Origin of the sequence: Micromonospora sp. DT15, from assembly GCF_049841475.1 — a bacterium.
Taxonomy (GTDB): Bacteria; Actinomycetota; Actinomycetes; order Mycobacteriales; family Micromonosporaceae; genus Micromonospora.
This window is the reverse complement of the sequence record NZ_JBNCKJ010000003.1, coordinates 111,520-572,892: the sequence shown is the minus strand read 5'-3', so window position 1 is coordinate 572,892 and position 461,373 is coordinate 111,520. Positions and strand designations below refer to the sequence as shown.

The window sequence follows — 461,373 nt, the reverse complement described above, 5'->3', positions numbered from 1 at the left end:
TCCCTGCCGACGCTGCTCGTGTTTCGTCAGGGCGAGGTCGTCGGCTCGACAGTGGGGTCCAGGCCGAAGACGTACCTGCGAGAGACCCTGACCGCGCAGGCCGGGTGGTAACGGCCAGCGGTGCGCCCCCGGGGGTCGGTCCAGACGCCCAGGGTTTCGCCCGAGATCATCAGCTGTGGAAATCGTTATCCCGGTGCGGCCGGCCAGTCTCCTGAGGGGAGGCAGGTGACGGATCTTCCGTCATCGTCTCCGTCAGTCAGCGGTACGACCGAACGAGGGAGTCGAGACGATGCGCGCAACCGGCCAGGGTGAGGCGGACGCCGCGAGGGGGAACCGGGGCGTCCACGCGGAACCCCGACGCGGGATGCTCGGCCGCCTCCCGAACAACGTGAGGCGGCTGCTGTGGCCGCTGCTCGTGGCCGCCGCGGTCGCCGTACTGGTGACGGGTGTGATCGTCGTGGTGCAGCCGACCGGGCCGACGCCCGCCCCGGCGGCGACGCAGGCGCTCGACGCGTCACCGTCCACGAGCCCGCTGCCGGGCACACCCGCCGCGGCCACGCCCGCCGCCACGGCGAGCCCGACGGGGACGGCTCCCCCGTCGACGCCGGCGGCGAAGCCGACATCCGGGCGTCCGGTCGCCCCGGCGGCCACCGCGGTGACCTCCAAGCGCAAGGGCGTCGGCGTGTGGACCTTCGACGGCGTCAGCCAGGCGTTGGCCAACTCCGGGGCGAGTTGGTACTACACCTGGGACGTGAAGCACCAGGGCGTCACCAGCCCGCAGGGCACCGAGTTCGTCCCGATGATCTGGGGGGCGAAGAGCGTCACCGCGAGCAACCTGCAACAGGCCAAGCAGAACGGCCGTTACCTGCTCGGCTTCAACGAGCCGGATCTGAAGGGCCAGGCCGAGATGACCGTCGAGCAGGCGCTTGAGCTGTGGCCGCAGTTGCAGGCCACCGGCCTGCCGCTGGGCAGCCCGGCAGTGGCCTGGGGCGGCGACCGGCAGGGCGAGTGGCTCGACCGGTTCATGGCCGGGGCCAAGCAGCGCGGCTACCGGGTCGACTTCATCGCCCTGCACTGGTACGGCGGTGACTTCACCACGGCCAACGCGGTCAACCAGCTCAAGTCGTACCTCCAGGCCGTGCACGACAGGTACAACCTGCCGGTCTGGCTCACCGAGTTCGCCCTGATCGACTTCTCCAACGGCGTCCGTTTCCCCACCCAGGCACAGCAGGCCGCGTTCCTCACTGCGGCGACGAAGATGCTGGGTGGGCTGTCCTGGCTACAGCGGTACGCGTGGTTCGGCCTGCCCGCCACCGACAAGGACCAGACCGGCCTGTTCCGTACCGGCAGCACCGCCACCGCCGTCGGTCGCGCCTACCAGGCGGCACGCTGACCTACAGCACGTCCACGTGGTCTCGCCATGAGTGCCGCGGATCGTAACCCAGCACCCGGCGGGCCTTCTCGATGCTGAGCAGGGTCTCGTGCTCACCGAGTTCCTTGCGGATCTCGACGCCTGGGTAGACCTCGGCCATCAGGCTGGCGCTGGACCGGGTCATGACGGTGTCGGCGTTGGCGATGACGAAGACGTCGGCACCGGGCTGGTCGTGCGCGAGCGCGCGCTCGACCGCCTGTGCCCCGTCGCGCGCGTCGATGTAGCCCCACAGGTTCCACCGGCGCAGCTGCGGGTCGGCGTCGAACGAGGGGAACGGCGCGTAGTCCTCGACGTCCATCACGTTGGAGAAGCGCAGACCCACCATTACCAGTTCCGGGTCCCACCGGCAGAAGTGCCGGGCCATCTCCTCCTCAAGTGCCTTGTTCAACGAGTACGTCGACTCGGGCCGGGGCGCGTACTCCTCGTCGACCGGCGCGTACGGCGGCGGCGTGTCGAACGGCAACCCGAGCACCGTCTCGCTGGACGCCCAGACGACCCGCTTGATCCCGGCCGCCCGCGCGGCGGCGAACACGTTGTACGTGGTGGCTGAGTTGTTCGCGAACGTGGTCGCGTTCGACATCAGCCCGGGGGCCGGGACCGCCGCCAGGTGCACGACCGCGTCGACGCCGCCCGCGTGCTCGTCGGCGCCCCCGGTGAACGCCTCCACCACCTGCCCATAGTCGGTCAGGTCGACCAGGAGGAACTCGCCGTCCACGTCGCGGGGGTCGCGGCCGCCGGCGCGGTCCACCGCCAGCACGTCGACACCCGCGGCCCGTAGGTGGGCGACGACGGCGCGGCCGAGCTTGCCGGAGGCGCCGGTGACGACGACACGCCTGGGCAATGCGGAGATGCTCATGACCACATCTTCGCCGCCGTCGGCGGCAGCCGGGCAGCGGGGTGGGATCGGCCCGCCGCGCCGCGATCGCGATCCGAGCGCGATCGGGTGGGCAGGTGCGTAACGTGCAGGGGTAAACGTTGTCGCGAAGAGGAGACTTCATGTCCAAGCCACCGCTTCCCGAGGCCGCGGTCGCCATGCTGCAGAAGCCGAACCCGGCCGTCATGACCACGCTTCGCAACGGTGGTCAGCCGGTGTCCGCCGCCACCTGGTACCTGTGGGAGGACGGCCGGATCCTGGTGAACATGGACGAGAGCCGCCGCCGGTTGGAGCACGTCCGCAACGACCCCCGGGTGTCCCTCACCGTGCTCGACGAGGCTGGTTGGTACACCCACGTCAGCATCATCGGGCACGTCGCCGAACTGCGCCCTGACGAGGGCCTGGCGGACATCGACCGGTTGTCGAAGCACTACACGGGCAACGCGTACCCACGGCGGGAACGCGCCCGGGTCAGCGCCCTGATCGAGATCGACCGCTGGCACGGTTGGGGTGCGCAGAAGGACAACAACCAGGTCGGCTGACCGTTGCCGTCCGCCCTGTCGCCTCGACGGCTGCCGTCGGGGCGACAGGGCGCCGGCCGTCAGGGCGTCAGGGCGGGGGCGGACCGGGCGCCGACGCGGGTCACCAGGTAGCCGAAGGCCGCCGCGGTGAAGAACATGACGATGCCGTAGACGGCTCCCGGGATCGCCATCTGGGTGCTGTTGAGCAGCGCCGGGCTGAGAGCGATCGTGATGGCCAGGGTGCTGTTGTGGATGCCGATCTCGAAGCCGGCGGCCGTCGCGGCGCTCCGGTCGACGCCGGCGAGGCGCGGTACCCCGTACCCGATGGCGAGGCTGAGCAGGTTGAAGGCGAGCACGGCCAGGCCGACCGAGACGAAGTAGTCGGCGATGTTCTCCCGGTCGCCGAGCACCGCGCCGGCGATCACCGCGACGAGTACGACGACGGAGAGGATCCGGACCGGACGGTTCAGCCGCTCGGCCACGTGGGGCATCCGCGCCCGGATGAGCATGCCGATCGCGACCGGGACGAGCACGATGGCGAAGACCTGGAGCACCTTGTCGAGCTGCAGGCCGATGCTCCTGCCGTCGGGCAGGAAGTACGCCGCCGACAGGTTGACCAGGATCGGCAGGGTGAACACGGCGAGCACCGAGTTGATGGCGGTCAGGGTGATGTTCAGGGCCACGTGCCCGCCGAACAGGTGGCTGTAGAGGTTGGCGGTGGTGCCGCCCGGTGACGCGGCGAGCAGCATCATGCCGACGGCCAGTTCGGGTGCCAGGTCGAACGCGAGGACGAGGCAGAAGCAGAGCGCCGGCAGCACGAGCACCTGGCAGACCAGGGCGATGACGGCGGCTCGCGGGTGCTGAGCCACCCGGCGGAAGTCCGCCATGGTCAGTCCGAGACCCAGACCGAGCATGATGATGCCGAGGGCGACGGGTAGTCCGATCAGTGTCAGGGCGGAGTCCATGGCACAACATCGTTACCACCGGGTAACGCGTTCACAATCCCCCGTGCGGACGGACGCCTCTTGACCGCAGACGGTGACCGGCTTAACTTCATCAATCAGATAAGTGTCTTAACTAATTCTGCTTGATGTCTCGTGGAGTGTGCCGATGCGACCATTCCGTCACCGCCGTCTCACCGCCGTCGTCGCTCTGACGACCCTTCTGGTCACCGCCGCCCCACCGACCGCCGCGAACGCGGGCGCCAAGCCCGAACGCGCCGGCTACCACCGGGTCGGCTACTTCACCCAGTGGGGCATCTACGGCCGGGCCTTCCCGGTCAAGAAGCTCGAAACCTCCGGGGCGGCGAGCCGCCTCACCCACCTCAACTACGCCTTCGGCAACGTCAGCGAGGACGGCCGCTGCTACGTCGACGGTGGGCCGGGTGAGGGCGACGCCTGGGCCGACTACCAGCGCCCCGTCCCGGCCGAGGAGAGCGTCGACGGTGTCGCCGACGCCCCGGGCCAGGCGCTCAACGGCAACTTCGGCCAGCTCGCCAAGCTCAAGGCCAAGCACCCCAAGCTGAAGGTGCTGATCTCGCTGGGCGGCTGGAGCTGGTCGACGTACTTCTCGAACGCGGCCCGCACCGACGCGTCCCGCAAGGCGTTCGTCACGTCCTGCATCGACCTCTACCTCAAGGGCAACCTGCCGGGCACCACCGCCGGTGCCGGGGCCGGCGTCTTCGACGGCATCGACCTCGACTGGGAGTGGCCCGGCTCAGACGGTGAGCCCGGCAACGTCATCCGCCCGGAGGACCGGGAAAACTTCACCAAGCTGCTCGCCGAGTTCCGCCGGCAGCTCGACGGGTATGGGCGCACGACCCGCGCGCACCACCCGTTGACCGCGTTCCTGCCGGCCAGCCCAGCCACCATGGACGCCGGCTACGAGGGCCGCAAGATCTTCAAGTACCTGGACTTCGCCACCGTGCAGGGGTACGACTTCCACGGCGGCTGGGACGCACGGGCCAACCAGCAGTCGGCGCTACGCGTCCCTGCGGGTGCCCCGGACAACCCGGACTTCTCCGTCGAGGTCGCCATCGACGGGTGGATCGCCCGTGGAGCGCCGCGCGACAAGCTCGTGCTCGGCATCCCCTACTACGGTCGCGGCTGGACCGGCATCACCGGAGGCGGCAACGGTCTGTTCCAGCCGGCCACCGGGCCCGCGCCGGCCACCTTCGAGGCCGGGTACGAGGACTACAAGAACCTCAAGACCCTGGCCGGTAACGGCTACACCGTGCATCGCGACCTGCGCGCCGGACACGCCTGGTTGTTCGACGGTACGACGTTGTGGACGTACGACGATCCGGCGGTCGTGTTGCAGAAGACGCTCTACATCCGACGGGCCGGCCTGGCCGGCGCGATGATCTGGTCGCTCGACGGCGACGACGACAATGCCACGCTGACCAAGACGATCGGCCTCGGTCTGACGACCTGGTAGCCGTACCCGATCCACCCGGCCCGCCGCCGGCCGACTCCTCGGCTGGCGGCGGGCCGGCGGCGAACCGTCACTGCGTCACGCCGTCGGGCTGCTGTTACCCGACGTGCCGAGGTGAATGTCGACGTCAGCGGCCTCGGTCATCTGGTCGTACGCCCTGGTCTTGAGCCGGTTGGTCTGAAGCTCGCCGTCGAGCAGTGCCGCCCGCAGAGCCTCCGCGTCCGTGATCTCCTTGCTGGTGATCGCGTCCGCCGCGGTCGTCGCACCCTGCACGACCTCCAGGTGAGTGCCGTCGGTGGGCATCAGCTCGGCCCACTTGGCAAGGCAGTAGACCCGCTCCGGCACCTCCTGGCACTCGCCGGTCAGTTCGGGCATCTCGTCGCCGGTGCCGAGGTGACTGGTGCGGAACGCGGCCAGTTCGTCGACGAACGTGGCCAGTTGCTCCTCCACCGCCGGCGCGAGCCGGGTCGCCACCGCCTTGCCGAAGATCCACCGCAGCGCGGCAAGCTCCATACCGGCCCGCACCGGGAGGTAGAGCTTGGCCCAGCTGGCGTTGAGGAAGTCACTAGGGTCGCGCTCGGGGGCACGGGCGTCACCGGCTGACCACCAGCCGGGGTACGACACGAACGAGGCGCGCTCCCAGTCGAAGACGCGGTGCCAGAAGTCGATCTCCCACGCCTCGTCTCGCACACTGGCCGGGAAGTGCGCCTCGACGATCTGCGAGACCATCTCGTTGACCGGTGAGTAGCCGCCGCGCAGCCGCGCCTCGAACTCGTCCCCGGCCTCCTCGGCCGCCGCCAGCGCCGCGACGCGCGCGTCCTGCCAGGCTTGCAGATCCGTGAGATAGCCAGCCACCAGCGCGTTGTAGGCGGCGTCGTCGGCATTCTGGTCGACCTGCGTCGGGGTACGCCGGAACGTGGCGGCGAGCTGCACGTCGGCGCCGGGACCGGCCAGCCAGCTGGCCGCGCCGACGTGGATGCGTACCCGCAGTGCCGGCTGACCGTTGACGTCGGTGACCACCGGAACGCCGACCACCCGAGCCGCGATGCCCGTCGGCGGCCGGCGGGTGATCAGGTTGAGGCTCTGCCGAATGCTCTCGATGTCGCCGTCCCACTCCCACCCGCTGTCGAAGGTGACGTCGATGTCGTAGTCGGCGCTCATGTCGCCGGTGAAGCCCCACTTGTCGAGCGTGACCACCGGGGAGTGGATGGTGCGGGTCTCCACGGCGGCCGGCACACCGGGTGCGGGGCGCACCGGCTTCACCGGCATGGCGGGCAGCGCGGCGAGAGCGTTGTCTCTGATCCGCTGGCGCCCGTCGGTGATCTTCTTGGCGAACGCCAGCGCCGGGTCTCTCACCGTCGGCGCCCAGCACACCCGGGCGCCGTACCGTTCGTGGGCCAGCTCCAGGCGTTGCAGCACCTTGAAATAGTGCAGCGTGATCGGCGTTGCCCGGTTGGGATTGCGGACGGTCCGCTTCGAGGTCGACTCCATGCCGGTCTCGCTCACCAGCTTGAAGTCGGTCTTGTGCTGGGTGCGATAGCGGGCGGCGACCTTGGAGGTGGCGGTCTGACTGTCCTTCACCGCGCGGCGGCTGGTCTCCTGGCTGGCCGCCGTCACGCTGCGCGTGTAGCCGATCGTGTGGCTGGCGTTGAAGGTGCCCCAGACGCCGGTCGGGCTGGTGTACTGGCCGGTGTGGCTGGCGTTGAGCCCCCACGTGTCGGTGAGCGACTTCTGCCGCTCGAAGCCCTCCTGTAGTTCCGTGGTGAGCGCGCTGGTCAGCTCGACGTCCGTCTGCCTCTCGGTCTCGTCCTGCTCCTCCAGGGTCAGCTCACGCTTGGTGTAGGTGCGCTGCTCCAGCACCGCCTCTTCGCCGGGCGCGAGCGCCAACGCGTAGACGTGCTCGCCGAGCGCGAAGCCCACCGGCCGGATCCGGGTCCGGTCGAGGAACGCGATGCCCACGTCGGACTGGAGCAGGCCGGCGACGAACTCCGCCTCCTGGTCGCCGAGGATGCTCTGGCGCCGAGCCGGCGGCTCCCGGTAGATCATGCCGGAGTCCTGCCCCGGCAGCGCCGCATCGGCGGCGTCCATGTCGTTGGCCTTCCACAGCCCCGACAGACCGAGTTCCTTGAGCAGGTGCGGCAGCCGGTCCTGGGAGAGCCCGCCGTACCGCATCGCCTCGATCAACGCCTGCTTGACGTAGAAGGGCAACAGCGGCGTCTGCCCGTCGTCGAAGGTGAGCTGGACCGGCACGAAGTAGTTGGAGTAGACGTAGCGGTCGGAGTGCGCGTTACTGAACCCCAGCGTCGCCAGGTCCGCCTCGGCGACGACGACTTCACCCATCGGTGCTCCTCTAAAGTGGCAGTTTGTAAAGGGCGTGCAGACCCTGGTAGGTCATTTCGTGCGAGGTGACGAAGAACCCGGGAAACAACTGGCTGAGGGCGGCCTGCCGGACGACGGTCTCTCGCACCGCGTGCGCCGTCAGCTCCTCCAGGCCGGCGACGACCTCAGCCGGCACCCCGCCCTTGCTGGCCCGCTGGTAGGCGTCCGCGATCGCCTCCCAGCGACCGTCGAACGCCTCGCCGAGGTCGTCGGCGACCGTGCCCCACGTCTTCTCGAAGCGCTCCAGCTTCGTCGACGCGGTCCAGTCCACGTTGGTGACCCGGGCCGCCTCCGAATCGACCAACAGCAGGTCGCTGCGAAGCTCACCGACGGTGGTGGACGCCTTCCAGCCGAACCGCTCGGCGAGATGGGTGGCCAACGCCTTTTCCGCGCCGGCCGCGGCCGGGCTCCTGGTGAACCCGACGAGACGCAGCAGCAGGTCCCGGTCCGGGTGGCTGAGCAGGAGTTGAGCGACCGTCTGCCGTAGCACCGCGTCGGAGCCACGCAGGGCCGCAGCCAGCTCCGGGTTGGCCGCGCGGACCGCCTCGACGACAGTGGCGAGCGACTTCTCCGCGAACGGCTGCAACCCCGGCGAGCGAGCGACCAACTGGGCGGTCTCGGCAGCCATCCGCCGGTGTACCTGTTGGCCGAGCCGCCACGGTTGTGCCTGCCCGGCCTTCCGCAGCGCGCGGAACTCCTCGTACGCGGCGGTCTGCAACGCCCTGTTGAACACGGTGGTCAGGCGCTGCTCGAGCTGACGGGCGATGGCGGCCCGCACTGCGGCGGCCCGGATGTCGCGGGGGGTCTTGGGCGGTTTGAGCTCGCGCAGGTCCTCGACCCGCTTGATGATCTCGTCGAGCGCCTGGTTCAGCTCCGCTCGGCTAGCCGAACGACCTGCCGACGACACGGTCTCCGACATGCACGCCATCAGGACCGGTTTGCCGTCGGCGCTGATCAGCGCGCTGAGCCGGGCGCCCGCACCCGCCCCGGCGAACGCCTCGGCGTGCGCGGCCTGGTTGAACACCGTCAGGGTCAGCTCGGCATCGACGAGCAGCGCCCGGCCGTGCCGGAACAACGCGTCGAGCACCTTCGGGGGGAACAGGGTACGCAGCACCGCCAGGCCTACCTGCGGTGTGGCGAGCAGTGCCGCCCGGCCGATCGCGACGAGCAGCGCGGCGATCTGGGTGGTCAGGAGACGGACCTCGGCGGCGGCCTCCCGGGCGCCCACGATCAGCAGCGGCACGTACCGGATCGCGGCGCGCACCGCCACGCCACCGAGTAGCCGGACCAGGTGGACTATGCCGGTCAGCACCTGGAACAGGTCGCCGGCGATCCGGCCGAGCAGCCGGCCGGCGGCGAACGGATCGAGATCCTCCAGGTGCCGCCCGAATTCCGTCGCCCAGCCGCGCCAGAGCGTCAGCAGCCGCTCGGGCACTGTGCTCGGGTCCAGCGCGGCCACGACGCCGGCCAGCGCCTCGCGGACGACGGTGGCCTGCTCGGCAAGACGTCGCAGGCCGGCCCGGGGGTCCACGGTGAGCACGATCAGGGTGGTGAACTGCTCCTGCTGGAGCCGACCGACCAGTTGCACCAGTTTGCCGAGGTCGACCACCACAGTCGCCAGCGACTCCCCGACGCCCACCAGGAAGCCGTCGATGAACAGCTTCGGATTGATGCCGTTCCAGGCCGCGTAGTGGCGCATCGCGTCGAACAGGGCGGGGTCGAGGCCGAGCAGGAACCGTCGGAACGCGCCGTCCCCGTCGACGTCGGAGGCCGCCAGGTCGAAGAACTCCTCGGCCAGCCCGAGCTTCGCCAGCATCGCGACCAGGTCCCAGACGTTGTCGGCGGAGATCCGGCCGGTCATCGCCTGCAACACCCGGTCGCGGGTCATCGAGCGGGTGGCGTGCGCGTCCACCCAGTACCGTACGGTCAGCGCGACGAACTCCACCCGCGGATCCTGGGTCCGTACGCCGTAGACCGCCGCCCGGTTCTCGGCGGACACCCGCGGCACACTGAACCAGTCCCGGATCATGACGGTCTCGCCCGTCGGTTGCCCCAACTTCCCCACCTCCTCCGGCGCAGTGCACTGTCCGGGCAAGGGGATTCGGGCGGTAGCGCTGGGTCGAGAACCCGACATGGATCCACTTCGGAGCGCGTGACCGGGTGATCGCACAGCGATCGATATCGGTCATCGTCGAGGCGGGTGGCACCTCGACGGCCGTCGGGTGCGGGCGGCCGGTCGACCTGCTCGGGCCGAAGCGGCTCAGCGGTCGTTCGTCTCGACCGTCGGTCGGTGATCGGCCAGAGCACGCACCGCAGCCTCGATGAGCGCTGTCACCTGATCCATGTCACGAGCACCGCGGACGTCCAACTCGGCCGACCAGCCGTCCGCACCGGTGAGCCGCACCGTCACGTCGTCGCGGCGGTGGGTCAACCAGCCGGCGATCGCCTGCACCAGCACCATGGCGGCGCCGCCACCGTCGACGGCGACCAGCAGCACGTCAGTGGCACCCGCGACGGGCGCGGTGGTCACACTGTCACGGAGCCGGTTCTCGGCGCGAAGCCAGGACCCCAGAGAACGTCGAGCATCGGCAGAGGGAAGATCCGGACAGACCGACAGCGTGATCGTCTCCTGAGACGCGGGCAACGTCTTCTCCTTCCGGCGACGGCCAACCCCACTCCGTCATCCTGCCAGCCGGCGTGGCCCTCGGCAGCCCTCGCAGTCACCGAAGTCGATCAGAGCTTGACCGTCGCGTCCGCCCGTCCATAGGCTCCGGCCACTGCGAGGCTTTCCCCCAAGAAGGGAACCCGAGACATGGCCCCATCGTCGCGTCCGTTCTGGACCCTCCCTGCGAAGCGGCTGGCCAACGCCGCCACGATCGCGCTCCTGCTCGGTATGGCACCCCTGCTCAGCGGCCCGGCAGCCGCGAGCGCCGCCCGGCCGACCCCCTGCAGCAGCGACCCGACCGCCCGGCTGACCACAGTGCCCAGCCCGGACGCCGTGCTCGGCTTCCCGCTCGGCGCGGGACAGGAGCGGGTCGTCACCAACGACGAGGTCCGGACCTACCTCGGGGCGGTCGATCGCGCCTCGAACCGGGTCGTGACCGGCGTGATGACCACCAGTGTGCTCGGCCAGCCCTTGCCGTACGCGGTGGTGTCCAACGAAAGCCACGTGCGGCCCGCCGCGCTCCGCGAGATCGCCGACGACATCCGGGACCTGCGCGACCCGCGCCGGACCAGCGCGCGAACGGCCGCCCGGACGGCGAAGGACAGCCCGGCCATCGTCTGGGTCACCGCGAACGTGCACGGCGGAGAGAAGAGCGGCGCCGACGCGGCGCTCAAGACGCTCTACGAGTTGGCAGCGGGTCTGTCCTGCGCTGTCGCCCAGCGCAACGACAACCTGGTCACCATCATCGTCCCCACCCAGAACCCGGACGGCCGTGACGCGACCCGCCGGCAGAACGAGTTCGGCTTCGACCTGAACCGGGACTGGTTCGCCCGCACCCAACAGGAGACCGACGGCAAGCTCGAACTGCTGCGCCGCTACCCGCCGCAGGTGTTCATCGACGCACACGAGATGGGCGGCCGGCAGTACTTCTTCCCGCCCAACGCCGATCCGATCCACCACGAGATCGCCGGTGAGGCGGTGGACTGGATCAACCGCATCGGCGAGGCCAACAAGGCCGGCTTCGGCTTCAACGGGGCCTGCGACGACACCGTCACCACCGAGTGCTACTTCAACTACGACACGTACGACATGTTCTTCATGGGCTACGGCGACACCGTGCCGACCACCGGCTTCGGCGCGGCCGGCATGACGTACGAGAAGGGCAGCGCGTCGGCGGTGGCCGACCGGGTCCAGCAGCAGTTCCACACCCAGTGGTCGACGCTCGGCTGGGCCGCCGCCAACAAGCGCGAGGTGCTGGACGGCTACTTCGACATCTGGACCGACGCGCTCGCCCAGGGCAGGGCGGGCACCCTGGAGCCGAACGAGGTGGTGCAGCCCACCAACGAGGTGCAGTTCCCGGTGCCGGACCTCACCATCCGCTCGTACTTCCTGCTGCCCGACCGGCAGCTCGCCGACGTCCGCCAACTCGTCGAGCGGCTACGCCGGATGGACGTCGAGGTGTACGAGGTGCAGAAGGCGACCCGGGTGCCCACCGCACGGGTCTTCGGCGGGCGCAGCGCCACGAACGTGACAGTGCCCAAGGGCGCGTACTGGATTCCGATGGACCAGCCGCAGAAGCACTGGATCCAGGCCGTCATGGGCGAGGACCCGTACGTCCCGTTCCCGTACTTCTACGACGTGTCGTCCTGGAGCAACCCGCTGCTGATGGGCATCAACACCATCTACACCGGAGACACCGTCCGGCCGAGGGCCGAACTGGTGCGCACGGTCTCCGGCGGTCGCACCGGCGCGGCGTGGCCCTGGGGCTCGTACACGTACCCGCTGGACTCGGCCGCCGCCGCGGAGTTCACCTTCGGTCTGCTCGGCCGTGGCGTACCCCTGGTCCGTGACCTCACGACCAGCAGGGTCGCCATCCCGGCGGCCACTGTGAACCGGACCGTGGACGAACTGGCCAAGGGGCTCGGCGTCACCCTGACCCCGGGCGGTCGGCCCGCCGGCACCCGCCTCGACCTGCCCGACGTGGGGTTGTTCCAGGGCACCGGCATCTCCACCACCTCGGGCTCGCACGGCGAGGCCCGCTACGTGCTCGGCAAGCGGTGGGGGCTCGACCTCACACCGGTCACCACGGCTGACATCAACGACAACACCGAGGCGTTCACCGGGCGTACCGTGCTGCTGGTGCCGGACGGCAGCAGCGCCACCGGCGGTCTGACCGCCGCCGGGCAGGCCAACCTGCGCGACTGGATCGGCCGGGGCCACACCTACCTCGGCCTGCGCAACGAGGGCACCCGGGTCGCCCGCGCCGCCGGGCTCACCTCGACCACCGAGAAGACGAAGCCCGCTGACTACCTGGTGATCGGCTCGCACCTGCGCGTCGACGTCGACCGGAACAGCCCGGTGGCGCTGGGTCGCCCGGCGGAGGACTTCGAGTTCAACAACAGCGACCCGATCCTCACCCCGAGCACCACCGGGACGAACGTGCTCACCTACCCGACCGGTGACACCTTCTGGGCCAACGGTTACACAGTCGGGGCGGAGACGCTCAAGGGCACGGCCGCCGTCGTCGACGAACCGACCGGCGCCGGTCGGGCGGTGCTGTTCGCGTTCAATCCGCTCTTCCGCGCGTACAACGAAAATGGCCTGCACCTGGTCGCCAACGCGCTGCTCTACCCGGCGACCGCCGCGTCGGACGCCCGACGCCCGGCCGCTGTCGACGCGGCGCGCGCCAGCGCCGCCGCCGCGCCGGTGACGCCGGACCTGGGCGGCGGCTGGCGGCCGATCACCATCCAGGTGGCGGCCGGTGACCTGCCCCGCACCCGGGCGATCGTCGAACGCTTCACCACCGACGCGCAGGCGTCCGAGAAGAACGGTTCGGCGTACGTCGTGATCCCGAACCCGCAGGGGCTCCAGGTGGACGAACATCCGTTCGCCAGGGATCTGGTACGCGCGCTGAACGCCGCCAAGGTGCCACTGCGGTCGGTGGTGGGCTGACCAACCCGTGCACGGCGAAGCGCCCGCCCCCTCGCGTCTGGGGGCGGGCGCTTCCGTGCGTGCTGAGGGCTACGACCGCCGGACGACGTCGGTAACGAACGCCCGCCAGGCCATCGGCTCGAAGACCAGCGCCGGCCCCTCGGGGTCCTTCGAGTCGCGCACACCGACGATGCCGGGGAGATTGTCCGCGACCTCTACACAGTCGCCACCGCTGGAACCGCTGCGAGTGGACTTGCGCCACGTAGCGTCGATCAGGTCCATGACGTCACCACTTCCTTCATCAGGTCAGTTGACTGCCGCCGAGGTAGGGCCTCGTTCCGAACGGTTTCCCACTTCGACAGAAGCGTAGCCACGTCATCGTCGTTGTCGATGACCGCCCCGCCAAGCTGGTTCTCCAACTGGCCGACCCATTTGCCATCGGCGGCCCGGGCCAGGATGAACGGGCCAGTCAGCCCGGCGTGCATGCTCACGTCACACGGCACGATGTGAACACTGATGTTCGGGCGCTCGGCCAAGGTCAACAAGTGCGTGATCTGTCCGACCATGACCGCCCGAAAGTCCTCGCCCGCCCGCCGCAGCACCTCTTCCCCGATAACCGCAACGAATTGCGGTGCCTTCGGCTGAGTGAGGATCGACTGCCGGTTGAGCCGAGCCGAGAGCAGCTTGTCGACTTCCTCATCGCTGAGCATGTCGTCGCAGCGAATGACCGCTCGGGCGTAGTATTCGGTCTGCAGCAGGCCGGGAATCAGGGACGGTTGCCAGGACCGGAGTTGAGTCGCGACACGTTCGGCGTCCAGCCACGGCAGGAACCAGGATGGTGCCCCCAGCTTCGCGACCATCCGCTCGAAAAGGCCGCCGTTCTTGAACGCCCGGTCGGCACCCTTGATGAAGTCCAACGTCAGGGCCCGCGTCTCGCTCTCCACGGCGCTGACGTGGGAGGCACTGAAGCCCGCGCCCCGACCGAAGGCATCCTGGGTCATCCCGGAGGCTCCTCGGGCGCGGCGAATCTCGGCGACGATGAACGCGGCGAGCGGGTGTGGCAAGTCGGCCATTTTGTGTTCCCCCACAACTACTCACACCGCTACCCGGCGTGGAACGCTTCGTCAGCTCGACCCGATTCCGTGAGCCACTGTCTGAGCGTAATGGCCTCCACAGCGGAGTGTCACCAACGGCGCGGCCGGTGGGGGCTGATCCACTCGCTTTCCGGGAAGTCGGGGTGTTGGACGGCCAGGAACACCCCGACTTCCGTAAGCACGAGTGGATCTTGCTGCACGGGGGCGACCCGCCTGCCGACCCGGCTCAGGGTTTGCGGGCGACGCCGCTGTAGCCGGTGCGGGCGACCTGTGGGTCCTCGGTGGCCGGCGGTTCGGCGTACGGCCACATGTTGACCAGCCCGGGCGACTCCAGGACGAAGTCGCCGAAGAACCGGGAGACGTCCGCGTGGCTCCTCGGCACGAAGGGGCTGTTCGCTCGCGCGTAGATCGCGGAGATCCGGGCCATCAGGTCGGGGTGCGTGTCGGTGCTGGCGTGCGACAGCGCCAGGTAGCTGCCGGGGGCGAGCGCGTCGCGGTAGGTGGCCACGATCCGCTGCGGATCCTGCTCGTCGGGCACCAGGTGCAGCACGAACATCATCAGTACCGCGACCGGGCTTTCGAAGTCGATCGCGGCGCTGATCTCGGGGTGGCCGAGCACCTGCTCGGGGTCGCGCAGGTCGGCCTGGACCACCGACACCGACGGCGATTCGGCGAGCAACGCGCGGCCGTGCGCGCAGACCACCGGATCGTTGTCGACGTAGACGACCCGCACGTCCGGGTCGATCCGGTGCGCGATCTCGTGGACGTTGTCCCGGGTCGGCAGCCCGGACCCGAGGTCGATGATCTGTCGGATGCCCCTCTCCTGCACGAGGTGCCGGACCGTCCGGGCGATCAGGTCACGGCCCTGCCGGGCAGCCTCGGGCATCCACGGCGCCACCTGCAACACCATCTCGGCGGCGGCCCGGTCGGCGGCGAAGTTGTCCTTCCCGCCGAGGTAGTAGTCGAACATCCGCGCCGCGTTCGGCCTGTCCGGTTGCAGGGCTGCCTCCGACTGCGACTGCGACTGCGACTGCGTCATGATCGACCACCTCTCCCCCGGCTGTCCGGTCCCGCAGCATAACGCCCGCGATGATCGATTTTCGGCCCTCCGGGTCGGCTAGCGGACATCCGCCGGGCCGGATCACGACAGCGCTCGCGGCACCCTTCGGGGCAGGCTGGCCGGGATCTGTGCCGACCGTCGGCACCCGGAGGAGGCTCGCGGCCCATGGGCGTACCCCGCGCAGGGACGGTGGTGATCGCCGGAGGTCTCGCCGTACTGCTGCTGGTCACCACGGCCGGGTGCAGACGGTCGCGTCCGTCACCGACACCGACCAGCGGCACGGCGACTGTCGGCCTGACGGTCAGCGCGTCGCAGCCGTCGTACCGGGTGGGTGAGCAGATCAGCCTGCGGCTGAGGCTGGTCAACAACCGCGACGCCGAGTGCCAGCTCAGTCGGGTGCCGGACGGGGCGGTGACGGTCATGTCGTTGACCCGCGACGGCACGGCGGTGGGGCCCGCGATCGGCGGCGCGGCCTACTACCGGGACATCACCGCGTACCTGACCGAGAACCTGGTACGGGTGCCCCCGCGTGGGTCGGTGGAGCTGACGCTGGGCAGCGACCCGCAGAGCCCGGTCGGCGCGGCGCTGACCACCTCCGCGCCGGACGGGCGGGGCGGGGCCACCGTCACGTGGTGGCCGGTCGACCAACCGGGGGCGTACCGGCTGGTCCTGGGCTACCTGCGAGCGCCGCTGCGCGGTGTGCCGGCGGACGCCTGCGCCGCGACGGCCGAGCAGGGCACTGTCGCGTTCGAGGTGAGGGGCGGGTGACCGGGTTGCGGAGCCGAGTGCGGATGGGCGTCGTGCTGGCGGGCGTCCTGGTGCTGCTCGCCCCACAGGCGGCGTCCGCCGTGGTCAGCGTCAACGACGACCTGCAAGCCGAGTACGCAGGCTGCGTCGGACAGATCCGCGGCTCCGGCAACGGTGCCGTGCTCGACGAACTGGAACGCTCCGGCAAGCAGATCAAGGTGCGTAGACCCATTTTCGGCTCGGAGAGCAGCACCACGACGTACGTCCCGGGTAGCGACGTGCAGATCAACTGGGTGCCGGAGAACGACGGGCGGGCGCTGTCGGAGGAGGGAACGGGTTTCACCGAGGACCAGTGCGCCACCCTGATCCACGAGATGAACCATGCCCTCGACGAGGTGAACGACACCGACCGGGGCCAGTTCTGCACGCAGGGCGGTCAACAGGCCAGCACTGCGGACCCGGCCGAGGTGCACGCGGTGTTGGCGGAGAACGCGTACCGCAAGGCGGTCGGTGTGCCACTGCGCACGACGTACAGCGGTGTGAAACTCCCGTCCAACGGCAAGGACTGCGACCAGCCCAAGCCCCGACCGCCCGGTGGCGGTGGTTGTTCGGTCTCGGTGATCGGCAAGGGTTACCGGTGCGCGAACAGCAACGGCGACCCGCACCTGCTCACCTACGACGGTCTGCGCTACGACTTCCAGGCCGCCGGTGAGTTCGTCCTGACCCGCTCGACGACCGACGACTTCGAGGTCCAGGTACGACAGACGATGTTCCCGGCCAGCTCGGTGGTGGCCGTCAACTCGGCAGTCGCCGCTCGGGTGGCCGGTGACCGGGTCGGCGTATACGCCACACCCGACGGTCCTGCGGTCCGGGTGAACGGCGCCGCGCCGGTGTCCGCTCCGGACGGGGTGAAGCTGCCGCGCGGTGGCACCGTCACCACCTGGGGAGACGGCACTGTGACAGTGCAGTGGCCGGGCGGTGCGCGACTGACCGCGCAGCCGATCGGGGTGTGGGGGCTGAGCGTGAGCGTCAGTGCGCCCACCGCCTGGGCCGGGACGCTGCAGGGTCTGCTCGGCGACCATGACGGTGACCCCGGCGACGACCTGACGGTCCGCAACGGCAAGCGGGTGGCGCAGCCGCCCACCTTCGAGGCGCTGTACCCGGGCTTCGCCGACAGTTGGCGCGTCGAGGCGCAACGGTCGCTGTTCGATTACGAGCCGGGGCAGAACACCGGCACGTTCACCGACCGGCAGTTCCCGGACCGACTGCTCACCGTCGGGGACCTGCCCAACCGGGCCACCGCCGAACTCGTCTGCCGGCGGGCCGGTGTCACCGACCCGCAGATTTTCGCCGACTGTGTGCTCGACGTCGGCCTCACCGGGCAGGTGGCGTTCGCCGAGGACGCCGCCCGCGCGCAGCGCGACGTGCCCGCCGCCGGTGATGTCGAGCTGGAGGTGACCCGGGCCGGCGCCACGGCCGCGACGAAGGTGCCGGGCCGGGCCGGTCAGAAGATCTTCGTGGAGGTACCCGCCGCCACCGTGCCGGATCGCTGCGGCGTGTTGCTGCTGCTCGACCCGCAGGGCCGGCAACTGGCGACCGGCTGTGTCATCTCCGGTGCCGGCTTCATCGACACGACCACGTTGACGGCCACCGGCGACCATCAGGTGGTGCTCGATCCGTGGGATGCCGACCTCGGTCGGGCAACCGTACGGGTCGTTGCGGTGACCGACGAGGAGAAGACGCTCACGCTGGACGGGCCCGCGGTCCGGGCGACGCTCGCCCAACCGGGCGCTGTCAGCCGCCTGGCCTTCGACGGCCGCGCCGGTCAGAAGATCTTCCTCCAGGTCACCGACGCCACAGTGCCGGACCGGTGCAACCTGCTGCGCCTGCGCGACCCGGCCGGTGAACAGGTGACCAGCGGCTGCGTGATCGGCGGCCAGGGACATGTCGACGGGTTCGTCCTGCCGGCCACCGGCCGGTACGTGCTGGAGGTCGACGGGACCTCCACCGACACCGGCTCGGCGGACGTGCGGCTACGCGACGCTCACGACGAGGAGGCCGACAGCGTCGCGGACGGCCGACCCGCCACCCTGACCGTCAGCAGACCGGGTGCGGTGAGCCGGCTGAGGTTCACCGCCGACGCCGGTCGTCGCGTCACCGTCGTGGTGACTGCCGGGAGTCTGCCTGACCGGTGCGGCATCCTGCTCCTGACCGGCCCGGACGGCGACCCGATGGGCAGCGGCTGCATCATCGGCGGGACCGGCCGGTTCGAGACGGGTCCGCTGCCGAAGCGCGGCACGTACACACTCGTTTTGGACCCGTGGGCCGACGAGACCGGCTCGGCGACGGTCGCCGTCCGTCAGATCGGTTGAGCCTGCCGTCTGCCGGCCAGCCCGCCCCCGACCGGGCATCGGTCGGGGACGGGGCCGTTGAGCGTCCTTCGCGCGGGCAGTGACCTGACGTCGCGGTCGGCAACCAGGTCACCGGACGCTAGGCGGACCACCACCGTGGTGTCAGCTGGTGCTACAGATCGTGCCGTTGAGGGTGAACGCCGTGGGCAGCACGTTCGGCCCGCCGTACGCGCCGACGAAGCCGGCGCTCACCGTGCCGCCGGCGGCGATCTGTCGGTTGTCGGTGGTGGGCGTGACCCGCACCGCGGTGCCGACCTGTTCCCAGGTGGCGCTCCAACCGCTGCTCACCTGTTGCCAACCGGTGGGCCAGGTCCAGGTGAGCGTCCAGCCGTTGATCGGGCTGGACCCGTTGTTGATGATCTCGACGCCACCGATGTAACCGTTGCCCCAGTCGTTGTTGGCGCTGAAGCGGACGGTGCACGTACTGGCGGCAGGGCTGCCAGTGGCGAAGGTGAGCGGCGGTGAGGCCCAGGAGACCCGCCCGGCGGTGTCGCGCGCGAGCACGTTGACTGTGTACCTGCCGCCCGGCACGAGGTTGTCGACGGTGAACGAGGTGCTCGTCGTCTCGCCGACCTGCTCGCTGACCGCGCCGAACTGCCGGTGCACCTCGTACTTGGCGATCGGGCTGGCGCCCGGGGCGGACGCCGGCCAGGTGATCGTCGCGGCGCGGTCGGTGACGCCGCTCGCGGTCGGCTGGCCCGGTGCCGTCGGCCGTCCGGCGGTGGTGCCGGCAGCACGCAGCACGAGCGTGGTCAACGAGTACGCGGGCAGTGTCCGGCTGGTCGCCGAGCCGGACTGGCTGGTGACGATGCCGGTGGCCCCGTTGGTGAGGGTGGACACCGTCGGCGCGACGGTCGACGGGGTGAACCCGGAGTAGTCGATGGTGACCGGGTGGTCGTTGTCCGGGTCCTTGTTCACCAGCAGCACGGCGAGGTCACCGTTGCTCCGGCGGACGGCGTGGGCGGTGACCAGAGGCTCGTCGGTGCCAGCGCGAACGAACTGGTCGCCGGTCTTCGCGAAGAGCTTCATCATGCTCAGCCCGTGGTACGGCGCGAACGGTGTGTTCAGCGGCGGTTGACAGACCGAGCCGTCCTCCGTGCAGGCTCCGCTGGAGAGCATCCCGAAGTCGCCGTAGTCGGTCTGACCGGCCACCTGCGTCACGGTGCCCATGCCGTTGTGCACGTTCCACCAGTGGGCGGTGAAGACGCCGTTCTCCAGCAGACCGCTGTAGACGTCGGCGAGGAACAGCGCCGCCGGTTGGGTGTTCCGGCCGGCGTCGACGTTCAGCTCGGTGAAGCTGATGCCGATGCGGTCGGCGTTCGGGCCGGCGTACCGGGCGAGCTGCTGCCGCAGCAGGTAGGTGGCGTCGGGGAGGTGGTTGACGCGGGCCAGCGACTCGGCGGCGGTGCCGCCCGGGTACCAGTGCACGTCCACGAAGTCGATCTTCGGGCCGGCGATGGAGAGCACTGTCTGGTTCCACGGGCCCGGATCGCTGCCGGCGGTGATGGCGTCCGGCCAGTTGCCCGGCATGGTCAGCACCGCTCCGACCTTGATGCTCGGGTCGACAGCCTTCATCGCGTCGGCGTACTCGACGACCAGCCTCGCGTACTGTGTGGCGCTCTTGTCGGGGTGGTCGTCGGCCTCCCACGCGGACCCGTAGTGGCCGTTGCCGTAGTTCTCGTTGCCGACGGTCCAGTACCGCGCGCCGTACTTCTTGGTGACGTTGGCGTACCGCACCCAGTCGGCTGCCTCGGCGGGCGAGCCGGTGCCGTAGTTCGCGATGATCATCGGCTGCGCGCCGACGCGCCGGACCGCCGCCATGAAGGTGTCGAAGTCGGTCCCCGGCGCGACGTAACCGCCGGGCGCGGTGTGGTCCTTCCAGTGGTAGATGTCGGCGTACGAGCCGCCGGGGTAGCGCATCATCTGCACACCGGCATCTCTGAGCAGGTCCGACGTCTCGGGGGTGCCGAGGTTCGAGTCCCAGATGGCGTGGTTGACGCCGAGAGCGGTGTCCGGCACCCTCGCCAGTCCCGCGCGGGTGTTGACGGTCACGGTGACCGGGTCGGCCGCCGCGCTGGCGGTTGGTGGGTTGACGCCCGCGAGCGCGCTCGCGGCGAGCAGCAGGCCCGCCAGGAGTGCTGCTCGGGTCTTCGGTTTACGCATGGGCGGGGTTCCTTCGCGCAGAGGAGCCGCCCGACCGGTCAGGGTGCGAACCGGTGACGGGCGATCTCGTGGACGGCAGACTCGGGTTGGTCCATCGCTCGTGTCACCGCCCCCCGAGATCACCTCTGGATCCCGGCTGCCCAGTGGACGGACGTCAGCCCCGCGCGCGGCTCTTCATCGACGTACCACAATGGCACTGTCGGTTGGACAATCTCAATACGCGTCAGACGTCGTCTTCGCCGCGCCCGGAACGACGCCTGCGGACACTCACGGCAGCCGGGAACGTTACAGCTTGACGAACGGCATGTTATCGCTCACAGTCGATGCGAGGCGGTCAGCGTCCGCGGCTCACCGGGAGGCCCTCGCTGGTTCGACCTCAGTGGTCAGGACGTCCCCGGGGCAGGTGGACGTCGCATCAGGATCCGTCAGCAGCCGCCGGTGACGCGCGGTGGACGTCGCGCGCCCCGGGGCCACCCTGGCGCCGTCGTCGATCCGCCTGCGCCGGACCGCCGTGCTGCCGCCGGGTCCCCGACTCACGACAAGAGGAACCGCCGATGAGATCAAGGATCGCACTGCTGGCCGCCACGCTGGCGACGGCCCTGGCGACGATGACGGCAGTGGTCACGGTCGCCACCCCGGCGTCGGCCGCGACGCTCACCCAGGTGACCAACTTCGGCACCAACCCGACGAACCTCCAGATGCACCTGTACGTGCCGGACCGGGTCGCGGCCCAGCCGGCCCTGCTCCTCGCCCTGCACTACTGCACCGGCAGCGGTCCGGCGGTGCACAGCGGCTTCGGCCTGAGCACCCTCGCCGACCGCTACGGCTTCATCGTGATCTACCCGTCGGTGACCCGGAGCAGCAAGTGTTGGGACGTCTCGTCACCGCAGGCCCTGCGGCGCGACGGCGGCAGCGATCCGGTGGGCCTCAAGTCCATGGTCGACCACGTGCGGAGCCGCTACCCGGTCGACGCCAACCGGATCGGCGTGGGTGGGTTCTCCTCCGGCGCCATGATGAGCAACGTCATGGTCGGCCTCTACCCGGATGTGTTCCACGCCGGGTTCAGCTCCTCCGGGGTTCCGTTCGGGTGCTTCGCCACCACCAACGGCGCGGAGTGGAACAGCGAGTGCTCCGGCGGCCGGATCGTCAGGACCGGGCAGCAGTGGGGTGACCTGGTCCGCAACGCCTACCCCGGTTACTCAGGCAAGCGTCCTCGGTTCCAGATCTGGCACGGCACCACGGACACCACGCTGAGCTACGTCAACTTCGGCGAGCAGATCAAGCAGTGGACCAACGTGCTGGGCGTGTCGCAGACCCCCAGCTTCACCGACTCCCCGCAGGCCAGCGCCACCCGTACCCGGTACGGAGGCACCGGCGGCACGGCGCCCGTCGAGGCGATCAGCTTCCAGGGGTACGGCCACTCCATCCCGTTCGACGCCGCGCAGGCCATCCGGTTCCTCGGCTTCGACACCACGAGCCCCACCACGCCGCCACCCGGCGGCACGTCGGCGCCACTGCGCAACGCGGCCGCCAACCGCTGCCTCGACGTCCCGTCGCGGTCGCAGACCAACGGCACCCAACTGACGTTGTGGGACTGCAACGGCGGCACCAACCAGCAGTGGACGTCGACCGCCGCGAAACAACTCCAGGTGTACGGCACGAAGTGCCTGGACGCCGAGGGCGCCGGAACCTCGCCCGGCACCCGGGTGATCATCTGGGACTGCAACGGCGGCACCAACCAGCAGTGGAACGTCAACACCGATGGCACGGTGACCGGCGCACAGTCCGGCCTGTGCCTGACGCCCAACGCCGCCGGAACCGCCAACGGCACCCCTGCGGTCCTGTCGAGCTGCAACGGCTCGAACAGCCAGCGGTGGTCCCGAAGCTGACGCGGTGACCGACGGCGGCGTACCCCGTCGGTTGTTCGTGCGGGTGTGCGTCCCGCTGCTCGGGCCCGGACTCCGAACAGCGGGACGCAACCCGGCGGCCAGGGCCGGGATCGACGGTCGCCATCAGGGCGGCCCAGCTGTGGGCCACTGCTCAGCGGTGTGCGCTGGGCAGGTGGGCGGGCCGGTCGTCGTCGTCGTCGCACGACTGTCCCGGCTGCTGCGGTGCCCTGGAATCCCGGTGGCCGTTCACGCCTCGGCCGCGTGGCGCGCGGGTCGCCCGGTGGTGGTCTCGGGCCGTCTCGCGCCGGCCACGTGCCACCCGCCCCACGCCACGATCGTCATCCGTCACGCCTCGGGCCAATGGCGACAGCTCCGTCACGGCGGCCTGAGATCGGTCGAGTATCGACGACTGTCCGTCACGTTAGCGTTAACAGTGAGCAATTGTCCATAGACGATCGATGACTCGGCTACGGCATCAGGTCGACAGCGACGCCGACGACAGTCGTGAGCGCGGGCCGAATAGCCTTGCGGCATGCGGGGACGATTCGGCGCGGCCAGACGCTGGTACGGGGAGCATCCGTTGGTCCGTCGTACGGTCCTCGCGCTCGTGGTGGGGATCGTGGTGCTGACCGGCGGCACGGTGGCCAGCGTGACGTGGATCCGCGACACCGCGGAGGGCCACCTCTACGGCGAGTCCGAGGTGCCGGACGCCCCGGTCGCCCTGGTCCTGGGCACCAAGGTGGACGCCGACGGCACGCCCTCACCCGTCCTCGCCGCCCGGTTGGAGATCGCCCGGCGGCTGTTCGACGCCGGCAAGGTGCGGGCGATCCTCGTGTCCGGCGACAACATGAACGCCGACTACAACGAGCCCGCCGCGATGCAAAAGTGGCTGGTGGAGCGGGGCGTACCAGCGAACAAGGTGGTGCCGGACTACGCCGGCTTCGACACGTACGACTCGTGTGCGCGCGCTGAGCGGATCTTCGGGGTGCGGCGAGCCACTGTGGTGACCCAGACCTTCCACCTTCCGCGCGCCGTGGCACTGTGCCGCCGCCTCGGCATCGACGCCAACGGCGTGGGCGACGACAGCGCGAAGCGGTACGCCCAGACGTGGTGGTTCAGTTCGTACCGGGAGAACGGCGCCTGCCTGAAGGCAGCGCTGGAGTTGCTCTCCGGTCGGGATCCGGCGCACCTCGGCCGTCGGGAGACGGGCGTCGACGACGCGTTGCGCGTCGACTAGGCATGGTCACGAGCGCCTTGGTGCGGCGCTGTCGCGGACGATGAGTTCGGTGGCGAGTTCGACACGGGGGCTCTCGGTCCTCTCGCCGCTGGCGAGGCGCAGCACGGTCCGCGCGGCCAGCATGCCCATCTCGGCCAGGGGTTGCCGGACGGTGGTCAGCGGTGGCGAGCACCAGCGCACCTCCGGCAGATCGTCGAAGCCGACCACGCTGACGTCGTCGGGCACCCGCAGACCCCGTTTACGGACCGCCTCGTAGACGCCGAGGGCCATCTGATCGCTGGAGGCGCAGATGGCGGTGGGCGGGTCGGGCAGGGCCAGCAGTTGCGTACCCGCTGTGAAGCCGGCCTCGTGGTAGAAGTTGCCGGGGCGGATCAGGGCGTCGTCGATGGGGATCCCGGCGGCGCCGAGGGCGGCCCGGTAGCCGTCCATCCGGGCCCGGCTGCACATGAGGTGCGGCGGGCCGGCGATGAAGCCGATGCGGCGGTGGCCGAGGCTGATCAGGTACTGGTTGGCGCTGAGGCTGCCCGCCCAGTTGGTGGCGCCGATGGTGGGTGACTCCTGCGGGTCGACCCCGGCCGGGTCGATGATGACGACCGGCAGGTGGAGCCGGCGCAGCTCGGCCTGCAACGGTGGGTTCACCATCGAGGTCACGAAGATGATTCCCTCGGTGGACCGCGTACGCATGTTGTCGAGCCACTGCTTGGCCGAGGAGATGCGCCAGTGGATGGCCGACACGACGGTGCCGACGCCACTGGTCTGGCCGACGTCCTCCACCCCACGGATGATCTCCACGGCCCACGGGCTGTCCAGGTCGTTGAAGACCAGATCGATGAGGGCGGCGTCGGTACGCCGTGACGGTGAGCGGCGGCGGTAGCCGTGCCGGTTCAGTAGCTCCTCGACGCGTTCCCGGGTGTCGGGGGCGACGTCGGAGCGGCCGTTGATGACCCGGGAGACGGTGGGCACGGAGACTCCGGCCAACCGCGCGATCATGGCGATGGTGACGTTTCGGCCGTTCTCCGTGCCCACGGTCCCCCCTGCGGAGCTATGGATCTCCGAAACTTTCAATGCTTCGCCGGTAATGCCGATCGATGGCCGGCACGCTACGAGCTGTTGTCCCAGCGGTCAAGACCTCTGTCCTATTGCGAAAAGAGCGGCTAGCGTAAGCAGGGCCTCCAGTGATCCAGGACCGCGATTTTCCGGAAGTTCCAGACAGCCCGTCCAGAGGAGTGCTCGTGTCGACCGACATCGCTAACGTGGCGACCGCTATCCGGTCGATCCGCAATCCCATCCTCGCCGGCTTCCACCCGGACCCGTCGATCCTGCGCGTCGGCGACGACTACTACCTGGCCACCTCGACCTTCGAGTGGTATCCGGGTGTGCTCGTGCACCACTCGCGTGATCTGGTGAACTGGCGCAGCCTGGGTGGGATCATCACCGACCGGCGCCTGCTCGATCTGCGCGGATGCGGCGACTCCAACGGAGTGTGGGCGCCCGACCTGACGTACCACGACGGTCAGTTCCACCTCGTCTACAGCGACGTGGCCAGCTTCGCCAGCGGCTACTGGGATCCGCAGAACTTCCTGGTCACCGCAGAGTGCATCACCGGCCCCTGGTCCGATCCGGTGAAACTGCACGGGCGCGGGTTCGACGCGGCGCTGTTCCACGACGACGACGGCACCACCTGGCTGCTGGGCATGAGCGCGGACTGGCGGCCCGGCCGCGACCGCTTCGGTGGCATCGAGATCCAGCAGTACGACCGTGCCGCACGCCGTCTGGTCGGCAGCCCCCGCATCGTGTTCACCGGCTCCCCGGCCGGGGTCACCGAGGGTCCACACCTGTACCGCCACGACGGCTGGTACTGGCTGATCACCGCCGAGGGCGGCACCAGTTGGGAGCACCAGGTCACCGTGGCGCGGTCCCGGGAGCTGTTCGGACCGTACGAGGTGGACCCGGACGGGCCACTGCTCACCTCCTTCGGGCGGCCCGACCTGCGGTTGCAGAAGGCGGGGCACGGCAGCCTGGTCCACACGCAGAACGGCGAGTGGTACATGGCCCACCTGGTTGGTCGCCCGTACTCCCCGCTGGGCAACTGCGTGCTGGGTCGGGAGACAGCGATCCAGCGGGTCGAGTGGCCGTCGGGCGGCTGGCCGCGCATCGCCGGAGGGGTGCCGGCGGACGATGTCGTCGCACCCGACCTGCCCGCGCACCCCTGGCCGGCGGAGCCCGAGACGGACCACTTCGACGCCCCCGAGCTGGGCCGGTGCTGGTCCACGCTGCGTCGGCCGGCCACTCCGGACTGGGTCGACCTGCGCACCCGCCCGTCGTACCTGCGGGTCCACGGCGGGCAGTCGCCGGTGGGTCGACAGGCACCCAGCCTGGTCGGGCGGCGCGTCGGCGCAAGGGAGTGCTCGCTGGAGACCGTTGTGGAGTTCGCACCGGCCGACCACCGTCAGCTCGCCGGGATCACCGCCTACTACAACACGCTCAACTGGCACCACCTCTACCTGACCCGGGCCGACGACGGCCGGACGGTGCTGGAGCTGCTCAGCTCCGACAACGGGCGGCGCACCGCGTACCCCGAGCTGACCGTCGATGTCGACGGTGTCACCCGGGTCGGCCTGCGGGCCATCTTCGACGGGCCGGCGGTGCGCTTCGACTACGACCTCGGCGCCGGTTGGCAGCGGCTACCTGTCGAGCTGGACGCGACCATCCTGTCCGACGAGCACGCCGCGCTGATCATCGACGGTGAGCCGGCGGCGTGGGGCTTCACGGGGGCGTTCCTGGGCCTGTGGGTACAGGACCTGGGTGGAGACGGCGTGCACGCCGACTTCGACCTGGCCACCTACCGGGAACAGTGACCACGCGGACGGCACTCGGCGGGTGCCGTCCGCGTGCCCACTCCTCCTACCTGGCCTGAGCGGCGACGGCCCGCAGCTGGCCGAGAGTGGTGCGGAACCCGCGGCCGGAGGCGGCCGGGTCCTCGGCGTTCAGGCCGCTGACGGCCATGGTCTGCGAGCGGGTCGTGGCGACGGCCTCCGCGCCGGACCCGTTCAGGTCGAACACGCCGAAGTCGCCGCTGAGCGTCCGGAACGTCGAGGCCGCCGGGTCCTGGGCGAGGTAGAGCACCACGACCTGGCCGGCCTCGAGCTTCGACATGTGCGCCATGTCCGGCACACCGGCGGGCAGCTGGGCGAGCGTGATCCGCGCCCCGGCCCGCACTGTCGATCCGGTCGTCGCACTCAGCACCTCGTCGACCCGGAATCCGGTCTCCTCGACCTCACCGCGTACCACCAGGTCCGCGGTGTCGCTGAGCTGCCGCACTGTGGCGTACCCACGCAGCTTGCCCTTGATCGGCGGGGGCGCGACGTCCGTCGGCGTGGCGGCGCTGCTCGGGGCGGCGCTGCTCGGGGCGGGCCCGGCGGCCCGGTCGGCGTCACCGCCGCTGCCGCAGGCGGCCAGGGCCGCGACGGACAGCACGGCGGCGGCCGTGGCCCACAGCGGCCGGGTACGGCGAAGGTCGACTGCCATGGAACGCTCCTCGCGTCTCGGTGCCGTCCCGGGCCGTCTCGCTCGGAACGCGGCACTGCTTACGCCTTCTATCTGTGCGTCCCGGGCACCGAGTTCCATTTTTTTTGGGCTCGGCTTTTCGGGGGTCAACGCCGCTCGCGCGCGAGCTGACGAAGCTCGGCAAGCGTGGTGACGAACGCGCGACCCGCAGCGGTGGCGTCCTCGCTACGCAGACCGGTCACCGCCATCGCCGGTGACCGGCTGGTGGCCGTTTCCCCGGCGAGGTCGAAGATCCCGAACTCCCCTCCGAGCGGGTGGTAGACGCGCCCAGCCGGGTCGACGAGGCCCAGGTAGAGGACGCTCGGCCGGCCGGCCGTCCCGGCCAGTTCGGCGGCCACGATGATCTCGGTGGGCACCGGGGCGGCCGGGGCGCGGTACAGCACCTCCGCCACGCGGTAGACCGCCCGCCCGTCCGTCACCGACGCCACCTCGCCGCGGACCACCAGGTCGGCCGTGTCGGTGAGTTGGCGCACGGTGCCGTACCCACGATTCTTGGCGGCCGTGCCCGGCGGCGCCGGCCGAGCGGCCGGGCGGGTCGCCTCGGGTGACGGGATCGCGGCCGGGGGCGCGTCGCCGGACCGGCTCGCGATCCCTCCGCCGATCCCCGCCACCACCAGGACCAACGCGGCCGCCGCGAGCGCGGGCCGCGACGTCACGAAGGCCCTTCTTCGGGTACGCGGCTCCTGCGTGATCGCCGCGAGCAGGCGACGGCGGTGCACCTCGTGCCGGCCCTCCGGCAGGTCCTGGTAGCCGGGGTGGGGGGCGATCCTCGCCCACTCGGCCGGGTCCGGCGCGCTCACTGGCTGCCCTCCCGTGCGAGCGAGGTGTCCACGATCGGCGGTCGCGCGGCGCGCGGTGGCGCGTCGACGAGGGTACGGAGCCGGGCGCGGGCCCGCGACAGCCGGGAGCGCACCGTACCGACCGGAACACCCAGCGCCTCCGCGGCGGACTCGTAGTCGAGGCCCTCCCACAGGCACAGGGTCAGCACCTCGCGCTCGGATCGACGCAGCCGGGCGAGCGCGTCGATGGCGGCGGCGATGCGGCGGCTGTCGTCGAGTCTGCCGGCGACCTCGTCGGCGTGGTCGGGCAGTGTGAAGTCGGAGGCGAGCAGCGCGGCGGCCACCCTGCGGTAGCGACGGTTGCTGCGGGCGTGGTTACGGGCCTCGTTGGTGGCGATGCCGAGCAACCAGGGACGCAGCGACCCACCCTCCTCGGTCACCCGCTCCCGGGAGCGCCAGGCCTGCAGGTACGTCGCGGCCATGACGTCCTCCGCCGTGGCCCAGTCGGCGGTCAGCCGGAACGCGTGGTTGTACACCGAGCGCGCGTACGCGTCGAACAGCTCGGCGAACGCGCCGGGGTCACCGGCTCGTACCCGAGCGCGCAGACTCGACTCCATGACCATCTTCTGTCCGTCGGACGGTGCTGGTTCCGACGGACCGGCCCGTTGATCAGTTACGGCCCGACGATAGCCACCGGCAGGTACGTCCCGCCAACGACGGGATGAACAGAGGCCGTCACGCCTCGCGGTCGTCGATTGACGGCGAATCGACGTACTGGTATCTGTTAATACAGTTTCCTGATGCTTGGCCCGGCGCGGCAGTTCGGCGCCGTAGGGCACCGCGCACCGACCGGCTGGCGGCACGCCGCCCCTTCCCCGAGGAACACCCATGGTTCACAAAAAAACAGCCGCCTACGTCGTGGGCACCCTGCTGATCGGCGTCGCCGCCGTCGGCTACGGCCTGCCCTCGGCGAGCGCCGCGACCGCCGGCCCGATCACCGGCCTGGGCGGCAAGTGCGTCGACGTCGCGGGCGCCAGCTCGGCCAACGGCACTGCCGTCCAGCTCTACGACTGCAACGGCAGCGCGGCCCAGACGTGGACCGTCGGGAACAGCGACAACTCGATCCGAGCGCTCGGCAAGTGCCTCGACGTCACCGCCGCGTCGACAGCCAACGGCGCCAAGGTGCAGCTGTACGACTGCAACAACACCGGCGCGCAGAAGTGGACCGCCAGCAACGGCGCGCTCGTCAACACCGCCTCCGGCAAGTGCCTCGACGTCACCGACCGGAGCACCGCCAACGGTGCCCGGTTGCAGATCTGGACGTGCGGCGGCACCACGAACCAGCGGTGGACCCTGCCGGGCGGCGGCACCCCCACCACTCCCCCGCCCACCACCCCGACCGGCACCAACCTCGACGACCCGGCGAAGAAGGACGTCGCCATGCAGCTCGTCTCGGCCGCCGAGAACTCCTCACTCGACTGGCGCGCGCAGTTCTCCTACATCGAGGACATCGGCGACGGGCGCGGCTACACCGCCGGCATCATCGGCTTCTGCTCCGGCACCGGCGACATGCTCGAACTGGTCGAGGCGTACACCCGCACCAAGCCGGGCAACGTGCTCACCGGCTACCTGCCGGCGCTGCGCAACGTCAACGGCACCCCGTCACACTCGGGCCTCGACCCCAACTTCCCCCGCGACTGGCGGACCGCAGCCAACGACTCCGTCTTCCAGGCCGCCCAGGAGGCCGAACGCGACAGGGTCTACTTCAACCCATCGGTACGCGACGGCAAGAACGACCAGGTCCGGGCGCTCGGCCAGTTCGCCTACTACGACGCGGCGGTCATGCACGGGTACGAGGGCATGCGCCAGATCCGCAGCCGCGCCCTGAACCGGGCCAAGCCGCCAGCCCAGGGCGGCGACGAGCGGACCTGGCTGAACGCCTTCCTCGACGAGCGGGTCCTCGAGATGAGGAAGGAAGCGGCCCACTCGGACACCTCCCGCGTCGACACCGCCCAGCGGGTGTTCCTCAACAACGGCAACTTCAACCTCAACACGCCCCTGACGTTCGCCGTCTACGGCGAACAGTTCCGCATCGGCTAGCTCGCTGAGTGGTGGCGGGGTCGCCGTTCGTTTCGCCGACGGCCCCGCCACCCGGCGCTTACGGCAGGATCGTCCGGGTGCCAGCCGGAGATCTGGCACCTTCACTGCCTGAGGAACGTGTCCACCGCCCGGCGGAAGTCGTGCGGGTTTTCGACCCACGGAAGGTGGCCGGCCCCGGCGAGGCTCACCCGCTGGCTGTTGGCCAGAGCGCGGTGCAGCGAGTCGACGGCCCAGCGGGGCCGGATGTCCTCGGTGCCGTCGATGATCAGCACGGGCAGGTCGAGCGCTCGGCACTGCTCGGCCATGTCGAATGTGCTGAGCTCTTGCTTGACCTCGGCGTTGACAGCCTGGTTGCACTCGCGGTTGATGCCCAGCCACGGCGTGGCCATGCGATCGGCGTTGCGCAGTGCCGTGCCGTGGTCGGCGAAGTCGGCCGACCACTGCAGTACCGCCCATTCACGTTCCTCCGCGGGCGTGCGGTCGCGCGCGCTGAGGGCCTCCCATCGACCCAGATGAGGCCCGAGCCGCAACCGCAGATTGCGCTTGTAGTGCGGGTGCCAGCCGCGATCGGCATCAATGCCGGTCCCGGATACGTAAATCAGATGGCTGACCCGTTCGGGGTGTTCGATGGCGTACCGCAACGCCAGGTGTGCACCCCACGAATGGCCCAACAGGGCTGTCCGAGGACCGGCCAACTGGTCACGTACCGCGTCGAGATCGGCCACGAAACGGGCGATGCCGTACGGTCCACGCCGCTCGGAGCGCCCACAGCCGCGCTGATCCCACCGGATGGTGCGGGCATGCTCTTCGAGCAGCCGGGCTACCGGGGCGAGATAATCCCACAGACCCGGACCCCCGTGACAGAGCACCAGAGGCGGCCCGGCGCCGGCCTGATCCGCCCACAGACGGCAGCCGTCGTCGCCGCGCACGCCCGGGTCCATATCGCCAGTATCGCGTGGCGACTTGACCTCAAGCTCGGGTGAGGTCCTAGCCTCCAATATCGGAGGTAATGCATGAGCATGGAATTTGCCGCGTGGACGTCTCTGCACCACGCGATGAACGCGCAGGACGAGCGACCGCTGTCCCGCGCCACCTTGAAGCGGATCGCGCAGTTCGCACGGCCACACCGCGCCTTGATCGTCAGGTTCCTGCTGCTGAGTGTGGTGACGGCGGTCCTCACTGTGGCGGCACCCGTTCTCGCCGGTCGGGTGGTCGACGCGATCGTCGACGGCGCCGACAGCGGCGTGGTGATCCGGTTGGCCGTCCTGATCGCCGTGATCGCCCTCGCCGAGGCCGGGCTGGGGCTGGTGACGCGATTTCTCTCCGCCAGCATTGGTGAAGGGCTGATCGTTCAACTGCGCACGGCTGTGTTCGACCACGTACAGCGCATGCCGGTGGCCTTCTTCACGCGGACCCGCACGGGCGCACTGGTCAGCCGCCTGAACAACGACGTCATCGGCGCGCAGCGGGCTTTCAGCGACACCCTGTCGAGTGTGGTCGGCAACGCCGTCACGCTGATGCTGACGTTGGCCGTGATGCTCACCTTCTCGTGGCAGATCACGCTGCTGGCGCTCGTCCTGCTGCCCATTTTCGTTCTTCCGGCCCGGCGGATGGGTTCGAGGCTCGCCCAGTTGCAGCGTGAAGCGGCCGAGCACAACGCGGCCATGAGCACCCGGATGACGGAACGTTTCTCCGCACCCGGTGCCACGCTGGTCAAGCTGTACGGGCGGCCGGCCGAGGAGTCCGCCGAGTTCGCGGCTCGGGCACGCCGGGTCCGGGACATCGGCATCCGCGCCGCGATGCTCCAGTGGGTCTTCATCACCGCGCTCACCGTCGTCGGCTCGCTGGCACTGGCCCTGGTCTACGGGCTGGGTGGTCTCTACGCCCTACGGGGCAGCCTCGACGCCGGGACGGTCGTCGCTCTCGCGCTGCTCCTGTCGCGGCTCTACGCACCGCTGACGTCGCTGGCCAGTGCTCGGGTCGAGGTGATGAGCGCGCTGGTGAGCTTCGAGCGGGTGTTCGAGGTCCTCGACCTCAAGCCGCTGATCCTCGACAAGTCCGACGCCCGACCCCTTCCGGAGGGGCCGGTCGCGGTCGAGTTCGACGGGGTCCGGTTCGGTTACCCGTCAGCGGACAAGGTGTCGCTCGCGTCCCTGGAGGACGTGGCAAAGCTCGATACGCGCGGCGGTGAGGAAGTGCTGCACGGGGTGTCGTTCCGCGCCGAAGCGGGGCAGATGGTGGCGCTCGTCGGCTCCTCCGGGGCGGGCAAGTCGACGATCGCGCAGCTCGTGCCTCGCCTGTACGACGTCGAGGACGGCGCGGTGAAGCTGGCCGACGTCGACGTCCGTGAGCTGTCGGCCGAGTCGATCCGGGCGGCGTTGGGCGTGGTGACCCAGGACGGGCACCTCTTCCACGAGAGCATCCGCGCCAACCTGGCGTTCGCCCAGCCGGACGCGACCGAAGACGAGATGTGGGAGGTGCTCCGGCGGGCCCGCCTCGACGACCTGATCCGCTCTCTACCCGATGGGTTGGACACCGTCGTGGGCGAGCGCGGATACCGCCTGTCCGGCGGGGAACGGCAACGGCTCACCATCGCGCGCCTGCTGCTGGCACGCCCGCGCGTGGTCATCCTCGACGAAGCCACCGCGCATCTCGACTCCACCTCGGAGGCGGCGGTTCAGGACGCCCTCGCCGAGGCGCTGACCGGCCGGACGAGCGTGGTCATCGCGCACCGGCTCTCCACCATCCGGGCGGCCGACCAGATCCTCGTCGTGGAAGCGGGGCGCATCGTCGAACGTGGGCGACACAGTGACCTGCTCGCGGCGGGTGGCCGCTACCACGAGTTGTACCGCACCCAGTTCGCCCAGGAGCAGCCGACAGCACAGGGGCAACCGGCAGCACAGGAGCGACCGACGGTCCAGGAGCAGCGCGTCGCCACATGACGCACGCGGTGGTCGATCCGCCCGCGAGGGACAGTCCGACCACCGCGTCACAGCGCGCCGCCGCTCACCGCAGCACCCGGGGTGAGCGGCGACCGAGCTCATTCGTCGTCGTTGTCGTCGTCAGCGTCGTCGTTGTCGTTGTCGTTGTCGTCGTCAGCGTCGTTGTCATCGTCGTCGACCGGCTCCTGCTCGGCCTTGACCACCGAGCCGTTGTCCCGGTCGACGTCCACCTCGTGCTCGGTGTCGCCAGCGACGATCTCGACGCTCCACACCGGTCGGCCGTTCTCCTTCTCGGCTTCGACCTCGACGATCTGACCGCCACCGGCCTTGGCGAGCGCGATCTCACCGGCGCGCTTCTCGTCGACCGCGCTACCCGCGGGCGCGCTGCCGGTCGACGGCGTACCGGACGGCGTTGCGCTCGACGGCGTACCCGATGGGGTGCCGACTGACGGCGTACCGGTGATTGCCGGCGCGTCGGTGGCGGTCGGCGCGACGGTTGCCGCGGCGAGTGCCGTGCCGCCGGTCCGCGAGTCGTTCGCGGCGTTGACGCCGAGCGCGATCCCGGCCACCGCCAGCACCGCCGACCCGCCGACCGACGCCAGAAGCAGATTGGTGCGCTTCATAGTGGTGTCCACCTTTCCTCGGTTGTCGACTCCGAGGATCGGCCAGATCGGGATAGCAGCGCGCTGTCCGGACGCTAAGGCCGGGTTAAGGCGGTCGAGGGCCGGGTCAGCCGCGCCGGTTGAGTTCGGCTTCCAGCCGCTGGACGAGCGTCTTGCGGTCCTTGCTGGCGCGCTCGTTACGCAGCGCTGTCTTGAGCTGTCGGGTGTCGAGGCCACGGACCAGCTTGGCCGCCTCCGCGACCGACATCTCCGTCATCCGGCCGGCCGTGGTGGCGTCCCGACGCGCCCGTTTGGCCGGTCCGGTGTTGGCGACGTACTGCTTGCCCGTTCGAGAGGCTTCCCGCTTCTTCGTGTCGGTCGCCCGCTTCTGGCTCTCCGACATCTCGTCCCATGCCTTCTTGGGCAGGTAGCGGCTCGTCGTGCCGTCCTTGCGCGCCCGGGCGTCGCCCTCTTTCGTCTGCCACTTCTCGTTGCCCCAGCGCTGGAGCGCCTTCTGCCGTTCGTCCTTTTGACCCAGGAATCCGCCGCCGCGCCGCTTGTACTCCTGCGTGACCAGCTGCGACTTGCGCGCCGACCACTGCCCCGGCTTGCCGCCCTTGTCGGAGGCCTGGATCTCTTCCTTGATCTGCTCTCTGAGCTCGGGTTTCGTATACCGCGCCATGACTGGCAGCTACCCGGCACCGCCGGGCCTATGCGTCCCCCGGCGACGTCGACGGTCCGAGCCGGAGCAGCACCTGCGCGCCGCCGTGCGGGCCCGCCCGCACCTCCAGTCGACCGCCGGCGGCCTGCGCGGCACGCCGGGCGATGTCCAGGCCCAGGCCGGTGGACCCGGCCGCGCTGGCGCCCCGCCGGATCGCCCCGGCGGGCATGCCCGGCCCCTCGTCGGCGACGGTGAGGACCACCTCGCCCGACTCCCCCGCCTCACGGACGAGCCGGACGGTGAACGGCGTCCCGTCGGGGGTGTGCGCGAAGACGTTGCCGAGCAGGGCGTCCACGGCCGCCGTCAGGTTGTCGGCGGCCACACCGACGGGGAGAGGGCCGGGTGTCAGGTCGAGGGTGACGGCCCGGCCGGTGTCCTCGGCCAGCACCGACCAGAACGCGACCCGGTCGGCGACGATCGCCGCCGCGTCCGAGGAGGCCGGTTGTGCCGGTGCGTGCCGCCACCGGGCCTGCCGGATCAGCCCGGTTACCGCGCGTTCGAGCCCGTCGGCGGCGGCGGTTATCCGGGCGGCGTCGTCCGGGTCACGCAACGACTCCGCCTCCAGCCGCAACGCGGTCAGCGGCGTACGCAGCTGGTGGGACAGGTCGGCGACCTGTTCGCGCTCCTGTACCAGGAGCACCTGGATCCGGGTGGCGAGGTGGTTGAGCGCACCGGCCACCTCGCGCAGTTCGGGTGGGCCGGCCGGCGTGACGCGGGCGTCCAGCTCGGCGTTGGCCAGCCGGTGTGAGACGGCCGAGAGGTCGCTGATCGGCCGGACCAGGGTGCGCGCCAGCCGATCGGCGACCAAAAGCCCGATCAGCACGAGGATCACGCCGAGCAGCGCCAGCACCAGCCAGGCCCGGGTGACCCCGGCGGTCAGCTCGTGCTGCGGCACCGCGATCCGGATCACCCCGGTGCCGTCCGCCCGGCCCTGCACGGCGATGACCACCTCCCGGCCGGCCGCCGACTCACCGGTGAGGCTCTGTCCGCGCGCGGCGAGGGCCACCGCGGGCGTACGCGGTGTCTGGGCGCCGAGCACAGTGCCGTCGGGCAGGAAGACGCTCACCGGTCGACCCGACTCCGCGGCGAGTTGCTCGACGGTGAGCCGGATGGTCGCCGCGTCGGCGGTGCCGACCACCGGCACCAGGCTCTGCGCGTCGGCGGTGGCCCGCACGGTGGCCCGGTCCTCGGCGACGGTGCGTACCAGCAACGCCAACGGCACCAGGAACGCGATGAGGGTGAGGACGCTGACCGCGGCGACCAGCAGCGCGAGACGCGCCCTCACGGTTGCGCCGCCGGGGCTTCCAGACGCACCCCGACACCACGCACCGTGTGCAGGTAGCGAGGCTGTTGGGCGTTCTCCCCCAACTTGCGACGCAACCAGGACAGGTGCACGTCGACGGTCTTGTCGGCGCCGCCGTACGGGATCTGCCACACCTCCGTGAGCAGCTCACGTTTGGTGACGACCTGGCCCGGCCGGCCGGCGAGGTGGTGCAGCAGATCGAACTCACGGGGCGTCAGCTCGACCGCGATCCCGTCCAGGGTCACCTGCCGCGCCCGGGGGTCGACGCGGAGCCCGCCGACGACCAGCGCCGGGACCTGCCCTTCGGTGCCGGAGGGGCCCCGCCGCAGCACCGCCCGGACGCGGGCGTCGAGCTGCGCCGCTGTGAACGGTTTGACCACGTAGTCGTCGGCGCCCGAGTCGAGCACCCGGACGATCTCGGTCTCGTCGTCGCGTGCGGTGGCCACGATGACGGGCACCGCGCTGACCGCGCGCAACATCCGCAACAGCTCGCGGCCGTCCAGGTCGGGCAGGCCCAGGTCGAGCACGACGAGGTCGGGTCGGTCCTCCAGCGCGTCGCGGAGCCCGGCCATCGCGGTCGAGGCCGCCGCGACCGCGTGTCCGCGTTCGCGCAGGGCCCGGATCAGTGGGGTACGGATCGTCAGGTCGTCCTCGATGAGCAACAGGCGGGCCACAGCTGGCAGGCTAACCGCTGCCGTCGTCGGTGCGGCGTACGTTAACCACGCCTTAGCGTTCGGATGTGCGAACGACAAGGCCGGATCGGGGATAGTCAGGGGATGGGCCGTCGTTCGATCCTCGTCGCCACCGGGTGGGTGGCGACCGCCGCCATCGCCACAGTGATCGGTCTGGGCGCGATCCGGTTGGTGGGCGAGAGTCTCACCGGCACCCCGGGTGGGGTGCGCAGCGAGGCCGACATCGAGCGGGCGCTCGCCTCACCAGAGCCGGCGCCCACGGCCGGACCGGGCACGACAGGCACCGCCTCGGCCCCGCCGGGCACGACGGGCGCCGCGCCGAGCGCCACCTCCGGGGCCCGCCGGGGGTTCGCCACGGACGGCGGCACTGCCGTCGCCGAGTGCGGCGTCGGCGGCGTACGCCTCGTCTCCTGGGCGCCCGCGCAGGGCTACCGGGTCCGCGACGTGGACCGGGGCCCGGACGACGACGTGGAGGTCACGTTCCAGGGGGCGAATCGGGAGTACGAGTTGAAGGTGCGCTGCATCGGCTCGGAGCCGGTGTCCGTCGCCGACGACTAGCCGTTCTGCTCGCGGTCCGCGTTTCGGCCGAGGGCGACCATGCGCAGGGTCTCCTCTCGACGTCGCACGAGCAGCGCCCCGGCCAGGAAGGTCACCGGCGCGACCAGCACCAGCATCGCCCACTGCGCCGGCACCAGGGGGATGGCGTGCCCCATGTTCATCGTCGAGGTGACCCACCCCGCCAGGGCATTGTCGATCACCAGGGCGAGGGCCGCCACGGGCAGGAGCATGACGACGATCCGTCGGCGTACCTCCGGGGTGAGCGTGACCACCACGATCACCATGGCCGACGCGGCGGCCGCCAGGCCCGCGACGTAGAGCCAGATGACCAGCTCACTGCTCGCCTCAAGGCTGTACAAGACCTGGTAGGACGCCCCATCGGCAGACAAGTCGAAAGTGGGACTGCCCACCCGGTTCGCCACCAACAGCGCGACCATCGCGGTTGGCGCGAGCACCAGTGCCAGCAGTCGGCGTACGCCCAGCAGCGCGATCGCCCGGCGACGCGGCGCCCGCACGGTGAGCGCGGCGGCACCCACCACGGCGAGGGCGAGCTGCGGGAGCATGTCCACCACGTACGTCGGGTTGTCACCGGTCTGCGGGGCGACGAGCGCACCCCAGCCGAGCACGCCGGCCCAGGCCAGACCGGCGGCGAGCCAACGCCACCCGACCAGCAGCGCGGCGCAGACGCCCGCCCAGCCCGCGACGCGCAGCCAGTCGACGAGATCCGGGCCGCTCGGCGCGAACCCGGGCGGTAGGCCTGGCGCACGGACGAGCTGGTTGAGCAGTCCCTTCGCGGCGAGGGCCAGCAGGACGACCCCGATCAGCAGGCCGGTCACCGTCGCCGCGTCGGCCCAGCTCGGCTCGGTGAACCCCCGTGCGCCCACCCGCAGCCGCGCCCGCAATCCGGCGCCGACCAGATTCCGCACGTCGGCGGCGTCAGGTCGACGCTGACCCGGTCGCGCACCGGCGAGGAGCACGGCCAGCATCTCGTCCTCGTACACCCGCCGGTGTTCCCAGGGATAGACGGCCAGCAGTCGCCGGTAACCGCGCTCCAGCTCGTCGCCGCTCACGCCGCACCCCCGTCGGTCAGTAGGCCGCCGCGGCGCAGCCGCACCCGAGCGGCGTCCGCGTTGTGTCGCAGGCGGGCCGCCTCTTCGCTGAGCCGCCGCGCGCCCAACGCGGTGAGGCGGTAGTAGCGGCGCAGTCGGGACTGCACGACCTCCTCGCGCTCGACCTCGATGAGGCCGTCGGCGCGGAGTCGGTCGAGGGCGGCGTAGAGGGTGCCGGCGCGCAGGCGCACCCGGCCGTCGGAGATGCGCAGCACGTCCTCGATGACGGCGTACCCGTGCATGGGCGCCTCCGCCAGCGCGGTGAGCACCAGGAACGTCGGTTCCCGCAGTGGAGCCTCAGCCATGCCAGGGAGCATATACCGACAGGCGGTATATGCAAGGCTGTGAACGGACGTGGCCGGCACGGATCCCCGTGCCGGCCACATCACCGGTGGTGGTTCAGCTGGCGTAGGCCTCCAACTCCCAGAGCGAGTGGCCATATCCGGTGCCCCGGGCCGTGCCAAGGATCCGCAGGTAGCGGCCGTTGGCACCGAGGGCGGTGTGCTCGTCCACGCCGCCGTCGGCCCCGGTCACCGTCTTCACCGTGGTCCAGGTGGTGCCGTCGTTCGACGTCTGGATCTGGTACGCGCTGCTGTACGCCGCCTCCCAGCTCAGCTTGACCCGACCGATCGCGGTGGGGCTGCCGAGGTCGACGCGGATCCACTGGGGGTCGGAGAACGTGCTCGACCAGCGGGTGGTGAGGCTGCCGTCGACCGCCTGGGCGCCGGACACGTCGGCCCCCTCGTTGCTGGACGTCGACGTCGGCTTGTTCAGCAGCAGGTTGCCGCCGGGCGGACCGGTTCCACCGCCGCCGCCGTACACCTCGAACTCGAACAGCGAGTAGCCCCAGGCGGTCCCCCGGGTGGTGCCGAGGAGCCGGATGTACCGGCCGGAGCCGCTGAGCCCGGTCAGGTCGTCCACCCCGCCGTCACCGCCGGTCACCGTACGGATCGTGGTGAAGTTGACCCCGTCCGGCGAGGTCTGGATCTGGTAGCCACTGCCGTACGCCGCCTCCCAGGTCAGCTTGACCCGGTTGATGGCGTACGTGGCGCCGAGGTCAACGTCGATCCACTGTGGGTCCCCGAAGGCGCTGCCCCACCGGGTCCCGGCAACGCCGTCGAACGCGTTCGCCGCGGTGAACGCGCCCTCGAAGCTGGACGCGCGCGCCGGCTTGCCCCGGGCCAGGTTGGCGCCCGGCTCGGGATCCGGGTCTGGGTCCGGGTCAGGTCCGGGACCGCCGGGGCTGGTGGAGAGGGTGAACTCGTCGATGTCGAAGTACGGGCCGGTGCCCTTGAAGACCAGGAACAGGGTCCGGGTGCCGGTCGGGGCGGTGACCCCGCCGGTGACCGTGGCGAAGGTGGCGTACCCGCCGGTGGAGGTGACGGTGGCCGAACCGACGAGCGGGCCGGTGGGCGAGTCGACCCGCAACTCCAGCGTGCCGCCACCACCGGCCGGTGCGCCGACCCGGGCGCTGAACGACTGGACGCCCGTCAGGTTGTACGGGCTAAACGAGATCCAGTCGTTGTTGTCGACGTAGCCGACCGCCGCGCCGCCGTTGCCCGCTGCCCCGGCGACGATCTGGATGCCGGACGAGTCACCGAAGTGCTCGGCCTGGCGTACCCGAGGTTGCAGGACGGCCTGGGTGTGCGTGGTCAGCGCCGGCTGGCCGCCTCCACCCAGGTCGGTGTACTCGGCGTCGATGATGCCGAAGATGTTCGCCGCCGCGTCGTGCTCGCCGTCCTTCGAGGTCTGGATGACCCCGGTGCAGCCCTGCACGCTGCCGAGCTGGTGGCCGTGCGAGTCGTGGCCGAGGACGTAGTTCACCTTCACCCGGGCGCAGTTGATCGCGCCGTCCTGGGCGTCGGTGACAGTCACGGAGAACGGCACGGCGTCCCCGAAGGTGAAGGTCTGCCCGTTCAACGGGGTGTTGACGGTGACCACCGGGGCGCTGTTGCCGACAGTGACGACCACGCTCGCGGTGGCCGTCTTTCCGGTGGTGTCCCGGACCGTCAGCGTCGGGCTGCGGGTTCCGTTCGTGGTGTACGTGAAGCTCGGGTTCGCCGCGGTCGAGTCGGTGGTGCCGTTGTTGTCGAAGTCCCAGGCGTAGGTGAACGGGTCCCCGTCCGGGTCGAGGGTGCCGGCCGAGGAGAAGGCCACTGTCAGCGGCGCGGTGCCACTGGTCGGGGTGGCCGAGGCCCTGGCGATGGGTGCTCTGCCCTCGCGGGCGTACTCGATGCGGTAGAGCGCCGAGTTGGCGTCGCCGTTGAACCAGCCGGTGCCGTAGTCCAGCACGTAGAGCGCGCCGTCCGGGCCGAACTCCATGTCCATGACCTGGGTGCCGGTCCACGGGAACGGGTTGATCTTCAGCGGTTGGCCGGACGCGTCGAGCTTGATGTTCTTGATCCAGCGGCGACCGAACTCACCGGCGAAGTAGGTCCCGTCGTAGTACTCGGGGAACGCCACGGGCGAGGTGTTGTTGCGGTCGTACCGGTAGACCGGCCCGCCCATCGGCGAGAGGCCACCGCCGGTGAACTCCGGCGGCGAGCCGGAGCCGCCGTACGGCAACCAGGCCGGAACGGCCGGCGGCAGCTGGGTGATGCCGGTGTTGTTTGGCGAGTTGTTCACCGGCCCACCGGCGCAGTTGAACTTCGCCCCGGACGGCCCGGACGGGAAGGTGTAGTCGTTGTAGGCGTCGTTGCGGGCGGTGCAGTACGGCCAGCCGTAGAAGCCGGGCCTGTCGATCCGGGCGAACTCGACGTTGCCCGCCGGCCCCCGGTTCGGGTCGGCGGTGCCCGCGTCGGGGCCGTAGTCACCGAGGTAGACGATGCCGGTGGCCTTGTCCACGCTCATCCGGAACGGGTTGCGGAAGCCCATCGCGTAGACCTCCGGGCGGGTCCGCGCGGTGCCCGGGGCGAACATGTTGCCGGCCGGGATGGTGTAGCCGCCGGTCGCGCTCGGCTTGATCCGGAGGACCTTGCCGCGCAGGTCGTTGCTGTTCGCCGACGTGCGCTGCGCGTCGAACGCCGGGTTACGCCCCGCCCGCTCGTCGATCGGGGTGAAGCCGGCCGAGTCGAACGGGTTGGTGTCGTCGCCTGTGGACAGGTAGAGGTTGCCGGCCGCGTCGAAGTCCATGTCACCACCGACGTGGCAGCACATGCCCCGGCTGGTCGGCACGTTGAGGATCAACGTCTCGCTGGCCAGGTTGATGGTGTTGTCCGCGTTCACAGTGAACCGGGCCAACCGGTTGACGCCCTCCCAGACGGCGAACTGGGCCGGCGTGCCCTCGGCGGGCGCACCACCGCCAGGGGTGCTCAGTGGTGGGGCGAAGTACGCGTACACCCAGCGGTTGGTGGCGAAGTTCGGGTCGGCCTTGATGCCCTGCAAACCCTCTTCGTCGCCGGTGTAGACCGGCAGGGTGGCGGCGATCTTGGTGTTGCCGGCGGCGTCGGTGTGCCGGATCACGCCGTTGCGGGAGGTGTGCAGCACGCCCCGGTCGGGCAGGACGGTGAGGCTCATCGGCTCGCCGGTCTCGGCCGCGCCCTTGGCCAGCTCCACCTGCTGGAAGCTGCTGGTGACGGTGGGGCCACAGTCGGCGTCGACCGCGCCGGCGGCCGTCCGGATGCCGCCGAGCAGGTGCTGACGGAAGTTCGCCTCGGTGTACGACGCGTCGGTGTGCCCCAGGCCGGTGTACCAGGCTCGGCCGCCGGAGTAGTTCTGGCACCAGGAGATCGGGTGGTCGGCACCCATGCTGCCGCCGGTGTAGGTGGTCTCGTCCAGGGTGGCCAGCACGTGCGCGTTGCCCCGGGGGTTGGTCCGGTAGTTGTACAACTCGTCGAACCGGCTCCACCGCTGCGGCAGCCCCGCTGTGGACGGGTGCACCTGGTCGGCGACCTTGACCGTGACGTTCTGCTCGGCCGGGTGCGAGGCGAAGTACGCCCCGACCAGTCCCCCGTACCACTGCCAGTCGTACTCGGTGTCGGAGGCGGAGTGCACGCCCACGTAACCGCCGCCGCCGGTGATGTAGCGCTCGAACGCGGCCTGCTGGGCGGCGTTGAGAACGTCACCGGTGGTGGAGAGCCAGATCACCGCGGCGAACCGGTCCAGGTTGGCGTCGGTGAACTGGGCGGCGTCCTCGGTGGCCTCGACGGTGAAGCCGTTTGCCGCACCGAGTTGCTGGATCGCGGCGATGCCCGGGGTGATGGATCCGTGCCGGAACCCGGCGGTCTTGCTGAAGACCAGCACGGTGAACGGTGCGGCACTGGCAGTGGGTGGCGAGGCGACGATGCCGCCGGCCACGAGGATCGCGCTCAGCGCGAGGCCGAGCCACGATCTCAGGGATCTGCGCACAGTGGGGTCCTTTCGCGGTGCGGGGGGACGGCGTGCGCCGATCACGCCAGGCGGTGGTGGGACGAGATATGTGAATGCATCGTTGCGGTCGGATCACGGGCGCGTCAAGCACTCTCCCAGCATCCGTGAGAGCGTTATCTCCGCAGGTCAGGCGCGACTGTGTGAAGTGAGATCGAATAACGGTTTTCGGGCCACGATCCATCAGTCGGGGGCTCCGGTGCCGACACCTGCGCCTGAGTCGCCGTCATCGGCGGTTAGGCAAGGCTGTCCTACACAAACGCCCCAAAAGATAGGGAATTGTCCGGTCGGAGCCGGGTATGGAGATGACCCGGTGCCACCGACGGAAGCGAGATCCCCATGACCGACATGCTGGAGATGCCGCGGGTACACGAGTGCACAGTCACCGACTGCGGCTACAACCACGACGGCTGCCACGCGTTCGCCATCACCATCGGGCAGCAGAACGCCAGCTGCGCCACGTTCATCGACACCTCGGCGAAGGGCGGGCTGGACCGCGTCATCGCCCAGGTCGGTGCCTGCAAGCGGTCCGACTGTCAGCACAACGCCGAGCTGGAGTGCCACGCGCCGTCCATCCGGGTGGGTCCGGGTCAGGACATCGCGGACTGTCAGACGTACGAGCCGCGCTGATCCCGGCGCGACACGAGTGAGGGACGGCCTCCACTGCCGTCCCTCACTCGCGTCCGATGCCGACCAGGCAGGTGCTCAGCGCCCGCCCGCGGCCAGCTCGGCGATCATCCCCTCGCAACTGCGGACGACGACCTGAGCGCCACGGCGCTGTGCCAGCGGGAGCAGAGGATCCTCCGCCCGGTCCCGCCACCGCCACTGCGCCTCGGCGGCGACCTCCCAGAGTTGCCGCACGTCGGCCTCATGCTCGACACCGAGCCGAGCCGCAAGGCCCACCCCGTCGCCGCCGACCAGCCGTTGCGCCTCGGCGGCCAGCTCCGCGTCGAACCCCAGCCGGGTGTTCCGCAGCGCCACCAGCAGGCGCAGCTCCCGGAACTCGTGCGCGCCGGCGAGGATCTGCTCCACCGCGCCGACCAGCTCGGCGGAGCCCCGAGTCGGCTCGGCCCGCAGCAGCGCCTCCACCGCGGCCAGCGCGGACCGCGCCTTGAGGGCGTCGCGGCGATCGATGAAGGACCGCGTCAGCGACTCACGCAGCTCGGTGAGACCACTTCGCCGAATCAACTCGGCGGAGAGCTTCACCCGGCTGTCGAACCCGCTGCGCACCAGCGTGGCCGCCAGCCGGACACCGAAGATCCCGAACCGGCCCAGCAGCGCGGCGCGTACCTCGGTGTCCAGCCGTACCGGCAGCTCGCCGCTGAGGAAGCGGTCGGCGGAGATGAGGTGGGTGTCCAGCTCCGCCCGGGGCACCTGAGCCACTGTCGCGAGCGCGGCGAAATCGGATTCACCGAGCAACCGGCCGGCCAGGCCGATCATGCCGCTGCACGCCACGACGTTGACGCTGAGCGCGTTCACCCTCGGGTCGCGGTAGTGCCGGCGAGCGAGCTGTCGGGCCGTGAGCAGGCCGTCGATCCGGCCGCCACCGGTCTCGTCGGCGCGGGACAGCACCACGATCACGTTGACCGGAGCGGACTGCCCGACGGCACTGTCCCGTGCGGACTCCAGCACCCGCAGGTCGCTGTCGCGACCGTCGCGGGTCAGGTACAACACCGCGTCCGAGTCGCGCAACACCCGCTCCAACACCGGTGCCCGGCCCTGCTCGGCGCCACCGGTGACCGCCGGAGTGTCGATCAGCGTGATCTGTCGCAGCGCCCGCGTCGGCCACCGCACGACGATGTCCCGCACCTCCCCCGCGCCCCAGCCCAGATCCACCCGCAGCCCGGTCGCCGACTTCACCACCGCCAACTCCTGCGGCGGCTGCCCGACCGGGTAGGCGGTGGCACGCGGCGCGGCACCGTCCTCGTACCAGGTGAAGGCCCCGTCCGCCCGCTCGACCGGCGCGACCTCCTCACCCATCAACGCGTTGAGCACCGTCGACTTACCCGATCGCCACGGGCCGACGATGGCGATCCGCAGCGGCTGCTCCAACCGGGCCACCTGTTGCCGAAGCTCGGCGACAGCCCGGGGATTGTCCTGGTACAGCTCGATGGCCTGGTGCAGCAACCCCCACGCCGCCTCGTCCAGGCGCACTCCCACGGTCATGCCTGCGGCTCCAACAGCAGCGGGGCGGAACGGGCGCCGGTCAACTGCTGAGCCTGCTCGTACACCGCCGCCAACCTGGTCATCTTCAGCCGGATCTCGCGCTGCCGCTGCTCGCGCACCGAGGCATCGGTGTCGGCCTCCTGCTTCGCGCTGCGGAACGACTGCACGATGGCCTCCTGCAGCTCCTCGGTCAGCCCCGTGAAGTGGTCGCGCAGCATCCGCTGCACCTGCCGGGCGGCGTCGCGGCAGTCTCGGATGATCCGGACGAAGAAATCGTCGACATGCCGCTGAATGGCCGTCTTGACCGTCGCCTGCCGCCGACGGAGCAACTGCTTGCTCTCGTCACGGATGCTCTTGCCGCCGAAGAGCGCCCCGATGCCGACCGAAACCGGATTGATCATCGGCATGCCGGCCAGGGTGGTCGCCAGACCGAACATCAGCATGCCGCCGTACGAGCCCTTCATGCCCGTGAACAGCTTCTGACCGGTGGTGAACCTGTCGATCGTCGGCCGTTGCAGGTCGGGCAGTCGCTCGCCGATGTCGTCCGGCATCGTCATCGACCAGGGCGGCAGCACGTCGTAGCCGTACCTGTCGAAGTTGGCGGCCACCCGCCGGGCGATCCAGTCACAGCGCTGGATCAGCCACTCGTGGTTCGCCTCCGCCGCCTCCACCAGGCTCCGCTCCAGCCAGTCCTGGAAGGTGTCCCAGGCGACCAACGGGTCCGCGGTGTCGAACGCCTCGTCCACCGCGCGCAGGATCTGTCTGGTCCGGTCACGCAGGTCGTACTCAAGGTCGGCGAGCAGGTCGGTGATCTCGTCGGTCAGCGTGTTCTGCCACCGGGTGGAGCACCGGCGCAACTCGTCGACCTCGCGCTGCGCCGCGTGCAGACGGGAGATCGGCCCGGACTGCTCCTCGGCCTCCTGGGTCGCCAACTCGGCGCGCAGCGGCGCGGCCAACTGCTCCACCACCGTCCGGGCCACCGTCTGCACCGCCGCCCGAGCCAGGTGGTCGGCCTTGCCGGCCAGGTCACCTTGCAGGCGGGCGATCAACGCGGGGAAGCCCGACTCGGCGTTGAGCCCACGGTCGTCGGCGGCGGCCGCGCGCAGTCGCAGCGCCGCCGAAACCGGGATCAGCGTCGCCGGAACCCCCGCCTCGGCCAGGTGCTGCCGGTTGCGCTCGGCGACAGTCCGCCAGTCCGCCACCAGATCGGTCTTGCTCTGCACCACCACCACGTTCGGATGCGAACGCATGATGTGCAGCAGCATGTTCAGCTCGGCGACCGACAACTCCCGAGTGGAGTCGGAGACCAGCAGCACGGTGTCCGCGCGGGCCGGCGCGGCGACCGGAGCGGCGGCGCCGATGCCGGCGACCTCGTCGGTGCCGGGAGTGTCCACCAGCACCAACCCGGCACCGAGCAGCGCACGGGGCACTCCGATCTCGACGTACGCCGGGCCGCCGCCCGGCCGACGACCGACCAGGCCGGCCACGCCCGCCGCGACCTGGTTGAGCGCCACCGGGGTCCGCTCGACGGCCATCGCGTCGGCGGCGCCGGTGGGGTGCCCCGGGGCTGATGGTGGCGCCTGCGCCACCGCCGCGGTGGGGGCCTCGGCGTGCCGCACCACGGTCGGCAGGACTGTCGTCCGGCCGTCGCCGACCGGGCAGGCCGGAGCGTTGATGATCGCGTTGATCAGCTGACTCTTGCCCTGGTTCGGTTCGCCGATGACCAGGACACGCAGCGTCGGGTCCAGCAGTTGCGCGCGCTTCTGCCGCACCGTCTGAAGTAGGTCACCGCGACCGTGTGCACTGCACGTGCGGGCGATTTCGTCCAGCACGTCCAACCAGATCCCGGCCATCACCGCACCAAGTGTGCGGATTTCGGCTCAATTATCAAGAGGGACCGGATGTGGAACCGGGAAGGGCCGGATCGCCCGAGACGATCCGGCCCTCCGCTCCGACCGGGATTCCGGATCAGAGCAGACCGCCGGTGATACCCAGCAGCCCGTGATCGGACGAGGCGTGCGAGTCGCCGCCGAGCACACCATCGGTGACCCCACCGGTCACGTCACCGACCGTGTCGGTGACACCGGGGAGGAGGCTGTCCACCTGGTGCGTCACGCCGCCCACCGTCGACGACACGTCGAGCGGCGGGACCCCGCCGACGATGCCGTCGCCGTGCCCGAGGCCCAGCCCGCCAAGGGTGTCGTCGACACCGAGGGAGCTGACGACCCCGCCGAGCTGACCGTGGGTGCCGGAGAGGACACCGCCGGTCAGGTCGCCGCCGATCAGGTTCGAGTCGGTGACGCCGAGCAGACCGCTCGGGTCGCCGACGGTGCCGGTGACGTCCCCGAGCACCGGGTCAGCGATCGCGTCCACCGGCTGCACCACGTCGGCGTCGAGGGTGTGCGCCACGTCGGAGACACCGGCCAGGTCGGTGTCGAGGCCGGACGGGCCGACACCCAGACCGATGCCCGGCAGCACGGTGACCCCGGCGGCGGCGGTCGACGGGTCGACAGCGATGGCGCCGAGCACGCCGGCCTTGACGTCCACGCCACTGGGCGAGCTGGTGACGCTGATCTGCTGCGCCACGCTCTGCAACTGACCCACCACGTCGGTGGTGTCGGTGAGCAGCGGGTCCAGCCCGAGCTGCCCGACCGGCGAGGCCAACGGCGCGAGACCGGCACCCGGCGCGTAGTCGACGACCAGCGGTACGACGTCCTGCACGTCCGCAGCGGTGATGTCGGTGAGCCCGGCGCCCCGCAACGCACCCTCGGGGTCGAGGTCGAAGGCCGACCGCGCATCCGGGTTCGTCAGTAGGTCGAGCACGAAGTCGTGGAGCGTCTGCTGCGAGTCCATGTGCCGGTTCTCCTCGGATGTGGCTGTGGCGGGGTGTCGTACGTCGACGGTGACGACGCTATTGCCGGGGCTCACCCCCGGGCATCGGGGCTGAGCCCGCATCCGGGTCGGTTGAACTAGGGGCTGCGCCACCTCGTACGTTAGGGGGACAGGGGGAAACCGTCCCGACGAGATTAGGGTCCCGACCAGGGACTGATCTCTGGTACGAACGTAGGAGCCCGCGGGGTTCGCCGGGGGTGGGTCGTCGGGCAGCCGACGCCATCGCCACCGACCGGCTGACTCACGGGGAGAGACAGAGACGATGCCGTACGTCCTGGGGATAGACATCGGAAGCAGCAACACGGCCGCCGCCGTCGCACGGCGCCGCGGCGCAACCTGGACCCGTCCCGAAGCCGTCCCGCTGAGCGCCGGCTCACCTCTCATACCCTCGGTGCTGTGCCTGGTCGAGGACGGTTCGCTGCGCGTCGGCGAGCCGGTGACCGACGACGGCAGCCGCACCACCCGGGACTTCGTCCACCGGATCGGCGACGACGTGCCGGTGCTGCTCGGCGGCGAACCGTGCGCGCCGCAGACGCTGACCGCCGAACTGGCCGCGTGGGTGGTCGAGCGGGTCCACGCCCTGGAGGGCGGGGCGGCCGAGGCGATCGTGCTCAGCCACCCGGCAGGGTGGCGCCCCTACCGGCGGGAGGTGCTGCACCGGGCCCTGTCGGACCTCGGCCTACGGCACGTGACGTTGCTACCCCGCACGGTCACCGTCGCCGAGAGCCACGCCGCTCGGGGGTTCGCGGGAAGCACTGCCGTTGTCTACGCCCTCGGGGGCAACAGTTTCGAGGCGGCTCTGGTGCGCCGCACCCCGCGTGGCACGTACGAGACGTTCGGCACCCCGCAGGGTCTCGACTCGATCGGTGGCGCCGACTTCGACGAGGCGCTCGCCGAGCATGCCCGTACCGTGCTGGCTCGGGAGTTGGCCGCGACCGGGCGTCGCGGGGCCCAGGCCGCGCTGCGCGGGCTGCGCGCGGAGTGTGACCGGGTCAAGCGGGTGCTGACCGTCGACCTCACGGCCGACGTGGTGCTGACCCTGCCGAGCGGCCCGGCGCGGGTGCCGGTGACCCGGGCGCAGTTCGAGGCCATGATCCGCCCGACGGTGCAGGCCACCGTCGACCTCCTGCTCCGGGCCGTGCGCAGTGCCGACCTGACCCCGGCGCAGCTCGACGGCGTCCTGCTGGCCGGCGGCTCCACCCGGGTCCCGCTGGTGACCGAACTGATCGGCGCGGCTCTCGCGGTGCCCGTCGAGGTGGAGCCGGACGCACAGTTGACCGCCGCCACCGGGGCGGCGATGGCCGCCTGCCAGGTGGTGTCACCACGCCCTCGCCAGCAAGCGCCGGCCCGAGTTCCGGCCCCGGTCAGCGGCGCCGGGCGGGCCACCCTCCCGGCACCACGCCGCGCTCATCACACCGTTCCGGGCGATCCGCCACCGCGGCCCCCGGTCCGGGTCCTCCCACTGGAACTGCCGAAGCCGTCCCGCCTGGCGCTGGCCCGCGGCCGCGGACGCGAAGGATGACCCCGATGATCATGAATGACCTCGCCGCACCAGGGTTGATCCTGGACAGGGGGTTGCAGGCGCTACTGGACACGGTCGCGCAGGACCCGAGCGGCCCACTCGCCGTCGGCGTCGCCGGCCCGGCCGGTCACGGAAAGACCGCGTTCCTTACCGAATTGGAGCGCGTTCACCAGCGCGCCGGGATCGCCGTCCGCACGGCCGCCCCGGAGCCGGATGAGTCGGTCGACCCCGACACGGTGGTGCTGGTCGACGACGCGCACCTGCTCGACGACGCACGGACCGAAGCGCTGCTGCGTCTGGTCGCGGGCCGGCGACACCGGCTGGTGGTCGCCCACCGCCCGTGGCCCCGTTCGGCGGCGTTCAGTGAGCTGGTCGACGCTCTGCGACGCGACGGGCAGGCCGTGCTGCTCACACCGTTCACCCGGGAGCAGACCGCCGCCCATCTCGCCACCACGCCCGAGCTGGGCCGCCCGGCCGACCTGGTCGACTTCGTCCACACGCAGACTGCCGGCGTACCCCGGGACGTGGCACGGCTGGCCCGCGGCCTGGCCGGCGCGGAGATTCGGACCGGCACGGTGGACCCACCCCGCTCCGTCATCCTCGAATTCGGGCCGGACCTGGACGTCCAGCCCGCCGGGGTACGGCGACTGCTGCTCGCTGTCGCGGCCGGCGGGGCGCTGCCGGTGAGCATGCTCGGCGCGCTGCTGGGCCGGGACCCGGCCGGAGTGGACGAACTGATCGCCACGACCAGGGCGGCCGGGCTTCTCGGCGCGGACGGCCGGCTCGCACCGATCGTCCGGCGGGCCGTCGCGACACTCAGCCCCACCACCGAGCGGACAGCGGTCTGGCGGGGGCTCACCGAGTTGCAGCTCGCCCGGGGTGGGGCGGTGCTGCCGCTGGTCCGTTCGCTGCTCGCGCTCGGCGCGCTCGGCGACTGCCCGGCCGCGACCCTGGCCGCTGCGGCGGACGAGGCGCTGGCCGACGAGCCGGCGTTCGCCGCCGAGCTGTTCGCGGCGGCCACGGCGGCCGGCCGGCCGCCCAACGCACGGCAGGCGCTCGCCGCCGCGCTCGCCGGTGACCTCGACGACGCGCTTCGGCTGGCGGACCGACTCCTGGCCACGGCCGCTCCCCCCGATCGCTCCGAGGCGGCCGTGGTCGCCGCCACCGCCCTGGCCCACCGTGGTCACATCGGTCGCAGCGTCGAGCTGTTCCGGTGGTCGGGCACCGCCTCGGCGGCGGCGTTCGCCATCGTCGGCGGGTTGGCCATCGGCGACCCGGCCGCCAGCACCGAGTCACCGGCGGGCGACCCGGCGGGCGAACCCCCGACCCTGCACGCCAGCGCCGCCCGACTGATGGCCAACGGTGTACGGGAGAGCGTGACCGGCCCGCCGACTGCCGCGCTCTCCGCGCTCGTGCAGGCCGCCGCGCTGCTGGAGCCGGACGGCCGGGCGGCGCTGCTGCCGGACAGCCCGGCGGCACTCGCCGCGTTGACGGCGGTGCACTGCGGTGAGCTGGAAATCGCCGAGCGGGTGCTGCACCGCGCCCTGGGCGCCGGTGTCGGCGGCCCGCTGATGGCCCGCCGCCACCGGCTGTTGCAGGCCTGGATCCTGATGGTCCGTGGCGAGATCCACGCCGCTGGCGAGCGGCTCGCCACTGTGACGCTCGACGGGCGGCCACTGGAGTCACGCGACCAGCTCTTCGCCGCCGCGATCCGGATGGGCATCGGCCGGCGCAACAGTGACCTCGGGGCGCTCAAGCGTGGTTGGGAGCAGGCACTGGAGGCCGTGGTGCGGCATCCCGTCGACCTGTTCACCCTGCTGCCGTTGGGTGAGCTGGCCATCGCGGGCGCACGGCTGGGTGACCTGGCCCGGCTGGAGCCGTACCTGCACCAGGGGCGTGAGCTCCTCGACCGCCTCGACAATCCACCATTGTGGAGCGTTCCGCTGCACTGGAGCGGGTTGCACGCCGCCATCCTGACCGGCGAGCCGACGATCGCCGACGGACACGTCACGGCGTTGCTGGCCGCCGCCGGCCACAGCCGGTACGCGGCAGTGGTCGCCGCAGCCGCGGAGAGCTGGGTGGAGGTGCTCCGGGGTGTCGTCGACCCGATCCGGGTGGAGGCCGCCGCCCGAGGGCTGCACGACACCGGGTTGTGCTGGGACGGCGCCCGCCTCGCCGGGCAGGCCGCCATCCGCACCGCGGACCGACGGGCGATGACCACCCTGCTGGAATGCGCCCGAGCGTTGCAGGGGCGGCCCTCCAGCGGGCAGAGCGGGCAGACACCGACGGTCGGTGCGAGCACGGCGCGGGTCGCCGGGCCCACCCAACACGGCCTGAGTGACCGCGAGTACGAGGTCGCCGAGCTGGTGCTCGCCGGCTTGACCTACCGGGAGATCGGCGATCGGCTCTTCATCTCGGCCAAGACCGTCGAACACCACGTGGCGCGGATGCGTAACCGACTCAACTGCGCCAACCGCACCGAACTGCTGGCGCTGCTGCGCACCCTCGTCGCCGATCGGGCCAGCGACACGGCCGGGCAACCATGGCCGCAGCGGGCGACCCGATGACCCGTGACGACGTCCGGCTGATCCGGACCAGGCTGGCCGTGCTGGCCGCCGTGCTGGTGACGCTCTGGTCGTACGCGGCCTACGTGTCCAGCCAGGATGCCGTCGACCTGCTGCGCGTCCGGGCGCTGGCGGACACGCTGGGCCAGCCCATCGACCGCCTGATCCTGAGCCTCCAGACGGAACGCCGGATCACCGCCGAGACGATCGCCGGTGCGGGGCAGACGACGCCCGCGCTGGTCGGGGCCCGGGAAGGCACCGACCGGGCCGCCGCCGAGATCCGCGAGTTCACCAAGGGCCGCGACCTTCGGCTGCTCAGCGCCGGCACCGTCCGCGACCGGGCCGGCGAGCTGGTCCGCCGGCTCGACGGCCTTGGCACGACCCGGTCCCGGGTCGACACCGGGGGGCTCGACCAGGGCGCGGCAGTCGACGGGTACGACGAGGTCATCGACGTCGCCTTCGGGGTGTACGGCCCGGAGTGGGGCGCGTACGAGAGCGGGTTGGCAGCCGACACCCGCGCGGTGATCGCTCTGGCCCGCGCCCGGGAGTTGCTCGCCCGGGAGGACACCGCGGTCAGCGCGGGCCTGGCCGCCGCACGGCTCAGCGCCGACGAGCAGCGCCGGCTGAGTGCGCTGGTCAGCATCCAGCGGTACGCGCACACCGAGGCCGCGGCCGGGCTCCCGCCCGACGGCCGGGCCGAGCATCAGCGCCTCGCGGCCGGCCCCGAGTTCGCGGCCCTGCTCGCCCTGGAGGACCGGCTGCTGCTCCAGGGCGGCGCCGCCAACGCCCTGGCCGGTCTCACCGTTCAGGACTGGCGGGCCGCGGCGGACGCCGCCCTCGGCGCGCTGCAGACGGTGGTGACGAACACCGCCCGCGGCAGCGTCGAGCGGGCCACCCCCGGTGCCGCCATCCTCATCGCGCGTACCGGGGCGGTCGTGGGGCTCGGCCTCATCGTCGTGCTCGTGCTCCTGCTGAGCTGGGCGGGCACCGTCCGACGCCTGACCGACGAACTGATCGGGAGCGGCACCGACCTCCCGACTCCGTTACCGGGCACGCCGGCCCCGCCCCCGACGCAGGCGACGCCGGAGGCTGACACCGAGCGGGAGCTGTTCCTGGGGCTGACCCGACGCAACCAGGTCCTGCTGCGCGACCAGCTCAGCCTGCTGGACGGGATGCAACGTCGGGAACGGTCCACCGAGGAGACCGGCGAGCTGTTCCAACTCGACCACCTCACCACCCGGGTCCGCCGCAACGTGGAGAAGCTGATCACCCTGGCCGGCGCGACACCCGCCCGCCGCTGGCGACGCCCGGTGCCGCTGCTCGACGTGGCGCGCGGCGCGGTCGCCGAGGTGCCGGACTACCACCGGGTCCTGATCGCGCCGCACTGGCCATGGTCGCTCGCGGGCCCGGCCGTCACGGACGTCATCCACCTGCTGGCGGAGCTGATCGAGAACGCGCTGGCCTTCTCCGGGGCGGAGACCACAGTGCGGGTCAGCGGCGAACAGCGACCGCAGGGATGTGCCGTGATCGTCGTCGACGACGGGCCGGGCCTTGACGCCGCCGCGCTGGCCGAGGCGAACCACCTGCTCGGCAGTCCGCCGCCGGACGGCCCGCCCCCGGGCCGCGCCGGCTGGTACGCGGCCGCCGTACTGGCCGACCGATGCGGTGCCCACGTCTCGCTGCGCCCCAGCCGGCGCGGCGGGACGGCCGCTGTCGTGCTCCTACCCTCCCGGCTGATCACGGTCACCGGCAGCGGCGGTATCCCGGCCAACGCACCACCCGACAGCCCGTACCCATCGGCCCACACCGGCGCCGACCTGACCGACCCCGTCGGCGACGGCGCGCTGCCGACGCGGGTCCGCCACCCCGGGCCGAACGGCCCGGAACACGTCCGGACCAGCCTCGACACGGTTGAGTTGCCGGTCGCCAGAACAGCGAGGAGACAACAATGACGTCTGCAGTGGTCACCGAGGGCGGCCTGACCGACGCCCTGAACGACCTGGTCGACCGGGTGCACGGTGCGGAGTTCGCAGTGGTGCTCTCACCGGACGGGCTGCCGCTGGGTGGCTCGCGGCGGGTGGGGGCGAAGCTGGCCGAGCAGATCTCCGGCGTGGTCGCCGGACTGATCGCGTTGGGGCTGGCCGCCACCCGGACCTGCGAGGCGGGTGAGCTGCGTCAGGTCGTGGTGCAGATGTCGCGAGCGTTCCTGTTCATCGCCACCATCCCGAACGGGACCATCCTCACCGTGCGGATCGCCGGTGACGACGTCGAGGTCGGTGACATGGCGTACGAGGTGGCGCTCTTCGTGGGGCAGGCCGAGCAGCACCTGCCGATCACGCTGGGCCCGGCCTCCTCGGTGACGATCGGGGACACAGGTGCACTCCAGCGGCGCCACTGACGAGGCTTGGTACGACGACGACGCGGGCCCGGTCGCCCGGCCCTACACGATGACCGGGGGGCGTACCGCGCCCGCACGCGGCCAGTTCGACCTGATCTCGCTGGTCGTCGCCCGGCGGGGGGTTACCCCTCCCACGCCGCTCTTCCCCGAACAGGCGCGGATCGTCGAGCTGTGTCACCATCCAGTGTCGGTGGCCGAGGTGGGTGCCGAGTTGGATCTTCCGCTGGGGACGGTCCGAGTGTTGCTCGGTGACCTGCTCGCGGCCGGGCTGATCGAGACGCACGAACCGCCGATGCTGTCGGAGCTGCCGACCGAGGACCTGCTCGAGGCGATACTCGTCGGGCTTCGCGGGTTGTGACCGGGCAGCCGCCACCCGCGACCCGGACGGATCGTGGGCACGCACCCGGCGACGAACTGAAAGAGAGACTGGCAGTGCCGGCAACACCACCCCAACCACGCCGTACCGTGGCGATCATCCTGCTGGATCGGGTCGTGGCCCTCGTCACGGCCGCACGGCGGGTGCTCACCGGTCGGGAGGACGTCTCGCGGGCCACCTGGGTGGCTGTCGTCGCGGCGCTCGGGGTGCTGATCGCGACGGCCGTGTCCGTCGTCGGGGTGCTGCGTACGCCGGAGAAGCTGACGCCGGTGACCCTCGACCCACCGCCGTCGGTCGAGCAGGTGGACGGGTCGCCGTCCGCCACCCCACGCGCGCAGGCGCGACCGGCGCTCACCAGCCCGGCGGTGGCCGCGCCCCCGTCCGCCTCGGCCTCGTCGGTCCCACCGGCCGTCGCGTCGTCGACCCGGCCCACGCCGACCGGCACCACCGCCGAACCCACCCCGGCGGCCCTGGGCGCGGACTTCGCCATCACTGACAATGCCCTGCTCAGCTACGGCGCGACAGTGACGATCAGCAATCCGGGCCCGGTCCCGGCACCGGGGTGGACGCTGGTCGTCACCCTGCCCCGGGAGTCGCTGGGGGTCAGCGGGGTCGAGGGGGCACAGGCCAGCCGGGACGGTGCGGTGTGGACGTTCGTGCCGGACCCGAACACCGGTCAGGTGCCCGGCAGCGCCTCGGTCCGGGTGACGTTCCGGGTCAATGGATCGTTGACCGGTGCCGCCCCCAGGGCGTGCACGATCGACGGGGTCGCCTGCTCCGGCCTGCCGAACTGACCGGTCCGGGACGCCCGGATCGAGCGCGGTACACCCGTCGTTCCGACGGCAGCCATGCTTGATTGATCATCAGTTCGGGCGTGCTTCGTACCGTCGCGACCATGACTGTCCCACCCGCATCACCGTCGCCGCGCCGCGCCGGGTCACGCCTCGGCGCCCTGGGTGCCCGGGCCGCCGCCGCCGTCGCCGCTCTCGCCGTCACCAGCGCTGCCGTCGCGGTCGCCGTCGCGACCTCGTCACCCGCCACCGCCGAGCCGGGCAGCGTCGTCGTCTCGGAGAACTTCTCGGCCGGGTCGCTGCCCGCCGGTTGGCACGCGGTCGACGGCACCTGGAAGGTCGAGAACGGCCGACTGTACGGAACCTCCGCCAGCTCCAGCGAGAACAACAAGATCACCTTCGGTCGGCACCTGAACGACTTCCGCCTCGAGGCGACCATGCGCTTCGAGGCAGTCTCGGCCGCCACCCGCTGGGCCTCGCTCGGCATCGACGTCCCCGCCAGCGGCGCGACCCCCTGGTGGATCGCCACCATGCGCAGCGGCACCACCGCCGCCAACGGGCTCGAATTCGCCCAGCGGACCACTGCCAACGCCTGGGTCGTGACGAACACCGCCTCCGCCCCGTCCGCCGCCGGCACCGGCCGGGACGTGCGCGTCGCCGTCGAGGTGCACGGCAACCAGGCCCGTTGGATCTTCGACGGGCGGGAGGCGATGCGGACCAGCAGCCTCCAGCGTTCCGCCGACGGCGTCCAGGGGCTCTTCGTCAACGGCGCAACAGTGTCGTACGACGACGTCACCGTCACCGAGCTGGCACCGAACGGCTACCTCCGCCCCGAGGGCAGCCCGTTCACCGTGATCGCCCACCGGGGCGCGTCCGCCGCCGCACCGGAGAACACCCTCGTCGCCCAGGAGATCGCCCGTAGGGGCGGCGCCGACTGGATCGAGAACGACGTCCAGCCGAGCAGGGACGGCGTCCCGTTCATCCTGCACGACGGCACCGTCGACCGGACCACCGACGGCACCGGCAACATCCGGGACCTGACCGCCGCGCAGATCAAGGCGCTCGACGCCGGCTCCTGGTTCGGCCCGCAGTACGTCGGTGAGCGGGTGCCCACCCTCGCGGAGCAGCTCGCCGACCTGCGGACGCGGGGTGGAAACCTGCTCGTGGAGATCAAGGGCAAGCACACCCGCGACGAGGTCGCCACGATCATCCAGGTGATCCGGGACGAGCAGATGATGGGCCGGGTCTTCATCCAGAGCTTCGAGGTCGACGCTCTGAAGTACACCTACGAGATCGCCCCCGAGCTGCCGCTCGGCCTGCTCCGCAGCACCCTGGACGCCGACCCGGTGGCGATCGCGAAGGAGCTGCACCTGACCGCGTACAACCCGGACGGCAACGCGCTGTTGGCCAAGCCCGAGGTCATCGCCCCGCTGCACGCAGCCGGGGTCGCCGTGATGGCGTGGACGATGGACTCCGCCGGCCTGTGGCAGCGGCTGGAGCGGATCGGCACCGATGCGATCATCACCAACCGGGCGGCGGAGCTGGTCGGCTGGAACTCGGCGTTCGTCCAGCGGGCCCCCGGCGACCCGACCGTGCAGATCACCTCGCCGACCGACGGGACTCGGCTGGACCGGGCGCAGTCACCGGTGATCGCGGTCGCCGCGACCAACGCCGACACCGTCAGCGTGACGCTGGACGGTAAGAAGTCGGCCGCCGGGCGCAAGCTCGACCTGGCCAAGCTGACCGCCGGCCGGCACACCATCACCACCGAGGCGACCGGGCCCGAGGGCACCGCCACGGCGACCAGCACCTTCACCGTGACAGTGAGCCAGGCTGGCCTCGGCTACCTGATCCTCACCTCGGGCGCGGACCCGGCCGCCGTCACGGCGATGACTATCAAACTGGCCCACGCCCAGTACGCCGAGCTGGCCACCTACGCCGACCGGCAGGCCGGCAAGCTGGTGCCGGCGGAGATCGCCAGCGTCATCGCCGCCGACGCCCGCACCCTCGCACTGAAGTAACGACTCGAAGGGTGGCGCTGGTCCGATGGGGTCAGCGCCACCCCTGTCCTCAGTGGATGCCGACCGGTGACCCGGCACGTTCGCCCCGCTGTCGTACCAGTGGCAGCGCCGGGGCCAACGCCAGCGCCATGCACAGGCCGCCGATGGGAAGCAGGTCGAGGGTGACCGCCGGCAGGACGATGCCGACGAGGAGCAGCGGCACGCTCCACCACGGCAGCCGCCGTCGGGCGGCGAGCATGCCCGTGAGCACGAGCAGGCCGAGGAAGAAGAACTGGGGTACGACGTCGTAGAAGGCCACCTCCACGCCGGGGATGTCCTTGAATTCCGCGCCGAGCCTCGACATCTCCGCCCGGTCCTCGGCCAGCAGCCCCTCGACAATGTCCGCGCCGAACTGCACCATCGTCGCGGCGAGGCCGACGAACGTGCCGGCCACCACCCCGGTGCGCCACGGGCTGCGGGGCAGCAGGCGGGACAGCGCGAGCACACCCGGGACGAAGCACACCATGCCGGCGAGGGCGGCCAGGTGGGCGGCCTGCCAGTCGAGCCCGGGGCCGTACACCCCGTCTGACTTTCCCCACAGCCGGATCAGGCCGTAGGCCACGATGCCGACCGGGCCGGCGATCACGTAGAGCGCAGCGCGTTTCATGCCAGTCAGCATGTGACCGTCGGCGACTGCCCGACCTCCGGGAGCTTCCCTCGGGTCGCCCTGGCTTTCGTCTCAGGTCTTCCACCGAGCAACCCCGAAGCTCTTCCACCGAGCGACCCCGGGACCTCGCGTTCAGCGTTCGCTGATGAGGGGGGCGTAGTCGCCGCGGGTGAGCGGCATGCTGGACAGGGAGCCGTCGGCCCGGGGCACACCCAGAGCCCTGCCGTCGCGCAGGAACGCCACTGTGGAGACGTCCTCGCGGCTGGTGAGGGTGCAGACGATCTGCCCGAAGGCGAGGACCTCGTCGCTGCGACCGCCCACCTCGGCGGGTTCGTCCACAGCGACGACGGCCCGCGTCCCGGTAACTGTCGCGAGGGCGGCGTTGACCGCCCCCGGCAGCGCGCTGGTCAGGTCGCTGTCCCGTTCGGCCCCGCTGGGCCCGGCGAGCAGGTGCCGCAACTGGTCCGCGATGCTGGGTGCCCTGTCGACGCGCCGGACCACGGGGACGATGCGGTTGTTCCGGACCAGGCAGAGCGTCTCGGCGGCGCTGCCGGCCGGTGCGGTGGTGTCGGCGGGAGCGGCGCTGCTCAGCGGCCCTCGCGGGGCCGGCACCGCACGTGGGGTGTCGTCGGTGGGGATGCCACATGCGGTCAGCAGCACAACGAGGGCCAGCGGGACGAGACGGCGGGGCTTCACGACAGGCTCCCCGGCAGGGTGACCCGGAAACGGGCGCCCCCGCCCGGACGGTCGGCGACCGTCACCTGCCCCGCGTGCGCGGCGGCGTGCTGCGCGACCAGCGCCAGCCCCAGGCCGGTGCCGTCGCCGGCGCCACGGGTGTGGGCGGCTCGCCCCCGGACGAACCGGTCGAAGATCGCCTCGCGGTCCTCGACGGGAACACCCGGACCGTCATCGTCGACCTCGACGACGCCGCTGTTCCCGTCCCGGTCCAGGCGAACAGCCACCGGGCCACCGCCGTAGGTGGCGGCGTTGTCGAGCAGGTTCGCCAGGATCTGGGCGACCCGCCGCCGCTCGACCTGCCATGTCGTGGGCACCTCCGGTGCCAGGCTGACGAGGGTGCCCGGCAGGTCGTACGCGTCGCAGGTCTCCCGGGCCAGCTCCACCACGTCCACCGGGGCACGGTGGGCCGGCTGGTCGCTGCGGGCCAGGTCGATCAGGTCGTTGACGAGCCGTTGGAAACGATCGATCTCGTCGGCGACGAGCCCGGCGGCGGTGGCGGTCCGTTCGTCCTGGTGCTCCCGACGGCGGGCCAGGACGCTGGCCGCCGCGGCGAGGGTCTGCAACGGGGACCGCAGTTCGTGGCTGACGTCGGCGGCGAACCGGCGGTCCCGTTCGATGCGCAGGGCGAGGCGGTCGACCATCTGGTTGAACGACGAGGAGAGGCGGGTGAGGTCAGGGTCGGTGGCCGGGTCGAGCCGGGCGGTGAAGTCACCGGCGGCGATCTTCTCGGCCGCGTCGGCGACCGCTGTCAGCGGTCGCAGCCCGTGTCGGGTGGCGTACCAGGCGAGGGCGGCGCCGGATCCGGCGACCAGCACCGCGACGCTGGTCAGCGCGAGGGCCAGCACCCGGAAGGTCTGCTCCAGCTCGCGCAGCGAGTTGACCTCGAAGTACGTCGCGGACGCGGACAACGGCACACCGACCACCAGGGCCGGTTGGCCGTCGACGCGGACACGCTGCACGGCCGGCTCCCCGGCGGAGACGACCCGGAGCAGCTCGTCGGGGATGGCGGCCGTGGTGCCGGGATCGGCGGCCCTCGCGTACCACTCGCCGTTGAGGTGCAGCACCGGTCGACGGCTTCCGCCGGTGTCCAACGACCGGAGCACCTCCACCACGTCCGGGGTGTCGGTGTCGAGGCCGGCATGCACCACCGCGGCGTCGAAGTAGGCGGCCCGCAGGGCGATGCGTTCGCGGTCGTCGAGCAGGGAACGGCGGGTCAACTCGTAGGAGATCAGGGCCATCGACGCCGAGAGCAGGAGCGCGCCGACGGCGAACGCGGCGGTCACCCGGGTACGTAGTCCGAGGCGTCTCATCGTTGCAACTTGTAGCCAAGGCCCCGCAGGGTGACCAGGTGCCGGGGGTTCGCCGGGTCCAGCTCGATTTTCTGCCGCAGCCGGCCGACGTGCACGTCGACGAGCCGTTCGTCGCCGCTGTCGTACCCCCAGACCCGTTGCAGCAACTGCTGACGCGACAGCACCCGACCGGCGTGCTCGGCCAGCTCACAGAGCAGCCGGAACTCGGTGCGGGTGACAGTGACCTGCTGGCCGGCGCGGCGCACCTCCCCCGCCTCCGGGCTGATCTCCAACTCGCCGAAGGCGACCGCCGGCACGGGCTCCGGCGTCGAGGTCGTGACCACCGGCCGGGCACGGCGGCGCAGAGCCCGCAGGCGGGCGGTCAGCTCCCGGATGGCCACGGGTTTGACCACGTAGTCGTCGGCGCCGGCTTCGAGGGCGGCCACGATGTCGTCGGTGCCGTCACGGGCGCTGACCACCACGATCGGCACGTCGTCGTCTCGGCGCAACTGTCGGATGCACTCGAAGCCGTCGAGGCCGGGCAGCATCAGGTCGACGAGCACGTAGTCGGCCGGGTGGTGGCGCTGGGCGCGCAGGCCCTCCTCGGCCGTGGCCGCGCCGAGGGCGTCGTAGCCCTCGTCCTCAAGTGCGAGCAGCAGCGCGAGCCGGATGCGGTCGTCGTCCTCGATCACCAGTACGGCCGTCATCCCGGAATCATCCTCGGCCGACCGCCGGGCGGCCAACCGTGCCCGCCGGCCGGCGGTTTTGTCACACAACTGTCACAGAGCCTTGCAGTGACCGCCAACCCCGCCCAGCACGGTGGGGAGGAGACAAGGTCGACGGAGAGGGGTACGGCAATGGCGACGCCGGTGCTGCCCGCGAGGTACACGCTGCCGCTGGTCGAGCTTCGCGTCACCGAACTCGATCTGGCCTGTCTGCCGGAGGTCGGCGCGGTGTTCGACCGGCTGCTGGCGCTGCGCCCCGCACAGGTCGTGCTCGACCTGTCCGACTGCCAGCACCTCGACGCCGCCGCCATCGGCCTGCTACTCGACGTGCACCGGCGGCTCACTCGCGCCGACGCGGCCCTCACCGTCCGCGATCCGAACCCCCGGGTCCGGCGCATCCTGCAGATCACTCGCCTGGATCAGGTGCTCCCGATCGTCAATGAGGAAGGACCAGCAGCATGACCGTCGTCCCGGACGAGTATCTGATGACCCTGATCTGCGACACCTGCGGCGAGACCATCCGTGGCACCGCGTGCGTGCTCCCCGACGCCGAGGTCGTCTGGACCCTGGTGGCCGAACACGGCTGGAGCGGCTCCCCCTTCGCCACCGGGCCGCACCGCTGCCCGCACTGCAGCCTCCTGCCCGCCTCGACCGGTGGCCACGCGTCGTGCGACGAGCATGGCCCCGGTGGCATCCTCGGCATCGACCACCTCGACGGCACGACAGTCATCGCCGCCACCGGTGACATCGACATCGACACCGGAGACAACTTGCGCACGGCGCTGCGGCACGTGGCCGAGGTGGGCGGGCATGTCGTGGTCGACCTGAGCCGGGTGCACATCATCGACTCGACAGGCCTCGGTCTGCTCGTGCGCGCCCACCGTGATGCCCGGGAACGGGGTGTCACGCTCTGCCTCGCCGCGCCGTCGCGATTCATCCGCACCGTCCTGCACACCATGCGTCTGGACGGGGCCTTCCCGATCTTCGACAGCCGCGACCACGCCCTCGCCGAGCTCTCCGACGGTGGCGGGAGGCCCCTTTCCGAGGGCCACGCGGTGGCCGTCCCCCGTTGAGGGAACGGGGGCGAGGCGACCGGGTGGCGAGCATGTCTCATGCTGGAGTAATGATTCGTTTCGTACTGAATGTGCTGTGGCTCGTCTTCGGCGGTGGCCTCGTGCTGGCGGTCGGCTACGGCATCGCCGCGCTGATCTGCTTCGTCCTGGTCATCACCATCCCGTTCGGCGTCGCCTCGCTGCGCCTCGCGGTCTACTCGCTGTGGCCCTTCGGCCGCACCCTGGTGCCCAAGCCGGGCGTGGGCGTCGGCTCCGGCCTGGCGAACATCCTCTGGGTGGTGCTGGCCGGCTGGTGGCTCGCGCTCTCGCACATCCTCGCGGGCATCGCCCTCTGCGTGACGATCATCGGGATTCCGTTCGGCATCGCCAACTTCAAGCTCGTACCGGCGGCGTTCTGGCCGCTCGGGCGTGAGGTCGTCGACGCGCCCTGAACACGGAAAACGGGAGACCTCTGGTCTCCCGCCACTTCTAACTTATAGCGCACTGGGGGGCTTGCGGCAAGACCCCGTTTATGACGCAGAATCGTCGGCCGAGGCCAGATTCTGCCGAAATGGAAGTCATGAATTGGATTCCTTGCCTACCTCCGTGTTCGACCTTCCCGATCACCTCGCCCCCAAGGCCGACCCGGCGCTCATCGCCCACGACGAGCGGCACTTCGCGGCCATGGCGCAGGGCCTCGCGCAGCTGAACGCCGAGCTGTCCGACCGTCTGGACACCGCCCGCCGGGCGCCCGGCGGCAAGGGCCGGCAGGCCGTCGACCGGGACGAGGAGGTCCGCCGACTGACCGCCCGCCTACGCTCGCTGAGCCGCTACGGGCTGGACCTGTGCCTCGGCCACGTCGTCGGGGCGGACAACCACGAGCCGGTGTACGTCGGACGTCGCGGCCTCACCGACAGCACGGGCCGGCGGCTGCTGCTCGACTGGCGCTCACCCGCCGCCGAGCCGTTCTTCGGCGCGACCCACGCCAACCCGATGGGCCTGGCGAGCCGCCGCCGGTACCGCTGGACCCGCGGCCGGATCAGCGACTACTGGGACGAGGTGTTCACCCCGGACGGGTTCGTGGGGCACGCCGTCGCGCTCGACGACCAGTCAGCGTTCATCGCCAGTCTGGGCGGTGCTCGGTCGGCCCGGATGCGCGATGTGCTCAGCACGATTCAGGCCGACCAGGACGCCATCATCCGGGCGGGGTCGGCCGGCGCCCTCGTGGTCGACGGCGGTCCGGGCACCGGCAAGACCGTCGTCGCCCTGCACCGCACCGCGTACCTGCTCTACTCCGACCCGCGCCTCGGTCAACGCCGGGGTGGAGTGCTCTTCGTGGGACCGCACCAGCCCTACCTGGCCTACGTCGCCGACGTCCTGCCCAGCCTCGGAGAGGAGGACGTGCAGACCTGCACCCTGCGCGGCCTCGTCGCAGAGGGAGCCACGGCTACCGTCGAGGCCGACCCGGACGTGGCCCGGCTGAAGTCCTCGGCCGAGCTGGTCCGGGCGATCGACGCGGCCGTCCGGTTCTACGAGGACCCACCGGTCGCCCCGATGACGATCACGGTCGGCGAATCCGACGTCCGCCTGAGCGCCGACGACTGGGCCGACGCGTTCCAGGCGCCGGGTCCGGGCACCCCGCACAACGAGGCGCGCGAGGACATCTGGGAGGAGTTGCTGACGATCCTCATCGACCGGTACGACGGCGAGGAGCCGGACGCCGTGCTCCGCGACTCGCTGCTGCGAAACGGGGAGCTGCGGGCGACAGTCAACAGTGCCTGGCCGTTGCTCGACGCGGCCGATCTCGTGGGTGACCTGTGGTCGGTGCCCGCGTACCTGAGCAGGTGCGCGCCGTGGCTCAGCCCGGAGGAGGTCCGCAAGCTGCAACGCGACGAGCCCCGGGCCTGGACCGTGTCCGACCTGCCGCTGCTCGACGCGGCCCGGCAGCGGCTCGGCGACGCCGAGAGGGCGGGGCGCACCCGGCGGCGCGACCCGGCCGCCGCCGTGGAACGCGAACACATGGCCCGGGTCGTCGACGAGCTGCTCGCGGCCGACACCTACGACGACGGCGAGGGTCTACTGGCGATGCTGCGCCAACCCGACCTGCGCGACGTCCTGGTCGACGACTCCGCGCTGCCGGACGCCGACCCGGACCTGCTGGCCGGCCCGTTCGCACACATCGTCGTCGACGAGGCGCAGGAGCTGACCGACGCCCAGTGGCAGATGCTGCTGGCCCGCTGCCCGTCGCGCAGCTTCACCATCGTGGGAGACCGCGCCCAGGCCCGGCACGGGTTCACCGAGTCGTGGCAGGAACGCCTCAAGCGGGTCGGGCTCGACCGGGTCACAGTGGCCTCGTTGGCCATCAACTACCGGACGCCGGCGGAGGTCATGGCGGAGGCCGAATCGGTCATCCGGGGCGTACTCCCCGACGCCAACGTGCCCACCTCCATCCGCGGCAACGGGCTCCCCGTCGTCCACGGTTCGGCCGCCGACCTCGGGTCGATCCTCGACACCTGGCTCGCCGACCACGCCGAAGGGATCGCCTGCGTGATCGGCGACCCGACCTTTCCGCCGACGTCCCGGGTCCGGTCACTGAGCCCGGAGCAGGCCAAGGGCCTCGAATTCGACCTGGTCGTCCTGGTCGACCCGCAAGCGTTCGGCAGCGGCGTCTCGGGGGCGGTTGACCGCTACGTCGCGATGACCCGGGCCACCCAGCAACTCGTGCTCCTGACCAGCTGCTGAGGGCGTTGCAGGCCCTGGCGCAGCACATCTGACTGCCGTTTGAGGACATCGATAGCCGATACGCTGCGCCCTGTGGAGTTCCAGGTGCTCGGGGATGTCGCGGCCAGCCACCGGGGCAGCCCGGTCGAGTTGGGTCGACGGCAGGAGCGCTGTCTGCTGGGGTTGCTGCTGCTGGAGCCCGGCCGGGTGCTGCTGACGGAACGCCTGATCGAGTTGCTCTGGAGTGACGTCGACGCGGCCGATCGCCGCGCGACCCTGCACACCTACGTGGCCCGGCTGCGGCGCAGGCTCGCTCCGTACGGGGCGCGCATCGTCACGCGCGGCGCGGGTTACCTGATCGACGTGGACCCCGCGACGGTCGACCTGCACCGGTTCACGGCGGAGGTGGACCGGACGCGCACGATCGCCGACCCGGCGGTCCGCGCTCAGGCTCTGGCGGCGGCCCTCGATCTGTGGCGCGGTCCGCTGCTGGCCGGCGTCGCCGACGAGGCGCTACGTCGGCGGCTCGGGCGTGGTCTTGAGGAGCGGCGGTTGGCTGCCTTCGAGCGGCGGGTGGAGGCCGAACTGGCGGCCGGTGAGCATGTCCGGGTGGTGGGGCTGCTGGCCGACCTGGTGCGGGAGTTTCCGACCAGGGAACATGGCATTGAGCTGTTCATGCTGGCGCTGAGTCGGGCCGGCCGGCGTACCGAAGCCTTGGAGGTCTACCGCGACGCGCGCCGGACGCTTGTCGAGGAGTTCGGTCTCGAGCCCGGCCAGGACCTTCAGCGCCTGCACCAACGGATCCTCGCCGACGATCCGGATCTCGCCTTCCCGACGCCCAGCGGCACCGACAGCATGTCCGCAGCACCGCGACACCTGCCGCGCGACATCCCGGGTTTCATCGGCCGGGAGGCGGATCTCGTGATCCTCGACAGTGCCGTCGGCGACGGTGGGGATCCCTCCGGGGTCGCCCCGATCTGCACGATCGGCGGAATCGGCGGGCTCGGTAAGACGGCGTTGGCAGTGCACTGGGCGCATCGGGTGGCGTCGCGTTATCCAGACGGCCAGGTGTTCGTCAACCTTCGCGGCCACGGAACCGATTCGCCGACCCGCCCGATCGACGCACTCGGCCAGCTGTTGCGGGCGCTGAGCGTGCCACCGGAGCGGATACCCCTCGACGTCGACGAGGCAGCGGCTCTGTACCGGTCGACGCTCGCGGACCGGCGGGTGCTGGTCCTGCTCGACAACGCCATCTCCTCCGAGCAGGTGAGACCGCTACTCCCGGCGTCGGCGCGCTGCCTGACGGTCATCACCAGCCGTAACCGTCTCGACGGGCTGGTGGCGCACGAGGGGGCGCAGAGTCTACGGCTGGGTCTGCTGTCCGACGACGAGGCGTACCGGCTTGTCGCGACGATGATCGGTGCGGATCGTGCGGCAGCCAGCCGGGACGAGATTCTCCGGCTGGCAGCGCTCTGCGGAAACCTGCCACTGGCCTTGCGCGTCGCCGCCGCACGGATCGTTGTGGACGAACGCCAGACCGTCCCGGATCTGCTGTTGGAGCTTGCCAACGCCCGAGAGCGGCTCTCCGGGCTGGTCGTCGAGGGTGACAGCGCGGTACGCGGCGTCTTCGCGGTGTCCTATCGGGCACTGCCGGCCGCCCCGGCGCGCGTTTTCCGGCTGTTGGGCCTCGTGCCGGACACGGCGCTGCCGGCCGCGGCAGTGGCAGTCCTCGCGGGCCAGGTCGAGAGCCAGATCCAGGAGCACATCGACGAGTTGGTGGGTCGGCACCTTCTCGACGACGACGGCACGGGCCGCTACCAGATGCACGACCTGCTCCGGCTCTACGGCGCCGAGCGGGCCGAGCAGGAAGACACCGATCACGATCGCCTCCTGGCGGTGGGGCGGCTCGCCGATGCGTACGTCCAGCAGGGTGTGGCCGCTCAGAGCATGTTCCAGCGCCTCCGGACGTCCGTCGCCATGCGCATCGCGCATCCCCTCGCGCAGGCGCCCACCTTCGACTCGATGGGTGCTGCCAGCGCCTGGTTCCAGGTGGAGGCCGCCAATCTGTTGGCGTTGGTCAGGATCTGCGACAGCCTCGGACTGGCGCGAGAAACCTGGCAGCTCGCCGATTGCCAGTACAGCTTCCTGCTGCGAACTCACGCTTTGACGACACTGCGGGAGACTCACGAGCTGGGAATGGTCGCGGCGCGCCTCGACGACCGGCCGGACGGTGAGCGACTGATGGCGAACGGGCTGGGTGTCGCCTACGCGCTGGGGCGGAACTTCGACCAGGCCATCAGGTGGATGGAAGTTGCCGCGCAGGTCAACCTGGAACAGAGTTCCCCCCGCGACGAGGTCGTCAGCCGGATGAACATCGGCAACGCCTACGGGCAGAAGGGCGACCGGGACGAATCCGAGAGGCATCTGCGCCAGGCCCTGGCCGGTGCCCGGCAGTTGGACGACGTCTTCATCCTGTGTGTCTGCCTGAGCAATCTCGGATGGCTCTATACCGAGCAGGGTCGGGCGCAGGAGTCGCTGTCCCTCCTCGAAGAGGCGCTGCGGATCGCCGTCGACCACGATATCCGGCAGCAGATCGCCCCGCTTGAGGTGCACCTCGCGCACCAGAACGCAAACCTCGCACGGTACGAGGCCACGGTTCGGCACGCCCGAGCGGCAATGGCGCTGCGACACCTCGGCGATCATCTCAGCACGGCTCGCGGGCTCTACTGGCTCGGCGTGGGTCTCGACGGCCTCGGGTCAACCGAGGAGGCGGTCGCCTGCTGGCAGGAGTCCCTTGGGTTGATGACCGACATCGGCACTGCGGATGCGGAGTATCCCGCCGACGCCCTCGCGAGGGCGGGCCGTCACGCACCGACCGATCCGGCCTGAGCCACCGGGCTGCCCTGCCCTGGTAAGGGTTTGGTCAGTCCGCCGCGTCAGTCTCTCGGTAGAGCCGGCGCGGATCGACGGGCCGGACGGACCCAGAGGGAGGGTCGATGCTCAGGAGCATGGCACGGATCGGAGCGATCGTACTGGTACTGGCTACGGCGGCACTCGCGCCGTCCGCGCCGGCGGCTGCGGACTCGGGTGGTGGCTGCCGAAACCACGGGTCCTACTCGAACCCGTACGTCTGCATCAGCGTCCGCAGCGGCACGACGAATCCACTGATCGGCGACTTTTACCTCAACTCCACCCCGTCCGGAGAGAGACGAGCCAACATCCAGATCATCGCGTGGTGCGGCGGCAGCATCGCCGCGATCTCCGATCCGTACTGGTGGACCATCGTTCCCAATCACTCGCCCACGGTTGGCTTGAACAAGCCATGCTCCAGCGGTTACGCGCGGACGAACGTGAACTTCTACAACGTCAACAATTCGTTCATGTACACGGCGACCAGCCCGTACCAGTACTGGTGAACCGAGCCCACGCGAGCACGAATGTCTCCGCAGGGCCAGCACGGGGGTGGCCCTGCGTAGACGTCGGAGTTAGTTGCCGAGCGTGACGTGCAGGATCTTCTCGTTGCTGTTGTTCGGGGTGCTGTCCTTGTCACCGACGTTGGTGGTGGTCAGCCACAGCCCGCCGTCCGGAGCCGGCTCCACGGTCCGCAGCCGGCCGTAGGTGCCACTGAAGTACGTCTGCACGTTCGTCAGGCTGCTGCCGCTGATCACCGCCCGGTACATCCGAGCGCCTCGGGCGCAGGCCACGTAGAGCGCGTCGCGGACGATCGTGATGCCGGAGCAGGACCCTTCAGCAGTCGGGTACGTGCGCGCCGGCGCGATGAACCCGGCCGTACCGCACGTGCCGCTGGTGCCCTCGCACGCCGGCCAGCCGTAGTTTCCACCCTTGGTGATCAGGTTGGTCTCGTCCATCACCGAGTTGCCGAACTCCTGCTCCCACAGCCGGCCCTGCGAGTCGAACGCCAGCCCCTGCGGGTTGCGGTGGCCGTAGCTCCACACGTAGTTGCCGAACGGGTTGTCCGAGGGGACGGTGCCGTCCGGGTTGAGTCGCAGGATCTTGCCTTCGAGGCTGGACCGGTCCTGGGCGTAGTTGCCGTTCTGGGCGTCGCCGGTGCTGGCGTACAGCTTGCCGTCCGGGCCGAACCGCAGGCGACCACCGTCGTGGTACTTGTTACGCCGGATGCCGCTGAGCAGAACCTGCTCGCTGGCGGTGTTGAGTCGCCCGTTCTCCAGCCTGATCCGGACGATGCGGTTGTCGCTCGGCGAGGTGTGCATGATGTAGAGCCACCGGTCGCTGGAGTAGCTGGCCGAGATGGCGAGACCCAACAGGCCACCCTCACCGTCGGTGCTCTGCACGTTCGGCACGGTGCCCAGGTTGGTCTTGGCCCCGGTGCTCGGGTTGAGCTGGATGATGTCGTGCGCGTCGCGCCGGTTGTAGAGCACGCTGCCGTCGGGCAACGTCACCAGACCCCACGGGATGTCGGTGTCGGTGGTGACCTGCCGCACCCCGCACACCGGGTTGGCGCACGCCGCGCCGGTGGTCACCGTCGCAGTGCCGCTGCGCGACGAGGCGTTGTCCTGCGCGTCCCGAGCCACCACGTAGTACTGGTAGGAGGTGTTCGCCGTCAGGCCGCTGTCGGTGAACGTGGTCGCCGGCGGCGCGCCGGTGACAGTGCCCACCTTCGCGCCGGCCCGGTAGATGTCGTACGCCCGCACCCCGATGTTGTCGGTCGACGCGGTCCAGCGCAGCGTCACGGTGGTGCCCGACGCGGTGCCGGTGAGCTGTTGCGGCGCGGTGGGCGGCTGACTGTCGGCCTGACAGGGCGGCGGTGTGATCGAGACGGTGGCGCTCGCCTGCGACACGTTGCCGGCGGCGTCGCGGGCGTTGACGTACAGACCCCAGGTCGCCCCGGCCACCACGGTCAGGTTGGTGGAGAGCGTCGTACCGCTCACCGACGTCATCAACTGGCCGTCGTGGTAGATGTCGTAGAAGGCCACCGCGACGTTGTCCGTCGAGGCGTTCCACGCGAACGTCACCGAGTTGCAGGTCAGGCCGCTGACCCGAGGGCTGCCCGGCGCCGTCGGCGGCTGGCTGTCGGCGCTGCCGAAGGACGTCGTCCACCGTTGGTTGGACTGCCCGTTGCAGGTCCAGAGACCGACCGTGGTGCTGTTGGCGGTGCCGGCGCCGTTCACGTCCAGGCACAGACCGGACTGGACGCCGACGATCGTCCCCGAGGTGGTGGTCCGCCAGCGTTGGTTCGCCCCACCGGTGCAGTTGTTGATCTGTAGCGCCGCCGGCGCGGTGGTGTCCTGACCGACCACGTCCAGGCACATCGTGTCGTCGTAGACCCGCAGCTCACCACTTGAGGTGAAGGTCCACGCCTGATTGGCCTGGCCATTGCAGTCGTAGATGTTGATGCCGGCACCGGCGGTCCTGACGTTGCCGACCACGTCCAGGCAACGACCGCTGGCCACGCCCACGACTGTCGACGGCGCCGCGGCGGACGCCGGCACACCGACGGCCAGGCTCAGCAGCGTCACCGCCGCCATCGCCACCGGCAACAGCCGTCGTCGTGGGCGTAGTGGGTTCCTCCGTGCGACGACTCGCATCAGTCCTCCAGGCTCAGGGCATCGACCGGCCCACCCAGACGACGAAGCGCCCGACCACGCCGAACAAGTACATCGACCATCAAAGATGCATTCGTCGCACAAGTCAAACGATGTCCCTCGATCGTGGGCAAACCTGCCCACCATCGGTGCACCCGCCCTCCTCCTCAGGTCGTAAGCGCATTGCCGTCTCGCGCCAGATGGCTCGGGGCGGTCACTCGAACAGGCTTGTTCCACGGCATCGGGTGACGCCGTACGGACCTGCTCCGGACACCCGTTCGCCCAGGAAAGGCACTGGCAGACGATGCGCTCTCTATCCCTTCTCGCCCCCGCTGCACCCCGACCGGGCGTCCGACTCGGCGCGGTGCTCCTGACCACTGCCGTCATCGCTGTCAGCGCCGCTGGCTGCGGAGCGGCGCAGCACAACCCCGCACCGCCCATCGACGCTCCGGCGGCACCGGCCGCCGCGAGCGGGGCGGGTTCCGCCCTGACCGACACCGACGTCAACGCCTGGCTCGACGGCCTGCTGCCGGCCGCACTCGACCGTACCGGCATCGCGGGAGCCACTGTCGCCGTCGTGAACGACGGCAAGATCCTCACAACCCGTGGGTACGGGTACGCCGACACCGGGGCCGGCGAGAGCGCCGGTGTACCGGTCGACCCGGACCGCCATCTGTTCCGGATGGGATCGGTGTCGAAGCTCGTCACCGCCACAGCGGTGCTGCAACTCGTGCAGGACGGGAAGCTCGACCTCGACACCGACGTCAGGACGTACCTCGACTTCGAACTGCCTCTCCGCCACGAGCGGGCCGTCACCCTGCGGCACCTGCTGACGCACACCGCCGGCTTCGAGGAGCGGATCGCCGGCCTCATCGGCACCGACGGCAGCGACCTCAACCTGCGCAAGGCCCTGATGACCGACCCACCGGAGCAGATCTACCAGCCCGGCACCGTTCCGGCGTACTCCAACTACAGCAACGCGCTCGCCGGCTACATCGTCGAACGCGTCAGCGGGACGCGCTTCGAGGAGTACGTCCAACGCAACGTCCTGGACCGCGCGGGCATGCCGTCGTCGACCTTCGAGCAGCCCCTCCCGGCGGCGCTGCGCGACCGGATGTCCAACGGGTACGAGACCTCCGCCGGGCCTGCCGTGCCGTTCGAGATCGTCGGCACGCCCCCGCCCGGTGCGCTGAGCGCCCCGGCGACGGACATGGCGCGATTCATGCTCGCCCAGCTCGGCGAGCCGGTGGGCTTCGCGCCCCTGCTGGACCAACCGACCCGTGAGCTGATGCAGCGGCCGGCACTCGACGCGACGTCGTTGGGCACGCTGGCCGACGGGCCACGGATGACCCTCGGATTCTTCACCGAGGACCGCAACGGCCACCGGATCCTCGGCCACGGCGGCGACACCAAGTACTTCCACTCGCACCTGCAGATCTACCCCGACGACCGCGCCGGGATCTTCCTGTCCCTCAACAGCAACGGCTCCGGTGCCCTCGACAGCCACGAGCTTCGCGATTCGGTAGTGAACGGCTTCGCCGACCGCTACTTCCCCGCCCGCGACGCCCAGCAGACCGTCGGAGTGGACCCGGCGACCACCGCCGAGCACGCCGCGCTGGCCGCCGGCACCTACGAGTCCTCGCGAGCGATCGGGAGCAACTTCCTGACGGCGATCGGCCTGGTCGGTCGGACCACTGTCAGCGTTGCCGACGGCGACCGGTTGCTGGTGGACCCGGGCCCGCTGTCGGACACTCCCGCCCTCTACGAGGAGGTGGCGCCCTGGGTCTGGCGCGAAGTCGACGGGCAGCGCACGATCGCCATGCGGGCGACCGACGACCGGGTCGAGGCGATCAGTTTCGACTCCGCGTTCGCGTTGCTGCCCGTCGAGCCGGCCCGCGCCTCCGCCGTGGCCGTCCCGGTGCTGGCCCTGTCCACCGTCGCGCTGCTGCTCGCCGTGCTGTCCTGGCCGGTCGGCGCGATCGTCCGCCGTCGGCTCGGGCGCGCTCCCCGGGAACGGGCGGGGCGCACCGCGCGGATCCTGAGCCGCCTCGCCGTCGCCGGCACGCTGCTCGCGTTCGCCGGTTGGGTGCTGGCCATCGGCAGCATCATGAGTCTCCAGGACGTACCCGGGCCCGCACTGCGCACCATCCAGGTGCTGCAACTGCTCGGTCTGCTGGGAGTGCTGCCCGCCGCCGTCCGGCTCGTCGACGACGTGCGACGCCACGTCGGCTGGCGGCGGATCACCGGCAGCGGCCTGATCCTGTTCGCTCTCGCCGGAGCGGGCTGGTTCGCGGTGGAGTTTCACCTGCTCGCGCCTAGCATCTCCTACTGACCCGCCCGACCCGGGACGATCCGGAGCAAGGATGCGCACCGCATGAGGGACCACGTCGACACCGAACCCGGCACACCGCGACTGACGAAGTGGCTCGACGGACGGCTCACCCGGCTCGGGGTGAACGGCGTGTTCCGCCGGGACTGCCTGCTGGCCGCGGCGCTGACCGTCCTGACGTTCGTACTGCTCACCGCGCTGTTCTGGTTCGTGGCACCGGAAGATGGGGTGTCGTTCGACCCGGCGCGGGCCTGGCTGCTCGTTGCCATCTGCTGCGCGCAGGCGATGCTGCTGTGCCTGCGTCGGGTCCGGCCGCTGCTCTGCCTCGCGCTCGTCGTCGGCCTCCAACTGCCCATCATCGGCTTCTCCCTGCCGGAGGCGACCATCCGGGGCCTCGCACCGTTCGTCGCGGCGTACACGGTCGGGTCGTTGCTGCCGGTTCGCCGTGCCCTGCTGGCCGTCAGCGCGGTCGTGGTGGTGGAGTCGATCGGGGCGGCCGTCGTGGTGACCCCGGATCTGCTGACGGCCATCGCGTACGTCTCGGCGAGCGCCCTGACCTACGGCGGCGCGACCTTCGTCGGCGGCTACGTGGCCACCTACCGACGCTACGTGGAGTTGGTCCGGGTGCGGGCGGACGAGGCGATCCGGGAGCAGCACACGAAGGTCCAGGCGGCGATCGGCGCGGAGCGTTCCCGGATGGCCAGGGAGTTGCACGACGTGGCCGCGCACCACCTCTCCGGCATGGTCGTGCAGGCGGCGGCGGTCGAGCGGCTGATCGACCGGGACCCGGCGGCCGCGAAGGCCGGTGTGGCCTGGATCCGCAGCCAGGGCAAGGAGACCCTGGACAACCTGCGGCTGGTCGTCGGTGTGCTGCGCGGCAGACCGGGGCACGAGGGAGGCGACGGTGCCACTCCGGTGCCAGGGCTGGGCATGCTCGACGACCTCGTCCGCACCGCGGGCAACCTCGCCGGCACGGTGGAGTTCGTCCGGGAGGGCGACCAGCGCGAGGTGCCACCGATCGCCGACGTCGCGCTCTACCGGATCGCGCAAGAGTCGCTCAGCAACGCACGCCAGCACGCCCCGGGCGCTGCGGCGCGGGTGGTGCTCCGCTTCGAGCCCCGCTCGGTGTCGCTGGAGGTGGTGAACGAACCCGCTGCGCCGCGACGCGTACCGGCGGCACGCACCGGCGGCGTCGGCCTGGTGGGCATGCGTGAGCGGGCCCAGCTGATCGGGGCGACGTTCACCGCCGGCCCGACGGCGGCTGGTGGCTGGTCGGTCGCCGCGACGCTCCCGACGAACGGTCCCGCCGCATCCCGTCCGAAGGAAGAGGCCCCAGCATGATCAGAGTGATGCTCGTCGACGACCAGGCAGTGGTCCGCGCCGGCTTTCGCGTCATCCTGGAGCAGCCCGGCGAGATCGAGGTCGTGGCCGAGGCGTCGAACGGGTCCACCGCCGTCGAGCTGGCCCGCCGGCTGCAACCGGACGTCATCTGCATGGACGTCCGGATGCCGCACGGCGACGGGCTCACCGCGACCCGGCAGATCGTCGCCGAGGCGAGCGGGACGCCACCGGCGGTGCTGGTCGTGACGACCTTCGACCTCGACGAGTACGTCTTCGGCGCGTTGGAGTCCGGTGCCAGCGGGTTCATCCTCAAGGACTGTGAGCCCGAGGAGCTGATCGAGGCGATCCGTCGGCTGGCGAGCGGGTACGGGCTCGTCGACCAGGCCGTCACCCGTCGGGTGATCTCCGAGTTCGCCAGGCGTACGCCCGCACCCCGCTCGGACGCGGCGGCGGCGCACCAGCTGACCGCGCGGGAGACCGAGATCGTGGAGTTGCTCGCGCAGGGCCTGTCGAACGTCGAGATCGCCGAGCGGCTCTTCATCGAGACCAGCACCGTCAAGTCGCACCTCGGGCGCGCCATGACCAAGATCGGCGCACGGGACCGGCTACAGACCGTCGTGTGGGCGTACCAGAACGGGGTGGTCCACCGATGACCGTGCTCGTGCCACCCACGTCACCGCGGCCACCCCACGGGATCAGCCGTTCCACTCCTTGGCGAGCAGCTCGTAGGAGCTGACCCGGTCGGTGTGGGAGTGGGTGATCGTGGTGACCAGCAGTTCGTCGGCGGCGGTGACGTCCCGCAGGGTGCGCAGCCGCTCGGCCACCGTCGTGGGCGAGCCGACGAACTGGGTGTCCACCCGATCGGCAACCAGCTCCCGATCGGCATCGGCCCAGGGCAGCGCAGCGGCCTGCTCCGGGCTCGGATACTGGATCGCGCCTTCGCCACTGCGGATGCTGCGCACCCACGGGCCGTACGGTGTGGCCAGCCGGCGCGCGGTGTCGTCGGTCTGGCCCACGACCACGTCGGCGGACACCACCACGTACGGCTCGGTGAGCGTGGTCGAGGGCTGGAACGCGGCACGGTAGGCACCGACCGCGTCGAGCACTGACGATGGGCTGACGTGGTAGTTGGCGGCGAACGGCAGGCCCAGTGCGCCGGCGAGTTGGGCGCTCTCCCCACCGCTGCTGCCCAGCAGCCACACCCGCAGATCGGTGCCCTCCCCCGGCACGGCGTGCGCGTCCAGACCGTCGGCGTCGGTGTAGTCGCCGCGCAGCAGGGCCAGGACGTCGGCGACCTGTTCGGCGAAGGGCGGTGGCTGGGCGCCCGGTTGGTGCAGCAGGGCGCTGCTCAGGGCGAAGCGCGGTGAGGCGAGCACCTGGGCGTAGGAGAACGGCGGAGGGATGAGCAGCCCGTCGACGATCCGAGCATCGACAGCTGGCGGTGTGGGCGCGGCGACCTCCCGGGCGGCCTCGACGCGCCGCTGACCGGAGCGGCCGAGTCCGAGGTCGATGCGGCCCGGGTAGAGCGCGGCGAGGGTGCCGAACTCCTCGACGACCGACAGTGCGGTGCGGTGGCCGACCTGGACGGCCCCGGAGCCGACGCGGATCGCGCTGGTGGCCGCGGCGACCTGCCCGATGAGCACGGCCGGAGCGGAGCTGGCGACACCGGCGGCGAGATGGTGCTCGGCCAGCCAGTAACGGTGGTAGCCGGACTGCTCTGCCCGGCGGGCCAGATCGACGGTGTTGCGGAGGGCGTCGGTGACGGTGCCACCGGCGGGCACCGGCGAGAGGTCGAGAATGGACAGTGGGGTGGAGGGCATTGTGGTCCCCGTTCTGGTCAGGTCGTGGTGGGTACGGTCACCGTCGGGAAGGGACGGCTCGGGATCTCCCGGCGCAGCACCGGCGCCACCTCGGCCTGGAACAGCTCCAGGCTCTCGCGGTGCTGCTTGTCGGTCAGCCCGTCATGGTCGGCCTGGAGGTGGATGACCTCGTGGCCGAACTGTTCGTGATAGCGCAGCACCTTGTCGACGAGCTGCTGCGGGCTGCCGACCAGGATCGAACTGCGGTCGATGGCGTCCTCCAGGGTGCCGAAGACCGGTGGCACGCCGAGTCGCCGGAACGCGGCCACCCGGGCGTCGAAGATCGGCCGGTACCGCTCGATCGCCTCCTGCGAGGTGCGCGCCACGTGGAAGCCGGCGGTACCGGCGCCGACGAGGGCGTCGGCTGGGTCGTGCCCGTAGTGCACCCACCGTTCCCGGTAGTGGCGAATGAGTTCGGCGTACGGCTCGATCGGGTTGGTGACGTTCGCGGAAAAGATCGGGTCGCCGTACCGTGCGGCGAGGTCGACGGAGTCTCTGCTGGTGGCGCTGCCGTGCCAGACCCTGATGGGCTGTTGGAGCGGGCGCGGCCAGGTCTCGGCGTCGGACAGCGACGGCCGGTACGTCCCGGACCAGGTGACCTTCTCCTCACGCCAGAGCCTGCGGAACAGCTCGTAGCCCTCCCGGTTGCGGTCCCACTGGTCGTCTGCGGTGACGTGGAACAGCTGCGCCTGCGCCGTACCGTTTCCCTTACCGATGATCAACTCGAGTCGGCCGCCGGAGAGGTGGTCGAGGGTGGCGTAATCCTCGTAGGCGCGGACGGGGTCGAGCAGGCTGAGCGTGGTGACCGCAGTGAACAGGCGGATGGTGGAGGTACGGGCCGCGATGTGACTCAGCACCACCGGCGGCGACGACGAGATGAACGGGCGCTCGTGCCGTTCACCGACGCCGTACCCGTCGAACCCGAGTTCCTCGGCGAGGACGGCCGTGTCGACCACCTCCCGAAACCGCTCGGTGGTGCTCCTCTGCTGACCGGTGACCGGGTCGGGCAGGTGGGTGATGAGCGTTATCAACAGGAACTTCACGCCGGTACCGTCACTTTCGGGGAGGCAGGGTCAGGCAGGTGGGTCGGGTCGGCGTCGCTGGCAGGCGGTGAGCGGCGGGGTCACACCACACCGACCTGGTTGACCGCGCGGGCGGGGCGGAGCCCGAGATGGTCTCGCAGGGTGGTGCCCTCGTACTCGGTGCGGAAGACGCCGCGCTCCTGAAGCAGCGGGACGACCCGGTCGACGAAGTCGTCGAGGCCACCCGGGGTCAGGTGCGGCACCAGGATGAAACCGTCAGCGGCGTCCGACTGCACGAAGTGGTTCATCCGGTCGGCGACCTGCCGTGGGGTGCCGACGAACGACTGCCGGCCGGTGACCTCGATGATCAGGTCGCGGATGCCGAGCCCCTTCTCCTCGGCCAGGGCCCGCCACCGCCGGGCGGTGCCGACCGGGTCGGAGTACATGCCGGCGCGGCCCCGGCTGATCGCGTCGCCGGAGACGTCGGGGTCCTCGGCGGGCAGGGGGCCGTCCGGGTCGTACCCGGACAGGTCCCGGTTCCAGAGCTGTTCCAGTAGCAGGATGGCGGTCTGCGGGCTGACCTGCTGCCGGCGGATGTGATGCGCGCGTTCCTGCGCCTCGGCGTCGGTGTCGCCGAGCACGAACGTGACACCAGGGATCACCTTCAGGTCGTCGGGTTGACGGCCGTAGAAGGCGAGCCGCGACTTCACGTCCCGGTAGAACTCCCGGCCGTCCTCCAGGGTGCCGTGTCGGGAGAAGATCGCGTCGGCGCTGGACGCGGCGAACTCGCGACCGTCGGGAGAGTCGCCTGCCTGGAGGATCACCGGGTGCACCTGAGGACTGCGGGGCACCGTGAAGTGCCCGGAAATGTCGAACTGGTCGCCGTCGTGGGCGAAGGCGCCGGGCGCGGCCTCGGTGACGTACCGGCCGCCGTCCCGGTCGCCCGCGATCGCCTCCGCCGGCCACGACTCCCACAACTTCCGGGCGGTACGCACGAACTCGGCGGCCCGCTCGTAGCGCAGCGTGCGGTCGAGGTAGCCGCCCCGGCGGAAGTTCTCCCCGGTGAACGCGTCGGAGGTGGTGACGACGTTCCAGGCGGCCCGCCCGCCGGAAAGATGGTCGAGGCTGGCCAACTGCCGGGCCAGCTCGTACGGCTCCCGGAAGGTGGTGTTGAGGGTGCCGGCCAGGCCCAGGTGGGTGGTGACCGCCGCGAGGGCGGCGAGCACGGTCAGGGTGTCCGGGCGTCCGACCACATCCAGGTCGTGGATGCGCCCCCGCTGCTCCCGCAGCCGCAGCCCCTCCGCGAGGAAGAAGAAGTCGAACTTGCCGCGCTCGGCGGTGCGGGCCAGGTGGACGAAGGACGAGAAGTCGATCTGGCTGCCGGAGGCAGGGTCACTCCACACGGTGGTGTTGTTCACGCCGGGAAAGTGCGCGGCCAGGATGATCTGCTTGGGCATGACGGTCTCCAATGCTCAGGCGGTCGCGGCGGCGTAGCGGCTCGCCGGTCTGGGAAGGCCGAGCAGGTCGCGCAGCGTCCCGCCGGGGTAGCCGGCACGGAACAGCCCGCGGTCGCGCAGCGCGGGCACCAGTGCCCGGGTGATCGCGGTCAGGTCGTCCGGGAGCACGGCGGGACGCAGCCGGAAACCGTCCACTCCGGCGCGGTGCCACTCGGTGAGCAGGTCGGCCAACTCCCCCGGGGTACCGGTGAAGATTGTCGCGTCGGACGTGAACTCGTCGCCGTGCAGCTCGTCGAGGCGGGTACGACGGTGCCGGGCCAATGTCGATGTCTCGTCGAGGAACACGACCAGGTCGGCGAGGACGCGCAGCGGCGGATCCACTCGGCCGACGGTCTCCTCGGCCGCCCGTACCTCGGCCACGATCGCGGCGGCGTGGCCGGGGTCTGTCGGGGTGACGAAGACGATGTCCGCGTGTCGGGCGGCGAACGCGTACGGCACCGACGAGTGCGCTAGCGCGGCGACGACCGGTTGACCCTGCGGAGACCGGGGCACGATGGAGGGGCCCTTGACGGAGAACCACCGGCCGGTGAAGTCGACGTAGTGCAGCCGCTCCCGGTCGACGAAACGGCCGGTCGGCAGATCCCGGATCACGGCGTCGTCCTGCCAGCTGTCCCAGAGCCGGCGGACCGCCTCCACCGCGTCGCCCGCCTCGGCGAAGAGGTCACCGACGAGCTGCACGGCTTCCGGTTCGTCGAGGCGGGTCAGGTCCAGTGCCGGTATGTCGCGGCGACCGAAGTGCCTGGCCTCGGCCCTGCGCGCGGAGACCCGGGGCCGCCAACCGGCCCGCCCGCCGCTGATGTGGTCGAGGGTGGCTATCGCCGTGGAGAGGTGGAACGGCTCGGTGTGGGTGGTGCTGGTGGTCGGGATCAGACCGATGTGCCGGGTCAGCGGGGCGACACGGGCCGCGATCTGCACCGCGTCGAGGCGTCCGCGTACCTCGTCGACGCGGTCGTCCGGGCCGTCGGGCCGGGACGACTGGAGGTCGAGGCTGTCCTCGATGGTGAGCAGGTCCAGTGCGGCGTGTTCGGCCTCGCCGACGAGGGCGTTCCAGTAGCGGGCGGTGAGTGGCGCTGTCGCGTCGGCGTGCGAGAGCCGCCAGGCGGCAGGGTGCCAGCCGAGGCCGTCGAGGGCCACGGCCACATGCAGGCTCGTGTCGGTCATTGGTGTCTCTCCTCCGGTCGGCCGGCGGTGACCAGCGTGGGCAGCGCGTTCAGCAGGGACCGCGTGTAGTCGTGTCGGGGGTAGGTGAAGACGTCACCGACCGGTCCCTGCTCGACCACCGCGCCCTCGTGCATCACCAGCACCCGGTCACTGAGGTGGTGCACGACGCCCAGGTCGTGGGAGATGAAGAGCAGTGCGGTGCCGTCTGTGGCGCGCAGCTCGGCCAGCAGGTCGAGGACCTGGGCCTGCACGGAGACGTCGAGGGCGGAGACCGGTTCGTCGCAGATGATGAGGCTGGGTCGGGGAGCGATGGCGCGGGCGATGGCGACGCGCTGCCGCTGCCCGCCGGAGAGCTGCCGGGGGTGCCGGTCGAGCAGGTCCGGGCTGAGACCCACGCGCCGCAGCAGGTCGACGACGTGATCGCGGCGGTCCGCCCGACCGACATCGGGGCCGACGTTCTCCGCGACGACCCGCCCGACGCTGTAGCGAGGGTCGAAGGAGCTCAGCGGGTCCTGCGAGATCAGCTGTAACGTGCGCCGCAGTGGGTAGCGGGCCCGTTCCGGCACGCCGGCCCACGGCGTCTGCTCGAAGGTGACGGTCCCCGCGTCGGCGTCGAGCAGACCGGCGACGATCCGGGCGACGGTGCTCTTGCCGGAGCCGGACTCGCCCACCAGGCCGAGCGTCTCGCCTCGGGCGATGGTGAAGGACACGTCCCGCACGACGGTGTGCTCGCCGTACCTCTTGGTCAGGCTGTCCGCGTCGAGCACTGTGTCGTCGGCGCGGACCTCGGGCCGGGCGGGCAGCGCCGTCCGTGCGCCCCCGGCCGGTGACGCCCCGGCGAGCCGGCGGCCTCGCGACGTCGCGGAGGGCACCGCGGCCAGCAACTGCCGGGTGTACGGGTGTTCCGGCGCCCGCAGTAGCCGGTGGGTGGGGCCCTGCTCGACGATCCGGCCATCGCGCAGCACCAGGACCCGGTCGGCGATCTGGGCGACGACTGCCAGATCGTGGCTGATCAGCAGGAGACTCACGCCGGCAGCGCGTCGCTCGGCGAGCAGACGGAGAATCTGCGCCTGCACTGTGACGTCCAGCGCGGTGGTCGGCTCGTCGGCGATCAGCAGCGCCGGTTCGCCCGCGATCGCCGAGGCGATCAGTGCCCGCTGCCGCAGCCCACCGGAGAGCTGGTGCGGGTACTGCCGGGCCCGGCGCTCGGGCTCCGGCAGGTGGACCTGGTCGAGCAGGTGGGTGACCCGCCCGGCCCGTTCCCGGCGGCTGACGATCTCGTGTGTGCTGAGCACCTCGCCGATCTCGGCGCCCACCGTGCGCAGCGGGTCGAGGGAGACCAGCGCGTCCTGCAGGACCAGACCGGCAAGGCGGCCGCGGACACGTCGCCAGTCCCGTGGCCGGTGGCCTCGCACATCCTGGCCGGCCAGTTCGAGTCGGCCGGCGCGGACCCGCGCGCCCGGGCCAGCGAGGCCGACCAGCGCACGGGCGGTGACGCTCTTGCCGGAGCCGGACTCTCCGACGACGGCCACGCACTCGCCACGCTCGACGGTGAAGCTGACGCCGCGTACCGCGGCCACCGGGCCGGTCGGGGTGTCGAAGTCGACGCGCAGGTCCTCGACTGTGACAAGGGCGGACATCAGCGTTGCCGCCCGTCGAAGCGGGCCTGCCAGCGGCGGCCGACAACGGTCAGCGACACCACCGTGGCGGTGACCGCCAGGCCGGGCAGGATGCTGATCCACCAGGCCACCTGGAGGTAGTTGCGTCCCTCGGAGAGCATCGCGCCCCACTCCGGCGACGGCGGCTGCGGACCCATGCCGAGGAAGCTGAGACCGGCGGCGGCCAGGATGGCCTCACCGAGCCCAATGACCGCGAGCACCGGGACCGGGCCCACCACGTTGGGGAGCACGTGTCGAAACACGAGCCGGGGCCGGGACTGCCCGAAAGTGACAGCCTGTTCGACATAACCGGAGCGGCGGACGACAAGTGTCTGACCACGGACCACCCGGGCGTGGTGCGGCAGGGTGGCGATGCCGATGGCGACGATCAGGCTGCCGGTGCCGGTTCCGGCGATGGCGATGAACAGCAGGGCGAGCAGCAACATGGGAAACGCCGAGAGTGCGTCGAACGTGCGGCTCAGCGCCTCGTCGGCGACCCGGTGCGTGAGGCCCGCGAGCAGGCCGAGCAGGACGCCCCCGGTCACCGCGATCGCGGTGGCGGCGACGCCGATGGTCAGCGAGTGACCGGCGCCGTGCACCACCCGGGTCAGGACGTCGCGGCCGAGGTGGTCGGTGCCGAACCAGTGCGCCGCATCGGGCGGACGGAGTACCGCGAGCGGGTCGGCCGCGAGCGGATCACCGGGCGCGAGTGCCGTCGGCCAGGCCGCGGCGACGACCAGCAGGATGAGGTACGCCCCGGCGGCGAGCGGGCCGGGTCGCGGCCAGGACCGTCGGCGTACGGCCCGATCGGCCGGGTCGGTGAGGGTCAGTGCCGGGGCGTCGGTGAGCGGGGGGCCCACTGTGACTGTCATCGGGGGTCAGCTCCTTCGCAAACGCGGATCAACCAGCAGGTACGCCAGGTCGGCAGTGGTGTTGACCACGACGTAGCCGGCAGCGGAGAGGGTGACCACGGCCAGCACCACAGGCATGTCCCGGGTGGTGACCGCGCTGAGCGTGACCTGGCCGAGGCCAGGCCGACCGAAGACCTGTTCGACGATGACGGTGCCGCCGACCACGACGCCGAAGACCCAGCCGGCCAGACTGACGGCCGGCAGGAACGCGTGCCGCAACGCATGGCGCACCAGCACGGTTCGTTCCCGTACGCCACGGGCGCGGGCGGTGAGCACGAACGGCTCGTCGAGGGCCTTGTCGATGCCGTCACGCAGCACCTGGGTGAGCAGCCCGGCGATGGGTAACGCGAGGGTGACGGCCGGGGGAACCAACGCGCTGAGCCCCCTGTCGCCCGAGACCGGGAAGAACCCGAACCGGAACGACAGCACACTGAGCAGCAGAAGGCCGACCAGGAACGACGGGGTGGAGACCAGCAGCAGTTCGGTGCTGGAGCTGACCCGGCGCAGCCACTGTCGCCGGTCCCCGGCGGTGGCCACCGCGACGATCAGGGCGAGCAGCACCCCGAACCCGGCGGCGGCGACCGCGAGGGTGAGGGTGGGGGCGAGTTGTTCGCCGATGATCTCGGTGACGGGGCGTTGCAGCAGGTACGAGCGACCGAGGTCGCCGCCACCCAACCGCCCGAGGTAGTCGAGGTACTGCACGACGGCCGGCCGGTCCAGGCCCCACTCGGCGGTGATCTCGGCGCGGATCTGTGGAGTGTCGGCGCCGTCGGCGACGATGTTGTCCACTGTGTCACCGGGCGCGGCCAGCAACGCCAGGTAGGCGGCGGTGGCAGCGACCCAGAGGACGACCAGGCCGGCACCGAGCCGGCGGGCCACGGCACGCACGGGTAAGCGGCTCATGTCACTTGCCGATCCACAGGTCGTACGCGCTGGCGGGCACCCCGGCGGTGGGCTCGAAGCGCACCCCGCCGACGCCGGTGCTGGCGGCGATCTGGTCGGCTGGGGCGTACAGCGGTAGCAGCAGGGCCTGCTCAGCGACGACCTGCTGTTGCAGGTCGGCATAGATGCCGGCACGCTTCGTCGGGTCGGCGGCGGCCTGACCCGCCTCCAGGAGCCGGTCGATGCGCGGGTCGTTGACCTGGGTGCGGTTGATGCCGCCCTTCGAGTGCAGCAGCAGGTTCAGAGCGGCCCCGGCGTCGGTGTCGGCGCGCGAGTTGTCGAAGACCTCGTACTCGTTGCGCTGGAACGCGTCGGTGGCGGTGCCCTGGTCGACGAGCGACACCTTGAGGTCGATGCCGGCGCTCTGCTTGACGGCCGCCTGGACGGCCTGGGCCAGGACGTCACGGCGGTCCCGGACGAAGGGCGCTGACTGCACGAGCCGTACGGTGAGCCGCCTGCCGGCCTTCACCCGGTAGCCGTCGGCGTCGCGGGCAGCCCAACCAGCCTGGTCGAGCAGCGTGTTCGCCTTGGCGGTGTCGCCGCTGTAGCCACCTTCGAGGCGCTTGTCGTACAGGGGGCTGGACGGGCTGATCACGCTCCAGGCGCGGGTGGCGGTGTCGCGGTAGACCGACCTCAGGACGGTGTCGACGTCGACGGCCTCCCGGAACGCCTGCCGGACCCGCAGGTCGTCGAAGGGTGCGTGTGAGGTGTTGAAGTAGTAGGAGTAGGCGGAGCCGGAGTTCAGCTCGCGGGTCAGGCGCAGCGTCCGGTTGCCGGTGACCAGCGGCTGGTCGGTGGCCGGTACCCCCTCGATGAGCTGCACCTGGCTCGATGTGAGGGCACCGACGCGGACCGCCGACTCCTTGAGGAACCGGTAGGTGATGCCGTCGAGGTGGGCCGGACCGGTGTGCGTCGCGGTGGGTGGCGCCGAGTCGTACGTTGCGTTTCGGCGGTAGTGCAGCTCCTGACCGGGGACGTAGCGGTCCAGTACGAACGGTCCGGTGCCGACCACGTCCACGCCACCTGCCTTGAGGTTCTTCGCCTGTCGAAGCGAGGTCGGGGAGATCTGCGCGCCCTGCGGGGAGGCGAGGAAGTCGAGGATGAGCACGTCCGGCGCGCTGAGGACGAGCCGTACGGTGCGCGGGTCGACGGCCTCGACGGCCTTGAGGTTGCGCAGTTGAACGGCGGCGACGGCCGGGGCGTACCCGGGCTCCCGGAGTTTGTCGAAGTTGGCCTTGACGGCGGCCGAGTCGAACGGCGTGCCGTCGGTGAACGTGACCCGTTCGCGCAGCGTCAGGGTGTAGGAGAGCCCGTCCGGCGCGACCGCCCAGCCGGTCGCCAGCCACGGCACCAGCTTGCCCTGCTGGTCGTAGGTCAGCAGCGACTCGAAGGTGTTCCAGACCAGCAGACGAGCCTTCGCCTGGGCGTACTGGTGCGGGTTGAGGGTGATCGGCTCGGTCTCCACGGCCCAGGTGAGGGTGCCACCGGAGCGGGGCTGACCGGCCGCCTCTGCGGCCGGCGGGGCCGCGGTGGAGCAGCCGGCGACGACGGCGAGCAGTGGGGCGAGCGCGGCGGCGGCCAGGGTTCGCAGACGGTACGCGGGCATGGTGAGATCTCCTGTCCAGGCAGGTGCGAGCGGGTATGCCGACGGTCGGCCCCTGCGCTTGGCGCGGGCCGGTGGCGGTGTCGGTGCGGTGGTGGCGCGGCGGTGCGCCTCACCTCGGCGGGCCGATACGGCCGGCCGGGTTACGGGCGTTGGTGCCGGGTCAGACCAGACAGGAACTCGACCACACCCGACCGAAGTCGATGTGGCCGCGGATCGTCAGCCGCAGCTCGCTGGACATGAGCCGAGTCCACCTCCAGAGCGTGGTGGTGTCAACGAATCGGCCGCCGGATGTCGGCTATCGCACGTGAGGACGTCGATTCGTTGACGCATAACCTACTAAGGCTATAGGGTTTGCAGGGATTACGTCCGGACCGGTGGGGAACCCAGGGCGTTGACCTCAATCCAGGTCGAGCACGACCTTGCCCGCCACCCGGCGCCCCCGCAGCGCGTCGGCGGCTTCCCCGAGACGCTGCCACGAGCCGCGCCAACCGATCGGCGCACGCAACACACCACGTGCCACGAGATCGATCAGAATCGCGAGATCCGGCCCCGCAGCGGTCGCGTCACCGAAGGACCGCAACGTCCTCGCCGCGCCCACCGCAAAGGTGGAATTGACCGGGAAGGCCGCCGGCTCGCCGGACGCCCAGCCGATGCTGTGCAACACCCCATCCGGGGCCAGCAGACCCCAGGCGGTCACCAGGGACGGGCCGCCGACCGTCTCCAGCACCACGTCGACCGAGCCGACGACCGCGTCGAGGCCGACCACCACCTCGTCCGCGCCGAGATCCGTCAGCCCGGCACCACGCGCCGCAGAGCCGACCACCGCTACCACGTACGCGCCACCATGCCGGGCGAGCTGGGTGGCGACCCGGCCCACGCCTCCGGACGCACCCGTGATCAAAACCCGGCGGCCGAGGAGCGCGCCCGATGTCCGCAAGGTACGCAGAGCGGTCAGGCCGACCATGGGCAGTGCGGCGACCTCGGCCAGGTCGACGGCGGTGGGGACCACCGCCACGCTGTCCACGTCGAACACCGCGAGGCGTGCCCAGGCACCCGCCCCGAAGGCGACCACCCGGTCACCCTCGCGAGGGCCGGTCCCGTCGATCGCGCCTCGCAGCACGTGACCTGCGGCGTCATGGCCGAGCACGCTTCCGGCCGGCCAGCCGCTGAGATGCCGGATCTCGCCCGCGTTGACGGCGGCGTGCCGCACCTCGACGAGCACCTGCCCGGGACCCGGAACGGGATCGGGCAGTTCCGTCAGCCGGAACCCCTCATCGGTGTCCGGAGCAGCAACAACCGCGCGCATGGCATCGTTCCCGTCAGTGAGAGGCGTGCCGAGGACCGGTCAGGCGGCGGGGCGGCGGGCCGCCGGGTCGTGATCGCCGGCCAGACCGGCGTAGCGACCCCTGTGGTACAGCAGGGGGGAGCCGACATCGGCGTGCCGGAGCACCTCCGGCTCGGCCAGCACCACGGCGTGATCGCCGACGGTCACCCGGTCGACGACCCGGCAGAGCAACCAGGCAAGGGTGTCGTCGAGGATCGGCACCCCCTCCGGGCCGATCCGCCAGCGGGTGGAGCCGGCGAACCGGTCGATGCCGCTCGTCGCGAAGGTCCGGGCGAGCGCCTGCTGGTGGTGGGCGAGCAGATGCACTGCCACATGTCGGGCACGGGCCACCGCGGGCCAGCTCGACGAGCCGAGATTCAGGCAGAACGAGACGATCGGCGGCGCCAGTGACACCGAGGTGAACGAGGTGGCGGTGAAGCCGACCGCCGGCGTGCCGGGAGCGGTGACCACCGTGACGGTGCTGGCCTGGTGGCGCAGCAACGTCCGCAGCGCGTCGCTGTCGGCGTCGATCGGGGCGTCGGTGGACTGGGTCATGGCGATCCTCCCGAGGGGTTGGTCCGCTGGGCCTACGAACGGTCGACGGGATCGCCCGTCAGCCGCTCGTACGGGGTCTTCTCGCCCGCCTCGACAGCGATCGGCAGCCGGTTCTCCACGGGGGGCAACGGGCAGGTCGCGAAATCGGTGTACGCACACGGCAGGTTGGTCGCCCGGTTGAAGTCGAGCGTCACCCGGCCCTGCTCGTCCGCCGCCGCGACGGAGAGGGCGCGGTTGGCCGGATAGGTCGTGACGCCCGAGGTGGCGTCGGTGAACAGCACCGACAGGCTCCCCGGCACGTGGCCGTTGAACGCGGTCAGGCTCAGCGGAACCCCGTCGACGGTGAACTCGATCCGACCGGGGGCGTCGTAGACGTGCGTGAGCCCCTCAACGGCCGCACCGACAGAGGTCGGCCGAGGGGTGTCGAACGGCACGAAGCGCCCGCGCAGGACCCATCGGCGGCTGGGCGGAAAGGTCGAGGTACCCCGGTAGGCGACACGGAGTGGGTTATCCGGGCGTCGGGGACGGAGGATGTCGTGCCCACCCCGGCGGGCCACCTCCAGCACCCCACCGTCGATGCCCACTGTGACGCCCCCGCGCTCGGTGATCGGCCCGAACGCGTGCCGGTTTCGCACCGGCCGGTCGTCAATGACCAACTTCTCGTCGGCGCCGAGAGTCACTACCGGGCCGCTCTCACCGGTGTACCACTCCCCCGGCACGTCCGGGAAACGCTGAGGCCCCGCGGTGAGCCAGTGCAGACCGGTGACGGCCAGGAAGCCGTGCGGGTCGGCCCGAACCTGCTCGTGGCTGCGGTGCCACTGCCGCCACTCCTCGTCGAACTCGAACTGGGGGTCGGCGGTGGTGTGCGTTGGGGCATCGGCGATCGTCACAGGTCCTCCTCAAGGGCGCACCACCACCTTGGCGGGGTGCGGGATACCGGCCACGCGTCGGCGGTAGGCCAGCGACGGACACCGGGCAGGCGAGGGCTCGAAGGCCCGTTCAGACGGGGCTGGGAGCGCCCGGACAGAGCTGCGCGGCGACCCGCATCAGGTCGACGACCCGGCGGGAGGTGAACAACCGAACCGGCGGCATGCGGTCGATTTTCCTACCAACAAGGTAGGATTTCAAGACCCTTGGTCGAGCATCCTCGGTAGGCCCCCACCCGCTGAGGCGCTTCACCCCGCTGATCGGCGAAGCGTTCACCCAGCCCACCGGGCACGGCGCCGTGAGCGCCCGCCACCCGGTGCGCGCGGGCCCGTCCACCACAGGTCGACTGTGGACATCAGCGGAGTACGATCCCGCTCGTACCGCAGTGGTGACCTCCAGCTGACGACCCCTCGATAGGAGCCTGGCATGGCCGGCCCGGACCCCGAACTCGCCTCGAAGCTTCAGCCTGACGTGCCGCACGCGGCACGGATCTGGAACTACTGGATGGGCGGCAAGGACAACTTCCAGTCCGACCGGGCGGCCGGCGACGCTGTCGCCGAGGTCTACCCGGAGATCGTCCTCATGGCACAGCAGTCCCGTGTGTTCCTGGTGCGGGCGGTGCGTTACCTCGCGGCCGAAGCGGGCATCCGGCAGTTCCTGGACATCGGCACCGGCCTCCCCAGCATGCAGAACACGCACGCGGTCGCCCAGGGCATCGCGCCCGACTCCCGCATCGTCTACGTGGACAACGACCCGATGGTGCTGGTGCACGCGCGGGCGTTGCTGGCCAGCACGACGTCGGAGGGTGTCACCACCTACGTTCCGGCCGACTACCACGACCCCGAGAAGATCCTCGCCGAGGCGGCGCAGACGCTCGACTTCAGTCAGCCCATCGCCGTGATGTACATGGGCGTGATGGGTTACGAGCCCGACCTGGCCGAGGTGCGGTCGATCGTCGAGCGGACGATGGCCGCGATGCCGTCCGGCAGCTATCTCGTGCTCTGGGACGGCACCGACACCAGCCCCGCCGTCGTCGCCGGCGCCGAACGGCTGGCACAGAGCGGTGGAGTGCCGTACATCCTGCGCAGCCCGGAGGAGCTCGACACCTGCTTCGCGGGGTTGACCAAGGTGGAGCCCGGCCTGGTGCCGATCCCCCTGTGGCGACCGGACGACGCTGACGCGGTCGGGATCGACGCCTACGGGGCAGTGGCCCGCAAGCCCTGACCGACACGACGTCCGCCCCGCTCCCGCCGTCGCGCCGGAAGCGGGGCGGTCGTCGTTCACCGGGCGCAGCTCATGGTCAGCCCGTCGGGAACCGCACTGGCCGTCACGAGCATCCCGAAGGTCGTTGCTCCGTCCAGCGCCAGCGTTCCGTTGTAGGACGCGTTGCGGACCGACACGTCGGCGCCGGTGGTCTCGACCACTCCACCCCAGACGGTCTGGACCCGCTCGTCACCGGACCACCGCCAGGAGACGCGCCAGCGGTCCAAGGGTTGCGTCCCGGTGTTGCGGACGGTGACCGTGGCGACGAAACCGTTGCCCCAGCGGGCGTCGATCGTGGCCGTCGCCCGGCACGCGGTCAGCGGGGCGGTCCGCGCCGACCCGATCATGTACGGGTCGCGCTTGCCGTCAGGGTCGCTGAACCGGTACCAGTACTCCGTGTCGGGCGTCAGACCCCCGATGGTCACCGTGCCGAAGCGCTCCGGGCCGGAAACGGCCTCGGCCACCGGCGTCCGCCACTGTTGGGCGTCCTCGCGGCTGGCGAAGAGGCTGACGGTCATCGGCGGGTCGTAGCCGCAGGGCGGCCGGAAGAAGATCGAGTACGAGATGGTCACGCTGGTGGTGGTGACCCCGGCGACGCTCCCGGTGATCGGCAGAGCCGGTGGGCAGGCGATGGTCGGCGACGGCGACGGCGTGGCCGACAGGGTGGGGGCGGGCGTCGCGTCGGTGGCGCTGGTCGTCCCGGTCCAGGCGGCCAGGGCCATGGTGGTGACAGCGAGGAACATGCGAAGCATCGGAACCTCCGTGGTCAGCGGGCACCGATGACCGAGGTGGTAGCCGGTGCGCGCTCCGGTTTCCGGTCATCGACAAGGCTGCCCGGCACGGGTGACATGGTCACCTCGCGCGCCCCGTGGACCGGAGGAGATCTGGTGCGCGCTGGCTCCCCGAGCACGACCGAACCACAGCATGGCAGTCGACAGGTATCGATACAACCCGATCGCCGCGCTCGCCGCGCACGTGTACTACTCCGTCATGGAGACGAGCACCCACTGGTACATCACATACTTCTTCTTCCACCCCCGCGACTGGACCGACCACCCGTTCTTCGAGACCGAGCACGAGAACGACGGCGAGGGCGCGCTGTTCGCAATCGAACGCGACGGCTCCACGTACGGCGTTCTCCGTTCGGCTGTCACCGTCGCGCACAGTGACTTCTTCTCCTACACGCCGACCGGCAGCACCTGGACCAGCGGCGGGGAGAGCATCGACGGCACTCTGAGGTTTCAGGCGTCACCGCACGACACGTTCCAGCACCCGGTGACGGCACAGGAGGCGCAGGGCCACGGCCTCAAGGCGCACCCGCAGTACGACATCAACGGCGACGGCCTGGTCTATTACCCGTCGACCGTCGCCGAGACGCCGAGCAGCGGCAACGACCGCGACGTGCGGTATCAGCTGATCGACATCTTCGCCACCGGCGGCCTGTGGGCGCAACGGTCCAACGCGAGCCTCTTCGCCAGCCTCGGCACGTTCGCCGGTGACACGTCCGGCGACTGCGGCGTCGGCACCTGGAGTTGTTCGACCAACTCGGCCAACGCGCCCTGGGGCTGGGACGACGGCAACGACGCCCCCGCGCGTGGCGAGATCGCCAGCGACCCGGCGAAGCTGGCCGCCGCGTACTTCACGGTGCCGAGCGGCCTGGCCCGCACCTACAGCTACAACCCGTACGCCGGCGCGGCAGCAGCGCTCGCCGAGGCAGCGAGGACGGCTCCGCCGACCGTCGACTGACGCCTTCGTCTCCCCGGGGTCGGACCGTCCTGGTCCGTCACCGGGGAGACGGATCGACCCGCACCCGATCGCTCTCCTTGTCAGAGAGGAAGGACGCCAGCGCCTGCCCCTGCTCGGCCACGGCATCCCGATCCGTCCGGGAGAGGCCGCCGAGCGGTCTCACGACAACCGTCCCCGAGTCGACGGTCCAGGTCGCCGCGACCCGACCGTCGACGAGCACCACGCGCTCACCGGCCACCGAGAGGTTACGGTGCGCGTCGTCGATGATCCGGCTGCGGTCGTCGTAGCCGAGGATCGCGTTGTCGAACGCCGGCAGGAACCGCACCGGGGCGGGTGTGTCCGGGTCGGGGCGCGGCGCGTCGGGAAGGTCGATGAGCTTCCGGCCACGCTCGTCGCGAAAGGTCACCAACTCGTCCCGCATGGCCGTCACCACTGCCGGCAGCCCGGCGAGACCGCACCAGGCGCGCAGGTCGGCCGTGGCCGCCGGGCCGAACGCGGCCAGGTAACGGCGTGCCAGCAGCCGGCCGACCTCATCGACCCCGGTCGCGGCCGGCGGGTCGATCTCCCGGCCGAGCCAGGCGGAGAGCAGGACGTAACGCGCGCCTCCCTTCGCCCGCCACACCCCGCGCGGCGGGACCTGCGTCATCGGGAGCAGCGCGACAGCGATCTCGCCCAGCACGCGCAGCCCCGGCGTCGGCCACCGCTCGCTGAGCGCCCGCCCGATGTCGGGCATCGAGCGGGGCTCACCGTCGGCCACCACGGCAAGCGCGGCAGCGGCGAGGTCGTCGAGGTCCACCCCGTCGAGCGCGCCGCGGTAGACCCCGAGCACGCGTTGGCGCAGCATGGCGTCGTGACGGGTGCGCCAGGCCACGACGTCGTCGGCGACGAGCAGGTGGACGGTGCGGCGCATGAGGTGGGTACGCACCACGTGTCGCTGGGTCAGCAGGGTAGAGAGCACGGTCGGGTCGAACGCGCGCAGCCGCGACCACAGCCCGATGAACGGCTCCTGCGGCTCCTGGGCCTGCAGGCCGCCGAGGTGGGCGACGGCGGCGAGCGCCGGCAGGTCGGCGCGGTCGAGCAGCATCTGCCGGGCGAGCGTCGCGCGGTTGAGCGCCCGCTTGTCGAGAATGGTCATCAGGTCCCTTCGGCCGGCCTGATTATCCGACCCGGGGCCGACAGTCTCGGTACGCGGATTCGCCCCGCCCGGTGAGGCCGGACGGGGCGAATTCGAGCGGGGTGGACCGATCAGTGCTTGCCGACGAAGATCCCGATGCCGTTGGCGACCATTCGCTCCGTACCGTCGGACGGGCTGTTGCGGGCGGTGGCCGCGGCCTGGCCCGGCTCGCGGACGGCGACCGTGCTCGACCCGACGCCCCGGGGCGTTGTCACCTCGAACGAGCCGTACGTGACGCCCGGGGCGAGCTGCTCGGTCGAGGTGATGGTGATCGGGGTGCCGGTCGCGGGTACCGTGGCGGTCGCGGCGTGGGCGACGCCTGCCGGCGTGACGAGCGCGGTGAGTCCCGCCGCGAGCAGCAGCGCCAGACGTGGGCGTACGAGGTGCGGTGACCTCATTGCCGCTCCTTTCCTGGTGCGTTCCTGGCCTGGCCGGGATGGTCGGGCCGGGCGGTTGTTGACCGGACCGGCGATGATCTTCCTGGTCAGCCGATCACCCGGGGGTGCCAAAAAGTTTTGTGGAGTTCCTACAACTGAGGGACGGTGGGTTCGGTGGTTGCGCCATAGCGCTTGCCGCCGTCAGCCGGAAAGGTGATCACTGCTGGGAGCCGCCGTCTCTCCGCACGCAGGTCGAGGTCTAGCTAAGGGGTTCTTCGGGTGTTCAACCGTGTCGCCATCGTCAACCGTGGTGAAGCCGCCATGCGGCTCATCCACGCGGTCCGCGAGCTGGCCGCGGAGACCGGCATCCAGCTCGAAACCGTGGCCCTCTATACCGATGTCGACCGCAACGCCACATTCGTCCGCGAAGCAGACATCGCCTACGACCTCGGCCCGGCCTCCGCCCGCCCGTACCTCAACCTGGCGGTGCTGGAGCGCGCCCTGATCGAGACCGGGGCCGACGCCGCGTGGGTCGGCTGGGGCTTCGTCGCCGAGGATCCAGCGTTCGCCGAGCTGTGCGAGAAGATCGGCGTCACCTTCGTCGGCCCGAGCCCCGACGCCATGCGCCAACTCGGCGACAAGATCGGCTCGAAGCTGATCGCCGAGAAGGTCGGCGTGCCGGTCGCGCCGTGGAGCCGAGGCGCCGTCGAAACCCTCGCCGCCGCCCGGTCGGCGGCGGCCGAGATCGGCTACCCGCTGATGCTGAAGGCGACAGCCGGCGGTGGCGGACGCGGCATCCGCGTGATCAGGAACGAGGCCGAGCTGGTCGACGCGTACGAGCGCACCAGCCAGGAGGCGGCACGGGCCTTCGGCAGCGGCATCGTGTTCCTGGAGCGCCTGGTAACCGGGGCCCGGCACGTCGAGGTCCAGGTGATCGCCGACGGGCAGGGCACCGCGTGGGCCCTCGGCGTCCGCGACTGCTCGGTGCAGCGACGCAACCAGAAGGTCATCGAGGAGTCGGCGTCGCCGGTGCTCGACCCGGCGCAGGCCGCCGAGCTGAAGACGTCGGCCGAGCGACTGGCCGTGGCGGTCGGCTACCGCGGCGCGGCGACCGTCGAGTTCCTCTACCACCCCGGTGACCGGTTGTTCGCGTTCCTGGAGGTCAACACCCGCCTCCAGGTCGAGCACCCGATCACCGAACTGACCACCGGTTTCGACCTGGTCAAGGCCCAGCTGCACGTCGCCTCCGGCGGGCGGCTCGACGGTGCGCCGCCGGCAGAGCGCGGGCACGCCATCGAGGCCCGGCTCAACGCCGAGGACCCCGACCGCGACTTCGCACCGTCCCCCGGCCGCATCGCCCGGCTGGACCTGCCCAGCGGCCCCGGCATCCGGGTGGACACCGGCGTCAGCGAGGGTGACACCATCCCCGCCGACTTCGACTCGATGATCGCGAAGATCATCGCGTACGGCCGGGACCGCGACGAGGCGCTCGGCAGGCTGCGCCGGGCGATGGCGAACACCACGGTGATCATCGAAGGTGGGGCCACGAACAAGAGCTTCGTGCTCGACCTGCTCGACCAGCCCGAGGTGATCGACGCCAGCGCGGACACCGGATGGATCGACCGCGTCCGCGGCGAGGGCCGCCTCGTCACGCACCGCCACTCCGCCGTCGCCCTGGCCGCCGCCGCCATCGAGGCGTACGAGGAGGAGGAGCGCGTCGAGCGTCAGCGGCTGCTGTCGACGGCGGCCGGCGGGCGCCCGCAGGTGCAGCACGCCAGCGGCCGACCGTTGGACCTCAAGCTGCGCGGCGTCGGCTACCGCACCCGCGTGGCGCGGGTCGGCGCCCACCGGTTCCGGGTCGGCATCGAGACCGGCCCCGTCGTGCGCACCGCCGACGTCGAGCTCGACCGCTTCGACCGGCACACCGGCCAGATCGTCGTCAACGGCATCCGCTACCGCCTGCTCACCGGCACGTACGGGCCGACCCACCTGGTCGAGGTGGACGGCGTGACGCACCGGGTCAGCCGGGACGAGGGTGGCGTCCTGCGCTCCCCGATGCCCGCGCTGGTCGTCGCCACGCCCCTCGAGGTCGGCGCGGAGGTCGAGGCGGGCGCGCCGGTGCTGGTGCTGGAAGCGATGAAGATGGAGACGGTGCTGCGGGCGCCGTTCAAGGCACGGCTCAAGGAGTGCGCCGTCTCGGTGGGCAGCCAGGTGGAGGCCGGTGCGCCGCTGCTGCGCCTGGAGCCGCTCGCGGACGACGCCGAGGAGACCGCTGACGACCCCAGCACCGAGACCGTCGAACTGGACCTGCCCAGCGCCGCCACGGACATCCCGGCGTACGAACGCAGCAGGCGCGGCCAGGAGGACCTGCGGGGTCTGCTGCTCGGCTTCGACGTCGATCCGCACGACGACCGCCGGGTGCTCGACGACTACCTCACCGCGCGGCGGACAGCCACCGAAGCCGGTCAGCGGCCCCTGGCCGCCGAACTCGACCTCATCGAGGTGTTCGCCGATCTCGCCGAACTGAGCCGCAACCGGCCGACGGGCGAGGACGGCGGCGCCGCGCACGTACACAGCGCCCGGGAGTACTTCCACACCTACCTGCAGAGCCTCGACGTCGAGCGGGCCGGGCTGCCAGACGCCTTCCAGACCAGGCTCGGCAAGGCCCTCGGCCGGTACGGCGTCACCGACCTGGACCGCACCCCCGCCCTCGAAGCCGCCGTCTTCCGGATCTTCCTCGCCCAGCAGCGCGCCTCCGCGGACGCGCAGGTCGTCGCGGCGCTGTTGCGCGCCTGGCTGCTGGAGACCCCGCCGGACGAGACGCTGCGCGAGCCGGCCGGCCTCGCACTGGAGCGGCTGATCGCCGCGACGCAGGTCCGCTTCCCCGTGATCGCGGACCTCGCCCGCGGCGTGGTGTTCGCCTGGTTCGCCCAGCCGCTGCTGCGCCGCAACCGCGCGCGCGTCTACGCCGAGGTCCGTGGGCACCTGCGGCACCTCGACGCGCACCCGGACGCCCCGGACCGCGCCGAGCGCATCGCCGCGATGGTCCGCAGCACCGAGCCGCTGGTCCGGCTGCTCGGCCAGCGGCTCGTCCGCGACCACCTCGACAACGCCGTCATGTTGGAGGTGCTGACCCGGCGGTACTACGGCAACCGGTCGCTCACCAGCGTGCTCACCCGCGAGGTCGCGGGCTGCACGTTCGTGGTCGCCGAGCGCGTCGACTCCAGCGTGGTCTCCGCCGCGGTCAGCTTCGACGCGCTGGGCAGCGCCCTGCGCGGGCTGGCCGAGCTGGCCACCGGCGAGGACGCCGTGGACGCCGACATCTACCTCGGCTGGGAGAACCAGCCGGAGGACTTCGACGCGATGGCGGCCGCGCTGGCCGAGGTCATCGCCGCGCACCCGCTGCCGCCCCAGGTCCGTCGGGTCACCACCACCGTCGCGGGTCGCGGCGGAGCAGTGATGCACCACCACTTCACCTTCCGTCCGTCGGGCGCCCAGCTGACCGAGGACCGGCTGATCCGTGGGCTGCACCCGTACATCGCGCAGCGGATGCAGCTGGAGCGGCTGCACAAGTTCGACCTGACCCGGCTGCCGTCGTCGGACGAGGAGGTCTACCTCTTCCAGTGTGTGGCCCGGGAGAACCGCGCCGACGAGCGCCTCGTCGCGTTCGCGCAGGTGCGTGACCTGACCGAGCTCCGCGAGCAGGACGGCCGACTGGTCGCGCTGCCGACGGCCGAGGACACCATCGCCGCCTGCCTCGACTCGATCCGCCGCGCCCAGTCGCGGCGGCCGTCGAAGACGCGCTTCAACACCAACCGCATCGTCGTCTACGTGTGGCCGCCGAGCGAGCTGACCCGCGAAGAGATGGAGATGATCGCCGGGCGGGTCCGCCCGACGACCGCGGGCGCCGGCCTGGAGGAGATCCTGTTCATCGCGCGCCAGCGCGACCGCCGGACCGGCGAGCTGACCAAGATCGCCGTACGGATCTCGTTCGACGCCGCGGGCGGTGCCGAACTGGCCGTCGGGGAGCCGCCGGTCGAGCCGCTCGAGCCGCTCGACGAGTACCGGCTCAAGGTGCTGCGGGCCAGCAGCCGCAACACCGTGTACCCGTACGAGCTGACCGGCCGGCTCGGCGACTTCGTCGAGCACGACCTCGACGCCGACCACGCGCTGGTGCCGGTGGATCGGCCGAAGGGGCGCAACAGCGCCGCCATCGTCGCCGGGGTCGTCACCACGCCGACCGAGCGCTACCCCCAGGGCGTCACCCGGGTGGTGCTGCTCGGCGACCCGACGAAGTCGCTGGGCGCCCTGTCGGAGCCGGAGTGCCGGCGCGTGATCGCCGCACTGGACCTGGCCGAGCGGATGCAGGTGCCGCTGGAGTGGTGGGCGCTGTCCGCCGGTGCCCGGATCTCGATGACCTCCGGTACGGAGAACATGGACTGGGTTGCCGCGGCGCTCAAGCGGATCGTCGAGTTCACCCAGGCCGGCGGTGAGATCAACATCGTGGTCGCGGGCATCAACGTCGGCGCGCAGCCGTACTGGAACGCCGAGGCGACGATGCTCATGCACACCAAGGGCATCCTGGTGATGACGCCCGACTCGGCGATGGTGCTCACCGGCAAGCAGTCGCTCGACTTCTCCGGTGGTGTGTCGGCTGAGGACAACTTCGGCATCGGCGGCTACGACCGGGTGATGGGGCCGAACGGGCAGGCGCAGTACTGGGCGCCGAACCTAACGGCCGCACGGGACGTGGTGATGGCGCACTACGACCACTCCTACGTCGCGCCCGGCGAGGACGCGCCCCGGCGGGCGGTCACCACCGACCCGGCCGACCGCGACATCTCCGACTTCCCGCACGACGTGGCGGGCAGCGCCTTCGCCACCGTCGGGGAGATCTTCTCCGTCGAGTCCAACCCGGACCGCAAGAAGCCGTTCGACATCCGTACGGTGATGCGGGCCCTCTCCGACCAGGACCACCCGGTGCTGGAGCGCTGGGCCGGCATGGCGGACGCGGACACCGCCGTCGTGCAGGACGTCCACCTCGGTGGCATCCCGGTCTGCCTGCTCGGCATCGAGTCCCGGTCGGTGCCCCGGCACGGCTTCCCGCCCACCGACGGCCCGGACACCTACACGGCGGGCACGCTGTTCCCCCGCTCGTCGAAGAAGGCCGCGCGGGCGATCAACGCGGCCAGCGGCAACCGGCCGCTCGTCGTGCTGGCGAACCTGTCCGGCTTCGACGGCTCACCGGAGTCGATGCGCAAGCTGCAACTGGAGTACGGCGCCGAGATCGGCCGGGCGATCGTGAACTTCCGGGGGCCCATCGTCTTCTGCGTGATCTCGCGTTACCACGGCGGTGCGTTCGTGGTGTTCTCGAAGGCGCTGAACCCGAACATGACGGTGCTGGCGCTGGAGGGCTCGTTCGCCTCGGTGCTCGGTGGCGCACCCGCTGCCGCTGTGGTGTTCTCCGCCGACGTCAACGCTCGTACGGCTGCCGACGCGCGGGTGCGGGACCTGGAGGCCAGCGTCGCGGCGGCCAGCGGCACCGAGCGCGCCGCGCTGACCGCGGAGCTCGACGAGCTGCGGTCTTCGGTGCGCGCGGAGAAACTGAGCGAGGTGGCGGCGGAGTTCGACCGGGTGCACAACATCCACCGTGCCGTCGAGGTCGGCTCGGTGGACGCCGTCATCCGCGCCGCCGAACTGCGTCCGCGCATCATCGAGGCCATCGAGGCCCGCCTGGGGTAGAGCGGTCGGAACGCCCGCACCACGTCAGCACCACCGGTCGTCGACCGGTGGTGCTGACGTGTGGAAGGGGTGAGGTGCGTGGCGGTCTAGCTGAGCGCCACGTTCAGTGCGACGGCGATGGCGAGCCAGACGATGACCGCGCCGATGCCGACGCCGACCATGGCGAGCGCCTTGACGGCGGGTGTCATCCGGGTGTGGGCAACTGTCAGGTTTCCCCAGACGCCCAACGCCCCGATCAGCGCGCCCAGGATGCCGCCGACGGTGAACAGCAGGATCGGCAGCAGCACCAGGATGCGCAGGAAGATCGGCATGGAGGGCCCGGTCCGGTGCTGCACACCGTTGATCTCCACGGTCGGGTAAGGGTCGGCGAGAACGGTGCGTACCGTTGCCTGGACGACACCACCGTCCACTGTCGGCAACGCGTAACGCCTGCCCGTCCTGGGGGCCGGCACTCCGCCGACGGTGACGGCAGGGTGGCCGAAGAGCGCCTTGGTGGCGATGACGATCGGGCCAGCTACGCCGGCGACGTTGAGAGGTTCGGTGTTCACCGGCGTGATCTTAGGAACCGCCGTCCGCCTCGTCCATCCCGTTGATCATGCGGGTTGGTCCTGTCGCCGCAGCAGGCAGGCGGAGGGCGACGCCGCACGGTGCCTGTGGAATCCGCCCTCAGCCGATTCGGCGCTCGTGGCTCGGGCCGCTGTCGAGCTGCCAGGCCGCGGCGAGATCCTCGCGGGCCCGGGCCACCCGGGACCGGATCGTGCCGACCGGGCACTGGCAGATCTCCGCCGCCTCGGCGTACGACAGGCCGAGCACCTGGGTGGCGACGAACGCCTCGCGGCGCTCGCGGGCCAGGCCGGCGATCAGCTGGTGCACTGTCACGCTCTCGTCGGCCCCGGCGGTGATCGCCCCGGCAGCCTCGGCCGCCGCCTGCCAGTCCGGCACGGACACCAGCCTCGGCCGGGCCACCGCCGTGCGCACGTGGTCGACGGCGACCCGTCGGGCGATCGTGAACACCCACGTGCGGGCCGACGAGCGGCCGGCGAAGCCGGGGAGGTTGCGGAATGCCCGCAGAAACGTCTCCTGGGTCAGGTCGTCCGCCTCGCCCGGCCCGGCGAGATGCGACAGGAATCGCCAGACCTGGTCCTGGAGGGCCCGGATGAACGCCGTCGCGGCCTGCCGGTCGCCCTGGCCCGCCTCCTGCGCCCACCGGGTGACCTGGGCGTCGTCAACGCCGCCGGTCCGCACAGACCACCGTCCTGTGTGCCACGGGCGCTCCTTTTCGGCCGAGAGGCCGTCGTCGGGACGCCGCCGGTCAGCCGCGCAATCTGGTTGTCGCCGGCCGGTCCGGAAAAGTTCCCGGAGCTCCCACATTCGGGTGACTCTGGTCCTGGATCCGCTCGGTGTTCTCCCGGGCGGGCGGCGGCACCGGGCCGGGCGTACGCCAGGATCGCCACAGGTTGCTGTAGCCGCCACCGGCCGCGAGCAGCTCGGCGTGCGTACCGTGCTCGGCGACGCGACCCTGGTCCAGGACGACGATGCGGTCCGCGGTGGCCGCCTGGCTGAGCCGGTGGGCAACGACCAACGTGGTACGGCCCTCGGTGGCCGCCACGGCGGCCCGGTCGAGGTCACGCGCGCCCGCGCTGCCCGCCTCCGCGGTGGCCTCGTCGAGGACCGCGACGGCAGGGTCGGCGAGCACCAGGCGGGCCAGCGCGAGGTGCTGGGCCTGCGCCGCAGTGAGCTGCCGACCGCCCTCCCCCACCGCGGTCGCCAGCCCGTCCGGCAGGGTACGCAGCCACCCGGTGGCGCCGACGAGGTCGAGGGCGCGGGTCAGCTCGGCGTCGGTGGCGTCCGGGTCGGCCAGGCGCAGGTCCTCGGCGAGTGGTCCGGCGAACACGTGCACCTCCTGGCTGATCAGGGCGATCTCCCGCCGGAGCTGGTGTTCGCCGAGGTCGGCCAACGGCACGCCGCGTAGGCGCACCGAACCCTGGCTGGGCTCGACGATGCCGGCGATGATGCCGGCGAGGGTGCTCTTGCCCGCGCCGCTCGCGCCCACCAGCGCCACGCGCTCCCCGGGCACGAGACGCAGGGCGATGTCCCGCAGCACGACAGGTCCGTCGTCGTAGCGGTGCTGCGCGACTGTCACCTCCAGTGCCGCGGGCTCGGGCCGCTCCGGACGGGCCGGGCGGCGACTGACGGGCGACGCGGTGTCCGGCAGTGTGGTCACCCCGACCAGCCGGGCGAGGCTCGCGCCGGCCTGGAGCACCGAGTCCGACTCGAACAGCAGCAGGCCGATGGGGTTGAACAGGCGGTGGAAGTAGAGGGCGGCGGTGGTCGCCGCGCCGACGGTGGACAGGTCCTCGCGTACCAGCAGGAAGCCGGCGAGCAGCACGGCGGCCAGCCCCACGAACTCGGACCTGTTGATGCGCAGCCCGAACCGGGTGAACAGGCCGAAGATCTCCAGCGACAGGTCGCGGGCGACGCCGGAGCGAGCCGCGATCCGGGCGACGTGCGTGTCCTCCATCCGGTAGGCGCGTACCGTTTCGGAGCCGCGCAGCGCCTCGGCCGTCGCCTGCGTCCGCTCACCCGTCGCCACCCGCTCGCGGGCGTAGTACGGCACCGACCGTTTGAGGTACCAGCGCAGCGCCAGCGCGTACGCCGGTGCAGCGGCCAGCCCGGCGATGCCGAGCCGCCAGTCGAGGGCGAAGAGCCCCAGCGCGGTCAACACGACGGACAGCGTCGCGCCGAGGAAGGCGGGGCCGCTGGTGGCGATCACGTTCGTCACCACTGCCACGTCGTCGCCGGCCCGGGCCACCAGGTCGCCGGTCCCGGCTCGTTCCAGGGTGGCCGACGGCAGGTGCAGCGCACGGTCGAGGACCCGCTCACGGAGCCGGGCCAGCACTGTCTCGCCGAGGCGTGCGGCGACCGCGGCTCCGGCCGCGGTGAGGAGCCCCGCGAGCACCGCCGCGCCCGCGATCACGCCGGCCCAGGCCACTACCTGCGGTGTGTCGGTGCCGGCGATGACGTCGTCGACGAGGCGACCGAGCACCCACGGCGCGACGAGCCCGGTCGCGGACGCGGCGACCAGCAACGTGCCGGCGACGGCGCTGAGTACCGGCAGGCGGGCGAGCTCGGTCCGGAGGGCGGCCCAGGTCTGCCGGCCGGTGGCCGTCGGCAGCAGCTGCCGTGCCTCGACGCCGCTCGCGGTCGACGGGTCGGTCATCGCAGGACCTCCTCCCGGTAGCGGGTGTCGCTGGCGAGCAACCGCTCGTGCGGCCCCTCGGCGACGACCCGACCCTTGTCGATCACGACGACCCGGTGCGTGACGTGCAGCAGGGCCGGGCTGGTGGTGATCAGCACCGTGGCGCGGGTGTCCGCCGCGCGAACCGAGGCCAGCCCTTCGGCGAGCAGCGCCTCGGTCACCGCGTCGACGGCAGTGGTGGGGTTGTGCAGCACCAGCACCGGTGGGTCGGCGACGAGCGCACGGGCCAGCCCGATCCGCTGCCGCTGACCGCCGGACAGGTTCGCTCCCCGCTCGGTGAGCCGGCGGTCGAAACCGTCCGGGTGTGCGGTGAGCACGTCCTCGGCGGCGACGGCCCGCACGGCGGCCCGCAGGACCGTGTCGTCGACCTGGGCATCGGCGCTGAGGTTGGCGCGCAGGGTGCCCTCGAACAGCGCCACGTCGTGGGGCTCCACCAGGACCACGGCGCGCGCGGCGTCGATGTGCAGGTCCTCGACGGGTACGCCGTCGACGTACAGCGTCCCCCGGTGGTCCGCGTGGTGCACCCGGCCGGCCAGCAGCGCGACAAGCGCTTCGGCCTCGCTCGGGTCGTAGGCGAGCACGCCCACGATCTCGCCGGCGCGGACGTGCAGGCTGACGGCGTCGAGGCCGGCGTGCGAAACCTCGTCGAGGGCGAGCCGGGACTGGCTCGGGGTGGGCGGCCCGGCGTCACCCGGCGCGAGGACCGGCGCCGCGCCGAGGACCCGGGCGACCCGCGCCGCCGAGGCCCGGGCCATGGCGAACAGTTGTACGCAGTACCCGAGCGTCTGCACCGGCTCGGCGATGAACTGGGCCAGCCCGACGACGGCGACGAGTTCGCCGATGGTGAGCCGACCCTGGAGCGCGAGCCAGCCCGCGACACCGGCGACCGTCGCGAGGAAGAGTCCGTTGACCATGGTGGTGAGGCCGAGGTGCAGACCCTTGGTGGTGGCGGCGCGAAGGGTCACGTCGAGGGCGTGCCGGCTGGCGCCCGCGTACCGTCGGGCGGCGTGGTCCTGCGCGCCGATGCCGCGCAGCACGCGCAGCCCGCTGACGAGGTCGACGGCGAGTGCCGTCGTGGCCGCGAGGGCCTCCTGCTGCGACGTGCTGCGCCGGGTGAGCAACGGCGCCATCCGCTGAAGGGCGACGACCAGCAGCGGTACGCCGACGAGCACCCCGAGCCCGAGGGGGACGTCGACGACGAGCAGCGCGACGGCCGCGACCACGATCGCGGTGAGCGCCGCGGCGGTGAGCCCGGCGACGCGTACGACCAGCGCGGACAGCTCAGCGTCGGATGCCGTGACGGACAGCAGCTCGCCATCGCGTAGACCCGAGCGGTGTCCGCGCGGGTCGAGGGCGCTCCGGACGATCTCGACGCGGGTCGCGTGCGCCTCGTGTTCGACGGCGGCGTAGGCCAGCCGGGCGCCGGTGCGGTAGGCGAAGGCGAGGGCGGTGAACAGGACCGCGAGGCCGGCGAGGGAGAGCAGCAGCGCGGCGACGTCTCCGGTGGCCACCGCCCGGTCGATGATCACGCCGATGGCGACCGGTACGAGGGCCTCGGTGGCCTGGTGGACGCAGAGCAGCACGATGCCGAGCACCACCCGGCGGCGCTGTCGGCGCAGGGCGCGGCGGAGCACCACGCTCCCACTGACCTCGGCGACTGTCATGCTCGGATCGATGGGGGCATGGCGGCAGACTCCAGTAGGTGAGGGCAGGCTAACCTAACACGCCCTCGGCCAGCCGCAGCCGCCGGAGTGCCTGCCGGCCACCCGGCTCACCAATCATGGACCGTGCCGTCCTTGAGCCGGTTGAACGGCAGGTACGCCGGCTCGTACGGGAACCGGGCCGCCGCCTCCTCGTCGAGCTCCACCCCGAGCCCCGGCTGGTCGCCCGGATGCAGGTAGCCGTCGGTGAAGGTGAACGACTGCCGGAACACCTCGTTGGCCAGGGGGGTGTGCTTCATGTACTCCTGGATCCCGAAGTTGTGGATGGCCAGGTCCAGGTGCAGGGCCGCGGCCATCCCCACCGGGGAGATGTCGGTCGGGCCGTGGATGCCCGACTTGATCTGGTACTGGGCGGCGAAGTCGAGCAGCTTGCGCATCGCGGTGATGCCGCCGGTGTGGGTGACAGCGGACCGGACGTAGTCGATCAACTGCTCCCGGATCAGGGTCTGGTAGTCCCAGACGGTGTTGAAGACCTCACCGATGGCCAGCGGGGTGGTGGTGTGCTGGCGGACCAGCCGCAGCGCCTCCTGGTTCTCTGCCGGGGTGCAGTCCTCCAGCCAGAACAGGTCGTACGGTTCGAGGGCCTTGCCGAGCTTGGCGGCCTGGATCGGGGTCATCCGGTGGTGACCGTCGTGCAGCAGCGGCAACTCCGGGCCGAACTCGCCACGCACCGCCTCGAAGACCGACGGTAGGTGGCGCAGGTACGCGCGGGTGTCCCAGTCCTCCTCGGCGGGCAGCGGAGTGCGCTGCGCGGGCTCGTAGTCGTAGCGCTGGCCGGTGGCGCTGGGTTGCGCGGCCACGCCGTAGACGGCGTTGATCCCCGGCACCGCGGTCTGCACCCGGATCGACCGGAAGCCCTCGTCGAGGTGGCTGCGGATCGAGTCGAACAGCTCGGGGATGTCCCGCCCCGACGCGTGCCCGTACGCCATGATGCCGGTGCGGGACGCACCGCCGAGCAGTTGGTACAGCGGCATGCCGGCCGCCTTGGCCTTGATGTCCCACAGCGCGACATCCACCGCGGCGATGGCCGCCATGGTGACCGGGCCCCGACGCCAGTACGCCGAGCGGTACAGGAACTGCCAGGTGTCCTCGATCCGGTGCGGGTCCCGTCCCATCAGCAAAGGGGCGACGTGGTCGCGCAGGTACGAGGCGACGGAGAGCTCGCGGCCGTTGAGCGTGGCGTCGCCCAGACCGGTGATGCCCTCATCAGTGGTGATCTTGAGGGTGACGAAGTTCCGGTCGGGGCTGGTCACGATGATGTCTGCTGCGACGATCTTCACGGGGTGCCTTTCGTCTTTCAGAACCGGGGGTGGATTCTAGGCCGACAAAGGCGATCGGCGCGGCCGGCGACCGGCCCGATGAACGGAGAGCCGGCCCGGTGGGCCGGCTCTCCGCTCATCGGAGGCAGCAACGTTCAGTCGGTCCGGGAGCGAAGGCTCCGGGTCAGGACCGGGATCATCACCGCCGCAGCGACGACGTGCAGCCCGGCAAGGGCGGTGACGGTGGCCGCGTTCGCCCCGGAGATGAGGGGCGGGACCAGCGAGATCACGGTCAGGGCCACCGCCGTCCACACGAACCGGTCGGCGGGCCGAGCACTCCACCGGAGCAGCGCCACGGCGATGACGACACCCACCACCGAGAAGAAGCCGGTCACCACGGCGATCCCGGACAACGGAATCGTCTCGCCACCATCGGGGATCTCGAAGTCGACGCCGGCGGCCCGGGCCAGCGCGGCGGCGAGGGTGGTGATCACCATCGCCGCGAGCGTGGCGATCACGCCGGTGCCGGCGAGCCCACGGAATCGGTGGGTGTAGCGGGGTGGGCCCGATGCCGGGCCGGCGACGATCCCGGTGTCCTTCATGCTGTTCATGTCGTCTCCTTCAGACGGAGGCTGTCGTACCGGATGTGTTGACTGAGGTGTGACGGCACCGGGCGTGAAGACACGCACTCGCGCCGTGCGAGGGCCGGGGTTGCACAGCGCACGGACGCCGGTGCCGCGCAGCCAGAAGCCGGCATCGCGCCCGAGGACCGGCCCGGGCTCACCGTCGCGCAGCTCCAACTGCACCCGCCCGCTGATGACCACGCCGAACGCGTCGTGCCACTCCGCCGCGACCACCTCGGCGCGCGCGCCGCCGTGCAGCGTGAGCGTCCGCACCGGGACTACTCCGTGCCGTCCGCCGGCAGGCGTTCCGGCAGCCCGAGCCGCGGGAACTGGTCGTCGTGGAAGATGAAGACCTCGGTGATCGCGCCGCCGGTGATGCGCAGGACGTCGATCGTCAACGGCAGGTACGCGCCCTCCTGCTCCCGCCAGTGGTAAAAGGCGACGGCGGGCTGGCGGTTCACCGAGGTGGGGACCGCACGCAGGCCCTTCATGCCATCGAAGCCGTCCTCGACCCAGCTGTTCACCACCGCGTCGCGGCCGACGTACAGGCCCGGCGTGGGCGGCATCGAGTAGCGGACGTCGTCTCGCAGCATGGCTGCGAGCGCGTCGACGTTCGTGGCAACGCTGGCGTCGGTGAAGCGCCGCACCAGCTCGCGCGTGCCGGCGTCCTCGTCGCCGCCGGTCCAGTCCTGCCGCTCGGCGGGCAGGTGCTCCCGCATGCCGGCGCGAGCCCGCTGCAGGGCACTGTTGACCGAGTTGACCGAGTCCCCGAGCAGCTCCGCGACGTCCCTGGCGGGCCAGCCGAGCACGTCCCGCAGGATCAGCACGGCCCGTGGACGCGGCGCGAGGTGCTGGACCGCGACCAGGTACGCCAGCTCGATCGTCTCCCGCGCGACGGCGACGGTCTCCGGCTCGTCCGCGTCGCCAGCGGGCAGCTCGTCGAGCAACCGGTCCGGGTAGGGCTGCAACCACAGCACCTCGCCGCCGGCCGCCGGCTCCGGGCGGCGCTTGGCGAGCAGGTCCAGGCAGGCGTTGGTGGCGATCCGGTACAGCCAGGCCCGGAACGTCGACCGACCCGCGAAGGTCTCCCGCCGCCGCCAGGCACGCAGGAACGTCTCCTGCACCGTGTCCTCGGCGTCCTCGAACGAGCCGAGCATCCGATAGCAGTGCACGTGCAGTTCCCGCCGGTGCCGCTGCGCCAGCCCCGAGAACGCCGGCTCGTCGACCTCGCCCAGACCGCTCACGCCCAGCTCCTGCAGCCGCGTGTCCGCACTCATCACGTCATCCTTCCGCCTCGTCATGTCCTGTCCTAGGTATGACGGGCGCGGATGCGACAACTCATCACTCAGGTCGCTCTGAACGACCTGGAAGGCGACGGGAGGCGACCCGCCGGCCGCAGGCACGGGTCGCCGGGAGGCGACAGTCGTCGCGCTAGTGCGAGGTGCCGCCGCTCCATCGACTCGTGCCGGTGGCCGAGGGCCGGTGCGCGATGCGGGGCGCCCGAACGGCGGAGGCGTTGCCCGACCCCGGGCGGTAGTCCCGTGCCGCGGTGGCCACCATCTCGTCGGCGTCGCGGGTAAGCGTCTCCCGGATGTGCGGCGGAACGAACTCGGACGTCGCCATCGCCAGTCGGACCTGCACCGCGCGGTCGTCGACCAGGCGGGCGAGGTCCGCCTCGCTCAGCTCGACGGCCCGCACCAGCGCGGCGCGGACGTCGACCACCGGGTCCGCGGCGAGCGCGCTGCGCTGCGCGGCGGTGGTCCGCGGGTTGCGGGCAACCCCCTTGCGTACGCGTGCGGTGCGATCGGCCAGCAGGGCGTCGATCACGTTGGGGTCGTGGGTGTGCGTGCCGAGTCGTTCCCGTACCTCGGGTGACACGTCGTCGATCAGCTTGGCGGCCAGCTCCGGCTCCAGTTGACGACTCTCCGCGAGGAGCCCGCGAAGCTCCTTGTCCGAGGTCTTCACCATGACCTGGCGGATCGACTCGTCACAGGCCGGATTGCTGGCGACGGCCCAGCGGACCCACCGGTCGGCGTCCTTGACCAGGCGCATGAGGTTGGCGATCGACGTGGAGGGGTTCCTCGCCACTGCCTCCCGGACCTGACGATCCTGGTCGCGGGTGAGCGGTCGCAGAGCCTGCGCGGGTGCGTCGGCCCGAGAGGCGACCGCCTTGCGAACCAGGACCGACGGGTCGGACGCCAGGTCGATGAGGGTCATTTGTGGCGTTGTGGGGTCCTGAGCGAGGGCGAGCCGAGCGTCAGCGCCGCCACCGATCGGACGGTGGGCGGTGGTGCCGGACGCGCTGTGACGGTCGGCCTCGCCGACGTCGTGCTGTTTCCCCATGCCGCAATCATGTCACGCGCCCGATTCGGCAGGATTGGCCACGGGCGGGACCGGGGCGGGCAGGCGCAGGCCGGACATGCCGCCGTCCACCGGCAGCGACGAACCGGTCACCGACCTGGTCGCGGGCGAGGCCAGGTAGACGACGGTGGCGGCCACCTCGTCGGCGGTCACCAGTCGGCCGGTCGGCTGGCGGGCGGCCAACTGCCGCTTCTCCGCCGTCGGGTCGGCCGCACCGGCGAGCAGGCGGGCCACCCAGGGCGTGTCGACGGTGCCGGGGGCGACACAGTTGACCCGGACGCCCTCCGTCACCAGGTCGGCGGCCATGGCGAGGGTGAGGGCGTGCACGGCACCCTTCGACGCCGAGTAGAGGGCGCGTTTGGGCAGACCTGTGGTCGCGGCGATCGAGGAGATGTTGACGATCGCCGCGGACGACGACCGGCGCAGGTAGGGCAGGGCGACGGCGCTGGTTCGGGCCACGCCGGAGACGTTGACGTCGAGTACCCGGCTCCACTGCTCGTCGTCGTTCTCCTCCACAGTGCCCACGGCCGAGATGGCGGCGTTGTTCACCAGGATGTCGATACCGCCGAACGTCTCCGCGACCGAGGCGACGGCCGCGGTGAGGGAGGACCGGTCGGCCACGTCCGCCTGGACGCCGAGCACCCCGGGGGTCTCGGGCAGCCCGGACAGCTCCCGGTCCAGGACACCCACCCGGGCACCGGCGGCGACGAACGCCCGCACGCAGGCGAGGCCGATCCCCGATGCGCCTCCGGTCACCAGCGCCACGAGACCGTCACACCGCATCAGGCGTCCCGGAGCGTGTTGCGCTGCCGACCGAGGCCGTCGATCTCGACCTCCATCACATCGCCGACGGCCAGGTACGGGAAGCGGCCGGAGAGTCCCACTCCCTCCGGGGTGCCCGTGTTGATGACGTCGCCCGGGTCCAGGACTGTGTACTGGGACAGGTGCCAGACCAGGTACGCCACGTCGAAGATCATGTCTTTGGTGCTGGAGTCCTGGCGGGGCTCGCCGTTGACCCGGGAGCGCAGCCGCAGCGCCTGCGGGTCGCCGATCTCGTCGGCGGTGACCAGCCACGGGCCGAGCGGTTGGAACGTCTCACAGGACTTGCCCTTGGACCACTGGCCGCCGGAGACCGCGAGTTGGAAGTCCCGCTCGGAGACGTCGTTGGACAGCACGTACCCGGCGATGTGCCCGAGGGCGTCGGCCGGTGAGGCGAGGTAGCGGGCCGTTCGGCCGATCACCACCGCCAGCTCCACCTCCCAGTCGGTCTTCGTCGATCCGCGCGGGATGAGGACCTCGTCGTACGGGCCGACGACGGTGTTGGGCGCCTTGTAGAAGATGATCGGCTCGGTCGGTGGCGCGGCACCGGACTCGGCGGCGTGCGCGGCGTAGTTCTGCCCCACGCAGAGCACCACACCCGGCCGGGCGATCGGTGCGCCGACCCGCTGCCCGGTGACGTCGATCTCGGGCAGGTCGGTGGCCTCGCGGGCACGCCGGACGCCGTCGCTGGCAAGGAACTCGCCGTCGATGTCGACGGTGAGCGACGAGAGGTCGAAGTGCCGCCCATCGACGTACAGCACGGGGCGTTCCCGTCCCACCGGCCCGACGCGCATGAATCTCACGAACCAACCTCCACTGCCTGGGTCGCCAAGAACCCAATTTCCTATAGGATGCTGTTCGGCTCGATGTGTACTCGCTCACACCGGCACAGTCAAGGGGTTGCTGAGGAGACGAGATGGCCCAGCAGGAACCTCGCGAGGGTCGACTCCGCCCCGCCCGTCGACTCACCCTCGCCGAGGACGTCTACGAGTCGATAAAGACGCTGGTCATGGACCACATCCTTCCGCCCGGCGAGCGGGTCAACATCGACGCGCTCGCCCGGGAGCTCGACGTCTCCCCCACCCCCGTCCGTGAGGCCCTCGCGAGGCTGGAGGCCGACGGCCTGGTCCGTAAACGCCCGCTCTCCGGCTACACCACGACGCCACTGTTGAGCCGTGCCGAGTTCGACGACCTGTTCGACGTCCGGCAACTGCTGGAGGGCACCACCGCCGGGCGAGCCGCCACCCACGCCTCCGACGAAGCGCGCCAACGGATCAGCGTCGAGGCGGCGGCGAGCATCGACGTGGAGGCCGGCGACGGCTATCGCCGCCACGCCGCCTTCACCGCACTGGACGCGACGTTCCACGACCTGATCGCCGAGGTCTCCGGCAGCCCGTTGCTGCGGGACACCATCACGCGGCTGCACTCACACCTGCACCTGCACCGGCTGTACTTCCCGGTCGCCGGCGCAGCGGACACCAACACCGAGCACCAGCGCATCGCCGCCGCCATCGTCGCCGGCGACGCGACAGCCGCCACCGAGGCGATGCGTGCCCACCTCAGCGCCGCCCGGGAGCGCCACCTGCCCGCCTTCGACCGGCTCCCCACCCCCGCGACACCGCGCGACTCGGCCTGACCCACCCCCACGGATCCGAGGAGCCGCCATGCGGATCGCCCTCTTCATCACCTGCGTCAACGACCTCGCCTTCCCGGCCACCGGCATCGCTGTCACCCGCATCCTGCGGCGACTCGGCCACACCGTCGACTTCCCCGCCGACCAGACCTGCTGCGGGCAGATGCACGCCAACACTGGTTACCGGGCCGAGGCCATGCCTCTGGTGCGCAACTACGTCGACGTCTTCGACTCCTACGACGCCATCGTCGCGCCGTCCGGGTCGTGCACCGCGATGATCCGCGACCAGTACCCGCGCCTGCACGCGCCGGCCACGTCGGTGGCCGCCCGCACGTACGAGCTGTCCGAGTTGCTCGTCGACGTTCTCGGCGTCACCGACGTCGGCGCCGAGTTCCCGGAGACGGTCACCTACCACCCGACCTGCCACGGCCTGCGGATGCTGCGTCTCGGCGACCGACCGCTGACCCTGCTGCGCCAGGTGCGCGGAATCCACCTGGTCGAGCTGGGCGACGCCGAGGAGTGCTGTGGCTTCGGCGGCACGTTCGCACTGAAGAACCCGGACGTCTCCACCGCCATGCTCACCGACAAGTGCGCCCGCGTCCGCGACACCGGCGCACGGGTGCTCGCCGCGGCCGACAACTCCTGCCTGGCGCACATCGGCGGCGGTCTCGACCGCCACCGCTCGGGCGTACGGGCCGTGCACTACGCCGAGATTCTCGCCGAGACGGGAGCCAGCTCATGAGCCATCCGGTCGCACCCGCCACCGGGGGCGGGCGGATCCGCACCCCGCTGCCGTTCCCCACGGCCGCCAGGCCGGCCGTCGCCGACCCGCAACTCCGGGCAAACCTGCACCGGGCCACCCGCACCATCCGGGCCAAGCGAGCCCGGGTCGTCGACGAGGTACCCGACTGGGAGGCTCTGCGCGACACCGGCTCGGCGATCAAGGCGGACGTCCAACGTCGGTTGCCGGAGTTGCTGGAGCAGTTCGAGGCGTCCGTCACCGCCGCCGGCGCCACTGTGCACTGGGCCCGCGACGCGGCCGAGGCGTGCCGGATCGTGGTCGAGCTGACCCGGGCCACCGGGGCCGACGAGGTCGTGAAGGTCAAGTCGATGGCGACCCAGGAGATCGAGCTCAACGAGGCGCTGGAGGCCGCCGGGATCGCCGCGTACGAGACCGACCTCGCCGAGCTGATCGTGCAGCTCGGCGAGGACACCCCCTCGCACATCCTGGTGCCGGCGATCCACTACAACCGGGCCCAGATCCGGGAGATCTTCGAACGTCGCATGGCCGACGCGCCGCCCGACCTGAGCGACGAACCGGCCGCGCTGGCCGAAGCGGCCCGCGCTCACCTGCGACGGCGTTTCCTCTCGGCCCGGGTCGCCGTCTCCGGAGCCAACTTCGCCGTCGCCGACACCGGCACCCTCGTGGTGGTCGAGTCCGAGGGCAACGGCCGCATGTGCCTCACCCTCCCCGAGACGCTGATCAGCGTCGTCGGCGTCGAGAAGCTGCTGCCGACCTTCACCGACCTGGAGGTCTTCCTGCAACTGCTGCCGCGGTCCTCGACCGGTGAGCGGATGAACCCGTACACCTCGATGTGGACCGGCGTCACCCCCGGGGACGGCCCGCAGGACGTGCACGTCGTGCTCGTCGACAATGGCCGCTCCGCTGTGCTCGCCGACCCGGTCGGACGGCCCGCGCTGTCCTGCATCCGCTGCTCCGCGTGCCTCAACGTCTGCCCGGTGTACGAACGGGCCGGCGGCCACGCGTACGGCTCGGTGTACCCGGGCCCGATCGGCGCGATCCTGTCGCCGCAGCTGACCGGCGTTGCCGACAACGCCTCACTGCCGTACGCGTCGACCCTCTGCGGCGCCTGCTACGACGTGTGCCCCGTGAAGATCAACATTCCGGAGATCCTGGTCCACCTCCGCCAGCAGGCACCGCACCCGCCAGCGGAACGGGCCACCATGCGGCTCCTGTCCTGGGTGATGCGCAGCCCTCGACGGTGGGCCGCCGCCCTGCGCCTGGCCCGGGCCGGCGCGGGGCCGCTCGGTGCGTACCGTCAGCGGCGCACCGGCGCTCGCACGCTGCGGCGACTGCCCTGGCCCGCGTCGGCGTGGACCCGGTCGCGTGACCTGCCGCTGCCCGCGCCGCAGACCTTCCGGGAATGGTGGGGAAAACAGTGAGCGCACGTGACGAGATCCTGGCGCGGCTCCGGACGGCCCTGGCCGACAGTCCGCCGCCGGTGCAGGTGCCCCGCCGCTATCGCCGGGTCGGCGACCACCCCGACCTGATCGAAACCCTCGTCGACCGCCTGGAGGACTACCGGGCCGTCGTCCACCGTGGCACCGAGGCCCTGCACCGGCTGCTCGGCGAGGTCGGCCGGCTCGCCGTTCCCACCGACACCCCCGCCCATTGGCTGGACGGCTACGCCGGAGAGCTGCACCGCGACGCGCCCCCGCTGTCACCGGCCGCGCTCGACGGCCTGGACGCGGTCCTGACCGGCTGTGCCGTGGCGGTCGCCGACACGGGCACCATCATCCTCGACGCCGGCCCGACGCAGGGGCGACGCGCGCTCACCCTGGTGCCCGACCGACACATCTGTGTCGTCCGCACCGACCAGGTCGTCGGCCTGCTGCCGGAGGCGTTGGCCCGGCTGGACCCACGCGCGCCTCTGACCTGGATCTCGGGCCCGTCCGCGACGAGCGACATCGAGCTGAACCGGGTCGAGGGAGTGCACGGCCCGCGCCGCCTGGAGGTCGTCCTGGTCAGCTCAGGAGTCTGACGACACCTGCTCGCGGGTCTCGTCCGCCTGGTTCCGCAGCGGGACGCCGCGCACGTTGAGCAGCATGACGATGCCCACGCCGACCACCAGGGCGATGTCGGCGATGTTGCCGACGAAGAACCCGGCGTAGTCGATGAAGTCCACCACGTGCCCCCGCGCGAACCCCGGCTCGCGGAAGAGTCGGTCCAGCAGGTGCGTCGTCGCGCCGCCGAGCACCAGGCCCAACGCCACCGCCCAGGGACGCGACGTGACCCGCCGGGCCACCACCGTCACCGCGACCACCGCCGCCGCGGCGAACACCGCGAAGATCCAGGTGTACGCGGAGCCGATCGAGAAGGCCGCGCCCGGGTTGTAGACGAGGCGCAGTTGCAGCAGCTCACCGAGGAGCGTGATGGTCTGCCCGTCGGACAACGCGGACTCGGCCCAGAACTTGGTGGCCTGATCGGCGGCGAGCACCACGGCAGCGATCAACACGACGGCGCGGAACATCCCGGAACCCTAGCTCACGGTTTGGTGCGCGGGCGGCGCCGGTGCCCGGCCCGGCTCAGCCCCGCCGGCCGGGAAAGTCGACGGTGAACGGCGAGGTGCCCACCCGGATGGCGGACGCGTCGACCTGCCTTACATAGTCCGGGTAGCAGCGGTCGGGGTGCAGGCAGAACCGGACCCGCTGGCCGGGCAGGAGTCGGGCGTCGTACCGGCCGTCCTCGACGTTCTCGTCGACCGCGACGATGTCGCCGGTGTCGGCGTTGTAGACGTAGACGGGGTAGCTGTAGCCGTACACCGGGAGGCCGTTGGCTTGGCCGGAGACGGCAGTGCCGGCGCTCATCCGCTCGTTCGCCACGGTGGTGCCGCCGGCGACGACCTTGATCCGGGTCGCCTTGACGCTGTTCGGCGCCCCACCGGACCACTGGGTGGCGTAGACGCTGTTGGCGCCGCCGTTGCCCGGTGGGATGAACGCCAGCGACCACTCGTACGGGCCGAGCCCGCTGAAGGTGTACGAGCCGTCGCCGGGAACCTTCCAGGTGGTCTCGTACCAGAACGGATCGTAGGTCGTCAGCGCGACGGTCACCGACACCGGCTGGCCGGTGACCGCGTCGGTGATCGACCCGGTGATCGACCCCGCCCGGTCCAGCAGGATGTCGGGCAGCGTGGTGATCCCGGGCCCTGGCTCGACCACCAGTGCCTTGGCCCGGTCGCCGGTGCCACCCTCCGGGCCGACCCACTGCGCGCCGTGCCCGTTGGCCGAGCCGCCGGCCCAGATGTTGTACCGGTCCGGGTGGAGGCTCCGGAACCGCACCACCCCGTTCTCGTCGGAGATCTCGTTGGCGTCATAGATGTCGGGGAACCGCTTGTCCACCGAGATGGCGATGATTCCCGTGTTGGGCACCGGTGCGCCGGTCGCCCGGTCCCGCAGTGTCACGCGCAGTTCGTTGCCGGGCGGCTGGACCGGCAGCGTCGCGTGGGTCACCCGCCCGGCGACCGCGGTCGCCTCGACCATCCCGCCCTCGTGTACGCCGTCGTTCGCGGCGCCGGTGAACCGGTAGTGGCCGGGCGGCACCTCCAGGTCGACGTACCCGTTCGGGAAGGTCCCGGCGGCGTTGGTGCAGATGAGGCCGAGCTCCAGCGGGTCCTGAACACAGAAGTTCCGCACCTCGGCGCCGGTGGCCGCGTCGGCCGCGACGAACCGGATCCGGCCGGCCGGAGGAAGCACGTCGTCGACGACGAGCCGGCCACGGGCCGGCACGGTGACAGCTCCCCAGGGGAACCCGAGCCGGCTCGGGTAGTAGCGGGGTCGGAACACGCCGGGCAGTTGGTTGGTGATCCGGTAGCGCCCGGCCGACACCCGGGACACCCGCCACCGGCCGGCCCGGTCCGTGGTGGTCGAGTAGGTCGGATGCTCGGCGCCGGAGTCCGGCGCGAGGGTGACTCTGACCTGGCTGGCCGGTCGGCCGGACCGTTCGGTCAGGGTGCCACTGACGGTCGCGGCGGCGCTGCCGGCCCGGACCGGCGCGACCGGACCCAGCACCGCGTCGACCCCGAGCAGCAACAGCGCGCTCAGCGCCGCCAACAGGAGAATTCCGGTACGTCTGGTGGGACGTGCTACTCGGCTGCCCATCGTGGTGGCACCTCCGGAATCGGCGAAGCCCGGCTCGCTTCGCGCACATCAGGGCAGCCTAACCACGCTTCTCACCACTGCTTGTCAAGTGACGAACACGGACAGTGTCGGTTTCCGAGGCATCTGCGGACCGCTACGGACGGTCACGGCGCCGCCGGCCGCCGGCCGCCGCCGCTGGCCACCCGCCCTGCTGATGGTTGGTCGGGTGAGGCGCGGAAACGACATAATGCATGCCTTTGGTAATTGCCAAAAGGTTGCAACTGTGCCACCGTGATGATCAACGGTTCCGGCGCTCCGCCCACCCGACCACCGATTCCTCCCCACACCACAGGAGCCCTCTGTGACCCGGATGCGTCCGACCCTCCGACGCCTCGTGGCGGCGACCGCGGCGGCGGGGATGCTCGTCCTCGCCGGCTGCTCGACCCCGGCCATCCCCAACGGCACATCCGGCGGCGCGACGCTTGTCGTCGCCACCTCCGACGAGCCGGACGCGCTGAACCCGGTGCTCAACTACGGCGTCGACGGCGCCTCGCTGATCTTCGACGGCCTCGTCAGCCGGGACGACGACAACCGCCTCGTCGCCGGTCTGGCCACGGCGTTGCCGGAGCTGTCCCCAGATGGACGCACAGTGACCGCGAAGCTCCGCGACGGGGTGCAGTTCCACGACGGCACCACGCTGAGCGCGGCGGATGTCGCCTTCACCTACCAGGCGGTGCTGGACCCGAAAGTGGACTCCACGCTCCGCTCCGACCTGGACATGGTGGAGTCGGTGACAGCGCCCGACGCGGCCACCGTCGTGTTCCGGCTGCGCTACCCGTACGCGCCGTTCCTCCAGCGACTCACCCTCGGCATCGTGCCGTCGAAGCTGCTCAGCGGGCAGGACATCAACACCACCGGGTTCAACCGGAAGCCGATCGGGACCGGGCCGTACAGGGTCGAGTCCTGGACGCCGGGTGACCGGCTGGTGCTCACCGCGAACGAGCGCTACTTCGGTGGCCGGCCGGCGAACAACCGGGTCGTGGTGGCGTTCGTCGCCGACGACAACGTCCGCGCCCAGCGGATGCGGGCCGGCGAGTTCGACGCCGCCGAACTGCCGCCGAAGCTCGCCTCCGGATTCGACTCCGACACCGCGTACCGGGTGCAGCGGGTGCCGACCGCCGACTACCGGGGCGTGATGCTGCCGATGGGCAACCCGGTCCTCGCCGACCCGGCGGTCCGCCGGGCGCTCAACCTCGCCGTCGACCGGGCCGCGATGGTGTCCGGAATCCTCGGTGGCGCCGGCGAGCCGGCGTTCGGGCCGGTCCCCCCGACCTCCGAGTTCGCCGACCCTTCGACAGTCGGCACGCCGACCGCCGACGCGACGGCGGCGAGCGCGCTGCTCGACGCGGCCGGCTGGAAGCCCGGTGCGGGTGGGGTGCGGGCCAAGGACGGCCGGCCGGCCCGGTTCACGCTGATGTACCCGGCGACCGACACCCTGCGCAAGGACCTGGCCCTGGCCGTCACCGCCGACGCGAAGAAGATCGGCATCGAGGTCACCCCGGCCGGGCTCACCTGGGACGCCATCGACCCGCGAATGAAGTCCGACGCCCTGCTGATGGGCTACGGCACGCCGTACGACCCGGACTTCGTCTCGTACAAGCTGTTCAGCTCCCAGTTCGCCGGGCAGGGCTACTTCAACCCTGGCTCGTACCGCTCCGAGGTGACGGACCGCGCTCTGCAGGAGGGCCGCGACCAGATCGACCCGGCTCTTCGCAAGGCCGCGTACGCGCAGTTCCAGAAGCAGTTGGCCGCCGACGTGCCGTGGCTGTTCCTCACCTACCTGCGGCACACCTACGTGCTGAAGTCCTCCGTCCAGGGCGCGGCACCCCGGGTCGAGGCGCACGAGCACGGGGTGGCGAACAGCATCTGGTGGAACATCAACACCTGGACGCGCTCGTGACCCGCTCCGGGCGACTGGCCGGGGCCGGGGCGGTGGTCCGACGCCGCCTCCTGGTAGCCGTTCCCGTGCTCGCCGCGACGAGCATCGGGATGTTCGCCCTGGGTGCCGCCTCGCCGGTGGACCCCGCCAAGCAGTACGCGGGCGCGGCGGCCTTCACCGCCAGCGAGGAGAACCTGGCGCAGATCCGCGCCAACTGGGGTGTCGACGACCCGCTGCCGGTGCAGTACCTGCGCTGGATCGGCAACCTGGTCCAGGGCGATCTGGGCTGGTCGACGAGTCGTCACGAGCCGGTCGCCTCGGTGCTCTCCGCCCGGGCCGGCTGGACGCTGCTGCTGATCGGGGTGACCCTCGCCCTGGTCCTGGTCGGCAGTCTGCTGCTGGGTGCGCTGGCCGCGTACCGCCGGGGTGGGTTGTTCGACCGGGGTCTGCGGGCGGCGGCCTACGCGGTCGAGTCGATGCCGGTGTTCTGGCTGGGCCTCGCCGCGATCGCCGTGTTCGCGCTGGCCCTGGGCTGGTTTCCGGCGGGCGGGCTCACCGATGTCACAGCGACCAGCACCTCGTCCGCCGACGTGGCGCACCACCTGATCCTGCCGGTCGGAGTGCTGGCCGTTTCCCAGGCGCCGTGGTTCGTGCTGTTCGTCCGGGACGCGGTGGCGGAGAGCATGCGCGACGACCACGTGCTCGCGGCGCGGGCCCGCGGGTTGCCCGGGCGGACGGTCCTGTTCGGGCACGCGTTACGGACCGCGCTGCTGCCGTTCCTCACCCTGGTCGGCACCCACCTGCCTGAGCTGGTCGGCGGGGCGGTGCTCGTCGAGACGGTGTTCTCGCTGCCGGGCCTCGGTGCCGTCACGGTGGCCGCCGCGCTGGGCAGCGACTTCCCGCTGTTGGCGGCGATCACGCTGGTCACCACCGCCGTGGTGCTGGCCGCGAATCTCACGACCGACCTCGCCTACGCCGCCGCCGACCCGAGGGTGCGACTCGATGGCTGACCTTGTCACCCGACCGCCGCTGCTCCACCTGGCCCGGGCCCGGCTGCGGCTGCGACCCGGCCAGACCGGTGTCGTCATCGCCGGTCTGGTCCTGCTGGTGGCAGTCGCTGGCTCGCTGCTCGCACCGCTCGTCTGGCCACTCGACCAGAGCGCGATCGCGTTGGACCAGACCCGGTCGGCACCGTCCTGGACCCACCTCGCCGGCACCGACGACCTGGGCCGCGACGTGGCACACCGGGCCGTCTACGGACTGCGGGTCTCGTTGCTCGTCGGCGCGGTCGCCGCCCTCGTGGCCACGGTTCTCGGGGGCGTGGTCGGCGGGATCGCCGGCACGCTCGGCGGCCGGGTGGACCGGATCCTGATGCGGGTCGTGGACACCATCGCCGCGATGCCCCACCTGCTGCTGGGCATCTTCATCGTCGCCATGCTGCGTCCCAGCCTCGGTGCCGTGATCGCCTCCGTCGGGCTCACCCACTGGCTCTCCACCGCCCGCATCGTCCGATCTGAGTTGTTGAGCCTGCGGACCCGACCGTTCATCGACGCCGCCATCAGCGGTGGGGCGGGCCGACTCCGGGTCCTCACCCGGCACCTGCTGCCGCACGTCCTGCCTCGGCTGGCGCTGGCCACCACCCTGATGATCCCGCACGCGGTGTGGCACGAGACCGCCCTGTCGTTCCTCGGCCTCGGCCTGCCTCCGCACCTCGCCTCACTGGGCAACATGATCAATGACGGCCAGGGGTCGCTGCTGACCGGTGCCTGGTGGGCGAGCCTGGCACCGGGCGCTGTCATCGTCGTCGTCACTCTCGCCATCGCGGTCCTCGCCGCCCGCTGGCGCGACCGCCTCGATCCCCGGGTCCGAGCGGAGCTGCACCTGTGACCACCATCGAATCAGTTTCGGCCCCGGCCTTTCCCCGCACCACCGCGGGTCAGCCGCTGCTCACAGTGGACGGCCTCGGCGTCGAGTTCCGGCTCCGCGACACGACGGTGCATGCCGTCACCGACCTCAGCCTCACCCTACGGGCCGGCGAACTGCTCGCCATCGTCGGCGAGTCCGGCTGCGGCAAGTCCGTCCTGGCCAACGCCCTGCTCGGCCTGCTACCCGGCAGCGCCACGACCACCGGCCACGCCGTCCTGCACGAGCCCGACAGCGAACCGGTCGACCTGATCACCTGCGGTCAGCGCCACCTGGCGCGCAGGGTGCGCGGGCGCCGCGTCGGGCTGGTGCCGCAGAGCCCGGCCACCGCCCTGAACCCGGTACGCACCGGACGCCGACTGCTCAGCGAGACGCTGCGGGCGCACGGCCGCGACCGCGCCGACGCCGACCAGCTCGCTGTCGATGTCGGGCTCGACCCGGCGGACCTGGACCGCTACCCCCACGAACTCTCCGGTGGCATGGCACAGCGTCTGGTCACCGCGCTCGCGCTGGCACCCGACCCGTCGCTGCTCATCGCCGACGAGCCCACCACCGGGCTGGACCGACCCCTGGTCGACCACACCCTCGACCTGCTGAGACGTCGCTGCGACAACGGCTCCGCGGTCGTGCTCATCACGCACGACCTGGCTGCCGCGCAACGGGTCGCCGACACCGTCGCCGTGATGTACGCCAGCCGCATAGTGGAACACCGCGACACCGACCAGCTCTTCACCACGCCGGCCCACCCGTACGCCTCGGCGTTGCTCGACGCCCTTCCGGACCGGGCCTTCCGGCCGGTGCCGGGCGACCCGCCGATGCTCACCGCGCTGCCACCCGGCTGCGCGTTCGCGCCCCGCTGCCCGCGCCGCACCGACACCTGCGCGGACCGACCAGAGCCGACACCGGTCGCCGGTGGCGGCACTGTGGCCTGCCACCACCCGATCCCCACGGGAGCCACCACGTGACCAGCCCGCAGCACCTGCTCGCCGACGAGGTGACCGTCGGGTACGGCCGCCAGGTCGTCCTCGACGGCGTCACAGTGCGGATCGGCCGCGGAGAGACGGTCGGACTGCGCGGGCCCTCCGGCTGCGGAAAGTCGACGCTGGTTCGGGTCCTGGCCCTGCTGCACCGCCCCGATCAGGGTCGGGTCAGCATCGACGGCACACCGGTCGGCGGCATCCGGTACGCCGTACCGGTCGCCCTGCGGACCCGCGTCGCCGCCCTCTTCCAGAGCCCGCGTGCCGCCGCCGACCCACGACTGAGCCTCGCCGACCTGATCGCCGAACCGCTACGCGCCACCCGGACGCCCGAGCCGGCGGTCCGCGAACGGGTCGCCGAACTCGCCGACCTCGTCGGCCTCACCGCCGACCTGCGCAGCCGACGGCCACACGCCGTCTCCGACGGGCAACTGCAACGCGCCTGCCTCGCCCGGGCCCTGGCGCACCGCCCGGACTACCTGCTCTGCGACGAGGCCACCGCGATGCTGGACGCCTCCACTCAGGCACACGTCGCCGCCGTCATCCGCGACTACCAGCGGACCCAACAGGCCGGTGTGCTGGTCATCAGCCACGACCAGACCCTGCTGGACCACTGGAGTGACCGGATCGTCGACCTCGCCGGTGCAGCGAGGGCGCACACCTGACCCTCACTTCGGGACGTTGCGTTGCCGGGGGCAAACGGGCGACCGGCATCGGAGGTCCGCCGGCCTCCGCCACTCGGGCGCGACAGCGTCAGCCGACGTCGAGGGGCACCCGCCGAGCGCGGGAGTCGGGGCGGCCGGCGAGGATGCCGGCGAGGATCTCCGCGCCGTCGACGACCCGCGGGCCGGGGCGGTTGAAGTAGGCAGGCCCGTCGACCACCCACACCTGCCCGCCACGCACCGCGGGCAGGTCCGCCCAGCCGGGTTGCGCGGTCGCCACGGACAGCTCGTCGATGGTTCGCTCCGGCGTGAACCCGCACGGCCCGAACATCACCACGTCGGGGGCCAGGTCGGCGACCACCGACCACGGGTGCGGGGTGCTGTGCGCACCCGGCCCGAGCAGCAGCGACCGCCCACCCGCGTAGGTGATCTGCTCCGGAACCCAGTGCCCGCCCGGCATCAACGGGTCGAGCCACTCGACGAACAGCACCGTCGGCGCGCCGGGCACCGGCCCCGGCAACGCGGCGAGGCGACGCTCGGCGTCGGCTCGGATCTCCGCCGCCCTGCCTTCGGTGCCGGTCAGCGCGGCCACGGCATCGACAGTGTTCAGGATCCCGTCGATGGTCCGCGCCTCCAGGGACATCACCCTGGTGTCGAGATCGATCAGACCAACCGCGTCGTTGACCCGCTCGTAGGAGACCGCACACACGTCGCACAGATCCTGGGTCAGGATCAGATCCGGCTTCAGGCCCTCCAGCATGGCGACGTCGAGCTGGTACAACGACGAGCCTCGGTGCGCGTCACCGGCGATCGCCGCCGAGATCTCCCGGCTCGTCAAGGTCTCCGGCAGGGACGTCGCGGTCACCGCCGGGACGTCGGCCAGGGCCCCCGGCGGCCAGTCACACTCGTGGGTACGGCCGACCAGGTGCCCGGTCAGGCCGAGCATGGCCACGATGTCCGTGGCCGCCGGCAGCAGGGAAACGATGCGCACAACCGCCTGCCTACCAGGCGCGACCGAGCCACGTCCACTTCCGTGCGAGCCGTCGCTGTAGTGGAACTTCTCGTCACCGGGCCGCGGGATGCTCACCGAAGCCAGCCGAGGAAGCGTCTGTGCAGCGCACCCGCCGGCACCCAGGTCAGGTCCTCGGAGGCCCGCACCAGCTGCGCACCTAGGTAGAGAGCCAGGGATATCGGAGGGTCGTCGAACTCGGCACGCAGTTCGCGCTGCCGCCTGCGGCAGGGCCAGGGCGCATCGCAGCCGCCGCAACTCCAGATCGGCAGCACCGGGCCGTGCGTGGTCAAGCGCGGCCTCCGGGCAGCGCCGCCGTCATCGACCGCGCCTGCCCGTTGGTCGTCCAGTCCAAGGCCAGCACGGGTACGGCGTGAGCCGCGACCACCACGACTGACAGCCTGCGGGCGGACGGACTCACCGGCACAGGGACGGGCAGATGACCGACGACCACGACGCCGCCGGAGCGATGAACTTCATCTTCGAAGCCGGCGTCCTCAAACGCGCCGCCCGCACCGGCTGGTGGTTCGCGACGCAGACAAGCTGGAATGCCTCATCCAAGCCGTCGAGTACCGCCAGCGCCCACCGCCTTGCCGACGCCGCCCTCGGCGGACAACCCCTGGCCTGGCTCACTCCCCGCCACAGGAGTAAACGTTCAATAGCGCGTCGCGATGCTGTGTTGGCCGAGGAGCGACCTGACAGCGCAGATGTTGCTGAGGGCGAGCGCGATGTTGAATGAGCCCTTTTCATCGTGACGGGGCTGGTCACGGCGGTAGGGTGGGGGGCAGGGATCGACGTAGGGCGAGGCTCCCGGCAAGACAGCAGTCGACCCAAGATCCGATGCTCCAACCGGAAGCCTCGCTGTTGTCCTACCCTGCCGCGATTCCCCTGTCCGACCGCACCCTCATTTGCCTCGCTGACCTGATCCGCAACCACCGAACGCAGGTGGAGAATCGCGCGGCGCTTGGCTGGCGGTTCAACAAGTTTGACCCGAGTACCAGGCGTTGGATACGGCGTTGGCGCCGCCGATGTCCCACGTTCCCGGGCCGATGCACCAGGTCCAGTCGTTGCGGGGCCACGTCGCGTCGACGTAGATGATCACATGGGTGTTCCCGCAGTGGTTGTACCAGGCCGTCACCGCGTCTTCGTAGTAGCCGCAAACCTGTGCGGCGACGTCCTCGCTGCCGGGCTTGACCTGCTCCGAAACCGCTGTGGTTTCGGGTTGGGACAGGCGGGAGCTGGCGCCCGGACTTGCCTGTGCCACGGTCCCGGACAGGGTGAGTGCGCCGAGGATCGCGGTCACTGCCGAGATCCGGAACGCCGTTCTGTACCACATTTTCACAATCGTCTCCTGTCAGCCGCCGCTGCGGCCTAGATGATGCTGCTGGCTGCCTGAATCTTCTTCCGTAAGCCGGAATCAGATTCAACCCTGACTGAGCGGATTTCCTAAGATAAGAATGCAGGCCGCAGCCGGGTCTGTCGTTACTGGTAAGCGCACAAGTCTTTAGTCTGCGCGTACTCTCGCGCACTGCTCGCGGAACTGGCGTGGCGAAAGACCGTAGGCGCTGCGGAACGCCTGGCTGAAGTGCGCCGGGCTGGTGAACCCCCACTGGGCGGCGATCGCGTGGATCGGGCGCGCGCCTAGTTGGGGGTTGGCGAGGTCGCGTCGGCACTGCTCCAGGCGACGCTCGCGGACCCAGCCGGCAACCGTGTGCCCTTCCTCGTGAAACAGCTTGTGCAGGTATCGCAACGAGATGTGTTGCGCTGCGGCAATCGCGTCCGGTGTCAGGCGCGGATCGCCCAGATTCTCTCGGATGAAGGCGTGGATCTGAGCCATCAACGCTCGCCGTCGGGTGTGGGAGGGCACCGCGCTTTGGACGTCCAGCGCGTTGGCCAGTGCCGCTGTCAACACGTCAATGGTGAGGGTGGACAGCCGGGCGGCGTCCAACGGACTGAGTTCGTCCATGTGCCGGGCAAGGTGCAGCAGGAATTGTGAAGATAACGCGCCGATGCCTTGGGTGCCAGGGATGCGAACTGCGCTCAGGCGCCGCAACTCCCAAGGGGGCAACGGCAGTAAAAAGCGCGGGAAGCGCAGGAGCAGCAGCTGACTAACTGGCTCATCCGGGGTGAATTCGGCCAGGTAGGGCCGGGAGGTGTCATACAGTATCAGGTCCCCCACGCCGAAATCTGTGCGCTGGCCGTCTTGCGTGATCATGCCGCCACCGCGCACAAGGCAACCCAGCTTGAACACCTCGGGATCGGCCTGCCGAATGAGCTTGGGAGTGCGGTGGACCGAGTGCGGCATCGTGGTCATTAATGTCGCCTGCACGGGACCGAACTCGCTGATTCCGACCTGAGCCCGAAATCCGGGCTCCCACTGCGATTCACAGCGTAAATCGTAGGGCACCCAGAGCTTCGAGTTTACCTCGCGCCAGAAGGCGAACCCGTCTTCAACCGGGACCTCGGTGGTGCTGACTACGTCCATGACTCACCTTCGCGCTGTCGCTGCAGGGGTCAGATAACGATAGCTTGGCGTCGATATAGCGGCGTTGCGAGGTTATGGTGCGGGTCAGGCATTGAGGGCTTTTCATCGTGATGGGCCTGGTCGCGATGGGTGGCAGGCAGCGTGTGTCGACATAGGACGAGGCTCCCGGTAAGACAGCAGTCGGCCAAGATCCGATGCCCCAACCGGGAGCCTCGCTGTGCTGTGTTACCCGGCGCCCAGGCTCTCGATCACCCGCATGCTCGCCGGCCCGCCCGTGGCGTACGCCTCGGCGCCGCGCGCCTGGGCAAGCTGCACGCCCACGTACCCGACACCGCCGGCACCGCCGTGCACCAGGACCTTCTGCCCGGCGCGGACTCCGGCCCGGTCGACCAGCCCCTCCCAAGAGGTGACCGCCGCCAAGGGCAACGCGGCGGCCTCCCGCATCGAGAGTGCCTTCGGCTTGCGGGCCAGCAGTCGGGCGTCCACGGCGGCGTACTCGGCCAGCGAGCCCTGGAGGTTGCCGACGCCCCCGCACAGCCCCGTACACCTCGTCCCCCGCTCGAAGTCGGTCACCTCCGCGACGGGCACACCGCGTACGGGTCAGTCGTCTTCGGCACCGTCGAGCAGCGCGCGCCGCAGCGCCAGCCGGTGCTTGCGACGGATCTCCGCCTCCCGGTACCGCCGCCGGTCACCATCGGTCTCGGGTAGCAGCGGCGGCACAGTACGAGGCTGGCCGTCGTCGTCGATGGCGACCATGACCAGGTGAGCGGTGGCCACGTCGGTGGGCGGCACCGCCCGGTCCCACCGGTCGGCGGTCACCTTGACCGCCACCTCCATCGAGCTGCGACCGGCCCAGGTGATCCGGGCGTCGACGTGCACGACGTCACCGACCCGCACCGCGCGCAGAAACGCGGTCTCGTCGATCGCGGCGGTCACCGCCGGCCCGTCGGAATGGCGGGCGGCGACCACCCCGGCCACCGAGTCGATGAGGTTGAGGATCCGGCCGCCATGCACCGTACCCATCAGGTTGGTGTGGTGCTGGTCCATGATCTGCGACAGGGTCAGGTGCGACGCCGACGGCGCTCGGCCGGCGATCGTGGTCGTGTCGTGCACAGCGGTAGTCCGTCCCTCGGGAAACCACACCGCCGGAACACGGACACACACTGACGAGGACACACCGGCGCACACCGCCCCGGCACGTCACCCGCTCAGCCCACCCGCGAGGCCGACGGCAGCGCACACGGTTGTGTACGCAGCACTGGCAGGTCTTCGGACTCGCGGGCCCGACCGGCTCCACGCCGGTCCCCTACTGGCCGTCGCTTCCCAGGCCACTGGCCCAGTGCTGATGACGGCGGTCGTTCCCACTCACCGCTGCGGGGCAGCCCCGGATTCCCACCGGGTTCCCTCTTACGACGCCCAGCCACCTCGTGACCGGGCGAACCAGCGCCACCGGGAGCATAGCTGGCCAGGAGCGATGGCCCCTCAGCCCGGCCGACCACCCGGGAGGTGTTCGGCTTTAGCCATGTGAGGAAAAAGTTCGTCACCTCTTGTAAAAAGTCTCCGCCCAGTGAGGATATTCAGATGCGTCGTCACCCTCAGATTCCTGGGCGGGTGGTCTCGGGCCTCCTCGCGCTCCTCCTCGCCTCGGCGGTCGCTCTCCTCGCGTCCGCCCAGCCCGCCGCAGCTCACGGGACCCTCGCGATGTCCACACCGGCGAGCGGCGCAACCGTGCGCGAGCCGTTGACGTCGGTGCAGCTGTTCTTCACCGAGAAGGCCGCTGCCAACGCGTTCTTTACGATCACCGCGCCGGGTGGCATCCGGGTCGACAATGGCTGGTCGTACGGGGAACCGAAGCCGCTGGACAAGCCGGTGCGCGAGTACTTCCTGGTCAACGGCCAGTTCGAGCCACGCGAGTACACGACCGGGTTTCCCGCGACGGTGGCGGTCGCGCACCTGCCGGCCAAGGGCCAGTACTCGGTGAGCTACCTGTCGGTCGCCTCGGACGGCGACCCCGTACGCGGCACCTTGACCTTCCGCTACGACGGGCCGGTGACGGCGGCGCCCAAGGGGTGGAGCCCGCCGTCGACCCAGCCAGATCCGGCGCTGTTGGCCACCGCCGAGCAACACGGATCGTCCGGGCAGGCGTCGGCGGTGCCGACAGTCGCGGCCGAGACGGCGGTTCCACCGTCCGCGGCAGCGGCTGCGCCGAACGGATCGACTGACGAGAGCGGCCCCGGAGCGGTCGCGTGGGTCGGCCTGGCGGTGGTCGCCGTGGCGGCGGCGGCCGGATTCGTCGTCTGGCGTCGGCGGACGACCCCCACCGGCAGGCCCGCCGGCCGGGGCCGTACCGCGTCGGCGACATCCGCTCGACGCGGCACCGGCACCCGTCCCGCGACCAGGACCGCCGGCACCAGGACCGCCAGCGCCAAGGCCGCCGGTGCCAAGGGCGCCGGTAGCAAGCCCGCCGTTGCCAAGACTGGCGGCGGCAGAGCGGCCGGTGGCAGGACCGACGCAGACAGGACCGTCGCGGCGACCGGCAGCGGTACGCAGACCTCGGACGGTAAGCGGCGACCCAACGCCGTGCCGGCCGCGCGTAAGGACACCGCCGTCGTCGTGGCCCGGACCGGCGTCGCTGTCGATCCACCTCCGACCGATGAGGACGCGAAAGCCCTCGCCACGACGGACAGTCGACCGCCCGTCGACTCCGGGGCATCGCCTGACCCGGATTTCGCCACGGCGACGCCCGGGTCCCGGCTGAGCAACACCAGCCTGGCACTGTTCGTCGGTACCCTGGTGCTGGCCCTGCTCGGCGGGTTCGGATTGGCGCGCATTAGCGGCAACGAGGGCCCGGCCGCCAACACCGCCCGGCAACCGGCGGGCGGTCCGCCCGACTCCGGCCCGGCAGGGTCCGCGGCCGACGGACACCAACACCCGGCGGGCACCGGACCGCACACGCACCGGGGCGACGGCGTAACGGGCGAGACGCTTGCCACCGGGACGACCGTCAGCGCCGGCGGGTACACGCTGCAACCGCTGGAACGAACCCAACCCGCCGGGGTACGCGCCGACTACCGCTTCCGCATCGTCGGCACCGACCGGCAGCCGGCGACCCGCTTCGCGGTCGTCCACGACAAGCCGTTGCACATGATCGTCGTGGGCCGTGACCTGAGCGGTTACCAGCACCTGCACCCGACGATGGCACCCGACGGCACCTGGAGCGTCCCCATGACGCTGGCCCGACCCGGCGGCTACCGCGTCTACGCCGACTTCTCCGTCACCGCTGCCAACGGCACGCCGCTGCCGCTCGTGCTGGGCGTCGACCACACAGTGCCCGGCGCGCACACCCCGACCGCGCTGCCGCCGGCACAGACGCAGGCGACGGCTGGCCCGTACACGGTGTCGATGACCGGCACCCCGACGGCGGGGGTGACGGCGCCGATCCACTTCCAGGTCGCCAGCGCCGACACGGCCACGCCCGCGCAGCTGGAGCGATACCTTGCCGCGTACGGGCACCTGGTGGTGGTTCGTGAGGGTGACCTCGGCTACGTGCACGTGCACCCCGAGCCGGAGCTGGTCGACCGGACTGTGAAGTTCTGGCTGACCGCGCCGAGTTCAGGCCGGTACCGGGCCTTCTTCGACTTCCAGGTCGCCGGCAAGGTGCACACCGGGGAGTTCACGATCAACGTTCCCTGAGCCCGGAACTTTCTCCCTGCTGCGGCCGACCAACCTCCCAGCAGCAACCATCGGAGGAAGAACACATGCGTGCCACCAGCCCGAACGTTTCACGCCGCCGCTCGGCCGCGATCCTCGCCGCCGCGATCCTGGCGGTGAGCGCCGCCGGGTGCGGGTCGTCCGACTCTCCGTCGGCCGCGCAGGCGAGCCCGTCCGCGTCGGCCCCGGCCAACCCGGACGCTGGTGTGCTCGGCATTCGTGACCCGTGGGTGAAGGCGGCCGACAAGGGCATGACGGCGGCCTTCGGGACCCTGGTCAACGACGGCGACAGCGATGTCACGGTGACGGGCGCCACGAACCCCCTGTCACCGATGGAGCTGCACGAGATGACCATGAAGGACGGCAAGATGGTCATGCAGGCCAAGCAGGGTGGCATCGTGATCAAGGCCAAGAGCACGCACGCGCTGGAGCCGGGCGGCGACCACCTCATGCTGATGAACCTCACCAAGCCCGTCCAGGCCGGCGATGAGTTGACCTTCACGCTGACCTTCGCCGACGGCAAAACGCAGCAGTTCAGCGCCGTGGCCAAGCCGTTCACCGGCGCGCAGGAGAGCTACGCCCCCGGGCACGGTCAACCCATGCCCGGCGTGAGCGCCACGCCGGAGATGAGCATGAGCCCGTCATCGTGACGCAGACGCCACCCGTCCGGCCGGTGAGCAGGCGCGGCCTGCTCACCGGCGGTGCCCTGGCTGCCGGAGGGGCCCTGGCCGGAGGTGCCGCCATCGCCACGACCCGTACCGGCAGCGGGCAACCACCGGCCGCCGCCGACACCACGCCGGTGGCGAGCGTCGGTGGCCTGGTCGAGCCGTTCCATGGCGCCCGGCAGGCAGGGGTGTCCACCGAACCGCAGGCGCACGCGTCGTTCGTGGCGCTCACAGTGCGGGCCGGGACCGACCGGGCCGCGCTGGGCCGGATGTTGCGGTTGCTCACCGACGACGCTGCCCGGCTCACCCAGGGCCGACCCGCGTTGGCCGACACCGAGGCCGAACTCGGGCTGCTGCCGGCACGGTTGACAGTGACCTTCGGCTTCGGGCCGGGCCTCTACCGGGCGGCCGGCGTCGACGACCGCCGGCCGGCATCGGTCACCGAACTGCCGTCGTTCCGCATCGACCGACTCCAGCCGGCCTGGTCCGGCGGTGACCTGCTGCTGCAGATCTGCGCGGACGACGCGATCTCCGTCGCCCACGCCCAGCGGGTCCTGGTCAAGGACAGCCGCCCGTTCGCGACAGTGCGGTGGGTCCAGCAGGGCTTCCGGCGCAGCCCTGGTGTCGAGCCGGGCGGCCACACCCAACGCAACCTGTTCGGTCAGCTCGACGGCACCGCCAACCCCAGTCCCGGCGCGCCCATGGACACCGCGCTCTGGGTCGCGGAGGGTCCGGCGTGGCTGCGCGACAGCACCACACTGGTGCTCCGGCGGATCAGCATGAACATGGAGACCTGGGACCTGCTCGGCCGGACCGACCGCGAACTCGCCGTCGGCCGGCGGCTCGACACCGGCGCACCGCTCACCGGGACCGCCGAACACGACGAGCCCGACTTCGCCGCCACCGACGCCGACGGCCTCACCGTCATCCCCGACTTCTCGCACATGACCCGCGCCCGCGTCACCGACGACCGGTTGAGGATTCTGCGCCGGCCCTACAACTACGACGGGGCGCCGACGGCGGAGGGCCACGCGGACAGCGGCTTGATCTTCGCCTCGTACCAGGCCGACATCGAAAGGCAGTTCCTGCCCATCCAGCGCCGGCTGGCCGACCGGGACCTGCTCAACGAGTGGACCACGCCGATCGGCTCCGCTGTCTTCGCCATCCCGCCCGGATGTCGTCCCGGCGGTTGGATCGGCGAGCAGGTGCTCGGATGAGCGTGCCACCGGCCCGTCCCGCGGCCGTCCGACTCGGCGCGGCGGTGCTCGCCGTCCTCGTGGCGGTGCTCATCCCGGCCAGCCCGGCCTGGGCGCACAACTCGCTCCGAACGGCCACGCCCGCTCGGGACGCGACACTGCCGAGCGCACCGACCGAGGTCACGCTCGAATTCATGCAGCGACTCGACCCCGCGTTCACCACGATCGTGCTCACCGACGCCGCCAAGCGGAAGCTTCCCACCGGCGAACCAGTGGTCACCGGTGCGAAGAGCACGATCCAGGTGACCGACCCCCTGCCGAACGGGACATACACGGTCGCCTACCGGGTCGTCTCCGTCGACGGGCACCCGGTTCAGGGGTCGTACCCGTTCACGGTGGCCGATCCCTCGTCCAGCGCCGCGCCAGTTGTCGCCGTCAGCGCGTCAGCGCCCGCCCCGCCCGCCGCCGCCGCGGCGGCGTCCAGCGGCGGCCCGGGTGCCGGTGTCCTCACCGCGGCTGCCGCGCTGGCCCTCCTCGTCCTGGTGGCGGCTGGGCTGCTGTGGCGACGGGCAGCCCGACGCTGATCCGACCCGCCCCCGTGCGGTCGGCTCGCCTCATCACCTCATCAGCAAGGTCGACACATGTCCCACACAGAACCACGGCAGTTCGTCGGCGACGATCCGAGCGGTGTCCGCACCGCCGCCACCGCCTCGCTGACCCCGACCGGTCCAGTCCCGTCCGCCGCCCGAGCCAAGGGTTCCACGGGGTCCGGCTGGTTGGTAACCGTCGTCGCCGTCGCCTCGGGGGCCACCCTGTTGGTGCTCGGACTCCGGGTCGGGGGTGCGTTCACGGCCGCGATTCCGGGTCTCCCCGACGCGGGGCCGATCACCACCCGGGCGCTACCCGTTCTCCGGCTGCTGTCCGACGGTCTGGCCACCGTCACCGTCGGCATGCTGGTGACCTCCGCGTTCCTGCTGCCGGGCGACGGACCCAGCGTCTCGCCGCACGGCTACCTGCTGCTGCGGCGGGCCGGTGTCGCCTCGCTCGGTTGGTCGGTGACGGCGCTGTCTCTGCTGGCGCTGACCGCCTCGGACCTGCTCGGCCAACCACTGACGACGCTCGGGCCCGCTACCGTCGTCAGTTTCGCCACCACCATCTCGCAGGGCCAATCGCTCATGCTGCAGGCCGGACTGGCCCTGGCAGTGGCACTGCTGGCCCGAATCGGGGTATCCCGTGGCCTCGCCGCGACCGTCGCGGTCCTGGCCCTGGTGGCGGTGCTTCCCCCGGCCTTCACCGGGCACTCCGCCGGGGCCGGCAACCACCAGATCGCCGTCAGCAGCCTGGCCCTGCACATCCTCGCCGCCGCGGTGTGGGTCGGCGCCCTCATCGCCCTGCTGGTGGTACGGCGCAGTCGGCTGCTGGCCGACGCCGCCGCTCGGTACAGTCGCCTCGCCCTGGGCTGCTTCGTCGCCGTGTCGGTCAGCGGGGCGGCCAACGCCGCGGTTCGCCTCGGCTCGGTCGACCAGCTCTGGCACTCCCGCTACGGCTGGTTGGTGCTCGGCAAGCTCGTCGCCCTGCTGATCCTCGGCGCGCTCGGCGCGATACACCGCTCCCGCACCCTGCCGGCGTTGCGTGCCGGACGGCGATGGGCGTTCGGCCGGCTGGCCGCCGGTGAGCTGATCGTGTTCGCCGCCACCGCGGGGCTGGCGGTGGCGCTCTCCCGCAGCCCCACCCCGGTCGCCGAGGCGGGCACCGACGCCGACCCGATCACCGAGCTGCTCGGCTTCCCGATGCCCACCGCACCCACTGCGGGAAACCTGCTCGGGCAGCCGCTGCCGGACATGTTCTTCCTGACCCTCTGCGCTCTCGGCATCGCCGGGTACCTGGCCGGAGTACGCCGGATGCACATCGCCGGGCACCACTGGCCGGTCGCCCGGACGGCGAGTTGGCTGGGTGGGTTGCTGCTGTTGGCGGCGGCCACCAACCTCGGTGTCGCCCGCTACGCGTACGTGCTCTTCAGCGCGCACATGGCCCAGCACATGGTGTTGTCGATGCTGGTGCCGATCCTGCTGGTCGGCGGCGCACCGGTCACCCTCGCCCTCCGCACCCTGCGTCGACCGGCCGACCCGGGGGTACGCGGTGCCCGGGAGTGGTTGCTGATCGCGGTGCACAGCCGACCCACGAGGCTGCTCACCCATCCGCTCGTCGCGCTGGGCGTCTACACCGCCAGCCTGTTCGGCCTGTACTTCAGCGACCTGCTCGGCGTGCTGATGCGCTCCCACCTCGGTCACCTCGCGATGCTCACCCACTTCGTGTTCGCGGGCTACCTGTTGTTCTGGGTGCTCATCGGGGTCGATCCGGGCCGTCGACGCCTCCCCCATCCCCTGCTGGTGGTCATCCATCTGGCGTCGATGATGGCGCACGGCTTCTTCGGCCTGGTCCTCATGCAGACGACCACCGTCATCGCCCCCGACTGGTACCTCGCTGTGCACCCCACCTGGGCGTCGTCGCTGCTCGCCGATCAGCAGCTCGGCGCCGGTATCGCCTGGGCGTTCGGCGAGCTGCCCGCCGTCGTCGTCATGATCGTCCTGATTCGCCAGTGGATTCGCGCCGACAAGCGTGAACAGGGCCGCCTCGACCGGGCCGCCGACCGGGCCGATGCCACCGGCGCGGAGGACGACCTCGCCCGCTACAACGCGTTTCTCGCCGCGGCCGGACGTCCCGACATCGATTCGCGCCGCGCGGCCCGGCCGGACCAGCACTGACATCGAGGACCGATCTTCGGGAACCGCCGGCGTCTTCCCCCCGACTACCAGTCAGGGCCGATGCGACACCTCACCGGGCGACCAGACCAGTACGGGAAACACCTTCGTGCTTCCCGACTCTTCCGATCGGATCACCATGTCTCTGACTGAATTGTCCGGCACCCCGCAGCCGGAGCCCGCCACCACCGCCGAGAGACCGGCCCGAGCCGCCCGGCGCACGTCGCCGTTCGGCGCGCTGCTGCTGCGGCTGCACTTCTACGCCGGCATCCTCGTCGCCCCGTTCCTGGTGGTCGCCGCACTGACCGGCCTGGCCTACACCGTCACCCCGCAACTCGACACGATCCTCTACGGCGACCAGCTCGAGGTCGCCCAGGTGGGTGACCGGCAACTGCCGCTGGCCGAGCAGATCGGGGCCGCGCGCAACGCGCACCCGGACGGCAGCATCACCACAGTGCAACCCGGCGCCGGCGACCAGACCACCAAGGTGGTGTTCTCCCTGCCCGAGCTCGGCGAGAACCAGCACACCGTCTACATCAACCCGTACACCGGCGAGTCCCAGGGGCAGCTCACCACCTGGTTCGGGTCCACGCCGATCACCACCTGGCTGGACGACCTGCATCGCCACCTGCACCTGGGAACGGTGGGCGAGCACTACTCCGAGCTGGCCGCGAGTTGGCTGTGGGTGATGGCGCTCGGTGGGGTCGTCCTCTGGTGGCGGCGACGTAACGCCGCCCGAGCCGCCGCCCGGCACCTGTTGGTGCCGGACCTGTCCACGGGTAGGGGTGTCCGCCGCACCCGAGGGTGGCACGCCACCACCGGCATCTGGCTCACCGTCGGTCTCCTCTTCCTCTCCGTCACCGGCCTGACCTGGTCCCGATACGCCGGCGCGAACTTCGCCGCGGGTCTGGACGCGCTCAGTGCCCGCACTCCGGAGATCTCCACCAGCCTCACCGCCGGCCCCACCGCCCCTGCCGAGACCGGCGGCGGTCACGAGCACGGTGCCGCCGGGGCGGGCGGGATCGTCGAGTCGGCGGCCTTTGATCGGGTCCTGGCTGTCGCTCGCGGCGCGGGCCTCTCCGGTCCGGTTGAGATCAGTCCCGCGCCGGAGCCGGGCTCCGCCTGGACCGTCACGCAGGTCGACAACACCTGGCCGGTCAAGAAGGACCGCATCGCCGTCGACCCGGCCACCGACACGGTCACCGCCCGCAGCGACTTCGCCGACTGGCCCCTGCTGGCCAAACTGAGCGGCCTCGGCATCCAGGCCCACATGGGGATCCTCTTCGGCCTGGTCAACCAGATCCTGCTCGCCGCGCTCGCCCTCGGCCTGCTCTGCGTCATCTTCTGGGGCTACCGCATGTGGTGGCAGCGCCGGCCCACCCGCGCCGACCGCCGTGCGATGGCGGGCACCCCGCCGGCGCGTGGCGGCGTACGCGGCCTGCCGCTCTGGGCGCTGCTGATCGGCGTACCGGTGACGGCGGCGATCGGCTGGACGCTGCCCCTGTTCGGGCTCACCCTGCTCGCCTTCCTCCTCGTCGACGTGGTGGTGGGTGCGGTGTCCCGACGCCGACGACCTGCCGCGGCTCCCACCTCCCCGGCACCCGCGGGCTGCTGATCACCGGACCGGCCGTCCGTCGTCGGACGGACGGACGGCCGGTTCACTCAGATCACTACCTGTTTGGTGTTCGGCAGGCTGTCCACCATCGACTTCTGCACGTTGATCGTGTCGGCGATGATCTCGTGGGGCGTGTTCGCCATCCACTGCATCACCGAGATGTCCTCGAATCGGGGATGGCGGAACATCTCCAGGAACACCAGTGGCTCGTCGCCGGTGTTCTCGATGTAGTGGCCGTACGCGAAGGGGACGTAACCCACGTCGCCGGCCTGGAAGTCGAACGTCCGGGCGGCGGCCTGCGAGGCGAAGACGCCCATCCGCCCGGTGCCGGAGATGTAGTACTGCCACTCGTCGGTGGTGGGATGCCAGTGCAACTCGCGCATTCCACCCGGCTCGACCTCCACCAGGGCCGCGGCGGTGGTCACGGAGGCGGCGAAGTTCGTCGAGTCGGTGATCCGGACCGTACCCCCACGGAACCGTTGCGGGGTCTGCGCGAGCATCCGGTGCTTGAAGCTGCGGGGGATGTCACCGGTCGGGCTGACCACCCGGTCCTGTTGCAGGGGCGGTGGGACATCACCCTGGAAGATGTACTTCTCCCGCTCGGGCAGGTTTTCCATCTGTTCCAGTGTCCAGCCGAAGTTCTTCGCCAGGACGTGCCGAGGGGTGTGTGCGAAGAAGTCGCTGAGCAGGAACGTGTTGTTCTCCGAGAACGCCCCGTCGTTGAAGACCAGCAGGAACTGTGCGCCGTCCTCCAGCGCCTGGATGTTGTGCGGCACGCCCTGCGGAAAGAACCACAGATCGCCGGCCTTCACGTCCTCGATGAAGTTGCGTCCCTCGTGGTCGACGGCGCTGATCCGGCAACTGCCGCTGAGCATGTACGCCCACTCCGACTGCTGGTGCCAGTGGATCTCCCGGTATCCGCCCGGCTCCAAGCCGAACTGGACACCAGCCAACTGCGTGGCGATCGGAAGGTCGCGACTGGTGACCTCCCGGGTCCAGCCGCCCTTCTCCACCCGGGTGTGCGCCTGCGAGAAGGAGAACTTGAGGTTGGGCACCAACCGGCTGTCGGTCGTCGGCGGCACCACCAGATCAGGATTCTGCCGCTCAAGCTCGACGTTACGGCCGGCAAGGGGCGCGGCACCCTGATCGCCGCGCCGCGGCTGGGGATCGCTGTTCGCCATGATCGCTGCCTCCTCAGTCGGGTTGGATCGGATTGGGTGCGGGAAGGGATCCGCCCCGCAGCCGTAGCCGGGACGAGGCCCCCAGCAGGGCACGCAGTCCGGGCCAGCCGTACTGGACCGTGATCGCGACCGGAATCGCCGCGGCGGTCGCCATCAGCACCAGACGGGTCCACGCCGGAGCGTGACCACCCGCTCCGGTGCCGGCGTAGAGGACGAACATCAGCAGTACGACCCGCAGCCGATGCAGACCGGGAAGTTCGATGAGCTGGGCCATGACTCGATGATTGGCGCCGAACGCTGCCGGTCGCATCACGTGATCGCGCCATTGCCGCCGGTCAGATCCCGGACGGCGCAGGCCATTCCACCCAATCGAGCCGGTTCGTCGATCTGGTCGCCCCTGCCTGACGCCATGGATAGGCTCGGTCGCAGGACGGCCCTTCGACGCGCCTGGTAACAACCGGGGAGAACGCCATTGTCCGAATCACCCTTCAACGCCGGGACGCTTCCGGCCGACGACATCGCCACCGACGCCGAACAACGACGGCACCGGCTCTTCGCCACGGCGGACCAGCTCCGGCTGGCCGGGCGCGGGATGGAGGCGCTGCACGTCCTGGCGGCGGAGATCGTCACGAGTCGCAGCGGTGAGCGCCACCGCACCCTCCTGCTCGGGCGCCTGGCGCAGATCGTGGCACTGGAGCAGCCGACCATCGCCCTCGCCGGTCTGCGGGAAGCGTTGCACCTCCGCCTGGACGACCGCAGCCGCAGCACGGTGCTCGCCCTGGTCGCCACGATCGCGGCCCGCACGGGACATCCGGACACCGATGCCCTGCTGCGCGACGCGGGTACCGCGCACGCCGCGTCGGGTGATCAGGCGTCCGCTCGCCATCTTGCCCTCGGCCGGGCCGCCCGCTCACTCGCGCACGGCGACCTGCCGGGCGCCCAGGCCGTGCTGGCGGCCCTCGACCCGGACTCCTGGGCGGCACGCGCCGACGCCCCGTCCATCAGGGCGGAACGCATCCTCGTGCAGCTCGGTCTGGGCCGGCACCAGGACGCGCGGGCCGCGACCTGTCAGCCGCCCGAGGCGACCGACGTCTCACTCCCCGGGCTGACCGCGCTGGACTGCCTGCGCATGGTGGCCGTGGGAGAGCTGCCCGAGGCGGCCGCGCTGGCCGTCACGACGCTCAGCTCCGGTTCGGCGAACCTCAGCAGGGAGGTGCGTGCCCTGTTGGTCGCGGTGATCGGCGAGGTCCGCTACCGCCGTGGCGAACACGACGACGCCCGCGCCATCCTCCGCACCTGCCTGGCGGAGGACCGGTGGCCCGACCGTACGATGTGGACGTTCGCGTTCTGTGTGGCGGTGCGCGATGCCACCCTCAGCACTCCGGCGGGCCTGCTCACCAGGGTCGTCACCGACCTGCACCGGTCGGTCCGGCCGCTCCTGCCCGTGCCGCACTTCGGCCCCCGACTGGTACGCGCGGCGATGGCAGTCGGCGACATCCAGGCCGCGGGTCGGGTCACCGAACTGGTGGAGGTGGTGTCCACCCGTACGCCGGTGCCGCTGTGGCGAGCGCTGGCCGACCAGAGCCGAGGGTTGCGCGACGGTGACGCTGGCGCACTCCGGTCGGCGGTCGACCAACTGCGCACCACCGCCGCCCGGCCGGCGCTGGCCGACGCGTTGCTGGACCTCGCGAACTGCCCTCGGACGCGGTCCGGAGAAGCGCGCGATGCCGCGCACGAGGCGGCCGCCCTGTACGCCCGGATCGGTGCCCCAGGCGACCAGGCGATCGCGGACCAGCGCTGGGCCGCCCTCGCCGCCACCCCGCGCCACCGGCCCTCGATGGACGGGCTGCCGAGCCGGGGCATCGACGCGCTCACCCCCGCGGAGGAGCGGGTCGCCGAGATGCTCGCCACCGGTGCCACGAAGAAGGAGGCGGCCAGGATCCTCTTCGTCTCCTTCCACACCGTGGACACCCAACTCCGCTCCATATACCACAAGTTGGGCATTCACAATCGGATGCAGTTGGCACGGGCCTGGGAACGCGCCGGACGATAATCAGCCGATGAGCCGGCTCCCCCGCCGTCACTTCTCGCTGTCGAGCAGGCCCATCATGGCGGTCGCGTACCGCTGGCCGGAGGCTGCGCCGGCCGGGACGGCCCGCTCGATCTCGTCCACCGCGTCCTGGTCGAGCACCACGTCGACAGCGGCCAGCGACTCGGTCAGCCGGTCCCGCCGCCGCGCCCCGACCAGCGGCACGATGTCTTCGCCCTGTGCCGCGACCCAGGCGATCGCCACCTGACTGGTGGTCACCCCGAGCCGCTGTGCGACCCGGCCGAGCGCGTCCACCAGGCGGAGGTTGGCGGCCAGGTTCTCGCCCTGGAACCGTGGGCTGTTCGCCCGGAAGTCCGTGCCGGTCAGCTCACGCTCCGCCGACCAGTGGCCGCTGAGCAGACCTCGGGACAGCACCCCGTAGGCGGTCAGCCCGATGCCCAGCTCGCGCAGCGCCGGCAGGATGGTGGCCTCCGGGCCTCGCGAGAGCAGCGAATACTCGATCTGGACGTCGCTGATCGGTGCGACCGCTGCGGCCCGACGGATGCTGTCGGCACCCACCTCGGAGAGCCCGATGTGCCGGATGTAGCCGGCCTGCTGCATCTCCAACAGCGCACCGACGGTCTCCTCGACCGGTACCTGCGGGTTCAGCCGCGACGGCCGGTAGATGTCGATGTGATCGGTGCCCAACCGTCGCAGCGAGTACGCCAGCCGGTCCTTCACCGCCGCCGCCGACACGTCGTACGGTGCCGCCTGGAAGCCGCCGTCGGGTGTCCGGCGTGCGCCGAACTTCACGCTGAGCACCACCTCGTCCCGGCGACGCTCCCGCAGCACCCGGCCGATCAGCATCTCGTTGTGACCCGAACCGTAGAAGTCGGCGGTGTCGATCAGGTTCACGCCGGCATCGATCGCGGCGTGCAGCGTCGCGACGCTCTCCGCCTCGTCGGCCGGCCCGTACAGGTCGGACATGCCCATCGCGCCGAGCCCGATGATCGACACCTCCGGACCGGAGGCACCCAACCGTCGCCGTCGTAGACCCGTCATGTCCCTCGTCTCCTTCGGTCGTCCTCGGTGCCTGGTGGCGTCCAGGGACCGCTGTGTACGCTGTGTCCATATAACCAGCAAGTAGACAGCGTGTCCATATAACCGGGAGGACCAGTGGCCGAGCTCACGCCGGATGCCCAGCCGCCAGCACGCCGTGGTCGCGGCCGCCGGCCCACCGATCAGGTACGAACGGAGATCCTCACGGCCGCCGGTGAACGCCTGCTGGCCGAGGGCATGGCCGGCTTCACCATCGAGAAGGTCGCCGCCCTCGCCGGGGCCAGCCGGATGACGATCTACAAGTGGTGGCCCTCCAAGGGCGCGCTCGCCCTGGACGGCTACTTCACTGTCGTCGCGCCCACGCTGGCGTTCCCGGACTCCGGCGACATCGTGGCCGACCTGACCGACCAACTGGTCGCCTTCGTCCACCTGGTGCGGGACACCACCGCCGGACGGGTCATCAGCCAACTCATCGGGCAGGCGCAGACCGACCCGGAACTGGCCGCCGCCTACCGCGAGCGCTACTCCGCCCCCCGCCGGGCCCTCGCCGTCGAGACCCTCACCCGGGCCATGACCCGTGGGCAGCTACGCGCCGACATCGACCCCGAATCGGTTGTCGACCAGCTCTGGGGGGCCTGCTACCACCGGCTTCTCATCGCGGACCTGCCGCTCACCGAGGACTTCGCCCGCACCCTGGTCGACAACCTCATCCGCGGACTGCGCTGACCGGCAACCGGTCAGGCCACATCGCCACGCCAGGGGTCGACCGGGCCCTGCGGGTGGTCGCCACGCAGGGTGATCCGGTGTACGACCCGCCGCGCGCCGCCGTAGTCCCGGTTGGCGTAGTGCGCGGTGCTGCGGTTGTCCCACATCGCCACGTCACCCGGCCGCCAGCGGTGCCGCACCAGATGCTCCGGCTTGGTGAGGTGGGCGTAGAGCAGGTCCAGGATCGCCCGGCTCTCGGCCTCGGACACGCCCACGATGTGCGAGGTGAAGCCGGGGTTGACGAAGATGCCTCGACGGCCGGTCTCCGGGTGGACGCGTACGACGGGGTGCTCCACCGGGTCGAGCCGGGTGACCGTCTCCCCCTCCCACACACTGCCCCGGCCACCACGGCGCTGCGCCAGGTAGTAACCGAACTCCCGGTTGCCGTCGTGCACGGCGACCAGTTGGTCCACCAGCCGCCGCACCGGTTCGGCGAGGGAGTCGTACGCGAGTTGGCTGTCCGCCCAGGTCGTGTCACCGCCGCTGGGCGGCAGCGTCACCGCGCGCAGGATCGAACCGAGCGGCGGACGGGCCACGAAGGTCACGTCGGTGTGCCAGACGTCGGCGAAACCGTTGTCCGCACTGTCGAGGGCGTACACCTCGGGGTGTTTCTCGTCGACACCACCGACCACGGGATGCGAGGCGGTCAGCTCGCCGAGCCGGCGACCGAGGCGTACCTGACCATCGTCGTCGAGGCGTTGGTCGGCGAAGAAGAGGACCTTGCGCTGCACCAGAGTTGCCCGTACCGCGGCAAGTTCCGCGTCCGTGGCGTCGTGCAGGTCCAGGTCCCGCACCTCGGCCCCGAAGTGCGGCCCGAGTGGCTCCAGCGCCAGTTTCACGAGAGTGTCGGTCATGACGGTGTCCTTTCGTTGTCAGGCGGCGGCGGCACGGACGGCGTGGCCGATGGTGGCGCGCAGGGCCGCGTACTCCGGTGAGCCACGCAACTCGTCCGGCTCGACGTCGGTGCGTGGAAGACCGACGTCGAGGTCAAGGGCCACCCGACCGGGCCGCCGGGTCAGGACGATCACCCGGCTGCCGAGGAACACGGCCTCGTCCACGCTGTGCGTGACGAACACACACGTCCGCCCGGATTCCGCGCTGACCTGGCGCAGGTCCTCCTGCAGTCGCTCCCGGGTCAACGCGTCGAGGGCCGCGAACGGCTCGTCGAGCAGCAGCAACGGGTTGTCCACGGCCAGTGCCCGCGCGATGGCCACCCGCTGCTGCTGGCCGCCGGAGAGCTGCCAGGTGCGACGGTGCCCCACGTGCGGCAGGCCGACCCGGTCCAGCAGCGCGGACACCCTGCGGGACCGCTCCGGGCGGGGCACTCCGGCGTAGCGCAGCGCGAGCCCGACATTGCCGCCGACCGTCTTCCAGGGCAGCAGTCGGGGCTGCTGGAAGACCAGACCGGCGTTACGTCCCGGCACCGGTGGTCGGCCGGCCGCGGTCACCGTGCCGACCGTCGGCCGCTCGAAGCCGGCGATCAGCCGCAGCAGTGTCGTCTTGCCGCAGCCCGAGGCGCCCACGATCACCAAAAAGGCGCCCGGCGGTACGCGGAGGTCGACCGGGCCGAGGGCGGTGACGGCGGCCGAACCGCTCCCGTAGGTGTGGGTGACGTCGCGGACCTCGACCGCGGCGTCAGGGCTGGAGGACATTCGGCAGACCCTTGGTGTAGATCGCTGCCTCGAACACCGACCGGTCCGGGATCGCGTCGATCTTCTTCTGTCCCTTGAGGAAGACCGCTGCGTTGTAGAGGTTCTCGGCGAGCGCGCCGACCTTGTCAGGCGAGCCCAGCCACTCCGGGCTGGCCAGGTCGGCGGGCTTGAGGAACACGCCCTGGCTCAACTGGTGCTGGGCGACGGCGGTGTCCAGGTTCAGCTCGCGACCCACGGCCGTCGCCGCGGCGGTCGGGTCGCTCGCGATGAGGTCGAGGGCCTTTGCCTCGGCCTTGCGCCACGCGTCGACAGCCTCCGGATGCGCGTCGGCGAAAGCCGTGGAGACCACCCCGAGATCCAGTGTGGGCTTGCCGGCGGTGGCCAACTCGCGGCTGCTCACCAGCACCTTCCCGGTCTTCTTCAACTCGTCGAGGGACGGCAGCCAGGAGTACGCGGCGTCGAGGTCACCCCGGGTCCAGGCGGCGAGGATGTCCTGCGGCTCCAGGTCGACAAGCGTCACCTCGCTCTCCTTCACTCCGGCCCCTTCCAGGGCCGCGAGCAGACTGAAGTGCGCGGTCGACGCGAACGGGGTGCCGATCTTCTTGCCCCGCAGGTCGCTGACGCTGGCGACGCCGGTGCCGTTGCGTGCCACCAACGCCTCGTTGTCGCCGGCGACGTCGAGGACGAAGGCCACCTTGTAGGGCAGGTTCAGCGGCGCCGACAGGCCCCGCGCGACCGGGCTGGAGCCGATCGCGGCGATATCCACGCTGCCGGCCGCGAACGCGGTGTTGATGCTCGCGCCGGAGTCGAACTTGGTCCAGGTGATCTTGTAGTCGGGTAGCGCCTTCTCCAGCAGTTGCTGATTCTTCACGATCAGGTCGCCGCTCGGGAACGCCTGATAGGCGAGCCGGAGACTCTTGCGCTCTGGATCGCCACCGCCGCTGGCGGCACCGTCGCCGCAGGCCGCGAGTGGCACGACGGCAGCGAGCAGAGCGGCCGCGATGAGGGTTGGGGTGATCGGTCTACGCACGGGACGCCCATTCTGAGAGGTTGTGGACAGCGCGGGTCAGCTTCGACCGCGCCAGGGAACGAGCCGGTCCTCCGCCGTGCGCAGCAGTGCGTCGATGAGGAGGCCGGACAGGCCGATGGCGAACAGCCCGAGCACCACCACATCGGTCTGCGAGTACCGTTGCGCGTCGCGGACCATGCCGCCGATGCCCGGCACGCCGTTGATGGTCTCGGCGGCGACCACCGACGAGTAGGCGATGCCCACAGCAAGACGGATGCCGGTGAAGATCTCCGGCAGCGCGTGCGGGAGCACCACGTCGCGGGTGACCGCCCAACGGCCGCCGCCCAGCGCCCTGGCGGCTTCGACGAGGGTGGCGGACGCGGCCTTGACGGCGGAGGCGGTGGCGACCGCGACCGGTGGCAGCGCGGCGATGGACAGCAGCCACAGCTTCGGCGTCTCGTCGATGCCGAACCAGATGATGAACAGGCTGAAGTACGCCAGCGGTGGCAGCGCGCGGACGAAGGTGACGACCGGCTCGGTCGCGACCCGCACCCAGGCGACGGTGCCCATCACCAGGCCGAGCACCAGCCCGGCGGCCACGCCGACCACCGAGCCGATCAGGATGCGGCGCAGACTGACACCGAGGTGCTCGATGAGCAGGTGGCCGCTGTAGCCGCGAACGCCGTCGTGGGTGGTGGACGTCTGCACCAGGCGGTCCCACACCGCACCCGGTGACGGTATGAACGTGGGGTTGTCGGTCAGCACCGCGAGGATCTGCCAGAGGGCCAGCAGCGCCAGCAGGGAGACGACGCGGAGCGTGGTGCGTCGCCTCCAGCCGGCCCTCCGCTGCGCGCGCGGTGGGTGTGCCGGCGGTGCCGCGCCGCTGTCGGTGGGCGTGGTCTGTACTGCGGAAACAACTGTCACGGCTTCTCCCGATCACGATGGCCTACTATTCCTACAGCTTTGGTGGGGTATCCACAAGGCCTCACCCACTGCATGGAATTCGGGGCTGGACGCCGCCACCCCACGCGTCCAGGAGGTGTGCCGGCCCGGCCAAACATGAAGATCATGTTCAATCGGTGCTAACGTCATTGCTCGATGCTCCAGCGATCGTCAGTCTCGCCCGGCCGACACCGCAACCTGAGGTGAGGATGCCCCTCCACTTCGACCTGCTCGGGCCGCTGACAGCGTCGCGGGACGGCCGGCCGGTCCCCCTCGGGTCGACGAAACAGCAGCTGGTGCTGGCCGCTCTGCTGCTACGCCCGGGTGAGGCGATCTCCGCCAACGAGCTGATGACGATGGTGTGGGGCGACCAGCCGCCCGCCTCGGCCGCCGCGAACCTGCGCACCTACCTGCGAGGGCTGCGCCAGGCACTCGACTGCGCAGCGGACGAGCGCCGCCGAATCCTCACCACACCGGGCGGCTACCTGCTTCGCGTCGAACCGGACGAGCGGGATGTGGACCGGTTCGACGCGGCGGCGGCGCGCGGACGGGCAGCGCTGGCCGCCGGCGACCCGGCGGCGGCGCAGCCGGAGCTGGCCCGCGCGCTGGGCATGTGGCGGGGGTCGGCCTTCGCCGGGCTGCCGCTGCCCCGGCTCCTCGCCGGCCGGGTCGCGCGGATCACCGAGCGGCGTCTGCTGACCGAGGAGGACCACGCCGCAGCGCGGCTCGCGCTCGGCGAGGCCGCCCAGGCGATCCCCCGGTTGAGGGCACTGCTCGACCGTCACCCACTGCGGCAACGGGCCTGGTCCCAACTCATGACCGGCCTCTACCAGATCGGCGACATCGCCGGGGCGCTGGCAGCCTTCCAGCAGGCCAGGCGCGCGCTGGCCGAGGAGACCGGGATGGACCCCGGCCCCGAGCTGACCCGGTTGCACGACGACATCCTGCACCACCGCCTCGGCCAGCAGGCCGCGACGACCGGGCCGGTCGACGACACGTCGACCCGCGCGGCACCGGGCCGCCCTCGGCAACTGCCACTTGCCCTGCCCGGCTTCGTCGGGCGCAGCGCCGAACTCGACCTCCTCGACGCGACCCTCGGCGCCCGATCCACACGACAGGCCACTGTGGACATCGTCACCATCAGCGGCATGGCCGGCGTGGGCAAGACGACGCTCGCGCTGCACTGGGCCCACCGGGCCGCCGACCGCTTTCCCGACGGCCAGTTGTACGTCAACCTCCGAGGCTACGACGACGCGGACGCGGTATCCCCCGCCGATGCCCTGGTCGACTTCCTGGAGGCGCTCGGCGTACCTGTCGGCCGTATCCCCAGCAGCGTCGACGCTCGGGCCGGGCTGTACCGCAGCCTGCTCGCCTCGCGTCGGATGCTCGTCGTCCTCGACAACTCGCGCGACGCCGACCAGGTGCGCCCGCTGCTGCCCGGCGTGGGTCGGTGTGCCGTCCTGGTGACCAGCCGCGACCAACTCAGCAGCCTCGCCGTGGCCGAGGGCGCCCGACCGTTGACGCTGGAGGTGCTGACCGCGGCCGAGTCGACGCGGCTGCTCCGCAGCCGACTCGGTGACGTCCGGGTGGCGGCGGAACCGGCGGCGACCAGCGAGGTGATCGAGTCGACGGGACGCCTCCCGCTCGCCCTGTCCATCGTGGCGGCCCGGCTGACCGCCCGGTCCACCTTCCCGATCGACGCCGTCGCGGCCCAACTCCGCCAGTCCGAGTCCCGCCTCGAGCAGCTGGCCGACGGGGACGTCCGCCGGATCTTCTCCTGGTCGTACCGGGCGCTGAGCGCCGAGGCGGCCCGCCTGCTGCGCCTGCTGGGCCTGCACCCGGGCCCCGACCTGACCGGAGACGCCGCCGCCGCGCTGCTCGGCCGCCCCCGGGCGGCGGTCACCCCGCTGCTGAAGGAGCTGACCCGGCTGCACCTGCTGACCGAGCACCTACCCGAGCGGTACGCCCTGCACGACCTGCTCCGGTCGTACGCCGCCGAACTGGCCCAGGCATCCGACCTGGCCGAGGAGCGACAGGTCGCCGCGCGCCGGATGCACGACCACTACCTGCACAGCGCGCACCCCGGCGCGGTGCTGCTCCAGCCGACCTGGACACCCATCGAGCTGGAACCACCGATGCCGGCGAACGTGCACGTGCCGATGCCCGATCGGGTCGTCGCGGCGGCCTGGTTCCACGCCGAGCACCCCGTCCTGCTGCGGGTGCTACGTCAGGCCGCGGAGACCGGCTTCGAGCGGTACGCCTGCCAGCTCGCCTGGGCTCTGGCCGCGTACCTCGCACCCAGAGGCATGTTCCAGGAGCAGCTCGCAGCCCAGCAGGCGGCGCTCGCGGCGGCGCAGCGGATCGGCGACGTCCGGGCGCAGGCGCAGGCCAGCCGGATGCTCGCCCGCGCGCTCATGCGGCTCGGCGATCAGCACGCGGCCGAGCACCACGTTCAGCGGGCGCTGGAACTGTACGAACAGCTTGAGGACCTGGACAGCCTGGCGCTGATCCTGCGCCAGTACACCGAGCACTGCACCCAGTACGGCCGGTTGGACGAGGCGCTCAAGCACAGCGCCGAGGCGCTGCGGGTCTCGCAGCTCATCGGCAACCGGTACGCCGAGGCGCGCGCGCTCAACGTCAAGGGTTACCTGCACGCCCTGACCGGTGACTACCAGCAGGCCGTCGTCGACTGCGCCGAGGCGCTGACCCAACAGGAGGCGATCGACGATCGCGTCGGGCAGGCCGCGACGTTGGACAGTCTGGGCTTCGCGTACCACCGGCTCGGTGACCCGGCCAGAGCTGCGGTCTGTTACGAGCAGTCCGTCCAACGCTTCCAGGAATCGGCCAACCGGTATCACGAAAGCCTGACCCTCGTCCGGCTCGGCGAGGCGCGCGAGGCGATGGCGGACCCTCCGGCCGCCGCCGAGGCATGGCAGCGGGCCATCCGGATCTACGACGACCTGGGCCACCCCGCCGCGGACGTGGTGCGGCAACTGCTGGTGCGCGTCGCGCCCGGCCACCGCGGCCCGGTGACCCCGCCTGAGTGAGACGCCCGGCTACAGCGGCCGGGCCGTCTGAGCTGGTCGCCGATCAGCGCCTCGGCCGACAGGTGCGGGTGACCGTGGACCCCGGGCGGGTCCTTCGGAAAAACCGCCCGGCCACGACGGCCGGGCCCAGGTCGCCCCGCAACATCGAGGTGTACGCGGCGAACAACGTCGGGGTCGGCTCGACGCCCAACTCGGTCGCCAGGCGGGTACGGAAGGCCCCGAACACGTCCATCGCCTCGCCCTGCCTGCCGGTCTGGTACAGGGCGGTCATCAGCATGATCGCCAGCCGTTCCCGCAGCGGATACTCCGTCTGCAACGCGGTGAGCGCGGGGATCGCCCGGCGGCAGTCGCCCAGCCGCAGGTGCAGTTCCAGCCGGTGTTCCAGGCAGACGATGCGGCGTTCGAGCAGGTGCTGTCGACGGCTCTCCGCGTACGGGCCGGTCAGGCCCGCCAATGGTTCGCCCGTCCAACTCTGCTCGGCCTCGGCCAGTAGCACCGCGGCCCCGGCGAGGTCGCCGGCCGCCTCGGCCACGGCGGCGCGTTCCATCGCCTCGTCGAAGTCCGCGACGTCGGTGCGGGCCGAACCGAGACGCAGCCGGTAGCCGATCCGGGAACTGTCGATCGCGGGGCCGTCGGGGTCTCCGCACGCCGCCTGAAGTGTGCGTCGCAGGCGATAGATGTACGGCGGGATCAGCTTGGCGCCGGTCGCCGGGATCTGGCAGCCCCAGACGCCCTGCAGGATCGACGCCGGTGTGACCACGCGGTCCGCGTTGAACAGCAGGATCGCGAAGACCGCCTGTTGCCGGACGGGCCCGAGGTCGAGCCACTCTCTGCCGACCTCGGCGTGCAGCGGGCCGAGGGCGTGAAACCGTACCCGCGTCACGGCACCGCACCGCCCGCACCAGGACTCGTCATCGAGGTCTCCTCCCTACCGGCGGCCGGGGAACCGCGCCCCGGCGACGAGGCACGGCACGCCCGATTCAGCTCTGAACCCGGCGGTGCCGCTTGGATCGAAGATCATCGCGTCCGGGGGAATGGTAGGGCGCTCGGCGTACAACTCGCGTACATCGCCCGTACGAACAGCGCGCAGCGGGTGGCGGCGCGCACTCCGAAGCGGAGACGGTGCTGCCGGTTGAGTCATCAGGTGACTCACCGGCAGCACGTCGATCAATAGGTCCTACGCGTGGGCGTAGCTCACTCGGGCGGCTTGGCCCCGGACTGCTCGCTGACCATGTACGCCGCGTACCAGTCGGGCCAGTTGTCGTCATGCTCGCCCGTACGTTTCTCGTGTTCACCGTGCGCGGCGGCCGCGCGCCGTAGCGCGCTCGCCAGGTCGCTCGTGGAGCCGAACGACGTGAGGCCGCCCTCGATGCGCCCGGGAAGCCTGGTCGTGATCTCCTGCATCAGCCAGGTGTTCCCGTCCGGGTCGCGCAGCGTGGCACGCGAGAAGTAGCTGCGCCGCTGCGGGTCCGGCCCGTCGACCGGGCCGTCCGGGCTGACGTGGAAGACGTCACCGACCTCGACACCGGCGGCGACGAGGGTGTCGTGGGCCGCCTCGATGTCGGACACGATCAGGTACGCCATGGCCGAGCCGGGTGCCGCCGGTGTGAGCCCGGGGCCGAACTGCACGGAGCACGCGGAGCCGTGCGGAGTCAGCTGGACGATGCCGGGCGGCGTCTGGTCGAGTCGCCATCCGAGCCGTTCGTAGAACGCCTTCGCCCGGTCGACGTCCGACACCGGGATGACGATCACCTCGAGCTTGACGTCGAGGCTCTCGATGCGCGATGTCGCGCCCGCGTCTCCCTGGTCAACCTTCGGGCTCATCCCCCGCTCCCTTCTTGATCATCACGCTACTGTTCGCGTTACTGGCTCGACCCGGCTCTCCGGCATCACCCCGGCGTTGTCCTGGTGGCCCTGCGCACCCCCAACAGGGCGACCACGGCGAGAAGGATGACGGCGACCGAGTACTCGTCGGCGGTCCTCGGCAGGCCGCCGGCGTAGACCACGAGGAAGCCGGCGATCACCGTGGGGAGACCGAAGCCGACGTAGCAGACGACGTAGAGCACCGACAGCACGCTGGCACGTTGGTGAGCCTCGACCAGCGGCATGACCGTCTTGAGACTGCCCTGGAAGCCGCTGCCGAAGCCGACGCCCCCGAGCGCGAGGCCGACGAAGAAGCCCGGGACGGACTTCGCCATGACCGACACCAACGTGACCACCATGCCCAGGATGAGCGCGGTGATCCCGGTCAGGATCACGGTCCGCGCGGCGGTGTTGCGCTGTATCAGAACGGCTGCCGACCCGAAGACGGCGAAGACGAAGAGGACGAGACCGCCGATCACGATGGACGTGCTCATGAGACTGCGGACGAGCGCTGGGCCGAGCGCGCCGAAGAACCCGGCCAGTGCCCAGACCGCGAAGAGCACCGGCACGACGACCAGGACCGGCTTGCGCACCGGACGGGGCAGAGCGATGTCCGGCCGGAGGCTGCGGCGGGCCCCGCCCATCGGGCTCACCGTCTCCGGCATCAGCGCGACTCCGACGGCCTGGATCAGCAGGATGACGAGCAGCACGACGTACACCAGTCGCGTCGGCGCGGGCAGGAACTGGATGAGCAACGCCGAGAGCAGGGCGCCGCTTCCGGTTCCGATACCGGGGGCGAGAGAGTTCGCCAGCGTGCCCCGGGCCCGGTCGATGTCGAGCATGGCGGCGCCCACGGCGCCGGTGGCGGCCCCGGCTGCCAGCCCTTGCACGAGTCGGGCGACCAGCAGGGACGCAACGCCGTTGGCGACGATGAAGACGACAAGCGCGAGCATCTGCACCGCGATCGCGACGCCCAGCACCGGCCGCCGACCGACGTGGTCGGACAACTTGCCGAAGGTGAGCAGCGAAGCGAGCACCGCGAGGGCGTAGACGGCGAACACAATCGTGGTGGTGACAGGCGAGAAGTGCCAGCGTTCCTGGTACGTACCGTAGAGCGGGGTCGGAGCCGCCGACGCGGCCAGGAACGACACGAGGATGGACGCCAGCAGCACCAGGGAGACCGTCGGCGTGAGTCGGGCCCGCCCCGCGATTGGCATGTCGGTGCTCCTCGGCTGCGTGGAGAGCGGTCAGCCTGGGCGTTCCGCCGGCCCCCGGGGCCACGGCGGCGTACCCGTTCGGCACCGACACATGCCCACGGCTCAGCCTCGGTGTCCGAGGGCACCGCCGTGCGTGCCCGGCCGGCGCCCCTACAGCTCGGGGTGGCCGAAGAGCCCCGGCAGCCCGCCGCTGTGCAGGAAGACGACCCGGTCGCCGCGCGGGAAGCTGCCGGCCAGCAGCGCCGCCATCGCCCGACCGGTGTACGTCGGGTCGAGGAAGACCCCCTCCGTACGCGCTGTCACCTCCAGCGCGTCGCGAACGGCGTCGGTCAGCGTGCGGTAACCCGCACCCACCTGGGTGTCGTCGATCCGCAGCTCCCCGGGCTCCACCTCGCCGACGAGCAGCCCGGCGACCGTCGCCCGTGGGTCCGGCACGGCGCCGACGTCCACGCCGACCACCCGCCGCACGCCCAACTCCCGCACCAGGCCGGCCATCGTCCCGCCGGACCCGAGCGCCGTCACGACCTCGACGCCGTCGGCGTCCGGCAACTGGGCCCGCAGCTCCCGACCGCAGTCCACATAACCCTGTACCGACGCGGGAGAGGTGCCTCCGAACGGGATGACGTACGCCGATCGTCGCTCTCCCTCAGCCGCTGCCACCTCGGCGGGCGGTCGGTCTCCGCTCCAGACGATCTCCGCGCCCGCGAACTCGTCGAGCAGCAGGTTTCCCCGCCTGGTCTCCGGGGGCGGGCCGGCGAGCACCAGCACGCAGGAGAGGCCGAGCCGCGCGGCCGCGGCCGCGGTGAGGCGGGCGTGGTTGCTCTGCGGCGCCCCTGAGGTGATGACAGTGGAGGCGCCGACGGCCATCGCCTGCGCGCAGGCGTACCGGAGTTTACGGATCTTGTTGCCACCCCCACCGAGGCCGCTGAGATCGTCACGCTTGAACCAGAGCTCGGCCAGCCCCAGCCGGGCGGCAAGCCGGGGCGCGGCCTCCAGCGGCGTCGGCCAGGTACCGAGGGGAACGGGTGTGATCATCCCTTCAGCTAAGCACTCCGCGCCCAGGCTGTCCGGGGCAGCGGTCCGACGTCCGAGTGACGACCGGGACGGAGCGCCGCGTGCCGCTGCCCGGGACCCGCCCCGTCGCGGGCGGCGAGCGCGTCGGCCACCGCTCCGGTGGCGAACGCGTAGATGGACTTGTGCAACACGTCGATGGCGAGCTCGGAGCGGGGCCAGGTGAACGGCGGCGCCCCCACGCCGGTGGCGTTCTCCAGGATCTGGTCGTTGCTCAGGCGCAGCGCGGTGAACATCGTCGACGCCCAGACGCCCCGCAACCCGGCCTGCGCCATGACGCTGCGCAGCACACCGACCAGCACGCCCTGGCCGTAGTGCATTGCCAGGTTCTGCCACCGGGGCGGCTGCCCGGAGGATTCCGGCAGGCCGGTCAGCCGTGCCAGAACCCGGGCCGGAACGTAGGAGTCGGGTCGACCGGTCACCCGCTGTTCGATCTTCTCCGCAGCCGTCATCACCGCTGTCCCGGCCAGACCCGCCGCCAGTCCCTGCCACACCGCTCTCTTCAGCATGTGCGGCCCCTACCCCGCGGGCGCTCCCCTACACCCCCACATGCCGCCGGCCCACGAGTTGTCGTCCGGCGGGTGCCGGGTTGGTTTGAGCCCCAACCCCCCGGGTAGGGTCCTTGTCGGGTCAAGACACGCGCCCTCCAGTGGTCACCTCGCCTCGGCATGCACGCGGCAGGCGGCCACCCTCGTCGAGGGCGGAGGCATCGTGTGACCGACCAGGATCCCCCATTCGGGTCTTCAGGACCCGACCCGCAGTACGGCCCGGACCGGCCCATCATGTCGCTGTCGTTGAGCCGTGACGGCGCCGTCAGCCAGATCAGGGTCGTCGGCGAGATCGACATGAGCAACGCCCACCTGCTCACCGAGCTGGTGGAGGTCCTCTGCCGCACGCCCACGCCACTGGTGGTCGTCGACCTCGCGGCGGTCCGCTTCCTCGGCGCGCACGCCGTCAGCGCGCTGCTCCACGCCGGCCACGTGGCCGCCCAGGCCGGCGGTCGGCTGACGCTTCGCGACCCCTCGCCGTTCGTCCTCCGGGTGCTCGACGTGGCCGGCGTGCTGGGGCGTCTCCACCTCCACGGCACATCCACACCGACCGGTGCTCGCCTCAGCGGCGTGGTCCCACCCCTGCCCCGCCGTGCCGCACCGCCGCGTCAGCCTCTCGGCCCGTCCGTCGCCGCCCAACCGTAGGCGGCGCGGCCACCGTCCCCCCGAGAGACATGTTCAATCCGCTGGCCAGGACGCTGCCGGGCGGGGGCGGTGACGCCATGGTCGACGACCGGCTCGACGAGGAGCGGCAGGGCGCGTTCACCGCTTGGTCCTGCCCTCTGCCTGGGCGACCAGGGACTCCGCGACCTCGCGCACCTTCCGGTTGGTGTCCTGGGAGATCTTCGACAGCAGTGCGAACGCCTCCTCGGACGAGCACCGCCGGCTCCCCATGATGATGCCTTTGGCCTGCTCGATCACCGCCCGATTGCGCATCGCCTCCTGCATCTGGGCCGCCAGCGTGGCGGCGTTCTCGTACAGGTGCGCGTTGGCCAGTGCCACCGCCGCATACGCGCCGAAGCCCTCCGCGCTGGTGATCGAGGGCGGGCCGAAAGCGTTCACCGAATCGCTGTAGACGTTCAACGCGCCGACCACCGATGCCTGGACGGGAAGCCCGATCGAGAGGGAACTCCCCACCCCGGCGGCGCGAGCCCTCTCCGCCCATACCGGCCAGCGCTCCTCGGTCGCCATGTCCGGCACCGAGATGGTGTCACCGCTGGCGGAGGCATCCAGGCAGGGACCCCGGTGCTCCTCGTACTGCCACTCGTCCAACTGACGGGCCAGCTCGCCGGTGGATGCCCCGGTCCAGCCGACCCGACCCCGAACCAGCGTGACAGTCACCTCTCTCGTCCCGGCGATGCTCGCCTTGGCGAGCTCGGCGATCCGGAGCAGCATGTCGTCGAGGCTGACCTCGTCGAATCTGACCTTGCCCAGCTCGGCCAACGCGTCCGCGGGATCCATCGTCGGCTGCGTCATCGCAATAGACCCTTCTCGGTCGGCGTCCGCCGGAGTGACAGTTCCGGCGCGGCCCGCGGGGTGGGCGTCAGCAATCCTGGTCCTACCCCTCGGGTCCCCCGCTCACACCCGGCCCAGGCGTGGTGGCCGGCGCCCGTACCGGGCAGCTCACGCGGCTCACGGCCGCAGGTGCCGGGCCGGTTTCCGGACGTCCACGCGATGCCGGCCGGCCCTCGGTAGCGTGGGCGGTCATGGCCACCAGCGTCGACGTGCGTCGGGCACTCGCCAGCCTCGCCGACCCCCGTCGCGCCGAGGCATCGAGCCGGTTCCTCCAGATGGTTCCCGGCGGGTACGGCGAGGGCGACCGGGCCCTCGGTGTCTCCGTGCCCGACCAGCGCACGGTGGCCGCCCGGTTCTGGCGCGACCTGTCGCTGGCCGAGACGACGAAGCTGCTCATCGAGGGCGCGCACGAGGAGCGGTTGACCGCGCTGTTCATCCTGGTGCGCAAGTTCGCCAAGGGCGACGAGCAGGAACGGGGTCGGATCTTCGGCACCGTCCTGGCCAACACTGCCCGCATCGACAACTGGGATCTGGTGGACTCGTCCGCGCCGTACATCGTCGGCCCCTGGCTGATCGACAGGGACCGGGGCGTCCTGGACCGGTTGGCCGAGTCGAGCCTCGTGTGGGAGCGGCGTACCGCCGTCATGGCGACCTTCGCCTTCATCAAGGCCGGTGACTTCGAGTGGACCTTCCGGCTCGGCGACCGGCTCCTGCACGACCCGCACGACCTCGTTCGGAAGGCGGTGGGCTGGATGCTGCGCGAGGTGGGCAACCGGGACAGAGCGGCGGAGGAGGAGTTCCTCGCCCGCCGCTACCGGGTCATGCCACGGGTGATGCTGCGGTACGCGATCGAGAAGTTCGAACCACAGCGTCGCCGCGAGTACCTGTCCGGCATGCTCTAGTCGACCGCCACGGCCGGTGGGATGGGGAAGTTCCGGTTGAAGACGTTGTCCGGGTCGTAGCTGGCCTTGATGGCACGCAGGCGGCCGAGGGTGGGCTCGGGCCAGGCATCCAGCAGGCGAGCCGGATCCGTCGTTGACCGCTCCACCGACGGACCGCCCCCGAGTCCGCCCGCCCCGTCGGCCCTTCCCTCCTGGGAGGGAGTGCCCTCCCCTGCCAGCGGGGCCCGCCCACCCTGGGACGCCGGCAGGATCGGTCCATGACGACATCGACACGGATCGTCGGGCGGAGCGTCCATGGTCTGACGTACGCGGTGCTCGGCTGGGCCGTGGCATACGGGGGCGTGCGTCTGGCCTGGACGGTCGACGAGGCTCCGGAGTTCGGGCCGCTCGGGCTCGACCTGCTCGGCTTCACCGGCTGGTGGTCGGTGGCGTTGTGCGCGGTCGCGGGCGGGCTGGCGGTTGCCCTGGACCGGGTGGCGACCTGGCGGCCAGCGCTTGCGGGGCTCGCCTGGGCTGTCGCTGGAGCGCTGGTCGCGGCAGCCGCGATCCTGCTGCCGGAGCTGGTGGGCTTCCTGCTGTTCACCGTCGGCCCGTTCTTCGACCCGTTGGCGTTCGTCAGCAGGCTCGGTTGTGTCACCGGAGCGGTACTGCTCGCTCTGGCCACCGGGCGCTATCAGCGGCGCACCCGGGGCGACTGCCCGGCCTGTTGCCGGACGGTCCGACCAGGTACGCGGCGCTCGGCACCCGCACGGTGGGCGCGCTGGGCCGCGTGGGTCGCCGTGGGCGGTCTCGTGACCCGCTTCGCGGCCCAGTTCGTGGTCGGGTTCGACAGCGTCGACCAGAGCGCCTCCCTGCTCGGGTTGGAGATCGGCCTGGTGCTGGCCGGAGCGCTGTTGCCACTGGCGCTGGCGCATCACTGGGGTGAGGTCTGGCCGTGGTGGGTTCCGCTGCTCGCCGGCCGGACGATTCCTCGCCTTGTGCTTCTGGTGCCCGGCTTCGGGCTCGGCGCGGGCATCGTGGCCTACTTCGGCATGGGCATGGTGCAGGTGACGACGGGCTCGCACAGCGAGTTCTCCGACGCGTTCCTGTGGGTGGCGATGTCGGCGTACCTCGTCATCGGGCTGGGCCTGCTCGTCGCGTCCACCGACTACCACCTGCGCACTCGCAGGCCGTGCGGTGCCTGCGGCCGCTGACGGGACCGCTGGCCGAGGGTCGGTTGCATTGACAGGGATCGTTGGACGAATTAACTTTCTGAATCAAGCACCTGGGAGCGCTCCCAACCACTCACCGTCCGACCATCTCTGAAATCCGCCACAGCTGAGCCCTCCCGAGGCGTGGATACCACCACCAGTTCAGGAGGAGTTTCAGTGAGAAGAAGCAGAAGAGCGACGAACGTCGCCCTGCTGTCGGCCGGCGCCGTCCTGGTGGCGTCCGCAGGCGTCGCGATGGCGGTGCCGGCGGGAGCCGCAGCCGCCGGCTGCAGGGTGGACTACAGCGTGTCGTCGCAGTGGCAGGGTGGCTTCGGCGCGAACGTCACCATCACCAACCTCGGTGACGCGGTGACGAGTTGGGCGCTGGCCTGGAACTACAACGCCGGCCAGACCGTCACCCAGGCCTGGAACACGACTCTGACGCAGAGCGGCACCGCGGTCACCGCCAGGAACGTCAGCTACAACGGGGCCATACCGACCAACGGGACGGTGTCGTTCGGCTTCAACGGATCCTGGACCGGCAGCAACCCCGATCCCACCACCTTCGCGTTGAACGGGGTGGGCTGCACCGGTGGCACAGAGCCGACCCCGCCGCCGACGACGACTCCGCCGCCGACCGACCCACCGCCGCCCACCGGGCCGGCGGACATCACTGTGAACAACGCGACCAGGTACCAGACCGTCGACGGGTTCGGGGCCGCGCAGTCGATCTGGGGTAGCGCCTGGTCGACGACGGACACCCAGACGTTGGTCGGGATGGGTGCCAACCAGTTGGGGCTGTCGATCGTGCGGACCGGGTTGTCGCCAGTGTCCAGCGAGTGGGCGACGCACGTGAACTCGTTGAAGACGGCGAAGTCGTACGGGTCGAACGTGAAGATCCTCGCCTCGCCGTGGACCGCGCCGGCGGCGTGGAAGACCAACAACAGCCGGGTCAACGGCGGCAAACTGAAGACCGACTACTACGACGACTACGCCAACCACCTCAACAGCTACGTGCAGTACATGCGTGGCCAGGGCGTACCCATCGACGTCACCTCGGTGCAGAACGAGCCGGACTGGCACCCGGACTACGACTCGATGGACTGGAGCGGCACCGAGCTGCGCACCTTTGTCCGCGACCAGGGCACCAGGGTGCAGAACACCAAGCTGATGGTGGCCGAGGCGGTGAACATGAACTACAACTTCACCGACCCGACCCTCAACGACGCGACCGCCCGCAACAACATCGGCTACATCGGCGGGCACCTCTACGGCACCGAGGAGTCCGGCCGACTGCGGCCGTACTCGCTGGCCGAGCAGTACAACAAGCCGGTGTGGATGACCGAGTGGAACCTGCACGCCGCCGACGGTGGCGGCTCCAACATCTGGGGCAACCCGGCCAACGCGGCGGTCTGGAACGAGACCCTCGACGACATCATGCGCACCGTGCACAAGTCGATGGAGGCCAACTGGAACGCCTACATCTGGTGGTACGGCAAGCGCTACTACTCCTTCATCGGTGACGGCGAATCGGCGTTCGGCACCGTCGCGGGCGCACCCCTCAAGCGCGGGTACGCCTTCTCGCAGTACGCGAAGTACGTGCGCCCCGGCTACCAGCGGGTCGCCCTGACGAAGAGCTCGAAAGCCTCCCCGCTGGAGGTGACCGCCTACCAGGGCGACGGGAAGATCACCCTGGTGATCCTCAACCGCTCCAACAGCGCGGTCAACAACGCAGTGGTCCAGGCCCCGCAGAACGTCACCCGGGCCGAGCACTACCTCACCTCGCAGAACGCCAACGCGGCCAGCCAGCCCACCAGCGTCAACGGCGGTCAGGCCACCATCAACGTCGGCGCCCGCAGCATCTCCACCCTCGTGTTCACCCTCTGAACACCTCGATCACCACGTACGTCGCGGGAGCCCCGGCCACACGCTTGGGGCTCCCGCCCGTCGACGGGGTTCGGAGCGTCGGATGGTCAGGTGGCTGTCGGCGCCGCCGTGCTCTGCCGCACCACGAGCTTGGGGACGACCAGCGGCAGGCGGTGCGGCACCGTGTCGTCGATGGCCTGGGTGACAGCGGTGATGGCCCGCCGGCCGACCGCGTCGAAGTCCTGCTGGATCGTGGTCAGGGGCGGAATGAGGTAGGGCGCCTCGGGGACGTCGTCGAATCCGACGACGGAGATCTCGTGCGGCACCCGCCGTCCACGCTCGTGCAGCGCGCGCAGCACACCGATCGCCATCTGGTCGTTGGCGGCGAACACCGCTGTGGCCCCGGGCATCTCGTCGACCCGCAGCCCGGCGAGGTAGCCGCTGTGCGCTCTCCAGTCGCCCTCGACCGGCTCCGGCGGGCGTAGACCCGCCGCACTCATCGCCTGACGCCAGCCTTCGAGTCGGGCACGGGCCTCCGCCCAGTTGAGCGGGCCGCTCACGTGCACGATCTCCCGGTGCCCGAGGTCGAGGAGGTGGTCGGTGGCCATCCGGGCGCCGAGCACCTGGTCGACGCCGACTGTCACGCTGGCCCGGGACACGTCGCCCTCCACGACGACGAACGGGACGCTCGATCGCGTCATCCGCACCACCTCGAGGGCCTCGTCGTTGCCGGCGATCATCACGACGCCCTCCACGCCGACGCGCATGAGGTGTTCGGTGGCGTCGCTGAGCGCCCGTACCGTCACCTCGGACAGGCTCACCGAGGTGGCGAAGTAGCCGGCCGCCCGGGCCGCGTCCTCGACGCTGCGATGGATGCTGGTCGGACCGAACAGCGTCCTGGCCGTGCCGATGATGCCGATCATCCCGGACCGTCCGCGAACCAACGCGCGGGCCGCCGTGTTGGGGCGGTAGTCGAGCCGTCGGATCGCTTCGAGGACCCGTTCCCGGGTCTCGCGCCTGATGCTGGGCGCGCCGTTGATGACCCGGGACACCGTCTGGTGTGACACGCCCGCCAGGCGAGCGACGTCAGCCATGACCGGTGGCCGGTCGGCCGCCGTCACAGCGGCCTTTGTGTGAACTCGCACTGGCGGGCCATCCGTTCTTCCATGGAATCAGTTCCTCGTGGGCCTCGTCCGTTCGTGGCCGTCAGTGTGAGTGACGGGGCACCGCGCTGCCGCTGCCACCGACGAGGAAGTCGAGGTCCGCGCCGCTGTCTGCCTGCTGAACGTGTTCGCTGTAGAGCCGTACCCATCCCCGGTCGGCCACCGGCTTCGGAGGCTGCCAGGCGGCGCGGCGTACGGCGAGCTCCGCGTCGTCGACCAGAAGGTCGAGGCGGCGCGTCGCGACGTCGACGGAGATCAGGTCGCCGCTGCGTACCAGCGCGAGCGGACCACCCACTGACGCCTCCGGTGCCACGTGCAGGACGCAGGTGCCGTAGCCGGTGCCGCTCATTCGGGCGTCGGAGATCCGCACCATGTCCGTGATGCCGTCGGCGAGCAACCGTCGTGGCATGGGCACGTTGCCCACCTCCGGGAAGCCGGGGTAGCCCCGGGGGCCGGCGTTGCGGACGACGATCACCGTGTCGGGGGTGACGTCGAGGTCCGGATCGTCGGCGGCGACGACGTACTCCTCGATCCGGTCGAAGACGAGCGCCGGGCCGGTGTGCGTGAGGAGGTGGGCGGAGGCGGCGGAGACCTTCAATACCGCCCCGGACGGCGCGAGCGAGCCGCGCAGCACCACGGTGCCCGACCCGGCGGGCTGGAACGGCTCCTCCATGGTGGCGATGACGTCCCGGTTCCAGCACTGGGCGCCGTCGACGTTCTCGGCCACGCTCCTGCCGCTGACGGTGATGTGGTCCATGTGCAGCAGCGGGGCGAGTTCCTTCATCACCACCGGGAGGCCGCCCGCGTAGGCGAAGTCCTCCATCAGGTACGTCCCGGACGGCATGAGGTTGACGAGCATGGGCACGTCGGCGGTGAGGGTGTCGAAGTCCTCCAACGACAGGGGGACGCCGAGGCGTCCGGCGATCGCGAGCAGGTGTACGACAGCGTTGGTGGAGCCGCCGATGGCGGCGTTGACCCGGACGGCGTTCTCGAACGCCTGCCTGGTGAGCACCGAGGACAACCGTTGGTCCTGTTCGACCATGGCGACGATCCGGCGTCCGGCGGCTTGCGCGAGCGCGTACCGCCGGGAGTCGACCGCCGGCACGGCGGCCGCCCCCGGTAGCTGCATACCCAGCGCCTCGGTCACACAGGCCATCGTGGAGGCGGTGCCCATTGTCATGCAGTGGCCCCGGCTGCGGGACATGCCGACCTCCGCCTCGGAGCAGTCGGCCGCCGTCATCCGACCGGCCCGCATCTCCTCGGTGAAGCGCCAGACGACGGTGCCGGAGCCGATGTCCTGGCCGCGGAACTTGCCGTTGAGCATCGGGCCGCCGGTCAACATCAGTGTCGGCAGGTCGACGCTCGCCGCTCCCATCAGCAGGCCGGGGGTGGTCTTGTCACAGCCGGAGAGCAGGACCACCCCGTCGAGCGGGTTGGCGCGGACCGACTCCTCCAGCTCCATCGCCAGCAGGTTGCGGTAGAGCATGGTCGTGGGTCGCATCAGCGGCTCGCCCAGGCTCATCGCCGGGAACTCCAGCGGCAGGCCCCCGCTCTCCCACACGCCCCGCTTCACCGACGCGGCGAGGTCTCGCAGGTGGGCGTTGCAGGGTGTCAGCTCCGACCAGGTGGTGGCGATGCCGATCACCGGGCGACCGTCGAAGACGTCGTCCGCGAACCCCTGGTTGCGCATCCAGGACCGATGGATGAACCCGTTGCGGCCTTCCGCACCGAACCACTCCCCGCTGCGCAGCGGTCGATTCGTCGTCGACATCAGCACACCTCTCTGTCATCCGTCCGGCCGCGTCCTGCGCGGCGATCAATGCGCGTGTGGTGGATTGGCTGGTGGTGCCGGCGCGGCCTACCGGAGACCTCCGACGGAGAGTCCGCCGCGCCAGTGTCGTTGCAGGCTGAAGAACGCGATGATCAGCGGGATCACGGACACCAGGGAACCCAGGATGATGAGGCTCCACAGCGAGGTGGTTCCCGCGTTGTTCGCGGACGCGATTCCCTGCCAGAGGCCAAGGCCGACGGTGACCGGGAAGAGCCGGTTGTCGGAGAGCATGGCCAGCGGCAGGAAGTAGTTGTTCCAGGACGCCACGGCCGACAGGAGCAGCACGGTGACCACAGCGGGACGCATCAGCGGAAGGGCGATCTGGATGAACGTCCGTATCTCTCCCGCGCCGTCGACCCGCGCCGCGTCAAGGAGTTCGTCGGGCACCGCGTCGCGCGCGTACACGTGCATCAGGTAGACGCCGAACGGGTTGAGCAGCGACGGGAGGATCACCGCCCAGACCGTGTTCGTCAGGCCGAGTCGGGAGAACATGATGAAGGTCGGGATGACCAGAGCGGTGGCGGGCACCATCAGCGCGCCGAGCACGATGGCGAAGCTGAAGCGTCGGGCGGCGAACCGGTACTTGGCGAACCCGTAACCGGCCATGACCGCCAGGACGGTGGCGCCGACGCCGCCGGCGATCGCGTAGAGCGTGGAGTTGAGCATCCACCGCAGGTAGATGCCACCGTCGTAGGTGAAGAGCTGCCGCAGGTTCCCGAGGTAGTCGACCTGGTCGGTGAACCAGAGGGTGTTGCCGCCGCCGAACAGCCCGGGTGCGTCCTTGGAGCTGTTGACGATGACCCACCAGAACGGTACGAGGAAGTAGATCACCAGGAAGCCGAGGAGGATCTGCAGGGGGAGATAGCGCTGCGGTCGGCGGGCGCCGGCGCGGACGCTGGTGTGGTCGGTCATCAGAGGAAGCTCCTCCGCTTGCGGGTGAAGAACAGGAAGGCGTACACGCAGATGAACACGAGCCCGCCGAGGGCGAAGGAGATCGCCGACCCGTAGTTGAAGTTGGCGAGCGAGAACGCCTGTTGGTACGCGTACATGTTCGGGGTGAAGTCCGCGCCGATGGTGCCCGCGGCGAGGTATCGCAGGATCTGCGGTTCGTTGAAGAACTGCAGGGTGCCGATGAGCGAGAAGACCAGGATGAGGATCAGGGCGGGCGCGATCAGCGGGATCTTGATCCGGGTCGCGATCTGCCACCGCCCGGCGCCGTCCATCCGGGCCGCCTCGTAGAGCGTCGGGTCGACGCCCTGCAACGCCGCGTACAGGATGATCATGTAGTAGCCGGCCCACTGCCAGGTGACGACGTTGAGCAGCCCGTAGAAGATCAGGTCGCTGCTCAGGAAGTCGGGTGCGGTGGCGCCGAACAGCCCGAAGATGTCGGTGAGCGGGCCGAAGCCCCTGCTGTAGAGGAACCCCCACATCACGGCCCCGATGACTGTGGGGATCGCGTACGGCAGGAAGATCATGAGGCGGGAGAAACGGGCGAACAGGGTGGTCACCGAGTCCAGGATGAGGGCCAGCGCGAGCGCGATGACGATCTGCAGCGGGATCGAGACCAGCGAGAAGCGGATGACGAACCACGCCCCGGACAGGAAGCTCGGGTCGGTGAACGCCTTCACGTAGTTGTCGAAGAGAACGAAGCTGGTGCCGCCGATCAGCTTCTTCTGAAACAGACTGAGGTACAGCGCGTACCCCAGCGGGGCGATGAGGAACGCCAGGAACACGATCCCGAACGGCCCGACGAAGAGCCACCCCATCAGGTGTTCGCGGAGGTGCACCTTGCCACGGATCTTGCGCGTCTCAGGCTGAGGACGCGGTGCGCGCTTCTCGGTCAGGAGTGTCATCTTGGTCTCCGGGACGTGGACGGTGAGAGTGGAGGGTGGGCCGGCCGCTCGGTGCGGCGCGGCCCACCCATCCGGTCACTGAACGGTGAAGCCTTGTTCCTTGGCGTACTTCGCCACGTCCTCCTGGAGCCGGTCGGCAGCTTGCGAACCGGTGACGGAGCCCTTGATGATCTCGCTGACCTGCTTCGTCATGGCGTCGAGGTAGTACTGACCGAACGGGGCGTACGCGACGCCCTTGTAGGCGTCCGCGGCGGGAAGGTAGACCTCCTTGTTCGCCTGCTGGCCGTCGAAGAACGCCACCTTCAGGTCGACGAACGCGGGGTCCTTGAGCGCCGTGAGGTTCAGCGGGAAGATGATCTGGTTGGTCCAGCCGTCGGTGAGTGACTCCTTGTCGGCGTAGAGGCCGTAGGCGACCTTCGCGGCCAGCTCCGGCTTCTTGGCCTGCTTGGTCACCGAGAAGGCCGACCCACCCCAGTTGACCTGCACCGGGTTGGCCGAGTCCCACTGCGGCAGCGGCGCCACCGCGAACTTGCCGGTGTCCTGCCCCTTACCGACACCCGCGCCGGTGAGGTAGCCGGGCGCCCAGGCAGCCGAGATGTACGTCGCGTAGTTGCCGTTGATGACGCCGGAGATGTATTCCGGGGTGAACTGGTCCTGCGTACCGACCAGGCCCTTCTTGGCGAGGCCGCCCCAGTAGTCCAGCACGTCCTTGGACGCCTGGTCGTTGAGCTTCACCCCTATCGCCTTCGGCTGCGCCGGATCGTAGGTGAAGGGAGCAGCGCCCTTCTGGATCTGCAGCGCCATGGTGAGCGCCGAGACGTTCGCGCCGAGGTCACCGAAGAGCGGACCGCCGGCGTCCTTGACCTTCTGGGCGGCCTGCTCGTACTCGGCCCAGGTCTTCGGCGGCGTGATCTTGTACTTGTCGAAGATGTCCTTCCGGTAGATCATCGCCACCGGGCCGCCGTCGACCGGGACGCCGTAGACCTTGTCGCCGACCGACACGTCCTTCCAGGCGCCCTCGCCGTAGTTGGCCTTGACCGCGTCGAAGCCGTACTGCTTGATGTCGACGAGCGCGCCCTGGATCTGGAACGTCGGGATCCGGTCCGCCTCGACCATGATCACGTCAGGTGCGCCGGTGCCCGCCGAGATGGCGGTCTGGAACTTGTCGTACTCGTCACTGCCCTGGCCGACGTTGGTCCAGCAGACCTGCACATCGTCGTGCTGCTTGTTGAAGTTGTCGACGACGAGCTGGGTGTTGGGGTACCAGCCCCACATCGTCACGACCGGCACGTTCTGCTTGGTGATGGTGTTCGTGCAACTGCTCGCGTCGCTGCCGCCCTCGTCGGAGGAGCAGGCGACGAGGCCGGTCCCCGCCGCGAGCATGGCTACCGTGGCGAGTATTCGTCTTCTCTTCATTGAGATGGTTCCCTTCGGCGATGGCGGTGCACTGCATCCATGCGCTGGCGGGCACCACCGGGGGCAGGAAACCCTGCTCCCGGTGGCGTCGCCGGCGACGGCTCCTAGCGCTTGAACAGACGGGGCGCCAGGTCGATGAGGTTCTTCTGCCACACGTCCCAGCCGTGCGGCCCGGGGGTGACCCCGTCGAACTCGTAGCGGATACCGAGGTTGTCCAACGTGGTCAGCGACGCCATGAAGCTCGGGTACACGAAGTCGGTCTGGTCACCGACGTAGAGGCGCAGCATCTTGGTGCCGTTGTTGATCGCCGCCACGTCGACGCCGGTGCCGCTGCCGAAACCGGCCGAGAACGCGGCGACGTAGGCGAACTCACCCGGGTAGGCCCGCAGCACTCCGAACGCCTGCCCGCCGCCCATCGACAGACCGGCGAGGGCCTGCTGCGACGGATCGCTGGAGATGTTGTAGCGGTCACGGGCCGTCGGAACGATGTTCTCCCGCAGTTCCCGGTTGAAGTTCGACGAGTTGCCGTTGCCCATCACGACGACCATCGGCGTCAGGTCGCCGTCGAGGAACTGATTGTCGAGGATCTGCTTGGCGCGGCCCATCTCCACCCAGTCCGTGTAGTTCTGGCCGCCGCCGTGCTGGAGGTAGAGGACCGGGTACGGCTGCGTACGGTTCGGGTCGTACCCGGGTGGGGTCCACACCAGCGCGGTGCGGTCCTGGCCGGCCACCGTGCTGGGGTAGGTCATGCTCTCGACCTTCCCGCCACGACCGGCGGGTACGTCCGACAGCAGTCGGGCACCGGGCCCAGGGATGAGGAAGGTGCTCCACATCGGCTCGGTGGTGACCTTCGTCGGGTTGGAGGTGTCCTTGACCGCGACCCGGTCCACGATCAGCCGGTAGTAGTAGAACCAGGGCTTCAGCGGGCCGACCGTGGCCCGCCACCGGTCACCGTCACGGGTCAGTGGCAGTCGCAGCCAACTGCCGCCCGGTGCGACGTTCGCCCAGACCGTGACGTGCTGAGCGTCAGCGAAGTCCGTGGTCGTCTCGAAGGTGACGAACCCGTCCTCGGTGACGAAGGGCGTCGGGGTGGTACCGGCCGGCGGCGGGGTGAACTCCCGCTTGAGCGGCTGGTGACCGGGGCTCGGCCCGTGGTCCCGCACGTGACCGAACAGTCGCGGCAGGAAGTCGACGAGGTTCTCCTGCCAGGTGGTCCAGGTCGCGCCGCCGTCCGGGTTGACCCCGTCGAACTCGAACCGGACGTCGGCCCGGTCCAACGCCTTCGTCAGCCGGTAGGTGGTGTTGTACGCGGGATCGGTGACGTTGCCCGTGTAGAGGCGGAGCAGCTTGACGCTGCGGTTGATCGCCTTGGCGTCCTTCCGGTCGATCTCCGGCGCCGACGTGCCCGAGAACCAACCCACGTGACCGAACTGACCCGGCTTGGTGAGCGCGGCCCGCACCGCGTCCGTCGCACCGTCGGACACGCCCGCGATGGCCTGGTGCGCCGGGTCGCGAAGGACCCGGTACCTGTCGGTGACCGCCTTCCGGAGGTCCTTCAGCCCCTTGTCGTCGGAGCCGTCGACATCGTTGATCACCACCACCATCGGGCGGATGGCGCCCGCGGCCGAGAGGTTGTCGAGGATCTGCTTGGCTCGACCGAGGTCGAGCCAGTCGGTGGCGGCCACGCCGTCCCCCGACTGGAGGAAGAGCGCTGGGTAACCCTTCGGGCTCTTGGCCGCGTAACCCGGTGGCGTCCAGACCAGGGCGGAGCGCTGCGCGTTCCCGGCCCGATAGGTCAGCGTCTCGATCTTTCCGCCGGTGCCGGCCGGCGCGTCGAGTAGCCATCGTGCCGAGTCACCCGCGACGAGGAAGGTGCTCAGGAGCGGGTTGGACGCGACACTGGTGCTGTTCGTCGGGTCCTTGATGGTCAAGGTGTCGTCGGCGGTGAGCTGGTAGTTGTAGAGCCCCGGCTCCAACGCGCCGAGAACACCCGACCACACCTCACCCCGACGGGTCAGACCGAACTCCGCCCAGCTGGCCGACGGGCCGAAGTTTCCCTCGACGACGACCTGCGAGACGGTGCCCAGGTTCTCCTGGACGTACGCCGCCGGGACGGCGAACGTGGCGTAGCGGTCCGCGGAGACATCCAGCCACGGCGTGTCCGCCGCAGCTGGCTGCGGCGCGAGGAGCACCGCCGCGGCGGTGATGACCCCGGCGGTGAACGCCGCCGAGAGTCGCCGGCGTACGCCCAACTGGCGTAAACGCCCGTGATACTGTCCGGTAACCACACTCCACTCCCTTCATGCGCCGGCAGCGGATGCGACCCGTCTGACCGGCTCAACTCAACGGTGGATCTGGCCGTGCGTGCTGCGTACACCTCCTTCAGGCTGCCGCCACGGGCACACCTGCCGTGATCGCTGCGTCGGGAGTGATCAGGCTCGCGCACCAGTGGGTTGAGGTCATGGCCGTGCCGCGCTCCTGGGTGGTGCGGTCGAGTCGCGCACGACGAGGCTTGTCGGAAGCACGATCTGGCTCGGCTCGTCCCACTCACCGGTCACCAGCGACTTGAGCATCCGCGCGGCTTCGTACCCGAGCTGATACATCGACTGGTCCACGGTGGTTAGACCTGGCTGGGTCGACGCCGTTTCGGGGATGTTGTCGAAGCCGACGACGGACAGGTCCCCCGGCACCGAGAATCCCAGCTCCCGGGCGACCTCCAGAACCTTCAGGGCCATCCCGTCGCTCGCCGCGAAGATCGCCGATGGCGGCTCCGATCGTCGCAGCAGGTCACGCGCCAACGGAGTCGCCGACTCGGGGTTGAAGTCCCCTCGGCCGATGAGCGTCGGGTCGACCGGGATGCCGGCGTTGGACAGCGCGGCGCGGTATCCCTCCTCCCGCGACCAGGCTGAGGCCAGGCTGTCGCGGCCGGCGATGAACCCGATGCGCCGATGACCCAGGTCGACCAGGTGCTGGACCGCGGTGGTGGCGCCCGCGAGGTTGTCGGCCATCACCGAGGGCGCCGTCGAGCCCCGCACCGGGTCGATGGCCACGACCGGCGTCCGGCTCCGGATGTCACCCCAGGGCGTCACGACGATGCACCCGTCGGTGAGGGTGCCCGACAGGCGGGTCAGGTGCCGCTGCTCCCAACCCTCCGAATACGACCCGTAGAGGTCGCTGTTGGCGTAGATGATCAGATCGAAGCCCGAGCGGCTCAGCGCCTTCATCACGCCCTTGAGCACTTCCGCCGTGTACGACTGGAAGCTGTGCGCCACGAGGCCCAGAACGTTGGTGCGGCTGCGCCGGAGGCTGGTCGCCACCAGACTCGACTCGTAGCCGAGCTGCTCAATGGCGGAGCGCACCTGAGCGACAGTGCGAGCGCTGACGCCGTAATGCCCGTTGACGACGCGCGAGACGGTGGCGGTGGAAACGCCAGCAGCTCGGGCGACATCACTCATTGTCACCGGCGCATTGACTTCAATCATGCCGCTCTCTCTGGACTGCAATCGTTATCGGTTACGTTTCCAGGATGTTGCCAAGGTAACTGAGAACTATTACGAACACAAGACCTCTTCACCCTTACCCGGCCTCTCGAATGAGCTGTCCTAAGTGGAGGTCGGCGAAGGCGCTGATGATCCTCGGATGCCGTTGCGGATAACGCAATCGGCATCGTCTGCCAGGGGTCGAAGTGGGGGCCGAATCCGCGTCGGTGCTACCCGTCGACAACAGGACGGCACGCTCCGTCAAGAACCATTCCCCGACCCGGGTGAACGATCACAGCTGCCGAACTTCGACGGTCCCGGTAAAGACCTTCGACGTCGACCGGTCCGAGTCGGCACCGATGACGGAACCCCTCAGTCGACGGGGTCGAGGACGTCTCAGCCCGGTGCGGGCGCTGTCGCATCCGCGTAGGTCGCCTTGATCTCCGGCTCAACAGTGGTCACCCGGTCACCCCCATCACCGCGACAAGCTGGTCGTTCGGCCCCGCCGTGCGTGCCGGCCGGACATTGATCCAGGCGCCATGTTCCCTTACGTAAACGTAATCGGTAACGTTTACATAGATCGACAACGTAATCGAAGTCGATCACGTTGTCCAGAGCTCACACTGCCTCCACCACCCCTCGGTCCCGGCGTTCGAGCAGTGCTGTCGCGTCGGACCCGCACGAAGGGAGCCAGCCCTGAACACCCACCTCGACAGCACGCCGGACAACGGCGTGCACACGGCCCGCCTGACCCTGGACCCCCGCCGACGCGTCGCACCGGTGCCACGTCGACTCTTCGGCTCGTTCGTCGAGCACCTGGGGCGCTGCGTCTACAACGGAATCTACGAGCCGGGGCACCCGACGGCCGACGCCGACGGCTTTCGGGGCGACGTCCTCGCACTGGTGCGCGAGTTGGGCGTCACCACCGTCCGCTACCCCGGCGGCAACTTCGTCTCCTCCTACCGCTGGGAGGACGGCGTCGGTCCGGTCGACAAACGCCCGGCGAGGCTCGACCTCGCCTGGCACAGCCTGGAGACCAACGCGTTCGGGCTCGACGAGTTCATGCGGTGGGTCGGCAAGGCAGGTGTGGATCCGATCATGGCGGTCAACCTCGGCACCCGTGGCACCGCCGAGGCCGTCGACCTGCTCGAGTACGCCAATCACCGCAGTGGGAGCCACCTCGCCGACCAGCGCCGCGACAACGGCGCTGTCGACCCGTACGGCATCAAGCTGTGGTGTCTGGGCAACGAGATGGACGGCCCGTGGCAGGTGGGTCAGCGCAGCGCGACCGAGTACGGGCGACTCGCGGCGCAGACCGCGAAGGCCATGCGACGCTTCGACCCCGATCTCGAACTCGTCGCCTGCGGCTCATCACACCTCGGTATGCCGACCTTCGGCAGCTGGGAACGCGACGTGCTGACCGAGGCGTACGACGACGTCGACCTGATCTCGCTGCACGCGTACTACCAGCCGGTCGACGACGACCTGGCCAGCTTCCTCGCCTCGGCCGAGGACATGGACAGGTACATCGACGCCGTCACCGCCATCGCCGACTCGGTCGGAGCGATCCGTCGGTCGACCAAGAAGATCATGATCGCGTTCGACGAGTGGAACGTCTGGTACCAGTCCGCCGCCCCGTCCACGCCCCCGAGCGGCGAGGACTGGCCGGTCGCGCCACCCCTGCTGGAGGACCACTACAGCGTTGCCGACGCGGTCGTCGTCGGCGGCCTGCTCATCAGCCTGCTCCGGCACAGCGACCGGGTGAGCGCGGCCTGCCAGGCCCAACTGGTCAACGTCATCGCACCGATCATGACCGAAACTGGCGGCGCGGCCTGGCGGCAGACCATCTTCCACCCCTTCGCCCGCACCGCCCGGCACGCCCAGGGCACGGTGTTGGACGTGCTGCGCGAGGGCAGCACGACGACCACCGACCGCTACGGTGAGATCGACGCTGTCGACGCGGTCTCCACCTGGGACGACACCACCGGGGAGATGACAGTCTTCCTCGTCAACCGCGCTCTCGACACCCCGGCCGAGGTGACCATCGACGTCGCCGGCGCGCAGGTCGGCGACATCGTCGAATGCGTCACCGTCGGCGGCACCGACCTGCACGCCAAGAACACGGCCGACGGTCCGGACCACGCCGCGCCGCGTTCCAACGGCACGGCACGGGGCGCCGACGCCAGCGTGCAGCTGACTCTTCCACCCGCGTCCTGGACCATGCTGCGACTCCGCGCCACCGACACGACCCCGTGACCGGCTGACGAACGGACCGGGACGTACCCCGGCCGCGCACACCCTGGCTTCACCAGCGCCGCGCGGCCGGGGCTTCCCCACCACAGGGAGTACGGCGTCGAGCCGGCTGTTACCGGACGTCGACAGGGGTGCTCTGGGAGTCGTTGAAGAGCCTGTTGCCCTGGTAACGGGCGACCACCGGCGCGTTCAGCTCACCATGGACGGTCTTCTTCAGCCGGGCGACGCCGTGGTGCACCGGGGCCGACCCGAGGTGCGTGTCACCCGCGTAGAAGTCGACAGTGCCGGAGGGCGCCGACGTGCTGGTGCTGACCGTGCCGACCGTCGCGGTGGCGGTGACCTTCATGTGGTGCGAGCCGCCCGCCGGTGACGTCGTGACGACGAGGTCGGTGGTGGTGGCCCGGAACGTCAGCGTACGCAGGTAGTGGTTCAGCAGCGGACGCCACACGTGCCAGGTGTGCACGCCCGGCACGTTGTACTCGTCCAGCTCGACGCCGGCGGCACGCAGGGCAGCGGCGTTGCGCTGCGAGTTCTCGGCGATGTTGCCCAGCCGGTCCTGCAACCCCGTGCCGATCATGATGCCGCCGGCCACCGCCTTCATGCTGTCGACCTGGGCCTGGGTGGCGGCCGGACCGCCCGCGCTCCAGGCCGCGTGGTAGCCGAACAGGTCGGTGTGGTTGTACATGATGGTGTACGCCCGGCTGCCACCGGCCGAGAAGCCGGCGAACGCGCGGTCCTGCGCCCGGGTCGAGACGCGGTAGTTCTGCTCGACGAACGGGAAGATGTTGTTCCGTAGTTCGTTGACGTAGCCCTCGTTGCCACCAGGGAGGCCGTTGAAGTCGGTGGACACGATCACCATGGGCTGCGCCGCACGTTCCTTGATCGCGTTCTCCAGGATGAGGTGGGCAACGCCCTGCATCGTCCAGGCGGTCGAGTGGTCGCCGCTGCCGTGGCTCAGGTAGAGGGTCGGGTACGGAGTGGCCCGGTTGGGGTCGTAGCCGTGTGGCAGGTAGACGACGATGTCGTGGACTCCCGCCGGGTTGGTCGACAGCGGCGAGGTGTACCGCCGGGACTCCAGCCGGCCGACCCTGGCGACCGGAGCCTGGTAACTGGTGGCGTACGTCGGGAACTTTTTGCTGGTCGGGACGTAGATCGTGCTGCGTACCGCGCCGGGCGCTCCCGGGTACTGCGGCTGGATCTGCCAGCGGTTGGCGGGGTCGTCGTGCAGGGCGCAGCCGGTGGCGAGCTCGTTGGCGCAATCGTGGGTGAACGCGTAGCGGAAGGTGCCCGCCGGCAGCGGAGTAGTGAAGGTCCAGACCCCGTCCGGGCCCTTTCGCATGGCCTGGGTGTGCCACGGGGTGGCCGCGACGTCGCCGGGTTGCCACTCGGCGGGCGGTCGCGCGTCACCGCAGTCCTGGCAAGCGATGTTCTCCGGTCGGGAGTAGAACCAGTCGCCGTAGACGTGGACCTGCCCGACGTCCTCGGGCGCCCGGTACCGGAAGGTGACTGTGTAGCCGGTCGGGGGCTTGTCGGTGCGGCTGACGGTCGGGCCCAGCGGCGCCGGCGGTGCGGCCGAGGCCGCCGGAGCGGCGACCGTTGCGGCCGTCACTGTGACGGCGGCGAGCAGCGCGAGCAGCAGCCGGCGTGTCGGTGCCGGCGTCGGGGGACGGGGAGGTGCGACGGGCATGTTCCTGCTCCCTCTTCGGCGTGTGGTCAGACCGCACCGAGCGGTCGACGACCATTCGATGGTGAGGTGAAGGGATACCAGTAACGAGCGATGCGGCGATGCGAGCGCTAACATCGTTCCCTGTCGAAAACACAACCATGAATTGCATTGACGGTCAAGGCGGAAATTGGATCGGAAAATCGCGTCCCCACCATTCGGGCGCGCTTCAGCAACACCGGGGCAACTGGCGCGCGAACTCTCTGTCGGATTGATTCTTCAAGGAATTCGCGCGCCAGTCGCAGGTGGCCCGGAAACGCGCCCGGGAGAAGCCGGCGGACGCGGTTACTCGGCCGCCGGCTGCAACCTCCCGTCGATTCGCCGGGAGATGGCGGTGTACTCGTCGCGCAACTCCTCGGGCAGGATCCAGGCCGGAGCGTCCTGCCACGCCAGCGGGCGCAGGAACCGGCGGATCGACGTGGCACCCACCGACGTGTGCACGGCGTTCGTCGACGGCCACGGTCCACCGTGGTGCTGGGCCCACGACACCCGGACACCGGTCGGGTATCCGTCGAAGACGATGCGACCCGCGCGGGCGGCGAGCACGTCGACCAGTCGACGTACGACCTCGGCGTCGTCGCCCGGTCCCCGGTGCAGCGAACCGGTCAGCGACGGCGGAACGGCGGCCAGCGCGGCGTCGAGGTCGGCGGCGTCGTCGTAGCGGACCACGATCAGGAGCGGGCCGAAGCACTCGTCGGCGATCTCGGCGCTCAGCCCGGCGAGACCGACCTCCAGGAGGGTCGGCGCCACTGTGAAGCCCGCCCCGGGTTCGACAGTGGGCCGCGCCGACACCCGGGCGCCGGCCCGCTCGAACTCCGTGGACCGCTTCTCGTACGCGTCCCGGATGCGCTCGTTGAGCAGGACCGTGCCGCCCGACGCGTCGACCTTCGCCCGCAGCCCGTCGACCAGGCCGTCACCACCCGGATCCGACGGAACGAACGCCAGGCCGGGCTTGGTGCACAGCTGGCCGCCCGAGTTCGTGAAGGAGCCGAAGAGCCCCTCGGCGATCTGGTCTGCCCGAACGGCGGCCGCGTCGGGCAGGACGACGATCGGGTTCACGCTGCTCAGTTCGGCGTACAGCGGAATGGGGTCGGGTCGTTCGTCGATGGCCGCCTGGATGGCGCGGGCGGCGTTGACCGAGCCGGTCAGTGCGGCCGCGCGGATCGCCGGGTGACGCACCAGCGAGCGACCGGCCTGCTCCCCGTACACGGTCGCGACGACACCCTCGGGCCCGCCGAGGTCGCGGACGGCCGACTCGATCGCGGCGGCGGAGGCGTGCGAGGTCAGGGGGTGGGACGGGTGGGCCTTCAGGATCGTCGGACACCCGGCGGCGAGTGCGGCGGCCGTGTCACCGCCGGCGACCGAGAAGGCGAACGGGAAGTTGCTGGCGCCGAAGACGGCGACCGGCCCGAGGGGTACGAGCATCCGCCGCAGGTCCGGGCCCGGTCCGAGTGGTGTGTCGGCGGCGTGGTCGATGGCGGCCTCGACGTACGCTCCGTCGCGCAGCACCTCGCCGAACATCCGGAACTGGAGCGCCGCCCGGCTGAGTTCCCCGTTGAGTCGCGCGTGGCTCAGCCCGGTCTCCGCCTCCGCGGCAGCGACCAGAACCTCCCGGCGGGACTCCAGCGACGCGGCGATCGCGTCCAGCAGTTCCGCGCGGCCGAGCCTCCCGCGGGCGGCCAGCCACTGCGCCGCCGCCGACGTCTGACCGGCGATCACCTCCAGCCGAGACTCGTCCGTCTCGGTGAGATCCGTCGCGCGACTCTTACCGTCGCGCGGATCGACAGTGTTGACCACGTTCACAGCAGTCCTCTCCTCACCAGATTGCCCATGAGATCGCGGACGCCGAAGTGCCAGGGCTCGCACTCCTCCGCGTGCCGCACCCGGTTGACCAGGGTCCCGAGCGCTGGGCAGCTGATCCGTACCACGTCGTCGACCTTGTGGGTGAAACCCTCACCGGGGCGGTCCCGGTCCTGGATGGGCGCGAACATGGTGCCGAGCATCAGGGCGGCGCCGTCGGGATAGTGGTGGTGCGGCCCGATCAGCTGCCGGACCAGTTCCTCGGGATCACGCGACATCTGGGTCATCTCCGAGACCGCCTCCAGGTGGAAGCCGTCCACGCCTCGAACCTCCAGGCGCACCTCGAGTTCGCGTACCCGATCCATGCCGAACCGGTCGTCGAAGAGCCGGATCAGGGGGCCGAGGGCGCAGGAGGCGTTGTTGTCCTTGGCCAGGGGAAGCAGGAGCGCCGAGCGGCCCTCGATGTCGCGCAGGTTCACGTCGTTGCCGAGGGTGGCGCCCACGATCCGGCCACTGGACTGGACGATGAGCGTGACCTCGGGTTCCGGGTTGTTCCAGGTCGAGGCGGCGAGCACGCCGACCGGAACGGCGGTGCCGACGGCGGAGAGAATCTGGCCCTTGGTGAAGATCTCGGCGTCCGGGCCGATGCCGACCTCCAGGTACTGGCTCCACATGCCCTCGGCGATCAGCAGACTCTTGAGCCGATCCGCCTCCGGTGAGCCCGCCTCCAGGCTGTGCAGGTCGACACCGACGTCGGCGAGCATGCGGTGCCGGATGTCCGCCGCCAGTGCCAGGTCTCCCCGCGCCCGCTCCTCGATCACCCGCTCGATCATCGAGATCGGGAAGGTGACCCCGGCGGCCTTGAGCGCCTGGAGGTCGACCGGGGCGAGCATCCAGGGCCGGCTGCGGTCGCGGGTCGCGGCCCCCGTGTTGGCCAGCATCTCGGCGAAGTCGCCAACCCTCGGCCCGTCGAGCCCAGCCACTGTCGCGGCGGGATCGGGCAGCTCACAGATGTCGCGGACGGTCGGGAACCGGCGGCTGATGTCGATGACCTCGCCGTCGCGGACGGTCACCGGTGAGGGTCCGTCGCTGGACGGGTCCCAGATCCGGCCGATGAGGACGCTGTCGGCATCGTCCGGCAACGCCTCGGCGGCGGTACCGACCCAGTTCGCGGCCGACCCTCGGGGCCGTGGCAGCGTCATGAGTCGCTCTCCAGGTTGAAGAAGGACCGCTCGTCGCGGGGACGGATGTCGAAGACGGCGTCCTGGAACATCCGCAGCGGGTGCGGTGTGAACGGATGCTGCTCGATCGCTGTGAGGTCCACCTCGATGCCCAGGCCGATCCCGCTCGGGATGAGGATGTCGCCGTCGTCGGTCAGCACCAGCCGCTCGTTGGTGATCTCGGGGCGCCAGGGCACGTCGGTCGCCATGATCTCCAGGTACCGGAAGTTGGGCAACGTGGCCCCGAGTTGCAGCGTCGCGGCGGTGCTGAGTGGACCACTCGGGTTGTGCGGCGCGAAGCCCACGTAGCTGGTCGCGGCGAGCGTGGAGATGAAGGCCAGCTCGGCGATCCCGCCGGCGTGCGTCACGTCGGGCTGGACGAAGTCGACCGCCTGGCGGGCCAGCGCCGGCGCGAAGCCCTGCCGCCCGTACCACCGCTCCCCCGCGGCGATCGGCACAGGCGACGCGCGACGGATGTCGACGAGCGCGTCGAGGTTGTCCGGCGGGCAGGGCTCCTCGAACCACACCGGGTCGAACTGGGCGATCTCCTTCGCCACCTTGATTGCGTGGCGGACGTCGAAGCGCCCGTGCCCCTCGACGAACAGCTCCACCTCGCGGCCCACCGCGCCACGGACCGCGTCGATCTGGGCCAGCACCCGGTCCAACTGGGCGGTGTTGATGGTCAGGTCGTAGTTCTCGAACGGGTCCCACTTGAGGCCCCGGAAGCCCGATTCCACGGTTCGGCGCGCGGCGGCCGCGTAGTCCTCCGGCGTGACGGCACCTGAGAACCAACCGTTCGCGTACGCGCGGACCCGGTCGCGGGTCGCGCCGCCGAGAAGCCGGGAGACCGGTACGCCGAGCTCACGCGCCGAGATGTCCCAGAGGGCCATCTCCAGCGAGCTCAACGCCGTCATGATCACCGGGCCGCCGCGCCAGTACCAGTCCCGCGCGGTCTCGTAGAGGATCTTCGAGATGTTTGTGGGATCGAGGCCCACGACCGCCTCGGCCAGCTCGGCGATGGCACCCTGGACGGCACGTTCCTTGCCCTCCAGGGTGGCCTCGCCGAGCCCGACGATCCCCTCGTCGGTGTGGACCCGCACGATGACGAGGTTCGTGCGGTAGAAGTCGACGACGAGTGTGTCGACAGAGACGATCTTCATCTTTCGGCTCAACCCTTCACCGCGCCGGCGGTCATGCCGGACACCACGTACTTCTGCACCAACAGGTAGAAGGCGACGGCCGGCAGCGTGAACAGGAAGGCGACGGCCATCACCGTCTGGATCGGTGTACCCAGCTCGCCGATGAAGTTGGCGATGCCGACGGAGGCGGGTTGGAGGTCCGGGTTGAAGATGAACGTCACAGCGAACACGTACTCGTTCCAGGCGTGGAAGAACGCGATGACAGCGGTGGCCGCGATCGACGGCGCGATGAGCGGCACGTTGATGCGGGTCAGGGTGGTGAAGGGCCGGGCGCCGTCGGCACGCGCGGCCTCCTCCAACTCCTTCGGGATGCCGTCGATGGCGCCCTTGAGGATCAGCGCGACGATCGGCAGGACGAAGGCGGAGTTCACCAGGATGAGGCCGGTCAGCGAGTCGAGCAGTTCGAAGCGGCGGAACAGCGCGAACAGCGGGACGACCATGAGCGCCTCGGGAAGCATCTGCGTGAACAGCAGAACGACTGTCAGCACGGCCTTGCCCCAGAACGAGAACCGGGACAGCGCGTAGCCGAGCGGGATGCCCAGGCCGACGGAGAGCACCATCGTGCCGACGGCGATGATCAGGCTGTTGAGCAGCCAACCGGCGGCCTTGCCCTCGGCGAGCGCGTCCACGAAGACCCCGAACTGGCCGAGGTCCGGCGTGAGCCGGGGCTGATCGGCGAAGAGGTCGCTGTTGCTGGACAGCGCGGTGACGAACATCCAGTACAGCGGGAACACCGCGATACCGAGCACGACGAGCACGGCGACGATCCGTGCGGTGACACCGAAACGGAAGCGCCTCATCGGACGTCCCCCTTCTCCACGGCGCGGGCGACCAGGCGGCTGCCGATGACGACGATGAGCGAGATGACGACGCCGACCATGCCGATGGCCGCCGCCGAACCGAGTTCCTTCGAGTCGAAGGCCTGCGAATAGAGGTCGATGACGAGCGTCTCGGTGGCACCGACCGGCCCGCCCTTGGTCATCAGCCAGATCAGCTCGAACCGCCGCAGCGACCAGATCGTCATCAGCAGAGCCAACAGACCCACAGTCGGCTTGATGACCTGCCAGGTGACGGCCCGGAAGGTGGCCCACCGTCCGGCACCGTCCACCGTCGCGGCCTCGTTGAGATCCTGCGGTACGGACTGCAGGGCGGAGAGCAGCACCACGGAGGTGAAGGGGAACAGCTGCCAGATGGTCGTGGCGAGCACCGCCGGGAGCGCGTAGCGCGGGCTGTCGAGGATGGCGCCACCCGGGACGCCGAGCCCGACCGCGTCGAGGAGTCGGTTCACGATGCCGTACTGGGCGTTGAGCATCCAGGTGGCGATGAGCGCCACCGCGATGCCCGGTGCGGCCCAGGGGACGGTCACCAGCGCCCGTGCCACGCCGCGGCCGCGGAACTTCCTGTTGAGCAGGAGCGCGACGGCGAGCCCGGCACCGATCGCGACGACCACGCAGGTGATCACGTAGATGACTGTGATCAGCAGGGTGCGGTGGAACTCGGGGTCACCGAAGATCCGGTTGAAGTTGTCGAGCCCGACCCACTCACTGCGGGTGGGGTTGAGCAGCCTCGTCCTGGTGAAGCTGAGGTACACCTCCTGGACGAGGGGTACCGCCTGGAAGACGAGGATAAACAGTGCGGCGGGTGCCAGGAACAGGTACGGCGTCCACTTGCTACCCAGCGGGCTGGGCCGACGCCGGGGCCGGCCTGAGGGTGTTGTCTTCGGTACTCCGGTCTGCTCGACCACAGTCATCGGATCGGTCCTTCTGGGGGAAGGACGCCGCCGACGCACGAATCCTTGCGTCGGCGGCGTCGCCGTGTCGAGCGGTCAGCGGACCAGTTCGGTCGCCTGCTGCTGGGCGCGGTCCAGTGCCGACTTGAGGTCGGCCTTGCCCTGCAGTGCCGCGACCACGTTCTGCACGACCACCTTGCGGATGTCCGGCGTCTTGGCCTCGAACCCCAGCACGATCTGCGGCAGGCTGGTCTCGGTGAGCCCGTCGAAGACGGGGAGGAACGGCGTGGCCTTGAGCGCTTCCGCGCTGCGCTGCGTGGTGGTGGCGACGCTGCTCGCGCCGAGGATCTCCTGGAGCTTCACCTGGTTCTGCGGCTCCAGCGCCCACTTGATGAAGGTGCCGGCCTCGTCCTTGCCCTCGCTGGCCTCGTTGATCACGATTGGTGCGAGGATCGCGCCCTGCTTGCGGACCGGGAACGGGATGGGCGCGACGTTGAAGTTCAGCTTGGCGTTCTGGCCACGCGTGGCGGTCACGTAACCGCCGTTGTTGAGCTCCATCCCGACCTTGCCCTCGGCGAACATCCGCCGGAACGTGGCAGCGTCCGCGCCGCGCGGGATCACGTTCGCGTCGTACAGGTCCTTGAACGCCTGGAGGCCCTTGAGGTTCTCCGGCGAGTTGATCGTCAGGTTCTTTCCGTCGGACCACGCGCCGCCGAAGCCGTAGACGTAGTTGAAGATGTCCTGCCAGACACCGGCCTCCTCGGCCTCGGTCTGGCGGAACGCCAGGCCGAAGACGTCGCCCTTGGTCAGCGACTTGGCGGTGGAGGTGAACTGCTCGTAGCTGGTCGGCGGCGTCGGGATCAGGTCCGCGTTGTAGAACATGGCGTAGTTCGACGCCTCGAAGATGACGCCGTGCCGCACACCGTCGTGGACCATGAACTGGTCCGGCTGCTTGAGCAGGTCGTACTTGCTGGCGTCGATCACCTTGTCCAGCGGTGCGACGAGGCCGGCGTCGGAGGCCGCCTCGAACTCGGGCATGTCGAAGCGGACCAGGTCGGGGCCCTTGCCGCTGCCCATCTGCGTGAGCACGGTCTGGCCGAAGGTCGGGTACGGCACCGCGGCGGCGGAGACCTGGACCTTGGTCTGGCTCTGGTTGAACTCGTCGAGCCACTTCGTCAACAGGGGCCCGCGGCCCGGGTCGCCGAAGGTCGAGGCGGCGAAGGTCAGTTTGGTGACGCCGTCGCCGGAGTCGCCGTCGGAGCCGCAACCGGTCAGGAGCGTGGCGGCAAGGCCGAGGGCACATGTCGCCCTGGCGATGCCGAAATAAGCGCGCTTGTTACCCATCGTTACTCCACTGTTACGAGATGACGTCAAGCCGATGAAATTGCAACGATCGTAGCGTCATGTGCAACGGTGTCAAGTGGCGATTGCGCATGGCGTCATCTATATTGCACAATATGCAATGACAGCGACGGCGCTACCGTCGCGCGAGGGGAGACACAGCCTTGGCGCAATCGATTCGCCGCGCGATCGACCTCATCCGTCGATCCGCGGAGCACCCGCTGTCCCTTACGGAGGCTGCGGACGTGCTCGGCGTCCACAAGTCCACAGCGCTACGCATACTGCAAACACTGGAGTCCGCGCGCTTCGTCCGCCGGACGGGCGCGGGCACCTACGTGCTCGGCAGCGGCCTGATCGAGTTGTCCGAGCTCGCGCTCGGCTCGATGGACCTTCGCCAGCCCGCCGCCGCACACCTGCGTGCGCTGCAACGCGAGACCGGCCACACCGTACACCTGGCACAACTGACCGGCGACGAGATCATCTATATCGACAAGGTCGACAGCCCGGCGTTCGACGCCGTCAAGCTGCCGTCGCGGGTGGGACGCGCGGTGTCGATCTACGCGAGCGCCGTGGGCAAGACCATCCTCGCCTACCTCCCCCGGCAGGAACGCGACAGGCTTCTCTCCCACGTCGTCTTCGAGAAGTTCACCGACACCACCTACACCGACCACGACGCCCTGGAAGCCGAACTTGCCCGCATCCACGACTGTGGCTGGGCCATGGACAACGGCGAGCACGACGCCTACGTGATGTGCGTGGCCGCGCCGATCAGGGATTCACGGGGGCAGGTCATCGCCGCTGCCTCGATCACGGCGATCGAGGTCATCGCGAGCCTCGACCAGCTCAAGAGCAACCTTCCGCTGCTCCTGGAGACCGCCAACAAGATCTCGTACGAGCTCGGCTACGCGCCGCCGCCCACCGTGGCCAGCCCGGACGGCGAGATCCTCTCGGCGACCTGACCGCGCACGTCCCGGGCGATCACCGCGTTCTCGGCGCCGACCCGCCGGTGACGCGGTGGTGCTCGTCGGTCTCCATGTCGATGAATGCCTGGATCATGCCCCGGTAGATCCGTTCGATCAGGTCCGGGTCGGCACCGGCCTCGCTGGCCAACGTGCGGACCCGGGCCACCACCTGCGCCACCCGGTCCGGTGCACGGACGGCCTGAGCGTCGCTCTTGAGCGGGGCGGCCTGCCGGACCAGCTCCTCCCGACGGGCGAGCAGCCCGACCAGGTCCCGATCCAGCTCGTCGATCCGAGCGCGGATCGCTGTCAACGTCGTCGCGGTCTCTGCCACGCCGGAAATCGTCGCACGACAGCGACACGATCAGGGGACCCGTTCGCCAGCAGATGCGTCGAATGCCGGCTATCACCCTAATCTCGACACGTTCATGTTCGCCTCGGCACAGCAACCACGGAGGGTGACGATGGGCGGAATGCCACGGCGTCAGTTCGTCAGACTCTCCGGAACCGCCGGCGCCACCGGACTGCTGGGACTGGTCGGCGCGGACCGGGCGTTGGCCGACGGGGGCCCGGCCCCCGCGCCGTCCCCCTCGACACCCGGCGGCCCCGGAGCCGCGGCCTGCCCCACACCCTCGGCCCTGTGCGGCTACCCCGCCGACACCGGCGGGAGGTACGACCTGTGGGACCGGGTCCAGGTCTGCGAGGGCACGAAGACCGGGCCGCCATTTCCCCAGTGTCTGCGGACCACTCCCACGTACGTTGTCCTCAATGGAGGGTCGGGCTCGAACCACGACTTCCTGCTCGTGCCCAGTTGCCGGATCAGCGGCATCGAGTGCCCGTTCATCACCACCGCCAGCGCGCCGAACTACTGGCTGGACGCCTGGGACAACGCCCAGCCGGGGCAGCCGGGGCACGTCGTCTATCCCCACCTCGGGCTGGGCGTCAACTCGGCCGACCCGACGATCCGTCAGCAGGACCAGCTCCACATTCACCTCGCCGGGATCCACTCGGGAATCCAGACGCAGCTGAACAACCACGACAGCGCGATCAGCAACGACCCGACCCGGTGGCGCAACCAGATCGTGCCGATCTGGGGCCTGACGAGCACCGGCCTGCCCGCCCCGCGCTCGTACCGGGTTCTGCACGTCGCGAACCTGAACGGGAACCTCTTCCGGCTCCTGCTGGACAGCGTCGTGCGGCCGACCGGAGCGGCCATGGCCGCGCAGATGCTGGCCGTGACGCCCCGCCTGATCGGCGGCGGCGGTTTCTACGTCCTGAACAGCGAGCCGGGCCTGCCCGTCCCGGCCGGTCAACCCGGGGGTACGGGCACCGTCGACTTCCTGCTGGCGTACGCCTGAGCCGCCCGCTCAGCGCAGCAACGCCATCCGGTCGATGATGGAGTCGCGCAACTCCGGCGGCCAGGGGAACAGCGGCGCTGCCACGCGGAGCTGGGCGAACCCGTGCAGCCCGACCCAGAGCGCTGTCGCGTCGCCGAAGGGGTCCGCGCTGGTCGACCGTCCCGCCGCAACACAGTCCGCGAGCCTACGCCGCAAGACCTCGAAGGCCCCCATGCCGAGCACGGCGAGCTCGTCCGCCATGGCGGGCGCCCGCTCAAGGGCCTGCCCGGCGTCCCAGACGGCGCCGAACATCACCCGGTACTGGTGGGGCCGGCGTTCGGCGAAGGTCAGGTAGGCCGCGCAGGTCACGCGTAGGCGCTCGACCGGATCCGCGTCCTCTGGTGTGCCCAGTTCCTGCTCCAGGATGTCGAACGCGCGTTGCGCGACCGCGAGCAGGATCGAGTCCAGGTCCGGAAAGTGCGGATAGATCGACGGCGCGGAGATGCCGGCCTGCCGGGCGATCCCCCGCAGGGTCACGCCCTGCGGCGCTCCGTCCTCCAGGAGCGTCATCGCGGCGTCGACGATCTCGTCGCGCAGTTGGGCACCTTCGCCGCGCTTGTTGCGGGCCCGCGTTCTCGGTGTGGTCACCCCTTGACTTTACAGGCGTTAGGCGAGCGCGTAAGTTAACGACTGTAAGTTGACGGACGTTTTCTCAACAAGGAGCCTCTCATGACCACAGCGACCGCTACCCGAATCGACACCGCCGCCCCCACCCACCGCGCTGACCTTGCCGGCCGTGCGCTGGCGGCCCTCGCGTCCCTCGCCACCGGCGTCGCGTTCGTCAACGGCGTACTACTGACCATCAACGCCAGCGACGAGCGCCTGTTCATCGAGGGCTGGCGGGTCTCCAGCTTCGGCATCTTCGCCGCGCTCTTCGCCCTGCTGGCGGTCAGGCCGCGCCAAGCGGCCGGCGTCTGGGAGATCGTGCTCGCCGGCAAGGCCGCCCTCGTCGTGTTCGGCGCGCTGATCGGAGACGTTCCGGAGGCCCGCCTGTCGGCCGTCATCGACTTCGGGCTCGTCGCCGTCGTCGGGGCCGCGTACGTGCTGTGCCGTGGCTGGTTGGCGTGGCGTCCCGCGACCACCAACCCGACCCGATGACTAAGACGACACTGCCCTCCACCTCGCCTTCCCGCCGCGTCGACCGGAGCGTCACCATCTCGATCTGGGCGGTCCCGGTCCTGGTCGTCGGACAGTTCGCCATGCTGGCCATCGTCCCGGTCGTCCTCGCGCTGACCGTCAGCCTGCGCCACGCCCACCTACGCCGACTACGTCGCTGGACCATCGCTCTCGCCACCGCCTACGCCACTCCGCTGATCCTCTGGGCCATCGGGCCCGACCGCGCCCCGAGCCTGTCCAAGGACATGCACCCGGTCTTCGCCGCACTGATCGTCGTGGCCGCGCTGGCCGCGGCAGCTGCCCTCCACATCGGCAGGCGGCGTTCGAGCAGGCCCGACGGCTCGTCGAACGAGCGGCCGTACTCCCGGGCCGCGCCGTGACCGATCCGCTTCTCCCCCGGCGAGCGGAAGCGCCGGATCGCCCGTCGCCGTCACCCGACAGTGGCGGGCGATCCGCGAGGCGACCCGGTGTCAGCTCGCGACGTCGCTGCCACTGACGGCGCCGGCGCGAAGGCCCTGATCGATGAAGCTGACCAGCCAGCTGAAGCTCTCGTCGACGGACGCGTCGATCTGGAACCCGCCGGCCACCTCAAGGGTGGCGAACCCGTGCAGGACGCTACGCAGCGTCCGCATGGCGTGGATCACCTGGCCGGGGTCGAGGTCGTACCCGCCCAGCATGGCCGCCCATGAGGCGAGCACCCTCTCGCTGGCCGGGATGAACGGGTCGTCCGGGCCGGTCGGGCGGGCGGCGTTGCTGGCCGCGTACCGGCCGGGGTGTTCCCGCACGAACGTCCGCATCGCCTGCGCTCCGGCGGCGAGGGCTTCGCTGCCGGAGCGGCCCTGGATGGCGTCACGGAGGGCGTCGCCGGCCTGGGTCATCCCCAGGATGGCGATCCGGTGTGCCAGGTCGGCCTGGCTGGCGACGTGCTTGTAGAGCGAGGGGGTCTTGATTCCCAGCCGTTCGGCGAGCAGGCCCATGCTGAGGTTGTCGAAGCCGACCTCGTCGACCAGCGCGGCTGCGGCTTCGGTGACCGATGCCGGGGTGAGCCGCGCCTTAGGCACTGGTCAGCGTCCGGGCGAGGAAGGGCCGGGTCAGCGCGAGGACCTCGTCGGGCGTCTGGACGTGCGGGTAGTGGCCCGCGCCCTCGATGACAGCCAGCTCGCCGAGCCCTCGCGGCAGGTCGGCGAGGATGCGCTCACCCTCGGCCCGTGGGTCGGCCCAGTCGGGGTCGACGCTGCCCTGGATCACCAGGACCGGGCAGGTGACGTTCGGCAGTTGCCGACCGGCGTCGGCCGGGCTGCTCTTGGCCATGGACTGGAGGGCCTTCATCCGGCCGGGCTCACTCATCTTGGCCTCGATGCGCGCCAGCTCACCGTGCCAGTCGGCGGGCTTGGTGGGGATCGCCACGTCGAGGTACCTGCGCCAGTTCGCCACGCTGCCCCGCACGAGCACCTGCGCCAGTTGGAGGTAGCCGGCGCGGAAGCGCTTCACCCGCACCAGACCACCCAGGTCGAAGGACTGCGCACGGGTGAACGGCGCCAGCTCGATGACGCCGGTGATCAGCTCGGGGGCGGTGGCGGCCGCGATGGTCGCGGCGCCGCCGCTGATCGACTGGCCGATGATCACGGCGGGGCCTCCGAGGTGGCGCACGACGGCGACCAGATCACCAGCGATGTCGGTGCGGCTGTAGCCGTCCCAGCCGAGACTGGAGTCGCCGCAGCCACGAATGTCGACGTTGGCGACCCGGTATCCGGCCGCGGCGAGAGCCGGGGCGACGAACCGGTAGGAGTGCCGGCTGTCGCCCATGCCGTGCGCCAGGACGACAAGTGGGCCCTGCCCGGTCACCTCGTACGCGAGGGTGTTGCCGGCGATGTTCAGGTATTCGGTCATGACGTCCTCCACCAAGCTAACGAGATTAGCTAAAGGCTAACCACATTAGCCGAGATGGGCAAGTGTCGGTCGCCGCTACTTCCCTCCACCCATGCCGAGCTGGGGATAGAGGGCATCGGGGGCGGCGGCCGCCCCGGTCGGCCGAGCGACAGTGACCGTCGTACCGAAGTCGCTGTAGCGCAGGGACGCGTTCGGCAACCCGTTGGCCTCCGGGATCAGGAAGGTGACCAGCCGACCCTCGGTGTCCAGCGTCGCCCGGAAAGCGTGGCTGCGTGCGCCGTCCGGGAAGACACCACCGGGAGGGGGGCGGAAGCTGATCCCGTTACCGGCGGCAACCCGGGTCACATCGATCGTCCCGGTGATCTCGGTGCCGTTCACCCGTGCGGTGACGATCGCGTCGATGAGGCGGCCGGAGCCGCCGAAGTCGTTTCTGCCCGGCGCGAAGCTCAGGGGCGGACGTTGTCGCTGTACGACAGCGCCGCGATCTGACTGGCGATATCGACGTCGTGGCGCGACCTGTCATGCCCGTCACGGTAGGACGACCTGGCAAGGTCCGGTGACCCGTATAGTTCCGCGATGGAAACGGACACGGTGCGACAGGCTTACACGTCCGTCGCGGAGCTCTACATCGAGCTGTTCGGCACGAGCCAGCAGGTGGACGCCGACGACCTCGCTCTCATCCGGCGACACCTGGGCAGCCGGCCCGGCCGGGTGCTCGATCTGGGGTGCGGGCCTGGCCACCTCACCGGATACCTTTGTGAGCTGGGCGTTGACGCAGTGGGGATCGACCTGGTCCCCAAGTTCATCGCCCACGCCCGGGCGGCCCACCCGGGCGTCGAGTTCCACCTCGGCTCGATGGAGCGCCTCGACATCGCAGAGAACTCCGTCGACGGCATCCTGGCCTGGTACTCGTTGATTCATCTTCCGCCGCCCGAGTTCGACGGCATGCTCAAGGAGTTCCGAAGGGTGCTGGTCCCGGCCGGGCGGTTGGTCCTGGGCGTCTTCGACGCCGAGGAGGTCGGCGCCTTCGACCACAAGGTCCTGACCGCCTACCGCTGGCCGGTCGACGAAGTCTCCGAACGACTCGGCCGGGCCGGTTTCCGCGAGGTGGAACGCCTCCGGCGGCCTGCCACCGACGAGCATCGGCTGCTTGCCGCCATCGCGGCGATCGCGGTGTGAGGACGCCGAGGGCCGGCCTCCCGTCTGGGAGACCGGCCCTCGCCCAGCTGAGCACCCGAGTCCGGGCGGGCGTCAGCACTCAGGCGTTGAGCTTCCCGGCGATCGTGACGACCCGCTCGGCCATGTGGTCGAGCGCGGCGAACTGGGCGTCGCCCAGCGGGGCGTCGTTGCTGCCGCCGGTGACGTGCGAGACGCCGTACGGGTTGCCGTCGGCGAACTTCAGCGGGTCGGTGTAACCCGGGGCGACGACCAGACCCCCGAAGTGGTGGATGGTGTTGTAGAGCGCGAGAAGGGTCGACTCCTGGCCGCCGTGCGCGGTCATGGAGGCGGTGAAGCCGGCGTACACCTTGTTGGCGAGCTGGCCCTGCGCCCACTGCGGACCGAGGGTGTCGAGGAACTGCTTGAGCTGGCTGGCGACGTTGCCGTAGCGGGTGGGCGTGCCGAACAGCACCGCGTCCGCCCAGACGACGTCGTCGGCGGTCGCCTTCGCCTCGTCCTTGGTGGCGTCGAAGTGCTGGCTCCAGGCGGCGTTGGAGGCGATGGCCTCGGCCGGGGCGAGCTCCGGAACCTGACGCAGACGCACCTCGGCGCCAGCCTTCTCGCCAGCCTCGGCGAGGCGCTTGGCCATGGCGTGCAGAGTGCCGGTGGACGAGTAGTAGATGACGGAGAGCTTGGTCATCGGAGGCATCCTTCCCAAAGTAGTTGCCGCTGATAAATTTGCGGCCGCAACAATCTCGACACTAGCAGCCGCCTGGCGGCGTCCCAACCTCCTGACCATGCCCACCGGCGTGACGGAGCACACCAGGGGAACGGCGCGGGCCGCAGCCGTCCAGCCGATGAGGCGGAATGCGCGCGCCCCTACGATGAGGTGATGGACCCCGCGGGGACGCCACCGGCGGCGCGGTACCACCTGCTCGGGCCGGTCGAGGCGCGGTCGGCCCGCGGGGAACCGCTGGCCCTCGGCACGCCGATGCAGGTGCGCCTCCTGGCCGTGTTGATGTCGCAGCCGGGCACCGGGTGGTCCATCGACCAACTCGTCGACGAGCTGTGGCAGGGGCGCCCACCGAAGACGGCAGCCGGCAACGTGAAGACCTATGTCTGGGCGCTGCGCCGGGCACTGCGCTCCCCGGGCTTCCCCGACCCCGCCATCGTCGCCGGGCCCACCGGCTACCGTCTTGCCCTGAACGGGCTGACGGTGGACAGTGTGGCCTTCGACGACCTGGCCCAGCGCGGGTATTCCGCGCTGCGGCAGGGTCACTGGTCAGCCGCCCAGGAGACGTTCGAGGCCGCGTTGGCGCTCTGGCGTGGGGAACCGTTCGCGGGCCTCCCCGGCTGGGGGGTGTTGCGCTCAGTCCGAGCGCGCCTCGAAGAACAGCGGTCCAGCCTGGTGGAGGAGGTCGTCGACCTCAAACTGCGCGCCGGACAGCATCACGAGCTGATCGAACCGCTGCGGAGCCAGGTCGACGACGACCCGCTGCGCGAGCGCCCATGGGGGCAACTGATGGTGGCCCTGGCGCGGACCGGCCGGCGTGCCGACGCGCTGGCGACGTACCGGCAGCTTCGCCACCTCCTCGCCGAGGAGGTGGGAGTCGAGCCCGGTCCCGATCTCCAACAGCTGCACACCCGCATCCTGCGGGCGGAACGCGAGCCGTTGGCATCCGATCCGCGGCCCTCGGAAGGAACCCCGCCGCGATTCGTCCCCCGGCAGCTGCCGGCCCCACCGACGTTGTTCACCGGCCGGGCCCGGGAGCTGGCCCGGCTCACCTCGCTGCTGCTCGATGACCCCCGCTCGGCCAGCACCGTCGTCATCACCGGTACGGGCGGCGTCGGGAAGAGCTGGCTGGCGCTGCGCTGGGCGCACGACAACCGGCATCACTTCCCCGACGGGCAGCTCCACGTCGACCTGGCCGGATTCGGCACCGCGACGCAGGAGGCGTCACCCTCGGCCGTCGTACGCTCGCTGCTGCCCGCCCTGGGTGTGAAGCTCCTGGAGATCCCCGCGGAGCCGGCGGCCCAGTTCGCCCTGTACCGCAGCCTGACCGCAGCCCGACGGCTGCTCGTGCTGCTCGACAACGCCCGCGACGCGGAACAGGTGCGGCCACTGCTTCCAGGGTCGACACGCTGCGGTGTGCTCGTGACGAGTCGCCACACCCTGCCCGGCCTGGTCACCACCGATGGCGCCCATCTCCTCGCCCTGGACCTGCCCAGCGACGACGAAGCGCGCCAACTGCTCGTCCGCCGACTGGGCGCGCAGCGGGTCATCGCCCAGCCGGCAGCGGTCGACGAGCTGATCGGACGTACCGCGCGGTTGCCCCTGGCTCTGTCCATCGTGGCCGCGCGAGCCGCCGCCCGGCCCACGTTTCCGCTCCAGGCCATCGCCGACGACCTGGCGGCGAGCCGGGGCGGGCTCACCGCCCTGGCCACCGACGATGCCGCCACCGACGTGCGCACGGTGCTCTCCTGGTCGTACCGACTGCTCAGCGCGGACGCGGCCCGGCTGTTCCGGCAGATCAGCCTGCATCCCGCCCCGGACGTCAGCGCGGCGGCGGCGGCCAGCCTCGCCGGGGCGCCACCGCACCTGATCCGGCCGGCGCTCGACGAGTTGGCCCGGGCGAACCTGCTGGCCGAGCAATCCCCCAACCGCTTCCGCTGTCACGATCTGCTCCGCGCGTACGGGGAGGAACTGACGCGCGCTCTCGACCCTCCGGCCGACCGTGGCGCCGTCCGCCGGCGCGTGCTCGACCACTACCTGCGTGTCGCTCGTGACGCGGCGAGGCTTGTCGACCCCGGCTGGCAGCCGCTCGATCCGCCGCTCCTGCCCACCGACGCGTCACCGTCGGCGTTCGCCGACCACCGGGCCGCGCTGGCCTGGTTCACCATCGAACAGCGGGTGCTGCTGGCCGCCGTCGACGACGCGGTCGCGCACGGCTTCGACGCCCACGCCGGGCAGCTCGCCCAGGCCCTCACTCCCCTGCTCGGGCGGCTCTCGCAGTGGCACGACCTGGCCACCGTGCAGACCATCGCGGTCGCGGTCGCGTGCCGCCGCGCTGACCCACGGGCCGAGGCGCTGGCCCACCGGGACCTCGCGCTGGCCCATATCCAGAACCGCCGGTTCGGTGCGGCCCACCACCACCTCCGGCGCGCGATGGCACGGTACGACCAGGCCGGCGACCGCCCGGGGCAGGTCAGCGCCCATCTGCACCTCGCCTGGCTGTCCGACATCGAGGGAGACGCCGGGGCGGCGCTGCCGCACGCCAGGCACGCGCTGGCACTGGCCAGCCACACCGGCGACCGGCTCGGCGAGGCGGCGGCGCTCAACGCGCTCGGCTGGAGCCACGCGCGGCTGGACGAGCACGCCCGCGCCATCGCCTACTGCGAGCGGGCGCTCGCGCTCTACGAGGAGGCCGAGGATCGGCTCGGCGCGGCCCACACCTGGGACAGTCTCGGATTCGCCTATCACGGCCTCGGAAAACACCCGAGCGCGGCGGACTGCTATCGGCGCGCGCTCACGCTCTATTCCGAGGTCCAGGACCCGTGCGGGAGGGCGGACACGCTCGTCCGCCTCGGCGACACCCATCAGGCGCTGGGCGACCACGACACCTCGGTCGACCTGTGGCGGCAGGCGTTGGCGATCCTCGACCGGGTCGGTCATCCACAGGCCGCGGTGCTGGCCGAACGGCTGGCCGCGTACCAGTGAACGTCCTGCGCCGGCCGTCCCCGGACCGGCATGGATCCGACGTGGACCGGGCGTCGGCAGGCTGGACGAATGTTGACCACGAAGAGAACCACCATCCGGCATCCGCGCGGGGTCGACCGTCGACGACGGCGGCTCCTCGGCAGCCTCTCGGCCGTCGTCGCGGCCCTCGTCACCCTGTCGCTCAACGCCCCACCGTCGCTCGCGGGCACCACGCCGACGACCGGCGGTGCCAGGCCGGTCACCGTGGACGTCACCGGCGGTGGGAACGATCGCATCGACTGGCAGGCGTGCCCGGAGCAGCCCGACGATCCGGGCACGCGCTGCGGCACCCTGCGCCTGCCGGTCGACTGGGCCCGACCGGGAGGGGAGACCTTCCCTCTGGCGCTGGCCCGGCGTCCCGCCACCGACCCGGCCGCCCGCATCGGTGTCCTGGTCTTCAACCCGGGCGGTCCCGGCCTGTCCGGGGTGGACGTGGCGTTGACGGCTGCCAGCCAGCTCGGGCCGGACGTGCTGCGCCGCTTCGACATCGTCGGCTTCGACCCCCGGGGCACGGTCCGTAGCGCACCGGTGCGCTGCTCATCGGCGCTGCTCGGTCAGCACCCCTCCCTGACACCCGCGAACGCGGCGGAGTTCGAGCGGCTGCGCACCTACAACCGGCAGTTGCGAGACGACTGCCGTGCCAACAGTGGCCCACTGTTCGACCACCTGGACAGTGTGAGCGTCGCGCGCGACACGGACGCTATCCGGGCCGCACTCGGTGAGCGGCAGCTGAGCCTCTACCAGTGGTCCTACGGCACCCTGATCGGGCAGTCCTACGCCGAGCTGTTCCCCGACCGTGTCCGCGCCCTGGTCATGGACAGCGTGATGGACCACAGCCAGGGGGTCCGGGAATACTTCCGCGGCGGCGCGGCCAGTAACGAGGCGCTGTTCCACGAGTTCGTGACCTGGTGCGAGCGAAACCCGGGCTGCGCGCTGCACGGACGTGACGTGCCGGCGCTCTACGACCGGCTGATGCGCCGTGCCGATGCCGGCACGCTCGTCGACGCGGCCACCGGCACCCCGCTGAGCTGGTTCGAGCTTGGGTTCGCGACGTTCGTCAACTTCTTCGACGCGACCTGGGCCGATCTCGCGACCATGCTGCTCGCGCTGGAGCGGGGCGAGCCGGCCTCACTCGCGTCCCCGATGGTGCCGGTCGACGGCGACGAGGACCTGACCGAGTACGCGCTACCGGCGTTCTGCCAGGACTGGTCGCTGCCGATCGACGGGTTCGCCGACTGGAACCGGTATCTCGACCTGTCCCGCGCCACGGCACCGCACCTGCGAGCCTCCCCGCTGGCCGTCCGCTTCGGCGCGATCTGCCTGGGCTGGACGGCGACCAACCCACAACATCGACTGCAGGTCCGGACGAGCGCGCCGCTGCTGGTGCTCAACGGGCGGTACGACCCGGCCACCCCGTACGACGGGGCCCAGCGGGTGGTGCGCCAGCTCGGCAGCCGGGGCCACCTCCTCACCTACGAGGGATCGGGCCACGCCAGCTACCCGAGGACCGAGTGCACCCGCCGTCAGGTGGAGCGGTACCTCATCACCAGAACCACACCGCCGGCCGGCGCGAGCTGCCCGGCCGCCCCGGTCTGACGCGCCGACGGTGTCACGGCGACGCTCCAGCTCACGGTAGGTGGTGCTGGGGCGTCGCCGCTCGCTCGGCAGGGCGGCGATGGTAATACGGCTCGGAGAAACCCGCAGGTCGGGGGTGGTGGACCTATCGCGGCGGGCGCGGGCCCGAACCTGGGCACCCTTGACATCGAAAGGGGTACCCATGCCACACTCCCGATGCTAATTCGATTTAGCGACCACCACCCAAGCCCTCAACTCCCCACACCGGACCAGACCGCGACGAGCGACCACCACAAAGGAGTCTTCGCGCATGAGGGAAACGACCGGAAGACGCAGGCTCCGGCTTGCGATCTCGATTCTCACGTTCACGGCGCTCGCTGCGGGGGCCGTCGTCCCCGCGCCGGCTGCCGCCGCCGGCAGGCCCGCTCCCGCGCCGGGTGCGACCGTCAAGGCGGACCGCAACTCACCGACCGGATACACCGTCACGTTCGTCTACCGCAATCCGCAGGCCACCCAGGTCCGCCTCGCCGGGGACCTGACGCTGCTCGACGTCGGCACCGGCACCACCCGCTACCAGCCGGAAGAATGGCAGCCGGGGCGCTATCACGCGGGCGGCACGGAGTTCCTCCGGGACATGACCAGGGATCCGAAGGGGAACTGGTCGGTCTCGGTCCCGCTGCACGCCGGCGGTCTCAGCTACTGGTACCGCGTCTGGGACCCGACGCAGGGCTGGGAGAACAAGCGCATCTGGGACCCCGCCTCGACGAACCCTCGGCCGCCGGGCGACGCCTCGTTCCGGGTCAGGAACAACGACGTCCTCGATGCCGTCCACGTGCCGTACGCCAAGAAGCAGAACGACCCGGTGCTGAAGGCGCGTGCGGACTACGAGTTGCCGGTGGCCGACCGCGCGAAGCGGGGAACCGTCAGGTACGTGCCGTACACCACGATCCTTGGCGACAGTGGCCACTACCTCGGCGTCTACCTGCCGGCCAACTACGACGCCAACCGCGCGGAGCCATACAAGGTCGCGTACCTCGCCCACGGCATCTTCGGCGACGAGACCGACTTCATGGTGCCCGCGAACGTCCCGAACATCCTGGACAACATGACGGCCAGGGGCGAGATCGAGCCGACAGTGGTCGTCACCATGGGCAACCACTTCACGGGCACCAGCCTCGGCTTCGCGTCCTACAACCAGACCAACGCGGCCAACAACCTGGTCCAGACGATCCTGCCCCTCGTCGAGAGCAGCTACAACGTCTCGACCGAGCGCTCCGGGCGGGCCTACGCGGGATTCTCGTACGGCGGAATGACGGGCGGCGTCGTCATCAAGAACTACCCGACCACCTTCGCGTTCTACGGACACTTCTCGGGCAACCCGTCGCTCACCACCCAGGACTACGACACCATCGCGAACGCGGTCGGGGACGACGATCTCTCGGTCTTCCTCGGCAACGGCGTCTTCGAGGGCAACCTCAACGCCCAGAACGCCATCGCGGACAACTTCCGGGCGCGTGGATACGCCGCCGCGACGACCCAGGTCCCCGGCGCGCACGACGGGATGACGGCGGGCCAGCTGTTCACGATCTTCGCCCGGGATCACCTGTGGTCGGGGGTCGACTCCGTGTCGGTGACGCCCGCGACGGTGAACCTGACGAAGGGCTGGAACTGGGAAAGGCAGTTCACCGCCCAGGTGACGACCAACGAGGGTGTGAGCCCGGCGGTGACGTGGTCGGTGCAGGGAGCGACCTCCACCGACACCAGCATCTCCGCGGAGGGTCTGCTCTCGGTCGCCGCAGCGGAGACCGCGTCGTCGCTGACCGTCGTGGCCACGTCGGTGGTCGACCCGTCCAAGTCGCGCTCGGCCCAGGTCACCCTGACGCCTCCGGGCCCGGGACGGGTCGCGGTCAAGGCGAAGGCCACGCCGGCCTCGGTCGTTCGCGGTGGCACGTTCACGCTGACCGTCGACGTCCGGGCCCAGTCGCCGCACCCGAAGGCTCCGAAGGTGACCGGCGAGGTAGCCGTCACCTTCGGCGGCACCACCCGGGTGGTTGCCCTCCGTGGTGGCACGGCCGTCGTCGAGCTGCCGACCGCCGGGCTGCCCGCAGGGGTGTACCCGGTGCACGTCGCCTACTCCGGTGACGCGGCCCACGCCCCCACCGCTGCGGTTCACCAGCAGCTGCGGGTCCGCTAGGCAAGCAGGCAGGGGTGGGCCGGCGACCTCTCGTCGCTGGCCCACCACCGGCTGTCCGTCCGAACCGTCAGCTCACGCCCCGAACCGCCTCGATGATCGTCTCGGCGACCTCGCTCGGCCGGGCCACCGCCATCGCGTGCGACCCGCCGACGACCTCGCGCTGCCCACGGGGGTTGGCCCGCTCCGCCATGAAGCGGTGCGCCTCGGCGGGGATGTTCTTGTCGGCGTCGCCAAACACGAACCAACTGGGCAGCGATCGCCAGGCGGGGTCGCCGGTGAGCTTGTCGCCCAGGCCCTGTTCGGTGATCGGCCGCTGGGTCCGGGCCATCAGCGCGGCCATGTCGTCCGACGCGTCCGCGCAGAACTGGGCGTGGTACTGCTCCTGGCCGATCGCCACCTCGTTCCCACCGGTCGACACCGGGTACTGCACCAGCGTGTCGGCGAGGGTGCTGCCGGGAAACTTCGCGGACAGCGCCAGCGCCGACTCACCGGTGTCCGGGGCGAAGGCGTTGACGTACACGAGGGCCCGCACCGAGGTGTCGCCGGCTGCGGCCTGCGTGATCACCATGCCGCCGTACGAGTGGCCGACGAGGACGACCGGACCACCGATCCCCCGCACGACATCCTGCACGTACGCGGCGTCGCCCGCCACGCTGCGCAGGGGGTTCGCGACGGCCACCGAGTCGTAGCCGGCGCCCAGCCGCTCGAGCACGCCGTTCCAGCTCGCCGACTCGGCGAATGCGCCGTGCACGAGCACGAGCGTGGGCTGTGGATCAGGCATGACAGGTGCCCCCTCACTCCGTGAAGCTGTTACCGCAGGTCGCACTGGTACGCCTGGATACCCGTCACGCGAGTGTGAAACGTCGGGTCCGACCGGCTCGCCGATGACGTCGACCGCCCGCCAATGACCACCCGGATATACGGGGTCGACCGCCCGCGCGCCGGACCCTATAGTGAGTTCCATTATGGGACTTACTGCATTCTGGCGGTGGTGGGTCGCCGGCACCACCAGCCAACTCGGCTCGGCGGTCGGCGCGCTGGCCCTACCGCTGACCGCGTTGACCGTGCTGCATGCGTCGGCCTTCGAGATGGGTCTGATCACGGCGGCGGGCTATCTGGCGTACCTCCTGATCAGCCTGCCGGCGGGCGTGATCGTGCAGCGTCTGCCGCTGCGCGGCATGCAGGTCGCCCTGGATCTGGTCCGGGCCCTCGCCATCGCGTCGGTCCCGCTGGCCTGGTGGTTCGACATGCTGACGGTGGCCCAGCTGATCGCTGTCGCCCTGGTGGTGAGCTTCGCCAACGTGCTGTTCGACGTGGCGAACCAGACCTTCCTGCCGGAGATCGTGCCGGCCGCGCAGTTGCAGGCCCGCAACAGCCTCACCTCCGGCACGCACGCCGCCACCTCGCTGGGCGGGCCGTCCCTGGGCGGTCTCGCGGTGCAGGTGCTGGGCGCCGTGCCGACGCTGTTCGTGGACGCCGTCAGCTACCTGCTCTCCGCCACGCTGCTGCGCACCCTGCCGGCCCGGCGGGTGCAGCGACCGGCCGAGCGGCCGCCGATGACCACGATGATCCGCGAGGGCTGGCACTTCGTGATCCGGCACCCGATCATCAGACCGGCCATGTGGGACGCCACCGCGACGAACTTCGTCAACGGTGGCATGCTCGCCCTGTTCCCGTTCTACCTGGTGCGCGAGCTGCACGCACCGCCGCTCATGGTCGGGCTGTTGATCGCCGCCGACGGCCTCGGTGCGCTCATCGGCGCGGCGTTGACGACCCGCTTCACCGATCGGTTCGGCACCGCCCGCGGCCTCATCATCGCGGCCTTCGTCGGTGTGGCCGGCGCGCTCATCATCCCGCTGGGCACCGGCACCGCCGCGTTCGTGGCCTTCGCCGTCGGAAACCTCATCTTCGCGAGTTCCAACGTGGTGCTCAGCGTGACCACCCGTACGTACCGCATGATCGCCAGCCCGCCGGATCTGTTGTCCAGGGTGATCGCCACGGTCAAGTTCGTCTCCTGGGGCGCCATCCCGGTCGGCGGCCTGCTCGCCGGCATCCTGGCCGGGCCCCTCGGTGCCCGTACCACCCTGCTGATCTTCGGGGCGCTCACCGTGCTGTCCCCGATCATCTACCTGTCGACGCCGATTCGGCGACTGCGTGACCTGCCGCTCGGCGCCACTCCGACACCCGCCGAGGCGCGGGTGTGAACCAGCCGGATGCGCTCCCGATCTGCCCACATCGCTCAGCGGATATCGACAGAAGGTGTAGCCCTCAGTCCCCTGGGGCAAGAACCCGCCCATGGAGGGAACTGGAGGGTGCGCGGGGCATCCGCACGGCCAGCAGCACCGAACCGGTGACCCGGGCCAGGTAGGGCTGGCGATCCCACTGACGGCAGTCTGCGTCTGATGCGGCTGAGGCACAGCCTCCCCCCGGTGGCGCTCGGCGCGGTGGCGCTCGGCGCGGTGGCGCTCGGCGCGGTGGCGCTCGGCGCGGTGGCGCTCGGCGCGGCTCTGGGTGCCGACCCCGCCCACGCCGACACCCCGTCGCCGTCGCGGCTCCCACTGGTGGAGGTCGCCACCTCGCCGGAGGCCATCAAGGTTTCGGTGGCCGACGTGGTCGAGTTGGATCTGACCGTCCCCCTGCCCCTGCCGACCGCTGTCGTCTCCGTGCCCGTGCCTCTACCGTCGACGGACCCGCTGCCCCTGCCGTCGGCGGTTCCCGTTTCGGTGCCGACGCCGTCAGCCAAGCCCTCCACCGCCCGGCCAAGTCGGCCGGCTGGGACCCCCTCGTCGTCACCCAAGGCCACACCGGCACCGTCCACCTCGGAGTCCCCGAAGGCACGGGCCGACTCGCAGCCACCACCGACACCGCAGACGCCCGTGCCGGCGACGGTGTCCCGGGGCGGCGCGAACGGCACGTCCGACGGCGAGGCGTCGAGGCAGGCGAGGAAGACGGAGGCCGCCGTCACCGGACAGCGGCCCAACCCGCCCGCCCGGCCCGCACCGGGGCCACCGGCGTTCGTCCTGGCGCTCGCGTCCGCACCGACCGGCGTCGGTGCCGGCGGCGCCGACCCACCCACCTCAACGGCCGAAGCTCCGCCGCACACCTCGCCTCTGCGCGCAGGGCTCACCGTCACCGCCGTCGACATGCGCGCTACCAGCCGACCCGTCGAGCGGGGCCCTCCCCCGCCCCGACAACTCCTGATCACCCACTCGCGTCCACGACGTTGATCAGGAGAGGTTCATGGAAATCGCCGTTATCTGGATCCCCGCCGACATCGAGCCGTCGGAGCCCGTCGTCGCGAGGTGTCTCAGCCACCTCCGTCGAAACTCCTACCGATTCGCAGGAGTCATGCGGGCTCCCTGGGAGACCATCGAGCAGTCGATGATCGACGGAGAGGTGGATGTCGTCGTCATCGCCGACTTCGCCCACCTCCCGCCGGACCGGTCCCCCCGGATCGAGCTGGCCAGTACCCCCGACGTCGACGAGGACCGAACGGTTCCGGATTCACCGCTCAACTGACACCACGAAGCGCCCCGTCCACTGCGGACGGGGCGCTTCGTCGACCTGACGAGATCACCACCCCGGCACAAGCCGCTGCGCGGGCCTGGACACGGTTCGGTCAGAGCTGCGTGAGGCGTGGGACGAGGCCACCGTCGCGCATCCTGGCCTCGCCATCATCGGCGGTGACGGCTCCCGAGAGCAGCTCGTCCTCGACCTGCGCAGTGACCCCGCCGGCGCCGCCGCGAACCCGAGGATCAGGCCGCGACGGCCGCCCGTACGTCATCGTCGGCGGCGCGCAGCCGAGCGGCGGCCTCTTCGGCGGTGCAGTTCGCCAGCAGCAGCACGATGGCCGTCTTGGCGTGTCCGTGCGCCGCCGCGAGCGCCCTCGCGGCCGTGTCGAGATCGGTGTCGGCGGCGTCGGCGACGATCCGACGCGCCCGGTCGACGAGCTTCTCGTTGGTGGCGTTCATGTCCACCATCAGATTCCCGTAGACCTTGCCGAGCCGGGCCATCGTGGCCGTCGAGAGCATGTTGCAGACCAGCTTCTCGGCGGTGCCGGCCTTGAGCCGGGTGGAGCCGGTCAGCACCTCGGGACCGGTGGGCACCTCGATGGCGACGTCGGCGTGGCGGCTGGTCACCGCGTCGGTGTTGCAGGCCACCGAGACGGTCGCCGCGCCAAGCGCGCGGGCATGATCCAACCCACCGACCACGTACGGGGTACGGCCGCTGGCGGCGAGCCCGACCACAGTGTCGCGGGCGGTCAGACCGACGGCGTCGAGGTCGGAGACAGCGCGGGTCGGGTCGTCCTCAGCGCCCTCGACGGCGACACCGAAGGCTCGTGCCCCGCCGGCGAGCAGACCGACGACCCGCTCGGGCGTCGTACCGAAGGTGGGTGGGATCTCGACGGCGTCGAGCATGCCGATCCGGCCGCTGGTGCCCGCGCCGAGGTAGATCAGCCGTCCGCCCTGACGGAGCGAGGCCACGATGACGTCGACGGCGGCGGCGATGTCCGGCACGGCCCGGCGGACGGCGGCGGCCACGGTCTGGTCCTCGTCGTTCATCGCGAGAAGCAACTCGGTGGGAGACATCCGGTCGAGGTCGCCGGTCTTGTCGTTGCGGGTCTCGGTGCCGAGGGTGCTGAGGTCCACGGGGTGCTCGTTCCTCTCGCTGGTGTGCAGTCGCCGGCCGGCGGGGAGAGGTCTCCGATCGCTCGGTGGCGGCTCGTCGTCGAGCGCGTCTCGCGACCCGCCGCCGCGGCCAGGCCGAGGGCGCAGCTGCGAACAGTCCCCGTATCAGCAGGCTGAAACCACAGCGTAACCAGCCCGGACCGGCGGTGGCAAAAAGTTTCGAGTTAGGCTGGCCCAACGTCACTTATTGACAACCGCTGGTTGGGAGCGAGCCGTGCGTCAACTCGACCTCGTCGTGATCGTGCTGTACCTCGTGGTGATCGCCTTCGTCGGACTACGCCTGTCCGGTAAACAGAAGTCCGCCAAGGACTACTTCGTGGGCGAGGGTCGGCTGCCCTGGTGGACCGTCTCGTTCTCGGTGGTGGCCACCGAGACCAGCGTTCTGACCGTGATCAGTGTTCCCGGCGGCGCCTACAGCGGTCAGGGCTTCGGCAACGTCGAGCTGGCCCTGGGTTACGTCATTGGTCGGGTCGTGGTGGCAGCGGTGCTCATCCCGCTCTACAAGCGGGGTGGGTTCGTCAGCGCCTACCAGTACCTCGGTGAGCGTTTTGGCCTGAAACTTCAAGGGCTGGCGTCGGTGACGTTCGTCTTCACCCGCCTGCTCGCCGAGGGTGTACGGCTGTTCGCCTCGGCCATCCCCATCAAACTTCTTCTCGACGAGTTCGGGCTGAATGTCGGCTATCAGGCGATCATCATCGTCCTGACGCTCATCACTGTGGTCTACACCTACCTCGGTGGCATCAAGGCGGTCATCTGGACCGACGCCATCCAGATGGGGCTGTACCTGGGCGGGGCCATCCTGGCCATCGCGGTGCTCAGCCACGCCGTCGGCTTCGACGGCTACTCGCAGGCGCTGGACGCCGGCAAGTTCCAGCTCTTCGACACCAACTTCAACCTCGCGCACGTGCTCACCAGCCCGTTCGCCCTGCCGACCGCCATCATCGGTGGCGCGATCTTCGCGATGGCCAGCCACGGCTCGGACCAGCTGATCGTGCAGCGCATCCTGTCCACCCGCACGCTGCGCGAGGGACAGAAGGCGATGATCTCCTCGGGCATCTTCGTGGTGATCCAGTTCGCGGCGTTCTCCCTGGTCGGGGCGCTGCTGTGGTCGTACAACAAGGGTCAGACCTTCAAGGAGCTCGGCCTGGCCAGCAGCGACAACCTCTACCCGAGCTTCATCCTGCACGCCCTGCCGGTGGGCATCTCGGGTCTGCTGGTGGCCGGCATCCTCGGCGCCGCGATGGGCTCCTTGTCCTCGGCGCTGAACTCGATGTCGAACTCCACTGTCGCCGACTTCATCCACAGCTTCTTCCGCACGGTGCCGTCCGACGACACGATGCTCCGGCTCGCCCGGGTGATGACCCTGGTCTGGGCGGTGCTGATGGCGATCTTCGCCTGCGCGTTCAGCTCCAGCACCGGAAACGTCTACCTGACCGGTCTGACCATCGCCGGCTATACCTACGGGGCGTTGCTCGGCGCCTTCCTGCTCGGCCGTCTCGTCAAGCGGGCCAACCAGGTGGACGCGGTGATCGCCTTCCTGGTCACCGTGGCGGTGATGACCTACATCGTCCGCTACGTCAAGATCGATGTGACGACGGCCGGAGCCACCACCGCCACCGCCATCGCCGCGCAGTGGCTGGTCCCGATCGGCGTCCTGATCACCCTGGTCGTCGGCGTGGTGTCCAGCCGGTTCCACCCGGCCCCGGAGACGCCGTACGACCATGGACGTACCGACGAGGTCGACGACGACGCGGCGGCGGCGCCAGCCGGCCGGGCGTGAAGGAGGACGTGATGCGCGTGATCGGCCTGATGTCCGGAACCTCCTACGACGGCATCGAAGCCGCAGCGGCCGAGTTCGAGCTCAGCGGCGACACCCTGCGGATGCGACCGCTGGGCCGGCTCAGCCACCCCTACTCGGACGAGTTGCGCACGCAGATCGCCGCGGCCCTGCCGCCCACGGCGACCACCACCGAGGCGATCTGCGTGCTGGACACCGGCATCGGTCAGGCCTTCGCCGAGGCCGGCGCGCGGGCCCTCGCCCAGCTGTGCGACGGCAACGCCGACCTGCTCGTGTCGCACGGGCAGACGATGCATCACTGGGTGGAGGACGGCAGGGTTCGGGGCACTCTCCAGCTGGGTCAGCCGGCCTGGATAGCGGAGGCCACCGGCCTTCCGGTCGTGGCCGACCTGCGCAGCCGCGACGTGGCCGCCGGCGGCCAGGGCGCCCCCCTGGTCGCCCTCTTCGACACACTGCTGCTGGGTGGCCTACCCGGCGTCCCGGCCGCGCTGAACCTGGGCGGCATCGCCAACATCACTGTCGTCGCGCCGGACGCGGACCCACTCGCCTTCGACACCGGACCGGCGAACGCACTCCTCGACGCCGCCGCCCGCCACTTCAGCGGAGGCACCGAGGAGTACGACAGGGACGGGCGCGGAGCGGCTGCCGGGCAGGTGAACCCGGACCTGCTGCGGCGGCTGCTCGACGAGCCGTACTACCGGCTGCCCGGCCCGAAGAGCACCGGGAAAGAGCTGTTTCATCTGCCGTACCTGCTCGCCGCCCTCGCCGACGCGCCCACACCGGACCCGCAGGACGTGCTGGCCACGCTCACCCGGCTGACGGCGGTCACTGTGGCCGGCGCCTGCCGCGACCACGGCGTCACCCGGCTCGTCGTCTCCGGCGGCGGCGCACACAATCCGACCCTGATGCGCATGCTCGCCGACGAGCTGCCCGGCGTCCAACTGTCCTCCAGCGACGACCTGGGCATCGCGTCGGACGCCAAGGAGGCGCTGGCCTTCGCGCTGCTGGGCTACCTGACCGTGCACGGGCTGCCCGGCACCCTGCCCTCGGGCACCGGCGCGCGGCACGCCTCGGTGCTCGGCAGCATCACCCCCGGCCGGCAGCCGCTGCGACTGCCGGCTCCGGCCAGCACCGCCCCCGCCCGGTTGCTTGTCGTCGCGTCTCCGGTGGCCGACTGACCATCCCTTCTCGGAGGATCCGCCCATGAGCACCGTCGTACCCGTGCCGCCGCCGAGCGCGGCCGGCGCTCGCGCCCGCGAGGTCGCCGAACTGCTGCGCTCGCGTCTCGACGATCCGAACCGGGCCAGCGCCGAGCTGCCCCGGAGGTTGGCGGCGGCACACGACGCCTCGCCGTACCTGTTCGAGCCGCAGGCCGTGGTCCGCGCCTCCTCGGCCGCCGAGGTGGGGGCGCTGATGGCCGGCGCCCGCGAGGCCGGCGTGCCGCTGACCCTGCGCGGCGGCGGTACCAGCCTGGCCGGGCAGGCCGGCGGCGCGGGCGTGCTGGTCGACGTCCGCACCGACTGGCGTCACGCCGAGGTCCTCGACGACGGCCGCCGCATCCGGCTCCAGCCGGGCCTGACGATCCGGCAGGCCAACGCCCGGTTGGCCCGCTACCGACGCCGACTCGGCCCGGATCCGGCCAGCGAGGCCGCCTGCACTGTGGGCGGCATGGTCGCCAACAATTCCAGCGGGATGACCTGCGGCACCACCGACAACGCGTACCGCACCATGGAGTCGCTGCGCTTCGTGCTCCCGTCCGGCACCGTCGTCGACTCCGGCGCCCGCGACGCCGACGACCGGCTGCGGGCCGACGAGCCCGAGCTGCACGCCGGGCTGCTGCGCCTGCGCGACCGGGTGCGCTCGACGCCGGGGTCGCGCGCCACCATCGAGCGGCTGTTCGCCATGAAGAACACCATGGGGTACGGGCTGAACTCCCTGCTCGACCACAGCACCCCGGTCGAGATGCTCGCCCACCTGATGATCGGCAGCGAGGGCACGCTCGGCTTCGTGGCCGAGGCCGTCTTCCGTACCGTCGAGATCCACGGCCACGCCGCCACCGGCCTGCTGATCCTGCCCGGTCTCACCGACGCCACCGACGCGCTGCCGGCGCTGCTCGCCGCCGGCGCCCGTACCGCCGAGCTGCTCGACGCGGCCGCGCTGCGGGTCAGCCAGCGCGACCCGGGTGCCAGCACGGCCCTGCGCGGGCTGACGGTCACCGGGCACGCCGCGCTGCTGGTGGAGTTCGCCGAGGACAGCGCGGAGCAGTTGGCCGCGACGCTGGCTGACGCCCGGCCCGTACTCGACCGGCTGCCGGCCGTCACCGGCACCGAGCTGACCCGCGACCCACGCGAACGGGCCAACCTGTGGCACCTGCGCAAGGGCCTCTACACCGCCGTCGCCGGGGCCCGCCCGCCCGGCACCACGGCCCTGCTGGAGGACGTCGCGGTGCCGATGCCACGCCTGACCGGCACCTGCGACGGGCTGATCCGCCTGTTCGACAGGCACGGCTACCCGGACGCGGTGATCTTCGGACACGCCCGGGACGGCAACCTGCACTTCATGCTGACCCAGTCCTTCGACACCCCGGCCGAGATCGACCGCTACGCCCGGTTCACCGACGACATGGTCGACCTGGTGCTCGCCGAGGGCGGGACACTCAAGGCGGAGCACGGCACCGGTCGGGCCATGGCGCCCTTCGTCCGCCGGCAGTACGGCGACGAACTGTACGACGTGATGCGTGAACTCAAGCGGTTGTGCGACCCGAGCGGCCTGCTCAACCCCGGTGTGCTGCTCAACGACGACCCGACCGTGCACCTGCGGCAACTCAAGGCCGTCCCGACGGTCGACTACGAGCTGGACGCCTGCGTCGAGTGTGGCTACTGCGAGCCGGTCTGCCCCACCGCCGACGTCACCACCACACCGCGGCAGCGCATCGTCCTGCAACGGCAGATCGCCCTCGCCACCGCCGCCGGCGACGAGGAGCGCCGCCGGGAGCTGACCGCCGACTACGAGTACGCCGCGGTGGACAGCTGCGCCGCGGACAGCCTCTGCGTCACCGCCTGCCCGGTCGGCATCGACACCGGGGCGGCGATGAAACGGCTGCGCGCCGAGCGGCACAGCCCTCGCGCCCAGCGCACCGCCCGCACCGCCGCGAAGCATTGGCAGGCCGCCGTGACGGGCGTCCGGATGGGGCTGACCGCCGCGCACGCGGTGCCGACACCGGTCACCCGCGCCGCCACCGGGATGATCCGTGGGCTCGGCGCCTCCGAGCTGGTGCCACTGTGGACCGACGATATGCCGCGTGCCGGCGCGCCCCGCCCCACCCCGCGCAGCGCGCCGGACGCCCAGGCGGTGTTCTTCGCGGCCTGCGTCGGCAGTCTCTTCGCCCCCGAGGACGGCTCCTCCGGCGGGTCGGCGGCGGCGTTCCTGCGCCTCTGCGAACTGGCGGGGGTGCCGCTCGTCGTACCGACCGGCACGGCGGGCCTGTGCTGCGGAACCCCGTGGCAGTCCAAAGGCTACCCCGCCGGCCACCGCGAGATGGCGCAGCGGACCCTGGAAGCGCTCTGGACGGCCAGTGACGAGGGTCGCCTGCCTGTCGTGTGCGACGCGTCATCGTGCACGCACGGCTTGACGCAGCTGACGGCCGCGCTGGCCGAGGAGGAACAGGCACGCTACGGCGCACTGCGCTTCGTCGACAGCGTGACATTCACCGCCGAACACCTCCTGCCGGCGCTGCCGCAGCCCCGGCGACTGGGCTCGCTGGCGCTGCACCCCACCTGCTCCACCGTGCACCTGGGCGGCATCGACGACCTGCGCGCGGTGGCCGGGGCGGTCGCCGACACCGTCACCGTGCCGGACAGTTGGGGGTGCTGCGCCTTCGCCGGTGACCGGGGGCTGCTACACCCCGAGGTCACAGCCGGCGCCACGGCGGCGCAGGCCGCCGAGATCAATGAGCGCGACCACGACGCGTACGCCTCCTGCAACCGCACCTGCGAGATGGGCATGAGCCGGGCCACCGGCCAGCCGTACCGGCATGTGCTCGAGGTGCTTCTCGAGGCGATCGAGCCGCTGGCGTAACCGGCGGCCGACCGACGCGGCCGGTAACATCGTCGACACCCAGCGGATTCGGCCCGAGCATCGATGAGTGCTCGGGCCGAGCAGGAGCAAGAAGGTCGAGACGTGCAACTACCGCAGCAGCTCCGGCGGTAGGACGACCGCCGAACTGCGCTCGGCGCGCTACACCTACCGGGTGTTCGAGGCCAAGACCGGCAAGCTGGTCAGCCGCTTCTCGCTGTGCCTGGCAAGGTGAATTCCTGCGGAGCGATTCTCTACGGCTCGACGGGTGGGACGTACTACCAACTGGTGCTCAACGACGAACTCACAGCGAAACTGCGTCCTCTCGTCCTGGCCCGTCGACCGGGCTGATCGGAGGCTGAGGTTTCCCTTCGCTCCGGCCGCGAAGTCCTGGCTCGCACCGGCGAAGATGGTGGCCGCTGTTGTAGTATTGACGTCCTCTCCGCCCCAAGGGCGAAGGTGTCGGTCTGCTACATCCCCGTAGGGGCAAGCTCCCGGCGGGTTACCGTTTCTCTGCGTGGTGCCGGCACGGGTGCCGGTCTTATCTGCGCTCCACGGTCGTTGAGGTCCGCCCGTCCGGCGGCCCTGATGTTCCTGGCGGCGTTCACATCGCGGTCGTGGTGACTGCCACACGGGCAAACCCACACACGAATATTCAGTGCCATCTTGTCGGTGACTCGGCCGCAGTCTGAGCACTTCCGGGTGGACGGGAAGAACCGGTCCACCCGGCCAAAGGTGCGCCCGTACCGGGCGGCCTTGTACTCCAGCATGGCGGTGAACTGCGCCCACCCGGCGTCGTGTACCGACTTTGCCAGCCGCGTGCGGCCAAGCCCGCTCACGCACAGGTCTTCGACGTACACCGCTTGGTTGTCGCGGATGATCGCCGTGGACAGCTTGTGCTGCCAGTCCCGTCGGGTGTCGGCCACTCGCGCATGGGCTCGGGCGACCTTCACAACGGCCTTCTTGCGGTTGCGGCTGCCGCGCTGTTTGCGTGACAGGTCCTGCTGCAACCGCTTGAGCTTGCGTGCCGCGCGGCGCAGGAACTTCGGCGCGGTGACCTTCGTGCCGTCGGACATGACCGCGAAGTGCGTCAGGCCCAGGTCGATACCCACCTCGGACGCGGCCGACGGCAGCGGCCCGTCCGAGCTCTGCACGACAAACGACGCGAAGTACCGACCGGCCGCGTCCCGGATCACCGTCACCGACGTCGGCATGGCGGGCAGCGTCCGCGACCAGCGCACCGGCACGTCGCCGATCTTCGGCAGCCTGAGCCGCCCGTTGTCCAGCACCTTGAACCGGGCGTTGGCCGTGAACCGGATGGCCTGCCGGTTGTCCTTACGGGACCGGAACCGGGGCGCAGCCACCGTGCGGCCCTTGCGTTTGCCGGAAACTGAGGCGAAGAAGTTGCGGTACGCGGTGTTCAGGTCCGCGAGGGCCTGCTGCAACACCACCGACGACACCTCGCCCAGCCACGCACGCTCCGGGGTGAGCTTCGCCGCCGTTACCTGTCGGGACAGCTCGGCGTCCGTCACATACGCCAGGCCAGCCTCCCGCGCCTGCTGACGTACGCGCAGCCCATCGTTGAACACCACCCGCGCACACCCGAACGCCCGCGCCAGCGCCTGCTGCTGGACAGACGTCGGGTAGGCGCGGTAGTTGTACCGAAGCAGCACCACCACAGTCTGCCATTGATTCATGGTCGACTCAGGAGACGCTCCCGCTGGCAGACACCGCGTTTTCTGCCCTGCACGCTCACATGGTTCGAACAGCGACGTGCACCTGCTCGTCACCCCGTTACCTTTTTGATCGTCCCCAGCCGGGGACCCCCGGTTCCCGGTAGTGCGCGCCGGCCCGCCGGGGTGGTGGTCCCGGCGGGCCGGGCGTCACGGGCAGGGTGTCCGCGCGCAGACGTCGACGACCTTGCCGGTGAGCAGGAAGACCGCCTTCTGTTTCTGGGCTCCGGCCTGGGCGCGGGGGAACTCGTGCGGATCGTCGCCGTACTCCGGCCCCGCCGGGGCGAGGTTGGTCGGTGGCGGCGCGTACGCCGCGCCGCTGTTCCAGATCACGATCGCCGAGCCGGTGTACGGGTAGCGGCGGATCGGCGTGATGCCCCAGTACGGTCGCACGTCCAGTGACCAGCCGTCGGCGAGCGCGGGGGTGTGCAGGCGCGCGCCGATGGTGCGCGCCTGCACCTCCGCCGCGGCGGGCGAGACCTGCTGGTCGGCGAAGGCCACGTGCATCAGCACCTGGTGCGCCGGTGTACGCGGCAGCGGCCGATCGGTCATGTGCTGGGCGTACCCGTTGGCCTCGGACCGGTCCCACAACATCTGCAGCAGCGCGAGGACCAGCTGTTGGTCGACCCTGTCCGGGTAGTAGCCGTCCAGCACGCTCTGGAACGGCGCGAAGTCCACGCTGCGTTGCAGCAGCGTGGAGTAGTTCATCGCCGGTACGCCGAGCACCGACCGGGTCCAGTCCTGGGCGATGGCGGTGAGGGCACCTCCGTTGATGCCGCCCTGGCTGTTGCCGTCGTAGTGCAGCCCGCCGACGCGATCGATCAGCGGCCGGGCGGTGGCGTCCCGAAACGCCGGGTGGGCGGCGAACCCAGCCGGGTGGATCATCGCGCGACCCAGGAAGAGGAAGTTCAGGAAGCTCTGCTGCAACCGGTCCGCCACCGCGGGGAAGGCGCTGAGGTCGGTGAAGGCGTTGGCCACGAAGGGAACGTCGGCGGCGGCCATGCCGATCCAACTGGTCGCGCAGAAGGTGAAGTTGTGGGTGTTCGACATCGTCCTGACGTTGCCGGCGTTGATCTCGGTCGGTCGGCCGAGCAGTCCGTGGCCGTAGAGCGAGAGGTGGGCCGGCCGCGCAGCCGAGGCGCTGCGCGGGATGTTGCAGACGAAGTCGGCCGCCACCGTCGCGCCGGACGGTGTGGGGAGGGCGTTCGGCGTGGGCGGCGTCCCGGCGCCGTCGGCGGGCCCGTAGTGCAGGCGGGAGCCGGGCCCGCCATCGCCGGTCAGATAGGACGGTACGCCGACGGTGCCGGTCACCTGCCGGGCGATCAGCGGATCCTGTTCCGGTGAATAGTCGGTCACCTGGGTGACGGTGACCGGCGGCGCGGCCCGGCCGAGGTCGGCGAACGCGTCGTCCCGGACCGCCAACATCCGCCCGGTCAGCCCGTGCCGGCTGGCCACCGTGAAGTCCCAGGCCAGGTAGAGGCGGTGCCGCTTGACGCCAGCCCGGCTCAGCTCGGCGACGATCCGCCTCAGTTGCGACCCCCGCGCGTCCCGCTGCTTGAGGCCGGTACCGGACAGGTACGCCGTGAACGTCTTCGGCGCCGGAATCGACGCCCCGTCACCGTCCCGCAGGCCGCGCAACCCGACGACGTAGCGGGTGCCCTCGGTCAGCGCCACCGCCGGCCGGATGATCAGCAGTTGCCGATCGGGCTGGCCGGTGGCGTGCGCGTCCAACTCGGCCCAGTACGGCGTGCGCTCACCGGTCCGGGTGTTGAGCAGCACGATCGGCGCGTTCGGCGCCAGCGAGCGGCCGATGTCCGTGACCGGCGCGATCCCGCTGGCCGCGGCGTCGAGACCGGGTACGCGCACCAGGATCGGTGAGCCCGGGCTGAACCCGTCCTGCCGGTTCCACTCCGTCGGGTCGATCGGGGTCCCCTGCACGTTGGCGGGCATCGCGGCGGCGGCGAACCGCACCCGCTTGCCGGTGGGGCTGCTCCGGTCCGCCACGGTGAAGTAGTCGTTCGGGAACGGCAGCAGGCAGGCCGCCGGGTCGATCGGGTCGCAGGACGGGTGCCCGGCCGGTGAGGGTGTCCTTGGCGGTGCGGCGGGGGCCGCCGTGCCGAGCAGTACGGCAGCCGCCGTCACCAGCACGGACACGGCGAGACGGAGCCCTCTGGAGGTGGTCACACGCATCTCCTTCGACGCTGGACGGCGGATCGACGGGTGGTGTCCTTCCTACGCTTGTGAAAGAAGCTCAGCAAGCATCGATGTGTCCGCCCGTGACCTCGCCCGACACAGGCCGGTGGCCGGCAGCCCACACACCCTGGCTGCCGGCCACCGGCCGCGCGACGACGCCTCAGAAGAAGGTCAGTCGGTGATCACCGGCCAGGCGTAGGCCAGCAGGGCGCAGGCGGCGCCCAGAAGCGCGAGCGAGACACCCCTCGTGGGGAGCGGCAGAGCAGCGAGCACGATCAGGATGACGGCGACAACGTAGAGAAATGCCTGGACCGACATGGTGCTCTCCTCAATCAGGGGTAGCGGGCGGCTGCCTTCAACCGCCGGGATACCCCCCGGCGTGATCTCGGAAAACCTCCTGCTGATCACGGTTCGGCCCACAGTGGTGCGTCCGCGGTGTCTACGTCGCGCGCAGCAGCGCCTCGGCGCCCACCGGTCGAAAACCCGCCGCCTGGAACGCGCGCACGCTGCGCGCGTTGCCGACGGCCTGCTGGGCCCAGACCGGCTGACCGTCGGGCACCAGGTGTCGGGCGGCCGTCGCCAGCGCCCTTCCCAGACCCCGGTGACGACGCTCGTCGTCGACCTCTGTCGCCGCCTCCCATCGGCCGGCCACCCCGCGGCCGAGCACGACCACCCCACCCTCGGCGGCCCAGACACGGATGTCGTCACGACGTCGACGTGCCCTGACCTCGCGAGGATGACCGGCGTCGGCCATCTCGGTCAGCGGCAGTGGAGGTGGCCCGTCAAGGCTGCTCGCCACGGTCAGCAGATCGATCGTGTCCATGGAGCGCCGGGTTTGGTCGAGCAGTGCACCCAGGAAACGCGGATTCATCGTGGCCGCCAGTGGGTCGCACTCGACAGTCGCCAACGTACGGCGTACCCACTGGGGGTCCTCGTCGGTGAACACCACCGAGTGTCCGGTGAAGGCGATGACTCCGGCGTCACGGCGGCTTGGCTGTGGCACCACTGTGGTTCCACCGTCCGGTGGCGGGAAGTGCCCGTGCGCCGCCGCGTCCAGGATGTCGGTCAACGTGCTGGCCATTGTCGCCCTCTCCTCGGTCCCCGACCGCGCGGCTGCCGAGGGCGGACGCGGCAATGCGCGTCCCGCCCCTTGTCACCGCGCGACCAAACAGTCTTGAGACATCCTGCCGCGCGAGGTGAGCAGCTGTGGGGCCCGCCCGCTACCCCGAAGGGTCAGCAGCCGATCCGGCTCGACCCCAGCGCGACGTCGTCGTACCAGAGGGTGTCGGCTCCGCCGCCGTAGCTCTCCCAGCCCAGCTTCAGGTCGGTGAGCTGCGGCCGCCAGGTGCGGTTGTACCACTGGCCGTCGATGTCGTGCGTCGGTGAGCCGTCCGCCGTCAGACCGGGGATGGCGGTCCCGTCCACCCAGGTACGCAGCTGACCGGCCGCGCCATCCACCATGAACTCCACGCAGGTCCACCGGTTGGTGGGCAGTGGCAGGCTCTGCGCCACCCCGGCCGGGCTCTGCTCGGGCAGAGTCGCGTCGTCGGAGGCGCGGTTCCACTGCAGGGCGCCGTTCTGGCCACCCAACCGCAGATCCTTGTTGCCGTCGGCCGCGTCGGCCATCGCCATCATCGTGGTGTGTTCGGTGGGTTGGGCGGTGGTGTGCCGCACCCAGATCCGGCCGTACCGGACGTTGCCCACGCTGCCGAGGTTCTTCGTGGATCTGATGAAGACGTGGTTGCAGTACCCGGCGGCGCCGTTGATCCGGACCGACCGGCTGCCGCTGCGTGCGGTCGCCGTGTCGATGGTGGCGGTACCCGCGCCGGAACAGTCCGGGCTCACCACGGTCCAGTCACCGGATGGCGTCGAACCGGTCTGGCCCTCGAAGCCGTCGCAGAGCACCGCGCCGGCACACCCGGCCGGCGGCTCGGTGGTGGGCGGAGGCGTGGTCGGCGGAGGCGTGGTGGGTGGAGGCGTGGTGGGCGGCGGCGTGGTGGGTGGAGGCGTCGTCGGCGGCGGGGTGGTCGGCGGCGTGGCGCCGTTGCACAGCACGCCGTTCAGGCTGAACCCGGTCGGGGCGCCACCGCTGGTGCCGTACGTGCCCTGCAACCCGAACTCGGTGGAGCCGCCGGCCGGGATGCTGCCGTTGTACGACGCGTTGCGGGCGGTCACCGTCGATCCGGTCTGGCTGACAGTGGCGTTCCAGCCGCTGGTGACCCGCTCGTCTCCGGCGTACGTCCAGGTGACGGTCCAACCGGAGACGGCGGCGTCCCCCGGGGAGACCTTGACGGTGGCGGTGAATCCGCCGGGCCACTGGTTGGGTGTGTAGTCGACCCGGCAGCCCTGGGCGGCGGCGGCCGGGCCAGTGAGCACTGCCGCTCCGGTGGTGGTCGCGGCGGCGGCCAGCGCGGCGGCGACCACCAGGGTCGCGGCGGGGCGGGCACGGAAAATCGTCATGAAGGGTCCTTCTGGCATCGAGCTGAGCGGAGGCGGCACGGCGGCGCGTCCTGGACGGACGCGGCGTGGCAACGTGCCCTGGATGTGGCGCGGCGGCGCGCCACAGCGACCGGTCGCGCGTACGACCGACATGCCCGGCTCGGGGTGGACCTGTCAGCCGCCGACGGCCCGGTCCCCCGGACCCCGGCGGCGCCCACCCTCAATCTATTGACGGATGCCGATCGAATCAAGCGTCGGCGGCACCACCCAACCGCGGCGATCATGCAGTTTCGGTTGTCGACACAGGCGGGATGCCCCTTATGTCGGGACAGCAAGTGCAAGATCGCCGCGCGAGGGACAGAGAAGAATGCGCCGGGCTCGTGTCGATCCGCGGGCCGCCCGTTCGACGTGGGGATGCTGGGGTCGAGAGGCGGCCCGCCGGATGAGGAGAACACGATGTCGAAGTACATGTTGATCATGCGGGGCACCGATGAGACGAACGCGGCCATGATGGCCAACCTCGACGAGATGATGGCCGCCACCCGCCAGTTCATCGAGGACATGATGAAGGCCGAGGTTCTCGTCGCGGCCGAAGGGCTGGACGATCCGCGCCAGGGCGTCGTTGTCGACTTCGGTGGCGCGGCACCGGTGGTCACCGACGGCCCGTACGGCGAGACCAGGGAGTTGTTCGGAGGCTACTTCCTGCTCGATGTCGCCACGAAACAGGAGGCGGTCGCGTGGGCCACGCGGGTCCCGGCGGTCCGCGGGTCCAAGATCGAGGTCCGGCGGGTGGCCGAGGCCGACGAGGTCCCGCAGGGCGGCGAGAGCAACGGCCAGGTCTGATGGGTACGGCCGACGTCGAGGCCGTCTGGCGGATCGAGTCGGCGCGGATCGTGGCCGCGCTGACCCGGTTCACCGGCGACTTCGGGCTGGCAGAGGACGCGGCCCAGGAAGCGGTGGCCGAGGCGCTGGTGTCCTGGCCGCGCGCCTCTCCGGCCAATCCGGCCGGGTGGCTGATGGCCACGGCCCGGCGGCGGGCGATCGACGCGATCCGCCGCCGGGTCGCCCTCCACGAGCGGTACGCCCTGTTGGCGGCCGATCCCGCGCTCGATCAGGACATCGACATCGACACCGACCGGATCGACGACGATGTGCTGGCGCTGATGTTCGTGAGCTGCCACCCGGTGCTCTCCCGCGAGTCGCAGGTGGCGCTGACCCTGCGGGTGGTCGGCGGCCTGTCCACCGAGGAGGTCGCCCGTGCGTTCCTGGTGCCGGTGCCGACCGTGCAGGCCCGCATCACCCGGGGCAAGAAGGCGATCACTGCGGCCGGGGTGCCTTTCGAGCTGCCGCCGGCCGGTGAGCGCCGCGAACGGCTGGGCGGTGTGCTCAACGTCCTCTACGTGATCTTCACGGAGGGGTCGACTGCCACGTCGGGCGACCACCTGCTTCGCCCCGACGTGGCGTACGAGGCGATCCGGCTGGCCCGCACACTTGCCGCGCTCCAGCCGGACGAGCCGGAGGTGCACGGCCTGCTCGCCCTGTGCGAGCTGACGGCCGCGCGTTTCCCGGCCCGGACCGACCCGGACGGCACCCCGATCCTTCTCGCGGACCAGGACCGCCGGCTGTGGGACTTCCCGGCGATCCGCCGTGGGCTGGCCGCGCTGGCCAGGGCAGCGCAGCGCGGCCTCGGCCCCTACGGTCTACAGGCCGCGATCGCGGCCACGCACGCGTCGGCGCCCTCGGTCGAGGAGACCGACTGGGCCCGGATCGTCCGGCTCTACGAGACACTCGGCAGAGTCGCGCCCTCGCCGGTGGTCGAACTCAACCGGGCCGTCGCCGTCGCCATGGCCTCGGGTCCGGCGCCAGCCCTGGCCATCGTGGACGCGCTGATCGCCGCCAACCGACTCTCCGGGTCACACCTCGTCCCGACCGTGCGCGGCGAGCTGCTGACCCGCCTCGGACGGCTTCCGGAGGCGCGCGCCGAGCTGGAGCTGGCCGCCCGGCGCTGCGCCAATCAGCGCGAACGCTCGGTGCTGCTGCGCAAGGCGGCCGCGCTGAGCTGACCTAAGGCCTGTTTCATAAGAACTGGCCGGCCTGCGGCGGGCCCGGACGACGACCGGCGGCGTTGCGGTTGCGTCCGGATACGACACCGGTATCCGGACGAAACCGCGCCTTGCCGGATCGCCGCCCGGACTCCGCCTCGGCTCGACCGCCCTTATGAAACAGGCCTTAGTGGTCGTTCAGCATGAAGAAGAGCGTCTGATGCTCGACGTCGAGGAATCCGACACGCCATCGTGTCGACGGATTCGACTCGTTGTACAACGTGCTGTGCAGCCATGTCGGCGCGGTCGGCAGGAAGGGCACGAGGGCTGACCAGGCGTCCGTGGGCTTACTGGAGTGGGACAGTTCATCCAGGTCGACGGAGGACCAGGGCCGAAATTCGTACCGCTCCGCCAACGCTCTGGTGTCTTCCGGCCGCAGCTTGATCACACCCTGGTACGCCCAGTCCGTCGGGCCGGGCGCTCGAGAACACGGATTGCCACCAGCACGAACCTGCCAGTGGATCTCGAGGTAATCGCCGAGGTCCGGCATCTCCTCTGGCGGATCCCAGCGGTCGGTCCGAACTTTCGCCTCGGCGACCTGCAACGACTTCTGGCACGAACGCAGGTCGGCAGGATCATCTCGGACGGCCAGGATTCCGGCCGCGACGCACCCGCCGGCCACCAGCACCATCGTGGCAACCGTGACGAGGGCGACCACCAGTACCGGCCTGCGCGTCTTCATGGTCATCAGACTAGAAGTCCAGGACCACCCGTCGCCGCCCGAGCCCGAGGCGCGCGGCCAGGGTCAGGTCAGGCGGATAATCGAGCCGGCCGAGACGTCTGAGCTGGAGGTTCGCGTGCGCGTGATCCGTATTCTCCCCAACCTTCCGGTGGCTGACATCGGCGCCGCGAAGGGTTTCTACACCGACTTCCTGGGCCTCGGCACCGAGGAGTTCAACCTCGGCTGGGTGGCCCGCTACACCTCGCCCGACGCCGACAATGGCGTCGGGGCCGCCGCCGTGCAGCTCGTCTCCGGCGACGCGACCGCACCCGAGGACTCGGTCATCAGCGTGCAGGTGGATGACGTGGACGGCGCCTACGCGGAGGCACAGCGGCTCGGCTACGAGATCGTTCACCCGCTGACCACCGAGCCGTGGGGCGTGCGCAGATTCTTCGTCCGCGCTCCGGACGGCAACGTCATCAACGTGGCGGCTCACCGCTCCTGAGGAAACCCGGGCCATCCCAGGGGATTGACCCTCACTGGCGCCCGTTGTTAACTGCTCATCAACGATGTGGATCGATGTTCATCCGAATGCCGTCAACCCGGCACGGTGACGCCGCTCCGCGTCGTCTCGACATCGCCCTCGTTTCGGCGGACGCGGGCACACCGGGGCACTTCCCCGGGGTGCGAGACCTGCATCCGCACGACGATCCAGAGGAGATCGTGTCGATGAAGTTGACTCCGCTCGCCGCCGCCGTCGTCACACTCACCCTCGCCGCCGGTGCGGCGACGGTGACCTCGGCCCCTGCCGAGGCCGCACCGTTGGGCAAGGTCCTGGTCTTCTCCAAGACCGCCGGCTTCCGGCACTCCTCCATCCCCAACGGCATCGCCGCCATCCAGCAGCTCGGCGCGGCGAACGGCTTCACAGTCACCGCCACCGAGGACGCGGCGACCTTCACCACTGCCAACCTCGCCCAGTACCAGGCGGTGGTCTTCCTCAGCACCACCGGGGACGTGCTCAACGCCGGCCAGCAGGGCGCCTTCGAGGCGTACATGGGCGCCGGCGGGGGCTTCGTCGGGGTGCACGCCGCCGCGGACACCGAGTACGACTGGCAGTGGTACGGCGGGCTGGTCGGCGGGTACTTCGCCTCGCACCCGGCCACCCAGCAGGCGACAGTGCGGGTCGAGGACCGGGCCAACGCCTCGACCGCGCACCTGCCGTCGACCTGGACCCGCACCGACGAGTGGTACAACTACCGGGCCAACCCCCGCTCGGCGGTCAGGGTGCTGGCCAACCTCGACGAGTCGTCGTACACCGGTGGGTCGATGGGTGGTGATCACCCGATCACCTGGTGCCACAGTTACGGCGGCGGACGCTCCTGGTACACCGGCCTCGGCCACACCGAGCAGAGCTACACCGACCCGAACTTCACCCGGATGCTGCTGGGCGGCATCCAGGTGGCGGGGGGCGCGGTGGCGGCCGACTGCCGGCCGGAGCCAGGCTACACCCCGCTGTTCGACGGCACCCAGGCCAGCCTCGGGCAGTGGCGGCAGGCGGGGCCGGGCGGCTTCACCCTGGCCGACGGCACCCTCACGTCGAACGGTGGCATGGGGTTGCTCTGGTACCCGGTGCGTACCTTCGCCAACTACTCGCTCAAGGTCGACTGGATGATGCCGGGCGACGACAACGGTGGGGTCTTCATCGGGTTCCCCGATCCGCAGGGCGACCCGTGGGGCCCGGTCGCCGCCGGTCACGAGATCCAGATCGACGCCACCGACGGCGACCCGACGCGCACCACCGGCAGCGTCTACAGCTTCCAGGCACCCAACCAGGCCGCCCGCGCGGCGGCGCTCAACCCACCCGGCTCCTGGAACACCTACGAGATCGGCGTGCACGGCCAGCGGGTCGAGATCTGGCTCAACGGCGTCAAGATCAACGATTACGTCAGCAGCCGGGCCATCGCCAACGGCTACATCGGGTTGCAGAACGACGGCGCCGGAATGGACATCAACTATCGCAACGTGCGGATCAGGACCGACGGCCCGAGTGAGCCGCCCGCCACCGACCTGGCCCAGGGCCGGCCGGCGACGGCGTCCAGCGTCGAGCCGGGCAGCCCGCACGTGGCGGGCAACGCCGTGGACGGCAACACGACCACCCGCTGGGGCAGCGCGTACGCCGACCCGCAGTGGATCACCGTCGATCTGGGAGCCTCGTACGCGATCAACCGGGTTCGGCTGGCCTGGGAGACGGCCCACGCGCGGGCGTACCAGGTCCAGGTGTCGCCGGACAACGCCACCTGGTCACCGGTGTACACGACGACCACCGGCGACGGCGGCGTCGACGACCTCACCGTCACCGGCACCGGCCGCTACCTGCGGGTGTACGGCACCCAACGCGCCACCCAGTGGGGCTACTCGCTGTGGGACCTGAACGTCTACGGCACCGCGGCCGGCAGCACCCTGCTCTCCCGGGGCAAGCCGGTCACCACGTCCAGCGTGGAGCCGGGGAGCACACACGTGGCGGGCAACGCCGTGGACGGCATCACGGCCACCCGCTGGGGCAGCGCGTACGCCGACCCGCAGTGGATCTCGGTGGACCTGGGCGCGTCCCGCACCCTCGACCGGGTCCGGCTGACCTGGGAGGCGGCGTACGCGCGGGCGTACCAGATCCAGGTTTCCCCGGACAACGTCACCTGGTCACCGGTGCACACCACGACCACTGGCGACGGCGGTGTGGACGACATCGCCGTCTCGGCGACCGGTCGCTACTTACGTGTCCAGGGCACCCAGCGGGCTCTGCCCGCGTACGGCTATTCGCTGTGGGAGCTGGAGGTGCACGGCGGCTGACCGCAGGCCGGCACCCGCGCTAGCGCAGTTCCACGATCCTGGCGCGGGTGTTGGCTGGGGCTTCGGGGTGCCCGCGCTCGACGTCGGCCCGGACGTCGGCCACGGTCCTGCCGGCCAGCTCCCGCCGCCAGGCCAGGTCGGCGCCGCGCATGGCCTGAGCGAACGCGCATGACTGTCGATAGTCGACGCCTGCGTGCTCGCCCGGCCCCTTGCCAAGGATCTGGTCGCACTGGAACAGCTCCTCCGGGCCCTCGATCGCGACCACGATGTCCAGCAGAGAGATCGCCATCGGGGGCCGGGCCAGTTGGAAGCCGCCGCGCGGCCCCGAGGTCGACGTGAGGATCCCGGCCCGGGCCAGGGCTTGGAGCTGCTTGTTCAGGTACGCCGGCGGCAGCTCGTAGAACGCGGCGAGGGTGCTGGTCGGCACCGGAGCGTCCAGCCAGCTCAGGTTGAGGCACGTGTGGAGGGCCCATTCGACGCCCTGACTCATCCCAAGGGAGACGCGCTCTTCGTCCCGCCGAACACCCCGCACGCCTTCGCCCCCGCTGACGGCCAGGACGCCGACTTCCTCGTCGTGATCACACCCGGCAAGCCCCGGTTCGACTACTACCGACTGCTCGACAAGGTGCACCTGGGCGAAGCCACCTGGCAGGACGTCGGCGAGACCCAGGACCGTTACGGCAACCATTACGTGGACAGCCCGTTGTGGGCAGGTCGACGCGGCTGAGCGGCGTGAGGTGTTGATGCAGAAGTTGCCCCGTCGGCGCGGGTGGTCCGCACCGACGGGGCAACGATTCTCGCGGGGCGCTACCTCTTGGCGATTGTGATCGTCGCGGTGCGGTAGTTGTTGCGCTTGTCGTTCTTCGTCGGGTCGTAGTTCTTCTCGATGTTGCCGGCGCTGTCGACCGAGAACCAGCGGAACGTCGTCGTCTCGGTCACGTGGAACACCTGCCCCGGCTCACGGAACTCGGTCGCGGCGTAGCGGGGCGACTCGAGCGTCGGCCGGCTGCCGTCGGTTGTGTAGTAGATGGTGGCCGGCTCGCTGGTCTCGAAGCGCACGTCGACAGGCCCGGAGTAACGCCCCGCACCGGGGACCAGTTGGGACGTGGGGTTCTTGTTGTCCCTGCCCCAGTCCGCCGCGACCCGGAACATCTCCATGATCCCGTTGGCGTACTCCATGGTCTCGGCGTGGCCACTGACCAGCTCGGGGTTCCCGTCCCACTCCGGCTGGAACGAACCGCCCTGCCAGTCGCCGGTGGCCGGGTTGTAGACGGAGCCCCCGACCTCCCAGCCGAACGCGTAGATCCCGTAGGTGTGGTAAAGGTCCTCGCGTACGTTGCCGGCCGAGGAGTACAGGACGTCGGACGAGCCGCCGACGTTCTCCGGCGTGACGACGGTTTCCCGGTGGGCCTTGACCTGGGACAGGATCCGGGCGGCGGACTGCCAGTAGAACGCCTCGTCACCCAGCGGCGGGCGCGGCGTGGTGATCCGGCCGTCCGCGATGTAGGCGCCGGGCTGCCAGAAGAGCTGGCCGCCGTTGGAGTGCACCGACATCATGAACTTGATGTTCTTGTACTTCTCGACCAGCCAGATGATGTTCTTCGACTCGGGCTCGGACAGCTCCTCCGGCCCCTGGTAGGTGCCACTGACGCAGTTGGTCGACCCTCCCGCGTAGCCGTCGTGGCCCGACCCGACCCGGTAGTTCCGGTTCAGGTCGACGCCCCAGGAGTTCCGCTGCCCCGGATCGGCGCTCGCGTCCGGGCAGTGGTTCGTCATGTTCTTACGCTGGGAGGCGAAGTTGTAGAAGCTGTAGTTCGCCCCGTCGGGGTTGTTGGACAGGATGAAGAAGACGTCGGTGTTCTCAACGATCTTCTTCGTCTCCCGGTCGGAGCGGTAGTTGTGCACCAGACGTTCGGCCGACTCCAGGCTGGTCGTCGCCGGCACCCACTCGCGGGCATGGTCCTGCGCCTGGATGAGGACACCAGGCTTCTTGCCGTCACGGTGCTTGCCGATCCGCAGGACCGGGATCGTCGCGGGCCCGCGCGGCACCTCGCCCTCCGGTGCTCCGACGCGCTTCTGGTCGAGGAAGTCGGTCAGCGCGACCGGGCCGGCCGTCGGAGCGACGATGCCGGTGCCCTCGTTGGCGCGGTACGGGTGCGCCCGGTCGATGAGCCCCGCAGAGCGGGTCCGCAGCGCCTCGGCCACCTCCACTGCCGTGCTCGTCGGTGCACCCGAGGCGTCAGTGGCGAGCAGGACACGGACTGCCGTGCCGGTGACCTCCACCGCCAGCGGGAGATCCGGGTCCGGCCGGTCCACGAAGTCCACCGTGATGTCGTTGCCGCCCTGGTGACCCCACGCGGCCGAGGAGACGACGACCGCCGACTGCCCCGTACCGCCGATCTGGGCCTGCGCCTTGCGTTGGTACCCGTTCGTCTGGTTCGGCAGGTAGACGATCTCGGCGATGTCCGGGTACTGCCGGGCGATCTCCTTGGCCCGGCTGTAGAGCTGCTGCGGGTGCCGGTAGCCGTCCACGAAGTCCGACTTGTAGGACGGGTTCGCCGTCAGCGGCGGCGGGGCGCCCTCCAGCCAGTTGGAGACGACGCCGGTCGCGACACCACCGGTGGAACTCGTCAGCTTGATCTTGTTGGGGCGTACGTCGAGCTTGAACAAGTTCCGGTGGAACATGTACTGCCCCGAGTCGACGAACCGGCTCATCGTCCGGGCGAAGGCGAACGGCGTGCCCTTCCCCGAGTCGTTCTCCAGCTGCATCCCGACGATCGGGTCCTCCTGCTGCCCCTCGGTGGTGCGCGCCTCGACGTAGAGGAAGCCCTGACCCTTCGTGGTGAACCAGTCGGCGCGGACGACGCGTACCGTCGCGTCGTGGTTCGCCGGTTGGGCGGCCCGCGCGCTGGCCGCGTCGATGCCAAGGCCACCGTCGGCCTCGTCGCTCCACGCGAAGCCCGCGTCGTCGCCGAGCACCTCGACGCCCATCGCCGTGAGTTCGGTGACCTGCTCGGCGGTCACCACCACTTCGCCCTCGATGCCGTCAGGCACGCGGCGGAGGCCGTGTTCGAGGTCGATGCCGGCCGCGGACACCTTGTCCAGCATGTCGGCGCCGGTCAGCCTGACGTGCACGAGGCGCACCGATGCACGATCCTCAGGCTGGGATCGGCTGGCGGCGGCTGCGAGCCCCGTGGGATCCGCGCCCGCAGGGCCGGTCGTCACGAGAATGCTACCCACCAGGGTGGACAGCGCGAGTAGCGCGATGCGCCGTTGTGATCGCCGCATTCCCTCTCCTTCTGCATACGACGGGTGATTGCCGGCGGACCGGTCGGGTGAGCGTATGCGGGTCGGCGGCTTCAATGGATCACGTCGATCGAATTTGAGCATTCCTTGAGGCGACAGTCGATGGCGTCCCGCGCCGCTACGTCCGTACCCCGGGCAGCCTGTCCCCCGGCGGAGGGAGCGCCTCCCCTTCCGTCGGGGAGGAGACCTGGTCCGCAGCCGGCGATCGTTGGTGCATGGCTGTCGTTGAACCACCGACCCGCTCCAGACCGTGGGCGCTGGCGTGTGCCGTGTTCGTCGCCGCCGCGGTGGCTCAGCGGCTGTGCTGGGGAGTGTCGTTGGCCGTCACCGCCACCGGCTGCGCCCTCGCCACCTCGGGAAGTGCTCCGCTACTACGCGCCCATGCTCGCGTGGGGCCCGCTCGTCATAGCCGTGGCCGCCGACTACCGCCGGCGCGCAGCCATGATTCGAAGAATGGAGAAGGTACGAGAATCCGCAGGATGCTCGTCACCATGCTCGCCGGGGCCGTGGCGGCCGTCGGTGCTCCGGCGTCGGCGCGGGCCGACGACCAGGACCCACCGGAGGTGCCCGCCACGCCGGGTGCGTGGATCGCCGGTGTCGGCTGCTTCGTCTACGACGAGCCCGGGACATTCGGTCATCAGATCCGGTTCGGCGTCGTCGGCTGGGTCGACCGCCACGGAACCGGCCACGGCGTGTTTCGTTTCCGGCACGCGCTGCCCGACGGGAGCGTGGCGAGCGAGGGGCAGGCCGAGGTCCTGTTCTTGCGCGGTGTCGTGGCGAGCCCTCGCCGCGTCGGGTGGGCCGCAACAGTCAGAACGTGGCGATCGGGTTGACCGGGCTGCCGGACGTGCCGGCAAAGCGAACCGGTGCGACCGCCAGCTGGAAGTCCCACTGGCCAAGCTCGGCAGCCGTCGTCGCGCAGGCCTCCAGGTCGCAGTTGTCGAGCATCCACAGACCCATCGCGACGAGGCTCACGGCGTGGACCGGCATCAACACGTCGTCGTACCCCGACGGTTGAACGTCCTGTGGGGTGTCGGCGCCGATCAGCGCCACCCCCCGTTCGTGCAGCCACGGCAGGCAGGACGCGTGCCAGCCGGCCTGGGTGAAGCCGCTGGCCGCACCATTCTCGTGCCGAGAGCGTCCGTAGCCGGTCCGCAGGAGTACCGCGTCGCCGGGTCGTACCCGTACGCCCTGGCGGCGCTCGGCCTCTTCGAGGTCGTCGGGGAACACCCCCTGACCCGGCTCCAACCACGGCACACCACGGGCAGTCGCAACGTCGAGCAGGACACCACGCGTGACGATTCCGTTCGCGGCCGCCGTGACGGCCGCCCACGCCGAGCCCGTCGCGGCGTCGACGAACGAGTGCGACCGTCCGTTGTACATGGTGCCGTCCCAGTAGATGTGACACGGCGAGTCGAGGTGGGTCAGGGTGTTGCCGTGGAACGAGATGTCGAGCCGCTCGGACGAGAAGCCCCAGCGCCGGTCAGCGTGGAAGGCGGGCGGCATGTTCTCCGCACCCGGCATGTCGGCGGTGCACGGGCACGTCGTCGTCGACCGTTCCATGTCTCCCGGTGCGGTGACCTCCCAGGCGCAGGACACGCTCCTGCCGTGCCGCACAGCCCGCGCCGCGGCGAGCCGGACGTCGTCGGTGATGTGGTTGAGCGTGCCGAGTTCGTCGTCGTCACCCCATCGCCCCCAGTTCGACAGCGTGTCGAAGTACCCGAGCACTTCGTCCTGGGGCGGCATCGGTCGCCCTGACGTCATGTCAGCATCGGCTCCTCTATCACGGGGGCTTCGAGTCAACGCAGGTCAGGGTAGCCCGCCGCTTGATCGACGGAGGCTCGCTCATCACCTCGTCGTCGGCATACCCACCGATATCGGCGCTGGCCAGCCCGTCATCGGGCGGCCAGAGGCCGTCGGCCAGCGCACGGAGTTCGTCCAGGTGCGGCAGGGCAACCTTCAGGTCACGGGCCAACTGCTGCCGAAACGTCCGCGGCGCGCAGGTGGCGGTGGCCCGACCTCCACCGGCCACACCAGAGACACCCCACCTTTGCTCTGCACCCGCCCATGCGCCAGTTACGGACCGTGCCTGGTGCGTGGGCGGGTGCAGAGCAAAGGGCGGATTCCCGGCGCGGAACACCATGCCGCGGGCCGCTAACTCGGCTGGGGGACGAGACATCGCTCCGGCGAGGGAGGCTGCGCGCGCTCGGCGGTGCGATGGTCAGGCCATGACCGGTGGTAACTGCGTCGAGCGGAGTGGGCTGGGATGACGATGACGAAACATGCGGTCCGGGTGGCCCGGATGTTCGACGGCGAACGGCTCGTGGACGGCGGGGTGCTGGTCCTGCTCGACGAGGGGCGCATCGCCGAGGTGCACCTGGGTGACGCCGAGGCGCCGGAAGGCTGGCCGTTGCGTGAGGAGCCGAACGGCACCCTGCTACCTGGCTTGGTGGACGCCCACGTACACCTCTGCGCCGACGCTGGGCCCGACGCGCTCGGCCGGCTCGTGCGGCGTCCCGAGTCGGACCTCGACGAAGTCGTCGAGGCGTCACTGCGGACGCACCTGACGGCCGGCGTCACGACTGTTCGGGACCTGGGCGACCGGCGCGGCGCGGTGCTCCGTTGGCGGGATCGGCGGGTGCGGGACGACCTGCCAACGGTGGTGGGGTCCGGCGCACCGCTCACCAGCGTCGGCGGGCACTGCTGGTCATTGGGCGGTGAGGCGAGCGGTGTCGACGAGGTCCGCGAGGCCGTACGTCTGCGGGCGGCGTCCGGTGCCGATCTGGTGAAGGTCATGGCCAGCGGCGGGGTGTTCACTCCGGGCACCGACACCACGAGGCCCCAGTTCACCGACGAGGAGCTGACCGCGGCGTTGACGCAGGCCCATGACCTGGGCCTGCCGGTGACCGCGCACGCGCACGCGCTCAGCGCGGTCGAGCAGGCGCTGCGCGTCGGCGTGGACGGCATCGAGCACTGCACCTGCGTAACCCCTGCCGGCGCCCGTGTTCCCGTGGAGCTCGCGGACCGACTGGCCGCGTCCGGGGTGGCGGTCTGTGCCACGCTCGGCACCGACCCGGCCGTGGTCACGCCACCGGAGGTGGTGGACATGGCGGCGCGGGCCGGGCTCAGCGAAGCCGCGCTGCGCGACGGCGTTGCCACTCTGCACCGGGCCGGGGTCCGCCTGGTGGCCGGTTCGGACGCGGGCCTCGGCCCCGCCAAGCCACACGGGATCCTGCCCGAGACGCTTGTCGAGTACGTGGCCTGCGGTGTTCCCGCCACCGCTGCCCTCACCGCGGCGACCTCGGTCGGCGCGGAGGTGTGTGGTCTGGGGCGGCGCAAGGGCCGGATCCGCACCGGATTCGAGGCCGACCTGCTGATCGTGGACGGTGATCCCACGAGCGACATCACGGTGCTGCGCCGCCCGCTCGCGGTGTACCGCGCCGGTCTACCGGTGAAATGAAGGGTCAGGATGCGCGGAGCTGCTCGCGGAACCAGGCCCGGTCGGGTTTCACGACGGCCTGATCACCGAGCACGACGGTGGGCACTGTCTCGTTGCCGCCAGCTACCGCCCGAACGGCGGCGGCAGCGGCCGGGTCACGCCAGATGTCCACCCAGTGCGCCCGCCGGGCGAGCCCGCCGAGAGAGAACCGGAGCCGCAGGCAGTAGTGACAGCCGGGACGCCAGTAGACGATCGGCCTGCCGTCGACGGCGCTGGCCCGTTGCGCCTCGGCGGCGCCCACCGAGCGGGGGAGCAGGTACGCGGATGGCCGCTGTTCCGGCCAGGTGAGCGGCTGGCATACCTTGACAGGCATCGATGTTAACGCCAACATGAACTCCGCCACCTGGTAGCAACGCCACCGTCACATTCCCAGCCCTTCGTGCCTCTCCCCCGGTCCTGCCCGACGTCACCGCTCGGCGTCGACCGGATCGGCTACGGCATCGCCGCGGTGCTACAGGTGGTGGTGAATGGCCATCCCAAGCTCGCGGAGGACACATGCCGCTGCCGTCCCGTCGAACCGACCCGAAAAGCCGTCGGGCCGTCCACCGGGGGCCTGCCGGCCACCGCGTCCCTCGGCGGGTGCGGTCGCTGCTGGCCGCGGTCCTGGTGGTGCTGTCCGTGTCGGCCGGCCTGCCCGCGCCCGCGCACGCCGCGCCCGCCGTCAACTACACCAACCCGCTGGTGAACCAGCGGGCCGACCCGCACATCTTCCGGCACACCGACGGCTACTACTACCTGACCGCGACCGTCCCACAGTACGACCGGATCGTGCTGCGCCGGGCCACCACCCTGCAAGGGTTGGCAACGGCGGCGGAGACGACGATCTGGAGCCGCCACACCAGCGGAGAGATGGGTGCCCACATCTGGGCGCCAGAGATCCACTTCATCAACAACCGGTGGTACGTCTACTTCGCCGCGGGCCGGACCGACGACGTGTGGCGGATCCGGATGTACGTGTTGGAGAACGCCAACGCCAATCCGTTGACCGGTTCGTGGACCGAACGCGGCCGGATCACCACACCCTGGGACACCTTCAGCCTGGACGCCTCGACCTTCGTCGCCAACGGGGTGCGCTATCTGACCTGGGCCCAGCAGGAGCCGGCCATCGGAAACAACTCCAACGTCTACCTCGCCCGGATGGGTGCCAACCCGTGGCAGATCACCGGCACCGTGACCCGGCTCGTCGTCCCGACGTACGACTGGGAGACCCGCGGCTACCGGGTTGCCGAGGGACCGGCGGTGATCCAACGAAACGGCCGGATCTTCCTGACGTACTCGGCCAGCGCCACGGACGCCAACTACTGCCTCGGGATGCTGAGCGCCTCCGCCAGCGCGAACCTGCTCGACGCCGCCTCCTGGAGCAAGAGCCCCAGCCCGGTGTTCGCCAGCAACGCGGCCACCAGCCAGTACGGCCCCGGCCACAACTCGTTCACCGTCTCCGAGGACGGGCAGAGCGACATCCTCGTCTACCACGACCGGAACTACCGCGACATCAGCGGCGATCCGCTCAACGACCCGAACCGACGGACCCGGCTACAGAAGGTGTACTGGAACGCCGACGGCACCCCGAACTTCGGCATCCCGGTGCCCGACGGGGCCACGCCGGTGCGCCTGCGGTCACACGACCAGGCCAGCAGCTACATCCGGCACTACGACTACCGGGCACGGGTCGAGCCGAACGTGACGAACCTGGCCGACTCCCAGTTCCGCATCGTCAGCGGTCTCGCCGGCAACGGTTCGGTGTCGCTGGAGTCGACCAACTTCCCCGGTTACTACCTACGTCACCGGGGCTACGCCCTGTACGTGGAGAAGAACGACGGCTCCGCGCTGTTCGGCGGCGACGCGAGCTTCCGCCGTCAAGCCGGCCTCGCTGACAGCGCCGGGATCTCCCTGGAGTCGCAGAACTTCCCGGGCCGCCACGTGCGCCACCGCGACGGACTGCTCTACATCGAGGCCGTCAGTTCGAGCGCCGAACGCGCCTCGGCCACCTTCCACCTGGAGTAACCGCTCACAGGTCGAGGTGCCCCCGGTCGTCGACACCCGTTCCGGTTCGCCCGGAGCCCATTCCAGCCAGGAGGAGCGATGCCCTTCAGCAGCACGAGAAGACCGTCCGGCGGTGGGTCGTTCCGACGCGGCCGGCGTACGGGCCTGGTGCTCGCCATGATCACCACGCTGGTCGGCGCCGCGGGCGCCGTTCTGGTCGGCGCACCGCCGGCAGCGGCGGCGAGCATCGACACCAACGCCTACTACGTCCTGGTCAACCGGAACAGCGGCAAGGTCCTCGACGTCCGGGACACCTCGGCGGCGGACGGGGCCGTTATTCAGCAGTGGTCCCGTAACGACGGCGCGTGGCAACAGTTCCAGTTCGTCTCCTCCGGCAGCGGCTACTACCGCCTCAAGGCCCGGCACAGCGGCAAGGTCGTCGACCTCTGGGAGTGGAACACCGCCGACGGCGCCGAGTACCGCCAGTGGTCCGATGTCAACGGCACCAACCAGCAGTTTCAGGTTCTCGACTCCGACGGCGGACACGTCCGGCTGATCAACCGCCACTCGGCGAAGGCACTTGAGGTCTGGGAGCGGTCCACCGCCGACGGCGGTCGGATCAGCCAGTACGCCGACCTCAACGGGACCAACCAGCAGTGGCAGCTGGTCGCTGTGGGAGGTGTCAGCACGCCGCCGACCACCGGCTGTGGCAGCGGGTCGACGAACGCCGAGGCCGTACTGAGTGGGAGCACCTGGACGGCCCGCAACGGCTCGTCGACGGTCTACTCGGGTTCGGACATGCTGTCGGCGATGCAGGCGGCGGTCAACTCGCTCTCGGCGGGTCGTACGTCGAAGCAGCGGGTGGTGGTTCGCGGCTCCGGCTCGATGAGTGCGGGCTCGCGGTTGTCGCTGCCGTCGTACACGACCCTGGCCGTGTGCGGCACGATCAACGTGACCGGGTCGGGCTCGGGTGACCAGGCACCGGTGTACTCGCGCGGAACCACCGACGTCGAGGTGCAGAACCTCACGCTGACCGGTTCGCCGTTGTACGGGATCTTCATGCGCAACGTGAACAACCTGGCCCTCGGGCAGATCGACATGCGGCTCTCCGGCGGCCTGGGCATACGCATCGACAACCACGGGGGAGATCGAGCGGTCAAGGTGCGTAACATCCGCATCGACACCGTGTACGTGTCGGGGACCGGCACCCACGGGGTGGAGACGTACGGCGTGGACGGTCTGACGATCGGCACTGTCACCGCGAGGAACACCCGGGATTCCGGTCTGCTGCTCAATGACACGATCAACGCCACGGTGGGCACTGTCGACGCGCAGGGCGCCGGGGCCGGAACCGGGTACGCGGCGTTCCGGATGGCCAACCGCAACGGCCGGGTGGGCAACTCGTACCCGACCAACATCCGGGTCGGGACCGTGCTCGCGTCCGGCGGTGGCCGGGGAATCTTCTGCGTGTCCGAGTCCGGTGGCGCTGTCATCGACCGGGTGACGATCTCCAACACGGGGAACAACGCGATCCTGGTGGAGAACTGCTACAACGTCGTGATCGCCGGGGTTTCCGGGACGGTGACGGGCGGTGGCGAGGTGCGGATCGCGGCCCGGAGCGAATTCCCGATCTCCTCTGGCATCCGGTTCCAGAATCTGACAGTCAGCGGCACCAACATCACCCAGAGCCCCTGCGGCGGGGCGAACAACACGATCAGCAACGTCACCCGGGTGAACTCGACGCTGACGTGGTGTTGACCCGGTGCGGAGCGGCCGCCCGGATCTCGGCGGCCGCTCCGAGCCGGATCGCGCCGGCCCGGGCCGGTGGCGGCGTTTCGCCCGCTGGCGCTTGCGGGTAGCGATGGCCCATGAACCGCAATCTCGTCAAGGCTCTACAGGTCGCGTGGGAGTTGCCGGAGTTCCGCACCGGGGTGCGACACGTCGTCGATCTCGATGAGGTCGCGGTGCTGCTGGCCACGCTGTCCGTTCCGGACCATGACCACGAGGTGGAACGCAGCCTGCTGAGCCTGCTGCGGTCCGCCCTGGACACTGTCGAGATTCGCGAAGCGGTGTTGCTGCTGCTGGAGCAGGACGAGGTGCGCAGGCCGCTCGTCGCGGCGGCGGTGGAGCCGCTGGCGGACCGGCCGGGTCAGGCTGCCGCCATCGCGTCGGCGGCCGAGGATCCTGTGGTGCGGCGTGAGGTGCGGGCGGTGCTGGCCAGCGCCAAGGTGCGCGAGCTGATCTGGCAGGCGATCGAGAACCAGCTGAGCGAGGACCGGTTCGGTCTGATCCGCCGGGCGGCGGTGCTGTTCGTGCGGCACCCGAGCGTCCGGCGCCTCGCCTGGGCCCTGCGCCGGCACGGCGTGTTGCGCGAGCTACGCCGCAACCGGTGATCGACGCCAGCCGGTGCCACCGGCACCGGCTGGCACGACCCTGGACGGCAGATCACCGACGGCGGCGGGCCATCCACTGCCAGATGTGGGTGCCGTTGAGGCTCGGGTCGTTGCGCGCCACGTAGATCCAGGACCAGTGGCCGGGGAACTGGTAGCCGTTCCAGACGACGTGGTCGTACAGGCTGACCAGTGATCCCGGGATGAGGTCGTGGGCGTGGATCGTGTTGGTCTCGGGCGGCACCGTGTCGTCGTCGAGCGAGGTGACCAGCCAGGTCGGGGTCTGGATCTGCGCCAGCTCCGCGTCGGTGATCAGCGGCGGGCCCTCCCCGCTGAGCGGCTCGACGATGCCGCAGATCGGCACCGACGCGGCGAACAGGTCGGGGTAGGCGACTGTCATCTCCAGTGACATGTAGCCACCGTTGCTGCACCCGACCACGTAGATCCGGTCCGGATCAACATGCTTGCGGCGGACGAGGTCCTGGACGATCTCGCGGATCAGTGGGGCGAACCGGGGGCCGTCCTCCATCCAGTAGGAGGTGCTCTGCGGAGCGACGACGTACGCGCCGGAGAAGATCCGCTGGGCCTGCGGGGTGGCGAAGCCGAGCGCTCCCCGGTTGGCGCGCAGCGTGGTCTCGTTGTCGTAGTAGCCGTCCGGCAGCGAGGCGCCCTCGCCGCCACCGTGCAGCCAGAGGATCAGGGGTCGCCTACCGTGCCGGGGCGAGTGGTCGGGAGAGTACAGCCGGTACTTCAGACCCGAGCCCGAGACGTGGTGGCTGAATGCGTCGACCTCAGGGTTGGACAGCCGCCCCTGCACGAAGCGCGTGATGGTGAGCGGCGAGCCGTGGCGTCGGACGATCGGGGTGTTCTGGGTGATGGTGTAGACGAGGTCCAGCCGGACGTTGCGGCCCCTGCTCAGGATGTAGCCGAGGGTGCCGCCGCCAGGTTGACCCTCGGCATGGCTCAACTCCAGCACGATGTTGCCGTGCCGGTCGAGCCGGGCGGCGGTCACCGTGCGGTCCAGGTCGTACTCGCTGAAGATCAGGTCACCCGGGGCGATCGGGATCGGGCTCGTGGCCTTGGCATGCACGCTGAACGTGCCGGGAGTCAGCCCGGCCGGGTCGATCGGCCCGAGCCGGGCGGTGTCGAGGGTGACCGAGGTGACCTGCTCACCGCCGTCGAGCGTTCTCGCGTCGAGGGTGAACCTCACGCTGGTGGGATGGTGACCACCGGCGTGGGCGGCGACGCCGGGCAGGGCCAGGCCGATGGCGGCACCGGCCCCTCCGGCCAGAACGGTGCGACGAGTGACAGGCGTGGACATGCGGCCCCCGTACCTCAAGATTTAGACGAGCGTCGATGACATCTCAACGTAACGCGGTGGAGATCAGCTGGCAACCGGTGCAGGCACAGGTGATCAGGGCGCCCCATGAGCTGCCCGGGAGACGCCCTGACCAATCATGGGAGCAACGCCGCCCCCGACACCGTCAGCTCAGACGCTCGAACACCGAGAACGGGTAGACCCAGGCGGGGTTGAAGATGAGGCCGAGCCGGTGCAGGTACCGCTGGCAGGTGCTCGGCTGCGCGGGGTCGGTGCAGAAGGTCACCCGCAGCTCGGAGTAACCATCCTTGTCGGTCGGGCTGAGGTGGACGATCTCGTCGCGCACGACGAACTGCATCGAGGTCAGTCGGGGGTCCTGCACGTCATTGGGGAACGAGAGGGAGGTGTCCAGGCCGTACAGCACGATCTCGTTGGAGAACAGGCAGACGCTCGCCTGGAAGTACATCTCGTAGATGGTGGTGTAGGTGGCGGTCTCGTAGACCTCCTCGGAGACCTCCTCGCGGTAGCAGGGGGTGTTCGGCGGGAACGCGGGCGGCGTGGGCACCCGGATCGCGTTTGTCGTGATGTCACCCGTGGTGCGGGCCGCCTTGCCCGACGACGTTGCCCGCAGGCCGCCGTCGGCGCAGGCCGCCTTCGTCTTGCAGATGGCCGGGTCGGGTGCCGCCGACGCGGCCGCCGCCGGCACGGTGAGCGTCGCCGCGAGCACGGTCAGGGCGAGGACCAGAGGCTTGAGATGTACGGACACATGACCTCCAATGATTCGATCAGTGCGCTCTGCACCCGAGCAGGATCGCCGATCTGGCCGAGCCTCTGGCCGGGATTCCGTACACCGCCGTACACTGACGGACGTCGATTCTCGACGGTGGGGGGCGGGGCGCTGGATGCTGCGGGGGCGCACACGTCCGACGACCTCGCCGGGTTGTTGCGGGCGTTACGACGCAGGCACGCCCGCCAACAGTGCGACAGTGAACTGACCTATCGGGAGCTGGCCGCCCGTACCGGCTGGTCGCACACCGCTGTCGCGGAATACCTCACCGGCAAGACGCTGCCACCGACCGACCGGCTCGACGCGCTGGTCCGAATCCTCGGTGCCACGCCGGCCGAGCAGGGCGCGCTGGCCACCGCCCGAGACCGCATCGAGGAGAGCCGCCGTCGCGCGCCACGCGCACCCGCCCGGATGGTGCCCCGGCAGTTGCCCGCCGACGTGGCCAGCCTTGCCGGGCGTGACGACGAGTTGGCCCTTCTCGACAAGCTCGTCGCCGCGCCCACCGCCGTCGTGGTCGCCGCGATCTCAGGCACCGCCGGGGTGGGCAAGACCGCCCTGGCCGTGCACTGGGCGCATCGGGTCGCTGATCGGTTCGACGACGGTCAGCTCTATGTCAACCTGCGGGGCTTCGACCCACGCGGGCAGACGCTGAGCGCGGCGGAGGCACTGCACGGCTTCCTGGACGCGCTTGAGGTGCCGGCCGCCCGGGTGCCCGCCGACCTCGACGCGCAGGCCGCCCTGTACCGCAGCGCGCTGGCCGGCAAGCGGGTCCTCATCGTGCTGGACAACGCGCGGGACGCCGAACAGGTCCGTCCGTTGCTGCCCGGCACGTCCACGATCGTGGTGCTGGTGACGAGCCGCAACCAGCTCACCTCGCTGGTCAGCCTCGACAGCGCGCACCCGATCCCGCTCGGCCTGCTCAGCCGCGATGCGGCACGTCACGTGCTCACCAATCGGCTCGGCGCCGAACGGGTGGCCGCGGAGCCGGTGGCCGCCGAGGCGATCATCGCCGCCTGCGCCCGGCTACCGCTGGCGTTGAGCATCGTCGCCGCAAGAGCTCAGCAGTCCGGATTCCCGCTGGCCACCCTCGCGACCGAGTTGGGGACGGCCGGTCGGCGGTTCGGCGTGTTGGACGCGGGTGACGCGGTCGGTGAGGTACGGGCGGTGTTCTCCTGGTCGTACACCGCGCTCACCCCGCCCGGGGCCGGCCTGTTCCGGTTACTGGGCCTGCACCCCGGCCCGGACATCACGGTGGCCGCGGCGGCGAGCCTGGCCGGTCTTCCGGCGGACGGAACCCGCCGGTCGCTGACCGAGCTGACCCGCGCCAACCTGCTCGCGGAGTACCGGCCCGGCCGGTTCACGGCACACGACCTGTTGCGGGCGTACGCCGCCGAACTCAGCGACGGCACCGATCCCGAGCCGGACCGCCGGGCCGCCACCACTCGGCTTCTCGACCACTACACGCACACCACCCACACCGCCGACGCCCTGCTGCGCCCGCACAGCGACCCGGTCGACCACCTCGTGACCCCGCCCGCGGCCGGTGTGCGGCCTGAGCGGCCCACCACCCATGCGGAGGCGATGGCCTGGTTGACCTCGGAACACCCGGTCCTGCTCGCCGCGCTCCGGCAGGCCGCCGCTGCGGGGTTCGACGCGCACGCCTGGCGGCTGGGGCGGGCCCTCGACACGTTCCTGGACCGGCAGGGGCACTGGCACGACCGCGTCGAGACCTGCCGGGCGGCCCTGCTCGCCGCCGAGCGCCTCGGTGACCCGGTCGCGCAGGCGGTCGCGCACCGTTTCCTCGCCGGCGCCCACACCGTGGTCAACCAGTACGCCGACGCGCTGGGCCACCTCGAACAGGCCCTCGACCTGTACGTCCGCGCTGGAGACACCGAGGGCGAGGCGCGTACGCACCAGAACCTCGCCTCGCTGTGGGACCGGCGGGGTGAGCCGCGGAAGGCCCTTGAGCACTCGGAGCGGACCCTCGTGCTGGCCCGGGCGGCCGGCCATCGCAGGGCGCAGGCCGACGCGCTCAACGCGGTCGGCTGGTGCCATGCCCAGCTCGGCGATCACCTCGGGGCGTTGGCGTACTGCGAGCAGGCACTCGAACTCCTTCAGCAGCTCGACGACCGGGCTGGCGAGGCCGCCACCTGGGACAGCCTCGGCTTCGCACACCATCACCTCGGTCAGTACGGCCGGGCCGTGGAGTGCTACGAGCGGACGCTTGAGCTGACCCGCGATCTCGGCGACCGCTGGGGCGAGGCGGACACCCTCAGCCGGCTCGGCGACACCCGCCACGCCCTCGGCGACCCCACCTCCGGCCGGGCCGACTGGCAGCGGGCACTGGACATCTTCATGGCCCTCGACCACGCGGATGCCGCCGCCGTCCGCGCCAAACTCCACCCCGCCTGATCCACCAGCAACCCGGCCACCCGAGTCGTACTTTGGGACGATCTGAAGTCGCACCACCGTTCGTACGATGGGTCCCATGCACCCTCGCCTGCACGCGGTGTTGGCCGAGCCGCGTGTCTCCCCCGCCCCGTCCCGGGTGTGGCGCGACTGGGCGGTGATCGCCGTCCTCGGGCCGGCGATCGTGGTGGAAGCAATCTTCCGACCTGATCTGCCCTGGCGGGTGGGCTGCGCCGTCGTCGCGCTCGCGCTGCTGCCCACACTCCTGTGGCGGCGCACCGCGCCGCTCGCGATGGTGGTGATCGCGTTCGGCTGCACGACAGTCGCCCCGTTCGTGCTGCCCGGCGATCCGTGCCAACTGTTCACGGCGAGCTTCCTGGTCGTCCTGGTCCACGCGCTGTTCCGCTGGGGTTCCGGCCGGGATGCCCTGATCGGCTCGTTCTTCGTCGTGGCCAAGGTGACCACCGCCGGTCTGGTCGGGTCGGTCGACGGTGGCGAGTTGGTCGCCGGTTTCGCGGTGATGTTCGCCGCTGCCACGCTGGGTGTGGCGATCCGCTTCCGCGCCGCCGCCCGGCTGCGCGAGCTCGATCGGGTGAAGCTGTTGGAGCGTGAACGCCTCGCCCGCGACCTGCACGACACTGTGGCGCACCACGTGTCGGCGATGGCGATCCGCGCCCAGGCCGGCATCGCCGCGTCGGCGACCCAGCCGGGTGCCGCCGTCGAGGCGCTGCGGACCATCGAGGCCGAGGCGTCCCGTGCGCTTGCCGAGATGCGGGCGATGGTTCGCGTCCTGCGGCGCGACGAGCCGGCCGACCTGGGGCCCAACCCCCAGGTCGCCGACATCGGGCGTCTCGCCGGGCAGTTCCGCACCGGGCCGACCGTCGACGTGGAGCTGTACGGCGACCTCGGCGACATTCCGCCCACTGTGGGCTCCGCGCTCTACCGCCTCGCCCAGGAGTCGGTCACCAACGCCCGACGCCACGCCCGCCACGCCACCCGCATCGAGGTCAGCGTCGCCGCCGACGACACGTCCGTGCGCCTACGGGTCAGCGACGACGGCGAGGCCGGCACCTCCCGTCCGCCCGGCTCGCCCGGTTTCGGCCTGGTGGGCATGATGGAGCGCGCCGATCTGCTCGGCGGCACCTGCGAGGCCGGCCCCAACCCGGGCCGTGGGTGGACCGTCACGGCAGTGCTTCCGCGCGAGGGGGCCGGCAGATGACGGTTCGCGTGCTCGTGGCGGACGACCAGGAGATCGTCCGTACCGGGCTCACCATCATTCTGAACACGCAGCCCGGCATCGAGGTCGTCGGTGGGGCCTGTGACGGCCGGCAGGCCGTCGCGCTCGCCCGGCGGCTACGCCCCGACGTGTGTCTGTTCGACATTCGGATGCCGGGCATGGACGGCATCGAGGCCACCCGGGCGCTCGCCGGGCCAACGGTCCCGGACCCGCTCGCGGTGGTCGTCATCACGACCTTCGACCTCGACGAGTACGTGTACGCGGCACTACGGGCCGGCGCCCGCGGCTTCCTGCTCAAGGAGGCCGGTCCCGCCCTGCTCAGCCAGGCGGTGCACGCAGCCGCGAACGGGGACGCGCTGATCGCGCCGAGCGTCACCACGCGGCTGTTGAAGGCGTTCGCCGAGGCGGATCCGGCCGCGCCGCGCACGCAGCCCATCGAGGCGCTCACCGACCGGGAGGAACAGGTACTGGTGGCCGTGGCGCGGGGGCGGACCAACAAGGAGATCGCCGACGAGCTCTACATCACGTTGAGCACCGTCAAGTCGCACGTCACCAGCCTGATGACCAAGCTGGGGGTGCGTAACCGGGTCGAGGTGGCGATGTGGGCGTACGAGACGAACCGCAGCCGACGGCACTGGTGAGCGACGGAAGTACGACGACGGCGTCCGACCATGCGCCGACCCGATCGCGGCCCTTGTGCCGATGAGCGGGGGCGGGTACGGCGTCCACCATCGGTGGCATGACGATCCGCGAGTGGCGGCTACCGGCCGCGTTGATCCTGCTGGGCCTGATACCGATGCTCGCCGGCGCGGGACGGCTCACCGAGTTGGGCAGCGGACCGGAGGTCACCCCGGCCAACGCCCGCTTCGTCGCCGATCCGCTGCCGGTGGTGCTGCACATCGTCGGCGCGGTGGTCTACACGATCCTCGGCGCATTCCAGTTCGTGCCCCGGCTGCGCCGCTACTCCTGGCACCGCCGTGCCGGCCGGGTGCTCGTCCCCTGCGGGCTGACGGTGGCGTTCACCGGCCTGTGGATGGCCGTCGCGTACGACCTGCCGGCCCACGACAACGACGTGCTCGCCGGTATGCGGCTCGTCTTCGGCTCGGCCATGGCCGGCTCGATCCTGCTCGGTCTCGCCGCCGCGCTGCGCCGGGACATCGCCCTGCACCGCAGGTGGATGGTGCGCGGCTACGCGATCGGCCTCGGCGCCGGCACGCAGGCGTTCACCCACGCGCCGTACCTGATCGCGACCGGGGAACAGCCCGACGGGAACCTGCGGGCCGGCCTGGTGGTCGCCGGTTGGGTGATCAACCTTGCGGTGGCCGAGTGGTACCTGCGCCGTCCGGCGCGGGTCGTCACCGCGCCGGCCCTCAAGCTGAGCTGAGCCCGCCGGTCGTCGGTGACCGGCTCAGGCCCCCCCGGATGTCCTCCTCGATCCGCTTCGCGGCGGCCAGCAGCGGCGGGAGCAGCTCTCGACGGATCATCTCGAAGGACCCCCGGCTCGCGTGCGCGGAGACGTTCACCGCTGCGATCACCGACCCGTTCTCGCCGTGGATCGGCGCGGCCACCGAGCGCAGGCCCTCCTCCAGCTCCTGATCCACGATGGCGTACCCCTGGGCCGCGATCTTCGTCAGGACGGTGCGCAGCTTCGCCGGGTCGGTGACGGTGCGCCGGGTCAGCGGCCGCAGCTGCGCGGTGGCGAGGTAGTCGTCCAGCCAGTCCGCCGGTTGCGCGGCGAGCAGCACCCGACCCATGGAGGTGGCGTACGCGGGGAAGCGCGTCCCGACGCTGATCCCCACCGTCATGATCCGCTTGGTGGGCACGCGGGCGACGTAGACCACCTCGTCGCCGTCGAGCACCGACACCGAACAGGACTCGTGCACCAGCGCGACGAGCGCCTCCATGTGCCGCTGCGCGAGCTCGGGCAGGCTCAGGCTCGACAGGTACGCGTAGCCGAGTTCGAGGATCCGTGCCCGCAGCGAGAAGAGCCGACCGTCGGTGTGCACGTAGCCCAGCTCGACAAGGGTGAGCAGGAACCGGCGCGCCGCGGCCCGGGTCAGCCCGGTGCGTCTGGCCACGTCGCTGAGTGTGAGCTGCGGGTGGTCGCCGTCGAACGCCCTGATCACCGCGAGGCCGCGCTCCAGCGACTGAACGAACTCCGGCGACCTCGTCGCCTCCTCGCTCACGCTCACCCGGCCTCCTGCCGCAGGGTCTCCCGGGCCACCTTGAACGCCCGGTTCGCCGCCGGTACGCCAGCGTAGACGCCGACCTGGAGCAGGACCTCCGCCACCTCCTTCGGGCTGAGTCCGTTGCGCAACGCGGCCCGGACATGCATCGCCAACTCCTCGTCGTGGTGCAGGGTGGCGAGCACGGCGAGGGTGATGCAGCTACGGGTTCGCCGGTCGAGGCCCGGCCTGCTCCAGACCTCGCCCCAGGCGTAGCGGGTGATGAAGTCCTGGAAGTCGGCGGTGAACTCGTCGGTGCCGGCGACCGCGCGGTCCACGTGCGCGTCACCCAGCACCTGTCGTCGTACCGCCATGCCGGCCTGGTGCCGCTCGTGGTCGTTCACCCGTCACCCCGTCCCTCGTGGAAGTGTTCCAACAGGAGCCGGCACACCTGCTCGGGTTGCTCGACGTTGGCCAGGTGCGCCGCCGCGTCGACCACGGCCAGCCGGGCCCGCGGGATGCGCTCGACGATCTCGCGGGCGTGCGCCACCGGGGTGGCCGGGTCGTCCGCTCCCGCGATGACCAGCGTCGGCGCGACGACCCGGCCGAGGTCAGGTCGGAGGTCCATGGTGGCGATCGCCTCGCAGCAGGCGGCGTATCCGGTCGGCGCGTTCGCGGTCAACATGGCGCGGTGGGCGGCGACCACCTCCGGCCGGGCCGTGGCGAAGGCCGGGGTGAACCAGCGGGCCACCACCGCGTCGGCGATCGCCGGCATCCCGCCGGTGAGTACCGTGGCGGCTCGCTCCCGCCACTGCTCCGGTGGGCCGAGCGACGCCGACGTGCAGAGCAGCGCCAGCCGCCGCACCCGCTCGGGCGCGTACGCGGCGAGCCACATGCCCACCATGCCGCCGAGGGACAGCCCCGCGTAGTGGACCCACTGCACGTCGAGGTCGTCCAGCGTCCGCAGCAGTTCCCGGCCCAGCAGGTCCAGCGTGTACGGCCCGGGCGGCACCGCCGAGCGCCCGTGGCCGAGGTGGTCGTACCGGATGACTCGGAACCGTTGGGCGAGCGCCGGGACCTGCGGTTCCCACATGGCGGCGGCGGTGCCGAGGGAGCTGCCGAGCAGCAGCACCGGCGCGGCGGCCGGGCCGTCGACTGTGAGATGCAATCGGGATGTCATCGGCCCACTCCTCGAGCGGCGGCCAGGGCACTGTCGACGAACCGGCCGGCCGAGCCGAGCCAGCGGTGCGGGTCGAGCGCCTCGGCTATCTCCGTGTCGGACAGGTGGGCGCGCACCTCGGGGTCGGTGAGCAGCGCGGCGCGGAACGAGGGTCCGGCGGCGGCGCGGGCCACGAGGTCGTGTGCGACGCCACGACCGACAGCGGGCGCCAGTCGCGCGGCCACGGCCTCGGCGAGCAGCAGGCCGCCGGTGGCGTCGAGGTTCTCCCGCATCTTGTTCGGACGGACCTGTAGCCCGTGCAGCATTCGGGCGCACCGGGCGGCGGTGCCGCCGGCCACGTGCAGCAGCTCCAGCAGGGGCTCCCACTCGGCGTGCCACGCGCCCGCGGCCCGCTCGTGCTCCTGCACCGCCGTGGCGAACAGGGTGGCGACGAGACCCGGGCCGCGTCGCGCCGCGGCGGTGATGAGGATCGAGTCCACGGGGTTGCGCTTGTGCGGCATGGCCGAGGAGCCGCCGCGTCCGGCGCCGCCCTCGGCGACCTCGCCCACCTCGTTCTGGGCGAGCAACCCGACATCGAGGGCGACCTTGCCGGCGGCGGCGAGCAGCCCGCCGAGGGCGGCGGCCAGGTCGAGCCAGGGCTGGCGACGGGTGTGCCAGGGCAGCGTGCTCGGCGGGAGGCCCAGGTGCGCCGCGAACCGCTCGGCGACCTCGGCGCCGGCCGGGCCGTACGCGGCCAGGGTGCCGACCGCGCCACCGAGTTGCGCGGGCTGCGCGGTGCGGGTCTGACGCAGTCGGTCCCGGGTCTCGACCAGCCCGGTCAACCAGCCGGCGGCCTTGAGCCCGAACGTGGTGGGCGCCGCCTGCTGCCCGAGGGTTCGGGCGACCATCACCGTGTCCCGGTGCGCATCGGCCAGCTGGGCGGCGGCGTCCACGGCGGCGTCGAGGTGACGCAGCAGCGGCCCGAGCGCCCGCACGGCCACCAGGACCAGCGCGGTGTCCAGGACGTCCTGGCTGGTCGCCCCGAAGTGCACCCAGGCTCGGGCGTCCTCTGGCACGGCGGCGGTCAGCTCGCCCACCAGCGGGACGACCGGGTTGCCCGTGGCGTCGGCCGCCCGTCCGAGCGCTCCCGGGTCGTACCGCTCGGCGTGGCACTGCTCGACGATCGCCGTGGCCGCCGGCGGGGGCAGGACGCCGGCGTCCGCCGCGGCCCGGGCGAGCGCGGCCTCGACGTCGAGCATCGCCTGGAGCACTGACGGGTCGCTGAGTTCCGCGTCGACGTCCGGAGCGCCGGAGAGGCCGCCGAGAAGGCCGTCAGACGGCGAAGAAGACGGTCTCATGGTCGCCCTGCAGGTGGATGTCGAACCGGAACCCGTCCGGGGCGGGACTCGCCAGCAGGGTGTCGAGGCGGTCGGCGTCGACGATGCGCAGCACGGGGTCGGCGGCGTTCGCCGCCGGCTCGTCGGGGAAGTAGAGCCGCGTGACGAGGCGGTGCAGCAGCCCACGCCCGAAGACCGACAGGGTCAGGTGGGGGGCTTCGGTGCCGCCGTCCGGCTCGGGCAGCGAACCCGGCTTGACGGTCAACAGCCGGTACCACCCCTGCGCGTCGGTCTCGCTCCGACCGAATCCGCGGAAGCCCGCGAGCGCGGGCGGCCGGGCACCCCGAGGGTCGTCCGGATGGTCGAACCGGCCGTCCGGGTCGGCCTGCCAGCTCTCCACCATCGCGTCGACCACCGGTGTTCCGGTGCCGTCGAAGACCCGCCCCCTGATCCAGAACGCCCCCGGCGTGCCCTCGGGTACGACGTACGGGCCGTCGGCCCAGCGGAGGCCGATGTGCAGGTACGGCCCGACGGTCTGCGCGGGCATGACGCCCAACTGCTCAGTCATCGTCGTCCTCGTCCTCGAAGGGGGTGCTCTCCCGGCCGCGCAGCACGATGTCGAACTCGTACGCCAGTGCCCATTCTGGTGCGGTGGTGGCGTGGTCGTACCGGGCGATCATCCGTTCCCGTGCCTTCGGGTCACGGACCGAGTTGAAGATCGGGTCCTGAAAGAAGAGCGGGTCGCCCGGGAAGTACATCTGCGTGACCAGCCGCTGGGTGAACGCGCGGCCGAAGAGGGAGAAGTGGATGTGCGCCGGCCGCCAGGCGTTGTCGTGGTTGCGCCAGGGGTAGGCACCGGGCTGCACTGTGATGAACCGGTACCGCCCCTGGTCGTCGGTGAGCGCCCGGCCCACCCCCTCGAAGTACGGGTCGAGCGGGGCCGGCCAGGTGTCCCGGGCGTCGCGGTACCGGCCGGCGGCGTTGGCCTGCCAGATCTCGACGAGCGTGCGGGGCACGGGTCGACCGTCACCGTCGCGGACACGCCCGTGCACGATGATCCGTTGTCCCTGCGGCTCGCCGTCGTGCTGGCGGGTCAGGTCGTGGTCGAGCGCCCCGAGCCGTCCCTCCCCCAGTAGCGGTCCGGTGACCTCGGTCAGCCGCTGCGGCAGGTGGATCAGCGGGTGTCGCGGCGCCCGCGTCACTGTCGACCCGTAGCCGGGGCTGAGCAGTGGTGGGTGGACGTCGACGTCGTCGCGCCGGTACCGCGGTAGCACGAGACTCCTGCCTGCCTCGGTGTCCTGTGTGGTCATCGTCGTCTCCCGTCGGACTTCGTCGCCTCCAGTGCCCGCAGGGCCGCGAGTTCCCGCGCCGTCGGCGGTTCACCGGTGGTCAGACCGTCGGCGACGGCGAGGTCCCAGCCGGTGGCCGCCCGCGCCTGCTCCCGGGTCACGCCGGGGTGCAGGCGGGTCAGCGTGAGCTCGCAGGTCACCGGGTCGGGTTCGAGGACGCCGAGATCGGTGATCACCACGCGGGGGCCGGCGCCACGCAGGCCGAGTCGCTCCCGGTCCCCCGGGCCGCTTCCGTAGCCGACCGAGGTGACGAAGTCGACCCGTTCGGTGAACGTCCGGAGGTCCTGCCGGACGATCACCACGACCTCCCCGCAGGAGGCGGCGATCTCCGGCGCGCCACCGGCGCCGGGCAGCCGGACCTTCGGGGCGGCATAGTCACCGCCGACGACAGTGGTGTTGATGTTGCCGTACCGGTCGAGCTGCGCCGCCCCGAGGAAGCCCACGTCGATCCGGCCCGGCTGGAGCCAGTAGTTGAACACCTCGGGCACCGACACCACAGCGTCAGCCGATTCGGCGAGGACCGCGTCCCCGATGGAGAGCGGTAGCCGGTCCGGCTTCGCGCCGAGGCACCCCGATTCGTAGATGAGCACCAGGTTCGGGGCGTGGGTCACCCGGGCGAGATTCGCCGCGGTGCTGGGCAACCCGATCCCCACGAAGCAGGCGGTGCCGTCGCGCAGTTGGCGGGCGGCGGCGACGGTCATCATCTCGTCGGCGGTCCAGTCAGCCATCGCGTTCCCCTCGCTCGCCGCGCTGACTCATGCCGCCGCCCCGGCCGTGTGCACGTGCTCGTCCAGCCAGGCGCGGAAGGTGTCGCGGTGCCGGCTGACGGCGTCCCAGTCCCGGTAGAAGTCGTTGTCCCGTACCGAGTAGCCGTGGGCGTAGGAGGGGTGCGCGCCGCCGGGCACCTCGGCCACCGCGGTGACCGCCCAACCAGGCAGGACCACCTGCCCGGATACGGGTTCCAACTCGTCCACGATCTCCTCGACGGTGACCAGTGACCGGTGGGCGGCGAGCACCGCTTCCTTCTGCACCCCGGTGATGCCCCACATCTGCACGTTGCCGTCACGGTCGGCGCGCTGGGCGTGCACCACAGCCACGTCGGGACGCAGGGCGGGGACGGCGGTGAGCGTCTCGCCGGTGAAGGGGCAGGTGATGGGCCGGATGTTCGTTGTGTGCCCCGGCAGGTCGGTGCCGGTGTAGCCGCGCAGGACGGCGAACGGCAGCCCGGACGCCCCGGCGACGTACCGGTTCGCCATGCCCGCGTGACTGTGCTCCTCCAGTTCGAGCGGACGCGGCCAGGCGTGCTGCACGGCGTCCCGGAAGCGGTGCAGCGACCCGACGCCCGGGTTGCCGCCCCAGGAGAAGACCAGGCGGCTGGCGCAACCCGCGCCGATGAGCTGGTCGTAGATGACGTCGGGGGTCATCCGCACGAGGGTCAGCTCCTGCCGTCCCTGGCGGATCATCTCGTGACCCGCGGCGAACGGGATGAGGTGCGTGAACCCTTCCAGGGCCACCACGTCACCGTCGCGAATTAGGTGCGCCACGCCGTCGGCAAGCGAGACGAGCTTCGCCATGGGCCTCCCCGCATCCTGCGACATCCTCGCTGCCGCCAGCTGTTCGCCATGCGGACTGCCGTACTCATATCGAACGTACGACGGAGGACGACATCCGTCAACGACAGGTCGGCCGGGCCCGCCCGGAGTCGTCCACTGTGCTCGACAGTCACGGTGGCCGATGCGTTGACGCGAGCCGGGCCACGTGCCAACGTTCAAGCAGAGAACGGCCGTTCGGTACGCGAACACCTCCGGGGAGGACCGCCATGACACTGCTGGACGCCACGACCTGGCAGGGCACCCTGCACAGCGACGGCTGGGTGAAACCCGCCGGCGGCACGGCGCCCGTGCGATCCCCCGCCACCGGAGAGGAAATCGGCCAGGTCGGCGTGGCGAACGCCGAGGACGTGACGCGCGCCTGCGCCCGCGCCGCCACCGCCCAACGCGCCTGGGCCGCCACCGGCTACGCCGTGCGGGCCGCGGTGCTGCGCCGGGCCGGGCAACTGTTCGAGCGGCACGCCGCCGAGATCGGCGACTGGATCGTGCGGGAGTCCGGGTCCATCCCACCCAAGGCCAGCGTCGAGATCGCCGCCGCCGCGCAGGAGTGCTACGAGGCGTCGGCGCTGGCCTCGCACCCGCTGGGCGAGATCATCCCGAGCGCGCAACCGCGGCTCAGCCTGGCCCGCCGGTTGCCCGTCGGCGTCGTCGGGGTCATCGCGCCGTTCAATTTCCCGCTCATCCTGGCCACCCGTTCGGTGGCCCCGGCCCTGGCACTGGGCAACGCGGTGGTGCTCAAGCCCGACCCGCGCACGGCGGTCTGCGGTGGCGTCGCGATCGCCCGGGTCTTCGAGGAGGCCGGCCTGCCCGAAGGGTTGCTGCACGTCCTTCCCGGCGGGGTGGAGGCCGGCGAGACGCTGGTGGCCGACCCGAACGTACGGGTGATCAGCTTCACCGGCTCGACCGCTGCCGGCCGCAAGGTCGGTGAGGCGGCGGCACGCCACCTCAAACGTTCGCACCTCGAACTCGGTGGCAACTCGGCGCTGATCGTGCTCGACGACGCCGACCTGGACCTCGCTGTCTCCGCCGGCGCGTGGGGGTCGTTCCTGCACCAGGGTCAGATCTGCATGACCACCGGCCGGCACCTGGTCCACGAAAGTCTGTCCGAGCGCTATGTCGAGCGGCTGGCGGAGAAGGCGAACCACCTGCCGGTCGGCGACCCGGCGAAGGAGCAGGTGGCGCTCGGGCCGATCATCGACGAGCACCAGCGCGACAAGATCCACGCACTGGTCACCGCGAGCGTCGACGCGGGTGCCCGGCTGGCCGCCGGGGGCACGTACGAGGGACTGTTCTACCGGCCGACGGTGCTCACCGACGTCACCCCCGCGACCCCGGCGTACGCCCAGGAGGTTTTCGGCCCGGTCGCCCCGGTGATCACCTTTGCCGACCAGGACGAGGCTGTCGAGTTGGCCCGCCAGACCGAGTACGGCCTGTCGCTGGGCATCCTGAGCCGTGACGTGATGAGGGCGATGGCCCTCGCCGACCGGATCCCCAGCGGAATCGTGCACATCAACGATCAGACGGTGAACGACGAGGCGGTGGCGCCGTTCGGTGGGGTGGGAGCGTCCGGTACCGGCTCCCGGTTCGGCGGGCCCGCGGCGAACGTCGAGGCGTTCACCGAGACCCAGTGGCTCACCGTGCGCGGCGCCATCACGCGGTACCCGTTCTGACACCGGGAGGATCGGGCATGCCGGGAATGCGTACCCAGGTCGGCATCGTCGGCGCCGGGCCGGCAGGGCTCATGCTGTCGCACCTGTTGCACCTGCGCGGAATCGAGTCAGTGGTGCTGGAGAGCCGCAGCCGCGACCACGTCGAGCACCGGCTCCGGGCGGGCGTCCTCGAACAGGGCTCGGTCGACCTGCTCTGCCGCAACGGCGTCGGCGAGCGGCTGCGACGGGAGGGACTGCGCCACGAGGGCATCGAGCTGCGCTTCGCCGGGGAGTCGCACCGGGTGCCGATGGCCGACCTGACCGGGCGGGCGATCACCGTCTACGGGCAACAGGAGGTGGTCAAGGACCTGATCGCCGCCCGGCTCGCGGCCGGTGGCTCGATCCTCTTCGAGACCGAGGCGGTACGCCTGAACAATCTGGACTCGGACTCCCCTGTTGTCCACTTTCGACGCGACGGGCAGGTCCAGGAGCTGCGCTGCGACTTCGTGGCGGGCTGCGACGGGTTCCACGGGGTGAGCCGCGGTGCGGTGCCCGACGGGGTGCTGACCACCTACGAGCGGGTGTACCCGTTTGCCTGGTTGGGCGTCCTCGCCGCCGCACCGCCGGCGGTGGACGAACTCATCTACGCCAATCACGAGCGTGGCTTCGCCCTCTACAGCATGCGCTCCCCCGAGATCTCTCGGCTGTACCTACAGGTCGGGCCCGACGAGGACATCGCCTCGTGGCCGGACGAGCGGATCTGGACGGAACTGCGGGCACGGTTGGAGACGGTGCCGGGATGGTCGCTCAACGAGGGACCGATCCTGGAGAAGTCCATCACCCCGATGCGCAGTTTCGTTGTCGAGCCGATGCAGTGGGAGCGGCTGTTCCTGGCCGGGGACGCCGTGCACATCGTCCCACCCACCGGCGCGAAGGGCATGAACCTCGCCCTCGCTGACGTCGCGCTGCTGGGGGACGCCTTCGCCGCCTGGTACGACCGGGGCAGCACCGATCTGCTGGAGGCCTACTCGGCCACGGCGTTACGCCGGGTCTGGCGGGCCCAGCACTTCTCCTGGTGGATGACCTCAATGCTGCACCGGCTGGAGCGCGACGACCCGTACGAGACGAAGCTCCAGACCGCCACGCTGAGGTACGTCGCCACCTCTGAGGCGTACGCCGCGAGCCTGTCCGAGAACTACGTGGGCCTGCCCGAGGTCTGAACGCGAGCGTGCGAGACGGCACCACAGCAGAGCGTTGTTCAACTTATTTTTGACGGGCGTCAGAAATTATTGACTTTCAATGCCGGGGTGACTGACCATGGCCACCACAGCGAAGTGCGCCCCCGCGCCACCGTTGGTCACCTGAAAATCCGAGGCACCCACCACCCCCGCCCAGGAAGGGCCTCGTCCATGAAGAAGGTCATGGCTCTCGGGCTGATCGCCGTCACCGCGATCGCCCTCACCGGATGCACCGACTCCGACGCGTCCAACCCGTCCGAACAGACCTCGGGCGACCTGCGCAAGGTCCGGGTCGCGGCGCTGCCCATCACCGAGACCGCCGCGCTGTGGGGCGGCATCAAGGCCGGCGTCTTCGCCGAGCGCGGCCTCCAGGTCGAGGTGCTGCCCGCCCAGGGCGGCGCGCAGGCCATTCCCGCGCTTCTGAACGGCGACATCGACTTCGCCATCGGCCAGCCCTTCGGGCCGTTCCGGGCCGACCTGCGGGATCTCGGCGTCGTCATCATCGGCAACTACGCCTCCTCGTACGCCGACGGCGACGACATCAACGCCGTGGTGGCCTCGGCGAAGTCAGGCATCAAGCGGCCGGCCGACCTCGCGGGCAAGCGGGTCTCGGTCAACAGCCTGGGCGCCGCCGGCGACGTGACGATCATGGCAGCGGTCGAGAAGGACGGTGGCGACCCTTCGAGGATCAAGTTCGTCGAGGTCGCCTTTCCGGACGCCCCGGCCCAACTCGAATCCGGCAACATCGACGCCGCCTGGGTGCCGGAGCCCTTCGTCACCCAGTTGAAGACCCGCGGCGACACCTTCATCGTCGCCCCCTACCAGGCGGTGGTGCCCGGCCTGACCACGCTCACCACCATCACCACCAGGGAACGCACGGAGAAGGACGCCAAGCTGGTCGAGGACTTCACGGCGGCGATGAAGAAGACGTTGGAGTGGGCCAAGGCCCCCGCCAACGAGGCGGCGCTTCGGCAGGCCATCAAGGACAACCTTGAGCTGCCCCCACCGGTGGCCGAGTCGGTGCGGCTGCCGGCCTTCGGTTGGGAGGTCGACCGGTCGAGCCTCCAGACGCTCGCCGAGCTCGCGCAGAAGTACAAGGTGCTCGACAGGCAACCCAACCTCGACCGTCTCATCCAGCAGCAGTAGCCGGCGCGATCCTGCCCTCCCTGGCCCCGGAGCGGGGAGGGCCTCGTCGCCCGCCTGACGACGGGAGTGACATGCGCGTGTTTCCCACCCGACGCCTACGCGCGTTACGCAAAGCGATGCTGGGCGTCGTCGGCCTGACCGCGTTCCTCGTCGTCTGGCAGCTGATCCCGACGCTGGGCCTGATCAACCCGCTCTACCTGCCGTACGTGACCGACGTGTTGGCGCGGCTTGTCGAGCAGCTCGTCGACCTCGCGTTCTGGCGGCGGCTGGGCAGCACCATGACGTCCTGGGCGATCGGTCTGACGGTGGCGACGGTCGCCGCCGTCGTCCTCGGCACGGTCGTCGGGCTGGTGCCGTTCCTGCGGCGCGCGACCCACACGGTTGTCGAGTTCCTCCGCCCGATCCCGTCGGTCGCCCTCATCCCGCTCGCCGTGCTGATGTTCGGCATCCAGCGGCAGGCCGCCCTCGTCATCATCATCTACGCGTCGTTCTGGCAGGTGTTCGTGCAGGTCATCTACGGCGTCGCCGACGTCGACTCGGTGGCTCGCGACACCGCCCGCAGTTTCGGACTGAGTCGGCGCGAACAGCTGTCGCACCTCGTCCTGCCGACCACCCTGCCGTACCTCATGACCGGCCTGCGGCTCGCGGCGGCGGTCGCGCTCATCCTCGCCATCACCGCGGAGATGGTGATCGGCAACCCCGGTCTCGGGCGCATGATCGAGCTGTCCCGGTCCGCCGGAGACGCCGCCGGCCTGTACGCGCTGGTCGTGGTCACCGGCCTGCTCGGGCTCATGGTGAACATCGTCTTCCGGTTCATCGAGCGTCGGGTTCTGTCCTGGCACCAGTCCGTACGAGGAGAGGAGGCGCTGTGACCACGTACCCCGGGCGGATCGCCACCACGGCACGCCGCCGGACGGTCGGAACCCGGATCGCGGCGAGCATCCTCTACCCACTGGGCCTGCCGACGATGCTGCTGGTGGTCTGGGGGCTGGCGGCGACGAGGGCGACGAACCGGTTCTTCCCCGACCCGTTGACGATCGCCAGAGCCTTTCGGGAGACCTGGGTCGGTCCGGCCTTCGTCGAGGACGTGCTGCCGAGCCTCGCCCGCCTCGGCCTCGGTGTCGCCGCGTCGATAGTGCTCGGCATCGGCGCCGGCACCGTCATCGGACTGACCCCCTGGCTGCGGGAACTCCTCGAACCGCTGCTGGAGTTCCTCCGGGCCATCCCGCCACCGGTGCTGATTCCGGTGGTGATGCTCCTGCTCGGAATCACCGACACCATGAAGGTGGTCGTGATCGTCTCCGGCGCGGTCTGGCCGATCCTGTTGAACACGATCGAGGGTGTCCGGGGGACCGACAGCGTCATGAAGGAGACCGCGGAGTCGTTCCAGGTCTCCTGGTGGGAGCGGCTCTGGTTCCTCGTACTCCCGGCTGCCAGCCCACGGATCATGGCCGGGGTTCGTCAGGCCCTCTCGGTCGCGCTGATCCTGATGGTCATCTCCGAGATGTTCGCCTCCTCCTCCGGCCTCGGCTACCGGATCGCCTACTTCCAGCGCAACTACCTGATCGCCGAGATGTGGAGCGGCATCCTCCTCCTCGGTCTCGTCGGCGTTCTCCTCGCCGTAGCTTTCGGTCTCGTCGAACAGCGCGTTCTGCGCTGGTACCACGGAGTCAGGGAGGTCAACCGTGCCTGATCGGAGCAATCTGCTGCTGGTGGAGCACCTGCGGAAGGTCTACGAGTCCACCACGGGCAACGTCGAGGCGATCGGGGACATCAGCTTCACGATGGACGCCGGTGAGCTCGTCTGCATCGTCGGGCCGTCCGGTTGCGGCAAGACCACCCTGCTGAAATGCCTCGCCGGCCTGCTGCGGCCCACCAGCGGCCTGGTCGAGATGGACGGCTCTGCGGTGACCGGGCCCAGCCCGGCCATGGCAGTCGTGTTCCAGGAGTACGGTCGGAGCCTCTACCCCTGGCTGACGGTGCGCGGAAACGTCGAGCTTCCACTGCGGCACAAGAGGCTCAACCGCGATGCCCGAAACAAGCTTGTCGTCGACGCTCTTGAGGCGGTGGGTCTCGGGCACGCCGCGCTGAGCCACCCGTGGCAGCTCTCCGGGGGGATGCAACAGCGCGTGGCGATCGCGCGGGCCATCGCCTATCAACCCGACGTCCTGATCATGGACGAACCGTTCGCCGCCGTGGACGCGCAGACCCGGGCCGACCTGGAGGACCTGGTCCGCGAGCTGCACGCCAGCCGGACGATCTCGGTTGTCTTCGTCACCCACGACATCGACGAGTCGGTGTATCTCGGTCAGCGGGTTCTAGTATTGTCCACGTCGCCGACCTGGGTCCAGGAGGACCTCGCGATCGACCTGCCGCCGGAGCGCGATCAGATCACGACCCGCGCTCTGCCCCGTTTCACGGAACTGCGGACGCACGTCTACGACCAGATCCAGCGGGCCAAGCGCGGGCAGGCCGTGGCCCCGCGATCCGCGCGGTGATCGGCGGCCAACCAACGAGTTCGCCGAAGGGAAGGGCTGTGGGTAGTCGTCAGCCGAAGCAGTTGTTGCTCGCGTTCTTCGGGGAGCACGTCGTCGACGGTGACACGGGACCGATCCGGGCGAGCGTCCTGATCAACGTGCTGGAGGGCGCCGACGTCGCCGCGCCGGCCACCCGCGCGACCCTGGACCGACTCGTGCACAGCGGCATCCTCGCCCGCAGCAGGAGCGGCCGGGAGACGCTGTTCTCGCTGACCGAGCACGGGGTCGCGGTGTTGCGCGAGGCGACGTACCGCGTTCGCGGGCCGCGGCCGTTCGACCCACAGGGCAACGGGTGGACCCTTGTCACCTTCTCGATCCCGGAGGGCCAGCGGATGCTGCGGCACCGACTGCGCTCAACCCTCATCTGGGAGGGCTTCGCGCCGATCCGCGACGGGCTCTGGCTCGCGCCCGGTGAGGTAGACCTCGCCGGCTCGTTGGAGCCGCTGCGGCAGGACCTCGCGCCCAATACCGTGGTCGCCTTTCACGCCCGCGAACTCGCCGGATTCCCGATCGGCGAGAGCGTACGCGCCGCGTGGGACATCGAGGCGATCCGGCGCGCCCACCTGGCCTTCATCGACGTGTGGGACGACTCCTCCGCGACGGCGATGGCACCGAGCGCGCTCACCGTACGGACGATGCTGGTGGCGGACTGGCTCGCGCTGCTGCGCACCGACCCGAGGCTGCCGGCCGAGTTCATGGACGACGAATGGCCCGCCACCAGATCGGTGGAAACCTACCGTCGGACGCACGAGAAGCTGGCCGAGGCGTCAGCGGCGGAGTTCGCCGAACTCGTCGCGGCCCGGCCCGCTGCTAGGAGCCGAATCGGGTCCTCAGATCGGCCTTCCGCACCTTCCCCGACGCCGTCCGCGGCAGCTCATCCACGATGACCACGTTCTTCGGGAGCTTGTAGCGGGCGATCCTGCCGTCCAGGCACGCCCGGACGGTGGCGGTGTCCACCGATGCCCCCTCCCGTACGGTCACGATCGCCCAGGGCACCTCACCCCAACGCTCGTCCGGCACGCCGATGACCGCCGCCGAGGTCACCCCGTCGACCTCGGTGAGCAGCTGCTCGAGTTCGAGCGGGTAGATGTTCTCGCCCCCCGAGATGATCATGTCCTTGAGTCGGCCGGAGATGTAGAGGTAGCCGTCGGCGTCCAGGTGTCCGAGGTCGCCGGAGCGGAACCACCCGTCGGCCGTGAACGCCTCGGCGGTCGCCTCCGTAAGGCCGTGATAGCCGGGGAAGACGTTGGGCCCGGCCACCTCGATCTCACCGACAGCGCCGGCGGGCACCACCGCCCCGGCCGCATCGGTGATCCGCACATCGGTGAAGAAGTGCGGCAGACCGACACTGCCCTGCTTGACGCGGGTCATCGTCGGCGGCAACGCGGTCGCGCCCGGCGCGGCCTCGGTCATGCCGTAACCCTGCGAGAACGACAGGCCCCGCGCCTCGTACGCGTTGAGGATGCGCGCCGGCACGGCCGAACCTCCGCAGGTGAGCTTCGTCAGCGTGGACAGGTCGGTCGACGCCCAGGCGGGATGGTCGGCCATGAGCTGGTACGTGGTCGGCACGCCGCTGAGCATGGTCACCCCGTGCCGCTCGATCTGCGCGAGCGCGCGGCCCGGCTCGAAGCCCTTCTCGATCACCATCGTGGCGCCCTTGAGGATGACGGGCAGGGCACCCATCCCGAGCGACGCGACATGGAACAGCGGCGAGATCATGAGCGCGACGTCAGTGGAGACGACGTCGTAGTCGACCACACAGTTGAGCGCCACCCAGGTGAGGTTGCCGTGGGTCAGCACGGCACCCTTGGCCCGGCCGGTCGTGCCCGAGGTGTAGACGATCGCCGCCGGGTCCTCGTGGGCGGTGTCGACGCGGCCGGTGAACGGGGAGACGGCGGCCCGCGCCAGGCGGGCAAGCCCGTGCCGGTCCGCGGTGCCCTCACCGTTGACGATGACGTACGGGGTTCGGGCGGTCGGCGCGGCGGAGGCCACCAGCGCCGCGAAGTCCGGGTCGTGGATCAGCACCCGCGCGCCGCAGTCGGCGAGGACGGCCACGATCTCGGGTGCGGCGAGCCGGGTGTTGATCGGCACGAAGACGGCCCCGACCTGCGCCGCCCCGAACATCACCAGGAGGAGCTCGGGGCTGTTCTCGCCCAGGTAGGCGACGCAGTCACCCCTACCGACGCCTCGCTCCCGCAGCACCGCAGCGATCCGGTCCGCGGCGTCGGCGAACTGTCCGTACGTCATGGGCGGCCGGTCGCCGTGGATGATCGCGACCTGGTCCGGGGACTTCAGCCGGCGCTTGGCCACCCAGGCGCCAATTCCGTGCTGCTGCATCATCATGCTCCCGGGGGTGGAGGTGGTGTGCTCGCCCGGCTCGTCGGATGCCCCCGGGCCTCAGGCGTAGAAGCGGTACAGCCCTCGCGCGACGACCGCCGGCTTGGCGCCGCCCTCGATCTCGATCGTCTGGTCGACCGCGATCTGGTAGCCGCCGCGCACCTCGACGACCTCGGCGACTGTGGCCCGCATGCGTACCCGCGCCCCGACCACGACCGGCGCGGGGAAGCGCACCTTGTCGAGGCCGTAGTTGACCTTCGTGGTCACGCCCTTGACCTCAAGCAGCTCGGTCCAGAACGGAACGGCCAGGGAGAGGGTGAGGAAGCCGTGCGCGATCGGCGCGCCGAACGGCCCGGTCCTCGCCCGTTCGGGGTCGACGTGGATCCACTGGTGGTCGTCCGTCGCGTCCGCGAACAGGTCGACCTGGTCCTGGGTGACAGTGCGGTACCCGGTGTGGCCGAGATCGGTGCCGGCGAGGTCGCCCAGCCGCTCGTAGGTGATGGTCGTCGTCATGGCGCTTCCTCTCGTCGTCACCGGGCAAGGCCCAGCAGGCGGGCCGCGTTGTCCTTGAGGATGCCCGGGAGCACGTCCGGCTTGAGATCGGTCGCTTGCACGTCGCGCAGCCACCGGTCGGGGGTGAGCAGGGGGTAGTCGGTGCCGAAGAGCACCCGTCGCTTCAGCACCGAGTTGGCGTGGCGCACCAACTCGGCCGGGAAGTACTTCGGGCTCCAGCCGGACAGGTCGATCCAGGTGTTGTGCTTGTGCGTGGCCACCGACAACGCCTCGTCCTGCCAGGGCACCGACGGGTGGGCCATGATGATCTGAAGGTCGGGGAAGTCGGCCGCGATCGGGTCGAGCAGGATCGGATTCGACAGGCCGAGGCGCAGGCCGTAACCGCCCGGGGTGCCGGCGCCGATGCCGGTCTGCCCGGTGTGGAAGAGTGCCGGGACGCCGGCCCGCTCAAGCAGGCCCCACATCGGCGCGTACTCGTCGTGGCTGGGGTCGAAGCGCTGCACTGTGGGGTGGAACTTGAAGCCTCGTACGCCTTCCTCCTCGATCAGTCGAGCGGCGAGGTCGAGGGCGGCCTCGCCTGTGCGCGGGTCGACCGACCCGAACGGGATCAGCACGTCGGCGTGCTCTGCCGCCGCACGGGCGATGTCGGCGCTCGACAGTGGCTGGTGCTTCAGTTGGGTACGCGCGTCCACTGTGAAGACGACGGCCGCCATGCTCCGCTCGCGGTAGTACTGGGCCACCGCGCCGACCGCCGGCCGTGGGCCGTCCGTCTTGAAGTACGCCGACGCCGCCGCCACGAGCGGTTCGGGCAGTGAGGTGTGACCGTGGTCGTCGACCTCGATGTGCACGTGCATGTCGATCGCCGTGACGGTGTCGAGGTCGATCGCGGGCTGGTACATGGGGCCAACCTTCGTCGGGGCGGGTCAGGACGTCGTGGGCTCGAACTCCTCGGGGAGGTCCGGGAAGCGTTCGCCGACGCTCTGCTCGGCGCCGACGAACGTCGTCGGCCAGGCGTCCACGAGCGCCTCGTACGTCCAGCCGCCCTCGCGGTGGGCGGTCAGCGCCGCCTCCGGATGGGTCCAGATCTGGAGGCGGTCCCCTCCCACACCGATCACCTGCCCGGTCACCGAGGCCGCCGCGTCGGAGCCGAGGAACGCGACGAGCCCGGCCGCGTCGTCCGCCGTGCCGAACCCCAGACCGTGTCGGAAGAACGCGGGCATCGGCTCGCCGTTCGCCTCGGCCCGTACCGCAGCGGCGAAGTAGGGGACGGTGGCGGTCATCGCGGTCGCGGCGACCGGAACAACGGTGTTGGCGGTGATGCCGGCCCGCTTGAGCTCGAGCGCCCAGGTACGGACCATGCCGACGATGCCCGCCTTGGCGGCCGCGTAGTTGGTCTGGCCGAAGGTACCCCGCTGCCCGGTGGGTGACCCGACGCAGATGATCCGGCCGCCCTCGCCGGCCTGCCGCATGTGCTGCACCGCCTCGCGCACCGTGGTGAACGTGCCGCGCAGGTGCACGTTGATGACGGTGTCGAAGTCGTCGTCGCTCATCTTCCACAGCACCGTGTCGCGTAGGACGCCGGCGTTGGTGACGAGGATGTCCAGCCGTCCGAAGTGCTCGACCGCTGTGCTGACGAGTTCCTTGGCGGTCTCGGTCGGGCCGACAGGTGCCACCACCGCGACGGCCCGACCGCCGGATGACTGGATCGCCGCCACCGCGTCGGCGGCAGCTCCGGCGTCGACGTCGTTGACGACTATCGAGGCGCCCCGCCGCGCCAACTCATGGGCGTAGGCCAGGCCGAGGCCCCGCCCGGCTCCGGTGACGATGGCAACCTTGCTGTCCAGTGACATGGGTGCTCGCTTTCGTCGATGCCGATCCGCGCACGAGGTGGGGAGTGACACGCGCACGGGAAACGTAATGCAGATTTTGATCGGGCGTCAACGATTTGCAGTATGTCTACATCAGACGGAGTTGTTCAGCGCCCGGGAGACCACCCGGCCGGCGGCCTGGACCAGCGGGGCCAACGCCACCGGGTCCGCCCGGTCGTGGGCGACCACCAGCGAGATCGCCGCCACCACACCCTCCGGTACGCGGATCGGTGCGGCCACCGAGAGGGCGTCCATCGTGACCTGGCGGTCGCTGACCGCGTACCCGGTCCGGCGCACCTCCGCGAGGCAGCTACGCAACCGTCTCGGGTTGGTGATGGTCATGTCGGTGTACCGCTCCAGCGGCGCGGCCAGCACCTGCTCCTGAACCTCGGCGGGCGCGTGGGCGAGCAGGACCAGCCCGACACCGGTCGCGTGCAGCGCGAAACGACCCCCCACCCGGGTGAGCACCGGCACCGCGTGACGCCCGGCGATCCGTTCGATGAAGACGAGTTCGAGGTCCTGCCGGACGGCGAGTTGGACGTTCTCGTGGGTCACCTCGTACAGGTCCTCCATGACCGGCAGGGCCAGCTCCCGCAACCCCAGGCCCCTCGGGGCGAGCGAGCCCACCTCCCACAGCCGCAGACCGATCCGGTACCGCCCGTCGTCGCCACGTTCCAGCGCACCCCACGCGAGAAGTTCCGCGGCCCGCCGGTGCACGGTGGGCAGGGGCATCCCGGTGCGGCGGGCCATCTCGCTCAATGTCAACGCCGGGGTGGCCGGGCTGAACGCATCGAGCAGCGCCAGCACCTTGCTCGTCACCGACCGTCCCGCCTCTGCGCGCACCCCGTCATCATCCCCGCCCGCGCCGGACGGTCACAGCTCCAGCACGAGTCGGGGCGTACGGGCCCGGGAGACACAGATCATCATGGTGTCCCCGGCGGCCCGCTCCTGCTCGGTGAGCAGGCTGTCGCGATGCTCCGGCACGCCGTCGAGCACCGGGGTCTCGCAGGTGCCGCAGGTGCCCTCCCGGCAGGACGAGAGGACCGGCACGCCGGCTTCCTCCACCGCCTGCAGGATCGGCGTGCCCGGCGGGACGATCACCGTCCGCCCGGAGAGCGCGAGTTCGACCTCGATCGTCGTCTCCGGCGCCCCGGTGCCGTCCAGGGCGGTGAAACGCTCGACGTGCAGGCAGCCGGGTGGCCAGCCCCGGCAGTGCTCCTCCACCGCGCTGATCAGCGCTTCCGGCCCGCAGCAGTAGACGAGGCCGGTGCCGGGGCGGCCCAGCAACCCGACCAGGTCGAGCAACCCGGTCTCGTCCTGCGGGTGCAGGCTGACCCGGTCGCCGTACCTCTCCCGCAGGGTGGTGGCGAAGGCCATGCTGGCACGGCTGCGGCCCCCGTACACCAACCGCCAGTCGGCGCCCGCGGCGTCGGCGGCGGCGACCATCGGTGCGATGGGGGTGATACCGATGCCACCGGCGACGAAGAGGTAGCGCCGCGCCGCGACCAACGGGAAGGTGTTGCGCGGTCCGCTCACCCGGACGGTCGCGCCGACGGTGAGCCGCTCGTGCACCAGTCGGGAGCCGCCACGTCCGTTGGGTTCGCGCCGCACCGCGATCCGCAGCACGGAGCGGTTCGCCGGGTCGCCGCAGAGGGAGTACTGGCGGGCCAGCCCGGCGCTCAACTCCAGGTCGATGTGCGCACCCGGCGTCCACCCGGGCAGGTCACCGCCGTCCGCGCGGCGCAGACAGATGGCCACGACCTCGGCGGCCACCTCTTCCCGGCCGGCAACCACCAGCTCCGCGCCGGTCAGAACGTCCCCTGTCACTCGCGCATCGCCAGCCGTCTCGGCCGCCCGGGCACCGGCACGGCGACGCCCTGGTGGCCCTGCGGGTGGGCGAGCAGCCACTCCCACAACTCGACCGGCTCCTCGGCGAGGCGCTCGGCTCCACAGTGACAGATCCCGCGCAGCGTGTCGGTGCCCGGCACCCAGTGGATCCGGTAGACCCGGTCCCCGCTGTGGGTGCCTGCTCGGGAACTCACCGCGCCGCTCCCACCGTCCCCGACCCGACCATGCGGGCCAGCAGCCGCCGGGCGGCCAGGCCGCCGGTGTCGATGTTGATGCTCAGCTCCTGATACCTGTCCGGCTCGGTCGCGATCACCTGCTCCAGGATGTTGAGCGCTGTCACGTCCTGCATGACCACTGTGTGGTTGCTGTGGTGTAGGTACTCGCTGACCGACTCGTCGTCGATCGCGAAGTCGCGCGCCACGGCCCAGAAGTCGTAGGTGGTGTGCTCGGTCGACGGGGTGATGGCGTACACGATCTCGGCGTGGAACGCCTCGCGGTCCTCACCCTCGGCGGGCGGATAGACACCCTGCGGCGCGATCCGGCTGTGCAGGAGGTAGAGGCAGGGCGGGTGGTACTCGATGTCCTGCCAACGGGTGATCCGGCCCTGGATCCCGGTCGAGCGCGCGTAGAACGGCGGGCACTCGGCGTCGTCCATGTGCCGGCTGACGTAGACGATCCCCCGGTCCTCGTCCACCTCGGTGGTGATCGGGGTGTTCGCCACCTCCGGAGTGCCGATGTAACCGCCATGCAGGTAGGTCTCGTGGGACAGGTCCAGGAGGTTGTCCACCAGCAGGCCGTACCGCGCGTTCAGTGGCGCCATGCCCCGCACCACCGCGTAGCGCGGGTCGGCGAGCCACGGCGCGCGGGGAATCGCGGCCGGGTCGGCCCGGTCCAGGTCGCCGATCCAGACCCAGATGAAGGAGTCCTGTTCCACCGCTGGGAACGAGACCACCCGCGCGGTTCGCGGGATGCGCTGTTGACCGGGTACGAAGACACACGCGCCGGTCGGGTCGTAGGTGAAGCCGTGATAACCGCAGACGATGGTGTCGCCGTCGAGCCGGCTCTCCGACAGTGGGAAGCGCCGGTGCACGCACCGGTCGGCGAGCGCCACCGCCTTCCCGGCACCGGTGCGGTACAGCACCATCGGCTCACCGAGCACCGTGCGGGCGAGCAGGTTCCGCCCCACCTCACTGCCGTAGGCCGCCACATACCACTGGTTACGCGCGAACACCATGCGACCGGACCTCCACGCAGACGGACGTCGATGGATCCGGATCGTCCCGCGCGGCGTCTCCTCCCAGGAACCAGAGCTTTCACTGAGTGAAAGGTCGGCACTCGCGCCTGACGGTGTGGCTGCCGTGCCAGCGGCACGGCAGCCACCCGACATCACCTGCTCTGCTTCTCCTGACACGGCACGCAGAAGCGGGCGTGCGGGAGGATTTCGAGCCGCTCGGCCGGGATGCTCCGGCCGCACCTCTGGCAGGCGCCGTAGGTGCCGTCGCTGATCCGGTTCAGCGCACCGGTGATCTGCTCGATGTTCTGGCGGGTGGCCACCAGCAGCGCGGCCTGGTTGTGGGCCTCGCCGGGGTCGCCGGTGTCCGCGTTGAGCTCGGTCAACTCCCGCAGCCGAGCCGTCTGGGTGGCGAAGTCGTCCGCCAGGGACGCTCGTAGGTCAGCCAGCCAACTCTGGTCGAGAGTAGGACGATGATCGACGCTCATGATCTGCCTTCCAGGAAAAACGGGTGGGAAAACAAAAAGGGCCGAAGCTTGGATAGCTTCGCCCTGGCGGTCGTTCTGGGTATGCAACGACTCCGCAGGTGGGCCTCGGCCGGTTCGCATCGGGCACGACGGTGTGTGCGCGGACACGGTGTGCGGCGCGCGGACAACCGGCACCCGCATGTCGGCCTCGGGGCGTGTGGCCGTCGGCACGCGCACAGCACCGCCCACCGCCACGTCAGTGGCGGCGGGCGAGCGGAAGGTCACCGGCGGCATGCCCCAACCATAGAGTGGCGTTGCCCTAATGCCAACGTTCAATGATGCTCACTGTTGACCGGTTGTCAGCTCGGGGTGAGGAGGCAGAACTCGTTGCCCTCCGGGTCGGCGAGCACCCGCCACGGGACGTCCTGCCCCAGCTCGATGGGGGTCGCGCCGAGACTCCGCAGCCGGGCCGCCTCGACCTCCGGGTCGTCACCGGGGTACGGACGGACGTCGAGGTGGACGCGGTTCCACCCCCTCTTCACGTCTGGGGTTCGGACGAACTCCAGGTAGGGGCCGACGCCCTTGGCGGAGCGCAGTCTCGCACCCTGATCGTTCACCTCGTGCAGGGTCCAGTCCGTGGCCTCGCTCCAGAACCGGGCCATTGCTCGCGGGTCGGCGCAGTCGACCACCACGGCGGCGATCGGTCCCGTGTCCCGGTAGACCGCCCTGGGCTCCAGCACGCAGAACTCGTTGCCCTCCGGGTCGGCCATGACCGTCCACGGCACGTCACCCTGGCCCACGTCGGCTGCGGTCGCGCCGAGCTCCGTCAGACGGGCGACCACCTGCGCCTGGTGGGCCGCCGAGGTGGTGGCGAGGTCCACGTGCACGCGGTTCTTCACCGTCTTGGGCTCAGACGAGACGATGAGGTCGATACAGACAGCGACCGGGTCCGGGTAGACGAAGCCCTCGGGTTCGAGGTTGGTCACGCCGGGTCCCTCACTGGAGATTTCCCAACCGAGCGCCTGCGCCCAGAAACCGCCCAGCGCGGAGTCGTTCCGAGCCTTCATGTTGATCTGCACAAGCCGCGTCGCCATGCCGCGATGCTAGGGCCTGTGCCCACGTCTCGCTGACCGTCGTAGCCGCCTGCCGCACTACCGTCCGCGATCGTCCGGGAACTGCTCCTTCGTCAGGTGGAGCAGCCACCCCTCGCCGGTGCGGATAAGCGCGTATCGCCGGCGACCGGTGCGGCCGTGCAACGTGAACAGCATCCGGCGGTCGGTGCGATCATGCTCCTCCCACGTGCCGATGTCGGCGATCGACTTGTCGACGTCCTCGTAGGTGAGGTGAGCGAGGTCGTGGTCGGGCACGGCGATCGCGAGCCGGTTGTCGCCGGGGCTGTCCGGTAGACCGCGAGGCACCGCCCACGAGCGCAGCACACCATCTTCCTCAAGCCGCAGATCGAAGTGCGGTCGTGGTTTGCGGTGGTGGTGCAGGACGAAGGCGGGTGCCACTCCCCCATTGTCGGCACAGATGGGCCCTCCCGCCTGTCGACGCGATCACCTCACGCGGCCGAACCAACAGTCAGCCAATTTTTGCGTGGCACGCATATTTGCGTGTCACGCAATTGGTGCTAGCGTGGCGGCATGACGGGGCTGCGGGAGCGCAAGAAGGCCGAGACGCGGGCGGCGCTTGGTTGGGCTGCGATCCACCTCACCGCGGAGCGTGGCTACGACAACGTCCGCGTCGAGGACATCGCCGAGGCTGCCGGCGTCTCCCCGCGTACCTTCAACAACTACTTCTCCAGCAAGGCCGAGGCGATCGCCTCCCGCCACCTCGACCGCAGCCTGCGCACCGCCGCCGCGCTGCGCGAACGTCCCGCCGATGAGCCGCTCTGGGTGGCGCTCACCCAGGCCGCGCTGGATCAGTTCACGCGCGGCCCCGAGGTCGAGGCGATGCCCTCCCCCGACCACGCCCGGTGGGTGGCCGGCGTACGCACCATGCTCGCCGAGCCCGCGCTACAGGGCGAGCGGCTGCGCGCCACCGCCCTCGCCGAGGCCGAGCTTGCCGCGGCGGTCGCCGAGCGCACCGGCACCGACCTCGCCACCGACATGTATCCGAGGCTCGTCGCGGCCGCCGCCAGCGCCGCCGTCGTCGTCGCCATGCAGCACTATCTCGACAGCGCCGACCCACCCGCCCCGATCGAACGCCTCATCACCGACGCCTTCACCCAGGTCGCCGCCGGCCTCCCGGCCCCACCCCGCTGAAGCTCCGCCCTCACGCAGCACCACCTCACCCACGCTCCAGCCGCATCACTGTCCCGCGGCGGGCCGGCCACGTGCCGCGCCTGCCGTGGCGATCACGCACACCCCGAAGGGATCACGACCATGATCGATGTCGCCATCGTCGGAGCCGGCCCCAACGGCCTCATGCTCGCCTGCGAACTGGCCCTCGCCGGCGTGCACCCCGTCGTCCTCGAACGCCACGCCGCGCCCACCGGCGAGCCCCGCGCCAACGGCCTCGTGGGACAGGTCGTCCGCCTGCTCGACCGACGCGGCCTCTACGCGCGGCTCAGCGGTGAGAGCACCCCGCCGGCCCCTCAACCGGCCTTCACCTTCGGCGCGTTCCCGCTGGATCTCACAATGCTCGCGGAGAACCCGCACTACGTGCTCGGAGTGCCGCAAGCCCAGCTCGAGGCCGGTCTCGCCCTCCGAGCCGCCGAGCTCGGAGTCGACCTGCGCCGCGGCCACGAGGTCGTCGACCTCCGCCAACGCCTCGACGCGGTCGAGGTCCACCTCGCCGACGGTACGAAGCTCACCAGTCGCTTCGTCGTTGGTGCCGACGGCGGCCGCAGCGTGGTGCGCCGCCTCGCCGGTATCGACTTCCCCGGTGTCACCAACGACCGGTCGATCTCCCGCACCGCGACGGTGACCGTGCCTGCGTCGTCCCTCGACCCAGAGACGGGCGGCCTGCGCGTCCCCGGTTACGGTGTCGTCCCGCCGTTCCAGCACACCCGCACTGCGCGTGGCCTGATCGCCTGGGCCCCGTTCCCCGGCCGCCCGGCGATCCTGAGCACGACGGAGTGGCCCGACCCGCCAACGAACGACGAGACCCCGATGAGCCTGGCGGAACTCCGCGCCAGCGTCGCCCGGGTGCTCGGTGCCGACATCCCTTTCGGCGCGCCTGACGGCCCCGGCCTGCTGCGGCGCCTGACCGGCCGCAACACCCGCATCGCCGCCCGCTACCGCGCCGACCGGGTGCTGCTGGTCGGCGACGCCGCGCACGTGCACCCCGCGATGGGCGGCCCCGGCCTCAACCTGGGCCTACAGGACGCGGTCAACCTGGGTTGGAAGCTCGCCGCCACGGTGCGCGGCTGGGCACCGAAGGGCCTGCTCGACACCTACGAAAGCGAGCGTCGCCCCGTCGCCGAACGGGTCGTCATGTCCACCCAGGCGCAGTCGGCGCTCATCGGCCCTGGCGACGAGATCAGCGGCTTGCGGGAACTCTTCGCCGAACTGCTGCGCAAGCCGGAGGTGACCGGGCACATCGCGGCGTTGATGTCCGGTGCGGACATCCGCTACCCCGCCGATCCCGCCGACCCTCTGGCCGGCCGCTGCGCGCCCGACGTGGTCGTGCACACCGAGCACGGTGCGACACGCCTCGCCGAGCTGACCCGCACCGCCCGGCCGCTGCTGCTGGACTCCACGGGTGCCTACGCCGGGATCGCCGCACCATGGCGAGACCGGGTCGACATGGTCACCGGCTCACTGGAGGGCACGACAGCGTCCGCGTTGCTCGTACGCCCCGACTGCTTCATTGCCTGGTCCGCCGGGGACGCCGCCACGCTGCGCGCCTCGCTCGCCCACCACTTCGGCCTTCCACGATGACCACGAACCCATTTCGGGCTGGGCCCTCTTCAACGTGTCTTTGCGTCGTACGCCTGCCAGTCCTCGAGCGGAGTGAGCGGAACCGGCACGGGCCGCTGTGCGGTCGTCGTCAGCTCGATCCGCTGGCCTTCGGTCGCCGACCGGAGCAGGCTGGTCATGGTTTCGAGTACGTGCAGTGCGACCACGCCGTCAGCGCGCGGGGCACGCTGATCGTCGGCCCTGACCAGGTCGATCAGGCCGATGCCCCGGGAAGCCTTGGCGTAACCGGCCTGCGGTTCGAGAGCGCGCCAGTCGGTGTCGCCGAGCGCGAAGAGGCGGACCTCACCGTCGAAGTAGTTAGGGTCGGGCACGGCGAGCGTGCCGGCCTCGCCGTGCACCTCGATCGCTACGGCCGTCGTCCGGACGCCGTCGAAGCTCGTCGTGATGGTGGAGAGCGCACCGTTCGTGTGCTCGAGCACGCCGGTGAGGTGGGTGTCCACCCCCACCGGGATCCGCTGCCCGGTGCGGGGGCCCGAGCCGATGACGCGCTCGGCGCGCAGGCGGCTGGCGGCGCCGGTCACCGACCGGACCGGCCCGAGCAGATGGATGAGCGCCGAGATGTAGTACGGCCCCATGTCCAGCATCGGGCCGCCGCCCGGGGCGTAGTAGAAGTCGGGATTGGGATGCCAGCGCTCGTGCCCCGGAGTGACCATGACGGCCGACGCGGACATCGGGCGGCCGATGAGCCCGCCGTCGATCGCCGCCCGCGCCGTCTGCGTGCCCGTACCCAGGACGGTGTCCGGCGCGCACCCGACGCGGACGCCGGCCGAAGCGGCCCGTTCGATGATCGAGCGGCCGTCCGGGAACGTCACGGCGAGCGGCTTCTCCACATAGACGTTCTTGCCGGCGTCGATCGTGTCCAGCGAGATGTCGGCATGGGCTGCGGGGATGGTCAGGTTGAGCACGGTCTGCACGTCCGGGCGGGCGAGCAGCCGCTCGACGCTCATCGCCTCGGCTCCAGGAATCGTGGCCGCGACCTCGGCCGACCGGGAGGCGTCGAGGTCGGCCACCGCGACGATGTCGATCTCAGGGTGGTCCGCGAGGGTGTCCAGGTACGCGCGGGAGATGACCCCGAGACCTATGACGCCGACGCGGTGCGGGTCGCCCACACCATCCCCCTCTCGATCACGGTACGGACATCCGCGTGCTCCAGCACGTCGAGGCTGTGCCCGGGGGTCGTCACGACGACGCGCCCGGCACCCCACTGCCGGGTCCAGATGGCCGGTGAGGTGACCGGCCGATGCCACGGATGCCATGCCTGCGTCGGGTGGGTGGTCACGGCCAGTACGTCGATCAGGTCATCGTGCAGCACCCAGTACTGTTCGGTGACCAGGTCGAAGTCCTCAATGCCCGCAGTGATCGGGTGCTCCCGGCCGAGGTCGGTGACGCGCACCGTGTGCGGCAGGAAGTTGTCCTCCGGGCCACCGTGACGCTCACACGGCTCAAGGCCCGGATGGGTCGCGAACTGGCCGCCCACCAGGTGCAGGTATTCGGCTGACGCGCGGAACGAGTCGACGATGCCGCCGTGCCAGCCGGTGAAGCCCGTGCCGGCGATGACCGCCGCGCTGAGGCCCGCCACCTGGTCCGCGGTGATCTGCGACATCGTCATGCACTGCACGACGAGGTCGGTCTCGGCCATCTCGGCGGTGTCGGCGTAGACCTCCGTCGACTCCTCGACCCGTACGGCATAGCCGCTACGTTCGAGGAAGGGGAGGAACAACTCCGTCGCCTTGATCGGCTGGTGCCCCTCCCAACCGCCCCGAACCACCAGTGCTCTCCGCTGCGCCACCGTCGCTCCCTTCCACGGTCCGTCGCCATCGGGCTGGCCGCTCCCCGCCCCGACGACGGGTCGCCGATGCCCAAACGTGCCGAGCACCGAAACCGTACCCGTGGTCGCCGACAAAGCCGACGTACGCCGGCTGCCGGATTCCACTCTGCCCGGTCGGCTTGGCCCGCACCACGAGCGACACCGGCGCCGGATCGGCGCGGAGGCGCGGACGGGCCGAAGCGATCGCCGCCCGCGCCGACGCCGGGGCGAGCACCCCGATGCGCGCACGGTCGTGAGCGCCGCGGCGGGGATGCCACGGCGCTCACGACCGGCATCGGCATGATGCCGACCACCGCGCTGATCATGGGTGTGGTGACAGAGCGCCTGTCACGGATCAACCGCTACGGCGGTTACCCCACTGGCGGGGGCCCTGGACCGAGCCCCGGCCAGTGGGGTTCTGACCCTTTCCGAACGGTTGAGGTGAGGCGACCTTGCCCTTCGCGCGTCGGGCAGCCCGATTCGCGGGAGCGGCAGGCGGATCGGTCTCACCCTCGGTCTCGGCCGTGGTTGAGGTGTCGGCTGCCGCCGCGTCGGCGTCCTGGGCGGGCTCAGGCTCCGGCATCGGGTCTCCTTGGATTGGTGGGGTCATGCGGGCCATCGGCGGCCGACGGCCGGCGGACGCGGACTGATCGACGCCGGGGCGCGCGCCTTGACGGTAGCGCAACGCCAAGCCCAACCGCGTGTTCCCCCGCTCCCATGGGACAGTCGTTACCTGCTGCCTGGCGACGCGGACCGAGCCCCGGGCCGCAACCGCATCGCCACAACTGGATACTTCTTCTGGCCCGATCCGATGGGCGCCCGTGCCGAAGCTCGCCATGGTCGCGCGGCCAGAGTTGCGGCCCAGTATGCGGAGGTGGGTATTGGGCCGTCCGGAGAAGCCAGTGGACCCGGCGGCGGGCCCGGTGCAACGGTTGGCGTGGCAGCTACGACAGTTGCGGGAGCATGCGGGCAACCCGAGCTATCGGCTCCTGGCTCGGCGCGCGCACTACTCGGCAAGCACGTTGGCGGACGCGGCGAAGGGTGACCGGCTGCCGACGCTGGAGGTGACGCTCGCGTACGTTCAGGCCTGCGGCGGCGACCCGGCCGAATGGCGGGCACGGTGGTCGGCCATCGCCGAAGCGGCGGTCGCCTCCAGCACCGCCGAGACCATCGCGCAACGCTGCCCGTATCAGGGGCTGACGGCATTCCAGCCCGAGCAGGCGGAGCTGTTCTTCGGCCGTACGGAGCTGGTCGAGCGGCTGCTGGCACGGGCCGATCGGCGGTGCCTGACCGCAGTCGTCGGGGCTTCCGGAAGCGGCAAGTCCTCGTTGCTGCGGGCCGGTCTGCTGGGAGCCATCACCGCCGACCGTGGGCTCGCCCAGCGGTGGCAGACGATGTTGTTGACGCCGACCGAACACCCGCTGGAGGCGTTGGCCGCCGAGATCGCGAAGTTGACCGGCCAGGACGCCCCAGAGATCCGGAAGGAGCTGGCGGCGGATGCCGCCGCGCTCGACATCGCGGTGCGGAGCGCTCTGGCAGGCGGCCCCCCGCAGACCCGCGCGCTGCTGGTGGTGGATCAGTTCGAGGAGGTGTTCACACTCTGCCCGGACAAGGCGGAACGCCGCCGGTTCATCGAGGCGCTGCTGGACGCCGCGCAGGGGGCCGATCGCCGCACCACTGTGGTACTCGGGGTACGCGCCGACTTCCTCGCCCACCTCATGCAATATCCGGACCTGGCCGTCGCGCTGGAGGACGAGGCGCACCTCCTGGTGCGGCCGTTGAGCGCCACCGACCTGCGGGAGATCATCATTCGGCCCGCCGCCCAGGTCGGCATGGGCGTCGAAGCCGACCTGGTCAGTACGGTGCTCGCCGATGCCGCCGACGAGCCGGGCGCTCTGCCGCTCGTCTCGCACGCGCTCCTCGAGACGTGGCAACGACGAAGCGGGGAAACCCTCACTCTGTCGGCCTATCAGGCGAGCGGCGGCGTGCGTGGGGCGATCGCCCAGACCGCCGAGCGGGCCTATGGCGACTTCGGGGCAGCCGAGCGACAAGCCGCTCGCCGGGTCTTCCTGCGGCTCACCGCCTTGGGCGACGGTACCGAGGACACCCGGCGGCCCATCATGCGTACCGAACTCGACGGCATCGCCGATGAGGCGGTCACCGCCCGAGTTCTGGACCAGCTGGCCGAATCCCGTCTGGTGGTCATGGGTGACGGCACCGTGGAGGTGGCCCATGAGGCGCTCATCCGGGCCTGGCCGCGGCTGCACCGATGGCTGACCGATGATCGGGCGAACCTGCTGATCCACCGGCGTCTCACCGAAGCCGCGCACACCTGGGCGACGCTCGACCGTGATACCGGAGCCCTGTACCGGGGAACCCAACTCCTGGGCGCGCAGGCCCTGGCCGAGGACCGTCCGGAGGAGCTCAACGCACTCGAAAGCTCCTTCCTGCACGCCAGCTCCGCTCTCGCCGAGTCCGAGCAGAACGCCGGCCGACGTCAGGCCCGCCTGTTCAAGCATCTCGTCGCAGGCATATCCACCCTGCTCGTACTCGCCCTGCTGGGTGGCGCCGTCGCGGTACGACAACGCCAGGACGCCCGCCGACAGCAGGTTGCCGCGCTCTCCAGCGAACTGTCACTGCAAGCCCGATCCCTGCTCGCGACCGATCCCGATCTGGCCGGCCTGCTGGCCGTCGAGGCCGATCACCTCAACTCCAACACCGAGACCCAGGGCAGCGTGCTGAGCGCGGCGGCCGCGCCCCGCCGCACCGAACTCAACGTCGGCGGGCCCTCCATCTACACGGTCGCGTTCAACCCGGACCATTCCCTGTTGGCCTCCGCGGCGGGAGACGGCACCATCGGGTTGTGGGACCCCGCACGTGGCGAGCGGATCGCCACCCTCTCCGGCCACACCGGTCGGACCTCCGACCTGGCCTTCGCGGACCACGGAAGGCTGCTCGCCTCCGTCGGGATCGACAAGTCCATCATCATCTGGGATGTCGCGACGCGCCAACAGAAGACCCGGTTGACGGAGAACAGCCTCGGGTCGGGCATGGCCTTCAGCCCGGACGGGACCAAGCTCGCCGTCGGCCTCACGGCCGCCCCCGGCGCCGACGCGAATGCGGGCCGTGCCGGCGACATCGCCCTCTACGATCTGCGGACCACAACTCGCACAGTGCTCCGCGAGCACTGGAGTCAGGTCAGATCCCTCACGTTCAGCCACGACGGCGCGATCCTTGTCTCCAGCGACGGGGTGGAGCACCCGGCCGCTTGGCGTGTGGCGACCGGCACCGTGTTCGCCAGACTGTCCGCCCAGCATGTCTTCTCGGTCGCCTTCGGTCCCTCGGGGTACGTCCTCGCGGGTTCCGCCGACGACCGCGGGGTGTACCTGTGGGATCTTGCCACCGGCCAGCCGGTCCGCCTTCCGCCGTTACCGCTGGCCGGCCGCTACGCATGGACCATCTCCGCGCCCACCGACAGCAAGCTCGCCGTGGCCGACGAGAACGGCGCGATCACGATGTGGGATGTGCGACGCCGCGAGTCCCTGCAGACCTTTCAGGACCGCGGCCGCACCGAAACGGTGTCCGTCGCACTGAGCCGGGACGGGGCGATGCTCGCCTCGGCCGGCTTCAACGGAACCATCGTGCTCCACAATCTGGAGGACGCCCCGTTCAGCGGTTTCGCGGCACAGGTCAAAGACCTGAAGATCAGCCCGGACGGAACACGTGTCGCCTCAGCGGGCAGCGACGGCACCGTCCGCCTCTGGGACACCGACGGTGAACAGGTGGCAGTTCTCAGCGGGCACCCAGACGAGGTCCAGGCCGTCGCGTTCAGCCCCGACGGGCTCCGGCTCGCCGCCGTGACCCGGAACAACATCGTCACGATCTGGGATCTCCAACGTGGGCGACACGCCACCCGACCGATCGTGTCCAAGGGAGTCGGTGCGTCCACGGACGTTGCCTTCGATCCTGGTGGCCGTCTCGTCGCAGCCGCCACGCTCGGCCCCTTCATCTGGGACGTCGGGGACATCAACAACCCGACGGACATCACAGCCAGGTTCCCGGCGCAGATCGTCACGTCGCTGGCCTTCACCCCGGACGGCCGCCGTCTCCTGGGCGCGAGCGTGGGCGGCTTCGTCAACACGTGGGACGTCACCACCGGCACACTTCTCAGCCGAGTGAAGAGCCAGCAGGGCACAGTGCAGGACATCGCTGTCAGCCCTGACGGAGCTCTGCTCGCGACCGCCGGCGACAGCCGTAGCGTCAAGCTCTGGGATGCCGCGGCCGGCAGCGAACTCGCCGTACTGCACGGCCACACCGCACCCGTCCAGGTCCTTGCCTTCAGTCGCGACGGCCGCAGGATCGCGTCCGCCGGTGACGACCGGACCATCATCATCTGGGACACCGTCACCCAGCAACGGGTCACGACCCTCAGCGGCCATGGCGCGAGAGTCCGCGGGCTCGCCTTCACTGCGGCCGGAACTCTCATCTCCGGTGCCGAGGACGGCCGAATTGTCCGCTGGTCGTTCGATCTCCGCGCCGCCAGGGCTCAGATCTGCACCAAGGCCGGCCGTGAGCTGACCCGGCAGGAGTGGGCGAGGCACATCCCCTCAGAGCGGTACGACCCTTCCTGCGGCTCACCGCCGAGTCGCTGACTGAGCTGCGCAAACGTCCTGAGGGTTGTCCGACGTTGTTTGTCCGGCGCCACCGCCCTGTTGGACAACCTCGCGTCGCACCAGCCTGACTCCAGGACACGAGCCGTGCGGTGGATGTCCTGCCAGGAGTCCGACTGCCCGGGGAGAAGCCCGACGGGGGTCCCGGGCATCGGACGACACCGCGATGAAGGAGAACTCGATGAAGCGTTTGGCAGCACTGCTCGCATTGCTCGTGACCGTGCTCGCGGGCACGCTCGTCGCCGCCAGCCCTGCCCACGCTCGCAGTCAGCCGGAATGCGAGTCCTACGACGTCGTCAGCAACCAGGCCGGTTATCAGGTCGCCGCACCGGTCGGCAAGTACGGCGTCCTGCCGTGCTCGCTGGTCTGGGGCGACGGCGGACCGGGCACGGGCGCCCTCCAGGAGGCCCTGAACGACTGCTACCTCGCACCCGCCGGCAAGACGCTGCTCAGCGAGGACGCGGCGTTCGGCCAATTGACCTTCAACGCGCTGAAGTTCGCTCAGAGCAAGGCGGGCATCAGCGCGGACGGCCAGTTCGGGCCACAGTCACGCGCGTCCCTGAAGTTCCCCGCCTACCAGGGCGGAACCTACGGAACCCGTACCTGTGCCCGTCTCGGCCGTCCGCTGCCGTAACTGCCGCTGGGTAGACCCCGCCGGCGGTGACAACGCAAACGTTGTCACCGCCGGCTCAGCACGGTGCGATGTGCTGGTGGACGCTGATCCGTTGCTACGCCGGCTGCTACGCCGGCTTCGCGTTCCGGGGCCACTCCGCAGCCTCCGGGAGCAGGTCGAAGATGCGGTCCATGGAGTACGGCTGGTACGTCGTCTCGGACTCGGCGATCTTCTCCCAGTCCGAGTTGGTGAACTGGAACATCCACAGGGCGTCCAACTCGAAGTCACCGTGTCCTTCGGGAAGGTGTTCGAACTCCTGCTTCATGGCGTCGACATCGAGGCCCGCACTCGTCGTGTGGCTCACAAGGTGAGAGCGCGCTGCCTCGTCGAGCATCAGCAGCTCAGCGATGGTGTGTGGCACAGGCGTCACTCCCCTGGCCAGCAGGTCACACAGGTCGACGCAGGTCTGCGCGAGCCGAACAAAGAATTCTGGCGGCTGCGCGATCAACGAAGCCGGAAACGCGACCGCGGGACCTTCGATCCCCCACATGAGGCCATCTGCCTGATCAAGAAGGACCTCCGCCATACCGCACAACGACTCGTAGAGAGCAGCAGCCCAGCGAGGGCCGACGCTCCACGAGGGACATACGCAGACTTCTTCGTCGTCGTCCGAGCTCTCCATCAGGCAGCGGCACGATCCGCCGGGACGCTCACGAACCAGGTGGCGAGGAACTGCCGTTCATCGGTGACGTCGACGCGCTGTTGGGCTGCTTGGTCAAGCCCGGCTCGAGGTCTGCTGCGACGCTACGGAGCCGCCCCGCGCGGCCCAGACAACGACGGATTGCCGACATGCAACCCGCCGCTGTCCGGCTCGGGAAGGCCGCCACTGATCGGTCGTCACGTCGGGACGACCGTCAGACGGCGGTGCGGGACCACTGCTGGTTGGTGCCGGAGTTGCACGAATACTGCTTGATGACCACTCCGTCCGCGGTCGCCGCGGCCGGCACGTCCATGCACTTGTTGCTGTGCCGTGCCCGGAGCTGGAAGTAGGCGCCGTTGGTGACCATCTGGAACTGCTGGTTGGCCCCGGTGCCGCAGGTGTACTGGACGAGCTCGGCGCCGTCGGCGGTCGACGCGCTCACCACGTCGAGGCACTTTCCGCTGTGCCGGCTGACGATGCGCCAGTAGCCGCTGCCGGCGTCCTGGAACTGCCACTGCTGCCACGCGCCACCGCCGTACGTGTACTGGCCGACGCGGGCGCCGTTGGCGGTGTTCGGCTGCTGGACGTCCATGGCCTTGCCGCTGTGCCGCGCATCAACACGGTAGAACGTTCCCGTCGATGGTGGGGGCGTCGTCGGGCCATCGCCGACGGCGTCGCCCCACGCGTACCGGATGCGGTCGGCGCCCGAGGTGTTGCGGACCGTCAGGTTGAGGTCGGTGCCGCTGCCGCTCAGCGCGAACATCGAGTACCAGTCGTAGCCGATGGTGCCGGTCTTGCCACCGAGGGCGGGCCAGTAGGTGCCACCCATCTGGTTGTCGCGCATGACCTGGGCCATGGCGCGGATGTAGCGCACGAAGTTGTCGGTGCTGCCCGCGTCGGCGTAGTTGCGGCCGTCGTTCATGGGAGCGCCGAACTCGGTCGCTACCGCGCGGGAGGCGCAGTTGCCGAGGCGGGCCTGGATGTGGCTGCGGAAGGCGTCGTAGGTCATCGCGCCGTAGAAGAAGGCATAGTAATGGAAGGACAGCAGTGTCGAGGTGAAGCGGCTGTCGTTGCAGATGTCGCGCAGGTCCTGGCTGAAGCCGGTGCCGCCGATCAGCACCCGGCTGGGCACCGCCGAGTAGTGGTAGGTGAGCCAGTTCGCGGCGACGTCGCGCCACTCCGCCGAGCTGTAGCCGTGCGGCTCGTTCATCGGCTCGAAGTAGACGTTGGTGTTCGTGCCGTAGGTGTTGGTGACGGTGGACCACATTGCGTTCCACGCGGCGAGGTTCGTGATCCTGCCGCCGGAGGCGGCGCCGTCCTCCCAGTAGGCGAGGATGACCTTGAAGCCGCGGGCGGTGGCGGCGTCGATGGCGCCTCGGTACGCCTCCCACCAGGCCGTCCCCACCGTGTGGGTGTTGATGGGCAGTCGGACGGTGTTGACCCCCATGGTGGACGCCATGTCGTCGTACAGGGCGTTGGCCTTGGCCCGCACCGTCGCGTTGCTGTCGGACGCGCTCAGGCCCTGCACGACGAGGGGGACGGTTTTGAAGTTGTCACCCAACACGGCCCAGTTCATGCCGCGGAACTGGTTGGTGGCGGCGGTGGCCGGCGTCGACGCGACGGCGACCACGCCAACCATCGCCGTCAACGCGGCCACCAGGGCGGAGAGCACCCGTCGATGTAGTGCCACAGTCGAGACTCCTTGATCAGGGGCCAGCGTCAGCTGGTCACGCGGAAGGTGGCGTCGGCCCGGCTCTGCGCGTCGGAGACCGGGTCGAGTCGCAGCAGGTAGGCGTAGTGCCGGAGGTAGCGGTCCGGATGGCTGTACGACTGGAACGACGTCCACGAGGAGTTGGCGAGACCCGCGACCTGCCGGAAGGTGGCGTCGGCGGCGAAGGTGGCGGTGCCGTCGTTGGCCTCCAGTCGGAAGTCGTACCCGTAGTGGCGCAGGTAGTGGCCCGGGTAGTTGACCGACTGGATGGAGACGGTGCCGGAGCCGACGAGGCCGGGCACCAGCCGCCACTGGCCGTCCTGCGCCGGGCTGACGTTCGGGTCGATGCGGACGTCGTAGTCGTAGTGCCGCACGTACCGGTCCTGGAAGTTGTACGACTGGATCCGGTTGACAGCGGTAGCGGGCCAGCGGGCGAGCACCCGGCTCTGTTCGGCGGCGGTCAGATTGAGGATCGAACCATGCCGTTTCTTGGTGCCACCCATCGAGTACGAGCCGGATGCCGGCAGTCGGTAGCTGCCCGGGCTCGACGGATCGGTGGTCAGGATCGGCAGGTAGCCGCGTCCGCTGGAGTACTGGTCGAGGTAGAGGACCCACTCGTTGCGGGTGTTCACTTTCATCCACATCGGGCCCTCGACCTGCGCGCCGGTCAGCCCGATGCCGGAGAGGTTTCCGAGGCTGGTCCAGGTACCGAGGATCGAGTTGCTGCCTTCGATGCCGATCTGGCCGTCCCGGGAGGCCCGGACGTAGCGGTAGGCGCCGACGCCGGTTGGCACCTCGACGATCTGGGTGTCGATGATCTCCTGGTTTCCGGGCCGATCGATGTAGACCTGTGGCGTGGTGACACTACGGAAGTTCGTCGTCCGCGCGTAGTAGATGCGGTGCTTGGTCGCCCCGTTGAGCGGGACATTCGTCGCCCAGTAGAGGACGTAGTCATTGGTGGCGGGGTTCCAGATCGCCTCCGGCGCCCAGGCGTTGCGTCCGTCCGGGATCGCGCCGGCGACGTTCAGCAGCCAGGGCGTCGACCAGTTGACCAGATCGGTGGACTCCCACACGACGAGGTTGCGGCTGCCGTTGTTGATCGCGGCCGACCAGTCCTGGCCGCAGCCGATGCACAGGTCGGTGGCGATGATCCAGTACCGGTCGCCGTTCGGTGAGCGGACCAGGGCGGGGTCGCGCACGCCGCGGGTGCCGACGGTGGACCGCAGCACCAGCCCACCGTTGTTGAGGTCGTTCCAGCGGAGGCCATCGGTGCTGTGAGCGAGGTAGATCTGCTGGTCGGTCGACGACTCGCCGGTGAAGTGCGCCATCAGGTAGCCGACTGTCGGGTCCAGCGCGGCCGCCTCCTTCGGTGTCGCCGCCGACCAGGTGGTGAACAGCAGACAAGCGGCGACCATGACCGCGCAGAGCCGGGCGAGGACTCTCGACATGTGTCTCTCTCCTTAGCGCAGGGGCTAACCAGTCAGCTACAGGGCCGGTACGACGGGACGGATGGTGCCGTCGGTGTTGAACTCCATCCGGTCGATGGCGGTCTCACGGTTGGTGCCGTTGCCGGCCGGAACAGCGAACCGGTGGTAGGCGATGTACCAGGTGTCACTGCCGGGAGCCCGGACCACGGAGTGGTGGCCGGTGCCCCTGATGCCCAGGTCGAGGCGCTTCTGCAGCACCACGCCGCGCTTCGTCCACGGCCCGAGGGGTGAGGAGCCGGTGGCGTAGGCGACCCGGTAGTCCTCGCTGCGCGTGTCGTTCTCCGACCACATGAAGTAGTACAGACCGTTGCGCTTGAACACGAACGGCGCCTCGTTGTAGCCCGACGGGGTGATGACCCGCGCCTGCGCCGCGTCGAAGGAGACCATGTCGGCGTTCAACCGCGCCGCCCGCGCGACGCCCTGCCCCCAGTACAGGTAGGACCACCCGTCGTCGTCGGTGAATACCATGGGGTCGATCGTCTGCCCGCCGGAGAACTGGTCGCTGCGGATCAGCGGTCGGCGCAGGGCGTCCCGGAACGGCCCGGTGGGACTGTCGGCTACCGCCACGCCGAGCTGTTTGGCGGTGTTACCGCTGGCAGCGCCACCGCTGAAGTACAGGTAGTAGCGGCCGTTGGCGCTGGCCACCGCCGGCGCCCAGGCCGAATTGTCCGCCCAGGACACGTCCGGTCCGTGGTCGAGGATCACGCCGTGGTCGGTCCAGGTGACCAGGTCGGTGGAGGAGAACGCCTTGTAGTAGGTGCCGGCCCAGCTCGCGTAGCCGTCGGTGGTCGGGTACAGGTAGTAACGGCCGTTGAACACGGCGATGTGCGGGTCGGCGAAGAGGCCCGGGATCACCGGCCCCTTGGTGGTCCTGGGCGCCCACGGCGCGACGAGGCGGAAGGAGCTGTCCGCCCGGAAGGCGGCCGTGTCCTGGTAGGCGTCGAGCCAGAGGGCGAAGTCGCGGTGCCGGATCCGCCGGGTCGGGTAGTTGTACGAGGCGAGCGCCACCGAACCGCTGACCGAGCCCTCCACAGCGCAGAAGGTGGCGTCGGCCCGGAATGACGCGTCGCCGGTGTTCGGGTCGACCCGCAGCCGGTAGTCGCGGTGCCGCAGGAACAAGCCGGCCTTCGTCTGGAAGGAGTAGCAGGCCGGCGACGCCAGGCCGTTGACCACGGTGAGGGTGGCGTCGAGCTTGGTCTGGTTGGCGCTGCCGGAGGTCACCGGGTCGAGCTGTCCGAGGTAGTCGATGTGGCGTACGTACCGTCCGGCTTGGTTGACCGCCTCCAGCGAGACGGCGCCGGTCGGCAGTGTGGCGGCGTGCGCCGACCCGTCGGCCACCACCACGACAGCCGCGGCGGCCACGGCGGAGAGCACGAGGAGCGCACGTAGGCGGGTGGCGGATGCTGTCGGCAGCGATGCCGCTGTCCTGCGCCGTGGAACCACCGCCTCAGCCCCTCTCGCAAGGTCATCTATGTTAGCGTTAACACATCCGGCAGTGTCCGGTCCGAGGCCGGGAGGCCCTGGCGACGGGTTCGGAGTCTTCGCATGCGGTGCCTCTGGCCGCGTCGCGACACAGGCACAATGTGTTCGGTTCGTTAAGTTCGCGTTGCGGACAAGTGTTAGCGATCGCATCCACGAGTGTCAAGGCATCGATCGTCGTAGCTCCCCCGGCACCTGGCGAAGCCGGTTGTCACGCTCGACCCGCATCCTGAGCGCCGTGATCCCCGAGCACCTCACGCACCTGCATGAGCGCGAAGCCGAGCAGGTTGAGCCCTCGCCAACGGGCCGCGTCGCCGGCGGCCGGATCGTCGCGGTTCAGGCCGATACCCCAGATCCGGTCGAGAGGGCTGGCCTCCACCAGGACCCTCTGCCCGGTAGCCAGTAGAAATGCCCGGAGCGCCGGATTCTGGTCGAATTTCGCACGGTTGCCGGCCACCACGATCGCAAAGCGGTGTTCGCTCCAGGTCTGCTGATCGAAGCCCGCGACGCGTCCTCCCAACGCCTTGGCGGCATGGGGATGCGGCGCGGCAAGAATCTGTTCCGCCATCGCGCGGTCGCCGAACAGGGTGGCCTTGCGCCACATCATGTAATGCTCCGCGGTGGCGAATCGCCGCTTGTCGACTGTGAACGGGCTAGGCCACCACTGGCTCAGGCAACCTGATCCGACACCCCCGTCACGCTCGGGCTGGTGCCCCCAGAAGTACAGGAACCTGACCCGATGACCCTGCGCCTGCGCAGCGGCCAGATCCCCGACGCTACGAACGGATGCCAGCATGATGGCGAGTGTGCGGCACCGACGCTCCGCGTACCCCGCATTTTCGTCCGTGACGACCGGCTCCGCGCCGCCAGGCCGGCGCGCCCGGGTGGGCGGCGCACCGGGGACATCCGGAGCGCCGCGACTCGATTCCCCTCCGCCTGGACCGCCGGCGGTGGCCGACCAGCGGACACTATCGATTCGAGCCGACGCGACGCCGAACAACCGGTGACGAAGCATCGACAGACCGGGGTCGACCAGTCCTCGGATTACCATTCGGCCATGGACGACACCATCCGCGGCGTACGCATCAGACACGGTGGCCCGGCCGACGCACCTGCCGTACTGGACATGCTCGACTCCGCGGTGGTCTGGATGAACGACCGCGGCAACACCGAGCAGTGGGGCACGGCGTCGTTCTCGGAGAAGCCCGAGAGGGTCGAACAGGTCGACCGGTACCTGACCGAGAGCCTCCCGTACATCGCGGAGGTGGACGGGACGCCGGCCGCAGCCCTCGTGTTGGATTCGGGGCCCGACCCCCGGGTACCGATCTCGCCTGCGGCAGAACCGGAGCGGTTCGTCCGCCTCCTGGTCTCCGACCGACGATTCGCCGGCCGGAAACTCGGGTCGGCCCTGTTGGCGCACGCCGTCGAGGAAACCCGGCAAGCCGGCGTGCGACTGCTACGGGTCGACTGCTGGGCGGGCGGCGGTGGCGAGTTGGTGGCGTACTACGAGCGCCACGGGTTCACTCCCACCGAAACCTTCCTGGTTGGATCCTGGCCGGGGCAGGTGCTGGCCCAACGGGTCGACTGAGCCGCGCGCCCTCTGCCAGCGGGGGTGGGGCTGGGGCCATCGGAGCGATATTCGGGCGTCTCGCCGGGCTGCGTCCACTAGCGTCCCGCCTCATGGCGAACACCACGGTACGCACTGAACGCCTTGAGCTTCGCCCGGTGCGGGACGAGGACATCGACCGGATCCTGGAGTACCGCAACCTGCCGCAGGTCACACGCTGGCTACTCCGCACGCAGGTCGACCCCGCGTCCTTCCGCGCGGCATGGCGACGCGCGGCCGCGAACCCCGACGACCACAGCATGGCGGCCACCCTCGACGGCGTGGTGATCGGCACCGTCTCACTCGACGTCGTCGACGGCATGGGTCAACCCGGCATGCCACCACGGACCGAGGCCCACCTGGGCTACATCTTCGATCCGGCCTACGGCGGAAACGGGTACGCGACCGAGGCCGTGACCGCTGTGGTGGCGTACGCATTCGACCGGCTGGGCGTTCGGAGAATCACCGCCGGTTGCTTCGCGGAAAACCTCGCCTCGGTGCGAATCCTCGAGAAGGTCGGCATGCGTCGTGAACAGCACGGCGTCGGCGATTCCTGGCACGCCGAACTGGGCTGGGTCGACGGCTACACCTACGCCCTCATCGCCGAGGCACGGCATCGAGAGGGACCACCGCCGGAGCAGCCGGCCGCGTCCATGCCGGTGCCGCGAGCGCGGTGAACCTACCGCGTCACGGTGGGACGACCAGCGTGCCGGCGGCGGCGAGGGGAGGCTAGCCGCTGGTGGACTCCAGCTGATCGAAGGCCAGGCTCCACCACGACTTCGGATCGGCGAACGCGGACGAGTCCACGCCCATCAGTTCCTCGCGGATGGCGGCGGCGCGGGCCGCGCGGGCCCGACCGCCCGGGTCCGTGGCGATGAGCCCTCCGAGCCGGTAGAGGAACTCGACGAACGCGGCGAAGGTCGCGTTGACCGCTTCGAAGTTGGGGGTCTCCAGGTCCAGCAACACGACGGCGCCGGTCAGCGCGTCGAGGCAGAAGAGCAGCTGCGGGTCCTCGGGCGAGCTGCCGAGGACGATGTAGATGCGCGGGCTGGCCTCGCCGATCTCGATCTTCAGCTTGGAGAACAACTCGATGCCGGACACGTCGACGTCGACGGTGAACAGGATCGGCACGTCGACCGGGATGGCCCCGAACGGCGGGAAGACCTCTGGCGTCAGCGGGCCGAGGACGTCGTCGAACCGGTCGACCGGGAAGTAGATCATCCCATCGGCGCCCCAGAGCGCCGTGAGGTCCTCATGTGTCGCGGTCAATCGTCCGCCTCCTCGTCATCGTCACCGGGCGTGGTGAGACCGTGCTCGTCGAGGAAGCCCCACCACTCGTCGTCGTCGAAGCCGATCTCGCCGTAACCGGCGCCGAAGACGTAGTAGGCGAGGAACGAGTCGAGGTCCGGCGCGACGTCGAGGAACATCTCACGCATGAACCACTCGTCGGTGGTCTCCGCCGGGAAGTACCAGACCGCACCGGTGTCGCGTCGCATCAGCAGCGGCTCGTCGCTCAGTGTGCCGATGACCAGCCACTCGGCGGGTTCGTCGGCGACGCCGGTGAACTCGGGCATTTGCTCGAGGTAGTACTGGATGTCGTCGAGATCCGCGACCGCGGGCAGGTCGAACGCGCCGGCCAGGATGCCGTTGGCGGTCTCCAGCAGCTCCCGGACCGGCTGCGGCAGCTCGGCGGGAATCTGGTCGGCCGGAGCGCCCTCATTGATCTGTGCCCACGCCAGCGTCGCCGGCTGGTCCGCTTCCAGGTCGGTACGCAGCTCCGCGATGAGCTCCCGCAGCTCGGGATTCAATCCACTACCTCTATTCGGATCGGTGTGCCGTCGGGCAGGTTCTTGATCTGCTGCCAGATTTGCCCGCCGACATCCCAGTTTGTCTGACCGTGCAGGAGCTTCAGATTACTAACGTCGTCGGCGCCGCCAAGTTGCAGCTCCCACACATGGTCGGGCTGCTGCTTGCGGAGCCGGGCGGCGAGGGCGTTCGCCATCTTCTTGTCGTGGGGCCAGTACTTGTCGAAGATCTTCTGCCGAATGCGCTTCTTGTAGTCGGCCGTGATCTTCTTGTCTCGACCGACCGGGTTCGCCTGCTTGAACAGCTTGCCCTCGTCGCTGAGCTTCTTCAGCGCGTTCATCTTGCGGTCGAACTGTCCGCGCGCGTGGAACGGCTTGCGCTGCACCTTGATCGTGACCTCGGGCAGGCTGTTGTTGCGCACCACCGGCTTCGCGGCGGCCTTCTTCACCGCCGCCCGGACGCCCTTGCCGACCTTCGGCTTGGCCGCGCCGCCGCGTTTCTTCGAACTCTTCGGCGCCCTGCTAGGCATCCAGGAGCTCCTGGATCACCTGGTCGATCAACAGGCCCACGATCTCCCGCGTGATCATCTGGAAGATCGGAACCTCGGCCAGCGATGCGCCGAACGTGACGACGGCTGTGGCGATCGCCTGCGCCACGGCGAAAGCGAGGATCGCCAGCTGCACGATCACCTGGATCTTCAGCGCGAGCACGATCGCAGCCGCGATGATCAGGCCGGTGCCGATCAGCATCGCGGCCTGGGAGTAGTCCGAGAGGGTTCCGGGACCGCTCTCCGGGTTGGCCCACCACTTCTGGAACGCCTGCATCGACTCGCCCTGGTGCTGCGACCAGATCGCCGCCGCAGCCGTTCCGGCCTGCCCGGAGGCCTCGGCGACCGTGCCGGAGAAGTCCAACCAGGCCTGGCCCATCTCGAACAGCTTCTCCTCGTCGGCCTCAGGCCAGGTGTAGCCGATCCAGCTGAGTGCCGTGATCAGCTCGCCGGGCAGTTGGAGCCCCATGCCGTCACCCCAGCATTCCCTGGATGTCCCGCAGCGCGCCCACGGAGGCTTCCTCGACCGACTCGTAGTTGTCGGCCATCTTGGTCAGGTCGCTACCGGCCGAGCCGATCTCCTCGGCGGCGACGCCGATGCAGTCCAGGACCCAGGTGGACGCCTCCGTGTACGCGATGCCGATGAGCGAGCCGATGTCGTCGGCGCCCCACGGCTCGCCGTACCCCTGCATCTGCGCCTCGAAGCTCTCCAGCTGGCCGATGAAGCGTTCGGCGGCGCCGATGACCTCGTCGCCGCCGGACCGCAGCAGCGCCGGATCGACCTCGAAGCCGTTCACCGGGTGCCTCCTCGGGCCATCCGCTCCTGCGCGTCGGTGAGCGCCTGGAGGAACGCACCGAGCCGCGGCACGGCAGTGTCACGAACCTGCTCCAGCTGCTCGGTGAGCTGCGACAGGTCGCCGGAGGCCACGGCTGGGCCGCCGCGCATCGAGTCGATCGCCGCGTTCACGGCCTCGATCACGTGGTCGCAGACCTCGGCCGAGCCGAGCCGCATCATCCGTGGGTCCAGCGTCAGCGACTCCAACCGGCCATCAGCGCCGAACTCGGCGCGGACCTGCCCCTCGGCGGACTCACCGACCCGACGCAGGCGCGCGGCCTCCTCGTCCTCCGGCGCAGTGCCGGCGGCGCGCAACGCGCCGACCGTCGCGTCCAGCATGCGAGCGAACTCCCCGCTCGCCGGCTCATTCACCGACATGCGCCCTCCATCGATCGCCTCCAAGACAGTGGAAAGCGTAGTCAGATCCGGCAAATCGTGTAGTCCCGCGAGGCGGTGCCGCCCGACGTGCTCGTGCTGACCGAGACCGCGCTGGCGGCGGTGGGCCACCGGAGAGCGAAACGTTGTCTCAGGCTGTCGCCAGGCGGACCATGAACTGGCAGCCGTCGGGGGTGTTGCGCACCTCGACCCGACCGCCGTGCGCCTCCACCAGGCCATGGACGATAGCCAGGCCGAGCCCTCCGGACGCCCCACCGTCGCCCGGGCCGGGCGTGCGGGCCGGTTCACCACGGAACGCGATGTCGAACAGGCGGGGAAGGTCGGCCGGCGGAATGCCGCCACAGGTGTCGGCGACCGACAGCCAGGCGTGGTCGTCCTCCCGGCCGGCTTCGATGCGTACGGTGCCGTCCTCCGGGGTGTAGCGGACCGCGTTGAGCAGCAGGTTGGCCACGACCCGGGCCAACTCCGGTTCGCTCGCGGCAACCGTGGGCCACCCCGACTCGCTGGCGATCAGCTTGATCCGGCGAGCGTCGGCCAACGGGGTCGTGCTGGCCAACGCGTCCGAGACCACCTCTCCGAGCGGCACCGCCGTCAACGACAACCGCAACGCTCCCGCGTTGATCCGGGACAGCTCGAACAGGTCGTCGACGAGTCGCGTCATCCGGTCGGTCTCCAGTCGGATGCGTCGGTGGTACTCGTCGACAGTGTCCGGATCACGAACCACCCGGTCCTCCAGCGCCTCCGCCATGGCCCTCAGCCCGGCGAGCGGGGTCCGCAGGTCGTGGGAGACCCAGGCGACCAGGTCGCGCCGGCCCTTCTCCAGTTGCCGTTCCCGCTCCCGGGCCTGGTCGCGCCAGACCGCGGCGCGGGCCAGTCGCCGGCCGAAGTGCCCGCCGACGGCGAGGCTGACCACCGCTGCCGCCGCGACGGTGATCAGGACCACCTCAAGGTCGTGCGCGGAGAGGAACATCGCTTCCGCGACCGCCATCACCCCGACGGCGACGGCGACCACAGTGGTGGTGAGCAGCACGTTGAGGTGCACGGTGATCGAGCGGCGTCGCAGGGCGCGGAGCAGAAGCGCACCGGCGAGCCCGATGCCGAGTGCCGCGCCGAGGGCGATCGCGAAGATCAGGACGATGTCACGCACTGGCTGGCTCGTACCGGTAGCCGACGCCCCAGACGGTCACGATCCGCTGCGGATCGGCGGGGTTGGCCTCGATCTTCTCCCGCAGCCGGCGTACGTGCACCGTCACTGTGGAGTGGTCCCCGAAGTTCCAGCCCCAGACCTGCTCAAGAAGTTCGGCCCGGCCGAAGACCCGGGAGGGATGCCGCATGAGGTGGACGAGCAGGTCGAATTCGCGCAATGTCAGGGCCAGATCGGCACCGGCGAGGCCTGCGGTTCGGGAGGCCGTGTGCACCACCAGGTTGCCGTCGGTGAGCGCCTCCGGCCGCTCTGGTGGAATCCCACCGCCGGCGCGACGAAGCACCGAACGGACCCGCAGCACCAGTTCCCGGGGCGAGAAGGGCTTCGTCAGGTAGTCGTCCGCGCCGAGTTGCAGCCCGAGGATCCGGTCGGCTTCGTCGCCGCGCGCGGTGAGCATGACGATCGGTACGCCGTCCGGCCGTACCCGCAGCGCCCGACACACCTCCAGGCCACTGATCAACGGCAGCATCAGGTCGAGCACGACCAGGTCTGGCGCCTGCCGCTCCACGGCCGCCAGTGCCGCCGCACCGTCCGCCGCGAGGCTCACCTGGAAGCCGTCGTTCTCAAGGTAACGACGGATGACGTCGCTCACGGTCTGATCGTCGTCGACCACCAGCACGCGCTGCGTCACAGGCCTTCCCCGTTCCGCCCCGTCAACGTCTCCCCCAGATGTCCATCGGCCCAGCCTAGCCACGCGGCAGACTCCGCCCGGACCAGCAAACCTTGCGAGGTTCTTACGGCTGGACGCGCAAACCCGCCCTGGCGTCCGTGGGGTCATACGGTGACCGGAATGCGGATCCTTGTCACCGGTGCGGCCGGGTTCATCGGCTCACACATCGCCGACCTGCTCAGCGACGACGGGCACGAGGTGGTGGCCGTTGACGCGCTCCTGCCCGAGGCGCACGCTGCGACGGCGCCGCCCTGGACCCAGCGGCACGACCTGGTGGTCGGCGACGTCCGCGACAACGAACTGCTGACCCGGCTCCTGACCGGGGTCGACGCGGTCTGCCATCAGGCAGCCATGGTCGGCCATGGCCTCGACCCCGCCGACGCCCCCCGGTACGCCGCGCACAACGACCTCGGCACGGCCACAGTCCTCGCGGCGATGCACACGGCCGGGGTGCGCCGACTGGTGCTGGCCAGCTCGATGGTGGTCTACGGCGAGGGCCGCTACCACTGCCCCACCCACGGCATCGTCCGGCCTGCCGACCGCCGGGTGGTCGACCTGGCCGAGGGCCGGTACGAGCCGACCTGCCCTCGCTGCGATCAGGCGCTCTCCCCCGGTCTCGTGCCCGAGGACGCGCCGCTGGAGCCGCACAGCACGTACGCCGCCACCAAGCTGGCCCAGGAACACCTCGCCAATGCCTGGGCCCGGCAGACCGGCGGATCGGTCTGGGCCCTGCGCTATCACAACGTCTACGGTCCGCGAATGCCCCGCGACACCCCGTATTCGGGGGTCGCGTCGATCTTCCGCTCGGCCCTGGCCGCCGGACGACCGCCCCGGGTGCTGGAGGACGGCCGGCAACGGCGCGACTTCGTGCACGTGACCGACGTGGCCGCGGCCAATCTGCTGGCCCTCACGACACCGGCACCGGATCCCCTGACCCCGATCAACGTCTGCTCGGGCGAACCGCACACCGTCGGCGAGTTGGCCCACGAGCTGGCGTCGGCGATGGGCGGGCCAGCGCCGGTCACGGTCGGGGGCGGACGGGCGGCTGACGTACGGCACGTCGTGGCCGATCCGGCGCGCGCCGTCCGGGTGCTTGGTTTCACCGCCCGGGTCGGCTTCGCCGCTGGCGTCGCCGACTTCACCAACGCGGTGATGCGGGATCCGGCATCGGTCACGACACGGTCCACAGCAGGTGGTTGACGGCGAGAGCCGTGGCGGCCTGGGCGGCCAACCACCACCGTCGGTGACCGTGGGGCAGGTGCGCGGTGGCGACCAGCAGCCAGACGGCGAACGGTAGCCAGATCCGTTCGACCTCGGCCTTGCTGAGCCCGGACAGGTCCGCCGCGAGCACCGCCGCCGTCGCCGCGACGGGCAACCACACTGTGGGTCCGGCGCTGGCGATCCGCTGCCGGAGTGTCGTGGCGAGCGGTGGGTGCGGTGCGTGGATCGACACGGCGGCCACCGCCCGCCGCAGCGCCGGCCCGACCACCGGGCCGGCCGAGAGCAGCAGGGCCGCGAGATTCGCCCAGACCCAGTAACCGTACGGACGCTCCGCCGCCCAACCCTGGTAGTAGCGACGCGCCACCAGGTGGTAGCCGTCCAGCCACCAGAAGCCGGCGAGGGTGAACACGGCGACGACGCCCGCGACCGCCGTCGCCGCGACCAGGAGCACTCCGAGTCGGTCCCGCGCCCGGAGCAGCACCGTCAACGCGAGCAGCCCGACCAGGACGAACCCGTACGACAGGTAGAGCGCGAAGCCGAGGAGCAACCCGCCCAGTGCGGCACCTGGTCGACCACCCGCCGCCAGCAGCGCCAACCCGGCCGCGACCACCGCGGCGAAGATCCCGTCCGCGGACGCGCCCACCCAGACCGCCCCCGGCAGGAGCACCAGGAACGGCCACACCGCCCGCGCCGCGTCCTCGACGCCGAGTGCCCGCAGCGTCACCGGAACCGACACCGACACCGTGGCACCGAGCAGCACGCAGGCGAGCCCGGCGGCGGTCCCGCCGCCCAGGCCGATCCGCTCCAGCCAGACGAAGAACAGCAACGCCCCCGGTGGATGAGCGGCAGCGTGGGTGGACCACGAGTCGGGCTGGAAGTCGAGAATGCGGTCGGCGAAACCGGACAGCATGATGCCGACGTCCGTCACCCGGGGCACCTCGTGCAGGTACTCGGCCTGCACTGTGAGCCGCTCGGTCAACCCCGCGGACCAGCCGTCCACAAGGGCCAGCGACAGCGTCCAGAGCAGCGAGGCGAAATAGCCGACCGCCAGCAGCCGCGGCCACGACGTGTCGGTCGCCCAGCGCACGCCCCGCCAGACGAACAGCGCCGCGACGAGCAACGCGGCGGGGGTACCGGGGCCCAGATGGGGCTGCCAACTCGCGTAGAGCGGTGCCGCGTCGGCGTGCAGCCGTACGCCCTGATGGTTGAGCAGGGCGCCGACGGCGACAGCGACGGCGAGCACTGCCACCTCGACGCCGAGGACGATCAGGTCGGCGGACCGGGTTCGTCCCGGGCGGGTCATCATGGTCATGGTGACGGCCGACCTTACGGCCTCCCACCAGGCATTCGACTGCCCGAAGGCGATACGTCAGCGAGTCGTAAGATCCGTTGCCGTGTAAGCGATTCGTAAGGACGAACCACGGTCCCGACGACCGGTGGCGGGCCTAGCGTCGCCGGTATGCACACAACGATCGACGTGGTGCTGCCGTGTCTGGACGAGGCGGCCGCACTGCCTGCCGTACTGGGCGGGCTACCGCCCGGCTACCACGCCATCGTGGTCGACAACGGCTCCACCGACGGTTCACCGGTCGTCGCGGCCGAGCATGGGGCCCGGGTCGTCCACGAGCCTCGACGCGGGTACGGAGCGGCAGTGCACGCCGGCCTGCTGGCCGCGGCGGCGGATCTGGTCTGCGTGCTCGACGCGGACGGCTCGTTCGACCCGGCCGAGTTGCCCAGGCTCGTCTCGGCGGTGCACGACGGACGGGCCGATCTCGCCGTCGGGCGGCGTCGGCCGGTCTCGGCGGATGCCTGGCCATGGCATGCCCGAGCCGGGAACGCTGTGGTTGCCGCCCTGCTGCGGCGTCGCGGCGTGCCGGTGTACGACATCAGCCCGATCCGGGTGGCCCGCCGGGCGGCGCTGCTGGGCCTCGGTGTCGACGACCGCGCGTTCGGCTACCCCCTGGAGTTGCTGTTGCGCGCGGCCGGAGCGGGCTGGCGGATCCTCGAACTGGACGTCGCGTACGCGCCCCGCGCCGCCGGCACCAGGTCGAAGGTCTCCGGGTCGGTCCGGGGCACGCTGCGGGCGACCCGGGACTTCGCCGGAGTGCTGCGCACCGGTGGTGGCCGGTGAACGTCCTGCTCCTGGTCGCGAAGGCACCGGTCCCCGGGCAGGCCAAGACGCGCCTCTGCCCGCCCGCCGATCCCACCCAGGCGGCGCGGATCGCTGCGGCGTCGTTGTTGGACACCCTCGCGGCGGTGCGCGCCACCGCCTCGACCATTCCCGTGTTGGCACACACCGGTCGGTTCGCCGATGCCGAGTACAGCGCGGAGCTGACCGCCGCGTTGGCGGGTTGGCACCTGCTTCCGCAACGCGGCGACACGTTCGCCGACCGCCTCGCGAACGCCCACGCCGACACCGCTGCGGCATTTCCCGGCCGACCGGTGCTGCAGATCGGCATGGACACCCCGCAGATCGGGCCGGCCCTGCTCAGCGCCGCGCTGGACCGGCTCGCCGAACACGAGGCGGTGTTCGGGCCGGCGCTGGACGGCGGCTGGTGGGCGCTCGGGTTACGCGATTCGAGGTACGCGAGCGCGTTACGCGAGGTACCCATGTCGACCGACGACACCGGGCGCCGCACCCTCGCCGCGCTGCGCGGGCACGGCGTACGACCGGCGATCCTGCCCGTGCAGCGGGATGTCGACGACTGGTCGACGGCGTTGGCAGTCGCGGCCGACCTACCCGGCACCCGGTTCGCGGATGCCGTCGCGTCGGTGGGCGGCCATCTGCTGAGCGGACACCCCCGGTGAGGTCAACTGTCAGTCTCGACGGTTTCGCCGTGGTGCTGGGCAGACTCGGCGGGTGGTCCGCCGATCATGACGCCCACGGCACGCCGGTCGACCCGAAGCCTGCTACCCAACCCGACCATTGGCTGGTGCACACCGACGGGCGACGTGACCTGTTGCCGGTACGGCGATGGCACGGGCCGCCCGAGCCGGCCATCGAGTCCGTCGCCGCACGCTGCACCGGGCCCACGATCGACCTCGGCTGCGGCCCCGGGCGGGTGACGATGGCGCTCGCGCGCCGCGGCCTCGTCGCACTGGGGGTGGACATCTCCGCCGAGGCGGTACGTCTGACCCAGGGCCGAGGGGTGGTCGCCCTGCGACGCGACGTCTTCGAACCCCTTCCCGGGGAGGGGAGGTGGGCGCACGCCCTGCTCATCGACGGCAACATCGGCATCGGTGGCGACCCGGTCCGCTTGCTGCGCCGGTGCGGCACCCTGATCGCGGCCGACGGAACGCTGGTGGTCGAGGTGGAACCCCCGGGGGCCGGGCTGTGGCAGGGGCAGGCGTACGTCATGTCCGGAGCGTCCGGGGATCGGGAGCCGCGCGGACCGGTGTTCCGCTGGGCGCGGGTCGGGTCGGAGGCGGTGACCCGGGCCGCCGCGGCTGCCGGCCTGCGAGTCGTCGACCGTTTCCGGTTCGGTCCACGCTGGTTCGCCGAGTTGGCGCGCTCATGATCCGCCGGCCACGCGTCCCCGTACCCGAGGACTTCACAGCGCCCTCGCACTCACCGCTGGTCGCCGCGCGGCTCGGTCTCTGGCTCGGGGTGGCGTTCGGGCTGTGTTTCGGCACCGGGCTGCTGAGTCACTACATCCAGCACCCGCCAGGCTGGTTCACCTGGCCGACCCGCCCGGTCAACCTGTACCGGGTCACCCAGGGCGTTCACGTGCTCTCCGGTGTCGCCGCGATCCCGTTGCTGCTGGCCAAGCTGTGGAGCGTCTACCCCCGGCTGTTCGTCCGCCCGCCCCTACGTCGGCCGATCCGGTTGTCCGCCCACACCCTCGAACGGATCTCCGTCCTGGTGCTGGTCTGCGCCGCGTTCTTCGAACTGGTCACGGGCCTGTTCAACGTCGCCCAGTCGTACCCGTGGGGGTTCTTCTTCCCGACGGCCCACTACGCGGTCGCCTGGCTGGTGGCGGGAGCGATGCTGCTGCACGTCGCGGTGAAGCTCCCGATCGCTCGCGCGGCGCTGGGCACCCCACTGCGACCCAGCAGAGCGGGGCGGGCTGCGAAACTGGTGGCTGACGACCGGGACTCGTCCGAGCGACGCGCGTTCCTGCGTACCTCGGCGGGCGTCGCCGGCATCGCCGTGCTGGCCACCGCCGGGGTCACCGTGCCGTGGCTACGTCGGGTGTCGCCGCTGGCGTGGCGTTCCGCGTCCGGGCCACAGGGCGTACCGATCAACCGTACGGCGGCTGCCGCGCACATCGCCGTTCCCCCGGACTGGCGGCTGGAGATCGTCTGGCCGGGCGGGCGGGGCAGCCTGTCCCTGGCCGACCTGGCGGCCCTGCCGCAAGTGACGGCGGAACTGCCGATCGCCTGTGTCGAGGGCTGGAGCGCGTCGGCCCACTGGACCGGCGTGCCCGTCGTCGAGTTGCTGCGCCGGGCCGGCGCACCGACCGGCCGACCGGTTCGGGTCAGCTCACTGGAAACCGACGGTCTGTACGCGGCCAGCACACTCCCTGCGGCCCATGCCCGCGACCCGCTGACCCTGCTCGCTCTGCGGATCAACGGCGAGCAGCTGTCTCCCGACCACGGTTACCCCTGCCGACTCATCGCGCCGAGCCGGCCGGGCGTTCTGCAGACCAAGTGGGTGGCAAGGCTGGAGGTGTTGCGGTGAGAACCGTCCGGCTGCTCCTGTTCGCGGCTGGTGCCGCGGCCACCGCGTACGGCGGTTGGTTGCTCCTCCCCCAGCTCGACACCGCCCTGCCGTGGCTGATCGGCGGCCCGGTGCTGCACGACGTCCTGGTGGCGCCGCTGGTCGGGCTGGTCGGACTGGCGCTGGGCCGACTGGTGAGGAACCGGTTGCGCCTGGCCTGGATCGCCGCAGGTGTGCTGGCCAGCGCCACGTTGCTGCTGATCGCTGTGCCCCTGCTGTGGCGACCACCTTCGGCGCCGCCGAACCCGGGCCTCCCGGACCGCGACTACCCGCTGGGGCTCGCCGTCGGGCTGGCTGTGCTCTGGGCCGCGATCGTGGTCGTCCTGGTCGTCGCCACCACTGTCGACAGACGTGTCGCGGGCCGACGAGCCGAGCGTCGCTGAGTCGGCCCCAGCCGTTCTTCACTGTTCGTCCAGGAGGGGTACACATGTCAGCAGGAGACCTCAGCACGACCGGTCGCCCGCCGATCGGCGTGGTCGGCGGATCCGGGTTCTACGAGTTCCTCGACGACGTCGCCGAGGTCACCGTCGACACACCGTACGGGCCCCCGAGCGACGCGCTGTCCGTCGGGAGTGTCGCCGAGCGGCCGGTGGTGTTCCTGCCCCGCCACGGACGCCGGCACACCCTCCCCCCGCACCGCATCAACTACCGGGCCAACCTGTGGGCGCTGCGCGCACTCGGCGTCCGCCAGGTGCTCGCACCGGGCGCTGTGGGCGGCCTGCGACCGGATCTGGGCCCGGGGACCCTCGTCGTACCGGACCAACTGGTCGACCGGACCAGCGGCCGGGAGCAGACCTACTACGACGGACAGCCGCGCGCGGACGGGAAGCCCTCCCCGGTCGTTCACGTTCCCTTCGCCGACCCCTACTGCCCGGTCGGACGAGCCACCGTCCTCGACGCCGCCCGAACCGCTGGTTGGCAGCCGGTCGACGGTGGAACGATGGTCGTCATCGAGGGGCCCCGATTCTCCACCCGCGCCGAATCGCTGTGGTACGGCCGGCAGGGCTGGTCGGTCGTCGGCATGACCGGTCACCCGGAAGCGGTGTTGGCCCGCGAACTGGCACTGTGTTACACCGCGCTGTCCCTGGTGACCGACCTCGACTCGGGCGTGGAGGTCGGTCAGGGCGTGACTCAGCAGGAGGTGTTCACGGTCTTCGCCCGGAACATCGAGCGCCTGCGCCTCCTGCTCGGCGACGCGGTGCAGACGTTGCCGGAGGACCAGTGCGCCTGCCGGTGCGGACAGGCGCTGGCAGATACGCAGAAGTGACCGTCGTAAGAGTTCCGAAATGGTTCGCGAACAGTTCGACGGCGGCTGCGGCCGTACGCTGCGGTGATGGGAAAACGGATGTTCCGGTCGCCGGTGGTCCGAGCCGGTCTCGCCTGCGCTGTCGTCGTGTCGATGCTGGCCCTGTACTGGTTCCAGCCGTGGAAGCTCTTCACCGACACCTACGTCGACGAGGCCGTTCCCCGCGTCGCGACGACATCTGTCAGCCCGGCCCCGGCGGCGTCGGCAGCCACCCCAACCCCGGCGGCCTCGGCAGCCGCCCCGGCGGCGAACGAGATCCTGACCGCCGGCGAGTTCGTCACCCATGAGCACCGAACGACCGGCAGTGCCGAGATTCACCGACTCGCCGACGGGCGCCACCAGCTGGTCATCCGCGATTTGGACACGTCGAACGGCCCGGACCTGCGGGTGTGGCTGACCGACCAACCGGTCATCCGGGGCACGGCCGGCTGGCGGGTGTTCGACGACGGCGAATGGGTCGAGCTGGCCAAGCTCAAGGGCAACAAGGGCAACCAGGTGTACGAGCTACCGGCGTCGGTGGATCCAGGTGACTTCCGGAGCGTCTCCATCTGGTGCAAGCGGTTCGCGGTCTCCTTCGGCGCGGCCGATCTCACGAGCGCCTGACCGACAGGACCGGCCCGCAACCTGCCGGACACGGCATTGACATCTTTCACTGCGCGATCTAGCGTCGGAACGAATCGATTCGACGCCGAGCCAGGTGCTCCGGCACCGTCGGTCGAACGGTCTCGTGATGTTTGGGCGCACGAGGTGACCACTGTCGAATCGATTGTCGAGTGGTCCCGCGCGGGCGGCGAGACCAGCGGCGGAAACCTGCGTCGATGAGCCGGTCGGCCGTGGACCCCTTTCAACCAGTTCGTGCCGAATGGCGGGAGCCCCTTCATGACAAGACGTAGACCCATCCTTGGATTGCTCGCGACGGCGGCGGCCGTCGTCGTGACCGTGAGCGCAGGGGCACTGGCCGGTGGTCTGAGCACCACCGCGTCGGCCGCGGACATCGGAGCGGCCGCAGCGACCGCCGGGTGCGGCAAGGCGCCCACGTTGACCAGCGGCCAGCGGTCCATTCAGAGCAACGGCCAGAACCGCAGCTTCATCCTGCGGATCCCCGACAACTACGACAGGAACCACCCCTACCGGTTGATCTTCGGGTTCCACTGGAACGGCGGCACCGCGAACGACGTCGACGGCGGCGGGTCCGACGGGGCGGCCTGGTCCTACTACGGGCTGCGGCAGCAGGCGAACAACAGCACGATCTTCGTCGCACCCCAGGGCAACGGGAACGGCTGGGCCAACCCCGGCGGCCAGGACGTCACCTTCGTCGACAACATGATCAGCCTGATCGAGGCCGATCTGTGTGTCGAGACCACCCAGCGCTTCGCGCTCGGTTTCAGCTACGGCGGGGGCATGAGCTACTCGCTGGCCTGTTCCCGGCCGGGTGTCTTCCGCGCTGTCGCGGTCTACTCCGGTGGGCAGCTCAGCGGGTGCAGCGGCGGCACCCAGCCGGTCGCGTACATGGGAATCCACGGCATCGGGGACTCGGTGCTCAACATCTCCGCCGGACGGTCCCTGCGTGACACGTTCGTCCGGAACAACGGGTGCACCGCCCAGAGCCCACCCGAACCGAGGGCGGGCAGTCTGACCCACATCACCACCACCTACTCCGGCTGCCGGTCCGGCTATCCGGTGGTCTGGGCAGCCTTCGACGGCGGGCACACCCCCGGCCCGGTGGACGGCGGCGGAGACAGCGGCGCCAGGACCTGGACCAAGGGCGAGGTGTGGAGGTTCTTCACCCAGTTCGGTGGCACCGATCCCACGTCGCCGCCGACCACCCCGCCGCCGACCACCCCGCCGCCGAGCGACACGTCGGCCCTGCGCAGCACGTCCTCCGGACGGTGCCTCGACGTCAACGGCGCCTCGCAGACCAATGGCGCGGCGGCGATCATCTGGGACTGCCACGGTCAGAGCAACCAGAGCTGGACCTCGACAGCCGCCCAGGAGCTGCGCGTCTTTGGCGGCAAGTGCCTCGACGTCAACGGCGCCAGCACCGCGAACGGCAGCTCGGTGATCATTTGGGACTGCAACGGCCAGTCCAATCAGAAGTGGCGGTTCAACGCCGACGGCTCGATCACCGGAGTTGGTTCGGGTCGCTGCCTGAACCTGGTCGGCAACGGCACGGCCAACGGCACGCGCGTGCAGATCTCCGACTGCACCGGCGCGGCCAACCAACGCTGGAGCCGGAGTTGAGCCCGACGAGGTTCCCGCAGAGGGGACCGGTCCAACGGATGTTCAACCACTCGCAAGGAGGCGCAACCGTGCCGCTTCGCAAACTCTCCGGCCCCTGGCTGGGGGCAGCCATGGCGGTCATGGTTCTGATCGCCGTCGGAATGTACGTTGTCACGACCGTCGCACCGGCGGCGGCGGCCACCACTGCCGGCTGCGGCAAAGCGCCCGGGTTGAACAGCGGCACCCACACCATCCAGAGCGGTGGGAAGAGCCGTAGTTTCATCCTTCGACTGCCGGACAGCTACAACAACACCTACGCCCACCGGCTGGCCTTCGGGTTCCACTGGCTGGGCGGCACCGCCAGTCAGGTCGCGTCGGGCGGAAGCGACGGTGCGGCGTGGGCCTACTACGGCATGCAGTCGCAGGCGAACAACAGCACCATCTTCGTCGCCCCGCAGGGCCTCAACAACGGCTGGGGCAACTCCAACGGTGAAGACGTCACCTTCACCGACGACATGATCCGCATGATCGACAACGCTCTCTGCGTCGACACCACACAACGCTTCTCGGTCGGGTTCAGCTACGGCGGCGCGATGAGCTACTCGTTGGCGTGTTCCCGACCGACGGTGTTCCGCGCGGTCGCGGCAATCGCGGCCCCGGGGGCGATCAGCGGTTGCAGCGGCGGCACCGGACCGGTCGCGTACCTGGGGATCCACGGCATCAACGACAACATCCCCAGCGGACGCTCGCTGCGCGACAGGTTCGTCCGCAACAACGGATGCGCCGCACAGAGCCCGCCCGAGCCGAGGGCTGGCAGCCTGACCCACATCACCACCGCGTACTCCTGCCAGGCCGGATACCCGGTGCTCTGGGCCGCCTTCGACGGCGGCCACCAGCAGGGCCCGGTGGACGGCTGCGCCGGCTGTGAGAGCGGCGCGCGGAGCTGGGTCAAGCAGGAGGTCTGGAACTTCTTCGCCCAGTTCGGGTCCACAGTGCCCCCCACCACTCCCCCGCCGTCGACCCCACCGGCCGGCCAGCAGAACGTGCTGATCGCCAGCAGCCCGGCCAACCGCTGCATCGACATTCCCAACTCGAGCACGACGAACGGTGCTCGTCCGCAACTGTGGGACTGTCACGGTGGCACCAACCAGCGTTGGACCTACACCGCCAACCGCACGCTGACCGTGTACGGCAACAAGTGCCTGGACGCCAGCGGAGCGGGCAGCAGCAACGGCACCGCGGTCATCATCTGGGACTGCAACGGCCAAGCCAACCAACAGTGGAACCTGAACTCCAACGGCACCATCACCGGCGCCCAGTCGGGGCTGTGCCTCGATGCCGTCGCATCCGGCACGGCCAACGGGACGCAACTTCACCTCTGGGCCTGTCACGGCGGCGCCAACCAGCAGTGGAGCAGGCGCAACTAGCACCGCGCGCCACGTCGGAGTACGCGCCGCCCGGGTCCTGTCCCGGGCGGCGCGTACTCCGTCAGTCGGTGGCCGGGGCCGAGACGGAGACGTGCGCGGTGACGATCCGCCAGCCGACGGGCAGGCGTACCCAGGTCTGGGTCTGCCGCCCGGTCGTGGCGGTGCCGTCGTACCCGAACCGGGTTGTCACGACCGCCAGGTCCGGGCCGAACGTGGTGATGATGGGGTCGACCAGCCGGCGACCGGCCGGCAACGGTGGCTGCGCCACGCGCCACTTGCGCTGCTCGTCAAGCCCGTACTGATGGTCGGCGAGGCCGAACCGTACGGTCCGCTCGGAGTCCCAGAAGTACCCGCAGATCAGGTCGGCGTCGCCAGCCGCCAGCGCCTGTTCGTAGGCGGTGAAGGCCGCCGCCACCTCGGCGGCCACGTCCGTCCGGTCGATCTCCATGCGGTACGTCCCTTCGATCCGTTCGGTCAGGAACTTCCCGGGCCGGTCGGGAGACGTGACGCCCCCGACCGGGCCGGCTCACCCGCTCACTGCCGACGTCCGCTGCTCCTCCGCTGACCAATCGGTGACCGGCCCGGCCCGACCCGGTTCCACGTCCGGCTCGACCTCCTCCGGGCCGGGATCGCGGGGCGTGGGGCGGCCCAGCGCGAAGACCACACAGATCACCGCGACGAAGAGGTAGCCGAGCGCCACCTGACCGTTGGCGTTCCACTCGATCCGTTCGCCGTGGATCAACCCGATGAACGACAACAGCGCACCGGAGCCGGCGAAGATCGCGGCCCGAACGAACCGCTTGTCGATGATGAAGACCACCACCGCGCCGAGCACCAGGCCGGCGAGGATCGCACCCTGACCCAGCACCAGAAGCCCGTCGTAGATCACGCCAGCGCCGTTGAGCGCATCGTCGCCGACCGCCGCGGCGGTGGTGCCCGCCGCTGCCAGAGCGTTGTCGATCTGCCCGGTCGCCCAGGCGGCGATGTTCGGAATCAGCGCGGCGACCACTGCGGCGGCGTGCGCCCTGGGGGTCGCCTGGAACGCCTGCGCCCCGATCAGCAACCCGATGTAGAGCAGGATCGGCACGATCGCCGCCGTCGGGAAGATCGCGCCGAGCAGCCCGAACATGCCGAGGAAGCAGAGCAACGCGATCACCACACCGGTCGCCATCGAGTAACCGCTGCGTCCACCCGCGGCCTTCCAACCCGGGTGACCGACATAGACGGCCGGTGGGAACGGCGAGCCGAGCGCGGCCCCGATCACCGCACCCGCGCCATCGGCGAGCAGCACGCTGCGCAGGTTGTAGTTGTCCCCCGCGGTGGCCGCGCTCTCCACGTTCGTCATTCCCTCGGTGAAGTTGTAGACACCGAGGGGGATCGCCGTCGCCAGCAGAGGCGCCATGTCGACCAACCCGGCGAAGAGCAGGTCCAGCTTGAACGAGGGTACGGCGATCGCGATGTCCCGGGCGGCGGCCGTGACGTCCGGCACCGACATGGCACCGCCGGCCCAGCCGATCGCGGTACCGAGCAGCAGTGCGGCGAGCCCGATCGGGAAGTTGAACGGCAACTTCACGTCGGTCAACAACCCGATCAGCAGCAGCGCGAGGACCGGCAGGGCGACCCAGGCCATCCGCCACATCTGCCCGGCGGGGTTCATCGAGATGAACGTGATGGAGATTCCCGCAAGGGTGCCGAGCAGCGCGGCCCGGGGCGCGTACCGGCGGATGTAGGGCCCGACGAACGCGCCGATCAGCACGATCACGCCGATGATGAAGGCCCACGCCAGCCCGGCCTCCCAGGCCCGCACGGGGTCCTGGGTGCGCAGGTAGATGGGGAGCATGATGACGAAGATGACGATGAACATGTGCGGCACGCTCGGCCCGTACGGCAGGGCCGTCACGTCGGTGCGGTTCTCCCGTCGAGCCAGCCGGCGGGCCAGGTAGGTGTAGTAGATGTTTCCGGCGACCAGGGCGATGCCCAGTGCCGGCAGGATGGTGCCGAACACCTCCCCCTCGGGGAGGTTCACCACGGCGAGGCAGAGCCCGGTCAGGGTGAGCACGTTGACAAGGACGTTGACGCCGAATCCGAAGAACGCGTTGGTGTCGCCGCGGACCCAGTACGGCAGCGCGACGTTTGTTGGTTTGGTCGAGACCATGACTGCTCCCGGTCAGGAGGAGGGCTGCAACACGGGGGTGGCGGGTAGCGCGGCGCGTACCTGCGCCGAGTCGGCGACCCAGCCGAAGATGCCGCCCTGGGCGGCGATCATGTCGAGGCCGACCCGGTGGAATTCCGGGAAGTAGGACCCGACGCAGTCGGCGAGCACGAGGCACTCGTACCCGCGGTCGTTGGCTTCCCGGACGGTGGTGTGCACGCAGACCTCGGTGGTGACCCCGGTGACCAGGAGGCTACGGACACCCCGCTCGGCGAGCAGGACGTCCAGGTTGGTGGCGTGGAAGGCACCCTTGCCGGGCTTGTCGATGACCGGCTCGTCGGGCAGCGGCCTCAGCTCGTCGATGATGTCGTGGCCGTACTCGCCCCGGACGAGGATGCGACCCTTGGGTCCGGGATCACCGATCCGTCTGCTCGGCGCACCGCGGCTGAGCTTGGCCGGCGGACAGTCGGACAGGTCGGGCAGGTGCCCCTCGCGGGTGTGCACGACACTCAGGCCGACGGCGCGGGCGGCGGCCAGCAGCGCGGCGAGCGGTGCGATGGTGCGGCGCAACTGGCCGACGTCGTTGCCCAGGCTCTCACCGAACCCGCCGGGCTCCAGAAAGTCGCGCTGCATGTCGATGACGAGCAGCGCCGTGGTCGAGATGTCGAAGGCGTACGGGCCGGGCCGCGCCGCCGCGATGGTCACCATGGGCACCTCACTCGGCCGTGGCGGCGATGACGTCGTCGGATGTGGTGACGCAGCCGAAGACGCCGCCCTGCATGGTGACCATGTGCAGTGCCGCGTCGTGGTTGGCCTTGTCGGTGGCGCCGGTGCAGTCGGAGAGGATCAGGCACTCGTACCCCCGGTCGTTCGCCTCGCGCATCGTGGTGTGCACGCAGACGTCGGTGGTGATGCCGGTGAGGATCAGGTGGGTGATGCCCCTGCTGCGGAGCACCAGGTCGAGGTTCGTCGCGTAGAAGGCACCCTTGCCGGGCTTGTCGATGATCACTTCGCCGGCCACCGGGGCCACTTCCGGCACGATCTCCCAGCCCGGCTCGCCCCGGACCAGGATCCGGCCGGCCGGGCCGGGCGCGCCGATTTCGGCGCCGATGCGCGCCGAACGCCACAGCTTGTTCGCCGGCAGGTCGGACAACTGCGGGTCGTGTCCCTCCCGGGTGTGCACGACAAGCATCCCGAGCGATCGCGCGTGCTCGAGCAGCCGGGCAGTGGCCGGCAGGCCGGCCCGGGTGAGGCCGATGTCGTAACCCATCGCGTCGACGTAGCCGCCCGGCCCGCAGAAGTCGGTCTGCCAGTCGATGCAGAGCAGTGCGGTACGCGCGGTGTCCGCCACGCCGTCGTAGGGCCACGGGTAGGGGTTGGCCGTTACCGGCCCGATGCTGCCCATCCTCTCGCCTCCTGTCGTGATCGCTGATGCTGGCGCGTCAGCGCCGGGCGGCGGATCGCCGGTAGGCCCGCCACCCTCCGCTGGCGCTGATGTCCTCGGCCGGCGGGCCCGCCGCGTACGCTTCGCAGAGGAAACCGAGCACGTCACGTCCGTCGTGCAGCTGGACCCAACCGAGCGAGAGGGGTGCTGGCACTCCGGCCAGCAACCCACCGAGAGCCGCGCTGGGCAGCCGCCACAGCTCGACCTCGATCGGGTGACCGTTCGCCCCGTCCGGGCCGATTCGGACCAGGCCTGGCAGCCCTTCGCCATCGGGCGTGTCCATCCGGTACAGCCGGTAGAGCGGCGCGGTGCGGGCGGTACCGGCGAGGACCGCGCCGCGCCCGAGCAGCTCGCCGTTGCGGGATTCGCCGGTCAGGTGCCGGCCGACCACGGCGACAAGCAGCTCAGCCGAGCGCTGGGGAGGTGGCGGGCTCGCCTCGACCATCTGGGTCGAGGCCCCGCCCTCGGTGACCGCGGCGGCCAGCCTGGCCAGGGTGGTGTCACTGAACGCCGGGCCGACCAGGGTCAGGCTCGCCGGGCGGCCGGAGCTGGTGAACCCGTTGGGTACGGTCACCGCGGCCAGGTCGAGCAGATTCGCGAACTGGGTGTAGCGGCCGAGCATCGCGTTGCGCCCGATCGGATCCTCGGCGATCTCGTCGAGCGTGAAGGTGGTGCCGACGGTGGGCACCACCAGCACGTCGACGTCCTGCCAGAGCTGGTCGACCTGGGCTCGCAGTTCGCGCAGGCGGTGCTGACCGCGGAAAGCGTCGATAGCGTCGTAACGACGACCGGTCTCCAGTACGGCACGGGTCACCTCGAAGACCGACTCGGGGTGCGACCGCAGGAAGCCGTCCAGGGCGACGAGCCGCTCGGCCACCCAGGGCCCCCGGTAGAGCAGGTCGCCCGCCTCGAAGAAGGCACCGAGCGGCACCGACCGACGGGACCCGACGAAGGTGTGCAGCCGCTCCACCCCCGCCGCGAACCGGGCCTGCTGCCCGCTGTCGCCGAAGAACTCCAGGTCCTCCACCCGGGGCACCCCGAGGCGGAGCGTCCCCGGCAGGCGGGGAACCACCCGCTCGGCCGGGAATGGACGTCCCCAGGGGTCGGCCGAAGTGACCGCCCGGGCGGCGTGCAGCACGTCGAGGGCGCCAGCCACGTCGGGGGTGAAGACCGACACGCAGTCCAGTGAGCGGCAGGCGGGCACCACGCCGGCCGTACTGAGCAGACCCCGGGTGGGCTTGAGACCGACAATCCCGTTGAGCGCCGCCGGCACCCGACCGGAGCCGGCGGTGTCCGTACCCAGGGCGAAGCTGACCTGGCCCGCAGCTACGGCGACCGCTGAGCCGGAGCTGGAGCCCCCGGAGATGAGGCCGCCGCCGAACACGCTCTGGCAACTGCCGTACGGCGAGCGGGCGCCGGTCAGACCGGTGGCGAACTGGTCGAGGTTGGTCTTGCCGACAAGCAGCGCGCCGGCGTCGAGGAGTCGCCGCACCACTGGCGCGTCCTCGACGGCCTCGTACCCGAAGTCGGGGCAGCCCGCCGTGGTGACCATGCCGGCCACGTCGATGTTGTCCTTCACCGCGAACGGGATCCCGTACAGCGGCAGCGCGGGATCGCCGTAGCGGCTCAGCGACTGGGCGCGCTCACGCAGACGATCGGCCGGGACGGTGCTGATCCAGACCGGTCCGTCGTCGCTCCCGGCGAGCCCGTCCAGAACTCGCTCGGCCTGGTCCGCCGGGGTCAGGCTGCCCTCACGGTACGCCGACCGAAGCTCCGAAATGGACCCTACTCGCTCTGGCATACTGTCGATTGTCGACTGTTCTGTTACAGGAACCCGCGCGTCACGTAACGACACCATGACGGCGCGTGGCCCCGACTCCGCCGGGCCACGGCCGACCTCCGGCTAGCCCAGATACGAGCGAGCGCCGTGCCCGGAGAGCACTGTGAGCACCTCTTCCGGGTCTCCCCCGGCGACAGCCTCGAACAACCGCTCATGCCGGTGGACACCGTCCAGCGGCTGCGCCAGTTCCGCCTCCCGGCGCAGGTTGATCGCCATGTAGAGCTGAAGCTTCACCAGGATCGAGCCGTACACAGCGGAAAGCTGACGGTTACCGGCGAGCGCCACAAGCGCGACGTGGAACTCCCGGTGCGACTCGGCGACCGCCATCCGGTCGCCGGCCCGGGTCGCCTCCCTCAACTGGTCCAGCGTCGCCCGCAGTCCGGCGAGGTCACTCTCCCTGGCGACCGGGATCCCCGCCCGTACCGAGAAGCGTTCCAGCACGTCACGCAGCTCGTACAGCTCCCGCACGTCGCGGTCCGACAGGGTGGCGACCCGAACACCGCGCCGGGGCACGTGCTCGACCAGCCCCTGCTGGGCCAGCAGCCGCAGCGCCTCCCGCAACGGAGCCCGGCTGATCCCCAGCCGCCGGGTCAACTGCTCCTCCACCAGGCGCTCGCCCGGGTCGCTCTTGCCGCTGAGGATTTCCCGGGTCAGCCGAGAGACGGCGAGGTCCACCAGGCTGACGCTCTCCAGCTCACCATCCACCGTCGATGCGGCCACGTCGTCCACGCCGATGAGTCTGCCACCTGCCGCCGGACACTCCGGCCCCACCCGCAAACGCCTGACCACGGCGTCAGGCGACGCAGAACTCGTTGCCCTCAGGGTCGAGCATGACAACGTGCCCGAGGACATCGCCGTAGCACTCCTCGCGGACCACCGACCAGCAGGCCGGGCGGCAGCGTCGGCGTGGGTAGGACGGTGACTCAGTGGCCGCGGAACGCCTCCTCCAACCACCACGAGCCGCGCGAGGCGCTGACCTTGGCGTCGATCACCAGCGGTCGGGTACGGGGACCAGCGAGCCAGTGGCGTACCGGTTCGAGGTCGTCGACGGTCCGGACGGTCAACCCGTCGCAGCCGTAGCCACCGGCGATCGCGGCCAGGTCGGTCTCGGGGAAGGTGACCGTCTCCAACGGGTGCCCGTCCGGGCCGAAGTGGTGCACCTCCGCCCCGTACGCCGCGTCGTCGTAGATCACCACGAGCAGGGGTAGCGCCAGCCGGACGGCGGTGACCAGTTCGGTGGCGGACATGACGAAGCCACCGTCGCCGACCGCGGCGACGGTGAGCCGGTCCGGGCGGGCGACCGCCGCGCCGAGCGCGCTGGCCAGCCCGAGCCCGACCGACTGGAACGCCTGGGTGAAACAGAATCCGGCCACGTCCGGCACGTCGAGCCACATCGACGGGTAGCCCATGAAGTTGCCGGAGTCGACCACCACCGTCCGATCGGCCGGCAGCAGGTCGTCCAGGGCGGTCGAGAGCGTCCTCGGGTCGATCGTCGCCGGGGCGCCGGCCAGCGCCGGCGCACTCTCGTCCCGGTACGGGACGGTCCGCCACCGGCCGTGGTCGCGGATCCGCTGTGCCAGCTCCGGCGTACGCCACCCGCCGGTGGTCGCGCCCGCGGGCCCGGTGGGGTCGACGCTCATGCGGGCGAGCAGCGCCTCGGCGACGGTCGACACTCCGCCGGCCACCGTCAGGTCGACCGGACGGTTCACTCCGAACGCGGTCGGGTCACGGTCGACCTGGACGACGACGGCGGCGGGCGGGATCAGCTCGCCGTGCCGGGTGGTCCACATGTTCAGCGTGCTGCCCCAGGCGACGACCAGATCAGCCCCGCCGATCAGCTCGGCGGTGAGCGGGGTGGCGAAGCCGCCGGCCACGTCGAGGTTCCACGGGTTCCCGGCGAACAGCCCTTTCGCCGCGGCCGAGACCGCGAGCAACGCGCCGCACGCGTCGGCGAGCCGGATCAGCGGCTCCCGGGCCGAGCGGGCGCCCCTACCGGCGATGAACACCGGTCGGCGGGCAGCCTGGAGCGCGGCCAACAACGGCTCGACGTGCGGGGCGGTGACCGGTGTCGGCGCGACCGCCGGGACCGGGCCGGACCATGGCTCGCTCACCGCTTGCTGCACCTCCAACGGGAGGCCCAGCACCACTGTCGCGCCCCGGGCGGCGGCCCGGTAGGCCGCGCCCGCGTCCTCGGCCGCGTGCGTCGCGCGTACCCGGTGGAAGTCGGCCCCGACCGAGGCGGCGAGTGCCGGCAGGTCGATGAAGAAGTTCGACAGCGGCGCGGTCGCCTCCGGGGCCAGGACCACCATCGGGGTACGGCTCTTCGCCGCCTCGGTGAGGCCGGTCAGCGCGTTGGTGACGCCGGGGCCCTGGTGCACCGAGAGCAGCCCCACCGTCCCGGCGGTGCGGGCGTACCCGTCTGCCATGCTCGCCGCGCCGCCCTCGTGGGCCGCCGCCACGAACCGGGCGCCGGCCGCGACGAGGGCGTTCGTGACATGGAAGTTGCCACTGCCGACCACCCCGAAGACGTGCCGTGCGCCGTGTCCGTACAGGACCCGCCCGACCACCTCGGCTACCCGCATCGGTGGTCCGGCCTACCGTTCGACCAGCGCGAGGACCCGGCACGGGCTGCCCGACCCGGAGACGATGGGCAGCGGCCCGGCGATCACCACCGCGCCGGTCGCCGGCAACTGCGCCAGGTTACGGAGCTGGGTCAGGCCGTACTTGTCCTGGCCCAGCAGGAACGAGTGGCACGGGAACGGCGGGTCGAACGAGTGCGCGGCGCCCGCGTCGGTCCCGACCGTCTCCACCCCGACGCCCTGGATGGGTGACTCCTCGGCCAGCCAGCGGGCGCACTCCACGGAGATGCCCGGGGTACGCCCGGCGTTGGCGTACCGCTCCGGGTCGTCGCCGTACGCGTCCCAGCCGGTGCGGTAGAGCAGCCAGCCACCGCTGGGCAGGGCGCCATGTTCCGCCTCCCATGCCTTGACGTGCTCGACCTCGAGCAGGAAGTCGGGATTCTCGGCGGCGTCGGCGGCGTGGTCGATCACCACCGCCGGGGCGATCAACTGGCTCACCGGAACCTGCGACACGTCCACGCCCTGTTGACCGGTGACCCAGTGCACCGGGGCGTCGAAGTGGGTGCCGGTGTGCTCACCGGTGGAGAAGTTGTTCCAGTACCAGGCCGGACCCCTGTCGTCGTACCGGCTGATCTCGCTGAGCTGAAACGGCCAGGTCTGGCCGAACTGCTCGGGCAGACCCAGGATCGGGGTCTGGTCCGAGAGCGGAGCGGTGAGGTCGACAACCTGGATCCGGCCGCTGGAGAGAGCGGCGACAAACTCCTGCAGCACCGTCATGCGGCGACGGTACACCCGCTCACACTCCAGATAGGACCGGCGACCACAAGCCCGTTCCTCCCGTGTCGGACCGGGGCTGTCACTCGGCGGGCAGGTACCCCACGTCGGAGCCACGACACTGTTGATCTAGCTCCTGACGTGCCGTCGGCGTCGCGTCGACGTCTAGGCTGCTTGGGTGACCGACGCCGACCTGGTGACGAACGAGGAGCGACTGAGACGTATCGAGGCGATCACCGACGCCGCCCTGTCGGGGCTCAACATCGCCGAGTTGCTCGACGAACTCCTTGAGCGGGTCCGGGACCTGCTCAAGGTCGACACCGCCACCATTCTGCTGCTCGACGACCACACCGGCGAGCTCGTCGCGACCGCGGCCAAGGGCCTGGAGGAGGAGGTGCGCCGCGGTTTCCGCATCCGGGTCGGGCGCGGCTTCGCCGGCCGAGTGGCAGCGACACGCGCCCCGGTCACGATCGACAACGTGACGCCCGACGACGTGGTGAATCCGATCCTGCTCGCCACGGGCATACGTGCCCTGCTGGGCGTGCCCATGCTCGTCAACGGCAACCTCGTCGGCGTACTGCACGTCGGCTCTCTGGCCCTGCGGCGGTTCGGTCCCGACGACGTGCGGCTGTTGCAGCTCGTTGCCGATCGCGCCGGCCTGGCGGGGCAGGCCCGAGCACAGGTTCTCGACCGGCAGGCGGCGCTGGCCCTGCAACGCAGCCTGCTACCCGGCCGGCTGCCCGACATCCCCGGCCTGGACCTGGCCGCCCGGTACGTGCCCGGCCACGACCTCGGCATCGGCGGCGACTGGTACGACGTCTTCACGTTGCCGTCGGGCTGGCTGGGTGCCGTCATCGGTGATGTCTCCGGCCACGGGCTGCCGTCCGCCGTCGTCATGGGACGCATCCGCAGCGCGCTACGCGCCTACGCTCTCGATTCCGACGATCCCGCCACCGCGCTGACCTCTCTCGACCGCAAGATCCACCACTTCGAGGCCGGCAGCCTCACCACCGCCGTCTACGCCCTGATCGCACCCGACCGCACGACTGTGCACCTCTCCTCCGCAGGCCATCTGCCACCGCTGCTGGCCGTCCCCGGCCACCCCACCCGGCCTGTCAACCTGACGGTGGACCGCCCACTCGGTGTGGGTCGACCATCAGTCGATCGCCGCACCACCGTTCTGGACCTACCGCCGGGCGCGTCACTCGTCCTCTACACCGACGGACTGGTCGAACGCCGCAGCGAAGTGATCGACACCGGCATCGAGCGTCTCGTCGGCGCCGTGCAGTCGGGGCCAGCCGAGGCGTTGTGCGACCACATCATGGTCACCACCGCGGAGGAGCGTCCGAACGACGACATCGCTCTGCTGGTCATCCGCCGTCTGAGCCACTGAACGTCATCGCCTCGCCCCACCAGTTCGTCGGCACCGACCTGGTCACCGCCTTACACGGCGTCACCGCGTCGTTGCGACGCGGTCGAGGGCACCTTGGCGTCGTTCCTGACCCGCCACCCTGACAATCCGATCACCGAAACCGGTGTCCTGAGCGAGTTCACGCACCACGGGCTCTCGTCCCGGCTGAGCGGCAAGCGGGTCGACCGCGTCCACCATCCGCTCGACCCGGTCCTCGTCGCCGCGCCCTGGGTGCTGGCCGCGGGGGTCGCCTACCTGGCCCTCCGCCGGGTCGCCGGCCGCGCAAGGAACTAAGCCGGCCTCTGCGGTGGAGCCGCGCCGAGACACTCTCCCTGGCGGCACCGAACATCGAACGCCCCACTTCAACCCACCTGCGCGCCACTAGTGGAGGTGGGGGTGTCGCGCGACGCGGACGGCAACCCGGCCAGGGTCAGCAGGGAGTCAGCTGCCAAGTCACCTTCGTCACGTTGACCGGTATATACAGGTTTCCCCCGGTCCCGCCGGCAGGAGCGCAGTTCTTGAAGGGAATCGACGAGCCGAAACTGAACCCGGATATCACGGCGTCGCGGCCCGTGCCGTTATAGAAGTTGAACCCCTGGATGCTGCCGGTCCACTCGCTGTTGGTCGTCAGAGACGGCGTCTCCACGGGACCCTGCGGCGGGTGATTCCAGTTGGGCCAGATGCAGAGCATGCCCTGCGGGCAGTTCCCGGACCCCCAGCTTTGTATCGACACTCCGGGTGCTGCCGCCGAGGCGGCGGGGGCCGTGGCGAGCACGCCTGCGACGGACGCGGCGATGGCGATGGATTTCAACAGCACGGTTCACCTGGTTTCATAGATACCGGTAGATGCGGAATTTAAACTACCGGCGGAAAATTGACAGGTCAACCACCTGACACGACGTAGTCCGGGCGGGACGCTGCATGTCCTCGATCTCGGCCGCTGGCTGTGCCGTCAGACCAGTCGGCGGCGGACCCACCAGAGGGAGAACAGGGACAGCGCGACGGTCAGCGCGAACAGCGCGCCGAACTCCCGCCATTGCAGGTCCCAGAACTTCGAGCCGGGCACGTAGCTCACCTTCAGGCTGAGGTTCTGCTTCCCCAGCCAACTCTGGCACGCCTCGCGCCCACCGGACGCCCTCGGCCCGCACTGGGTCATATCGGCCGGACCAGTGAACTCCGCTCCGGTCGAGGTGATCGTGGTGCTCGACACGATCCAGTCACCCCTGCGGTCGGGCTCGACATGGACCGTCATCCGCCCTGTGTCAGGGCTCATCGAGATCCCGTAATCACCGTCGAACTGCAGGGGGCTGACCGTGGTGATCGGTTGAGCCAGCCAGGGGCGCACCACGAACGGCGCGGCGATCTGCAGGCTGACCACCACCAGCAGGGTCACCGCCATCGCGGCGAGAGTCCGCCGCAGCAGCAGCCCGGTGGCGACACCCACCACGAAGGCCAGCGTGGCATAGCCGATCGGCACAATCCCCCGGGCCGCGAACACCAGCGGGTTCATGCGGTCCGCCGAGGCCCCGTCGATCGGCTGCGCCCACTCGGTCAGCACCAGGCTGAGCAGGCCGGCACCGAGCGCGGCGGCACCGCAGCCGGCCGCCAGTTTGACCAGCAGCCAGCGGCCGCGGCTGACGGACTGGCTGAAGACCATGCGGTACGTGCCGGACTCCAACTCCCGGGCCACCAGCGGTGCGCCCCAGAAGATGCCCACCAGGGCGGGCAGCAGGTACAGGGCCCCGATGGCGGCGATGTGGAACTCACTGGCCCAACCCCGTTGCAACGCCTGCAGGAACGCCTCGCCGGCGGCACGACAGGCGTCGCCCTGGCAGCCGGTGTATCCGGTCTGCGTGGCCAGCTCCGTGACCTCGGACCAGGTCAGCGCCAGACCGCCCAGGAGCACCAGCAACAGGGTGCCGGTGGCCAGGGCCGGGGTGCGGAACTGCCGCCACGTCATCCAGATCATCGCTGTCCCTCCAGAACCCGGTCCGGCCCCTCGCCGGTGGCACCGCTCATGTACGCCAGCACGATGTCCTCCAGGTCCAGCCGGTCGACCTGCCAGGACGGGTCGACGATCGGCGCGGTGCTGCGCACCACCAGGGTCGACTGCACCTCGGTGTGACTCTGCTCGACCACAGCTCGCCCGGCGCCCAGCTCGGCGGTGTCGCGCCGCCGTCCGACCAGACGGTGGTGGGTGGCGAGCAGGTCGTCCACGTCGCCGGCCACCCGCACCCGGGAGGCGACCAGCACGATCAGGTGGTCGCAGACCCGTTCCAGGTCGGCGACCAGATGGGAGGACATCACGATGCTCATGCCCTGCTCTGCGGTCAGCTCCATCAACCCCTGCAGGAAACTGCGCCGGGCGAGCGGGTCGAGTGCCGCCACCGGCTCGTCGAGCAGCAGCAGGCTGGGGCGCTTCGCCGCGGCGATGGTCAGGGCCAGTTGGGCGCGCTGGCCACCGGAGAGCTTGCCCGCCTTCTGTGCCGGGTCCAGGCCGACCTGGGGCGATGCGCCGCTCGGCGAGGGCAGCGTCCCAGGACGGGTTGAGGTGCGCTCCCATCCGCAGGTGGTCGGCGACGGTCAGGCCGGCGTAGACCGGGGTGTCCTGCGCCACGAACCCGACCCGCGGCGACCCGCTGACCGGCCGCGCGCCGAGCACCTCGATCCGCCCCGCGGTCGGATCGAGCAGCCCACAGGCCAGTTGCAGCAGCGTGGACTTACCGGCGCCGTTCGGCCCGACCAGGCCCACGACGTGGCCGGCCGGAATGTCCAGAGTGCAGTCCTTCAGTGCGGAGCGCCGCCCGTACCGCTTGGTCAGACCGTCCGCCAACAGGGCACTAGTCATCCTCGGACCTCCGAAAATGCCCGAAAGCTGCTGAGGAAGAGCGCCTCGATGCTCTCGTCGTCCAGGCCCGCCTCCCGTGCCTCGGTCAGCCAGCGGGCCAGGCCCTGCCGCAGCGGCTCGTGCTTGCTCAGCGAGTCGCCGCCGAGCGTGCGGGTGACGAACGTGCCCAGCCCGGGCCGAGCGGTGACCAAGCCCTCGTACTCCAACTCGCGGTACGCCTTGGACACCGTGTTCGGGTTGATGGCGACCCGGGCCACCACCTCCTTCACTGTGGGCAGCTTGTCGCCTTCGTTCAGGACTCCGAGCCGGAGCGCGTGCCGTACCTGTCGGATGAGCTGCATGTACGGCGCGACCCCGGACCGCGCGTCCAGGTGAAACTCGATCACCTCGCCACCCCATTTCACTAGTTGCCTAGCACAATAGGGTCATGGCAGGCCTGTCCGCCAGTAGATGACGCTTCTCGCACCACGGATCCCGAGGCGACCACCCGCCCAGTCACGGGCGCGGCGTGGGCCGGTCAGTCCTGGAGGCCGCCCTAGTGGCTCTCTTCGTCGAGCAGTGGTTCAAGTTGGCGAAGCAGGGTCGCCCGGTTGACGTTGGGGGGCAGCTCGATCCGCAGGCTGATGTTCGCCCCCTCGACCGTCAACACCGCCGGCTTCTGGTGGTTGCGCAGGCGCCAACTGCGTATCGCGGCAACCAACGACTCCGCCTGTGGCTGCAGCGTGGCAAGGGTGGCGAGATTCGCCAACACCGCGATCCCCTCGATCGCCACGGTGATCGCACCGCTGTCGCGAACACCCTCGTAGGGCAGATCGAGTTCCTCGATCACTTCAGCAGGTAGCAGTAGCTTGACGCTGGTCACGTCTTCCCTCTCACGAGTGAGGCGATCCGCTCCTGCACGGCTGGGTCCAACTCGCGCAGCGTGGCCGAGGCGACCCCGCCGCTGAAGTAGCCCTGCACGTGATGGATCCCCAGCCGGAAGATCTCGTAGAGACTGACCGGGGCGTCATCGTCGAAGCCCTCGACGATGACCGTCCTCGGCTGCCCGGTCTGCCCCTGGTCGCTGGCGTAGCGAGCGACGCGCGCCACGAGTGCGAGTTCCTCCAACGCCATAGGGTGGTGCAGGATCGCCCGGTCGACCTTGATCTGGGTGAGCGGAAGCTCGGCCATACGCGCCAGCGATGCGTACCCCACTCCGAAGTCGTCGACTGCGAAGCTGATCCGGAGTTCTCGCGCGAGTGTGGTCAGCCGGTTGTGGAAGTAGACCAAGGGCTCCTGCGGCCATCGCTCGCCCGGCTCCGGTGTGATCGGATCCTGCTCGGAGATCTCCAACGTCAAGGTTCGCGGATGCAACCCTGCCTCGGCGAGCGCTTTGCTCACCTGGTTGAGGTACGCGTCGCTGAGCAGCGAGCGGACCGCCACGTTGACCGACAACGGCTTGGTGCCCTGCCATCCTGACGCCGCGTCGGCCTCGGCATAGGAGTGGATCGCCTTGGCCGCGAGGATCGCGTCACGCTCGACGACGAAACGGTCACCCCAGTCGTGGGCCATGCGCAATGCGGACAAGGGAGCGCGCCGCTCGCGGTCGTTGCGGCGGGCCAGGGCCTCGAAACTCTGCACGCTGACCCCGGTGGCGCGTTGGTCCAGCTCGACGACCGGCTGAAACACCATGATCATCGAATCGATCAGCTGTTGGTAGAGGCCGAAGGCATCCTCATACAGCTTGAGTGGAAGTCGACCGAAGGAGGTACGCAGGGCGGTCAGGACGGTCATCTCCGACTGCAACGGATCGGCCACCGGATCGGACTCCCAGACCGCACGGAGCATGACGGCCAGCGGTTCGCCCATGTCCAGCTGGGTGAGTGCCGGATCGACCACGGCAAGGTTGAGGGTGCGGTCGCTGGCGAACGCGAGAGGCACGCAGAGCATCCGGCGACCGACCCCGTGCGAGACGACAAACCCTGGCGTCGCCCTCGGATGCTTCACCCTGTCGACGGCAGCGGTCTCCAGCATCGGCGACAGGCTGTCCTTGTCGAACCGCGCCGTCCGGTCCACCACGGCGAAGCTGTTGCCCGTGAACTCGACGACCGCGACCGATTCCGCGTCGAGTGCCTGCCGGATGAGTTCGACACGTCCGTCGCGTTCGCTCTGCTGAGACTGGTGCGGGGAACGGACGTCCGCACGGAAGATCCGGTCCAGCAACTGCCGGATCGAGCTCGTCTGGTCTTCGAGCGGGTTGAGGCAGGGGCGCGAGACGCCCGGGTTCGCCGGGCTGTTGAGCGCTTGGCGGTCGTGGCGGGACATCGGCGGTTGGGTCAGCACCGTGGTCGCCCCGTAGACGTGCGCCGAGTGCACCGGCGGTGGATCCATGCCCTGCTCGGCGACGAACGTCGCCATCTGCGCGAACGACACCCGTCCGGCCTCGTCACCCGCCCCGCCGCGCAGCGCCCGCAAGACATGGTGCGTCAAGGTCCCGTGGCGATGCTCGGCGCTCTCCCGGGTCACCGATCCGCTGGGGCAGGCGAGCAGCGCGTTGTGCCGTGGTCGGTCCACCGCCTCCGCGTACGACTGCAGAACCTTGATGTTGCGTCGGTCGGCATCGGCGTACACGCCTGCCTGGCAGCAGTCGAGCACCAGGAACGAGGCACCGGCGAAGGCATCGAAGATGTCCCGTTTCAGAAAGGACATCCGTAACCCGTTGTCGGGTTCGCGGGCAAGCGTTTCCGGGTCAAGGTCGGCCGTGACCAGATAGGCGTCGAGCTGATCACTCCATTGCGGAACGAGGGTATGGCCGGCGAAGTAGACGAACAGAACGTCCGACGGCGCCGAGCGGAGGGCCACGTCACGCAGGAACAGCTTGATCTCGCGCCAGGTGGCGTCGCGACCGACGAACATCTGTACCGCACCGTCGTCGAAGGTGCCGATGTCCTGGTCCAACAACACATCCCGCAGGGCCAGAGCATCGCTTTCGGCGTATCGAAGCGGTGGCAGTTGGACGTCGCGGCCGCACTGGTCGACCCCGATCAGGACTGCCCAACGTCTGCTCGACGCCATCAACCCCCCAGGGCGCTCGCTGCGGTGACAGTGTGAGTTCAGTTCGGTGCCGCGAGTGACACTATCGGCATCGCGGTACAGACGGCGCCCTGAGCAATCAGTCAGATTGTTGTCACGGCATCAGCCCGGACCGATCCGAACCCGCCCGAGCAGTGGCCCGGCGGCCCTGCCTCGCCCTTTGGGCAGAGCACCCGATCGAACAGCGATGGTGCGCGCACACGTCACCGGATGCGGCTACGTGAGCACATCGCTACCATGGGTCAGCTATCCAGAGGGAGGGGGCCGTACCCGCGTGCGAAGTCCCGTCATCGGCACCACGCCAACGTCCGGGCCAGGCCGATCCGCGCCACTTGTGGCCGCTCGGCTGCACAGGCTTATCCGACGGCTGGTGCTGATCGCGGCTGCCGCCGGGGCCGGCTTCGTCGTGGCCGCCCTGTTCCAGGGGCCGGCCGCCGCCGACGGGCTGCGCGACGGGTCTGGTGACGAGCCCCATCGCATAGTCGGCGGTCTGGTCGAGTCGGTCGCGCATCTCACGGTCGCCGAGCGCCCCCGCGACGTCCGCCAGGCACCCCCGGGTGCCGACGAAAGACGCCGCGACGGGCTTCGCGCCCCGCTGGGAGGGCCCACCCGTGACGTCGTCGCCTCCCGCGAGAAGCCACCCCCGACGGACCTTCGACGGTCAACGGGTGCGCCGAGAGTCACCGCGCCCGTTCCGGTCCGCGCGGCGGAGCGCGAGAGGCTCCGGCCGGCCTCAGTGGCCCGAGCGGCTCATCGGCCAGTTCGCCATGTCGAACTGGCCCAGCCCGCCGCCGACGCACCGCGACAGCCAGCTGCCCCCGCCCCGCCCGTGGTGCGCGCGCCGACCGTCTCGCCGGTGGTGGGCCTGATCGCCGCGCCGCTGCCATCCGTCGTCGACATCGTCAACGCGGTGCCGATCCGGCCCATCGTCATGGCGCTCCTCTGTGTCGCCGACGCCGTACTCCCACCCGTCGCACGCCCGGTGACCGTGCCGGCGGCGACACCTCCGCTTCCGGCACCCCCAGCGGTCACGCCGGTGACAGGCCCGGCTCCCGCAGCGGCGGTGGCGGCGCTACCGGCGGTTCCTGCCCCGGCCGCCGTACACGCTGCGGCGCCACTCAGCGCGCCGCACCGGATGTCCGTCGTCGGCCCCGCGCGTGCCACCGTCTCGACGGGGCATCCCACCGCACACCCGTCACCTGTGGACGTGGGCGAGTTGCTGTCGGGTCAGCCCATAGCGCCGGCCGACCAGGATGCCGCCAGCGTCGACAACGGATCGACGCCCGGCCCGGGGCTGGCCCGGCCGCTCGAGAGGCAGTCGCACGTCGATGCTGGGCCGCCCGCCGATCTCGTGCCGCTCCTGGTCGAGAGCCGAACCCTCTCTCCGATGACCCGCCCCGGCTGAGGCCTGTCGACCGACCCCGGTGACTGGTGCCCGCAGCCCGTTTCACCGCTGGCCGGTCGATTCGTGTCCGCGCCCGTCCGCCGTGACGGTGCCGCGGGCCGATGCCTACCTGTCTGTAGCGCACGACCGCCCCGATCAACCCGTGGATGTTCCGGGATTGGTGGCCGTCGTGACGCGTACCTGAGATCGGAGAAGACGTGGTGATCCACGTTGTCGTCGCCGAGGACATGGGTTTGCTCCGCGGGGCGCTCTGCGCCGCGCTGTCACGTGAGGAGGACATGGAGGTGGTCGCCGACGTCGAGGGTGTCGGTGAACTGTTGACGGTGGTCCGGCGGTGCCGACCGCAGGTGGTGGTGCTGGCACTGACACCGGAGCTGCCCGACCCGGTGGAGGTGGTCGCCCGCATCGACGTCGAGGCGCCGCACGCCGCCGTGCTGGCGATGAGCCCACGGTGGAGCCCGACGCTGGTGGAGGCGGCGCTGGCAGCCGGCGCGCGCGGCCTGGTCGGGAAGGACAGCTCGCTGGCCGAGTTGGTGCGCGCGATCCGCGCGCTCGCGGCCGGGGAGCGAGCGATCGACCCCGCCGCGGCGATCGCGGTGCTGAGCCCTCCGGAGATGCCGTTGACGCCTCGGGAGATGGACGTGCTCCGGATGGCGGCCGAGGGCCTGCCGCTGAAGGAGATCGCCGGCCGCCTCTACCTGGCACACGGGACGGTGCGCAATCACCTGTCGGTGATTCTGCGCAAGACCGGGGCTCGCAACCGCTTGGAGGCGGTGTCGCACGCGCGGCGTAACGGCTGGTTGTAGCCGTTGGGGGGTGGGTCCGGAGGCAACGTCCGGACCCACCCGTCGCCGTGCGACCCCACCGGATGCGTGTTTGAATGTTGACGTACCGTGATCATTGTCGGAGTGCGGGAAGGTTCATCGTGATCCGTGCCCTGCTCGCCCTGGACGGCGCCCTGGTTCTGGGCGCGTTGTCGCTCGTCCTCGCCGCCGAGGACGACATCCGTGTCGTGGCGGAGGTGGATCGCGGCGACGAGGTCTCCGCGGCCGTCCGCGCGCAAAGCCCCGACGTGGTGGTGGCCGACCTCGACTTCGTCGAGGGAGTCGATCCCGACCGTCTCGGCCGGTGTCCCGTCCTGGTGCTGGCGCACCCGCATCGAGCGCGACGGTTGCGAGGCATGTTGTGCCCGACCAGGGCGGTCGGCATCCTGCGCAGTGACGCCACCCCCGAGCGGGTCATCGACGGGATCCGCCGGCTCGCCCGCCGGGAGCCCGTGCTCGACGCGGATCTCGTGGTCGCCGCGCTGCACTCGGACAGCCCACTGACCAGCCGTGAGACGGAGGTGTTGAGGCTGACGGCCGCAGGTGCGCCGGTCGCGGAGGTGGCGGTGTCGCTCGGGCTCACCCGTGGCACCGTCCGCAACCATCTCGGTCGGATCGCCCGCAAGGTGGGCGCCCGTACAAGGGTGGAGGCCGTGCGGATGGCCGGCGAGGCGGGCTGGATCTGACCGGCGCCGTCGGCGCGGTCGTGCGGGGTTCAGCCCGGCGGCGCCGACGCCGCCGGGGACGGCACCACCGGGTCGTCCCAGCAGCCGACGAGCATCCGGTAGGTGGCCGAGCGGGTCATCAACTGTTCGTGCGTCCCCACCAGCGGCTCGTCGCCGTCGAGGACCAACACCCGTCCGGCCCGCAACGCGGAGCTGATCCGGTGCGCGATCACGACGAGGGTGCCGGGCCGCCGGGCGAAGGCGGCCTCGACCGTCGCTTCCAGCGCCGGGTCCAGGTGGCAGGTCGCCTCGTCGAGGACCACCAGCGGGGCGGGTGCCAGCCAGGCCCGGACCGCCGCGATGAGCTGCCGCTCGCCGGCGGAGAGCAGGGCCGGCGCGACCGGCGCGTCCAGGCCGCCCAGGCGGGTCGCCAGAGGACGCGCGCCGAGCGTGTCGAGGGCGACCTCCAGCGTGTCGTCGTCGGCGTCCGGCCGGAGGTAGCGGATGTTGTCGGCGAGACTGCCGGTGAAGACGTACGCCTCCTGCGGCACCAGCACTCGCATCCGGGCGAGGACGGCCGGCTCGATCTCGGCGACCCTCGTGCCGGCCAGGTGGACCGTGCCTGCCTGCGGCGGCACCAGTCCGGCCATCAGGGAGGCCAGTGTGGACTTGCCCGCACCGCTCGGGCCGATCACGGCGAGATGGTCCCGGTCGGCCAGTGTCAGCGAGAAGTTCCGCAGGACGGGCCGGGCGCGCGGGCCGTAGCCGAAGGTCAGTCCCCGGACCTCGACGGCTGCCGGACGATCGGCAGAGGCTGCGGGTGGTCGGCAGCGAGGCATCCGGGCGGTGAGGGCTGACGGGCGCGGGTCGTCGGAGACCGGACAGGTGCGAAGGATGTTCTCCAGGGTGACCGCGTAGCGCAGCCCGCCTCCGCCGAGGCCCTGCACCAGGGTGTGCAGGGCGGGTTGCAGTCCGGTGGAGACGTAGATCAGCGCGCCCAGCACCGCGCCGGCGGTGAGACCACGCTCGACCAGCCGCGGGGCGGTCACCATCAGCACCAGCAGTGGCAGCCAGCCGCCGATGCCGAGGCTGAGGCTGCGGATCGCCGCCATCCGGGCGAGCATGCGTTCGGCGGCGGCCTGCGCCGACACCCAACGTTCCACCTCCGCCGACACGCGTGTCTGGGCGCCGCAGGCCAGCACGTCACGGTGAGCGGCCAGGGCGGTCGCCGCGGACTGGCCGAGCTGTTCACCGGCCCGGACGTAGGCGCGCTGGTGCGTGACCATCGACGGCAGCGCGGCGAGGAACACGACCAGACCGGCGACCAGCGGGGCGAACGCCAGCGCCGCCACCACCGGCGCCAGCGCGAGCAGGCCGAGCAGGGCCGCGCCAGCGGAGAAGAGGAAGCCGCGGGTCACCATCAGCAGACCGGCGAAGGTATCGCGGACGATCTCCATCTGGTGGGTCAGCCGGGTCACGGCGGCGCTGTCCGGGCGGCCACCCGCTCTGGTGGCGTCGCGGAGCGCACCCCGGATCACCTGGGCCGCCACCTCGTCGCGGAACGGCTCGACGACGGCGCCGAGGCTCCGGTACGTCCGGCCGGTGGCCGCCGCGCCGACCAGCACGGCCACGGCGAGGACCCCCAACCAGGCCAGGCCGGTGAGGAGACGTCCGGCCAGAAAACCCTCGTCGACGGCGCGGGCGACCAGATAGCCGGCGAGCAGCGCGGGCAGCGACTCGACAAGCGACCAGCCGCCGAGCCCGGCGAGTTCCCACCGACGGGCCCGCAGCGCCCGCCAGGTCACCCGGCGTACGCCGGGACGGCTCACGACTCACCGCCGGCCGGCTGGAAGACGGCACGGTAGTCCGGGTCGGCCCACAGTTGCCGGTGCGGTGCCAGGCCGCGCAGCCGACCGCCGTCCAGCCAGGCGACGAGGTCGGCCGCCGCGGCCGCCGCGGTCCGGTAGGTGACCACCAGTCGGGTACGCCCCCCGGCGTGCCCGAGAACCGCCTCGGTGATCCGGTGTTCGGTCGCGGTGTCGAGACTGGACATCGCGTCGTCCAGGATGAGCAGCCGCTCGGCGGCGAACGCACGGGCCAGGCCGATGCGTTGGGTCTCGCCCCCGGAGAGCGGTGTGTCCACCAGCGGAGTGCGGTAACCGCCGGGCAGACGCTCGATCACGTCGGCGACCGCCGCCATCCGGGCCGCCCGCAGAACCGCCGGTGTGGCCGGGCTCCGATCGGCCGGCGGCACCGCCGAATCGACCGGCAGCGCCAAGCCGATCGCGTCGTGGACGGTCACGCCGATCAGCACCGGCCGGTCGAAGGCGTAGCCGACGGCCCGGCGCAGCGCCACCGCGTCGAGGTCCCGCAGCGGCACCCCGTCGAGGAGCACCTCACCGCGCGCGGGGTCGTACAGGCGTCCCGCCACGGCAGCCAGGGTCGACTTGCCGGCACCGGACGCTCCGACGACGGCCACTGTCGCGCCGGCCGGCACGTCCAGGTCGACGCCGTCCAGGACGGGTCGCCCGTCGTCGGCGTGCACGCACACCCCACGCAGTCGCAGGGCGCCGCCGCCGGGTGGAAGGGGCCGATCGCCCACCGACGTGGTGGGCTGTGTCAGCAGCTCGGCGACCCGGTGTGCTCCCGCGCGGCTGCGGACCAGGTGGTTCAGGGTGGCGAGCACCGCACCGAGCCCGGCGCCCATGGCCGCGTACCGGACCGCGGCGACCAGTTCACCCGGTGTGAGCCAGCCTGCGGTCAGGGCGTACCCGCCGACCGCGATGACGCTCAGGTTCAGCAGCGGCGCCACGGCCGAGGTGCGCGCACTCGCCCGGGCCAGCAGTCCCCAGGTACGCCGGCCGTGCCGGTCCAGCTCCGGTAGGGCCGCCAGCACCCGGTCCTCCTCGCGGCGGGTGGTGCCGGCGGCGGCGATGGTCCGGGCACCGGTCAGCGACTCCAACAGCCGGCCGGCGATGCTGCCGAGGACCCGTTGGTACCCGGCGGTCGCGGTCGAGGCGTCGGCCACGAAGGCGCGCATGAGGACGGCGAGCAGGCCGAGACCGGCGAGCAGGGTGACTCCGAGGACCGGTTCCATGATGGCGAGCGCGACGACGCTGCCGAGCGGCGGAAGCACCGCCACGATGGCCAGCACCACCGCGTTGCCGGCTTGTCCCGTGTCGGCGGCCTGGCCGACCAGTCGGCCGACGAGGTCACCCACCGGGTACCGGCGGGTGGCGCGGACGTCCACGGCGAACAGGTGACGCAGGAGACGCCGGCGCAGCCCGGCGGTGGCGCGCGCCGCACCGAACCCGCTGGCCAGGTCCGTCAGGGTGTCGACGCAGATGAGGACGACGACAAGGGCGCCGGCGGACACCGCCCACCAGGCGGAGCCGGCGTCGAGGGCGGCGTCGACGGCGCGGCCGAGGACCGCGGGGAGCAACAGTTCGGCGGCCGCGCCGAGCAGCGCGACCGCCGCGAGCGCGGCCGTCCAGCCGCCGCCCGCCAGGACCGTCTGCCGCAGCAGCCTGTCCCCCGCGGCGAACGTCGGCATCGGTCCTCCCGTTGGTACACGGATGCCCTGGGTGGGCACGTCTACCCACCCAGGGCCCACGTGTGCGTGGATCAGTTGCAGGTCGTGACGGAGAGCGAGCTGTCGCCGCAGAGCAGCAGGCTCGCCCGGCTACCGCCACCGGTACGGTCGGCCGGAGCCATCTCCAGGCCCTGGAGGTCCAGAAGTGCCATGTCGTTCACCTCCCTTCCATCCGTTCGCCGATCGGGTCGCCCCCGCTGTCGCGAGGGAGTCTGTCCGCGCCCGGCAGGGGCGCGAGAAAGGGCAGCGCCGGCGGCTGGTCGTGCCGCGCGCTGGCCAGCGCGTACAGCACGCCGGCGGTGCCGGTGCCGAAGTCCATGGAGAGGCGCAGCAACTGCTCACCGGGGAAGGCGGTCCCCTCCCGGTACGGCAGCGCGTGCCAGGCCAGCCGGTCCACCTGTGCGCGAAGTTCGAGGCGGTCGGCGGCGTCGGTCGAGGCGGCGAGGTAGGCGATGATGCCGGCCCGGCCGGCGAAGAGCCCGGACTGCGCGTAGAACGGTGAGCGCGCCGCGAGGCGGACTCCCGCGCTCGCCTCGACGAACTGCTCGTCGGCCCGGTGACGCAGGTACTGGTCGAGGACCAGCCCGATCCCGACACTGCCGTGCGCCAGGTAGGGCATGGTGCGCCAGCCCTCATTGACCTCCAGCGCACCGTCGGGGCGCAGCACACACCGGCGCAGATCCTGACGCAGAGCCGTGGCGGCGTGCCCCAGCAACTCGTCGTCACCGCTGAGCTCGTAGAGCCGCACCAGCATCAGCGCCGGTCCGGTCCGGCCCCGCAGCAGCCCGGCGTACGGGTTTCGTCCGCCGCTGACGTCCGGGCCCGGGTCGTCGGCGAGCTGCCCAATCACACGCTCGGCGGCCCGCCACGCGGCGTCGTACAGCGACAGCTCCCCGGTACGCGCGGCCATCTCGGCCAGGTTGAGCGCGATCCCGGACAGTCCGCTGGCCAGGCTGTGGTCGAGCCCGTCGAGGGGTTCCCGCAGGCAGATGTCGACAACGTCCAGCGCGTCCTGCCGGCGTCCGAGGTGAGCGAGGGCGTAGGCGACGCCGTGCAGCCCGTCGTAGAAGCCGCAGCGGGTTCCGGACGGGGGCGACGTCGCCCGCCACACCAGCCACTCTTCGTGCTCGGGCCACCGTCCGGCGCCGCTCTTGTCGAGCGCGTGCAGCACTCCTGCCGCCCCGTGGGCGAGGTTGAGGCCGCCGCTGCGGAACTGCTCGATGTCACCGGGGAAGAGCCGGTCGTCGCGTTCGGGGGTGGCGCTGGCCAGGATCGCCGTCGTCAACTGGTCCCGCGAGGTGGGCCAATCGTCGGCGCGGAGATTCCCTCGCGGGTTTGCGGTGACACGCGGCTCACCGGTGATCTCCTCGACCGCCGGATCGAGGAAGGACCTCGGCACCGGGAAGTTCGCGGCGATGATGTCGGCCAGGTGAGTCACCTTCGCCGGGGCGAGCCGGACGAGCTGGGTCAGTGGCAGGAACAGCGCCAGCCGCAGGCACGCCAGGGCGTACCGGTCGACAGCGGGTCCGCTGCGGTCTCTCGGGGCCGCGAAGCCCTGGTTGCGCAGCCCGGGTCGGCGGTGCCCGGCGATCGGGGCGGCCACCTCGAAGTCGACCAGGGCGACCCGGTCGTCCGGCCGGATCATGATGTTGAACAGGTGCAGGTCCCCGTAGACCAAGCCGCGTTCGTGGATCGCCGCCACGACGGATTCGACCTGCTCGTAGGTCTGGCGGGCCCAGCGGGCGTACTCCGCCCGGTCGCCGTCGGTCGCGTCGGCGTCGATCAGCGGGTACCGGTCGACCAGCACCTTGTTCAGCGGTCGGCCCTCGATGAACTCGAGCGCGAGGAACCGGTGCTCGCCGAGGACGAACTCGTCGTGCACCCGAGGCACCTGCGGCAGGTCGGCGAGTTTCCGCAGGGCCTGCGCCTCACGGGCCAGCCGGGCGACGGCGTCGGTGCCGTCGGCGTCCAGGCCGGCATGCGGCCGGGCCTCCTTGAGGACCACCTCGGTGTCGGTACGCAGGTCCCTGCCCACGTACAGCCCGCCGCCGTTCGAGAAGTGGATCACCCGTTCGATCCGGTACGGCACCTCGTTGGTGCTGGTGTCGTTGCGGGCGGCCAGGTGCGGGCCGAGGAAGTCGGGCAGCGTGACCCAGGCGGGTACGTGGAAGACCGGCTCGCGGCGGTCGGGCACCAGCGTGCCGGAGTCGTCCTCGATCGCCGGCACCACCTGACCGTCGGGTGAGTGGCAGTAGCGGGCGGCGAAGCCGCCGTAGCGCACGTGGACCGGGCCGGCGCCGTAGCGAAGGTCACTGAGGATGTACGGCCCGGTCTCGCCGGTCAGCAGCTCGTCGAGTTCCTTGCAGGCCAGCTCCAGCTCCGCGTCGTCGCGAGGATAGACAGTGACGAACTTGCCGCTGGCGGCCCGGGCGGCGTACTTGGAGTTGCGCAGCAGCAGCGTGCGCGGCCCGCGCAGGAACTTGAAGGACAGGCCGCGGGGGACGCAGTAGTTCCAGACCGCGTCCAGCACCCGCTCGGCGTTCGCCAGACCGGCCGAGACATGAATCTTCCAGCCCTGCTGCGGCAGCGAGCCGCCGTCCGGCGCGTAGATCAGCCAGTCGTCGAGTGGCTCACGACGCCAGCCGGTCGGAACCGCTCGTTCGGCGGCCGGGAAGACGGGCTGGGCGACGGCGCTGCCGAGCGAGTCGTAGAACAACCGATCCGCGGCGCAGTAGCTGTCGTAGCGTTCGTCCACCGTCTCGCCGCCTCTCGAACTCGGCCGGCTGTTGTTCCGGCGTCGAATCGAGTCTCATCGACGGGACGTGGTGGGCTCCAGTGCGCTTAGTCACGACGTTCGATGCGGTGCGCACAGGCACTCATGACATTAGTCAGGCCCGCCCGCCGTAGACGGCGGCGCCCATCGGCTCGTCGACGTCGAGGTCCGTCACCGCGGCGACCCGGGCGATCATCATGTACTGCCCGATCACCATCAGGAGCTCGACCACCTCGCGCGGGGAAAGCAGCCCGGTCAGCGCGGTGGTGGTGTCGTCGGGCGGGCGGACGTCACGGACGACGTCGGTCGTGAAGCGCAGGACGATCCGTTGCTCTGACGTGAAACAGTCGTCCCCGATCTCGTCGCGCCCGAGCGCGTGGATCATCTCGTCCGTGGCGCCGACGGAGCGGGCGATGGGCTCGTGCTGAACCCACTCGTATGTCACGTTGCTCAACTGAGCGACTCGCAGGATCGCGATTTCGCGGAGCAGTGGGTCGAGGGCCAGGTCCTTGAGCAGCGTGCCGCCCCAGCGCATCCAGTCTGGAAACGCCGTCTCGGCGTGGGCCATGACGCGGAAGAAGCCCAGAGGAAGCGCGGCCTGCAGCGTCTCGCGGACCGGCGCCGGGGCGTCGGCGGGGTTCACGTACGGCAAGCGACTCATGTTTCCCCTTGTTAGCAGTATGCGGTAAATCGGGTTAAACCGACCATATCCAATCCCGATTGCGCCCGCCGCAGTTCCGTTCCGGGGGACCCGGGGGCGGTGCGGCGATGAGCACCCGCGCGAGGAGGGTGCTGGTGGCCGGTCGAACCCTCGCTGACGCTCGTCGATGTTGCGAAGCCGATCCAGACGTGTTGGAATGGCTCATATCGCCGCAGCGCGGGGGCAACCGCGCTGGGAACGGCCAGCACGGGAGCATCGCAGCGCCGGCAGCGCGCCGCCTCGGCGGACGCTCGCCTGGCGGATCGCCGGGCCACCTCTACGACGACGGGCGCTTTGCCGGGCAATCATCCTCGCCCGCCGTAGGTAACCCCTGGCACGTGTCCCCCACGGCTGACGCGCTCGACGCCTGACCCGCCGGGGGCGTCCGATTCGGCCTGCCAGCACCAGAACCGGCGACGAGGTGAGAAGCAACAATGATGTCCCGAGAGAACTTCGCGGGTTGGTACCGAAACCGCTTCGTGTGGGTGGCGGTGATTTTGCTGGTGGTGTCGGCTGGCGCTGTCGTACTGGTCAACCGGGCCGACCCGGAGGCGAAGCCGGCGGATCTGCAGTCGCAGATCATCGCCCGGATGCGCACCACGCTCGAGAAGGCGGACCCGGGGCAGCACAACCACGCCGGCCACGGGGCCCAGCAGGCGGCGACCGCGGAGAAGGCGGCAGTGATCTGCGGGGTCCGCGTCTACGGTTACGAGCCGACCGAGGCCACCGCGCTCGCCGACGTGCAGACCGTCTACGGCTTCCACCTCTGCGGGGTCGCCGAGAAGCAGCGCCCCTGGGACGTGGCGGTCAAACTGGCCGGCCCGGTGATCATGGACGTGTCCACCACACCTCCGGGCATCCAGGTGGTCGAGGCGACCGCCGACGTCAGGTTCATCGACCGACTGCGGCAGATGTTCCCGCCCAAGTACGCCGAACCGGCGACCAGGGAAGCGCTGACCGAGTCGGAGATGGCCGACCTTCGGCGTCGGTACGACGCCGCAGCCGGCCTGTAACCAGGCTGGGGCGGCCGGTGCCGTGGACGTATCCCGCACCCGGATCCGAACCGGGCGGCTGCGGACACCCCGGTCAGCTCGATCCACATCCGACCATAGATAGATAAGCATTGATATCTAAGTCGATAGGTGCAACAGTTGGCTTGGGAGCGTTCCCATTCTGAGTTGCAGTCCCGAAGAGCGGAGGATGAACAGTGCGTTCACTCAAGTCCGATCGATCCGGCGGACGATCCCGGTCACCAGTCCGTCGGTCCCTGCGAGCATTCGTCATGGTGTTCGCCATCGTGGCCGGCATGCTGCCCTTCACCGGGGCAGCCCAGGCCCACGGCACGATCATCAACCCGATGAGCCGCGCCTACCAGTGCTGGAAGGCGTGGGGCAACCAGCACATGAATCCCGCCATGCAGCAGCAGGACCCCATGTGTTGGCAGGCGTTCCAGGCCAACCCCGACACCATGTGGAACTGGATGAGCCAGTTGCGGGACGGCCTCGGCGGCCAGTACCAGGCTCGCACCCCGGACGGGCAGCTGTGCAGCAACGCCCTGTCCAGGAACGACAGCGTGAACCAGCCAGGCGCGTGGAAGACGACCACCGTCAGCCGCAACCTCACGGTCCAGCTGTACGACCAGGCCAGCCACGGCGCTGACTACTTCCAGGTCTACGTCACCAAGCAGGGGTTCAACCCGTCCACCCAGAAGCTCGGATGGGGCAACCTCGACCTGATCACGACGACCGGGCGCTACGCGCCGGCGCAGAACATCTCGTTCAACGTCTCGCTCCCGTCACGCAGCGGGAACCACATCCTGTTCGTGCTCTGGCGGGCGTCGCACCTGGACCAGACCTACATGTGGTGCAGCGACATCAACGTCACCTGATCGGCACGACCGAAGCTAGAAGTTGATCCGGCTCAGGGCGCCAACGCCCTGAGCCGGATCGCTCTCCCGACCCTGTCGGGTGTGGTTGATCGCCGCTCGCCGACCGCACCGTGCAGAAGGTGCGAAAGTTGAAGGAAGGGCCGAATCCCGACAGATGCTGCGGATCGCCTCTACATAGGCTCTGAGCAGGGAATTCATCCCTGCACCGTCGCCGGAAACGGCGTCGGATTCCACCGAGGACTCCGACGGTGCATCTGATCAAGGAAGTGCCCCTCATGCACCGTAGGCTTCGCCGGGCGCTGCTCGCAGCCGCCACAATGATTGTCGTCAGCATCGGGATCACCGCGACGCCGGTCACCGCCGCCCCACCAAGTCACAGCACCGCAGCGAGCATCCCGGCTCGCGGCCTGCCCTCGTTGGGCACCGGGACCTGCACCCTGCTGTGGGACCTGCTGAACGCCGGAGGCCGAAACGGGCTCGTCGCCATCGGTCTCACCGACGGTCAGCACCTGATCAAGTTCGCCGCCAACCGCCCGGCCCTGGCCTGCACCATCGGCCCGGTCGACCTGCCCGGCAGCGAAACACTCGTCGGCATCGACTTTCGCGTCCAGGACGGAACGCTCTACGGCGTCGGCAACAACGGCGGCATCTACGCGCTGAACACGCGCACCGCGGCGGCCACGAAGGTCAGCCAGCTGACCGTCGCGCTGAGCGGCACGTCGTTCGGCGTCGATTTCAACCCCGCCGCCGACCGACTCCGGATCATCAGCGACACCGGGCAGAACCTGCGCCACAACATCAACCCCGGCGGCACGACCCTTGTCGACGGCCCTCTCACCTACCCGCCCAGCACCGCCGCCGTCGGTGTCACCGGTGCGGCGTACACCAACAACGACCTGAACCCCGCCACCGCTACCACCCTGTTCGACATCGACACCACCCTCGACCAGGTTGTCCTGCAATCCCCCGCCAACTCGGGGCAACTGGCCGCCACCGGCGCACTGGGGGTGAACGCGAACCTCCAAGCAGGCTTCGACATCCACAGCCCGCTGAGTGGAGACCGCGCCGTGGCCAACAACGCCTTCGCCGTCCTCAACGGCATCGGCGGCTCCCGGCTGTACCGGGTCGACCTCCTCACCGGCGCGGCTCAGACGACAGGCGTGTTCAACGGGCACGTGGTCCTCGACCTCGCCCTGCTCCTGCGGCAGTGACCATCGGGTGGGGTGCCGGGCCGCACCCCTCCCACACTCGTCCACCCTCAGGTTCGTACCGCCTCGTCGACCTGTGTGACCGGCAACCGCCGCGTCAGTCGAGGCGGATGCTTGCCAGTGCCAGTCGTTGGAGTGGCTCGGTCTCGTCCCACTGGCTGTCCTGGGTGATCCAGGACAGGCTGTAAGCGCGGGCCCTGCTCTCGTTGATCAGCAGCCGGCGGGCGTGCAGCCGCAGGCCGCCGGCCTGGTCGCAGGTGTACTCCCACTCCGCCGCGCCGCCCGGGCGGATGATCGGCCCAATACTGATCCTCTGGTAGCCGGCGAGCGCCCCGGTGGTCAACGCGTCGCGCTCGGCGGCCTCCCAGCGCTTCGACGGTACGGAGGAAGCTGTCGCGGCGGGGTCGACGGCGATGGCCCGCACCTCGGCGGGATCGCGGAAGCACACCAGTGCACCCTCGGTGTGCCGACTCCATCCCTCGGGCACCGCCAGCAGAAATCCGGCGGGGTCCTGGTGCCACGCCCACCCGTTCGGCAGGGCGTACGGCAGCGGCGCGCGAGGCACCCGCAGAGGCTCGGCCTCGCTGGAGTCGACGTCCTCCAGGCAGGGGTGGGCCGGCGGTGCCGGCGCGGTCGATTCCACCACGCCGGCGGCCGCACCGCCCGGTTCGGCCGCCGAAAGGCTGTCCTGGCCGCGCCAGCCGCCGATCACGGCACCGGTTGCCGTGACGACGACGGCCGCGACCGCCAGCAGGCCCACCACGGCACCGGCGAACGCCCAGCCGGTCGTCCGATCGCGCGAGGTAGGTGTCACGACCGGAATGACCATTGTGGTGATCGCGTCCGCGGCGGGCGGCACCGTCGGCGTGACGGCCCGGGTTCGCCGGCGTGACCTGGCGCGCACACGCGGCCAACGGCCCGCCCGCGCCACCGGCGCGGGCGTCGCCGCCGCCACCTGCTCCAGCTGGTCGCGGGCCTCCTGCGCGGAGAGGCGTTGGCGGGGGTTGCGCAGCAGGAGACCGGTGACCGCGGGTTCGAGCGGCAGGACGGTCATCCGGTCCGGCGCCTCGGTGGCCAGGGCGGCAAGCATGGCCAGGGTCGATGGCCGGTTCCATGGCGGACGGCCCTCCGCAGCCAGGTAGAGCGTCGCGCCGAGGGCCCACAGGTCGGTCGCGGGGGTGGCCCTACCGTCGCGGGCACGCTCCGGTGCGGTGTACTGGACCGTCGACAGGCTCCCCGCGGTGACGGTCGCGGGATCCCGGGAGTCGAAGATCGACAAACCGAATCCACCGAGCATGACCCGCCCGTCGTCGGCGAACAGCACGTTCTGCGGCCGGACCTCCCGATGCGTCACTCCCCTCGCGTGGGCGGCACTCAGTGCCGCGATCAGGTGCAGGCCGACCCGCGCCACCTCGGCCGGCGCCAGCGGACCGTCGCTGACAACCACCTCGGACAGGGACCGGGAGGGCACGTGCTCCATGACGAGCCACAGATATCCGTCGGTGCTCAGCACATCCCACATCGCGACCACACCGGGGTGATCCAGGCCGGCCAGGCCGCGTACCTCCCCGAGCGTTCTGTCCCGCAGCCGGGACCGCTCCGCGTCGCTCACCCAACCCGGGAGGGTGATCTGCTTGAGAGCGACGTGCCGATCAAGCACCTCGTCGCGTGCCAGCCAGACGCGTCCCGAGGTCGCGGTGTCCCCGATCAGCAGAAGCCTGCGGTACCGGCCGGCGAGCAGCTCGTCATCCATGCGGGTGATTCGGAGCGGTCCGCCGTCCGGATGGGTGGGGTGACCTCAGCTCAACGCCACCGTACCCACGATCCGAGTGGGGGCGACGGAACCACCGACGGGCTCGTTGGACACCCCGAACGTGCCCGCCTCGGCGACCGGGCCGATGACGGTGGTCGACGCCCTGTCCCCCTCGGCGAGCTGTCCCACCTTGCGGGGCTCACTCCCCCGGATGAGCCAGAGCTCATAGATCCGCCCGGCACCGGGCGCGGGCAGGTCGCGCAGCAGCACCACACCGCGGTCGCGGTCACGGGAGACCACCACCGTGGCGGCACCACCGGGCGGCAGCGACCGCTCGAACACCCGGGCGTCCGGGGCGTCCAGGACGGCGGCGATCTGCCGGGCCTGGTCGCTGCTGGCCTGCTCGTCGCTGATCCGATCGTTGCTGACGGTCCAGGTGACCGCGCTCGCGCCACCGGCGACGAGGACGGCCGCGGCGGCGGCCACCGCGAGCTGTCGCCACCTGCCTGTCTGCCGTCCGCCGCCGGCACCCGCGGAGCTGACGCGCAGTTGCGGGGTCCGGGCAGCCTGAGCGAGGGTCCGCTCCCGCAGACCCGGCGGGGTCGCCTCGATGACGGCGTCGTCGGCGAGGCGCGCCACGGTCTCCCGCAACTCGGCCACCTCGACGCGGCACGGCTCGCACTCGGCCAGGTGCCGCTCGAACGCAGCCCGCTCAACGTCGTCGACCGCGTCCAGGACGTACGCACCAGCGAGGGTGTGAACATCGGCGCTCATGCCCGTCCCTCCATCTCGATGCCCAGGCAGTCGCGCATCCGGATGAGTCCGTCGCGCATCCGCGTCTTCACCGTCGGCAGCGGCGTCTGCAACTTCTCGGCGACCTCTCGGTAGGTGTGACCGCCGTAGTAGGCCAGGGTCACCGACTCCCGCTGCACCGGCGTCAACCGGCCCAGGCACCGGCGGACCTGCTCCCGCTCCAACCGGGCGCTGACATCCTCGACCACCTCGTCGTAAGGGACGTGTGTCTCGGTCGCGGCAACCCGAAGAGCACGGTCGGTGTGGGCCTGTTCGGAGCGCACCCGGTCCACCGCGCGGCGGTGCGCCATGGTCAGGATCCACGCCGAGGCGGAACCCCGGCCGGCGTCGAAGCGGCCGGCGGTGCGCCACACCTCGACCATCACCTCCTGCGTCACCTCCTCCGCCTGCGCCGGATCGCGGACGACCCGCCGGACCAGCCCGAGGACCCTGCCCGCCACGGCGTCGTACAGCATGGCGAACGCCGCCTCGTCGCCCCGCGCCACCCGCGTCAGCAACTCGTCGGCGTTCGGTGGGGTCGCGGTGTCCTGCGGCACCGCTCGCAACCGCCGCCCCTGTTCCGGGTCGCCGCTCATTCTCGGCATGTCCTCTCCCTGTGCTGTCGACGGCCCGGTGTGCCGCCGCACTCGTGTCTAGGCGGGACGAGCGTGGGCGAGGCGCGCGTAGACGATGACATTGTCGCGGTAATGCTGGGTGGTGTCGTCGAACTCGCCGCCGCAGGTGATCAGGCGTAACGCAGCGTGGTCGGTCGCCCCGTACACCTCGGCGGTGGGGAAGCGGTCCTTCGGATGCTGCTCGACCCTGGTGACGGTGAACATCGCGGTGCTGCCATCCTGACGGTCGACGGTGATCCCGGCGCCGACAGGCAGCTTGCCCAGGTCGAAAAACGTCCCGCGGCGGCCCTTCCAGTTGACGTGCCCGGCCAGCACGGCCGGGCCGAGAGCGCCGGGCGTCGGCGCCATGGTGAACCAGCCCACATCGGTGGCGCTGTCCGGAACCTGCATCGCACCGTCCGACTGCAGACCGAGCGCGACGATGGCGGCGGTGGCCTTCAGCGACGGAATCGACACCCGCGTCGGCGGTGAACCGGCCATCAGGGGTCCCGAGGTCAACTCGCCCGGCCCGCTCGCCGGGACAGGCGACGCGTTCGCGGCTGGTGCCGCAGCGGACCTGTCGGGTCCGGGTGGGTCGCCGCCCCGCCTGGCGACTGCGCCACCGATCGTCAGGACCGCCGTAACGGTGAGGATGCCGGCCGCCGCCAGGAGCGCGTGGCGCCCCCGGCGACGGCCGGCCGGCGCTGGTTTGCCACCGGTGTCCATCATGATCGCCGTCGGCTCAGCGCTCGCCGGCGAGCCGGCGACGCGCGACGACCGCACCGGCGGCGCCGAGCAACGCGAGACCACCCACGGCGTAGATCATCATCGGCGATCCGCCGGAGGTGCTGCCATCTCCGGTGGCGACACCCCCCGCGGGTACGGAGCCAGCCGCCGCGCCGCTGACCATGCCGCAGGTGGCGGGGTCGGTGGCCTCGGCGGGGATGCCGTTGACGCCGACGGACTTGGCGAAGGTCGACTCGCCGAGCGCTTCCATGTCGTACTTGCCGTTCTTGTTGGCGTCGATGCCGTGCTGCACGAGGTGCAGGTCCTTCAGGTGCGCGATAGTGCCCTGGGGCAGGTCCCCGGCGGGGATGGTGCGCTCGTAACTGAGGTTGCCCTTCGCGTCGGCGGTCGGCATCCGATCCACCGCCAGGCCGCTGGCCTTGGTCGTGTCCCCGGTGGTGGTCAACGAGATGAAGATGTCCCCGTACATCTTGAGGCCCTCCTCGGTGCTGACGAAGCCGTTGCCGTTGGCGTCGGCGGACTTGTCCGGGCAGTGGAAGTCCATGCCGTTCGCCGCGCCGTGCACGTGCTGGGCGTGCGGCGAGTTCGGCGTCATGCCCCTCGACCGGATCATGACCTTCAGGTCACCGCCGCTCGTGGCGGTCAACGTGGCGGTTCCGGTGGCACCGGTCTCGTTGAGGTCCTGCAACTGGACCTGCACGCTCTCGTCGGCGTGCGCGACCCCCGGAAACGCGAGGACCAGGGCGGCTGCGGGCACGGTGAGCAGGGCTCGGGACAATCTCACAACAAATCTCCGTCTCCGCCTGGGTACGGCGTCGATGCTCAGGTGCTGTCGTGAGGGATTCGTCGCCTCCGGTCCACCGGATTGGTCCCGGCCCGGATTCTTTTTCGGCCTGGACGGAACCGTCGGACGCACCAGTTCAGGTGATGGTCACTGTCGTGCTGTGCCAGCCGGTCGCGCCGTCCGGGAAGGGCGCGGCCCGTTGATCGGTCTGGGTCGCACCGGTGGCATCGGTGGCCCGTACGCGCAGGGTGTGACTGCCGGGGCTGGCGTCCCAGCGGTAGGTCCACTGCCGCCACAGGTCCGTTGAGGGGCCGTCGGCGAGGCGGGCCTGCCGCCACGGCCCGTCGTCGACCTGCACCTCGACGGCGGTGATCCCGCGACGTTGCGCCCAGGCGACACCGGCGATCATGACGGGGCCGGCGCGCCGTTGGGCGAAGGGTTTCGGGGTGTCGATGCGGGATGCGGTCTTCACGGGCGCCTCGGCGGCCCACCCGCGCTGTACCCAGTAGGGATCGAACGCGTCGAAGGTGGTCACCTGCATGGAGGTGAGCCACTTGCAGGCACCGACATAGCCGTAGAGGCCGGGAACGAGCATGCGGACGGGAAAGCCGTGCTCCAGGGGCAGGGGCTCGCCGTTCATGGCCACGGCCAACAGCGCGTCGCGACCGTCGAGGATCGCCTGGAGCGGCGTGCCGATGGTCATGCCCTCCACGGAACGGCTGACGAGCTGATCCTGCCCGGCGCGGATACCGGCCTCGCGGAGCAGCGGCGCCAGGGGGATCCCCGTCCAACGGGCGGTGCCGATGTAGGGGCCGCCGACCTCGTTGGAGACGCAGTTGAGGGTGATGTCGCGCTCCACCACGCCCCGGGCGAGGAGGTCGTCGAATGTCCAGGTACGGGGCCGGTCGACCGCTCCACCCAGGGTCAGCCGCCAGGTTGCCGCGTCGACCTGCGGGACGGTGAGGGCGGTGTCGACCCGGTAGAAGTCCCGGTTGGGGGTGAGGAACGCCGAGACGCCGTCCACGCCAGCGGAGACGCCGCCGGGCAGCGGCGGCGCGGGTTGCGTGGGCGGCGGTATGCGAACGGCCGCGCGGGAACGGGCGCCTACGGCTCTGCCGCGACCGACAGTCTGGCCGAGGGTCGCCGTGGCGCCGGCGGTGAGCGCTGCTCCCGCCGCCGTGGCCAGAAACTGGCGGCGGTTGAGCAGCCGCGGGCGACCCGAACCAGGAACCGGGAGCGTCCGAGCGGCGTGTGCCACCACCAGCATCGCGGCCATCCCGATGCCGGCCCCCGCCAGTACCGGCAGGACGTCCACGAGTGTCGCCGTCGGGCGGGACAGGGCGGCGGCGACACCGACGGCAGCGAACGCGGCAAGGCCCGCCAGACCGTAACGGCGTCGTCGTAACGTCGCCGCGCCGAGCAGGACCGCGCTCAGCGCCAGCACTGCGTAGACGCCGGCGAAGAGAACGACCTTGTCGTTGGTGCCGAAGGTGCGGATGGCGAATGCCTTGACCGGTTGCGGTGCCAGATCCACAGCGGCACCACCGACCGTCAGCACCGGGTCGGCGGCCGGATCGACCAGCGCCGCGACGAGGTGGGCCACGCCGAGGGCGACCCCGGCGCTCAGCACGCCGACGACGAGGCCGCGGATGGCTGTCATGCTTCGGGACGGCCCCGGCCGGCGGTTTGCCGGCCGGGGCTCGACGGAGGTGGACATCCTCAGCTCTTGGGCATCAGGACGCTGTCAACGATGTACACGGTGGCGTTGGCCGTCGAGACGTTCCCGCAGACCACCATCGAGGTGCCGTTGACGGTGAACGACGTGCCACTACCGGTCACCGTGACGTCGTCGCCCTGCATCGTCTTGTGGGTGCCGGCCAGGGTGTCCGGGGACAACTGGGTCGGCACCACGTGATAGGTGAGGATCTTCTTCAGCGTGGCGTCGTCGGCCAGGACCTTGTCCAGGTCGGCCTTCGGGATCTTGGCGAACGCGTCGTTGGTCGGCGCGAACACCGTCACGCCCTGCGCGCCGTTGAGCGAGTCCACCAGGTTGGCCTGCTTCACCGCCGTGACCAGCGTCGACAACAGTGGGTTACCGGACGCGGCGGTTGCCACCGGCACCTTCGCCATCGCCTCGAAACTTCCCGGGTTGGACGAATCGGTCGGCACGGCCGCGCACCCCGAACCGAACTGACCCGACATCATCATCGACGGCGAGGCCGAGGCCATCGGCGCGCTGGCCGACGTACTCGGTGTGCCGCTGGCGGTGTCCTCGCCGTCGGTTCCGCCGCAGGCGGACAGGGCCAGCACGGCCATCACGCCGACCGTGGCAAACAGGCGCCGCTTCATACGAACTCCTCAGATGCTTGTACTCGATTGCTGCTGTCATGAGGCATTCGAGGCCGACCCGCGGACGGATGGGTACAAGATCGGGAATTGTGTGCTGCCGGCGATGACAAGCGCCGCCGGGCAGGTCGACCGACCCACTGTCGGCCCGAGCGGACCCGGGGCCTACCCCTGCGGCAGCCCGTCGTGCGCAGTGGCGGCGCGTAGCTCCTTGAGCACGTACGTGGCGGCCTTCTCGACGACGCGGATGCCCTCCTTCTGGCTCACGTGATGGTCGGAGAGCACGGCGATCAGCCAGTCATGATCGGCCTCGACGATCCGCCCGATGCTGTTGACCAGCCAGCGGCCCCCGTCGACATCAGCGGTGTCCCAGCCGTTCTTGACGTACTCGGAACGACCGCCCGGCTCCCGCGCGGCGGTGACTCCCCACCGCTGCTCGGGGATCACCTTCTTCATGAGACCCATGACGAAGGTACGGTCCTGCGGGGTCAGCGGTCCCGTCGGCGACGTCAGCGCGGTCAGCAGACGAAGCTGGTCGGCGACCGTGGTCGTGGTGAGTCCCCAGTGCGAGTTGGGCTTCGTCTCACGCAGGCCGAGCTCGCGGTTCGCGGCGTTGAGGCCGCGCGAGCCCTCGATCCGCTGCCACAGGGCCACCGCCGCATCGTTGTCACTGGACACGATCATGGCCTCGGCCAACCGCCGGGTGCCAGAACTCAGGGCCTTGCCCGGCGGGTTCTGGCGCAGCAGGAGAGCCGCAAGGATGTTGACCTTGACGATGCTGGCGGTCTCGAACCGTCTGGCGCCGACCGTCACCGAAGCCGTTCCCAGCCGATCCAGTGCCGCGACCGCCAGGTGGCCGTCGTACCGCTCCACGTAGGCCTTGATGCGCGTTCTCGCCTGGCCGATCCAGTCGATGGCCGGCGTCGTGGGGATCGGGCTGGCCGGGGAGGAACCGTGCGATGGTCCGGCTCCGTCGCCGTCGCGGCCGCGCGTGGCACCGAAGGCCGCCGTCGCAACGCCGGCCAGCGACACGGTGGCCGCGGAGAGAACCCAGCGTCGCGACAGCTGCCGCCCAATCCGCTCAGCCAAGGCGGGCCACCACCCTCGCCGCGATCGAGTCCACCACGGCCTGGCTTCCCCGATCGGGCAGGCGGACCGTCGAGACCGTCTCGCCTCGTCTCACCATCACGAAGTACGTGACGGTGCTCGGGGTGTCCGCACGCGCGATACGACCTCGAATGAGCATCCCGGCGCCCTCCAGATAATGCGGATCCACGACGTCGAACGAGACATGCGACCCGAGGACCGCGTAGCTCGCACACCGCAGGAGGACCCGACGGACGTCATCGACGTTCCGCTCGGCCCATCCAGGTTCGTACGTCTCCACGACGTGGTGGGCCCGCGACGAGCCGTCAGACAGCCGGTAGTAGCGCTCCACGGCAGCGCGCCGATGCGACTTGGCCAGGTAGTCGCTGCTCCGGTAGTTGGGGCAGCTGTCCTGCTCCCACGGCCAGGCCGCCAGACCGGTTCGCGCGTCGTCCTCGTGCCAGTCCGCTCCCAGATCGCCCGCTCCCAGCAGCAGACCCGGGTCGCCCCGGTCCGCGTTCACTGTGTGCAGCTCGTCGGAGCCGACACCGGCCTCCCCCCGATGGCACCCTGCGGCCATCACCAACAACGCCGACAGGACCGCGACCGAACCTCGGCCTCTGCCGCGAATCCGGCCTCGGCTCGTCCTGCTGCTCGATACGGACACCGAAAACCTCCCCAAACGCAGATACCTGCCACCACACGTGGCGCTTCGGCCGACGACGCGTGGCGGCACCTTCGTCGCCGCCGCAGCACCGACGCGGCGGTTCGCCGGCCGACGGTCCGACCCCATTGGGATCCGCCACACCCCGCCCGCAGACGGGACCCGTCAATGGCGTTCCTCGGCGAACAGCTCGGAACGGGTCTCGCCGAGCAGCTCGCGCAGCCGGTTGAGGGAGCGCATGCTCTGGCTCTTGACGACGGCGATGGAGACGCCCACAACCTCGGCGGTCGCCTCCACGCTCAGGTCGTCCCAGTAACGCAGGACGATGATCGCCCGGTCCCGCAACGGCAGGGTGGCGACCGCGTCCAGCAACGTCATGCGCAGCTCAGCCGGATGTTCCTCGCCCCGCTCCGGCGGCGTCGACATCGCCAACTCGCGGCTGGAACGACGTCGCCGCTGGTCGAGCATGCAGCGCAGCAGTATCTTGCGGGCGTACGCGTGGGGATCGTCGGCCCGGCGGACCCGCCTCCAGTTGGCGTACACCTTGGCCAGCGTCGTCTGGGTGAGGTCCTGGGCGAGATGCCAGTCGCGGCACATCAGGAAGGCGGCGTCGCGCAGCCGGCCGGCGGCCGCCTGCGCGAACTCCACGAAGTCTTCGTCAGCCATTCGACCGGGCCAACTTGGGGAACCTCTTGGCACCGTTGATGACGTACTCGGCCGGCAGTCTCGTCCCCCAGGTCGGGTTGGCGGCGATCTCGGTCGCCTCCTTCACGGAGAGGACGGCCGGTGCCGCAACGGTTCCCTTGGGGTCCCAGACCAGACAGGTAGCGATCATGAGGTCGACCTGGAGGCCGGCGTCGTGATGCACGGTGATGATCTGGCTCTGCACGCAGTTGCCGGGTACCTCGGTCAGCTCCACCGTCCCCGGGCGAGGGTCGCTGCCGAGGCGGTCCCGGTAGATGGAGAGCCGCAGCATGCCCGGTCCGTCGCCGCGGTCGAGGTAGAGCTGGACGAACGGCATGCCGGGGCCCGCCCCACTGCTCTCGAGATTCGCGTAACCGCTGGTCTTGCCCGGGGGCAGCAGCCGCATCAGCAGTTCCAGGGCGCCCTGCGGTGTGGTGGTCGCCAGCTCACCGTCCGGCCCCGCCCCGATCCTCACAGTGTCGATCACAGTGGTGGAGGGAGTCGGCCCCACTGGCGGAGCGGGGTTCTCGTCGGTGCCCGGCTCGAACCCGCGCGGGGCGCCAGTCGGGGAATCGGCCGGGGACGGCGAGCCGGTGTCGACCGACCCGCCCGGCAAAACCAGGTTCGGCCCGCCGGGCTGACCGGTGTCATCCGCTCCGATGCCGAGCGGACCGGCGGCCAGGCCGATCACGAGCAGCATCGCCAACGCCGATCCGCCGGCGCCGAACTGCGCCAGGCGACGCCGGCGGCGCAGTCGGCGGCCCTGCACCACCGACTGCTGGACCAGGTCACCCAATGGCGGGGCGGGGTGTCGGGCCAGGTCGTCCCTGAAACGCCCACGCACATCGCCCATGTCCTTGTTCCTCCTCGGCCGACCGCCCGCAATGGCGATCCGTCATTGACCTGACGGGTTGGCAAGCCGCTTTGGTTACCGGATTTCGACGGGAATTTTCAGCCACCCGCGTCGGCGGAGCGCAGCGTTCCAGGGCGTGTGCGGCCACCTCCGTAGCGTCACGCTCCGCTTGCCAGAAGCGTTGCTGCGGGCGGTTCGAGCAGCTGAGGCTGTTGGCGACTTCGCTTAACTGCCGCAGTGGCGACACTGTCGCTTGAGGCACAATCCGTAGAGCATCCTAGGAGGTTAGGTCGACGCCCTTCGGCGATCCGGCCCGCGATTGACCTTCATCGAGCCAGGTCCATAGGATGGCCATCAATGAGGATCGCGAGTTGGAGTCGCGCCACACCAGCCGAGGCAGCAGAGCTGGCAGCACTCTTCCAGCGCGCCGAGGCGGTCGCCCCGGTCGGCATGGAGCAGCGCGCTGAGGACGTCCGGAACCGACTGGCCACTCTCGGGCCGGGCAGCGCCGGACGCACCCGGGTCGGCCGCGACGACACCGGCAGCGTCGCCGCGTACGGCGAGGTCGCCGACATGGGAACAGCGGACGACGTGCTCCGCATTCGCCTGACCACCGTGTTTCATCCCGACGTCGCGGACGACGTCCGCACAGAGCTGCACCGCTGGCTCATCGACCAGGCGAAGCAGGTGCGGGACGACCGGGGGTCGGCACAGGCCGTCCTCGGTATCCGGTCTGCCGAGAACGACCCGGCCGGCCGCGAGCTGCTGAACCGTGGCGGCTTCGCGCTGGTCCGGCACGAACGGGACCTCGTCCTGGCGGTGCCTGACGAGCCGCCGGCTCCCGCGCTGCCGCCCGGCCTGGTGCTGACACCTGTCGACGAGCGCTACGACGAACTCGCCCGGTTGGCCCACAACGAGGCCTACGCCGACAGCCCCGCAGCGGTTCGACCAGACCAGCGCACCTGGCCCCAGCACGCGACCGGGCATCCGCGGTTCCTGCCCGACCTCTCCTGCCTGGTGCTCGCCGAGGCCGACCGAGGCGACAACCCGGTGGCCGCCTTCCTCTTCGCACTCGCCGACGGCAGCACGGACACGCCGACGGCGATTCTGCACTGCCTGGGCACCCGAGCACAGTGGCGCCGTAGTGGTCTGGCCACAGCGATGATCTCGCGGGTCCTGCACCGTGCGCACTCGGCCGGCATCCGACAACTACGACTCAAGGTCACCGACAGCAATCACAGCGCTCTGGCGCTCTACCGGAAACTGGGTTTTGTGGAGTCGGGGCAAGGGTTCGCGGTGCTGATGCGCCAGCTCAACCCCGAGGCCGACGAGCAGCCGTAAGCCCGACTCGGACTCTGCGCCGGGTCCGGGGCAGGTTCCGCGATCCGCCACAGCGCGTGGAGCCCGCCGATGCGGCCGTCCAGCTTGTCGCCTCCGGTCTGGTCCACGCGCAACGCGGGTCGACCAGCCGCAGTCCGCGCGGACTCCACCCCGTCCGCCCGGACCCGTAACAGGTCCGAAACTACCGGTTGAAAACTCTGGAATTTTCTGCCAGCCTGAGAGCCATCGACAAGTGTGAACGTTAACAAGATCACTTAGCACTGGAGGCGCTCCACGCGACCGTCGGGCCCACCCACCTGCCAGGAGACCACGTCCACCACCGAAAGAGCCCAACGCCGCAACCACTCCCCCACGGGCGACCGGGCCTACCTGTCACCACTCCTCTATCCGCTGGCCAGGTAGCCCGAACCGACTCGCAGCCAGGCGGACGCCCGACCTGAGTCCCGCCCCCGCTCGGGCGAACTCACCATCGCGTCCGCCGCTGTTCCACCGGGGCCTCCCGCTGGAACAGCGACAGGAATCCCCTACCCCACCACTGGAGGATCAGCATGGTTTCCCGGACCCGTCCCATCGGGCGCACCCGACTACGAACACTCACTCTTTCCGGAACGGCCGCGATAATTCTGGCCCTGGTCGTGTCACTGATGCCCAATCTGGCCCAGGCCGCCGAGACGACCCTCGGTGCCGCCGCAGCCCAGTCCGGCCGGTACTTCGGTGCCGCAGTCGCCGCCAACAAACTCAACGACAGCGCCTATACGACGATCCTGAACCGCGAGTTCAATGCCATCACCCCCGAAAACGAAATGAAGATCGACGCGACCGAGCCGCAGCAGAACAACTTCACCTTCGGCAACGCGGACCGGATCGTGAACCACGCCCTCTCCCGGGGTTGGAAGGTCCGCGGCCACACCCTGGCCTGGTACTCGCAGCAGCCGGGCTGGATGCAGAGCATGGAGGGCACCACGCTGCGCAACGCGATGCTGAACCACGTCACCCGGGTGGCCACCTACTACCGCGGCAAGATCTACTCGTGGGACGTCGTGAACGAGGCGTTCGAGGACGGCAACAGCGGCGCCCGTCGCAACTCGAACCTCCAGCGCACCGGCAACGACTGGATCGAGGCGGCGTTCCGCGCCGCCGACGCGGCGGACCCGGACGCGAAGCTCTGCTACAACGACTACAACACCGACAACTGGACCTGGGCCAAGACCCAGGCCGTGTACAACATGGTGCGCGACTTCAAGTCCCGTGGCGTGCCGATCGACTGCGTCGGGTTCCAGTCGCACTTCAACGCCAACTCGCCGTACAACAGCAACTACCGCACCACGCTGTCCAGCTTCGCCGCGCTCGGGGTGGACGTGCAGATCACCGAGTTGGACATTGAGGGGTCCGGCACGACGCAGGCCAACACCTACCGCAGCGTGGTCAACGACTGCCTTGCCGTGGCTCGCTGCAACGGGCTCACCGTGTGGGGTGTGCGCGACTGCGACTCGTGGCGCTCGAGCGGCACTCCGCTGCTCTTCGACTGCAGCGGCAACAAGAAGGCCGCCTACACCTCCACGCTGGAGGCCCTGAACAGCGCGGGCCCCGGCACCACCCCCACGCCCACCACGCCGGGCCCCACCCCCACCCCCACCCCCACCGTCCCACCGGGCTCGGCCAGCGAGATCGTCGGCACCCAGTCCGGCCGGTGCGTCGACGTGCCGAACGCGGCGACCACCAACGGCACCCGGGTCCAGCTCTACGACTGCAACAAGCAGACCAACCAGGCCTGGACCTACACCTCGGGCAAACAACTCCAGGTGTACGGCAACATGTGCCTCGACGCGGCAGGCTCCGGCAACGGCGCGGCTGTGCAGATCTACAGCTGCCACAGCCAGACCAACCAGCAGTGGAACGTCAACTCCAACGGCACCATCAGCGGCGTGCAGTCCGGGCGATGCCTGGACGTCTGGAGCACCGCCAACGGCGCCCAGATCCAGCTCTACGACTGCAACGGTCAGAGCAACCAGCAGTTCCGGCTGGCCTCCCTCGGTGGCGGCACCCAGACGCCCACACCCACGCCCACGCCGACCACGCCGCCGCCGACCACCACGTGTGACCTTCCCTCGTCGTACCGCTGGTCATCGACCGGCGCGCTGGCGCAGCCGAGGTCCGGTTGGGTGTCGCTGAAGGACTTCACCGTCGCCCCGTACAACGGCCAGCAGCTCGTCTACGCCACCACCCACGACACCGGCACCACGTGGGGCTCGATGAACTTCGGCCTCTTCAGCAACTACTCCCAGATGGGCTCGGCCAGCCAGAACGCGATGAACTCGGCGACCGTCGCGCCGTCGCTGTTCTACTTCGCGCCGCGCAACATCTGGGTGCTGGCCTACCAGTGGGGCGGCACGGCCTTCTCGTACCGGACCTCCAGCGACCCGACCAACCCGAACGGGTGGTCGTCGGCGCAGACGCTGTTCACCGGCAGCATCTCCAACTCGAACACCGGCCCGATCGACCAGGCGGTCATCGGCGATGACCAGAACATGTACCTGTTCTTCGCCGGCGACAACGGCCGGATCTACCGGGCCAGCATGCCGATCGGCAACTTCCCCGGCAGCTTCGGCTCGAACTACACGACCATCATGACCGACTCGACGAACAACCTGTTCGAGGCTGTGCAGGTCTACAAGCTCCAGGGCCTGAACAAGTACCTCATGATCGTCGAGGCCATCGGCGCGAACGGGCGCTACTTCCGTTCGTTCACGGCCAGCAGCCTGGGTGGGTCGTGGACCCCGCAGGCCACCAGCGAGAGCAACCCGTTCGCCGGCAAGGCCAACAGCGGCGCCACCTGGACGAACGACATCAGCCACGGTGAGCTGCTGCGCACCAACGCCGACCAGACCATGACCGTCAACGCCTGCAACCTGCAACTGCTCTACCAGGGTCGTTCCCCCAGCTCCGGCGGCGACTACGGCCTGCTGCCGTACCGGCCGGGTCTGCTGACCCTGCAACGCTGACGATCGGACATCACCGGGGGCGGGCAGGCTCGGCACACGACGAGCCCGCCCGCCCCTCGCTCTTCCACCACCAGGAGGTACCGACAGTGCGAGGACCTGTAGACCACTCCCCGCCCACGGGGAACACCAAGGCCGACCGAGTGTCGACCGGCTTGAAGGGCCGACTGTTCACGCTCGCCGCAGCCGGGATCGCCGCCGCAGTCGGGTTGCTCACCATCACCCTGGCGACCGGGTCGGCGTCGGCCGCCGACAACCCGTACCAGCGGGGCCCGGACCCCACCCGGACCAGCGTGACCGCTGTGAACGGCCCCTTTGCCAACACGTCGGTCAGCGTCCCGACCGGGTACGGCTTCAACGGCGGCCGGATCTACTACCCGACCGACACCAGCCAGGGAACCTTCGGGGCCATCGCGATCTCGCCGGGTTACACGGCGTTGTTCTCCGCCGAACTGGCCTGGATGGGGCCGTGGCTGGCGTCCCACGGCTTCGTCGTGATCGGCATCGAGACCAACAGCCGCAACGACTTCGACACGGCCCGAGGCACCCAGTTGCTCGCCGCACTGGACTACCTCACGCAGCAGAGCCCCGTACGCGACCGGGTCGACCCCAACCGGTTGGCGGTCGCCGGTCACTCGATGGGCGGCGGCGGCGCGCTGAGCGCAGCCACGCGACGCCCGTCGTTGAAGGCAGTGGTCGGCATCGCGCCGTACTCGCCGTCGTCGAACCTGGCCAACGACCGGGTCCCCACCATGATCTTCGCCGGTCAGGCGGACACGGTGGTCACCCCGTCCTACGCCACCGGCCTGTACAACAGCCTCCCGGCCACGACGGAGAGCGTCTACGTGGAGGTCGCCGGCGCGGATCATGGCTTCATGGTCGGGCGGTCGAACCCGGTGATGGTCCGGACCATGCTGCCGTTCGTCAAGATGTTCCTCGACAACGACACCCGGTACAGCCAGTTCCTCTGCCCCCTGCTGGACTCCAGCGGCGTGGTCACCTACCGCAGCACCTGCCCGCTGCTGCCGTCGACGCCAACCCCGACCGACCCGCCAACCCCTACCGACCCGCCGACCCCCACCCCCACCCCCACCGTCCCACCGGGCTCGGCCAGTGAGATCGTCGGCACGCAGTCCGGCCGGTGCGTCGACGTACCCAACGCCTCGCGTAACAACGGCACCCGGGTCCAGCTCTACACCTGCAACAAGCAGACCAACCAGGCCTGGACCTACACCTCGGGCAAACAACTCCAGGTGTACGGCAACATGTGTCTCGACGCGGCCGGCACCGGCAACGGCGCGGCAGTGCAGATCTACAGCTGCCACAGCCAGACCAACCAGCAGTGGAACGTCAACTCCAACGGCACCATCAGCAACGTCCAGTCCGGACGATGCCTGGACGCCTGGAGCACCGCCAACGGCGCCCAGATCCAGCTCTACGACTGCCACGGACAGACCAACCAGCAGTTCAGGCTCGCCGCCCTCGCTCGTTGATCACGGTCGACTCCGCGCATCACCTGTTCGAGGGTGTGCGGGGCGACCAGCGGCAGGGCGAGATCCAGCACACCTGAAACGGGCGGACCCGGCGTCGCGCCGGGTCCGCCCGCATCACGTGCCCGGAGGGCGGCGACGCCCTGCGTCCCGGGCCCGCCTGGCCGCGCTGATGCACCCGACCTCGGCCCCTCCGTGGGCCCGCCGCACGGGTTGGTGCAGCGCCTTCAGGTCCTCGGGCCGCACAAAATTCCGGTGTCGATCCGGCGGGCGGTGGCTAGCGTACGCGGATGAGCATTGTCCCGAGGACCGGACTGCGGCTGCGATTCCTCAGCGACCCGGGCGAGTTCCTGACCGTTGCCGGTGACTACCTGGGCGCCGATCCGGTCGTCAGCACGGTCGTGACCACCATCGCGCACCGGCTGTTGTCGCAACGGGCAGAGGGTATCCCTCAGCCCGACCGCAACTGGTGGCTCGTGGTCAGCGACGACTCCGGCGCGGTGGTCGGTGCCGGGATGCGCTCGGCGCCGTATGCCCCCTATCCGCCGTTCCTGCTGCCCATGCCCGACGAGGCGGCCGTTGCGCTCGCCCACGCGTTGCACGAGCGCGGGGAGGAGGTCCTCGCGGTCAACGGCGCCCTGCCCGCGGTCGACCTGTGCGCCGCAGCGCTGGCCCAGCTCGGCGGGGGCGAAGTCCGGGTCAACCAGCACACACGGCTGCACCAGCTCGGCGAACTGACACCGCCGCCACCGGTGCCCGGCAGCTTGGTGACCGCGACCGTGGACGACGCGGGACTGGTCACCGAGTGGCTCGCCGCGTTCGTGGGCGACGCCGACGAACAGGCCGGCCGCCCCCGTGGTGCCAGCGCGCACGAAACGCCCGACCATGCGGAGGTGCTGCGTCGGATCCACGCCGGACGGCTGTGGTTCTGGCTCGACGAGACCGGGGAGCCGGTGCACCTCACGGGTGCCAACCCACCGTCGTTCGGGGTGGCCCGCCTCGGCCCGGTGTACACACCGCCGGCCCAACGGGGGCGCGGTTGGGCCAGCAACGCGGTCGCCGAGGTCTCCCGCCGGATCCAGGCCGAGGGTACGCAGGTCTGCCTGTTCACCGACCAGGCCAACCCGACGTCGAACAAGATCTACGCCGCCCTCGGCTACCGGCCGGTCGTCGACATGGCCAACCTGGTCATCGTCTGATGAGCAGCTGGTGGAGCGGCCCCACCGATCAGGTCGAGGTCTGCTCACGCAGTGCCCTGGTCGAGCTGGCGGCGGTGCTACCGGCAGCCGGCAGATTCGTCGTCGCCCGGCTCGACGGTGCGAGGATGACGGATGCTGACCACACCTTCTACGAGTTCTCCGACGCGCTGATCTTTCCCGGCTACTTCGGGTGGAACTGGGCCGCGCTGTCTGACTGCCTCCGCGACCTGAACTGGATGCCCGCGGACGGGTACCTCATCGTCGTCGAGAACGCGCCTCGGGTGTTGTCCAGCAGCGCCGAGGATCGGCACACGCTGTTGTGCATCCTGTCGCAGGCCGTACACCACTGGGCCAGGCCGTTCGGCCAACCAGAGTTCAAGGTGCTGCTGCTCTGCGACCGCGACGACGAGGCGGCGCTGTTGCGGCAGGAGATCGCCCGTACGGACGCCGGTACGCCTCAGCGAGACAGCTTCGCTGATCGTCGGCCGTAGGAAACGGTTGTCCCGACCAGCAACGCCGCTCCGGCGAAGAAGTAGGTGTTGATTGCGATGCCGGTCCAGAACTCGCCAGTGGAGACGTCCGCCACCCCCACGAAACCACCGCGACGGACACCGCTGACCATCACAAAGTTCTCGGCCATTCCTGGCACACCCCGGATGACGAGCAGCACGCTGCCAAACAACAGTGGGATCAGAAGTAGCCACCGGGGAAGATGTCGCGCCGGCGGGCGGACAGTGGCCAGAACGACGGCTGCTCCGAGCGCCGACATCGAGATGAGCACCACGTTGAAGATCACGTAGGCCCTCATGCCCCACGGTCCGTCGCCGGTTGGATCGCGCCCAGGGAAGAACACCAGGATCACGTGGGACACCACAAAGACGATCAACCAAGCCAAGGCGCCGTACGCCCAGCGACTACTGAAAACGGGCATACCAGCACCCTCGCCAAGCCGACAGCGTGACGCCTCCCTCCCCGGGTCGGTTCCACTCACCCAGGAGAGGGAGGTGCGGGAGCACCGACGCACACCCGACCAGACGAGGACGTGTCCAATCGCTTGCTGGTCACGACGGCCTGCGGTCCTACCGACTACTGACGGCCCGGGGCCGGGCTCGCCGCTCGCGCAGCCAGACCAGCACCACCATGGCGACGTTGACGGCGCCGAGGATCAGCAGGGACGCGTCACCGGAGTCGGTGGACCTGTCGATCGCGAAGGCCTCGCCGTCTGCCATCACAGTGTTGACGGTCGTGAACAGGACGTTGTTGGCGACGTGGAAGGCAACCGGTGCCTCGATACCGCGGCTGATGATGGCCATCAGGCCAGTGCTGACCCCGATCACTGTGTAGTAGCCGAACAACCAGGGGTCAGCCGACCCGTGGACCACGGCGAAGCCCAGGCCGGACACGACGAGCCCGACGACCAGGGCGGGGCGAACCGCACGCACCCAGGACGCGGCGACGGGCAGCACCGCACTTCGGAACATCAGCTCCTCGCCGACGGCCTGCACCGGTGTGCTCAGCGCGATGATCGCCAGCATGCCGATCGTCGTGCCGGTGACACCGAAGGCGGTCCAGCCCGGGGCGTCGGGCGCGACCAGCGCCACGACACCGATCCCGGCACCCACCAGCAGCGCCGCCGCGACCAGGTAGTACGTCAGGCGGCGAGCGTCGAAGGCTCGGGGTGCACTGATCAGGCTGCGCCACGGCACCCTGGCGATCCAGACCAGGAGCAGGATCGCCAGGGCGCCCGCCGTGCCGATGCTGACGTTGACGGCCAGGAACTTCAACGGCGTGAGGGTGGCTGACATCGGGTCGTCGCTGCCCTCGATGACGCCCACGAGCTGGTAGAGCAGAACCTGTAGCACCACCATCGCCAGCGGTGGCACGCCGATGACCACCAGCGGCTTCCACCAGCTCATCCGAAGGTGGGCGCCGAAGGGCCGGGAGCTGTCGACGGCCAGCCGGGAATGCTCCGGCGCCTGGAGGCGCGAGCCTCCCGCATCAGAAGGGCTCGTCCCTGTCCAGGGTTCTGCGGCTCTGGGGGCGTTCATCGGGGAGCTCCCTCTCGTCGGTGTGGAGATCCCATTGCAGCGCTCATAGCGCCTCGCCGTCAGTGCCACCACGTCACCACGTCACAGTGACATTTCCTCGGACAGTCGCAACTCACGGTCACGGTCGGCGACGGCGGATGCGCCTACAGCCAGTCGTGTTCGCGGGCGTAGCGGGCCGCTTCGTGGCGGGTCCGGGTCTGGGTCTTGCGCATCGCGTTGGACAGGTAGTTGCGGACGGTGCCCGGAGCCAGGTGGAGCCGAGCGGCGATGTCGGCGACCGAGTAGCCCTCGCCGGTGACCCGCAGGACGTCGGCTTCACGCTCGGTGAGGGGGGAGTCCTCGGTGACGGCGAGCACTGACACGTCCGGGTCTATCCAGCGTTTCCCCGCGTGCAGGGTGGCGATGACCGAGGTGATGTGGGCCGGCTCGGCGGATTTGCTGACGAAGCCTTGGACGCCGAGCTTCAGCGCCTTGCGCAGCACGCCGGGCCGGGCATGCCGGGTCAGCATGAGGATCACCTGCTCCGGTCGCTCGCGGCGGATCTCGGCGACCGCGCCCAGGCCGTCCACTCCCGGCATCTCCAGGTCGATGACCAGAACGTCGGGCCGGTGCCGCAGGGTGGCGGCGATCGCCGTACGGCCGTCCTGCGCCTCGGCGAGAACGGTGATGTCACCCTCCATCGGCAGCAGCGCGGCCAGGGCCGTGCGCAGCAGCGCCTCGTCGTCGGCGAGCACGATGGTGGTCATCGGTCGTCCTTCCCGGTAACCGTCGGGGCCGCGTCGGCCTGAGCGGGTGGGAAGGTCGCTGCGGTCAGGAACCGCCCGTCCTTCTGTTCCACGGACAGCTCACCTCCGTCGTCCGCCACCCGTTGCCTCAGCGCCGCCAGGCCCCTGAGCTGCGGGGGCGAGGTGGCGGTCACGCCGTCGTTGACGATGGTGATGCCCGACGCGGCGAGCGTGATCTGCACCTGGGTGGCCTGCGCGTGCCGCAGGATGTTCGTGGTCGTCTCCCGCAGCACCTGCCCGAGCAGTTCGCTGGCGCGGGCGTCGACCTCGGCCTCCCGGGTCACTCGGACCCGGATGCCGGCGGCCTCGAACAGGTTCTTCGCGTTCTCAATCTCCGCGGTGAGGTTGAGCCGCCGCTGCGCGTAGGCGAGTTCCTTGGTCTGCGCGATGGTGTCGCTGACCAGCGTGTACGTCTCCCGCAGCTCCTTCTCCGCCCGCTCGGTGTCGCGGGACAGCAGCCGCTGGGCCAGGGCGATCTTCAGTTTCACCACGTGCAGGGTGTGGCCCTGGATGTCGTGCAGGTCGCTGGCGAACCGCACCCGCTCCCGGACCACCGCCAGCTCCGCTTCGCGTTCCCGAGTCTGTTCGAGCTCCCGGATGAGGTCGAAGAACCGCTCGCCCACCACCGTGAAGACCGTCACGATGACGGTGAGGGCGGTCGGGATGAGGACATAGGTGACCAGGACGTGACCGATGTCGTCGCGCTGCACCAGCAACCGCGCCGCGCCGACGGCGGCGACGTAGGTGAACAGCCCGGCCATCACCAGCTTCCGCCGCCGTCGCACCTCGCGCAGGGACAGCGAACCCACGGCGCAGACACCCCAGTAGGCGTTGGGGCTGCCGGTCACCAGGACCCCGAGCGGCCAGACCGCCGCCGCCACGACCAGGCAGGGCAGCGCGACCCGGGCGAGGTCGTTTGCCGTCCACCGTTCGAAGGCCACCACGGCCGCCACGGCACCGGGTGCCAGGACGACGACGTGCCACCAGGCGCGCGCGTCGGTGTAGAGCAGGATCACCGCGGCGAACACCACCGGCGGCAGTGAGGTGACGAGGTTGAGCCGGCGCAGCCTTCCCTGCGTCGACTGGGTGAAGCGCGGCGGGCTCGCGGTCACCAGGTCAGTATCCGGCAGCCAGCGGCCGGGACCAGTGACACCACGTCACTTGCGGTGATGACATGGCGCCACTGACAGATCGGCTGCGCCCGCGCTGTCATAGGTGCATGTCCACCACACCTGTCATCGAAGTTGACCGGCTGAACCTCACCTACGGTGATTTCCACGCCGTCAGGGACCTTTCCTTCGAGGTACGACCTGGAGAGCTCTACGCGCTGCTGGGCACCAACGGAGCCGGGAAGACCTCGACACTGGAGGTCATCGAGGGCCACCGCAGGTCAACCTCCGGCACCGTACGTGTCTTCGGGCACCGCCCCGACGACCGCCAGACGGTACGTCCCCGAATGGGCGTCATGCTCCAGGAGAGCGGATTCTCCCCCGACCTCACCGTTCGGGAGTCCGTCGGCCTGATCGGCCGACTCACCGCACGCACCGACGACGTCGACCGGGTACTCGACCTCGTCGACCTCACCGGCCGAGCCCGCCGCAAAGTATCCCAGCTCTCCGGCGGTGAAAAACGGCGCCTCGACTTCGCCACCGCCGTCTACGGCACCCCGGAACTGATCGTCCTCGACGAACCCACCACCGGCCTGGACATCCAATCCCGCGACGCCGTCTGGGCAACCGTCGACCGACTCCGCGAAAACGGCGCCACCATCGTGCTGACCACCCACTATTTGGAAGAAGCACAACAACGCGCCGACCGAATCGGACTGATGCACCACGGCACCCTGCACCGCGAAGGCACCGTCGCCGAACTGACCCGCACCCTGCCCGCCGTCATCCGCTTCACCCTTCCCGCACCGGCACCGGCACCGGCACCGGCGCTGCCGCTGCCGGCCGCCGTCGACATGGACGGGAAGGTCGTGGTCGAGACCTTCGCACTGCAGAACGACCTGCACATCCTGCTCCGGTGGGCGCAGGATCACGCCGTGGAGCTGCAGGGCTTGGAGGCCGGGCCGACCCGCCTCGACGACGTCTTCCGCGCCATCAACAACTGACCCGCCATTTCGACAGGAGCGCCACCGTGTTTCCCATCGCCTCCAGCGAACTGATCCAGATCTTCCGCAACCGACTGGTCCTGATCACCAGCCTCATCATCCCCGTCGTCGTCAGCGCCTACTTCGTCCGCCAACACGACACCTTCGCCGACCTCGGCAGCCTCGGCTACATCGCCGCGATCATCCTGTTCACCATCACCGCCTTCGGCCTCTACACCACCGCCGTCACCACCCTGGCCTCCCGACGCCAGAACCTCTTCCTCAAACGCCTACGCTCCACCGCCGCAACCGACACCACCATCCTCGCCGGCCTCCTGCTGCCCGTCGTCGTCCTCGCCCTGATCCAGGTCACAGCGATCCTGACCGCTCTCGCCGTGGTCGCCGGCGCACCGGCGAACATCGCCCTGCTCGTGGTCGCGACCATCGCCACCCTGGCCATGATGGTCGCCCTGGCGCTGGCCACCGCCGGGCTGACCAACTCACCCGAACACGCCCAGGTCACCACCCTCCCCGTCACCCTCGGCGTGATCGCCGTGGCCAGTTGGGTCGGCATCACCGGCACCGAGAACCTCGCCGGGCTCAAGCGGCTGCTGCCCGGCGGCGCGGCCACCGAACTCACCATGAACGCCTGGAACGGCGGCGTCGCCGTGACCGACTCCCTGCTCCTGCTCGCGCCCACGCTCGGCTGGGTCGCCGTCGCCGTCGCCCTCGCCACCCGACTCTTCCGCTGGGAGCCCCGCCGATGACCACCGAAACCCGGCCGGGGACGCCGACAGTGGTGGAAGACCTTCTGCTGCTCCTGTTCCAACCCAACTCCGGAACCATCGCGGGAGAGAACACCCTTTTCTACGTCCTCGGCGGAGCCGTCCTCGCGGACCTCGCCCTCGGCGATCACCTGACCACCGAGGCCCGGGGACGGGTCAGCGGCGTGGCGGGTCATCCACCGTCGGATGACCTCCTGCGCCCGGCGTGGGACTACCTCGCCGAGAAACCGCGAGGGGTGCAGACGGCCCTGGCCGCGGTCGGCCCCGTCCTGCGCAAGCCGGTGTTGGAGCGGCTCATCGCGCGGGGCGACATCGACCAGGAGCCCCGTAAGGTGCTCGGCCTGTTCCGGACGACAGCCCTACGGGAGGGCAGAACGGAACGACGGGCCCGCCTGCTCGCCGACGTCCGGCGGGTCCTCGTGGACGGTGCGCAGCCGCAGGCTCGTGTCGCGGCGCTCGCGGCGCTGCTCTCGGCGAGCGGAACGCTCCCGCAGTTCCACCGCGAGATCCCGTGGACGTCACCGGTCATCACGCGGGCCAAGGAACTCGAGCGTGGCGACTGGGGCGCCGACGCCGCGGCGGCGGCCGTGACCCGCACCGTGACGGCCACCGTCATCAACAGCGCCGTCGCCGCCATCACCGTGCTGCCGCGAGGTTAGCGGTGCCTGCGCACCAGGCCGCCCGAGGGTGGCTGTCGCCCCCGTGATCAGCGCGCTTCCGAGCCTCGATCGGCAACGATGGGCGGCATGGCTCGGCGGATGCGCACGACCTACCGGGGAGGCACCGTGACTCGCTCGCAGCACCAACGGGGACGGTGTCCCGTCTGTAAACGCCTCGTACCCCTCACCGCTGACGGCAGGGTTGCTCGGCACAACGGCACCATTCGTGCCTACGCCCCGCCCGAGGAGTGCCCCGGGGGTGGACAGCGAGCGGACGCCACGGGGTCATGAGCAGACAGCCGGACGATGTCCGGTTCGGCTCACTCTCTGGGGTGGGGCGGGTGCGGCCCTTCGGGCGGTTTCCCCCTGGCGTGGACGGCGTCGGAAGCCGCGATGCCGGCGAGGACGACGACGGCGGTGGCGGCCACGGCCAGCGGCGGCAGAAGGATCATGAACGGCGAGGCGCCGGCAAGCGCCAGAGCGCCGACGATCCGGGAGTGGGACACCCGGGCGAACACGGCATGTTCCACCAGGGCTCGTCCGATCAGGAAGAGCATCGGTCCGCCCAGGACAACGAGGATCCACGCCGCGTTGGTGTGCCCGAACGGATGTTCGATCACGATTTCATACCCGACGGCGACAGCGACGATCCCGGCCACCATGAGTACGTGCGCGAGGAAAGCCTCTCGGATGAGATGTGCGGGCTCAGCGGCGGCTCTGATGGCTTCGGGCAACAGTTGGCCCGCCCTGAAACTGTAGACGCGAAACAGGAGCACGGTCGTGATGAATGAGACCGCAAAGGCTGCCGCGGCTCCTCCCCGCCGGAACGAGGTGTCACTGTAGGCCGACCCGGTCGTCAGAATAAGTTCGCCGAGGGCGATGATGAAGAATTGTTGGTAACGCTCAGAAAGGTATTCGGCCAGGACGGGCCATTGCCGTTGGGTGGGGCGGGACCACGGCGCGGGATAGAACATCAGAAGTGCCGTGCCGTCGATGGCGATCGCGAGCGTCCACAACAGGCTGCGGGTCAGATCCGTCACGATCGCGCCGGCGATCCACGGCACGGCCGACAACGTGAACCAGAAGAACACTCCAGCTGCTCGGCGCTGAGCTTCGTGGCCGCGCAGTATCGGCACGATGACGAGGCCACGGATGATGTGAACCGCGACGTACGCACCGGCGAAGGCCAGACTTCTGTCACCGAACGCCTGCGGCACGGCGACTGCCATCACCAACGCGCCGAGCATGGCCGTGTAGACCAGCACCTGAAGCTGGGGCCGCTTCGGATCGTAGAGGTCGGTGACCCACGCCGTGACGAACCACAGCACCATGAAGGCCAGCAGCAACAGCAGGGTCTCGCCAGCCTCGATGAGGACGACTCGCTGCTCGGTGAGTTCCTCAACCAGCCGCTGCGAGACCCGATTGAGGGCAAAGATGAAGACCAGGTCGAAGAAGAGTTCCAGAAGGCTTGGTCGCTGCGGTTGCCCGGGTTTCCGAAGCAGCGCTGCTGCCCTTGTCGACATGGGCCGCCCATTCCTGCCGGCTTCGCCTTCCCGGGTAATTGGTACCACGCCGGGCAGGTCGTCGAGTCGATACCCGAAGAATGCCCGGCGAACATGCCCGCCCGGATGTCGACCTCGCGCTACGAGCACGGGATTGCATCTTCCTTCGCGGGGTACGCCCGTTGCGCCACACGGGCGCCCTCGGATCACCCGAGCGGGTCTGTGTGAGCCTCGTACACGCCGGGGGGCCGGTACCGGATGGATCAGCGAGACGGGGGCGTGCGCGCTGGGGCTGACGGCTTGGTGGAACTGCGGGTGCACGGGGTGTCCGCCACCGGCCCGGATGACCTGCTGGATCGACCGCACGTGCAGCAGGTGGCGGGTGACCACCGGGGCGGCTTCTACCGCCCGCGAGCGGTAGACCGCGAGGACAGCGAGGCGGGCGCGGTGACGCTCGAGGCCTACCGCTGGAACAACCTGCCCGCTGGCAACGCGGTGCGAACGTTGTCGATGGTGATCCTGCTGCCCTTCATGCTGATCAACCTCGCCATCTGGATGCGTCCGGCCGGAGCCGGCGGCGACCCGGTGATCAAGGCCCTGTGCCGGTTGTTGGCGCTCACCATGACCTCGATGTACGTGCTGAGCATCGTGGGGGTCGCCCTGGATGTGATCGCGTGGAAGTGCATGTCCTCACCGGAGTGCCTAACCGGACGTAGCTGGCTCTCCTGGCTCGGGGGGCGTCCCGCCGGACTGCGCCTGGCGGTGCTCGCACTGGCACCGGCTGCGGCCATCAGCCTGGTGTGGGGGCTCAGCGCGCGCCCGGCACTTCCCGCTGACGTCTTCCGCGCGGCCGACCACCCTCGTGCGGCGGACCGGCTCACCGCCGTCGGCCGGTGGGACAATGAGCCACTGGTGGCACGACTGCGCTCGATTCACGTGGCGGCGGCGTTTGCCACGCTGGACCTCAGCCTGCTCGCAGCCCGGTCCGCGCAGGGTCTGTCGATCGGCACCATCGCGCTGACGGCAGCTGCCGGACTTCTGTTGATCACATGCGCGGTTCTGCTCTGCACCCCACCCCTGGCCACGCCCACGGAGCTGCGGCTCGACCGGTTGGTCAGCGCGCTACGCACGATCGCCCTCGGTCTGACTGTGCTGGTCTGGATCCTCGTTGTGACCAGCTCGGCATCCTGGCCGGAGCGGAACGGGCTGCCCGGCTACAACCTGACCGTCGTCGGGCTGTTCATCGGTCAGGCGGTGCTGCTTGCTGCCCTGGGGGTGGTGCTGTTCTGGCATCGGGCTCGAGATCCGAATGTCGCGCCCGCCCTCGGGCTCGGTGCCTTGGCGACCTCCGTAGCCGCGATCAGTCTGGCGATCACGTTCTCCGCTGAGCTGGTCTATCGGGTGTCCGACGTTCTGAACAGGGGCGCGCCCACCGCCGAGGCGTTGATAACCAGCCCGCCACGTGCCTGCATCTGGGCGATTCTCGGCTTCTCGCTGGCGGTGCTGGTGACGCTGGCCGTCGCCGCCGTGGTGTCGGTGGCGTCACGACCGGGACGGATCCGGGCCGCGTCGGCAATCGTTGCTCGTGACTTCCCGGACGCGCCGCCCGATGCCACACCGCGACTGCGGCAGGTGCGCAAGACCTTGGCCCGTGCCCGGTTCACCGAGCGGCTGTTGCCGCTCGCGGTGCTCTACGCCTGCCTCGCCGGGATCGGTATAGCAGCGGTCGCGCTCGGCCTGCTGCCGACGCCTCCCGGCGAAATGGTCCAGCGCTACGTCGGGTTGCCGGTCGGCTTCGTCGACTTCCTCATCGGTGTCGGCAGCTATCTGATCGCCGCTCTCATCGTCGGCCTGGTCCTCGGTGGAATCTTCGCCCATCGCACCCCGTGGTTCCGCCGGTACGTCGGCGTGCTGTGGGACCTGGGCACGTTCTGGCCCAGATCCGCGCACCCGTTCGCGCCACCGTGCTACGCCGAACGTGCCGTTCCCGAACTGACCTGCCGGATCACCCACCTCGTCGACTCCGGTAACGCGGTGGTGCTCACCGGGCACAGCCACGGCTCCGTCCTGCTCGCCGCGACAGTGCTCCAACTGCCGCCGCGGGTCACCGACCGGGTCGGGCTGCTGACCCACGGCTCGCCCCTCCGACGGTTGTACGCGCGCCTCTTTCCCGCGTACGTCAGCGACGAGGTGATTCACGAGATCGCCGACCGGGTGAACTGGCGGTGGGTGAATCTGTGGCGGGACACCGACCCCATCGGGGGTCGCGTCTTTCCGCCGCAGGGCCCCGACAAGGCACCCACGGCGTGCGACCGGGAGGCGACGGTGGACCGACGGCTTCGCGACCCGTACGCCGTCACACCTCCGTCCGGCGACATCTTCCCGCCACCGATGAAGGGACACCGGCCCTGCGAATCGGAGAAGGCGTTCACCGACGCGGTGCGCCACCTGGCCGACCAACTCCGCTGAGCGGGCCACGAGTAGCGGACAGCCGACACCGGAGCACAATGTAGCCGACTGTGACCATCAGATCACCACGCGCACACTCCTCTCCGACATGTTCCCGTCGACTGGAGGAACAGATGCGTCTCCGATCGTTCGTCACCACGGCACTGGCCGCCGTCCTGGCCGCCGGCGCACTCGCGCCGCCCACACCGGCCGCGGCGGCCACCGCCGACCGCTGGGGCTTCGCGTACGTCAAGGACCCCACAGTCCCGGTCTGGACCGTGCTGGACACCAGCCGGCAGTGGGGCAGCTGGAAGACCGCCTTCCCCGCTGCCTGGGCCGACGGCATCAAGCTCGCGCCCGGCCGGTTCCAGGTCCGTTTTCCGCAGATCGGTGCCAGCTCACGCGGTGTGCCGCACGTGACCCCGGTGAACCGGACCGGTCACTACTGCGAGGTGGTCCGCTGGTTCCAGTCCGGCACCGACGAAATCGTCGACGTGCAGTGCCACAAGCCGGGCGGCACGCGCGATGACACTCCGTTCACAGTGCTCTGGACGACCAGCTCAGGCGTGCTGCCGGCCGGCACCTCACACGCGTACGTGCAGTGGAGCAGCGGGCTGGTGGCGCAGTCGTACAACTCCACCGGTGGCGTGAACACTGTCGGGCCGCTGGGCGTCGGGCAGTACCTGGTGCGGCTGCCCGGGGTGGGATTGGCCGATCTGCTCGCCGGCAACGTGCAGGTCACCGCCGTGCAGCCGAACGCCGGCCCCCGCCGCTGCAAGGTCTACTCCTGGAGCGCGGTCGGCACCGGCGTGCAGGTGTACGTCTTCTGCTACGACCAGGCGGGCGCGTTCAACAACACCGACTTCGCCCTCTCGTACCACCGTCGGCGGCCGGTGATCGGCTCCCTCGGTCCACCCTCGTACTTCGGCTACCTGGGTACCGCCGTGGGCGGGCCGACAAACGACAACTCGGTGCTCGGCGTCGGCGCGAACACCGTGGCGCCGCTGGCGCCCTCGGGCCGCTACCTGGCGACCTTCCCGCAGATCGGCATCAAGGAGACGCACGCCCAGGTGGTGGCGCAGGGCGCCGGCAGCAACTACTGCCACCTCACCCAACCCTGGCCGTACACCACCAACGCCGACGTCGACGTCATCTGCTTCGACAACACCGGCGCGGTCACCCCGCACAGGTTCCTGGCCACCTTCACCTCCCGGCTCTGACGCCGGGCCGCGCCGGCGGTAGCGCTTGCGTTGCTGCCGGCGCGGTCGTGGCCTGCCGCTCGTGGTGGAGTCATCGACCTGGGATGTGTGGACCAGACGGAAGCGTCCGACGAGCGACCGGCTGCGGCCGAGCTAGCCGGCGCTCGCCTCCCGCTGGATCTGCTCGAACTGGGCGGCCATCGCGGCGGCCAGAGTCTGCGCGGCCGACAGTGGGCGAACCATGACAGTGAACTCGTCGATCAGACCGGTCTCGTCCAGGTGCAGGAAGTCGCAACCTTCGACGGCGACGTCGCCAATCCTCGCCTCGAACACCAGCGCGTGATCGCGACCGCCGTCACCGCTCAGCTCACGGGTGTACCGGAAGTCCTCGAAGACCCGCAGCACGCCGCGCAGGATCGCCGCGGTGATGGCCTTTCCCGGGTAGGGCTTGAACGCCACCGGGCTGCGGAAGACCACGTCGTCGGCAAGGGCCGCCGTGATGGCATCGGGATCGCGTGCTTCAACTGCCGCGCGGAAGTCGATCACCACGCCAGCGTACGGGGTCTTTCCGGCAGCCGCGTGCCCAGTACTCGTCGATCCTGCACCGCGCAGGAGCCTGGTGTGGCAAGCGGGACGGCCCGGCGATCGTCGGCCCTCCGCGGAGGGTTGATCGCCGGGCCGCTCCGGTGACGAGCCGCCCCGGGCGGCCCGTCGATCAACCGGTCAGAGGCCGGCGGCGTGCGCGGCGGCGGTACCGCCGACCACAGGCAGGACGATGTTGCTGCTCTTCAGAGCGACCTGCAGGTTCGCGGCGGTGGTGTCCGCCTGGCTGGAGTACTGCGGGTAGCTGGCCACGATGATCACGCCGATCCGGTGGCCGGGCTTGAAGACATAGTCCTCGGGCAGCAGCGGGAAGCTGAAGTTGTACGACTCCCCCTGCACCAGCGGCACGGCGACGCGGATCGACTGCCGGTTCTGGGCGTCCATGATGCCCTTGGTGACCAGCTCGTAGTCGGCGGTGGCCACCCGCTTCGCCGTCTGCTTGTAGCAGCCGTCGTCGGTCGGGCTGCTCTCGCCCCAGCAGTCCGATGTGTCCAGGGTGATGATCCCCTCGCCGGAGGCCCGGTGCGCGACCCGCTCGTCGGTGCCGTAGTCGACCAGGATCGCCCCGAGGTTGGTGTCGGTCTGGTCGGCGGAGGCCCGCAGTTGCACTGTGGGCGTGCCGGAGATGTGCAGCGGCGCGGAAAGTGGCGCGGAGAGGAAGGCCAGCCGGTTGGGCTGCACCACGTCCGGGTTGAGGATCATGGTGTTCTGGCTCTGCGTGCGGCTGTCCTGGAATGCCCCGGTCGCCGGCTTCGCGGTGGGCACCAGCCCGAGACCGCCCGCGCCGGTGGTGGCGGGCTGGAGGAACACCTCCGTGTCCGCCTTGCCGGGGATCGGCCAGTCGGCGTGGGTCTCCCACACGTCGGCGGAGCGCTCCAGGTCCACCCGCGGCTCGTCCATGATGCCGTTGGCGACGTTCTGCAGCCAGAAGTCGAACCACCGGTGCAGCGTCGACACCCACACCGCGCGGCGCGAGTCGAACGGGTCGACGTGGCCCTCCTGCGACAGCCACAGCTTGCGCGGCACGTTGTTCTCCGCCAGGGCGTACCAGAACTTGCTGAAGTGGTCCGGCCGGACGTTGTCGTCGTTGAGGCCGTGGTAGAGCAGCACGCTGGCGGTGACGTTGGGGACCTTCTTGACGTAGCTGCGCTCGTTCCAGAAGGCCGTGTAGTCGCCGTGCTCGTCGCCGTCGGCGGCGCCAATCGCGTCGCGCACCGGCTTGCAGTACTCCCGTCGCTCGGGGTTGGTGACCGTGTTGGCCAGCGACGACACGTAGCTGTTGCCACGGGTGACCACGCCGTTGCTGCGCACGTAGTCGTAGTACTCGGTCGGTCCGCTGATGGGCACGACAGTGGTCAGGCCCTTCACGCCGGTCACCGCCGTGGCCATGGCCAGCGAGCCGTCGTACGACTTGCCGATCATCCCCGTCCTGCCGTTGTGCCAGTCGGCCTTGACGACCTCACCGGCGGCGTTACGGGCGGTGGCCCGGCCGTTGAGCCAGTTGATGGCCTGCTTGGCGCTGAGGTTGTCCTGGTTGGCGTTGGTGGTCGGGCAGCCGGTGGAGTTGTTGGTGCCGACCATGTCCAGCAGGATGACCGCGTAGCCGCGCGGCACGAAGTAGTTGTCGTAGAACAGCGGCCACTTGTCGAGCAGCCCGTCGCCGTCGAGGTCCGCCTTGCACTCGGACTCGTTGCCTCGGCAGACCGTCGAGTAGTAGGGGCTGGCGTCCATCACGACGGGGGCCTTGAGCCCCTGCGCGGTGGCTGCCGGCCGCATCAGGTCGAACGCGATGATGTCGCGCAGTCCGTCGTTGTCGCTGTCGAAGGTGGAGTCGATGAACAGGCGTTCCCGAATGGCGTCGGCGTAGCCGAACACCGGCTGGGTGACGCCGTCCTGGACGACGATCGACGGCGGGCCGTCCGCCGCCTGCGCCTGCGGCGCCGCGCCGAGGGCGGCGAGCACAGTCGCGGACAGTACGGCCACGCCTGTGCGCCAGCGCGTTCCCACTGTAGGCATGCAATCTCCTTGATGTGTCCGAGGCTGCGTACGCTACGAGCCGACGGCCTTGTGCCACCACCTGCACGTGTAGGAACTTCACCGGGTGTGGTTCGACGGGTCGCGGCCCTCGTCCGCGGGCAGCCGTGCTCGGGGTACGGAAGTGCCTCGGTGCGGCGGCGACCGGTGCCGGGTCGGCGCCGCACCGAGGTGCTGGGGGACGGGACTACGGCTGGTCGGCCAGCACCAGCTCCCGCAGCCGTCGGTCGAGTGTGGGGGCGTCCAGGCCGCCCGGCCAGCCGCGGAGCAGGGCGCCGCCCTTGGCCACCAGCACGACGGCCGGGGGCTCCCGCACCGCGTACGAACGCCAGATCGTCTGCTGGTCGTCCACGACGATCGGGTACTCCACCCGGTGAGCGCGGAGGTAGTCCTGGACCTCGTCGGCCTGGTCCGCGCCGGCCACGCCGACGAAGACCACCCGGTCCCGGTAGCTGCGGGCGAGGTCACTGAGGGCGGCCTGGTTGCTGGCGCAGGTGGTGCACCAGGAGCTGAAGAAGGTGAGCACGACGGGACGCTGCGCCCACAGCTCGGCGGCGGCGAACGGTGTGCCGTCGGTCAGCGCGCCGGTGAATGCCGGGGCGGCCGGGGCGGTGCCGGGCACCGGCCGCAGCGCCAGGTCGGCGGGGACCGGCCCGGGCAGCGCCGTCGCGCCGCCGGCGGGCGTCGGCGCGGGCTGGGGATCGGGCGTGCTGCATCCGCCCAACAGCGCCGCCGCGAGCAACAGCGGCAGGAGTGCCCGCCTCATGAGGGGACCACCGCCACCAGCGCCGGGCCCTCGCTGCTGTCCGGCGTCAGGTCGAGCGCCGGCTGGCCGTCCACCTCCAGCCGGTAGGAGTCCCGCTGCGGCACCCGCACACCGACGGCGAACTCGCAGTAGGTGGGCAGGCGCTCGACCCCCAGGTCCTCGGCGAAGGCCGCCACGGCGGTCCCCGCCGGCAGCCGCCCGCTGGCCAGCGCCGTTCCGTGGGGGTCGAGCACGCGGAACGATGCCCGGTTGTGGAAGTGCTGGTAGGGACCGGTCCCGGCGCAGTCCACGCCCGCGGCCCGGATGTTGATGTCGCGAACAAGGACCCGGACGGTCGTCGGGGAGACCGCCTCCTCGGCAGCGCCGACGGCACCGCAGCCGGTCGCGCCGGCCAGCAGCAGGGGCAGCAGAGCCATGGTGCTTCGCCGCACGTCATCCTCCTTCCGTCCGCCTGCCGGGTCCGCGGCGGCAGGCCGCCGCGGATCCGGCAGAAACGGGGTCAACCTTGGGCGTCGATCAGGACTTCTCGACCCGGCACTGCTTGGTCTCCGTCTTCGTCGGGTCGCTCTCCGAGGTCGCGGTGAGCTTCACGAATCCGGTGGTCGCGGCGGCGGCGGTGGCACCCACCGACACCTTGACAGTGGTGGCCTTACCGAACTGGGCGGTGGCGAGCTGGTTGGGCAGCCAGGTCCGCCAGCCCTTGCCGGCGACCTCCGCCGACAGGCGGTAGACGTCCGACTTCAGGTACGCGCTGACGTTCTCCGGGTGCTGCTGGCCGCCGGCCGAGTACGAGCCGGTGTTGGTCAGCTCGAACGAGCAGGTCACCCCGCGGTTGGTCGGCTTGCCGCCGCCGGTCACCTCGCCCTTGCCCAGCGTCACGCCGTGACTGCTCGGCCCGCCGGTGCCGTCGAGCGAACGCACCGCCACTGTGTAGGAGAGCGAGCCGGCCGAGTCCCGCTTGAGGTCGATGATGTAGAAGTGCAGTCGGTTCGCCTCGTCGACGTACTCGTACTGGCTGCCGGTGTCCGCGCCGGCGTGGAACAGCGCGTCGGAAAGCTGCCGGTAGTCACCCATGGTGATCTTCTGCGGGGTGCCGTCGGGGCGGTAGAAGTCGATCATGTCGATGTCCTGCGGGTTGGCGTCCACCACCCACTGGAACGGCGCGCTGTCGGCGTTCTTCGTCTTGCTGACCAGCACGCCGCTGTCCGGGGTGAAGGAGTCCGCGCCCATCCGGTCGACAACCTCGACCGTGTAGTTGTTGAAGTTGCCACCGTCGCACAACGGGTCGGTGCTGACACCACACGTCGGCGACAGGTCCTTGTTCAACGCGATGTTGACGCCGCTCAGGCCCTTCGGGCCGGCGTCGACCGCCCGGGCCGTGACCTGTGCGACCACCAGACCCGACGAGGCCAACGACTCCCGCGACAGTCGCAGCACGTGCTCCTCACCGACCAGGCCGATCTTGATCTTGTCCCGCAGGGTGTGCAGCGAACCCATCGAGCCGCCGTTGGTCGGTGGGATCTGCCAGCGGGTGTGCGGACCGCCCGGGCCATTGAACGACCCGCGCGACATCATGCTCCAGATCCCGGTGTACGCCCTGCGCAGCGGCTCGCCGTACGGGTTGTTGTAGTTGTCGCCGATACCCAGCAGATGGGACAGCTCGTGGGCGTAGACGCCCATGCCGGAACTCTCCCCCTGCGTCGAGGAACCGCCGCCGGCGTTCGGCCACAGTGTCGCCGCCGCCTTCCACGAGGTCCAGTCCACGTAGCGGGTCTTCGCCCAGTTCGGCAGGTTGGGGTCCGGCGGGCCCCAGGCGTCCGGCACGTCCTCCTTGTTCTGGAAGATCATCTGCCCGAACTCCTGCCAGGTCGACGACTCGTCCTGGCCGGCGCTGAGGATGAACACCAACTCGTACTGGTTGGCGACCTCCTCGCCGACGGCTGCCCGCCAGGCGCCCAGGCCGTCGGTGCGGATGTTCTTGCCGCACACGTCCCCGCTCGGGCAGGCGCCCGGGTTGAACCCGTTGTCCAGCCCGTACTGGTAGGACTTGGACGGCATCTGGTACGGCCCGAACCCGGTGAGGTCGACGCCGTAGCGGCCGTTGGAGTCCTGCATCCAGTACTCGTGCAGGGTGTGGCCCTTGTTGAGGGTGTTCGGGGTGTTCAGGAAGTCCTGGTAGAACTTCGGCACGTCCGCCCGGGGGATGTTTGTCGCGACGGACTGGGGGTTGCCGAAGACCGTCGATCGGGCCCGCTGGGAGACCGCGAACGTCTCGTCCGGATAGTCGAGCGCCACCAGGGCGATCTTGAAGTTGCGGACCGAGCCGGACACGCTCGGGTCGGCCCAGTTCTTGCCGGGCACGGCCTTGTAGTCGTTCCAGGTCATCGTGTCCGGGTTCTGCCAGGCCTGCGGATCGAGGACCTGGAACGGCGCGGTGCCGCCGGCCGGGTTGGCCGGGGCCGCGGCGGCCTGCGCCGCCCCGGTAGCCACGAGCGTGGTCACCACGGCGGCGGCCAGCACGGCCCGCCTCAGCCGGGCTCGGTTGGGGGTACGGTGCACGAAACCACCTCTCGTCGGAGGAAACGCGGTGCCGGCGCCCCGGTGGGGGCTTTCGCGAAGCGCCTGTCAGCAAGCCGCGCAGCGAATCTAGGAGGGCGGGTCGGTGCCGGTCACCGTGCAGATGTCGGCAGGTGAGCCGGCCACTTCCGACACCTGAAGGACCGACGCCCCCGACGGCTCAGCCAGGGGAGGCTCCCGAGGCCGGTTCGGTGGTCGCCGCCAGGGCCCTCCGCACGTCCCGGCGTACCCGGTCGGCGGCTGCCTCGGACAGGGGTCCGCGCGGCGGGCGGCACCGCCCACCGAACCGTCCGGCGCACTCCATGGCGAGCTTGACGGCCTGCACCGACTCGGGCCGGGAGGACCAACCGAGGATCGGGTGCAGTTCGGCGTAGAGCGGCAGCGCCCGGCCCAGGTCGCGGGCGACGCACAGCTCGTACAGGCGCACGGCCTGGCGGGGCAGCGCGTTGGGCAGGGTGGCGACCCAGCCGGTGGCGCCGCACAGCACCAACTCGAGCACCACGTCGTCGGCGCCGACCAGCACGTCGACGTGGGGGCAGAGGTCCCGCAGGCGATGCAATCTGCGTACGTCGCCGGTGACCTCCTTGACCGCGACGATCCCGTCGATCTCGGCTACGGTCGCCAGCAGGTCCGGTGTGAGGTCCAGCCGGGTGTCGGACGGCTCGTTGTGCGCGACCACCGGCAGGCCGACCGCCGCCACCTCCCGATAGTGGGCGACCACGTCGGCGGGGCGGGCAGCGGGCCCTTCAGGTGGCCGCGCCAGCACGCCGTGGGCACCGGCCTCGGCGGCCTGCTCCGTCCAGCGGCGGGCCTGTCTGCTGCCGTAGCCACCGACGCCGGGCACCACCGCGCAGCCGGGCGGCGCGGCCTGCACCGTCGCCTGAACCACGGCGGCCCGCTCGTCGTCGGTGAGAGCCCGGTACTCCCCCACCGACGCGCACGGCGCGACCCCGTGGCACCCCTCGGCAGCGAGCCAGCGGACGTGTTCCTGGAGCTTGTCGACGTCGACCGACAGGTCGGCGCGGAACGGCGTGGTGATGGAGACCAACACGCCCCGCCAGGGCCTACCAGTTCCCACTCGCAAGCCCCCTCTCCGCCGGTACCGCCAGGTGTGGCGGCGCCGAGGCGATCCGTACCGGAACCATAGGAACGTCCGCCGCCGCGGTCTTCGGACAGATGCCGGAACAGCCGCGTCACCGCCCGTCTTTTTGTCGTGACTTCGACAGTGGACCTTGCGCGATGACCCATCGGCACCGGAGGGTAAGGACTGGCGGTCGCGCGATCCCTGTCACGCAGCGCAACCAGGGGAGTTATATGCACGGTGAGCTCCAGCGAATCGTCGACGCCGTCGCCGCCCGGGTGGGGCGACCCGCCCTCATCGAGGATCGCCGACAGCGGGTGGTCGCCTACAGCGAGCACGACGGTCCCATGGACGATGTCCGGCGGACGTCGATCCTGCGCCGGCAGACGACGCCGGAGGTGATTGCCTGGTTCCGGGACATGGGCGTGCTCACGGCTCACGTGCCGATCCGCACCCCCGCGTGCGCCGAACTGGACCTGCTGGCAAGGGTGTGCGTGCCGATCCGGCACGACGACCTGCTGCTCGGGTTCGTCTGGTTCATCGACGCGGACGGTTCGATGACCGATGCCGACATCGCCACCGCGACCGGCCCCTTCGCCGACCTGTCGCTGGCCCTGTACCGGGAGAACCTGCTCGGTGAGCTCGCCTCACAGCGGGAGACCGAGGCCACCCGCACCCTGCTGGTGGAGAGCCGGCAGGCGCGCGAGCACGCGGCGCGGGCGCTGCTGGAGGAGGGCGTGGTCGTCGCCGACGGGTCGACTGTCGCGCTCGTCGCCCAGCTCGTGCCGGCCGCCGGGCGGCAGCCCGACGAGGTGGCCCGGATCGCCCTGGAACAGGCTCTGGTCAACACCCGCCGCTGGATCGGCGTGCGGGAGACGCTGCACCTGGTCTGGCACGACCACGGGGTACTGCTGGTCTGCGGCGACCGGGTCGCCGGCCGACCCTCGCCGGAAGCCTCCGCCGGGCACCTCAACGACGCGCTGGGCACCGCGACCCGGGGCCTGGCCTCGGTGGACCGGACGGTGACCGGGATCGGCCAGCCTCGTGCCGGGCTGTCCGACGCTGTGGAGTCCTACCAGGAGGCCGCACAGGCCGCCCGGGTCGGCACGCAACTGCCCGCGCTGGGCGGGGTGGTCTCCTGGGCCGGGCTTGGCATCTATCGGGTGCTGTCACAACTGGACACTCAGCACCTCGCCGTCGCGGGCGTCCATCCCGGGCTGGAGCGGTTGCTGCGCGACGATGCCCACCAGGTGCTGCTGGAGACCCTGGAGGCCTACCTGGACCTGGCGGGCAACGCGCACGCCACCGCCGAGAAGCTCCGCTTGCACCGGACGACCCTCTACTACCGGCTGCAACGGGTGGAACAGCTCGCCGGGACCGACCTCAAGGACGGCAACGAACGGCTGTGCCTGCACCTGGCCATGAAGCTCGGTCGGCTCACCGGCCACTACCGCACGCCGTGACGCCGCCGCCCGGACGGTCTCCGGCGTTCCTCGTCAGACGAGGCGGGTCATCCACCCGTACGGGTCGGCGGCCCGACCGTACTGGATGTCGAGCAGGTGGCGGCGCAGCCGCATGGTCACCGAGTCCTCGGCGCCGGCCTTCGGGGCCGTCACCTCGCCACCCTCCCAGACCAGGCGCCCGACCGGCGTGACCACGGCGCCGGTGCCACATGCGAAGACCTCGGTGATCGCGCCGGAGGCCACACCCTCCTGCCATTCCCTGATCTCCACCGGGCGCTCCTCGACCTCCAGGCCCAGATCCTTGGCGAGGACGAGGATCGACGCCCGGGTGACGCCCTCGAGGATCGTGCCGAGTGCCGGGGTGACTATCCGTCCGTCGGCAGTGATGAAGTAGAGGTTCATGCCGCCGAGCTCCTCCACGTAGCGGCCCTCGGCGGCGTCCAGGAAACAGACCTGCTCACAGCCGTGCTCGGCGGCCTCGACCATCGGCGCCAGGCTGGAGGCGTAGTTGCCGCCGCACTTCGCCTCGCCCGTGCCGCCCCGCGCCGCCCGGGTGTACTCGGTGGAGAGCCAGATGGAGACCGGCTTGACGCCACCGGAGAAGTACGCGCCGACGGGGCAGGCGATCACCATGTAGGTGATCTCCTTCGCCGGGCGAACCCCCAGGAACGGCTCGGAGCCGAACATGAACGGCCGCAGGTAGACGCTGTATTCGTCTTCGTCCGGCACCCACACCTGATCCGCACGGACCAGTCCCTCGACCGAGGCCATGAAGTCCGGCACCGGCAGCTCGGGCAGTGCCAGCCGCCGGGCGGACCGGGCGAAGCGCTCGCCGTTGGCGTGCGGCCGGAACGACCAGATCGAGCCGTCTCGGTGCCGGTACGCCTTCATGCCCTCGAAGATCTCCTGGGCGTAGTGCAGGACGGCCGCCGCGGGGTGCATGAGGATCGGACCGAAGGGGATGATCTCGGAGTCCTGCCAGCCGCCGTCGGGCCTCCACACCGCCCGTGCCATGTGGTCGGTGAAGTACGTGCCGAACCCCGGATTGGCCATGACCTCGGCTCGCCGCTGCGCGCTCGCCGGGCTCGGATTCTGGTGCAACGGGAACGACAGGCTCATCGCCGGGTCCTCTCAGGGGCCGCATCCCTGGGCGCTCAGGTCACCGAGCACGAACACGCAGGGGAGGTTGTCGGATGACGGGTGCAGAATACCGACGGTGCGCCATCCGCTCGGGGCGCGGCGCGTGCGTCCCGTCGTCTCGCCAGCTCGCGGCGCGAGGCGATGCCGAGCTTGCGGAAGATTTTGCGTAGGTGATAGTCCACGGTGCTCGGGCTGATGAACATCTGTGCCGCCACCTCCCGGTTGGAGGCACCGTCCGAGACCCGCCGCGCGATGTCCCGCTCCTGACTGGTCAGGCAGCGGCTCTGGGTGAAGTGGTTGGTCGTGTCGTGGCCGGCCAGCCTGCTGCGCAGTTCGCGGCGGGATGCGACGCCGAGCCGGTGGAACACTCCGCGTAGGTGATGTTTGACAGTGTGGGTGCTGATGACCAGGTTCGTCGCGACCTCGGAATTTGTGGAGCCGGCCGCCACCAGTAGGGCGATCTGTTCCTGCCGCGGGGTCAGTACCGCATCGGGAAGGACTCGGGCAGGCTCGGCTACGACGCGGTGCATGGTGCTCCTCGGGCGAGGGTTCGGGGTCTCGACGACCATCCGATCGCACCGCGGTGCACGACGAGTGCAGACTGAGTGCTCGCCCTATGCGCTCAGGACGCGCCCCTCATCAAGCTCAAGCGGGCCCGGACATATGCGACCATTGTTCGATATGTCTCGGCCTGCTCCATGCCGGCGAACTCGATGAGTTCCCGGAAGCCGTTGTCGGCGATCAGGTTCTCGAACTGCTGGCACCCCCGTTCCGCGCGCACCAGGTCGCCCAGATCGAATGCGGCCCGCGCGAGGATCGCCGCGACGGCACACCGGGGTCCGTCCGACTCACAGACGCCTTCCGCCAATCCCCACTCCGACACCTTCACCGCTTGTTCGAGGCGGCCGAGTTTCCAGGAGGACTCGGCGATGAGCTGCGCGCAGTAGATCTTCAGGTGATCGAGGTGCTGCGCGACGGCAATGGCCAGCCCTTCGTCAGCGAGCCGTGTGCCGGCCTCGAACCGGTCGGACCCCAGGAGCGCTCTCGTGAGTGTCAGCAGCGAGACGGCGAGCAGTTCCTGCCTCCCGGCAGCGTCCGCTGGCCTTCAATGCCCTGGTCGAGGAGTCCAAGGAGCCGGCCTGGCTCACCATCCCCTCGTGGTCTGTGGTCGGCAAGCAGGACGCCGTCATCCCCGCCGCTCAGCAGGTCGCGATGTCCAGGAGGGCCAAGGCGCACACGATCGAGATCAACGCGCCTCACCTATCCATGGTCACCGACGCGGGCGCGGTCACCAACCAGATCGAGGCCGCCGCCAAGGCGACCGACTGACACGACGGCCCGACCGACACGTCGGCCGGCCGTGGCATCGCTCACCGCGATGCCACGGCCGGCCTTTCCGCCACCCGGCTCACGGTGCTGCCGGGCTCAGGAGACCGTCAGGCGGTCGTCCGGGCCGCCTCCAGGATGACCTCGGTGACCTCGCCGGGATGCGAGATCAGGCCCAGGTGACCGGCGTCGATCCGGGTGATGTCGGCGCCCGCCCGCTTCATCATCTCTTCCTGGCGGGCCGGCGGGATGACCCGGTCCTCGGTGCCGATGACCGCCCACACCGGGATCGTCTTCCACGCCGGCTCGGTGGCCGGCACACCCAGCGCGTTCGTGGCCAGAGCGGTCTGGGTCACGGCGAGCACCTCCGCCTGCCGCCGGGGCAGACCGTTGGCGAAGCCGGGGATGAACACCTTCGGCAGGACGTACGCGTCGGCCGCGCCCTCCGGGGCGCCGGGGAACGGTACGAGCTTGAAGACGCTCGTGGGGTCGGTCAGGGCCGGTTCGAGAATCGAGCCGGAACCCGCGGTGAGCTCTTCCACGGTCTCCCCCTCGTCCGGGGCGAAGGCGTCGACGAACACGAGTGCCTTGACGTTCTTGTTGCCGGTCGCGGCGTCGCTCGTCACGAAACCGCCATAGGAGTGGGCGGCGATCACGATGGGACCTTCGATGGTGGACAGGAAGTCCTTCAGGTAGCCGCTGTCGATCGACGGCCCCCGGTTGGGTTGCGGCGCGACCTGGACATCGAAACCACGTGCCTGGAGTCTCTTGACCTCCCCACTCCAGCTCGAACCGTCCGCCCAGGCGCCATGCACCAGGACGATGGTTGGTCTGGTGCGATGCCCCTCGTCCGGGGTTGGTCGCGCACCACCGTCCGCGGACACGCCTGGGGCGGCTGAGCCGAGCACCGTCACCAGCGTCGCGGCGGCGAGCGTTGCGGCGATGGTCTTCGGCCGACGTAGCGAGATACCGAGCATGTCTCTTCTCCCTCGCTGGTCTGTGGTTTCCGAACGCGGGCAGATGTGCGCAGCCGCTGACGCGATGACGTGCCTGATCGCCCCACCTCACCGTATTCACGCCAACCGCGAATCTCGGACAGAAAAGGAAAATAACTCAACTTTCACCTGGCGGGAGGACACGCCACCAAACGGGCTCATGACCTCCCCTCCTGCCGACCGCTCCCCCAACTTCCCGTTATCTGTAAACAACCCTTGATATTAAGCGTCACGAACGTCAATATGTGGAGGTCGCGGGTCGTCGAAGCCTGGGGAGTGAGCAATGAGAAGACGTCGGATTTTCGCAGCGGTGGCCGGGGCGGCGATGACCGTCACGGCCGCCGTCGCCTTCGTCCCCAGCAGCATGGCGGCCGTACCCTCGGCCAGCGCCGTTCCGATGGTCGCCTGCACCGCCCCCACCTGGGCCGAAGGACCCACCTACCAGGCGGGCGCCCAGGTCACCTACGGCGGCCGGCTCTACCAGGCGCTGGTCACCCACACCGCGCACCCCGGCGCCGGCTGGAACCCCGCCTCGACTCCATCGCTCTGGCGTGACCTCGGCGCGTGCTCGGGGACCACTCCGCCGCCCACCACGCCACCACCGACCACACCTCCCCCCACCACGCCACCACCCACCGGTGGGACCTGCGCGGTGAAGTCGCGGCCCACCGGCAAGGTGCTGCAGGGCTACTGGGAGAACTGGGATGGGGCCTCCAACGGCGTGCACCCCGGCCTCGGCTGGATCCCGATCACCGACAGTCGGCTCAACCAGCACGGCTACAACGTGATCAACGCGGCGTTCCCGGTGATCCGCTCGGACGGCACGGTCCTCTGGGAGAACGGCATGGACGCCGGCGTGAAGGTTGCCACCCCGGCCGAGATGTGCCAGGCCAAAGCCGCCGGCGCCACCATCCTGATGTCGATCGGCGGGGCCGCAGCGGGCATCGACCTGAGCTCCAGCGCGGTCGCCGACCGGTTCATCGCGACGATCGTGCCGATCCTGACGGCCTACCACTTCGACGGCATCGACATCGACATCGAGACCGGCCTGACCGGCAGCGGCAACATCAACACCCTGTCCACGTCGCAGGCCAACCTGATCCGGATCATCGACGGCGTGCTGGCCCGGATGCCGTCGAACTTCGGCCTGACCATGGCTCCGGAGACGGCCTACGTCACCGGCGGCAGCGTGGTCTACGGCTCGATCTGGGGCTCGTACCTGCCGATCATCAAGAAGTACGTGGACAACGGCCGGCTCTGGTGGTTGAACATGCAGTACTACAACGGCAGCATGTACGGCTGCGCCGGCGACTCGTACCCGGCGGGCAGCGTGCAGGGCTTCACGGTGCAGACCCAGTGCCTGAACAACGGGCTCACCATCCAGGGCACCACCATCCGGGTGCCGTACGACAAGCAGGTCCCGGGCCTGCCCGCGCAGATCGGGGCCGGCGGCGGCCACCTGTCGGCGTCGTTGGTCACCCAGGCGTGGAACTCCGTACCCGGCCTCAAGGGCCTGATGACCTGGTCGGCGAACTGGGACGGGTCGAAGGGGTGGACCTTCGGCGACAACGTGAAGCGCTTGCAGGGCCGCTGACGGCTGACCGACGCCGGGCCTCCCGCCAGCCGTACGTCGGCAGGCGGGAGGCCCGGCGCGGCTGACAACCGTGCGGCATCCGCCGGCGGTTTAAGCGGACATTCCCCTGTGGCCAGTTCGAGTTCACCGCATCGCTCTACGGTGCCAGCGGACCGAGAACGCTCTGCTCGTACCTGGAGAGATGAGGATTGATGGCAGTAAGCAAGCGGGTGGGCCTGACTGCTGCGGCGGTCGCGCTGACCCTGACGCTGCCGGGCGCCGCGACCGCGGCGGCGGCCGAGCGGAACACGTGGGACCAGGCGGAGTTGTTGTCGTTCGCCGCGTTGCCAGCGGCAACCTTCGTTCCCGGCAGCGAACCGTCCGGCTCGTCGCTCGGCAGTGCCCCCATCAACGGGATCACCCCGCCGTTCGCCGACCAACCGATCCAGGGGTTCAGCGGCGTCCTGCGCAACACCGACGGCACCTTCGACGTGCTGTCCGACAACGGCTTCGGCAACAAGGCCAACAGTGCCGACTTCGTGCTGCGTGTTCAGCGGGTAGCGCCCGACTTTGGCAGCGGCGCCGTGGACGTGCTCGGTGGCATCAACCTGACCGACCCGTACGGCAAGGTGCCATTCCCGCTCACTCGTGCCGACCGCGTGCTCACCGGAGCCGACTTCGACGTCGAGTCGATCACCCGGACGGCGGATGGCACGTACTGGGTCGGTGACGAATTCGGTCCGTACCTGCTGCAATTCGACCGGGCGGGCCGCTTGCTACAGGCGCCGGTGCCGCTGCCCGGGGTTTTCGCCCCCGAGAACCCGGGCCGCGGCACGACCCCGGCCAACCTCGCCAGCAGCAAGGGCTTCGAGGGCATGGCCCAGTCGCCAGACGGTCGCACGCTCTATCCGCTGCTTGAGGGCACGACCACTGGTGATCCGGCCGGCACCCTCCGGCTCAACGAGTTCGACACCCGGACCAACGCCTACACCGGCCGACGCTGGGCCTACGCGCTCGACTCTCCCGCTCACGCGATCGGTGACGCCATCATGGTCGATCGCGACCGCTTCCTGATCATCGAGCGCGACAACGGCCAGGGCGAGACGGCACAGGTCAAGAAGATCTATCTCGCCGACAAGCGCGACCGGAACCACGACGGACTGCTCGACAAGACGCTGGTCGCCGACCTGATGGCAATCGCCAACCCTCGCCACGTCGGTGGGTTCGGTGACCCGTTCACGTTCCCGTTCCAGACGATCGAGGACGTGGTGATCCTCGACGACCGCACGCTCGCCGTCCTGAATGACAACAACTTCCCGTCGTCGGCGGGCCGGACGGCCGGCCAGGCGGACAACAACGAGTTCATCGTGATCAAACTCGACCGCCACCTGGACGCGGACAAGCGCATCCTGCGTCGCTACTGAGCCGCTCTCAGCGGGGTGGGCAGACCGGCAGGCTGTCCACCCCGTCCCGGGCGGCCCGAGCGCGCACCGAATGATGTCGCGTGGCTCATGCCTCAGCAGTGGGTCGGCTGTGCACCACCAACTCGTCGATCTCCAACCGGCCGACCCGCAACTCCCGCACGACCGCCCGGCGGATCACCAGCCGCCCGATGACCAGCGCCCCGACGGCCACGGCCCCGACGGCCAGCGCCCCCACGGCGAGGGCACCGACCGACGCCGCGCCCGCAGCCCGCGCGCCGGTAGCCGCCGCGCCCGTCGCCACCGCGCCGTCGGCACGCGTTCCGGTCAACCGCATCAGGTTCACTTCTCGCTTCATCGCCCCATTGTCCGCGTGCCGCCAGCCGGGTGCCGATCAGGTGCGAAACGCCTCGATCGTGAGCGCGGCGAAGCGCCGAGAGGCGGCAGCCCGCGCGTTCGTCGAGGTGGCGTACAGGCCACCGTTGGCCATCAGCATGAGAACCAGATCGTCCAGGCCCACGTCAGGCCGCAGGTGGCCGGTGCCCTTGGCCCGGCGCATCAGTTCGGCCAGCGAGGCGAGGGCGGCTTCGCGCTTCGCGGCGAGGTCCACGGCGTGGGGAAATGCCGAGGTGAACGCCGCGGTGAAGCCTCGGCTTCGGGCTTGCAGCTCACACAGTTGTTCGATCACGAGACACAGGCCGCGCCAGGGGTCAGGGTCGGTGAGCCCTTCGTCGACGACGGCGACGCACGCGTTCATCTGATCCGCGAACGCCTCCGTGGCCAACGCCTGCTTGGTGGGGAATCGGCGGTAGAGGGTGGCGGGGCCGACTCCGGCGCGTCGGGCTATCTCACGCATCGGCACGTCCATGCCTTCGGCGGCGAAAACCGCCCGGGCGGTGTCGAGGATGCGCTCACGGTTGTCCAGCGCGTCCGACCGCAGGTTCTGAGTCAAATGGCCACCCACTCTCTCACTCTAGCTAAACGGACGCATGCGTCCACTACCGTTCGGGCGTCCGCAGGACTGACGTGGGAAGGGTGACGAACAGTGAAGGCAGTAATGATCAGGGAGTTCGGCGATCCCCGTGGGCTGACGGTCGTCGACCTTCCTGTCCCGGTGCCCGCTCCGGGGCAGGCGTTGATCACCATTGAGGCGGCCGGTGTGGCTGGCGCCGACGTCCTGATCCGAAGCGGCGCTCTGGCCGCGTACGGCTCCCGCGAGGGTCACATTCCGGGCGGCGAGGTTGCCGGCACGATCACGGCCGTGGGCGACGGCGTCGACCCCGCGTGGATCGGGCAACGCGTCTGGGCCTTCACCGGTACGGGCGGCGGCTACGCCGAGCAGGCAACCGCCCCGATCGCTGAGGTTCTGTCCCTGCCGGCGGGCCTCTCCGCAGTCGACGCCGTGACGCTCGGCAGCTCCGGGGTCGTGGCTCACTTCGGCCTCGCCCACGCGCACTTCTCGCCCGGCGAGACGGTCCTGGTCCGTGGCGCGGCCGGCAGTATCGGGATCATGGCGGTGCAGCTCGCCGTCAGCGGTGGTGCCAGCGCCGTCGCTGTCACGACCTCGTCGCCTGAGCGCGGCCGTCGGCTTCGCAGCCTCGGTGCCACCCACGTGCTGGACCGCTCCGGGGCTGGGGGTTCGGACGTTCCCACCGGCTACGACGTCATCATCGACGTCGTCGCGGGCCCGGACATGCCCGCGTTCTTCGACCGACTCAACCCCAACGGCCGGCTCGTGGCCGTCGGGGCGGTCGGCGGCCAACCGCCAGCGGACTTCGGGACGAGGTTGATGGCCGCGTTCCAGAAGTCGATGTCGTTCGCCACCTTCAGCGCGGCGACGGTGACGGCGGCCGCTCGACAGGCCGTACGCACGGAGCAGTTCGCCGCCGCCGCTCGCGGGGAACTCCAGACCATGGTGCACGAGGTTCTGCCGCTGGAGCGGGCGGTGGTGGCGCACCAGAAGATGGACGGTGGCGAGGTATTCGGACGAATCGTCCTGACCGTGAGCCCCTTCCACTGAATCCGCTGCACCAACCGGGGTGGTCTCTTAGGCTGCGTGGGCGGGGCGCCCGGTTCGACGAGTGCGTCGCGGTGGCGCCGTACGGGCTGGTCGGGTGCTCCTCTCGGTGGCCTGCTTCCGCTACCTCAGCCGGCACGGGGAGCTGCCGCGACGGCGCGTAGGTCCCCCGGTGTCGTTCGCGGCCAGCGGCCGAGCCCGGCTACCGGTGAGGAGCACCGATGACGCAGAGTGCACAGGACCGCCCGGAGATCGTCGTCGGGCTCGTGGCAACCCCGCCGGATCATCCGGCCCGGGTGGCCGCACGGCTCACCACCGAACTGACCAGCGGGCTCGCCGAGCGGGTCAACGCGGACGTGCGGTGGACCGTCCGGGAAGGCTGGGGAGCGGTAGCGCCGCGCCGCGACGGCGGCGTTGAGGCACTACTTGATGATCTTGCCCAGCGGCGCGCCGACGACCAGTGGGACGTCGCAATCTGCCTGACCGACCTGCCGCTGCATGCTGAGCGGGTGCCGCTGGTCGTGCAGACCTCCGCTCGGCGTCGAGTCGCTGTGGTGTCCCTGCCCGCCCTGGGACTGCACCAGCTGCGAGCGGCCCGCGCAGCCGTTCCGGATCTGGTGAGCCGGCTGCTGACCGACGCCTCCGACCAGCGGGTGCCGCCGGCCGTCTGGGCACCGGCCAAGATGGCAAGCCGGGTTCCCGCCATCCACCGGGTGGTCGGCGAGACCGACAGCGGTGAGCGGCGCTACGTCGCCTCGCGGTTCATCGGCGGACTACGGCTGTTGATCGGCATGGTTCGCGCCAACCGTCCGGGGCGCGCCCTGCTGGGCCTGTCGAAGCTGCTGGTCGGCGCGTTCGGCACGGCCGCGTTCGCGCTCACCACGGACACCATCTGGCAGATGGGCGACGCGCTCGGCGGACTCCGGCTTGCCGTGATCATGCTGCTCGGGCTGACAGCGTTGGTGGCCTGGCTGATCGTCGCGCACGACCTGTGGGAGAAGCCAAGCCGCGAGACGCCGAGCGAGCTGGCACGGCTGTTCAACCTGGGTACGATTCTCACCCTCACTCTGGCAACGGTGCTGTCCTACGTGGTGTTGTTCGTGGGAACGGTGCTCGTCGGGGCGCTGCTGGTCGACACAACCGTGTTGGAACAGACCTTGCAGCGGCCAGTCCACTTCACCGACTATCTGACGCTCGCCTGGATCACCAGCTCGCTGGCCACCGTCGGCGGCGCGATTGGCTCTGGGCTGGAGAACGAGGAGACGGTTCGAGCCGCGGCATACGGCTATCACCCTCAGCCCGATGGCTGGCGGGATGAGAAGAGCGGGCGGGTCTGATCGTTCATGGCTGGTACTGACTGCGGGTGCGGGGCAGCCACTGGGGATGGCGGTCGCGAAGGTAGCGAAGCATTCCCTCGCGCAGGTCGCAGCGCAGGTCCCAGGCGCTGGCGCCGTCGGCGGCCGAAGCCTGCACCTGGATGACCACCGTCTGCGGGGTGGAGTCGACCATCTGGAGCACCCACTGGTCGCGATCCCACAGCGCTGAGGACTCGACCAGCCGGCGTGCTTCCCGGCGCAGGTCGTCCAGGTCGGCGGTGCACGACGACAGGCAAGGAGACGACGTGAACACCGAAAAGGCAATCCTCGCCGGAGGCTGCTTCTGGGGCATGGAGGAGTTGTTCCGCCGCCAGACCGGCGTCGTGTCCACGCGCGTCGGCTACAGCGGCGGCGACGTCCCGAACGCCACCTACCGCAACCACGGCACCCACGCGGAGTCCATCGAGGTCGTCTACGACACCGACAAGACCGACTTCCGCGCGCTGCTCGAGTTCTTCTTCCAGATCCACGATCCGTCGACGAAGAACCGCCAGGGTAACGACATCGGCGTCAGCTACCGCTCGGCGATCTTCTACACCAGCGACGGGCAGAAGCGTGTCGCCGAGGACACGATCGCCGACGTCGACGCCTCGGGCCTGTGGCCCGGCAAGGTCGTCACCGAGGTCACCGCGGCAGGCGACTTCTGGGAGGCCGAGCCTGAGCACCAGAACTACCTGCAGACCTACCCGAACGGGTACACCTGCCACTTCCCCCGTCCCGGGTGGAAGCTTCCGAAGCGGGCGTCGGCCTGACACCTCGGCGCGCGGACCCCCGGTCCGCGCGCCGTATGGGACCGGATGGTCCCGGCAACCTCGCACCAACGATGATTTGGTGCTGGTCGCACCGCTCGCCTAGCGAACAGAACACGTCCACCTGTTGGACTCCGAAGTCCAACTTGACCTAGATCAGCGCTGGATACACTTGACAGATGAGCGACGAGCAGGTGACTGCGCCGACGAACAGGCGGCGGATCAGTCAGCGGGGCATCGCGACGCGAGAGCGGATCCTCGATGCAGCGAACCGGCTGACGCTCGTGCGCGGAGTGAACGCGACGACCCTCGACGACATCCGCGAGGCAAGCCAGACGAGCAAGTCCCAGCTCTACCACCACTTCGCCGACAAGCAGGAACTGGTGCGCGCCCTGGTCACCTACCGGGGCGCGCTTGTGCTTCAGCGGGAAACCGCCGGGCTGCAACGACTGAGGTCGTTCTCAGGGCTGATCCGGTGGCGTAACGCGCTGGTCCAGGCCAACTCGCTGAACAACGGCAGATACGGGTGCGGTCTCGGGTCAATGGCTCTCGAACTGTCTGATCAGGATGAGCAGGCTCGATCGTCAGTGTCGGAGACATTCGCGGCATGGGAAAAGCTGATCAGTGATGGTCTGCACCGAATGCGCGACAGCGGCCTGCTGCGCCACGATGCCGACCCGGAAAAGTTGGCCACGGGTTTGATGGCCGCTCTACAGGGCGGCTACCTGTTGGCGAACGCCGCGCACGACGTCGCACCCATGGAAGTCGCAGTGGACATGGCGCTGGAACACATCAGATCGTTCCTCGTGCAGCCGTCCCGACAGTGAGCGCGTTCTGTTGACCCGACGGCACGCCGGTCGGCCGTGATGCCACGCACCGGAGGAGGCGGCGCGTGATTCCGCCGCCCCCTCCGGGCAGGCTCACTTCCCGTACAGCTCGAATTCGTAGAGCGAGAACCCGTACGAGGTGGCGCGCTTGACCCCGTACACCCGCACGTAGCGGGCGGTGACCGGGGCGAAGGTGGCGTTGTCGACGCCGCCGTTGCCGGTGGTGGTGGCGAACACCGGCGACCAGGAGCTGCCGTCGGCGGAGACCTCGATCCGGTACGAGGTGCCGTGCGCGGCCTCCCACCGCAGCACGGCCCGGCTGACGGTGCGGGCCGCGCCGAGGTCGACCCGGAGCCACTGGTTGTCGTTGTAGCTGCTCGCCCACCGGCTGCCGAGGCTGCCGTCGACCGCCTTGTCCGGCGTGTGGCCGGTCAGGAACTGGGTGCTCGACGCGGTGGCCGGACGGCCCTGCGCCAGGTTGGTGACATCGTCGCCCCGGCGCGCCGGGAACGAGACGACCTGCTGGTAGGTGGGGCGGTTCTGCCAGGCGATCACCGGGTGGGTGATGCCGCCGAGCCCGGAGTGGGCGATCGCGTCGGCACACCACTGGTCGCCGGCCCCGCAGGACTTGTCCCCTGGGTAGACGGTGGTGGCCGGCACCGCGGCGGCCTGACCGAGCGCGTCGAGCAGGGCCTGCCGGCATGCGCCGAGGTTGCCGTTGCCGCAGTACGCGCGGCCCAGCCCACCGGCCACCGGGTCGCCGAGCACGGTACGCAGGTCCTTGTCGACGTAGCCCCACCAGCCGTACTGGAATGACGAGCCCTTGTGCGCCTGGCCCTGCAACGCCCAGTTCACGGCGCCGTCGCGCCCGCCGTTCTGGCCGCCCGACGGCGCCTCGTTCACCTCGATGGCGTCGACCAGCGAGGCGTAGAGGTCCGGTCCGAGGCCGGGGCGGAACTGCGCCGAGGCCAGTAGCGGCCACCAGGCGTCGAAGATCCGGATGGCGTCGGCGTGCTGGTAGACCTTGGAGCCGGGGGACGTCTCCACCCGGCGGACCCCGGCCTGCTGCCAGGCGCGCAGCTTGCCCACCGCGTCGGCCAGCGCCGGATCGGTGACCGGCGTGCTGTCCAACACCCGCAGCAGATCACCGAGGACCTGTTGGCCGCGCAGGTCGGTCACCGCCGCATCCGCCATGATCTTCACGACGTCGGCGCGACCGAGCTTGCGCTGCGCGATCGCCGCGCGCACCGGGCCGTCGAGCAGCTGAGCCCGGTGTACGGAGCCGAAGCTGAAGTTGCCGTCCGCCGCCCCGAAGTCCCGCGCCTGCTTGTTGTTCCAGCTGACGTAGTAGTCCTGGTTGACCGACTGCGGATGCGCCGACGCCGGGATGTAGGTGGCGTCGTTGGTGTCCGGGTTCCAGCCGGCCCACTCGTACGCAGGCTCGGCCTTCGTGGGCAGGTTCGGGTCGGCGGTGGCCGGACGGACCGGGTTCGCGCCGGAGTTGAGGTACGCCGCCTCGGTCGAGTTGACGTAGAACCAGTTGAACGCGTACCCCACGTCGGCTGCGGACGTCTGGAAGGCCGCCGCGCTGCCCATCGCCGACGGGTCGTTGAAGGCCTGGAAGCCGATCGCCGAGTCGGCCTCGTGCCGGTAGGTCGAGCGCAGTTTGGTGAACGCCGTCGGCTGCCCGTTCACCAGGCCCCGATAGGAGACCAGCCCGTACTTGGTGCGCAACGCGCGCAGCGTGTACGAGCCGGCCGGGGTGGAGTCGGCCAGCGTCGGGGTCCAGGAGTTGCGCTGCTCCAGCGCCTCCATGGCGAGGCACTGCCCGTGGTAGAGGTAGCGGTTGGTGCGCAGCGTCGGGGCACTGCCGTCGGTGGTGCACAGCGGCACCGCGTACGTGTCGGTGAGGTCCTGGGACGCGGAGGTGGCACTCCACGCGTAGTCCTGGCCCCGGCCGAGCAGCACGTAGAGGTTCAGCCCGGCGAACGCCGCGCCACGCGCGCTGATGCCCGGACCCTGCAACTCCTGGAGCATGAGCAGTTGCGGGGCGAAGTAGCCGGTCTGCGGCCCGAACACGGCAACGGGATTGCCCGTGGTGGTGTGCCGTCCGGAGACCACCACCGCGTTGGACATGCCGTGCGCGCGCAGGTTGGACAGGCCGCCGAGCAGCTCCTTCGTGGCGGTGCTGGCACCGGTGCGGGCGGCTGCCCCGCCGGTGGCGTCGTACGCGAGGGGTTCGGCGACCACCGATCCGGCGTCGGGGAGCGCCGCGCTCGTCGCGCCCGGTGGCGTCGCCCCGTACGGGAAGCTCTGTCCGTCGTGCAGGGTGAGCACGGTCTCCGGGTCGTTCTGCGAGCGGAACGCCGCCCACACCCGGTCGCCCTCGGTGGCGCCGTACTTGGCGCGGGCGGCCACCCGGACCAGGGCGGACTGGATCTCGCTGCCCCCGCCCCCGCCGAAGAGCCCGCCGATGACACCGGCGGTGGCGATCAGGTCGGTCATCGTGAAGTGCTTGGGCTTGCCCGCGCCAGCGAGCACGTACTCGCCCGGGTAGTTGTCGTCGGCGATCGACTTGTCGATGTAGGCGTTGATGCCGGCGATGTAGTCGACCACGTCGGTGTAGAGCTGCTGACCCCGGGCGCCCTTGGTGCGCAGCGCGTCCACCTGGGCCTGGAGGTCCGCCTCCGTGTAGGGCGAGTTGGCCCAGACGCTCTGCTCCAGCTCCCGGTTGCCCGGCGCGCCGCCGGCGAACGAGGTGACGTTTCCACGGCCGACGTGCCGCAGCAGATCCATCACCCAGAGCCGGTCCTGGGCTCCGGCGTAGCCGGCGCCGAACATGGTGCCGGCGCGGGTGGTGCCGGTGACGTGCGGGACGCCGGTGGCCTTGTCCCGCACGATGGTGACGTCCGATCGCGGCGAGACGGTGCTCTCGACCTGTGCGGCCGGAACACCGAACGAGGCGTCGTTGTAGAAGTGGGCGATCTGCTCGTCGGTCAGCCCGGCGTAGTTGTAGACCAGGTTCGCGTACTCGTCGAGCTGGTCGCTGGAGTGCGCCGGGCGGGTGCCGAGCGCCTGGTGGGCCAGGATGGCGACCAGCGTGGCGTTGCCGTTCTGCCCGGGGGGCAGGATGTCGGCGCACTGGCCGAGGCAGTAGTCGTTGGCGGCGAACGTCGTGGCGGCCAGCGCCGGTGACGGCGGGGTCACCGTCAGGACGCTCGCGGTCAGGACGGCGGCGGTGAACGCCGCGAGCCGGTTACGGAGAGCGGGACGGGGCATGGCGATCCTCCGGGGACGCGGAGTCGGGCCGTACGGTCTCGCCCGGCTACCGGTGCCGACGTCTCGCCCTCCGCGCCCGGGCGTTCCACCCGGAGGTGAGAATCATTCGTGTCGATCTCCGAGCAATGATCGGCGCAGAACCGCCGTCCGGGATACCCGTCGTTCACCACGCGCCAATGCCGACGTTTCGCCGATTTCCCCTCACCGGCTTCCCGGATCACGGCTTTGGTAGTGGCCGGCGACTCCCCCGCCACCGCACCGAAATGAATGGCCTCGCCGACCCGTTCCGACCTACCGTGCAACGAGGTATCCATCTCCGACGCATTCACGAGAGGACCCCAACCCGCGTGACACCGCCTGCTCTCCAGACCTGACACGTTCCCCGCGCCTGGGTTGCCGACGTCACCGTCGGTTCGTTCCCATGCCTTCCGTCAGGTCTTTGGAGAGATCATGTCTACGCGTCCTCATACCGCGCTGCCCTGGCCCGCCGGGCGCACCGGGCTTCCCCTGCTCGCACTCGGCTGCGCCCACTGCGATTCCGACATCGGCGACCGGCCGTTCCGCATCACGGCCGACGGCGAACACGTCCACAACAAACCCCTGGTCGCCTACGCGCCAGCTTCCCTGGCCAGCAGGCGCACCCGATCCTCGTGACGGGCCACTCCGGCGGGTCCTCGGGTCGTCGGCCGCCGCTGGGGCGAGAGCATCGCTGGCCCCGCCCGTGGCTGCAACAAGCCGCGGTCCGCGCGCGGTCGTTCCTGACACGCGAACGAACGTCAGGACCGGCTCGATACCGACGGAGGAGGTGACCACACGGGTGCGCACCCTCGGCCCGCGCTCGGAGCGACCGCCACCGTGATGGTGCCGCCTGAGGTCCCGATCACGTCCGCGCGGCCTCATCGCTGGGCGTCGTAGGCGCGCCGTGCTCGTTCCACCTTTCCGAGGCTGGCGTCGGCCCAGGTTGCCAGGTGCGCGAAGAGCGGACCCAGGCTGGCGCCCAACTCGGTGATCTCGTACTCGACTCTGGGAGGCACCTCGGCGTGGTAGGTGCGTGACACGAGCCCGTCACGTTCGAGTTGGCGAAGCCGCTGCGTGAGCACTTTCGGCGTGATGCTCGTCAGTCGGCGTTCCAACTCGACAAAGCGCTGCCGACCGTACTCGTTGAGTGCCCACAGGATGGGTGTGGTCCACCGGCTGAACACGATGTCGACGACCGGCGCGACAGGGCAGGCCAACTCGGGATCTGTCGACTGCTTCATGTGCCCCCCGTCACAAACCCATTACTATCCTCTAGGTACCTACTATATCGACGCTACTAGCGTCTTCTTCGGCCGTGCGAACGACACGGTCGGACTGGAGACCCAGACATGTTTGTCGTGGTAGGAGCAACCGGAAACGTCGGCCGTACCCTCGCGTCGACCCTCGCGACCTCGGGTGCCGCGGTGACGGCGGTGTCCCGGGGGCGAGGTCCGGGCGCCGCACCAGAGGGCATCCGCCACCATCGCGCGGACCTTGAGCAGCCGGAGAGCCTGCGCCCGGTACTCGCCGGCGCCGAGGCGCTGTACCTGCTCGTGGAGGGCGCCGGAGCCCACCTCGACATGCGCGAAATTCTGCGGGTCGCCGCAGCCGGCGGCGTGAAGCGCGTTGTGCTCCAGTCCTCGCAGGCGGTCGCCACCCGACCGGACTCGCCGTCACACGCGCCGCTGCGCGCCATCGAGGATCTCGTGCGTCGATCCGAATTCGGCTGGACGATCCTTCGCCCCGGCGGCTTCGCCTCCAACTCCTTTGCCTGGACCGAATCGGTCCGGGGCAAGCGGACCGTGGCCGCACCGTTCGGCGACGTCGGTCTGCCCGTGGTCGACCCGACCGACATCGCCGAAGTGGCGGCCGCCGTGCTCCTCCACCGCTCGCACGATGGCCGTACCTACGAACTGACCGGCCCGGCCCTGCGCACGCCACGCGAACGGGTCGCCGACCTCGCCGCCGCGCTCGGCGAGCCGATCGACTTCGTGGACCAGACGCCCGACGAAGCCCGCGAGCAGTTGCTGCGGTTCATGCCGCCGCCGGTGGTCGAGGGGACGCTGGCGATCCTCGGTGCGCCGACCGAAGCCGAACAACGGATCAGCCCGGACGTTTCCGAGGTCCTGGGCAGATCACCACGCCCCTTCGCCGCCTGGGCCACGCGTAACATCGACGCCTTCCGTTGACGGTCGCGCGGAGCCGAATCCGGTGTGGCCAACGATCTGATGGGGCGGAGTCGGCCGGGGCCGCCAGCGGCGGCCCCGGCCCCAGGATCAGCTCCCGCAGATGCCGTACGCGTTGAGGCTCCACGAGCCGGCGAAGCCGTCGGCGTCCTCGTCCGCTCGCAACCGCACCGTGTTACCCCCGGTGATGTTGACCGCTGTCAGCAGCACCTGACCATTGCCTGCGTTGATATCCGCGCCCGCGCTGTAGAGGCCCTTGCCGGCCGGACACGCCTTGACGCGGTTGGAGGACGAGTCGCTCGCGCTCGTCCCCGTCGACGAGATCCGCTCCAACCCGGCGGGCGCGGTGGCGCAGACCGCGATCGAGGTGGCGCTCCAGCCGGACGGCGAGGTGCCCTGCACCGGGACCGCCCGGACGGTCACCGACGTCAGGTCGAACGACGGCACCACCTGGTCGAGCACGACGTCGCCCAGGCCGCTGTTGATCCGCCCACCCATGCCGATGACCTTCTTCGTCCCGCAGCTCGCCGTGACGAACTCCGTTCCGATCGCCCCGGTCGTGGCCACCACCTGGTACCCGGCCGGCGTGGTGGCGCACTGGGCGAGGGCCTGCAGTCCCCAGTCGCCGGTGACGTTGACCGGGCCCACCTCCCGCATCGTCACGAAGAAGCCGGTGCCGTTCGCCAGCGGCTCCAACCGGTCCAGCCCGACCCGTCCGGCGGCCGACGAACCGGCGAGGAGGAAGCCGCCGCCCCCGGTGACCACCTTGCCGGTCGGGCAGGACGCGAACGCCGACTTGTCCAGGCTGCTCTCCGCAGCCGACTGGGTGACCGTCTCCAACCCTGCCGGTTCCGCCGAGGCCGGTGCCGCCCAACCCATGCCGGCCACAACGGCCGCCGTCGACATGACGGCCGTCAGCACGCCCCGCCCCTTGGTTACTCGCATGTCGCTCTCCCTGTCCGCCTCGGCCGACATCACGCCGGCCCGCCTCCCGCCCGGACCAACAGATCCGGCGACTGAGGAGAGTCTGGGCGGGGCCGCTTGTCGTCCGCTATCCGACCGCTTGGCGCCGGCCGTGCAGGGTCGTGTCGTCCATAGACTGTGGACGTCCGAACACGACTGAACAGGAAAGCCATGCGGTGGTCCCTCCTCGGCCCCGTCCAGGTGACCGCCGGAGGGCGGGTCCTTCCCATCGACCGCCCCCAGCAACGCGCGGTGCTCGCGCTGCTGCTCCTCAACGCCGACCGGCTGGTGCCCCTCGGGCAGATCGTGTCGGCGCTCTGGGCCGAAGAACCACCCGCCAGCGCCCGGACCCAGGTTCAGGTCTGCGTCTCCCGAATCCGGTCGGCCCTGCGCGAGGTAGGAGCGGCCGACCTGCTGACGACCCAGGGCAGCGGCTACCGGCTCACCGTACCCATGGCCGAGCTGGACCTCGCCGAGTTCACCCTGGCGGTCGAGCGGGCCCGCGCCGAGGAGACAGCCGGCCGGCGGGCAGAGGCGGCGCGACTGCTGCGCGACGGCCTGGCGTTGTGGCGGGGGCCGGCGCTGGCCGGAGCGACCGGAGCCTTCGTCGACGCTGCCGCCACCGGCCTCGACGAGCAACGCCTGCTCGCATACGAGCGGCTCGCCGCCGTGGAACTCGGCCTCGGCCGGTTCGCCGCCACCGCGCGTGCCCTACGCCCTCTGGTCGTCGAACATCCGCTGCGGGAGTCGCTGGTGGCTGGGTATCTGCTCGCCCTGGCCGGCTGCGGCCAGCGGGCCGCCGCGCTGCGGCTCTACACCGAGACCCGCAGCCACCTCGTCGACGAGTTGGGCGTGGAGCCCGGCCCCGAGTTGAGCGAGGCCCACCTGCGGGTGCTGCGGGGGCCGCCGCCGGCCGAGCCCACACCTGCGGAGCCCCGCGGACCGTCTCCGGCGCAGCTTCCCGGCGCCCCCGCCTGGTTCACCGGCCGTGCGACGGCGCTGCGGCAACTGGACGCGCTGCTGCCCGCCGAACTGGCGGGAGCCGCCCGGAACGGCGGCGACGGCGATCCGGGCCGGGCGGTGGTCATCTCCGCCATCGCCGGCACCGCCGGGGTCGGCAAGACCACCCTCGCGGTGCACTGGGCCTACCGGGTCGCGCACCGGTACCCGGATGGGCAGCTCTACGTCAACCTGCGCGGGTTCGACCTCGACGGCCGGGCCGTATCGCCGGGCGAGGCGCTGCGCGGCTTCCTGGAGGCGCTGCACGTGCCGCCACAGCGGATGCCCACCGACCTGCCCCGGCAGGCCGCCCTGTTCCGGACCCTGCTCGCCGACCGCCGGATTCTGGTGCTGCTCGACAACGCCCGCGACGAAGAGCAGGTGCGGCCCCTGCTGCCAGGATCCCCGGGAAGCCTGGTCGTGGTGACCAGCCGCAATCGGCTCACCGGCCTGGTGGTGAACGCCGGGGCCCACCCGGTGACGCTGGACGTGCTTCGGCCGGCCGAGGCCCGGGAGCTGCTGGCCGGTCGGCTCGGCCGCGGGCGTGTCGGGCGCGAGGCGGCGGCGCTGGACGAGATCGTGCGCCGCTGCGCCGGCCTGCCGTTGGCCCTGGCCGTCGTCGCGGCCCGCGCCGTCGGGCAGCCCGACGTACCGCTGGGGGCGTTCGCAACCGAACTGCGGGACACCGACCCGGTTCGCCTCACCGCACTGGCCACCGGCGACCCCACGACCGACGTACGGGCGGTGTTCTCCTGGTCGTACCGGGCGTTGGACGCTGACCCGGCCCGGTTGTTCCGGCTGCTCGGGCTGCATCCCGGCCCCGACGCCGGACGGGCGGCGGTGGCCAGCCTCGCTGGCCTGCCGCCGGCTCGGGTCGAACCGCTGCTGGCCGACCTCACCAGGGCGAACCTGCTCACCGAGCGCACCCCCGGCCGGTACGCGATGCACGACCTGCTTCGCGCGTACGCCTCCGAACTCTGTCACGGCACCGACCCCGAGGCCGAGCGGAATGCCGCCCGACGCCGCCTGTTCGACCACTACCTGCACGCCTCGCGCGCGGCGGACCACCTGCTCGACCCGTACCGGTTGGCGCGGCCGCCGGCGCTGCCTCCACCCGAGCCGGGTGTGACGGTGGGCGACCGCCCGGAGCACGCGTGGGCGACCGCGTGGTTCGCCGCCGAGCACCACGTCCTGCTGGCGTGTGTGGAGCAGGCAGCGGGCGCCGGCCTGGACCGGCACGCCTGGACGCTGGCGGCGGCCCTGACCACGTACCTCGATCGCAGCGGGCACTGGCCCGAGCTGGCCACCGCGCAACGGACCGCCCTGGCGGCGGCGCTGCGCCGGGGTGACCTGGCCGGTCAGGCCCTGGCGCACCGGGGTCTCGCCATCGCCTGCACCTGGTCGGGCGATCACGACGCGGCGCACCGGCACTACCGGCGCGACCTGGAGCTGTACCGCGAGTTGGGCGACGACACCGGACGGGCGCACACGCACCTCGGGGTGAGCTGGGTGCTCGCACGGCAGGGCCGGCTGCAGGTGGCTCTCGACGAGACCCGGCTGGCCCTCGATCTGTACCGGGCCGCCGACTACCGGGTCGGGCAGGCCAAGGCGCTCAACAATCTGGGCTGGATGCACGCCAGGCTCGGCGAGCCAGGGCCCGCGCTGCACTGCTGCCAGGCGGCCCTGCGGCTGCACGAGGAGACCGGCGACCGGCACGGCGCGGCGCTGACCTGGGACAGCCTCGGCTTCGTCCACCACGGCCTCGGCGACCACGATCGGGCTGCGGACTGCTACCGGCGGGCCCTGGAGTTGCACCGGGAGCTCGGCGACCGCTACGACGAGGCGGAGGTGTTGGACAACCTGGGCGACAGCCTGCGGGCCGCGGGTGACCTCGACGCCGCGCGTCGGGCGTGGCGGGAGGCGCTGACGATCTTCGACGAGCTGCGCCATCCGGACGCCGACCGCCCCAGGGTCAAGCTGGCCGCCCCAGCCGTCCCTGCGGTGTCAGCGGGCGGCGGGGAACCGTAGGTGACGTGGTAGGCGCCACGCCGTCTCAGGCTGACCGCCGCGCGGTGTCGCCGTCGCGGAGACGGTCCAACTCGGCGAGGTACATCGCCTGCATGCGGTCGTAGTGCCGGACCAGCAGCGCGACCTCCTCGACGCTGTAGCCCTCGACGAGTCGCTCCGCCCGCTCGGCGAACCGCTCGTACGGCCGCTCCAACTCGGCGGCCCGCTCCGGCCGCAGGGTGACGATCAACCGCCGCCGGTCCGCGGGATCGCGCTCGGCGGTCACGTAGCCCGCCTGCTGGAGCCGGCGCAGCATGCTGGTCACCGCCCCGGTGGTGAGGTTGGTCCGCTCGGCGACCTGCCCCGCGGTGGCGGATCCCACGTCCGCCAGGTAGTCCAGGCACTCCAGGTCGCTCACGGTGAGGCCCAGCCGCTCCGCGACGGCGTATCGGAACACCATGGACAGCCGCGACATCTCCCGCCCGGCGCGCATCAGGTCGGTGATCGCGGACGCACGGGCCGGCTCGTGGGACATGCTGGCAATCATCCCTCCGGTACGGTGACGCGGTGCAGCCGAGGTAGCACGCGGGTCAGCACCCAGTGGGGTGCCGCCGCTCCCCCGGTGAGGCGGCGCATCAGCCTGGTCGCGGTGTCGACGGCCCGGAAGGCGTACCGCACCATCTCGTCCTGGTAGCTGGCGATCGCCTCCTCCACCGGCACGCCGGCGGCCCGCGCCTCGACCAGCTTGTGGCCGAGCAGGGCGGCGTCACGCAGCGCTGTGTTGCCGCCGTGCGCGCCGAACGGCGGCATGACGTGCACGGCGTCGCCCATCATCGTTGCCCGGGGCACCGCCCACCGACGCGGGCGCTGGCCGGCGGCGAAGAGGTTGAGCACCGTGGCGTCCAGTTCGGCCGTACCGACCAGCCGCCGGATGACCGGGTGGAAGTCAATGCTCATCCCGGAGGCCAGTCTCCACAGCGTCAGCAGGTCGCCCCGGATGCCCATGGGCACCTCCTCCTGCCGGAGCAACAGTCCCCACATGACGTAGTCGCCGCCGGTGGGCGCATAGCTGCCCGGGGCCAGGCGCGCGAACGCCTCCGACGGGCTCTCGCCGAACCGCATGGAGGTGAAGAAGAAGGCGCGGCCCGGCCGGTCGGCGATGGCCAGGACCCCGCTGCTGTGCAGCGCTTCCGGGATGATGCTCTCACCGTTGCGCCAGAGGGGCGACCGGCCGTAGATGCCCGCCATCGGGCTGTTCGCCGGGTTCGCGTCCGGCATGATCTGCGCGCGCAGCGCCGAGCCGACACCGTCCGCACCCACGACGACGCTTGCCGCCGCGGCGCCGCCGTCGGAGAACAGCAGCCGCGGCCGTGCCGGGTCGCCGCTGTCCACCGCGATGGCGTCCTTGCCGTAGTGAATGCGCCCGTTCAGCCCGGACTGCAGGATCGACCGCAGGGTCAGCCGGTCGACCTGGCGGGTTGCGTGTGGCTCGTCCTTGAAGGCGATGGTGAATGCGTCCCGCAGCCGGCTGTCGGTGAAGCGTAGGTGCCCGCCGGGCTCGTCGCCGGTGGTCAGCGCCAGGTTGTACAGCGAGCGCGGCAGGCTCTCGCGCAGCGCTTCCAGGCCGTACCGGTCGAGGATGATCCGATAGCCCTGCCGCCGGACGAAGGGGCCCGGGTCCCGTTCGTAGACGTGCACGTCGATGCCGGCGCGCATCAGGTACTGGGCGAGACAGAGGCCGGAGAGGCCGGCGCCGGCGATCGCCACCGAGAAGTCCGTCGATATGGTCACGGGGTTATCTTAATGACTAAGATGATTTGGGCAAGGCCGCCGGCCGAGCCGAGGCAGACTCGCTGAAGTGCCGGTACGAGTGAAAGGCATCGCTGAGTTTCGATGGATTTAGGCTCGCGCCTGGCGGGTTTCCGTGGGACTGCCCTAACCTCGATATATGGTCTCGCGTCGATCCGTTCTACGGGCGGTCCCGCTCGCGGCAGCTGCCCTCACCGCCGCCCCGGGTGATCTCCGTTGGCCCGGCCCGCCGTCCACCTCGGCGGATACGGACCGCATACCACCCGACCCGGGCACGATGCAGGCCACCGCCACCGCCGTTCGCGGCTTCACAGCCGACCTCTACCGCACAGTGGCGGCGACCCGGGCAGGCGGCAATGTGGTGTGCGCGCCGTACTCGGTCGGGCTCGCGCTCGCGATGACCAGGGCGGGCGCCCGCTCGACCACGGCGGACGAGATGGACACCGTGCTTCACGCGCCGCGTCCGCGCCCCTGCGCGCTCGACCGCGGACTCAACACCGTCGAGCAGGCGCTCGCCGGCCGTTACCAGGACGGTGACGGAGTCAAGCAGCCTCGGCTGACCACTGCCAACGCGCTGTGGACGCGGCTCGATCTGGTCCTGCGACCCAGGTTCCGGGACACCCTGGCCGGCTATTACGGTGCCACGCCACGACTTGTCGACTTCCGCGGCGCGCCGGAAGTGGCCCGACAGGAGATCAACACCTGGGTGTCCGATCGGACCAACGCGAAGATCCCAGAGCTGTTGCAGTCCGACGCCGTGAGCCCGGACACCAGCCTGATCCTGACAAACACGCTCTACCTCAAGGCGGCCTGGAAGTACCCGTTCGCTGCTGCGGCCACCGCGACGGGACCGTTCACCAGAGATGACGGGACCGTCGTCGACGTGCCGATCATGCGCGGCCCGTTCGACCGGATGGGCTACCTCGAGGGAGACGGCTGGCGCGCGGTCGACGTGCCGTACGCGGGCGACGGGCTTGCCATGGCCATCGTCATGCCCACCCGGGACGATCTCGCCGCGGTCGAGGCGAGCCTCGATGCGACCTGGCTGGGCGCGTTGCTGACCGGGTTCCAGATCACCGACGTCGAACTGCGCCTGCCCCGGTGGACGTTCCGCCTGCCGGCCGAGCTGCGTGCCGCGCTGAGCAGCCTCGGCATGCCCACCGCGTTCACGTCACAGGCCGACTTCACCGGCATGAGCACCCAACCGGCCCTGTCCATCGACGACGTGGTGCACGAGACGTTCATCGCGGTGGACGAGAAGGGTACCGAGGCCGCAGCCGCGTCCGCCGTCATCGTCCGGCCGCCGTCGATCCCGCAAGGGCCGCAGTTCTTCGTCAACCGGCCATTCCTGTACGTCATTCACGACCGGCTCACCGGCGTACCGCTGTTCCTCGGCCGGGTCCACGACCCGCTGGCCGAGGGCCCAGCCTGACCGGACGGGACAGGCGACAGTCCTACCAGAGCCTCGGCAGAGCGCTACCTCGGCTATACAGTTCTGCCGTGTCTGTCCGTGAGCCGAAGCGCGGCACGGTAGTACGCGGAGTCATCTCAGAGCTCTCGACGTCGACGCCACTCGCGGGCAGGTGCAGCTGTCGCTGAAGGCGCTACAGAAGGATCCACTCGTCCAGTTCGCGGACCGGGTTGGTGAGATCGGTCAACGGCGCACCCGATAGCGCAGGTGAAGCACCCGGTTGCCCTGAATCACCACATCAGGATCCCCCAACAGGTGCTGCGCGTGGACCGACCCGAAGTAGCGCTTTCCGGACCCGAACACCACGGGTACGACGTCCATGCGCACCTCGTCGACCAGGCCCGCGGCAAGCACCTGGCCGCCGACGTCGCCAGCGGCGACCTCGACGACGCGGTCACCCGCGAGCTCCTGCGCCTTGGCCACGGCTGCCGTGACGCCGTCGACGAAGTGGAACGGCGCTTCGGGATCCCAGCCCTCGGGCTTCGGCCGGTGCGTCACGACGACCACATGGTCGATCCCGCTCGGCGGCTTCCCGTCCCAGCCGTCGGTCATGTCGAAGACGTGGCGGCCCGCGATCGTCACCCCGATCCGGTCCCAGTACGGCCGGACATAGTCGTAGGACGTCTGTGACACCTTCAACGCGCCGCTCTCGTCCAACGGGACGTCACCGCTGGTCAACCAGTCGAACAGCGGTCCGGGCTGGTCGTTCTCGTCCGCGATGAAGCCGTCCACCGACACCGAGCTGTACATGACCACGTCGCCCATCGGCGCGCTCCTCTGCTTGGGGATGCCCTCAGATTAGAGTTCCGTGGACTGTCGCTCTTGTAAGGAATCAATCGCTCGGCAGCGGCCAGCCGTCCAGCACGTGACCAGGATGTTCGCGCAGGAACCGCCGCCGGACCTCGACGTACCGGGTGGGCGTGAGCCCGGTGAAGGCCCGGAACTCGTGGCCGAAGTGGGCCTGGTCGAAGTAGCCGGCGCCACCGGCGAGGTCGGCCCAGTCGATCGGTTCGGCGGGGTTGATCGAGAGCACGGTGGCGGCGAAGCGGTAGGTGCGGGCAAACCGTTTCGGTGTGACGCCGACGAACTCCTTGAACCGCTGTGCGAGGTGAGTGCTGCTGACACCGGCGGAAACCCTCAGGTCGTCGATCGCCACCGCCCCACTGGTCGCGGCGATGATGCGGCTCGTATGACGGACCAGCCCCAGACCGGTAGCGTCGCCCAGCCGCCGCATCAGCTCGTCCTCAAGCAGCGTCAGCATCTGGTGGGGTCCCTCGGCCGAGACCAGCCGGTCTCGCAGCTCGGCGATGGCGGGCCGGCCCCACACCTGCTCCACCGTCGCCGGCCGGTCACACAGCTCCACCGCGGGCATCGGCAGGAACGGTGCCAGCCCCCACGGCTTGAAGTGCACGCCGACGGACCGGGTCCGGAGTGGGTAGCCGAACTCGAACGCGCGGGTGGGCGGGGTGACCACGCAGCCGTCGGCGTACTCGGCCGTCTGGACGTCGACGCCGGCGCGGATGCGGAACGGTGCCCCGAGGTTGACGACGAGGAAAGCCGCCGGACTTGCCGGCAGCGTCAGCCGGGCGTACGGCGGCGCACCCTCCAGGTAGTAGAGGTCGTCGATCAGCCCGTCCAGCGGCGGTCGCGGCACTCTGGACACGTACTCCACGCCCACAGTATCGCCGACGTGGCCGCGGCAGGACGGCAACCGCGCGGACGGTCAGCCGGGCCGAAGGGTGTGGCAAACCTACTGTCGACGCTGAGGTCACCACCAGTCGAAGTAACGGCCCGCGTGGAAGATTCCCACGCCGATGGCGGCGACGATGCCGACGACGAGCACGACCGGAGCGATCACCACGCTGCCGGCCGCGATGCCGATGGCACCCGCGGCGATGGCCAGACCCGCCCCGATGCCGACGCCACCGGCCACCACCCCCGGCGTGTCGCCGGCCTCGGCGGCCCGGTTCATGCTGACGTACGAGACGGCTGCCAGACCGATGCCACCGATCACCAGTCCGGCGGTCATCGCGCTGACGGTGGCGACAGTGGCACCGGGCACGGCGATGGCGTACAGCTCCAGGCCACCGCCGACCGCGCCGAGCGCGTCACCGACGCCCATCTCCCAGTCGCCGTGCTGGTAGTCGCCCCACAGGGCGAACGCCGACAGGCCGAAGCCGAGGACACTGAGCCCCTTGCCGAGCATGCCGGTCCGGCCCGGCAGCCCGCGCACGTGCTCCGGCGCCGTGGCACTGGCCGGGATATCCCGGCCGCGTCCCGGGTTGGTGGCAGTGCGGATCGCGTTTCCGGCGCTGGCCGGCGCGTCGGTCTCGGTGATGATGACGGCCTGAGATCGCTTGCCGGCCATGGTGCCGCTCGGGTTGGCTTGGATCGCGGCATCCGCGTCCCGGGTCGCCTCCCGGGCGATGTCACCGGCCTTGCGGTACCGGTCGGTTGACTTGATCTGCTTGACCGTGGTGCTGGTCTCCAGGTCGAAGTCCGCCGTGTTGTCGCGCCACGGCATGCCGTACAGCCATTCGAGGATGTTGCCGCGGAACGTCCCCCGGCCGCCCTTGAACTTGAAGTTCCAGATGAACTTCTCGGCGGCGGGCGCGGTGTGCGCGGCGGCCCCGCCGACGGCGCCGGGTGCGGCCGGAGCCTTGCCGCCGCCGGAGTCGGCCGGCGGCGCGGCCGGCGGCGGTTCGGGTGGCGGGGCCGGCGTGGGTGGCGGCGGCTCGGCCGGTGGCGGCTCCGGTGGTGGCGGAGGCGGCGCCGGCTTCGGCTTCGGTGGTGCCGGGGGCGGCAGTACGGCGTGCAGCACCCAGGTGCCGCCCGGGTGCTCGGACCAGTTGCCCCCCTCCAGGTTGAGGGTGACGTTGGCCTGGTAGTAGATGACCGAGTTCTTGTTGTTGATCCGTGGGTCGAGGGTCGCGCCGTGGCTGCTGAGGTAGCGGCGGAAGTCCTCCACTGTGGGGTTCTCGGACCCGGTGAAGTGGGACTCCGTTATGGAGATGTCGTGGGTTTCCGGCCCCTTGACCGTGGTGGGATTGAACCCGGCCGGGTCGACCATTCCCACCGGGTTGTTGCGGCAGTACCGGAACAGGTTGCCCCCGTCGACGAAGCCGCCCGGGTCGCTGCTCGCCCACCGTCCCAGCCACGGCACGTAGTACCGGGCCCCGGCGTAGCAGAAGCCGGTTTCGTCGTCCACCTCGTGCCCGCCGAAGCGGTACCGCTTCAGGCTGAGGTCGGCGCCCGGCCGGCCGTACCGGTAGGCGGTAGTGCCGTACGGGTGGTACTCCTCGTAGGAGATGAGCACTCCGGCCGCGTCGGTCTCCAGCACGGCCGAGCCGAGGTGGTTGGTGAGCTGGTAACGGATCAGCGGAACGCCGAGCGGGTTGGCCGGGTCGAAGCCGCCGACGTCGACCGTCTTGACCTCCACCTGGGCGACCGGGCCGGTGTCGTCGGCGATCGTGGTGGTCCACCGTTCGTGCTGCAGGGTGCCGGTGACCCGGTTGCGTCGGCGGAACACGGTGACCGCACCCAGGAAGATCCATTCGAGTTGGACGCTGCCCGGCCGATCCACGACCTTGCGCAGCCGCTGCCCGCTCGCGGCGTAGACGAACCGGGCCTCGCCACCGCCGCCGAGGTCGACCCGGCGGAGCTGGTCGTGGACGTTCCACTCCAGGGCCGGCAGGTGCGGCATGACGGTCAGGTTGCCGACGGCGTCGTGCGCGTACAGGGACGAGTAGGGGCCACCGTCGGCGTCGCCGGGGAGGCTCGTGGAGGCCAGCCGGTTCGTGGCGTCGGCCGGGTCGTCCTGGTACGCGTACCGGTGATGCCGGGTCCAGCCGGCACCTACACCGGCCTGCGTCCGGAACCGGTGCCGGAGCACTGTGAGGTTGCCCAGCGGGTCGTACTCGTACTCCTCGGTGTAGGCACGTACCGCGCCGGGATCGGTGAGGCTTCCGGCCGGTGGCACATCGGTGTGGTCGCGGATCGCGTCGTTGGGCGCCCCGGCCAACTCCCGCCCGCTCGCACGGACCAGCTGGTAGAGCGGGTCGTACGCGTAGTCGCTGGCGGCCGGCACCGCCGCATTGCCGAAGAAGGTGGGCGCGCCCGGCTCGGCCACCCGGGTCAGGTTGCCCACCGGGTCGTACGTGTAGTGCAGGTCGCGCACCCCGGCGGTGAGCAGACGTTCCAACCGGAACGTCATCGGGTCGTAGAAGTATTCGGTGACCAGCCCGTTGCCGTGCCGGGCGAACCGCCGCCGACCCAGCGCGTCGTAGTCCTGCTCGGACAGGAACTCCACCTCCGCGCCCTGGCCGCGCAGCCGCGCGGTGAGCCGGCCCAGCATGCCGCCCTCGAGGTAGGTCGGTCGTAGCTCGGTGGCGTCGGGCAGGGTGACCACTGTCGGGCGGTTCACCGCGTCGTACTCGGCGGAGGTGCCGAAGACCTCGCTCTCCAGCAGTGGCGCCGCGGCGGCCAGCAGCGCGGCGTGGTCGGGCGCGGCTGCCACCGGCGACCAGTCCGGGCCGTCGACGTGATCGGTGGCGAGTCTCCGTTCGGCGTGGCGCGGGTTGCCCTTGAAGTCCACCTCGGGCACCCGCACCTGGCCCGCCGGGTCGAACACCAGGTACGGCACGCCGTGCAGGCCCAGCGTCGCCGCGTCCGGATGCCGGTCGCCGAAGACCACGTACTGCACACAGCGCTCCGCGCCGGCGGACTCGCGGACGTACACGCCGACGGGCCGGTGCAGGGCGTCGTACGTCGTGCGGAAGGTCCGGCCGTGTTCGTCCCAGATCCGGCGCACCCCGCCGAGCACATCCTGGAACACCCACCGCTCGCCCTTCTCCGCGCTCCACGACCGCACTCCCGCGCCGTGCATGGCGGTGGCCGCGTTGGCGATGTGCCGGCCCAGCGCGTCGTACCCGTCCGAGGACCGGCCGGTGAGGTCTCCCCTGGTGCGTACGCCGAACCGCTGGCCGGCACCCCGGTCGGCCACCGTGTAGACGGCCCGACCGAGGCTGTCGAAGTGGATCACGGAGGGCGTGTCGGCGTGCTTGGCGGCGAGCCACGCGGCGCGGGTGGCCGGGTCGGCGGGTTCCGGATCGGACACGGCGGGGCTGCCCCGCTCGGCGTACCACTGGCTGTCGAGCACCGTGTCGTTGGCGTCGAACAACCGGTGCGACCAGGCCGTGGACTCGACCCGGCTGAGGGTGCCGTCCGGATACCGGGTCAGCACGGCCCGGCCCAGCGGGTCGTAGTAGCGAATCGCTGTGGCGCCGATCTCGCGCAGCGCCGCCGCGTCCTCGTACTCGTGGGTGGTGCTGAAGTAGGGCTGGTACCGCTTCACCGGGTTGCCCTTGTTGTTGACCACAGTGCGGCCGGTGCCGACCCAGCGCGGGTCGGCGTCCACCTCGATGGCCACCCCGTCCTCACCCACCTCCAGGGCCCTGCCCGGATGCACCCGCGACTTGGTGATCGCCACACCACCGGTGCCGGTGCTGTACTCGTAGCTCTCCAACCAGCGCGGGTTGGTCGGGCCGTGCCGTTCCCGGTGCCGGCCCCGGCTGTACGCGGGCTGGCCGTTGACCATCCAGTTGAACGGGTCGTAGGTGAACGTCAACGTGGGATCGTCGAGCGTGTCGCCGTCCCCGGCGCCGGGCCGGCCGAGCAGCGCCGAGGCCACCACCCGGCCCAACTCGTCGTAGCGCACCGCGCGCCGCTGCCCGTTCGGGTCGGTGACGAGGCTCGGACCGAGCACCCGGTAGTCGTTGACAGCTGTGGTGACCGACCAGGCCGCCTGGTCGATGGTCACCCGCTCGGTGAGCAGGTGGTAACCGTCGAAGGTGACCGCCGTCGCCATGCCCAGCGCGTCCCGGGCCCCGTTGGACAGGTAGAAGTGTGCGGCCGGATCGGCTGGATAGCGCAGCTCGCCGGACGGGATCCACCAGTCCGGGCCGCCGTCGAGGTGCACGTAGCCGGCGGCGGCCAGGTCCGCGTCGGTCACCGCCGTGCCGTAGCCGGCGGTCAGCGCGGCCGGGGTGAAGGCGAGTTGGTACGTCTGGTGCCCCAGCCCCAGGCTGTCCCACTGACCGGCCGGCAGCGGCGCCAGCGCGTTGTCCCGGAACCGCACCTGTGACCGGGACAGCAACCGCCGCTGCGCGCCGACCTCGTCGGCCACAACCTCGTACCCGATCGGGGTGGCCGCGGCGAACCCGACGAGCAGTTCGGCGCGGGTGAACAGCGGGCCGGCCGGGGCCAACCCGGTCAGTTCGTGCCCGACCGCCTCGTACGCGGCGCGGATCCGGTACGCCGGCACCGGCAGCGTCTCGTCGATGTCCGGGGTGTACCACTGCTCGCCGTACGTGACGTGACGGCGTCGCTGTTCGGCGGTCACCTCGGCGGGCAGCTCCGGGTCGGGCGTGGTGCGGCCGTAGACCACCGCCGCAGCCTGGACGACGGTGCCGTACGGGCCGAGGACCAGGTTGAGCCGGTGGCTGATCCGGGGCTCGTCCGGCTGCCGGTCATAGGAGAGGCTGACCGCCTCCCGCTCGACGGCGACGAACACCCGCGCGTCCAGCCGCTGCACCTGGTACGTCTGCTCGACCACCCCGTACGGGTGCTCCTGCGCGGCACTGCCGTCGTACGAGTACACCTCCTGCCGAAGCGGCAGGCCGCGCAACGCCCGCCGGCTCTCCCGCAGCTCCGCGGCGGAGACTCCGGCCGGCAACTCCTCGCTGGGCAGGTGCCGGCCGGCGTACCACTCGGCGGACAGGTCGACCGGGGCGCCGGTGTGGTACCAGGTCTTCGTGGTGACCGGTGGCTGGTACAGCTCGGGCGAGGTGTCCTGGTTCCCGTCGACCGCCTCGACGCCCAACACGTGGTCCACGAACGACTCGCCGTCGATCTGCTCGACCATGCCGAAGCCGGCGAACTCCCGCTCGACGCCGTCGTAGTGCCCGTGGTGGTAGCGGTAGCCGGTGACCAGCCGGGTCCCGGTGATCCGGTCCACCTGTTCGACCCGCTCGACGACCTGCACCGGGAACGGCAGCACGGTCACCCACGGCTGGCCGGCTCGCCGGTCGGCCAGCTGGAAGGCGGTGGAAGTGGCGTACCGGATGGTGGTCTCGCCGCCCAGGTTGTTCACCACCCGGGTGAGCAGGTGCGGCTTGCCGTCGGCGGCCAGATTCAGGTAGCGCACCGGGCCGGCGGCGTCGCCGGGCAGCGGCGACGACCACACCAGGCAGCCGGTGCCCGTGCCCAGCAGGTCGGTCACTGTCACAGTCGAATCGGGCGTGACATGCGGCAGGTCGGGCAGCTCGACGGGGGCCGACCAGCCGTTGCCGGACTGGTTGTACCAGAGCCGGATCTCGCGCCGGCCCAGGTAGCACAGGTCCATCACGCCGGTGCCGTCCACGTCGGTGAGGAGCACCCGGGCCGGATCGAACTCGTCCAGCCCGGTGAACCACGGCGCGTCGTCCATCTCGACAGCGGCGCCGAATCGTCCGTAGCCGACGTTGGGCCAGTAGCAGACGGAACCGTCGCGGACCCGGACCAGGTCGGTGAGCCCGTCGCCGGACATGTCGGCGAGGAAGATGCTCTGCCGGTCATCGGAGCGCAGCAGCCGCGGCCCACGGTCCTCGTCGGCGGGCCAGATCGCGGGTCGCGCCGGGCCGTATCCCGCCTCGGCCAGCGACTCGTGCCAGGCCAGCACTGTGTCACCGGCGATCAGCAGGTCGGCACGGCCGTCCCCGGTGAGGTCCAGCAGCAGCAGGTCGGGGCTGGCCCAGTCGACGGCGGGCAGCTCGCGGAACGGCTGGAAGCCGGACCAGCCGGCGTCGTCGGTACGGCGGACGAAACCCGCCGGTACGGTGCCGAGCTGGACCAGCTCGATCCGTCCGTCACCGTTCACGTCGACCAGTTGCTGGCGTCCGCCGGCCAGGTTGGTCAGCGACGGCACGGTGGGCAGCGCGGCGACCGGGCCGATCCGGCCGGCGCCGAGGTTCGGCCGGTAGTAGAGGGCACCGTCGTGCCCGGTCAGCACCCCGGCGAGTCCGTCCCCGTCCAGGTCCACCCACAGCTCGGTCCGTCCGTCCACGCCGGCCGGCAGGTTCTCCAGGCTGCCGCGCTCCAGTTCCCGGGTGGTCGTTGCGATGGTGGCCGGTGTGTATTCGAAGGTCACCGGGGGCAGTGCGGCGCTGGTGCGCCCGCCGCCGGCGGCCGGGGCGTAGCCGCGCTGGGTCACCTCGACCAGGGTGGACAGCACCGGCCCGGTGGCGTACTCCAGCTCCACCGCGCGGACCAGGCAGTCCGCGCCCACCTCTGGCTCGTCAGGGAAGTGGTGGAACATCAGGATCCGGCGGCACAGCCGGTAGGTGCGGACCTCGAACCCCGCGCGGTAGGTGGAGAACGGGTCCGGCCGGCAGGTCCAGTCCCCGGTGTCAGTAGGTAGCGGGGTGTCCGGGTGGTGCTCGCCGTAGTCGAGCACGACCTCGAACAGCCAGCCGGCGTCGGCGATCTGGGTCGGCGTCAGGTCCACCGGGCGCCGGCCGTCGGAGTCGAGCAGCGGCACCGTGTTGCCGTACCGCACCGACTTGAGGTAGCGGTTGACGTTTCGGTCGGCGCGGTGCCGCTCGTGCGGCCGGTCCAGGTCCAGGCCGGCGGTGTCCTCGGCCTTGTAGGTGTAGGTGACCGCGTTGCCCCGATCGTCGCGGGTCTCGCAGAGCAGCCAGGTGTGCACCCGCCCGCCCAGGCCGACGCGGGAGCCGCCGTCGCGGCCGTACACGGCCAGCAGGTTCGACCCGGACAGGGTGCGCCAGTGCACGTCGCCGTCGGAGTCCCGGGTCCACCGCTCGATGCGGGCGAACGCCCCCTCGGTCCGTGGCCGGAACCGCTGCACCGTGTGCCCGGCGACCGGTGTGCCGCCGGGCACCGGGACCAGGTCGTCCTCCCCGGACAGCAGGAAGGTGTCGGTGTCGTCGTAGCGGGGCAGGCCGCGGTCGGTGCGCCGGGTGATGGCCGGCACGGGCACCTGCCAGCCGATGCCGAACGGGCCGTTCCCGGTGCCCGAGTCGTAGCTGAGGGTCAGGTCGGGTTGGAACCCGGACCGGCCGCCGCTGACCGGGATGGGAACGGACATGCCGCCGGTCCCGGTGACCGGGTGGGCGGCGAACGTCTCGCCGATGGCCCGGATCGCGCCGCCGCCGGTGGGCAGGCTGATCGCCGGTCCGCCGAGTCCCGGCCCGGTCGCGCCCCGACCGGCCGGCGGCGACCCGGCGCCGGTCGCGTCGGTCGGCGGCCCGCCCGGTCCGAATGCCCCACCCGATCCGCCGGGAGCGCCGGCGCCGGTCGGGTCGGCGGAACCGCGCCACCGGGAGCCGGGCCCCGGCCCCCACGATCCGCCGCCGACCGGGTAGCTGGTCGTCACCGCTCCCCCTCAGCCGTCGAGCCGGTAGTGCAGCAGGACGACCAGGTCGGTCAGGCCGTCCGGGTCGGCCGCCAGCGTGACCGGGGTGCCGAGAACCAGCGGATCGGACTGACCCACGCACTGGTGCAGGTCGGCGTCCCGGTTCAACGTCACCGGGTCACCGGCCACCGTGAGGTCGTACGTCCCGGGGTCACCGTCCACCCGGGCGTACCAGGTCACCTGGTCCACCACCGGCTGGTGGTCTCGGGCGAGGTACGGCAGGTGCTCCGGCCCGATGGTCAGCTCGGTGCTCTGCTGCTGGGTGAGCTGCCACCACTCGTCCGGGAAGTGATGGCGCAGGCTGTATGCCTGGTACAGCCCCGTCCGTCCGGCGTCGACAAGCATCTCGTTGAGCACCTCCCGCAGGGAGTCCTCGACCAGGCCGCGCAGCGTCGAGCCGCCGTCACGGGCCGTGTACCGCAGGTGCAGGATGATGTCGCTGATGCTGTCGTAGTCGAACTGGCGGACTGCCGTCGGCAGTTCCAGCCGCCAGGTGCCGATCGCGCCCTTGCCCTCGAACGGCAGGTAGCGGTCGTCGGCGAAGTTCAGCTCGAACATGCCGCTGTCGCTGAGGCCGCTGCTGGTCGCGATCGACTCGATCCCGCCCACGTTGTACGCGAACCGCTCGTCGCCGGGAACCTCGGTGTACTTGTCCTTGGCGCTGGTGGCGGCCTGCCGGGCCGCGGTGGCGGTCCGGTACCGGTTGCCGATCAGGGAGAGCTTCGCGGTGACCGGGGTGTACGGGCCGGCCACGCACGGGATGGACAGACTGACAGTGCGGAGCCGGCGGAAGTAGTGCCCGGGGTGGTCCAGGTCGAACAGCGCCTCCGGCACATTGACCACGCAACTGCCGGTGGCCCGCAGCTCGATCAACGCCGCCGGGTCGAGCTGTGCCAGCGAGACGTGCCGGGTCAGCTCGCGCTCGCGGCTGTGCCGGTCGAGGTAGGCCACCTCCATCCGCTTCAGGTCGTGGCGCAGCGCGTCCGCCACGGTCAGCCCCTTGCGCAGGCTGTCCCAGTAGCCGGGTTGGAGGAACGTGGCCTCGCTGCCCAACTCGTGGGCGAAGCACCGCTCGGCCTTCTTCGCCACGTCGAAGGCGAGCTGGTACGCCCCGAAGTAGACCGAGCTGGCCCGGCTCACCATCCACTGGTACAGCTCGGTGTTTGTGTACTTGCCGCGCAGGTACTCCTCGGTGGCCCGGGCGTTGTCGGCTTCCCGGTCGTGCGCCGCCAGCTCGTCGGTGAGCATGGCCACGTGCAGACGCCCGGTGAGGAGCTGCTGGTCGAGCTGGGTCAGTTCGAGACCGGCCAGCGCCGCCTGGTGTTCCCAGTCGTCCATCCGGCGGCGGTAGCCGCCCTGGTTGGCGGCCATCCCGGCGGCCTTGTCCAGGGCCCGGGCGATCGCCTCCAGGGTCATCACCGCCGAGTCGGCGGCGGCACCGGCCTTGTCCCCGCCGAGGGTGAGGGTCACAGTGGGTGAGCCACCGAAGCCGGCGCCGCCGGCGGTGAAGTTGGGAATCAGCTTCAGCCCGCCGGACAGGATGTAGCCCACCATGATCGCGGTCTCGCCGAGCAGCGACGCCCCGGACAACGTGGTGGCGGTGATCTCCCAGGCGTTCATGTACGGCCGGCCGGCGTAGTAGCGTTGCCGCTCCTCCACCACCTTGCGACTCAGTTCCAGCGCCGCGACGTTGCCCTCGGCCTCCGCGATGGTGGCGAGCTTGACCGCCCGTACCGCGTCGAGCAGGGCGATCTCCTGGCCGGCGCGCAGCCGGGCGAGTTGCTCGGCGTCCCGCTTCTCCATGGCCGCGAGCAGCCCGCCGCCCAGCTCACCGACGTACCCGACGAGTTCGGTGGCCTTCTGGGCCAGCACCCGGAACCGGTAGTTCGGCAGTGGTGCGCCGAGCCCGGCCAGGAACGACGAGACGGACATGCCGGCGGCGGCGGCCCGGACCAGTGCCCCCGGGTCGATCGGCGGTGAGAACAGGGCGAGCATGCTCTCCACCCCGTCGATGTTCTGGCAGTTGCGGATCTTGAAAAGTCGATCGGCGATCAGGTCCCACAGCCGCAGCATCTCCTCGTTGGGCGGGACGCAGAAGTACAGCGCCGAGTAGCTCAGCGGGCTGGGCAGTTCCGCCCCGCCGTGCGGCAGCAGGTCCAGGTCGGGGATCAGGTTCTCCAGGTCCAACAGCGCGTTGCCGAACAGGTCCACAGAGGCCTGGAGCTGGTTGACGGTGGCCGGCGCCGGGCTGACCAGCGGCGGCACCACGCTCGGCTTCGGCCCGAGCAGTTTGTCGGCCAGGATGTAGAGCTGGGTGGCCTGGGTGACGGATTCCCGGGTGAACTGCCGGAACAACTGGTCACCCCAGTCGACCAGGTTCTTGATGTAGCTGACCACCACGGCGAGCTGGTAGGCGACCGGCCGGCTGCGGGCCACCACGTGCGGGTTGAACGGCTTCGCCCGCCACTGCTCCACAGCGAACTTCAGGTCGGTGATGCTGGCCCCCGACGGGTCGGCCGCGATCGCCGTGAGAATGTCGCCGATGCGCTGGTTGAGCAGCTCGGGCACTCCGGTCTGGAAGAACGGCTTCGTGACCCAGTACTTCTGCGGGGCGGCGGCGCCGTCGGCGGTGCCGACCGGGTTGAAGATGTGGTGGAACCAGTCGCGCGCCTCGGCGAACCGCTGGTCCCGGTTGAGCCGCAGCGCGATGTCGAACGGAAGGTGGTAGAACAGCTCCCAGTTGTAGCCCGCGTACGCGCCGTCCGCGGCGAAGTCCAGGTCCTCCACCGGGTACGGCGACACGACCACCGGCGCCGGCTGGTAGGTGGCGGCGAAGTCGAACCCCGTGTTGGTGAGCTGGGTGGTCCGACTCAGCAACGCCGGCACGCCCGACCGGTAGACGGTGGCCCGCAGGACACACAGCAGCGGGTGGTAGAAGTTCGCGAACCGCACCCCGTACGACAGGGTGCCGTAGACCTCGAACTCGGCGACCAGCCGGTGGTACTCCGCGTCCTCGGTCATTGCCTGCACGGCGGCCGCCAGGTCGTGCGCCGGGTCCTCGGCGTATCGGCGCAGGCACTCGGTGAGCAGCGCCAACACGTCGCGGGCGAACTCGTCCACGTCGCTGTACGTCTTCTCGATCCGGTCCGCCGGGTCCTCGGCACGGCGGTCGTAGAAGCCCGGGATGATCACGTAACCACGGTCGTAGTCGCCGTAGAAGTACGGCATCAGGGTGCCCAGTGGCAGCACCGGTCGGCGGTCGTGAACGCCTCGGACGCTCTGCGCAAGCCCCAGCAGCATGATGATCCAGTCGAGCAACGACATCTGCATGGGGTACGTCACCCGGAACCGGCCGGGCGTCTGCGCCACCAGCGTCTGGAACGCGCCCATCAGCGGAGTGCTGATCGCCAGGTCGTTCTGCTCCCGAAAGACCAGTTCGGTGAACCGTTCGGCCAGCAGTTCGGTGTCCTTGAACACCGGCGACAGCAGCAGGTTGCCGGAACCGCCGCCCGGCACCGGCTCCGGATAGCCTCGGCAGCCGGTCAACGCGAACGAGCCGACGAACTCGGTGCCGGTGAGCACGCTGATCGCCTGGCCGGCCGCTCCGGCCGCGTACGCGAAGCAGGTGAACTCGTCCGCCTCGGGGAGGTCCTCCCGGTAGCCGCTGGCCGGGTAGTACAGCGCGTCCTTGGAGATCTTCTTCGGCTGCCAGCGGTCCTGCGTCCGCTCGCCGATGGCCAGCTGGATTCGCCACCGCCGGCGCGGCCGCTCCGTCTCCGTGCCGCCCGGCGGGATGCCGTCCGGGTCCGGAATCTGGGAGGTCTGCGACGTGTCCGTCTCCTGCGTGAAGACCGGCCAGGCCACTGTGAGCCGGCTGTTGCGGTCGAAGGCGAGCAGGTGGTCGCCCGCGATGTCCAGCGGCACCCGCCGCCACGGCGTCCAGTACCGCTCCCGCTCGAACTGCCGGTGGTAGTACACCGTCGGGTCGCCGCCCCGGGTGCGGGCGAACACGTGCATGAGATGCCTGTCGTGCTGGTAGTAGCAGGCCATCACGTCCAGGTGCGCCAGGTCATCCAGCTTCTCCAGGTACGCGATGGTGGCGTTCTCCACCGCCAGGTCGGTCAGCTCGTCCTGCTGCAACTGGTCGTCCAGCTCGGTGAACAGCTCCGACTTGTCGTCGCGCAACTCCGGCAGGATCCAGTTCTCCGGATACAGGAAGATCTTCCGGTTGGCCTCCCACACCCGGTAGTTGGCCATCCAGTTCCACTGGTCCCAACCCGGATCCTCGGTGACCGCCGCGACGCTGTCCGGCTCCAGGCCCAGCAGGCAGCGCTGCACGAACAACTGAACTGTGGCGTGCGCCTGCACGATGCGCGACGTCGCCATGCAGGCGCCCATCTCGACATCGATGAGGAAGTGGTCGTACAGGTCATTGGTGTCGCGCAGCCCCGGGTTCTCGGCCAACAGGTACGCGACCAGCGCGTCCCGTTTGGCCACCCGCAGCCGGTCCTGCACCCCTTGGAGCACCCCGAACCACTCGGCCTCGGCGTAGCGCGCCTTCAGTGCCTGCCGCATGGTGGCCGCCCCGGCCGCCGTGGTGACCGGCTGGACCAGCGGCACCGCCGCCGCCACCGGTAGGCCCAGCCGGCGCAGCAGGGTGAGCGCCCGGGCCAGTCGCTGGATCGTCGCCGGCGACCGGTACGCGGTGAGGTCCATCGCCGACAGTTCGAGGTGGGTGTCCAGGTCGGCCAGCACTGTGGCGTCCCAGCCACCGAGCTGCGCCAGCTGGATGTGGACCTGCGTGGAGGTGGTGCCGGTCGCCAGGACCAGGTCGAACAACCCGTACACCGTCCACGGCGTCGCCGCGTCCAGCGGGTTCGCCACCGGTGGGTAGGTGCGGGCCAGCTCGACCCCGGCGGCCAACCGGATCCACTCGGCCAACGGGGCCGGCGGCCGGCCGGTCTGGTAGGGCGCCCGGTCCGGGGCCAGCCAGCCGAGCGACCCGGCGTTCGTCAGCAGCCAGCCGAGATCCGCGTCGGGCACCGTCAGGTGGTCGACGAGTCGGCTCAGGACGTGCAGCAGGCGCAGTGCCCGGTACTGCTCGTCGAACCCGGCCGGGGTGACCGTCGGCGGCGCCGTCGGCTCGTTCACCAGGTCCACCAGCACGTCGTCGGTGAGCACTGCGAGCAGTGGCCGGGTCAGCTCCGCGCCGGCCAGCACGGTCGCGGCGGCGTCCGCCGAGAACCCGAAGGTGTCGGCCACCGCCGCAACCGCCAGCTCCTGCTTGGTACGGGTGTACGCGTAGCTGGACAGGGCCGTGGTGATGGCCAACAGCAGCGTGGTCTGCTGGGCCTCGGTGGGGCTGGCCACGATCGCTGCTGTGATCGGTGTGGTGTCCACCAGGGCGGCGAGCTTCGCGTCGACGAACTGCGCCGGGGTGGTCACCGCATCGGTCCAACCACCGTCCACGATCGAGGCGAAGCCGGCCAGGTCCGCCTCGGTCATCCCGGGCACGGTGGCCAGCAGGGCACGCATGCCCGGCAGGTTCTCCTCGGGGGGCGCCATCGGGTCGACAGCGGGTCGGGTCGCCGCGTACCCGCTCTGGTAGCCGGTCTGCAACCCGTTGAGCACCGCGGTCAGCGTCTCGTCCGGCAGGTCCCGCGCGGCCAGGTCGTCGGCTTCGTGTCGGAGCAGGTAGCGCAGGTCAGCCGGGCGGATGCCGGTGCCGGCCCGGGCGGCGTCGAACCGCTCGACGAAGGCCAGCGCGGTGGCCGGCGCGGTGAGCGGATCCGACCCGATCAGATCCTTCATGATCAGGTACTCGGTGGCGGTGAGGCCGAGCGCCCGGGCCAGCAGCGTCCCGGCGTATACCGCGTGCAGGCCGACGTTGCTGACGATCGCCGGGGCCGGAAGGTCGGCCACCAGCAGGGCGGTGTCCGCCGTGGTGGCCCCCAGGCAGGTCGCCAGGTACGCCCCGTGCGTCGACAGCGGAGCACCCGAGCCGGGTGTGGTCAGCTCCGCCTGCTCGTTGGCGAGGACGTTGGCCGGCTCGAACGCCTCGAGGACCGGGCCGTTCGCCGTGTTGCGGAACACCTCGGCGTACCGCGACTCGTCCAGCGGCGCGAACAGGTCGACCACCTCGGGCAACGGCAGCCCCAGCCGCGCCGTGAGCCGGTGCAGCGCCGCCACCGCGACCAGGAGACCGTCGTCCAGGGCGCCGCCGCCCAGCGCGTCGGCCCGGATCGCCCGGTCCAGCAACGGCGGCGTCCAACCGGTGCAGGCCGGCGCGCGCAGCAGGCGCAGGAACCGGTGGATCCGGTCCAGGCGCGCGTCGGTGAGCTGCTGGATCCGCTTTGCGCTGAGGTCGGACCCGGTGTCCAGGTGCTTGACGAACATGGCGTTACTGGGATTGACCCAGGCCAGCGCCAGCAGCTCGGTCAACTCCCGATAATCCAGGCGCGCCCGAGCGAGGAAGTTGTCCACCCGGGCGATGCCGCCCAGAGCGCCGAGCGGCGCGGTGTTCCAGATGTCGTCCTGAGCGGCCGGGTCGGCGGTGACCACCAACTGCCGCTGCGCGTCGCTGATTCCCAGTTCCTCGGCCGCGATGGCCTCGTCGCTCGGGCCCGCCGACCGGCGCAGCGCCCGCATCAGGTCGGCCCGAGCCATGTCGAACTGGGCGAAGTAGCTGCGGGTCTCCTCGTGAGCCAGGTCGAACGGTAGGGCGAACGCGTACCGGCTGCCCGCCAGCAGGGTGTAGGCGGCGGCATTCACGAACTGCGGCGCGGCCGCCAACTCCAGCGCGGTGCCGGTGGTCTGGCGCAATCGGCGTACGACCCACCCGCCGGCCCCGTCCGGCGTCGCCTTGGCCACCACGCCGATGTCCCGTACCACTCGGGCCCCAGCCAGGTCCGGCTCGTAAACGAGGGAACGGTCGGTGAACGGCCATCCCTGGCCCTGCAACAGGCTCAGCAGCCCGGCCGACGGCGCCTCCACCGGATCGACGCCGCCGCTCAGCGGGCCCCCGAACGCCAGGCCCGCGTCCGGCGCCACCGCCTCCTCCAGCAGCTCGCACACCAGGTCCAGGTAGGGCAGCGGAAGGTCGGTGTTCTCGCAGCTCAGATCCAGGTCACCCAGGTCCGGCCGGCGACCGTACAGGACATCCCGGGCGACCTTGGTGGCCGGACCCGGCGTGTCGGCGTCGGTGACCAGCCGGTTGCCGAGGAACTGAAGGACGTCCACCAGGTACGCGGCCGCACTGTGCACGCTGCGGCACGGCTCGCAGTAGCTGGAGTCGGCGAGCTGGAACAGGCTGCTCAGGTTGGGAAAGTCTGCGCTGACAGGGGTGAGGTCCGGGGCCGCCGAGCCGCCCAGTGCCCGGACCGGCAGCGCCCGCGCCGCGCTTTGAAGCTCACCGGCCAGCAACCCGCTCGCCACGTGCACGTCCACGGCCCGGCGATACACCGACCGGGCCTGCTCGTCGGTGAATCGGCCGGTGTCCACGGCGGTGGCCACGAACCGCGTCTCGCCGAGGGCGTGGATCCGAGCCGCCGACGGCACTTCGGCCGCCAGCAACGCCGTCGTCTGCCGATAGGTCGGCGCCAGCTTGAAGATCCGCTGCGCGGCCTTGAGCGCCGGCCGGCCGGTCCGCAGCCGCTCGGGGTGGTCCCGCAGCAGCCGCTCCACGTTGCCGGTCGCGAGGTCGAAGTCCGGATTCGCGGTGAGCAGTTCGAGCACCGCGTCCCGGTGCCCACCGAAGGCGCGCTCGGCGGCGCTGGCCCGCTCCTCGTTGCCGGGCTGCTCGTCGGGGTCGGCCCGTTGACCGGGGCCGGGCCGATCTGGACTGCCGTCGGGGCGTTCGCCTTCGGTGCCGGATGCGGCGTTGGCTGTGGTGTCGGCCACGGCGCCCGCGTCGCGTTCGAGCTGCGCGGTGAAGGCCGTGGTGGGATAGCGCCTCTCCAGCTTGCGGGCCAGCGCGCCGGCGTGCAGGTCGATCAGCTCCGGCCGGACCGGCTGACCGGCGACCCGGACATCAGTGGTGCTGTCCCGCAACACCCGCCGCCAGTCCGCCGGGGCCAGCCGGGCCAGCCGGCGTACGTCGGCCGCCCCCTCGATCCCCTCGCGGTCGCGGACCCGGTCGACGATCGTCTCGTCGTAGCCCAGCACGTCGGCCAGCACGCTCGCCGCGCCGGCCGCCTCGGCGGCCGACCGGTCGGGAAACGCCGCCGCGTCGGCCAGCCGGGCGATCAGCCCAGGTAGGTCACCGGCGGCGTCGGCGGCGAGGAGACTCTGGACCCGCTCGTGCGCGCCGTCGGCGAGGAACCGTTCCACCCGCCCGTACAACACCTTCGGCCGTTCCTGCTCGACGTACTCCTTGGCCTCCGGCCGTACCCGGGCCAGCATGTCGAGGATCCGGTCCAGCTCGCCGAGCAGGTCCTCGGGAACGTACCGATGGCGCACGGCGTCGGCGACGGCGTTCCGGACGGTGTGCTCGTCGAGCAGGGCGATGTCGTAGTACAGCGGCCGCAGCTCGGTGTTCAGATCGACGTCGAACCGGGCGAGCGCGGCACCGGTGCGGCTTGTGGTCAACAGCGTCCGCTCGGCGAACAGCGCGTAACCGAACACCGCCGGCAGCTTGTAGGACGCGGCCAGTTTCTGCGCCACACCGAAGTGCGCCAGCGCCGTCGCGGGCAGTCCGGTCTCGGCGGCCAGGAACGTCACGTCCTCGACCTCGTCGTCCTGCCTCAGCTCGTACAGCGGGACCTGGCCGAGCAGCGGGACAATCGTGGCGAGGATCCGCTCGTACTCACTGCGTTCCCGGTCCCCGCCACCGGACAGATCCACTGTGAGCGCGGCCAGCTCGGGAGCGTTGAACAGCACCGCGCTCAGCGGCGGGTCGGACAGGAGCCGATCACCAGCGGACACCCGGACGAACAGGTCAGCGGACTGCTTCTCCGAGCGGGTGAACTGGTCGCGTGAATAGTCGACGCGATACAGCCCGTCGTCCCCGGTGGTCGCCTCGCCGAGCTGCTCGGCGTGGCGCAGGTCCCGGTCGAACGCGCCGACCGTCAGAGCGTTCGCCGGCTGCCCGTCGACCCAGCGAACCCGACCCACCACAACGAACCGGGACGGCGGCTCGGCCAGCACCATCTGCACCGCGTCCCGGGTCGCCCCGTCCACCGTGCCGGTCACCGGCAGCTTGTGCGCCCGTTGGAACTCGGCCACCCCGCGACGGGTGGACGGCCCGTACCGGGCGTCGACCAGTTCGTCGGTGGCGATGTCGACGGGCATCCGCAGCAGCGCGGTGTGCAGCCGCCGGACGTCGTCGCTGGGGCGGTGCCGGCGCGAGCCCATCGGGGTGGTCATCAGCATCTCCGATCGTCCGGCAGCCGGCGACGGCGGCTGTCTGACGCCGGTGCGGCCGGGGGCTACCTGGCATCCTGCGGATCAGAGGAGCCCGCCAGCATCGCACTGTCCGAGATCCGCCTTCCCTTCTGGCTGAACGGCAGCGGGCGCTGCCGGTCCGGCCGGGCTCGATGTCAGGTCACTCCTGCGGCGCGATCAGCCGGTCGTCGGTGACGTCGTGGACCGTGATCGCCTCCACGGGGCACGAGTCGGCGGCGTCGACGATGACGTCGTCCGGGGCGACCACGTCGGTCAGCGGCGTGGACCGGCCGTCGACCAGGCGGAAGTGCTCGGGCGCGGTGCCGGCGCAGATGCTCGTGCCGATGCAGCGGCTCGTGTCCACCCCGATCCGCCAGGCGGTACTCACCAGGCCACCGGCATCCCGAGCAGGCCCCGCACCAACATGCCCCGCTTCCACTGCAGCTCGGCTTCCGGTACGGCGAGCCGCAACCCGGGCAGGCGAGTCACGAGGGTGGCGACGGCGACCTGCAACTCCATGCGGGCCAGCTGCGCGCCGACGCAGTGGTGTACGCCGTGACCAAAGCCCAGGTGCGGGTTCTGCTCGCGCGCGAGATCCAGCCGGTCCGGGTCGGCGAAGACGGCACCGTCCCGATTCGCCGACGACAGTGAGCCGAGAACCGGCTCACCTGCCCGGACCAGCACCCCGCCGACCTCGACGTCCTCCTTGGCGTACCGGGCGAATGAGGAGCCGACGCCGAGCGGCACGTACCGCAGCAGTTCCTCGACCGCAGCCGGCACCAGCGACGGGTCGGCCCGCAGCCGAGCGAGCTGGTCCGGGTTGTGCAGCAGGACGTATACGAAGTTGGGGATCTGGGTGACTGTGGTCTCGTGGCCGGCCGCGAGCAGCCCTGCGGCCAGCTCCACCAGCTCGGTCTCGCTGAGCCGATCCTGGTTCTCGTCGCGGGCCCGCACCAACGCGCCGAGCAGGTCGTCGATCCCCGGCTCGCGGCGGCGCTCGGCGACCAGACCACCGATGTAGCCCCAGAGGTTGTTCAGGTACTCCTGGATCGTCTCCGCCGGCAGGGAGGTGGTCGAGACGATCGCCTCGGACCAGATGTGGAAGCGGTCGCGGTCGGCGTACGGGACCCCGAGCAGCTCGCAGATCACCTGGATCGGCAGCGGCGTGGCGACGTGCTCCACCAGGTCGGCCGGAGGACCGAGCTGGACCATGGTGTCGACCAGCGCGTCGGCGATCTCCTGGGTACGGGGTCGCAGCGCCTCCACCCGACGTGCCGTGAACGCCTTCGCCACCAGCCGGCGCAGCCGGGTGTGATCGGGCGGGTCCATTGTCAGCATGCCGCTGTACTGCTGGCGCGGGGTGAGCCGGGGCTCGTCGCGCTGGACGGCCGGGGCGCGGCCGAACCGCACGTCGCCGAGGACCGTACGGACGTCCTCGTACCGGGTGGCGAGCCACGCCTCCTCGCCGTAGGGAAGCTTCACCCGGGTCATCGGTTCGTTCTCGCGCAGCTCGCCATAGGTCGGATCGACGACCAGGCGGTCGGGCACACTGAACGGGTACGGCCGCGCGGGCGGGAGGCTTCGGCTCTCGGTGGTCTGAGCGCTCTCCGTCATCCGGATTCCCTTCGTCGAGACGGCGTGGATCCTCAGGTCGGCACCACGGTCGTAGCGGCGCCGGATTGCCAGCGTCCAGGGCTTGCGGACGGAACACATCAACGCTCAGTAATCCATCGATGTCGGATCGTAGCGGGAGACGTCGATGATCGCCATGGAGGCCGGTCCGCGTCGCCGGGGTGCGGCAGCAAGGCCGCACCCCGGCAGAGAGCCTCCGAGCCACCCGGGCCTCAGATCAGCAGCCGAGGCGCTTGCTCGAGAGGGCGATGTCGTCGATCCAGAGGTCAAACTCGCCCGGTGTCGTGCCGCCCTGGTAGAGCTGCCAGCCGATCTTCACCGTGTCGACCGTCGGCAGGACAAAGGGAACGTCGTTGCCACCATGGCTGGTCGTGGAGGCTGTCAACTCCGGGTTCGCCACGCCATCGATCCACACCTCGACGCGGTTGTCCGCCGAGTCGATCTTCCACTCGAAGCACTGCCAGGTGTCCTCAACGACCGGGGCGGACTCCCGCCAGTTGGTCCAGTCGCCGGTCGGACCGCCGTCGGCGCCGATCCCCCAGAAGGTTCCGGGGACCGTGGGCGCGTACTGCCCACCGATCGGGCGGACGACCTCCGCGCTGCCGGTGCCGGTCGCTTCCACCAGCGTGAAGTGCGCCCAGTCCGGGGCCGTGGGGAAGGCGTCGACGCGCAGACGCATCCGGCCGTAGAAGCGGTTGCCCGGCGCGGCGAAGTCGTCGACGCGCAGGAACGCACGTCCGTTGTCAACGGTGTGGATGTGCAGCGCCTGGTTGCCACGGCGGGCACGTTCGACGGTCAGCGTGCCGTGGCGGGTGTCGACGCCCCAGTTCAACGTGCTGGGACCTCCGGGAGGCAGTCGCTCGAAGTCCTCACAGAAGAGCAGGCCACGGGGGCACGAGGGCCGGGAGGCCCCCGATGCCCCGCCCGGGACGCTGCCGACTGCGGCGCCGAGGATCAGGGCGGCGCTGAACACAGCGAGAAATCTGCGCATTGTCATCCTCCAGGACGGCTGGGTCTCCCACCACAGGGGCTGGGCCAGCAGGAACGTTGCGGTCATGCGACGCTGAGGTGCACCCGCTCGCACCACTGCGGCGCGGTTGCCTCCGCACTGCGGCGATCCGAGCCCTTCCGGCACGACCGCATCAGCGCCTATCGCATTGATGGACGTCAGTATAAGTGAAGCGGACCTGCCGCTCGCCAACTGCCCCTGAGTTGGGCGTTGACTCGAAGCCAGGAAGACGTAACGCTGTGGAAGCGCTCCCATTGGCGAGCTCCTATGCGAAAGGAATGCTCGTGCGTCCCACCACAGCTCTACTTCCGGTCGTGCTCGCCACGGCCCTCGGCGGTCTGGCCCTGCCGGAGCCCGCCCTGGCCGCTGCCGGCCCGGCGCTGGCCGTGGACACCACTGCTGCCCGGCACCAGATCAGCCCGTACATCTACGGCATGAACTTCGCCGACCAGGCCCTCGCCAGCGACCTGCGGTTGCCGGTGCACCGCTACGGTGGCAACGCCACCACCCGCTACAACTTCCGTGCCGACACCACCAACCGCGCGTCGGACTGGTACTTCGAGAACATCCCCAACGACAACCCGAGTCCCGGCGACCTCCCGAAGGGCTCGGAGAGCGATCGGTTCGTGCAGCAGAACAAGGCCACCGGCGCCGCCACTGTCATGACGGTGCCGATGCTCGGCTGGATCGCCAAGGACCGGTCGCGGGCGTGTGGCTTCAGCGTCGCCAAGTACGGGCCGCAGGAGTCCACCGACACCTGGGCACCGGACTGCGGCAACGGCAAGAAGCCGGACGGGACGCTGGTCACCGGCAACGATCCGACGGACACCAGCGTCGCCGTCGGTCCGGAGTACGTCACCGACTTCGTCAACCACCTCAAGGGGCAGTTCGGCGCCGCCACCAACGGCGGGGTCCAGTTCTACAACCTGGACAACGAGCCGGACCTGTGGCAATCCACCCACCGCGACGTCCGCCCGACCGGGATGGGATACGACGAGCTACGCGACCGCACCTACGAGTACGCCGCCGCGATCAAGGCTGCCGACCCCGGCGCGAAGACGCTCGGTCCGGTCGGCTGGGGCCTCAACTCGATCATCTTCTCGGGCCTCGACCAGGACACCTGCTCGCGCACCGGATGCTGGTCGAACCCACCGGACAAGGCCGCGCACGGCGGCCAGGACCTCGGCCCGTGGTACCTGGACCGGATGCGCGAGTACGAGCAGCAGCACGGCACCCGCATCCTCGACTACTTCGACGTCCACCTCTACCCGCAGCAGTCCGGCGTGCTCGGTGACGCGGCCGGCGACGCCACCACCCAGGCGCTGCGGCTGCGCTCGACCCGCCAACTCTGGGACCCGACCTACGTGGACGAAAGCTGGATCAACAGTCCGGTCCGGTTCATCCCGCGCCTGCGCGAGTTGGTCGACCAGCACTACCCGGGCACGAAGGTCGCGATGACCGAGTACAACTGGGGTGGCTTCGGGTCGCTCAACGGCGCCCTCGCCCAGGCTGACGTACTCGGCATCTTCGGCCGCGAAGGGCTCGACCTGGCCACCCTCTGGACCGCGCCCACGGCCGACCAACCGGTGGCCAACGCGTTCCGCGTCTACCGCAACTACGACGGCAAAGGCGGCGCGTTCGGCGAGACCTCCGTCCAGGCGACCAGCGCCGACCAGGGCAAGTTGGCGGTGTACGCCGCCGAGCGCAGCGCCGACAAGGCCCTCACTGTGGTCGTCGTCAACAAGACCGGCGACGACCTGACCAGCCCGGTCACCCTCACCGGGGCCTCCGCCAGCACCGCTCAGGTCTACCGCTACAGCGGGGCGGATCTCACCGCCGTCGTCCGGGAGGCAGACCTTCCGGTGACCGCCGGCAGCCTCACGACCACCTTCCCGGCCAACTCCATCACCCACCTGGTGCTGCCACGCGGCACCACGCCCGGCGACACCCAGGCCCCGACCGTCCCGGGCAAGCCCACCGCAGGCACGATCACCGGCGACAGCGTCGCGCTGACCTGGACGCCGTCCACCGACAACACGGCCGTCACCGGCTACGACGTGCACCGGGTCGACACCGCCGGCACCGTGAAGGTGGGCAGCGCCACCGGCACCGCGTACACCGTGACCGGGTTGACGCCGGACACCCCGTACACCTTCGTGGTGACCGCCCGCGACGCGGCGGGCAACATCTCGGCGGCCTCGCCCGGCCTGACCGTGCGGACCGCGCCCACCACCCCGACCGGCGGCTGCACGGTCGCCTGGACGGCGAACAGTTGGCCGGGCGGCTTCACCGCGACACTGACGATCAAGAACACCGGCACCACCGCTGTCGACGGCTGGAAACTCGCCTTCGACTTCCCCACCACCGGCCAGAAGGTCAGCCAGGGCTGGTCGGCCACCTGGAAACAGAGCGGAACGAGCGTCACCGCGGACAGCATGAGTTGGAACGGCAGACTCGCCCCCGGCGCGTCCACAAGCGTCGGCTTCAACGGCACCTGGAGCGGCACCAATCCGGCGCCGACCGCCTTCAACCTCAACGGTCAACGCTGCGGGTGAGCTGAGAAATCCGAATCCCCGCGCCGACGGAGCAGGCCGGAGGGGTCGGGGTGCAGCAGCACCCCGGCCCCTCCGCTCTCGAGCGGCCGTCCCGGCCACGAGTCGGACCCCGCGCACCCGCCGTTGCCGCCCAGAGGGTCAGTCCTCGTCGGCCTTCTTCTTCTTGTCACGGTTCATGGCCAGGTCGAGCGCCAGGACGCTACCGATGATGAGCAGCGGGTCCACGCCGGCGGTGACCTGCACGGCGTAGGTGTCCCGGATCGTCAGCCACCGCTTGGAGACCGAGGCCACCTCGGTGCCGTCGCGTTCGATCACGTACTCGTGGTCGAGCAGGTCACCCTTCATCTCCAGGTCATCGGGCCCCGGCACGTCAATGGTGAACCTGTCGCGGAACGGCGTGAGCAGCTTCTTGCGGACCTCGGCGGCCTTCTCGCCGCCGATGCGGATCTCGTACGTGGGACGCAGCGCCACCAGGTGCCGGTGCAGCGTGGCGACCTCGTGGCCGGAGGCGTCCTCGATGACGACCTTGTCGCGGACGCTGAGCACCTTGCCGTCGACGTGGAAGACCTTGGTGCCGTGCTCGTCGAGCACGTCGAAGTCGTCGCCGATCGAGAAGAACCGCTCCTTGATGACAAACATGAGTCGATTCTCCCCCACCGCACACCGAAGTGCCGGCCGAGCCGACTGGGGGCACCGCCGAGGTGCCGGGTCAGCCCGCTTGGCCACCGGAGCGCGCCCGGTTGTTCGGGTAGCCCGTATGGCCACATGAGACGGAAGCGTGCGCCCGTGACGGCCCCTGACCAGCGTCGGAACAGGTCGCCCTGCCACCGGGGGTCCACTCTGGCAAGCTGTCCCAGTGATGGTCGGTGATCTGTTGGACGGCAGGTATCAGGTCGAGAGCCGTCTCGGCGCTGGCGGCATGTCGGTCGTCTGGCGGGCGTGGGACCGCGTCCTCGAACGTGGGGTGGCAGTCAAGGTCCTGGCCGGCGCGCAGGCCGCCGCCCGAGGCGCGCGGCAACGCGTCCAGGCAGAGGCCAGGGCCGCAGCGGGGCTCTGGCACCCGCACGTGACGAGTGTGTACGACTATGGCGAGCACACCGATGCCGCCGGCCGCCAGGTCTCGTACGTGGTGATGGAACTGCTGCCCGGCGAGACCCTGTCCGAGCGCCTTGCCGCCGGTCCGCTGCCGCCGGCCGTCGCGATGCGGACGTGCGCGCAGGTCGCCGAGGCGCTCGCCGCCGCGCACGAACGGCAGTTGGTGCACCGGGACATCAAACCGTCCAACGTGATGCTGACACCGGCCGGCGTGAAGGTGGTCGACTTCGGTATCGCCACCACAGTGGGTCGGCCGGAGCTGGAGGCGGACGGACAACTGTTGGGCACCGCGGCCTACCTCGCGCCGGAACGGCTCGCCGGTGGCACTGTCCTGCCCGCTTCCGATGTCTACGCGCTCGGGCTGCTGCTGTACCGAACGCTGACCAACGAGCTGCCCTGGTCGGCGGAGACCCCCACGCAGATGTTGACGGCTCACGTGTACGTCGATCCTGCGCCGCTGCCGGACATCGAGGGAGTGTCACCGGAGGTCCACCGCCTCCTCGACCGTTGCCTCGCCAGCGAGCCGGCGGATCGACCGGACGCCGCGGAGGTGGCCGCGGCCCTGCACGGTTTCGCCGACGACGCCGATCGCCGGGTGAAACAGGCAGCGCAGTCGGCATCCGTCTCGCCAGTGTCGGCCCCGCCTACCGCCGACCCCTCTCCCGATCGGCGTCGCCGCATCCCAAATGCCGTGTTGATCCCCGTGCTCATGGCGACGGCAGCGACCGTCTCGCTCCTGCTCCCTCAGTTCGTACCTGTCGACGGCGGATCGGACGGCATCGCCACACGTGAGGGTGCCGCCCCGCCCGACGCTGCCCTCGAGGTGTCTGCCACCGAGACGCCTGCTGCCCGGCAGACATCCGCGGAGCCCACACCAGCCTCTCGACCAAGCCGCTCGGTGGCCGCTCCGGCTGGGCCTGTTGAAGCGAGCGCCGGAGCCGGTTCATCGGCCGGCCCCACGACGTCACCCAGTGCCGACCAGTCGCCGGCCCCGTCCAGTGCCGCGCCCGCGCCGACCTCCCCGAAGCCAGGTACAGCCCTGCGGGCACTCGGTGGTGTGGTGACCGCGCTCTGCACCGGCGAACAGGCTCGCGTTGTGGACGTCGCTCCTGCCCGTGGCTACCGCCTCAAGGATTACCACCCCGGGCCGGCCAAGGAGATCCAGGTGGTGCTCCTGTCCGCGGGCAACAAGAGCGAGATCAAGGCGCGGTGTGACCACGGCAAGCTGGTGCCGAAGGTAAGGGAGAGCCGCCAGTGAGCTGACGACACGCTCCGTAGTGGTGATATCGCACCGACCGACTGGTGACGCACGCCGGAGCCGGGCGGGCATTTCCGGTCATCAGGTCGACTGAGGCGGCGGGTCGGCGAGGTATTTGGTGATGCGGAGCAGCACCTGATCCGGTGGCCCGGCGACAAATGCCGCCGCGTCGGCAAGTGCGGCGATCAAGGGCAGCCCACGGCCGCCGACGGTGAGCGGGTCGGGCAGGTCGACGTCGAGCCGCCCAGCGCCGTTGGGACTACTGCCGCGGTTGCCGACCTCGAGCAGGCACAGTTGATCATCGATGTCGATCGCGATGTCGACGGTACTGTCGAGATCGGCGTGCATCACCGCGTTGGCGCATGCCTCGGTGATCAGCACGGCGAGGTGGCCACGAGACTCCTCGGTGGCCTCGGTGAGGCTCAGCAGGGTGACGAGTGTGTGGCGGGCTCGGGTCACCGAGGTCGGCTGCCGCGGCAGCGACAGCGTCATGGTCACGCGCATCGCGAAGTTCCTCCTCGGCCCGTACGCAACCGCGCCGGGCTGAAGCGGGACGCACCGGTTGTTGTCAGCCTTACCCGGGGTTGCTGAGCTGAAACGGTCAAGATGTCCGCTCGACGTACGCCTGCCGGCGGCGCTTCGCCCGCCGGCAGAATAGAGTATGCGGGGATCATCGGCGTGGGGAGTGTGTCGTGGACTTGCTGTTGTCGGCCCGACCGGGCCGGGGTTGCACCGTGCTCGAGGTGCGCGGCGAGCTGGACATGGCGACGTCTCCGCAGTTGCGCGAGGGTCTGCAACGGTTGGTTGACGCTGGTGAACCGCAGGTGGTGGTGGATCTGGCCGGGGTGGGTTTCATGGATTCCAGCGCACTGGGTGCGCTGGTGGTGATGTTCAAGGCGATGCGTGTCGCCGACGGACGGTTGTGCGTCGCAGCGGTGCAGCCCGCCGTGCGTAACGTGCTGACGGTCACATCGGTGGATCGGGTCATCGACGTGTATGACAGCGTGCAGGCCGCTGAAGCGAGTGTGCCGTCCGCGGATGACGCGACCGGCCGGTAGATCAGTCAGGCAACGGGCCGCTGGCGCGCGCCTGGTCGGCGCCGGCGCTGCTGCGCCGCTCCTCGCTGTGCCCGCCGTGCCAGTCCAGGATGAACAGCGTGGCATCGTCGGCCAGGGTCGGTCCGCTGACCTCGAGCGCGGCGTCGGCCAGGGCCCGGGCAGCCTCACGCGGGTGCAGATCAGCAATCGACCGCAGCATGTTCGGTAGATCCAGTTTGGCGGCGTTACGCTCCCGCATGCCATCGGTCAGCACCACCAGGCGGTCGCCGGGTCGCAGCGTGATCTCGCCATCGCGGTAACCGGCCCCGGCGAACATACCCAGGGGGAAGTTGGCCGGTAGCGGCAGCGTCCGGACGTCCCCGTCGCGCACCAGCAGCGGCGGCACATGCCCGGCGTTGAGCAGCGCGCACACCCCGGTACGCAGGTCGAGACGGCCGAGGATCGCGGTGATGTAACTGCCTGGCACGGCGGCGTGTTCGGCCACCTCGGCATCCGCGGCGTCAGCCTGTCCCACCAGACCAACCGCGCCGCGGCGGCGGCTGTTGCGCAGGCTGCCGACGCCCAGGGTGGCGGTCAGCGCGCTGGCCACCCCGTGGCCCATCGCGTCGGTGACGCTGAAGTGCAGCACGTCGCGGGCAAGGCTGTAATCGAAGGTGTCCCCGCCGACGCTGGCGGCGGGCTCCAGCCAGCCGGACAGGGTGAACGCACTACTCTCACAGGTGAACGAGGCGGGCAGCAGGCGGCGCTGGATCTCGCCGGACAGGGTGAACGGGGTCGTTCGTTGCCCCCACTCGAACAGGTCGGTGTACCGCCGGTTGGCGATCACCACGAACGCCAACACGTGCGCCGTGCGGGCGATCTCCTGCAGCGTCGCCGGGGCGGGCTCGTCAGGCAGGACCATCTCCAGCAGACCGATCGCCTCACCACGGTCGGTCACCGGCGCCAACACCATCCATCCGTCCGGCTGCGCGATAACCCCCACCGTCTGGCTGCGTAACGCCTGCTCGGCGGGGCCGTTGTCGAACGGCATCACCGTGGCAACCTCGTCACCGTCCCGGCGGCCGTCGCCGGCACCGTCGAGCGGCACATGGGCCAACCGGACCAGCGCCCGACCGCTGAGGTCCGCGATCAGGAATGACACGCTGCGCGCACCCAGCGCCGCACCGAGTTCCCGGGTGACCGCCTCGACCGCATCGACCGGCGAGGCGTTCTCCGCCGCGTCCAACATCTGCGTCATGATCCGTCCTCGACTGGTCTGCACTGACAGAGCCTACGAGACCCGCCGGCCATCGCCGAGCACAAGGACCGTCACCGCCGCGCTGCCGGGGCCGCGCATCCTCAGCCGGGGGACTTCCCAGGCGGCGGTCAGGAAGTGCAGAACGACGCCGGCTCGGTCAGGTCGAGGTCCTTGCAGTCCCATCCGGTGCCCTGGTCGTGGAATCGCCAGCCCGTGCCGGTCGTGTAATGGAACAGGTAGATGACGCCGCCGGCGTCCGGACGCTGCACGTCGGCCGCCGCCCACGTCTCGACGCAGTCCACTGCCCGGGAAGCGAAAGTCCAGCCCGCCGGCAGCTCGACCAGGGTCCCGAGGGTCTGCGTCGTCGGACAGGTGGGATTCTGGGGTCCGTCACTGGTGCTGGTGGATCCGGGTGGCGTCGGAGGGTCGGGCCTGTGGCGGGTGGCGAAGGCGACAGTGCCGCCGATGGCGAACACCAGTGTCGCCGCCGCTGCGCCGGTGGTGAGCGCTGTCCGTCGTTGTGACTGCCGCGACCTGCGCAGGGTGCGCTCGTACATGTCGGCGGTGCCGCCGTGCTCGCTCAGATCGGACATGGCCTGACGCAGGGGCCCGAGGTCGTCGGTCATCAGGCCTCCTCCATCACGGCCGACAGCAGCTCGGGCGCTATCTCCCGCATGCGGGCCAGGGCCTTGCTGGTCTGACTCTTGATCGTGCCGACTGAGCATTGCAGCAGATCCGCGGTCTCGGCCTCGCTGCGGTCCTCGAAGAACCGCGCCACCAGCACGGCGCGTTGCCGCTGGGTGAGTTGGGCGAGAGCCTGGTGCAGGGCAAGCTTGAGATCGGTACGGCGAGCATGGTCGCTGCCGGGCTGAACCACGTCGGCCAGTTCGCCGGGCAGGGACTCGGCCACCTTGCGGCGCCGCCACCAGCTCACATGCTGGTGGTACATGGCTGTGCGGGTGTACGCCTCGAAGTGCCCGGGATCATTGAGCCGGCGCCGGCCCCTGTGCGTGCGGGCCAGCGCATCCTGCACCAGGTCCTCGGCGAGGTGCCGGTCGCCGGTCAGGAGGAACGCCGTCCGCAGCAACGCCGGCGAGCGGGTCCGCACGAACTCAGAGAAAAGATCGTCCACGGAGTGCGCCATGCCGCGCTCGTCCCCCCACGTACCCGACGTCCTTCAGGCAGCGGCGGCGTCGATGCGGCCGATTGACTGTGGCGCACACCTTAGCTGGTGTGCGCCACAGCAAACGAAAGCGGTCAACCCGTCAGGAGATGCAGAACGGCGCCGGCTCGGTGAGGCCGAGATCCTTGCAGTCATATCCGCTGCCCTCGCCGTAGTACTTCCAGCCCGTACCGGTCACGAAGTGGAACAGGTAGACGCCGTCACCGGCCTTCGGGCCCTGCGGATCAGCTCCCGCCCAGTCCTTGACGCACTCGACACCGCCGAACGTCCAGCCCTTCGGAAGCTCGACAAGGGCCTCCAGGGTCTTCGCCGAAGGGCAGGTGGCATTCGTGGCCGTGCTGTTCGCCGGCTTCGTCGTCGTCGTCACCGGCTCCGAGATGCAGAACGGCGCCGGCTCGCTGAGGCCGAGATCCTTGCAGTCATATCCGCTGCCCTGGTCGTAGTACTTCCAGCCCGTGCCGGCCGCGTAGCGGAACAGATAGACGCCGTCACCGGCGGTCGGACCCTGCGGATCGGCCGCCGCCCAGTCCTTGACGCACGTCACCGTCGTGAAAGACGAGCCCTTCGGCAGCTCGACCAGGGTCTGGAGGGTCGCAGCCGAGGGACAGTCGGCGGCTGCGGTAGCCACGGCGGGCGATGCACTGGGGGTGCCAGTGGCGACAGCAGCCGACGTCGGCGCAGATGCGGTTGGGCCAGGACCAGATGCCGGCGTGGAGCCACAGGCCGTCTGTGCAAGTAGGACAGCGGCAACGGGCAGCAGCAGGAGAGGACGTGCAGACATTTCAGGGCCCCTATGGATCGTGGCGATCGTCGCTTACATCCGGGTACATGCGATCCACTGCCCACAGGTTGCCGTCAACCAAGAAGATTCTCGGAATCTCTGGGCGACCCCGCGCTCAACGCCACCCGGCCTGCCCGTCGTCAGTGCTCGGTGATGAGTGCGGGAACCGGCTGACATCCTCGGGGGTGCCGTCATGGTCGCCATCTGCTACGGTAACCGAGTTGCAGTTTTGATTTCCGTAGACGTTTTTCAGCGCCTGATGGGTCATCTGAACCCACCCAGGCGCTTTTTCGTTTTTCGTGTCGTTTCGACGCGGGTGATCAACGCGGCGGCGTAAGGGTCCGCACAGTGCGGTCTCTGACAGCCTGCGAGGAGCAGACATGACTACAGGTACCGTGAAGTGGTTCAACGCCGACAAGGGTTTCGGCTTCATCAGCCCGGACGACGGTGGCGCGGACGTCTTCGCCCACTTCTCCGCGATCTCGGCGAGCGGCTTCCGCAGCCTCGACGAGAACCAGAAGGTGGAGTTCGACATCACCCAGGGCCAGAAGGGCCCGCAGGCGGAGAACATCCGCCCGCTCTGATCCACGCTCTGCGAACGGCGGCCCGACTGATTCAGCGGGCCGCCGTTCGGCGTTTCATGCGTCCACCGCGGCGTCTCACCATGGCCCGAGGGACGGCAAGGTACGTCTGCGCGATCCGCCAGGAATCAGCATCACGTCACCGGAGGACATCATCTTCACCGTCAACGCCATCGCCGCGCCGTCCGCCACCGAACCGCTCGTGCGCACCACGATCGAACGGCGGGACCTGGGCACACACGATGTTCTCATCGACATCCGCTACGCCGGCATCTGCCACTCTGACATCCACACAGTGCGCGGCGACTGGGGCAGCGTGCCCTACCCGCTCACCGTCGGCCACGAGATCGTCGGCCGAATCACCGAGGTCGGCGCCGACGTCACCCGCCACGCGGTCGGCGACCGCGCCGGTGTCGGCTGCATGGTCAACTCGTGTCGCGAGTGTGAGAACTGCCGCACCGGAAACGAGCAGTACTGCCTCAAGGGCAACACCCAGACGTACGCGGGCGTCGACCGGGACGGCACCGTCACCCAGGGCGGGTACTCGACCCAGGTGGTCGTGAACGAGGACTTCGTGCTGCGGGTGCCGGAAACCATCCCGTACGAGGCGGCCGCGCCGATGCTGTGCGCGGGCATCACCACGTACTCTCCGCTGGCGCACTGGAATGCCGGTCCCGGCAGGAAGGTCGCCGTGGTGGGCCTGGGCGGCCTGGGCCACATGGCCGTCAAGATCGCCGCAGCGATGGGCGCCGAGGTGACAGTGCTGTCCCAGACGCTGGGCAAGAAGGACGACGGCCTGCGCTTCGGAGCCGAGCACTACCACGCCACGAAGGATCCGGCGACGTTCGAGGTGCTCAAGAACAGCTTCGACCTGATCATCAACACGGTCAGCGCACCGATCGACATGGCCAGCTACCTCGGTCTGCTGCGTCTGGACGGCACCCTTGTCAGCGTGGGTGCCCCGCCGGAGCCGCTTCCGGTGCCCGTCTTCGCGTTGTTCGGCAATCGACTGTCGTTCGCCGGCTCCAGCATCGGCAGCATCGCCGAGACGCAGGAGATGCTGGACTTCTGCGCCGAGCGCGGCATCGCTCCCGAGGTCGAGGTCATCGGCGCCGAGGCGGTCAACGACGCGTACGAGCGGGTGCTCGCCTCGGACGTGCGGTACCGGTTCGTCATCGACATCGACACCCTGCGCTGACCTTCTCCGCGATTGCCAGGGTCCGCCGAGCGGCGGGCTCTGGCGCGTGGCCGGGCCGGGGCGCGCGGTGGCCGGCGGTGAGCCGTCGGGCCGCCGAGGCGCAGGACGCGCTTCGGCGGCCCACCGTCTCAGCCGTTGGCGATCAGGCTGGCGATCTCGTTGTAGATCAGATGCGCCTTGGCGCCCTGGTTGGACGGGCAACCGCCAAGGTGGTGCAGGGCGATCACGCGGTGGCTGGCGTTCAGCACTGGTGAACCCGAGTTGCCGCCGGAGGTGTCACAGCTGTAGCTGATGTTCCAGGTGTTGTAGTTCGCGTTCCGGACGGCGCAGGTCGTGCCGTTCTGGGTGTCCTCATAGATCGACAGCCGCTTCGCGGTGCCGTCGCCGTGCCCGGGGATGTAGATCCGGGTGCCGTTGCTGGTGGCAGTCGTCGCCAGGTACAGCGTGCCGAATCCCTGGATGGCGGCGAAGTTGTTGACCGAGAACAGGGCGTAGTCCAGTTGGCTGGACCCACCGCTGCTCACCTGGTACAGGGTGGCACCGCTGACCTTGGTGCCGGCACCGGGGTTCGCGCCGCCGCAGGTGGCGCACTGGTAGTTGAACTGCATCTCGCTGCCGCTCACGGCCGCCTGCGTCGAGAAGCAGTGCTTGTTCGTCAGCATCCGGTTGGTGCTGCCGATCCGCCAGGTGGTGCACAGTCCACCGCCGCTGATCAACAGCCGTGCCACCGCACCGCCGCGGGCGTACTCGGTGGGGTGGCTGTTCTGGTAGCAGACCACGTCGCGGCGGGCGTCGGTGCTGCACACGGACTGGGTGGTGAAGTTGTGCGCGGTGATTTCCGTGCGGTCGTATCCGCGCCAGAACCGGTCGATGGTTGCGGCGCTGCCACGTGCGGGGCGGCTGCTGTGCAGTGTCACGACGGCGGTGTCACCCTCCACCGACATCGCCCAGAAACCCGGCTGTCCGTCGGTGGTGTAGTCCGAACCGGTCGCCCGGTTCAGGTGGCGGTCGTACCGGTAGCTCTCCTTTCCGTCGCGGCTCGACACGGTGACGTAGTCGCCGTCGGCCAGTCGCAGTGAGCTGAAGTGCACCTTGACGTAGGTGGCACCGGGGTGCTGGATGATCTGTGTCCCGCCGCTGGGGGCGTAGGACAGAGAGCTGTTCACGGTGCGGAGTTCACCGATCGTCGTCACGCCCTCTGCCGAAAACTGGTTCGATTCCGGTGCCCGCTCGGATCCTGGCGCGAGAGGGGCAACCGAGTACGCCTCGGCGGCGGGTACCGACAGGAGGCTCAGCCCAAGTGTGCAGGCAGCGAGCACTACCGCCCCCGTTCGCAGGCGGCGCAGGGCAAGTTTCATCCGTCGCTCCTTCTCAGGAATCAGCACCGAGACGTGCCTTCGGCCTTCATACCTGAGTTCACCCAAGACATGTAATCCCATCTATGTCATAACTGCCATCCGCGCTGGCCGAGGGCGGACGGAGGCCGGTGCGGCCACTACCATGCGAGCGTGGCTCACGTTGCCCAGGTCCGCAGGCCGTACCCGCTGCTCGTCGCCGCGGCGGTCCTGTTGGCGCTCGGCGCGGCCACGGCGTGGGGAGTCGGCGACACGCTGGGGCTGAGCCACTCCCCCGCCGCCGTGCCGCGCGAGGACGCTGTCGCCGCGCCGGCGCGGACGCCCGCACCGGTCCCGCCGTTGGCGTCCCTCGTCGTGCCCGACGAGCCGCGCGTCCAGAAGGCCGCAACCGCCGTCGCCGACGCGGTCGTTCTCCGCGGCCTGCCCCGACCCGTGCTCGTGTCGGCCACGTCGAGCCCGGCCAGGTCCACGACGGCCGCGCCGGGCACCGGCAGGGCGCTGGACCTGTCGGCGGTGAGGACGCTGCGGGCGGGCGTGCTGCCCACCCTCGCCGGAACGCCCGAGTCGTACCGGCTCGACGTGCACGGCGCCGAACTGGCCGTCCAGGGCGGCGACGTCGCGGGCGTGGCAGCCGGGATGTACCGGCTGGCCGACCGGATCCGCTCCGGTGCCGAAGCGCTCCCCGCGTCGGACGCGGGTCGGGTGGTCATCCCCCGGCTCGGCCTGCGGCTGACCGACGCGGGTTCAGTCGGACGCGAGGCCGACCCGACCGACTTCGCCGGCGACGACTACGGCCTGAACACCGATGTGGTCGGATCGGCGGTGCTGCCTGGCGCGCCGTGGGCGGACGCCGGCGCCGTGGCCCGCATCGACACGCAGTTCCGGCAGTTCGTCGATCACTCGGTGGCGCAGGGGTTCAACGGCATCGTCGTACCCGGCTTCCTGGAGTACGTCACGTTCGCGAAGGTCGGCGACGGGCGCGCCGTCTATCCGCCCGGCGACCCACACGTCGACCGCGCGCGGGCGATGGTCGCGGCCTTCGGCCCCGTCTTCCGGTACGCCGAGGACATGGGAATGCGGGTCTTCCTGCTGACCGACATGCTCGCGGTGTCGCCACCGCTGGAGGCATACCTGACGCGCACAGTTGGCGGCCTCGACGTTGCCGACCCTCGGCTGTGGTCGGTCTACCAGGCCGGCCTGGCCGAGCTGTTCGAGAGCATGCCGTTCGTCGACGGCCTGATGGTCCGCGTCGGCGAGGGCGGCGAGGTGTACGCCGGGACCGGCTGGGACTACTCGTCACGGCTCGCGGTCACCACGGAAGCGTCCGTACGCGCGATGCTGCGGGCGCTGCTGGACACCGCGGGTCCAGCCGGCAAGGAGATCATCTTCCGCACGTGGACGGTGGGCGTCGGCGCCGTCGGCGACCTGCACACCAACCCGGCGTCGTACGCGCAGGTGCTCGGCGGGCTCGACGATCCGCATCTCGTCGTGTCCACCAAGTACACCCTGGGCGACTTCTACAGCCACCTACCCCTGAACACCACGCTGCTGGGCGGCGGGCACCGCCGCATCGTGGAGTTCCAGGCCCGGCGCGAGTTCGAGGCGTTCGGGTCGCTGCCCAACGACCTTGGCCCGCTGCACAGCCAGGCGCTGCGCGCCTTCCTTGCGGCCAACCCGAACGTCGAGGGTGTCTGGAACTGGACCCAGGACGGCGGGCCGTTGCGCGCCGGACCCATGTCGCTGTACCTGCGCGCGGGGTTCTGGCAGCTCTACGACCTCAACACGTACGCCGTCGGCCGACTCGCCTGGGATCCGTACGCCGACCCGGCGCAGGTCACGGCTGACTGGGCGTACCGCACGTTCTCCGGCGACCCGGAAACCGTCGCCGCGATCGGGCAGGCCATGGCTCTGTCCCGGCAGGCGGTCACCAAGGGCCTCTACATCGGCCCGTACGCCGACCGGTCGGTGCGGGCGCTCGGGCTGGAACCGCCGCCCATGATGTGGATCTTCGAGTGGGACATCCCGACCGGCGACTCCGCCGCGCTGGACAGCATCTACGCGGTGACCGGCGATCGCGTCGACGAGGCGATCGAGGAGGGCACGCAGGCCGTCGTGCTGGCCCGGCGCATGCGCGACCTGGTCGCCGCTACCGAACCGGCGACCTGGCGGGATGCCCAACTGCGCGGCCGCTTCACCGCGACTCTCGACTACCAGGTCAACCTGTTCGAGACGCTGAGCGCATACCGGACCATGGTGCTGCGGCACGCGCAGTGGCTGGACACGGGTGCCCCGGCCGCCCGCCACGACTGGCAGCTGGCCGCAGCGGCGTACCACGACGCGCGCGACACGCACCGGCAGCGCTACGCCGCCGACCTGGACCTGCCCGCGTACAACTTCACCGCCGCCGACCTCGGGGCGCGACGCGCCGACCGGGACCCGGCGATGGCCTGGGCGGCCCGAGCGATGCTCGGATCGATCCTGCTGTTGGTGCTCCTCGGCCTGTACGGGAGCGGGTTCGGCGGGGCCGCCGCGCGCGGGTTGCTGGTCGGCGCGCTCCGGCCGTGGCGGGTCGCCGCGCTGCCGACGCCCATGACGCGGGCGGACCGGGTGTTGGTGTGGCTGGTCCCGGCCCTGGTGCTGGTGGCGAGCCGGCTCGTGTTGACCTGGTTCGCCGCGCCGGCGCACCTGCTGGTCACCCTCGGCGGGTGGGCGCTGTTCGCCCTCGTCGTACGCCTCGTCGTCGGCCGGCGGGACCCGTTCCACCTGTGGGCCGTGGTCGGCGGCGTCGCGCTGCTGCGCAGCGTGCTCCTGCTGGCGGCGCTCGCCGGACGCGGACCGGGCGGCTACTGGTTCGCGTTCTGGACCATGCCGGGTCTGCGCGCGGCGTACGTCACCGTCGCGTTCGCGGCGTTCTGCTGGCTGTTCGTAGCCGTCGCCGTGGTCCTGCGCGACCGGTACGACCTGCGTCGCCGAAGCGCCGTCGGGCTGACCCTCACCGCTGCGGGTGTGCCCCTCGGCGTGCTGTCCGCCCTGGTCTCGGTAGTGGGCCTGGAACGCGCGCTGACGGTGTGGAACGACCAGCTCACGCTGCTGCCCTGGGGCCTGTCCCGCATCCTCGGCATCACCGTCCACCTCGGGATCCCCGCTCAACTCCCCGCATACACCACCGCCGCCGGAATCGCGCTGGCCGCCGCCGGCCTGCTGCTGTCACTCGGCCGCCACCGGCAGTCCGCCTGACCCCTACCCCCCGATGAACCGGATCCGCGCGGGATCGGACACGACGGACCGGTCTATGCCGGCTCGCGCACACCACCGGCGTTTCCACCGTCGTCCGGCATCGGTTCGGCCGGGGCTTCTGGCAGTTCCTCCGGCGCGCCGGGCAGAAGGACCCCCGGGTCGTCGGGCACCGGTTCGCGCGGATCGATGGGCGGATACTGTTCCGGGTCGAGATCGGGTCCAGTCATCACGCGAGTATCCGTCGTTTTCCGCGCTGCCGCTCGTCGGGCCCGGCGGCAGGACCGGCCGTCAGTCGTCGATGGGCGTTCGGCGGGCACCGACGGGCCAGAGGATCGTGGTCGGGACGCCGTGGTGCCGCGCCCAGTCGATGGTCCGATCCGTCGACGCCGGGTGGCGGCCAGGTTTGCCGTCCCACACCGCCACGAGTCGTTGCACCCGTCGCACCAGCTCACGGTTGGCAACCACGTAGGCGGCGGTGTCCGAGCGGTCGTGACCGGTGTGGACGACCGCCGCCGCCCGGTCGAGCAGCTCGTCGAAGGCCAGCCGATTTTCCGGCCTGATCACCGCGACCCGGTAGTCGCGGGCCGGCAGGATCACCTCGTAGGTGCCGCCCAGATCGAGGATCACACGCGCGAAGACCTGGTCCGCACCGGCCGCCAGGCAGGTCACGCCGTGCACGGGCCGGTCGCTGATCCGGCCCAACTCGACGCGGAGCGCGTCGGCGACGAGCAGTTCGGTGTCGCGGGTCAGGTTGATGTGCCCGGTCACGCCGACGCGGACCGGGCCGAGGTCAGGCGGCATCCCTCGGGCCTCTGCGTTGCGCGGGCACCGGAGGTGCCAGCCGGATCAGCTCGAACCCGTTGTCGGACAGCACATCGGGCAGTGCCCGGATCCCCTCACGATTCTGCTCCTGCACGTCGGACGGCAGCTCCTCCCACGGCCGCAGGGCGGGATGCCGCCGCTGAACGTCATCGCGCGGGTCACCGTACGTCCAGCCGTCCCCGCGACGTTCCCGGCACCACCGGTCGTGCTCCAGGCGGGCGAGTTCCTCGATCCTGTCGTCGATGGCCTGCCCGGCGGCCGAGGCGTCACCGGTGCCACCGTGGCGGGGGGCCACGACGCAACCGAGGTCCAACAGTTTGGCGGCGATGTCCTGCACATGGGCCCGGTTGGCCCGCCGCAACGACTCGGGTAGTCGTGACCAGTTCACCATCGCCGGGGCAGCGCCGAGTCGTACCCCGGCGCGTTGCTGGGCCTGGACGTAGCGCTCGTGGATCAGCCGGGCCAGCCGCTCGGTGAGGTCCTCGGCGATCAGCCGGGCGTCGCAGGCGTGGGTGAGCACCGGGTAGAGGCGGAGCTTGCCGTGCACCTCGTCGAGCAGGTCGTGTCGGGAGTCGCCGTGGAAGGCCGCGGCGAGCGCCGCCTGCCGGTAGACCGGCACGAACACGGCACTCTCGGCGCCCTGCCACAGGGCGGGCGTGTCCAGCACGAACCGCAGGCCATTGATCTCGTCCGGTGCGCAGACGTAGATGCGGTCGTAGCGGTCGCGGCCGAGACCGACGACACCGTCGAGATCCAGGTCGTACGCGGTCAACTGGCACACGGTGGCCAGGAACGGGTACCGCGACGACGCAAGAGCGATCTCGGTCCCGGCATCCGGTGCCACGACGTCCACCCGCAGGGGTGGCACGGCCTGGCCCCGGGGGGTGTCGGCTCGGGATGCGCGCCAGTGCCGGACGGTCTCCACCAGGAGAGCCCGGCGGAAGGCGCCGGTGCCCGCGATGAGGATCCTGGTCGGTCGGTCTCCCCCGCTGGGCAGCGGGTGGTGCCGGTTCAGCGCGCGCGCGGCGACGTCGTCGACGTGGAAGTAGTCCAGCCGCAGCCGGCTGGACCCGGCGGCACCGAGTCGTCGGGCCTGCAGGGACAGACACATCTCCGAGTCGTGCACCAGGATGTAGACCCGCGGTGGTTGCCGTCGGTCCTGGATGAGCCGGTTGGCGGTGTTGGCGATCGCGTGGTTGCGGTCGTCGTCCTCGCTACAGGCGTAGATGGTGTGGGCTCGGGGCAGGCCGGCGCCGCGCAACACCTCGGGGCTGGTCGGATCGCCGACCACGCCGAGGTACCGGCGCCGCCGGTACTCCAGCGGCCCGAACGGTTCGGAGCGCACCACCACCACACGTTCGCCATCGGCGAAGAGTCGGTCGGCGAGCATGCGGGCGAACTGGGAGTCCCCGCAGACCAGGACGTGACCACGTGCCCGCCGGGCGCGCAGGCGACGACTCTCGGCGGCCAGCAGCAGCCGGCTGGCCTCGGCGACGGCGAGGAGCGTGAACAGCGGTGCGGCGAACCGGGCGACCTGTAACTGCCACGGGTAGGGGCCGGCGTCCTGAAATGGTTCGGCGCCGAAGACGAAGAGTTGCAGGTCGTAGTAAAGCACGTCGTACGGATCGTGGGCGACGTCCGGTCGGGCCTGGAGCAGGCGATCGAAGCCGACATAGCCGAGGATGAGAGCAGCCAGCCCGATCACTCCGAAAAGGACTCGCAGACTCCAGCCGGTCGGGCGGGACGAGCCGGCGACCGGATCCGTCATGAGCTCATGGTATTTGACGAGGTCGATCGGATCGTCGCTCGACGCGCACCCACGAACACCTACGGCTCCGGATCGATCACGGAAAGTCGTCAGGTCGGGTGTCGGCCAGCGTGGCCAGCAGTTGCCCGGCCAGCCGCCGAACCGCGCCGTCATCCTCCTGATACGCGAGCCGCACGAGCATCTCCCGGGTCCGGGTGTCCCTGTCGTAGTGCCGGGTCAACGCCAGCAGCGCGGTCCGGCGGATCTCCCAGTCATCGTCGTCAGCCAGCCGCAGCAGCAGGTCCCGTACCCCCGTGCGGCCAGCCAGGCTGGCGCCCAACTGCTCGACGGCCCGGCGGCGAACCTCCAGGGCCGGATCGTCGCGGACCAGCCCGACCAGCAGCACCTGAACCTCCGGGTCGGCGCCGAAGTGCTCGCCGAGCGCGGCGGCGATGCGGGCGCGGATCGCCGGGTTCTGGTCCGACAGACGGCGCATGAGTCGCAGCGTCACCGCCATGGACGCCGACCCCTGCTCGGTCAGACAGCGCACGGCGGCGTCGAACACTGTCGGGTCGGTGTCGGCCTCGACGCATTCCAGCAGCACGTCGGTCACCAGTTCCGGGCTCCCGTACGCGCAGAGGGTCTGCACGGCGGCCAACCGGATGCCGACGTAGCTGTCCCGGCGTGCCCGCCGGCACAGTGTCTCCATCAGGCCCGGGGCTTCGCCGTGGCGGGCGAGCGCCTGTGCGGCCGCGCACAACACGTTCGGGTCGGGGTCCCGACTGACCTGCTCGGCAAGGCACTCCCGCACCTCGAGGTCCGGTGGGTCGGCGAGACGGGCCAGGCTACGGGTGACCCGCAGCCGGACGATCGGGTCCCGCTCCTGGGAGGCGCGGCTGATGAGCAGATCTCGGGTCGCGTGACCGAACAACGGTCGCCCGGTGAGCAGGTCGACCGCGGCGAGCCGGACGCTCGCGGTCGGATCGCGTCGAGCGCTCTCCAGCAGCAGTTCCCCGGTGCGGTGGTCGGGGTAGGCCTCGGCCAGCGCGCGCACCGCGGCGAGGCGTACCGTCGCGTCCTCGTCGACGCGAGCCGAGCGGGCCACCACGGTCCACCCCGTGTCGTCGGCGCGGTCCCGGTCGATCAGAGCGGTGACCGCGGCGGCCCGCACGGAGGACTCCTCGTCCTGCTCGATCTGATCGATCAGCCGGGCCCGGCAGCGCCCCTCGGGGTCGGGTACGAGCGCCAACCGCTGCACGGCGACCGCGCGGACCCGCGCTGACGTGTCCGAGCAGGCGAGCTTCAGCAGCAGCTCGGTGCTCTCCGGGTCGGGTCGCTCGGGCAGCAGCTCGGTGAGAATGCAGCGTCGGACCTCGTCCGGGGAATCGCCGGTGACCCGCTGCAACGCCGTGGCTCGTGCGGTGTCGGCGTACTCCGGCAGAACCAGCAGACCCTTCAGCGCGCACTGCACCACGCCGGGGTCGGCGTCGGTGGCCAGCAGTCGCTGCATCGTCTCGGGTGCGTCCGGCAGGTCGGCGCACCGTGCGGTGAGCACTCCGGCGGCGGCCCGCCGCACCGCGACGGCGGTGTCCCCGGTGGCTCTGGCCAACACCTGGCGGACGTCGTCGGAGAGTTCGGACCGGGTGCCGAGGGACTGCACGGCCAGCGCCCGCACCGCGAGGTCTGGGGAACTGGCGAAACCGCGCAGCACGTCCACGAGGTCGGGGTCGGCGCCGAAATGGGCGACCACTGCGCGTACCGCGGCCTGCCGTACCGCGGTGGAGACCTCGGCCTGCGCCTGGGCGACCAGGATGTCCCGACATCGGCGACTGCTGCCGCCGGTGGCCTCGAGGCGGCCGGCGGCCTCGGCCAGCCCGGCGACCAGGGTGAGGTGGGCCTGACGCTCGCGACCCTGCCCCAGCTCCCGGACGAGCAGGTCTTCCATCTGCTCCTCGGCGGTGGACAGCACCGCCGCGATCCGGGTGGCGAAGGGAGAGCCGGATCGCCAACTGGTCCGGACACCACGGCGGCGGTACCAGTGCAGGAAGATCTCCCGGCCGGGCCAACTCGGGCCGAGCGCCCGGATCGAGGACAGCAGCTCCTGCTCGGTGAGATCCACCAGGTTCGGGTCGTCCGCGGAGATGCCATGCTCGATGAGACGCACGACCTGCCGCAGCACGGCGTCGCCCGCGTCGGCCAGTTCGGCGGGCTGCGGCGCCTCGGCCACGCACTGCGCCGCCAGCACCAGGTTCCACGGCGGCCCGGTCAGGTTCAGCGGCGGCCACGGTTGGGTGGCCTCGGTGGCGAGCAGGGTGACCAGCTCGTTGGCGGTCTGGGCGGGGAGGGCGCTGGCGACCAGTCGAAGCACCTCCCGCCACGACGGATCGGCCCAGTGCTCGCGAAACAGTGAACGCAGACGATCGAGGCCCCAGTTGGTTGGATCATGCTCGCATCTGTCCACGATCTCCTCTGCACAGAAAAACTCCAGGAACGCTCGGTGCACGAACCCGAACAGTCGTAGCCCGTAACGTTCCAGGATGAAGCTTCGCTGCCGCAATTTGTCGATCATTGAGTAGGCCATGGCGAGCGCCCGCTCATTCTCGAAGCCGTAGAAAGCGACGAGGTGGTCCCGGAAGATGCGCGCCAGTTCGTCGGACTCAATGTAGTTTCCGGCGGGGCCGGACTCGCGGAACTGCATCCAATACGCCAGGTGACGCAGCAGCCGACGCTTCGCCTGCAGGTCCAGCGACGGCACCTCGCCGTGGCTCTCGCGCAGTTGCTTTGTCACATCCCACTCGGAGATCAGAACGTCGGTGACGTGCGCGTAGAGCCGGCGTCGGTTGCGGGGCAGCGGGTGACCCCGGCCGACGATCGCCATGAGCATCAGCAACAGGGGGTTGCCGGCGATCTCGCGCATCGCTCGAGAACTGCCCACCACGTCGAGGATCTGCCGCCGCTGCCGCTCTGCCTCCGCGGCCGGCGTGGGCATCACGTAGCGGTACCAGTTGCCGAGGAACCTCGCGATCTGCTCGTCGTCGAGATCCTCCAGGGTGAAGTGGTCGAAGCCTGCGTTGGCAAAGGTGTGCCGCTGGTAGCCGGCCGCCCGCGAGGTGACCACTGTCAGCACTCCCGGGTATTCGTTGGCGAAAGTGGCGATCTGCGCGGCCACCTCTTCCCGCTGCGCCGGGTCGAACACCTCGTCCAGGCCGTCGAACAGGAACAGTGCCTGACCGCCCTGGCGCAGGTACGCCTCCAACACGTCCTGGTCGATGCCGGCCAGCCCCTGCTGGTGGCGGTGGCCGACGTAGTCGAGCAAGCCGTCGCACCGGCCGTCCCCGTGATGGGTGGCGTACGAGCGCAGCTCGATCAGGACGGGTAGGTACCGGTCCAGCGCACTCAGTCGAGGCTCGACGCAGACCTCGGCCAGCGTCAGCGCCAGGTACCGCGCGGCCGCGGACTTCCCGGAGCCGGGGTCGCCGAGCAGCACGATCGTGCGCCGACCCGGGTCGGACACCACATCGAACAACGACAGCTCGTCCTTGGCCGCGTACTCCTCCCAGAGCCGCTCCACCTCCTCCGGGTTGACCACCCCGGGCAGCCCGCCGACGTCGTCGCCCGGCGTGGACCCGGCCCAACGCCACCACGCCAGGGGCATCTCCGGTCGCGCGTCCTCGTGGACGCGGGGTTCCACGAACACCTTGGGCAGCCCGACGGTGAGGTAGCCGATGGTGGGACGCGGTGAGACCGCGTCCACCGAGACGGTGTGGTATCTCAGCGACAACTGCTTGTAGTACTGGTTGCGGACGGCCGTCGGCAGGTGGGTGTCCGGGTCGGCGGGCTCGCGCGCCGGGGACCTGCCACTGCGTACGTCGGCCAGTGCGGCGGTCACCTTGGCGGTGAGGTCGTCCACGCCGGAGAAGAAGGCGCAGAGGTGACGCTCCTTGAGCTCACGGCGCAAGGCGACGATCTGCTGCCAGTCGGCGTCCCGGTCGATCATGTCGACCGGCCAGGGCGTGTCCTCCGCGAGTAGGAAGACCAGGCATGGCTTTCCCGCCGCGAGCGCCTCCCGGTATTCCAACTCGGTGATCGAGGACTCCTGGCCGGGCGGCCGGAACCCGTACCGCCAGGCGAACAGGCCTACGTAGAGGTCGCATCGGCGCACGTCGGCGAGGCAGCGGTCCAGCGGCGGACGGATGTCGGCGCCGTACGCCTCCATGGCCACGTCGTCGATCTCCAGACGGCGAGCCACGGCGTGCACGGCAGCGCGGTATTCCAGCAGGTCCTTTTGTGTGGCCGAAATGTAGACCTTCATGAACGGCAAACTCCAGGGAGTGGCTGGCGACCGCACCATTGAAAATATCAGCAGTTGTCACGTCCGGCCGACCCGCGAACACTCCGAATGCCCGATGTACATGGGATTCCCGCTCACCCCGGGCCTATGATGACCGTCAACAGATACGGATCCGGGCGGTCGACACTCGCACCCGTGGAGTCTCGGTTGTCCGACGCGGATCCGTGTCGGTGCCGGTCGCGAGGGGTGTACGTCAATCAATGAGCCGCATACCGCGCGATGAGCGCGGGTCGGTGGCAGCGTTGCGGAGGAAGCCATGCTCACTGTCGGTGAGGTGCACACCAGCCTTCTGCAACACAGCACGGCGTTGGCCCAGGAGCAGAGCGCCGAAATGCTCAGCCTGATCGAAGGCGAGGCCGTGCTGACCTCCCGGCGTCCATCGCTGTACGCGGTGTCACCCGATGTCCGCACCGGTGTCGACTGCTGGCTCCCGAGCGCCAGAGGGCGCCAGTTACGTGGGGTGGGAGCGGTGGTCACCCGGGCCATCGTCACCGGCGGCCGGATGGTGCAGGCCTCCTCGGTCATCCACGTCGTCGCCGGCAAGCGCCGCCAGCCGTGGTCGCACTATCTGGCCAACCCCGGCGTCCTGGAGACGGTCGGCAAGCTGGACGTCGCCGACCTGAGCGCGGGCTTCCTGCACGGCAACAACGCCGACGTGCTGAACCTGGAGGCGATCACCGGCAGGGTTCTCGACGGTGTGCAGATGTCTGACCTGCTGGACCGGCGCCCGCCACTGCGCACCGCCCGCACACGGCTGCGCTGGACCGCGCAGGCCGACGCGCGTCCGGACCGGGACGTCTCGGCGGTGGTGACCGTGGACTCGCCCACCCTGCGTACGGTCGAACTCGTGCTCGACCCGCAGGACGTGCCGGCCGCCGTTGCCGGGCTCTGCGAGGATCTCGCGTTGCACGACTGGCTGCTGACCATGCTGTCCTCGCTGGTGGAGTCCGCGGTCACCCGATCGGCCTCCGGGCAGGAGCACGTCGAGCGGCTGCGGCCGGTGCTGGAGCACCTGCTGCACCTGTGGCTGCCCGGCGCGCGGGTACACCCGCGGCTGCGGCCGATCTGGGAGCAGTTGGAGCAGGTACCCGGGTTCAGCCGTCAGTGGAACTCCTCGGTCAGCTGGATCCGGGATCAGATCAGCGTGAGCAACATGGCTCTGCTGCGCGACCTGGCCGGCCGGGTGGCCGTCGACGAGCCGTGCGGGAGCTGAGCACGTTCAGTCGCTGATGAACACGTAGCTCAGCCGATCGACCAACTCGCTGGGCAGGAGCAGGCCCTCACCGCCGGCCCGTTTGGCGACCTGCTGCGCGACCGTCGGCGGCACCGCCACCTGACCGAGGATGGTCCGTACGGCCAGCTCCACCGGCAGGTACTGGGTGCCCATCAGGGTCAGCGTGCGATACGCGCAGAACGGCGCGGCCGCCGGGTTCAGCTGGACGATCGCCGGCAGTTCGTCCCAGTCCGTCGGCAGCTCGCCGGCGAGCCGGCACGGCTGCGTCATCGTCTCGCCCCGATGCCGTAGCACGCCGAGTCGGGTCATCTGCCAGACCGAGGCGAGCAGGGCGCAGGCCCACACCCGGGCGTCCGGCTCGTCGGACCAGAGCTCGATGTCGACGAAGATGGAGTGCCGGGGATCACCGGACTGCAACGGCGGAGTCCACGGGCGTGGCAGGGTCATCGCCGGCGCGTCGACGTGCCCGGGGGACCGTTTACCGTTGGACAGCCAGCCCGACTCGCTCAGCGGTGGACGACTCCCGGTGGTGTGCCGAGGTGGTTCGACCACCAGTGTGTCGACCACCAACCGGGCCAGCTCGGCGCCGTCGTGCCGGGCGAAGCTGGACTCCCGGGCCACGTAGTCCAGGATCAGCCCGTGCTCCGCCGCGGCGCTCTGCACCTGCGGTATCACCTCGCGGGGGGTACCGAAGCGGTGGAAGTAGTCGTCCATCATGAAGCAGGTGCTGATCCGCGGCTCCCGGTGCGCGGGCAGCCCTCGTCGGGCCAGCGCCGGGATCGCGGCCGACCAGTCCGCGATCCGCTCGAACTTGCGTTTCAGCTCGTCACACCCGTCGCCGAAGTCCTCCGCGTAGAAGTGCCCCAGCTCAACGGACAGATGCGAGTACGCCACGCTCTCTGTCCGACGCACCGCAGCTGCCTCCTGGAACCTGACATCCATGCCGATCACGCGGTGTCCCATGCCGTCTCGTCGAAAAGCTTCTCAGTCAGGTCAACGAAGGCGTCCACCGTCTTGACGTTGGCAATTTTGGATTGCACGTCGTGATCGGAGATGAGCTGCTCCCGCCACTGCAGCAGTGGATCAAGCGGCACCGCGCCGAGCAGCGTCGTACGCCCGACACCTCGGCGTCGGGCCAGCTCCGACAGCTCCGCGTCGCACTTACGCAGGAATGCCTGCTGGGCGAGGCCGAGGTGGCCGACCTCCGGGCCACGTGAGTCGATCACCGCCGTACGGATGAAGCGCAGCGACTCCCGTAGCCTGTCCGGCTCGTGGCCGTACTCCTTGCCCATGGCCACGATCCCACCCGCCTCGAACGCCAGGTCCGCCGCTGCGGTGACGTGCTGGGGAGTCCACCGGTGGAAGACCAACCAGCGCACGGCGACCTTGCGCAGGGTCGAGGTCGCGGTGGCGGCCAGCGCGATCTGGCTGGCGTACGACCGGCCGGCGCTGAGGTCCACCAGGGTCAGGTCGAACTCCTCCTCCAGGCGGAGGAAGAGCTCGGCGCAGCGTTTGGCGATGTCGTTGGTGAAACCGAACTCGCTACCGTTGCGTTGTCCCGGCAGGAGCACCAACGGGCCGGACCCGATGGGCCTCTGACGCAGACTGGCACGTTCGGAGGTGGCCCACACGTCCAACTGCTCCGGAGACGGAATCTCCCCGCGCAAGTACCGGTGCAGGCCGCCACCGTTGGGCCCGGCGCCCTCCACACCGTTGACGGCCTGCGGGATCTGGAAGGTGATGCCGGCGGTCGGCGAGCCGAAGTCGTAATCCAGGTAGCAGGTGGGGCGACCGGACAACGCGCTGCGGTAGGCGATGTTCGCCGCGGTCACCGACCGCCCGGTGCCGCCCTTGTGCGACGTGACGAAGACCAGCATTCAGATCCCCTCGCTGGCCTTCTGCTGCCCGGTGGCGATGTCGTTGAGCAGCAACAGAAGAGTGTTCACCAGAGCGGCCGCCGTGCCGGGACGCTCGTCGACCAGCAGCTGCGCGCGGCCCAGGCTGGCTCGGATGCTGCGCATGCTGCGCTGCATCGCCTCACCGTCGAAGGTGCCGCGCATCAACTCCCGGTCGAACAGGTATTCGGCCTCGTCAATGAGGTCCTGCGCGTAGTCGGCCAGCCGGCCGGCTCGTGGGAACGGCCGCTCCCACAGCAGCTGACCGGAGGTGACCAGAGCCTGCACCACCCGCTCGGTCAGATACCAGGAGGGTGCGTCCGGCTTCGGCGCCAGGCCGGGGAAAGCACCACCGGCGTGGTCCCACAGCCCCTGGTGCCGGCCATCCGGGATGCGCCGCAGCAGCAGGTGGTCCCACACCTCGTCGGCCAGCTCGAGCAGTTCGCTGCGCCGTCGGGCGTTGCTCAACAGACCGGCGACGGTGGCCGCCCGCTGTAGCAGCACAGTAGAGAACTCGTTCACGTTCCACGTCATGATCGGCTTTGACGTGTCGTCGTTCAGGGTCACCCGCTTGCCTGGCGCGTGCACGAACAGCGCCGGCTCGCCGGGCGACGCCCGCCGGGTGATCCGCGCCCGCTGTGCCAGCTCCACCAGCACCGAGGCGATCCGCCCGAGCTCCTCGTCACCGCCGCGCCCGACGGCGATCAGGCCCTTCACCGCCAGCGACGTGGCCTGGAGGGTGTAGTAGTCGGTCCGGTCACCGTCGGTCGTCCGCCAGGGGATGTCCTCGATGGGCCACCGCCGCCGGTTGCCGAAGGTTGCCACCGTCGCCCAGTACGTGCGGGTGAGCTCCCAACGCAGTTGCAGCGCCCGGGACAGCCGCTGCTGCTCCTCGTTGAGCAACCCGAGCAACCGGGTACGTTCGGAGTTCAGATCCTCGATCGCGTCCATCGCGATCACAGTGAAGTAGAGGTACGGGGCGTTCTCCGCGGAGCCCTCACGCTGCAAGCCGATCGGCTCAGTGGTCGGAACCTCCTCAGCCCCGGAGATGATCCCCCACGACCAGCCGCACTCGAACAGCATCTCGCTGTTGTCCAGGTCCTCGGTCACCCGACCCGAACCGATGATCACGCTGCGCAGGCTCGCCATCGTGTCCCGCAACTGCTCGCGCAGCGCCGCCACCAGCTCGCGGCGCGGCAGCTCGTCCTGGTTGACCATGTCGCACAGACGAATGCCGTACTCGTCCGTGGAGGTGAAGACGAAGGTGCTGAAGCTGCGGAGCAGGCCGACCATCGCCGCCGTGAGGCGCACGCTCGCCATCGCGTCCAGTTCGTCCAGTTGCGCCAACAGGTCGCGCCGCTGGGTGGAGCCCCGGTAGACCTTGACGAAACCGATAGTCGCCAACGTGAGCGTGACCGAGACCGCGAACGAGTCGCCGATGTCCAGGGAACGCTGCTCGTCGGTGAGCTCCGGGCCGCCCTCCACAGGGGTGAGGTAACTGCCTCCGCCGAAGATCGGAGTGCCGGCGTCGTCGGTGTACCGCCGGAAATAGTCGATCATCACGCTGACCAGCCGGCGGGGAATCTCGATCGCGCCGCCGATAGGGCTGAGCGCCTCGATCACCTCTTCGTCGGCGCGGTCCGGGTCGTCCAGTGACAACACGGGGACCTTGGCCGCAGGGAGCAACAGGGTCAGCAGTTGCTCCGCGTCGCTGATCGAGTTGCTACCACTTCGGCCACCCCAGTGCCATTCACCGTTCGCCCAGCAACTGCGAACCGTAGCCCGCCAGATGTCGAGGATCTCCTGGCGCGGCTGCATCCGCATGATCCACCGCCGTCTGTTGTAGTCGTCGACTCGAAATCTCTGGTATTGCCGTGCCCACGATGACGTACAGCATCATGGTAGCGGGCCAGTCGAGTGCCACTTGAAAGGCTTCGATGGCCGCGTGTTGACGCTCCGGCCGGTCGGGCGCGACGGATTGCCGCGCCGCCACGCTGCGCCGACAGCACGGCATCGGCGCTATCCGCGAGTACGGCCGGTGGCCAGCAGCATGCTCAAATACCCGTCCCGCAGCGGCGGCTTGGGCCGCACCTCGTGGACGTCCAGGTCGCACGCGCCCGCCGCGATGCTGGCCACCACGTCGGCGCGCTGGAGTGCCACCGCCGGGAACATCTGTCGACCGACGCTGTAGCCGAGAGACCCGAGCATCACCGTCACGGCGAAGGGCGACCCGGGCCGCAGCGCGTCCAGGAACCGACCGATCGCGTGCTCGGCCTCGGCCCGGTCGGCCGAGATGGAGCAGGCCACGAAGAACATGGTGCCGGCGCTCCACGCATGCCTCGGCAGGGTAAAAACGCTGGCCCGTACCACCCTGCCCACCTGCGCCAGACGCCGACGCGGGTCCGCCAGTGCCGCGTACGCCGGGTGCTCCGCGCACACCTGCCAGTACGGGTCCCAGAGCTGGTCGTAGCTGTCGACCTGTGTGCGCAGCCAGTTCACGTTCGCCGTCGACCATTCACACAGGTCGACGGCCTTCGCGAACGGCAGAAGCGACAGGGCCGGGTACAGATTCGCTCCCGATCCCACGTCGACGCACCGCGCGTCGGAGAGCTTCGCCTCGGCGAAGAAGTCTCGGATGCGGCAGAGTATTTCCCGATCGTCGGACCGCAGATCCGCGTAGTTGTGCCGGACATATGCCTGCGGGTCGAAGCTGTCCCACTCCACGTCGGAATTGACCGGCCTCGGTGACTGGATCGGCGAGCGTGGCGTCGACTCGCCGCAACCGCCCCCAGTCGCCGGGGTCAACGCCATGGACGGGCCTCCATCGGTTCGGCGGATCACATTGGTCGCTGAAGCGGCGCTCGGTGCTGTCCATTATCTATCGAAGGTGGTGTTGGCCCACAAGTGCAGGAACTTCGTCGTCCGCCGAGAGCGACGACCACAGGACGGTGGCCGGATGCCGCCAACCCGATCAGATCGCCTCCCGGTGACCGGCCCCTGCGCTCGCGAAGGTCGGATCCACTGGCTGGTCACAGTGGCTGCTCCACGTACCGCGAATTAGGTAATTCTTGCCGATGTGGGGCGGTTGCCGTCTTGGCACGATCGCTGCCAGCGGGTGTGGATCTAGCGGCTCTCCCATACCCCGGTGTTCCGATCGTCAGAGACCGCAGAGGGGCTTCATGATGAAGAACATTACGGACGCCGACGAGGCCGGCATTGACGTGTCAGCCCCGGTGGTCAGCCGTCACAGCGTCACGGTGACCGCGTCGGCGGACACCGTGTGGCGGATCCTCACGGACATTGACGCATGGACGACCTGGTTGCCGGAAATCCTGTACGCACGCGTGGAGACAGCCGGTCAGCTCGCGCCGGGCTCCGTGTTCCGCTGGTCCGCAGCCGGAATGGACATCGAGTCGACGATCGTTCAGGTACGGCCGCAGGAACGCCTCGTGTGGCGGGGGTACGGTGACGGGCCGGACGGCGTCCTCGGCGTCCACGTCTGGGCGCTCACTCCAGCCGGCGACGGTGTGGAGGTGTCGACCGAGGAGTCCTTCGCCGGCCCGCCCGTCGATGCCGACCCTGCGCTGTTCCAAGAGGGCCTCGACGCGACCCTCGCCAGCTGGCTGGAACGCCTCAAGCGCACCGCCGAGGCGGCGACCGTCTCATGAAGCTTCGTATGGTTGCCGTCGCGACGGCAGTGGTCGTCTCCGGCGTCATGGGCGCCGCAGGTGCACCAGCTCGGGCCGAGGCATGGCACGACGGTGGCTCCGACCGCGCGGGGGTGCGGTGTGCCGGAAAGACCGTCGACACCGCGGCGAAGATCCGCTACCGGACGGAGACGACGATCGACGCTCCGCTACGGACCGTCTGGAGGATCCAGACCGACGTCGAACGCTGGCCGTCATGGCAGAAGCCGGTCCTCTCCAGCAAGCGGCTCGATCATGGTCCGCTGCGTCCCGGATCGTCGTTCCGATGGACGACGCCGGTACGCGAGACCGCGTTGAATCCCGCCACGACCCTGGTCGTCACGTCCACCGTCCGGCAGCTCCAGCACCAGAAGTGCCTTCGGTGGGACGGCCCGGCGATCGGTGCCGGGCTGCGCATCGACGAGGGCGTTCACGTGTGGACGTTCACCGAGATCGACGGCCGGGTTCTCGTGCGCACCGAGGAGACGTGGCGCGGTGAGCAGGTGGAGCAGGACGCCGAATTCTCCACCGTGGCTCTCGGCGCTGGTCTGGAGACATGGCTGACGGAGCTGAAGACCCGTGCCGAACGGGAGTGTGAGCGGGCCCGGCGCTGACGCGACTCACAGGCCCCGTCGGTCTCGTGCCGGCGGGGCCGTTCGTCGCCCGATCGACCCGGACCCCGTCAGCGGAGGAGTTCGCGCAGCTGCCGGCGTGAGGTGATGCCCAGCTTGCGGTAGAGGTTGCGCAGGTGGGCGTCGATCGTTCGCGGGCTGACGAACAGCAGCGCGGCGACCTCCTTGGTGCCCGCGCCCGAGGCGACCTTGCGAGCGACGAGTAGTTCCCGCGCGGTCAACCCCGCGAGCGGATCGGCGTGGTCGGCCAGGGTCGGCTCGCCGACGGCATCCAGTTCGCGGGCGGCGCGGGCGGCGAACCCGCGCGCTCCGATAGTGGAGAGCAGGTCGTGTGCGGCGCGCAGCTCCACCCGTGCCTCGGCGCGGCGGCCAACCCGTCGCAGCCACTGGCCGTAGAGCAGGCGGGCTCGCGCGTAGTGGACTCGCATCCTGCTCCCGGCGAACCGGCTGATCGCCGCGCGGTAGCGGTCCTGCGCGCCGAGTCCCGGGTCCAGCAGCGCACCCGCCAACAGATGCGCACCCGTCGTCCACGCGTTCGGATTGACCCGTGCGACGGTCCCGATCCACTCCGCTGATTCCGTGGCCGCTTCGGGACGTCCGACGTACGCCGCGGCTTCGACCAGCTCATGGTGGAAGGCGGTGACGGCGTACGAGCCACGCCGATGCTGGTCCTGTACCAGCAGCAACGCGTTCAGCGCGGCCTCGTGGTCGCCGCTGCCGTTGCACAGCACGCCGTTCGCGTAGGGAAGCGCTGTCGGGTTCACCCCGACCCAGCCGCGCAGCTTCTCCCGGATCTCCCCGAACCGGTCGGCGTCTCCGCTCCACGCGGCGAGCATCAGGTCGGACCCGACGAGGTTGGACGTCCCCGCAGCCTCGTCGACGGCACGTGCCTCGGTGACGCAGACCTGCGCGTCGGCGAATCGACCCACGATTGTCCGAGCGACCGCCTGGAAACGCAGCGCGTGGGGGAGGATCGCGTAGGCGCCCTGCGCCCTGGCGAGTTCCACCTGACGGTCGACGATCTCCTCCATGGCATCGCTGTCACCGAGGTCGACGCTCAACGCGCAGGCACGCTCCATCCACCACGGATCCGCGTCGGCCGTGCGGGCGTACTCCCGGAAGGCGTCGACAGTGCGAAGCATCAGCGGCATCGCCTCGTCCACCGGGCGGAGGTTCTGCTCGACCAACGCCCGCAGCAGCAGGTCGACCGGACGTGGTGGCTGACGATGTGGCACCCGTTCCCGGATGTGCAGGGCGAGCCGCCGCAGCCTCCCGGGGTCGTCGACGCTGAACATGAGCGACGCGAAGGCTTCCAGGTAGGTCTCGCGGACATCATCGGATCCCATGCCGTCGGCAGCGTCGACGAGGGCGATCGTCGCCGGGATGCTGCGTGTCACGTGATAGTCGATCGTCGCGCGCAGCAGTCGCGCGGCGCTTCGGTCGGCCGGCTCTGGCTGGAGACGCTCGGCCTCGTTCACGAGCTCCCGGGCAGCAGAGGGTCCCCCCGAACTCAACCGTGCCCGGGCTGCGGCCAACAAGCGGCGTGCCTGCTCCGACCGGCCCGGTGTCAGTCGCGCCGCGCTTTCCAGGAACGCGGCCACAGCCGCGAATCCGCCGCGGCGTTGTGCCCGGCCGGCCGAACGCTCCAGTTCTGCCGCTGTCCCCTCGTCCGGGCCGGTGATCGCGTTCGCCTGGTGCCAGGCGCGCCGGTCGGGATCGACGTCGACGTCCGTACCGGCGGCGAGCGCAGCGTGCGCCTGCCGTCGCGGCTCGGCACCGGCCGACCGGTACACAGCGGAACGCGCCAACGGATGCCGGAAGTGCACCCGGGGCCCGATCACCAACAGGCCGCTGTCCTCGGCCGCGGCCAGGTTCGCGGCGTCCAGCCCCTGGATCGCCATGGCGCGCCGCAGCAGAACGAGATCACCCGTCGGCTCCGCCGCGGCCAGCGCCAGAACCGAGCGCGTGGGTACGGGCAGCCGCAGGAACCGACTCACGAACCGGTGCTCCACCGCGCCATGGCCGCCGTCCCCCGGTAGTCCGAACGGCCCGGCGTCGCGGGCGATCTCCACCAGGGCGAGAGGGTTGCCGGCCGCCTCGGCGAGGATCCGCTGCAGGATCGCCGCCTCGTGGCCGAACGGCGCCCGATACCGCAGCAGGGTGAGGGCCTCCGAGTCGGCGAGCCCAGTGAGAGAGAGGGCGGGTAGGCGACCGAGTTCCGGCACCGAGGCGGCGTCGCGGGCGGCGAACACCAGGGCGACCCGCTCCGCCGCCACGCGCGCCGCGACGAAGGCCAGTACCTGCCGTGAGCCGGCGTCGGTCCACTGCACGTCGTCAACCAGGCAGAACACCGGCCGGCGGCGGCCTACGGCACTGAGCAGGCCCAGGACGGCCAGGCCGACCAGCATCGGGGTCGGCGTGACCCCGGCGTGCAGCCCGAACACCGCCTCAATCGCGCTCCGCTGCGGCGCGGGGAGCGCAGCGCGGCGATCGAGCACGGGCGCAAACAACTGGTGCAGGGCCGAGTAGGGCAGTTCGCTCTCGAACTCGATACCGCCGGCCCGCAGCACCTGCCACGCGTCGAGCCGTGAAGCGGCCGCACCGATGAGCGTCGACTTGCCGATCCCCGCCTCACCGAGAACGAGCATCGCCCCGCCACGGCCTCGCGCCGCCGAGTCCGTCACCGAGGCGATCTCGCCCAACTCCGTCTCTCGAGCGACGAAGAATCCCGACCTGATAGCTGTCATCAACTTCCGCATGTCACCGGACGCATGGTCGATCGATGGTATCCACAGCAGTGCCCCGGTCGGGTCGACCGTCACCGACAGCTGGAGTCGGCGCTCCTACGAGCGCAACTCGAACAGTTCCAACTGGATGCCGTCGGGGTCGCGCAGGTAGAGGATCTTCGTCCCGGCCAGCGCTCCCGCTTCGACGCCGTCCCCGTCCTGGAGCACGACCGGATCGGCGTTGACGTGGACGCCCCGCTCCACGAGGTCACGGTGAGCCGCGTCGACGTCGTCGACCTCGAAACACAGGTGCATCACCCCGATGTCGCAGTTGCGCCCGGTGAAGGGCCTCCGCTGCGGGCTGTCGTACTGGATGAGTTCCAGAAGGACGTTGTCACCGGCCAGTGCGAATGATGCCCTCATCGAGGCGTTCTCGACCTCGACGACCGCACCGATGGCCGGGTTCGCGGCCGAGATCGTCACGCCGGTCGACGCGATACCGAGGACGTCCTCGTACCACCTCACCGACCGCGCCAGATCGCTGACCGGCACTCCGATGTGATGCATCCTGGTCATTCTGCTCATGATCCCCATCCTCGAGGGCGCAACCACCACTGTGGAAGGCACGGTTCTTCCGCGTACCGCTGGTACCACCCAGCTCTGGGCTCCGATGGCGGATCATGGTGTTCATGAATGACCTCGGAGCGGCGCTGCGGGCCTGGCGGGACCGCACAGACCCGGCCGCGGTCGGTCTCGCGAACGCCTCACCCCGCCGCGTCGTCGGGCTACGACGTGGCGAGCTGGCAGCACTGGCCGGCGTCTCGCCCGAATACGTGGCACGCCTTGAGCAGGGCCGGGCCGCCACACCATCCGCGCAGGTGTGTGCCTCCCTGGCCCGCGCGCTACGACTCTCCGACGACGAGGAGGCGCACCTGATGCGCCTCGCCGGCTTCGCCGCGGCCCCCGACCGGATACCTCACCGGATCCCCAGCAGCCTGCACCGCGTCATCGACCACCTCGGCGACACCCCCGTGGCCGTCTACGACGCCGCGTGGCGGCTGCTGCACTGGAACCGGCTTTTCGCGGCCGTCTTCGGCGACCCCGCAGGGGCCAGCGGCGACGATCGCAACGCCCTGATCGTCCAGTTCGAATCCCGAAACCCCCGAGTCCGGCAGACCGACGCCGAACGCGCCTACTTCGAGCAGTCGTTGGTAGCCGATCTGCGCGCCACGAGCGCGCGCTATCCGAGAGACCCCGACGTGGCGGCACTGATCGCGCGGATGGCGGGGAACGACAGGTTCTGCCACCTCTGGGCCCTCCGCGCGGTGGCCAGTCACGAGAGCGCGCACAAGACCGCCGTGCACCCGGACGCGGGCGCCATCCCGCTGGACGCCAACGTCCTGACCACTCAGAACACCGACCTGCGCCTCGTGGTCCTCACGCCTCGGCCCGACACCAGCGCTCGCGAGAAGCTGGATCGACTGGGTTGACGTGTGCCCGAGATGGGTTCGGCCCGATACGCCTACAAGGGGAACGCCGAATTTTGACGCATAGGTCGATCATCTGCCTATGTTGATGACATGACTAAGCCCTCGGCGGCGATGCGGGAACCCACGTACTTCATCCTCGCCGCGTTGCAGGACGAACCGTTGCACGGCTACGCCATCGTCAAGCGTGCGCAGGAGCTGTCCGACGGGCGAGTGCGGTTGACGACCGGCACGCTGTACGCCGCACTGGACCGGCTCACCGGCGAGGAGGCGGCTCGGATGGCCGCTGCGGCCCGGGTCGTTCGAGACCGTTCCGTACAGTCGACGGCCGCGACGGCTCGGACGGCGCCGGCATGACCGGCCTGGAGCGCCGCTACCGGTGGCCGCCGCGCGCGTGCCCTCGGGCCTACCGGCAGTACCGCGCCGACGAGATGCTGGAAACGCTGCTAGTCGCCATGGGCAAGGTACGACTCGGGCGCGGCACTTGATGTGCGGGTGTCGATCGCGGCCAGCGCGGTCCTTCTGGCGCTGATGCTGCCCATGCTGGCCTGTCAGCCGACCAATTGGACGCTCTACGGTTGGGACTGGAACCCGCGAAACGCTGAGGTGCGGGACATCCGCCCGGTCCGGGCTGGGTGCGAGTCTGAACGCATGACTTCCCGATCGACGCACATGTCCGTATGAGCCTGGTAGCAGCGTTCGTACCGATCTGGATCCTCACCGCGGTCGGCTACGCGGCCTGTCGTTGGGGTCTGCTGGGCGATGCGGCGGCGTCGGTGCTCGGCCGATTCGTGTTCCACCTTGCGATGCCGTCCGCCCTGTTCCTCGCCCTGTCCCGAATGCCGCTCTCCGGGTTGGCCGGCCGCCCGCTGCTCGCCTTCGGGATAAGCACCGCCACGGTCATCGGGCTCGGGTGGGTCGGCGCGAGCTGGCTGTTCGGTCGCACGTCCGGCGAACGGCCGATCTGGGGCATGGCCGCCGGGTACGTGAACTCGGCGAACCTCGGCATCCCGATCGCCACGCAGGTTCTCGGCAACGTGTCGTTCCTGGCGGAGGTGGTGCTGCTGCAGGTGCTGGTGGTGACACCCGTGATCCTGGTCGCCCTGGACCGGCACAGCGACTCGGCCGGGCGGGTACGGGTCGCCCGTATCGCCTCCCTGCCGGTACGCAACCCGGTGATCCTGGCGTCGCTGCTCGGTGTCGCGTTCTCGGCTACCGGCCTGCATCTGCCGTCGGCGGCCGGCGCGTCGCTCGCCCTGCTGTCGGGCGCCGCGGTTCCGGCCGCCCTGGTCGCGCTCGGCGCGTCGCTGCACCGCAGGGCGCTGTCGCAGGCCGAGCCAGCCGAGCCAGCCGAGCCGGGCGAACTGGCCGTGATCACCGCGCTGAAGCTCGTCGCACAGCCGGTCATCGCGTACGCGGCCGGGCTGGCCCTGCACCTGTCCCCGCCGCAGTTGCTCGCCGTGGTGGTGTGCGCCGGCCTGCCGACGGCGCAGAACACGTTCATCTACGGTCAGGAGTACGGCGTCGGCGAGGCGGTGGCCAACCGGGCGGTGGTGGTGACCACAACGCTGTCGCTGGCAACACTGACCGCGGCGGCAACGTTGCTCGGGTAGATCCGTCAGCTGACTGGTCCCGGACCGCATGACTGCACCCGGCCACGACCAGTGACACAGCGTCACCGGTATCCGTGACGTGGTTGCACTGACGGGTGGCCGCGAACGCTGCTGTCATGGATGCATGTCCCCGACACCCGTCCTCGACGTTGGTGGACTGAACCTCACGTACGGCGGCTTCGCACTGTGGGGGACCTTTCCTTCGAGGTAGAAAGGAGACACCCATGACCTTCCCGCCCTCCCCGGTGGATACCGACATGGAGCCCACCCGTCCTTCGCGACGGCGGTGGCTCTGGATCGTCTCCGGCACTCTCGCCATCGTCGTGGCCGCCGTCAGCCTCGGCGTCGCCGCACTTCAGCTCGGCCTGCCCTGGCAGATGGGCGAGAACGACCGAAACCACGTCTACGAAGGCGCCGCCGGTTCGCAGCGCTACCAGGTTCACCTTCCACCCCAGCACGACGGGACGGCCCGGCTTCCGGTCGTCATGGCCATCCACGGTTGCGCGATGACCGGCTACGGGTGGAACTCCATGAAGTCCACGACGCAGTTCAACAGCCTGGCCGACCGGGAGGGCTTCATCGTCGTCTACCCCACGCAACTGATCTCCCGCAACGTCATCGCCTGCTGGAACTCCGCCGACCCACGGCATCAGCAACGGCACACCGGCGAACCCGCGCTGTTGGCCGGTGTCGCCCGCGAGGTGGTCCAGAAGTACGACGCGGATCCGGCGCGCGTGCACGTAGCTGGTGCCTCGTCGGGCGCGGGGACCGCTGTCATCCTCGGCGTGACCTATCCCGACGTTTTCGCCACGGTGACCTCGGTCGCCGGCGGCGAGTACGGGCTCAACCAGGTCGACCCGGACAACCCGGACGCCACGCCGCCATTGGACACGGCACGTCAGGGCTGGGCACAGATGGGCGACCGGGCCCGACGGGTGCCGCTGCTGGTCATTCAGGGCGAGCAGGACGAGGTCGTGCCGCCCCTGGTGGGCACCCGACTCGTCGCCCACTGGACCGCGGTGAATGACCTCGTCGACGACGGGCTGCCCAACGACAGCCTCGACCCGACCACGAAGACCATGTCCGTGCCAGGCGCTGCCGGCCGGCACGCGTACACGCGGACGGAGATCACCGCGCCGGACGGCTCGTCGATCGTCGAGGCGTACCGCGTCCAGGACATGGGGCACGCCTGGCCTGGCCCCGATGGCGACGGCAAGTACACCGATCACGCGGGCCCGGACGCCAGCGCGATCATGTGGGAGTTCGCCGAGCGCAACCCGATGTCGTGAGGACCGCGTCTGCCGGGAATCGGTCGTCCCCTGAGCGAGGTCCACCGGCCGCACCTGATGTGGTCGCGGTGCGCCCGACGCCACCTCGACGGGGAAGAGAGCACAAATGAAGAGATCCGAGCGGCGGACCGAGTGGGATCGTGGCTGCGCGGCACCAGCCGCACGGCCGCGCGCGCTCTTGTCCGCTGTGGACGTTGATGTCGGCGGGGCCGTGACCCACAAGCGAAGGGTTTGACGACCATGGCGCACATCGATCTCGGGTTGGACGAGAAGCAGTTTCCCGGCATCTCCGGACCGATGCGGTACCGGCCGGAGACGGCGAAGCCACTCAACGAACTGGCCGAGGTGCTGCTGCGTGCCCCTCACTCGCTTCCCGCCGGTGAGCGCGAACTGATCGCCGCGTACGTGTCCGGGCGTAACGACTGCAACTTCTGCTGCGCGTCGCACTCCGCGTTCGCCGCGGCGCAACTCGACGAGGGTTACTCCCTCGTCGACCAGGTGCGCGCGGACCTGGACACCGCCCCGATCTCCGCCAAACTGCGGGCACTGCTGCGCATCGCCGGTGCGGTACAGATCAGTGGTCGCGAGGTCACCACCGAACTCGTCGCCGACGCCCGCGCCGAGGGCGCCACCGACCTGGAGATCCACGACACCGTCCTGATCGCCGCGGCGTTCTGCATGTTCAACCGCTACGTCGACGGGCTCGGCACCTTCGCGCCCGAGGGCCGGGACGCCTACGCCGAGACCGCACGTCGGATCGTCGAGGTTGGTTACGGGGCTGCGGTCAGCGGGCCGCCAGCCGCCTGAGCACAGACACGGGTGACCACACCCCGATCCCTCTGCGATGGTCGACGGACAGGCCCGGCCATGCCCGGCACCTGTGACGCTGGAGGGATCGATGGACCTCGCACGCCGGCTGCTCCCCGCGACGAAGCAGCTCCGAGCAGACATGGTTGACCGGCTGGGCGCGCTCGTCGCGCTCGAGTCGGCACCGGGCTCGCTGCCCCATCTTGAGTCCTGTGCCGACCTGCTCGCCCGCTGGGGCGAGGAGGCGCTCGGCCGGCCCGCCTGCCGGGTCGTGATCGACGGTCTGCCGCACCTGCTGTGGCCGGCCGCCGATCAGCGCGTGCTGCTCCTGGGCCACTTCGACACGGTCTTCCCGGTCGGCACGATCCGATCCAGGCCCTTCACCGTACGCAGGGACGTGGCGACGGGACCTGGCGTCTGCGACATGAAGGCCGGGATCGTGCAGATGTTCACGGCACTGCGACTGATCGAGGACACCTCGTCCGTCGGCGTGCTGCTCACCTGCGACGAGGAGACCGGGTCCGTCACGTCACGGCCGCTGATCGAACGCGAGGCACGGCGTTCCGGTGCCGTTCTCGTCTGCGAGGCGGCCACCCCGGACGGGCAGGTGAAGGTGGCCAGGAAGGGCGGTTCGGTCTACCGCGTCATCGTCGAGGGTCGCGCCGCCCACGCTGGCGTCGAACCGCAGCGCGGAGTGAACGCCACGGTCGAGGTGGCCCACCAGGTTCTCACCTTGGGTGCGCTCGGCGCGATGGACAGCGGCGGCACCTCCGTCACACCGACCCTGCTCTCCGCTGGCACCACGACGAACACGGTGCCGGAGCGCGCCAGCCTGGCCGTTGACGTGCGGGCCTGGACCAGGGACGAGCTGGAACGGGTCGATCACGCCATCCGCGCTCTGGTGCCGTTCCTGCCTGAGGCGACGCTGGCCGTGCAGGGCGGGATCAACCGTTACCCGATGTCCGAGGAGCTCGCACGACCGCTGCTGAAGTTGGCCCAGTCGGTCGCCCGTCAGCTCGGCATCCCGGGCCTCGTCGGCGCGTACGCGGCCGGCGCGTCCGACGGCAACTTCACCGCCGCGTTGGGCGTACCGACCCTGGATGGCCTGGGCGCGGTGGGCGGCGGAGCGCACGCCGCCGACGAGTATGTCTGCCTCGACCGGATGCCCGAACGGACGGCGCTCCTGGCCGGGCTCGTCGAGGCTTTGTCCACATCGGAGCGTCTCGGATCTTGACCCACCGACGTGATCCCGTAACGTAACGTGCTCACCGCCGGCACACGACCGGCAGCGAGAGGTCGGCGTCGGGATGACTACGGGACAGCGTGCGGGATCATCCATTCCCCTGCTCGGCGTCGAGGAAGAGTTCCTCGTCGTCGACGCCGACCGGGGCGAGCTCGTGCCGGAGGCGGCCATCGTCGTCGACCGCGCGCGCCCGGCCCTCGGCACCCGGGTGGGTGGTGAGATCACCAAGTTTCAGGTGGAGACGCGGACCGACCCGTGCCGAAGCGTCGAGGATATCGGCGCGCAGCTCGCCGAGGGCCGCGCCGCCGTCCAGGCCGCAGCCCTGTCGGCGGGTCTGCGGGTGATCGCCAGCGGCTCGCCGGTGCTGGGCCGCGCCGTGCCGCCGCCCCTCACCGAAGGGCCTCGCCAGGACCGAGGCACCGCGACCTACCGTGGGCTGCACGACGAGCTCGCGATCTGCGCCGTGCACGTCCACGTGGAGCAGCCCGACCGGGACCGTGCCGTGCTGATCGGCAACCACCTGCGCCAGCACCTCCCGGTTCTGCTCGCCCTCACGGCCAACTCGCCGTACTGGCCCGAACGCGACACCGGGTACGCCAGTTGGCGCAGCGTCACGTGGGGGCGCTGGCCGGTGGCCGGCCCGCCGCCGTTCCTGACCTCGGCGCGACAGTACGACGACCACGTGGACATGCTGCTCGAGGCGGGCGCGCTGGTCGATCACGGCACCATCTTCTGGGATCTCCGGCTGTCCACCAACCACCCCACCCTTGAGGTACGGGTGGCCGACGTACCCGTCAGCGCCGCCGAATCCGCGGCGCTCGCGGCCCTGGTGCGGGCTCTGGTGGTCGTCTCCGGGGATGCCGTCGACCGGGGCGACGAGGGGCCGGAACTGGTCCCGGAGCTGATGCGACTGGCGTACTGGCGAGCCGCCCGCGACGGGATGGGCGGCCACGGCGTCGACGCCGCCACGGGCCGGCTGCTGCCTGCCACGGCCCTCGCCGAACGGCTGGTAGCGCTCGCCGGACCGGCGCTGGACGAGGCGGGTGACCGCCACCGGGTGGAGGCATGGCTGAGGTCGCTCACCGTGGACGGCGACGGGGCGACCCGCCAGCGGGCCGCCGCGGCGCTCCGTGGACGCCTGACCGACGTGGTCGACGACATCGCCACCCGGACCGCGCCTGACGTGCCGACCCGCGAAGACAGCACACCTGCGTAACGACATGCCGTCAGGCCTCCGAAATGCTGAACGAACCGGATGCCGGCGGCAGGTGACCCTCCCGCAGAAACCGGCACGCCGGATCAGGGGAGGTTCCAGGTGCACGACACAGACCTGCTTTCCAAGGTCCCCATCCAGTTCGAGCGTCGATCCCCCGCGGACATGGTGCGGGAGGCGGAGGCGTTCGCCGACCGCATGGCGCGACGCCGTTCCGTGCGCGACTTCGCCAGCGACCCCGTGCCCGACGGGGTGGTCGAGGCGGCGATCCGGGCCGCGTCGACCGCACCCAGTGGGGCCAATGTGCAGCCGTGGCGGTTCGTGGTGCTGACCGACCCGGTCCGCAAACGCCGGCTACGCGACGCGGCCGAGGCCGAGGAACGCGCGTTCTACGACCGTCGCGCCTCGCAGGAGTGGCTCGGTGCGATCGCCGGGCTCGGCACCGACTGGCGCAAACCGTTCCTGGAGACCGCACCGGCCGTCATCGTCGTGTTCGAGGTGCACCAGGGGCCGAACACCCCGAAGCCGTACTACGTCAAGGAGTCCGTCGGTATGGCGGTCGGCCTGCTGATCACCGCGCTGCACCATGCCGGCCTGGTCACACTGACCCACACGCCCAGCCCGATGCGATTCCTCAACGAGGTGTGTGAGCGTCCGCCCGAGGAGCGCCCGTACGTGGTGATGCCCGTCGGGTATCCCGCGCCGGACGCCCACGTCCCCGACCTGACCCGCAAACCCCTCGACGAGGTCATGATCCGCTGGTGAGGTCCCTGGTCAGGAAGTCGACCAGGGGCTCGACGTGCCGGTCCGTTCGCCGCCACTCGGCCAGCAGGTCCTCCAGCAGGTGCTGCTCGGCGATCAGTTCGGTACCGCGGTACCGCCGGATCACCGGGTGGATGAAGGCGCTCTCCCTGGCCCGGTCGGGGATCGGATGCCGCTCGATGGCGAAGACGTCGCCGTAGTTGTCGCGGCCCCACCGGAGCGCGAGCGTGTACCACTGCGTGGCAGCCCCGAAGCGCTCCACGGCATAGTCCTCCGGCAGGTCCTCATAGTGGTGGAAGTCGCCGCTGGCGTCGTCGCGGACGAAGACGTCACAGAGGTATTCGAACTGGGTCCACAGCGCCGAGGACCAGTTGACGCGGTCGAGCATCAGCTTGGTCAGCGACGCGGCGTCGGCCGGCGTCGTCGCGTACGACAACGGGACGTCGTCGTAGCGCTCACGGAGAATCCGGGTGAACGTACGGAGGTTGTACCGGAAGCCGTCGATGAAGGGTGACGACGCGTGCTTGACGTCCCGGGCCTGGGCGATGGTACCGGCGAAGTACAGATCGTCGACGTTGCTCGACTGCCAGTCGGGGCGCAGCCCGGGCATACGCCCGTCCCGCACCATGTCGGGTCGGGCCGTTTCGTCGAACATCGCGGTGTTCATCCGGAAGCCGGTGCACCTCAGCACCGTGTGGTAGTCGAGGACGGCGGTCTCCCCCTGGGCGTGGGTGTACGTGATCGACACCTGGAAACGCCCGTCGACCGGCCGGATCTCGTCGATCGTGCAGTCGAGCACCGAGTGCAGCGTCTTGAACTGGTAGCTGTCGAGGATCGCGCCGTACTGACCACGGACGTCCCCGGGGTGTTTGGTGTTCCACGCCAGTCGCAAGGGCTGCCGGCTGGCGAGGTGCACCATCGACGCGTGGCCGAGGATGGCCGACGCGGTCTCGAACGCGGAGTTGCCCTTACCGATGATCAGGACCCGCTGATCGTCGTACGCCGAGGGGTCGATGACCATGTCCTCGTACCCGATGGCGTGCTCGATGCCCGTGATGGCCGGAACGAACGGCTGGCCCCAGCCGGTCGCGACGACCAGGCAGCGCGCGCGCACCTCACCCTGGTCGGTGCGCACTGTGAAGCCGTCGCCCGTACGCGTGATCTGCTCGACCGTCGTGCCGTATCGGATGTTGAGCTTGTGCACACGTTGGAACTCGGCGAGGTAGCGCACCAGGTCATCGGCCGCCGGCAGGTATTCCTCGCTGAATTTCGGAAACAGCAGGTCCGGGGAGTCGTTGAGCAGGGAATTCCAGTCCCAGCGCAGGCGAATCTCCGGATCGGTGCTGTCGGTGTGCACCTTGTTCAGCGAGATGAGCCTGCGGTGGCGTGGAAACCGCCGGAAGAACCCGCCCGGCGCGTCTCCGCTTTCGAGCGTCAGGTAGTCGGCACCGTGCTGCTGTAGGTAGTAGCTCAGTTGAACGCCGGCAGGACCCGCCCCGACGATGACGTACCTGTGCTCGTTGCTGACCATCCTGCGGCCCCTTCGACGGAGAGACGAATCCATCGACCTTGGAATGAATGTCGGCGTGTGTCAATGCCGCCGCCTCCAGGCCAGCGGGCCAACAACCCATAACACCGCAACCCGCGCATTGCCTGTCTAGGCAATAGCGACGACGCCACCCATCCGCTCGACGCCACCACGAATTCGCGCACTTGAATTCCGATCATGTCATGCGCTGTAGTGGACCGGCACGAGTCCGAAACGAACAGAGGAGCGGTGACGTGCGGTACGCCGACGGCCCGACAATCGAGTGTGACCTGCATGTGGCGGCCGACCCCGCCCGGGTGTGGGACCTGGTGACGGACATCGAACTGCCCGCGCGGTTCAGCCAGGAGTTACGGCGCGTGCGGTGGTTGGACGACTGCGACAGGCCGACGCTGGGCGCCCGGTTCGAAGGGGAGAACCACCACCCCCTGCTGGGCGAGTGGCAAACCGTCTCGCACGTGGTGCGCCTCGACGCGCCACGTGTGTTCGCTTGGGTGGTGGTCGACGAGGCCGGCCGGTTCGGCGGCGGCCCGGCCGACCCGGAGCGTCCGGGTTCGACCTGGCAGTTCCGGCTCGTCGAGGAGGCGGGTGGATGTCGACTGACCCACTCGGTCCGCATCGGGCCGGGCCGCACCGGTCTGAGCCTCATCATCGACCGCGCACCGGAGCAGGAGGAGGTCATCATCGAACGCCGCACGGCCGCCCTACGGGAGGCCATGTTCACCACCCTGGAGGGCATCAAGGCCCTCGCTGAGACGCCCGCCGACGACGGTCGCTGACGACGGTCAGGCCACCCGGGGCACGTCGGCGACCGGGGTGCTGTGCGGCACCTCCAGGTCGAACAGCTGACGCAGCGCCGCTGTGTAACGCTCGCCGTCGGGCTCACCGGCGAGCTGACGGACACGTACCGACGGGGGGTGCAGCAGTTGTTGGACCACCCGGTTGACGGTGCGGGCCACCTCGGCCCGCTGCGCCTCGCTGAGGTCAGGTCGGCGCTGGGCCAGCCGGTGCAGCTCCGCGCTGACCGTCCGGTCGGCCCGGCGGCGCAGCGCGGCCACGGTCAGCCCGGCGTCGGCCCCGCGGAGCCGGCCGGCCAGCGCGTCGCGTTCGGCGGCCACGATCCGCTCGGCCGCATCCTGGTCCCGGCGCTCGACGCCGTGGCGCGCCACCGCGCCGAGTCCGCCGATGTCGACGACCACCACGCCGTCGAGGCGGGCGACCGCCGGGTCCACGTCCCGGGGCATCGCCAGGTCCAGCACGAACAGCGGCAGGTCCGGGCCGCGGGTCAGCCGGCGACGTAGCGCCGGCGCGACCAGCTCGGCGGTGAGCACCGGGTCCGGTGCGGTCGTCGCGGTCACCACGACGTCGGCGGCGGCGAGAGCCGGCACCAGGTCCGCCGCGGGCACGGGCCGCACGCCGTACGCCGAGACGAGCCGGCGGATGCCCGCTGCGCCGCGCCCGGCGACCGCGATCGGTCCGGCGCCGGCGCGGCTCAGCGCGGCGACGGCGATCCCGCCCATCGCCCCGGCACCGACCACCAGGGCGGGGCGGCCGGCGAGGCCACCGGGCAGGTGTCCCGCCGGCACGTCGAGGGCGGCGGTCACCGTGCTGGCGCCGCAGCGCCCGATGTCGGTCTCGGCCCGGACCCGTCGGCCGACCCGCAGCGCGTGCTGCACCAGCTCGTGGGTCAGCCGGCCGGCACTCCCGTACGAGACCGCGGCCCGGTACGCGGCCCGCACCTGCCCGAGGATCTGCGCCTCGCCGACCACCATCGAGTCCAGGCCGGCGGTGACGGTGAAGGTGTGCGCCACGGCGGCGTCGTCGTAATGCGCGTACAGGTGCCGGGCCAGCACGTCGGTCGACGCGTCGGCGTGCGTGGCGAGCGTCGCGCCGATCTCGCGCAGCCCGGCGTGGAAGCCGCTGACCGCCGCCCACACCTCCACCCGGTTGCAGGTGGACAGCACCACCGCCTCCTCGACCGCCGGCCGGTCGAGCAGCGTGCGCAGCAGCCCTGGCAGCTCGGCGGATCCGACCGCGAGCCGTTCCAGTACGTCGACCGGAGTGGTCCGGTACGAGGCGCCGACGACGAGCAGGTTCATGGTGCACCTCCACGAAAGCGGCCGGTCCCGGCCACCGGCGGACCCACGACGAGCGGGCCGACCGGTGACCGGGACCGGCGGACGGTCAACGGGCGACCGGTAGCGCCACAGCGGCGGGCGGCGGTGCGGGTGTCAGGTTCTCCTCGGGCCGGTTGCGCTGCACCAGCCACCTGCCCCACCAGAACAGCCCACGGGCGAGGCATACCAGGGTCACGGCGAAGAACAGCGTGTAGACCACGTTGAACACCATCAGCAGGCCGTAGACCATGCCGACGCTGGCACCGAACATGAACTGCATCCGAGGTGCCGCCGGGGTCGTGCCCGGGTCGGTGATCATGTAGTTGGTGAACAGGACGAAGGCCACCCCGGTCATCGGGACCAGCGCAGCGACCAGCGAGACGTCCCAGATGAAGTGCCGGAGCACCGCCTGGATCACGAACGCGCCCAGCCAGCCGACGATCAGCGGCACCTTCTTGGTCAGCATGGCGTTGAGCACCGTGCCCGCCGTCACGATGACCACCGGGATCAGAATGCTGATCACCCCGGGCACGTTCTCCGTGAAGTGGTACGGAGGGGCGATGTTGACCCAGGAGAACATCAGCAGCGTGATGGTGATGCCGAAGTTGGACGGGTTCATGAAGTGCCGCATTCGGCCCTTGATCGGCGCTTGGAGCACCGCCTTCTGACCGACCGCCACGACCACCGCGAACGCGATGGGCCAGAAGTTGTCGTTGGCGTACAGCAACATGTTCGCGGCCAGCGCGGTGATGTGCGCCGGAAGCAGGAAGGTGTAGACCCCCCACGCGCCGTTGCCGCTGAAGGCCGCCGGTCGCTTCAGCGCCCGCGCCGAGACCATCTCGACGATGATCTCGGTGCCGTATCCGACCGCCAGGGCCAGGATCGGCCACAGCCAGGGCTGCTCGAAACCGAGAACGGTGTAGCCCAGGATGTTGAAGACCGTCATCGACATGGCGAAGTTGCGCAGCGCCATGTAGCGCGGATCCTTGCTGTCCACCCGCGGTACGGCGGGCTGGTCCGTCGTGGGCGTCGGCTGCGGTGCCGTCGCGGACGGCGCGACCGGGGTGGCGAGGGACAGCTCCCTGGTCGCCTCGGGTTGCTTGACGTCCGTCATCGCTTGGTCAACTCCTCGGCTCGACTGGTCAGCATGAAGTCGTGCCACCCGGCGGTCAGGTCGAGCGTCTGTTTGTGGGTGGCACCGGTGAGGTCGCGCCAGCACAGCTCGGCCTTGACCGGCCGGTCCCCGGCAGCGCCGAGGCCGAAGAACACGTCGAAGCTGCGCTTGCCGGAGTGACCCCCGCCCCCGTCGAGCTGGGCGAGTTGGGTGCGGCCGTCGGCGGTGGTGACCCGCACCTGCGCGCCGTACGCCGGTGAGGAACCGTCGCCGGACAGCGTCGGACGGGTCAGCCGCAGCCCCAGGAAGTTGCCGTTCCCGGGCTTCTCGTTGCGGTAGTAGGCCGGCGGACCCCACTGGCGGGCCACGGCGAAGTCCTGGCCCCCGTCGCCGTTGGTGTCGGCCACCGCCACACCCCGGGTGGGAATGGGCAGGGCCAGACCGAGTTCCTTACTGATGTTGGCGTACCGGCCGTTGTCCTCGCGTACCCAGAACGCGAGCTCGTTGTCGCCGGCGAGGTCGTCACCGGGCTCGGCCTTGGGCCACATGTCCGGGTCGGAGAGCAGCAGGTCGTTGCTGATCGCCAACTCCTGCAACCAGTTGAACCGGTTGATGGTGCCCTTCACGAAACCGGTGGCCTGGACGACCGCCAACCGGCCGCTGTTGTCGAAGTCGGCCATCTTGGCATCCCAGCCCCAACCAACCCACGCCATGTTCTTGGCGGCGGCCTGGTTGCGGAACGGCGCCTCACCCCGGCTCAGCATCTTCCGGGCCTGCTCCGGCGTCGAGGCCGTGTTCTGCCAGAGGAAATTGCTCTCCTCCAGACCCCAGGACTCGGTGATGTTGCTGACGAACGCGTCGAACCGTCCGCGCCCCTCCAGGTCGGCGAAGTCGATGGACATGCCCTTGAACGAGTCGTGTCCGAGCACTAGTGACTTCGGGGTGATCGGATCGCGCTGTCCCTCCACCAGGTCGAATCGGATCTGCCCGGGCCTGGACCGGTTGTGGAAGAGCCGGTCCTGTCCGAAGTCGTTGGCCAGGTAGAGCTCCGGAAGCAGATCGCCGTCCAGGTCCGCGGAACTGGCGCCGAGGGTCCAGCCGGTGAAGAATTCCGGATCGCCGCCCACCTGCCTCTCGTAGCTCACCGAGGGTGAGTCACCGGTGGTAGCGCCGGTCCACCGCAGGAGGTACGCGCCACCGGCGTTGTGCGCGTGCGACATCGAGTGGTTCATCTGCACGTGCGGCAGGCCCTGCGGGTCGAGGACCTGACTGTCCGGAAAGTAGTTGAAGATCCCGATGTCCGGGCGGCCGTCACCGTCGAAGTCGGCCACCGCGACGGCGTTGGTGTTCCACAACGGGCCCCGGTAGAGGGGGCCGGTGGTCTGCTGTGGGATCAACTCGACCGGGTGGTACGCCGCGAGGCTCAGCGAGGTCACCCCGGTGCGCTGCAGGAACAGCACCGGCGTACGGCCCCAGTAGTAGACGAGCAGGTCCATCCGGCCGTCGAGGTTGAAGTCGCCGGGGGTGCAGCCCATCGGGGCGATCGCCGGACCCATCGGCAGCGGGGCCGGATCCAGCACGAACGGCGCGTACGTGGCACCGCTGTCCGGGGCCGGGGTGACAATCGCCGCGTCGCTGCGGCTGTCGACAAGGCACAGGTCGTTCGCGCCACCCTGGCCGTCCAGGTCGTTGAGCGCCACCGCGGCGCCGACGGACGAGATCCAGGACCGGATGTGCTCGTACCGGGGGTTCACCTGACGCACAGTGCGCTGCGGCAGGCCGGGCGGCAGCGCGATCGGTCGTTCGGTGAACGCGTATCGGGAGGCCAGCGCGCTGCGGTCCTCGGCAGAGGCCGAGGGCAGCCGGGCCACCGAGAACAGGCCGGCGACCAGCACCAGGACGAACACGGGTGGAATGAGTCGGCGCAGGATGCCTACGGATTGCGGTGGCAAGTGTCCCCCTCGGGTAGACGGCGCCGGGACATACGGGTCGGCCGGCAGCGGGCGGTGCGGTCGGACGCGGCGTCTCGGTACGAACCATCGCCATGCTTTCGTCCGGCGCGGCGCGGTGTCTTCTCAGGAATTGCTCTCGAAGCTGTTTACGGCGAAGCGCGCACGGATGAAGAAATGTTTTCCGAAAGCGGCGAGTGCCACTGCTCACAACGGTTGTGACTCGGAAGGAAAGTGCCCGGAAACAGTCGTGGACCGCGCCGTCCCCGCCCGGCGGACCGGGCGGGGACGGCGGCGGAGCACTATCAGTCGGGCAGGCCGACGCGCATGTGCAGGCCGCCGCGCACCCGCAGTGACAGCATCGGCTCAGGCACCACCGGGCGACCCGCCGGACGGGTCAGGCGCAGATCCCGCACCAGCAACGCGGTGGCGAAGGTGGCTTCCATCAGACCCAGGTGATTGCCCACGCAGAACCGGGGCCCCGCGCCGAACGGGATGTACGCGTACCGGGGTCGGTCGACGGAACGGGCCGGGTCGAATCGGTCCGGGTCGAATCGCTCCGGGTCGTCCCAGAACCGCGGGTTCCGGTGCAGGGTGTACGTGCAGATGAGCACGTCCGCGCCGGCGGGGACGTGATAGCCGCCCACCTCGTCCTCGGACAGGGCCTTGCGCGGCAGCAGCCACACCGGCGGGTAGAGGCGCATCACCTCCTCCAGCACCATCGAGGTGTAGCGCAGCCGGCCCAGGTCGTCCATGGTGGGCAGCCGGTCACCGAGCACCGAGACCACCTCGGCGCGCAGCCGTTCGCGTACCTCGGGGTGTCGGTCGAGCAGGTACAGGGTCCAGCTCAGTGTGCTGGCGGTCGTCTCGTGGCCGGCGAGCAGCAGGGTGACCAGTTCGTCGCGGAGCCGGGCGCGCCCGATGCGCGGATCCCGCTCCCGGCCGGCGGAGGCGATCAGTCGGGACAGCACATCCGCCCGGCCGTCGTCGGCACTGCCGCGCTCAGCCACCAACTGGTCGACGATTCCCTCCAGCCGCCGCCGGGACTGCCGGAACCGCAGCTGCCGGGGAAGCGGGAGCACCGGCGGCACCGCGCTCAACGTCGCCAGTTCGAACATCGCCTGGTCCTGCACGGCGGCGAAGTCACCGCCGATGGTCGGAAACCGGCCCAGGTCGGTGTCGAGCAGAGTACGGCCCAGCACCCCCAGCGTCAGCGAGGTCATCTCGTCCGACATGTCGACGACGTCGCCGGCTCGGCGGCGGAGCCGCTCGACCAGGGCCGCGGCCTCCTCCGCCACCTGACCGGCCTGGGCGGCGATCCGCCGGCTCTGGAACGCCGGCTGAATCACCTTGCGCTGCTTGCGCCACAGCTCACCCTCACTGGTGAGCAACCCGTCGCCGAGCGCCCGCCGGGCGTGCACCAACCCGATGCCCTTGTGGTAGTTGGCGGCGTTGTCGGCCAGCACGTGCTTGGCGTGGTCCGGATGGTTGAAGAAGTACAGGCTCTTCGGGCCGACGGGCAGGCGCGCCGCGTCGCCGTACCGTTGCGCGGCCGAGGTCATCATTCCCAGCCGGTCGCGATTCATCACCATCAGCATGCGTAGCGCCGCGAGGCGCGGCGGACCGGGCGGCGTCCGGCGGGCCCGCGTCGCGACGCTCATGTCGTGGCTCCGCTACGCGCACGCTCCAACTGGCGGAACTGACCGTCGACGAAGACCAGCGCATCGTCGGCGTTGCGGTCCAGCGCCACCAGCCGGCCGATGAAGATGCTGTGGTCCCCGCCGTCGTACGCCTGCCACAACTCGCACTCGAAGTGCGCGATCGCGCCGACCAGCAGCGGCGAGCCGGTCCGGCTGCCGGGCTGCCACTCGGCGAACTCGAACTGCTCCCGGCCCAGCGGCCGGCGCCGGTCGGCGAAGTAGCGGGCCACCGGCTCCTGCGCCGCGCCGAGCACCGAGACCCCGAATTGCCCGGCCTCGGTCAGTGCGCCGTGCATCATCGCGTCCCGGCCGACACAGACCAGGGCCAGCGGCGGATCCAGGGAGACCGCGGTGAATGAGTTGGCCGTCATGCCGTGCGGGGTCGGGCCGCCTACGGTGACCACCGTGACGCCGGTGGCGAAGGCGGCGAGTGCCCAGCGGAGTGTCTTCGGGTCGGTCACCAGGCCGGTGGGTTGGGGATGAGCAGTCACAGTGACTCCTGGGGTCGCCGGTCAGGCCCGTACGCCCACGGCGTACGGCTTGAGCGCGGCCTCCAACGCCTCGGGCACCCGGGTGGGGACGGTGCGGGTGTTGGGGCCGCGCATGCACGCCACGCGCTGCGAGCCGCGGGCGACGAGGAGTTCGCCGCCGCCGGTGTCCAGCCGGACGTAGTCGAAGCCGAACTCGACCTGGGTCTGCGCCAGCTCACGCAGATGCATCCGGACGGCCAGCTCGTCGAAGGCGGTGATCTCGGCGAAGAACTCGCAGTCGACCCGCAGTGTGAACAGCTTGAGATCCGCCCGGAGGTCGGCCAGGACCGCCGGCGCCTTCTCCTTGAGGAACATCTCCCGGCACCGCCCCTGCCACCGCAGGTAGTTGACGTAGTAGACGTTGCCGACGAGGTTGGTCTCTTCGAACCCGACCGTGTGCCGGTACTCGAACCAGCGCTCCACCGTCGTCACCTCCCCTCGGTGAGGATCGCGAACACCACCGGCTCGTCGACGCCGCGTACCGCGGTGACGAAGGCCGCCACCCGCAGCTCGCCGGCCCCGAACACCGTCCAGCCGGGACGCGGCGAGGGCAGCAGGGTCAGCGGTCCGCCGGGCTGGCCGCCGGACTTCTGCACACACTCCAGCGCCGTCCAGACCCGCGTCGCGGCCGTGTCGGCGTCCTCACCGGTGTCCGCGGCAACGAGCCGGGCCAGGCCGGCGTGCTCGCCGAGCAGGCCGTCCCACACCGCGTCGTCGCGGTGGAGCACCGTTTCGACGTCGCAACCGAGGGCCCCGGTCGCGGTCACCGCCAGTGTCAGCCGCGCGCCGTGCGCCACGGACAGCGTCCGCCCGCCCGCGATCTCCGGGCGGCCGTCGGGGCGGTAGGTCACCTCGACCGGCTCGCCGGTCGAGCGCCGCGCCGCGATCCGCGACCGGGCCCGCCGCACGGCCAGGTGCCCGCCCGGCTGGTCGGTCGCCTCGGTCGGGCCGTCCGGCTCGACCGCCACGGCCACCTGCGCGCCGAGGACGTCGCCCAGCGCCCGCTCCAGGTACGGCCCTAGTAGCGGCGCCACCCAGGGGCCTCGACCGTCCTGCTTGCGCACGGCACGCAGTCGCAGTCCCTCCCAGCGCTCCACGACCTCGCCGGCGGTGGTCCGCAGGACGACGTCGTAGACGTAGGTGTCGCCGTCGCGGCTACGCTCGGTGGCGCAGTAGCGCAGCTCACCCCGGCCGGTCAGCTTCTCCCCCGCCGGGTGGATCCGCTCCACCCCGGTCGGCAGCAGCGTGGCGTCCGGCACGCAGACCTGGTTGCCGTGCATCAGCGCGTCCCGCACACCGGGGTCACCGAGCAGCAGGCGGTCTGGCACGAACCGGGCGAACCAGTCGACGTCGTCGAGTGCCTCCACCTCGACGTCGACGTGGCGGGCGGCGGCCCGCCGGTAGCGGCGCAGCCGCTGGAACCGGTCACCCTGGAACAGCACGTCGCCGTACAGATCGTCGGCCGGTGACATCGACAGCGGGGCGATCTCGTCGCAGACCTGGTCGGGCGGCCCGTCGGGGGCCACCGTGTCGGTGAAGCGCATCGTCGCGGTGAAGTGATCGGCGGCGAAGCCCGTCTCCTCGCTACGGATGGCGACCTGGACGGTGTCGTCGTCGGTCACCGCCGCGGCCACCCGGATCCGGCTGCGGCCGTACGGCGGGACGATGATCGGCCGGAGGAACTCTGCCCGCTCGATGACCGGCACCCGTCCGTCGCCGGTGACCGCACCGGCCACCTGGGCCATCGCCTCCATGCCGAACACCGCCGGGAAGAGCAGGTTGCCGTCAAGGAGGTGGTCGGCCAGGTAGAGGTCGGTACCGACGTTGAGGTCGACCTCGGTGATCAGCTCCACGCCGTGGTACCGGATCAACGGCCGTTCCACGAACCGCAGCAGCGGCAGCTCCGGCAGGTCGTAGCGGACCGTGTCGATGCCCTCGGTGCGGCCGCTGATCACCACAGTGCCGGGCGCGTCCGGGTCGGCCAGCAGCCGGCGCAGGATCGCGATGCCCTGGTCCGGCGTGACCGGGGTGACCCCGTCGCGGGTGAGGGACTCGATCACGGAGAGCCGTTCGCCCATGCCGACACCCGACCAGACCGACCACTCGAGGCAGACAGCCCGGCATCCCGGGTGCCGTCGGCCGAACTCCTCGGTGGTCTCGGCCAGCCAGTCGTTGGCGGTGGCGTAGTGCGCCTCGCCGCGCAGCCCGGCGCGGCCGATGATGCTGCCCAGGGTCACCAGCAGCTTGAGCCGGTCCGGGTCGACCGCTTCCAGGGTGGCCCGCAGGCCGTCGATCTTCGGCGCGAGCGTGGCCCGGAAGTCCGCCAGGTCCAGCCTGGCCAGCGAGGCTGGCTCGTTTCGGCCGGCACCGTGCAGGACCGCGGTGACCGGGCCGAGCTGCGCTGTGAGTTCGGCGACGGCACGACGTACCTGGTCGGCGTCGGTGATGTCGGCGCGGGCGTAGCGGACCGTCACCCCGGCCTCGGCGATCCGGGCCAGGTTGGCCGCCAGCTCGGTGTCGGACGCCGGGTCGGAACGGCCGAGCAGGGCCAGGCTCGCCCCGCTGTCGGTGGCCATGGCGAGCGCGCACTCGGCGGTGATGCCCTTGCCGCCGCCGGTGACCAGCAGCACGTCGTCCGCGCCGAGCGCGGGACGGGGCCGGGCGGCACGCACCGGCATGGCGCGCAGCGTCGGCACCCGGCATACGCCGGAGGTGTCGTAGTGCACCTCGCGGTAGTCGGCGGTGCCCGCCACCTCGGTCACCACCCGGTCCACCACTGCCGCGTCGTCGGAAAGGTGGACGATGGTGACCCGGGCGCGGGGCGCCTCCAGGCGGAGGGTCTTGGCCAGGCCGGCCGCGCCGCGACCGTGCTGGACCAGCACGTACCTGGTGCCAGGGGCACCGCCAAGGACCTCCCGGGCCCCGGTCAGCGCCAGGTCGAGCGCCTCCTCCGGGCAGGGGTCGGGCAGGCAGACCAGCACCCCGTCGCCGAGGTTCGCCCGCTGCAGAGCGGTGGCCAACCGGTCGGCCCAGGGGTGTCCGGGTGCGGCGTGCACTCGCCACCGGCCGGTCTCCTCGGGAGCCACCCGCGCGGGCGCGGGCAGCTCGTCCAGGTCCAGCCGCCAGGGCCGGGCCCAGGCGGCGGCTCCGGCCACCGACGGCTCGGTCACCGACCCGGCCTGCCCAGCCGTACCGGCCAACTCGTCCAACGCCTCGGCCAGCTCCCGAACGGTGGCAGTGGCGAAGTTGGTGGGCAGCGCCGCGGTCGGCACCCCCATCCGCTGGGCGAGGTCGTTGACCACCTGGCCAACGGTGATCGAGCTGAGGTGCAGGTCGTCCAGGAGGTGGCTGTCCGGCTGCACCGTCTCCAGCGGGAGTTCCGCCCGCTCAGCGGCCAACTGGCGCAGCTGTTCCTCTGCGGACTCGCCGAGCAGGTCCGCGACAGTCGGCTCGGCGGGCCGGGCGGCCGGCGTGAGCGCCGCCGCGGCGGTGGCCTCCGGCAGCAGCAGCGGCGGCGCCTCCTCACACGGGCTGGCCAGGAAGGAGAACCGCTGGCCGATCTGGAGCGGCCGGATCAGCCGGCCGTGGAACAGCCCGCTGTCCACCGGTGCCGCACCGACCACGTACGCCGCGCCGACCACCTTGAGCAGACTGGCGATCGACTCCTCGTCGGTGTCCAGGGCGACCGCTGGTACGTCGGTGGTCCGGGACGCCAGCCCGGTCAGTACCCGGCCCGGCCCGACCTCGACGAACAGGTCGACGTCCTTCGCGGCGAGGGTGACAGCCAGGGTGAACAGCACCGGGTCGGTGATCTGGCGGCTCAGCAGGGCGGGCACGTCGGTGTCGGCCGGCAGCACGTCGCCGGTGACAGTGGAGACCAGCCGCCGGTCCAGCGGCCGGAACGGCTCGTCGGCCAGCGCCGCACCGAACGCCGAGGCGGCCGGGGCCACCAGCGGCGAGTGGAACGCGTGCGAGACGGACAGGACGGAGGCGTTCAGCCCCGCGTCCGACGCCCTCCGGCACGCAGCCTTGACCGCGTCCTCCGCACCGGCGATCACGGTGTGGTCGGGGCTGTTGTAGCCGGCGATCACCACCGGCAGGTCGGCGATCAGCGGGTCGACGGCCTCCGGCGCGGCACCGAGGCTGGCCATCGTGCCGGAGGCGCTGTGCCGGGCCATGGTCTGGCCCCGCACGGCGGCGATACGCAGCAGGCACGCCTCGTCGATCGCGCCGGCCCAGTGCAGCGCGGAGATCTCGCCCAGGCTGTGACCGACCGCCACGGCGGCCTCGATGCCGAGCGTGGTCAACGCCCGCAGGCCCGCGGCGGAGCCGGTGACGATGCGCGGCTGGGCCACCTCGGTGGCCACCACGTCGCCGCCGGTGGGCAGGTTCGCCCGCTGGTACACCTCCTCCGCCTCGGCGAACCGGCGACGCAGCGCGCCGCCGCTGACGCCCCGTCCGGAGCCCTGGCCGGGAAAGAGGAAACCGATCCGTCCCGGCCCGCTGACGTGGCCGACCAGGCAGCGGCCGTCGGCGGAGAACATCCGGGTCTCCCCGGCCTCCACCGAGTCGCGTACCTTGCGCAGCCGCCGCTCGGCGTCCTCGGGCGAGGAGACGACCACGGCCGCCCGGAAGGGCTGCTCGCGCAGCTCACCGTGCAGGGTCGCGGCCAGGTCGGCGAGCTGGGCGTACGCCAGGGACGGCACGAACTCGATCAGCTGGTCCAGCCGCTGCACCAGATCATTCGGAGTGGGCGCGTCGACCACCAGCAGTTCGGCGTCCTGGAGGCCGGTGGCCAGCGCGCGCGTACGGGTGTCCAGTGTCGACCTGCGGCGTGACCGGGAGTTGTCCAGGACGATGTGGGTGTTGATGCCGCCGAACCCCATCGCGGTGATCCCCGCGCGAACCGGTGTGTCAGCGGGCCAGGCCTCCGCCCGGCGCAGTGCCCGCAGCGCGGGGGTGCCCTCGCTGATCAGCGCGTGCGGGTCGACGCAGCCGATGGCGGGCGGCAGCACCTCCTGGTGCACCGCCATCGCGGCCTTGATCAGGCCGGCCACTCCGGCGGCTGCCTTGGTATGACCGATCATTCCCTTCACCGAACCGATCGCGGCTGGCGGCGCCGTCGGGTCCGCCTCGGCGCGGGCGAGCGACAGCGCCTCCAACTCGGTCGCGTCGCCGACCTTGGTGCCGGTGCCGTGGCCCTCGAACAGCCCGACGGTCTCGATGCCGAAGCCCGTGCGCTCGTACGCGCGGCGCAGCGCCAGCTGGTAGCCGTTGATCTCGGGCCGGGTGATGCCGCCCTTGCCGTCGGAGGAGATGCCCCAGCCTGCGATCGAGGCGTAGATGCGGTGCCCTCCGGCGCGGGCCTCGTCCTCCCGCATCAGCACCACCATGCCGCAGCCCTCGCCCGGCCAGAAGCCGTTGGAGGAGCGGTCGTATACCCGCATCTCGCCGGTGGCCAGCGCACCGGTCTTGGCGAAGCCGATGATCTCGAACGGGTCGATGGAAAGGTCGACGCCGCCGGCGACCGCGACGTCCACGTCGCCGTCGATCAGCGTCTTGCAGGCGGTGGCCACCGACAGCAGGGACGAGGAGCAGGCACCGTCGACTGTGTATCCGCCACCGTTGAAGTCGAAGTGGTTGCAGATCCGCCCGGCGATGGTGTTCGACAGGGCGCCGGCCAGGGTGTCCTCGTCGATCTCCGGGAACGGACTCTTGAAGGTGGCCTCGAAGCCGTCCAGGAAGGTGGCGAGCTGGTCGTCGTCCCAGTCCTGCTCCTTGAGCGCCGCGCCGACCATCCGGCGCACGTACGGCCAGCGGAGGCGGAGCTGATTCGCGCGGGAGAACTCACCGGTGAGGCTGTTGCCGATGACCACGCCGGTCCGCTCCCGGGGCAGCCCTTCGGCCATCGGGAAGCCGGCGTCGGCCAGCGCGGCGGCGGCGACGTCCAGCGCCAACCAGTGGGTGAGGTCGGTGGAGCGGAAGGTGCTGCCGGCGATCTTGTAGGCCACCCGGTCGAACTCGTATCCCTCGATGACCGCCGCGTTGCGCGAGTAGAACCGGTCCGGGGTCTTCGGATCGGCGTCCCAGTAGTCGTCCAGCTTCAACCGCACGTCGGGCAGCCGCCGGAAGGCCCGCCGGCCAGCCAGTGCGTTCTCCCACAACTCCCGCGGAGACGTGGCGTCGGGATAGCGGCACGCCATGCCCACCACAGCGATTCTTGTCATACTGACTACGCCCTTCCTCAAACGCCCGGCGCAGCACGGAACAATTCGCGCACGGTCTTCGGTGAATGAAGCAAATCAACTATTCCGAATCGGCACGAGCGCGTTCCTGATCCGTTGCCGCCACACTTCGTACGCGGGGAAGCCGTTCGCCGGGGCCACCCCGATCCGGGTGTCGTCGGTGACCGCCGAAGCGTCCCGCGTCGACAACCCGCACAGCACCCGGGTGGCCACCTCGTTGTGCGGCACCGTCAGGCCGGCGCGCACCCGGGCCCCGGCCGCGAAGGCCGACCCCTGGGCCAGGTCGCCCCGGTACGACCCGGACAGCTCGCGCAGCCGCTCCAGCCCCGCCTCGTCGGCGCCGCCGGCATAGGTGGCGGCCAGCCCGGCACCGGCCCACAGGTCCGCCCGACGCCGCTCCGGGAACCCGGCGAACAGGCGGGCCAACCGGTCCGGATCGGCCCCGACCACGAACCAGGAGGCCCGGCCGACACCCTGGTCGATCGCACGCACCGCGTACCTGCCCGGGTCGTCGCCGGGCCAGGGGAAGGTTTCCTCGCGATAGCGCTGCTCGATGTAGCTTCCGGTGCGGAAGTACGCCTGGTGGAAGCCGTAGCCGTCCAGCACCAGCCAGCGCAGCAGCGGGTCCGGCGCGTACAGCCGGGACCAGAGGAACCGGGGCAGCCGGGCCATCGCCCAGCCCACCCCGACGTACGCCATGTAGACGTGCGGGTCACCGGGGCCGGCGAGGAACTCGGCCACCCGACCGCCCCGCCCGGGCAGCGCGTCGCGGATGCTCAGGCCCATGGCCGCGCCTTCGTAGGCGAAGCCGCGCCAGGTGGGCGCCAACCGCTCCAGCGGGGCCACGACGTCGGCCACGACGCGGGCCTCCGCGGCCTCGCCGAAGCCGGCGAGGAAGGACCCGCCGACGGTCTCCAAGCGCTCGCGCGTCGCTTCGTCAGTGACGTGGAAGCCCCGGACGGCACACGTCGTCTGGGAGATGTCCGGGGTCAGGACACGCCGTCGCAGCCTTCGCCAAGCTCTCATCAGCACCCCCAGGGCAATAGATATGTCGCCAATATTCGCAGCCCGGGCGAGGACATTCTTCTTCATTGTTGCGGCGCTTTGAACTGACCTCGGGCAGGCAGGGTCCGCGCCCGGAAAATGGGCGCCAGAATGGGTAGCGGGAATCGCTACGACACGCGCGTCGCGGGCACCGGGAAATGAGCGCGGATGCGGCGCCGCCAGACTTCGTAGTCCGGTTCGGCGTCGTCGGCGAGGCTGTCGACCGCGACGTCGTCGGCCAGGGCGGCGGCGGCCTCGACCGACATGCCGGTCAGTGCCGTCAGCGCGACCTCGGTGTGCGCCGGCTGGAAACCGGAGAAGTGCCGGGCCTTCGCCGCGAAGATCGCGCCCTGCGCCAGGTGCGCGTGGTCCTCGCCGGCGGCGTCCACCAGCGAGCGCAGGCTGCCCAGGTCGGCGCCGCCGGCGAACGTGGCCGCCAGGCCGACACCGCTCCACAGGTCCGCCTGCCGGGCGGGCGCGAATCGCCGCACCGCCGCGGCGACGTCCGCCGCGCCCGCCCCGTGGATGAACCAGAGCGCCCGGCCGATGCCCTGGTCGACGGCGCGCGGGAAGTAGTCCGCCCGCCCCTGCCAGGGGTACGCGGGCAGCAGCTCCTGCCGGGTCACCCACCGCTCGGTCTCGAAGTACGCCCGGTCGAAGCCGTAGCCGTCGACGGCCAGCCAACTCATCGTCGGGTAGTAGGGGGTGCCGGCCAGATCCGGCAGCACACCCTTCCACAGTGGGCGCGGCAGGCGGGCCATGGCGAACCCGATGCCGATGTAGGTCAGGAAGGTGTGCGGTCGGCCCGGACCGGAGAGCAGCTCCCGGGCTCGGTGACGGCGTGGTCCCGGCATCGCGTCGATGACGGTGAGCGCCATCGCCGCACCCTCGTACGCGAAGCCGCGCATCTCCGGTTCGACCAGTTCCAGACGACGTTCCAGCTCCCACTGGTCGCGCATGTCGATGCCCCACTCGAACCCACAGATCACCGCCTGCGGAATCGCCTCGAGGCGGCGGGTCACCGGGCCGGGCGTCACGGGGAAGCCGCGACGGGCGAAGGTCGTCTCCGCCAGTGACGGCGTCAGGACCAGCCGCCGTATCGAACCCAGGGTCGTCGGCATCGTCGTCCTCCCTCACGGCCCGGCGACGTGCCGCGGCCGGCGTACCCATCGTCGTACGCCGGCCGCGTCTCGCGCGCCTTCGTTCATGCGCTCCCGGTCATCGTCAGCGTCGCCCCGCCCGGATTCGGGGCCGTCGTAGCAGCACGACGGCCACGACCACCACCAGCAGCAGGTCCAGCACGAGGAGGCCCACGCTGAGCGGATCGTCGGCACCGTGCTGGTGCCCACCGGGCCCGACCGAGGGGGCGTCGGCGGCCACCGACACGGGTGGCCCGCCAGCGGCCACGGTGAACCGGGTCGTGCCACTCAGTTGCCGTCCGTCGGTCAACAGCACGTGGTACGCGGCCAGATACGCCCCGGCGGTCTGAACGCGGACGGGCAGCACCAACCGCTGCTCCTCCAGCTTCGCCGGACCGGCCGCTATCGAACGGCTCTGACCGGCCGGTGCCACGGCCAGATGGAACTCCTTCGCCCGCACCGTGCCCTCGAAGGTGACCACCACCTCGGCCGGCGGACCGGCCACTGTCGCACCGTCCGCCGGCGTCACCGCGGCGACCCGGGCGGTCGGCTTGTCGGTGAGTGCCGCCAGCGCCACCACCGCGCAGACCACAATGGCGAGGAGGTACCCGAACCAGCGGGACCCGGGCCCCGAACGCGCTGCTTCCGGCGCCGTCACGGCATGCTGGGCGCCACGGTAAACCGTGGGGCGCAGCTGCAGGTCATCAGCGCGGACTCGGCCCGGTTGGGCCGTAGGTGCAGGATGATCGCGATCACCATCGGCAGGAACACCACGGTGTTGTAGAACAGGTGGAGCTCGACCCGGGGCAGGACCAGCTGCAACATGCTGGTGGGAACGGAACGGCCGAAGAAGAACGTGCCGGTCTGAGCCTGCACGAAGAGCATCAGGTGCTCGATGTGGTGCCAGAACTGGATCCCGAAGGCGACCATCCACCAGGTGCGCGACCGGCCCACGAAACCACCGCGCAGCAGCCACAGGCCGACCAGCATCACCAGCGCGTACGCGTAGTGCAGCCATTCGGAGGTGACCAGCCAGGGGAAGTACAGACCGAGCACTCCGCGCGCCTGCGGCACGGGCCAGCCCAGTGCCCAGATCTGGAACGCCTGCGTGAGGTGCTCGGCCCAGTGCGCCAGCACCACGACCATGAACAGGTTCAGCGCGGTACGGTGGTGGGCACCGTTCCACCAGTTGGTCGGGCCGACCCTCCCGGATCGCGCCGCATCAACACTCATCCTGGCCTCCAGTCGCCGTAGCGGTCGCCGCCCGAGCCCTGCGGACGGCATCCCCTCCCACCCTTCCGGGTCGCGGCGCATCGTCTTACTTCCACAATGCTCAGTTGGCGCCGGACCCGCCTCGTCCGCCGCCTCGCCCGTCGCCGCGTCCATGTCCGCAGCCTTTGCTCTGCACCCGCGGATGCGCCACCCGGCGGCCGGGTGGCACGTCCGGATGCGGGGCGGTGGTCAGCCGTGGCGCTGAGGCGGTGGTCCGGTCACCGGGTCGGCCACCTGCCGGGCGCCGACCAGCGAAGCCGCCGACCAGGCAGCCCAGGCCGCGCCGTCGACCAGCGACCGGTCCTCCGGGTGGTGGCGGCGGAACTCCTGGACCACCTCCTCGTCGACCTGGTACGAGGCGACCGCGGTGAGCAGCGCCAACCGCGCGGCGGCCCGGTCCGCCGGTGCCAGGTCGGCGATCAGCCGCTCGCACCAGTCGGTGCTGATTCCGGTGTCCCTCCCCCGCCACCCCGAGAGATGCGCGGTGACCAGGTCGCGTACCTCCGGAGAGAGCGCGCGGTCACCGGCCGCGCGGAAGACCTGGTCGGCCCGGCCCACAGCGGCGGCCACCGCCGGCCGGGGCGCCGCCCAGGCGGTGGCCGCGCGCAGCGGCGCGGCGGGCAGCAGGCCCGAGGCCCGGCCCGGCTCGCGCGGCTCCCGCAGGGTGGGACGCAGGACCCGGCTGATCCCCTGCTTGAGTCGGCGACGGGACCACGGAGCAAGGCCCGGCGGCAGCAGGAAGTTCGCCAGGAACACGTTGACCATGCGGGTCAGGTAATGAAAGGCGACGACCACCCCGATCAGTTCCGCGCGGTCTGCCGGGGACAGCCCGGCGGGCGGCGGCGCGGCGTCGTCGGACTGGTGTGCGGTACGCGCCCACTCCGCCGCGACGCGCAGCTCCGGCTCGGTGATGTCCTGCATCCGGTCGCCGGCGACCGCCTCGGCGGCGTGCTCGCCGGACAGGTCGTACATGCCGACGGTGTGCATGTCCGCGCAGTACGGGCAGGTGTTGGCCACCGACACCGCCGCGGCGACCGCCTCCTTGGTGGCCCGGTCCACCGGCCCCACCGTGACCAGGGGTTCCCGTGTCAGCGCCCAGTACGCGGCCAGCACGTCCGGTGCCGGAGAGTGCATCAACGCGGGCGGCACCACGAGCCGCATCTCGTCGGCCACCTGCGCGTACACCTCGGCTACCAGTCCGTTGGCCGACCCGGGCGAAACCGGGGACACGTACCTGACCTGCCGACGCACCATTGAGGACGCTACCCGCGTGGCGACCATCTCCGTCCTCCATCCGTCGTCGTGTTCCCGGTCAGTATCAGCGGGCGGCGGTCGCTTGGAGTGGGGCCGACCGGTCCAGCGCACGACCGGAGAAGCCCCGCACGGAACCTGGGTTTTTTCTCCATATTCGGGGGTTCCGTGCGAGCGCAACGACGAAGATGCGGTCCCTGTCGTGCTGCCGTCACGATGTGGGAAAGCGATCCGTGAGCGGTGTCCGGTGGGTCACCGCCGCGGGTCCGGCACGACGGCCACGGCACTGACCGGCCCGGCGGGCACCTCCTCCGGTCGCGCGTCCGCCAGGCGGACGACCCGTACCGGCGCGCCGACCACGGACAGGAGGCGATGCGGTGCAGCCCGACGAATCCGAGCGCAATCCGGATCGGACCCTCGTGCTAGAGGCGTTCGCGGACACCATCATTCCCGGCGAGAAACGGTTTCCCGGGGACCGCAGCGTGGCCGGGGTGTCAGCCGGCGGTGGTGCGGTGGCGGCCGGTGCGGTCGAGCTTCTCGAGAACCCGGCCGGCGGTCTGGCAGAAGGGCTGGACTCCCTGGTGTTCTCCCTCAACGACCACGCACGGGAGTACGCGGCCGGCCGCGACCTGACGCTGGACCCGACGGTGCCGCCGTTCGTGGCACTGCCGTTCGACCACCGCACCGCCCTGGTCGCGGACCTCACCCAACCGGATCACCCGGAAAAGCAGATGTGGGTGGGCCTGGCCCTGTTCAGCAACATGGCCTTCGACAGCGCCGCGCACCTCAGCACACCCGCCGCGCTGGCCGCCGGCCACCCGGGTCTGCTCACCATCGGCTACGAACAGCCGCAGGCCGACGGCATCTGGCGGTTCGAGTCCTTCTCCTACGGCCGGCAACTGGCCGACCTCCACCCCGACACGACGGCGACGGGCAGCCCCGCATGACCAGCATCGAATCGACAGACGTTCTCATCATCGGCAGCGGCTTCGGCGGGGCCATCCCCGCGTACCACCTCGCCGCGGGTGGTGCCCGCGTGACCGTCCTGGAGCGCGGCCCGTGGCTGCGCGGCGAGGAGTTCGACCACGACTTCCTGCTCGGCTCGTCGTACACCCGGGTCTTCGACTTCGTGGTCGGCGACGGCATGAGCGTGCTCGGCGGCAACTGTGTCGGCGGCGGAAGCGTTGTCTACTTCGCCACCATGCCGCGCGCGCCGCGCTTCGTCTTCGAGCGACGCGGCAGCATCGGCCGCCGGATGTGGCCCAGCTCGATCAGCCGGGACGCCCTCGAACCCTGGTACGACCGGGTCGCCGAGGCGCTGCCGATCACCCGGCAGACCTGGGACAAGATCCCGTACGCCGGTGGTCTGTTCGGCGCGGCCTGTCGGCACGCCGGGCGCACCGCCAACCCGGCGCCGTCCGCCGTCGACGTGGACATGTGCACCAACTGCAACTGGATGATGTCCGGCTGCCGGTTCGACGCCAAACGATCGCTGCTGCTGAACTACCTGCCGGCGGCGCTCGCCCACGGCGCGGAGATCCGGCCGCTGCACGAGGTGCAGCAGATCTCCCGTAACGACGACGGCGGCTACCGGGTGCACTACCGGATAGTGGACGGCGAGGACTACCGGATCCTGCACGACGAAGGTGCGATCGACGCGAAGCTCGTCATCGTCGCGGCGGGTGCCGGTGCCACACCGGTGATCCTGCAACGGTCGGAGCCCGGGCTGGGCACCATGCCGCACGCGGTGGGGCGCTACTTCTCCGGCAACGGGGAGCGACTGAACACCGCCGTCTTCGACGAGGACCGGATCCGAGACGTGCTCGGGCTGTCCCGACCGGACGGGCGGGCCTACGAGGCGTACCAGATCGGGCGCGGCCCGACGGTGGCCAGTTGGGACCGGCTCGACGGCAACCTGCCCGAGTTCGAGCGCTACTCACTGGAGCAGCTCTACTTCCCGCCGGGGTTGGGCACCATCCTGGCGCAGGCACCCGACGCCAGCGGCCCGACCTGGTTCGGGGTGGACAAGAAGGAGATGCT

General features: G+C 70.5%; 392 protein-coding genes, 1 pseudogene and 1 riboswitch (2 of these 394 cut by a window edge). Of the genes and pseudogenes, 159 read left to right on the top strand and 234 right to left on the bottom strand.

The genetic code is table 11. From position 1 onward, the window contains the following. Positions 1 to 111, top strand: the end of a protein-coding gene (gene trxA / locus ACLQ3F_RS10120; protein WP_357201778.1) for a thioredoxin. 237 nt of this gene lie to the left of the window's left edge; 111 of the gene's 348 nt are visible here — the last part of the coding sequence; the start codon falls outside the window, past its left edge; its stop codon occupies positions 109 to 111. 178 nt (positions 112 to 289) lie between these two features. Further along, the gene (locus tag ACLQ3F_RS10115) at positions 290 to 1,393 is read left to right on the top strand and encodes a glycoside hydrolase family protein (protein WP_357201781.1); all 1,104 of its coding nucleotides are present in this window, start codon (positions 290 to 292) and stop codon (positions 1,391 to 1,393) included. A 1-nt stretch (position 1,394) separates the two neighbouring features. Here ACLQ3F_RS10115 and ACLQ3F_RS10110 read toward each other — a convergent pair whose 3' ends face one another. After that, positions 1,395 to 2,288: an NAD-dependent epimerase/dehydratase family protein gene (locus ACLQ3F_RS10110; protein WP_425848155.1), complete on the bottom strand. Its 894-nt coding sequence runs from the start codon at positions 2,286 to 2,288 to the stop codon at positions 1,395 to 1,397. Positions 2,289 to 2,428: 140 nt separating this feature from the next. On the opposite strand from ACLQ3F_RS10110, the gene ACLQ3F_RS10105 reads away from it, so the two are divergent. Further along, entirely contained in the window at positions 2,429 to 2,848 is a 420-nt protein-coding gene (locus ACLQ3F_RS10105) for a PPOX class F420-dependent oxidoreductase (protein WP_196926210.1), read from the top strand. A gap of 59 nt (positions 2,849 to 2,907) precedes the next feature. On the opposite strand, the gene ACLQ3F_RS10100 is transcribed toward ACLQ3F_RS10105, so the two are convergent. Next, positions 2,908 to 3,792 (bottom strand): bile acid:sodium symporter family protein, encoded by an 885-nt coding sequence (locus ACLQ3F_RS10100; protein WP_425848152.1) that lies wholly within the window; start codon positions 3,790 to 3,792, stop codon positions 2,908 to 2,910. Positions 3,793 to 3,937: 145 nt separating this feature from the next. Here ACLQ3F_RS10100 and ACLQ3F_RS10095 point away from each other — a divergent pair, with 145 nt between their 5' ends. After that, positions 3,938 to 5,263 (top strand): glycoside hydrolase family 18 protein, encoded by a 1,326-nt coding sequence (locus ACLQ3F_RS10095; protein WP_425848150.1) that lies wholly within the window; start codon positions 3,938 to 3,940, stop codon positions 5,261 to 5,263. 75 nt (positions 5,264 to 5,338) lie between these two features. Here the strand turns inward: ACLQ3F_RS10095 and ACLQ3F_RS10090 are convergent, their stop codons facing one another. The 3 genes from ACLQ3F_RS10090 to ACLQ3F_RS10080 form a co-directional block, all read right to left on the bottom strand. Continuing rightward, positions 5,339 to 7,600: a hypothetical protein gene (locus ACLQ3F_RS10090; protein WP_425848148.1), complete on the bottom strand. Its 2,262-nt coding sequence runs from the start codon at positions 7,598 to 7,600 to the stop codon at positions 5,339 to 5,341. A 10-nt stretch (positions 7,601 to 7,610) separates the two neighbouring features. Then, positions 7,611 to 9,704: a hypothetical protein gene (locus ACLQ3F_RS10085; protein WP_425848147.1), complete on the bottom strand. Its 2,094-nt coding sequence runs from the start codon at positions 9,702 to 9,704 to the stop codon at positions 7,611 to 7,613. A gap of 195 nt (positions 9,705 to 9,899) precedes the next feature. Beyond that, on the bottom strand, positions 9,900 to 10,283 hold the full coding sequence (locus tag ACLQ3F_RS10080; RefSeq protein WP_425848146.1) for an effector-associated constant component EACC1: 384 nt from the start codon (positions 10,281 to 10,283) through the stop codon (positions 9,900 to 9,902). Positions 10,284 to 10,451: 168 nt separating this feature from the next. Here ACLQ3F_RS10080 and ACLQ3F_RS10075 point away from each other — a divergent pair, with 168 nt between their 5' ends. Further along, positions 10,452 to 13,256 carry a M14 family zinc carboxypeptidase gene (locus ACLQ3F_RS10075; protein ID WP_425848143.1) on the top strand — a complete coding sequence of 935 codons (2,805 nt, stop codon included), beginning with the start codon at positions 10,452 to 10,454 and terminating at the stop codon, positions 13,254 to 13,256. 69 nt (positions 13,257 to 13,325) lie between these two features. Here ACLQ3F_RS10075 and ACLQ3F_RS10070 read toward each other — a convergent pair whose 3' ends face one another. The 3 genes from ACLQ3F_RS10070 to ACLQ3F_RS10060 form a co-directional block, all read right to left on the bottom strand. Further along, a complete protein-coding gene (locus ACLQ3F_RS10070) occupies positions 13,326 to 13,517 on the bottom strand; it encodes a DUF397 domain-containing protein (RefSeq protein ID WP_425848140.1) in 192 nt (63 codons plus the stop codon). Further along, entirely contained in the window at positions 13,508 to 14,308 is an 801-nt protein-coding gene (locus ACLQ3F_RS10065) for a helix-turn-helix domain-containing protein (protein ID WP_425848137.1), read from the bottom strand. Before ACLQ3F_RS10065 ends, ACLQ3F_RS10070 begins: the two co-directional genes overlap by 10 nt. A 247-nt stretch (positions 14,309 to 14,555) precedes the next feature. Beyond that, on the bottom strand, positions 14,556 to 15,368 hold the full coding sequence (locus ACLQ3F_RS10060) for an SAM-dependent methyltransferase (RefSeq protein WP_425848136.1): 813 nt from the start codon (positions 15,366 to 15,368) through the stop codon (positions 14,556 to 14,558). A gap of 186 nt (positions 15,369 to 15,554) precedes the next feature. Here ACLQ3F_RS10060 and ACLQ3F_RS10055 point away from each other — a divergent pair, with 186 nt between their 5' ends. Then, the gene (locus tag ACLQ3F_RS10055) at positions 15,555 to 16,157 is read left to right on the top strand and encodes a hypothetical protein (protein ID WP_425848134.1); all 603 of its coding nucleotides are present in this window, start codon (positions 15,555 to 15,557) and stop codon (positions 16,155 to 16,157) included. Next, positions 16,154 to 18,508: a VWD domain-containing protein gene (locus ACLQ3F_RS10050; RefSeq protein WP_425848131.1), complete on the top strand. Its 2,355-nt coding sequence runs from the start codon at positions 16,154 to 16,156 to the stop codon at positions 18,506 to 18,508. The genes ACLQ3F_RS10055 and ACLQ3F_RS10050 overlap by 4 nt, the downstream gene beginning before the upstream one ends. 141 nt (positions 18,509 to 18,649) lie before the next feature. On the opposite strand, the gene ACLQ3F_RS10045 is transcribed toward ACLQ3F_RS10050, so the two are convergent. Further along, positions 18,650 to 20,710, bottom strand: coding sequence for a cellulose binding domain-containing protein (locus ACLQ3F_RS10045; protein ID WP_425848129.1), 2,061 nt, complete (start codon positions 20,708 to 20,710; stop codon positions 18,650 to 18,652). 554 nt (positions 20,711 to 21,264) lie between these two features. Here ACLQ3F_RS10045 and ACLQ3F_RS10040 point away from each other — a divergent pair. After that, a complete protein-coding gene (locus tag ACLQ3F_RS10040; RefSeq protein WP_425848127.1) occupies positions 21,265 to 22,599 on the top strand; it encodes an extracellular catalytic domain type 1 short-chain-length polyhydroxyalkanoate depolymerase in 1,335 nt (444 codons plus the stop codon). Positions 22,600 to 23,131: 532 nt separating this feature from the next. Next, entirely contained in the window at positions 23,132 to 23,836 is a 705-nt protein-coding gene (locus ACLQ3F_RS10035; RefSeq protein ID WP_425848124.1) for a SanA/YdcF family protein, read from the top strand. 6 nt (positions 23,837 to 23,842) lie between these two features. Here the strand turns inward: ACLQ3F_RS10035 and ACLQ3F_RS10030 are convergent, their stop codons facing one another. Continuing rightward, positions 23,843 to 24,826, bottom strand: a complete 984-nt coding sequence (locus ACLQ3F_RS10030) for a LacI family DNA-binding transcriptional regulator (RefSeq protein ID WP_387350884.1) — start codon at positions 24,824 to 24,826, stop codon at positions 23,843 to 23,845. 242 nt (positions 24,827 to 25,068) lie between these two features. On the opposite strand from ACLQ3F_RS10030, the gene ACLQ3F_RS10025 reads away from it, so the two are divergent. Continuing rightward, positions 25,069 to 26,694, top strand: a complete 1,626-nt coding sequence (locus ACLQ3F_RS10025; RefSeq protein WP_425848123.1) for a glycoside hydrolase family 43 protein — start codon at positions 25,069 to 25,071, stop codon at positions 26,692 to 26,694. 46 nt (positions 26,695 to 26,740) lie between these two features. Here the strand turns inward: ACLQ3F_RS10025 and ACLQ3F_RS10020 are convergent, their stop codons facing one another. The 3 genes from ACLQ3F_RS10020 to ACLQ3F_RS10010 all read right to left on the bottom strand — a co-directional run bounded on the left by ACLQ3F_RS10020 (position 26,741) and on the right by ACLQ3F_RS10010 (position 28,799). Then, positions 26,741 to 27,364 (bottom strand): hypothetical protein, encoded by a 624-nt coding sequence (locus ACLQ3F_RS10020; protein ID WP_425848122.1) that lies wholly within the window; start codon positions 27,362 to 27,364, stop codon positions 26,741 to 26,743. A gap of 125 nt (positions 27,365 to 27,489) precedes the next feature. Then, positions 27,490 to 28,203, bottom strand: coding sequence for a hypothetical protein (locus tag ACLQ3F_RS10015; RefSeq protein ID WP_425848121.1), 714 nt, complete (start codon positions 28,201 to 28,203; stop codon positions 27,490 to 27,492). Continuing rightward, the gene (locus ACLQ3F_RS10010; RefSeq protein WP_425848120.1) at positions 28,200 to 28,799 is read right to left on the bottom strand and encodes an RNA polymerase sigma factor; all 600 of its coding nucleotides are present in this window, start codon (positions 28,797 to 28,799) and stop codon (positions 28,200 to 28,202) included. The genes ACLQ3F_RS10015 and ACLQ3F_RS10010 overlap by 4 nt, the downstream gene beginning before the upstream one ends. A 271-nt stretch (positions 28,800 to 29,070) precedes the next feature. Here ACLQ3F_RS10010 and ACLQ3F_RS10005 point away from each other — a divergent pair, with 271 nt between their 5' ends. Next, complete coding sequence (locus ACLQ3F_RS10005; protein WP_425848118.1) at positions 29,071 to 30,282, top strand: chitosanase; 1,212 nt, start codon at positions 29,071 to 29,073, stop codon at positions 30,280 to 30,282. Between the two features lie 101 nt (positions 30,283 to 30,383). On the opposite strand, the gene ACLQ3F_RS10000 is transcribed toward ACLQ3F_RS10005, so the two are convergent. Then, positions 30,384 to 31,223, bottom strand: a complete 840-nt coding sequence (locus ACLQ3F_RS10000) for an alpha/beta fold hydrolase (RefSeq protein WP_425848116.1) — start codon at positions 31,221 to 31,223, stop codon at positions 30,384 to 30,386. Between the two features lie 72 nt (positions 31,224 to 31,295). On the opposite strand from ACLQ3F_RS10000, the gene ACLQ3F_RS09995 reads away from it, so the two are divergent. Further along, complete coding sequence (locus tag ACLQ3F_RS09995; protein ID WP_425848114.1) at positions 31,296 to 33,224, top strand: ABC transporter ATP-binding protein; 1,929 nt, start codon at positions 31,296 to 31,298, stop codon at positions 33,222 to 33,224. 98 nt (positions 33,225 to 33,322) lie between these two features. Here the strand turns inward: ACLQ3F_RS09995 and ACLQ3F_RS09990 are convergent, their stop codons facing one another. From ACLQ3F_RS09990 to ACLQ3F_RS09975, 4 genes are all read right to left on the bottom strand, one after another. After that, complete coding sequence (locus ACLQ3F_RS09990; protein WP_425848112.1) at positions 33,323 to 33,847, bottom strand: PepSY domain-containing protein; 525 nt, start codon at positions 33,845 to 33,847, stop codon at positions 33,323 to 33,325. A gap of 106 nt (positions 33,848 to 33,953) precedes the next feature. Further along, the gene (locus ACLQ3F_RS09985) at positions 33,954 to 34,508 is read right to left on the bottom strand and encodes a DUF5872 domain-containing protein (protein WP_355006138.1); all 555 of its coding nucleotides are present in this window, start codon (positions 34,506 to 34,508) and stop codon (positions 33,954 to 33,956) included. Positions 34,509 to 34,536: 28 nt separating this feature from the next. Beyond that, positions 34,537 to 35,832, bottom strand: coding sequence for an ATP-binding protein (locus ACLQ3F_RS09980; protein ID WP_425848109.1), 1,296 nt, complete (start codon positions 35,830 to 35,832; stop codon positions 34,537 to 34,539). Further along, the gene (locus tag ACLQ3F_RS09975) at positions 35,829 to 36,524 is read right to left on the bottom strand and encodes a response regulator transcription factor (protein WP_425848107.1); all 696 of its coding nucleotides are present in this window, start codon (positions 36,522 to 36,524) and stop codon (positions 35,829 to 35,831) included. The genes ACLQ3F_RS09980 and ACLQ3F_RS09975 overlap by 4 nt, the downstream gene beginning before the upstream one ends. A 102-nt stretch (positions 36,525 to 36,626) precedes the next feature. On the opposite strand from ACLQ3F_RS09975, the gene ACLQ3F_RS09970 reads away from it, so the two are divergent. Next, positions 36,627 to 37,100, top strand: coding sequence for a septum formation initiator (locus ACLQ3F_RS09970; protein WP_425848105.1), 474 nt, complete (start codon positions 36,627 to 36,629; stop codon positions 37,098 to 37,100). Here ACLQ3F_RS09970 and ACLQ3F_RS09965 read toward each other — a convergent pair. The 3 genes from ACLQ3F_RS09965 to ACLQ3F_RS09955 all read right to left on the bottom strand — a co-directional run bounded on the left by ACLQ3F_RS09965 (position 37,097) and on the right by ACLQ3F_RS09955 (position 42,556). Continuing rightward, on the bottom strand, positions 37,097 to 38,170 hold the full coding sequence (locus tag ACLQ3F_RS09965) for a hypothetical protein (protein WP_425848104.1): 1,074 nt from the start codon (positions 38,168 to 38,170) through the stop codon (positions 37,097 to 37,099). The two genes, ACLQ3F_RS09970 and ACLQ3F_RS09965, sit on opposite strands and share 4 nt — an antisense overlap. Continuing rightward, the gene (locus ACLQ3F_RS09960) at positions 38,167 to 38,514 is read right to left on the bottom strand and encodes a PadR family transcriptional regulator (protein WP_387350031.1); all 348 of its coding nucleotides are present in this window, start codon (positions 38,512 to 38,514) and stop codon (positions 38,167 to 38,169) included. Before ACLQ3F_RS09960 ends, ACLQ3F_RS09965 begins: the two co-directional genes overlap by 4 nt. A gap of 94 nt (positions 38,515 to 38,608) precedes the next feature. Continuing rightward, on the bottom strand, positions 38,609 to 42,556 hold the full coding sequence (locus ACLQ3F_RS09955; RefSeq protein WP_425848102.1) for a ThuA domain-containing protein: 3,948 nt from the start codon (positions 42,554 to 42,556) through the stop codon (positions 38,609 to 38,611). A 357-nt stretch (positions 42,557 to 42,913) separates the two neighbouring features. Here ACLQ3F_RS09955 and ACLQ3F_RS09950 point away from each other — a divergent pair, with 357 nt between their 5' ends. After that, positions 42,914 to 43,204, top strand: coding sequence for a DUF1540 domain-containing protein (locus tag ACLQ3F_RS09950; protein ID WP_357205816.1), 291 nt, complete (start codon positions 42,914 to 42,916; stop codon positions 43,202 to 43,204). A 75-nt stretch (positions 43,205 to 43,279) separates the two neighbouring features. Here ACLQ3F_RS09950 and ACLQ3F_RS09945 read toward each other — a convergent pair whose 3' ends face one another. The 3 genes from ACLQ3F_RS09945 to ACLQ3F_RS09935 form a co-directional block, all read right to left on the bottom strand. After that, positions 43,280 to 44,740, bottom strand: coding sequence for a hypothetical protein (locus ACLQ3F_RS09945; protein WP_357205819.1), 1,461 nt, complete (start codon positions 44,738 to 44,740; stop codon positions 43,280 to 43,282). Next, entirely contained in the window at positions 44,737 to 46,593 is a 1,857-nt protein-coding gene (locus tag ACLQ3F_RS09940; protein WP_357261129.1) for a dynamin family protein, read from the bottom strand. Before ACLQ3F_RS09940 ends, ACLQ3F_RS09945 begins: the two co-directional genes overlap by 4 nt. A gap of 115 nt (positions 46,594 to 46,708) precedes the next feature. Continuing rightward, positions 46,709 to 47,593, bottom strand: a complete 885-nt coding sequence (locus ACLQ3F_RS09935) for an IniB N-terminal domain-containing protein (protein ID WP_357205822.1) — start codon at positions 47,591 to 47,593, stop codon at positions 46,709 to 46,711. 430 nt (positions 47,594 to 48,023) lie between these two features. Between ACLQ3F_RS09935 and ACLQ3F_RS09930 the strand changes: the two genes are divergently transcribed. The 7 genes from ACLQ3F_RS09930 to ACLQ3F_RS09900 all read left to right on the top strand — a co-directional run bounded on the left by ACLQ3F_RS09930 (position 48,024) and on the right by ACLQ3F_RS09900 (position 57,304). Further along, a complete protein-coding gene (locus ACLQ3F_RS09930) occupies positions 48,024 to 49,154 on the top strand; it encodes an Hsp70 family protein (RefSeq protein ID WP_425848097.1) in 1,131 nt (376 codons plus the stop codon). Positions 49,155 to 49,159: 5 nt separating this feature from the next. After that, on the top strand, positions 49,160 to 51,721 hold the full coding sequence (locus ACLQ3F_RS09925) for a LuxR C-terminal-related transcriptional regulator (RefSeq protein WP_425848096.1): 2,562 nt from the start codon (positions 49,160 to 49,162) through the stop codon (positions 51,719 to 51,721). Further along, the gene (locus ACLQ3F_RS09920) at positions 51,718 to 53,670 is read left to right on the top strand and encodes a nitrate- and nitrite sensing domain-containing protein (RefSeq protein WP_425848093.1); all 1,953 of its coding nucleotides are present in this window, start codon (positions 51,718 to 51,720) and stop codon (positions 53,668 to 53,670) included. The genes ACLQ3F_RS09925 and ACLQ3F_RS09920 overlap by 4 nt, the downstream gene beginning before the upstream one ends. Further along, positions 53,667 to 54,116 carry a roadblock/LC7 domain-containing protein gene (locus ACLQ3F_RS09915; RefSeq protein ID WP_355006158.1) on the top strand — a complete coding sequence of 150 codons (450 nt, stop codon included), beginning with the start codon at positions 53,667 to 53,669 and terminating at the stop codon, positions 54,114 to 54,116. Before ACLQ3F_RS09920 ends, ACLQ3F_RS09915 begins: the two co-directional genes overlap by 4 nt. Further along, the gene (locus ACLQ3F_RS09910) at positions 54,094 to 54,474 is read left to right on the top strand and encodes a DUF742 domain-containing protein (protein ID WP_357205895.1); all 381 of its coding nucleotides are present in this window, start codon (positions 54,094 to 54,096) and stop codon (positions 54,472 to 54,474) included. The genes ACLQ3F_RS09915 and ACLQ3F_RS09910 overlap by 23 nt, the downstream gene beginning before the upstream one ends. Positions 54,475 to 54,581: 107 nt before the next feature. Beyond that, positions 54,582 to 55,286, top strand: coding sequence for a cellulose binding domain-containing protein (locus tag ACLQ3F_RS09905; RefSeq protein WP_425848091.1), 705 nt, complete (start codon positions 54,582 to 54,584; stop codon positions 55,284 to 55,286). Positions 55,287 to 55,387: 101 nt separating this feature from the next. Then, entirely contained in the window at positions 55,388 to 57,304 is a 1,917-nt protein-coding gene (locus tag ACLQ3F_RS09900) for a glycerophosphodiester phosphodiesterase (protein ID WP_425848088.1), read from the top strand. A 49-nt stretch (positions 57,305 to 57,353) separates the two neighbouring features. Here the strand turns inward: ACLQ3F_RS09900 and ACLQ3F_RS09895 are convergent, their stop codons facing one another. The 4 genes from ACLQ3F_RS09895 to ACLQ3F_RS09880 form a co-directional block, all read right to left on the bottom strand. After that, on the bottom strand, positions 57,354 to 57,950 hold the full coding sequence (locus ACLQ3F_RS09895) for a hypothetical protein (protein WP_357260988.1): 597 nt from the start codon (positions 57,948 to 57,950) through the stop codon (positions 57,354 to 57,356). A 132-nt stretch (positions 57,951 to 58,082) separates the two neighbouring features. Beyond that, positions 58,083 to 58,646 (bottom strand): GerMN domain-containing protein, encoded by a 564-nt coding sequence (locus tag ACLQ3F_RS09890; protein ID WP_425848084.1) that lies wholly within the window; start codon positions 58,644 to 58,646, stop codon positions 58,083 to 58,085. Next, a complete protein-coding gene (locus tag ACLQ3F_RS09885) occupies positions 58,643 to 59,998 on the bottom strand; it encodes a sensor histidine kinase (protein ID WP_425848082.1) in 1,356 nt (451 codons plus the stop codon). The genes ACLQ3F_RS09890 and ACLQ3F_RS09885 overlap by 4 nt, the downstream gene beginning before the upstream one ends. Beyond that, complete coding sequence (locus ACLQ3F_RS09880) at positions 59,995 to 60,684, bottom strand: response regulator transcription factor (RefSeq protein WP_357234268.1); 690 nt, start codon at positions 60,682 to 60,684, stop codon at positions 59,995 to 59,997. The genes ACLQ3F_RS09885 and ACLQ3F_RS09880 overlap by 4 nt, the downstream gene beginning before the upstream one ends. Positions 60,685 to 60,834: 150 nt before the next feature. Here ACLQ3F_RS09880 and ACLQ3F_RS09875 point away from each other — a divergent pair, with 150 nt between their 5' ends. From ACLQ3F_RS09875 to ACLQ3F_RS09850, 6 genes are all read left to right on the top strand, one after another. Next, positions 60,835 to 61,164, top strand: coding sequence for an STAS domain-containing protein (locus tag ACLQ3F_RS09875; RefSeq protein WP_425848078.1), 330 nt, complete (start codon positions 60,835 to 60,837; stop codon positions 61,162 to 61,164). Next, entirely contained in the window at positions 61,161 to 61,775 is a 615-nt protein-coding gene (locus ACLQ3F_RS09870; protein ID WP_425848075.1) for an STAS domain-containing protein, read from the top strand. Before ACLQ3F_RS09875 ends, ACLQ3F_RS09870 begins: the two co-directional genes overlap by 4 nt. Positions 61,776 to 61,825: 50 nt before the next feature. Next, entirely contained in the window at positions 61,826 to 62,206 is a 381-nt protein-coding gene (locus ACLQ3F_RS09865) for a YccF domain-containing protein (protein WP_357228436.1), read from the top strand. Positions 62,207 to 62,360: 154 nt separating this feature from the next. Continuing rightward, a complete protein-coding gene (gene helR / locus ACLQ3F_RS09860; protein WP_425848074.1) occupies positions 62,361 to 64,496 on the top strand; it encodes an RNA polymerase recycling motor ATPase HelR in 2,136 nt (711 codons plus the stop codon). A gap of 72 nt (positions 64,497 to 64,568) precedes the next feature. Further along, positions 64,569 to 67,364 (top strand): AfsR/SARP family transcriptional regulator, encoded by a 2,796-nt coding sequence (locus tag ACLQ3F_RS09855; RefSeq protein ID WP_425848073.1) that lies wholly within the window; start codon positions 64,569 to 64,571, stop codon positions 67,362 to 67,364. 119 nt (positions 67,365 to 67,483) lie between these two features. Continuing rightward, a complete protein-coding gene (locus tag ACLQ3F_RS09850; protein WP_425848070.1) occupies positions 67,484 to 67,891 on the top strand; it encodes a hypothetical protein in 408 nt (135 codons plus the stop codon). A 69-nt stretch (positions 67,892 to 67,960) separates the two neighbouring features. On the opposite strand, the gene ACLQ3F_RS09845 is transcribed toward ACLQ3F_RS09850, so the two are convergent. Beyond that, on the bottom strand, positions 67,961 to 70,042 hold the full coding sequence (locus ACLQ3F_RS09845) for a PQQ-dependent sugar dehydrogenase (RefSeq protein ID WP_425848067.1): 2,082 nt from the start codon (positions 70,040 to 70,042) through the stop codon (positions 67,961 to 67,963). A gap of 361 nt (positions 70,043 to 70,403) precedes the next feature. Between ACLQ3F_RS09845 and ACLQ3F_RS09840 the strand changes: the two genes are divergently transcribed. The 3 genes from ACLQ3F_RS09840 to ACLQ3F_RS09830 are packed head-to-tail and all read left to right on the top strand — an operon-like array spanning position 70,404 to position 74,362. After that, positions 70,404 to 72,371 carry a serine hydrolase domain-containing protein gene (locus ACLQ3F_RS09840; RefSeq protein WP_425848064.1) on the top strand — a complete coding sequence of 656 codons (1,968 nt, stop codon included), beginning with the start codon at positions 70,404 to 70,406 and terminating at the stop codon, positions 72,369 to 72,371. Between the two features lie 42 nt (positions 72,372 to 72,413). Next, positions 72,414 to 73,709 carry a sensor histidine kinase gene (locus tag ACLQ3F_RS09835; protein ID WP_425848063.1) on the top strand — a complete coding sequence of 432 codons (1,296 nt, stop codon included), beginning with the start codon at positions 72,414 to 72,416 and terminating at the stop codon, positions 73,707 to 73,709. Next, positions 73,706 to 74,362 carry a response regulator gene (locus ACLQ3F_RS09830; protein WP_425848060.1) on the top strand — a complete coding sequence of 219 codons (657 nt, stop codon included), beginning with the start codon at positions 73,706 to 73,708 and terminating at the stop codon, positions 74,360 to 74,362. The genes ACLQ3F_RS09835 and ACLQ3F_RS09830 overlap by 4 nt, the downstream gene beginning before the upstream one ends. A gap of 42 nt (positions 74,363 to 74,404) precedes the next feature. On the opposite strand, the gene ACLQ3F_RS09825 is transcribed toward ACLQ3F_RS09830, so the two are convergent. The 11 genes from ACLQ3F_RS09825 to ACLQ3F_RS09775 all read right to left on the bottom strand — a co-directional run bounded on the left by ACLQ3F_RS09825 (position 74,405) and on the right by ACLQ3F_RS09775 (position 87,154). Then, positions 74,405 to 75,529 carry an LLM class flavin-dependent oxidoreductase gene (locus ACLQ3F_RS09825; RefSeq protein WP_425848057.1) on the bottom strand — a complete coding sequence of 375 codons (1,125 nt, stop codon included), beginning with the start codon at positions 75,527 to 75,529 and terminating at the stop codon, positions 74,405 to 74,407. A gap of 17 nt (positions 75,530 to 75,546) precedes the next feature. Continuing rightward, entirely contained in the window at positions 75,547 to 76,611 is a 1,065-nt protein-coding gene (locus ACLQ3F_RS09820) for an LLM class flavin-dependent oxidoreductase (RefSeq protein ID WP_425848056.1), read from the bottom strand. Positions 76,612 to 76,691: 80 nt separating this feature from the next. After that, a complete protein-coding gene (locus ACLQ3F_RS09815) occupies positions 76,692 to 78,047 on the bottom strand; it encodes an NtaA/DmoA family FMN-dependent monooxygenase (protein ID WP_425848053.1) in 1,356 nt (451 codons plus the stop codon). A 15-nt stretch (positions 78,048 to 78,062) separates the two neighbouring features. Further along, on the bottom strand, positions 78,063 to 79,268 hold the full coding sequence (locus ACLQ3F_RS09810; RefSeq protein WP_425848050.1) for an LLM class flavin-dependent oxidoreductase: 1,206 nt from the start codon (positions 79,266 to 79,268) through the stop codon (positions 78,063 to 78,065). Then, a complete protein-coding gene (locus ACLQ3F_RS09805; protein ID WP_425848048.1) occupies positions 79,265 to 80,908 on the bottom strand; it encodes a dipeptide ABC transporter ATP-binding protein in 1,644 nt (547 codons plus the stop codon). The genes ACLQ3F_RS09810 and ACLQ3F_RS09805 overlap by 4 nt, the downstream gene beginning before the upstream one ends. Next, the gene (locus tag ACLQ3F_RS09800) at positions 80,908 to 81,798 is read right to left on the bottom strand and encodes an ABC transporter permease (protein WP_357198744.1); all 891 of its coding nucleotides are present in this window, start codon (positions 81,796 to 81,798) and stop codon (positions 80,908 to 80,910) included. The genes ACLQ3F_RS09805 and ACLQ3F_RS09800 overlap by 1 nt, the downstream gene beginning before the upstream one ends. 6 nt (positions 81,799 to 81,804) lie before the next feature. Then, positions 81,805 to 82,740, bottom strand: coding sequence for an ABC transporter permease (locus ACLQ3F_RS09795; RefSeq protein ID WP_425848044.1), 936 nt, complete (start codon positions 82,738 to 82,740; stop codon positions 81,805 to 81,807). Position 82,741: 1 nt separating this feature from the next. After that, a complete protein-coding gene (locus ACLQ3F_RS09790) occupies positions 82,742 to 84,385 on the bottom strand; it encodes an ABC transporter substrate-binding protein (protein ID WP_425848041.1) in 1,644 nt (547 codons plus the stop codon). A gap of 397 nt (positions 84,386 to 84,782) precedes the next feature. Then, complete coding sequence (locus tag ACLQ3F_RS09785) at positions 84,783 to 85,691, bottom strand: zinc-binding dehydrogenase (protein ID WP_425848039.1); 909 nt, start codon at positions 85,689 to 85,691, stop codon at positions 84,783 to 84,785. A 39-nt stretch (positions 85,692 to 85,730) separates the two neighbouring features. After that, on the bottom strand, positions 85,731 to 86,264 hold the full coding sequence (locus ACLQ3F_RS09780; protein ID WP_357261036.1) for a flavin reductase family protein: 534 nt from the start codon (positions 86,262 to 86,264) through the stop codon (positions 85,731 to 85,733). A gap of 32 nt (positions 86,265 to 86,296) precedes the next feature. Further along, complete coding sequence (locus tag ACLQ3F_RS09775) at positions 86,297 to 87,154, bottom strand: DUF1684 domain-containing protein (RefSeq protein ID WP_425848035.1); 858 nt, start codon at positions 87,152 to 87,154, stop codon at positions 86,297 to 86,299. A 463-nt stretch (positions 87,155 to 87,617) separates the two neighbouring features. Between ACLQ3F_RS09775 and ACLQ3F_RS09770 the strand changes: the two genes are divergently transcribed. Then, a complete protein-coding gene (locus ACLQ3F_RS09770) occupies positions 87,618 to 88,415 on the top strand; it encodes an SAM-dependent methyltransferase (protein WP_357198767.1) in 798 nt (265 codons plus the stop codon). A gap of 56 nt (positions 88,416 to 88,471) precedes the next feature. On the opposite strand, the gene ACLQ3F_RS09765 is transcribed toward ACLQ3F_RS09770, so the two are convergent. Next, complete coding sequence (locus ACLQ3F_RS09765) at positions 88,472 to 89,206, bottom strand: cellulose binding domain-containing protein (protein WP_425848031.1); 735 nt, start codon at positions 89,204 to 89,206, stop codon at positions 88,472 to 88,474. Positions 89,207 to 89,378: 172 nt separating this feature from the next. On the opposite strand from ACLQ3F_RS09765, the gene ACLQ3F_RS09760 reads away from it, so the two are divergent. Continuing rightward, positions 89,379 to 90,200: a hypothetical protein gene (locus ACLQ3F_RS09760; protein WP_425848028.1), complete on the top strand. Its 822-nt coding sequence runs from the start codon at positions 89,379 to 89,381 to the stop codon at positions 90,198 to 90,200. Positions 90,201 to 90,237: 37 nt separating this feature from the next. Here ACLQ3F_RS09760 and ACLQ3F_RS09755 read toward each other — a convergent pair whose 3' ends face one another. Together ACLQ3F_RS09755 and ACLQ3F_RS09750 are read right to left on the bottom strand one after the other, a co-directional pair. Then, on the bottom strand, positions 90,238 to 91,335 hold the full coding sequence (locus tag ACLQ3F_RS09755) for a winged helix DNA-binding domain-containing protein (RefSeq protein WP_425848026.1): 1,098 nt from the start codon (positions 91,333 to 91,335) through the stop codon (positions 90,238 to 90,240). A 110-nt stretch (positions 91,336 to 91,445) separates the two neighbouring features. Continuing rightward, on the bottom strand, positions 91,446 to 91,772 hold the full coding sequence (locus ACLQ3F_RS09750; RefSeq protein ID WP_357261048.1) for a hypothetical protein: 327 nt from the start codon (positions 91,770 to 91,772) through the stop codon (positions 91,446 to 91,448). Positions 91,773 to 92,030: 258 nt separating this feature from the next. Here ACLQ3F_RS09750 and ACLQ3F_RS09745 point away from each other — a divergent pair, with 258 nt between their 5' ends. Continuing rightward, positions 92,031 to 97,493 (top strand): carboxyl transferase domain-containing protein, encoded by a 5,463-nt coding sequence (locus ACLQ3F_RS09745; protein ID WP_425848024.1) that lies wholly within the window; start codon positions 92,031 to 92,033, stop codon positions 97,491 to 97,493. An 86-nt stretch (positions 97,494 to 97,579) separates the two neighbouring features. Here the strand turns inward: ACLQ3F_RS09745 and ACLQ3F_RS09740 are convergent, their stop codons facing one another. The 10 genes from ACLQ3F_RS09740 to ACLQ3F_RS09695 form a co-directional block, all read right to left on the bottom strand. After that, positions 97,580 to 98,041, bottom strand: coding sequence for a hypothetical protein (locus ACLQ3F_RS09740; RefSeq protein WP_355006186.1), 462 nt, complete (start codon positions 98,039 to 98,041; stop codon positions 97,580 to 97,582). A 118-nt stretch (positions 98,042 to 98,159) separates the two neighbouring features. Then, the gene (locus tag ACLQ3F_RS09735; RefSeq protein WP_425848022.1) at positions 98,160 to 98,738 is read right to left on the bottom strand and encodes a sigma-70 family RNA polymerase sigma factor; all 579 of its coding nucleotides are present in this window, start codon (positions 98,736 to 98,738) and stop codon (positions 98,160 to 98,162) included. A gap of 67 nt (positions 98,739 to 98,805) precedes the next feature. After that, positions 98,806 to 100,713, bottom strand: coding sequence for an ABC transporter ATP-binding protein (locus ACLQ3F_RS09730; protein ID WP_425848020.1), 1,908 nt, complete (start codon positions 100,711 to 100,713; stop codon positions 98,806 to 98,808). Beyond that, positions 100,710 to 102,416 (bottom strand): ABC transporter transmembrane domain-containing protein, encoded by a 1,707-nt coding sequence (locus tag ACLQ3F_RS09725; protein ID WP_425848018.1) that lies wholly within the window; start codon positions 102,414 to 102,416, stop codon positions 100,710 to 100,712. Before ACLQ3F_RS09725 ends, ACLQ3F_RS09730 begins: the two co-directional genes overlap by 4 nt. Positions 102,417 to 102,523: 107 nt before the next feature. After that, a complete protein-coding gene (gene manD, locus ACLQ3F_RS09720) occupies positions 102,524 to 103,753 on the bottom strand; it encodes a D-mannonate dehydratase ManD (RefSeq protein WP_425848015.1) in 1,230 nt (409 codons plus the stop codon). A 134-nt stretch (positions 103,754 to 103,887) separates the two neighbouring features. Further along, complete coding sequence (locus ACLQ3F_RS09715) at positions 103,888 to 104,628, bottom strand: DUF6069 family protein (RefSeq protein WP_425848013.1); 741 nt, start codon at positions 104,626 to 104,628, stop codon at positions 103,888 to 103,890. A gap of 5 nt (positions 104,629 to 104,633) precedes the next feature. After that, a complete protein-coding gene (locus tag ACLQ3F_RS09710; RefSeq protein WP_425848011.1) occupies positions 104,634 to 105,632 on the bottom strand; it encodes an RNA polymerase subunit sigma-70 in 999 nt (332 codons plus the stop codon). Between the two features lie 154 nt (positions 105,633 to 105,786). Further along, positions 105,787 to 106,698 (bottom strand): hypothetical protein, encoded by a 912-nt coding sequence (locus tag ACLQ3F_RS09705; protein WP_425848008.1) that lies wholly within the window; start codon positions 106,696 to 106,698, stop codon positions 105,787 to 105,789. Positions 106,699 to 106,710: 12 nt separating this feature from the next. Further along, a complete protein-coding gene (locus ACLQ3F_RS09700; RefSeq protein ID WP_425848005.1) occupies positions 106,711 to 107,472 on the bottom strand; it encodes an SDR family NAD(P)-dependent oxidoreductase in 762 nt (253 codons plus the stop codon). 26 nt (positions 107,473 to 107,498) lie between these two features. Further along, complete coding sequence (locus tag ACLQ3F_RS09695; RefSeq protein WP_425848003.1) at positions 107,499 to 108,338, bottom strand: fumarylacetoacetate hydrolase family protein; 840 nt, start codon at positions 108,336 to 108,338, stop codon at positions 107,499 to 107,501. Positions 108,339 to 108,451: 113 nt separating this feature from the next. On the opposite strand from ACLQ3F_RS09695, the gene ACLQ3F_RS09690 reads away from it, so the two are divergent. From ACLQ3F_RS09690 to ACLQ3F_RS09675, 4 genes are read left to right on the top strand one after another with little or no spacing between them, the layout of a single operon-like run. Further along, positions 108,452 to 109,171 carry a GntR family transcriptional regulator gene (locus ACLQ3F_RS09690; RefSeq protein WP_425848002.1) on the top strand — a complete coding sequence of 240 codons (720 nt, stop codon included), beginning with the start codon at positions 108,452 to 108,454 and terminating at the stop codon, positions 109,169 to 109,171. Positions 109,172 to 109,199: 28 nt separating this feature from the next. Continuing rightward, positions 109,200 to 109,910 carry a (Fe-S)-binding protein gene (locus ACLQ3F_RS09685; protein ID WP_387350089.1) on the top strand — a complete coding sequence of 237 codons (711 nt, stop codon included), beginning with the start codon at positions 109,200 to 109,202 and terminating at the stop codon, positions 109,908 to 109,910. Then, entirely contained in the window at positions 109,907 to 111,352 is a 1,446-nt protein-coding gene (locus ACLQ3F_RS09680) for a LutB/LldF family L-lactate oxidation iron-sulfur protein (protein ID WP_425848000.1), read from the top strand. The genes ACLQ3F_RS09685 and ACLQ3F_RS09680 overlap by 4 nt, the downstream gene beginning before the upstream one ends. Continuing rightward, entirely contained in the window at positions 111,349 to 111,951 is a 603-nt protein-coding gene (locus ACLQ3F_RS09675; RefSeq protein WP_355006198.1) for a LutC/YkgG family protein, read from the top strand. The genes ACLQ3F_RS09680 and ACLQ3F_RS09675 overlap by 4 nt, the downstream gene beginning before the upstream one ends. Here the strand turns inward: ACLQ3F_RS09675 and ACLQ3F_RS09670 are convergent. Together ACLQ3F_RS09670 and ACLQ3F_RS09665 are read right to left on the bottom strand one after the other, a co-directional pair. After that, positions 111,940 to 112,440, bottom strand: coding sequence for a signal peptidase II (locus ACLQ3F_RS09670; protein WP_425847998.1), 501 nt, complete (start codon positions 112,438 to 112,440; stop codon positions 111,940 to 111,942). The genes ACLQ3F_RS09675 and ACLQ3F_RS09670 overlap by 12 nt on opposite strands. Positions 112,441 to 112,495: 55 nt before the next feature. Further along, the gene (locus ACLQ3F_RS09665) at positions 112,496 to 114,067 is read right to left on the bottom strand and encodes a carboxypeptidase regulatory-like domain-containing protein (protein ID WP_425847996.1); all 1,572 of its coding nucleotides are present in this window, start codon (positions 114,065 to 114,067) and stop codon (positions 112,496 to 112,498) included. A 349-nt stretch (positions 114,068 to 114,416) separates the two neighbouring features. Here ACLQ3F_RS09665 and ACLQ3F_RS09660 point away from each other — a divergent pair, with 349 nt between their 5' ends. The 5 genes from ACLQ3F_RS09660 to ACLQ3F_RS09640 are packed head-to-tail and all read left to right on the top strand — an operon-like array spanning position 114,417 to position 119,550. After that, positions 114,417 to 116,006, top strand: coding sequence for an ABC transporter substrate-binding protein (locus ACLQ3F_RS09660; RefSeq protein ID WP_425848216.1), 1,590 nt, complete (start codon positions 114,417 to 114,419; stop codon positions 116,004 to 116,006). Next, on the top strand, positions 115,976 to 116,995 hold the full coding sequence (locus tag ACLQ3F_RS09655) for an ABC transporter permease (protein ID WP_425847994.1): 1,020 nt from the start codon (positions 115,976 to 115,978) through the stop codon (positions 116,993 to 116,995). Before ACLQ3F_RS09660 ends, ACLQ3F_RS09655 begins: the two co-directional genes overlap by 31 nt. Then, positions 116,988 to 117,872, top strand: a complete 885-nt coding sequence (locus tag ACLQ3F_RS09650; protein ID WP_425847992.1) for an ABC transporter permease — start codon at positions 116,988 to 116,990, stop codon at positions 117,870 to 117,872. Before ACLQ3F_RS09655 ends, ACLQ3F_RS09650 begins: the two co-directional genes overlap by 8 nt. After that, a complete protein-coding gene (locus ACLQ3F_RS09645; RefSeq protein ID WP_425847989.1) occupies positions 117,869 to 118,873 on the top strand; it encodes an ABC transporter ATP-binding protein in 1,005 nt (334 codons plus the stop codon). Before ACLQ3F_RS09650 ends, ACLQ3F_RS09645 begins: the two co-directional genes overlap by 4 nt. Then, a complete protein-coding gene (locus tag ACLQ3F_RS09640; protein ID WP_425847988.1) occupies positions 118,870 to 119,550 on the top strand; it encodes an ABC transporter ATP-binding protein in 681 nt (226 codons plus the stop codon). Before ACLQ3F_RS09645 ends, ACLQ3F_RS09640 begins: the two co-directional genes overlap by 4 nt. An 88-nt stretch (positions 119,551 to 119,638) precedes the next feature. Here the strand turns inward: ACLQ3F_RS09640 and ACLQ3F_RS09635 are convergent, their stop codons facing one another. Further along, entirely contained in the window at positions 119,639 to 120,538 is a 900-nt protein-coding gene (locus ACLQ3F_RS09635) for an ABC transporter substrate-binding protein (RefSeq protein ID WP_425847985.1), read from the bottom strand. A 457-nt stretch (positions 120,539 to 120,995) separates the two neighbouring features. On the opposite strand from ACLQ3F_RS09635, the gene ACLQ3F_RS09630 reads away from it, so the two are divergent. After that, positions 120,996 to 121,295 carry a hypothetical protein gene (locus tag ACLQ3F_RS09630; protein WP_425848220.1) on the top strand — a complete coding sequence of 100 codons (300 nt, stop codon included), beginning with the start codon at positions 120,996 to 120,998 and terminating at the stop codon, positions 121,293 to 121,295. 237 nt (positions 121,296 to 121,532) lie between these two features. On the opposite strand, the gene ACLQ3F_RS09625 is transcribed toward ACLQ3F_RS09630, so the two are convergent. From ACLQ3F_RS09625 to ACLQ3F_RS09610, 4 genes are all read right to left on the bottom strand, one after another. Further along, on the bottom strand, positions 121,533 to 121,859 hold the full coding sequence (locus ACLQ3F_RS09625) for a DUF6355 family natural product biosynthesis protein (RefSeq protein WP_425847983.1): 327 nt from the start codon (positions 121,857 to 121,859) through the stop codon (positions 121,533 to 121,535). A 201-nt stretch (positions 121,860 to 122,060) separates the two neighbouring features. Next, positions 122,061 to 123,041 (bottom strand): helix-turn-helix domain-containing protein, encoded by a 981-nt coding sequence (locus tag ACLQ3F_RS09620; protein WP_425847981.1) that lies wholly within the window; start codon positions 123,039 to 123,041, stop codon positions 122,061 to 122,063. Between the two features lie 225 nt (positions 123,042 to 123,266). Further along, complete coding sequence (locus ACLQ3F_RS09615; RefSeq protein WP_425847979.1) at positions 123,267 to 123,614, bottom strand: hypothetical protein; 348 nt, start codon at positions 123,612 to 123,614, stop codon at positions 123,267 to 123,269. A 27-nt stretch (positions 123,615 to 123,641) separates the two neighbouring features. Further along, positions 123,642 to 124,088: an acyl-CoA thioesterase gene (locus ACLQ3F_RS09610; protein ID WP_238684380.1), complete on the bottom strand. Its 447-nt coding sequence runs from the start codon at positions 124,086 to 124,088 to the stop codon at positions 123,642 to 123,644. 196 nt (positions 124,089 to 124,284) lie between these two features. Next, positions 124,285 to 124,501: riboswitch (cobalamin riboswitch) on the bottom strand. 121 nt (positions 124,502 to 124,622) lie between these two features. Between ACLQ3F_RS09610 and ACLQ3F_RS09605 the strand changes: the two genes are divergently transcribed. From ACLQ3F_RS09605 to ACLQ3F_RS09580, 6 genes are all read left to right on the top strand, one after another. Further along, on the top strand, positions 124,623 to 126,734 hold the full coding sequence (locus ACLQ3F_RS09605) for a copper resistance protein CopC (protein ID WP_425847976.1): 2,112 nt from the start codon (positions 124,623 to 124,625) through the stop codon (positions 126,732 to 126,734). A 65-nt stretch (positions 126,735 to 126,799) separates the two neighbouring features. Continuing rightward, positions 126,800 to 127,402 carry a copper chaperone PCu(A)C gene (locus ACLQ3F_RS09600; protein WP_425847975.1) on the top strand — a complete coding sequence of 201 codons (603 nt, stop codon included), beginning with the start codon at positions 126,800 to 126,802 and terminating at the stop codon, positions 127,400 to 127,402. Between the two features lie 23 nt (positions 127,403 to 127,425). Beyond that, the gene (locus tag ACLQ3F_RS09595) at positions 127,426 to 128,634 is read left to right on the top strand and encodes a Dyp-type peroxidase (protein ID WP_425847973.1); all 1,209 of its coding nucleotides are present in this window, start codon (positions 127,426 to 127,428) and stop codon (positions 128,632 to 128,634) included. Further along, positions 128,631 to 129,197, top strand: coding sequence for a copper resistance CopC family protein (locus ACLQ3F_RS09590; protein ID WP_425847970.1), 567 nt, complete (start codon positions 128,631 to 128,633; stop codon positions 129,195 to 129,197). Before ACLQ3F_RS09595 ends, ACLQ3F_RS09590 begins: the two co-directional genes overlap by 4 nt. A gap of 57 nt (positions 129,198 to 129,254) precedes the next feature. Beyond that, entirely contained in the window at positions 129,255 to 131,378 is a 2,124-nt protein-coding gene (locus tag ACLQ3F_RS09585) for a cytochrome c oxidase assembly protein (RefSeq protein ID WP_425847967.1), read from the top strand. A gap of 136 nt (positions 131,379 to 131,514) precedes the next feature. Next, entirely contained in the window at positions 131,515 to 132,990 is a 1,476-nt protein-coding gene (locus ACLQ3F_RS09580; protein ID WP_425847964.1) for a PepSY-associated TM helix domain-containing protein, read from the top strand. 47 nt (positions 132,991 to 133,037) lie between these two features. Here ACLQ3F_RS09580 and ACLQ3F_RS09575 read toward each other — a convergent pair whose 3' ends face one another. Both ACLQ3F_RS09575 and ACLQ3F_RS09570 read right to left on the bottom strand, forming a co-directional pair. Continuing rightward, positions 133,038 to 134,171, bottom strand: a complete 1,134-nt coding sequence (locus tag ACLQ3F_RS09575; RefSeq protein WP_425847962.1) for a cupin domain-containing protein — start codon at positions 134,169 to 134,171, stop codon at positions 133,038 to 133,040. 13 nt (positions 134,172 to 134,184) lie between these two features. Continuing rightward, positions 134,185 to 134,445: a hypothetical protein gene (locus ACLQ3F_RS09570; RefSeq protein ID WP_357206652.1), complete on the bottom strand. Its 261-nt coding sequence runs from the start codon at positions 134,443 to 134,445 to the stop codon at positions 134,185 to 134,187. A gap of 198 nt (positions 134,446 to 134,643) precedes the next feature. Between ACLQ3F_RS09570 and ACLQ3F_RS09565 the strand changes: the two genes are divergently transcribed. Then, the gene (locus ACLQ3F_RS09565; protein ID WP_425847960.1) at positions 134,644 to 136,224 is read left to right on the top strand and encodes a LuxR C-terminal-related transcriptional regulator; all 1,581 of its coding nucleotides are present in this window, start codon (positions 134,644 to 134,646) and stop codon (positions 136,222 to 136,224) included. A 27-nt stretch (positions 136,225 to 136,251) separates the two neighbouring features. On the opposite strand, the gene ACLQ3F_RS09560 is transcribed toward ACLQ3F_RS09565, so the two are convergent. Then, positions 136,252 to 137,262 carry an aldo/keto reductase gene (locus ACLQ3F_RS09560; RefSeq protein ID WP_425847958.1) on the bottom strand — a complete coding sequence of 337 codons (1,011 nt, stop codon included), beginning with the start codon at positions 137,260 to 137,262 and terminating at the stop codon, positions 136,252 to 136,254. A gap of 114 nt (positions 137,263 to 137,376) precedes the next feature. Here ACLQ3F_RS09560 and ACLQ3F_RS09555 point away from each other — a divergent pair, with 114 nt between their 5' ends. Then, positions 137,377 to 137,985 (top strand): TetR/AcrR family transcriptional regulator, encoded by a 609-nt coding sequence (locus ACLQ3F_RS09555; RefSeq protein WP_425847956.1) that lies wholly within the window; start codon positions 137,377 to 137,379, stop codon positions 137,983 to 137,985. A gap of 11 nt (positions 137,986 to 137,996) precedes the next feature. Here ACLQ3F_RS09555 and ACLQ3F_RS09550 read toward each other — a convergent pair whose 3' ends face one another. The 4 genes from ACLQ3F_RS09550 to ACLQ3F_RS09535 are packed head-to-tail and all read right to left on the bottom strand — an operon-like array spanning position 137,997 to position 141,609. Next, positions 137,997 to 138,878, bottom strand: coding sequence for a TauD/TfdA dioxygenase family protein (locus ACLQ3F_RS09550; RefSeq protein ID WP_425847953.1), 882 nt, complete (start codon positions 138,876 to 138,878; stop codon positions 137,997 to 137,999). A gap of 18 nt (positions 138,879 to 138,896) precedes the next feature. Beyond that, positions 138,897 to 139,676: an ABC transporter ATP-binding protein gene (locus ACLQ3F_RS09545; protein WP_357206642.1), complete on the bottom strand. Its 780-nt coding sequence runs from the start codon at positions 139,674 to 139,676 to the stop codon at positions 138,897 to 138,899. Beyond that, on the bottom strand, positions 139,660 to 140,706 hold the full coding sequence (locus tag ACLQ3F_RS09540; RefSeq protein WP_357262160.1) for an ABC transporter substrate-binding protein: 1,047 nt from the start codon (positions 140,704 to 140,706) through the stop codon (positions 139,660 to 139,662). The genes ACLQ3F_RS09545 and ACLQ3F_RS09540 overlap by 17 nt, the downstream gene beginning before the upstream one ends. Before the next feature lie 36 nt (positions 140,707 to 140,742). After that, entirely contained in the window at positions 140,743 to 141,609 is an 867-nt protein-coding gene (locus ACLQ3F_RS09535; protein WP_425847951.1) for an ABC transporter permease, read from the bottom strand. Positions 141,610 to 141,836: 227 nt separating this feature from the next. Between ACLQ3F_RS09535 and ACLQ3F_RS09530 the strand changes: the two genes are divergently transcribed. Further along, complete coding sequence (locus ACLQ3F_RS09530) at positions 141,837 to 144,674, top strand: AfsR/SARP family transcriptional regulator (RefSeq protein ID WP_425847949.1); 2,838 nt, start codon at positions 141,837 to 141,839, stop codon at positions 144,672 to 144,674. 43 nt (positions 144,675 to 144,717) lie between these two features. On the opposite strand, the gene ACLQ3F_RS09525 is transcribed toward ACLQ3F_RS09530, so the two are convergent. The 5 genes from ACLQ3F_RS09525 to ACLQ3F_RS09505 form a co-directional block, all read right to left on the bottom strand. Further along, a complete protein-coding gene (locus ACLQ3F_RS09525; protein WP_425847948.1) occupies positions 144,718 to 145,557 on the bottom strand; it encodes an AfsR/SARP family transcriptional regulator in 840 nt (279 codons plus the stop codon). A 311-nt stretch (positions 145,558 to 145,868) separates the two neighbouring features. Continuing rightward, the gene (locus tag ACLQ3F_RS09520; RefSeq protein ID WP_357262169.1) at positions 145,869 to 146,498 is read right to left on the bottom strand and encodes a VOC family protein; all 630 of its coding nucleotides are present in this window, start codon (positions 146,496 to 146,498) and stop codon (positions 145,869 to 145,871) included. Between the two features lie 65 nt (positions 146,499 to 146,563). After that, positions 146,564 to 147,754 carry an MFS transporter gene (locus tag ACLQ3F_RS09515; RefSeq protein ID WP_425847945.1) on the bottom strand — a complete coding sequence of 397 codons (1,191 nt, stop codon included), beginning with the start codon at positions 147,752 to 147,754 and terminating at the stop codon, positions 146,564 to 146,566. 150 nt (positions 147,755 to 147,904) lie between these two features. After that, positions 147,905 to 148,789, bottom strand: a complete 885-nt coding sequence (locus ACLQ3F_RS09510) for a pyridoxal-phosphate dependent enzyme (protein ID WP_425847942.1) — start codon at positions 148,787 to 148,789, stop codon at positions 147,905 to 147,907. Positions 148,790 to 148,797: 8 nt separating this feature from the next. Further along, entirely contained in the window at positions 148,798 to 149,334 is a 537-nt protein-coding gene (locus ACLQ3F_RS09505; protein WP_425847941.1) for a hypothetical protein, read from the bottom strand. Positions 149,335 to 149,607: 273 nt separating this feature from the next. Here ACLQ3F_RS09505 and ACLQ3F_RS09500 point away from each other — a divergent pair, with 273 nt between their 5' ends. After that, positions 149,608 to 150,018: an STAS domain-containing protein gene (locus ACLQ3F_RS09500; RefSeq protein ID WP_425847939.1), complete on the top strand. Its 411-nt coding sequence runs from the start codon at positions 149,608 to 149,610 to the stop codon at positions 150,016 to 150,018. Positions 150,019 to 150,135: 117 nt separating this feature from the next. Here ACLQ3F_RS09500 and ACLQ3F_RS09495 read toward each other — a convergent pair whose 3' ends face one another. Further along, positions 150,136 to 150,849 (bottom strand): ANTAR domain-containing protein, encoded by a 714-nt coding sequence (locus ACLQ3F_RS09495; protein ID WP_425847937.1) that lies wholly within the window; start codon positions 150,847 to 150,849, stop codon positions 150,136 to 150,138. Between the two features lie 230 nt (positions 150,850 to 151,079). Here ACLQ3F_RS09495 and ACLQ3F_RS09490 point away from each other — a divergent pair, with 230 nt between their 5' ends. Beyond that, the gene (locus ACLQ3F_RS09490) at positions 151,080 to 151,790 is read left to right on the top strand and encodes a DNA alkylation repair protein (RefSeq protein WP_425847935.1); all 711 of its coding nucleotides are present in this window, start codon (positions 151,080 to 151,082) and stop codon (positions 151,788 to 151,790) included. On the opposite strand, the gene ACLQ3F_RS09485 is transcribed toward ACLQ3F_RS09490, so the two are convergent. Next, complete coding sequence (locus tag ACLQ3F_RS09485) at positions 151,787 to 151,936, bottom strand: BBE domain-containing protein (protein WP_425847933.1); 150 nt, start codon at positions 151,934 to 151,936, stop codon at positions 151,787 to 151,789. The genes ACLQ3F_RS09490 and ACLQ3F_RS09485 overlap by 4 nt on opposite strands. Before the next feature lie 111 nt (positions 151,937 to 152,047). Here ACLQ3F_RS09485 and ACLQ3F_RS09480 point away from each other — a divergent pair, with 111 nt between their 5' ends. Further along, positions 152,048 to 152,983 carry a hypothetical protein gene (locus ACLQ3F_RS09480; RefSeq protein WP_425847930.1) on the top strand — a complete coding sequence of 312 codons (936 nt, stop codon included), beginning with the start codon at positions 152,048 to 152,050 and terminating at the stop codon, positions 152,981 to 152,983. Between the two features lie 252 nt (positions 152,984 to 153,235). Beyond that, positions 153,236 to 154,867, top strand: a complete 1,632-nt coding sequence (locus tag ACLQ3F_RS09475; RefSeq protein ID WP_425848215.1) for a cellulose binding domain-containing protein — start codon at positions 153,236 to 153,238, stop codon at positions 154,865 to 154,867. A gap of 86 nt (positions 154,868 to 154,953) precedes the next feature. Here the strand turns inward: ACLQ3F_RS09475 and ACLQ3F_RS09470 are convergent, their stop codons facing one another. From ACLQ3F_RS09470 to ACLQ3F_RS09440, 7 genes are all read right to left on the bottom strand, one after another. After that, positions 154,954 to 155,940, bottom strand: a complete 987-nt coding sequence (locus ACLQ3F_RS09470; protein ID WP_425847927.1) for a LacI family DNA-binding transcriptional regulator — start codon at positions 155,938 to 155,940, stop codon at positions 154,954 to 154,956. 112 nt (positions 155,941 to 156,052) lie between these two features. Continuing rightward, positions 156,053 to 157,780 carry an IlvD/Edd family dehydratase gene (locus ACLQ3F_RS09465; protein ID WP_425847924.1) on the bottom strand — a complete coding sequence of 576 codons (1,728 nt, stop codon included), beginning with the start codon at positions 157,778 to 157,780 and terminating at the stop codon, positions 156,053 to 156,055. 87 nt (positions 157,781 to 157,867) lie between these two features. Beyond that, on the bottom strand, positions 157,868 to 158,752 hold the full coding sequence (locus ACLQ3F_RS09460; protein WP_396791766.1) for a carbohydrate ABC transporter permease: 885 nt from the start codon (positions 158,750 to 158,752) through the stop codon (positions 157,868 to 157,870). Continuing rightward, complete coding sequence (locus ACLQ3F_RS09455) at positions 158,752 to 159,693, bottom strand: carbohydrate ABC transporter permease (RefSeq protein ID WP_357204979.1); 942 nt, start codon at positions 159,691 to 159,693, stop codon at positions 158,752 to 158,754. Before ACLQ3F_RS09455 ends, ACLQ3F_RS09460 begins: the two co-directional genes overlap by 1 nt. 75 nt (positions 159,694 to 159,768) lie before the next feature. Continuing rightward, entirely contained in the window at positions 159,769 to 161,109 is a 1,341-nt protein-coding gene (locus tag ACLQ3F_RS09450; RefSeq protein ID WP_357222407.1) for an ABC transporter substrate-binding protein, read from the bottom strand. Between the two features lie 104 nt (positions 161,110 to 161,213). Then, the gene (locus tag ACLQ3F_RS09445; protein WP_425847919.1) at positions 161,214 to 163,397 is read right to left on the bottom strand and encodes an alpha/beta hydrolase; all 2,184 of its coding nucleotides are present in this window, start codon (positions 163,395 to 163,397) and stop codon (positions 161,214 to 161,216) included. Positions 163,398 to 163,568: 171 nt separating this feature from the next. Then, positions 163,569 to 164,564: a LacI family DNA-binding transcriptional regulator gene (locus ACLQ3F_RS09440; protein ID WP_425848213.1), complete on the bottom strand. Its 996-nt coding sequence runs from the start codon at positions 164,562 to 164,564 to the stop codon at positions 163,569 to 163,571. Positions 164,565 to 165,320: 756 nt separating this feature from the next. Here ACLQ3F_RS09440 and ACLQ3F_RS09435 point away from each other — a divergent pair. Further along, complete coding sequence (locus ACLQ3F_RS09435; RefSeq protein WP_425847916.1) at positions 165,321 to 166,844, top strand: alpha-N-arabinofuranosidase; 1,524 nt, start codon at positions 165,321 to 165,323, stop codon at positions 166,842 to 166,844. A gap of 109 nt (positions 166,845 to 166,953) precedes the next feature. Here the strand turns inward: ACLQ3F_RS09435 and ACLQ3F_RS09430 are convergent, their stop codons facing one another. The 7 genes from ACLQ3F_RS09430 to ACLQ3F_RS09400 form a co-directional block, all read right to left on the bottom strand. Further along, a complete protein-coding gene (locus ACLQ3F_RS09430; protein ID WP_425847913.1) occupies positions 166,954 to 168,528 on the bottom strand; it encodes an alpha/beta hydrolase-fold protein in 1,575 nt (524 codons plus the stop codon). 321 nt (positions 168,529 to 168,849) lie between these two features. Next, entirely contained in the window at positions 168,850 to 170,367 is a 1,518-nt protein-coding gene (locus ACLQ3F_RS09425) for an aldehyde dehydrogenase family protein (RefSeq protein WP_425847911.1), read from the bottom strand. Continuing rightward, complete coding sequence (locus ACLQ3F_RS09420; protein ID WP_425847908.1) at positions 170,364 to 171,566, bottom strand: fumarylacetoacetate hydrolase family protein; 1,203 nt, start codon at positions 171,564 to 171,566, stop codon at positions 170,364 to 170,366. Before ACLQ3F_RS09420 ends, ACLQ3F_RS09425 begins: the two co-directional genes overlap by 4 nt. Next, complete coding sequence (locus ACLQ3F_RS09415) at positions 171,563 to 172,744, bottom strand: mandelate racemase/muconate lactonizing enzyme family protein (protein ID WP_425847905.1); 1,182 nt, start codon at positions 172,742 to 172,744, stop codon at positions 171,563 to 171,565. Before ACLQ3F_RS09415 ends, ACLQ3F_RS09420 begins: the two co-directional genes overlap by 4 nt. 8 nt (positions 172,745 to 172,752) lie before the next feature. Then, positions 172,753 to 173,583 (bottom strand): carbohydrate ABC transporter permease, encoded by an 831-nt coding sequence (locus ACLQ3F_RS09410; RefSeq protein WP_124819289.1) that lies wholly within the window; start codon positions 173,581 to 173,583, stop codon positions 172,753 to 172,755. Next, positions 173,580 to 174,533 (bottom strand): carbohydrate ABC transporter permease, encoded by a 954-nt coding sequence (locus ACLQ3F_RS09405; protein ID WP_425847902.1) that lies wholly within the window; start codon positions 174,531 to 174,533, stop codon positions 173,580 to 173,582. Before ACLQ3F_RS09405 ends, ACLQ3F_RS09410 begins: the two co-directional genes overlap by 4 nt. Before the next feature lie 75 nt (positions 174,534 to 174,608). After that, a complete protein-coding gene (locus ACLQ3F_RS09400) occupies positions 174,609 to 175,856 on the bottom strand; it encodes an ABC transporter substrate-binding protein (RefSeq protein WP_357203931.1) in 1,248 nt (415 codons plus the stop codon). 161 nt (positions 175,857 to 176,017) lie between these two features. Here ACLQ3F_RS09400 and ACLQ3F_RS09395 point away from each other — a divergent pair, with 161 nt between their 5' ends. Beyond that, entirely contained in the window at positions 176,018 to 176,812 is a 795-nt protein-coding gene (locus ACLQ3F_RS09395; protein WP_425847899.1) for an IclR family transcriptional regulator, read from the top strand. 19 nt (positions 176,813 to 176,831) lie between these two features. On the opposite strand, the gene ACLQ3F_RS09390 is transcribed toward ACLQ3F_RS09395, so the two are convergent. Further along, positions 176,832 to 177,146 carry a chorismate mutase gene (locus ACLQ3F_RS09390; protein WP_425847897.1) on the bottom strand — a complete coding sequence of 105 codons (315 nt, stop codon included), beginning with the start codon at positions 177,144 to 177,146 and terminating at the stop codon, positions 176,832 to 176,834. Positions 177,147 to 177,285: 139 nt separating this feature from the next. On the opposite strand from ACLQ3F_RS09390, the gene ACLQ3F_RS09385 reads away from it, so the two are divergent. Further along, positions 177,286 to 178,170, top strand: a complete 885-nt coding sequence (locus tag ACLQ3F_RS09385; protein ID WP_425847895.1) for a CDP-diacylglycerol diphosphatase — start codon at positions 177,286 to 177,288, stop codon at positions 178,168 to 178,170. A 9-nt stretch (positions 178,171 to 178,179) separates the two neighbouring features. Here the strand turns inward: ACLQ3F_RS09385 and ACLQ3F_RS09380 are convergent, their stop codons facing one another. After that, positions 178,180 to 178,797, bottom strand: a complete 618-nt coding sequence (locus tag ACLQ3F_RS09380) for a TetR/AcrR family transcriptional regulator (protein ID WP_425847892.1) — start codon at positions 178,795 to 178,797, stop codon at positions 178,180 to 178,182. A gap of 81 nt (positions 178,798 to 178,878) precedes the next feature. Between ACLQ3F_RS09380 and ACLQ3F_RS09375 the strand changes: the two genes are divergently transcribed. Then, the gene (locus ACLQ3F_RS09375; protein WP_425847890.1) at positions 178,879 to 179,307 is read left to right on the top strand and encodes a hypothetical protein; all 429 of its coding nucleotides are present in this window, start codon (positions 178,879 to 178,881) and stop codon (positions 179,305 to 179,307) included. Beyond that, a complete protein-coding gene (locus ACLQ3F_RS09370) occupies positions 179,304 to 179,705 on the top strand; it encodes a hypothetical protein (protein ID WP_425847887.1) in 402 nt (133 codons plus the stop codon). Before ACLQ3F_RS09375 ends, ACLQ3F_RS09370 begins: the two co-directional genes overlap by 4 nt. A 90-nt stretch (positions 179,706 to 179,795) precedes the next feature. On the opposite strand, the gene ACLQ3F_RS09365 is transcribed toward ACLQ3F_RS09370, so the two are convergent. The 3 genes from ACLQ3F_RS09365 to ACLQ3F_RS09355 all read right to left on the bottom strand — a co-directional run bounded on the left by ACLQ3F_RS09365 (position 179,796) and on the right by ACLQ3F_RS09355 (position 181,593). Continuing rightward, complete coding sequence (locus ACLQ3F_RS09365; RefSeq protein ID WP_425847884.1) at positions 179,796 to 180,386, bottom strand: TetR/AcrR family transcriptional regulator; 591 nt, start codon at positions 180,384 to 180,386, stop codon at positions 179,796 to 179,798. Continuing rightward, positions 180,379 to 181,215: an alpha/beta fold hydrolase gene (locus ACLQ3F_RS09360; RefSeq protein WP_425847881.1), complete on the bottom strand. Its 837-nt coding sequence runs from the start codon at positions 181,213 to 181,215 to the stop codon at positions 180,379 to 180,381. The genes ACLQ3F_RS09365 and ACLQ3F_RS09360 overlap by 8 nt, the downstream gene beginning before the upstream one ends. Positions 181,216 to 181,290: 75 nt before the next feature. Next, complete coding sequence (locus ACLQ3F_RS09355; RefSeq protein WP_425847879.1) at positions 181,291 to 181,593, bottom strand: hypothetical protein; 303 nt, start codon at positions 181,591 to 181,593, stop codon at positions 181,291 to 181,293. A 198-nt stretch (positions 181,594 to 181,791) separates the two neighbouring features. Here ACLQ3F_RS09355 and ACLQ3F_RS09350 point away from each other — a divergent pair, with 198 nt between their 5' ends. Then, positions 181,792 to 182,394, top strand: coding sequence for a class I SAM-dependent methyltransferase (locus ACLQ3F_RS09350; RefSeq protein WP_357227407.1), 603 nt, complete (start codon positions 181,792 to 181,794; stop codon positions 182,392 to 182,394). Between the two features lie 79 nt (positions 182,395 to 182,473). On the opposite strand, the gene wrbA is transcribed toward ACLQ3F_RS09350, so the two are convergent. Further along, on the bottom strand, positions 182,474 to 183,082 hold the full coding sequence (gene wrbA / locus ACLQ3F_RS09345; RefSeq protein ID WP_387350143.1) for an NAD(P)H:quinone oxidoreductase: 609 nt from the start codon (positions 183,080 to 183,082) through the stop codon (positions 182,474 to 182,476). Between the two features lie 183 nt (positions 183,083 to 183,265). Here wrbA and ACLQ3F_RS09340 point away from each other — a divergent pair, with 183 nt between their 5' ends. The 3 genes from ACLQ3F_RS09340 to ACLQ3F_RS09330 all read left to right on the top strand — a co-directional run bounded on the left by ACLQ3F_RS09340 (position 183,266) and on the right by ACLQ3F_RS09330 (position 189,899). Next, positions 183,266 to 186,091 (top strand): BTAD domain-containing putative transcriptional regulator, encoded by a 2,826-nt coding sequence (locus ACLQ3F_RS09340; RefSeq protein WP_425847876.1) that lies wholly within the window; start codon positions 183,266 to 183,268, stop codon positions 186,089 to 186,091. Positions 186,092 to 186,160: 69 nt separating this feature from the next. Beyond that, positions 186,161 to 187,726, top strand: a complete 1,566-nt coding sequence (locus ACLQ3F_RS09335; RefSeq protein ID WP_425847874.1) for an alpha/beta hydrolase — start codon at positions 186,161 to 186,163, stop codon at positions 187,724 to 187,726. Positions 187,727 to 188,015: 289 nt separating this feature from the next. Further along, the gene (locus tag ACLQ3F_RS09330; protein ID WP_425847872.1) at positions 188,016 to 189,899 is read left to right on the top strand and encodes an alpha/beta hydrolase-fold protein; all 1,884 of its coding nucleotides are present in this window, start codon (positions 188,016 to 188,018) and stop codon (positions 189,897 to 189,899) included. A 67-nt stretch (positions 189,900 to 189,966) separates the two neighbouring features. On the opposite strand, the gene ACLQ3F_RS09325 is transcribed toward ACLQ3F_RS09330, so the two are convergent. Then, positions 189,967 to 190,680 carry an alpha/beta fold hydrolase gene (locus tag ACLQ3F_RS09325; RefSeq protein WP_357206379.1) on the bottom strand — a complete coding sequence of 238 codons (714 nt, stop codon included), beginning with the start codon at positions 190,678 to 190,680 and terminating at the stop codon, positions 189,967 to 189,969. Positions 190,681 to 190,864: 184 nt separating this feature from the next. Here ACLQ3F_RS09325 and ACLQ3F_RS09320 point away from each other — a divergent pair, with 184 nt between their 5' ends. From ACLQ3F_RS09320 to ACLQ3F_RS09310, 3 genes are all read left to right on the top strand, one after another. After that, complete coding sequence (locus ACLQ3F_RS09320) at positions 190,865 to 192,103, top strand: MFS transporter (RefSeq protein WP_425847868.1); 1,239 nt, start codon at positions 190,865 to 190,867, stop codon at positions 192,101 to 192,103. Positions 192,104 to 192,301: 198 nt separating this feature from the next. Then, positions 192,302 to 193,126 carry a hypothetical protein gene (locus ACLQ3F_RS09315; protein ID WP_425847866.1) on the top strand — a complete coding sequence of 275 codons (825 nt, stop codon included), beginning with the start codon at positions 192,302 to 192,304 and terminating at the stop codon, positions 193,124 to 193,126. Between the two features lie 121 nt (positions 193,127 to 193,247). Next, positions 193,248 to 193,418 (top strand): hypothetical protein, encoded by a 171-nt coding sequence (locus ACLQ3F_RS09310; protein WP_357262236.1) that lies wholly within the window; start codon positions 193,248 to 193,250, stop codon positions 193,416 to 193,418. Between the two features lie 236 nt (positions 193,419 to 193,654). Here the strand turns inward: ACLQ3F_RS09310 and murQ are convergent, their stop codons facing one another. Continuing rightward, positions 193,655 to 194,548, bottom strand: coding sequence for an N-acetylmuramic acid 6-phosphate etherase (gene murQ / locus ACLQ3F_RS09305; protein ID WP_396791818.1), 894 nt, complete (start codon positions 194,546 to 194,548; stop codon positions 193,655 to 193,657). 253 nt (positions 194,549 to 194,801) lie between these two features. On the opposite strand from murQ, the gene ACLQ3F_RS09300 reads away from it, so the two are divergent. From ACLQ3F_RS09300 to ACLQ3F_RS09285, 4 genes are all read left to right on the top strand, one after another. Beyond that, on the top strand, positions 194,802 to 196,367 hold the full coding sequence (locus tag ACLQ3F_RS09300) for a sodium:solute symporter (RefSeq protein WP_425847864.1): 1,566 nt from the start codon (positions 194,802 to 194,804) through the stop codon (positions 196,365 to 196,367). A gap of 11 nt (positions 196,368 to 196,378) precedes the next feature. After that, positions 196,379 to 197,563 carry an anhydro-N-acetylmuramic acid kinase gene (locus ACLQ3F_RS09295; protein ID WP_425847863.1) on the top strand — a complete coding sequence of 395 codons (1,185 nt, stop codon included), beginning with the start codon at positions 196,379 to 196,381 and terminating at the stop codon, positions 197,561 to 197,563. A gap of 25 nt (positions 197,564 to 197,588) precedes the next feature. Beyond that, on the top strand, positions 197,589 to 200,462 hold the full coding sequence (locus ACLQ3F_RS09290) for an FAD-binding and (Fe-S)-binding domain-containing protein (RefSeq protein ID WP_425847860.1): 2,874 nt from the start codon (positions 197,589 to 197,591) through the stop codon (positions 200,460 to 200,462). 67 nt (positions 200,463 to 200,529) lie between these two features. Next, complete coding sequence (locus ACLQ3F_RS09285) at positions 200,530 to 200,694, top strand: hypothetical protein (protein WP_425847857.1); 165 nt, start codon at positions 200,530 to 200,532, stop codon at positions 200,692 to 200,694. A gap of 235 nt (positions 200,695 to 200,929) precedes the next feature. Here the strand turns inward: ACLQ3F_RS09285 and ACLQ3F_RS09280 are convergent, their stop codons facing one another. From ACLQ3F_RS09280 to ACLQ3F_RS09260, 5 genes are all read right to left on the bottom strand, one after another. Next, positions 200,930 to 202,132, bottom strand: coding sequence for an RNA-guided endonuclease InsQ/TnpB family protein (locus ACLQ3F_RS09280; RefSeq protein WP_425847855.1), 1,203 nt, complete (start codon positions 202,130 to 202,132; stop codon positions 200,930 to 200,932). A 210-nt stretch (positions 202,133 to 202,342) separates the two neighbouring features. Beyond that, the gene (locus tag ACLQ3F_RS09275; protein WP_425847852.1) at positions 202,343 to 204,382 is read right to left on the bottom strand and encodes a hypothetical protein; all 2,040 of its coding nucleotides are present in this window, start codon (positions 204,380 to 204,382) and stop codon (positions 202,343 to 202,345) included. A gap of 174 nt (positions 204,383 to 204,556) precedes the next feature. After that, on the bottom strand, positions 204,557 to 204,703 hold the full coding sequence (locus ACLQ3F_RS09270) for a hypothetical protein (protein WP_167337290.1): 147 nt from the start codon (positions 204,701 to 204,703) through the stop codon (positions 204,557 to 204,559). 121 nt (positions 204,704 to 204,824) lie between these two features. Next, a complete protein-coding gene (locus ACLQ3F_RS09265; RefSeq protein WP_425847851.1) occupies positions 204,825 to 205,466 on the bottom strand; it encodes a GNAT family N-acetyltransferase in 642 nt (213 codons plus the stop codon). Between the two features lie 152 nt (positions 205,467 to 205,618). Continuing rightward, a complete protein-coding gene (locus ACLQ3F_RS09260; RefSeq protein WP_425847849.1) occupies positions 205,619 to 206,845 on the bottom strand; it encodes a cellulose-binding domain-containing protein in 1,227 nt (408 codons plus the stop codon). Positions 206,846 to 207,280: 435 nt separating this feature from the next. On the opposite strand from ACLQ3F_RS09260, the gene ACLQ3F_RS09255 reads away from it, so the two are divergent. Further along, positions 207,281 to 207,667, top strand: a complete 387-nt coding sequence (locus tag ACLQ3F_RS09255) for a YciI family protein (RefSeq protein WP_357202276.1) — start codon at positions 207,281 to 207,283, stop codon at positions 207,665 to 207,667. Next, positions 207,667 to 208,887 (top strand): RNA polymerase sigma factor, encoded by a 1,221-nt coding sequence (locus ACLQ3F_RS09250; RefSeq protein WP_387350178.1) that lies wholly within the window; start codon positions 207,667 to 207,669, stop codon positions 208,885 to 208,887. Before ACLQ3F_RS09255 ends, ACLQ3F_RS09250 begins: the two co-directional genes overlap by 1 nt. A gap of 166 nt (positions 208,888 to 209,053) precedes the next feature. On the opposite strand, the gene ACLQ3F_RS09245 is transcribed toward ACLQ3F_RS09250, so the two are convergent. Then, on the bottom strand, positions 209,054 to 209,608 hold the full coding sequence (locus tag ACLQ3F_RS09245; RefSeq protein ID WP_425847845.1) for a hypothetical protein: 555 nt from the start codon (positions 209,606 to 209,608) through the stop codon (positions 209,054 to 209,056). Between the two features lie 115 nt (positions 209,609 to 209,723). On the opposite strand from ACLQ3F_RS09245, the gene ACLQ3F_RS09240 reads away from it, so the two are divergent. Continuing rightward, positions 209,724 to 210,092, top strand: a complete 369-nt coding sequence (locus ACLQ3F_RS09240; RefSeq protein WP_357233737.1) for a VOC family protein — start codon at positions 209,724 to 209,726, stop codon at positions 210,090 to 210,092. Positions 210,093 to 210,166: 74 nt separating this feature from the next. Then, positions 210,167 to 212,434 carry a ThuA domain-containing protein gene (locus ACLQ3F_RS09235; RefSeq protein ID WP_425847842.1) on the top strand — a complete coding sequence of 756 codons (2,268 nt, stop codon included), beginning with the start codon at positions 210,167 to 210,169 and terminating at the stop codon, positions 212,432 to 212,434. 19 nt (positions 212,435 to 212,453) lie between these two features. Here the strand turns inward: ACLQ3F_RS09235 and ACLQ3F_RS09230 are convergent, their stop codons facing one another. Then, entirely contained in the window at positions 212,454 to 212,924 is a 471-nt protein-coding gene (locus ACLQ3F_RS09230; RefSeq protein WP_425847839.1) for an RrF2 family transcriptional regulator, read from the bottom strand. Between ACLQ3F_RS09230 and ACLQ3F_RS09225 the strand changes: the two genes are divergently transcribed. Continuing rightward, entirely contained in the window at positions 212,895 to 213,161 is a 267-nt protein-coding gene (locus ACLQ3F_RS09225) for a hypothetical protein (RefSeq protein WP_425847836.1), read from the top strand. The two genes, ACLQ3F_RS09230 and ACLQ3F_RS09225, sit on opposite strands and share 30 nt — an antisense overlap. An 80-nt stretch (positions 213,162 to 213,241) precedes the next feature. Here the strand turns inward: ACLQ3F_RS09225 and ACLQ3F_RS09220 are convergent, their stop codons facing one another. Beyond that, positions 213,242 to 215,578, bottom strand: a complete 2,337-nt coding sequence (locus ACLQ3F_RS09220; RefSeq protein ID WP_425847833.1) for a M14 family zinc carboxypeptidase — start codon at positions 215,576 to 215,578, stop codon at positions 213,242 to 213,244. A gap of 641 nt (positions 215,579 to 216,219) precedes the next feature. Between ACLQ3F_RS09220 and ACLQ3F_RS09215 the strand changes: the two genes are divergently transcribed. Further along, positions 216,220 to 216,573, top strand: a complete 354-nt coding sequence (locus ACLQ3F_RS09215) for a hypothetical protein (protein ID WP_425847830.1) — start codon at positions 216,220 to 216,222, stop codon at positions 216,571 to 216,573. Here ACLQ3F_RS09215 and ACLQ3F_RS09210 read toward each other — a convergent pair. Together ACLQ3F_RS09210 and ACLQ3F_RS09205 are read right to left on the bottom strand one after the other, a co-directional pair. Then, positions 216,551 to 217,504 (bottom strand): cyclase family protein, encoded by a 954-nt coding sequence (locus ACLQ3F_RS09210; RefSeq protein WP_425847827.1) that lies wholly within the window; start codon positions 217,502 to 217,504, stop codon positions 216,551 to 216,553. The genes ACLQ3F_RS09215 and ACLQ3F_RS09210 overlap by 23 nt on opposite strands. Positions 217,505 to 217,523: 19 nt before the next feature. Further along, complete coding sequence (locus tag ACLQ3F_RS09205; protein WP_425847824.1) at positions 217,524 to 217,772, bottom strand: hypothetical protein; 249 nt, start codon at positions 217,770 to 217,772, stop codon at positions 217,524 to 217,526. 240 nt (positions 217,773 to 218,012) lie between these two features. Here ACLQ3F_RS09205 and ACLQ3F_RS09200 point away from each other — a divergent pair, with 240 nt between their 5' ends. Then, positions 218,013 to 219,200, top strand: coding sequence for an amidohydrolase family protein (locus ACLQ3F_RS09200; protein ID WP_425847822.1), 1,188 nt, complete (start codon positions 218,013 to 218,015; stop codon positions 219,198 to 219,200). A gap of 4 nt (positions 219,201 to 219,204) precedes the next feature. Here the strand turns inward: ACLQ3F_RS09200 and ACLQ3F_RS09195 are convergent, their stop codons facing one another. Continuing rightward, positions 219,205 to 219,552: a glutaredoxin domain-containing protein gene (locus tag ACLQ3F_RS09195; protein WP_425847819.1), complete on the bottom strand. Its 348-nt coding sequence runs from the start codon at positions 219,550 to 219,552 to the stop codon at positions 219,205 to 219,207. Between the two features lie 266 nt (positions 219,553 to 219,818). On the opposite strand from ACLQ3F_RS09195, the gene ACLQ3F_RS09190 reads away from it, so the two are divergent. The 3 genes from ACLQ3F_RS09190 (at position 219,819) to ACLQ3F_RS09180 (ending at position 223,615) form a co-directional block, all read left to right on the top strand. Continuing rightward, complete coding sequence (locus ACLQ3F_RS09190) at positions 219,819 to 221,243, top strand: family 43 glycosylhydrolase (protein WP_425847817.1); 1,425 nt, start codon at positions 219,819 to 219,821, stop codon at positions 221,241 to 221,243. A 78-nt stretch (positions 221,244 to 221,321) separates the two neighbouring features. After that, positions 221,322 to 222,980 carry an RICIN domain-containing protein gene (locus ACLQ3F_RS09185; protein WP_425847815.1) on the top strand — a complete coding sequence of 553 codons (1,659 nt, stop codon included), beginning with the start codon at positions 221,322 to 221,324 and terminating at the stop codon, positions 222,978 to 222,980. A 110-nt stretch (positions 222,981 to 223,090) separates the two neighbouring features. After that, the gene (locus ACLQ3F_RS09180) at positions 223,091 to 223,615 is read left to right on the top strand and encodes a hypothetical protein (protein WP_425847814.1); all 525 of its coding nucleotides are present in this window, start codon (positions 223,091 to 223,093) and stop codon (positions 223,613 to 223,615) included. A gap of 52 nt (positions 223,616 to 223,667) precedes the next feature. On the opposite strand, the gene ACLQ3F_RS09175 is transcribed toward ACLQ3F_RS09180, so the two are convergent. Further along, entirely contained in the window at positions 223,668 to 224,933 is a 1,266-nt protein-coding gene (locus ACLQ3F_RS09175; protein WP_425847812.1) for a prolyl oligopeptidase family serine peptidase, read from the bottom strand. A 163-nt stretch (positions 224,934 to 225,096) separates the two neighbouring features. After that, the gene (locus ACLQ3F_RS09170) at positions 225,097 to 225,696 is read right to left on the bottom strand and encodes a hypothetical protein (RefSeq protein ID WP_425847810.1); all 600 of its coding nucleotides are present in this window, start codon (positions 225,694 to 225,696) and stop codon (positions 225,097 to 225,099) included. Positions 225,697 to 225,813: 117 nt separating this feature from the next. On the opposite strand from ACLQ3F_RS09170, the gene ACLQ3F_RS09165 reads away from it, so the two are divergent. From ACLQ3F_RS09165 to ACLQ3F_RS09150, 4 genes are all read left to right on the top strand, one after another. Then, on the top strand, positions 225,814 to 228,129 hold the full coding sequence (locus ACLQ3F_RS09165) for an ATP-binding protein (protein ID WP_425847807.1): 2,316 nt from the start codon (positions 225,814 to 225,816) through the stop codon (positions 228,127 to 228,129). A 76-nt stretch (positions 228,130 to 228,205) separates the two neighbouring features. After that, on the top strand, positions 228,206 to 229,345 hold the full coding sequence (locus ACLQ3F_RS09160) for a sensor histidine kinase (protein ID WP_425847805.1): 1,140 nt from the start codon (positions 228,206 to 228,208) through the stop codon (positions 229,343 to 229,345). Further along, complete coding sequence (locus ACLQ3F_RS09155; RefSeq protein WP_357202653.1) at positions 229,342 to 230,004, top strand: response regulator transcription factor; 663 nt, start codon at positions 229,342 to 229,344, stop codon at positions 230,002 to 230,004. Before ACLQ3F_RS09160 ends, ACLQ3F_RS09155 begins: the two co-directional genes overlap by 4 nt. Before the next feature lie 98 nt (positions 230,005 to 230,102). Beyond that, a complete protein-coding gene (locus ACLQ3F_RS09150) occupies positions 230,103 to 230,747 on the top strand; it encodes a DUF2306 domain-containing protein (protein WP_425847803.1) in 645 nt (214 codons plus the stop codon). Here the strand turns inward: ACLQ3F_RS09150 and ACLQ3F_RS09145 are convergent. The 8 genes from ACLQ3F_RS09145 to ACLQ3F_RS09110 are packed head-to-tail and all read right to left on the bottom strand — an operon-like array spanning position 230,734 to position 236,947. Further along, positions 230,734 to 231,555 carry an IclR family transcriptional regulator gene (locus ACLQ3F_RS09145; protein ID WP_425847800.1) on the bottom strand — a complete coding sequence of 274 codons (822 nt, stop codon included), beginning with the start codon at positions 231,553 to 231,555 and terminating at the stop codon, positions 230,734 to 230,736. The two genes, ACLQ3F_RS09150 and ACLQ3F_RS09145, sit on opposite strands and share 14 nt — an antisense overlap. Further along, positions 231,552 to 231,932: a 4-carboxymuconolactone decarboxylase gene (pcaC, locus tag ACLQ3F_RS09140; RefSeq protein WP_425847799.1), complete on the bottom strand. Its 381-nt coding sequence runs from the start codon at positions 231,930 to 231,932 to the stop codon at positions 231,552 to 231,554. The genes ACLQ3F_RS09145 and pcaC overlap by 4 nt, the downstream gene beginning before the upstream one ends. Beyond that, the gene (gene pcaD / locus ACLQ3F_RS09135; RefSeq protein WP_425847797.1) at positions 231,929 to 232,708 is read right to left on the bottom strand and encodes a 3-oxoadipate enol-lactonase; all 780 of its coding nucleotides are present in this window, start codon (positions 232,706 to 232,708) and stop codon (positions 231,929 to 231,931) included. The genes pcaC and pcaD overlap by 4 nt, the downstream gene beginning before the upstream one ends. Further along, positions 232,705 to 234,045, bottom strand: a complete 1,341-nt coding sequence (pcaB, locus tag ACLQ3F_RS09130; protein WP_425847795.1) for a 3-carboxy-cis,cis-muconate cycloisomerase — start codon at positions 234,043 to 234,045, stop codon at positions 232,705 to 232,707. Before pcaB ends, pcaD begins: the two co-directional genes overlap by 4 nt. Continuing rightward, positions 234,020 to 234,592: a protocatechuate 3,4-dioxygenase subunit alpha gene (gene pcaG, locus ACLQ3F_RS09125; RefSeq protein ID WP_425847792.1), complete on the bottom strand. Its 573-nt coding sequence runs from the start codon at positions 234,590 to 234,592 to the stop codon at positions 234,020 to 234,022. Before pcaG ends, pcaB begins: the two co-directional genes overlap by 26 nt. Continuing rightward, positions 234,585 to 235,334 carry a protocatechuate 3,4-dioxygenase subunit beta gene (pcaH, locus tag ACLQ3F_RS09120; RefSeq protein WP_425847790.1) on the bottom strand — a complete coding sequence of 250 codons (750 nt, stop codon included), beginning with the start codon at positions 235,332 to 235,334 and terminating at the stop codon, positions 234,585 to 234,587. The genes pcaG and pcaH overlap by 8 nt, the downstream gene beginning before the upstream one ends. After that, positions 235,331 to 236,101 (bottom strand): CoA-transferase subunit beta, encoded by a 771-nt coding sequence (locus ACLQ3F_RS09115; RefSeq protein ID WP_425847788.1) that lies wholly within the window; start codon positions 236,099 to 236,101, stop codon positions 235,331 to 235,333. The genes pcaH and ACLQ3F_RS09115 overlap by 4 nt, the downstream gene beginning before the upstream one ends. Positions 236,102 to 236,128: 27 nt before the next feature. Beyond that, the gene (locus ACLQ3F_RS09110) at positions 236,129 to 236,947 is read right to left on the bottom strand and encodes a CoA transferase subunit A (RefSeq protein ID WP_425847785.1); all 819 of its coding nucleotides are present in this window, start codon (positions 236,945 to 236,947) and stop codon (positions 236,129 to 236,131) included. 245 nt (positions 236,948 to 237,192) lie between these two features. Between ACLQ3F_RS09110 and ACLQ3F_RS09105 the strand changes: the two genes are divergently transcribed. The 7 genes from ACLQ3F_RS09105 to ACLQ3F_RS09075 all read left to right on the top strand — a co-directional run bounded on the left by ACLQ3F_RS09105 (position 237,193) and on the right by ACLQ3F_RS09075 (position 244,440). Continuing rightward, a complete protein-coding gene (locus ACLQ3F_RS09105) occupies positions 237,193 to 238,653 on the top strand; it encodes a benzaldehyde dehydrogenase (RefSeq protein WP_425847784.1) in 1,461 nt (486 codons plus the stop codon). Positions 238,654 to 238,670: 17 nt separating this feature from the next. Further along, entirely contained in the window at positions 238,671 to 239,852 is a 1,182-nt protein-coding gene (gene pobA / locus ACLQ3F_RS09100; protein WP_425847782.1) for a 4-hydroxybenzoate 3-monooxygenase, read from the top strand. A gap of 189 nt (positions 239,853 to 240,041) precedes the next feature. Next, complete coding sequence (locus ACLQ3F_RS09095; RefSeq protein ID WP_425847780.1) at positions 240,042 to 241,016, top strand: ABC transporter substrate-binding protein; 975 nt, start codon at positions 240,042 to 240,044, stop codon at positions 241,014 to 241,016. 71 nt (positions 241,017 to 241,087) lie between these two features. Next, the gene (locus ACLQ3F_RS09090; protein ID WP_357202691.1) at positions 241,088 to 241,888 is read left to right on the top strand and encodes an ABC transporter permease; all 801 of its coding nucleotides are present in this window, start codon (positions 241,088 to 241,090) and stop codon (positions 241,886 to 241,888) included. Next, positions 241,885 to 242,709 (top strand): ABC transporter permease, encoded by an 825-nt coding sequence (locus ACLQ3F_RS09085; RefSeq protein WP_425847777.1) that lies wholly within the window; start codon positions 241,885 to 241,887, stop codon positions 242,707 to 242,709. Before ACLQ3F_RS09090 ends, ACLQ3F_RS09085 begins: the two co-directional genes overlap by 4 nt. Beyond that, positions 242,702 to 243,514, top strand: a complete 813-nt coding sequence (locus ACLQ3F_RS09080) for an ABC transporter ATP-binding protein (RefSeq protein WP_357202696.1) — start codon at positions 242,702 to 242,704, stop codon at positions 243,512 to 243,514. The genes ACLQ3F_RS09085 and ACLQ3F_RS09080 overlap by 8 nt, the downstream gene beginning before the upstream one ends. A gap of 38 nt (positions 243,515 to 243,552) precedes the next feature. Further along, a complete protein-coding gene (locus ACLQ3F_RS09075; protein WP_425847775.1) occupies positions 243,553 to 244,440 on the top strand; it encodes a PaaX family transcriptional regulator C-terminal domain-containing protein in 888 nt (295 codons plus the stop codon). On the opposite strand, the gene ACLQ3F_RS09070 is transcribed toward ACLQ3F_RS09075, so the two are convergent. The 11 genes from ACLQ3F_RS09070 to ACLQ3F_RS09020 form a co-directional block, all read right to left on the bottom strand. After that, positions 244,364 to 245,896, bottom strand: a complete 1,533-nt coding sequence (locus tag ACLQ3F_RS09070) for an acyl-CoA synthetase (RefSeq protein ID WP_425847772.1) — start codon at positions 245,894 to 245,896, stop codon at positions 244,364 to 244,366. The genes ACLQ3F_RS09075 and ACLQ3F_RS09070 overlap by 77 nt on opposite strands. 54 nt (positions 245,897 to 245,950) lie before the next feature. Next, positions 245,951 to 246,403, bottom strand: coding sequence for a MaoC family dehydratase (locus ACLQ3F_RS09065; protein ID WP_357202705.1), 453 nt, complete (start codon positions 246,401 to 246,403; stop codon positions 245,951 to 245,953). 17 nt (positions 246,404 to 246,420) lie between these two features. Next, positions 246,421 to 247,302, bottom strand: coding sequence for an amidohydrolase family protein (locus ACLQ3F_RS09060; RefSeq protein ID WP_425847769.1), 882 nt, complete (start codon positions 247,300 to 247,302; stop codon positions 246,421 to 246,423). Between the two features lie 24 nt (positions 247,303 to 247,326). After that, complete coding sequence (locus tag ACLQ3F_RS09055) at positions 247,327 to 248,253, bottom strand: SDR family oxidoreductase (protein ID WP_425847767.1); 927 nt, start codon at positions 248,251 to 248,253, stop codon at positions 247,327 to 247,329. Between the two features lie 111 nt (positions 248,254 to 248,364). Beyond that, positions 248,365 to 249,114, bottom strand: coding sequence for an IclR family transcriptional regulator (locus ACLQ3F_RS09050; protein ID WP_425847765.1), 750 nt, complete (start codon positions 249,112 to 249,114; stop codon positions 248,365 to 248,367). A gap of 30 nt (positions 249,115 to 249,144) precedes the next feature. Beyond that, positions 249,145 to 250,098 (bottom strand): PDR/VanB family oxidoreductase, encoded by a 954-nt coding sequence (locus ACLQ3F_RS09045; protein WP_425847763.1) that lies wholly within the window; start codon positions 250,096 to 250,098, stop codon positions 249,145 to 249,147. Next, the gene (locus tag ACLQ3F_RS09040) at positions 250,095 to 250,313 is read right to left on the bottom strand and encodes a hypothetical protein (protein ID WP_425847761.1); all 219 of its coding nucleotides are present in this window, start codon (positions 250,311 to 250,313) and stop codon (positions 250,095 to 250,097) included. The genes ACLQ3F_RS09045 and ACLQ3F_RS09040 overlap by 4 nt, the downstream gene beginning before the upstream one ends. Continuing rightward, positions 250,310 to 251,353, bottom strand: coding sequence for a Rieske 2Fe-2S domain-containing protein (locus ACLQ3F_RS09035; RefSeq protein ID WP_425847759.1), 1,044 nt, complete (start codon positions 251,351 to 251,353; stop codon positions 250,310 to 250,312). Before ACLQ3F_RS09035 ends, ACLQ3F_RS09040 begins: the two co-directional genes overlap by 4 nt. Before the next feature lie 152 nt (positions 251,354 to 251,505). Continuing rightward, positions 251,506 to 251,838, bottom strand: a complete 333-nt coding sequence (locus ACLQ3F_RS09030) for a TraR/DksA family transcriptional regulator (RefSeq protein ID WP_355006332.1) — start codon at positions 251,836 to 251,838, stop codon at positions 251,506 to 251,508. Positions 251,839 to 252,176: 338 nt separating this feature from the next. Further along, the gene (locus ACLQ3F_RS09025; protein ID WP_357208398.1) at positions 252,177 to 252,911 is read right to left on the bottom strand and encodes a VOC family protein; all 735 of its coding nucleotides are present in this window, start codon (positions 252,909 to 252,911) and stop codon (positions 252,177 to 252,179) included. Positions 252,912 to 252,968: 57 nt separating this feature from the next. Beyond that, positions 252,969 to 253,328, bottom strand: a complete 360-nt coding sequence (locus tag ACLQ3F_RS09020; protein WP_425847756.1) for a DNA polymerase ligase N-terminal domain-containing protein — start codon at positions 253,326 to 253,328, stop codon at positions 252,969 to 252,971. A gap of 132 nt (positions 253,329 to 253,460) precedes the next feature. Between ACLQ3F_RS09020 and ACLQ3F_RS09015 the strand changes: the two genes are divergently transcribed. Next, complete coding sequence (locus tag ACLQ3F_RS09015; RefSeq protein WP_091399920.1) at positions 253,461 to 254,081, top strand: TetR/AcrR family transcriptional regulator; 621 nt, start codon at positions 253,461 to 253,463, stop codon at positions 254,079 to 254,081. A 120-nt stretch (positions 254,082 to 254,201) separates the two neighbouring features. Next, positions 254,202 to 255,701, top strand: coding sequence for an FAD-dependent monooxygenase (locus tag ACLQ3F_RS09010; protein WP_425847753.1), 1,500 nt, complete (start codon positions 254,202 to 254,204; stop codon positions 255,699 to 255,701). A 29-nt stretch (positions 255,702 to 255,730) separates the two neighbouring features. Here ACLQ3F_RS09010 and ACLQ3F_RS09005 read toward each other — a convergent pair whose 3' ends face one another. Together ACLQ3F_RS09005 and ACLQ3F_RS09000 are read right to left on the bottom strand one after the other, a co-directional pair. Next, positions 255,731 to 256,849 carry a Gfo/Idh/MocA family protein gene (locus ACLQ3F_RS09005; RefSeq protein ID WP_425847752.1) on the bottom strand — a complete coding sequence of 373 codons (1,119 nt, stop codon included), beginning with the start codon at positions 256,847 to 256,849 and terminating at the stop codon, positions 255,731 to 255,733. Next, on the bottom strand, positions 256,819 to 257,529 hold the full coding sequence (locus ACLQ3F_RS09000) for a ThuA domain-containing protein (RefSeq protein WP_425847750.1): 711 nt from the start codon (positions 257,527 to 257,529) through the stop codon (positions 256,819 to 256,821). The genes ACLQ3F_RS09005 and ACLQ3F_RS09000 overlap by 31 nt, the downstream gene beginning before the upstream one ends. A gap of 719 nt (positions 257,530 to 258,248) precedes the next feature. Between ACLQ3F_RS09000 and ACLQ3F_RS08995 the strand changes: the two genes are divergently transcribed. Further along, on the top strand, positions 258,249 to 262,199 hold the full coding sequence (locus tag ACLQ3F_RS08995; protein ID WP_425847748.1) for a helix-turn-helix domain-containing protein: 3,951 nt from the start codon (positions 258,249 to 258,251) through the stop codon (positions 262,197 to 262,199). Between the two features lie 184 nt (positions 262,200 to 262,383). Continuing rightward, entirely contained in the window at positions 262,384 to 262,851 is a 468-nt protein-coding gene (locus tag ACLQ3F_RS08990; protein ID WP_357208116.1) for a peptidoglycan-binding domain-containing protein, read from the top strand. Between the two features lie 106 nt (positions 262,852 to 262,957). Here the strand turns inward: ACLQ3F_RS08990 and ACLQ3F_RS08985 are convergent, their stop codons facing one another. The 5 genes from ACLQ3F_RS08985 to ACLQ3F_RS08965 all read right to left on the bottom strand — a co-directional run bounded on the left by ACLQ3F_RS08985 (position 262,958) and on the right by ACLQ3F_RS08965 (position 269,003). Beyond that, on the bottom strand, positions 262,958 to 263,251 hold the full coding sequence (locus ACLQ3F_RS08985; RefSeq protein ID WP_425847746.1) for a hypothetical protein: 294 nt from the start codon (positions 263,249 to 263,251) through the stop codon (positions 262,958 to 262,960). A gap of 493 nt (positions 263,252 to 263,744) precedes the next feature. Further along, positions 263,745 to 265,220, bottom strand: coding sequence for an RICIN domain-containing protein (locus ACLQ3F_RS08980; protein WP_425847743.1), 1,476 nt, complete (start codon positions 265,218 to 265,220; stop codon positions 263,745 to 263,747). A 29-nt stretch (positions 265,221 to 265,249) separates the two neighbouring features. Continuing rightward, a complete protein-coding gene (locus ACLQ3F_RS08975) occupies positions 265,250 to 266,689 on the bottom strand; it encodes a glycoside hydrolase family 43 protein (protein WP_425847742.1) in 1,440 nt (479 codons plus the stop codon). Between the two features lie 36 nt (positions 266,690 to 266,725). Then, positions 266,726 to 268,102, bottom strand: coding sequence for a family 43 glycosylhydrolase (locus ACLQ3F_RS08970; RefSeq protein WP_425847740.1), 1,377 nt, complete (start codon positions 268,100 to 268,102; stop codon positions 266,726 to 266,728). 316 nt (positions 268,103 to 268,418) lie between these two features. Then, positions 268,419 to 269,003, bottom strand: coding sequence for an NADAR family protein (locus ACLQ3F_RS08965; protein WP_425847739.1), 585 nt, complete (start codon positions 269,001 to 269,003; stop codon positions 268,419 to 268,421). Positions 269,004 to 269,264: 261 nt separating this feature from the next. On the opposite strand from ACLQ3F_RS08965, the gene ACLQ3F_RS08960 reads away from it, so the two are divergent. Together ACLQ3F_RS08960 and ACLQ3F_RS08955 are read left to right on the top strand one after the other, a co-directional pair. Next, a complete protein-coding gene (locus tag ACLQ3F_RS08960) occupies positions 269,265 to 269,795 on the top strand; it encodes a GNAT family N-acetyltransferase (protein ID WP_425847738.1) in 531 nt (176 codons plus the stop codon). Positions 269,796 to 269,887: 92 nt separating this feature from the next. Further along, the gene (locus tag ACLQ3F_RS08955) at positions 269,888 to 270,490 is read left to right on the top strand and encodes a GNAT family N-acetyltransferase (RefSeq protein ID WP_425847737.1); all 603 of its coding nucleotides are present in this window, start codon (positions 269,888 to 269,890) and stop codon (positions 270,488 to 270,490) included. 52 nt (positions 270,491 to 270,542) lie between these two features. Here ACLQ3F_RS08955 and ACLQ3F_RS08950 read toward each other — a convergent pair whose 3' ends face one another. From ACLQ3F_RS08950 to ACLQ3F_RS08915, 8 genes are all read right to left on the bottom strand, one after another. Beyond that, the gene (locus ACLQ3F_RS08950; RefSeq protein ID WP_425847734.1) at positions 270,543 to 271,082 is read right to left on the bottom strand and encodes an SUKH-4 family immunity protein; all 540 of its coding nucleotides are present in this window, start codon (positions 271,080 to 271,082) and stop codon (positions 270,543 to 270,545) included. Continuing rightward, positions 271,079 to 271,621: an SUKH-4 family immunity protein gene (locus ACLQ3F_RS08945; protein WP_357197330.1), complete on the bottom strand. Its 543-nt coding sequence runs from the start codon at positions 271,619 to 271,621 to the stop codon at positions 271,079 to 271,081. The genes ACLQ3F_RS08950 and ACLQ3F_RS08945 overlap by 4 nt, the downstream gene beginning before the upstream one ends. Then, positions 271,618 to 272,148 carry an endonuclease gene (locus ACLQ3F_RS08940; RefSeq protein WP_425847730.1) on the bottom strand — a complete coding sequence of 177 codons (531 nt, stop codon included), beginning with the start codon at positions 272,146 to 272,148 and terminating at the stop codon, positions 271,618 to 271,620. Before ACLQ3F_RS08940 ends, ACLQ3F_RS08945 begins: the two co-directional genes overlap by 4 nt. Beyond that, positions 272,141 to 272,635 carry a hypothetical protein gene (locus ACLQ3F_RS08935; protein ID WP_355006354.1) on the bottom strand — a complete coding sequence of 165 codons (495 nt, stop codon included), beginning with the start codon at positions 272,633 to 272,635 and terminating at the stop codon, positions 272,141 to 272,143. The genes ACLQ3F_RS08940 and ACLQ3F_RS08935 overlap by 8 nt, the downstream gene beginning before the upstream one ends. A 4-nt stretch (positions 272,636 to 272,639) precedes the next feature. After that, positions 272,640 to 272,963, bottom strand: coding sequence for a hypothetical protein (locus ACLQ3F_RS08930; protein ID WP_357197324.1), 324 nt, complete (start codon positions 272,961 to 272,963; stop codon positions 272,640 to 272,642). After that, positions 272,960 to 273,379 (bottom strand): YbaB/EbfC family nucleoid-associated protein, encoded by a 420-nt coding sequence (locus ACLQ3F_RS08925; protein WP_357197320.1) that lies wholly within the window; start codon positions 273,377 to 273,379, stop codon positions 272,960 to 272,962. The genes ACLQ3F_RS08930 and ACLQ3F_RS08925 overlap by 4 nt, the downstream gene beginning before the upstream one ends. 148 nt (positions 273,380 to 273,527) lie before the next feature. Continuing rightward, a complete protein-coding gene (locus tag ACLQ3F_RS08920) occupies positions 273,528 to 274,544 on the bottom strand; it encodes a sensor histidine kinase (protein WP_425847727.1) in 1,017 nt (338 codons plus the stop codon). Next, complete coding sequence (locus ACLQ3F_RS08915) at positions 274,537 to 275,232, bottom strand: response regulator transcription factor (protein ID WP_357228194.1); 696 nt, start codon at positions 275,230 to 275,232, stop codon at positions 274,537 to 274,539. Before ACLQ3F_RS08915 ends, ACLQ3F_RS08920 begins: the two co-directional genes overlap by 8 nt. A 159-nt stretch (positions 275,233 to 275,391) precedes the next feature. On the opposite strand from ACLQ3F_RS08915, the gene ACLQ3F_RS08910 reads away from it, so the two are divergent. Next, positions 275,392 to 276,471, top strand: coding sequence for an NAD-dependent epimerase/dehydratase family protein (locus ACLQ3F_RS08910; protein ID WP_425847725.1), 1,080 nt, complete (start codon positions 275,392 to 275,394; stop codon positions 276,469 to 276,471). Here ACLQ3F_RS08910 and ACLQ3F_RS08905 read toward each other — a convergent pair. Then, positions 276,443 to 277,804: a hypothetical protein gene (locus tag ACLQ3F_RS08905; protein ID WP_425847722.1), complete on the bottom strand. Its 1,362-nt coding sequence runs from the start codon at positions 277,802 to 277,804 to the stop codon at positions 276,443 to 276,445. The genes ACLQ3F_RS08910 and ACLQ3F_RS08905 overlap by 29 nt on opposite strands. 147 nt (positions 277,805 to 277,951) lie before the next feature. Between ACLQ3F_RS08905 and ACLQ3F_RS08900 the strand changes: the two genes are divergently transcribed. The 9 genes from ACLQ3F_RS08900 to ACLQ3F_RS08860 all read left to right on the top strand — a co-directional run bounded on the left by ACLQ3F_RS08900 (position 277,952) and on the right by ACLQ3F_RS08860 (position 286,165). Then, positions 277,952 to 278,623, top strand: coding sequence for a glycosyltransferase family 2 protein (locus ACLQ3F_RS08900; protein WP_425847720.1), 672 nt, complete (start codon positions 277,952 to 277,954; stop codon positions 278,621 to 278,623). Then, a complete protein-coding gene (locus ACLQ3F_RS08895; protein ID WP_425847717.1) occupies positions 278,620 to 279,300 on the top strand; it encodes a TIGR04282 family arsenosugar biosynthesis glycosyltransferase in 681 nt (226 codons plus the stop codon). Before ACLQ3F_RS08900 ends, ACLQ3F_RS08895 begins: the two co-directional genes overlap by 4 nt. After that, positions 279,297 to 280,010 (top strand): class I SAM-dependent methyltransferase, encoded by a 714-nt coding sequence (locus ACLQ3F_RS08890; protein ID WP_425847714.1) that lies wholly within the window; start codon positions 279,297 to 279,299, stop codon positions 280,008 to 280,010. The genes ACLQ3F_RS08895 and ACLQ3F_RS08890 overlap by 4 nt, the downstream gene beginning before the upstream one ends. Continuing rightward, a complete protein-coding gene (locus ACLQ3F_RS08885) occupies positions 280,007 to 281,173 on the top strand; it encodes a molybdopterin-dependent oxidoreductase (RefSeq protein ID WP_425847711.1) in 1,167 nt (388 codons plus the stop codon). The genes ACLQ3F_RS08890 and ACLQ3F_RS08885 overlap by 4 nt, the downstream gene beginning before the upstream one ends. Then, entirely contained in the window at positions 281,170 to 281,595 is a 426-nt protein-coding gene (locus ACLQ3F_RS08880) for a hypothetical protein (RefSeq protein ID WP_425847709.1), read from the top strand. The genes ACLQ3F_RS08885 and ACLQ3F_RS08880 overlap by 4 nt, the downstream gene beginning before the upstream one ends. A gap of 44 nt (positions 281,596 to 281,639) precedes the next feature. Next, the gene (locus tag ACLQ3F_RS08875) at positions 281,640 to 282,479 is read left to right on the top strand and encodes an S-methyl-5'-thioadenosine phosphorylase (RefSeq protein WP_425847708.1); all 840 of its coding nucleotides are present in this window, start codon (positions 281,640 to 281,642) and stop codon (positions 282,477 to 282,479) included. A 66-nt stretch (positions 282,480 to 282,545) separates the two neighbouring features. Continuing rightward, positions 282,546 to 283,121, top strand: coding sequence for a DM13 domain-containing protein (locus tag ACLQ3F_RS08870; RefSeq protein WP_425847707.1), 576 nt, complete (start codon positions 282,546 to 282,548; stop codon positions 283,119 to 283,121). Between the two features lie 276 nt (positions 283,122 to 283,397). Next, on the top strand, positions 283,398 to 284,759 hold the full coding sequence (locus ACLQ3F_RS08865; protein ID WP_387350295.1) for a ricin-type beta-trefoil lectin domain protein: 1,362 nt from the start codon (positions 283,398 to 283,400) through the stop codon (positions 284,757 to 284,759). 68 nt (positions 284,760 to 284,827) lie between these two features. Further along, on the top strand, positions 284,828 to 286,165 hold the full coding sequence (locus ACLQ3F_RS08860) for a ricin-type beta-trefoil lectin domain protein (protein WP_357197287.1): 1,338 nt from the start codon (positions 284,828 to 284,830) through the stop codon (positions 286,163 to 286,165). 61 nt (positions 286,166 to 286,226) lie between these two features. Here the strand turns inward: ACLQ3F_RS08860 and ACLQ3F_RS08855 are convergent, their stop codons facing one another. The 8 genes from ACLQ3F_RS08855 to ACLQ3F_RS08820 all read right to left on the bottom strand — a co-directional run bounded on the left by ACLQ3F_RS08855 (position 286,227) and on the right by ACLQ3F_RS08820 (position 294,957). After that, a complete protein-coding gene (locus tag ACLQ3F_RS08855) occupies positions 286,227 to 286,613 on the bottom strand; it encodes an AtzH-like domain-containing protein (RefSeq protein WP_425847703.1) in 387 nt (128 codons plus the stop codon). Between the two features lie 78 nt (positions 286,614 to 286,691). Next, positions 286,692 to 288,320 carry a regulator gene (locus tag ACLQ3F_RS08850; protein WP_425847701.1) on the bottom strand — a complete coding sequence of 543 codons (1,629 nt, stop codon included), beginning with the start codon at positions 288,318 to 288,320 and terminating at the stop codon, positions 286,692 to 286,694. A 12-nt stretch (positions 288,321 to 288,332) separates the two neighbouring features. Continuing rightward, positions 288,333 to 289,025 (bottom strand): cysteine hydrolase family protein, encoded by a 693-nt coding sequence (locus ACLQ3F_RS08845; RefSeq protein WP_425847700.1) that lies wholly within the window; start codon positions 289,023 to 289,025, stop codon positions 288,333 to 288,335. A gap of 7 nt (positions 289,026 to 289,032) precedes the next feature. Then, positions 289,033 to 289,722, bottom strand: a complete 690-nt coding sequence (locus tag ACLQ3F_RS08840) for a biuret amidohydrolase (RefSeq protein ID WP_357197275.1) — start codon at positions 289,720 to 289,722, stop codon at positions 289,033 to 289,035. A 37-nt stretch (positions 289,723 to 289,759) separates the two neighbouring features. Further along, a complete protein-coding gene (atzF, locus tag ACLQ3F_RS08835; protein ID WP_425847697.1) occupies positions 289,760 to 291,562 on the bottom strand; it encodes an allophanate hydrolase in 1,803 nt (600 codons plus the stop codon). A 102-nt stretch (positions 291,563 to 291,664) separates the two neighbouring features. After that, positions 291,665 to 292,330 carry a GntR family transcriptional regulator gene (locus tag ACLQ3F_RS08830; protein ID WP_124853711.1) on the bottom strand — a complete coding sequence of 222 codons (666 nt, stop codon included), beginning with the start codon at positions 292,328 to 292,330 and terminating at the stop codon, positions 291,665 to 291,667. A gap of 194 nt (positions 292,331 to 292,524) precedes the next feature. Continuing rightward, a complete protein-coding gene (locus tag ACLQ3F_RS08825) occupies positions 292,525 to 294,183 on the bottom strand; it encodes a thiamine pyrophosphate-binding protein (protein ID WP_425847696.1) in 1,659 nt (552 codons plus the stop codon). A gap of 12 nt (positions 294,184 to 294,195) precedes the next feature. Continuing rightward, positions 294,196 to 294,957, bottom strand: coding sequence for a cyclase family protein (locus ACLQ3F_RS08820; protein WP_425847694.1), 762 nt, complete (start codon positions 294,955 to 294,957; stop codon positions 294,196 to 294,198). Between the two features lie 175 nt (positions 294,958 to 295,132). On the opposite strand from ACLQ3F_RS08820, the gene ACLQ3F_RS08815 reads away from it, so the two are divergent. Further along, positions 295,133 to 296,347: a PP2C family protein-serine/threonine phosphatase gene (locus ACLQ3F_RS08815; protein WP_425847692.1), complete on the top strand. Its 1,215-nt coding sequence runs from the start codon at positions 295,133 to 295,135 to the stop codon at positions 296,345 to 296,347. Between the two features lie 93 nt (positions 296,348 to 296,440). After that, on the top strand, positions 296,441 to 296,659 hold the full coding sequence (locus tag ACLQ3F_RS08810; RefSeq protein ID WP_425847689.1) for a hypothetical protein: 219 nt from the start codon (positions 296,441 to 296,443) through the stop codon (positions 296,657 to 296,659). Positions 296,660 to 296,795: 136 nt separating this feature from the next. Here ACLQ3F_RS08810 and ACLQ3F_RS08805 read toward each other — a convergent pair whose 3' ends face one another. From ACLQ3F_RS08805 to ACLQ3F_RS08780, 6 genes and pseudogenes are all read right to left on the bottom strand, one after another. After that, complete coding sequence (locus tag ACLQ3F_RS08805) at positions 296,796 to 297,182, bottom strand: hypothetical protein (protein ID WP_425847688.1); 387 nt, start codon at positions 297,180 to 297,182, stop codon at positions 296,796 to 296,798. A 135-nt stretch (positions 297,183 to 297,317) separates the two neighbouring features. Continuing rightward, positions 297,318 to 298,334, bottom strand: coding sequence for an ABC transporter permease subunit (locus ACLQ3F_RS08800; RefSeq protein WP_425847685.1), 1,017 nt, complete (start codon positions 298,332 to 298,334; stop codon positions 297,318 to 297,320). Further along, a pseudogene (locus ACLQ3F_RS08795) lies at positions 298,331 to 299,213 on the bottom strand (ABC transporter ATP-binding protein). Before ACLQ3F_RS08795 ends, ACLQ3F_RS08800 begins: the two are co-directional and overlap by 4 nt. Then, positions 299,210 to 299,599 (bottom strand): GntR family transcriptional regulator, encoded by a 390-nt coding sequence (locus tag ACLQ3F_RS08790; protein WP_425847684.1) that lies wholly within the window; start codon positions 299,597 to 299,599, stop codon positions 299,210 to 299,212. The pseudogene ACLQ3F_RS08795 and the gene ACLQ3F_RS08790 overlap by 4 nt, the downstream one beginning before the upstream one ends. 149 nt (positions 299,600 to 299,748) lie before the next feature. Continuing rightward, a complete protein-coding gene (locus ACLQ3F_RS08785) occupies positions 299,749 to 300,075 on the bottom strand; it encodes a hypothetical protein (protein ID WP_425847682.1) in 327 nt (108 codons plus the stop codon). After that, positions 300,072 to 302,267, bottom strand: coding sequence for an EAL domain-containing protein (locus tag ACLQ3F_RS08780; RefSeq protein WP_425847681.1), 2,196 nt, complete (start codon positions 302,265 to 302,267; stop codon positions 300,072 to 300,074). The genes ACLQ3F_RS08785 and ACLQ3F_RS08780 overlap by 4 nt, the downstream gene beginning before the upstream one ends. Before the next feature lie 388 nt (positions 302,268 to 302,655). Here ACLQ3F_RS08780 and ACLQ3F_RS08775 point away from each other — a divergent pair, with 388 nt between their 5' ends. The 3 genes from ACLQ3F_RS08775 (at position 302,656) to ACLQ3F_RS08765 (ending at position 305,200) form a co-directional block, all read left to right on the top strand. Then, a complete protein-coding gene (locus ACLQ3F_RS08775) occupies positions 302,656 to 303,690 on the top strand; it encodes a hypothetical protein (RefSeq protein ID WP_425847679.1) in 1,035 nt (344 codons plus the stop codon). A gap of 197 nt (positions 303,691 to 303,887) precedes the next feature. Continuing rightward, the gene (locus ACLQ3F_RS08770) at positions 303,888 to 304,496 is read left to right on the top strand and encodes a response regulator transcription factor (RefSeq protein WP_357197236.1); all 609 of its coding nucleotides are present in this window, start codon (positions 303,888 to 303,890) and stop codon (positions 304,494 to 304,496) included. A 119-nt stretch (positions 304,497 to 304,615) separates the two neighbouring features. Next, positions 304,616 to 305,200, top strand: coding sequence for a response regulator transcription factor (locus ACLQ3F_RS08765; RefSeq protein ID WP_425847677.1), 585 nt, complete (start codon positions 304,616 to 304,618; stop codon positions 305,198 to 305,200). A 29-nt stretch (positions 305,201 to 305,229) separates the two neighbouring features. Here ACLQ3F_RS08765 and ACLQ3F_RS08760 read toward each other — a convergent pair whose 3' ends face one another. The 5 genes from ACLQ3F_RS08760 to ACLQ3F_RS08740 all read right to left on the bottom strand — a co-directional run bounded on the left by ACLQ3F_RS08760 (position 305,230) and on the right by ACLQ3F_RS08740 (position 312,205). After that, a complete protein-coding gene (locus ACLQ3F_RS08760; protein ID WP_425847676.1) occupies positions 305,230 to 307,008 on the bottom strand; it encodes an ATP-binding cassette domain-containing protein in 1,779 nt (592 codons plus the stop codon). Then, positions 307,005 to 308,732 (bottom strand): ABC transporter ATP-binding protein, encoded by a 1,728-nt coding sequence (locus ACLQ3F_RS08755; protein ID WP_425847674.1) that lies wholly within the window; start codon positions 308,730 to 308,732, stop codon positions 307,005 to 307,007. Before ACLQ3F_RS08755 ends, ACLQ3F_RS08760 begins: the two co-directional genes overlap by 4 nt. Positions 308,733 to 308,803: 71 nt before the next feature. Then, entirely contained in the window at positions 308,804 to 308,923 is a 120-nt protein-coding gene (locus ACLQ3F_RS08750) for a SapB/AmfS family lanthipeptide (protein WP_013734295.1), read from the bottom strand. A 5-nt stretch (positions 308,924 to 308,928) separates the two neighbouring features. Continuing rightward, entirely contained in the window at positions 308,929 to 311,526 is a 2,598-nt protein-coding gene (gene lanKC / locus ACLQ3F_RS08745; RefSeq protein WP_425847672.1) for a class III lanthionine synthetase LanKC, read from the bottom strand. Between the two features lie 133 nt (positions 311,527 to 311,659). After that, positions 311,660 to 312,205, bottom strand: coding sequence for a carboxymuconolactone decarboxylase family protein (locus ACLQ3F_RS08740; RefSeq protein ID WP_425847671.1), 546 nt, complete (start codon positions 312,203 to 312,205; stop codon positions 311,660 to 311,662). A gap of 473 nt (positions 312,206 to 312,678) precedes the next feature. Between ACLQ3F_RS08740 and ACLQ3F_RS08735 the strand changes: the two genes are divergently transcribed. From ACLQ3F_RS08735 to ACLQ3F_RS08725, 3 genes are all read left to right on the top strand, one after another. Next, entirely contained in the window at positions 312,679 to 313,257 is a 579-nt protein-coding gene (locus ACLQ3F_RS08735; protein WP_357206663.1) for a hypothetical protein, read from the top strand. Positions 313,258 to 313,526: 269 nt separating this feature from the next. Continuing rightward, on the top strand, positions 313,527 to 314,132 hold the full coding sequence (locus tag ACLQ3F_RS08730; protein WP_357206664.1) for a lytic polysaccharide monooxygenase auxiliary activity family 9 protein: 606 nt from the start codon (positions 313,527 to 313,529) through the stop codon (positions 314,130 to 314,132). 275 nt (positions 314,133 to 314,407) lie between these two features. Continuing rightward, on the top strand, positions 314,408 to 315,343 hold the full coding sequence (locus ACLQ3F_RS08725) for a DUF4394 domain-containing protein (RefSeq protein WP_425847670.1): 936 nt from the start codon (positions 314,408 to 314,410) through the stop codon (positions 315,341 to 315,343). A gap of 94 nt (positions 315,344 to 315,437) precedes the next feature. Here ACLQ3F_RS08725 and ACLQ3F_RS08720 read toward each other — a convergent pair whose 3' ends face one another. The 11 genes from ACLQ3F_RS08720 to ACLQ3F_RS08670 all read right to left on the bottom strand — a co-directional run bounded on the left by ACLQ3F_RS08720 (position 315,438) and on the right by ACLQ3F_RS08670 (position 325,663). Further along, positions 315,438 to 317,093, bottom strand: a complete 1,656-nt coding sequence (locus tag ACLQ3F_RS08720; protein ID WP_425847669.1) for a serine/threonine-protein kinase — start codon at positions 317,091 to 317,093, stop codon at positions 315,438 to 315,440. Between the two features lie 45 nt (positions 317,094 to 317,138). After that, positions 317,139 to 317,867, bottom strand: a complete 729-nt coding sequence (locus ACLQ3F_RS08715) for an anti-sigma factor (protein WP_425847668.1) — start codon at positions 317,865 to 317,867, stop codon at positions 317,139 to 317,141. Further along, entirely contained in the window at positions 317,864 to 318,490 is a 627-nt protein-coding gene (locus ACLQ3F_RS08710) for a sigma-70 family RNA polymerase sigma factor (protein ID WP_425847666.1), read from the bottom strand. Before ACLQ3F_RS08710 ends, ACLQ3F_RS08715 begins: the two co-directional genes overlap by 4 nt. Before the next feature lie 48 nt (positions 318,491 to 318,538). Next, entirely contained in the window at positions 318,539 to 319,000 is a 462-nt protein-coding gene (locus ACLQ3F_RS08705; RefSeq protein ID WP_425847665.1) for a class F sortase, read from the bottom strand. A 241-nt stretch (positions 319,001 to 319,241) separates the two neighbouring features. Continuing rightward, positions 319,242 to 320,030: a hypothetical protein gene (locus ACLQ3F_RS08700; protein WP_425847664.1), complete on the bottom strand. Its 789-nt coding sequence runs from the start codon at positions 320,028 to 320,030 to the stop codon at positions 319,242 to 319,244. Positions 320,031 to 320,166: 136 nt separating this feature from the next. Further along, positions 320,167 to 321,690: a molybdopterin-dependent oxidoreductase gene (locus tag ACLQ3F_RS08695; protein WP_425847662.1), complete on the bottom strand. Its 1,524-nt coding sequence runs from the start codon at positions 321,688 to 321,690 to the stop codon at positions 320,167 to 320,169. A gap of 59 nt (positions 321,691 to 321,749) precedes the next feature. Further along, positions 321,750 to 322,379: a fasciclin domain-containing protein gene (locus ACLQ3F_RS08690; RefSeq protein WP_425847660.1), complete on the bottom strand. Its 630-nt coding sequence runs from the start codon at positions 322,377 to 322,379 to the stop codon at positions 321,750 to 321,752. Positions 322,380 to 322,541: 162 nt separating this feature from the next. Continuing rightward, a complete protein-coding gene (locus ACLQ3F_RS08685) occupies positions 322,542 to 323,465 on the bottom strand; it encodes a serine hydrolase (RefSeq protein ID WP_425847658.1) in 924 nt (307 codons plus the stop codon). Next, a complete protein-coding gene (locus ACLQ3F_RS08680; RefSeq protein ID WP_425847657.1) occupies positions 323,458 to 323,985 on the bottom strand; it encodes a hypothetical protein in 528 nt (175 codons plus the stop codon). Before ACLQ3F_RS08680 ends, ACLQ3F_RS08685 begins: the two co-directional genes overlap by 8 nt. 306 nt (positions 323,986 to 324,291) lie before the next feature. Beyond that, positions 324,292 to 324,792: a SigE family RNA polymerase sigma factor gene (locus ACLQ3F_RS08675; protein WP_425847655.1), complete on the bottom strand. Its 501-nt coding sequence runs from the start codon at positions 324,790 to 324,792 to the stop codon at positions 324,292 to 324,294. After that, positions 324,785 to 325,663, bottom strand: a complete 879-nt coding sequence (locus tag ACLQ3F_RS08670) for a hypothetical protein (RefSeq protein WP_425847653.1) — start codon at positions 325,661 to 325,663, stop codon at positions 324,785 to 324,787. The genes ACLQ3F_RS08675 and ACLQ3F_RS08670 overlap by 8 nt, the downstream gene beginning before the upstream one ends. Positions 325,664 to 326,020: 357 nt before the next feature. Between ACLQ3F_RS08670 and ACLQ3F_RS08665 the strand changes: the two genes are divergently transcribed. From ACLQ3F_RS08665 to ACLQ3F_RS08645, 5 genes are all read left to right on the top strand, one after another. Then, positions 326,021 to 327,004, top strand: a complete 984-nt coding sequence (locus ACLQ3F_RS08665) for a GNAT family N-acetyltransferase (RefSeq protein ID WP_425847651.1) — start codon at positions 326,021 to 326,023, stop codon at positions 327,002 to 327,004. Between the two features lie 644 nt (positions 327,005 to 327,648). Further along, complete coding sequence (locus ACLQ3F_RS08660) at positions 327,649 to 330,006, top strand: non-reducing end alpha-L-arabinofuranosidase family hydrolase (protein ID WP_425847650.1); 2,358 nt, start codon at positions 327,649 to 327,651, stop codon at positions 330,004 to 330,006. A gap of 140 nt (positions 330,007 to 330,146) precedes the next feature. Next, positions 330,147 to 331,496, top strand: a complete 1,350-nt coding sequence (locus ACLQ3F_RS08655; protein ID WP_425847649.1) for a ricin-type beta-trefoil lectin domain protein — start codon at positions 330,147 to 330,149, stop codon at positions 331,494 to 331,496. A 287-nt stretch (positions 331,497 to 331,783) separates the two neighbouring features. Further along, a complete protein-coding gene (locus ACLQ3F_RS08650) occupies positions 331,784 to 332,692 on the top strand; it encodes a GNAT family N-acetyltransferase (RefSeq protein ID WP_425847648.1) in 909 nt (302 codons plus the stop codon). Continuing rightward, entirely contained in the window at positions 332,692 to 333,183 is a 492-nt protein-coding gene (locus ACLQ3F_RS08645; protein WP_425847647.1) for a barstar family protein, read from the top strand. The genes ACLQ3F_RS08650 and ACLQ3F_RS08645 overlap by 1 nt, the downstream gene beginning before the upstream one ends. On the opposite strand, the gene ACLQ3F_RS08640 is transcribed toward ACLQ3F_RS08645, so the two are convergent. The 4 genes from ACLQ3F_RS08640 to ACLQ3F_RS08625 form a co-directional block, all read right to left on the bottom strand. Further along, positions 333,150 to 333,623: a hypothetical protein gene (locus ACLQ3F_RS08640; RefSeq protein WP_425847646.1), complete on the bottom strand. Its 474-nt coding sequence runs from the start codon at positions 333,621 to 333,623 to the stop codon at positions 333,150 to 333,152. The genes ACLQ3F_RS08645 and ACLQ3F_RS08640 overlap by 34 nt on opposite strands. 148 nt (positions 333,624 to 333,771) lie before the next feature. Beyond that, positions 333,772 to 334,740, bottom strand: coding sequence for a CPBP family intramembrane glutamic endopeptidase (locus tag ACLQ3F_RS08635; RefSeq protein WP_425847644.1), 969 nt, complete (start codon positions 334,738 to 334,740; stop codon positions 333,772 to 333,774). 143 nt (positions 334,741 to 334,883) lie between these two features. After that, positions 334,884 to 335,486 (bottom strand): response regulator, encoded by a 603-nt coding sequence (locus tag ACLQ3F_RS08630; RefSeq protein WP_393224703.1) that lies wholly within the window; start codon positions 335,484 to 335,486, stop codon positions 334,884 to 334,886. Continuing rightward, positions 335,483 to 336,637 carry a sensor histidine kinase gene (locus tag ACLQ3F_RS08625; RefSeq protein WP_425847641.1) on the bottom strand — a complete coding sequence of 385 codons (1,155 nt, stop codon included), beginning with the start codon at positions 336,635 to 336,637 and terminating at the stop codon, positions 335,483 to 335,485. Before ACLQ3F_RS08625 ends, ACLQ3F_RS08630 begins: the two co-directional genes overlap by 4 nt. A gap of 107 nt (positions 336,638 to 336,744) precedes the next feature. Between ACLQ3F_RS08625 and ACLQ3F_RS08620 the strand changes: the two genes are divergently transcribed. The 3 genes from ACLQ3F_RS08620 to ACLQ3F_RS08610 are packed head-to-tail and all read left to right on the top strand — an operon-like array spanning position 336,745 to position 339,061. Next, a complete protein-coding gene (locus ACLQ3F_RS08620; RefSeq protein ID WP_425847639.1) occupies positions 336,745 to 337,638 on the top strand; it encodes an ABC transporter ATP-binding protein in 894 nt (297 codons plus the stop codon). Between the two features lie 26 nt (positions 337,639 to 337,664). Continuing rightward, positions 337,665 to 338,384 (top strand): ABC transporter permease, encoded by a 720-nt coding sequence (locus tag ACLQ3F_RS08615; protein WP_357207053.1) that lies wholly within the window; start codon positions 337,665 to 337,667, stop codon positions 338,382 to 338,384. Continuing rightward, positions 338,381 to 339,061, top strand: coding sequence for a GOLPH3/VPS74 family protein (locus tag ACLQ3F_RS08610; RefSeq protein WP_425847638.1), 681 nt, complete (start codon positions 338,381 to 338,383; stop codon positions 339,059 to 339,061). The genes ACLQ3F_RS08615 and ACLQ3F_RS08610 overlap by 4 nt, the downstream gene beginning before the upstream one ends. Before the next feature lie 320 nt (positions 339,062 to 339,381). Here ACLQ3F_RS08610 and ACLQ3F_RS08605 read toward each other — a convergent pair whose 3' ends face one another. Further along, positions 339,382 to 340,584, bottom strand: a complete 1,203-nt coding sequence (locus ACLQ3F_RS08605; protein ID WP_425847636.1) for a low temperature requirement protein A — start codon at positions 340,582 to 340,584, stop codon at positions 339,382 to 339,384. 258 nt (positions 340,585 to 340,842) lie between these two features. On the opposite strand from ACLQ3F_RS08605, the gene ACLQ3F_RS08600 reads away from it, so the two are divergent. Together ACLQ3F_RS08600 and ACLQ3F_RS08595 are read left to right on the top strand one after the other, a co-directional pair. Continuing rightward, positions 340,843 to 343,032: a hypothetical protein gene (locus ACLQ3F_RS08600; protein ID WP_425847634.1), complete on the top strand. Its 2,190-nt coding sequence runs from the start codon at positions 340,843 to 340,845 to the stop codon at positions 343,030 to 343,032. A 113-nt stretch (positions 343,033 to 343,145) separates the two neighbouring features. Continuing rightward, positions 343,146 to 344,231, top strand: a complete 1,086-nt coding sequence (locus tag ACLQ3F_RS08595; RefSeq protein ID WP_425847632.1) for a hypothetical protein — start codon at positions 343,146 to 343,148, stop codon at positions 344,229 to 344,231. A 132-nt stretch (positions 344,232 to 344,363) separates the two neighbouring features. Here ACLQ3F_RS08595 and ACLQ3F_RS08590 read toward each other — a convergent pair whose 3' ends face one another. The 6 genes from ACLQ3F_RS08590 to ACLQ3F_RS08565 all read right to left on the bottom strand — a co-directional run bounded on the left by ACLQ3F_RS08590 (position 344,364) and on the right by ACLQ3F_RS08565 (position 351,268). After that, positions 344,364 to 344,756, bottom strand: coding sequence for a nuclear transport factor 2 family protein (locus ACLQ3F_RS08590; RefSeq protein ID WP_425847630.1), 393 nt, complete (start codon positions 344,754 to 344,756; stop codon positions 344,364 to 344,366). 177 nt (positions 344,757 to 344,933) lie between these two features. Then, entirely contained in the window at positions 344,934 to 346,829 is a 1,896-nt protein-coding gene (locus ACLQ3F_RS08585) for a CocE/NonD family hydrolase (RefSeq protein WP_355006420.1), read from the bottom strand. Positions 346,830 to 347,034: 205 nt separating this feature from the next. Continuing rightward, on the bottom strand, positions 347,035 to 347,613 hold the full coding sequence (locus tag ACLQ3F_RS08580; protein WP_425847628.1) for a TlpA family protein disulfide reductase: 579 nt from the start codon (positions 347,611 to 347,613) through the stop codon (positions 347,035 to 347,037). Then, a complete protein-coding gene (locus ACLQ3F_RS08575) occupies positions 347,610 to 348,044 on the bottom strand; it encodes a hypothetical protein (RefSeq protein ID WP_425847626.1) in 435 nt (144 codons plus the stop codon). Before ACLQ3F_RS08575 ends, ACLQ3F_RS08580 begins: the two co-directional genes overlap by 4 nt. Before the next feature lie 85 nt (positions 348,045 to 348,129). Further along, positions 348,130 to 350,172 carry a M6 family metalloprotease domain-containing protein gene (locus ACLQ3F_RS08570; RefSeq protein ID WP_425847624.1) on the bottom strand — a complete coding sequence of 681 codons (2,043 nt, stop codon included), beginning with the start codon at positions 350,170 to 350,172 and terminating at the stop codon, positions 348,130 to 348,132. Positions 350,173 to 350,350: 178 nt separating this feature from the next. Continuing rightward, positions 350,351 to 351,268 (bottom strand): dihydrodipicolinate synthase family protein, encoded by a 918-nt coding sequence (locus ACLQ3F_RS08565; RefSeq protein ID WP_425847622.1) that lies wholly within the window; start codon positions 351,266 to 351,268, stop codon positions 350,351 to 350,353. 236 nt (positions 351,269 to 351,504) lie between these two features. Here ACLQ3F_RS08565 and ACLQ3F_RS08560 point away from each other — a divergent pair, with 236 nt between their 5' ends. Next, positions 351,505 to 352,734, top strand: coding sequence for a PucR family transcriptional regulator (locus ACLQ3F_RS08560; protein ID WP_357207027.1), 1,230 nt, complete (start codon positions 351,505 to 351,507; stop codon positions 352,732 to 352,734). A gap of 33 nt (positions 352,735 to 352,767) precedes the next feature. Here the strand turns inward: ACLQ3F_RS08560 and ACLQ3F_RS08555 are convergent, their stop codons facing one another. Genes ACLQ3F_RS08555 through ACLQ3F_RS08545 form a run of 3 tightly spaced genes read right to left on the bottom strand, consistent with a single transcriptional unit; the run spans position 352,768 to position 354,763 of the window. After that, entirely contained in the window at positions 352,768 to 353,853 is a 1,086-nt protein-coding gene (locus ACLQ3F_RS08555; protein WP_425847620.1) for a branched-chain amino acid aminotransferase, read from the bottom strand. A 35-nt stretch (positions 353,854 to 353,888) separates the two neighbouring features. Continuing rightward, positions 353,889 to 354,443: a response regulator transcription factor gene (locus ACLQ3F_RS08550; RefSeq protein WP_425847619.1), complete on the bottom strand. Its 555-nt coding sequence runs from the start codon at positions 354,441 to 354,443 to the stop codon at positions 353,889 to 353,891. Between the two features lie 53 nt (positions 354,444 to 354,496). Next, positions 354,497 to 354,763 (bottom strand): hypothetical protein, encoded by a 267-nt coding sequence (locus ACLQ3F_RS08545; protein WP_425847617.1) that lies wholly within the window; start codon positions 354,761 to 354,763, stop codon positions 354,497 to 354,499. Positions 354,764 to 354,924: 161 nt separating this feature from the next. Between ACLQ3F_RS08545 and ACLQ3F_RS08540 the strand changes: the two genes are divergently transcribed. Continuing rightward, positions 354,925 to 355,203: an alpha/beta fold hydrolase gene (locus ACLQ3F_RS08540; protein WP_425847615.1), complete on the top strand. Its 279-nt coding sequence runs from the start codon at positions 354,925 to 354,927 to the stop codon at positions 355,201 to 355,203. A gap of 107 nt (positions 355,204 to 355,310) precedes the next feature. Here the strand turns inward: ACLQ3F_RS08540 and ACLQ3F_RS08535 are convergent, their stop codons facing one another. Next, complete coding sequence (locus ACLQ3F_RS08535; protein WP_425847614.1) at positions 355,311 to 356,177, bottom strand: alpha/beta hydrolase; 867 nt, start codon at positions 356,175 to 356,177, stop codon at positions 355,311 to 355,313. Between the two features lie 301 nt (positions 356,178 to 356,478). Here ACLQ3F_RS08535 and ACLQ3F_RS08530 point away from each other — a divergent pair, with 301 nt between their 5' ends. Next, positions 356,479 to 357,789, top strand: coding sequence for a carbohydrate-binding protein (locus ACLQ3F_RS08530; protein ID WP_425847612.1), 1,311 nt, complete (start codon positions 356,479 to 356,481; stop codon positions 357,787 to 357,789). A gap of 191 nt (positions 357,790 to 357,980) precedes the next feature. Then, positions 357,981 to 359,192, top strand: coding sequence for an esterase-like activity of phytase family protein (locus ACLQ3F_RS08525; protein WP_425847610.1), 1,212 nt, complete (start codon positions 357,981 to 357,983; stop codon positions 359,190 to 359,192). Between the two features lie 85 nt (positions 359,193 to 359,277). Here ACLQ3F_RS08525 and ACLQ3F_RS08520 read toward each other — a convergent pair whose 3' ends face one another. Both ACLQ3F_RS08520 and ACLQ3F_RS08515 read right to left on the bottom strand, forming a co-directional pair. Then, positions 359,278 to 359,547: a hypothetical protein gene (locus tag ACLQ3F_RS08520; RefSeq protein ID WP_357207513.1), complete on the bottom strand. Its 270-nt coding sequence runs from the start codon at positions 359,545 to 359,547 to the stop codon at positions 359,278 to 359,280. Between the two features lie 36 nt (positions 359,548 to 359,583). Beyond that, positions 359,584 to 360,153 (bottom strand): TetR/AcrR family transcriptional regulator, encoded by a 570-nt coding sequence (locus ACLQ3F_RS08515; RefSeq protein ID WP_357207509.1) that lies wholly within the window; start codon positions 360,151 to 360,153, stop codon positions 359,584 to 359,586. Between the two features lie 81 nt (positions 360,154 to 360,234). On the opposite strand from ACLQ3F_RS08515, the gene ACLQ3F_RS08510 reads away from it, so the two are divergent. Continuing rightward, positions 360,235 to 361,209 (top strand): zinc-dependent alcohol dehydrogenase family protein, encoded by a 975-nt coding sequence (locus tag ACLQ3F_RS08510; RefSeq protein ID WP_425847607.1) that lies wholly within the window; start codon positions 360,235 to 360,237, stop codon positions 361,207 to 361,209. A gap of 218 nt (positions 361,210 to 361,427) precedes the next feature. Then, complete coding sequence (locus ACLQ3F_RS08505) at positions 361,428 to 362,543, top strand: hypothetical protein (protein WP_425847605.1); 1,116 nt, start codon at positions 361,428 to 361,430, stop codon at positions 362,541 to 362,543. Between the two features lie 4 nt (positions 362,544 to 362,547). Here ACLQ3F_RS08505 and ACLQ3F_RS08500 read toward each other — a convergent pair whose 3' ends face one another. Then, positions 362,548 to 362,835: a hypothetical protein gene (locus tag ACLQ3F_RS08500; protein ID WP_425847604.1), complete on the bottom strand. Its 288-nt coding sequence runs from the start codon at positions 362,833 to 362,835 to the stop codon at positions 362,548 to 362,550. Between ACLQ3F_RS08500 and msrA the strand changes: the two genes are divergently transcribed. Next, the gene (gene msrA, locus ACLQ3F_RS08495) at positions 362,828 to 363,334 is read left to right on the top strand and encodes a peptide-methionine (S)-S-oxide reductase MsrA (protein WP_425847602.1); all 507 of its coding nucleotides are present in this window, start codon (positions 362,828 to 362,830) and stop codon (positions 363,332 to 363,334) included. The genes ACLQ3F_RS08500 and msrA overlap by 8 nt on opposite strands. A gap of 176 nt (positions 363,335 to 363,510) precedes the next feature. Next, positions 363,511 to 364,158, top strand: a complete 648-nt coding sequence (locus ACLQ3F_RS08490) for a TetR/AcrR family transcriptional regulator (RefSeq protein ID WP_425847600.1) — start codon at positions 363,511 to 363,513, stop codon at positions 364,156 to 364,158. A 93-nt stretch (positions 364,159 to 364,251) separates the two neighbouring features. Here the strand turns inward: ACLQ3F_RS08490 and ACLQ3F_RS08485 are convergent, their stop codons facing one another. Further along, positions 364,252 to 367,437 carry a penicillin acylase family protein gene (locus ACLQ3F_RS08485; RefSeq protein WP_425847599.1) on the bottom strand — a complete coding sequence of 1,062 codons (3,186 nt, stop codon included), beginning with the start codon at positions 367,435 to 367,437 and terminating at the stop codon, positions 364,252 to 364,254. Positions 367,438 to 367,887: 450 nt separating this feature from the next. On the opposite strand from ACLQ3F_RS08485, the gene ACLQ3F_RS08480 reads away from it, so the two are divergent. After that, the gene (locus ACLQ3F_RS08480; RefSeq protein ID WP_425847598.1) at positions 367,888 to 368,091 is read left to right on the top strand and encodes a hypothetical protein; all 204 of its coding nucleotides are present in this window, start codon (positions 367,888 to 367,890) and stop codon (positions 368,089 to 368,091) included. A gap of 242 nt (positions 368,092 to 368,333) precedes the next feature. On the opposite strand, the gene ACLQ3F_RS08475 is transcribed toward ACLQ3F_RS08480, so the two are convergent. Then, positions 368,334 to 368,696, bottom strand: coding sequence for a winged helix-turn-helix transcriptional regulator (locus ACLQ3F_RS08475; RefSeq protein WP_355577881.1), 363 nt, complete (start codon positions 368,694 to 368,696; stop codon positions 368,334 to 368,336). Between the two features lie 108 nt (positions 368,697 to 368,804). Here ACLQ3F_RS08475 and ACLQ3F_RS08470 point away from each other — a divergent pair, with 108 nt between their 5' ends. Then, positions 368,805 to 369,644: an NAD(P)H-binding protein gene (locus ACLQ3F_RS08470; RefSeq protein WP_425847596.1), complete on the top strand. Its 840-nt coding sequence runs from the start codon at positions 368,805 to 368,807 to the stop codon at positions 369,642 to 369,644. An 87-nt stretch (positions 369,645 to 369,731) separates the two neighbouring features. On the opposite strand, the gene ACLQ3F_RS08465 is transcribed toward ACLQ3F_RS08470, so the two are convergent. After that, entirely contained in the window at positions 369,732 to 370,586 is an 855-nt protein-coding gene (locus tag ACLQ3F_RS08465; RefSeq protein WP_425847595.1) for a hypothetical protein, read from the bottom strand. A 189-nt stretch (positions 370,587 to 370,775) separates the two neighbouring features. On the opposite strand from ACLQ3F_RS08465, the gene ACLQ3F_RS08460 reads away from it, so the two are divergent. Then, a complete protein-coding gene (locus ACLQ3F_RS08460) occupies positions 370,776 to 373,631 on the top strand; it encodes a BTAD domain-containing putative transcriptional regulator (RefSeq protein ID WP_425847593.1) in 2,856 nt (951 codons plus the stop codon). 25 nt (positions 373,632 to 373,656) lie between these two features. Here the strand turns inward: ACLQ3F_RS08460 and ACLQ3F_RS08455 are convergent, their stop codons facing one another. Both ACLQ3F_RS08455 and ACLQ3F_RS08450 read right to left on the bottom strand, forming a co-directional pair. Beyond that, on the bottom strand, positions 373,657 to 374,145 hold the full coding sequence (locus tag ACLQ3F_RS08455) for a MarR family winged helix-turn-helix transcriptional regulator (protein WP_425847591.1): 489 nt from the start codon (positions 374,143 to 374,145) through the stop codon (positions 373,657 to 373,659). Between the two features lie 8 nt (positions 374,146 to 374,153). Continuing rightward, on the bottom strand, positions 374,154 to 375,401 hold the full coding sequence (locus ACLQ3F_RS08450; RefSeq protein ID WP_425847589.1) for an FAD-dependent oxidoreductase: 1,248 nt from the start codon (positions 375,399 to 375,401) through the stop codon (positions 374,154 to 374,156). 157 nt (positions 375,402 to 375,558) lie between these two features. Here ACLQ3F_RS08450 and ACLQ3F_RS08445 point away from each other — a divergent pair, with 157 nt between their 5' ends. After that, on the top strand, positions 375,559 to 376,851 hold the full coding sequence (locus ACLQ3F_RS08445) for a serpin family protein (RefSeq protein ID WP_425847587.1): 1,293 nt from the start codon (positions 375,559 to 375,561) through the stop codon (positions 376,849 to 376,851). A 222-nt stretch (positions 376,852 to 377,073) separates the two neighbouring features. Here the strand turns inward: ACLQ3F_RS08445 and ACLQ3F_RS08440 are convergent, their stop codons facing one another. The 7 genes from ACLQ3F_RS08440 to ACLQ3F_RS08410 all read right to left on the bottom strand — a co-directional run bounded on the left by ACLQ3F_RS08440 (position 377,074) and on the right by ACLQ3F_RS08410 (position 398,363). Then, complete coding sequence (locus tag ACLQ3F_RS08440; RefSeq protein WP_425847585.1) at positions 377,074 to 377,655, bottom strand: dihydrofolate reductase family protein; 582 nt, start codon at positions 377,653 to 377,655, stop codon at positions 377,074 to 377,076. Positions 377,656 to 377,722: 67 nt separating this feature from the next. After that, positions 377,723 to 378,562, bottom strand: a complete 840-nt coding sequence (locus ACLQ3F_RS08435) for a helix-turn-helix domain-containing protein (RefSeq protein WP_425847584.1) — start codon at positions 378,560 to 378,562, stop codon at positions 377,723 to 377,725. A 96-nt stretch (positions 378,563 to 378,658) separates the two neighbouring features. Continuing rightward, positions 378,659 to 386,320 carry a SpvB/TcaC N-terminal domain-containing protein gene (locus ACLQ3F_RS08430; RefSeq protein WP_425847583.1) on the bottom strand — a complete coding sequence of 2,554 codons (7,662 nt, stop codon included), beginning with the start codon at positions 386,318 to 386,320 and terminating at the stop codon, positions 378,659 to 378,661. Positions 386,321 to 386,329: 9 nt separating this feature from the next. Further along, entirely contained in the window at positions 386,330 to 395,722 is a 9,393-nt protein-coding gene (locus ACLQ3F_RS08425) for a neuraminidase-like domain-containing protein (protein WP_425847581.1), read from the bottom strand. Between the two features lie 178 nt (positions 395,723 to 395,900). Next, positions 395,901 to 396,128 (bottom strand): ferredoxin, encoded by a 228-nt coding sequence (locus ACLQ3F_RS08420; protein ID WP_425847579.1) that lies wholly within the window; start codon positions 396,126 to 396,128, stop codon positions 395,901 to 395,903. Continuing rightward, complete coding sequence (locus ACLQ3F_RS08415) at positions 396,125 to 397,354, bottom strand: cytochrome P450 (RefSeq protein ID WP_425847577.1); 1,230 nt, start codon at positions 397,352 to 397,354, stop codon at positions 396,125 to 396,127. Before ACLQ3F_RS08415 ends, ACLQ3F_RS08420 begins: the two co-directional genes overlap by 4 nt. A 235-nt stretch (positions 397,355 to 397,589) precedes the next feature. Further along, the gene (locus ACLQ3F_RS08410; protein ID WP_425847575.1) at positions 397,590 to 398,363 is read right to left on the bottom strand and encodes a hypothetical protein; all 774 of its coding nucleotides are present in this window, start codon (positions 398,361 to 398,363) and stop codon (positions 397,590 to 397,592) included. A 302-nt stretch (positions 398,364 to 398,665) separates the two neighbouring features. Between ACLQ3F_RS08410 and ACLQ3F_RS08405 the strand changes: the two genes are divergently transcribed. Beyond that, positions 398,666 to 400,936 carry a glycoside hydrolase family 44 protein gene (locus tag ACLQ3F_RS08405; protein ID WP_425847574.1) on the top strand — a complete coding sequence of 757 codons (2,271 nt, stop codon included), beginning with the start codon at positions 398,666 to 398,668 and terminating at the stop codon, positions 400,934 to 400,936. A 138-nt stretch (positions 400,937 to 401,074) separates the two neighbouring features. Here ACLQ3F_RS08405 and ACLQ3F_RS08400 read toward each other — a convergent pair whose 3' ends face one another. Beyond that, entirely contained in the window at positions 401,075 to 401,593 is a 519-nt protein-coding gene (locus ACLQ3F_RS08400; RefSeq protein WP_425847573.1) for an LURP-one-related/scramblase family protein, read from the bottom strand. A 202-nt stretch (positions 401,594 to 401,795) separates the two neighbouring features. Between ACLQ3F_RS08400 and ACLQ3F_RS08395 the strand changes: the two genes are divergently transcribed. Then, a complete protein-coding gene (locus ACLQ3F_RS08395) occupies positions 401,796 to 403,289 on the top strand; it encodes a protein kinase domain-containing protein (RefSeq protein WP_425848211.1) in 1,494 nt (497 codons plus the stop codon). Positions 403,290 to 403,370: 81 nt separating this feature from the next. Here the strand turns inward: ACLQ3F_RS08395 and ACLQ3F_RS08390 are convergent, their stop codons facing one another. After that, positions 403,371 to 403,793 (bottom strand): ATP-binding protein, encoded by a 423-nt coding sequence (locus ACLQ3F_RS08390; RefSeq protein WP_425847571.1) that lies wholly within the window; start codon positions 403,791 to 403,793, stop codon positions 403,371 to 403,373. A gap of 230 nt (positions 403,794 to 404,023) precedes the next feature. On the opposite strand from ACLQ3F_RS08390, the gene ACLQ3F_RS08385 reads away from it, so the two are divergent. Beyond that, positions 404,024 to 404,347, top strand: a complete 324-nt coding sequence (locus ACLQ3F_RS08385; RefSeq protein ID WP_425847569.1) for an STAS domain-containing protein — start codon at positions 404,024 to 404,026, stop codon at positions 404,345 to 404,347. A 1-nt stretch (position 404,348) separates the two neighbouring features. On the opposite strand, the gene ACLQ3F_RS08380 is transcribed toward ACLQ3F_RS08385, so the two are convergent. The 4 genes from ACLQ3F_RS08380 to ACLQ3F_RS08365 all read right to left on the bottom strand — a co-directional run bounded on the left by ACLQ3F_RS08380 (position 404,349) and on the right by ACLQ3F_RS08365 (position 407,395). Further along, a complete protein-coding gene (locus tag ACLQ3F_RS08380; protein WP_425847568.1) occupies positions 404,349 to 405,584 on the bottom strand; it encodes a PP2C family protein-serine/threonine phosphatase in 1,236 nt (411 codons plus the stop codon). A gap of 128 nt (positions 405,585 to 405,712) precedes the next feature. Next, complete coding sequence (locus tag ACLQ3F_RS08375) at positions 405,713 to 406,210, bottom strand: hypothetical protein (protein ID WP_425847566.1); 498 nt, start codon at positions 406,208 to 406,210, stop codon at positions 405,713 to 405,715. Next, a complete protein-coding gene (locus tag ACLQ3F_RS08370) occupies positions 406,210 to 406,728 on the bottom strand; it encodes a SigE family RNA polymerase sigma factor (RefSeq protein WP_425847564.1) in 519 nt (172 codons plus the stop codon). The genes ACLQ3F_RS08375 and ACLQ3F_RS08370 overlap by 1 nt, the downstream gene beginning before the upstream one ends. A 121-nt stretch (positions 406,729 to 406,849) precedes the next feature. Next, positions 406,850 to 407,395, bottom strand: coding sequence for a hypothetical protein (locus ACLQ3F_RS08365; protein WP_425847563.1), 546 nt, complete (start codon positions 407,393 to 407,395; stop codon positions 406,850 to 406,852). A 533-nt stretch (positions 407,396 to 407,928) separates the two neighbouring features. Between ACLQ3F_RS08365 and cspE the strand changes: the two genes are divergently transcribed. Continuing rightward, positions 407,929 to 408,132: a transcription antiterminator/RNA stability regulator CspE gene (gene cspE, locus ACLQ3F_RS08360; RefSeq protein WP_013283833.1), complete on the top strand. Its 204-nt coding sequence runs from the start codon at positions 407,929 to 407,931 to the stop codon at positions 408,130 to 408,132. A 151-nt stretch (positions 408,133 to 408,283) separates the two neighbouring features. Continuing rightward, a complete protein-coding gene (locus ACLQ3F_RS08355; RefSeq protein WP_425848209.1) occupies positions 408,284 to 409,327 on the top strand; it encodes an NAD(P)-dependent alcohol dehydrogenase in 1,044 nt (347 codons plus the stop codon). 128 nt (positions 409,328 to 409,455) lie between these two features. Here the strand turns inward: ACLQ3F_RS08355 and ACLQ3F_RS08350 are convergent, their stop codons facing one another. Continuing rightward, on the bottom strand, positions 409,456 to 410,493 hold the full coding sequence (locus ACLQ3F_RS08350; protein WP_425847562.1) for a trypsin-like serine peptidase: 1,038 nt from the start codon (positions 410,491 to 410,493) through the stop codon (positions 409,456 to 409,458). A 342-nt stretch (positions 410,494 to 410,835) separates the two neighbouring features. Here ACLQ3F_RS08350 and ACLQ3F_RS08345 point away from each other — a divergent pair, with 342 nt between their 5' ends. Further along, positions 410,836 to 413,919, top strand: a complete 3,084-nt coding sequence (locus ACLQ3F_RS08345) for a hypothetical protein (protein WP_425847560.1) — start codon at positions 410,836 to 410,838, stop codon at positions 413,917 to 413,919. A gap of 53 nt (positions 413,920 to 413,972) precedes the next feature. Here ACLQ3F_RS08345 and ACLQ3F_RS08340 read toward each other — a convergent pair whose 3' ends face one another. The 4 genes from ACLQ3F_RS08340 to ACLQ3F_RS08325 form a co-directional block, all read right to left on the bottom strand. Beyond that, a complete protein-coding gene (locus ACLQ3F_RS08340; RefSeq protein ID WP_425847558.1) occupies positions 413,973 to 414,146 on the bottom strand; it encodes a hypothetical protein in 174 nt (57 codons plus the stop codon). Between the two features lie 61 nt (positions 414,147 to 414,207). Then, positions 414,208 to 414,720, bottom strand: a complete 513-nt coding sequence (locus ACLQ3F_RS08335; protein WP_357196651.1) for a hypothetical protein — start codon at positions 414,718 to 414,720, stop codon at positions 414,208 to 414,210. Continuing rightward, complete coding sequence (locus tag ACLQ3F_RS08330; protein ID WP_425847556.1) at positions 414,710 to 416,509, bottom strand: RyR domain-containing protein; 1,800 nt, start codon at positions 416,507 to 416,509, stop codon at positions 414,710 to 414,712. The genes ACLQ3F_RS08335 and ACLQ3F_RS08330 overlap by 11 nt, the downstream gene beginning before the upstream one ends. Positions 416,510 to 416,585: 76 nt before the next feature. Further along, positions 416,586 to 420,800: a HEAT repeat domain-containing protein gene (locus ACLQ3F_RS08325; RefSeq protein ID WP_425847554.1), complete on the bottom strand. Its 4,215-nt coding sequence runs from the start codon at positions 420,798 to 420,800 to the stop codon at positions 416,586 to 416,588. A gap of 295 nt (positions 420,801 to 421,095) precedes the next feature. On the opposite strand from ACLQ3F_RS08325, the gene ACLQ3F_RS08320 reads away from it, so the two are divergent. Beyond that, a complete protein-coding gene (locus tag ACLQ3F_RS08320) occupies positions 421,096 to 422,052 on the top strand; it encodes an SCO2521 family protein (RefSeq protein ID WP_425847552.1) in 957 nt (318 codons plus the stop codon). A 6-nt stretch (positions 422,053 to 422,058) separates the two neighbouring features. On the opposite strand, the gene ACLQ3F_RS08315 is transcribed toward ACLQ3F_RS08320, so the two are convergent. From ACLQ3F_RS08315 to ACLQ3F_RS08300, 4 genes are all read right to left on the bottom strand, one after another. Then, the gene (locus tag ACLQ3F_RS08315; protein WP_425848207.1) at positions 422,059 to 423,015 is read right to left on the bottom strand and encodes an SCO2522 family protein; all 957 of its coding nucleotides are present in this window, start codon (positions 423,013 to 423,015) and stop codon (positions 422,059 to 422,061) included. A gap of 5 nt (positions 423,016 to 423,020) precedes the next feature. Then, positions 423,021 to 423,950, bottom strand: a complete 930-nt coding sequence (locus tag ACLQ3F_RS08310) for an SCO2523 family variant P-loop protein (RefSeq protein WP_357196665.1) — start codon at positions 423,948 to 423,950, stop codon at positions 423,021 to 423,023. Then, on the bottom strand, positions 423,951 to 425,792 hold the full coding sequence (locus tag ACLQ3F_RS08305) for an SCO2524 family protein (RefSeq protein ID WP_425847550.1): 1,842 nt from the start codon (positions 425,790 to 425,792) through the stop codon (positions 423,951 to 423,953). It lies immediately after the preceding gene. Between the two features lie 195 nt (positions 425,793 to 425,987). Then, entirely contained in the window at positions 425,988 to 426,779 is a 792-nt protein-coding gene (locus ACLQ3F_RS08300; protein WP_425847548.1) for an SCO2525 family SAM-dependent methyltransferase, read from the bottom strand. A gap of 368 nt (positions 426,780 to 427,147) precedes the next feature. Between ACLQ3F_RS08300 and ACLQ3F_RS08295 the strand changes: the two genes are divergently transcribed. Both ACLQ3F_RS08295 and ACLQ3F_RS08290 read left to right on the top strand, forming a co-directional pair. Continuing rightward, positions 427,148 to 427,636: an SRPBCC family protein gene (locus ACLQ3F_RS08295; protein WP_425847546.1), complete on the top strand. Its 489-nt coding sequence runs from the start codon at positions 427,148 to 427,150 to the stop codon at positions 427,634 to 427,636. Further along, on the top strand, positions 427,633 to 428,268 hold the full coding sequence (locus ACLQ3F_RS08290; protein WP_425847545.1) for an SRPBCC family protein: 636 nt from the start codon (positions 427,633 to 427,635) through the stop codon (positions 428,266 to 428,268). The genes ACLQ3F_RS08295 and ACLQ3F_RS08290 overlap by 4 nt, the downstream gene beginning before the upstream one ends. Before the next feature lie 68 nt (positions 428,269 to 428,336). Here the strand turns inward: ACLQ3F_RS08290 and ACLQ3F_RS08285 are convergent, their stop codons facing one another. Then, complete coding sequence (locus ACLQ3F_RS08285; RefSeq protein WP_425847544.1) at positions 428,337 to 431,033, bottom strand: AAA family ATPase; 2,697 nt, start codon at positions 431,031 to 431,033, stop codon at positions 428,337 to 428,339. A gap of 96 nt (positions 431,034 to 431,129) precedes the next feature. Continuing rightward, positions 431,130 to 431,597 (bottom strand): VOC family protein, encoded by a 468-nt coding sequence (locus tag ACLQ3F_RS08280; protein WP_425847543.1) that lies wholly within the window; start codon positions 431,595 to 431,597, stop codon positions 431,130 to 431,132. A 104-nt stretch (positions 431,598 to 431,701) separates the two neighbouring features. On the opposite strand from ACLQ3F_RS08280, the gene ACLQ3F_RS08275 reads away from it, so the two are divergent. The 8 genes from ACLQ3F_RS08275 to ACLQ3F_RS08240 all read left to right on the top strand — a co-directional run bounded on the left by ACLQ3F_RS08275 (position 431,702) and on the right by ACLQ3F_RS08240 (position 439,429). Then, positions 431,702 to 432,502 carry a helix-turn-helix transcriptional regulator gene (locus tag ACLQ3F_RS08275; protein WP_425847541.1) on the top strand — a complete coding sequence of 267 codons (801 nt, stop codon included), beginning with the start codon at positions 431,702 to 431,704 and terminating at the stop codon, positions 432,500 to 432,502. A gap of 90 nt (positions 432,503 to 432,592) precedes the next feature. After that, positions 432,593 to 432,856: a PadR family transcriptional regulator gene (locus ACLQ3F_RS08270; protein WP_425847539.1), complete on the top strand. Its 264-nt coding sequence runs from the start codon at positions 432,593 to 432,595 to the stop codon at positions 432,854 to 432,856. Between the two features lie 323 nt (positions 432,857 to 433,179). Further along, positions 433,180 to 434,112, top strand: a complete 933-nt coding sequence (locus tag ACLQ3F_RS08265) for an AEC family transporter (RefSeq protein WP_425847538.1) — start codon at positions 433,180 to 433,182, stop codon at positions 434,110 to 434,112. 224 nt (positions 434,113 to 434,336) lie between these two features. Further along, a complete protein-coding gene (locus ACLQ3F_RS08260; protein WP_425847536.1) occupies positions 434,337 to 435,401 on the top strand; it encodes an extracellular catalytic domain type 1 short-chain-length polyhydroxyalkanoate depolymerase in 1,065 nt (354 codons plus the stop codon). A 240-nt stretch (positions 435,402 to 435,641) separates the two neighbouring features. Next, positions 435,642 to 436,208, top strand: a complete 567-nt coding sequence (locus ACLQ3F_RS08255; RefSeq protein ID WP_425847534.1) for a carboxymuconolactone decarboxylase family protein — start codon at positions 435,642 to 435,644, stop codon at positions 436,206 to 436,208. Between the two features lie 91 nt (positions 436,209 to 436,299). Next, a complete protein-coding gene (locus ACLQ3F_RS08250) occupies positions 436,300 to 437,442 on the top strand; it encodes a M20/M25/M40 family metallo-hydrolase (protein WP_425847533.1) in 1,143 nt (380 codons plus the stop codon). Between the two features lie 73 nt (positions 437,443 to 437,515). Further along, complete coding sequence (locus ACLQ3F_RS08245; RefSeq protein ID WP_425847532.1) at positions 437,516 to 438,667, top strand: carboxylate-amine ligase; 1,152 nt, start codon at positions 437,516 to 437,518, stop codon at positions 438,665 to 438,667. Between the two features lie 162 nt (positions 438,668 to 438,829). Further along, complete coding sequence (locus ACLQ3F_RS08240) at positions 438,830 to 439,429, top strand: nitroreductase family protein (protein ID WP_425848206.1); 600 nt, start codon at positions 438,830 to 438,832, stop codon at positions 439,427 to 439,429. Here ACLQ3F_RS08240 and ACLQ3F_RS08235 read toward each other — a convergent pair. Further along, positions 439,413 to 440,957: an NAD(P)-binding domain-containing protein gene (locus ACLQ3F_RS08235; RefSeq protein ID WP_425847531.1), complete on the bottom strand. Its 1,545-nt coding sequence runs from the start codon at positions 440,955 to 440,957 to the stop codon at positions 439,413 to 439,415. The genes ACLQ3F_RS08240 and ACLQ3F_RS08235 overlap by 17 nt on opposite strands. A 251-nt stretch (positions 440,958 to 441,208) precedes the next feature. Between ACLQ3F_RS08235 and ACLQ3F_RS08230 the strand changes: the two genes are divergently transcribed. Further along, positions 441,209 to 441,751, top strand: coding sequence for an SRPBCC family protein (locus tag ACLQ3F_RS08230; RefSeq protein ID WP_357196696.1), 543 nt, complete (start codon positions 441,209 to 441,211; stop codon positions 441,749 to 441,751). Positions 441,752 to 441,757: 6 nt separating this feature from the next. Here the strand turns inward: ACLQ3F_RS08230 and ACLQ3F_RS08225 are convergent, their stop codons facing one another. The 12 genes from ACLQ3F_RS08225 to ACLQ3F_RS08170 all read right to left on the bottom strand — a co-directional run bounded on the left by ACLQ3F_RS08225 (position 441,758) and on the right by ACLQ3F_RS08170 (position 459,312). Continuing rightward, positions 441,758 to 443,071: a glutamyl-tRNA reductase gene (locus tag ACLQ3F_RS08225; protein WP_425847529.1), complete on the bottom strand. Its 1,314-nt coding sequence runs from the start codon at positions 443,069 to 443,071 to the stop codon at positions 441,758 to 441,760. Between the two features lie 85 nt (positions 443,072 to 443,156). Then, positions 443,157 to 444,203 (bottom strand): enediyne biosynthesis protein, encoded by a 1,047-nt coding sequence (locus ACLQ3F_RS08220; RefSeq protein ID WP_425847528.1) that lies wholly within the window; start codon positions 444,201 to 444,203, stop codon positions 443,157 to 443,159. Further along, the gene (locus tag ACLQ3F_RS08215) at positions 444,200 to 446,134 is read right to left on the bottom strand and encodes a CRTAC1 family protein (RefSeq protein ID WP_425848204.1); all 1,935 of its coding nucleotides are present in this window, start codon (positions 446,132 to 446,134) and stop codon (positions 444,200 to 444,202) included. Before ACLQ3F_RS08215 ends, ACLQ3F_RS08220 begins: the two co-directional genes overlap by 4 nt. 323 nt (positions 446,135 to 446,457) lie before the next feature. After that, on the bottom strand, positions 446,458 to 447,813 hold the full coding sequence (locus ACLQ3F_RS08210) for a cytochrome P450 (RefSeq protein ID WP_425847527.1): 1,356 nt from the start codon (positions 447,811 to 447,813) through the stop codon (positions 446,458 to 446,460). Next, positions 447,810 to 448,343 carry a flavin reductase family protein gene (locus tag ACLQ3F_RS08205; protein WP_393224853.1) on the bottom strand — a complete coding sequence of 178 codons (534 nt, stop codon included), beginning with the start codon at positions 448,341 to 448,343 and terminating at the stop codon, positions 447,810 to 447,812. Before ACLQ3F_RS08205 ends, ACLQ3F_RS08210 begins: the two co-directional genes overlap by 4 nt. A 21-nt stretch (positions 448,344 to 448,364) precedes the next feature. Continuing rightward, positions 448,365 to 448,805, bottom strand: coding sequence for an acyl-CoA thioesterase (locus ACLQ3F_RS08200; protein ID WP_357231931.1), 441 nt, complete (start codon positions 448,803 to 448,805; stop codon positions 448,365 to 448,367). A gap of 5 nt (positions 448,806 to 448,810) precedes the next feature. After that, entirely contained in the window at positions 448,811 to 454,609 is a 5,799-nt protein-coding gene (locus ACLQ3F_RS08195; RefSeq protein ID WP_425847526.1) for a type I polyketide synthase, read from the bottom strand. Between the two features lie 75 nt (positions 454,610 to 454,684). Then, entirely contained in the window at positions 454,685 to 455,653 is a 969-nt protein-coding gene (locus tag ACLQ3F_RS08190; RefSeq protein ID WP_425848202.1) for a DUF1702 family protein, read from the bottom strand. 146 nt (positions 455,654 to 455,799) lie between these two features. Beyond that, on the bottom strand, positions 455,800 to 456,792 hold the full coding sequence (locus tag ACLQ3F_RS08185; RefSeq protein ID WP_425847525.1) for a DUF1702 family protein: 993 nt from the start codon (positions 456,790 to 456,792) through the stop codon (positions 455,800 to 455,802). Positions 456,793 to 456,895: 103 nt separating this feature from the next. Beyond that, complete coding sequence (locus tag ACLQ3F_RS08180) at positions 456,896 to 457,468, bottom strand: copper resistance CopC family protein (protein WP_425847524.1); 573 nt, start codon at positions 457,466 to 457,468, stop codon at positions 456,896 to 456,898. Further along, positions 457,465 to 458,043, bottom strand: coding sequence for a hypothetical protein (locus tag ACLQ3F_RS08175; protein ID WP_425847523.1), 579 nt, complete (start codon positions 458,041 to 458,043; stop codon positions 457,465 to 457,467). The genes ACLQ3F_RS08180 and ACLQ3F_RS08175 overlap by 4 nt, the downstream gene beginning before the upstream one ends. 228 nt (positions 458,044 to 458,271) lie before the next feature. Further along, positions 458,272 to 459,312: a carboxymuconolactone decarboxylase family protein gene (locus tag ACLQ3F_RS08170; protein ID WP_425847522.1), complete on the bottom strand. Its 1,041-nt coding sequence runs from the start codon at positions 459,310 to 459,312 to the stop codon at positions 458,272 to 458,274. 398 nt (positions 459,313 to 459,710) lie between these two features. Between ACLQ3F_RS08170 and ACLQ3F_RS08165 the strand changes: the two genes are divergently transcribed. Together ACLQ3F_RS08165 and ACLQ3F_RS08160 are read left to right on the top strand one after the other, a co-directional pair. Then, positions 459,711 to 460,280 carry a DUF5987 family protein gene (locus ACLQ3F_RS08165; RefSeq protein WP_357196735.1) on the top strand — a complete coding sequence of 190 codons (570 nt, stop codon included), beginning with the start codon at positions 459,711 to 459,713 and terminating at the stop codon, positions 460,278 to 460,280. Further along, on the top strand, positions 460,277 to 461,373 hold the 5' portion of the coding sequence (locus tag ACLQ3F_RS08160; protein WP_357259392.1) for a GMC family oxidoreductase. Its footprint extends 538 nt past the window's final position; only the first 1,097 of its 1,635 coding nucleotides appear in the window; its start codon is at positions 460,277 to 460,279; the stop codon falls past the right edge of the window. The genes ACLQ3F_RS08165 and ACLQ3F_RS08160 overlap by 4 nt, the downstream gene beginning before the upstream one ends.

Bases quoted from the DNA above. Each gene is read 5' to 3' on its own strand.
- ACLQ3F_RS10115 (WP_357201781.1), top strand. From the start codon at position 290: ATGCGCGCAACCGGCCAGGGTGAGGCGGACGCCGCGAGGGGGAACCGG.
- ACLQ3F_RS10110 (WP_425848155.1), bottom strand. From the start codon at position 2,288: ATGAGCATCTCCGCATTGCCCAGGCGTGTCGTCGTCACCGGCGCCTCC.
- ACLQ3F_RS10105 (WP_196926210.1), top strand. From the start codon at position 2,429: ATGTCCAAGCCACCGCTTCCCGAGGCCGCGGTCGCCATGCTGCAGAAG.
- ACLQ3F_RS10100 (WP_425848152.1), bottom strand. From the start codon at position 3,792: ATGGACTCCGCCCTGACACTGATCGGACTACCCGTCGCCCTCGGCATC.
- ACLQ3F_RS10095 (WP_425848150.1), top strand. From the start codon at position 3,938: ATGCGACCATTCCGTCACCGCCGTCTCACCGCCGTCGTCGCTCTGACG.
- ACLQ3F_RS10090 (WP_425848148.1), bottom strand. From the start codon at position 7,600: ATGGGTGAAGTCGTCGTCGCCGAGGCGGACCTGGCGACGCTGGGGTTC.
- ACLQ3F_RS10075 (WP_425848143.1), top strand. From the start codon at position 10,452: ATGGCCCCATCGTCGCGTCCGTTCTGGACCCTCCCTGCGAAGCGGCTG.
- ACLQ3F_RS10070 (WP_425848140.1), bottom strand. From the start codon at position 13,517: ATGGACCTGATCGACGCTACGTGGCGCAAGTCCACTCGCAGCGGTTCC.
- ACLQ3F_RS10065 (WP_425848137.1), bottom strand. From the start codon at position 14,308: ATGGCCGACTTGCCACACCCGCTCGCCGCGTTCATCGTCGCCGAGATT.
- ACLQ3F_RS10060 (WP_425848136.1), bottom strand. From the start codon at position 15,368: ATGACGCAGTCGCAGTCGCAGTCGCAGTCGGAGGCAGCCCTGCAACCG.
- ACLQ3F_RS10055 (WP_425848134.1), top strand. From the start codon at position 15,555: ATGGGCGTACCCCGCGCAGGGACGGTGGTGATCGCCGGAGGTCTCGCC.
- ACLQ3F_RS10045 (WP_425848129.1), bottom strand. From the start codon at position 20,710: ATGCGTAAACCGAAGACCCGAGCAGCACTCCTGGCGGGCCTGCTGCTC.
- ACLQ3F_RS10040 (WP_425848127.1), top strand. From the start codon at position 21,265: ATGAGATCAAGGATCGCACTGCTGGCCGCCACGCTGGCGACGGCCCTG.
- ACLQ3F_RS10035 (WP_425848124.1), top strand. From the start codon at position 23,132: ATGCGGGGACGATTCGGCGCGGCCAGACGCTGGTACGGGGAGCATCCG.
- ACLQ3F_RS10030 (WP_387350884.1), bottom strand. From the start codon at position 24,826: ATGATCGCGCGGTTGGCCGGAGTCTCCGTGCCCACCGTCTCCCGGGTC.
- ACLQ3F_RS10020 (WP_425848122.1), bottom strand. From the start codon at position 27,364: ATGGCAGTCGACCTTCGCCGTACCCGGCCGCTGTGGGCCACGGCCGCC.
- ACLQ3F_RS10010 (WP_425848120.1), bottom strand. From the start codon at position 28,799: ATGGAGTCGAGTCTGCGCGCTCGGGTACGAGCCGGTGACCCCGGCGCG.
- ACLQ3F_RS10005 (WP_425848118.1), top strand. From the start codon at position 29,071: ATGGTTCACAAAAAAACAGCCGCCTACGTCGTGGGCACCCTGCTGATC.
- ACLQ3F_RS10000 (WP_425848116.1), bottom strand. From the start codon at position 31,223: ATGGACCCGGGCGTGCGCGGCGACGACGGCTGCCGTCTGTGGGCGGAT.
- ACLQ3F_RS09995 (WP_425848114.1), top strand. From the start codon at position 31,296: ATGAGCATGGAATTTGCCGCGTGGACGTCTCTGCACCACGCGATGAAC.
- ACLQ3F_RS09990 (WP_425848112.1), bottom strand. From the start codon at position 33,847: ATGAAGCGCACCAATCTGCTTCTGGCGTCGGTCGGCGGGTCGGCGGTG.
- ACLQ3F_RS09985 (WP_355006138.1), bottom strand. From the start codon at position 34,508: ATGGCGCGGTATACGAAACCCGAGCTCAGAGAGCAGATCAAGGAAGAG.
- ACLQ3F_RS09970 (WP_425848105.1), top strand. From the start codon at position 36,627: ATGGGCCGTCGTTCGATCCTCGTCGCCACCGGGTGGGTGGCGACCGCC.
- ACLQ3F_RS09960 (WP_387350031.1), bottom strand. From the start codon at position 38,514: ATGGCTGAGGCTCCACTGCGGGAACCGACGTTCCTGGTGCTCACCGCG.
- ACLQ3F_RS09950 (WP_357205816.1), top strand. From the start codon at position 42,914: ATGACCGACATGCTGGAGATGCCGCGGGTACACGAGTGCACAGTCACC.
- ACLQ3F_RS09945 (WP_357205819.1), bottom strand. From the start codon at position 44,740: ATGACCGTGGGAGTGCGCCTGGACGAGGCGGCGTGGGGGTTGCTGCAC.
- ACLQ3F_RS09940 (WP_357261129.1), bottom strand. From the start codon at position 46,593: ATGGCCGGGATCTGGTTGGACGTGCTGGACGAAATCGCCCGCACGTGC.
- ACLQ3F_RS09935 (WP_357205822.1), bottom strand. From the start codon at position 47,593: ATGGACTCGCAGCAGACGCTCCACGACTTCGTGCTCGACCTACTGACG.
- ACLQ3F_RS09925 (WP_425848096.1), top strand. From the start codon at position 49,160: ATGATCATGAATGACCTCGCCGCACCAGGGTTGATCCTGGACAGGGGG.
- ACLQ3F_RS09920 (WP_425848093.1), top strand. From the start codon at position 51,718: ATGACCCGTGACGACGTCCGGCTGATCCGGACCAGGCTGGCCGTGCTG.
- ACLQ3F_RS09915 (WP_355006158.1), top strand. From the start codon at position 53,667: ATGACGTCTGCAGTGGTCACCGAGGGCGGCCTGACCGACGCCCTGAAC.
- ACLQ3F_RS09900 (WP_425848088.1), top strand. From the start codon at position 55,388: ATGACTGTCCCACCCGCATCACCGTCGCCGCGCCGCGCCGGGTCACGC.
- ACLQ3F_RS09895 (WP_357260988.1), bottom strand. From the start codon at position 57,950: ATGAAACGCGCTGCGCTCTACGTGATCGCCGGCCCGGTCGGCATCGTG.
- ACLQ3F_RS09885 (WP_425848082.1), bottom strand. From the start codon at position 59,998: ATGAGACGCCTCGGACTACGTACCCGGGTGACCGCCGCGTTCGCCGTC.
- ACLQ3F_RS09880 (WP_357234268.1), bottom strand. From the start codon at position 60,684: ATGACGGCCGTACTGGTGATCGAGGACGACGACCGCATCCGGCTCGCG.
- ACLQ3F_RS09875 (WP_425848078.1), top strand. From the start codon at position 60,835: ATGGCGACGCCGGTGCTGCCCGCGAGGTACACGCTGCCGCTGGTCGAG.
- ACLQ3F_RS09870 (WP_425848075.1), top strand. From the start codon at position 61,161: ATGACCGTCGTCCCGGACGAGTATCTGATGACCCTGATCTGCGACACC.
- ACLQ3F_RS09865 (WP_357228436.1), top strand. From the start codon at position 61,826: ATGATTCGTTTCGTACTGAATGTGCTGTGGCTCGTCTTCGGCGGTGGC.
- ACLQ3F_RS09850 (WP_425848070.1), top strand. From the start codon at position 67,484: ATGGCACGGATCGGAGCGATCGTACTGGTACTGGCTACGGCGGCACTC.
- ACLQ3F_RS09845 (WP_425848067.1), bottom strand. From the start codon at position 70,042: ATGCGAGTCGTCGCACGGAGGAACCCACTACGCCCACGACGACGGCTG.
- ACLQ3F_RS09835 (WP_425848063.1), top strand. From the start codon at position 72,414: ATGAGGGACCACGTCGACACCGAACCCGGCACACCGCGACTGACGAAG.
- ACLQ3F_RS09830 (WP_425848060.1), top strand. From the start codon at position 73,706: ATGATCAGAGTGATGCTCGTCGACGACCAGGCAGTGGTCCGCGCCGGC.
- ACLQ3F_RS09825 (WP_425848057.1), bottom strand. From the start codon at position 75,529: ATGCCCTCCACCCCACTGTCCATTCTCGACCTCTCGCCGGTGCCCGCC.
- ACLQ3F_RS09815 (WP_425848053.1), bottom strand. From the start codon at position 78,047: ATGCCCAAGCAGATCATCCTGGCCGCGCACTTTCCCGGCGTGAACAAC.
- ACLQ3F_RS09810 (WP_425848050.1), bottom strand. From the start codon at position 79,268: ATGACCGACACGAGCCTGCATGTGGCCGTGGCCCTCGACGGCCTCGGC.
- ACLQ3F_RS09805 (WP_425848048.1), bottom strand. From the start codon at position 80,908: ATGTCCGCCCTTGTCACAGTCGAGGACCTGCGCGTCGACTTCGACACC.
- ACLQ3F_RS09800 (WP_357198744.1), bottom strand. From the start codon at position 81,798: ATGACAGTCACAGTGGGCCCCCCGCTCACCGACGCCCCGGCACTGACC.
- ACLQ3F_RS09795 (WP_425848044.1), bottom strand. From the start codon at position 82,740: ATGAGCCGCTTACCCGTGCGTGCCGTGGCCCGCCGGCTCGGTGCCGGC.
- ACLQ3F_RS09790 (WP_425848041.1), bottom strand. From the start codon at position 84,385: ATGCCCGCGTACCGTCTGCGAACCCTGGCCGCCGCCGCGCTCGCCCCA.
- ACLQ3F_RS09785 (WP_425848039.1), bottom strand. From the start codon at position 85,691: ATGCGCGCGGTTGTTGCTGCTCCGGACACCGATGAGGGGTTCCGGCTG.
- ACLQ3F_RS09780 (WP_357261036.1), bottom strand. From the start codon at position 86,264: ATGACCCAGTCCACCGACGCCCCGATCGACGCCGACAGCGACGCGCTG.
- ACLQ3F_RS09770 (WP_357198767.1), top strand. From the start codon at position 87,618: ATGGCCGGCCCGGACCCCGAACTCGCCTCGAAGCTTCAGCCTGACGTG.
- ACLQ3F_RS09765 (WP_425848031.1), bottom strand. From the start codon at position 89,206: ATGCTTCGCATGTTCCTCGCTGTCACCACCATGGCCCTGGCCGCCTGG.
- ACLQ3F_RS09760 (WP_425848028.1), top strand. From the start codon at position 89,379: ATGGCAGTCGACAGGTATCGATACAACCCGATCGCCGCGCTCGCCGCG.
- ACLQ3F_RS09755 (WP_425848026.1), bottom strand. From the start codon at position 91,335: ATGACCATTCTCGACAAGCGGGCGCTCAACCGCGCGACGCTCGCCCGG.
- ACLQ3F_RS09750 (WP_357261048.1), bottom strand. From the start codon at position 91,772: ATGAGGTCACCGCACCTCGTACGCCCACGTCTGGCGCTGCTGCTCGCG.
- ACLQ3F_RS09730 (WP_425848020.1), bottom strand. From the start codon at position 100,713: ATGACCGACCCGTCGACCGCGAGCGGCGTCGAGGCACGGCAGCTGCTG.
- ACLQ3F_RS09725 (WP_425848018.1), bottom strand. From the start codon at position 102,416: ATGACAGTCGCCGAGGTCAGTGGGAGCGTGGTGCTCCGCCGCGCCCTG.
- ACLQ3F_RS09710 (WP_425848011.1), bottom strand. From the start codon at position 105,632: ATGAGTGCGGACACGCGGCTGCAGGAGCTGGGCGTGAGCGGTCTGGGC.
- ACLQ3F_RS09705 (WP_425848008.1), bottom strand. From the start codon at position 106,698: ATGGGGAAACAGCACGACGTCGGCGAGGCCGACCGTCACAGCGCGTCC.
- ACLQ3F_RS09690 (WP_425848002.1), top strand. From the start codon at position 108,452: ATGGCCCAGCAGGAACCTCGCGAGGGTCGACTCCGCCCCGCCCGTCGA.
- ACLQ3F_RS09685 (WP_387350089.1), top strand. From the start codon at position 109,200: ATGCGGATCGCCCTCTTCATCACCTGCGTCAACGACCTCGCCTTCCCG.
- ACLQ3F_RS09680 (WP_425848000.1), top strand. From the start codon at position 109,907: ATGAGCCATCCGGTCGCACCCGCCACCGGGGGCGGGCGGATCCGCACC.
- ACLQ3F_RS09670 (WP_425847998.1), bottom strand. From the start codon at position 112,440: ATGTTCCGCGCCGTCGTGTTGATCGCTGCCGTGGTGCTCGCCGCCGAT.
- ACLQ3F_RS09665 (WP_425847996.1), bottom strand. From the start codon at position 114,067: ATGGGCAGCCGAGTAGCACGTCCCACCAGACGTACCGGAATTCTCCTG.
- ACLQ3F_RS09660 (WP_425848216.1), top strand. From the start codon at position 114,417: ATGCGTCCGACCCTCCGACGCCTCGTGGCGGCGACCGCGGCGGCGGGG.
- ACLQ3F_RS09650 (WP_425847992.1), top strand. From the start codon at position 116,988: ATGGCTGACCTTGTCACCCGACCGCCGCTGCTCCACCTGGCCCGGGCC.
- ACLQ3F_RS09630 (WP_425848220.1), top strand. From the start codon at position 120,996: ATGACCGACGACCACGACGCCGCCGGAGCGATGAACTTCATCTTCGAA.
- ACLQ3F_RS09620 (WP_425847981.1), bottom strand. From the start codon at position 123,041: ATGGACGTAGTCAGCACCACCGAGGTCCCGGTTGAAGACGGGTTCGCC.
- ACLQ3F_RS09610 (WP_238684380.1), bottom strand. From the start codon at position 124,088: ATGGACCAGCACCACACCAACCTGATGGGTACGGTGCATGGCGGCCGG.
- ACLQ3F_RS09605 (WP_425847976.1), top strand. From the start codon at position 124,623: ATGCGTCGTCACCCTCAGATTCCTGGGCGGGTGGTCTCGGGCCTCCTC.
- ACLQ3F_RS09600 (WP_425847975.1), top strand. From the start codon at position 126,800: ATGCGTGCCACCAGCCCGAACGTTTCACGCCGCCGCTCGGCCGCGATC.
- ACLQ3F_RS09590 (WP_425847970.1), top strand. From the start codon at position 128,631: ATGAGCGTGCCACCGGCCCGTCCCGCGGCCGTCCGACTCGGCGCGGCG.
- ACLQ3F_RS09585 (WP_425847967.1), top strand. From the start codon at position 129,255: ATGTCCCACACAGAACCACGGCAGTTCGTCGGCGACGATCCGAGCGGT.
- ACLQ3F_RS09580 (WP_425847964.1), top strand. From the start codon at position 131,515: ATGTCTCTGACTGAATTGTCCGGCACCCCGCAGCCGGAGCCCGCCACC.
- ACLQ3F_RS09575 (WP_425847962.1), bottom strand. From the start codon at position 134,171: ATGGCGAACAGCGATCCCCAGCCGCGGCGCGGCGATCAGGGTGCCGCG.
- ACLQ3F_RS09570 (WP_357206652.1), bottom strand. From the start codon at position 134,445: ATGGCCCAGCTCATCGAACTTCCCGGTCTGCATCGGCTGCGGGTCGTA.
- ACLQ3F_RS09560 (WP_425847958.1), bottom strand. From the start codon at position 137,262: ATGACGGGTCTACGACGGCGACGGTTGGGTGCCTCCGGTCCGGAGGTG.
- ACLQ3F_RS09550 (WP_425847953.1), bottom strand. From the start codon at position 138,878: ATGACCGACACTCTCGTGAAACTGGCGCTGGAGCCACTCGGGCCGCAC.
- ACLQ3F_RS09545 (WP_357206642.1), bottom strand. From the start codon at position 139,676: ATGTCCTCCAGCCCTGACGCCGCGGTCGAGGTCCGCGACGTCACCCAC.
- ACLQ3F_RS09530 (WP_425847949.1), top strand. From the start codon at position 141,837: ATGCCCCTCCACTTCGACCTGCTCGGGCCGCTGACAGCGTCGCGGGAC.
- ACLQ3F_RS09520 (WP_357262169.1), bottom strand. From the start codon at position 146,498: ATGAGCCCGAAGGTTGACCAGGGAGACGCGGGCGCGACATCGCGCATC.
- ACLQ3F_RS09515 (WP_425847945.1), bottom strand. From the start codon at position 147,754: ATGCCAATCGCGGGGCGGGCCCGACTCACGCCGACGGTCTCCCTGGTG.
- ACLQ3F_RS09510 (WP_425847942.1), bottom strand. From the start codon at position 148,789: ATGATCACACCCGTTCCCCTCGGTACCTGGCCGACGCCGCTGGAGGCC.
- ACLQ3F_RS09505 (WP_425847941.1), bottom strand. From the start codon at position 149,334: ATGCTGAAGAGAGCGGTGTGGCAGGGACTGGCGGCGGGTCTGGCCGGG.
- ACLQ3F_RS09500 (WP_425847939.1), top strand. From the start codon at position 149,608: ATGTCGCTGTCGTTGAGCCGTGACGGCGCCGTCAGCCAGATCAGGGTC.
- ACLQ3F_RS09495 (WP_425847937.1), bottom strand. From the start codon at position 150,849: ATGACGCAGCCGACGATGGATCCCGCGGACGCGTTGGCCGAGCTGGGC.
- ACLQ3F_RS09490 (WP_425847935.1), top strand. From the start codon at position 151,080: ATGGCCACCAGCGTCGACGTGCGTCGGGCACTCGCCAGCCTCGCCGAC.
- ACLQ3F_RS09480 (WP_425847930.1), top strand. From the start codon at position 152,048: ATGACGACATCGACACGGATCGTCGGGCGGAGCGTCCATGGTCTGACG.
- ACLQ3F_RS09475 (WP_425848215.1), top strand. From the start codon at position 153,236: ATGGCGGTGCCGGCGGGAGCCGCAGCCGCCGGCTGCAGGGTGGACTAC.
- ACLQ3F_RS09470 (WP_425847927.1), bottom strand. From the start codon at position 155,940: ATGGCTGACGTCGCTCGCCTGGCGGGCGTGTCACACCAGACGGTGTCC.
- ACLQ3F_RS09465 (WP_425847924.1), bottom strand. From the start codon at position 157,780: ATGTCGACGACGAATCGACCGCTGCGCAGCGGGGAGTGGTTCGGTGCG.
- ACLQ3F_RS09460 (WP_396791766.1), bottom strand. From the start codon at position 158,752: ATGACCGACCACACCAGCGTCCGCGCCGGCGCCCGCCGACCGCAGCGC.
- ACLQ3F_RS09455 (WP_357204979.1), bottom strand. From the start codon at position 159,693: ATGACACTCCTGACCGAGAAGCGCGCACCGCGTCCTCAGCCTGAGACG.
- ACLQ3F_RS09450 (WP_357222407.1), bottom strand. From the start codon at position 161,109: ATGAAGAGAAGACGAATACTCGCCACGGTAGCCATGCTCGCGGCGGGG.
- ACLQ3F_RS09440 (WP_425848213.1), bottom strand. From the start codon at position 164,564: ATGAGTGATGTCGCCCGAGCTGCTGGCGTTTCCACCGCCACCGTCTCG.
- ACLQ3F_RS09430 (WP_425847913.1), bottom strand. From the start codon at position 168,528: ATGCCCGTCGCACCTCCCCGTCCCCCGACGCCGGCACCGACACGCCGG.
- ACLQ3F_RS09420 (WP_425847908.1), bottom strand. From the start codon at position 171,566: ATGACGCTGCCACGGCCCCGAGGGTCGGCCGCGAACTGGGTCGGTACC.
- ACLQ3F_RS09415 (WP_425847905.1), bottom strand. From the start codon at position 172,744: ATGAAGATCGTCTCTGTCGACACACTCGTCGTCGACTTCTACCGCACG.
- ACLQ3F_RS09410 (WP_124819289.1), bottom strand. From the start codon at position 173,583: ATGAGGCGCTTCCGTTTCGGTGTCACCGCACGGATCGTCGCCGTGCTC.
- ACLQ3F_RS09405 (WP_425847902.1), bottom strand. From the start codon at position 174,533: ATGACTGTGGTCGAGCAGACCGGAGTACCGAAGACAACACCCTCAGGC.
- ACLQ3F_RS09400 (WP_357203931.1), bottom strand. From the start codon at position 175,856: ATGGGTAACAAGCGCGCTTATTTCGGCATCGCCAGGGCGACATGTGCC.
- ACLQ3F_RS09385 (WP_425847895.1), top strand. From the start codon at position 177,286: ATGCCACGGCGTCAGTTCGTCAGACTCTCCGGAACCGCCGGCGCCACC.
- ACLQ3F_RS09375 (WP_425847890.1), top strand. From the start codon at position 178,879: ATGACCACAGCGACCGCTACCCGAATCGACACCGCCGCCCCCACCCAC.
- ACLQ3F_RS09370 (WP_425847887.1), top strand. From the start codon at position 179,304: ATGACTAAGACGACACTGCCCTCCACCTCGCCTTCCCGCCGCGTCGAC.
- ACLQ3F_RS09360 (WP_425847881.1), bottom strand. From the start codon at position 181,215: ATGACCGAATACCTGAACATCGCCGGCAACACCCTCGCGTACGAGGTG.
- ACLQ3F_RS09350 (WP_357227407.1), top strand. From the start codon at position 181,792: ATGGAAACGGACACGGTGCGACAGGCTTACACGTCCGTCGCGGAGCTC.
- wrbA (WP_387350143.1), bottom strand. From the start codon at position 183,082: ATGCCTCCGATGACCAAGCTCTCCGTCATCTACTACTCGTCCACCGGC.
- ACLQ3F_RS09340 (WP_425847876.1), top strand. From the start codon at position 183,266: ATGGACCCCGCGGGGACGCCACCGGCGGCGCGGTACCACCTGCTCGGG.
- ACLQ3F_RS09335 (WP_425847874.1), top strand. From the start codon at position 186,161: ATGTTGACCACGAAGAGAACCACCATCCGGCATCCGCGCGGGGTCGAC.
- ACLQ3F_RS09330 (WP_425847872.1), top strand. From the start codon at position 188,016: ATGAGGGAAACGACCGGAAGACGCAGGCTCCGGCTTGCGATCTCGATT.
- ACLQ3F_RS09325 (WP_357206379.1), bottom strand. From the start codon at position 190,680: ATGCCTGATCCACAGCCCACGCTCGTGCTCGTGCACGGCGCATTCGCC.
- ACLQ3F_RS09320 (WP_425847868.1), top strand. From the start codon at position 190,865: ATGGGACTTACTGCATTCTGGCGGTGGTGGGTCGCCGGCACCACCAGC.
- ACLQ3F_RS09315 (WP_425847866.1), top strand. From the start codon at position 192,302: ATGCGGCTGAGGCACAGCCTCCCCCCGGTGGCGCTCGGCGCGGTGGCG.
- ACLQ3F_RS09310 (WP_357262236.1), top strand. From the start codon at position 193,248: ATGCGGGCTCCCTGGGAGACCATCGAGCAGTCGATGATCGACGGAGAG.
- ACLQ3F_RS09295 (WP_425847863.1), top strand. From the start codon at position 196,379: ATGCGCGTGATCGGCCTGATGTCCGGAACCTCCTACGACGGCATCGAA.
- ACLQ3F_RS09290 (WP_425847860.1), top strand. From the start codon at position 197,589: ATGAGCACCGTCGTACCCGTGCCGCCGCCGAGCGCGGCCGGCGCTCGC.
- ACLQ3F_RS09275 (WP_425847852.1), bottom strand. From the start codon at position 204,382: ATGCGTGTGACCACCTCCAGAGGGCTCCGTCTCGCCGTGTCCGTGCTG.
- ACLQ3F_RS09270 (WP_167337290.1), bottom strand. From the start codon at position 204,703: ATGTCGGTCCAGGCATTTCTCTACGTTGTCGCCGTCATCCTGATCGTG.
- ACLQ3F_RS09265 (WP_425847851.1), bottom strand. From the start codon at position 205,466: ATGGCCAGCACGTTGACCGACATCCTGGACGCGGCGGCGCACGGGCAC.
- ACLQ3F_RS09260 (WP_425847849.1), bottom strand. From the start codon at position 206,845: ATGACGATTTTCCGTGCCCGCCCCGCCGCGACCCTGGTGGTCGCCGCC.
- ACLQ3F_RS09255 (WP_357202276.1), top strand. From the start codon at position 207,281: ATGTCGAAGTACATGTTGATCATGCGGGGCACCGATGAGACGAACGCG.
- ACLQ3F_RS09250 (WP_387350178.1), top strand. From the start codon at position 207,667: ATGGGTACGGCCGACGTCGAGGCCGTCTGGCGGATCGAGTCGGCGCGG.
- ACLQ3F_RS09245 (WP_425847845.1), bottom strand. From the start codon at position 209,608: ATGAAGACGCGCAGGCCGGTACTGGTGGTCGCCCTCGTCACGGTTGCC.
- ACLQ3F_RS09235 (WP_425847842.1), top strand. From the start codon at position 210,167: ATGTTCATCCGAATGCCGTCAACCCGGCACGGTGACGCCGCTCCGCGT.
- ACLQ3F_RS09230 (WP_425847839.1), bottom strand. From the start codon at position 212,924: ATGAGTCAGGGCGTCGAATGGGCCCTCCACACGTGCCTCAACCTGAGC.
- ACLQ3F_RS09215 (WP_425847830.1), top strand. From the start codon at position 216,220: ATGCTCGTCACCATGCTCGCCGGGGCCGTGGCGGCCGTCGGTGCTCCG.
- ACLQ3F_RS09210 (WP_425847827.1), bottom strand. From the start codon at position 217,504: ATGACGTCAGGGCGACCGATGCCGCCCCAGGACGAAGTGCTCGGGTAC.
- ACLQ3F_RS09200 (WP_425847822.1), top strand. From the start codon at position 218,013: ATGACGAAACATGCGGTCCGGGTGGCCCGGATGTTCGACGGCGAACGG.
- ACLQ3F_RS09195 (WP_425847819.1), bottom strand. From the start codon at position 219,552: ATGCCTGTCAAGGTATGCCAGCCGCTCACCTGGCCGGAACAGCGGCCA.
- ACLQ3F_RS09185 (WP_425847815.1), top strand. From the start codon at position 221,322: ATGCCCTTCAGCAGCACGAGAAGACCGTCCGGCGGTGGGTCGTTCCGA.
- ACLQ3F_RS09180 (WP_425847814.1), top strand. From the start codon at position 223,091: ATGAACCGCAATCTCGTCAAGGCTCTACAGGTCGCGTGGGAGTTGCCG.
- ACLQ3F_RS09175 (WP_425847812.1), bottom strand. From the start codon at position 224,933: ATGTCCACGCCTGTCACTCGTCGCACCGTTCTGGCCGGAGGGGCCGGT.
- ACLQ3F_RS09160 (WP_425847805.1), top strand. From the start codon at position 228,206: ATGCACCCTCGCCTGCACGCGGTGTTGGCCGAGCCGCGTGTCTCCCCC.
- ACLQ3F_RS09155 (WP_357202653.1), top strand. From the start codon at position 229,342: ATGACGGTTCGCGTGCTCGTGGCGGACGACCAGGAGATCGTCCGTACC.
- ACLQ3F_RS09150 (WP_425847803.1), top strand. From the start codon at position 230,103: ATGACGATCCGCGAGTGGCGGCTACCGGCCGCGTTGATCCTGCTGGGC.
- pcaD (WP_425847797.1), bottom strand. From the start codon at position 232,708: ATGACATCCCGATTGCATCTCACAGTCGACGGCCCGGCCGCCGCGCCG.
- pcaB (WP_425847795.1), bottom strand. From the start codon at position 234,045: ATGAGACCGTCTTCTTCGCCGTCTGACGGCCTTCTCGGCGGCCTCTCC.
- pcaG (WP_425847792.1), bottom strand. From the start codon at position 234,592: ATGACTGAGCAGTTGGGCGTCATGCCCGCGCAGACCGTCGGGCCGTAC.
- pcaH (WP_425847790.1), bottom strand. From the start codon at position 235,334: ATGACCACACAGGACACCGAGGCAGGCAGGAGTCTCGTGCTACCGCGG.
- ACLQ3F_RS09115 (WP_425847788.1), bottom strand. From the start codon at position 236,101: ATGGCTGACTGGACCGCCGACGAGATGATGACCGTCGCCGCCGCCCGC.
- ACLQ3F_RS09110 (WP_425847785.1), bottom strand. From the start codon at position 236,947: ATGGCGAAGCTCGTCTCGCTTGCCGACGGCGTGGCGCACCTAATTCGC.
- ACLQ3F_RS09105 (WP_425847784.1), top strand. From the start codon at position 237,193: ATGACACTGCTGGACGCCACGACCTGGCAGGGCACCCTGCACAGCGAC.
- pobA (WP_425847782.1), top strand. From the start codon at position 238,671: ATGCCGGGAATGCGTACCCAGGTCGGCATCGTCGGCGCCGGGCCGGCA.
- ACLQ3F_RS09095 (WP_425847780.1), top strand. From the start codon at position 240,042: ATGAAGAAGGTCATGGCTCTCGGGCTGATCGCCGTCACCGCGATCGCC.
- ACLQ3F_RS09090 (WP_357202691.1), top strand. From the start codon at position 241,088: ATGCGCGTGTTTCCCACCCGACGCCTACGCGCGTTACGCAAAGCGATG.
- ACLQ3F_RS09070 (WP_425847772.1), bottom strand. From the start codon at position 245,896: ATGATGATGCAGCAGCACGGAATTGGCGCCTGGGTGGCCAAGCGCCGG.
- ACLQ3F_RS09065 (WP_357202705.1), bottom strand. From the start codon at position 246,403: ATGACGACGACCATCACCTACGAGCGGCTGGGCGACCTCGCCGGCACC.
- ACLQ3F_RS09060 (WP_425847769.1), bottom strand. From the start codon at position 247,302: ATGTACCAGCCCGCGATCGACCTCGACACCGTCACGGCGATCGACATG.
- ACLQ3F_RS09055 (WP_425847767.1), bottom strand. From the start codon at position 248,253: ATGTCACTGGACAGCAAGGTTGCCATCGTCACCGGAGCCGGGCGGGGC.
- ACLQ3F_RS09035 (WP_425847759.1), bottom strand. From the start codon at position 251,353: ATGGTGTTCGCGCGTAACCAGTGGTATGTGGCGGCCTACGGCAGTGAG.
- ACLQ3F_RS09030 (WP_355006332.1), bottom strand. From the start codon at position 251,838: ATGAGCGTCGATCATCGTCCTACTCTCGACCAGAGTTGGCTGGCTGAC.
- ACLQ3F_RS09025 (WP_357208398.1), bottom strand. From the start codon at position 252,911: ATGGCGACGCGGCTTGTGCAGATCAACATGAAGGCTCGGAACGACTCC.
- ACLQ3F_RS09015 (WP_091399920.1), top strand. From the start codon at position 253,461: ATGACGGGGCTGCGGGAGCGCAAGAAGGCCGAGACGCGGGCGGCGCTT.
- ACLQ3F_RS09010 (WP_425847753.1), top strand. From the start codon at position 254,202: ATGATCGATGTCGCCATCGTCGGAGCCGGCCCCAACGGCCTCATGCTC.
- ACLQ3F_RS08990 (WP_357208116.1), top strand. From the start codon at position 262,384: ATGAAGGAGAACTCGATGAAGCGTTTGGCAGCACTGCTCGCATTGCTC.
- ACLQ3F_RS08975 (WP_425847742.1), bottom strand. From the start codon at position 266,689: ATGTCGAGAGTCCTCGCCCGGCTCTGCGCGGTCATGGTCGCCGCTTGT.
- ACLQ3F_RS08965 (WP_425847739.1), bottom strand. From the start codon at position 269,003: ATGCTGGCATCCGTTCGTAGCGTCGGGGATCTGGCCGCTGCGCAGGCG.
- ACLQ3F_RS08960 (WP_425847738.1), top strand. From the start codon at position 269,265: ATGGACGACACCATCCGCGGCGTACGCATCAGACACGGTGGCCCGGCC.
- ACLQ3F_RS08955 (WP_425847737.1), top strand. From the start codon at position 269,888: ATGGCGAACACCACGGTACGCACTGAACGCCTTGAGCTTCGCCCGGTG.
- ACLQ3F_RS08940 (WP_425847730.1), bottom strand. From the start codon at position 272,148: ATGCCTAGCAGGGCGCCGAAGAGTTCGAAGAAACGCGGCGGCGCGGCC.
- ACLQ3F_RS08935 (WP_355006354.1), bottom strand. From the start codon at position 272,635: ATGGGGCTCCAACTGCCCGGCGAGCTGATCACGGCACTCAGCTGGATC.
- ACLQ3F_RS08925 (WP_357197320.1), bottom strand. From the start codon at position 273,379: ATGTCGGTGAATGAGCCGGCGAGCGGGGAGTTCGCTCGCATGCTGGAC.
- ACLQ3F_RS08910 (WP_425847725.1), top strand. From the start codon at position 275,392: ATGCGGATCCTTGTCACCGGTGCGGCCGGGTTCATCGGCTCACACATC.
- ACLQ3F_RS08905 (WP_425847722.1), bottom strand. From the start codon at position 277,804: ATGACCATGATGACCCGCCCGGGACGAACCCGGTCCGCCGACCTGATC.
- ACLQ3F_RS08900 (WP_425847720.1), top strand. From the start codon at position 277,952: ATGCACACAACGATCGACGTGGTGCTGCCGTGTCTGGACGAGGCGGCC.
- ACLQ3F_RS08885 (WP_425847711.1), top strand. From the start codon at position 280,007: ATGATCCGCCGGCCACGCGTCCCCGTACCCGAGGACTTCACAGCGCCC.
- ACLQ3F_RS08875 (WP_425847708.1), top strand. From the start codon at position 281,640: ATGTCAGCAGGAGACCTCAGCACGACCGGTCGCCCGCCGATCGGCGTG.
- ACLQ3F_RS08870 (WP_425847707.1), top strand. From the start codon at position 282,546: ATGGGAAAACGGATGTTCCGGTCGCCGGTGGTCCGAGCCGGTCTCGCC.
- ACLQ3F_RS08865 (WP_387350295.1), top strand. From the start codon at position 283,398: ATGACAAGACGTAGACCCATCCTTGGATTGCTCGCGACGGCGGCGGCC.
- ACLQ3F_RS08855 (WP_425847703.1), bottom strand. From the start codon at position 286,613: ATGGAGATCGACCGGACGGACGTGGCCGCCGAGGTGGCGGCGGCCTTC.
- ACLQ3F_RS08850 (WP_425847701.1), bottom strand. From the start codon at position 288,320: ATGGTCTCGACCAAACCAACAAACGTCGCGCTGCCGTACTGGGTCCGC.
- ACLQ3F_RS08845 (WP_425847700.1), bottom strand. From the start codon at position 289,025: ATGGTGACCATCGCGGCGGCGCGGCCCGGCCCGTACGCCTTCGACATC.
- ACLQ3F_RS08840 (WP_357197275.1), bottom strand. From the start codon at position 289,722: ATGGGCAGCATCGGGCCGGTAACGGCCAACCCCTACCCGTGGCCCTAC.
- atzF (WP_425847697.1), bottom strand. From the start codon at position 291,562: ATGCCAGAGCGAGTAGGGTCCATTTCGGAGCTTCGGTCGGCGTACCGT.
- ACLQ3F_RS08825 (WP_425847696.1), bottom strand. From the start codon at position 294,183: ATGCGGGTAGCCGAGGTGGTCGGGCGGGTCCTGTACGGACACGGCGCA.
- ACLQ3F_RS08820 (WP_425847694.1), bottom strand. From the start codon at position 294,957: ATGACGGTGCTGCAGGAGTTTGTCGCCGCTCTCTCCAGCGGCCGGATC.
- ACLQ3F_RS08800 (WP_425847685.1), bottom strand. From the start codon at position 298,334: ATGATCTGGATGACGTGGCGGCAGTTCCGCACCCCGGCCCTGGCCACC.
- ACLQ3F_RS08780 (WP_425847681.1), bottom strand. From the start codon at position 302,267: ATGGCGTCGAGCAGACGTTGGGCAGTCCTGATCGGGGTCGACCAGTGC.
- ACLQ3F_RS08755 (WP_425847674.1), bottom strand. From the start codon at position 308,732: ATGCCGACGTTCGCCGCGGGGGACAGGCTGCTGCGGCAGACGGTCCTG.
- ACLQ3F_RS08750 (WP_013734295.1), bottom strand. From the start codon at position 308,923: ATGGCACTTCTGGACCTCCAGGGCCTGGAGATGGCTCCGGCCGACCGT.
- ACLQ3F_RS08740 (WP_425847671.1), bottom strand. From the start codon at position 312,205: ATGAGTCGCTTGCCGTACGTGAACCCCGCCGACGCCCCGGCGCCGGTC.
- ACLQ3F_RS08735 (WP_357206663.1), top strand. From the start codon at position 312,679: ATGATGTCCCGAGAGAACTTCGCGGGTTGGTACCGAAACCGCTTCGTG.
- ACLQ3F_RS08730 (WP_357206664.1), top strand. From the start codon at position 313,527: ATGGTGTTCGCCATCGTGGCCGGCATGCTGCCCTTCACCGGGGCAGCC.
- ACLQ3F_RS08725 (WP_425847670.1), top strand. From the start codon at position 314,408: ATGCACCGTAGGCTTCGCCGGGCGCTGCTCGCAGCCGCCACAATGATT.
- ACLQ3F_RS08720 (WP_425847669.1), bottom strand. From the start codon at position 317,093: ATGGATGACGAGCTGCTCGCCGGCCGGTACCGCAGGCTTCTGCTGATC.
- ACLQ3F_RS08715 (WP_425847668.1), bottom strand. From the start codon at position 317,867: ATGAGCGCCGATGTTCACACCCTCGCTGGTGCGTACGTCCTGGACGCG.
- ACLQ3F_RS08710 (WP_425847666.1), bottom strand. From the start codon at position 318,490: ATGCCGAGAATGAGCGGCGACCCGGAACAGGGGCGGCGGTTGCGAGCG.
- ACLQ3F_RS08705 (WP_425847665.1), bottom strand. From the start codon at position 319,000: ATGGCCGGTTCACCGCCGACGCGGGTGTCGATTCCGTCGCTGAAGGCC.
- ACLQ3F_RS08695 (WP_425847662.1), bottom strand. From the start codon at position 321,690: ATGACAGCCATCCGCGGCCTCGTCGTCGGCGTGCTGAGCGCCGGGGTC.
- ACLQ3F_RS08690 (WP_425847660.1), bottom strand. From the start codon at position 322,379: ATGAAGCGGCGCCTGTTTGCCACGGTCGGCGTGATGGCCGTGCTGGCC.
- ACLQ3F_RS08675 (WP_425847655.1), bottom strand. From the start codon at position 324,792: ATGGCTGACGAAGACTTCGTGGAGTTCGCGCAGGCGGCCGCCGGCCGG.
- ACLQ3F_RS08670 (WP_425847653.1), bottom strand. From the start codon at position 325,663: ATGGGCGATGTGCGTGGGCGTTTCAGGGACGACCTGGCCCGACACCCC.
- ACLQ3F_RS08665 (WP_425847651.1), top strand. From the start codon at position 326,021: ATGAGGATCGCGAGTTGGAGTCGCGCCACACCAGCCGAGGCAGCAGAG.
- ACLQ3F_RS08660 (WP_425847650.1), top strand. From the start codon at position 327,649: ATGCCCAATCTGGCCCAGGCCGCCGAGACGACCCTCGGTGCCGCCGCA.
- ACLQ3F_RS08650 (WP_425847648.1), top strand. From the start codon at position 331,784: ATGAGCATTGTCCCGAGGACCGGACTGCGGCTGCGATTCCTCAGCGAC.
- ACLQ3F_RS08645 (WP_425847647.1), top strand. From the start codon at position 332,692: ATGAGCAGCTGGTGGAGCGGCCCCACCGATCAGGTCGAGGTCTGCTCA.
- ACLQ3F_RS08640 (WP_425847646.1), bottom strand. From the start codon at position 333,623: ATGCCCGTTTTCAGTAGTCGCTGGGCGTACGGCGCCTTGGCTTGGTTG.
- ACLQ3F_RS08635 (WP_425847644.1), bottom strand. From the start codon at position 334,740: ATGAACGCCCCCAGAGCCGCAGAACCCTGGACAGGGACGAGCCCTTCT.
- ACLQ3F_RS08630 (WP_393224703.1), bottom strand. From the start codon at position 335,486: ATGACCACCATCGTGCTCGCCGACGACGAGGCGCTGCTGCGCACGGCC.
- ACLQ3F_RS08620 (WP_425847639.1), top strand. From the start codon at position 336,745: ATGTCCACCACACCTGTCATCGAAGTTGACCGGCTGAACCTCACCTAC.
- ACLQ3F_RS08610 (WP_425847638.1), top strand. From the start codon at position 338,381: ATGACCACCGAAACCCGGCCGGGGACGCCGACAGTGGTGGAAGACCTT.
- ACLQ3F_RS08605 (WP_425847636.1), bottom strand. From the start codon at position 340,584: ATGTCGACAAGGGCAGCAGCGCTGCTTCGGAAACCCGGGCAACCGCAG.
- ACLQ3F_RS08595 (WP_425847632.1), top strand. From the start codon at position 343,146: ATGCGTCTCCGATCGTTCGTCACCACGGCACTGGCCGCCGTCCTGGCC.
- ACLQ3F_RS08585 (WP_355006420.1), bottom strand. From the start codon at position 346,829: ATGCCTACAGTGGGAACGCGCTGGCGCACAGGCGTGGCCGTACTGTCC.
- ACLQ3F_RS08580 (WP_425847628.1), bottom strand. From the start codon at position 347,613: ATGAGGCGGGCACTCCTGCCGCTGTTGCTCGCGGCGGCGCTGTTGGGC.
- ACLQ3F_RS08560 (WP_357207027.1), top strand. From the start codon at position 351,505: ATGCACGGTGAGCTCCAGCGAATCGTCGACGCCGTCGCCGCCCGGGTG.
- ACLQ3F_RS08555 (WP_425847620.1), bottom strand. From the start codon at position 353,853: ATGAGCCTGTCGTTCCCGTTGCACCAGAATCCGAGCCCGGCGAGCGCG.
- ACLQ3F_RS08550 (WP_425847619.1), bottom strand. From the start codon at position 354,443: ATGGTCGTCGAGACCCCGAACCCTCGCCCGAGGAGCACCATGCACCGC.
- ACLQ3F_RS08535 (WP_425847614.1), bottom strand. From the start codon at position 356,177: ATGCTCGGTATCTCGCTACGTCGGCCGAAGACCATCGCCGCAACGCTC.
- ACLQ3F_RS08530 (WP_425847612.1), top strand. From the start codon at position 356,479: ATGAGAAGACGTCGGATTTTCGCAGCGGTGGCCGGGGCGGCGATGACC.
- ACLQ3F_RS08525 (WP_425847610.1), top strand. From the start codon at position 357,981: ATGGCAGTAAGCAAGCGGGTGGGCCTGACTGCTGCGGCGGTCGCGCTG.
- ACLQ3F_RS08520 (WP_357207513.1), bottom strand. From the start codon at position 359,547: ATGAAGCGAGAAGTGAACCTGATGCGGTTGACCGGAACGCGTGCCGAC.
- ACLQ3F_RS08505 (WP_425847605.1), top strand. From the start codon at position 361,428: ATGACGCAGAGTGCACAGGACCGCCCGGAGATCGTCGTCGGGCTCGTG.
- ACLQ3F_RS08490 (WP_425847600.1), top strand. From the start codon at position 363,511: ATGAGCGACGAGCAGGTGACTGCGCCGACGAACAGGCGGCGGATCAGT.
- ACLQ3F_RS08485 (WP_425847599.1), bottom strand. From the start codon at position 367,437: ATGCCCCGTCCCGCTCTCCGTAACCGGCTCGCGGCGTTCACCGCCGCC.
- ACLQ3F_RS08480 (WP_425847598.1), top strand. From the start codon at position 367,888: ATGTCTACGCGTCCTCATACCGCGCTGCCCTGGCCCGCCGGGCGCACC.
- ACLQ3F_RS08475 (WP_355577881.1), bottom strand. From the start codon at position 368,696: ATGAAGCAGTCGACAGATCCCGAGTTGGCCTGCCCTGTCGCGCCGGTC.
- ACLQ3F_RS08470 (WP_425847596.1), top strand. From the start codon at position 368,805: ATGTTTGTCGTGGTAGGAGCAACCGGAAACGTCGGCCGTACCCTCGCG.
- ACLQ3F_RS08465 (WP_425847595.1), bottom strand. From the start codon at position 370,586: ATGCGAGTAACCAAGGGGCGGGGCGTGCTGACGGCCGTCATGTCGACG.
- ACLQ3F_RS08460 (WP_425847593.1), top strand. From the start codon at position 370,776: ATGCGGTGGTCCCTCCTCGGCCCCGTCCAGGTGACCGCCGGAGGGCGG.
- ACLQ3F_RS08455 (WP_425847591.1), bottom strand. From the start codon at position 374,145: ATGTCCCACGAGCCGGCCCGTGCGTCCGCGATCACCGACCTGATGCGC.
- ACLQ3F_RS08445 (WP_425847587.1), top strand. From the start codon at position 375,559: ATGGTCTCGCGTCGATCCGTTCTACGGGCGGTCCCGCTCGCGGCAGCT.
- ACLQ3F_RS08440 (WP_425847585.1), bottom strand. From the start codon at position 377,655: ATGGGCGACGTGGTCATGTACAGCTCGGTGTCGGTGGACGGCTTCATC.
- ACLQ3F_RS08425 (WP_425847581.1), bottom strand. From the start codon at position 395,722: ATGACCACCCCGATGGGCTCGCGCCGGCACCGCCCCAGCGACGACGTC.
- ACLQ3F_RS08415 (WP_425847577.1), bottom strand. From the start codon at position 397,354: ATGACGGAGAGCGCTCAGACCACCGAGAGCCGAAGCCTCCCGCCCGCG.
- ACLQ3F_RS08410 (WP_425847575.1), bottom strand. From the start codon at position 398,363: ATGCGCAGATTTCTCGCTGTGTTCAGCGCCGCCCTGATCCTCGGCGCC.
- ACLQ3F_RS08395 (WP_425848211.1), top strand. From the start codon at position 401,796: ATGGTCGGTGATCTGTTGGACGGCAGGTATCAGGTCGAGAGCCGTCTC.
- ACLQ3F_RS08390 (WP_425847571.1), bottom strand. From the start codon at position 403,793: ATGCGCGTGACCATGACGCTGTCGCTGCCGCGGCAGCCGACCTCGGTG.
- ACLQ3F_RS08380 (WP_425847568.1), bottom strand. From the start codon at position 405,584: ATGACGCAGATGTTGGACGCGGCGGAGAACGCCTCGCCGGTCGATGCG.
- ACLQ3F_RS08375 (WP_425847566.1), bottom strand. From the start codon at position 406,210: ATGACCGACGACCTCGGGCCCCTGCGTCAGGCCATGTCCGATCTGAGC.
- ACLQ3F_RS08370 (WP_425847564.1), bottom strand. From the start codon at position 406,728: ATGGCGCACTCCGTGGACGATCTTTTCTCTGAGTTCGTGCGGACCCGC.
- cspE (WP_013283833.1), top strand. From the start codon at position 407,929: ATGACTACAGGTACCGTGAAGTGGTTCAACGCCGACAAGGGTTTCGGC.
- ACLQ3F_RS08340 (WP_425847558.1), bottom strand. From the start codon at position 414,146: ATGACTGGACCCGATCTCGACCCGGAACAGTATCCGCCCATCGATCCG.
- ACLQ3F_RS08335 (WP_357196651.1), bottom strand. From the start codon at position 414,720: ATGCCGCCTGACCTCGGCCCGGTCCGCGTCGGCGTGACCGGGCACATC.
- ACLQ3F_RS08330 (WP_425847556.1), bottom strand. From the start codon at position 416,509: ATGACGGATCCGGTCGCCGGCTCGTCCCGCCCGACCGGCTGGAGTCTG.
- ACLQ3F_RS08325 (WP_425847554.1), bottom strand. From the start codon at position 420,800: ATGAAGGTCTACATTTCGGCCACACAAAAGGACCTGCTGGAATACCGC.
- ACLQ3F_RS08320 (WP_425847552.1), top strand. From the start codon at position 421,096: ATGCTCACTGTCGGTGAGGTGCACACCAGCCTTCTGCAACACAGCACG.
- ACLQ3F_RS08315 (WP_425848207.1), bottom strand. From the start codon at position 423,015: ATGGATGTCAGGTTCCAGGAGGCAGCTGCGGTGCGTCGGACAGAGAGC.
- ACLQ3F_RS08310 (WP_357196665.1), bottom strand. From the start codon at position 423,950: ATGCTGGTCTTCGTCACGTCGCACAAGGGCGGCACCGGGCGGTCGGTG.
- ACLQ3F_RS08305 (WP_425847550.1), bottom strand. From the start codon at position 425,792: ATGCGGATGCAGCCGCGCCAGGAGATCCTCGACATCTGGCGGGCTACG.
- ACLQ3F_RS08300 (WP_425847548.1), bottom strand. From the start codon at position 426,779: ATGGCGTTGACCCCGGCGACTGGGGGCGGTTGCGGCGAGTCGACGCCA.
- ACLQ3F_RS08295 (WP_425847546.1), top strand. From the start codon at position 427,148: ATGATGAAGAACATTACGGACGCCGACGAGGCCGGCATTGACGTGTCA.
- ACLQ3F_RS08290 (WP_425847545.1), top strand. From the start codon at position 427,633: ATGAAGCTTCGTATGGTTGCCGTCGCGACGGCAGTGGTCGTCTCCGGC.
- ACLQ3F_RS08285 (WP_425847544.1), bottom strand. From the start codon at position 431,033: ATGACAGCTATCAGGTCGGGATTCTTCGTCGCTCGAGAGACGGAGTTG.
- ACLQ3F_RS08280 (WP_425847543.1), bottom strand. From the start codon at position 431,597: ATGAGCAGAATGACCAGGATGCATCACATCGGAGTGCCGGTCAGCGAT.
- ACLQ3F_RS08275 (WP_425847541.1), top strand. From the start codon at position 431,702: ATGAATGACCTCGGAGCGGCGCTGCGGGCCTGGCGGGACCGCACAGAC.
- ACLQ3F_RS08270 (WP_425847539.1), top strand. From the start codon at position 432,593: ATGACTAAGCCCTCGGCGGCGATGCGGGAACCCACGTACTTCATCCTC.
- ACLQ3F_RS08265 (WP_425847538.1), top strand. From the start codon at position 433,180: ATGAGCCTGGTAGCAGCGTTCGTACCGATCTGGATCCTCACCGCGGTC.
- ACLQ3F_RS08260 (WP_425847536.1), top strand. From the start codon at position 434,337: ATGACCTTCCCGCCCTCCCCGGTGGATACCGACATGGAGCCCACCCGT.
- ACLQ3F_RS08255 (WP_425847534.1), top strand. From the start codon at position 435,642: ATGGCGCACATCGATCTCGGGTTGGACGAGAAGCAGTTTCCCGGCATC.
- ACLQ3F_RS08250 (WP_425847533.1), top strand. From the start codon at position 436,300: ATGGACCTCGCACGCCGGCTGCTCCCCGCGACGAAGCAGCTCCGAGCA.
- ACLQ3F_RS08245 (WP_425847532.1), top strand. From the start codon at position 437,516: ATGACTACGGGACAGCGTGCGGGATCATCCATTCCCCTGCTCGGCGTC.
- ACLQ3F_RS08240 (WP_425848206.1), top strand. From the start codon at position 438,830: ATGGTGCGGGAGGCGGAGGCGTTCGCCGACCGCATGGCGCGACGCCGT.
- ACLQ3F_RS08235 (WP_425847531.1), bottom strand. From the start codon at position 440,957: ATGGTCAGCAACGAGCACAGGTACGTCATCGTCGGGGCGGGTCCTGCC.
- ACLQ3F_RS08225 (WP_425847529.1), bottom strand. From the start codon at position 443,071: ATGAACCTGCTCGTCGTCGGCGCCTCGTACCGGACCACTCCGGTCGAC.
- ACLQ3F_RS08220 (WP_425847528.1), bottom strand. From the start codon at position 444,203: ATGACGGACGTCAAGCAACCCGAGGCGACCAGGGAGCTGTCCCTCGCC.
- ACLQ3F_RS08210 (WP_425847527.1), bottom strand. From the start codon at position 447,813: ATGAGCGTCGCGACGCGGGCCCGCCGGACGCCGCCCGGTCCGCCGCGC.
- ACLQ3F_RS08195 (WP_425847526.1), bottom strand. From the start codon at position 454,609: ATGACAAGAATCGCTGTGGTGGGCATGGCGTGCCGCTATCCCGACGCC.
- ACLQ3F_RS08190 (WP_425848202.1), bottom strand. From the start codon at position 455,653: ATGAGAGCTTGGCGAAGGCTGCGACGGCGTGTCCTGACCCCGGACATC.
- ACLQ3F_RS08185 (WP_425847525.1), bottom strand. From the start codon at position 456,792: ATGCCGACGACCCTGGGTTCGATACGGCGGCTGGTCCTGACGCCGTCA.
- ACLQ3F_RS08175 (WP_425847523.1), bottom strand. From the start codon at position 458,043: ATGAGTGTTGATGCGGCGCGATCCGGGAGGGTCGGCCCGACCAACTGG.